Here is a 438,882-nt window from a genome sequence, read left to right on the forward strand (position 1 = left end):
GAGCTCAACGGCGTCAATGTCACTATCGGCGAAGTGCGCACCTCGCCCGATCTCAAGCACGCCCACGTCTTCTGCTCCCCGCTCGGCGAGACCGATCCGGACGCGCAGGACCAGCTGGCCAAGGCGCTGAACCGGGCCTCCGCCTTCATCCGCGGGCACCTCGGCAAGCGGATCGACATGAAGTTCACGCCCCAGCTCCACTTCATCGCCGACCATTCCTATGACGAGGCGAGCTATATGGACGCCATCTTCAACCGGCCCGAAGTGAAGCGCGACCTGGACTAGTCACTCCCAGCGCAGGTGCCATGGGCGGAGCGGCCTGATTTCGACAGGCACGGTTTTGGGTCCGCGCCCGTGTTTGCGGGGCGGGTCTGACGGATGGAGGGTCGCGGGCCTGAACAGGTCCGGCCCGGCCCGCGCCCAAGCGAGCCGGTAGACCTCCCGGGCAAACTCCCCGGCCCAGCTCCCTCGGCAGTGTGCAGTCGCAACAGGCCGGGCGGCGCCCCGCCCCTCAGATTGTGCAGCTTGCGCGCGGCCCCGTGCGCCTTCTTCGCCAGCCAGCGATTGAGCCGGTGCGCGGCACGGCGGCGGTGTTTCAGCACGCCTTCGAGCGCCGCGATCCGGCGCAACAGCGAGGCGGCCCGATACGGACGCGGTGGCCCCTTGGGCTGTGACAGGCGCCGGATGAGGATGGCCCGGCCTTCCGGCGTGTCGGCATCCACGATCCCGGCGCCAAGGCGCGGGACATATTCGAAGAGTTTGAAGGCGGGCGTGCGGTTCAGCCTTGATCCCCGCTCCGCTTCGCGTCGCGATGGATCGGGCTCAGGGCTGCGGGCGAGCCCCTGCGGCCTTGAGCCCGGGCGCTGTGACGCCACAGGCTGATACGGGGTCATACTCAACGCCAGGATCGCGATCAGCCGCCGCACCAGCCCCTCGGCCAGCTGAACCATGGCCAGCGCCTCACGCCGCAGCCATGGCGCCAGCGGTCCGGACACAGTCCAGAAACGTTCCGATTCCAGCCCAGTTCTGATTCCGGCGCGTGTGAGTAGGGCGAGCAGCGCTGTCACCAGCTGCTCCACCCGCGCCCAGGCCGCTTGTCTGCGCGCCTCTTTGATCTGCTCCGCCGTCTCGATCATGAGCGGGGATTATGAGGTCAGTGGGATGAGGGTTGGACGTCTTCCTCACCGGGCAAAATACTGACGCCCGCTTTTGCGAGTGCAGGAACAAGCTGGTCCACAAAGAGAGCTTCATACCTATCAAAATCAGATGGATTGTTACGTAATAAGCAATCTGCTTCATCTGCCTTCCAAGCTATCAATCGCCCGCTAGCGTCTTTTAATTTGGATTTGGAAAACAGATGAAAGCGTTGTTTTGTGATACCGCAGAACTGTTGGAAATTTACTTTTTCCTTGCTTGGTTTTGAGGGATCGACACAAATTGAATCCGGATAAAGGCTGCCTACCTCACTTTTGGCATATGGCTCCAGATAGAAGACATTACTAATCCCACTTCCTACTATATGCTTCGCGCAATTATGGCACGGAAATGTCGTAACATAGAGCGTCGCCCCCATTGTACTTCTGGTACTGCGAGATGCGTCAGTTATTGCGTTCATTTCCGCATGAAGTGCCCTTCCATATTCTAAGATATCCAGAATACGTGCAGCACCCAAAACACCGTCGCCATTACCAATTAATTCCGAAAGCAAGTCATCTTCATCTTTGCCTTCCCATTCTTTAGCTAGCATTCCGTTTTTCTGCAGCCTCTCAACTACATCGATAACTAACTTTCGCTTCTTAACCGTATTGGGATCGTGACCCGAGTTGATGTCTCTTCCATCCTCTTCATGATCATTCCAATAGGTTCCGCCTCCTGCTCGCGGCACTTCATTTGATCCAAGAGAAATAACTGTCCTGTGTTCGTCAAAAATTGCCGCGCCAACCTGACGCGAAAGATCATTAGACCGAAGCGCAGCTTGGGAGGCTAGATTATTCGCATATTCTTCGAAGCTAGGAGAAAGTTTGGGATTACCGAATAATAGCCGGAATAGCCGGGAGATGGTTTTTGCCACCTCATGCCTTTTTGTGGTGTCCACTATGCAATCCGCCTGCGGGAACGCTGCACGAACGTTTTGCCCCCATGGATTTGCCTCCTTCTCATCAACCTCAATCAGACGTTCCGCTTCCTGCTCGGAGCGTGTGTCTGGAGCATCCCGACCGTGACCGAGAGCAATCTTCTTGGCGAGAGATGCTAACCTCTGCTCATATGGGGCATGACATGACACAACCACGAATGCCTCTCCGTAAATAGACTTCAAAGCACTTATCTCTTCAGGCTTCTTAATCTGATTTACTATATAAACGGTCCCTCTAGACCTTTTGCTCTGTATATTAATTCTTGTGCTTTTTATATAGTTTGAGGCCAATAATGAAAAAATATCTTTTCTTTTGCTGTCGCGCCTCAAATCATTACACGCTTTTATGTACGACGAATATCTCAACTCGACATTAGAATCATTTAACTCATATTTATGATCTAAATATCCAAATATATCTGTTATCTTTATGTCTTCAGATTGATACTTAAATTTTCGGGCATTTCCTTTTATTTCATCAATGACATCGGATAAATCCGCACCCATCCGCCCCACAAGCGCGATCACAAGCTCTGGCTGAAAGACTTGGGGAATTCGTTCTTTGTTCACGTCTTTAGACTCTTTTTGAATTGAGAGAATCAATTAGTTTAACATTAGCAAATTTGCCAAAATCTGGTAAGCAAGGCTTGAAACAAACGGAGAACAAGATGTCCGATGTCGCGCGCAAGCCCAGCCACGGTGACTTCTTCAGAAGCGCCAGAACCGCCTCGAAAGAGGCTGCATATTGGCGCAGCGAAGGCGATAGCCGATTTTCTTCAAAATCAGATAGCACACGACAAATACGACCTTCCTCCGACTCTTCACGAGATTCCAAATCTTAGGTCGGCGATACTGCCGCTCAGGCTACCGTTCCGCAACTCAAACCTAGATCCCTACCCCAGCCTGACCGCCACGCCGTCCATCTGGACGGTTCGGGGGGCGACGACCATGTGGTCGACGCTCATCATCAGGTAGCGCACGGCCTCGCGGGATTTCGCGCCGCAGCGCTTGCAGAGTTCGTGGCCATTCGTCTTGAGCAGCGCGCTGGCAAGGTGGGGTTCTGATTTCACCAGGTCATCGAGCAGCGGCGCGCCCATCCGGTGCCAGTAGGCTTCCGCCGTCTCCGGTTCGGGTGGTTCGCGCTCGAATGCCGAGACGCAGGCCCTGCGCCACTCGCTGAACCAGTCGCGCATGATCGTCAGGAAGATCGGCGTTTCCATCATGCAGGAATAGAAGAGGACAGTGCGCCCGTTGAGCCCGTCTGTCTCGCCATAGCTCGATGACGGTGCGATGAGATCGCGCTCGATCGCGATGAAATCATCACCATCGACGATCACGAAGTCGGGGCCCCCTGTAGAATTCATTACGCGTCCCTCCCGCACGGAGTGAACGCGCGAGACAATGTTCCCGTCAAGCGCGAATTGCAGCACGCAGGCCGGGGCCTGTGGTGGAAATTACGAATTGTGGTGTTTTTGCTACTCAACGGGCCGTCCCGGATCGAGCAGGTCCTTTTCACGCGTATGGGCGCGCTCCTCCTCGACCTTTTCCGTTATGTGGTCGTCCGGGCGGACATCCATCAGCTCGTCCTCGACCATGTGATCGGTGAGCGGCTGGGCGGGTTTCGGCTTGTCCCGCGGGGTGGCCGGGCGCTCGCCCTGCGTCAGCGCGGCGGGCACGCCATTATCGAAGCGCAGGCGGTAGATCGGCTCCGGCAGGGTGAAGCCGGCGGTCTCCAGCGCATCCTTGGCCGCACGGATGGAGAGCGAGCGGGCCTTCATGAAATCGCTGTCGCGCTGGTCCACCCAGGCGAAGAAGCGCAGCACGATATTGCTGTCGCCGACCGTCTCGATGATGGCGTCGGGCTTCGGGTCGTTCAGCACGAAATCGAGCCCGCTGATCGCCGAGAGGCCGGTCGCCATGGCCGCGACGGGGTCATCCTCGGCATCGACACCGAGCGTGAACTGGAAACGGCGTTCGGGGTTGCGGGTATAGTTGAGGATCACCGCCTTGAAGACGGTGGAATTGGGAATGCGCAGATGGTTGCCGTCGAGCGTCATCAGGATGGTGGCGCGGGAGGTGAGGCGCACGACCTTGCCTTCATGCTCGTTGATCAGGACATGGTCATTGGCGCGGAAAGGCTGGCGCAGGCTGAGCATGATCGAGGAGATGTAGTTCTCGACGGTGTCGCGCACCGCAAAGCCGATGGCGAGGCCGATGACGCCCGCACCGCCGAGGATCGCGCCCATCAGCGCGGTCGCGCCAAGGAGGTTGAGCGCGACGACGAGGCCGATCACCAGGGCGATGAAGCGGAAGGCCTGCGCGGCGATCTCGGCAAGGAAGGGGTTGGGCGTCAGCCGCCGCCAGAGGCCGGTCCAGCTGGCGATCAGCGTGCCGATAAGGGCGATGACCAGGAAGACCGCGATGGCGAGCCCGACCAGCGGCAGCGCTTCCCAGCCGCGCTGCAGGCTGTTCTCCAGGGTCGCAATGGCGGGCGAGAGGGAGGTGTCGACGGAGAGGTCGCGGACGATCTCTTCCTGCACGGTGACGACGCCTTCCAGCCGCTCGGCGATGGCGGCGGCGCGGGCGGCATCGGCCTGGCTGGTCACGGTGCCCGACAGGGTGACGACGCCCTGCTCTACGCTCGCCTCGATATCGGAGAGGCCGTCGATCTGGTCATAGATGCCGGTGAGGCGGCCTTCGATGGCGCCGTCATTGGCGGTCTCTGCCGCGATGGGAGGCGCTTCGGCCGGCGGCGCGTCCTGCGCATGCGCCAGCTGCGCTGTCATCGCAGCGAGGAGGAGAAGGCTGAGCAGCAGGGACCGGACCATTGCATTTAGGTAACCCGGAGCGGCGCGCGGTGTTCCCTCCTCTTGCGAGTCGGCGCCGCACGGTCCAAAAGCGCTGCCCATGAGCGGACTCCTGACCCTTGTTGCCCTGGCCTTCTCGCTGTCGGTCGATGCCTTCGCTGCCGCGCTTGGCAAGGGCGCGGGCATGAAGCGCGTGACGCTTCTCGATGCGCTGAAGGTGGGCGCGGTGTTCGGCGGGATGGAAGCGTTCATGCCGCTGGTCGGCTTCGCCATCGGCCTGGCGCTCGCGGCCTGGGTGCAGCCGGTCGACCACTGGATCGCCTTCGTGCTGCTCGCGGGCGTCGGCGCGCACATGTTGTACGAAGCCGTCACCGACAGCGTCGAGACGCATGAGGAAAATATCGAGATCGCCGCGCCGGGCCTCGGCATGCAGGGGCCGAAATGGATCCGGCTGGTGCTCGCGGCGCTGGCGACCAGCATCGACGCGACCGTGGTCGGCGTCTCGCTCGCCATGATGGATGTGAACATCGTGATGGCGGTGGTGATCATCTTCGTCATCACCACCACCATGGCGGCCATCGGCGTGATGCTGGGGCGCGGTGCGGGCCGCTGGCTCGGACGCTATGCCGAGGCGGTGGGCGGCGTGGTGCTAATCGCCATCGGCGCGCTGATCCTCTGGCAGCACCTCTCAGCCGGCATCTGACTGTCCCGCAGGCGATGGGCGGTTGACGCGCGGGCGCGTCCCGACTAGCTCCGGCGCCTGATCTTTCGACACCCTGACCCGCAAGCACTGCCCCGGCGTTCGACCCGCCGGCGGTGCCGACCAAGGAGGCCGGTTTGGCACGCAACCGCAAGAAGAAGGGCCTGCCCGTTCATGGCTGGCTGAATGTCGACAAGCCGGTCGACGTCACCTCGACCCAGGTGGTCGGCATCCTGAAGCGGCTGTTCAATGCCCAGAAGGCCGGCCATGGCGGCACGCTCGATCCGCTGGCCGACGGCATCCTCCCCATCGCCTTCGGTGAGGCAACCAAGACCGTGCAGTGGGCGATGGATGCCGACAAGGAATATGTCTTCACCGTGGAATGGGGCCGCTCCACCGATACGCTTGATGCCGAAGGCGAGGTGATCCGCACCTCCGACACCCGGCCCGAGGCCGACGCCATCGAGCAGGCGCTTGAGCGCTTCGAGGGCGAGATCGCGCAGATCCCGCCGAAATACTCCGCCATCAAGGTCGATGGCGAACGCGCCTATGATCTCGCCCGTGACGGCGAGACGTTCGAGATCCCCTCGCGCCAGGTCGTGGTGCATGAGGCCCGGCTGGTCGAAACGCCGGACGCCGACCATGCGACCTTCCATGTCCGCTCCGGCAAGGGCTTCTATGTCCGCGCGCTGGCGCGTGACCTCTGCGATGCGCTGGGCTGCGAGGGGCATGTCGCCAAGCTGCGCCGCATCCGCGTCGGCGTTATGCATGAGGACGACGCCATCCCGCTCGCCGAGCTGGAGGCCGCCGAGAGCCGCGAGGCGCTGCTCGAACTCCTGCTGCCCGTGGAGGAAGTGCTGGAAGACGTGCCCGATGTCGAAATTTCCGACGAGGACGCCGCCGCCATCCGCCAGGGCCGCGAGGTGATGCTGATGCCGCACATCGTCGAACGCTGGCGCGAGGAGAAGAACCCGGACCCGGAAGACCGCCTCGCGCTCGCCATGGCGGGTGATACCGCCGTCGCCATGGGCGAGATCCGCGCCGGGCGTTTCCGGCCTGTCAGGGTGTTCCAGCTGTAATGGCGCCGGGGCTACGGCCCCTGTAGTGACCTGTCGCAAATCGTCATCATGACACACGCCGCGACGGCTTGATCGAAGCGCCGGCAAGCGCCATGTGCCCAGGCCTGTATGGAGGCGATGAGTGCACACCGGAGAGATCGCACATCCGGCCGCGGAGACCGAAGACCAGCTCGTGCGCCAGCTGAAGCATGAGGGTTATGCGCTCTTGCCGGCGGCTGAGTGTCTCGCCCTGCTCGGTGGACAGGCCTCGCTTGCAGGCGCCATTCCGAGCTTCCAGCAAAGCTGGCACGGTCTGCCGGTCGATCCCTATATGGCCGATGGCGGACGCTACCGCCGTCGCCGTCATGCGGTGATGAGCGCTCGCGCCGATGGCGGGCCTGTTCGCCTCGAACCCTATCGCCCGCACTTCCAGACCCGGCACTACAATCCGGTCAATGGCGGGATCGACCGCCATTTTGAGGAGATCCGCCCGGAAACGCTTGAGAACAAGGCCGCTGCCGGCCTGCTCGATCTCGGCGCGCGCATCTTCAGCGCGGCAGCCCCGCAAACGGCTTGGGAGATCGAGGTTCACCAGTTCCGGATCGAGGCCGGGGCAGAGGGCGGCCAGCCGACGCCGGAAGGCATGCACAGCGACGGCGTCGACTTCGTTCTGATGAGCCTGATCGCCCGAGAGGGCGTCAGCGGCGGGGAAAGCCTGATCGAGGACGCTGCCGGTCACCCGTTGACCCGCTTTACCCTGACCACCCCCTTCGACACGGCGCTGGTCGACGACCGGCGGTTACGACACGGCGTCAGCCGCATCCTGCCCGAACTGCCTGAGGGGCATGGGTATCGCGACATGCTGGTCGTCACGTTCCGGCGCAAGGAGACGGGGCGGACCCGCCGCGCTTGAACAACCCGCCAGCAGCCGCCCACTCATGCAGGCAGGGAACATCTCTTATTCTCACCGCTTGCCTCTAAGTGGCGGGTGGGGCTTCCTACGTCTCTGCCTGCAAGCCAAAGGCAAGAAGGACAGACATACATGACCGAGACACTCTTCACTCCGATCCAGCTGGGCGATCTGACCCTGTCCAACCGGGTCTTCATGTCGCCGCTGACGCGGAACCGCGCGAGCGACGGGGTCAATGCCCCGCATGACCTGCATGTGGACTACTACGCCCAGCGCGCCGGGGCCGGCCTGATCATCACCGAAGCCACCCAGATCTCGCCGGAGGGCAAGGGATATGCCTGGACGCCCGGTATTCATAGCGAGGAACAGGTCGAAGGCTGGAAGCGCGTCACCGATGCGGTCCACCGCAAGGGGGGGCGTATCGCCCTGCAGCTCTGGCATGTCGGCCGGATTTCGCACACCTCGCTGCAGCCGGACGGCCAGGCCCCTGTCGCCCCGTCGGCCCTTGCGGCGAATTCCAAGACCTTCGACGGCAAGGGCTTCGTCGAAACCTCCACGCCACGCGCTTTGGAGACAGACGAAATCCCGCGCCTCATCGGGGATTTTCGCAAGGCCGCCGAGAACGCGAAGAAAGCCGGCTTTGACGCGGTGGAGATCCACGGCGCGAATGGTTACCTGATCGACCAGTTCCTGCGCGACAGCTCCAACAAGCGTACGGATGCCTATGGCGGCTCCATCGAGAACCGCACGCGCCTGCTGAAAGAGGTGATCGAGGCGGTCACCAGCGTCTGGGACCCGAAAAAGGTCGGGGTGCGGTTCAGCCCCTTCTCCGATGCCAATGACGTCTCCGACAGTGACCCGGTGGCCCTGTTTTCGAAGGCCTATGCGATTGCTGATGAGGCCGGGCTCGGTTTCCTCGATATCGTCGAGGGCCAGACCGGCGGGCCTCGCAGCGCCTCGGAAGAGGACCTGGCCGAGCTTCGCAAGCATTTCAGCGGCGTCTATGTCGCCAATAATGGCTACGACCGGGCGCTCGCCATCGAGCATGTCGAAAGCGGCAAGGCCGACGCCATCGCTTTCGGCCGGCCCTTCATCGGCAATCCCGACCTTGTCGAACGCCTGAAGCAGGATGCCCCGCTGAATGAGAGCAACCAGGAAACCTGGTATGGCGGCGGCGCGGAAGGCTATACCGACTATCCGACACTGGAAGAGGAAAAGGCGAAGGCCTGATCCCTTCCATCCGATGGCCCCGCTCCCCACTGGGGGCGGGGCAAGCTGGACGGGCGCAGCGTTCTTGCCCGCCCGAGCACCTCAAGACACGACTTTCTACTATAAAGACCTATCGTCGCAAAAAATTTTTGCTGTGGCTAAATAAGCCAAAAAGCTCTGCTCCTGTTGACAACTATACGATTCGTATATCGTGATTTTATCTATGGTTACGATAATTTAATTTGGCTGACGGGCCGCCGACAGCTCTTTTGGTCGCGTTTTGGTTGAGGGGCTGAGGTGATGAAGATTGTTTCGTTAGAGACGCGTGGTGCGATTACGCCCGGTAGGCTGCACGGGTCCGCTGCATTCTTGGTGATCCGGCTCCTCTTCGCTGCGACTGCCGCCTTGCTCTCGACACTCTTGGCTTCTGCTCAGAACGCCGTCGATGCTGATGCCATTGAGGAAGCCAATCTGGACATTGAACTGGACGTTGGCCTTCAGAGGGCCGGCGCCGATCTGCTTGGGGATGCGATTGACCTGCAGGCCGGAAACCTCTCGTTCAGAATCGTCGACGTCGCTCTGCCTGGCAATTCAAACCTGCCCGTTCAATTCGCCAGAACATACACGGTCGATGCACCGGACTTTCACAACAGCATTCTGGGCGACTGGAACCCGGATATTCCCTTCATTACCACACGCTTCGAGGCTGTAACGTCCAGTAGCGATCCCATGTCCTTGTGGAGTAACGACCGCTGCACGGTTGGAGAAACACCGCCTAATCCGCAGTCCCGCAGGGGGAAGGTGTGGAGTGGCGTCAAGATGTTCGTGCCTAGCGCTGGTGGACAACTTCTCATGAAGGACGTCCAGGGCACAAACGCTATCTACAATAATGACAGGCCAGACTGGATTACCGCGGAGCACTGGCGCCTTGATTGTCTGAGCACGCTTGAGCGCGGCCCGGGCGAAGGCTTTCTGGCGACTTCACCCAACGGCACCAAATATTACTTCGACTATCTGGCGGTCGCTGGAATTCACTCCTTTGTAAGACGTGAGCGTGACCCCGCCATTGACGGGAACGAATCCGAGCCCTTTATCGATGAAGATGTCGTCACAGTTCCCATCTACAACTTCAATCTGTACGCGACGCGCGTGGAGGATGTGCATGGCAATTGGGTCGATTATACGTACTCGAACAATGGCGTCCTCACCCGGATCGAGAGCAATGATAATCGCGTCATAACGCTGCAATACGCGACCAGATCAGGTGCAACCTTCCCAAACTATGCGGACGCATTTCACGGAAAACATCTCGTGTCGGTATCCGCCAATGGCCGGACCTGGACCTATGATTATGATGGCGGGCCCACAGGCACTTTTTCCTATATGGCCGGACCTGGCCGGCTGCTTGAGGTCACGCTGCCGGACTCCACGTCCTGGGAATACGACCTCAAGAACACGACCGGGAGCTACACTGGCTACCCCTGCCATCAGACCCAGATTCTGAACGAAGTCAGCACCGTCACGCACCCAAACGGCACAGTCGGTGAGTTCAGGTTTAAGAAGATCCTGAATGGCCGCAACAATGTGCCGTCGGCTTACGAAGTTGCCCCCAACCCGGCTCTCACCGAATGTCAGCAATACAAGGTTCCCCGGTACAGGGTTAGCCGGGCGGTGCGCGAGAAGAAGCTGATCGTGCCCCGTGCCGGCACGTATACTTGGACCTATGTCTATGAACAGGACAGTGGATACCGCAACTATCCGAACGCTCCCACGTCACTGGATCTCAAAAAGCGAACGGTTACCGATCCGACCGGGGCCGTAAGACGGCTGTACTATGATCGCCGCTTCGGCTCGCAAACTGAAGATCTACTGATACGCCAGGAGGTCGGAACCACAAGCCAGACCTTGCGTGAGACAAACTATACCTATGAGACGCTGCCCAGCCTCGGGGACACGACGGTTCGATATGACTACGACAATCCAAGAACGTCTCGGCGACCCCGGAAGAAGATCGTCACAGAGCAGGATGGCACGACATTTACGACCGAGTTCAGCTATCAGACCAATTTGAACTCAACGAGCTATTCTTACGGTCAGGCCACGGCCACTACCGAATACAGTACGCTGCAATCGCAACAACGGACTACAACCACGACTCTGGTCCACAAGCGTGACAAGTGGATTCTGAGTTTGCCGGAAGTTATCACCCGCAACGGCAAACAATTCGAAAACTACACCTACAACGCTGAAGGACTCCGCACGGCAACGACGACTTTCGGCGGGTCGCAAGTGTCTTATACCTATCATTCCTCGGCTGGACAGGCAGGCCTGCTGCAGAGCCGGACGGATGCCCTGGGCCGAACTGCTTCGTTCACGAACTATACGCGCGGAATAGCGCAATCCATAACCCTGCCTGATTCCAATACAGTCTCCAGAGTCGTGGACAATAATGGCTGGGTCACATCCGCCACGAACTCCAAGGGCGTCACGATCGGGCGCAGCTATGACACCATGGGCCGTCTTACCAGTGTCAACTATCCCTCAAACTGGGCCGATAAATCGATCTCGTATTCGAGCCTGGGCAATGGCCTCATCCAGACCATCACGCACGGATCACGACAGCTTCAGACGACTTTCGATGGCTTCTACCAGCCAACATACGTAAAGAGGACGGCTTTATCCGGCGGTGGCGGATCTATCCACACCGAGACCCAATATGATGGGCTCGGGCGGACCGTCTTCCAATCCTGGCCGTCGGCCTGGTCAAACCCGACGGAAGGCATCAGCACGAGCTATGACGCGCTTGGCCGGGTGACGCAGACTCAGGAAACCGTCTCGCCCAACGCGACGACGAGCTATGCCTATCTGAGCGGCAACAGGATCCGCATCACCGATCCGGCCAATGCACAAACGACCACGACCTACCGGGCCTTCGGCGCGCCTGCGACAGATGAAGCGATGTCGGTGGTCGATGCGATGGGAGCCGTAACGACGTTCACACGCGACATCTATGGCAATGTCACCCAGATGGACCAGTCGGGCACGCAGAATGGCTATACGGCCAGCGTCACGCGCAAGTTCTGGTATGACAGCCGCCTTCGCCTCTGCCGCCACCGCGCGCCTGAATTCGGCGATGAGCTGTTCCAGTACGATGCCGCCGATCAGCTCACCGCCTCCTCGCGTGGCGAACCGGCTGGCTCAGGCTGCGCAGCGCCCTCATCGTCCCTGCGCACCTTGTTCAGCTACGACAATATGGGCCGTCAGACTTTTATAAATTTACCAAGCACCTCATTGGACATTTCGAAGGGCTATGACGCCAACGGCAATCTCACCGATGTCGACCGTGGGACCATCACATGGGATTACACTTACAACGACCTCAACCTGATGACGGGAGAATCGCTGAATGCAAACGGACGCATTTACGCGATAACCCACAATTACAATAGCAGCGGCTTTCAGAACAGTATCCAGCTTCCCGGAACGGGCGGAACATTTGTGTTCGACCCTGACGGCTTTGGGCGACCTACAGGCCTTCGCACCGGTTCCACAATTTCAGTTTCAAATGCAACCTACCATCCCAATGGCTTGGTGAAGACGGCCAATTATGGAAATGGCCTTAACTATCTCCAGACGCTGAATACGCGCCGACTGCCCGAAGACATTGTCATCTCTGGCGCATCGACACCCCTGGATCTTGTCCATACTTATGATCCGCGCCGGAAGATCACATCGATTTCGAATTATGCCGTCTCCGGTGAAAACCGGAGCTTCACATACGATCCGAAAGGACGGCTTCTGACAGCGTCCGGCCCATGGGGCTCGGGCAGTTTCGAATACGATGCCCTGGACAATATCCGGACGAAAACGCTGGGCTCGCGGGTCGTCGAGGTCTACTATGACACCCAGAATCGCGTCAGCCGCTTCAGGGACACGTCAGAGGGTAACACGTGGCAGGCATACTTTTACGATGCACGCGGAAATATAATCGATAATGGCTTGTTCGCCTATGGCGGTGCAAACTTTGCCTACGACACCGCCAACCAGCCTACCCGCATATACAATTCAGACTTTGATGAGACCCATTCCTATGACGGCAATTTCAAACGCGTTAGAACCGCGCGGGACGGGAAGATTATCTATTGGGTCTATTCAGCCCATACTGGAACGCTCGTCTACAAGGACGAAGTAACGGACAATGTTCGCACACGCTATGCCAGCGTTGGTGGAGCCTCAATACGTCAGCGCAACGGGATCTATGAGTTCACCCATCTCGATGGGCAGGGCACACCCGTCGCCGCGACGAATTCCTCCGGCGTCCTTCTCTGGCGCGAACTTCACACGCCGTATGGCGAAAAGACACTCGATCCCGCCGAGAATCGCGATGATGTGAGCTATACGGGCCACGTGCAGGACGACCGCTCCGGCCTCACCTACATGCAGGCGCGCTATTACGACCCCGTCACCGCCCGCTTCCTCTCAACCGACCCCATCGGATATCAGGATCAGTTCAATCTCTATGCCTATGTGCATAATGATCCGATGAATATGGTCGATCCGACGGGGGAGCAGGCCTTTATTCCCCGCCCTCTGATAGGGCCCAATGGAGAAGGCGTACAAGAATACCGGCAAGGTCTCAGGCAGGCAGTTCCAGGCACAGTTAGCACAATTTTGGACTTCACGCCTATTGTGGGCGACATCAAGGGCATAGGTGAAGCCATCGCCGATCCGACTTTCGTAAACTTTGCCGCTGCTGTTGTCGGGCTAGCGCCGGGCGTTGGGGATGTGGCGGCGAAGGGGATGAAGACCGGAAGCAAGGTGTTGGGCAATGCCCAGCAAACAAGAAGAGCAGGTGAGCTAACCACCCACGGCCCAACGAGTAAGCGCATAGGTGGAGAGATGGCTAATAGAGGCGAGTATCCCTCGGTCCATCTGAATCAGACATTGCGAACGATTACCGGCGGGGAGGTCGATAGCTCGGTCAGGCCTGATGTCGGTGCTGTGAACACAGATACCAACCAAGTTGACACGGTAGAGGTTTTGTCCCCTGGTCAGTCCCGAGCTCAAATGGAGAATAAGATGCAAGAAGCTCTGGGAGATCGCTGCGGCACGGTAACTTGCGTAGATCCCGATTAAGTTAGTATGAAAATGGATCAAATAGCCTTTTTACCTTTCCTGCCGACATTCCAATCTGAAACCAGATTGGTTGCTAATCTAATGTTCTACGGTTTGGAGAGACCGCTTTCGCGCGATTGGGTTCAATTGATCGAGCAACAATTTGTGCGCTATTCGTTAGAGCCGCAAGAACTCTGCTACACGGCGCATAGCAAAGACAAATCTGGTGACTATTCATCACTCAAATCGGAGCTCGAAGACGCGTTATCATGTAACGCCAAATACGAACTAAAGTCGATACGTGTTCGCAGTAAAGCCGTTGCTCCAGAAGACGGATTTCTTCCTTGCGATATGGAAATCTCAGTTGATACTGGAGGCCCGACTCATGCCCGTGGCTCTATTTCTGTGTCAATTGATAAGGCGCCTGATCTGGAAGAGTTCGCGACTCAAACTTCTCATGACGTATCTCGAATAGGTGGATGTTATTACGGTCATTCGTCCTTGTTTCCAGCAATTCTTGGCCCTGAGTATTATCTCGGCTCGGTGGGCACAATCCCAAAGGGGTGGAGTTTCATCTCAACCCGCGCTTACACCAAACGTCTAACGGCATGGCGTGATCATGGTGCGAACAGGATCTCTTTGAATGGTTATTTCCGAGAAGTGTTTCCGTACAACTTTCTTACAAAACACCATCTCAATCAGCGCATTTTGGGAAAGCCAGCTGCTGACCTATTTAAGGAATTCGGAACGCTGGAAGAATTTGGTGCGAGCGCTTCCCAGTACGTTTGGAAAGTACCATTGGTATTGATACCAAAAGCGCGCGAAGTCCTGGAAGAGGCAAATTTAGTGCTATCGGCGAGATAAGCATTTCACCGGATCACTTGACGATGCAGTAGGGTAGAATCCGCCTTGGCGAATTGCACCTGAATTGGCCTCAACGCGCTTTTTGTGATAGGGTCAATCAGCTGACTTCCATCAGCGCATCACGCCTCAGCACAACGCAATTATCAAACGGCAATGCCCGTCCGCATTGGCTGGGGCTTCGCTTCATGTCCGCGCGAGATAGACGGTCTGCGTGAAGGGCTTGTCCTGCAGCGGATTGTGGAAGGTGACGGGCTCGCTCCAGGCCTCGCGAAAGACGCTGGCCATGCGGGCGATGAAGGCCTCATCCGCGCCGGCGTCGGACCAGAGCCCCATGACGCCGCCGGGCTTCAGGTGCCGGGCGAGTTTGCGCAGGCCCGCATCGCTGTAGAAGCTGCCGCTGCGCTGGTCGAGCAGCCAGTCGGGCGTGTGATCAATGTCGATGAGGATGGCATCCTGCGGCGCGCCGAAGCCCGCTTCCGACGCCGCCAGCGCGAAGAAATCGCCCTCGCGGACCGTGCAGCGCGTATCGGCCGAGAGCGGCGGATCGAGGGGGACCAGCTGCTTCTCGTGCCACTCGATGACGGGGGCGAGGAGTTCGACCACCTGGAGCCTGCCGACCCGCTTGTCCTCCAGAACGGCGGCGGCGGTATAGCCAAGCCCGAGGCCGCCAACCACCACGTCGAAACCGCCTTCCGGCGCCTCACCGAGTGCGGCCAGCCCCCGCCTTGCCAGCGCGACTTCGGACGCGGTGAACAGGCTCGACATCAGGTGTTCCTCGCCAAGCAGGATCTCCCACACATCGGTATCGAGTGACAGGATGCGACGGCGGCGCAGGCTGATCGCGCCAATATCGGTGACCTGGTAGTCGAGTTCCTCGAAAAGCTTGCTCATCCCGATCCTTGAGGCTGCACAGCGGCGCGCAGATTGGCGAAGACATTCATGCCGAACTCGCCCTCATAGGCAATTTCGGGCGTCTTGCGAACCGCGTCGTCCAGCGCGGCGGCATCCGGGCCGATCAGGATGCGCCACTTGTCTGCGCGCACCCCGTCGAGAATGACCTTCGCGGCGTCCGGCGCGCTGGTGATGGCATTGTCGCGGAACATCTCACCGCGCGCCTTTGCCTCCTCATAGACTTCGTTCCCGCCGCCAATCGCGGAATTGTCGCCGAATTCGCGCAGCGTGTTGAGCGCGATCTGAGTCCCGATATGGCCGGGCATGACGACCGACGCCTTCACATGCGGGGCGTTGAGGCGAAGGTCGGTGATCAGCGCTTCGGTGAAGCCCTTCACGGCGAACTTGGCCGCCGAATAGGCCGTATGCGGTGTGTCCGGACCAAGGCTTGCCCAGAAGCCGTTGACGGAGCTGACATTGACGATGTGGCCCTCATCGGCAGCGACCAGCATCGGCATGAAGGCGCGCGCATTGTAGTACACGCCGTACCAGCAGACATTGAAGGTCCGCTCCCAGCTTTCACGCGGATCGCTGACGAAACTGCCACCGCCGCCGATCCCGGCATTGTTGATGAGCAGGTGGATATGCTCGGTCTCATGCGCGGTGCGCACATGCTCGGCGAAGGCCTGGACCTGGTCCTCCTTGCCGACATCGGCGCGGAAGCTGGTAATGCGCACACCCTGCGGCGCGAGCGCTTCAGCCGCCGAGACAGTGGCTGCCATATCCTCTTCGGAGATGTCGCAGATGGCGACGCTGCAGCCAGCCTCGGCAAGCTGCTTGGTCATTTCCCGGCCCATGCCGGCCCCGCCGCCCGTGACGACGGCGATCTTCCCGCTGAAATCCTTCATGTCTTCCTCCCGGTCTTATGTTTGCGGGGAGCGTAACGCCGCTGCGGCAGGGCGCACAGGCATGACCGTGAGGAAACTGGCGGGAACAGGGCCCCTCGTGCCATGTTGTCTCTGGCGAAAGCAGACACCAAGGAGCGCAAGGATGGCGAACATATTCCTGATCGGGGCGACAGGCGGGGTTGGCAGCCGGCTCATCCCGAAGCTGATCGAGCGCGGCCACATCCTCACCGGCCTTCACCGCAAGCCCGAACAGGCCGACGCGCTGCGTGCGGCTGGGGTCACCCCCGCACCCGGCGATATCATGGATCTCAGCACAGACGAGCTCGAGATGATGCTGCAGGGCTCGGATGTGGCCGTCTTCTCGGCTGGCGCCGCCGGCAGCGGCTGGGACCGCACAACCGCGATCGACGGCGACGGCCCCATCAAGCTCATCGACGCGGCGCGCAAGACCGGGGTGAAGCGCATCTACCTCGTTTCCGTCTTCCCGGATGCCGGGCGCAAGCGCGACACGAGCGAGGGCTTCGAACACTATATGGAAGAGAAGAAGCGCGCCGATGCCGCGCTGGCCGAAAGCGGGCTTGAGTATGTCATCATCCGGCCCGGGACGCTGCAGACCGAGGAGGGCGATGGCAGCGTCCGCGCCGGCCATGCCATTCCGTATGGCAATGTGGCGCGGGGCAATGTCGCCGCCTTTATCGCCGAACTGATCGACAGCCCGGACATAAGCCGCGAAATCGTCGAGCTGACCGATGGCGATGTCCCGGCCGGTGATGCCGTCGCCGCGCTGCGCCGGAGCTGAGGCCACCCCCTCGCCTCCCCCGCCTGTGCCCTCCGCGATTCTCTCTTGCCATCGCCCTAGTGAACAGTTATGAAATTATTTATTGTTTACTGGCGGGGCTGTCATGACGGGACGTATATTCATCTGGGTCGGTCATCCGCGGGCAACATCGCTCTCGCACGGACTGGCCGATGCCTATCAGGCGGCGGCCGTCGCCGCGGGCGCCGAAGTCCGCCGGATGAACCTTTCCGACATGGACTTCGACCCGGACCTCACCGAGGGCTATCACAGCCGCAAGACGCTTGAGCCTTGCCTGGAGGAATGGCGGGAGAACACGGTGTGGGCGAACCATCTCGTCTGGGCCTATCCGCAATGGTGGGGCAGCATGCCGGCCAAGATGAAGGGCGTGATCGACCGCTGTTTCCTGCCAGGCTTCGCCATGGCCTATCACGAGAAAGGGCCATGGTGGGACCGGCTGCTGGCCGGGCGCTCGGCGGACATTTTCATGACGTCGGACGCACCGGTGGTCTGGGATGCGCTGTCCTATCGCCGTGCCGCCAAGCACCAGGTGGAGCGCCCAGTGCTGAACTTTGCAGGCATCAAACCTTTTCGCACCTTCCAGTTCGGACCTGTAAAAGGGACCAAGCAGGAAAAGATCGACAAGTGGCTCAGCCGGGCGAGCCAGCGGGGCGGACAGGTGGCGAAGCGGCTCGCCAAGGCGTGACTTGCCCGGCGCGCCAGCCTGCGCCACACCATCCGTCATGAAGACATCGCCGGACACCCATGAGCCGCTGGAGGGGTACCGCCTCCTGCCCGAAGACGAGATGCGGGACCGGGCACGCGCCTTTCACGAGAGGATGCGAACGCGCCGGTCCGTGCGCGCTTTCTCAGACAGGCCTGTCGACCGTGCGGTGATCGAAACCTGCATTCGCACGGCAGGTACCGCGCCCTCAGGCGCCAATCACCAGCCCTGGTTCTTTGCCTGCGTGGGCTCGCCCGAAAAGAAGCGCGAAATCCGCGAAGCCGCCGAGGCTGAAGAGCGCGCTTTCTATGCCGGCAAGGCCGGCGCGGAATGGCTCGACGCGCTCAGCCCCATCGGGACCGACGCCGACAAGCCCTATATGGAAACCGCGCCTTGGCTCATCTGCATCTTCGCCCAGCGCCGCGGCGGGGCAGAGACCGGGGAGGACCGGAAGAATTACTACATCCATGAAAGCGTCGGCATCGCCACCGGCCTGCTTATCGCCGCCTGCCATGAAGCGGGGCTCGCGACCCTGGTACACACGCCGAACCCGATGAGCTTCCTCAACGATCTCTGCGACCGTCCGTCCACGGAGAAGCCCTTCCTCATCCTCGTGGCCGGTCACCCGGCCGACGGCGCCATGGTGCCGAAGCACGCGCTGAAGAAGAAAGCGCTCAGCGAGATTGCGAGCTTTCTCTAGCGGTCAGGCGACGCCTGCGGCCTGAAGGCGGGAAATGACCGGCGCGAGCATCCGGTCGATGGCTTCCTTGCCGGGGGTGACCTTGCCATAGGCAGGCAGGCCCTCATCGGCGATGACGAGATCGGCCTCGAACTTGGACGGGTGGGTGAAGCGGTAATGCGCCGCGCGCACCGTCGTCAGGTAATGTTCCAGCACATTCTGCACGGTACGTCCCCGCTCGACCACGTCGCGCCGGATCCGGCGGGCAAGCCGCAAATCATCCGGCGTGTCGACATAGATGGAAAGGTCGATCAACGGAAAGAGATCCGGCACTGACAGCGCGTGGATGCCCTCCAGGATGATGATCGGCTTCGGGTCGATGCGGAACGTCTTCGAGGTGTCGCGGTCGTGCCGGTCGAAGTCATAGACGGGCTGCTCGATATACTGGCCGGACTTCAGCGCGCGCAGATCATTGACGAGATGCCTGGTATCCTTCGAGGCCGGGTCGTCATAATTGGCCTGCGCGATGATCGCCTCACGCTGTTCCGGCGTGTCGCATGGGCCGTAATGGCGCATCGGCCAGTAATAACCATCCTCATGGAAGATCACGGCTGTCTGCAGGCCGAGGCGTTCGATGAGCGCATCGGCAAGCGTCGACTTGCCGGAGCCGGATCCGCCGGACATGGCGATGAGGAAGGAGCTGGTCATGGCCCGGATGTAGCCGCATCAGGCGATGCAGGAAACCCGTCTATCGCGGATGGGGCTGCGGTCTGTGATCTCATTATGCTCAAACGCCGCTCTCCCCGGCGAAGGCCGGGAGGAGATCAATAGAAGAAGGGCGCCCTCCATGCGGAGAGCGCCCTTCTGGCGGGACGGGAGCCTCCTCCCGTCTCGGGGTCTGTTCAGGCCTAGCGGCTGACGATCGGTCCCTTGAGGACGTAGGTGTCGGTATCGAGTTCGACGAGCACGTCGAGATAGGCCGCGTCATCGAAATCGATGCTGTCGGAATGCATGCGCATCAGGCTGCCCCCGGCGAGACGACGGCCGTCTGCATTGGTGAGGTTCCAGCCGGCGGTGCGGAACAGGTCCTCATTCACTTTCGGGCTGAAACTCGTCGCGCCCGCGATCTGCAAAGGGAGCGGGGTTTCGAGCTCGCCATCCACCGTGGTCAGCATCTGCACCACATAGAGCCGGCCATCGGCTTCGGCGATGCCGAGCCCCGTCGCATTGAAGCCATCGCGGGTGAGGTTGTCGCGATTGGCCGCGTCCGAGCGGATCATGTCAAAGACCTCATCGGCGCTCGACTTCGCGTCGAGGACAACGACGTTGGCGCCGGTCGCGCTGGCGAGGACCTGCCGGTCCAGCGCACGCATGCGGTAGACATGGCTGCGGCCTTCAAGGTCACTGTGGCCGGCATAATTGCGTTCCGCCATATCGAGCGCATGGGCACGCGCAGCCTGGTCGAGGGAGGCGCGGCGCTCGAGCGGTTCGAGGCCGGCTTTCGCGCGGGCGGCATTCGTTTTCTCGAAAACGGCGGTTTCGTGATCGGCCGCGAAGGCATCGCTTGTCGCAAGGCACGCTTCGACTTCCTGAACATAGGAAACGACATTGTCGCCATAGCCATTGCTCAGGTCACAGCCCCCCGCCGCATGCGCCGGAAGGGCCAGAAATGCGCCGCCTGCTGCCGCAAAGGCCAGCAACGTCGAGGCGCGGAGTCTGTCATATTTCTGTAACATAACTGCATCATTTGAAATGTGACAGTTATGTGTCAATTAAAATCTTGCGTTGCACCGCAACAAATATTTTGTGCGTATACTGAATGAGTCCGCCATTATTGGGGTTTCGGAGCGATCCTGTTTCGGGGCCGAAATGACATTTTTCCGCGATTCCGTGTGCTGACGGGCGGTTTGTGACGTTTCGCGCAAACAAAAAGGGCCGCAGCGTGTGCGGCCCTTTCCGGGAATTGCTTGTGAAAGCTAAAGCCTACTCGGCGTCGGCCTCGGCGGCTTCCTTGTCCTTGCCGCTGTCCTGATCGACATTCTTCATCGACAGGCGGACCTTGCCACGGTCATCGAAGCCCATGAGCTTCACATAGACCGTGTCGCCTTCCTTCACGACGTCCTTGGGATGGCCGATGCGTTCTTCCGCCATTTGCGAAACGTGCACCAGGCCGTCCTTCGGGCCGAAGAAGTTCACGAAAGCGCCGAAGTCCTTGATGGACACGACCTTGCCTTCATAGATCTCGCCGACTTCCGGCTCAGCGGTGAGTTCGCGGATGCGCTTCTTGGCAGCATCGATGGACTCACGGTCGAGCGCGGAGATCTGGATCGTGCCGTCGTCTTCCACGTTGAGCTTGGCGCCCGTCGTGTCGACGATGTCGCGGATCACCTTGCCGCCGGAGCCGATCACGTCACGGATCTTGTCGACCGGGATGTTCATGATCTCCATCTGCGGCGCATTGGCCGAGAGTTCGCCGCGGGATTCCGCAAGCGCCTTGTTCATCTCGCCGAGGATATGGGCACGGCCACCCTTCGCCTGGGCGAGAGCGGTTTCCATGATGTCCTTGGTGATGCCGGCGATCTTGATGTCCATCTGCAGCGAGGTGACACCAGCTTCGGTACCGGCCACCTTGAAGTCCATATCGCCGAGATGGTCCTCGTCACCGAGGATGTCGGAGAGGACGGCAACACCGTCATCGTCCTTGATGAGGCCCATCGCGATACCGGAAACCGGACGCTTGATCGGAACGCCTGCATCCATCATGGCCAGCGCACAGCCACACACCGTCGCCATCGAGGACGAGCCGTTGGACTCGGTGATCTCGGAAACGAGGCGGACCGTGTAGGGGAACTCTTCCGGCTCGGGCAGGACCGCCCGGAGCGCGCGCCAGGCAAGCTTGCCGTGGCCGATTTCGCGGCGGCCTGCGCCACCCATGCGGCCTGTTTCACCGACCGAATAGGGCGGGAAATTGTAGTGCAGCATGAACTTCTCTTTGTGCGTGCCGCCCAGGCCGTCGATGAACTGCTCATCGTCGGAAGTGCCGAGCGTCGCGACACAGATCGCCTGCGTTTCACCGCGGGTGAAGAGCGCCGAACCGTGCGTGCGCGGCAGGAAACCGGCTTCGGCAACGATCGGGCGAACCTGATCGAGCGAACGGCCATCGATGCGCTTGCCGGTCTTGATGATATCGCCGCGGACAACCTTGGCTTCGGCCTTCTTGAAAGCGGACTTGAACACGGACTCATCCATGCCGTCCGGCTTCTCTTCGGTCGCGACGAGGGCTTCGGCAGCCTTCTCGCGCGCCGCGCCGACAGCTTCCTGGCGGTCGAGCTTTTCGGTGATCTTGTAAGCGGCAGAGAGGTCTGCACCGACAAGGTCCTGGATCTGCTTGAGTTCGCCCGACAGGTCTTCGCCTTCGAAGTCGAACGGCTCCTTGGCGGACTTCTCGGCGAGCTTGATGATCGCGTCGATCACCGGCTGCATCGCTTCGTGGCCGGCCATGACAGCGCCGAGCATCACATCTTCCGGAAGCTCATTGGCTTCGGACTCGACCATCATCACGGCATCGTTCGTGCCGGCGACAACCAGGTCGAGATCGGACTCGGTGAGGTCGTCTGCGGTCGGGTTGATGAGGTAGTTGCCATCCTTGTAGCCGACGCGGGCTGCACCGATCGGACCCATGAAGGGCGCGCCGGAGAGCACGAGGGCGGCGGAGGCGCCGATCATGCCGATAATGTCGGGATCGTTCTCGAGATCGTAGGAGATCGCCGTCAGGACGACCTGGACTTCGTTCTTGAAGCCGTCGACGAACAGCGGACGGATCGGGCGGTCGATGAGGCGCGAAGTCAGCGTCTCTTTCTCGGTCGGACGGCCTTCACGCTTGAAGAAGCCACCCGGGATACGGCCCGATGCGTAATATTTTTCCTGATAGTTGACCGTCAGCGGGAAGAAGTCCTGTCCCGGCTTGGCTTCCTTGCGGAAGGTGGCGGTCGCGAGGACGGTGGTGTCCCCATAAGTGACGAGGACGGCCCCGTCAGCCTGACGAGCGACACGGCCCGTCTCGATCGTCAACGTGCGGCCGGCCCATTCCAGCGACACGGTTTGCTTGTCAAACATGTTCAATCTTTCTCTTGCATACGAAAAGCCCGCCAGGACCGCATGTCCGGGCGGGCTGGTGTGGGGTGCCTAGCGGCGGATCCCCAACTCTGCGATGAGGGCCTTGTAGCGGTCCTCATTCTTCCCCTTCAGATAGTCGAGGAGTTTACGACGCGTGGCGACCAGGTTGAGCAGGCCGCGGCGCGAATGGTGGTCTTTCTTGTTGGTCTGGAAGTGCTCGGTCAGGTTGTTGATGCGCTCGGTGAGGATCGCAACCTGGACTTCCGGAGACCCGGTATCGCCATCGGTCTGGGCGAATTTCTTGATCAGTTCAGATTTCTTTTCTGCCGTGATCGACATCGTGAATACTCTTTCGTTCTGGCCTTTGGCGGCCGTTTCAATTGTACCCTGTTTTCGAGGGTGGTTCCTTGGGGAGGGCGATCAGGATACTCGACCGGGATGTCGTCCAGCCGGGTGAGCCTGAAGACGCTCGCCTCAAGGGCGCGCACATCGCACATTTGGGCCGGAAAGGAAAGGGGGCGCATGTGCAGCCCCCTGACCCTCACCGGTTGTCCGGCTCCGCCCTGACCAGCTGAAGCCCGCGCTGCGTAATGCGGTAGGGTTCACCGCCTTTCGAGGCGATGGCCCGTTTGCGCTTCAGCTTGCGGAAGAGGAACTCGTCGAGGCCGGGATAACGCCAGCCATCACGCGAATAGCAATGCAGGTTCGCGAGTTTCTTTCCGTGGCGTATGGTTTCAATGCGCCCGCCCTGGGCGAGCAGGTGAAGGATGCGCTGTTCGGCGCGGGAGATATCCATTGTGTCTGTAGTCCGAAAGGTGTGCGCACAGCCACTGCTGGGCGGCGCGCATGACAAGGTCACGGCCTCTCATGGGTGAGAGACCGGCGGTCGCTTGTCGGCCTGCCTCGCCGGATCGGCGTTTCGTGGCAGGCCCCTTAGCGGGACTCAGAAAAGTTGCGTGTCATAAACACTCCGTTGGAGCGTTCCTATTTCGTGGGCGCGACCAGAAAGTCAATCCTCACCGCGAAGATCGAGGCCCGGCTTGCGCTGAACGCTGCGGCTTGTCGGGCGCTGGACATCGTCGCCCAGGATCTCCATCCAGGCATGCTTGCGGTTTTCATAGACCGAATGTCTCGGGGCGGGGAAATCGAGGTCGGTGAAGTTGCCGACGGGCACCGCCGTCACACCCGGCCAGCCCTCGATGATATAGGCCATGGTCGAACCGCAGGTGGGGCAGAAGCGGTAGGTCGCCTTGTTGCCGCTATCGGCGGTGCGCACCCAGGTTTTGGTCTCGCCCTCAATTGTCACCCGCTCATCCGGCCAGCGCGCCTGTACGGCAAAGGCGCTGCCCGAGCGCTTCTGACAGGCGAAGCAGTGGCAGACGGAGACCCGAACCGGCTCGCCCTCGCAGGTCACCCTGAGCTGACCGCATCGGCAGGAAGCGGTGCGGGTGACCACGTCCCTACTCCTCCGGCGTGTCCGGCACACCGACCACGTGGAAACCGGCATCGACATGCATGACTTCCCCGGCGATGGACTGGCCGAGGTCTGACAGCAGGTAGAGCGCCGCGCCGGCGACGCCTTCCATCTTGGTGTCTTCTTTCAGAAGCGACCATTCGCGGCCTGTGCCCATCAGAGACTTGCCGCCGCGAATACCGGCCAGCGACAGGGTGCGCATCGCACCGGCGGAAATCGCGTTGACGCGGATGCCCTGCTTGCCGAGGTCGCGCGCAGCGTAGCGGGTGGAGGCTTCGAGCGCTGCCTTGGCAACACCCATGACATTGTAGGACGGAACGGTGCGTTCAGCGCCGAGATAGGTCATGCAGATGATCGACCCGCCATCCGGCATCATTTCAGACGCGCGGCGCGAGCAATCGATGAAGGAATAGACGGAGATGTCCATCGCGCGGCGGAAGCCTTCGCGGGTGGTGTTGGCGACCATCGAGCCTTGCAGCTCATCCTTGCCGGCAAAGGCGATGGAGTGGACCAGGAAGTCGATCTTGCCCCACTTCTCCTTCACCGCAGCAAAGGCGGCATCCATGCTTTCATCGTCAGTGACGTCAGCGGGGATCATGAAGTCCATGCCGATCGACTCGACCAGCGGTCGCACGCGGCGCTCGAGGCTTTCGCCCTGATAGGTGAAGGCGATCTCTGCGCCCTGGGCGGCCAGTTGTTTCGCGATGCCCCAGGCAATCGAGTTCTGGTTGGCAACGCCCATGACGATGCCGCGCTTGCCCTTCATCAGCTCGCCTGACGGCATGTTCCAGTCGTCCGACATGATCGCTCACTCCCTGCTGGTGAATTTATGTGTCTGCCTTGGGGCTAGGCGGGCCGGAGGGATGCGTCAAGCGCCCGGCATACCGCCTTCGCCCGTGAGCACGTTCTTCAGGCCGACCTTCATGTCGAGCGCAGTGTAGACATGCTCATCGTCGACATAGACACGGCCGTCGGCAATGCCGAGATTGAGCTTGCCGCGGCGCACGCGCTTCATGTCGATGACATATTTCACGAGCTTCTTGTCCGGCGTGATCTCGCCAGTGAACTTCACCTCGCCGACACCGAGGGCGCGGCCCTTGCCGGGTGAGCCCGACCAGCCGAGCCAGTAGCCGACAGCCTGCCACATCGCATCGAGGCCGAGACAGCCCGGCATCACCGGGTCGCCCGGGAAGTGGCACTGGAAGAACCAGAGCTCCGGATGGATGTCGAGCTCGCCGACGACATGCCCCTTGCCGAATTCACCGCCATCCAGCGTGATCTCCGTGATCCGGTCCATCATCAGCATGGGCGGGATCGGCAGCTGCGCATTGCCCGGCCCGAAAAGCTGGCCCTGGCCGGAGATGAGAAGGTCTTCCTTGGTGTAGGAGGATTTCGGGGTGTGGAAGTCGTGCGGTCCGCTCATACGGGCACCTTTTGATTTACCGATTCAAAAAACAGGGCATGAGCCTGCCCGAAGCCGCAATGTCAAGCAAACAGGGCTGATGGCTTTGTTGCAGACATGACGATCAGAGCCCGTCGGTGCGTGTCTCGACACCCCAGAGCGCGGTCTCCGGCACCCAGCCCTTGAAGCCGTCCGTCTTCAGCCGGCACCAGCCCTCTTCGCACTCATCCAGCTCGGCGACGACGCCCTGCTGGATCGAGGCGATGCCGCGTGACAGCTCGTTTGACCGTTTGCGCATGATCGCCTTGGTGAGCAGCACGACATGGCGGGTGTTGGTCAGCATCCGCGACTGCACCCAGGTTTCGTCGCCATCGGCATCGCGGATCTGGCGCCAGTCGCGGGTTTCCTTCACCACGAGGACGGGCATGCCCTGACGCTCATAGCGCCACACGATCTCATGATCCTTGGACGGGCCACGCCGGCCGTGGACGGCCGAATAGCGAAGTGATTCGAACCGCGGCACGGGCTTGCCGGAGAACTGGCTGATGCGCACAGGTTCCGGCTTCGCAACCGCAGTTGCAAAAACAGGTCCGATCAGGATAAGGCAAAGCCAAGCCACAAGGCACGCAGGCAGTTTCATGACGCCAGTATCTCGCGCACGGATGAATCGGCGGTAAAGCCGGATGTGCTGCGCATTGGCGATCCGCAAATGCTCTGCTATGCGCGAATGCAGGAAAGGAAACGTCCATGACCGCAAAGCGGCTAAAGGTGATTGTTACACGGCGCCTGCCGGATCCCGTAGAGATCCGTCTGAAGGAGCTGTTCGACACCGAGCTCAATGAGACTGACATCCCGTTCTCCGACGCGCAGCTGATCGATTCGGTCAAGCGTGCCGACGTGCTCGTGCCGACAGTGACCGACAAGATCGATGCGCGCCTGCTCGCCCAGGCCGGCCCGCAGCTGCGCCACATCGCCCAGTTCGGGGCTGGCGTGGACAATCTCGATATCGAGAGCGCTGTGCAGCGAGGCATCACCGTCACCAACACGCCGGGCGTGCTGACCGACGATACTGCCGACGTCACCCTGGCGCTGATCCTGTCTGTGCCGCGCCGGCTGTATGAAGGGGTGAAGCTGCTTGAGGGCGGCAAGTTCGATGGCTGGGCCCCGACCTGGATGCTCGGCCGCCGGCTCGCCGGCAAGCGCCTCGGCATCATCGGCATGGGCCGCATTGGCCAGGCGGTTGCGCGCCGCGCCCGCGCCTTCGGCCTGCAGATCCACTATCACAACCGCAAGCCGGTGAACCGCCAGATCACCGAAGAGCTGCAGGCGACCTATTGGGAAAGCCTCGACCAGATGCTGGCGCGGATGGACATCATCTCGGTCAACTGCCCGCATACGCCGGCGACCTTCCACCTGCTGAATGCGCGGCGCATCGACCTGCTGAAACCGGAAGCCTTCATCGTGAACACCGCGCGCGGCGAAGTGATCGACGAGGCCGCGCTGGCCCGCGCGCTGAAAGCCGGAAAGATCGGCGGCGCCGGTCTCGACGTGTTCGAGCGCGAGCCGATCGTGAACCCGGAACTGGTCGGCCTGCCAAACGTGGTCCTGCTGCCGCATATGGGCTCGGCCACGGTCGAGGGCCGCATCGAGATGGGCGAGAAGGTCATCATCAACATCAAGACCTTCGCCGACGGCCACAAGCCGCCGGACCGCGTCATCCCGGCGATCCTTTAGAATTCTCGAGACACCGAAGCTGTCCGTCTTCCCAGCGAAAGCCGGGGAGGCGGGTGGTGGGCTGGCGTGACACAAAAAAAGCCCGGCATCTCTGCCGGGCTTTCTCACTCTCTGTTGCCAGCCGTCTCTAGTGGACGCTGACGGGGCGCATTTCGTGGGCGCGGGCAGCAGCAAATGCGGCGTCGCGGCCTTCCACGATGGCCAGTTGCTCGCCTTCACCATTGGCCAGGACGAAGAGCGCATCGCGATCCTCGACGGTGTCCAGTGCCTCGGGCGGCAAGCCATCCAGCTCCTTGTCGGCAATCCGGCGGATATACACCAGATCCTTTGCCGAGAAGAGCTTGGCAGCGGGATGTTGAAGGTCTGTCGTCATGGCATGCTCCTTCCTTCAAAGACAGGACCACGACACAAAATGTCCGGCGAGAAGCCCCAACTCGGTGGCAGCTCCTCTTGCCGCCGGACGTCGGTGTCATGGTGAATCTGGTGGCGCATCATGCCGGGTTCAAGACGGAAAGGCGGCGAGATGTGGGCATTTGCTCACTTTCTACGCCGAGCCTGAACAGGCATTCAGATTCGCCCTTTTTCAGCGTCAGTCGAACTCCTCGGTAATGATATCGTCTTCCGGCACACCGACCGCCTTCAGGGCCTCGGACATGTCGTCGAGCATCGCATCCGGCCCGCAGACATAGCATTTGCCCTTGCCCGGCTCGATACGGCTGGCCAGCAGGTCCCGGTTGATCTGGCCGGTATGGACACTTGCGCCGTTCTGGCCGGTCACCGTGAACCAGGTGCTGAGGCCGGGCATGCGTTCGAACATCTGGCGGTAGATGATGTCGTCCTCGGTCTTGTTCGAGAAGATGAGCTCGCAGCCTGCCAGTGTGCCGTGCTCGGCCAGGCGTTCCCGCAGGATGGCGATGAAGGGTGTGACACCAGCTCCCCCGGCAATAAACCAGCCGGGCCCCTCATCCTGGATGGCGCCCCACGGCTCATCCGCCAGAACGGCATCTCCAGGCTTCAGCTCGGCCAGACGCTTGGTCATGCCGTCATGTTCGACATAGGTCTTGATGGTGAATTCGAGATTGCTCTCATTCGGCAGGCTGGTCGGTGTGAAGGGATGCTTGTCATCACGCCAGCCCTCACGATCGAGCGCAAGGTCGAAGGCCTGGCCGGGTGTGTAGGACAGCGCATCGGGCTTGTCGAAGACGTATCGGTTGACGTCGTGGGTAACCTTTTCGACCGACTGCAGGGTCAGCGTATGCATGTGTGTTCTCCGTCTCTCTGTGTGATGCAGAAACGTGAGGGAGCATGCGCCCGTTCCGGCCGGAAGCAGGCGGAAAGGGCTGAAATTATTGATGGATCGTATTGAAGGAATCTGGGAGGGGCGGCTCAGCCTGTCGCGACCAGGCCGGCGATGTGCGCTCCCGCCGTCTCGGCGGAGACATCACCTGTATCGATCGTCAGCCGAGGTTCCGGCATGGCGGCCTCACAGGCCGTGAACTGCTCATGGAGATCAAGAAGCAGCCTCCTGTCGCGCAGCTTTCCGAACCTGGCCCGGTCGACACTGTCGATGCGATTGAGCTGCTCTTCGAGCGAAAGTCTCAGGCGGATGAAGAGCGTTTCGCCACCCGCCTTGCTGTAGAGGGCAGCAACCCTTTTCGGAAAATCAGCCGCTACGCTCGGCTCCGGCTGGAAGGTGAAGATCAGGGACCGGCCTTCTTCTGCGGCAGCCCGGAAGATCTCGATCCAGAACTGCTCGCGCAGACGGACGAAGTTCTCGCTACCGAATGGAAAGACGGAGGCGACGGCATCGACGACGAGATGGTTGTGGAAGAGCGGCAGGCCCGTACGCTCGGCGACCTCTTTCGCGATCGTATACTTGCCGGCCGCGGGCGGCCCATAGAGGAAGAGAAGCTGCATGGCTTTGGTCCGGTGGCGTCGGCCGGGACTTTTCCAGACAGCACCGGCAGGCGCAAGGCGCGCAGCGAACTGGTTCGGCCCTGAGCGCGATCCATGTGAGGAACACAGTGACGATACGGGATCAATCTTACAGCCCCTGCCGGAGCATTCCGTAAAATCAGTCGCCCGGACTGATTTTTGGCTCGAAGGGCTATCCGGAATGAATGGTGGAGCCTAGCGGGATCGAACCGCTGACCTCCTGCATGCCATGCAGGCGCTCTCCCAGCTGAGCTAAGGCCCCAATTCACCGGAGACGCGTGAATTAGAGACTCACGCGCTCCTGATCAAGTCCATTTGTCAGGACTTCTTGTCGTCCTCATCATCGTCGCCGGCATCCCCGGCGTCGTCTTCCTCATCATCGTCATCGTCGACGTCAAGATCGTCGTCGAGGTCGAGATCATCCTCGTCGAGCTCGAAGTCTTCCTCGTCATCGTCGAGCGAGATATCCGCCTCGTCATCATCGTCATCGTCGTCGTCGATGCCGTCCTCGTTGAAGCCGGCCGGCACCTTGCCGGGCGCTGCCTCATCGTCTTCTTCCTCATCGCCGCCTTCGAGAACGACTTCGTCTGCGTCAGAGCCGAGTTCGCGGGAGGCTTCGTCTTCCTCCTCGTCATCGTCCTCTTCTTCATACTCGTCGTCATCATCGTCGCCGTCGTCATCATCGTCTTTCGCGACGGCTTTCTTCTTCTTGCGACGCTTGTTCTCTTCTTCCTCGAGATCGTCCTCGTCGTCGTCCTTCGGAACGGCGCTCTTCGCACGCTTTGCCTTCAGCTTCGCGCTGGTCGTCCGGATTTCGTCATCATCCGGATCAAACTCGGTCTGGCATTTCGGGCAGACTGCGGGGCGCTTGTTCAGGTCGTAGAACTTGGCTTCGCAGTTTGGGCAAATCTGTTTGATACCAAGATCGGGATCGGCCATCGGTCTTTGGTCTCCGCACCTGGATTGAAATGATGGGGGGGCGCTTGCCAGAAAGGCGCGCCCCTGTCAAAGCGCTTTTCGCGTGCTTGTGCAGAGGAGATGCGATTGGCCTGGACATCCCACCCCGTTCTCAGCTTTCAGGGCGTCGTCAGGGCGCCCGGCGACAAGTCCTGTTCACACCGTGCGCTGATGTTTGCCGGCCTGGCCGATGGCACCTCGGAAATCTCCGGCCTGCTCGAGGGTCAGGATGTCATCAATACCGCGCTCGCCATGGCCGCGCTGGGCGCCACCGTGGAACAGACAGGCCCCGGCAAATGGATGGTATCGGGCGTTGGGGAGGCCGGTCTGCGCTCTCCGGCCGGTGACATCGACTTCGGTAATTCCGGCACCGGCTCACGCCTGATGATCGGCCTGATGGCCGGCTACCCGCTCACCGCCCGGCTGGTGGGCGATGCCAGCCTGTCGAAGCGGCCGATGAACCGGGTGCTGAAACCGCTGGAGCGGATGGGTGCGCGATTCGATCATGATGGCGGCGGCATGCTGCCCCTCACCCTGCATGGCTCCGCGGCGCTGAGCGCCATCGACTTCGAGCCGGAACAGGCCTCCGCGCAGGTAAAGTCCTGCATCCTGCTCGCCGGTCTCAATGCCAACGGCACGACCACCGTCACCGAGAGCCGGCCCACCCGCGACCATACCGAGAAGATGTTGCGCGGCTTCGGCGTGAAACTCTCCACACGGCCGGCCGGCGGCACACGCCAGACCGTATCGATCGAAGGCGGCCAGACGCTGACCCCGGTCGATACCGTCATCCCGGGCGACCCGTCATCCACGGCCTTCCTGATCGCTGGTGCTCTGATCTCACCGTCCGGCGGCGTGGTGGTGGAAAACGTAATGTCGAACGAAACCCGCGACGGGTTCTTCCAGGCCGCCGCCATGATGGGCGCAGGCCTCGGCGCCGAGGAGATCGGGGATGCCGCCGGTGAGCGGCTGGTCGACCTGCAGGCCGCAAGCGCAAGCTTGAAGGGCCGGGCCATTCCGGAGCGGCTCGTCGCCTCGATGATTGACGAATTTCCGATCCTGTCGGTGCTTGCCGCCTTCGCCGAGGGCGAGACGGTCGTCACCGGCGCAGAGGAATTGCGCGTGAAGGAAAGCGACCGCATCGCTGCTGTGGTCGCCATGATGAGGGTAAACGGTGTGGAGGTCGAGGAGCGCGCGGACGGCTTCGTCGTACAGGGCTGCGGCGGCCCGCCGCCTGGTGGCGGCCTTGTCGAGACCCATCACGATCACCGCATCGCGATGAGTGCGCTGGTCATGGGCACAGCCACGCAGAAGCCCGTCTCCATCGACGATCCCGGCATGATCGCGACCTCCTATCCGGACTTCATGGCGCATATGGAGCAGCTGGGAGCTGACATCCGCGCAGGCTGAGGCCCAAGGGTGCCCACGAAATAAATCCTTAATATCGCTTGCCTTTCCCGTCACAGGAGAATATCGATATTCGATATATAACCTGATGGAGGGCTCCAATGAAACGCATTCTCGTCACCAGCGCGGCGATTGCCGTGCTCGCGGCCTGTACGGCCAATGACACAACCACCAGCCTTGATGCCGAGACGGAAACGTCGACCGCGCCTGCCGATGCGGCCGCCGGCCTGGACGAGGCAACCGAGGCTGCCAGCCTTGAAGACTATGCCCTGATCGACCGCGCCGCGATCTTCGGCAATCCGGAAAAGACGCAGGGCCGCATCAGCCCTGATGGGGAGTATGTAAGCTGGATCGCGCCGGTCGACGGGGTGATGAACATCTGGGTCGCCCCGGCCTCCGACCCGGACGCCGCAGAGCCGATCACCAACGACACCTATCGCGGCTTGCGCAGCCACTTCTGGGCGCCAAGCTCGAAATACGTCTACTACACGCAGGACAAGGGTGGCGACGAGAACTTCCACGTCTACGCCTCAAACGTCGAAACCGGCGAAGTGCGTGACCTCACCCCTGTCGAGGACGGCGTCCGTGCCCTCATCCAGGGTGTCTCGCGCGAGACACCCGGCAAGGTCCTGATCGGGCTGAACGACCGCAATCCGCAGCTCTTCGATCTCTACCTGGTGGATGTCGCCACGGGCGAGATGGAGCTGGCGGCCGAAAATCCGGGCTATGCCGGCTGGCTGATCGATAACAGCCTGACCCCGCGCTTCGGCCTGGTGCAGACGCCCGATGGCGGCGCGAGCATTGTCGACATGGAGGGCAATGAGCTCACCTCGATCCCGGCGGAGGACTTCCTCACCACCAACCCGATCGGCTTCAACGGATCGAACGATGCGTTCTATGCCGTGGATAGCCGGGGCCGCGACACCGCTGCGCTGGTGAAGATCGACGCCGACGATGGCTCGGTCGAGGTCATTGCCGAAGACGACAAGGCCGACATCAGCGACGCCCTGCTCCACCCGACAACCTATGAGCCGATGGCGTATGCGTCGGAATATCTTCGCAGCGAGTGGGAAGCCCTGACGGACGACGCGGCCGAGGATCTCGCTTTCCTCGACTCCGAACTGGAAGGCGACTTCCAGGTCCTGGCCACCACCGATGACCTGTCGCGCATGGTCGTCTATTCGGAATCGGCTGTCGCGCCCGGTGTCTATTACGTCTATGACCGCGGCGCGAAGACGCTGACCGAGATGTTCGAGACCCGGCCCGACCTCGCCGAGGCGCCGCTGCAACCCATGTATCCGGTCGAGATCGAGGCCCGAGACGGCCTGACGCTGGTCTCTTACCTGACCCTGCCGCCAGGCTCTGACGCTGACGGCGATGGCCGCCCGGAAGAGCCGGTGCCGATGGTGCTCAACGTCCATGGCGGCCCGTGGGCGCGCGACTCCTATGGCTACAATTCATGGCACCAATGGCTCGCCAATCGTGGCTACGGGGTCCTGTCGGTCAATTATCGCGGCTCCACCGGCTTCGGGAAGGAATTCCTCAATGCCGCCGTCGGCGAGTTTGCCGGCAAGATGCATGACGACCTGATCGACAGCGTGAGCTGGGCCGTCGAAGAGGGCATCGCAGATCCGGACGAGACCGCCATCGCGGGTGGCTCCTATGGCGGCTATGCGACACTGATCGGTGTCACCTTCACGCCAGACACCTTCGCCTGCGGCGTGGACATTGTCGGTCCGTCGAGCCTCGTCACCCTGGTGGAGAGCTTCCCGGAATACTGGAAGCCCTTCATGGAAGGCACCTGGTACAAGTTCGTCGGCGACCCGTCGGTGCCGGAAGAGCGTGAAGACATGCTCTCGCGCTCAGCCATTTCGCGCGTCGATGACATCTCCGTGCCACTGTTGATCGGCCAGGGCGAGAACGACCCGCGCGTCACCAAGCTGGAATCCGACCAGCTGGTCGAGACGATGAAGGAGAAGGGCCTGCCGGTGACCTATGTGAACTTCCCCGATGAAGGCCACGGCTTTGCCCGTCCGGAAAACCGGCTCGCCTTCTACTCGGTGATGGAAGGCTTCCTGTCGGAATGTCTCGGCGGACGTCATGAGACCTATGGGACGGCCTTCGAGGGCTCGACCATCCAGGTGCTGGCAGGCGCCGAGTATGTCGATGGCCTTGAAGCGGCAGTTGCGGCGATGCCGGCTGACGAACCGGAAGCAGCCGAGACCGACGCCGAATAGGCTCAGAACCATCTGACCAATGCCGCCGTCCGGACGATCCGGGCGGCGGTTTGTTTTTCAGGCCTCGGCACCTTGCCGCGCAGCCATGCGTTGAGCCATCAGACAGAAGACAAGGAGCCAGCCATGAAGGGCACACTGGAGCTATATCGCGGAAACCTGCTGGACGTGGATTGCGACGCAGTCGTCAACGCGGCCAATTCCTCGCTGATGGGCGGTGGCGGCGTCGATGGCGCGATCCACCGGGCCGCCGGACCCGAGCTGAAAGAGGCGTGCCGCCCGCTCGCGCCCTGCCCGACCGGCGAGGTCCGCGTCACCGAAGGCTTCGGGCTCGGCGACCGGCTGATCTTCCATACGGTTGGACCGGTCTGGCGCGGCGGCAATGAGGGCGAGGCAGAGCTGCTGGCATCGTGCTATCGCAAATGCCTCGACGCGCTGATCGAGCGCGAGCTCACCTCCATTGTCTTCCCCGCCATCTCGACCGGGGCGTACGGCTTCCCCGTGAACGAGGCCGCCGGTGTCGCCGTGCATGAGTGCCGCCCCTATGCGAAGAAACACGACATCAAGATCACCTTGTCGGCGTTTGATCAGCAGAATGCGACCGCCATCGAAGGGGCGCTGGAGTCAGCCTGACGCTGAGCCCCTGAACGACCTCTCCGCCTCCCCACCGAAAGGTGGGGCCGGGGGAAGGGGCAGCCTAGACCGTCAGCGCAGCGATCTCCTTCAGGTGCGGATCGAGATCGAGCCCCTGTTTCTCCAGCCAGCCCGCATCGTAATAGGTATCGAGATAGCGCTCCCCGCCATCGCAGATCAGCGTGGCAATGCTGCCGGCCTGGCCGGCATCCCGCATCTCCGCCATCAGGGTGAGCGCCGCCCATACATTCGTGCCCGTAGAACCGCCGCACTTGCGCCCGATCACGGTTTCCAGCCAGTGGATGGTCGCCAGCGAGGCCGCGTCCGGCACCTGCATCATCCGGTCGATGATGCGCGGCTGGAAGGAAGCTTCGACGCGCGGACGCCCAATCCCCTCGATCCGTGACCGGCCATTGATCCTCAGATCCGGGTCGCCGGTCATGAAGTGATCGTAGAAAACTGAATTCTCCGGATCGGCAACGCAGAGCTGCGTCTTCTCCGCGAGGTCTGCACGGTAGCGGATATAGCGCCCGATCGTCGCTGATGTGCCGCCGGTGCCGGCGCTCATCACCACCCAATCGGGGATGCTGTGCTGCTCCAGCGCGAGCTGGGCAAACAGGCTCTCGGCGATATTGTTGTTGCCGCGCCAGTCGGTGGCCCGTTCGGCAAAGGTGAACTGGTCCATGTAGTGGCCGCCAAGGTCGGCCGCGATCCGCTCGGCTTCGGCATAGATCTCAGGCGCGGGCACGGCATGCGTCTCCGCGCCATAGAAAGCGATCTGGTCGATCTTCTTCTGGGCGGTGCCTTCCGGCAGAACAGCGATAAAACGCAGGCCGAGGATTTTCGCAAAATAGGCTTCCGAAACCGCGGTGGAGCCTGACGAGCTTTCAACGATGACCGTGTCCGGCCCGATCCGGCCATTGCACAGACCATAGAGATAGAGCGAGCGGGCGAGCCGGTGCTTCAGGCTGCCGGAGGGGTGTATGGACTCGTCTTTCAGGTACAGCGTCTGGTCGGGAAAGCCCGGCAGGTCGAGCTTGATGAGATGGGTGTCGGCGGAGCGGTTAAAGTCGGCATTGATGCGCCGCATCGCCTCGCACACCCATTGGCGTTCCGCACAGAGTTCGTTCATGACCCGCCTTCCCGGTCGTCCGCTGACAGGGCGTGATGGACCCGACTGGCATTGCTTGGCAAGCTCTGTTGACCTTGCGGGCCGCATCGCGCATTTCGGCGCGATGATTATCGCCATCGACGGAACACTCGCCTCGGGCAAGGGCACCATCGCAACGCGGATTGCTGCGTATTACAGCCTGCCGCACATGGATACCGGCCGCCTCTATCGCGCGACCGGCGTGGCTGCCATGCGCGCGGGCGTGCCGCTGGATGATGCGAAAGGGCTGGCCGAACTCGCCTCGACGCTCGACCCGGGCATCTATGAAGAAGCCGACCTGCGTACCGCAGAGGCTGGCGCAGCGGCCTCCAAAGTGGCCGCGATCCCCGAGGTCCGCGCAGCGCTTCTCGAGCTTCAGCGTACCTTCGCCCAACAGCCGACCGGCGCCGTCCTCGATGGCCGCGACATCGGCACCGTCGTCTGCCCAGATGCCGATGTGAAGCTCTGGGTCGATGCCGATACCGAGGTGCGCGCCGAGCGCCGCCACCGCGAGTTGGCCGCCGCCGGCGACCCGATCACGATCGAGGAGCTGATCCGCCAACTTCACGAGCGCGACGAACGCGACCGGTCCCGCAAGGACGCCCCGATGAAAATGGCGGCAGACGCGGTCTTGATCGATACCACTCATCTGACTATAGACGCGGCTGTGGAAAAGGCGCGGGCGACCGTCGAAGCGGTCATGGCCCGTCAGGAGTAGCAGGCTCTGGAGCAAACTGGCTCCAAATCCAAAAGCCTCGCCTCCGCCCGTTCCAGCATAAAGACTGACAGCGTGTACGCGCCGGCAATTCCGCTTAGGCGCCCCGAACCGCGTTGATCAGACCCTTTGGAGAAACAATGTCTGATACCCAAACCATGAATCCGAGCACCGACGATTTTGCCGCGATGTTCGAAGACTCCACCGGCGCAACGACGCTGCAGGAAGGCCGCGTGGTCCCTGCCACTGTCGTCGCGATCAACGGTGACCAGCTGATCCTGGACGTCGGCCTCAAGGTCGAAGGCCGGGTGGCGATGAAGGAATTCCTTCTCGAAGAAGAAAAGCCCACGGTCGGCGACATCGTCGAGGTTTTCCTCGACCGTATCGAGAACCTGATGGGCGAAGCCGTCCTGTCGCGCGACAAGGCACGCCGCGAAGAGAGCTGGATCAAGCTCGAGGACAGCTACAACAAGGACGAGCCCGTGAAGGGCGCGATCTCCGGCCGCGTGAAGGGTGGCTTCACCGTCGACCTCGGCGGCGTCAACGCCTTCCTTCCGGGTTCGCAGGTCGACATCCGTCCGGTGCGCGACGTCTCCCCGCTTATGGGTGAAGTCCAGCCCTTCGCGATCCTCAAGCTCGACCGCGCCCGCGGCAACATCGTTGTCTCGCGCCGTGCGATCCTTGAAGAGAGCCGTGCCGAACAGCGCGCCGAAATCGTCGAAGCGATGACCGAAGGCGATGTCCGCGAGGGCGTCGTGAAGAACATCACCGATTACGGTGCGTTCGTGGATCTCGGCGGCATCGACGGCTTGCTGCACGTCACCGACATGAGCTGGAAGCGGATCAACCATCCGAGCCAGGTCGTGAATGTCGGCGACACGGTCAAAGTGCAGATCATCAAGATCAACACCGAGACCCAGCGTATCTCGCTTGGCATGAAGCAGCTCGAAGCCGATCCGTGGGAAGGCGTCGAGAGCAAGTACATGGTCGGCACGCGCCTCCCGGGCACCGTGACCAACATCACCGACTATGGTGCCTTCGTGGAACTGGAAGACGGCGTCGAAGGCCTGATCCACGTTTCCGAAATGAGCTGGACGAAAAAGAACGTCCATCCGGGCAAGATCGTCTCCACCTCGCAAGAGGTCATGGTCGAGGTTCTCGATGTCGACGCCGAGAAGCGCCGCATCTCGCTCGGCCTGAAGCAGACCCAGGACAATCCGTGGTCGGCCTTCATGGCAGAGCATCCGTCCGGCACCGAAGTCGAAGGCGAAGTTCGTGGCATCACGGAATTCGGCCTGTTCATCGGTCTCGGCCCGGAACTCGACGGCATGGTCCACATCAACGACATTTCGTGGGACGTGCCGGGCGAGCAGGCGATTGCCAACTTCAACAAGGGTGACGTTGTTCGCGCCAAGGTGCTGGACGTCGATGTCGAGAAAGAGCGTATCTCGCTCGGCATCAAGCAGCTTGCCGGCGACCCGATGACCGACATGGATGTCCGTCGCGGTTCGATCGTCACCTGCACGGTCAGCGAAGTCACCTCCGGTGGCATCGAGGTCCAGTTCGGCGAGCCTGCCATGACGGCCTTCATCCGTCGCTCGGACCTGTCGCGCGACCGTTCGGAACAGCGTCCGGAACGCTTCTCCGTCGGCGACAAGCTCGACGCCAAGGTGACGCAACTCGACAAGGCGGCCCGCCGCGTGTCGGTGTCCATCAAGGCGCTCGAGATCTCCGAGGAGCAGGAAGCCGTGAAACAGTACGGTTCTGCTGACAGCGGGGCATCGCTCGGCGACATTCTCGGCGCAGCCCTCGGCAAGTCCGATCAGGAGGAAGGCGCAGAAGACGAAGCACCGACCTCCAAGGCAAAGAAGGCTTCGAACAAGACAACGGAAACGGCTGATGAAGCTGAGACCAAGTCTGACGAAGTTGAAGCCGAGGCTGACGACAAAGCTGAAGCAGTGGCTGAAGACGCCGATGCTGAGGCTGAAGAGAAGCCGAAGAAGAAAGCGGCTGCCAAGAAGTCAACGACTACTAAAAAGTCGACGTCTACCGCCAAGAAATCGACCACCAAGGCGAAAGCCGAGAAGGACGATGACGGCGAATAAGCCGGTCTGACGGGGACTTCCTCCGTCACATGACAAAAAAGCAAGATAATGTTTGGGGCGGAGCCACTGGTTTCCGCCCCAAATTTCGTTTACAATCAAAGCTATGCTCAGGTCAGAACTCATCGCCAAGCTGGCGGCCGAATATAGCCACCTCAAACACGACGATCTCGAGAAGATCGTCGCTGTCATTCTTGAGGAGATTGCTCAGGCACTGGCCGAAGGGAACCGGGTCGAATTACGCGGCTTCGGTGCCTTCTCTGTCCGCGAGCGAAAACCGCGCGTCGGCCGCAATCCGCGCACGGGCGAGAAGGTCCATGTCGAGGCGAAGGCGGTTCCGTTCTTCCGGCCCGGCAAGGATCTCCGGGCACGGGTGAATGGCGGTACCGATCCGGAAGCCCGCTAGACGGCCCTTTCCCCTTTTCCCTTCTATATTGACGCAACGGCAAAAGCCCGTGAATGTCGCGCAGCCAAACAGGGCGCGCCCAGTCAGGAGGGGAAAATGTTCAATGAGTTCAAGGAATTTGCCGCAAAGGGCAATCTGGTCGACCTGGCGGTCGGTTTCATTCTCGGTGGGGCGTTTTCGACCATCGTGAAATCGCTGGTCAACGACATCATGATGCCGCCTCTCGGCCTGTTGCTGGGCGGGGTCGACTTTGCAGACCTTATCCTGCCGCTTGATGGCAACCAGTACGATTCCCTGGCGGCGGCAAATGAGGCTGGCGCCCCGGTGATCGCCTACGGCCTGTTCATCAACAATGTGATCTCGTTCGTGATCATGGCCTTCGCGCTCTTCTTCCTGGTGAAGGGGATCAACGCCATGAAGCGCAAGCAGGATGAAGCACCGGCCGAAGTCCCGGCCCCGCCGCGCCAGGAGGTGCTGCTCGAAGAAATCCGCAACCTGCTGGCCAAGCAGTCATAAGCTCTTAACGAGTTTCAGCGACAACGCGGACCAGTAGAGTTTGTAGCGTATTTCGAAGGGCGGCGCCTATCTGGCGACGCCCTTCGTCTTATCAGGCCCAAACCTAGTATTCGTAGATTTCCCAGCCGGTCATCTCGATCGTATAGGCCGCATCGGCGAGGTCGGAGGATTGTGTCTCAACCCGCAGAGTGCCCTCGATCCAGACGGCCTGGGAGAGATCCTTGAGCTTGATCGGCTCTTCGGTCTTGACGAAGACAGTCTGGTTCGGCGGCGGGGGCGGCGCGTGCAGGCAGGCGCCATAATAAGGCACCAGCAGGAATTCGCTGATCTGGGCATCCTTGCCGTACTCGAAGGGCACGGTGTAGCCCGGCAGGCGGATCTTCATCCCGTCAGCCGCCTGGCCCATGATCTCGTCCACAGTGTTGAACGTGCCGATCTGGATCGCCTGGTCGGCGGCTGAGCCTTCCGCGACACCGCCGCCGGAATAGAGCCGCGCCATTTGCGCCTGATACATTTCGGCGAGGCGCTCTTCCTCGCCCTCCGGCATCAATTCTTCCCATCCGATCTCGGTCACGCCGCGTGCGGCGACTGCGTCCGCCTTGGCTTTTTCGGCAGCACTGGCCGCAGCGATCGAACTGTCGCGTTCGTCCGGGTCCGGCACGCGTTCACCAATCTCCGGGCCATCGGAGGAGGTCTCATCCTTGGCGAGCTGGGCCTGTGGCGCAGACGCTTCAGCGGTGTCGGCCGCAGGCGCCGGGCTGGAGGTTTCGGACGGCGCGCTTTCCTGCCCGCCACAGGCGGCGGTCATCAGGAGTGCGAGAGCGGACGCAGCAAGGAAGGTCTGTTTCATAGGTCTCAATCTAGGTCCAAACTTTACGGGCATCCAAGGAGAAAACACACGACACCCTCTAGAGCTTCACCGTCAGTCCGTCGGCCAGCGAGCGGCGCAGCGCGGTAATAGCCGGGACTACGCCGATGAGCAGGGCGGCCCCGGTAACCGCCAGCAGTGTCCAGAGGTCGGTCAACGACAGGCCGAGCCCGGAGAGCTGCACGCCATAGCTGCTGGCCAGCACAGGCCCGAGCAGGATCAGGCCCACCTGGACGAGGACAATGCCGGTCACGGCCCCGATAAAGCCAAGCAACCCGGCTTCAGCCACCATCAGAAAGAAGATATGCCCCGGCCGGGCCCCGGTCGCGCGCAGGATCGACATTTCGCGGCGGCGCTCGTTCAGACTGGTCAGGATGCTGGTCAGGACCGAGACGAGTCCCACCGCGATGACGAAGATCGACACCGCGATGAGCGCCCGCTCGACCACGCTGGTCACCTGCCAGAGCTCGCCAAGCGCTACGCCGGGAATGATCGCCAGCAGCGGCTCGCCGGGGCGGGTGTTCAGGGCGCGCTGCGTCGACAGGATGGTGCCGCGCCGCTCCAGCCCGACAAAGACCGCCGTAATGGATTTCGGCGTCAGGTCGAAACTGCGGATCATCTCTTCGGTGATCGTGTCGGCCATCGGGTTTTTCGTCCCGCTTTCCCAGCCGACATGGATCGCCGTCATGCCTTCGAGCGGGATGTGGATGGTCTGGTCGACCGGCGTGCCCGTGGGGGCGAGGACGGCCTTCACGATGAAGGGGCGGTTCTCGTGATCGGTCAGGCCGCCCGCGCCAAGACCGTGGGTCAGGACGATTTCGCTCCCGATCCCATAGCCCAGCTCACGGGCCACAGCCGCGCCGATAACCGCCTCGTAAATATCGGCAAAGCGCTCACCTTCCACGACGCGCAGCGGCTGTCCGTCACCATATTTGTAGTGTTCGAAATAGGACTGGTCCGTGCCCATGACGCGGAAACCGCGATGGCTGTCGCCCAGCGAAACCGGGACCGTCCAGGCAATGTCGTCCCGGGCCGCAACGTCCTGGTACGTGTCCCAGCTGATCTCGGCGGTCGCGTTGCCAAGCCGGAAAACCGAATAGAGCAGGAGGTTGATCTGGCCGGTCGGGGCCCCGACGATCAGGTCGGTTCCGGCAATTGTGTTGTCAAAGCCGGCGCGCGCACCATTGCGGGCCTTGTCGACGCCGAGGAAGAGCGCCACCGACAGCGCCACAGCAAGGATGGTCAGCAGGGCTGAGCCGCGCCGGTTCATCAGGCTGCGCCAGGCGAGACCAAGGATACCCGTCATGTCATGGCCCTCGCCTGGTTGATCTCGGCGAGATCGACGCCGCGATCAAAGTGGCTGGCCAGGGCACCGTCATGACTGACGAAAAGCAGAGCCGCGCCGGACCGGGACGCCTCTTCGTTGAGGAGTTCGATGAAGCGGTCACGCGCATCAGCGTCGAGCGCCGAGGTCGGCTCGTCGGCGATGAGGAGTTGCGGACCGCCGATCAGGGCGCGGGCCACCGCGACGCGCTGCTGCTGGCCGACGGAAAGCTCCGTCACCGACCGCTCAAGCAAATTTGCGTCTGTCAGGCCGAGCCGGGCCAGCAGACGTTTCGCCTCCTCGACCGGATGCCCGCCAACCGCCTCACGCCGGCCGGCGGAAAACCGGCAGGGCAGCGTCACATTCTGGACGACGGAGAGATACGGCACGAGGTTGAACATCTGGAAGATCACGCCGAGGCAGTCAGCGCGCAACCGGTCCCGCTTTGACCCGGGGAGTGCCGCCATGTCCTCGCCCAGCACCTCGACATGCCCGGCCTGCGGCTCAAGCACACCGGCGATCAGGCCGAGCAGGGTCGATTTGCCGGAGCCACTCGGTCCACGCAGGAAAAGGCGCTCACCGCGCTTCAGCTCGAACGAGGCAATGTCAAGAAGCACCGGGCTGTCGGGCCAGGCAAATTCGAGATTGCGGATGCTGACTGCCTTGCTATCCGTCAAGGCTCAGCGAACCTTCAGGACAGGGTTACCGGGCGACAGCTCGGTGGCCACCTGGCTTGTCTCCGACAGGTAGACCGCGCCAATCGCCTGCAGGTTCGGATATCTGTCCATGAGCAGGAATTCGATCGTGCGGATCTTGTCGGGCGCGTCGCAGGTATAGACGTGCTCGACCTCAAGCCCGCCATGGTCGCCGGTCATATGCGTGCCGGATGTGGTCATCAGCGGCAGGCAGGCGGCTTCGCGGTTGAAGGCGACCATGCTGCCCGGCACCGTGAAGGTATCCTTGACCTCTTGAAGGGCGGCGTCCTGCTCATCGGTCTGCGCCTCATGCTCGAAGCCGACGAGCGACATGAGCGGGGCCTCGAAGGTCAGCGTCACTTCATCGCCATCGACAGCGACCGCCAGCTCTGCATGGCCATGGACATGGGCTTCCAGCCGGCTGCCTGCCTCAGGGTGGTTCGCCTCGGCGGTGCCATCATGCCCGGCCTCGCCCGGCTGCGCCGCGTCAGGCTGGGTCCCGGTCCCGGCCACATCTTGTGTTGCGGAGGACGCCCCTTGCGGCCCGGTCATTTCCTTGGAGGTGGCATCGGGCTGGGGGTCACAGGCGGCTGCGAGAAAGCAGGCCGCAAGAAGGCCCGGAGCAAGGAAGAGAGGACGCATCAAACAGCCTTTCTGGTGAGGCCACTGTTCAGGAACAAAAAAACGTTCGCAATTAAGCTGTTGCTATACTATAACATTTGGTGAGGGGCAACACGCCATTCATTTGTGCAGACCGCAGCACGGCAAGCATACCACAGGCAAGGTAAATCGAATTCATGTGGGATTCCCTGCAGGCGCCGTTATTTTTCGGGCTCATTGCGGCCTTCTGCACGACGGTCGGGCTGGTCTTCGTGGCCCAGCGTGCGCCATGGACCGAGCGCAATGCCTCCGTCTTTGGCCTGGCGGCGGCCGGCATGCTGACGACGCTCGCCTTCCTGCACATCGTTCCGGAGGCGTTTTCGCTCTCGACCATGGCCCCGGTCTGGCTGGCCGTGGGTTTCTTCGGCGGATTGCTGCTTAACAATCTCGTCCGGGTCATCTTTCCGGAGAAGGATGGCAAGGTTCATCGCCATGAGGCGCTGACGCCGATCATCGCGATTTCCATCCACTCCTTCATTGACGGGGTGATCTATGCCGTAACCTTCGCGGCGAGCTTCTCTTCAGGGGTTTATGCAGCGCTTGGCCTGACGCTGCATGAGTTTCCCGAGGGCGTTATCGCTTTCGCAATCCTGCGCCGGTACGGTGTGCCTAATGTTACAGCATTCTGGTTTGCCTTCCTTGCAGCTGCCGCGACCACGCCCCTTGGCGTCATCGTCGCCGGACCGTTCATGTACGGGCTCGACATGCAGGCCATAGGCTCCCTCTTTGCCGTCTCTGCCGGCCTTCTCCTCTTCGTCGCCACGGGTCCGCTCATGTCGCCGCTGAAGGAGATGACGCCGGTCAAGGGCGTCGGCGCGGTGGGCCTCGGGGCCGTTGCCGCCATCCTGCTGGTCATGACGCCGCTGCGCAGTCACGGCCATGATGGCCATGACCATGAGAGCATGCCAGGTTCCTTTGTTCCCGGAAACGGACAGCATGATGATGAGCCGCTTCGCCTTTGATCTGACACCCGCCACGAAGGCTGCGCGCCAGGCTGCCAGCCTGTGCGTCCTGCTGGCGATGGCGGGTCTCCTCGCCCCTGCCGCCTCGGCCATGACCGCGAGCGCCCTCGGCGCGAGCGGCTTTACCGGCTTCCTTCCGGTCGGCCTCAGCGTCGTCCTGCCGGGCGGCAATGAGCAGATCCTCTTCCTGCTGGCGATCTTCCTCGCCAGCCCCCGCACCGGGCCGCTTCTCGCCCAGGTCTTCGCCTGGATGGCCGGCCATATCCTGACCCTCTGGCTGGTCGCGTTCGGCGTGGTCCAGGTGCCCGCCGGACCGCTGGCCTGGCTTGTCCCGCTGACCATCGTGCTGGCGGCGGCTGAGAACCTGCTGTTCGGGCGGATGACAAAGTTCAAGACCGGGCTCGTCTTCGTTTACGGCCTGATCCACGGCATGAGCTTCGGTCTTATCTATGAGGCCATCCCTGTGACGGGTGATACAGGTTTCGGCACACTGATCGGCTTCAATCTGGGACTCGAAGTCGCGCATATCGCCGTCATCGGCCTGGCCTTCGCCGCCTCGCTCTATTTCCGCGGGGTATTGAAGCAGGCCTCGCGCATGGACCTGTACCGGCCCATGATCGTCGTTCCTGTCTCGCTGGCCATCCTCGTGACCGGCCTGATCTGGACGATCCGCGCCTTTACGGGCTGATCCCCCTTACAGTTAACGGCATCGCGCTTGCAGGCCGGATTGGTTATCAAAAGGTAACCAGCCAAGGGTGACCCATGCGCAAACGCCTCCTGCGCTATCTCAGCGCGCTGCTCGTCTCGGTAATTTCGACCTATTCCGGCATGCAGCGCTATGCGTTTGCCGACGCGGTGGACGATCAGGGCTGCGGCCTGTCTGATGTCGCTGCCTGGCAGGTCCTGCTGGAGGATCCGCAGGAAGAAGCCACACCCGCCTATCGCCAGTCTGTCACCGAGGCCTTCCTCAAGGCCTGCCCGGAGCGTCCGGAAGCCGGCAGTGCCCATGAGATCGCCGGCATGGCCGCCGCCTGGGCGGGCAATGTCGACGATGCGGCCCGGCACTTCGAGGCAATGGGCTATACCACAGACAGCGAGACCCTGCTGATGCATGCCGCCGTACGCTTTGCGCTGGGCGAGGACACCTACGCGCTGAAGCTGCGTGACGAGGCCATCGAGCACTGGATGTCCCGGCTCGTGCGCTACGGGCTGGCGGATGTCGGTATCGAGGAGACCCCGCAAGGCGAGCTTATTCGTGTCCGCTTTCTGGAGACCAACCCGGAAACGCAGGTCTCCTATCTCTGGATTGCCAAGCCGAAGGCGGCCGCCTGGCCCGCTGCCCTCAGCATCACGTCCGAGCGCCAGCTGAACGCCCTGTTCCGCCTGCGGGCCGGCGACGAGGCCGAGGCGCTGCGCCATGTCCGTCTTTATCGCTGCCGCGCCCGCAAGGTCCTGGCCCGCACAAACGAACCGATCAAAGAGGCCGACATGGATGCCGCCGCAATGGCCGGGCTGAGAGCCTATATGGCCGATCCGGACCGTCCGGAAGCCGGTGCGCTTAATGCCTGTCTTTTCGATGGACAGATCCTGCCCGAGATCAGCCGGACCAAGGCCATCCCCGTCCAGTAAACCGGCTGCTGCGCGTTGCGGAGCTTTGATCGCGCCCATGCGTCATTACAGTCATGAGCATGATGCGCGATTCGCTTCTCTATACCGGCGTGGTGCTGCTGTGCGCGCCGCTGCTGGTCTATCTTCTCGATTCGACGTTCGGGCTTGGCCGGCTTGATCCGCTGACGCTGTCGACCACGATTGGCGGGGTCGGCGCCTGCCTGTGCGCGCTGAGCCAGGGCCATCACTGGGGCCGGTTCTTTCTCGCCCTGCTAGGCGGGCTGCTGCTCATCGCGCTGCAGGTCTATGGCATCGCCTTCCTCGTCCTGCAGACGAGCGGTCTTTAGCGGTGCCGGTCAGGCACTCCTGAAAGCGAAGCGGCCGTATCCGGCAAAAGAGATAATCATGCAGGCGCCCGTCGACAGTGCCGTGGCGATGAGGGGCGGACAAGCCGGAATGGCCAGCAGAAGCGCGGCATAGATCGTATAGTTCAGCGCCGCGACACCCAGCGCCACGAGCGCATAGCGGGCACCTTCGCGCAACTGCCCGTCATGACTTGCGCCAAAGGTGATCGCGCGATTGAGACGCCAGGTCACCAGCATGGCAAGCGCGATGGAAACGACCCGTGCAAGAAACGCATTGAGCTCGGCCTGCATCATCAGGAGCAGCCCGCCAGCATCGACGATGAAGCCGATCCCGCCGATCAGCGCAAAGCGCACGAACCGGTGGACCGTGTCGCGCGTCACGCCTGCCAATCCCCCGGCGGGTAGGAGAGGAAGACCGAGCGCTTCGCCTCAAGCCGTGACCGGGCGAGACTGTCGAGAATGAGCCCGCACACCGCCGAGACGGTACCAATCATCACAAGCCCCATGGACAGCACGGCTGTCGGCAGGCGAGGGACAAGACCGGTCTCGAAATAGGTAACAAGAAGCGGTGCCGCCAAGGTGAGAGCAAGGACGGTCAGGACCAGGCCGATCGCGCCGAAAAAGGCCGCCGGCCGGGTTTCCTTGGCCAGCATGAAGAACAGGCCGAGAATGCGAAAGCCATCCCGGAAGGTCTTCAGCTTGGAGGGCGACTCTTCCGGACGCACGCCATAGGGCGTTGGCCGTTCCATTGTCGGCACACCGATCTGGCAGGCATGCACCGACATTTCCGTCTCGATCTCGAAGCCGCCCGACACTGCCGGGAAGGACTTCGCGAACCGGCGTGAAAAGACGCGATAGCCGGAGAAGATGTCCGTGAACTGGCGTCCGAACATGGCATTGAACAGGATATTGAAAATACGGTTGCCAAAGGCGTGCCCGCCGCGTCCGGCATCCCGCGTCACATTCGCACGTGTGCCGACAACCATCTCGACATGGTTGCGCTTCATCAGCTCCACCAGCGTCGGCGCCAGCGCGGCATCATAGGTGCCGTCGCCATCGGCCATGACATAGATATCGGCCTCGACGTCGGCGAAGATACGCTGGACGACGTACCCTTTTCCCTGACGTGTCTCGGTGCGCACGATCGCGCCCGCCTGACGGGCGATCGCGGCGGTGCCGTCTGTTGAATTATTGTCGAAGACATAGATTTCCGCTTCCGGAAGTGCCTTGCGAAAATCGGCAATCACGGCGGCGATGGTCGCAGCCTCGTTGTAACAGGGCAGGGTCACCGCAATGCGCGGCTGCGCCGTGTCCTGTTGCGGCGAGGGCCCAGGGGCGCGCACAGCTTCACTGCTCATCCGGTCAGCCTTTCAGTAACCACATTCAGCGCATACCAATGGCTGGTGAATACCTGGTTACGAAACCGACATGATTACGGATGCGCCGATGAATCTCGCCAAGCAGCCCCGTCAAACGCCACTCTGGCCGGTGATGCTGTTCATTGTGGTCGGGCTCGCCTATGCGCTGACCCAGGCTGGCCCTGTCCTGTCAGGAGACCTGCGCGGCAGCGACGACATGATGCGCATGCAGCAGGTCCGCGACCTGATCGCCGGACAGAGCTGGTATGATGTCGACCAGGCCCGGCTGCTCACGCCGGAAGGCGGGGCGATGCACTGGTCGCGCCTGCCCGATATCTTTCTGGCCGGTATCGTCTTGCTCACACAGCCGCTGATCGGGCGCGAAATGGCGGAAGGTCTGGCGATGACGGTCTGGCCGCTGATGCAGCTTGCCTGGGTTCTGACCGCGCTTGCCGCCTGCCTGCGCCGTCTCAATTCGCCCCTCAGTGGGCAGCTGGCCGGTATCTTCTTCTTCTGCACGTCGGCCGCCATGGTGAACTTCCTGCCTGGCCGGATCGACCATCATGGTCTCGGGATCGCGCTGACGCTGACCGCGCTTGCCTGCCTGCTGTCTCCGCGCCTGACGGCACGATCCGCCGCCATCGCCGCGCTATGTGTTGCCGCCCTTATCACCGTGGCGATCGAGAACCTGCCGGCCGCGGGGCTTATCATCTTCTGTTTTGGCTTTGCCTGGCTGATCCGGGGTGAGGCAGAGACCAACCGGCTTCGGTTTTTCGGGGGCGGTCTCATCGTTACAGCGCTGATTGCCTATGTTTTCGATGCGCCGGGCGCTGGCGGACACAGGGCGGTGTGCGATGCCTATGGCCAGTCGCACTTTGTCGCCCTGCTGGTTGCCGGTGCAGGGCTCTCGGCCATCGCGACGGTCATGCCCCATACGCATGACTGGCGCACGCGGCTCATCGCCATGGGGCTTGCTGGCGGCATGACTCTGGTGAGCTTCGTAATGGTCAATCCTGACTGCATCGGCAGCCCCTATGCCGCGCTGCCGGAAGATGTTCGTTCAGGCTGGCTGAGCGTCGTTTCCGAAGCGCGTCCCTTCACCACGGTGATCGCCAAGGATACGGCCCTGGCGCTCTTCTTCTACGGCTTCGCTTTGGCGGGCCTCGTTTGCGCGATTATCGGACTGGCGCGCTCGGACAATCCGAAACGGCTGTCGCATGGTGCTCTTCTGCTGCTGCTCGCCGTCGCCTTCATCCTGACAAGCTGGCAGCTCAGGGCGGCGGCGCTTGCTCATGCCCTCTCCGCGATTGCCTGCGGATGGGTGTTTGGCTGGCTGTTTTCCCGCTGGCACACGCAGCGCGGGATCCCGGCCGTGCTCGTCCTTACTGCCGGGGCGCTTGCGATTTCCCCTCTTGGCTGGACCATGGCCTCCCGCTTCGTGCCGGAAAAGACGAGCACCGCCGGTACCAACCCGTCCGCCTGCAAGGCGAGGTCCGGCTACAATGCCATCGTGGCTGCGCCACGCATGATTGTCTTCACGCCCATCGATCTCGGCGCGCCGCTGCTCTACTACACGCGCAACTACGCCACAGCGGCGCCCTATCACCGCAATCCCTCAGCCATTGAGATGACACTCGCCGTGTTTCGCGGACCCACCTCCGCCGCCCGCGAGAGGATCAGCATAACAGGCGCAACACACCTGCTTTTCTGCCCCGGCCTGCGCGAACTGGAAACCTATGCGAAAGACGCGCCGGACGGCTTCGCCGCGGACCTTGTGGCCGGACGGATCCCGAACTGGCTGGTCCCCCTGACCCGCTCGCCAGAGGGAGAAGAAGGGCCGATCATCTACACCATTGCGTCCGACCGGAATTGACGCCCACGACGCTTTGCGGCAACGGGAGGCATGTCAAAACTAGAAACGCCTGAAGATGTCGTTGCCGCGCTTGAGAGCCTCTATGAGGATGCTGTCACCGCCCTGACCACGTGCCTCGAGCGCTATCTCAAGGATGGCACGCCCCCTGCCCCTGATCTGCGCCAGTCACGAGCCTTCTGTTACCCGGCCCTGATTATCCGCTATGACCCGGAAGGCCCGCCGCCACCGATCTCGCGGGCCTTCGGCAAGATGTCCGAAGCCGGCACCTATAACTCCACGATCACGCGGCCCGACTATTTCCGCGATTATCTGATCGAGCAGCTGACGCCACTGATGCGTGACTATCCGGTCGAGGTGGAGGTGAAGCCGTCCGGCTCGGAAATCCCGTATGCCTATGTCTGGGACCAGGCCGAGGCAGGCGGGCTTGATGAAGTCAGCCCGGCGGAGCTCGCCAAATGGTTTCCCTCGCCCAAGCTCAACAATATCGGCGATGAAGTGGCCGACGGCGAACTCTACGAGCCCGGTGACAGCCGCCCGCTCGCCCTGTTCGACGGCCCGCGTACAGACTTTTCGCTGAAGCGGCTCGCCCACTATACTGGCACGCCGGTCGAGCACATGCAGCGCTATGTGCTGTTCACCAACTATCACCGCTATGTCGACGCCTTCTGCGACTGGGCGGTCGATCAGCTGGAACAGGGATCGCGCTATACTGGCCTGTCTGTTGCCGGCGGCCTGACCGTGGACGGCAATACGCCGGAAGCCAAAGCCGCTATCGACGGTGCGCCGTGGCGCCGCTTCCAGATGCCGGCCTATCACCTGATGGCTGAAGGGCGCACCGGCATCACGCTGGTGAATATCGGTGTCGGCCCGTCGAATGCGAAGACGATCACCGATCACCTTGCGGTGCTGCGCCCGGAGTGCTGGCTCATGGTTGGCCATTGTGGCGGCCTGCGCCACTCCCAGCAGATTGGCGATTATGTGCTCGCTCACGCCTATCTGCGCGACGACCATGTCCTCGACGGCGTGCTGCCGCCGGATATCCCGGTCCCGCCGATTGCGGAAGTCCAGATCGCGCTGCAGCAGGCCGCCGCCGACGTCACCGGCGAACAGGGCGATGCGCTGAAGAAACGCCTGCGCACCGGTACGGTCGTCACCACCGATGACCGCAACTGGGAGCTGCGCTTCACCGAGACGGCACGGCGCTTCAACCAGTCGCGCGCCATCGGCATCGACATGGAAAGCGCGACGATTGCCGCGAATGGCTACCGGTTGCGCGTGCCTTATGGCGTGCTGCTGTGCGTTTCCGACAAGCCCCTGCACGGCGAAATCAAGCTGCCTGGCGCCGCCAACCGTTTCTATGAGCGGGCCATCGGCGAACATATCCGCATCGGGATCCAGACGCTTGAGCGCCTCGCCGAGGAGGGGGGCGCCGCCCTTCACTCGCGCAAGCTTCGCGCCTTCGACGAGCCGCCTTTCCGTTAGGATGCGCCTAGACCTTCGCCGCCAGTCGCACTAGCTCAGGCAGTGAACGAAGGCGGCAGAAGGCAAGTGACGATGAAAGACAGGGTCAAACCCCTTGAGGGCGTCCGGAATTTCCGGGATTTCGGCGGCTATGAAGGCGCCGAGGGCGCGCGTATCCGCCATGGCAAACTGTACCGCTCCGGCCATTTCGGGGAGGCGTCCGACAATGACCTTGCGGCCATCGACCTGCTGACAATCACGCTTCAGGCCGACCTGCGCCGTCCGGACGAACGCGAGCGCCATGGCGATAAATGGCCGGTGCGTGGCGTGAACCGGCTCTACTCCGACCTCGGGCGCGAAACAGACGCCCCGCACGTAAACTTTCTCAAACAGGTCGCTGTCGACGCGGAAGCGTCAAAAGGCTGGATGCGCGACTATTACAAGAATGCGCCTTACCGCCCGGCGCTGGTGGAAACCTACACCGCCTGGTTCGCCCATCTCGCCAACCTGCATGAGGACGAAGCCGCGCTCGTAAACTGCGCCGCCGGCAAGGATCGCACGGGTATCCTCTGCGCGCTGACCCACCATGCCCTCGGTGTCTCGATGGACGAGATCTTCCATGACTACGAGCTGACCAACGAGGCCGCACAGGTCGCCGACCGGCTGCCGGAAGCACGGGAATACTTCAACACCATGCTGGAGAAGGCCTATGAGGACGAGGTCTACCGGCCCTTCCTCGGTGTGGAGCGGCAATTCCTCGAAGCAGCCGTCGCCTCGATCGAGGAACAGTCCGGCGATATCGACACCTATCTAACCAGCACGCTCGGTGTCGATGACACCAAGCGCGCCGTGATTCGCAAGAAACTGCTCGTCTAGAAGCTGACTTCGAGTCCGACCAGGATTTCCTGCGGCTTGCCCGGACGCAGGCCGGCCGGATCGATAGACGCCACATAGACTTCATCGAACAGGTTTTCGGCCTTGGCCCGCAGCCGCAGGCGATCGGTCACGTCGTACCAGATCGACGCATCCGCCACCCAGCGCGCTTCAATGCGCTGACCGGCCGGGATCGTACCTTGTCCGGCCCGTGCGCGCGCCTCATCGACATAATTGCCCTGGATATTGGCACCAAACCGCGAGGCCTCGATGCCTGCCGACAGGGTCAGCTGGTGCTCGGGGACATAAGGCAGCTTGTCGCCCGCCTCGATATTGCCCCAAGGCTCGTAATCGCTGGCGAAGGCCTGCTGGAATTCGGCATCCGTCCAAGTGTAGACGAGCCCCAGCGGCAGCGAGAGACCGGTGTCGAGGAGGCTTGCCGCATCCCACTGTGCGGTCAGCTCAAGGCCTTTCACATCCACCTCGCCACCGTCGAACTGATCGCCGATGACGCAGCCGCCGCCAGAGGAATTGGTGCAGGTTCCGAGCAGGTTCGAATAGTCGTTGAAATAGGCGATGGCTTCGGCACTGAACGCGCCGCGCGAATAACGCCCGCCCGCCTCGTAATTGGTGCTTTCCTCGGACTCAGAGCTCGTATTGCCCGGGCTTGCGATCGCGAAGCCCTTATGGACGCCCGCCACGAGGGTGAGCTCATGCGTGGCCTCGTAGAGCACGCTCAGACCCGGCACGACGACCTGGTCGTTCAGGGTGCGCACGCGGGTGGGACCTTCAGAGCGATCCGGATCGGCGGTGTCATAGTCGGCACGGCTCAATTCGTAATCCTCGAACCGGAGACCGGCTGTGACCGCAAGGCGGTTCCAGCGGATACGGTCTTCGACAAATAGGGCAAGCGCTTCGCCGGACGAGACGCGATTGGCCTGGCTGCCCGGCACGCCAGCCGTGGTCAGGAAAAGCTCACCTGTTTCGAGGCGATAGGCGTCTTCTTCCTGAAAACGGTCTTCCTCATCCTCATGGACGCGAAGACCGAAGGTCAGGTCATGGTCTAGACCGCCCCAGGCCGTCTGCCAGTTGAGCACCGACTGGATGCCCTCGCTGGAATAGTCGCGGCGGTTGGCGCGCAACACGATGGAATCGTCGAGACTGGTCACACCCGTGACGATCGCAAACTCGTCGGCGAAGGTTACAGGGTCTGCGATGATCGACGAGATGCCGGTGTCGCCGGACGCGCCGGAGCCATCCGCGGCAATGCCCTGCAGCTTGTACCAGTTACGGAAGAAATCGTGACGGTAGCCGAACGTGGTCAGCGTCAGGTTGGGCGCAAACTCGATCTTGTGGGTCAGCTGGAAGAGTTCGTTCTCGCCGTTGAACTCGTCGTTCCGGCTCGCATCGTAGCGGCGATAAGGAGACTCGCGGAAGTCTTCCAGCGTCAGGCCGAGATAGGTCTCGTTCGATGTTTCCTCGCGGCTCTGATACTTGAACTCGAGCGACTGTGGCAGCGCGGCGTCCTCGTTGTAGAGGCCGAATTTCAGGACGATGTCGTCGGCATCGAAACCCGTCGGGCCGCCGGAATCGAGCTTTTTGAAGCCGTCGGATTCATCGTGATAAAGCTCGATCAGGCCGCCGGCCTGCAACGAGCCCGCGACCTGTTCGCGCCCTCCAACCCAGGCATGGGCACGCTGGCGGTCATCAGTACCGAAGAACGCCTGGCCAAACCCTTCGAAGTCCTCCGGGACCGGCGTCGAGAACATGTTGATGGCGCCGCCAGTCGTGCGCGGCCCATACCGCACAGCCGCCGGACCCTTGGTCACTTCAATCGCATGCATGCGGCCCGTGGTCGGGAAATAATAGGCCGAAGGCGACGCATAGGGGGCCGGTGCGATCGGGACGCCGTCTTCCATCAGCACAATGCGCGAGGACCGGTCGGACCCCGACCCGCGCAAACCGATATTCGGGCGCAGGCCATAGCCGTCTTCTTCCTGGATGTTCACACCCGGCACGGCGCGCAGCACACGCAACACATCGGTCTGGGCCTGCACGGCGAGATCGGCATCGGACAGGAAGGAGACGGACCCGGCGACCTCCTGTGCGTCGGCAGCGCTGCTGGTGACCAGCACCGTGGAGAGAAGACGGTAAGGGTCGTCTTTCTCTGCCGCTTCATCAGGGGCGGTCATCTGGGCGTGAGCGGGCGCGGAAAGCGCAAGACCAAGAACAAGGGCGACAAGCGGAAGGCGTTTCATACTGGACTACTGTTGCTGGGGCGTCTGGACGCTCGGTAAATTGAACATGCAAGTGATTTGCAGGCCGCCGTCTAACGTCAGCCCCTTCGCAGCGCAAGTGCAATTCACTCTCACACGCAGTTGAGATTGACGCGGCGTCACTGGCACAGCGTCCTTTTCCTTCTTCCGAATTTGGTGAACAGTTTCGCCACAAGCGCCGGAGAAGAGCGCTGTGACCGGAGGGAACCAGATGAGTAGCGACGCGACTCCAGCGCCAGCCGAAGCCCTGGACGCAGAACCGAGGCTCGACCTCGGCGGCGCCCTCGACAAGCGCGGCTTTGCCTGGGCCATCTTCGAGTGGGCCCGCAATCCCTACTACATCCTCGTCATCATCTACATTTTCGCGCCCTACTTCGCCCACATCATCGGGGACAACCTTCTGGCGAGCGGCGAACTGGATGGCCTCGACGGCCCCGCCCAACGGGCCGCCGCGAATGCGAAGGGTCAGGAAACGATCTCATCGCTGGTCAAATATGCCGGCTTCATCGCGGCCTTTACCGCCCCTTTCCTTGGCGCTGCGCTCGACCGGGGTGGCCGCCGCAAGCCAATCCTTGCGGTCTTCCTCGGCCTGATCGCCGTGATGGCCTTTTCGCTGTGGTGGGTGAAGCCGGATGGCAGCGGCATGCCTATCTGGATGGGCATGGCCGCGCTGGTGATAGCCGCCGTCGGCTATACCTATTCTGAAGTCACGCACAATTCGATGCTGAACAAGAGCGGCCGCGCGAGCGCCCTCCCTGCGATTTCGGGCCTCGGCCTTGCGCTTGGCAACCTGGCCGGCGCGCTGATGATGGGCTTCATCGTCTTTGCTTTCGCCATGCCTGCCCTTGTCGGCTGGCCGTTCGAAGACCCGCTCTTTGGCGTCAGCGTCGCGGCGGGCGAGCACCAGCGCCTTGTCGGTCCGCTGACGGCGGTCTGGCTGGTGGTCTTCTCCATCCCCTTCTTCCTCTACGCTGAAGATGGCGGCACGCGGGGCGCGAGCTGGACCAGAGCAATGAAGCAGGGTGCAGGCGGCCTGTGGCGCACGGTCCGCAACGCCTCAGACAACAAGGAAATCCTGAAATACCTCGCCGCGCGCATGCTGTACGCCGACGCCATGTCGGCCCTGCTGGCCCTCGGGGCGGTCTATATCGGGCTTTACCTCGAATGGAATGTGGTGGAGCTGTCGGCCTATGCGGTGCTGGCGTCGCTCTTTGCCTTTGGCGGCGGCATCATCGGCGGCTGGCTCGACGGTATGGTCGGACCCAAACGTGCGCTGATGATCGAAATCATCGGCATGATCGCCACCCTTGCCTTCCAGCTGTCGATCACTCAGGACGCCATTCTCTATGGATTGGTCCCCGGCTTCGTTATCTGGGACGGGCCGATCTTCACAACGCTTTCGGACGTCGTCTATCTGAGCACCGCCGCGGCCATCGCGATCACGGCGACCGCCAGCATCTCGTCCAGCCGCTCGCTCCTGGTGCACCTTGCCCCGCGCGACCGCGTCGGCGAGTTTTTCGGGCTCTATGCCATCGCCGGCACAGTGACAGTGTGGCTCGGGCCTTTAATGGTCGAGGAGTTCACCCGCTGGTCCGGCGATCAGCGTATCGGGATGAGCGCGATCGGCCTTCTCTTCATTCTCGGCTTCATCGTGCTGACGACCGTGCACTCGCCCCATCATCCGGCTGTCGATAATGACTGATCACTCACGAACGCGGGCGACATGGGCAACACGGCGCGGGCGAAGATAGAACTCGTCACGCAGCGTCTTCTTCGTGGTGATGAAGTAGCCGAGGCGGGACTCATAATCATACTCGACCTCGGCATAAATGACGGACCCGTCTTCCGGCAGGAGATTGACGGGCACGTCAATCACCTCGTCCTCATCATATCTCCGCAGGTTCTGCGCATCGCTCCAGGCGACACGGACCGTTCCGTCATCATCATAGAGGCTCGAGATACGCAGACGCGCATCCTCGATCGGATTGGGCTCAAGGATCATGCGTGTCGCGGCGAAGATGTCGCGCAGCTCATCGTCATCGACGATCGCAGCCCGCGCGACAAGATCGCCCATGGCTGCGGATGCGGAGGTTACTTTCCGGTCGAGCACCATCATTAGCGACAGCTCGATACAGGCGAAGTAGATCAGCACCATCACGGGCGCGATCAGGGCGAACTCCACGGCCGAGATCCCTTTGGTCTCGGCGCGGTATATGCGCAGGCGGCTGGCAATCTTGGACATCATGATTGACCTCAGAACGGCTCGTTGCGGAAGACAACGGTCGCCTGCAGGAGGTGGCGGTTGTCACTCATATTGGCGAGCGGGGCGCTCATGATCGGTGTAATCAGGTCCCACTCATAGAAGGCGCGCACCACAACGATGTCATCGCGCCCGCCCGGATCGAACTCGAAGCCGGTCGTATCGAGGTTGCCATCGGCATCGAGCGGCATCGGGTCGGTGGCCGTGCCGAAATCGTCGAAGGATTTCACATCCAGCTGGATCTTCCCCTTGCACTCGAACATGTCGAAGATGCGCGAGCAGACAATGTCCTCAAAGGCATCGCGGTCGAAGTCCTCACCGCTCTGCAGCTCGCCGGTCCGGATACCGCGGGCAGCCTCGTTGAGGCCGTTTTCCAGCACTGCAGACATGATGAACAGGACACAGATTTCGAGCAGGCCGAAAATCAGGAAGAAGAACGGTATGGCGATCATGGCGAACTCGACAGCCGCAACGCCGCGCTTGTCCGCGGCCCATTCGCGGAACCTCTTCGTCCAGATCGGCGCAGACACGCCGGGAATGATCAAACGGTCCATAATATCCTTCGCGCTTCATCCATGGCGCGCCCCATCGAGCATCAGCGTTAACAGGACACAGTTGAGGGCCCGTTCAGCCGGTCTGTGAAATTTCATGGATTTCAGGGGTAAAGCGCAGTCTGCGGCCATTCGCTTGCGGTCGTGGCCTTTACCTCGCCATCTTCTCACACCATTTTCGCGGACGTAGAGGCATCGAAGAGGATTGCCCGATGAGCCACAATCCCATCAGGCCATGGCGTTCCATCGACCGGCGGCCGTCCCGCAAGATCCGCGTCGGCTCCGTCGAGGTGGGCGGGGATGCCCCGATCGCCGTGCAGACGATGACAAACACGCCGACCGAGGACGCCGCCGCGACGATCGCGCAGATCGAGCGCGCCGCCGAGGCGGGCGCCGACATTGTGCGTGTCTCCTGTCCGACGGAAGACTCAACCGCTGCCATGCCGGCGATCTGCAAGGCGTCGCCTGTGCCGATCGTGGCCGACATCCATTTCCATTACAAACGTGGCATCGAGGCGGCAGACGCTGGCGCCGCCTGCCTGCGGATCAATCCGGGCAATATCGGCAGCCATGACCGGGTGAAGGAAGTGGTCAACGCCGCGCGCGCCAATGGCTGCTCCATCCGGATCGGCGTGAATGGCGGTTCGCTTGAGCGCCACCTGCTGGAAAAATATGGCGAGCCCTGCCCGGATGCGATGGTCGAAAGCGCGCTCAACCATGCACGTATCCTCGATGATCTCGGCTTTCACGAGTACAAGATTTCGGTGAAGGCCTCCGACATGTTCCTCACGGTGGCGGCCTATCAGCAGCTCGCAGAAGCCACCGACGCGCCGCTGCATCTCGGCATTACAGAGGCCGGCGGCCTGCGCACCGGCACGGTGAAATCCTCCATCGGCATGGGCAACCTCCTCTGGATGGGGATCGGCGACACAATCCGCGTCTCGCTCTCTGCCGATCCGGTGGAGGAGGTGAAGGTCGGTTTTGACATGCTGAAGTCGCTCGGCCTCAGAACGCGCGGCGTGAACATCATCGCCTGCCCGTCTTGCGCGCGTCAGGGCTTCGACGTCATCAAGACGGTCGAGACGCTCGAAGACCGACTTGCGCACATCTCCGAACCGATCTCGCTGTCGATCATCGGCTGTGTGGTCAACGGCCCCGGCGAGGCGGCAATGACCGATCTCGGCTTTACCGGCGGCGGCAAGGAAAGCGGCAAGATGTATGTCTCCGGCCGCCCGGATCACAATGTCTCCAACGCCGACATGGTCGAGCACATCGTCGAGCTGGTCGAGGAAAAGGCCGAACGTATGAAAGCCCAGCGCGAGGCGGACGAGACCGTCGCGGCGGAGTAGTCAGCGCTTATTCGGCCGCCATCCGGACGTGCCGCGGTGCGTCCTTCGGCTTCAGTCCGAACCATGGCCTCAGCCGTCCCACACGCCGGATGACCAGTTCGTGCAGCAGCGCGCAGCCGCCAATGGTGGCGATGACGAGCAGGATGAATTCGGTCCCGGCCTGGAGCCCCTGCCGTGTCAGCCAGAAGCCGGCCATGACGATCAGGGTCTGGTGCAGGATGTACCAGGGGAAGACGGCGCCGGTCATATAGGTCAGCGCCCGGCTCGGCCGGTTGAGATAGCGCTGGGCGAGCGCCAGAAGCGACAGGATGGCGAGCCAGGCATAAAAGAGGCGCGCCATGCGGGCTGGCCAGACCAGCCATTGCATATCGGGGTCGGCCTGAAGCGTTTCCCAGCCTGCCCACAGCACCGAAAGGCCGGTCGCAAAGACGACGGCCAGCAGGATGGCCGGAAGCGCCGCGCGGCGCACGGCCGACCAGAAGGCGGCATCCTTCGCCAGCAGGAAACCAATCATCAGGATGGTGAGACTATGGGCATGGTTGGCCCAGTCCCAGACAAGATTGTGGTTTGTCTCGAAATACGGATCGAGCGTGAGGCGATAGAGCATGTGCGGCAGGGCCGGCAGCACGATAACCATCACCACGCCTGTCTTTCCGGCGAAAAGGCGCTTCGTGATCGCCGCCCCGCGGCCTTCCATGAAGCGGATCAGCGGCCCGGCGACCGGTGCCAGAAGCAGCGAATAGACGAGCAGGTAGACGATGTACCAGAGATGGTTCCATGTCGGCGTGATGATCGAGAAGTCGGATGCCGGATTAAGATATTGCGGATAGAAGGCCCAGAAGCTGCCCTCGAACTCACCGCTTTCGACCAGCTGCAGCCAGCTCTGTGGGGCAACGATCAGCACCATGCCGGCAAGGATCGGCAGGCCCATGCGGACGGCCCGGTCCTTCGCCAGCCCGGCAGCGCCCAGCTTCCCGAACAGGAAACGCAGCGCCACGCCGGAAATGAAGAAGAGCAGCGACAGCCGCCAGGGGTTGAGCAGCAGCATCAGGGGCTCTGCGCCCTCGCCTGCATGCACGCTTTTCACGTGCCACTCCCACGGCACGTAGAACATGCCGATATGGTAGAAAATGAGCAGCAGGAAGGCGATGATCCGCAACCAGTCGAGATCGTAGCGCCGGGTATTGATGTCCGTCATGGGTCGTCTCCGATAGGGTGAGCCGACCATGCCGGGAGCGGGGCGATCCATCAGCTGCAATGACGCGAAGAGAGGCTGCGGGGGATGAATGGCCGGACGCCGGGACGAGTGGCGGCAAGCCGGGACGAGCGGCGCGCAAAGCCCTTCGCCTCCTGCCCGGCTTGTGGCAATCAGGCTTCCATGAGCGAGCGCCAGCACCATCCCGAGATCGAAGCTGACAAACGTGCCGACCGGCGGACCTGGATCTATTTCGCCGGCTTCCTGTTTGCGTCCTTCCTCGTCCTGTCGATGTCGGACCAGCACGATATGCGAAGGGCCGGCGCCGACCATCCGGAGATGGCGTGGCTGTCGCAGGCCACCTCGCACCTCGTCATCCTGGCGATGACGCCCTTCATCACCTTCATGCTGAGCCGCTTTCCGCTGTCTGACTGGCGCCGCTCCCTGCCCGTGCATGCGGGCGCAGTCGTGGTCTTCTCTCTCGTCCATATCCTGGCGATGGTCGCGCTGCGAAAAGCGCTGAGCCCGGTCTTCATTGGCGTGCCCTATGAGTTCGGCCTCGCGGATCCCTCCACCTGGCTCTACGAGTTTCGCAAGGACGTGCTGAGCTATGCCCTGATCACCGCCATCTTTGCCATGAACCGGCTTGCCGAGCAGCGTGGACTGGAAGCGAAAGCCGCGCAGAAGGAAGCCAGCGAACGCCATCGCCTGACGCTGAAATCAGGCGGGCGGACCTATTTTGTCGATGCCAGTGAGATCGTCTGGGTCCGCGCAGCATCGAACTATGTCGAGGTTGTCACGCCGGGCCGCACCTATCTCGCCCGCGCCACGCTGACCGAGCTGGAAAAGCTGCTCGAGACGGCCGGCGGGCATCATGTCCGTGTGCACCGCTCGCATCTCGTCAATCTCGACAGGGTCACGGAAATCCGCCCGACCGGCGAAGGCGATGTCACGCTGACGCTGGAAACAGGCGACGACGTGCCGGGCTCGCGGCGCTATCGCGAGCGCTATGCCGGCGCTGCCTGAGCTGTCACTGTCCGAACACAGCTCGCCGGCCAAGCGCACACATTGACGTGATTTGAATTCCGGCTGCCCAGCAGGCCTGCTAAGGCTCTCGCCGGGAGGAAAAGGCATGCGGATATTTCTGGGCGTCCTTGGCTGGACGGGACGACTGATCGTTATCGTCATCCTGCTCGCCGCCATGGCGAACTGCACCCGGCTGGGGCTCAATTATGCGAGCCTGGATACCGAGGACAAACCCGGCGCCTGGCCGCCCATCGCCGAAACGCCCGATAGCTTCCTCGCCGAGCGCGAAATGTGGAAGCAAAGACTGGAAGACCACGTCTTCGGGCCTTTCCCTGAAGGCGTGGATGCCCATCTCGTCAGCCACACCGTGATCGACGAGGCCTACTGGAACGGCAAGGGCACGCTGGAGGAGTATGTCATCGAGATCCGTGGCAGTGGCGAGACGCGCAAGTTCACGCTCGGCATTGCCTGGCCAAAGGCAAAGCAGCCTGTGCCGGTGATCATCAGTCAGTCCTTCTGCGGCAACCAGACCGCCTTTGCCTATCCGGCCATGTCTCCGCCCATCGACCAGGATGTGAGCGATTTTTGCGGCGGGGGCGAAGAGGGGGTCATGTCGCGAGCCGTGAAGCTGATTTTCGGCCGCTACATTTCCAGCCCGCCCATGGGGCAGGTGCTGGACCGCGGCTATGCCTATGCGAGTTTCTACACCTCGGAACTCATCCCGGATTCGCGCAAACCGGCGCGCGCGCTGATGCCGGACTATCCACACGGCGAACGCGGCCAGGTCAGTGGCGCTGTCGCCGGCTGGGCGGCAGGCTTTTCGGCAGCGATCGACATTCTCGAGGCCGACCCCCGCACCGACGCACAGCGCACCGCCATCATCGGTCACTCGCGCTCGGGCAAGTCCGCGCTTGTCGCCGGCACCTATGACCGGCGCATCGACGCCATTATCGCGCATCAGGCCGGCACGGGCGGGACGGCGCTCAGCCGCGAGAAACCGGGCGAGACGGTCGAGGACATGCTGAAGACCTATCCTCACTGGTTTGCCCCCGCCTATCAGCAGTTCGACGCGGACGGCGCCTTCACAACGCCGGTGGACATGCATGCTCTCATTGCGCTCAACGCCCCGACACCGCTGCTGATCGGCAATGGGCGGCGGGATGTCTGGTCCGACCCGAACGGGTCATGGCGCGCCACGCTGGAGGCTGCCCCCATTTACAGGGCAGCCGGGACGAGCGGGCTGGAGCAGGATGGCATGCGAGACGCCAATCTCGAGGCCGATCTCGTCTTCTGGATGCGTCCGGGTGGCCATTCCATCACGGCGCAGGACTGGAATGCCTGGCTCGACTGGCTCGACAATGTGATGCCTCCGGGAAAGCAGGTGCCAGCACAGCCAAATACGGCTAGCATGGCGCCGAACTAGCTGGGAGGCGCTAATCGATGCCGTTTCAATCTGAAGACCTGTACCCCGTTCTGGCGCTCATTGTCTGGACGCTGATCATGTGGATCTGGATGTATGCCACGCGCATCCCGGCCATGCAGAAGGCTGGGGTTAATCCCGATGATGCGCGCCATCCGGGCGCTGACTACAGCGCCAGCTTCCCGGCCAGCACGCGCTCTGCCGCCGACAATTACAATCACCTGCACGAGCAGCCGACCCTCTTCTACGCGCTGGTCTTCTTTGCTGCGCTGACAGGCGGTGGCGACAACATCTTCATGTATCTCGCCTGGGCCTATGTAATCGCCCGGATCATCCACTCGCTGGTGCAGGTCCTGTCACCCAAGGTAACCCAGCGTTTCTTCGTCTTCGCAGTCGGCTCGCTCATCCTGATGATCATGGCTGTAAAGGAAGTCGTCCGCATCCTGACACTGCCTGGGATTGCCGGCTGACGCTGGCGCCTCAGGCAGGCACCGCAAGAGCCCGCTTCCCCCGCTGGGCGTTTCGTTTTAGACGCTGGGACCATGGCCACTATTCCCGTTTCCCGCCTTGAACAGGTCATCGACCGGTTCGACCAGGTCGAAGCCCGCATGGGCGCGACGACTGACAGCGACGAGATCGTGCAGCTCTCGCGTGAGCATGCCGAGCTGAAGCCTGTCGCCGACAAGGCCAAGGAGCTGATCGACCTGAAGGCACAGCTCAAAGACGCCGAGACCATGATGAACGGCGCCGACAAGGACATGGCCGAGCTCGCGACCGAGGAATATTACGAGATCAAGGAGCAGCTCCCAGCGCTGGAGAAGGAAGTCCAGCTGCTGCTCATCCCGAAGGATATCGACGACAAGGCGAGCGTCGTGCTGGAAGTGCGCGCCGGGACCGGCGGCGACGAGGCAGCCCTGTTCGCTGGCGACCTCTTCCGCATGTACACCCGCTACGCCCAGCTGGAAGGCTGGAAAGTCGATGCCGTCTCCATGTCCGAAGGCGATGCCGGGGGCTACAAGGAGATCATCGCCAGTATCGAGGGCGACGGCGTCTTCGGGAAAATGAAGTGGGAAAGCGGCGTTCACCGCGTTCAGCGCGTGCCGGAAACCGAAAGCGGGGGACGCATCCATACCTCTGCCGCGACCGTTGCCGTTCTGCCTGCGCCTGAAAACATCGAGATCGACGTTCGCCAGGAAGATATCCGTATCGACACGATGCGCTCCTCCGGGGCTGGCGGCCAGCACGTCAACACGACCGACTCCGCCGTCCGCATCACACACCTGCCAACCGGCATCGTGACGACGAGTTCGGAAAAGTCCCAGCATGTGAACCGCGAGCGTGCTATGGAACAGCTCAAGATCCGCCTCTATGAGCGCGAGCGCGAGGAGAAGGATTCCGCGCGCGCCGAGGCCCGCAAGGACCAGATCGGCTCCGGCGACCGCTCGCAGAAGGTGCGGACCTACAATTATCCGGAAAACCGGGTGAGTGACCATCGCATCAACCTGACGCTCCACTCGCTCGACAAGATCATCACCGGCGACAAGCTGGACGACGTGATTTCGGCGCTCATTGCCGAGGACCAGGCCCGCAAGCTGGCGGCCATGGACGAAGATGCATGAGACGAAGACCTTCAAGGCCCAGCTCGCCGTCGCCTCGGCACGGCTGAAAAGTGCGGGCTTTCACAAGCCGGGCCGCGAGGCGCGCCTGTTGATGCAGCATGCCTGCGGAATGAGCGCCGCCGACCTGATCCGCGAAGAACTTTCCGAAATGGGCGATGACGCCCGCGAGGCCTTTTTCGACCTGGTCGAACGCCGGACCGCTGGCGAGCCTTTCGAATACCTCACCGGGCTGGCGAGCTTTTATGGCTTCGATCTGCAGTGCAGCCGCGACACGCTGATTCCACGCGCTGACAGCGAGGTTGTTGTCGACGAGGCGCTGGCCCGCCTGCCGCTGGGCCGCGACGCCCGCGTCGCCGACCTTGGCACCGGAACAGGCTGCCTGCTCATTGCCCTCCTGAAAAACCAGCCAGGCCTTGAAGGTATTGGCATCGAGCGCTCAGCGGGCGCGGCCTATGTCGCGCGTCACAACCTCAAGCAGCATGATCTCGACCGGCGCGCCCGCATAAAGACGGGCAGCTGGGACGACTGGACCGGATGGGGCGATGTCGACCTCATCATTTCCAATCCCCCCTATATCCGCCATGAGGTCATCAACAGTCTGGAAGCGAGCGTCCGTGCGTTCGAACCTCACACGGCCCTTGATGGCGGCGATGACGGGCTGGACGCCTACCGCACCATCATTTCGCGCGCGAGCCGGGACATGACCCCCGGCGCCTGGCTGGTGCTCGAGATCGGTTTCGACCAGCGCGAATCTGTGTCCCACCTCTTGCAGGAGGCCGGCTTCAGCGCCATTTCCTGTGGACAGGACACCGGTCTGAGAGACCGTGTCCTCTCTGCGAAGCGTTGAAAGCGCAGCAGGGGGCTTGGCGAAGCCGCAAATGCACGCTACAGCAGAGTTCGGGCAGAGGGCTCCCTTCAAGAAGACTGGACGCCCCCCCGGGAGCAAGCGAAACATCACTGAGTATTTTCCCGACCGGGATGTGGCGCGAATGGTCTGAGATTACGGACAGAACGGGATCAGGAATTTAGCGTATGCAACGCAAGCGCGGACGTGGACGCCGTTCAGGTGGAAACAACAATAATCCGAACCGGCACTATGAGAGCACGGGCCCGGACGTAAAAATCCGTGGTTCGGCGCAGCAGATCCTCGACAAGTATCAGCAATATGCGCGCGATGCCCTGACCGCCGGCGACCGTGTGAAAGCTGAAGCCCACTTCCAGCACGCAGAGCACTATGCGCGCATCGTGGCGAGCTTCCAGAAGGACAAGCCGCGCAACAAGTCCGACGACAATAACAATTCTGACGATGACGAGGATGACAACAATTCCTCCGATGCGCGGTCTGACGACAACAACAACAATAACAACCAGTCGAAGAACGATCAGAACCAGTCGAACGACAAGTCTGATGGCAAGTCCGACGGCAATGACGGCAAGAAGCCCAAGGGCCGTGGCCGCAAGCCGAAAGAGGACAAGGACGCCAACAAGGACGATCCCATGCGCGTCATCGGCAGCGATGATGACAGCAAGGGTGGCGACGACAGGTCGGACAGCCAGGCGTCAGGCGATGATGATGCCCCCGCGAAGCCGCGCCGCCGCACCTATCGCAAGAAGGCTGAAGCCGGTGGCGAGAATGAAGGTGTCATGTCCACCCTCGCGCGCGGGCGCAGCGATGATGCGAATGGTGGAAACACGTCGGAGACATCCGGTGAGGACGACGACAGCCGTCGCACCAGCCAGACCGAAACCGCCGCCGAATAGGCCGCCACCCTCTACGAGGTCTTCATCAGGCACATGCGGCCTGTGTCGCTGCGAGCGGTCGGCTTTGGTAGAATGCCGCATCCGGCCGGGCCAGATGGAAACCCTGGACGAGATCGCAGCCAGCAGCACGCAACAGGTCCAGCGTCGCGGCATCCTCGACCCCCTCGGCAGCCGTCTGAAGGCCCAGCCTGTCTGCCATCAGGATGGTCGATTCCACGATATCGCGTGAGCGCGCATCATCTGTCATGCGGCGCACGAAAGTATGGTCGATCTTGAGCTTGCTGAATGCGTATCTGTGCAGCACGGCGAGCGAGGAAAATCCTGTCCCGAAGTCGTCGAGCGCAATGGTGAGGCCTTCTGCGGCCAGCATCCGCAGGGTCGAGTCGGCATACTTCTCCTCAGCAATCATCGCCGTTTCGGTGACCTCGACCTCAAATTGTGAGGGGTCCATCCCGAAACGCTCTATTGCGGCCAGGAGCCGTCCCGGAAATTTCGGGTTCTGAAGCTGCCGTGCCGACACATTGAACGCCATGGCGAGCGCCGGGTCATGCTTGCGCGCAGCATGGCACGCCTTGGCGAAGACAAGCCAGAAGAGGTCGTCGATCAGCCCTTCGCGTTCCGCCATCGGAATAAAGTTGTCCGGCCGTCCCAGCGGTGCTGGCGCATCGGGCCAGCGGGCAAGAACCTCATGATTGACCAGCTGACCGGACCCAAGATCGAAAACCGGCTGGAAGAAGGGCACGAGCTGACGTGTCCGTATGGCATTGGTCAGGTCACTCAAATGCGTACGGGCCGAGCGGGAATCGCCGTCAGCGTCCTGACTGAACACGCGAATCCCACCGCCCCCGCGCTTTGCCCGCAGCATCGCCATGTCGGCCGCCTGCAGCAGTTCGCTTGGTGTCGCCCCATGCGCGGGGCTGTGCGCGATGCCGAGCGATGCCCCGATTCGCAACTCTGTCCGGGCAAACCGGAAAGGCGCGGTGATCAGTTCGTGCGCAGCGCGGGCCAGCTTGGCCGCACCATCCGGCCCAGAACGTCCGTGAATGGCCATTGCGAACTCGTCTCCGCCAAACCGGGCGCAGATTGCCGGACCACAGACGCTCTGGATCCGCTCTGCGACAGTCTTGAGGGCATAGTCACCCGCCATGTGGCCGTAGACGTCATTGACGGTCTTGAAGCCGTCCAGGTCTATGAAGATCAGGCTGAACGGTTCGCCCGCCGTGACCCACGTGCTGATCTGCGCGACAAAGGGCGCGCGGTTGAACAGGGCTGTCAGTGGGTCGTGATTGGACGCCTTGATAGCCTCCTCCTCGGCAGCCCGGCGCTCACCCACCTCCAGGCCGAGACGCTCATTGGCCGCCATGAGCAGGGTCTTGCTACTCTCGAGGTCTGAGAGAAGTGCACCCTGCGTATCGAGCAGGGCGGTCATGACAGCCTTGTTGTTGCTGACGCCCCGATAGCGGCCATCCTCGTCGGTCAGGATGAAACAGTCCTGAATCTCGTGCTGGCCGGAGGTGAGGCTGCGCCGGACGAAGGCATCAAAGTCTTCCGACTCCGACACGATGATCGGGCTGGAATTCATCAGCTGGCGCACGGGCCGGTTTTCGTAAAGCGCCCGGCCGAAACGCTGTGAAAGCTGGAGCAGGAAGTCGTTTCGCAGGATCAGACCGATCGGGCGCAACTCATCGTCAGCGACCACGATACATCGCAGTAATGGCATACTGCGAAACACGTCATCTGCATTCTTGCATGGCTCGTCGCTGCCGATAACTGGCGCGCGCTCGATTTCAATCGCCGCACAAAGCATGCTGCTCTCCCGCTCAACCCCTGTACGGAATTGAGCGGGAGAGCTGTTAAAATCAGATCAACAACGTGGCACGAATCGTAACAGCCACTACAGATTTCACAGAACTGTCACTCGGCGGCGACGTGGCGCTTGTGTTTGTCGAACATCGACCAGACACCGTCATCGCCATGCCAGTCACCCAGGGTGGCGCCCTTCGAATACTCGGTCGCGCGGGCTTCGAAGAAGTTGGCGTGCTCGACACCGTTGAGAATTTCGGTGAGCCACGGGATCGGGTGCTTCTCGACGCCATAGATCGGATCGAGCTTCAGCTGCCCCATGCGCCAGTCGGCGATGTAGCGGATATAGTTCTTGATATCGTCGGGCGTCATGCCCTGCACTTCGCCAGCCTCGAAGGCGAGTTCGATGAACTTGTCTTCCAGCTTGACGACCGTCTTGCAGCAATCGGCGATATTGTCCTTCACGTCCTTGGTCAGCGCGCCGGTTTCCTCGGCGAAGGTGTGGAACATCTTCATCATGCCTTCGCAGTGCAGCGACTCGTCGCGCACCGACCAGGACACGATCTGGCCCATACCCTTCATCTTGTTGAAGCGCGGGAAGTTCATCAGCATCGCGAAGGAGGCGAACAGCTGCAGGCCCTCGGTGAAACCGCCGAACACGGCCATGGAGGTCAGGATGTCCTTCTCGGTGTCGCAGCCGAACTGGCCGAGATAGTCATGCTTTGCGGCCATCTCCTCATATTCCATGAAGGCGCCGAACTCGCTGTCGGGCATGCCGATCGTTTCGAGCAGGAGGGCGTAGGCTGCAATGTGCACCGTCTCCATGTTGGAGAAGGAGGCCAGCATCATGCGCACTTCAACCGGTTTGAAGAGCGGCATGTAGTTTTCCATATAGTTGGCGCCGACCTCGACATCCGACTGGGTGAAGAAGCGGAAGATCTGCGTCAGCAGGTTACGCTCCTTGTCGGTGAGCTTGTTCGACCAGTCCTTGCAGTCCTCACCAAGCGGAACTTCTTCCGGCAGCCAGTGGACCTGCTGCTGGATTTTCCAGAAATCATAGGCCCACGGATAGCGGAAAGGCTTGTAGGCCTTGCTTGGCGTCAGGAGGCCGGGAGTCTTGATGAGTCCGTCTGCCATGGTCGGTACCCCTTCTTGGTCATCAGCACACCATATATGGTGCCAAAACATACCCTTTCACGCAAGATATATACTCATAGCGGTTAACAAATTCCACAGCGAAAGCCCGGCCTGTGGACAGATGTCACACCCTAATATGCCACGGAAACGGAAACGGCACCAAAGCGCTGAGGACCCGCCTGGCGCTGGAATTCCTCGGTCCTGTGCACATAGGTGAACGCCAGCTGGACGTTCTGGACATGAACGGCCACACCGGCCTGAAGATCACCGACCAGCTTGTTACGGTCAGCCACACGGGGGCTGTCCCGGAAGGCATTGCCATCGAGAAACATGTCGCGCAGCACGAATCGGCCATCGAGGCCGGCGAAGAGATAGGCGCCCAGTTCCTGTCCGGGCGAAAACGTCCCGGCCCCCGACAAAGCCGGACGAATCCTTGGCGGCCCGAAATCCGAGCCAAGGTCCCAGCCGATCCGTCCGACCAGCCCTGTGCCGGCATAGGTGCGCACATTGCCGAGCGCGCCGCCGCCATAAAAACCGAAATCCGTTTTAAGGCCGAGCGGCAGCTCCGGCCCGTCAAACAGCGCCATGCGCTGGGCGATGATCTCAATGCCCGGCTCATCCCGAAGCTGGTAGTCCCAGCCCTTGGGCTGCTCCTCGTCGATGAGGGCATGCCACTCATCCTGCACGAACTCGCCGAGGGCAGAGGGACCGACGACGCCGAGATTGACCTGCAGCACATCCTGAACGTGATCATCGGACGCCACCACTGTTCCCGAAAAGTACAGCCAGCCCGCATAGGGCCGGTCGTCGGGGTCGGGAATCTGTGTGGTGATGTCGGAAGGGGTGAAAATGGCATGCGAAAGCGCAAGGCCCTGTCGCAGGTCACGCCGGTCGAGATCGAGAATGGGAAGGCGGTCGGCCGCCCAGTCGAGGACAGGAAAGACCTTATTGGCGGGTGAGACGCGCTCGATGCGGATGCCATTGGTATAATTGCGGTCGGTCCCGCCGAACAGATCGTTCTCGGAGGTCAGCGACCAGACGCCACGATTATTGTCTGGCTCCGCAGCCGTTTCCTGGGCGTGGCCTGCCTGTCCCAGCAAAAAGGCAAGCACACTAAACCCCGCGGAACGCAGAAAGCCTCGCATCAGTCTCCTCCGAAACAGGTTGCCCATGTGGGTGGGTGGAACGGATCTCGCATGTTGCCCGCGATAACCCAATCGCTGCCGGGCGTCTTCTGAATATGCAGACAGGTGCCGCCCGCAGCAGCCCGGTGCGTGCCAGCACGCCAGCAGGCCCCGACGGGTGCACAGGAATGAAACAGGGGGGATTCATATTGAGGCGCGAGACCGGAACGTCAAAACAGCCTGGGCGCATGCATCATCTCGACGCCTTGCGGGCGCTGCTGCTCCTGCAGGTCGTGCCCTATCATGCGGCCATTCTCTACAGCACGCAGCCTGAATGGTTTGTGAAGTCCGACGACACAAGCCTGCTGATGACGTGGATATCGGGAAGCCTCGGGATCTTTTCGATGACGGGCTTCTTCATGATTTCGGGCTGGCTGACAGTCCGCTACTTAAAGACCAGGCCGGTAGACCAGTGGATGCGGATCCGTCTGGAGCGTCTGGGCATCCCCCTCGTAACCTGCATGCTTCTGCTGAGCCCGCTCGCCATTCTTGCCGGAAACATCGCTGCAAATGAGAGAGGCGGCGCGGTCCCCGGAGAGACCTTTGGGGGCAGCTATCTGTCGGACCTTATGGTCGCCAATGACCGGTGGCTCGGCCACCTCTGGTTCCTGCCCACGCTGCTGGCTTTCAGCGCCGTTATCTGGCTCGCCTGCAAGCGCGGCTGGTACGCGCCCATCCTGAAACGCCTGGGGTCTGGCCTGAACGTTATCCCCAACGACTTTCTCTGCTGGCTTGTGGTCATTGCCTTCTTCGCCGTTTGGCGGACAGGCTTTCAGACAGCCGAATTCATTGCTCGCGAAAACTGGGGGTACCAGCCGTCTCTTCTCGGCATTCTCGACATCAAACGGCTGGCCGTCCATTTCCCTGCCATCATCTTTGGCCTGGTGATCGGATATAATGACCAGTTGCGCCGGCGGCTCGTGCGCGCCACACCGCTCCGCACCATGCTGGTTCTGTTCTTCATGGCCGCGTTCATCGGACTGTCAGGCGCTGAAACCTTCTCACTGAAGGTGTTCCAGACGGTCATCCAGAATGGTCTCGGCATCGCCATCTGCATGGTCCTGATCGGAGGACTGGAAAACGTCTTCTCCCGCCCGCAGGGCTGGGTGAGCTTTATCTCCCGTCACTCCTATTCAGTTTACCTGTTCCACTTTGCGCCTGTCGTGCTGCTGGGCGTCGCCATGCGCCACATACAGCTTCCGCCGCTGGTAGAGTTCGTGACCGTCGTGACACTGACCCTGACAATCGCCTTCTCGCTGGCGGTCCTCGTCTCCAGAAGCCGAATCCTGAGTTTCCTGTTCAATGGTGTGCCACCGGGGGAATACCGCCGCACAAGCCGGCAGATGTTCCGCACATCAGACCCTTACAAAAGCTGAGAAGGGTCTATTTGCGCAGGGTGAAGCTGACCCCGGCGAAGTCCTCGGTCTCTTCCTGGCCGCGCATGCCGCGCTCATTATAGGAGACTTCGCGGCGGATATAGCTGAGCGACACCTGCCCGCCGCCCTGGGTAAAGGAGACACCCGCTTGCATATCGCCCACGGTAACCTGGTCGCGAAGCGCCATCTTGCTGGTGAAGTTTCGTTCGCCATAAGGCTCGTAGACCAGCGCTTCGCCATCGGCGCCAGCGAAGAGATACCAGCTCTTGGCGTCGACAGCCTCGCCGCGCTGGTCAAAATTCTGACCGATACGAACTTCACCGCCGACCCGGCGGGTCTCGAAGCGGCCATCCTGACGCAAGCTGAAGCGCGGAACCACACCGACATCGAAGCCAAGCCCTGTCTGCGCATTGGCCGCTGACAGCGACAAGGATGCGTCGAATTCCTTCACCGGGCGTGATGGCGTGATCAGATTGGCGGACTTGCGCGCGCCTTCGAAATCCACCACCGCTCTCGCATTCGACATGCGCACCGCGCTGAAACCGTCCCCGAAATTCAGGTCGGCATTAAGACCGCCCTTGTCCAAGACCGGGGTGATCGAGATTGATGGCGCGGACTGGGTTTGCGACCGGGTCAGCGAAAAGCTCGCATCAGATTGCAGAAGCGGTCCATTATCAAGCTGCGCCAGTGTTGCCTCGGGCAAGCGAGCTTCCGGGTTCGGACTGTCGCCAGATACCGTCTGACGAGGCGTTTCGTAACGCTGGACAGGCGCAGAGACATAGCCTTGAGGGCCAGCCTGGCAGCCCTGGCAAGCAATTACGGCAAGAGTCGATACGCTCAGGATCATTCCGTTCTCGACGCCTTTCCTCAACCAAGTCCCCAGAAAAAAACCTCACCGGGAGAGTCTCGGCATTGCCTTAACGTAACATGAAGCTCAGTCGCCCGGGAGTCCCTTTAGGGAAATTCATGTTTAACTCGCATAGGTGTAATGTTTGTATCGAAACCTTGTTCCAGCGCCTGTTGCAATTACAGCGCCAGACTGAAGGGCCGTTCCGCTACCCGGTTAATACGGCATAGATTTTTTCTATCCGGCCGCCCATCCCCGACATTGCCGCCTCGCCTGAGGAGGGATAATCAGGATGCTCATATCACGTCAGAGGGGACGAAAATGAGATTTTCCATGTTGCTGACCGGGCTGGCTGGGGCCGGTCTTTTCCTGGCGGCTTGCGCCAGCACCGAGCCGGAACGGCTGGAAGACATCGAGACGCGCGCCATGGCCGCCTGCCCGGCCGCGGTCGAACGCTCCCACGATGCGGGGGACTATTCCTATGACCTCGCGACCTGCGAATGCATTGCCGGGCGAATCACCACCCCGCTCTGGTCCGACGAGGATTCCGCCTATTCCGGCGACCCGATGCCGATCAGGGATGCCAAGGCAATCGCACGCGCCATCCGGCAGGGCGCAACGCTGAAGGACGGGCTGGAAGCGGCGAAGTCCGAGATCTCGGTCCCGTCGGCCAACTCGGTCAATACGTGCTTCTCAAAATACTGACTGGCGCGGCGTTTTCTGTCGCCATCACAGCAGGAAGCGCCGAAGCGCGGCCGGACATGGCGCGGGCCGCAGACATGGCGGACAGTCTCTGCGCTGTCCTCCAGCCGGGTGACCTCGTCTTCAAGGGCGCGCGCACGTCGATCTGGACGGAAATTGCGGCGGGATGGTCGGATCAGGCCGACCGGCGATGGGGCCATGTCGGGCTGGTCTCGGGGCTCCGAAAACGTTCCGGTGACAGTCCGGTTTCAGACCGGAAATCTGGCGGGTGCACCGCCGAGATCGTTCACGCCGATACCGGCACGGGAAATCCGGCCGCCGACGCCGGACCAGGGGAGGAAATCGGCGAGGTCCGCGCGGTCGGGCTCGTGGAGTTTCTCGGCGATGTGGATCATGCCGGGATTTTCCGCCTGACGCTGTCCCCCGATCAGCGCGCCCGCATGATCGCCTGGGCGGGACAGGCCGCAGACCGTCATACCCCGTTCGACCGGGGCTATAATCTTGCGAGCCAGAACAATCTCTACTGCACCGAACTCATCTGGCGCGCGATGTCAGCCGGCCTCGGGCGAGACGCCATCCCGGAGAAGAGCACGCGGCTGGGGCGCACCTATGTCGCGCTCTCGGACCTCTCCCTCCACCCGCTGGCGCAAGAGGTGATGGATGTGGATTTGGGGGAGTGACGCAAGGCTCGCCAAGGGTCAAAAAGTCACCGTCAGCTGTCCGTAACCGAACAGCGTCCTGTCGCCTTCCGGCCCACCCGGGACATTTCGGGCGAACTCACCATAGAAGAGGGCCGAGGCACCGAGCTCCAGACGCAGGCTGTCCGGGACGAGCCAGTAGCGCAGGCGGCTGTCAATCGTATGGCCAATAAAATCGCCGGACCGGCCTGACGGGTCGCGCAGGCCGGCAGTGATCCAACTATCTGTATCAGAGGCCAGGAACGCGGCGTGGTAGTAAAGCCGCGCGTCCCAACGGTGCCCCGGCTTGACCTCTACCCGGAAGCCGGGCGCCTTGAGATTGGCGGGTGTCAGCGGCCCGTGAATTGATGTGTTGTTCAGGTCGGAACGGCGCGAACCAAAGAGCCGCTCATGCTGATCGAAGGCAAGGTCCGTCGGTTCCTCGTCCCCGCTGGCATAATAGTATTCGAAGGCAAAGCGTGGTTGCCACGGCGCCCTCCAAGTATAGCCGAGCGCGGCAAACAGCATTTCGGCATCAACCTTGAGACTTTGCGTATCGGCAGGATTGCTGGTCGCGTATCGCGTGCCTCGTCTGACAGCTGCTTCAAGATCGACATCCCATTGCCCGGGTGTGGGTTTGCGGTAAAGCCGGGCTCCTGGAGCGATGTAGGAACGGTCAGCCGTCTGGACATCGGACATGTCTCGCTCTTCCAGCCCGTAGACGAACATCTCACCCCACAGGCCTGGCGCCGCGTCCGGCAGGATATCGGCGCGGCGATAGTGGACGCCCCAGATCCGCCTCCCCCACTGTTCCTCGTCTCCGGACAGCTCATTGTCGTCGAGGGCGGGCCGCGTGTTCGGGAAGCGCGCGGTTGGCGAGACATGAAAGAGGTGCAATTCGTCACCGCGCGGGTGGCGTGAGACAAGGTGCACGCCTGTATAAGACTTGATGACATTGGCGAAGTCCGGGCGCTCGATCTGCCGCTTTGAGCCAATCGACACCGTCATTCGCCCCAGCTTCAGCTCCGTTTCAGAGGCGGTTCCGAGAAGCCCCGGCAGGCCGTCGGCGCGGACGTAAAGCTGGAGCATATCAAGCGGATTTGCGATGCTGGACGAAAGTGGTGTGCCGCTATCGGCGAGATAGGTGCGGCTGTCCTGAAGCTCGATACCGAAGAAAAGCGGGCCGGTGTCGGCCTCAGCGAGCAGAAGGGAGCGAAAGGCGAGCAGCTGGTCGGCCCCCTTGCGTCCGGCACGGAACTGACCCTCGAGGGATTCGTAGCGCATGCGGCTTTCGCCTTTCAGCACGAGCCAGTCCGGCGCATCCACTGCGGTTTCCAGACGGAAGGCGTCCTCGGCTGCTGCCGCGCCCGAGAGCGCTGCTCCCAGCGCGAGCGCCAGTATCGGTCGAAGCATAGCGGTTCCCGTCAGGCTTGGGGTCAGGCTGGCGTGAATTCGAGTGTCCCGCTGGCACCTGCAGGCAGGGTGGTGCGACAGATGCCGTCCGCAAAAGTACCGAAGGGGCAGGCCATGCCTTCCTCCTCCAGGGTAAGCGTCAGCGGCGCGTCCTCAGCAGAATAGGTGCAGCTTGCAGAGACAAGACTGCGTAGGGCAATGACATCATGGGACTCGCCTCCGCGCCCGTTGATGTCCCGTGCCGCTTTGCGCCCGCGACTATTCGTGGCTGTGCAGTCAACACTCCAGCTGCCGGAACCGACAGCCTGCAGCACGAGGTCACCGCTGGGTGTGCCCGGCGCCACTGCGCTGCCCGGTGTCGTGCATGCGGCACCAATCAGACCCGCTGCGGCAAGAACCATTGTGAGACTGAGTTTCATCGCTTCCTCCCTTTGACAATTGGAGGATAGCGTCAGACGAATTATATTTCAATATTCGATCGACTATTGATTTAACAAGTGACCTTCCGGAGCTCCGCCAATGGCGCGCACACTTCCGGGTGCCCGTGGCAACAGGTTTCCACCAGAGACATCAGCAGGCCGTTCACTGCGTCAATCTCGGCGCGGTAGATCATGTGGCGTCCATCCCTGCGAACGCTGATCAGGCCGGATTGAACGAGTATTGTCAGATGCGAGGAGAGCTTGTTGGGCGCGACCTGAAGCTGGCGGGCAATGGCACCAGCCTGAAGGCCCTGCTCTCCGGCTTCCATCAGCGCGCGGAAGGTCAGCAGCCGCGTCTCCTGTGAGAGCGCGGAAAGCTTGTCCAGAGTAACGGATAGATCCACCAATTGTTGAAGTCCTCCTTGGCATCGTAAGACACTCTCAATTCGAACAGGTGTCAAACAAGGCGGCGATCAAACCAGCCATATCTCCTCTCTGGCGCGCATCTCCAATGCTAAAACGCCTGCGAGCCGTCGGACCCGCAGGCGCTTCCAGTGAAAGCGGTGTGCGGCCCTAGAAGGCCGAGTGGATGCCGACGAGGAGGACGTCGGTCTTGGCGTCCTTGTCGGACCAGGTGCTGCCATCCGGGAAATTGCCGCCGCTGACAAAGTTGAGCGGGGCAAAGCCGTCGGCACGGATGACCTCGCCGAAGAGGTTCACATTGTCGATCAGATACTTCGAATAGCCGAGCACGACCTGGTTCTGGCGTTCCCAGGGGGCACCGTCATCGCCTGCGCGGAACTTGCTGAACTCGAGCGAGACATAGGAGTCGCGCTTGCCTGAAAGCAGCGTGCCGCCGAGGCCATAGCGGCCACCCACTGTCCATGACCGGGTCTTCTGGGCTTCATAGACGCTGAGCGGGTTGGTCGGATCCGGCACCGCAGAGCCCGGCCAGACATCCGTCGTTTCCGCGAATTCTCCGAGCAGTTCGAGACCGGCAAGGTCGAGCCGGCCATAGGCCGCCCAGGCCGGATTGTTCTCATCGCATGGATTGAGATGGAAAACCGGATAGGACTGGCAGTATGGGCTGCCATGTTCATAGCTCGCGCCGAGCATCAGCTGATTTTCGCCGTCCATGTGGAACGTGTAGTTCGCATCGACCGCGAAATTGTTGAGGCGCGAGGGGACATCGGTGCCCTCGACCGGCGCATTGGCCGCGCGGAACTGTGCACCGCCCTGAATGGCCATGGCGCGGATCATCCAGTTCTCGTCGACATAGCCAAACTGCGCGCCATAGGCGAGGCCGGCAAAGGAGTGCCAGCTAGTCGAGTTGGTGAACGGACTGACCGTGTCATTGAGGCCGAACGGTGTATCGACCTTGCCGATGAGCGCGTAGAGCGGCGACTCATCAAGATTGCCGAGCATCACCCAGGCGCGCTGCATGACAAGCTGGTTGCGCTCAAGGTCGGCAATCGTGCCGGACCCGAAATTCTGCTGCGGATTGTAGAGGATCTCGGCATAGCCGCTCAGCCAGTCGGAGAAATTGGCCGTGAAGCCGAGCTGGGCCGAGTGGATCAGGGCTTCGGAGACCTCGTCGCCAATCTGGTTGGCCGAGGTCGGGTTGCGCATCAGATAGCCGAACTTGGAGGGCCGGTTGCTCTCCTGATAGTTCGCGATGGCGACGATGGAGCCGCTCACCGTCAGCGGCGTGGCCAGCCGGTCGTCGGCACGCGCCTCAAGCTGGATGATCGGCTTCTTGTTGACCTGTTCAGCCGCGTCCAGCACGTCGAACCCGTAGGCGGCATTGGTACTGACGAAGCCGGTCTGGCTAGCCAGCGTCTCAGTCGCCAGGTCCGGCCCCTCGCTTGCCGGGACGCGTTCAATGTCCCTGTCCTCGATCACATCTTCAAGACGGGCCATCAGGGCCGCGTTCTGCGCTTCGAGCTTCTCGATGCGCGACAGCAGCTCCTCATTGCTCGGCGCCTCTGCGCTGGCCTGCGGCATGGATGCGAGCATGGCAACGAGCGCGACGCCCGAGGCCAGCCGGTAGTTGATTGTCATTATTGTTCCCCTCAGTCTTCATGGTCTGCATTCATAGCGACCGAGGAGAGAGCTGAAGCCGCAGGGTTTCCAACAGGTTACCCCGCCGCCAAACGCGTAGCATTTGCCGCAGGTCACGTTGCGGCAGTGAGGCGCTGTCGCATGCCCGGCAGCGTGAGAACTAGTCGCCCGGCACGCCGACATCCTTGCCGAGCGTGCCCTGCACATAGAGCTTGGTCACGAAGACGGTGACCACGACCAGCATCGGCGTGGCGAGAAGCACGCCAAGTGGCCCGAGCAGCATGCCGAAGGCGAGAATGGCCACGAGCGTCAGGGCTGGCGGGATAGAGGCGGCCTTCTTCTGGATCATCGGATAGATGAGGTTCGCCTCAAGCTGCGAGATGCCGAGATAGGCCAGCGCGGTCCAGAGCGCGGTCATGGGCCCCACGGTGAAAGCCAGCAATATCCCCGGTATGGCCGAAACGAGCGGGCCGACTGTCGGCACGAACTGCGCAACGCCTGCAATGAGCGCCAGGCCGATAAAAGCCGGCACGCCGAGCAGCCAGAGCGCAAGGCCGATCAGCACGGCGATCACGATCATGTCGACCGTAATGCCGAGCAGCCATTTGCGCAGGGCAATCCCGGAAGCATCGAGCGCATCGCCGACCTTATCGTCCACGCCCTTGGGAAAGAGGGTGAGCACACCCTTGCAATAGGCGCTCGCCGAAGTAGTGATGAAGGCGGCTGCGAAGAGGACCAGGAGGGCTGTGGTGACGCCGGAGGCGAAGGGAAAGGCGAACCCGCCGGCCCCCGTAACCATCTCGCGAAACGACCCGCCCTTTGAATTGCCCGAGGTAAATCGCTCGATCTCGGTCACAAGCGCAGCGCCGAGTGGGTGGCCTTCCAGCGTATCCTTCGCCCGTGCCCAGGCGTCCGGCAGGCGGTCCATCACGCTCGAGAACGCAGACGCAAGCTGCGCCCCGAACAGGCCGATCGTTACTGCCAGGACAGCAAATATCGTGAATGCGCCCAGCGCGAGGGCGAGCCCTTTCGGCATTGTTACGGCCTTGCGTATCGCATCCGCAATGCCGTGAACCGCAATCGCCAGCAGCACTGCGGCGAATGCAAGCATCAGCGCATCGCGCACCGCCCAGAGGAAGAGCGCAAGCGCGACGACCAGCGCCGTCAGGAGCAGCCTCGCGGTAAATGAGGCGGAGGGCGGTGTTTGGCTAGCGCTGGTCAAGTGACTTTCTTGAAGACAGTCAGACCGAGAACAAGCAGCACGGCGAAGAGCACGAGCGCTGCGATGAACAGGAACATGGCGATATCGACGGCGGCACCGGCAATGCCTGTCAGGCCGAGGACCCCGGCAATCAGCGCGATGATGAGGAAGACGAAAGCAAGCTTGATCATGGGCAAGGTCCGTTGTGCTGAAGCTACGACAGGATAACCGGAGGCGTGGCGGATGGTTCCTCGATGCAGGAAAGATAGCCGGGCCGGATTGTGCGCCCGCAAGCATCTCGCCCCTTGCGCCTTTCCTCGCACTTGTTACCTAATAACGCTATGCGTGGGCTCTCCCCTTCCCTTTCGGTGAAGATCCTTTTCACCGCCCTGTTCCTCTGGGTTCAGGGGGCTGCGCTTTATGATGCCGCCGCCCATGGCGAACAGCCGCACGAACACTATGGCGTCTCGTGTGAGCTGTCGGTTGCGGTTACAGCCGAGGTCGCGCCGCTCCCCACCGCCCCGGTACTGCCCAAACCGCTGCGCGCGATTATTGTGGCCGAACAGCCGGCCATCGATTTCCGGCCCTGGTCGCATCCGCCCGGACGCGCACCGCCGCCGCGAAGTCCCCCTGCCCTTCATCAATAGAGACTGACCGCCGCCCGCGCCGCCTTCTGAGCGCTGGGCGTCATCCCTGTTGATCGAAGGATTTTCCTCCCATGTTTTGCAATTCGCTGCGCCGCACGCTTGCGGCAACCCTGATCGCGGGCGCGAGCCCGCTGGCCCTTGTCCATGCCCAGGAGGCCGATACCCCCGCCGAAGACGCACCCGAAAAACTCTCCACCGTCATCGTCACGGGCGTCGGCCCGAGCCGCGACACTGACGAGATGATCGGCAATGCCACAGCCGTCAGCCGCGAGGACATCGTCCAGACCCTGCAGGCCTCGCTCGGCAATACGCTGGACAACCAGCCGGGCGTCTCCACCACGCATTTCGGCCAGGCCGCGAGCCGTCCGGTCCTGCGCGGGCTTGGCGCCGAACGCGTGCTGGTGCTGACCAATGGCATCGGTGTGATCGATGCCTCCGCCGCCTCACCTGACCACCAGGTGGCCGGTGACGGCATCGATGCCGAGAAGATCGAAATCCTGCGCGGCCCGGCCGCGCTGGCCTATGGCGGGCAGGCGATTGGCGGGGTCGTCAATGTTATCGACGGCCTGATCGCCGAAAAGCTGCCTGAGCGGGCCATTTCCGGCGAAGCCTATGGTGCGGTGAACAGCGTCAATGATGGCGGCGACGAAGGCGCGGTGAAGACGAAATTCGCCGCCGGGCCTTTCGTTCTCAGCCTGTCAGCCTCAGGCCGCGACTTCGGCGACTATGACATTCCGGACTTCGCCGAGTCTTCGGCGCTGCGCGCGGCTGAGCACGCTGAAGGCGGCGAGGAAGAAGACGGCCATGCAGAGGCCCGCGATACGCTGGAAAACTCTTTCGTGGAAACCGGGTCGCTGGCCGCTGGCCTGTCCTGGGTCGGTGATGGCGCCTTTGCCGGCGTGGCCGTGCGCAGGCAGGAGTCGCAGTATGGCCTGCCGGGTCATGCCGGCCACCATGAAGAGGAAGACGGCGGTGAGGAAGCGGAAGCGCATGAGGAAGAGATGCCCTTCATCGACCTCGAACAGACCCGTATCGATCTACGCGCTGGCGCCGACCTCGACAGCGGTCCTTTCACCCGCATCGCGGGCAATGTCTCCATGGCCGATTATGAGCATGTCGAGTTCGAGGCGCCGGGGGAGCCGGGCACGCGCTATGAGAGCGATGGCACGGAAGGCCGCGTCGAAATCGGCACCGACTTTGCCGGCTTCGAGGGCGCGCTTGGTGTCCAGGCGCTCGACAAGACGCTGGACGCGTTCGGCGACGAGGCCTTCATCACGAAGACCGATACCCGGTCGACCGGCCTCTTCGCCTACCAGACAAGAGAATGGGACAATGGCTTCGGCATTGAGGGCGGGCTTCGCTACGACACGACCGAACTCGACAATGTGAATGCCGGGGCGAAGACGTTTGATCTGGTCTCCGGCTCGTTTGGCCTGCACCAGCACTGGGAGACGGGTTGGTTCCTTGGCGGTCAGGTGAGCTGGACCGAGCGCGCACCGAATGAGAGCGAACTCTTCGCCGATGGCGCTCACCTCGCCACCAGCCAGTATGAGGTCGGCAATACAGGCCTCGAAAAGGAACGTGGTCTCAACCTCGAAGGCACCCTCCGCTGGCGCGGAGATCGTAGGTTCGGCGTAGGCGCAAACATCTTCCGCACCGAATTTGACGGCTTTATCTATCTGACCCCCGGCACGACCACGATTGATGGCGTCGCCGTGGACGAAGTCGAGGAGCTGCCCGTCTACCTCTTCAGCCAGCAGGATGCGAGCTTCACCGGTGGCGAGATCTATGCCGACTATGAGCTTGATGACGGCCCGTTTGGCGCTGACTGGAGCGGCAAGGCAAGCGTCGACTATGTGTCGGCGGAGCTGGATGGCGGCGGCAATGTCCCGCTTATCCCGCCGCTAACACTCAACGCATCGCTCGATGGTGACTGGGGACTGGTCTCGGCCGGCGCCAGCGTCACCATGGCGGGCGACCAGGACGATCCGGGCGAGGGCGAACGGCCGACCGAGGGTTACACCACGCTCGACCTGCGCACCGCGCTCGACGTGTCGGAGTGGGGCATCGGCCAGCAGGGAACGGAGCTTTTCCTGGAAGCGCGCAATGTGACGGATGAAGAGGTGCGCTATGCGACCTCGGTTCTGAAGGACAGCGTGCCGGCGCCGGGGCGGAACATCCGCGGTGGCGTGAGGGTCGTCTTTTAGATCCATCGGCCCCTCCCCTCATGTTTTCAGAGGGGAGGGGATTTTTGCAACATTCCTGTTTTCTTTGGGGCCGCACCTTGCCGCGCAGGGTGCGCGCCCGTAGTGAGCGCCTTCTCCTGCGCGACAATGCGCGTACCGAACCGAGAAAGGAGACGTCGAATGACTCATTGCGTACGCAAGTCCACCATCGTCGGCTACCGTTCTCCCGGTCCGGATTATCGCCCATCTGCGCAAGGCTGAGACCCAGCTGAGCTGAAGTGATGCGTCATCCGTGACGCACGAGGCGGCGCCGGCGCACCGCTTCACGCTATCCATTTCAAATCATCCAGGTTCCCATGAAACCGTTCAAATGGCTGGCGCGCGGCGCCAGCAAGTTCACGCTGCGTGTCCGAAAGGCTGCGCGGCCCCCTAACGCTGAAAAGGATCGCGCCGCGATCCGCAACTCATTGTCTTCAAAACTTCCTGAACACCTGATCAGGGATATTGGCGGCGGCAGCTAAAGCAAAACCCCGGCTCCGGAGAGCCGGGGTTTCTCATCCCCTCGCGCGAGACAGCTTTCACTGTCGCATCGAGATCAAATCAGTTTGGCCTTCGCTTCGCTACGGGATCAAACCGGAAATCGATTCACTGGATCGATTTCTGTTTCGGTTTGATCATTGGCAGGCCAGGCACTCGTCATAGTCGGTCTTCGGCATTTCCATGCCCTCGACCTTTTCCTTGTCCGCCGCGCCGGCCCAGCTGGCACGCTGCACCGATTTGGAGCGGCAGTAGTAGAGCGATTTCAGGCCGCGTTCCCAGGCCGTCCAGTGCAGCATGTGGAGGTCCCACTTGTCGATGTCTGCCGGCAGGAAGACGTTGAGCGACTGCGACTGGCAGATATAGGGCGTGCGGTCGGCGGCCAGCTCGATGATCCAGCGCTGGTCGAGCTCGAAGGCGGTCTTGAAGACCGACTTTTCATGCTCGTCGAGCTCATCGATATGCTGGACCGAGCCTTCATTCTCAAGGATCGAGGACCAGACTTCATCGGTATCGAGACCCTTGTCGGCCAGCACGCGCTGGAGCTGCTGGTTCTTCACCGTGAAGGAGCCCGACAGCGTCTTGTGCGTGTAGACATTGGCCGGGATCGGCTCGATGCCAGCGGACGTGCCGCCGCAGATGATCGAGATCGAGGCGGTCGGCGCGACGGCCATCTTGTGGCTGAAGCGGGCCATCATGCCGGCATCGCGGGCATCCTCGCAGGGGCCGCGCTCCTTGGCGAGCTTGACCGACGCCTGGTCGGCGCCAGCACGGATATGCTTGAACATCTTCTCGTTCCAGACCTTCGCCATCGCGCTTTCCATCGGCACGTTCATGGTTTGAAGGAAGGAGTGGAAGCCCATCAGGCCGAGGCCGACAGAGCGTTCGCGCTGGGCCGAATAGACGGCGCGGGCCATCTCGTCCGGCGCGCGTTCGATGAAGTCCTCAAGGACATTGTCGAGGAAGCGGAAGATATCTTCCAGGAAGGTTTCGTCCTTCGACCATTCGAGGAACTTCTCGGCATTGACCGAGGAGAGGCAGCACACAGCCGTGCGGTCCTCGCCATTATGGTCGACACCGGTCGGCAGGGTGATTTCCGAGCAGAGGTTCGACTGGTGGACCTTGAGGCCGAGCTTGCGCTGGTGCGCCGGCATGGCGTTGTTCACCGTGTCGGTGAAGAGCAGGTAGGGCTCACCGGTCTGGATGCGCAGTTCGAGGATCTTCTGCCAGATCTTCCGGGCATTGGTCGTGCGCAGCACTTCGCCGGTCTTGGGCGAGCGCAGGCCGAACTCTTCATCATTCCGGACGGCTTCCATGAACTCGTCGGTGATGTTGATGCCGTGATGCAGGTTGAGGCTCTTCCGGTTGAAGTCACCGGAGGCTTTGCGGATTTCGAGGAATTCCTCGATTTCCGGGTGGTGGATGTCGAGATAGCAGGCTGCGGAGCCGCGACGCAGCGACCCCTGGCTGATCGCAAGCGTCAGCGAATCCATCACGCGGATGAAGGGAATGATGCCGGAGGTCTGCCCGTTCTGGCCGACCTTCTCGCCGATCGAGCGGACATGGCCCCAATAGGTGCCGATGCCGCCGCCATTTGAGGCGAGCCAGACATTCTCGGTCCAGGTTTCAACGATATCGTCCAGCGAATCACCGACCTGGTTCAGGAAGCAGGAGATCGGCAGGCCGCGATCGGCACCGCCATTCGACAGGACGGGCGTCGCCGGCATGAACCAGAGCTTCGACATATAGTCATAGATGCGCTGGGCGTGGTCCTGGTCGTCGGCAAAGGCCTTGGCGACACGGGCGAACATACCCTGATAGCTCTCATCCTTGAGGAGGTAGCGGTCCTGAAGGGTCTTCTTGCCGAACTCCGTCAGCAGTGCATCGCGGGAGTCATCGATCTCGATCTCGATGTCGGAGACGAGCTTCAGCTCGGGGCGCGCCTGGCCTTTCGGCTTACCCCGGCGCAGGCTGGCTTTCGTAGTGGTGGCGGCATTGCTCGCAGACATCGTCAAAACCTCTTCATCGGCCCGTTAAATATAGGGATGTAAGCCCTGAAGCGCCATATATCCGGTGCCTCAGCCCTTCCCCAATACTAGATATAGTGTTCTGAAGGTTAAGGCTTGGTCAATGGGGCACCCGGCACATTTCGCATCTAAGCCGTGGAAAACGGGTAAAGGGATGGTTAACAGACCGTCCGCATGCCCGCCATAATTGACGATCCGTAATGCACAGATTTCGGCGGGCCTGTGGACGCGTCCGCAGAAAAAAATTTATGGCGTCGTTTCCGCCGCCGGAGCTTCATCGCTATTCGATGCGAATCGGGTCTCCGGGAAGGCGCGGGCGACCTGTTGATTCCATTCATAGAGGGCCGGCCAGTTGTCACCGCCATTCGGCATCAGGCCAAGTCGGACAATGACAAGGTCGCGCGACGGCACGACCCAGATGGTCTGGCCCTCATGGCCCTGGGCGGAGAAAGCATCATAGGGCGGTGAGACCGCCGCCTGCCCTTCCAGGCTCGGCGTTTCCGACGGCGTGATCCACCAGCCGGCCCCGTAGATATTACTATCCGTGACATCCGGGTCGGTGCGGGAGAAGTCGACCCAACCCTCCGGCAACAGGCGCTCGCCCTCCCACACGCCATCGCGCAGATAGAGATAGCCGAACTTGGCAAAGTCCCGCGCCGACGCCCAGACGAGCGAACCGCCGAGATGGGTGCCCGCGGCGTCGAATTCCGGCTGGGCGTCAATGCCGATCTGTTCGAATAGGGCTAGATGCATAAAGTCTGTAAGAGTTGCGGTCCGGTAGAACCAGTCCAGCTCATCCTGAGACCAATTGCGTTCGATATTTTCGTGATTCTCATATGGCCCCGCCATGAAATCCACAGACCCAAGTTGGCGTTGCCCATTCGCATTTTCGTTTAGTTTATCAAAGACAGGCCAGTTTCTCTGCAAGATGCCCATGGCTTCTTCCGAATCGGCCTCGATATCCGGGGAGCCGGCGAGCTCTGCCTGGAGCGCCCACCCGATCAGGTGAAACCCCGCCGTCGAATAATTCCAGTGCCTGCCCGGCTCGTGCGCGGGCTCCAGCTCGGACACAACATATTGTATGACGTCATGGCGGCCCGGGCCGTACATCATCTGGATAACATCGTTCTCCGCCATGCTGGTCGCGCCAATCTCGAGATAGTCGAGCCCGTCGGTCATGGTCAGCCATTGGCGCCAGGTGATCTCGCTGCGTGGGTCATCATCCTCGAAAGGCGATGGCATCGGTGCGTCGATATCCTCGACCAGGCCGAGCTCGACCGCCCGCCCGACCAGCGCCGAGGTGATCGACTTGGCCATGCTCCACGAGACCTGTTTCGTCTCTGGCCCGAACCCATCCCGATAGGCTTCCAGCACCAGCTTGCCGTCATGAATGATGACCACGGCGCGGGTGACGCCCATCGGCTCGCCCGGCTCTTTCTGCATCGCCTCGCCGACAAGGGCCTGCACGTCGTCAGCGACACCCTCCGGCAGGGCGCCTTCTTCCCAGCCATCGGTCGGCCAGGCTAGCCCTTCTGGCTGCGGCGGAAGCGGTGCGAGTTCCTGCGCGGCCGCAGACAGGCCCACCATCATGCAGGCCGCAGCCACGATCACCCTCTTGCCCAACATGCTTCACCTCCCTAACCCTTGTCTCCTGAGGGCAGATTAGGGGCATGCGATGAAGCTCGTCAAAATTCTTCTGGTGGTGGTCGGCCTGCTCGCGGTCTCGGGCGCACTATTCTGGCAGATCTGGCTCAAGGAGCAGGTCGCCTATGCGAAGGTGGCAACCGCCTATGGCGCCAAGATGGTCTGCTCCTGCCGCTTCGTCGCCGAGCGCGAGATGTCGAGCTGCATGGAGGATTTCACGGAAGACCTCAGTGCAGTGAGCTTTTCCGAGGGCGAGGACAAGATCCGGACAAGTGTTCTTGGCGGCGTCGTGAGCGCTGAGGCCCGCTATGAAAACGGGCTTGGCTGCACGCTCGTCAAACCGTAGCCGGCCGCGTCAGGGCAGGATCGGCTCGCCGCCAAAGGAATCGGCATAATCGGCGTGAAGCTCGTCGGCGAAGTCCTGATAGCCGACACCCACTTCGTAGATGCCTTCAGCATAAGCGCCGACTTCATAGGGCGCGAAGTGATAGACGAAGCCGCCGGCCTTGTCGGGCTCCGAGGAGCGGCCAACGGTGAACCCCTGGAAGACAGCCGGATTACCGTCGAAAGCCGGGCTGACCCAGGCCGTCATCATCTCGTCTTCACTGATGCCCGTACCCTCAAGGCGCTTGCGCTTCTGCTTCAGCAGACCCCGTTTCAGCGCTTCGGTCATCACCGAGCGGGCCGCTTCGTCATTTTCGAACAGGTCTTCGAATGCCAGCAGGCTGGCCGTCTCGCGATCCCAGTTGAGAACGTCGAAACCGACATTGGGGTGCGCGCCGCCCGTATAAGTCGAATAGGTTCCGAGATAACCGGCCAGCCGCCCTTCGGCCGGGCCCACCTCAGCCCATTTTACGTCCAGCGAGTGCGGGCGGAATTCAAAACCCTCCTCGGCGGCAGCTTCCTTGTCAGCCTGTGCGGCCGCAATGAAAGCCTCCGTGCCGCGATTGGCGCGCGAGCGGATTTCATCGGCAAGATCGGGATGCAGCGAGTCGATATTTGTCGGCAGGCTGATATCGATCGTGGCCGCCTGCTCGCCATTCACGATGGCAACCTGCGGCGGAGAGTTGAAAAGCGCATCCGTCGAGGCCGACGTTCCCTTGGCACCGGATTGCTCTTGCGCGGGCTCCTCTCCGCTGACGGATTCGGCGTTTTCCGTACCGCACGCGGCCAGTAATCCGACAGCGACAGGAACCATAAAATATACGCGCATCTTCACCCCTGACCATTCAAGCCAGACGCTTATAGACTTAAAAGCTCCGGATCACCACCTTGGGCTGTAATATTGATGGTTACTACACGTTCGGCCGCAAAGCGGGGCATGTAATTCGGGCCGCCCGCCTTCGGTCCGGTGCCGGACAGGCCTTCGCCGCCAAAGGGCTGAACGCCGACCACAGCCCCCGTCATTGACCGGTTCACATAGGTGTTGCCGGCATGGACCGCCGCGCGCACTTTTTTCGCGAAACTTTCAAGACGCGAATGGACCCCAAGCGTCAGGCCATAGCCCTTTGCTTCAAGCGCGGCACCAACCTCTGCGATATTGTCCGGGTCGTAGCGGACAATGTGCAGGACCGGGCCGAACGTCTCCTTCTCGATCTGGTCGAGCGAGCTGAGTTCGATGACCGCCGGGCCGAAGAAGTGTCCCCCGTCAGGGGCCTCCATCTGCTTGATGAGCTTGGCCTCCCCCTTCATGCGAGCGACATAGTCTGTCAGCATCTGGTGGGCTTCACCATCGATAACGGGCCCGACATCCGTGTCGGCCTGGCCGGGATGGCCGATCTTCAGCTCATCCATGGCCCCCTTCAGCCCTTCGATCAGGAAATCGGCGGTATCGTTCGGCAGGAAAAGAATGCGCAGGGCCGAACAGCGCTGCCCGGCCGACCCGAAGGCTGACACCAGCACGTCATCAATCACCTGCTCGCGCAGCGCCGTGGTATCCACGAACATGCCATTGAGACCGCCCGTCTCGGCAATCAGCGGAATGATCGGACCGGGCCGGTCGGCCAGCGTCTTGTTGATGAGACGGGCCGTATCGGTCCCGCCGGTGAAGCAGACACCGTTGATGCGCGGATCCCTGGTCAGCTTCGCCCCCACTGTCTCGCCACGTCCGGGCAAGAGGTGCAGCGCCTCGCCCGGAAGGCCTGCGGCATGGAAAAGCCGGACGGCTTCATAGGCGATGAGCGGGGTCTGTTCCGCCGGCTTTGCGACGACCGTATTGCCGGCCCCGAGCGCAGCCGTGAGCTGGCCGGTGAAGATCGCGAGCGGGAAGTTCCATGGCGAGATACAGGCGAAGACGCCGCGGCCATGCAGGGAGATATGATTGGTCTCACCCGCCGGACCGGGAAGCCGCGTCTGCCCCTCGAACTTCTCTTCGGCCTGGATCGCGTAATAGCGGCAGAAATCGACCGCCTCGCGAACCTCGGCAATACCGTCACCGAAGGTCTTGCCGCCTTCTTCGGCCATCAGGGCGCAGAGCCGGTCCATATTGTTTTCAAGCGCATCGCCCATGGCGGAGAGGATGCGCGCGCGCTTTGCCCCACCGAGCTGGTCCCATTGCTGCTGGAATTTCACCGCTGCATCGAGCGCGGCATCGACATCGGCGTCGTTTGCTTCGAGCACCGTGCCGAGTGTGCGCGACAGGTCGAAGGGCGGGGATACGGGTTCGCCCCCCGCAGTTTTCGGCTTGCCGGAAATGATCGGACCAGCCTCAAGCGCCGGCCCGGTTTCCAGCTTGGCGACATTCTGCTCCAGCACGTCGCGTTCGCCGGCTTGCGAAATATCGACCCCGAGCGAGTTCTTCCGCATCGGACCATAAAGGCGTGGCGGCGTCGGGATACGCGGATGACGGCGCGGCCCGGCCTCGACCTTGGCAATCGGGTCATCCACGACCTTTTCGACCGGCACATCCGGATCGAGGAAAGAATGGACGAAGGAGGTGTTCGCGCCGTTCTCCAGCAGGCGGCGGACGAGATAGGGCAGAAGGTCCTTGTGCGCCCCGACCGGGGCATAGACGCGGACATTCGCGCCCTCGCCCGCCGCCCCGTAGAGCGGTTCGCCCATGCCATGCAGGCGCTGGAACTCGTAATTCGTCACACCTTCAGCTTCCGCCATCATCAGGATGGCCGCCAGCGAATGGGCATTGTGGGTCGCAAACTGCGGATAGAGCCGCGGGCTCGCCATCAGCAGGGCGTGCGCGCAGGAGAGGTAGTTGAGATCGGTGCCCGGCTTGGTCGTGAAGACAGGGAAGTTGACCATGCCCTCTTCCTGGGCGTGCTTGATCTCGGTGTCCCAGTAGGCCCCCTTTACCAGCCGGACCATGAGGCGTGTGCCGGTCTCGCCAGCGAGCTGCGACAGCCGCTCGATCACGTCCCCGGCACGCTTCTGATAGGCCTGCACGGCAAGGCCGAGCCCCGCCCAGTCCTTCAGCGCGGGCTCGCGCATCAGCTTTTCAAGCAGCTTCAGCGAGATCACCAGCCGGTCGGCTTCCTCGGCATCGATGCAGAGATTGATATTGTGTTTTGCCGCTTCCTCGGTGAGGGCCAGCAGTTTCGGATAAAGCTCCGCCATGACGCACTGTTCGTTGACCGCCTCGTAGCGCGGATGCAGCGCGGAGAGCTTGACCGAAATGCCGTTCTTGTCTTCCGGCGCAAAGGACGGATCGCCATCGGCGCCGACCGCCTTGATCGCGTCCATATATGACTGGAAATACCGCTCGGCGTCATCAGCGGTGCGCGCCCCCTCGCCCAGCATGTCGAAGCTGAAATTCGCCGCGTCGCCATCCTTGATCATGCGGCGGCCGCGCTTCAGGGCTTCCTTCACGCTGCGACCGAGCACGAACTGCTCACCCATGATCCGCATGGCCTGGAGCATGGCCGTGCGAATGAAAGGCTCGCCGCTCTCGCGAATGAGATTCTGCAGGAAAGTGTTCGGGCCCTTCTTCGCGTCGTCCGGCGGACCGATGACCCGGCCCGTCAGCATCAGGCCCCAGGTCGAGGCATTCACCAGCCAGCTGTCGGACTGGCCGGAATGCGAGCCCCAGTCACCGGAGCGGATCTTTTCCGCGATCAGCTCGTCGCGCGTTTCGGCATCCGGCACGCGCAGCAGCGCCTCGGCGAGGCACATCAGGGCAAGGCCCTCGGCATTCGACAGGCCGAACTCCTCCAGAAAGCCTTCCATCATGCCCTTGGACCGTCCGGCTGCACGGGCGGTCTCGACAAGTTCGCGTCCCCGGCGGACGGCCGCTGTGCGCGCACGCTCGTCGAGCGGGAAGGATTTCAGGATGTCGGCGACAAGGGCTTCCTCGTCTGCAAATTTCCACGCATCCAGCGTGTCCCAGCCGGCGCTGGCCGAATTTCCAAAGTCAGGCATGGTTGAGCTCCGTTCCAGAACCTGCTGCACTATTGTTTGACTTGCAACTGATCGACAGGTTTACGCCCAATCGAATGCGCCTAAAAGTGTCGCACTGAGGCCGAAGCTAGGAGACCGAATGCGGATCATGCTCATCACCGATGCCTGGGAGCCACAGGTGAACGGCGTCGTGCGCACCATGAAGCGCGTTATCGCCGAATGCGAGGCGATGGGCCATGAGTGGGAAGTGGTCTCGCCGGCTGACGGATTCCGCACTGTGCCGCTGCCGACCTATAGCGAGATCAAGCTTGCGCTGTTTGCGCGCAAGGCGATCACCGAGCGGTTCGAGAATTTCCAGCCGGACGCCGTCCATATCGCCACCGAAGGAACGCTGGGGCTCGCCGGGCGGGCCATGTGCCTGAAGGAAAAACATCCCTTCTCGACCAGCTATCACACGCGCTTCCCGGAATATGTCTCCGCGCGCTTCCCTGTGCCGACGGCCTGGGGCTATGGCTTCGTGCGCTGGTTCCACAAATATTCCGGCAAGGTGATGGTCGCGACACCGTCGATGCGCCAGGAACTGGAAGCCCACGGCTTCAACAATGTCGTCTCGTGGACACGCGGCGTGGATATCGACCTCTTCCACCCGTCGCGCCGCATCGAGGAAGGCCAGCCCGGCGACCCGTTCGAGGGCCTCAAGCGTCCGATCTTCCTGAATGTCGGGCGCGTGGCCGTGGAGAAGAATATCGAGGCCTTCACGGAGCTGGAGCTGCCGGGCACGAAAGTGATCGTCGGCGAAGGACCACAGCTGCAGGAGCTGAAGAAGCGCTATCCCGAGGTCAAATTCCTTGGCGCGAAGTTCAATGAGGAGCTGGCGACCTGCTTTGCCAGCGCCGACGTCTTCTGCTTTCCAAGCCTCACCGACACGTTCGGCCTCGTCATCCTGGAAGCCATGGCCTCAGGTACGCCGGTCGCCGCCTATGACGCGCCGGGACCGCGCGACATCATTCCGGGTTCGGAATCCGGCGTGATCGATGACGACCTGAAAAAGGCCTGCGTCGAGGCGCTGGACCTCAGCCGGGAAACCGCCCGCAAATATGCCGAAGGCTATAGCTGGAAGGCCTGCGCGGAAGCCTTCATCGAAAACCTCGACCCGCTGCCCGTGCCAGAGCGCAAGCGCTTCTGGCAGAAGATCCGCCTGCGCCGCCGCAAGCGGAAGCCACCAGAGAAAGTAACCGAAGAGTGAGCCTTGAACCGGATATCGGCCTCATCCGGTCGCTGGTCCGGTCCAGTTTTCCTGAACTGTCGAATGCGCGAGTCCGCCCGGTCTATGCCGGCGGTACGGACAATTTTCTCTTCCGGATCGATGAAGATCTCTGCCTGCGGATTGCAAAATCCGATGCAGCAGCCCCCTCCCTGATCAACCGCGAGCCGTCGGCACTGAAGACGTTGCAGGACCTGCCGCTCGAGACGCCTGAATTCATGGCGCGGGGCTTCCTGCCCGATCCGGCGCCGGCACCATGGGTCATCTGCACCTGGCTTGACGGTCTGGACATGGAACGCGCCGGACACCCTGCCACCGCCGAAGATGCAAACCGGCTGGCCCTCTTCCTGCTCGACCTGCAGGGCAGCGGCAGAAGTCTCGCAAGCGAGCCGGCTCCTGACAATCACTGGCGGGGCACCGATCTCGCCCTGCGCGACGAGCCGACCCGGCTTGCGATCAGGACCCTTTCCGATGAGCTGGACGGGCCGCGCCTGCTGGATCTTTGGGACGCGTCCCTGGCGGCCCCCGCCTGCCGCCCGGAGGACCGGACCTGGATACATGGCGACGTGCATCCGGCAAACCTTCTTGTCCGAGATGGCAAGATTTCCGGAGTGATTGACTGGGGGCTTTCAGGGCTGGGCGACCCGGCCTGCGACCTGATGGCGGCCTATACGGTCTTTGACGCCGAAACACGCAGCGCCTTTGCGCGCGCGACAGGGGCGACCGAAAGCACCTGGCTGAGGGGGCGCGGCTGGGCGCTGTCGACCGCGGCCATCGCGCTCGCCTATTACCGCACCGGCACTGCGCGTGTCGTGGCGCGCTCGCGCCATGTTCTTGGCGAAATCCTGGCGGAGGCCGCCTAGCTGCCCTGGTCTTCGGCGCTCATCGGGACCAGTGCCAGCGCGTGTTCACGCTCGGCCTCGCGCTCTTCGGCGGAAAGCGGGATCAGGCCCTTTTCGACGAGATACCCGGTCGGGCCCCAGGCATCCTCCTGGGTGAACTCGCTGACATAGCCCTCGATGCCCGGTACCAGCGAGACATTCTGTTTCTTCACATAGAAGAACATGGAGCGCGAAATGCCATACGCACCGCTCGCAATCTGGTCGAAGGTGGGGTCGGTGCCCCCGACATGCGCGCCTTTCAGGCGGTCGAGGTTCTGCTCCAGGAAGGAGTAGCCCATGATGCCGATACTGTCGGGATTTTTCATAAGCGTCTGGACGATGGCGGTGTCGTTCTCACCGGAGTCGATCCACTTGCCGTCATTGCGGATCGTCGTCGCCTTCTTCGCAAAGAGGTCCTTGTCCTCTTCCTTGAGGGCTGCGAGCTCCGGGATTTCCTCGGCCCCGCCCTCCAGCGCCAGCTCGGCGAAGGCATCGCGCGTGCCTGAGGTCGGCGGCGGCCCGGAGACGAGGATCGGCATGTCCGGCAGGTGATCGGCGACATCCTTCCATGTCTGGTTCGGATTCTTCATCCACCCGCCCTTGCCGTCCGGCAGCTCTTCGGCGAGGGCGCGAAAGATTTCCTCCTTGGTGAGGTCCATTTCAGGAGCGCCCTTGGCGTTGGCCAGAACGATGCCGTCATAGCCGATCTTGATCTCGACGATCTGCGTCACGCCCGCCTTGCGGCAGAGTTCGATCTCGGACGGCTTCACCCGGCGCGATGCGTTGGAGATGGAGGGCTCATCCGGGCCGATACCCTGACAGAAGGCCTTGAAGCCACCGCCTGTGCCGGTGGTCTCGACAATCGGTGTCGGGAATTTCGAGATCGCACCGAACTGTTCTGCCACAGTGGTCGAGAAAGGCGCGACGGTGGACGAACCGACGATCTTGATCTTCTGGTCCGGCGAGGCCGCCAGGACGGGCACCGTCCCGCTCGCGGCATCGATTTCAGACAGGTCGGTTTCCGGCGCGCAGGCCACGGCGAGGGTGGCCAGGCTGAGCATGGCGAGCAGATTGCGCATGGATTTAGCCTCTCCAGACGTGTGGGGTCAGATTGTCGTTCTGGCCCGAATATCGAAGTTTTGTGACAGTCAGATGCGCGCCGTCATACTTTCTTCACCGCTTCTGTCATCCACCGCAACTGCATCCGGGAAGCCGAACCTGGCGCAGACCTTCACAAGCCGGGCACTCTCGCCCGGGTCAGCCGTGAGAAAGACGCGCCCGCCCGTGCCGGTCTCGAGAGGCCGCATCTCTATCTGGCGCGACAGGACGCGCAGGGTCTGGCGGGCAATGGCTTCACCGGAATCGATATAGCGCACGGGCCGGGGCGCAGATGCGGCCAGCTGGTCGCGCACCAGCGGGAAGTGGGTGCAGGCCAGGACAATTGTATCGATCTCGTCACCGCCCTCGGCATCGAAGAGTGGCTGCTGGGCGTCGGCGAACCCGCCCGCATCATAGGGTTCGCCCGCCGCATGGGCTTCCGCGAGGCGGACCAGTTCGATCGATCCGTGCAGGATAACGCTCATATTGCGCGCAAAATCTCGGATGAGATCGGCGGTGTATTGCCGGCGGATCGTGCCCGGCGTGGCGAGCAGGCCGATCGTGCCGGTGTGGCTCAGCGCGGCGGCCGGCTTGATGGCCGGTACGGTGCCGACAACTGGGATGGAAAGCCGGGCGCGGACCTCTTCCAGCGCCAGCGTACTGGCCGTATTGCAGGCGATGACGAAGACATCCGGTCTCGCCCGGGCCACAAGGCGTTCGGCAACGTCCGGCAGGCGCGCACGCAGCGCCTCATCGGATTTGTCGCCATAGGGAAAGAATCCGGTATCGGCGGCATAGTCGACCGCAATGCCCGGTGCCCGCGCCATGATCTCGCGCGCGACCGTCAGACCGCCCATGCCGGAATCGAAGACGAGCACACGGCCCGCCCGGGGCACAGGCATGATGCGGCTCGACAGGGTTTTCTCGCTGGGCATGGTGGCGCTCGGCTGTTTGGTCGTGCTGAGCATAAGATGCTTCGCAAACGGCGTTAATATGACGTTCGCGCGGCAGAACAATTGCCGGCAATGCCATCTCCTCTCTGGCCCCTGACGCTGCAGATGCGAAGCAGGCGCGCCCTGCAACAAGCGAAATAGCTTGATAATGCGCTCAATACTGACTATGTTGCACTGCAGCATAAGCTCAAAGGAGCGCAACGATGAACACTGCCGAAGCAAAGATCAGTCCGATTGACCTCTGGACGGAGTCCGTTGCCGCCTGGACAGACCTCAGCCGGAGCGCCGGAGAAGCCTGGCTCGAAACCGTCCTCTCCATGCATCCCGACGCCGAGAAGTCGACCTCTGAAGACCTGACACGCGACGTCTTCCGCAAACTGGCCGACCTCAACCTCCAGCACTGGGAAAACACCGCAAAGGTGCTCGAATCCATGCCGAGCTGGATGCGCTGGCCGCAGACAGTTCCCGGTGGCGTGCTGACCGACTGGTTCGACCAGGTCCGCCGCAACGGTCCGGCCGGTGACTTTTCAAACATCTTCGACATGTCGCGCTTTGTCGGCGAAGTCCCTGCAGCCGCCCTGCGGCGCCCGCTGGGCATTGACGCTCCGGAGGGTGACGCTGACGACCTGACCCGCATCAAGGGGATCGGCCCGAAACTCTCGAAGACGCTGAACGATCTCGGCATCTTCCATTTCCGCCAGATCGCGGCCTGGGAAGAGGCGGAAGCCAAATGGGTCGATGATTTCCTCGCCTTCAAGGGCCGTGTCGCCCGCGAGCAATGGATCGAACAGGCCCAGAAATTCACATCCAACGGCGCGCTGCACTAGCCAGCGCGACAACACCGCCGTGGAAGCCGGGCCGGGAAACCTGCCCGGCTTTTTCATGCCGGCGTGTCAGGAAGCCCCCGGCAGGAAGCCGTCGTCGCGTTCCGGTGATTTGGGGGCTGAGACCGCTGCGCAGATCTGCTGCAGCGCCGACTTCAATCCCTCTTCCAGGGTCGGATGGTAGAAGGGACGGTCCAGCAGGACGCTGGCCGTAACCCTGTCCTGCACACTCCACGCCAGCAAATGGGCGATGTGCTCGATCTCCGGACCGACAAGCCGCGCCCCGGTGAGCCGCCCGTCACGGGCGTCGGCGAAGATCTCACACTGGCCTCGATTGACCCGCATGGCCTTGGCCCGGCCCTGGTCTGAATAGTCCGCGCGGCCGCACACAATTTCCTCACCCTCGGTCGTGCCAACAGTCGCCATGTTCGGGTCGGTGAACATGATCTGCAGGGGCACTTTCCGGCGCATCGGCTGCACGTGCGGAAAGCCGGCCGCGTTGGTGCCCGCAATGGTGCCCTCGGCGGATGCTTCGTGCAGGACCGGGCGGTCATGATCAGCGTCACCGGCAATAAAGACGGGCGCGTCGCCGCATTGCATGGTGTCGGGATCAAAGACCGGCGTACCATGCTCGTCCAGTTCAAGACCGGCGGCCTCGAGCGACAGCCCCTTCAGATTGGGCGCACGGCCCGCCGCCACCAGAATATGATCAAAGGCCGCCTCACCGGATTCAGCACCACTCCAGCTGAGCTTTACGCCATCGCTCGAGCGCTGTGCCTCTGGCTTCACGCCAAGGCGAAGCGGCATCTCCTGCCCCAGCGCGTCTCGCAGCGAGGTCTCCACCTCACCTTTCGGCAGGCCACCCAGCGTCTCGCCCATGTCGAATACCTCGACCCGCACACCCAGCCGCGCGAGGGCCTGCGCCATTTCGAGGCCGAGCGGCCCGGCCCCGATCACACCCACAGATTTCGGCAGGTCGGCCCGCTCGAACAGCGTCTCATTGGTGATGATCCGGTCCTCGACCGGCTTGAACGGCCCGGGAATGACAGGGCTGGCCCCCGTGGCAATGACAATGGATTTCGCCTGCACCGCGCGGCCATCCTCAAGCGCGAGCGAGGTCGCGCCGGTAAAATGCGCCCGCGCTTTCAGGCAGGTGCCGTCCGGCAGATCATCAATCGACTCCTTCGTGGCGTCGACAAAGCGGTCACGCTGGGCCTGCAGCCGCTTCATGACGGCGGGTCCGTCGATCTCCGGCCCAGGCAGGCGGACCCCGAAGCCGTCTGCCATTCGTGCCGTGTGAGCGGCATTGCCCGCCGCGATCAGCAGTTTCGATGGCATGCAGCCAACGGTCGCGCAGGTCGTTCCGGCGAAATATGGATCGATCAACAGCGTGCGCGCACCGGCCTGACGGGCATGCCGTTCAGCGGCCAGCCCGGCCGTGCCCGCCCCGATAATGGCCACATCGGTCTGGATATCCACCACGCTTGGCTCCTTTTATTACAGTCAAACTAATCAGCGGCATCCTCGTCAGGTTCCAAGTCGCGGTCGACAATCGTAAAATCACTGGATGACGATCCTCTAGTGATGTGCATCATGGATTGAGGGCTGATTTAGCAGGGGGCGTTCATGGAAAATCGCAATCTTGTATTTATTCCAACCTGGGTGAAGTTTAGTTCCTTTGCCGTAATCGCTGCGATTTTGATCTGCTCTGTCGTCTTCATCCTGCACTTCATGGGTAGAAGCGGTCACGAGACTTGGGTGCTTGTTGGGATGTCGGCAGCGCAGATGGCCGGTTCCGGTCTTATTCTGTTTCTGGTCGTGGCTTTTTCTCAACGGGATGCAACCTTTGGAGGCGTGCAGCAGCAAGTGGACTCCTTCTTGGAAGAGGTTCTTCCACGGACATTTTTGTCGATCGACACACCAGACGCTTCGCCCAGACCATTCAAACCGCATCGTTTGCCGCGGCTACCGTCGCGGCGCACGCCTCGATCAAATGTGTCGGTCGACATCCTGCACAATCGTGGCGAGCTTGGAGCGTCTTACCTCATCTCAACGCCTAAAACCGCACTACGCATTTTTGTCGAATTGAACGTCTGGAAATTGGTCGTGGTGTATTACATGCCTGCTGAAACCGATGAGTTCGCCTCCAAGCTTCGCGAACGGCTTCAGTTTTCTTTTCCATCAGCAGGCATCGATGGCTTCTCGATAGAAGAGAACTATTCTCACGAAGCCTTTGATGGTCGGCACTACCTGAACATAATCATGAAAAAATCGCTTCCGGAGGAGTTTGTACAAAGCAATCTGCAGAAGCTGTACGTTGCAAACCTTATCATGACCCATACCCAGAGCCTGATCCGCAACTGCGGGCGTGACGGTATACCTCTAAATTACCAATCCAAAAGTAACGCCTAACCCAGCACCTCGTAGAGATCGGTGCGCCGGTCGCGGAAGAAGCCCCAGGCCGCACGGTGGCGGTCGAGGAAGTCGAGGTCGAATTCGGCGGTAATGACGCCCTCTTCATCGCGGCCAAGCTCGGCGGCGATCTCGCCAGCATGGTCGGCAATGAAACTCGTGCCGTAGAAGACCTGGCCTTCCTCGTCTCCGGTGCGGTTGGCCGCAACGACAGGGATCACATTGGAGACCGCATGGCCCTGCATCGCCCGGCGCCAGCGCGCGGCGGTATCGAGGTCTGCATCATGCGGCTCGGAGCCGATGGCAGTGGGGTAGAACAGCACGTCAGCGCCCATCAGCGTCATGGCGCGCGCGGCCTCCGGAAACCACTGGTCCCAGCAGATGCCAACGCCGATGCGGCCTTTCATCGTGTCCCAGACACGGAAACCGGTATTGCCGGGCCGGAAGTAGAACTTCTCCATATAGCCCGGCCCGTCGGGGATATGGGATTTGCGATAGACGCCGAGCGGGGTCCCGTCTGCGTCGATGATGACGATGGAATTATAGTATTCGGGCCCGTCCTTTTCATAGATCGAGACCGGAATGACGACGCCCAGCTCTTTCGCGAGGTCGCCCAGCTGGACGACGGCTGGATGCTCCGCCCACGGATAGGCCGTGCGGAAGAATTTCTCGTCCTGGACCTTGCAGAAATAGTGGTCACAGAAGAGCTCGGACGGCAGGATCACCTCGGCACCCTGCGCGGCGGCTTCGCGCACGAGGCGTCTCACCTTGTCGATATTGGCCTGCATGTCCTGGCTGAACGAGGCCTGGATGGCGCCAACCTTCAGTGTACGGCTCATGTCAGGATTCCTTCAAGTTCAGGCACCTGCTGGGTCATGCAGTGAAAGCTGCCGCCCCCGGTGAGACTATGATTGGCTGGCAGCGCGATCACCTCATGCTCCGGCATCAGCGCCTGCAGTTCCGCCAGCGCCAGCTTTGAATGCTCGTCTTCATACACCGGCAGGATCACCCGGCCATTCGAGATCAGGAAGTTCATATGGCTGGCCGGCACCGGTTCGCCATCCTCATCCTCGATGCGGCCCGGCGATGGAATGGTGGAGACTTTCAGCTCGGCAGCGCGAAGCGTATCCTCGATCTCGCGCAGAATGTCCGCATTCGGATCATCGCCACCCGATGGCGTCTGGCAGACGACATGACCAGGCGCGATGAAGCGGGCGATATTGTCGACATGGCCATCGGTATGGTCGCCCTTGAGGCCGTCGCCCAGCCAGATGACACGGCTGACATTGAAGGCCTGTTTCAGCGCGGCTTCGGCCTTTTCCTCGGTCCAGCCCGGGTTGCGGTTCGGGTTGAGCACGCACTGGCGGGTCGTGATCAGCGTGCCCTCACCGTCCTGCTCGACGGCCCCGCCCTCGAGGATGAAGTCGAGGCGTTTCAGCGGGTGCCCCTCGAGCCGGGCGATGGCGGCAGCCGTCTCGGTGTCGCCTTCCAGCTCATATTTGCCGCCCCAGCCATTGAAGGTGAAACCGATCCCCTCCAGCCGGTTGCGGTACTTGTTGAAGACCGGGCCGATATCGCGCAGCCAGATGTCGCCCATTGGCGCGTCATAGAGTTCTGCGAGGTCGCCGACGAGATCCGCCGCCTCGGGCCGCGAATGCGGGGCACCGATGACCAGCTTCACACGCACCACGGGCGCGAGCGCTTTCACAAGCGCGGCGATCTCGCGCTGCGCGCCGTCATAATCTTCGGCCCACGCGTCCTTAAGATGCGGCCAGCCGATCCAGACGGCCGATTGCGGCGCCCATTCCGGCGGGGTGAAAGCGATGGTCGTGTCAGTCATGAACCGCGATTTGCCATAGCTCACCCCAAAGAGAAAGGGCGGCCCACATGGAGCCGCCCTTCCCGATCAAACTATATCCAGGCGAAGCCTAGAATTCGTAGCGCACACCGAAGCGGATCTCGTAGCGAGACGCGTCGCCGATGCGGCTCTCGCAACGCTCGGTCGGGGTGCCGGTCGCATCGACCGTGCACTGACGCGGGAAGCCAGCCTGGCGCAGGATGCCCCACTCGTCGTTGAGGAGGTTGGTCAGGTTGTCGACCACCACGAAGCCCGAAGCCACATGGTCGTTCGGCAGCAGGAATTCCTGCTCGACCTTGAGGTCGACCTTGCCCCACCAGGAGCCTTCCTCGTCGTTGCGCACCTGACCGGCGGCCAGGAACGGGTTACCTTCGAGGAACGGCGTGAAGCCGGTGATGTTGTTCGGGTTCTCGTCGATGGTCAGGCTGTACGGGAGCCCCGAATTGGCCTGGCCGAAGAGCGAGAACCGCGTGGTGTTGTCACCGAAGAACTCGTGCTCATAGTTCACCAGAGCGGTGAAACGATGCTTGATGTTGTAGTCCGACGTAGCGGCCGACACATCCTGCGGGTCCGAGAAGGCACGGTTCACATAGTTCGAGAAGGCGACCGACGAGGTCATCGGGTGCACATCCTCGGCGTCCGAGTATGCATAGCCGAACGACCAGTTGAGACCGAAGTCGTACTGCTTGGCGATCGAGCCCGAGAGAAGCAGGGACTTCGCATCGCTGTCGGAGTTGGTCAGCACGAAGGCCGGTTCACGAACGCTGGAGTAGGTCGGGTAGACGCGGCCATCCGGGCCGGTTGTCGTACCAGTCTGCTCAAGGTCGCCACGGATCCAGACGGCGCTGTTTTCCGTGATCGTGTAGAGAGCATCAGCCGAGAGGACATAGTCGTTGCCCAGGCCCGGGATGTCGACATACTTGGTCGCGCCGAGCGACATCTTCACTTCGTATGGAAGCTTGAAGTCAGGATCGAGGTAGTTGATCTCGAAGTTCGACCCTGCGCCAGCAGCAACGGCATCAGCCATGTCTTCCGGAATACAGTAGCCAGGTCCGGTCGGAACGCCGTCTTCACACATCACGTAAGGGATGTCGAAGATGGACGGGCCACCATTCTGCTCGAGACCGAAGTCGCCACCATCAGCACCGAACTGCAGAACGTTGTTCGCGGAATAGGTGTTGGACAGCCAGACGTTCGGGTTACCGCCGGAATAGACGCCGATACCACCACGAAGGTCGAGGTCTTCGTTGATGTCCCAGGTGAAGCCGACACGCGGCTGGAGCAGGCCTTCGCCGTCGAGGGTCTGACCGTTGCTGAAGCCATAGTCAGCGAGGAAGTCCGGATTGGTCTCCGGCTTGTCGTCGGTGGTGTACCAGTCATAGCGCAGACCAGCGGTCAGGACGAAGCCGGTGCCGAAGTCATACTCGTCCTGGGCGTACAGCGTGTTGATCGCATAACCCCAGTCAGCAGCGGCATCTTCCGGGTTACCGGACGGTGCGTTATTGTAGTTGATGTTGTCAGCGAGACCGAGTTCGAAGTTCTCGATGGCCGGATCGAACACGCCCGGCAGCGTTGCGCCGCTGTTGCCGTCGAAGTCGATTTCGGTCTCGGTGTGCTGGACGAACAGGTTGAAGACGTCGAGTTCTTCACGCTCATAGCCGAACGAGATATTGTGGCTGTCGACCGTGTAGAAGCCTTTGAGGGCGAGGTTGAACGTCTCGTAGTTCAGCACGTTGGACTGACGGCTGTCGTCGCCACCAAGGTAGACATCGACATCGTCGGTCTCGATCGTGATTTCGCCGAAGTCGGTGCCGCCGATCGAGTTCTGGCGGTTGTTCAGCTCAGAATAACCGACGCGGACTTCCGTGGAGAAATTCGGCGTCCAGTCAGAGTAGAGCGAGCCGACATAGGCTTCGAGTTTCGCCCCACGCTCATAAAGGTGGTTCGAGAATTCGAGTTCGCTGAGGTCACCATCGGACTGCGAGATGTTGAAGCCGTCATTGTAGTTGTAGGTGAAGGCTGCACGATGGTCGTCGTTGATGTTCCAGTCGAGCTTGATGAGGATTTTTTCGTCTTCATTGTCGAAGCTCGTCGGGATTTCACCCGGGTCGTACTGGTAGATTTCACGGGCGATGCGGAGGATCTCGTCGACCTCGGCCTGCGTGATGTTCACTTCGTTGACGGCACCCGAGCCAATCGGGCCGCGGTCGAAGAGGTTGGCGCCTTCCAGTTTCTCGTAAGCCGCGAAGAAGAACAGCTTGTCCTTGATGATCGGACCGCTGATGCCGAAGCCATAGCGGTACTCGTCATACTCACCGGTGGTGATGTCGTCGCCTTCGAGGCTGTCGGCGCGCAGGCCGTCATTGGTGTAGTCGGCGAAAGCGTATCCGTGGATCTCGTTGCTGCCCGACTTGGTGACGGCGTTGATGTTACAGGCCGAGAAGCCACCATACTGCACGTCGAACGGAGCGAGCTCGACAGAGACCTGCTCGATGGCGTCGTAGGAGAACGGGATACGCTCGGTCGGGTAGCCGTTCGAGTTCAGGCCGAAATTGTCGTTCAGCTTGACGCCGTCAACGGTCAGCGAGTTGAAGCGCGAGTTCTTGCCGGCACACTGGACGGAGTTGATGTCGCCGCGCGACTCATCGACGTAGACGCGCGGGTCGATACGCAGGACGTCGGTGATGTTGCGGTTGATGGCTGGAGCTTCCTGCAGCGTCTCGAGGCCGAAGGTGGCCGAAGGGCCAACAGCGACTTGCGCATAGTCGGACGCTGAACCCGTGACGACAACCGTTTCCATCGTGCGGTTGCCTTCGGAGAGGGAGAAGTTGACCTCGGATGTGTCACCGAGGGTCAGCATCACGCCCGGGACTTCCTGGCTCTGGAAGTCCGAAGCCATGACGGAAACGGAGTACGTGCCGCCGACAGGCAGGTTGCGGATCGTGAACTGACCATTCGACGTCGTCGTGGTTGTGCGAACGAGGCCGGTAGAATCATCGCGGATGACGATGTCTGCATTGGCGACCGGTGCGCCAGCTTCATCGGTTACAGTGCCGCGGATGCCGGACGAGGTCACCTGCGCTTCGGCAGGTGCGACGATGGCTGCGGTGGCCATGATGGCTGCAGCAACGCCGGAATAAAGCTTCCAGTTGGACATGAAGAACCCCTCTTCGGTTGAACGGCTCCGGCCACCATCTAAATAAACACCGAAGCCAATTGACCGCGCCTCTATTCGCCGCGTGCTACAGTTTTGTGACAGTCATGTTACTGTTCTGTGCACTGCAGCAAAGTCGTCAAAACCCTTGCAAAAAAGCCACACTTGCCGGGCGGGGCTGGTCAAGCCGAACCACGCGCGCTAGCAGCGGGGACGCATGTTCAACCGCATCAACGACCCCTCGGCCGCCGCGCGCCTTACTGCTCTGATTCTCGGAGCACTTTTACTTGTCCGGCTGGGTTGCATCCTGCTCACCCCGCTTGAGCTGTATGCGGATGAAGCACAGTATTGGCGCTGGGGACAGACCCTGGAATGGGGGTATTACTCCAAACCGCCCCTGATTGCCTGGCTGATCCATTCGACCACTGCCATCTTCGGCGATTCGGCCTGGGCGATCCGGCTGCCGGCGCCCCTTCTGCACACGATAGCGGCCTGGTGCCTGTTCCTCCTTGGACGGACCATGGCCGGCCCGCGCATCGGACTGATGGCCGCGGTCGGCTACGCGCTGATGCCGGCGGTTTTCCTGTCCTCCACAGTCCTGTCGACAGACGGGGTCCTGATGCCGATCTGGGCGCTCGCCCTGTGGCTGCTCTGGCGAGTGCGCGCAGGCGAGGCTGGCTGGGCCGGCTTTGCCGCGCTTGGGCTCGCCGTCGGCGCAGGCTTCCTTGCCAAGTATGCCATGCTCTACTTCGCCATCGGCATTGCCCTGGTCATGCTGATCGACGGGCCGTCACGCCGTAACCTGTTCAGCCTGAAGGGCGGGCTGGCCGCAATCCTGGCCCTCGCCGTCATCGCGCCACACCTTGTCTGGAACGCCCAGAACGACTTCGCGACCGTCGGGCACACGGTCGATAATGCCAATCTTGGCGGCGACCTGTTCAATCCGGAAAACGCACTGAAGTTCCTCGCCGACCAGATGGGCGTATTCGGGCCCATCAGCTTTCTCGGCCTGATCGCGGGGCTGATCTTCATGCGCCGCAGTGTCTCCGGCGAACCGGCCCGCCAGGAGCTCTGGCTGGCCTGCTTCATCGTGCCGGTGCTGGTGATCATCTTCTTCCAGTCCATCCTGTCGCGCGCCCATGCCAACTGGGCCGCAACCGCCTATCCCGCCGCCTCCGTCCTGATCGCGCTGTTCTTCCTGCGAGCCCGGACCAACCGGCCACTCTGGTTCTGGATTGCAGGCCTTACCGGGTTCGGCTTCCTTCTGGTGCCGGACTTTACGCTGACCGCCCGGATCATTGTGGGCCTTGTCTGGGCCGGCATCATCCTGGGGGCAGGCTATCTCTCGCGGTTCAAGCCGGAGGGCCTGTTCTGGACCGGCCTCGGCCTGCACAGCGTGCTTGGGCTGTTCATGATGATCGCGATGACGTTCCCGGCGGCCCTCTCCGGCCCGCTGGACCTCGACAATGCGCTGAAGCGCACACGCGGCTGGGACGCGATCTCCGACAGGCTCACCGGCTTTGTCGAGGAGACCGGTACACCGAGCGCGCTGCTCGTCGACGAGCGCGAGATCTGGCACGGGCTGGACTTTTACCTGAAGGACCGGATCGAGGCGCCCCTGATCCTGTGGCGTTACAATGAAGGCGCCCACAGCTTTGCCGAGCAGCAGCCGCTGACCGATGACATGGACGGCGATGTCCTCGTCGCGAGCTATCGCCCCAATCGCCGCCCGGCCATTGCGGCCGATTTCGAGACCTTCGAGAAAGTCGGAGAGATCAGCGTCGATCTCGGCACGCGGTCGAATGGCTGTCCGATCGAGCGCCGCCTCGTTCTCTATCGCGCCTCCGGTTTCGATCCGCTGCCGCGCAACCAGGATTGGGTCGAGCGCTTCGACAACCAGACCATGGATGCGCCGGAGCCTTGCCCTGCTGCGGAATGACCGCCACTTTCCGTTGAACCCTTCCCCCGAATTTTGGACACTCCAGACGCAATGGCATCCCTGAAGGCCGTTCTCGGGCCGACGAATACAGGCAAGACGCATTACGCCATCGAGCGGATGATGGGCCACAGCACCGGCATGATCGGCCTGCCGCTGCGCCTGCTTGCGCGCGAAGTGTACGACCGGGTCGTGAAAGCGAAGGGCGAGAAGGCGGTCGCGCTGATTACCGGCGAAGAGCGGATCGAGCCACCGAATGCGCGCTACTGGATCTGCACGGTCGAGGCGATGCCGGTGCAGAAGCGCGTCGAATTCCTCGCCGTCGATGAAATCCAACTGGCCGAGGATGAAGACCGCGGCCACGTCTTCACCGACCGGATCCTAAAGGCCCGTGGCACCTCCGAAACGCTGCTTCTGGGCGCCGAGACGATGCGCGGCGTGCTGCGCGATCTTGACCTGGATGTCGATGCGACCACGCGAGAGCGCTTTTCCGAGCTGCACTATGCCGGCCCGGCCAAGGTCACGAAGCTGCCGAAACGCTCCGCCGTCGTCGCCTTCTCGACCGAGCAGGTTTACGCCATTGGTGAGTTGCTGAAGCGCCAGAAGGGCGGCGCGGCGATCGTCATGGGCGCGCTCAGCCCGCGCACCCGCAATGCCCAGGTCGAACTCTACCAGTCCGGCGAAGTCGACTACCTCGTCGCCACGGACGCCATCGGCATGGGGCTCAACCTCGATGTCGACCGGATCGCCTTTGCGGCGCGGTCGAAATTCGACGGGCGCCGCCATCGCTGGCTCTCCGCCGCCGAGGCCGGCCAGATCGCAGGGCGCGCCGGGCGCTTCCGCACCGACGGCGAATTCGGCGAAACCGGCGACTGCCCGCCTTTCGAGGAAGATATTGTCCACGCCATTGAGGAACACCGCTTCGATCCGGTGGACGACCTGCAGTGGCGCAATTCCGATCTCGACTACCGCTCGATCAAGACGCTGATCGCGAGCCTTGCGCGCCCGTCAGGTCATCCGGCCCTGCGCCAGAACCCGCATGCGCTTGACGAATGGGTGTTGCGCCGCATGGCAGAAGATGAAGGCATCGGCCCCGAAGTGCGTGGCGAACGGCTGGTCCGCCGACTATGGGATCTTGCCCGCCTGCCGGACTTCCGGAAAGCCGGCCATGAGGGCCATGGGCGTCTCGTCCTCGGCCTCGCCGAGACGCTTGCCGACCCGGATGCGAGACTGGGCGACACGGCCATGGCGATGCGGCTCGAAAACCTCGAAGCCAGCGTTCCGGACATTGCCAGCCTTCAGCACAGGCTTGCCATGATCCGCACATGGACGTATGCGGCCCACCGCGACGACTGGCTCGAGAATCCGGGCTACTGGCGCGAGAAGACGCGTGAAATCGAAGACAGATTATCGGATGCTCTTCACGGCGCGCTCACATTGCGCTTTGTTGACCGAAGGACCACGGCCCTGCTCGCCGGCCTCAAAAGGGAAGACCTGCTTGTGACCGAACTTTCAGAGAATGGCGAAGTGACTGTCGAAGGCCACGTCGTCGGCAAACTCGTCGGCTTGCATTTTGAGCCGGCCTCCACGGCCAGGACGCTTGAAGGCAAGGCCGTCCGCTCGGCCGCCGTCTCGGCGCTTGGGCCGATCATGGCCGAACGCCTTGGCGAAATTGCCGGTGCGCCCGCAGACGCCTTCGCGCTGGCCGATGCCGGCACCATCAACTGGAAAGACGCCGAGATTGCCCGCCTCCTGCCCGGTCCAGACTGGCTGGCCCCGCGCCTCGAACTGATCGGCGCCGAAGATGCGGAAGCTCATCGCAAGGACGCAACGCTCAAGCGGCTGGAAGAATGGCTCGGCGCGGAAATGCTCCGCGTCCTGCCAACGCACGCGAAACTCAAGACCGGCGAGACCGGCAAGGAACTTGAAGGCATGGCGCGCGGCCTCGCCTTCCGCCTGCTGGAAAGCGGTGCGGCCATCGACCTGCGCGAGGAAAGCCCGCCACCGAATATTACCAAGGAACAGCGCGAAGCGATGAAGGCCGCCGGCCTGCGTGCAGGACGGGTCGCCGCGCATATTCCGGAAGCCCAGAAGCCTGCCGCCCAGCGGATGATCGCTGTCCTGCAGGCAAGCCAGACGGGCGAAACCCGCCGGGTCGCGCCGGAAGGCGCTGGCTCTTTCCCGCTCGATGGCGAATGGGCCGAAAGCGAACTGCACAGCCAGGGCTATCTCCGCTTCGGCCGGCGGGCTGTGCGCGCCGATCTCGCCGAACGGCTTGGCTGGGAGATTTCCAAGCGCCGCCGCGAAGCCGGCACGCCCGCTTTCGAACTGCCGGCCGAACTCGCCTCGGTCGTCTCATGCCCGGGCGACGAGTTTCCCGCAATCGTGAAGGGCTTCGGCCTGGCCCCTGCGGAGAAGGACCCGGAGACCGGCACCGTTACCAAGTGGCGCTATCTCTCGCGCCATCGCACTGAAGGCCCGCCGCGCGGCAAGAAACCGGCTGCTGGCGGCAGGCCTCCGAAGGGCCAGGGAGGCAACAAGTCTCACAAGGGGCGCCCGAAAGGGGCCCGCCCTGCCCCGCGCCAGCCGGATCCGGACAGCCCGTTCGCGGCTCTGGCGAGCCTGCTTCCGCCGCCGCCTCCCCCGCCGAAGCCGAAAAAGAAGAAAAAGAAAAAACCGGCCGCCAAGCCTGCCGAGTCTGACGCACAAGCGGCAGCCAAGCCTGAAACCCCGGCTCCCGAGGCCGAGGCGAACCAATCCGAAGACACGAAAAAAGCCGAACCGCCTGCGTCTCCCGGCCCCTCCGATACCCCGGAGTCGCAGGCATAAGCGACGACGTTCGCCTTGATGTGTGGCTGTGGCGTGCGCGCTTTTTCAAGACGCGCTCACTGGCCTCAAGCTTCGTCTCACGCCGCGGCGTGCGCGTCACGCGTGAGGGGACAACACGAAAACTCAACAAACCTGCGAGCAGGCTTTCACTCGCAGATGTTGTAAGTTTGCCGCTGGGGTCGCAAATAGTAGTTGTGCGCATCCTCGCTTTCGGGACCCGGCGTGGTCCGGCAAGCGAAGCGCAGGCCCTTTATGAGCGGCTCGATGCCGATGAGACAGGAGACAGGTGATGCTGGACTCACTGAAGCGCTTCTTTTCCCGGCGGTCCGAGCCGGTCAATCGCGGCCTTGATCCGCAGGTTGCCGCAGCCGCCCTGCTCGTCGAGGCGGCGCTTGTGGATGGCGTCTATGCCAATCTCGAAAGCGACCAGATCGCCGAGATCCTGCTCGACAGCCTCGGCCTCGATGCCGACCGTGTCGATGACGTGCTCGCCCAGGGCGAAGAACTGGCCGAAGACGCGACCGGCGCCCATGAATTTACCCAGCATGTGAAGAAACTCCCCATACTGGAGCGCGTGCGCGTGATAGAAGGCCTGTATCTTGTCTCGTTCGCTGATGGCGCAGCCTGCAAGTTCGAGGAAGCCTTCATCCGGCATGTCGCCAGCCTGCTGCATGTCGATGACATCCGCCGGGCCCAGGCCCGCAGGCGCGCTGAATCGCGCCACCCGCAGTGATTGACACAGGCCGTCCGAGCCGCCACATGCTGCGCGCAAAACACTAAGAGCAAAGCCCAGAAACGCCCATGACATATATTGTTGTCGACGCCTGCATCCGCTGCAAATACATGGATTGCGTCGAAGTCTGCCCAGTCGACTGCTTCTATGAAGGCGAGAATATGCTCGTCATTCACCCGGATGAATGCATCGACTGCGGTGTCTGCGAACCGGAATGCCCGGTCGAAGCCATCAAGCCGGATACCGAAGACGATCCGGATTCCAAGTGGCTCAAGTTGAACACCGACTATGCCAAGGTCTGGCCGAACATCACCCGGATGAAAGAGCCTCCTGCCGACCGCGAAGAGTTCGCGCAGGAGACCGGAAAACTCGAGAAATACTTCAGTTCCAACCCCGGTTCTGGCGACTAGAGAAGACCTGCCGTTACATGGCAGTTGTGAAATAGTCGTTTTTCTGATATATATTAACGGTCAAACCGTTTGAGGGAGCCCGAACACATCTCCGGATCGACTTTAGATGTCACCGGAGGGTGCGGGCTCTTGTTGCGTAGAAAGGCTCACGATTCCATGGCAAAACAAGCACAGGGTGATATCCAGGAACTTGTCTTCGAGATCGGCCAATCAGTAGTCTATCCGGCGCATGGCGTCGGAAAGATCACGGCCATCGAGAAGCAGACCGTCGCGGGTATGTCACTTGAAGTGTACGTCGTCTCCTTCGATCAGGACAAGATGATCCTGCGGGTTCCCACCAACCGTGCCGAAGCCTCTGGCATGCGTGCCCTGGCCGGCTCCAAGCTTGTCGACGATGCGCTGAAGACGCTCGGCGGCAAGGCCCGGATCAAGCGCACCATGTGGTCGCGCCGCGCCCAGGAATACGAAGCAAAGATCAACTCCGGCGACCTGATCTCGATTGCGGAAGTCGTTCGCGACCTGCACCGCGGCGAAGACCAGCCGGAACAATCCTACTCCGAGCGCCAACTCTATGAGAGCGCGCTCGACCGCATGGCCCGTGAACTCGCCGCTGTCGAGAACACCGACCACGAGACGGCCATGGAGCGGCTTGCAAAGTCGCTTGCCAAGAAAAAGGCCGCCTAGGTTTCCTTTCCGGACTTAACCGGAAAATGAAAGAGAGCCCTGCCCCATCGGCAGGGCTTTTTCTTTGCGCGGCACCCGCTGAGGGCGACTTTCAAAGATTCTTTACCCGGCAGGTGATCCGGCGCGCTTTGACCCCCGTAATGAGGGCATCAAGGCAGAACGCTTCACTGGCAGGGAGAGAAATATGGCCACGTCCATGACATCCGGAACCGCTGATCGGCACTTCGTCAGGACCGCCATGAAAAAACCCATGCTCAGCCAGGAGCATGAGATGGCGCTCGCCACGCGATGGCGCGACGAACAGGATGAAGAGGCGCTTCACGAGCTGACCAGCGCCTATATGCGGCTCGTCATCTCCATGGCCTCGAAATTCCGTCATTACGGCCTGCCCCTGTCGGACCTCGTCCAGGAAGGCAATGTCGGCCTGATGCAGGCGGCCGCCCGCTTCGACCCGGACCGGGAAGTGCGCTTCTCGACCTACGCGTCGTGGTGGATCCGCTCTTCCATTCAGGATTTCGTGCTGCGCAACTGGTCGATCGTTCGTACCGGCACGACAGCGGCACAGAAGTCGCTCTTCTTCAATCTCAAGCGCCTGCGCGCGAAAATCGACGATACGGGCGACGGCGTGATGACGCGCGAGAATACCGAATGGATCGCCACCCATCTCGGCGTGCGCCAGCGCGACGTTGAAGCCATGGCCTCGCGCCTGTCAGGCTCGGACCGGTCCCTCAACGCACCGCTCAATACCGATAGCGAGGCCCAGTGGATGGACCTGCTTGAGGACGAGAATGCCATCACAGAAGACAATGTGATGGAAAGCCGCGACGGAGAGCGCCGCCGGCAGTGGATTGCAGAAGCCCTGAAGACACTGAACGACCGTGAAAATCTGATCATCCGCGAGCGCCGCCTGACCGACGATACGGTCACGCTCGAGGTGCTGGGACAAAGGCTCGGCATCTCCAAGGAGCGCGTGCGCCAGATCGAACACCAGGCGCTTGGAAAACTCCGCAAGGCGCTTGTCACCATGGTCGGCGACCCCGAGGAAACAGGCCTGATCCCGATCCGCTAGGCCGGGCAAAACGGGTGCCGTCCAGAAATCATATCCAGACCCGCGAGCCGCCCTTGCGGGTCGGTATGTATATTCCCATATCCCTTTCAATGCCGGTTGCCGCTAAGCGGGACGGGCAGTCTTATGCCCGTTCGGTGCCCTCATGCACGGCCGGGCCGGACATGACGATGCAATCTGCCTTTGAAAGGGGATCATAAATGAATTTCGACAATTATACCGAGCGTGCACGCAGCGTGCTCCAGTCGGCACAGACGGCGGCCCTGGCCGCAGGTCACCAGATTTTCCTGCCCGAACACATCCTGAAAGCCCTGCTTGAGGATCGCGACCGCCTGGCCGCGAATCTGATCCGCGCTGCCGGTGGCCAGCCGGAACTGGTACAACAGAAGATGGATGAAGCCCTTCGCGCCCAGCCGCAGGTTTCCGGTGGCGATTCAGGCCTTCGCCTCGACCAGAAAACGGCCAAGCTCTTTGCCGATGCAGAAACCGGCGCCAAACAGGCCGGCGACAGCTTCATTACAGTGGAACGTATCCTCGTCGCGCTGGCCGGCCTCACCGGCTCCAAGGCTGCTGACGCGCTGAAGGCTGGTGGCGTAACCGCAGACAGTCTCGAAGGCGCGGTCTCCCAGCTGCGCCAGGGCCGGACCGCCGATACCGAGAATGCCGAAGAGGGCTATGAAGCGCTCAAGAAATATACCCGCGACCTCACCGCCGATGCCCGGGCGGGCAAGCTGGATCCGGTTATTGGACGTGACGAGGAAATCCGCCGGACCGTGCAGGTCCTGTCGCGGCGCTCGAAGAACAATCCTGTGCTGATCGGTGAGCCGGGCGTCGGCAAGACGGCCATTGCGGAGGGTCTTGCCCTGCGCATCATCAATGAGGACGTGCCGGAAAGCCTGAAAGACAAGCGCCTGCTTGCCCTCGACATGGGTGCGCTGATTGCCGGCGCGAAATTCCGTGGCGAGTTCGAGGAGCGCCTCAAGGCCGTTATCAAGGAAATCGAACAGGCCGAAGGCGGCGTCATTCTCTTCATCGACGAGATGCACACGCTTGTCGGTGCCGGCAAGTCCGATGGCGCCATGGACGCGTCCAACTTGCTGAAACCGGCGCTTGCGCGGGGTGAACTTCACTGTGTCGGCGCCACGACGCTGGATGAGTACCGCAAATATGTCGAAGGCGATGCAGCCCTCGCGCGGCGCTTCATGGCCGTCTATGTCGATGAGCCGACGGTTCAGGACACGATCTCCATCCTTCGCGGCCTGAAGGGCCGTTATGAAGCCCACCATGGCGTGCGGGTTTCGGACGCAGCGATCGTCTCGGCCGCGACCCTGTCCAACCGCTACATCACAGACCGCTTCCTGCCGGACAAGGCGATCGACCTTATGGACGAAGCTGCATCCCGTCTCCGGATGCAGGTTGATTCCAAACCGGAAGCCCTCGATGAGATCGACCGGCGGCTGATGCAGCTGAAGATCGAGGCGGAAGCGCTCAAGAAAGAGAAAGACCAGGCCTCGAAGGACCGTCTCGAAGGCATTGAGGGCCAGATCGCGGATCTGCAGACCCAGTCCGATGAGCTGAGCACCGCATGGGCGGCCGAGAAAGACAAGCTGAAAGGCGCAGCCTCCGCCAAGGAAGAGCTGGACCGTGCCCATGCCGAGATGGCCGAAGCCCAGCGGCGCGGCGACCTGTCACGCGCGTCAGAGCTGAAATACGCCGTCATTCCGCAACTTGAGGAACGTATCGCCGCGGTTGAGAAATCCGAGACCGATAGTGGCGAGGGCCAGGAAGGCCTCGTGTCAGAGGTCGTGCGCCCGGAGCATGTTGCCTCTGTGGTCTCCAAGTGGACCGGCATTCCGGTCGACAAGATGATGGAAGGCGAACGCGACAAGCTGCTCCGCATGGAAGAGGCGTTGCGCGCCCGCGTTGTCGGACAGGAAGAAGCGCTCGAAGCGGTATCCAATGCCGTTCGCCGGGCCCGTGCCGGTCTTCAGGACCCGCATCGCCCGGTCGGCTCCTTCCTGTTCATCGGCCCGACCGGCGTCGGCAAGACCGAGCTCACCAAGGCGCTCGCCGAATTCATGTTCGACGATGACAGTGCCGTGCTCAGGCTCGACATGTCGGAGTTCCAGGAGAAGCATTCGGTCGCCCGTCTGATCGGTGCACCTCCGGGCTATGTCGGCTATGAGGAAGGCGGTGTGCTGACCGAAGCCGTCCGCCGGCGGCCCTATCAGGTGATCCTGTTCGACGAGGTGGAGAAGGCCCATCCGGACCTTTTCAACACGCTGCTGCAGGTCCTCGATGATGGCCGCCTCACCGATGGCCATGGCCGCACGGTCGACTTCCGCAATACGATCATCATCATGACGTCCAACCTCGGCGCCGATGCGCTTGCCAGCGGCGATGCCGGCGAGATCAGCGACGCCCAGCGTGAGACCGTGATGACGGCCGTGCGCGCGCATTTCCGGCCTGAGTTCATCAACCGGATCGATGAGATCGTCTTCTTCAAGCGGCTCGGCCGTGCCGAGATCGACCATGTCGTCGATATCCAGATGGAGCGCCTGTCGACGCTGCTCGCCGATCGCAAGATCAAGGTGGAGCTGTCGGAGGAGGCCCGCACATGGCTGGCCGATCGCGGCTACGACCCGGTCTATGGTGCCCGCCCGCTCAAGCGGGTGATCCAGAAGGAGCTTCAGGACCCGCTGGCCCGCCTCGTGCTGGAAGGCAAGGTTGCCGATAACAGCACGGTGACGGTCGATGTCGAAGGCGGCAGCCTGTCGATCAACGGCGTCCCGAATGACTTCGCCAAGGGCGCTGCCGCCCTGAACTGATCCTGTCAGCCACCCGGCGCCGCGTGCGCCGGGTGGTTTTCTTTCAGGAAGGCAAGTGTCTCGGCAAGAACGGTATTGCGCACCTGCGATGTACGCAGGTCATGGTCTTCCCTGCCAAGGCTGACCAGGCGAAAGCCGGGCCGGCCATTCATCAGACTGGCGAGACTCAGCGTCTGATCAGACGGCACGACCAGATCTTCCTGGCCATAGAGCAGCATCAGCGGCTGAGAAAACTCCGAGGCCCGGGCCCGCGGCGCGATACGGTTGCGCACGCCCTCGTCAGAATAGCGGTCGGCGCCGAGATACCGCTCCCAGTAATCCTCTGCTTCCGCCCCCGAATTATAGCGGCCGAGCAGGGCGAACGGCTCTGTGACGCCATTGACGGAAACAATGCACCGCGTCTGCTCGCCATGGTCGAGCCCCATCATGAGGGCGGCATATCCGCCATAGCTTGCCCCAACCGCACAGTAGACGTTCTCGGCGACCAGCCCTTCGCCGATCGCCCATGCGCCAGCATCAGCGATATCCCCGATCATCCTTCCGCCGAACTCTCCGAAACCGGCATTGCGGAAGGCCTGCCCATAACCGGACGAGCCACGGAAGTTGGGTTGCAGCACCATATAGCCCTCAGCGGCATAGGCCTGCGTCCACCAGTCATAGCCAAGCCCGTCGCGCGACTCCGGTCCGCCATGCGGCATGACAATCGTCGGAAAAGGCCCGTCAGCCATCGTCTTGCCCGGAGGCAAGGTCACAATCGCTTCCATCTCCAGACCGTCGCTGGCCGTATAGGTATGCGCCGAGACGTTGCCGGTCGGCACACTTGCCAGGTGCGAGGCCAGACTGCCGAGCGCGCCGAGCTGGCCACTATTTCGGTCGAGCACATAGAAATCCGCCGGGCGGCCGGGCGTTTCTGCCGAAATGGCAATCTTGCTCTTGTCTGCATTCCAGGACAGCAGGTTCACGCGCTTGCCGGCCAGCGCATCGCTCAGCTGGGCGTGAGCGGTCCCAAGGGTTTCATCGATGAAGAGCTGGCGGCTGAAGCCGTCGAAATAGCGAAAGCCGACAACACTGTTGGTGTAAGTGTCGCGAATGGCACTGGCGCGCCCGACATCAAAACCGCCAAGCATGATCGGCTCCATCGTGCCATCATCAAGCGAGAGATAGTAAAGCCCGTCCTGCTCTCCGATATCGCGGAAGACGACCAGCTTTTGCCTGGCCTGATCCAGGCCGTAAATGTAGAAATCCTGCACGCCTTTGGAGCTGTATTCGAGGAGCGTCTTCCCATCATGGCGCAGCTCCAGCGTGTCGGAAGGAAACCGAGCGACCAGGTCCGCCACCAGCTTGCCGTCGAGATCGTACCAGGCATTGACCGTCGACGGGCCGAACACCTTCTGTGTTCGCGACTTCCCCGATTTCAGATTGACCTTGTGCGTTGCGAGCGTCCATCCATTGCTTCCGGGGCTGTCCTCTAGAGCCTCGATAACAACATGCTTTCCATCATCCGGCAGGACGGAGATCACGTTCTGCGTATTGAGCAGGTTACCACCCCGCCGCATGAGGATCGCCCCGCTTCGGCGCTCAAGGTCGTATGAGATCACACGCTGGGATTCATACTCCTTCTGCCCGTTCACAGTCTGCAGGGACTCAAACTCGGAAACGTTGATCAGGACATAATCTTCATTCGGCCAGTAAACGTCCTGCAGACGATACTCGCCGCCAAGCGGGATGAAAATGCTCTCGCCGCCTGTGGCGATGTCGAAGATACAGACCGATGGCGCGCCTTTGGGGGCACATTCAACCGCCACGCGATCGCCGGATGGCGACAGGCTCGGCTTAGCCAGGCCATCGGCTCGTCCGTACAGGTCTGCAGTCTCTGCAACAGCATGATGACCCGTAACCAGCAGAGCCGCGCAAAGCGCCGCCACCCTCATAGACACCATGGAAAATCCCTCCTCAACTTCCCCAACTCTATGCAGAGTGGAAAAATTGTACAGCGGCATCATTGCAGGCCAAGCCGCGCCAGAGACCGCGCGCAGTCGCGCCTCCGCTTGTCACAAAATATTTCATCCCGCCAAGGCATTGCAGCCACTGAACTTTTCTCGATATGCTCAATTGCATAGGTGCGCTGCGGAATTATGCCCTTCAAAAGTATGCTGCGAGTGCGAAATGTTATTGTGCACCCGCGAAAAGTGGGGCGTCAGGGGCGGGCAATGACCCGCATGCTCAAACACAAGAGGGCATCATAATGAAAATTCGCGTTTCCTCCATTCTCTTCGCACTGTCGCTTTTCGGCGGCGTTGCTCATGCCGACCAGGACTACACCCAGGTGAGTGCTGAATTCACTTTCGACCAGACCCTGCTCGAGAGCGAGGCCGGTGCCGCCCAGGTACTGACCGACCTCGAAAAGCAGGCCGAGAAAGCCTGCCGCAAGGTGTCGCTGGTCACGGTTGGCCTGGTTGTCGATGAAGTCTGCGCTCAGGACCTTATGGTTCAGGCTGTCGACCAGATCGGACACTCCAACCTTGCCGAGCAGTATGCAGCCTCCAGCTACTACACCGACACGGTGTCGGAGCGCCTGCAGCTGGCTGCCCGCTAAAGGAACAAGCCCTTAACGGCTAACACTGAAAAGCCCCGGCCACATGGCCGGGGCTTTTTCGTTTCTGTCATGACCCGTTGCGATCAGGGCGCCGGCGGCGTGCCATCGACATCAATCAGGCCTTCGCCACGCTCCGGCACATCGCCGGAGGCCAGCATCTGCCCGGCACCGCGCATCGCATCGATCTCGGCGCGGCGCTCATCAAAGGCGGCCATGATGTCCGGCGTCTCGGCAAGCTTGCGGCCGGTCGGCAGCTTCAGCGTCATCGCGTTCACCTGCTTGCCATTGATCAGCACTTCATAATGCAGGTGCGGCCCGGTCGAGGCGCCGGTGGAGCCGACATAACCGATGATATCGCCCTGGCGCACGCGCTTGCCGGACCGGATACCCGGACCGAAGCGCAGCAGATGCGCATAGGCGGTCTCATAACCATTCTTGTGCTGGATCCGGACATAGTTGCCATAGCCGCCATAGCGGCTGGAACGCTCGATCGTGCCATGGCCGGCCGCATAGACCGGCGTACCGGACCGGGCGGCAAAGTCGGTACCCTTGTGCAGCTTGTTGTAGCCGGAAATCGGGTGGCGGCGATAACCGAAATTCGAGGACAGACGGGCGCCGTTGATTGGCGTCTTCATCAGGAATTTCGTCGCTGCCTCACCATTGCGGTCATAATAATCGTGCACATCCTCATCACTCGGTGTGAAGCGGTAATAGGCCTTGTCGAGCGCCTTGCCGTTAATGGCGGCGTAGAGCACATCGCCCGTGCGCACGCGGTTGCCACGCTCATCGACCATTTCCTCATAGACCATCTCGAACTCATCGCCGGGATGGATGTCACGCTGGAAATCGAGGTCGTAGGCAAAGATGCTGGCGAAATCGACGACCTGCTGGTCATGCGCGCCCTTGGCGAGGGCCGCCTCATAGATGCTGGTGTCGATCGTTGCGGTGATCCGCTTCTCGACCGGCCTTGTCTGCGCCTGCAGCACCAGCGGCGTGAAACCGCCATCGGCGGTGCGCCGCGACAGGATCTGCTTGCCCACTTCATTCGACAGCGACAGGGCGGTGAGCTGGGCATTCTCACCTTCGCCGCGGAAATGCGCCTTGACCTCAAGCCCGGCCTGAACACGGCGCGGGTCGACCAGCTCGGCATCATAGAGCGCCTGCAGCGAACGTGCGGCGTCAGATGGCTGGGCGCCAAGGTCGCGCACGAGTTCGATGAGCGTCTCACGTGGCTTCAGTGTGGCGTCCCGGCGCTGGTCCGGAATCATATCTGTGAACTCTTCTGCACTTAGAACCGTTGTAGCCAGCGGGGTCGCAAGCGTCACTGGCGCAGGGGTCTGGGCTTCCGCCTGTCTCGACTGGGCGACCATATAGAGCGTGGAAATCGTTGCCACGCCTGACATGGCACCGAGGAGTACAAGGCTGGTCATGCCTCTCGATAACTGGAAACTCAACTGGAGGGCCTCCTTGGTCCTTCGTTTATCAACCCGATCGGGAAGCAGTATAGCAAACCCCCGTCGGTATCTCCATTCTCGCCATTCAATAGCGAAAGGATTAAGTAAACCGGCCCGGGAGTGTCTTAAATTCTCCACAAGGGGGCTTGCAAGTGGGCAGATGCCTCTTAGAGCAGCAACAATCATTAAATATCAGGCAGGTTAGGGCATGGCGGCACGCCGATCCCGGATACGTCCATGGCTGGTTGGAGCCGGTACACTTCTAGGTATTTGCCTGCTTGCGGTCGGCCTTGCCTGGGTGTTTCGCATGCCGCTGGCCGGATGGGCGACCCGGTCATGGTGCAACGCCAACGACTTCGAATGCCGGCTGGATGTAACCGCCCTCGACCTGTCGGGACTGGAAGTCCGTAACCTCAGAATGTCGGCCACCGGCGGCAATGTCCCGCTCGAAGCCGCCCGCGCCCGCATCGACCTGACATGGAACGGCCTCTTCACGCCCGTGGTCACGCGGGTCGATGTCCTTCAGCCAACGCTGCGCGGACGCTACACGCCTGAAGGCGAGATGCCTGCGGAATTTGGCGGTCTGGAAGCGCTTATCCCGTCGGGCGGCGGCGGATCGACAGACCTTCCCGACGTCAGCATTGATGGCGCCACAATCGAACTCGACACCCCGGCCGGCCCGGTAAGGCTGAATGGCAGCTTCTCCGGAAAGCTGCCCTATCAGGGTCGCCTGCAGGCCAAAATCGAGCCGGTAGAGCTTAGCTCCGAAGGCAATCGCCTGGTCATCCGCAGAGGCGAGGTCGATCTCGACTATGTCGGCATAAAGCTCGACGGCCATGCTGATTTCGAGCTCGCAGAAGCCGAATTCGACGGTCTTTCGGCGCGCGATGTCAGCCTCTCGCTCAATATGGCCGAAACGCTGCAGCCACAGGTCGAGTGGCAGGCGACCATCAATCGACTGAATTACCGCGACATCAGCGTCGAGCAGGCGGACGCTTCCGGCATGCTGAAGCCGCAGCTTGACAGTGACCCGCAGGAGAATGGGGTGCTGGCGGCCATTACCAAGGCAACGCTCTCGGCCACTGTCAGTGCCTTTGACGCGCCATTCGCCACCACAGGCCCCTCAAACCTGACGCTGGACGTCACACGAGACGGCAAGGACACGCTTGAAGCCGAGTTCGCATTGCGCAGCGAGGCGCTTCGTGAAGCCCGCCTGAGCGCAAACCGTGTGACCGTTTCGGGCACAGCGACAACCGATAACCGGGCTTCATCCCTGAACGCCCGCGGCAAGCTTGTCCTCGAAGGGGCAGAACTCGGCGACACGCTGAAAGAGACGATGACCTCTGCGGTCTCGCTCGGCCCGCCGGTTACCGCGCATTCTGACGCGCTTCAGGCCTGGCTGCGCCGCGCCCTCTCCGATTTCAGCCTGGGCAGCGGGCTCGAAGCGCGCTGGCGGGGCGGCGATGACTGGTCACTTGTTTCTGACGGCACGGTGTCGGCGAAAACCCCACAGGGCGCCGCCCTCACCATCGCACCGCAGGATACCCATCCAGCGATCAACCTGTCGCCCGGCCATGTCGAGCTGCGCGGTCTTCTCGACCTGGCTGGTGGTAATGCGCCGCGCCTGACGGCCCTCCTCCGCCGGGCCAGCTTTGGCGGCGGTCAGCCGGTGGAGATCGAAACGGGCGGGGTCTCGCTGAAGCCATGGACCGCCAACGGAATTACACTGGCTGCCGACCTCAACGAGATCAGCCTGACCACTGCCGGCGACTCGCCGCGTCTGAGGACGGTCGGCGAGGTGAATATCGACGGCCGGCTCTACAGCATGGGCTTTACCGATACCCGCCTGTTTGGCGGTGTCGATGCGGTGTTCGACCGCTCCGGCGTGCGCGTGCAGACCTACAAGACGAGATGTATCGGGCTCGACACGGGCGGCGTGCTGCTGAGTGGCGGCTTCGGGATCGGCGACACCTCCTTCCAGCTTTGCCCCATTGATGGGCGGGTTGTGCGCCAGTCAAACGGTGTGGCCTCGGGCCGCTTCGACCTCGGCAGTGTCTCCGTCCCGTTCACCTCGAACAGCACGAGCGGCACCCTGGGTCTGGAGTCCGCTCTGCTCGACTGGCAGGCCGGCCAGCGGGCCGCGCTTACCATCAAGGCGGGCGCCATGCAGCTGCCGCTGGAGATCGGCGGCGAGACCCTGACCATCGCGGCCACGACGCCCACACTTGGCATCCGGAGTGGCCAGCCGGCAAACCTGACCGCCGATGTCGGCTATACGGAATTTTCGGGCAGCGTCCTGCCGGCCGCTGTCAGCCTTGAGAGCGCCAGCTTCGACTCGCGTCTTGCCGCCGCCGGCCTTGAAGGCTCCGCCACCGCGACCCGGGTCGAGATGCGCGACCCTGGCGAGGACCCGCTCTATGAACCGCTGACCGGGGATCTCACAGCGGACTTCTCCGAAGGCATCATGACACTGCGCGGCCCCGTGACCACGCCGCGTGCCGGGCAGACAATTGCCAATGCCGAGCTGACGCTGGACCTCGGCACGCTCGATGGCCATGCCCAGGTCAGGACGGCAGACCTCGTCTTCGAACCGGGCCGCTTCCAGCCGACGGCACTCAGCGACCGCGTGCGCGGCTTCCTGTCCAATGCCCGCGGCGAATTGCAGGCGGAAGCGAGCTTTGACATCGATGGCGGATCGCCGTCAGGCACGGGCTGGGTATCGGTCTCTGATTTCGGTTTTGATACGCTCCGGCTCGGCGCTGTGCAGGATGTCGATGGCCGGATCGATTTTGACGACATCCTCGCCCTTTCGACACCGCCCGGACAGGAAGTGCGGATCGGCCAGATCAGCCCTGGCATTCCGCTGCAGGATGGCGTCGTCGTCTTCCAGCTCAATAGCGCGACCGAGGCGATCATCGAGCGTGCGCGCTGGCCGTTTGCCGGCGGCGAACTCGTCGTCGGCCGCTCCAGCTGGACCATATCCGGCACGCGGGACGTCATTTCGGTGAAGGCCAACGAGCTGGAGCTCTCCAGCCTGATCAATGTCTTCAACCTGCCGGATATCGACGCCAGGGGCACTGTCTCAGGCGAGTTCCCGGTCGAGATCGAGGGACCCAACGCCTATATTCGCGGCGCGACACTCAAGGCAGACGATAAAGGCGGCACGATCGCCTATACCGGTGAAGCGGGCGATGCCGCATCCCAGGCAGATGACCGGGTCGAGATGGCTTTCAACGCGCTCAAGGACTTCCATTTCTCCGTCCTCGAAATGGGAGCTGACGGGAATCTCAGCGGCGACATGATGATCACGATGAAGCTGGTCGGGACGTCGCCGAAAGTTCTCGATGGCGCCCCCTTCGCTTTCAATATAGGCATCGACTCAAAGCTGATGCAGCTGATCCAGACCGGCAAACGAATGACGGGCAGCGAGTGGCTGGCCGACGTTGTGGCCGAACAGGTTCGCGGCGGGAACACCGCTTCGGACGAAAGTGTTGAAGACAGTGAATAGACAGGGCCACTCCTGTTCAATTACCATTCAGCCGGTCGGCGCTAGTGTGCGCTTTGCCATGAGAAAGATGAGACACGTGATCAGAACGCCCATTCTCGCCCTTAGCGCAGCCGCAATGCTCGCGGCCTGTTCCCCGACCGTCCGGCTGGAAGCGCCGCGCGAACCGATCACGATCAATCTCAACGTCAAGATCGACCAGGAAGTCCGCGTCAAACTCGACAAGGAAGTCGAGGATCTGATCTCCGACAACCCAGACCTGTTCTAGGATCATTCCCATGACCGCAATTTTCAGAATTCTCGCTGCTGCCCTCATCATTGCCGGTGGCGCTGCTGTCCTCTCCGCACCGGCCAGTGCCGGTGACCCGCAGATTGAAGCGGCCAAGGACCAGGGTGTCGTTGGCGAACGGATCGATGGCTATCTCGGCATTGTCGATGGCGGAGCCGATGCCTCGCTGATGCGCCGGGTGAAGGACATCAACAACAAGCGCCGGGCCGCCTATGACGACCTTGCCAAGCAGACCAACACGACGACCGAACAGGTCGCCCGCGTCACCGGCGAAAAGCTGGTCTCACAGGCCGGGCCCGGCGAATACGTCATGGATGAAAGCGGCAGCTGGTCGAAGAAGTAGACCCGAGGCCCTCATGACCCGAACCACCCTGCTCACCACGATTGGTGCCATCGCCGCCCTGCTCATCGCAGGCGCGGGCATTGCCGTCATGTGGGCGGATCTCGGCGTGACGATGAGCCTTCATGGCTGGATCGCCTACGGGCTCGGCGCGGTCGGCAGCCTGCTGCTTTCGATCGGCCTTTTCTGGCTACTCTTCCACAGCGCCCGCAGCGGGCATGATGATCTCGACCGGCCGGAAGACCTCGACGGGTGACAAATCACGCGCTTTAGGGCAAGGCATTTCCGGGGCGAATCGGTTAGCATTTTCGCCGTACCAAAGGGGCCAAGCCATGCAAGCCACGATCGACCCGGCACACCTGTCTGCCTATATCGCGTCGCGTATCTGCCACGACCTCGTTTCCTCGGTTTCCTCGATCACCAATGCGCTCGACTTCATGGACGAGCCGCAGGAATCGGAAATGCGGATGCAGGCCGAAAAGCTCCTGCATGACGGGGCCGACAGTGCCGCCTCGAAACTGAAATTCCTGCGCTATGCCTTCGGCTCGGTCGGCCTGTCCAAAGGCGCCGCCGATATCCATGACGCCAAGACGATCACCGAGCGCTTCGTCTCCAGCCACAATTACAAGCCCGAGCTTCACTGGGACATCGAGACTGAACATCTCAGCTTCTCGCATGCGCGCCTGATCATGAACATGGTAATGCTGGCGGTCGATTGCCTGCCGCGCGGCGGGACGATCCAGGTGAAAGTCCGCAACCAGACGGATGGCCTCGGCGTCAGCGTCACCGCCTCCGGCGAGCGCTACAAACTGCGTGACGACACGCGCGACGCGGCCGCTGGAACTGAACCACAGGATGGCTGGTCGGCACGCACGGTGCAGCCGCTATTCACAAGAATTATCGCCGAAGGGCTCGGCGGCCAACTGCAGGTGGAGCAGCGCGAGAGCGAAATTGCTGTGCTTGCAACTGGACTGAACGCCGAGGGATAAACGAGGCGTTAACTGGATTAGCGGCATCAGGGAGGTTATACTTCTGATGTTCCCGGGGTGTGGCTATGAAATCCTGTCTGATCGTCGATGACTCCCGCGTCGTCCGCAAGGTCGCTGGGCGCATCATTCGTGACCTCCAGTTCGAGATCGTCGAGGCCGGTGACGGCAAGGACGCCCTCGAAGCCTGCCGCGCGAAAATGCCCGACGCCATCCTGCTCGACTGGAACATGCCGGTCATGAACGGGATCGACTTCCTGCGTGCGCTGCGCCGTGAACAGGGCGGCACCGAGCCTGTTGTCGTCTTCTGCTCCACCGAGAATGACGCCGAGCATATTGGCGAAGCGATGCGGTCGGGGGCGAATGAGTTCATCATGAAGCCGTTCGATGCCGATATCATCCAGAGCAAGTTCGCAGAAGTCGGGCTTGTCTAAAGCGATTTATTAACCCGAAGGCGTCATTTGTTAACGCCTTCTAGCACTCAAGAGTCTGGCGAAAGACCGAATATGGAAGAAGCAGTTTTTCAGGAGGTCGCAGACCTGGCGCTGCAAGGCTCAGGACAGCTGATCCCGCATTCGCGCGCCTATCTGGTCGAGGCACGCCTCGCGCCGATCCTCCGGCGTGAGGGCTTTTCCGAAGTCGGCGAGTTGATGGCCTGCCTGAAAGCGCGCCCGAATTCAAAATTGCAATCCGAGACACTTGCGGCCCTGACGTCCAAGCAGACAAGCTTCTTCCGCGACAAGGAAATGCTGGAGCGGATCGCCGGCCACCTGCTGCCCATGCTGGCGGAGTCCGCCGGTGAGGAGCCGCTGCGCATCTGGTGCGCGGGCGGGGCCGCCGGGCATGAAGCCTATTCGCTCGCCATCATGCTGGAAGAATCCGAGGACCTTCGCGACCATCCGGTCGAGATCCTGTCGACCGATATTTCCGAGAAGTCCACAAATGCCGCGCGCGCTGGCAAGTTCAACCATTTCGATGTCCAGAAGGGCCTCTCCATCCATCGGCTGCTCAGGCATTTCTCGCGGCTGGAGACAGGCGAATGGCAAGTGTCGCAAACCCTGGCAAAACGCGTCGCGGTGCGAACGCACAATCTTCTCCATGATGCCTCGGGCCTTGGCGAGTTCGATATCATTCTCTGCCGCAATGTGATTTCCGGCATGGCGCAGTCGGCTCGCGCCAAGGTGCTGCTGAACCTCGCCCGCCAGCTCAATGATGGCGGCGTGCTGGTCCTTGGCCAGGGCGAAAGTGCCACCGGCATGGTCGACGGCCTTGAGCCCTCCCGCGAGATGCGGGGCGCCTTTACCCGCAAGGTCGCCCGCAACGATCTGAGCACCGCGGCCGCCTGAACCGGGCCACCCGGCCCATCCCCATACATCCACACCCTGGATCGCCGCGCGCGCCAGGCCACGACGCTTGACATTTCCAAATAGCCAATTACTTTGTGTTTCAAAGTTATTTGGAGAAACAAAATGTCGTCTAATTATTCCGATGATCTTGCCTATGTCCGGGAAGTCGCCGAATCCGGCATGTCGGCCCCCTTGCTGGGCGGGCGGTTCCTTGTCTGGTGGGGTGGCCTCGTCACGGCCGCCTATCTCGGCCACTACACCATTGCCACCGGCACGTTCGGCCTGCCCGTGGACTATCTCGGCCTGATGTGGCTGGGCTTCGTCATCCTCGGCCTTGGCGGATATTTCGCACTGCTGCGGATCTTTCCGGCTGACAAGCCGGGCGCTTCATCTGTCGGCAACCGCGTTTCGGCAAATGTCTGGATGGCGTCGGGTTTTGTCCTTGGCTCCTTCTTTACCGGTGTCACGCTCAAATCCTTCCTCGATGGGCAGGCCTCAATGGGCTTCAACTGGTCGATTCCGCTCGTCCTCGGCGTCTACGGCATTTCGCAACTGGTCAGCGGACTGATGGCCAAAAGCACGGCCCTCATCTTCGCCGGTTATGCCGCCATTGCCAGCGTCGGCCTGACCGCCCTGATCGTCGACCGTGTCGAACTTTACCTCGCTGCGGCCATTGCCGCTGCCGTGACCGTCCTCATTCCCGGGATCATGCTGATGCGTGAAGAACCCTCCACCACTGTTTGAGGGAGGCCCGCATGAGCGACGAAAATCCCTTTGACCACAGCCAGATCGACGATGTCATTCATGGCCGCCTGCGGCTCGGTGTCATGGCCTACCTCTCTTCCGTCAACCCGGCGATCTTCGGCGAGCTGCGCGACAAGGTGGGCGCAACCGACGGCAACCTCTCGACGCATCTGAAGAAGCTCGAAGAGGCCGGCTATGTCCGTCAGGAGAAGCGTTTCGTGGGAAAGCGTCCGCAGACACGGGTCTTCCTGACCGATCTGGGCCGCACGGCCTGGCTCGACTGGATCAGCCGGATGCGCGCGATCATGGACGCTACGGAGTGACCCTTTCGTAATATCCCGGAACCGAAAGCGGCAGCCTGACCTTTCATGAAGGTCAGGTTGCACGCTGTTCAGCGTCGCTTTGCTAGAAGGAGGGGGTAGAAAACACAGGAGTTTCAGACCGTGATGACCCCTCTGAAGACACTCGGCCTTTCGCTTGCCCTCACCACCGCGCTAACCGCACCGGCAGCAGCCCAGCAGGCCTATCACCGTGGTGGCGGAGAAGCGGCCATCGTCTATGCCCATCCCGACTTTCGGGGACAGTCACTGCGTGTGACCGGGCCCATCACTCACCTCAACCGCTACCGGTTCAATGACAAGGCATCGTCCATCCGAGTCACCGGCGGCAGCTGGGAATTCTGCGTGGATCCGAATTTTCGCGGGCGTTGTGAGATCATCACTTACCGCGAAGGTCAGCTCAACGATTACCGCCTGAACGACAAGATCACCTCGATTCGCCCGGTTTCCTACCGGGGTGGCTATGACCGGCGGGACCGCTGGGGCCGGGGCGACCATCGGGACCGTGGACCCCGTTATGGCGGCCGTGGCGGACGGTATGACGGCGGCTATCGCGGCAATGCGCCCATTGTCCTGTTTGCCGATCCGAACTTTCGCGGCAAGGCGCTACCGGTCGACGGCGCGATCCCCCATCTCAACCCGCTGCGGTTCAATGACAAGGTTTCCTCGATTGCCTTGAAAGGCGGCACCTGGGAAGTCTGCATCGATCCGAATTTCCGGGGCCGATGCGAAGTAATCACCGGCTCTGTCGACAATACCAGCTACTACCGGCTGAACGACAACATCACCTCGATCCGTCCCGCGGGACGCCATTATGGCGGCCGCTGGTAGACAAGCAGCATGACGGGGCTTCCAGTGGCGCGAGAGCACCGCTAGGAAGCGCCGCATGAGCAAGGCAAACGATCCTCAGGACAGGCTTATCGTCGTGGGCGTCATTTCCGGCGCGCATGGCGTGCGCGGCGATGTCCGTGTGAAGAGCTTTACCGAGGACGCCGATGCGCTGTTCGACTATGGCGCCCTGCTCTCGAAAAGCGGCAAGCCGCTTGTTGAGGCGAAAGCCGTCCGGCCCGCCAGGGACCACTTCATCGTCACGCCGAAACAGCCCCGCCAGAAGGAAGAGTGGGACACGCTCAAGGGGGCCCTTCTTCACGTGCCGCGCTCACAACTGCCCGCACCTGAAGACGACGAGTTTTATATCGAGGACCTTGTCGGCCTGAGCGCGGTCGATAGCGCGCATACCCCGGCCGGGTCGGTGAAAGCCGTGCATGATTTCGGCGCGGGCGACCTGCTCGAAATCCTGCCCGCTGCGACGGGTGAGCCGAGCTACTATGTGCCGTTTACACTGGAAGACGTGCCGGAAGTTTCCTTCGAGCGCGGTGAGGTCGTAATCGCTGATGCGCAGAAATGGGCCGACCGCTCCGGCAGACCGGAAGACGAAACCGGCGCCTAAAGCCGCCCGGCGTCTTTCGCCAGATCCATCAGATAGGTTTCGAGCGTCTTGCTCTGCTTCTGCAGGTTGAAGCTCTCCATGGCGAATTCCCGGCCAGCCTCGCCCATGCGCGCGGTGCGCTCACTGTCGGTCAGCATGCGCGCCAGCCGGTCGGCCAGCGTCGCCTCGTCGCCCTCGTCCACGAGATAGCCCGTCTCGCCATCCTTGACGCATTCAGTGATGCCGGCATGGCGGGTTGCCGCCAGCGCACAGCCAGACAGCATCGCCTCGATGCAGACAAGCGGCAGCCCCTCGGCATCGCCCGACTTTGCCCGTTTGGACGGTACGACAGCAATGCGCGCTTCGGCCCAGTGCTTCGGCATGTCATCGGCATCGACCCAGCCCGGCAGCTCGGCCTTTACGCCTGCGGCTTCGAGATCCTTCACCAGGCCTTCCTTGAGGTCGCCATCACCGATCAGGCGGATCGTCCAGCCTTCCAGCTCTTCGCCGAGGCGCGAGAGCGCGGCGATCAGCGTGTCGATCCCCTTCTTTTCCGTCCAGCGCCCGGCAAAGACGAGCAGGTTCTTCTTCTCGCCCGGCTGGAAGCGGTCAGGGTCGGCGGTGTTGTGATGGACGACCATCTTCTCTTCCGGCGCACCCTTGGCGAGCAACTCGCGGCGGATGAAGTCCGAACAGGGCAGGATCAGTTCGGCTTCCGACCACAGCTTTCCCCGACGCCGGTTATAGACGCGGATGAAGCTGTCCTTGGTGTTGGTCGTCTTGGTCGCGTCACCGCCATAATAGGTCACCGCCAGCGGCAGGTTCAGCTTGCGCGCAATCGGCAGGGCATAGGCGCCCGACTTTCCGAAGCTCGCATGGATGGCAACCGGGTCGACGGCTTTCAGCGCCTGTTCGAGTTTGGCCGAGACGGTACCAAGCTGCTTGAAGGCCGATTCGCCGCCAGGCCCGTGCAACGGCCCCAGTTCGATAACCTCCGCACCCTCTGGCACCGGGCCTCTCAGCTCATGGCCGATATAGACGGGCTTCAGCCTGGAAAAGGCCGAATAGCCCCGCGGAATAAAGCTCTCCGAGGGGGTGAACAGCTTGTCGCAATAGGCGAGAAAACGCCGCGGTTCACTCAAAACGGATACCTCTGATTTGCAACCCCCGTTGAGTATGGCAGCAGCGTGTAACCGTCAAACACGTCTTGGCAGCAAAAGCAGCTTCGCCTAAGACCCCGCTTCAGCCTGATAAGGACACCGACATGACCGCTTACCGCTTGTTCGGCGCCGAAACCTCACCTTACTCCCTGAAAGTACGTTCCTTTCTGACGTATAAGGGCGTGGAGTTCGACTGGATCGGCCGGTCTCAGGCGACCGAGGAAGAGTTCCAGTCGCACGCAAAAGTGCCGACGGTCCCGCTTCTCGTTTCGCCGAACCGGGCACCCAACCAGGATTCCACTGACATTCTCTCCTGCGTGGAGAGCGACCATTCAGAGCCCTCCTCTGTCCCGGACGATCCAGCCTGCGCCGTGCTGGCGCTGATCCTCGAGGACTATGCCGACGAGTGGCTGAACAAGGTGATGTTCCTGCAGCGCTGGGGCCAGAAGCCCGACCGCGAAGCCGCGGCCGACCGCACCATGGAGCAGCTTTTCGACGGCAAGCTGCCGCGCGCCAAGAAGAAGACGCGCGACCAGATCGTCAAACGCATGCGCGACCGTCTCCCGCTGGTCGGCGTCGAGAAGAAGAACGAGAAGACGCTGAAGACTTCGTTTGAACGCTTCACCGCTCTGCTCAACACGCACCTCGAGAACAATCTCTTCATCTTCGGCGGGCGTCCCTCGGTGGCCGACTTCGCGCTTGCCGGCCAGTACGCCCAGATGCTCGCCGACGATACGCCGGGCGCATGGCTGCGCGACAACGCGCCGTTCGTCACCGCCTGGTGCGAATTCATGGATGCGCCAAAGGCCGGCGCGCCCTTCAAGCCGCTGGACGAGCTGAAAGAGACGCTGCTTCCGCTCTTCAAGGACGAAATTGCTGTGACCTACCTGCCCTGGGCAGCCGCCAATCTGCAGGCGACCCAGGACAAGCAGGATCGCACCTCCGTCAAGATCGAGAAAAAGGCCTTCGAACAGGTCACGCAGCACTATGCCGCCACCTCGTTCAAATCTGTCCAGAAGGCCGTTCGCCGCCTCAATGACAATGAAGCGCTGACGGGCTTCCTCGATGAGGCCGACGCGAAGTCCTTCTTCGATAAATAGCCCCGAAAGAAAAGCCCCGGACCATAAGGCCCGGGGCTCGTTTCCTGTCAGGGAAAAGCATCACGCGCGCTTCAGGCGGCGGAGGCTTCCTTCTTGTCGCCATCGATGAGCTTCGGCTTGCTCTTGGTGCCGGTTTTCTCACCAATTTCGATCTTGCGGGGCTTCTTCGCTTCAGGAAGCTCGCGAACCAGTTCGACCCGCAGCAGGCCATTTTTCAGGCTCGCGCCGGTCACGATCACGTGATCGGCCAGCTGGAAGCGGCGGAGGAATCCGCGCTCGGCAATGCCGCGATGAAGGTATTGGCGTTCCTCACCGTCTTCGCCCTGTGACTTTTTGCCGGCAACCGTCAGAAGGTTGTCATTGGTCTCGATCTCGAGGTCTTCCTCGGCAAAGCCGGCGACAGCAATCTCTATGGCGAAGGCGTCATCGGCCACACGCTCGATATTGTAAGGGGGATAGCCCTGCGTACCGTCCAGACGGCTTGCGGAATCGATCAGGCTCGCCATACGGTCAAAGCCGACCATCGTGCGGTACAGGGGGGTGAGGTCAATCGTGCTCATGATACAGTCCTCTCTAAGCAACTGCGCCCGGCATGAGGGCCGGACATTCTGGCATTTGCGGCTCGTCTGTCGCTCCGGCCCGTTCATCGGCGCCGGCAGATTGCCGGTCCGGACCCGCTTGGCAGCGCCCGGACATGATGTATTTGGGTAACGTTGCCTGCTGTTCAAGAACCCGGAGGACTTAGGATGAAACGTATAATTGGTATCAGTCTCGCTGCACTGGCGCTTGCCGCGTGCGGGAATGAGGCGGACCTCGACGACACCACATCGGCCCCACCGCCACCCGCCGAGGAGACGAACGCCTCCGATGACGGCCTCGAAACCGTCTCACCTGAAGAGGCGGGCTACACAGTCGAGGATGCCGTGCAGGGCAGCTGGCGCACCGACGAGGAACGGGCGCGCGACCCGTATCGCCATCCGGTCGAAACCCTGGCCTTCCTCGGCATTGAGGGGGATGACACGGTGATCGAGCTGTGGCCCGGCGGTGGCTGGTACACAAATATCCTCGCCCCGTGGCTGCACCAGAATGGCGGCCAGCTCATCGCGGCGACCTTCAGCCCGGACCGCTCCGAACGCGCCGCCGAAATCATCGAAGATTACAAGACCAATTACGCCGCCAATCCCGGCACGTTCGGCCAGATCGAGTACACCGTCTATGACGCCGAGGCCGAGCCCATGGGTGAGCCGGAGAGCGCCGATGCCGTCCTCACCTTCCGCAATATCCACAACTGGATGTCTGGCGGACATGCCGACAAGTTCTTCGAGGAAGCCTATCGCGTCCTGAAACCCGGTGGCGTGCTGGGCGTTGTCGAACACCGCCTGCCCTCCTCACAGGAGCAGGATCCGTCCGCGCCGTCCGGCTATGTCCATCAGGACTATGTGAAGGGCCTTGCCGAAGCGGCCGGTTTCGAGTTCGAGGCGTCTTCCGAGGTCAATGCCAATCCGGCCGACACGGCAGACCATCCTTTCGGTGTCTGGACGCTGCCGCCCGTGGCCCGCACGGAAGACCGGGACGGCAATACGCCCGAAGGCTTCGATCCCGAGCGTTACCTTGAAATCGGTGAGTCCGACCGGATGACGCTGAAATTCGTGAAACCGGACACCTCGAATGAGAGTGAAGAAGCCGATCCGGCAGACGACGAGCCTGCTGACGAATAGGACGTTTTCCAGCGGCGGCTCGATTTTGGCAGCCGCCGCTGGATCACACCTTCACGGACCGGCTTGAAGGCCATAGAAGCGCGGTCATGACGATCCGCACTCTCTTCCCCACACGGCTTTATCAGGAGCGCCTGCCTGAGAGCGGCTGGCTTGAAGAGCTGGAAGACGCCTGCTGGATGCTGGAAGACGGCGATCAGGCCGGGCATGCCTGGTGTGAAGAGAAGGGTTATCCCGGCTACACCTCCTATGCCTCGCTGGACGATCTGCCGTCACGCGCAAGCATTTTCGAAGCCCTCGCCGCAAAGCTGGAAGAGCATGCCTGGACGTTCGCGCAAGCCCTGCACTGGGACATGGACCGTGACCAGCTGAGCCTTGATGCACTCTGGGTGAACATCCTTGGCGAGGCCGGGCACCATTCCGGCCACATCCATCCCGGCAGCATTATTTCCGGCACAGTCTACATCACGATGCCTGACGGTGCCGGGGATATCCGCTTCGAGGATCCGCGCCTCGGCCTGATGATGGCCGCGCCCGCGGAAACCGATGCCGCGCCGGAAGAGGCCCGCCGCTTCGTCTATGTCGCGCCGAAGGCCGGCGATGTGCTGATGTGGGAAAGCTGGCTGCGCCACGAGGTCATGCCCAGCCGGACCGAAGAGGCCCGCATCTCAGTCAGCTTCAATTTCGGCCTGAAACGCTAGGCGCTATTTCGTGCGGCGAACCTTGTATGCGCCTGTCGGACCATCGTCGAACGTCAGGAGCAGGCTTCCGAACAAGGTTCTTTCGATCGTTGCCTCAGCAGGCAGGGTCTTTGGCGGTTTGACCCGCTGAGTGATGGTCTGTTCCCACTCCTGGCCATCCTCCGTGATGAAGAAGTGTCGGCCGACATTGTTCCGGAGAATTCGGACCACGGAAATACTGATCTCTTCGGCAACAGTTTCGTCGTCTTGAGGCTGAGGTGCACGGGCCCAGGAGGGCTGATTGCCCTCGCCGGCAGCTGGCGCTGAGGCAACGGGAGTATCTGGTTGCGAGGAAGACGCACCCCGGGCAGACGCCGCGGGGGCCTCCATCTCGGCGCTCAGGGCACCCGATAACTTACTTGCAGCCTCTTCAAAGCATGCAAGCCGCTGGTCGGCACCCTCTACTTCAAGACAGGCCACGGTGCCCTTCGCGGCATTTCTCAGCCCCTGTTCCTGCGCCAGGGCCGGAAAAATAAGAATACCCGTGATCAGGGCGACGCAAAGAAATCTGTATGCCACGAAACTCATCCCTCTTCCTCTATTGCTGTTCTTACGCCCAGATCATCGCGAAATCCAATCGCCTCGCGCACTCTCTCCCTTGACGGTCTGGCCCGTCTTGTGCACTGCAGCGCCGTTTACTGCCGGACATGTCCGGCGCATGCTTCTAGACAGGACCTGCCATGGAACTCTCCAAGATCCCATCGGGACAAAACCTCCCCGACGACATGAACGTGCTGATCGAAGTGCCGCTTGGCGGTGAGCCGATCAAATACGAGATCGACAAGGAGTCCGGCGCCATGTTCGTCGACCGCTATCTCTACACCTCCATGCGCTATCCCTGCAATTACGGCTTCGTGCCCCACACGTTGAGCCTCGATGGCGATCCGATCGACGTGATGGTCGTCGGCCAGCGTGCGCTGGTGCCAGGGGCTGTCGTGCGGGCCCGCCCGATCGGTGTGCTTCTCATGGAAGACGATGGCGGCGAAGACGAGAAGATCCTCGCCGTGCCGCACCAGAAGCTGACGCGCTACTATGAGAAGATCCACAATTATACCGACCTGCCGGAAACGCTGTGCGACCGGATCGAGCACTTCTTTGCCCACTATAAGGATCTCGAACCCAACAAATGGGTGAAGATCCAGGGCTGGGAAGGCGTCGAGAAGGCGCGTGAGCTGATCACCGCCTCGCTGGAGCGTTACCAGGCCACCGAATAAGACTGACAAGGACCAGGCAGCATGGAGTTCAGCGTCTGGCTGGCGATGATCGGCCTGTTTCTCGCGGGCGGGCTGACACCCGGGCCTGCAGTCATGCTCGTCCTGTCGTCTTCGCTTCGCTACGGCTTTCGCCCGGCCATGCTGCCGGCGATCGGTGTCTCGACGGCGAACCTTGTCTGGATCTCGCTGGCGGCGGGCGGAGCGGCGGCGATTGCCAAGCAGTTCCCGGCCGGCTTCCTTGTGCTGAAGCTCGTCGGCCTCTGCTTCATTGCGTGGCTGGCTTTCAACCTTATCCGCGCCGAACCGCGGGACCTGCGGCTCGCGCGTGAGGCCATGCCCAAGCGCGCGGCCCTGTTCGGCAAGGGGCTCGGCCTGCAGCTGGCTAATCCGAACGCGCTGGTCTTTTTCGGTGCGCTCCTGCCCGGCTATTTCGATGCCAGCCGTCCGCTGACCCTGCAGGTCGCCATCGCGATTGCCACGATCACTGTGACCGAAATGTTCGGCCTCGCCATCTATGCCGCGGCCGCAGACCGGATGGCGCGGAACTTTGCCACCCCGTCTTTTGCAAAATGGTTCAATCGCGGCGCGGCCTTCCTGATGTTCAGTTCAGCCGCCTTCGCGGTCTGGGCGACAAGCCGCTAGGGCCAGCCCTCTAAGCTTCGACGACGGAAAACTCACCCGTCCCGGAATCGCGCCAGTGCAGCTCGCCTTCGGCGATGGCGAACCAGGCGCCATGCAGTTCGAGATCGCCGGACTTCACCCGCTCCTCGACAAAGGGGAAGCTCATCAGGTTCTTCAGCGAGGTGTCGATGCCGGCAAATTCCAGCGCGCGCTGCGGATCTTCCGGATCGCGCGACAGCACATCCTTGCGTGCCTGATCCAGCAGACTCACCCATGGCGCGATGAAATGGCCGACCGGCTTGTCATCGGCAGCCGAGAGCGAGGCATTCACACCACCACAGCCACCATGGCCCATGATCAGGATATGTTTCACCTTGAGCGCCGTTACGGCAAATTCCAGCGCCGCGCTGACGCCGTGCAGGCCACCCCCCTGATCATAAGGCGGGACGAGATTAGCCACATTGCGCACCACGAACAGCTGGCCCGGCGCGGCATTGAAGATGTCGGCCGGCTCTGCCCGGCTGTCGGCGCAGGCGATGATCATGATGTCGGGATCCTGCCCCCGGCCGAGCTCTTCATAGAGGCTGGCCTGGTGCTTGTAGACGCCGCGCCGGAAGGCGCGATAGCCGTTTTTGAGTTCCTCTGGCGTACGCATTCATCACTCCATGGTGGCAAACCTGCGCAGGCAATAATCAGGCCCACAGGTTTCTGCAACCGGGAGTGAGACGACTCGTTCACTTCCGTCAACGAATTTGCAAAGATAAGGCGTGAAGACTGCCAGTGTTCAACCGGTTCACGGAGAGCTCGCATGGCCGACGCTGAAGAAAAGCCCACAAAAAAGAAAACGGCGCGCCGGCGTCAGGGACCGCGTCGCAGCGAGGCGTCGCGCGCGGCTATCCTCGATGCGACCCGGGAAGAGCTCACGGCCAGCGGCTGGCGAAAGTTCAGCGTCGATTCGATTGCCCGTCGCGCTCACGCCTCCAAGCAGACGATTTATCGCTGGTGGCCAGCAACCGGCACGATGTGCCTCGAGGCCGCGACCACCCTGCTGCAGCCGGCATCGACCCCCGGCACTGACCCTGTGGACCGGATCTCCGCCCTGCTGCTTCCGTTCGAGACCGCCACGCGCACCGGCAATGGTCATGCGGTCCTGCGCGGAGCCATGATGGCAGCGGCCGACGAAAAGGATGCCAGCGATGCCTGGCGCAACTGGCTGAAGTCGAATGTCCGCGCGCCGCTGCGCCTGATCCTCGCTGAACTGGCAGCCAAGAAGCACATTCGCCGTGACTATGATCTCGATGAAGCGGTCAGTCTGCTGATCGCGCCGGTCTGGCACAATCTGCTGATCATGCGTGCGCCGCTGAAAGACGGGTTCTCGCAGGAACAGGCGCAGCGCCTGCTGAGGGTTCTCGCCCCCTAGGCCTTCGCGCCGCGTTTGCCGCCGCCATAGGCGGGATCGGCAAGCGCGCGGGCCTCATCCAGCGGCCAGCGGGGACGGGCGGCGAATGCCATGGCATTATCCGGCACCGCACCAGCCGCCAGGCGTTCGGCCCCGGCGAGGGCGATCATGGCCGCATTGTCAGTACAATGGCGCAGCGGCGGGGCGATCAGGGTTGCCCCATGACTCGCAGCCACATCGTTGAGCGCCGTGCGGATCGCCCCATTCGCGGCGACCCCTCCGGCAACGACCAGACGCTTGCCGTCGAAACCCGCCATGGCCCGGTCCGCCCTCGCTGACAGGCAGTCGGCAATTGCGGCCTGATAGCTGGCACAGAGGTCGGCGGTGTCCTGCTCCGAAAGCTCGCCTGCCTCGATGATGCGCGCAGCCGCCGTCTTCAGGCCTGCGAAACTCATGTCGAGACCCGGTCGGTCGAGCAGGGGACGCGGGAGCTTGTAGCGCGTGGGATCACCCGACTTCGCCGTGCGTTCGACCGCCGGCCCGCCGGGAAAGCCGAGATGAAGAAGCTTGGCGAGCTTGTCGAAGGCTTCCCCCGCAGCGTCGTCAATGGTCGTGCCGAGCCGCGTATAGTCGCCAAGGCCGCGCACCTCGATGAACTGGCAATGCCCGCCCGAGACGAGCAGCAGGAGGTATGGAAACGGGCAATCCTCCGCCAGCCGGGGGCTGAGCGCATGGCCTTCAAGGTGATTGACCGGAATGAAGGGTTTGCCGCTGGCAAGCGCCATGGCCTTGCCGGTCATCATGCCGACCATCACGCCACCGATCAGGCCGGGGCCGGAGGTCGCGGCGATCCCGTCGATCTCATCAAGGCTGAGGCCGCTTTCGTCCAGCGCGGTCGCCACCACCCGGTCGGCGATATCGGCATGAGCACGCGCGGCAATTTCAGGGACGACACCGCCATAGGGCGCGTGGTCTTCCACCTGGCTGCGCACGATTTCCGACAGGATGGTTGCCTTGCCGTCCTCAAGGCGCAGCACGGCGGCAGCGGTCTCGTCGCAGCTGGTTTCGATGCCGAGGATGGTCAGGCGTGTCATGCCACTCATCTAAGCGCTGCCGGGCCTTCAGGGAAGGCTGTCCGGTCAGTCCTCGATCAGGGCCGAGAGCATCGACCGGATCCAGGTCTCGCGCTCGGGATTGTAGGCCCTGAAGGTCGTCGCATAGTCCCAGTAGCACCAGCCGATGTTCCGCTCCTCGGCGAACTCACGCATCGCACGCGTCCAGGCAACGCGCTGGTCGAGCGGCACATCTTCATAGACGCCGAACTCACCAAGCAGGATCGGGCGGCCCTGATCGCGCGCAAACTCCGCGGCCATGTCGGCGCCCAGCGCCATCAGGTCGCGATCCTCATTCGAGCCCCAACGTGTGCCGACCGGCGGCGGATCGTCGGCAAAGGACGCGCCCTGATGGGTGAAATTGTAGGGCTCATAAGAGTGGAAGGTCAGGATGATGCGGTCATCTTCCGGCGGCCGGCTCTTGAGCAGTGCGTCGAGGCCACCCCAGCCGGCACTGCCGACAACGACCCAGCGGTCCGGGTGCTTCTCCCGCACAATGGCCAGCAGCTCACGGTTGATCGCATCGGTCTTGCGCACGGTCATGCGGTCATTCGGTTCGTTGATCAGCTCGAAGATGACCGTGTCCGGTGCCCCCTCGAAAGCCTCTGCAATCTGGCGCCAGATCGCTCCGAGCCGGGCGCGATGGGCATCCGGCTTCTTCATCAGAGCGCTATAGTGATGGACGTCGATGAGGATCTGCAGGCCAATCTCGTCAGCCCAACCGGTGATCTCCTTGATCCGCGCCATGAAAGCCGGGTCGATCGTGTAGGGCTTCTTGTCGGAGGCATGCGCACTCCATTTGATCGGCAGGCGGACCGTATCGAAACCGGCTTCCTTGAGGCGAACCAGATCTTCCTTGCGCACCGTATAGCCCCAGTCGCCTTCATTCGGCGCTTCCAGCCCGCCCCCGAGATTCATGCAGCGCTCGACCGGCGGCGATGGCGCCTTTGGCATTTCGTCGGCATTGGCAGAGGGCTCGCTTCCCGAACAGGCAGCAAGCATCAGGGCAAGGGAAGCAATCATTGGGCGCATGGGCGTATCCTGACCGGGTTTCGTTAAGAAAGCGCCCGCACATCGCGTGCCAGCGCTGACATCCCCCGCTCTCTTGTCAGGACCTTTGTCACACTTTAGCAGGGCCAAATCTGGACAGTCAGGAGACATCATGGTGGCAGGCTCAGCTTCCCGGCTAACCCTGAAGATCGGAACGCGCGGCTCACCGCTGGCGCTGGTACAGGCGCGCGACGTCGCTGCCGACCTTGAACGGCTCTCGAATGGCGAAGTCACTGGCGAGATCGTCACCTTCACGACCGGCGGCGACAAGCTGACGACCGAGCGGCTGATCAATGCTGGCGGCAAGGGGCTCTTTACCCGCGAGATCGATGCCGCCGTCGATGACGGACGCTGCGATATCGGCGTGCACAGCCTCAAGGACGTTCCCGGCGCCCTGCCCGACGGCCAGGCCCTGCTCGCTTACCCCCTGCGCGAGGACCCGCGCGACGGCTTCATCAACCGCGCCGGACTGAAAAGCCCGAAGGACCTGCCGAAGAACGCAACCGTTGGCACCGCCAGCCTGCGCCGGGAGAGCCAGACGCTCGCCATGCGGCCCGACCTCAACATCGTCACCTTCCGCGGCAATGTGCAGACCCGTCTGCGCAAGCTCGACGAGGGTCAGGCTGATGCGACCTATCTCGCCATGGCTGGGCTTCAGCGTCTCGACATGGCGCATGTCGCCGAGCCGGTCCCGGTCAAGGAAATGATCCCGGCGGCTGGCCAGGGCATTGTCGCGATTGCGGCACGCCCGGACGATCTCGATCAGGATATTCTCGACCTCATCCATCAGCTCAATCATGCCGAAACACGGCTGGCGGCCATGGCCGAGCGGGCTTTCCTGGTCGAGCTGGACGGCTCCTGCCGCACCGCCATGGGTGGGCATGCCTGGCAGGAAGAGGGCGTGTGGAAGTTCTCCGGCGAAGTGCTGAAGCCGGACGGTTCGCACCGCTGGGTGCATCAGGGTGTCGCGCAGATTGATGCGAGTGAAGCGGAGATGGCGGCGCTCGGCCGTCAGGCTGGCGAGCAGATCCGCGCGGCGGCAGGCGGCAACCTGCCCGCCTTCGACGATGTCTGAGACTCGTCCGTCGGTCATCGTCACACGCGCCGAACCGGGCGGTTCGCAGACGGCCGAACGGTTGGAGGGTAAGGGACTAACGCCGCTCCTGTCGCCGGCCCTTGAGCTCGCGGCTCGCGCCGAGGCCGTGCCCGACTTGTCAGGCTTTGGCGGCCTGGTCTTTACGAGCGCGAATGGTGTGCGGTTCTTTGCCGAGGCGAGCGATGCCCGTACCCTGCCCGCCTGGTGTGTGGGACCGGCGACCGCCTCGGAAGCGCTGCGGGAAGGGTTCAGCCCCGTTCATGAATCCTCCGGCAATGCGCATGATCTCGCCCATTACATCGCTCACCACTGGTCGGCTGAAAGCCGGAGCCTGCTTCACATTGCCAACGCTGCGGCCAAGGGCGACCTGAAAAAAGCGCTGGAAGAGGCGGGCTTCACGGTCACCTTTCTGCCGCTTTATGAGGCCCGCCGCGCTGGCAATCTCAACGAAGAAGCGCTTGGCGCGATCCGGTCCGGCACCCGTACAATCGTCCTCATCCACTCGAGAAAAGGCGCAGAGGCCTTTCTTGCTCTTGCAAATGGCCTCAATCTTACGAAAACGGAGTTTGTCGCGATTTCATCGCAGGCCGCAGCACCCTTGGAAACAATCGCCACGGGCGGCGTTTATGCGGCAGGCCATCCGGACGAGGACCATCTCATGGCGTGCCTCGAAGGGGTGCTGGCGAACGGTTGAGCGTGCGGCAATGATAATGGAAGGCGGCTGGGGAGCTTGAAGAGGTAAAGCATGAGCGACCGTCCGACCCATTCTGTCCCGATCGACGCCGAGTATGAGCCGGCCGAGACCCCCGAGGACAAGACGAAAGCGGAAAAGCGGAAAAAAGCCGAAAAAGGGGGTGGCCCGGGTTGGGTCGCGCTGACCTTTGTGGCGCTGATCGCGCTTGGGGCGCTTGCTGTTTCTGTCTGGTCGTCCGGGCTTCTCGTTCAGTCAAACCTGCCCACGCCATCTGAAACGGCGTTCGGCGATGTCCGCGAACAGCAGGCCACGCTGGAAACGCGCGTCGGTGAACTTTCTTCGCAAGTCGAAGGGCTTATCGACCGCGTGGACAGTGAAATCGGCCGCCTCGACACCGAGATCGCGGAGCTGCCTGCCGAAACCGCGCCGGGCGATGGCGAAACCGGTGGCGACATGCCTGCCGGTCTGGACGCCCGCCTCACCGGCCTCGAAGAGCAGGTCACCAGCCTCACCGAAAACCAGGGCGCCGGCATCGACCCCGCCCGCATCGAGGCCATCGAACGCGGCCTTGAAAAGGCCAACCAGAATGACGGCCCCAGCAATTCCCAGCTGGTAAGCCTGCGTACCGAACTCGAAACCCTGAGCACAGAACTCCAGACGCTCGAAGCCACGCAGCGCGACCTCGCCACGGAGATCGACGATGTACGCACCGATGCCGCTGACATGCGCCGCGCCTCGGCCTCCGTCGTCAGCGCCTCGCTGGCCCTTTCCGGCATCGAAGCCGCTGCCAATCGCGGCGAGACCTTTGAAGAACAATACCGGCAACTGAATGAAGCGCGCCCCGAGGATGGCGATGTGCAGGCCCTTGCCAGCCTGTCACGCATCGAGGTGCCGACGGTTGAAAGCCTGCGCGCGCAATTCCGGGAGCTGCGCAAGACGGCTATCGCCCGCGACACCGAAGAGTCCTCGGGCCTCGGCTGGGTGAATACCGTGTTCGGTGAGACCGTCAGTATCCGCCGCACGTCCGGCGACAGCCAGACCGCCGAAAGGCTGGCCGACGCCGAAGCCGCGCTCGCGCGCGACGCCCTTGCAAACGCCGTCGACGCGGTCGAGGCCCTGCCGGAAACGGTGAAGCCTGTCTTCCAGACATGGCTCGCCGATGCACGCCGCCGGGCACGGCTTGAACAAACTCTTGAGGATTTACGCCTTAAATTGATCGCAGCGGGACAATAGATACATATTTGATGATAGTCCTTTTTCTTCTTATCGCCCTTATCGTTCTCGCCGGCATTGCCGTGCTCTGGGCCTCGCGCCTGCCGGGCAGCGTGCTGATCACGCTCGGCCCCGAGACCGCCATCGAGCTGAAACTGGTCGTCGCCATCCTGGCCGTTCTTCTGCTGGGCGCGGCGATGGCCATGATCTGGGGTGCCGTGACGGGCCTCTTAAAACTGCCCAGCCGCTTCACCGAAGCACGGCATGAATCGAAAGTCCGAAAGGCCAACAAGGCGCTGGCCGATGGGCTTCTTTCGGCTGAAGCCGGAGATGTCCGCTCAGCCAAACGCTATGCCAGCAAGGCGTCGCAACATGCCGATGACGAGCGAATGAAGCTCCTGCTCGAGGCTCGCACGGCCGAGATTTCCGACGACTGGTCAGGGGCCGAGCGCGCCTGGGGCCTGCTGGCCCGCCTGCCTGGCGGACAGCTTGCTGGCCTACGCGGGGCAGCGACCGCGGCATCCGAACGCGGCGATGTGGCCGGGGCCGAAGCGCGTGCCCGCGAAGCTCTGGAGATGCGCACCGAAGCCGACTGGCCGTTCAACGCCCTGTTCGACAGCCAGATTGCGCGCGGTCACTGGCAGGACGCGCTTCAGACCCTTGCCATCGGTGAGAAGCGCGGCGCCATCAAGGGCGACAGCCTGCGCCGCCGCCGGGCCGTGCTCTATACTGCGCTCGCCTGCGCCCTGCCGAATGCCGAGCGCCGGGATGCCCAGCGCATGCTCGCCGATGCCATCCGGTCCGCCTCGACCTTCCCGCCCGCCGCCTATCATGGTGCCCGCCACCTGATGATGGATGGCAAGGTGAAGGCCGCACAGGGCGTTCTCGAGCTTGGCTGGAAGGCGCATCCGCACCCGGCGCTCGCCCATCTCTGCCGCCGGCTTGATCCAGCCGACACGCCGAAGAGCCAGATCGGGCGCCTTGAGTCGCTGATCGCCACCAACCCCGATGCGCGCGAAAGCAAGATCCTGAAGGCCGAAATCGCCATGGCGAGCCGTGACTGGATGAGCGCCATCCGCGTGCTCGCCCTGCTGGTCGAGGAAAAGCCGACCGCCCGGCTCTGCCTGCTGCTGGAGCAGGCGCTGCGCGGCTATGGCGATGCCAAGGAAGCCGACCGCTGGGGCCGCATGGCGGTGACCGCATCGCGTGAGGCCGAATGGTCCGACATCGACCCGAACGGCAATGCCTTCGACTATTCGCGCCGCGACTGGGGCCGCCTGGTCTATGCCTTCGGCGATGCCGGGAATCTCGTCCATCCGCGCTATGAGGCCTATGGCCGCGAACTTGAGGCCGGGCGACACATTGCCCTGCCCGCCCCGGTTCGCCGGGTAAGGCCGGCCAGCGAAGCGCCGACCCCGCGCCAGCCCATGCCGGGCGAACGGCCGCTCAAGCTGAGCGAGCCGCCAGTCGACTATGTGCAGGACGCCGACGAGGAGCGCTAGAGCGCCCGCAGCTGCAGGGCCGCGCGAAGTGAAAAGCAGGCTTGCAGCCTGAAGGATCAAACGGTATGGAGACGCCCTCAACGGTCAGCCGCCTTAGCTCAGCTGGTAGAGCATCGCATTCGTAATGCGGGGGTCAGGTGTTCAAGTCACCTAGGCGGCACCATTCAAATCCGGTTTGCTTCGCAAAAAAATCGATCCGGTGGATCGATTTTAGGATTTGAATGCGGCGGCAGCCGCCATTCCAGCTTTCAACCTAGCTGCGCCTGAAAAGATAGCCAAACTGTAGCAGTAGTGCGCCTACCAAGAACAAGGCGACACCTAGCCAGCCGTCGACAAATGACCATAGGAAGACCAGCGCAGCGAGCACAGGGAGCGAAACCAAAAGCCTCTTTAGGAATGAACTCATCTTAGCCACCAAACCACTCCATCTGTCTCACCCCAACGGATAATCCGCCACCGGCTCGTACACACTCTTCTTCCCGTCCCGTCCGATGCTCTCGAAGAGATGGAAGCGGTCGGCCGTCCACGGGCCGGCGCGAAGGACCTGCCATCGTTCCGACCAGGCCATCGCCGCCTCCAGCGGGGTGTTGCTGAGATAGGCGAGGGTGATGTGCGGCTTGAAGGGCCGGTCATCCTTGTCGAGCCCCATACGCGCGGAAATCTTGCGGCAGGCCAGGGCCAGGCTTTCAAGTTCCGGCGTGCGCTTCACCGTGGCGAAGACGGCATGCGGCTCCTTACGCCCAAACCAGCCGACGCCTTCAATCTCGAGGTCGAGCTGCGGGCAGGCGATTTCGCCGATCTCCTCGTCGAGCATCTCGGCGACCGGCTCCTTCATGTCCCCGAAATAGGCCAAGGTCACGTGAAAGTGATGGCGCTCGCGCCACCGCGCACCGTCGAGACCCGTCTGGAGAGGCTCCAGGCGGTCAATGATGGCATCGGGAACGGGGAGGGCAGCGAACAGTCTGATCATGGGCCCAGCAGAGAACGAAAAAGCCCGGCCATCAAGACCGGGCTTGTCCAGCTTTTCTTGCGTCAGCCCCCCAGCAAGGCTGCCACATACCTAGCCGGCGAGCTCGTCGAGCTTTCCGAAATTCTCAGCCAGCAGATAATAGAAAGTCACGCGAGACTTGTTGGAGCCTTCCGGCTTCATTTTCTCGCAAACCTTGCTCATGGCCGCGTCGATTTCGTCGTTCTTCTGGGCAAGGCCAAGCTTGCCGCGGCAGAACTTCTCGCGAATCCGCTGGAGCTCTCCCTCATCTGAACAGGAAACGAGCGACGAATCGCGATTACGAAGTGCGATACCCAGATGGCCGACGATCTTCTCGGCAGCCTTCTGATTATATCCCTTTGCGTATTTTTTGATGTTGTCAGCGTACGCCGATGCGTCAGCCATAGGTCTTCCCCTTTGAGTTGAACGTACGTCCCGCTGCTGCATTCTCCACAGCGAAGACATGCTGCTATCAGCCTCGAAGAAAGTCAAACCTACTTTTTACGGGCAAGGCGACGGTTGTTGCACATGAAGGGCATTTACATCGGCCTCCATTTCTTCCGTCCAGTTGAGCGAAAACCCGCGAATACACGTTTTCAACTGAACACTGTTAGTTGCCCCGATGATCGTGGACCCCATGAACGGCCGAGAATCGCAGAACTTGATCGCGAACTCGGTAGGATCGACGCCATATTTCGCGGCCAGGTCGAGATAGGCATTGATCGCGCCTTCGGCCGGCGGCGTTTCATAGCGCTGCAGACGGTCGAAAAGCTGCTTGCGCGAGCCTTCCGGCAGCGCGCCGTCGCGATATTTGCCTGTGAGATAGCCCTGGGCAAGCGGCGAATAGGCCAGCAGGCTCACCTTCTCGCGCACGCAGCACTCTTCAAGGTCCTGCTCAAAGGTTCGGTTGACGAGGTTGTAGGCGTTCTGGATCGACTGGATGCGCGGCAGGCCGCGCTTGTCACTCTCGGCGAGGAAGCGCATCACGCCATAGGCGGTTTCGTTGGACAGGCCGATATGGCGGATCCGGCCGGCTTTCACATGGCGGTCGAGGTGAGAGAGGATTTCCTCGAAGGGCTCATAGTCGAGCGCATAGAGGTCATGTTTCATGCGCCCACCGAACAGACCGACGGGACGGTCAGGCCAGTGCAGCTGATAGAGGTCGATATAATCGGTCTGCAGCCGCTTCAGGCTCTTTTCGACGGCCTCATCGACCTGCGCCTTGGTCTGGCGCGTCCATTCGAGGTCACCATCGCGCGTCCATGTCTGCTTCGAGCGGCCGCACATCTTCGAGGCAAGGATGATGTCCTTGCGCTTGCCTGTCTTCTGGAACCAGGTGCCGATGATCTTTTCCGTTGAGCCTTGGGTCTCCGGCTTCGGCGGGACGGCGTACATTTCGGCAGTGTCAAAGAAGTTGATGCCCTGTTCGACGGCATAGTCCATCTGGGCGTGACCTTCCTCCTCGGTGTTCTGCTGACCCCATGTCATGGTGCCGAGACAGCAGGCGGTCACCTCAAGATCGGTGGTGCCCAGGCGGCGTTTCTGATCGTGCATAAGAAAATCCTATTTATTCAGGTGCCAAATAAAATTGATCCGACTGCTTGGAGCAACCGGTTTTCCTTGAAGTGACGGGCAGTTTCGCCCATATTATCGACAATCGGCATGACCGTATGCCGGCCTTTCGAAAGAGGGATAAATGAACGATTTCAACTCATCTGTCGCCCGCGGCAGGTCTATGGATGCCAGCATCGACCAGGGCCTTCGGACCTTCATGCTCGGCGTCTATCAGAAACTGACCTACGGCATCGCGCTGTCCGGCGTGCTCGCCTTTGCGGCCGGCACCTGGGACCCGCTCACCCAACTCATCTTCGGCACGCCGCTTTATTACGTCGTCGCCTTTGCCCCGATCGCGCTGATCTTCGGCTCGATGTTCTTCATGAAGAACCCGTCGCCGATGGGGTCTGCGATCCTGTACTGGGCGATCGTGACGTTTGTCGGCCTCGGCCTCGGCGTCTATTTCTACATGGCGTCCAGCGGTATCAGCACGCAGACCGCCGGCGGCATTTCGCAGTCGCTGAACTATATGACGATCGCCAAAGCGTTCTTCATCACGGCGTCCGCCTTCGGCGCGCTATCGCTGTGGGGCTATACGACCAAGCGTGATCTTTCGCCGATTGGCAGCTTTGCCATCATGGCGATCTGGGCGCTGGTGGCTGTCTCGCTCGTCTACATGGTTCTCCCCATGATGGGCATTCTCCAGCCGTCCTCCGGTATGGAATGGATGATCTCCGGCGGTTTCGCCCTGCTCTCGGCCGTGCTGGTCGCGTGGCAGACCCAGGAACTGAAGGAGGGCTATTTCCAGCTCGCCCATGACGGCCGCAGCCTGGCCGTGATGACCAACTGGGGTGCGCTGAACTTCTTCATCATGTTCGTGAACATGTTCCGTTTCGTCCTGATGCTGCTCGCCTCGCGCGAATAACCAGACGATCGCATACAATTCGAAAGCCCCGGTGCAGATGCGTCGGGGCTTTTTTCTTGACGCCTGCTGGCGGCGGTGACAGGCTTGGAACAGATCAGGAACTAACGGTTTGTGGAGGCGGTGATGGCTGATGATCACCTCAACCCCTGTGCCAGCGATATCTGCCGCGGCGTGCTGAGGCTGTTTGCGGACCTCAACTTCGCCGGCGTCACGGAGATGACGCTCGCCAATGGCCGGCGCGCAGACATTGCCGCGGTCGGCCCGAAGGGTGAGATCACCATTGTGGAGGTCAAAAGCTCGGTGGCCGACTTTCGCTCAGACGGCAAGTGGCCGGACTACCGCCCTTTTTGCGACCGCTTCTATTTCGCCGTCAGCCATGGCTTCCCGAAGGAGCTGATACCGGATGAGACGGGCCTCATCGTTGCCGACGGGTTTGGTGGCGCGGTGCTGCGTGATCCGGACATTACCCCGCTTGCCGCGGCCCGCCGCAAGGCCATGACCCTGCGCTTTGCCCGTCTGGCCGCCAGCCGGCTGACGCTCGGCGTCGAACCGGTCGTTACAGACCCGCTCGCTCTCTCCTGATGCCCGCCCCATCTGGACGCCTGCCCGCAAAATCCCTAGCTCAGGCCTCATGAGCCTCGCTTATCCCCTTGCCCGGTCTGCTGACGAGGCGCTGAAAGGCGCCGCGCAGGCAGCCCGCACCCGCCATGATGCGGAGGCCCTGTCCGGGGACACCCCCGTCCTGTCGCTGGAAACAGAATGGCTGAAGCCCGCCGCCGAAGAGGTCGATGCCCTGATCAAGCAGGCGGAATCCGGCGAGGCGAAGGGCTTCATCCAGGTCTATGAGGATGCCGACGAAAAACCGGTCCTTGCTGTCACCTACTGGAAGCTCGGCGAACCGGTCGCGAAAAAAGCCTCAAAACCCGCGCCAGCGCCGAAGCCGGAAAAACCCAGGGCCAAGACCAGAAAGAAGGAAAAGACGGAAGAGGATCACACCGACGACCTCTACTTCCGCCATGGGCGCACACGGAAATCCCGGCGCAAGAAACACGTCGATCCGCGCCAGATGGACCTTTTCATCAGCCCCGATCAGCGCGGCTATGAGCACAAGGATCCGAACAATCCGAACACCATGCTCACCGATGAGGAAGGCGACGGCACGACCTTCGGCGGCTAGACCTGAAGTGCTCTAGAGCAGGTAGTGCGACAGCGTCGCGACGGCCGCCAGCGTCATCACGATCATGAAGATGCCGAGCAGCACCTTAAGCGCGGGCCGCTCGTCGAGCGGGACATCACGCCACCAGGACTGCAATGTGTTTCTCTCAGCCATAGGTGGAGACTAGCAAATCGGCGGCCTGTCCTCAAATTACGCTGGCTTGAAGGTCAGCGCGACACCGTTGTTGCAATAGCGCAAGCCGGTCGGCTTCGGCCCGTCATTGAAGACGTGGCCCTGATGGCCGAGACAGCGCGCACAGTGGTACTCGGTCCGCTGTATCCAGAGCTTGTTGTCCGGCTTCGTGGCGAGGTTGCCCTCGATAAAGGTCCAGAAACTCGGCCAGCCTGTCCCGCTCTTGTATTTCCACTCGGACTTGAAAAGCGGCAGGTCGCACCCCTTGCAGTGGAAGGTGCCTTCACGGGTCTCGTCATTCAGTGGTGAGGTGAAGGCGCGCTCGGTATCTTCCTTGCGCAGCACCGCGAACGCCTCGGGAGAAAGCCGTTCGCGCCATTCGGCTTCGGTCAGCTCACGCCATTGGGTATCGGAATAGGTCGCTTCAGCGGCCTCTGCCTCCTCAGCCTGGCCTTTGCCATTGGTGCAGGCAGCGACAATGGTGCCGGCCACACCGCCAAGCAGCACATTGCGCCTTGAAAGTCTGTCGATGAAACGTGTCATGGGCCTGATATAGGCGGCGACTTTTCGGCGTCGACACACAAATGCGTGTGGAAATCTTGAGCTTTGCGCGAGCCACTCATGCAAAGCAGGGTCGCCAAGCGCGCGTCGAAACACTAGAACCCCGCGCGTCGACAAGGTTAACCGGAGCAAGCCCCATGGAAGACGGAAAGCTGACAGATGCCGCACGCGAAAAGCTGCGTCTGACGGTCGAGCGCATAGAGCGCCTCGAAGAGGAAAAGAAGGAAGTCGCCGACCAGATTAAGGACGTCTATGCCGAGGCAAAGGCGATGGGCTATGACGCCAAGATCCTCCGTCAGGTCGTGAAGCTGCGCAAGCAGGACCGTGATGAGCGCCAGGAACAGGAAAGCCTGCTCGAAACCTACATGATCGCGCTCGGCGAAGTGTAATCAGTCGCCAGCAAGCCAATCGCCGCCCTCCCACCGAAAGGGGGGTCCATGGCAGCTGGGATGTGCGCTCTCGACCGCCATGGGTCCCGGATCAAGTCCGGAAGGGCGGATTGGCGCAATGTCCGAGCCCAGCGACCCTAATCCCCGCGCCAGTGCTCGGGCCGCGGCCCCAGCCCGATCGCCCGGGCTGGCAGCCGCCTGAGCATTGGAACACGATCCAGCAGCTTGATGAGCCACGGCACGTCGAGCTCGCCTTCGGCATCGAGCGCCGGGAAGACCACGCGGTTGTGTGCGAAAACCTGCGCCGACTGGGTGATTTTCGCCGGCCATTCGCGGCGTTTCTGGACCGTTTTCAACATCGCCGACGGCACCGACCCGACCTGCAGGTTCTCTTCGAGGATACGGGCCGTCGCGATTGCATCCTGCAGCGCGAGATTGATGCCGACGCCACCAACCGGTGACATGGCGTGGGCGGCATCGCCAATCGCGAGAAAGCCTTTGCGCCACCAGCATTCCAGCCGGCTGACCTGCACGTTGAGCGCCTTCACATCATCCAGGCTCGCAATTGCCATAGCCGCGTCTCCGAGGTGCGGGGCAAGATGCGCGATGCGCTTGCGGAACGCCTCGAGCCCCTGCTTGCGAACCATTTCCTCCGCGCCCTTGCGGATAACCAGCGCGCATTGCCAGTAATCGCCGCGATTGAGGGTGACCAGAAATCCACCCGCCTTCATGTAGCCCAGTGACTGGGTCTCGCCGTGATGGTCCTCGCGCGGCAGGCGGAACCAGAGCACGTCGATTGGCGCGCCCTTCTCGATGAGGTTCAGCCCGGCGGCCGGGCGAAGCGTCGAATCGCGGCCATCGCACGCCACGGTCAGCGGCGAATGGATTTCCAGCGTCCGGTCCCCGCGACTGGCCCAGACCCCGCACACCCGGCCCTCATCGACGAGCAGCTCATCGGCGCGGGTCTCCATCATCAGCGTGAAATTGGGAAACTTGCGGGCTTCATCGGCCAGGAAGTCGAGAAACTCCCACTGCGGCATGAAGGCGACGAATTTTGCGGCGACCGGCAGATGCGTGAAATCGACAATGTCGTAGGTGTCGCCGTTCAGGTGCAGTGCGATCTGTTCCGTCTTCTGGTGCGGGCGCTTCAGGAAGGCCTCCAGCAGGCCGAGTTCGTGAAGAACCTGCATCGTGGAGGGGTGGACCGTGTCACCGCGGAAATCACGCAGGAAGTCGGCATGCTTTTCGAGGACGGTCACGTCTATGCCCTGGCGCGCCAGGAGGTAGCCAAGCATCATGCCCGCCGGCCCGCCCCCGGCGATGCAACAGCCCGTCTCGATACGCTCACTCATGCCCGGCACCGCTCCTTCTGTCAGACGTGCAACGTGTTCCCTTTGTATTCCGTTCAAACCTGACTAGATTTTCCGAACCATGCCACGCGAGATCGACGAGCGGAAGAAAAGGAAGGCCCTGCGCAAATTGCGCAAGGCGGCCGATCTCGCTGCACGCGGCGAAGGCCCGCCACTTTCCGACTGGGAGAAGGAATTCCTCGAAGAGGTCGAAGAACGCATCGAGACCTATGGCTCGGCCTTTGCTGATCCGGAAAAAGGCAGCCTTGAGGACCCTATGTCGGCCCTGCAGACCCAGAAGCTCCGCGAAATCGACAAGAAGGCCCGTGGAAAGGGGGGTGGCTTCAAGCAGCGCAAGCCTCCCGGCGCGAAGAAGAAACCGGCCTACACCCCGCGTGTGCGCCAGATAGATGACGACATCGAGGCGGAGGCCCCGCCGCCGCCGAAGCCGGAACGCCCGCCGCTCGGTGTGATCCGTGGCAGCGATCTCGCGGACACACGCCCGGACGCTACTGAACCTGAGCCGCCGGAACCGAAAGCGCGGCCTGCCTTCCGGGTCATCAAGGGCGGCAAGGATGACGCCTGACCAGAAAGCGGCATGGGACCGCTTCCAGGCTGAAACGGGCGACATCCGCGAGGCCTATGACGTCTTCGCTTTCGGCGACAGCCCGGCATTGGCGGACGAGCTGCTCGCCCTTGTCCTTGAGGGCACCAAGCGCGCGACCGCCACGCGGCTTGCCGTCTACCAGCTTGAGAACAAGCGCCCGCCGGCGACCGGTGACTTGTCCCTCGTGCTGGATGGCCAGGGCCGTCCCGCCTGCGTGATCGAGACCACGCGCGCCGATGTCGCGCCATTCAACACCGCCACGGAGGAGTTCGCCCATACCGAAGGGGAAGGCGACAAATCTCTGATCTGGTGGCGCAAGGCTCATATCGCCTACTTCCGCCGCGAATGCATCAGGGAAGGCAGGACCTTCTCGATGACGGAACCCATCGTCTTCGAACGCTTTCGACATATCTGGACTCACGGTCCGCGATAGCGGACCTTCCAGTAATGGCTGATGGAGCAAAATCGAGATGAAGACAGTGGTGATCACGGGCGCGTCGACGGGGATTGGACGCGCCGCCGCAGAGCATCTCGCCAGCAAGGGCTGGCGCGTGTTTGCCGGCGTGCGCAAACACTCCGACGGTGAGCCCCTCAAACAGGCCAGCGGCAACATCACACCGCTTATCCTCGATGTCGCAAAACCGGACCAGGTGAAAGCCGCTGTCGAAACTGTCTCGAAAGCGCTTAGCGGAAAGACACTGGACGGGCTCGTCAACAATGCCGGCATTGCGATGATGGGCCCGCTGGCGCTGCAGCCCCTGGATGAGATCGAGCGTCATTTCGACGTCAATGTCTTCGGCCTGATGCGTGCCACCCAGACCTTCCTGCCCCTGCTCGGCATGGACGAGCAGCGAGACGGCTCACCGGGCCGGATCGTCAACATCACGTCGGTTGGCGGCAGGCTCTCCTCGCCCTTCCTTGGCGCCTATGCCGCCACCAAGCATGCCGTCGAGGCGCTGACCGACAGCCTGCGCCGCGAACTCGTCGTCTATGGCATCGATGCGATCGCCATCGGTCCGGGCTCGGTGAAGACACCGATCTGGGACAAGGCCGAAGACATCAACAAGAACCAGCCTTATCAGAACTCTGTCTGGGCACAGCCGATCGAGACGTTTGCCGAAGTGATGCTGCAGGGCGGACGCGACGGTCTGGAGCCGAAAGTCATCGGCGAGACAATCGAAAAGGCCCTGTCCAGCGAAACGCCCAAGGCCCGCTATGCGCCGGTGCCGAACAAGCTCACCAACTGGATCATCCCGACCCGCCTGCCGAAACGCTGGCTCGACGGCATCTTCTGGAAGCGCTTCGGACTGGAGCGTCAGGACTGAGCCGCCCCCACGTCAGGAATTGCAGACGCCCGGCACACAGCTAAGCTCCTTCCAAAAGGGAGGATCTGTGAATGACCGATCTCGTCACGCGCCATGATGCCGATGGCCTTTGCTGGCTGACATTGAACAGGCCGGACAAGCTGAATGCCCTGACCGTCGCCATGTTCAGGGAACTCCGGGAGCATGTCCTTGCCCTGAAGGGCGATGACAGCATCGGCTGCGTCATCCTGAAAGGCGCCGGGAAATGCTTTTCGGCCGGCCACGATCTCGGCGATATCGCCGAGGGCGAAGAGGTCCCCTCACGCGGCTGGCATTCCGAAACGTTGCGGATGATGGAGAAGCTCCCCAAACCGGTCATCGCAGCCGTGCACGGGCATTGCTATACCGGCGCCCTCGAAGTCGCGCTGGCAGCCGATTTCATTCTGGCGTCCGACACAGCGAAATTCGCCGACACGCATGCGAAATGGGCGCTGACGCCGATCTGGGGGATGAGCCAGCGCCTGCCCCGGCGCGTCGGGACCGCAACGGCCAAGCGCCTGATGTTCACCGCCGAGACCGTAAAGGCCGACGAGGCGCTGCGCATGGGGCTCTGCGAAGCAGTTTTCCCTGAAGACCGTTTCGAGGAGAAGCTGGAGACATTCGCCCGCCGTATTCTCGAAAACTCACCTTTCAGCCATGCCGCCAACAAGCATCTGCTGGAGGCGACCGACATGGATCCGATGGATGCCGGGTTGCAGTGGGAGATCACGGAGAATGAAGGCGTCGGGCCGGACATGCAGGCACGCATCGGCGCCTTCATGAAGAAATAGCGCTCAGATGATCCAGAGCAGGATGCCGAGCACCAGCGTGCCGCCGCCAAATAGCAGCGCGATCACGCCATACTCGATATGGCCGAGCTTTTCAGCCGTGTGGGCATCCATGCGCTGTGCAAGATGACTGGCTTTCCGGTAGGCTAGAAGGAAGACCGCAATTGCGATCAGGATGAAGACGCTGGCCCCGGCTTTTGCGGTCCAGGTCGGTTCGACCGCGCGGAAGATCGCCTGAAACCCCAGACCAAGGGCCGCCGACGCCACGCCCGTTCGTATCCACCCGGCAAAGGTCCGCTCATTGGCGAGGATTGTGCGGTCCTCGGCAAAATCGGTACGCTCTTCGGCGAGTTCCTGCTTGCTCGGCATGGGAGTATAACCGCCAGGCAAGGCTATTGGTTTCAGGCACGCGGGTGGGCTGCACTGTGAACGGCGCGCAGGCGCTCTGAATCGACGCCCGTATAGACCTGCGTCGTCGACAGGCTGGCATGGCCGAGCAGGGTCTGTATCGCGCGCAGATCGGCACCCTCAGCCAGCAGGTGCGTCGCGAAAGCGTGGCGCAGCGCATGCGGGGTCGCTGTCTCCGGCAGGCCGAGCGCGCCGCGCAGGACCTGAACATTCTTCTGGACGATGGCCGGCTGCAGCCGCTTGCCGCGCACACCGTAGAAAAGCGGGGTATCCTTCCGGATCGGCCAGGGGCAGTACCGGGCATATTCGTTCAGCGCCTGACGCACCGCCGGGATGAGCGGAACGATACGGACCTTGTTGCCCTTGCCCATCAGGCGCAGGCGCTCCGGCGCCGGAATGGTGCCACCATTGAGGTTCAGCGCCTCGGAGATACGAAGCCCGCCGCCATAGAGCAGCGTCAGCACAGCGACGTCGCGCGCGGCCACCCATGGCTCTTCGGCAAAGGCTTCCGCCGTCTCGATCATGTCACGGGCCGCGGCGACCGACACCGGTCGCGGCAGGCGCTGGCCCCGGCGCGGGCCCTGCAGGAAGGCGATCTCGGGATTTTCGATCCCGTGATGATTGTCGAGCCAGTGATAGAAGGTCTTGATGGCCGAGAGCACACGCGCAATCGAGGCATCCGACAGGCCCTCACGGCGGCGCTTGGCGAGAAAGGCGCGGATATCGGAGGCATGCAGGTGGCGGAACACCTTGATAGCGATTTCCTCGCCCAGATGCTCTTCCAGGAAGGCAAAGAAGCTGCGCAGGTCATGGCCATAGGCTTCGACTGTATTGTCCGCCAGCCGGCGCTGCTGGCGGACATGCTCTAGAAAGGCGGCAAGGATCTCCATGCGCCCGACTGTCATGGTGAGAGATTAAGGGGAAATTGAAGCCCTAGCGCCCTGTGAAGACCGGCTCGCGCTTCTCCATGAAGGCGGCCGCACTTTCCTTGGCGTCTTCTGTCGCCATCAGGCGCCGGATTTCGGTGATGGCCCATTTGCCGACATCGCGCCAGTTCGGGTCCAGCGTCTCGCGAAGCCCAGCCTTGAGCGCGCGAACCGCCTGGGGCGGGTTGGCAGCGATGCGGTGAGCAATCTCCATCGCCGTCGGCAGCAGGTCCTTCTGCGGTACGACACGGCTGACCAGACCGATCTCCTTGGCCCGTGCCGCATCGATGATATCGCCGGTAAAGAGCAGCTCGCTCGCCTGCTCACGCCCGACAAGCTGGGCAAGCCGGCCAAGCCCCGGCGCATCGCAGCAGAGGCCCCGCTTCACGAAAATCTCTCCGAAGCGCGCGGTCTCCGACATGACGCGGATATCTGCCATGATCGCCAGTTCCGCGCCCCAGCCAAGCGCAAAGCCGTTAACCGCTGCAATGACCGGAATATCTGTATGAAGCAGCGCATCGGCGGCCGGCGTCAGCCCGCCGGTCTTCTTGCCACGCTCGGCCATTTCAGGGGTCGAGGGCGCACCCTTGGACAGGATCTGCTTCACGTCATCGCCGGAACAGAAGGCCCGCTCACCCGCACCCGTGATCACGATGCAGCGTGCCTCGCTGCCCCGGATGGCGTCCTCAAGCGCCATGTAGAGCGGATAGTCGAGCGCGTTCATCGCCTGGGGCCGGTTGAGTGTCAGCAGGCTCACATGGTCTTTCGTCTCGATGGTCAGGATGTCATCCGACATGGGGCGTTCCTCCGGTCTTTCTTTTGGATAGAAGCCTGCCAGCCGCACCGGCCCCGTCAATCGTGACGCAGCGCCAAGCCGCACCGGACGGGTGACGGAATCGCTTGCCCGGACTAAACCAGCCTCACGCATGAAACTCGCCCGTATCCTCTTCCCGCTGCCGCTGCCCGAGCCGTTCGATTATGCCATTCCGGACGGCATGGACGTGCAGCCCGGCAGCTATGTCCGCGCCCCGCTCGGCAAGATCGAGCGCACAGGCGTTGTCTGGGAGGTGAAGGAGCGGGCTCCAGACGATGAGCGCGAGCTGAAGCCCGTGCTCGATGTCTTCCCCGTCCCGCCAATGACGGAAGCGATGCGGCGCTTTGTGAGCTTTGCGGCGAAATACAATGTCGCCCATCCCGGCCATGTGCTCGCCATGGTGCTGCGCGCCCGGGGCGGCTTGAGGCCGTCGCCGACGCAGACGCTCTATGTCCCGACCGGCCACCGCTCCAACCGGATGACCGATGCCCGGGTGAAGGTACTCGACGCCGCGCGCGAGACCGGCCCGACCAGTGCCGCCGAACTGGCGCGTGTGGCTGGCGTCTCGCCCGGCGTGGTGAAGGGTCTGGTCGATGTCGGCTCGCTCGAGGCCCGTGAGATCGAGACGGACCTGCCCTATCCCCAGCCGACCAATTTCGGTCGCGGCGACCATCTTACCGGCGAACAGCAGGAAGCCGGCGAGACCCTGCGCGCTGCCATCGCCAGGGGCGGCTTCCAGCCTTTCCTGCTCGACGGCATCACCGGCTCCGGCAAGACGGAGGTCTATTTCGAGGCCATCGCCGAGGCGCTGTCAAAGGCAGATGACGCGCAGGTCCTAGTGCTCCTGCCGGAGATCGCGCTGACACAAGCCGTGCTGAAGCGTTTCGAGGAGCGGTTCGGCGCGCCCCCAGCGCCCTGGCATTCCGGCCTGTCGGATGCCGAGCGCCGCCGCACCTGGCGCGAGACCGCACATGGCCGCGCGCGCATCGTAATCGGGGCCCGCTCGGCGCTGTTCCTGCCCTTCAGCAACCTGAAACTCCTTATTATCGATGAAGAGCACGACACCAGCTTCAAGCAGGAAGACGGCGTCACCTATCACGCCCGCGACATGGGCGTGATGCGCGCCAAGCTGGAAGACGCCGCGATCATCCTTGCGTCGGCGACCCCGGCATTGGAGACGATGGTGAATGCCGAACAGGGCCGCTATCAACGCCTGAAGCTGTCGGCGCGGCCCGGCGCGGCGAAACTGCCGGACATCGAACTGGTCGACCTGCGCACCGATCCACCCGAGAAAGGCCACTGGCTATCATCGAAGCTCACCCACGCCCTGACGGAGACGTTCGAGGCGGGAGAGCAATCCCTGCTCTTCCTCAACCGTCGCGGCTATGCGCCGCTCGTCATCTGCAAGGCGTGCGGGGAGAAGCTGAAAAGCCCGGCGACCGAGAGCTGGCTCACCGAACACCGCTACACCAATCGCCTCGTCTGCCACCTGACCGGCTGGTCGATCCCGAAGCCGAAAGCCTGTCCGCATTGCGGGGCGAAGGACTCTCTGATGGGCGTTGGCCCGGGCGTGGAACGCGTGGCCGAGGAAGTGCGCCAGCTCCTTCCCAATGCCCGCGTGGAAATCTTTTCCTCCGACACCGCCACCTCGGGCGAGGAGACGCGTGGCATTGTCGACCGGATGGCCGCCGGCGAGACCGATGTGCTGGTCGGCACGCAGATTGTCGCAAAGGGCCACAACTTCCCCAACCTGACCCTGGTCGGCATTGTCGATGCTGACAGCTCGATGAAGGGCGGCGACCTTCGCGCTGGCGAGCGCACCTTCCAGCTGCTCTCACAGGTCGCCGGGCGGGCAGGCCGCGCCGAACGGCCGGGCCGCGCGCTGGTGCAGACCTATGCAACGGAAAACCCCGCCATGATCGCGCTGGCCGCCGGGGATCGCGACGGCTTCCTGCAGATCGAGCGCGATGTCCGCGCGGAGCTTGGCCTGCCGCCCTTCGGCCGCATGGCCGCACTGATCATGTCGGCGCCGTCTGCGGAAATGATCCAGGAGGCCGGTAAACTCGCAGGGGCCGCCGCCCCGAACGGAGAGGGCATCACGGTCTATGGCCCCGCCCCGGCGCCCATCGCCATCCTGCGCGGACGCCACCGCATCCGCTTCCTCGTCACCAGCGCCCGCGACGTCGATCTGTCGGCTTACATGGCCGCCTGGCTCACCGCGATGAAGCTGCCATCGGCTGTCAGGGTTTCTGCAGATATCGATCCGTATTCCTTCCTCTGACCACTGAACGTGCCAATCGGTCGCAACTCTACCGCTGCGGCCATGTTGTCAGCCTCAAAACGAAGTGCTAAGCGCCCACGCAAGCATCGGGTTGGGGCTTGTCGCCTGCCAGCCCATACACTTGTGTTCCACTCACAGGGCGTCCGCCCGCTAACAGACGGAAAAAGGTCTTGGCCGCATCTTCCGCCTCCCATGCCAATGAAACGGCGCGCCGCTATGCGAGCGCCCTGTTCGATCTCGCCGAGGAAAAAGGCGAGCTAGAGACTGTCGCGACAGACCTGAAAAGCGTCATCGCGATGGCCGCCGACAGCAAGGACCTCACCGTCCTGCTGGAATCCCCCGCCTTTGGGCGTGAGGAAAAGGCAAAGGCGCTTGTCGCCGTTGCCCAGAAGGCCGGTCTCTCCAAGCTCGTCTCGAACTTCCTCGCCACCATGGCCACGAATGGCCGGGCCGACGAAATTCTCGACGCCTCGGGCCATTTCGATGAGCTCTATGCAAAACATCGCGGCGTGAAGCGTGCCCTTGCACGCACCGCCGAAGACATGACCGCCGCACAGCGTCAGAAGCTTGAAGCTGTTCTGAAGAAAGCTGTCGGCAGCGATGTCGAACTTGAAACCGAGGTCGTCCCCGGCCTCATCGGCGGCATCCAGCTGCGTGTCGGATCAACCCTGATCGATGCAAGCGTCGCCTCGAAACTTGACCGTATGAACACCGCCATGAAGGGAGCTTAGAAGCTCGATGGACATCAGCGCTGCAGAAATTTCAGGCATCCTGAAATCCCAGATCGAAAATTTTGGCGTCGAGGCAGAGGTCTCCGACGTCGGCCAGGTGCTGTCCGTCGGTGACGGCATCGCCCGTGTCTATGGTCTCGACAACGTCCAGGCCGGCGAAACCGTCGAATTTGACGGTGGCGTCAAAGGCATGGCCCTGAACCTCGAAGCCGACAATGTCGGCGTCGTGATCTTCGGTGACGACCGCGGCATCAAGGAAGGCGATAACGTCAAGCGCCTGAACGAGATTGTTGCCGCCCCGGTCGGCAAGGGCCTTCTCGGCCGCGTCGTGAACCCGCTGGGTGAGCCGATCGACGGCAAGGGCCCGATTGCGGATGTTGCCTCGCGGAACCGTGTTGACGTGAAAGCGCCGGGCATCCTGCCGCGCAAATCCGTCCACGAGCCGATGATGACCGGCCTCAAGGCCATTGACGGCATGATCCCGGTCGGCCGCGGCCAGCGCGAACTGATCATTGGTGACCGTCAGACCGGCAAGACCGCGATCTGCATCGACACCATCCTGAACCAGAAGCAGACCAATGAAGCCGCCAAGGACGACAGCGAAAAGCTGTTCTGCGTCTATGTCGCTATCGGCCAGAAGCGCTCGACGGTTGCCCAGGTCGTGAAGACGCTCGAAGAGCGCGGCGCGCTCGACTACACCGTCATCGTGTCGGCAACGGCGTCCGAGCCGGCTCCGCTGCAATATCTTGCTCCGTTCACCGGCTGCACGATCGGCGAATGGTTCCGCGACAACGGCATGCACGCCCTCATCATCTATGATGACCTCTCCAAGCAGGCTGTGGCCTATCGCCAGATGTCGCTGCTGCTTCGCCGCCCGCCGGGCCGTGAAGCCTATCCGGGCGACGTGTTCTACCTCCACTCCCGCCTGCTCGAGCGTGCGGCCAAGCTGAACGAGGATCATGGGTCCGGCTCGCTGACCGCCCTGCCGATCATTGAAACGCAGGCCAACGACGTGTCGGCCTATATTCCGACGAACGTCATCTCGATTACGGACGGCCAGATCTTCCTCGAGACCGACCTCTTCTATCAGGGCATCCGCCCGGCCGTGAACGTCGGCCTGTCGGTGTCGCGTGTGGGCTCAGCCGCCCAGACGAAAGCGATGAAGAAGGTTGCCGGCTCGATGAAAGGCGAACTCGCCCAGTATCGCGAGATGGCTGCCTTCGCGAAATTCGGCTCCGACCTCGACGCCGCCACCCAGCGCCTGCTGAACCGCGGCGAGCGCCTGACGGAACTCCTGAAACAGCCGCAATTCTCGCCGCTGCAGATGGAAGAGCAGGTTGTCGTCCTTTACGCCGGTACGCGCGGCTATCTCGACCAGGTCGGTGTTCGTGACGTGACCCGTTACGAGCGCGAACTTCTCTCTCACCTTCGCGGTGCGAAGAAGGACCTGCTGGACAAGATCCGCAAGGAGAAGGCCCTGACCGACGAGATCGATGCCGAGATCAAGGCAACCCTTGACGAGTTCACCAAGACCTTCGCCTAAGAGACGTCACGCCAACAGGAGCTGAGCAATGCCCAGCCTCAAGGATCTGAAAAACCGGATCTCCAGCGTGAAATCCACGCGGAAGATCACGAAGGCCATGCAGATGGTGGCCGCCGCCAAGCTGAAGCGCGCCCAGGAAGCCGCTTCGGCCTCGCGGCCCTATGCCCAGCGCATGGCTGCCGTGGTCGCCAACCTTGCCGGCTCGATGGGCGAAGGCTCAAGCGGGCCCAAGCTTCTGTCGGGCACCGGCAAGGACAACACCCATCTCGTCATCGTGTTGACGTCCGAACGCGGCCTCGCCGGCGGCTTCAACACATATGTCGTAAAGGAAGCCCGCTCGCTCATCCGCAAGCTGGTCACTGAAGGCAAGACGGTGAAGATCCTCACCGTCGGCAAGAAGGGCCGCGAGCAGCTCAAGCGCGACTATAGCGACTTCTTTATCGGCCATGTCGACCTGTCCGATGTGAAGGGCAATGACTATACCGACGCTGGCATCGGCCTCGGCACCGAGGTCACGCAGCGCTTCGAGGACGGTGAGTTCGACGTCGCCACGCTGGTCTATAGCCAGTTCCAGAACGTGCTGAGCCAGGTCCCGGTCGCCCAGCAGCTCATCCCGGCCAAGGCGCCGGAAGATGCCGAGACCATCGACCTCAAGGGCGCGATCTATATCTATGAGCCCTCGCAGGAGGAAATCCTCGAGACGCTACTGCCGCGCTACATCAATACGCAGATCATTTCCGCCATGCTGGAAAGCGGCGCCGGCGAACAGGCCGCCCGGATGACCGCCATGGACAATGCCACGCGCAATGCCGGCGACATGATCGACGACCTGTCCATGGAATATAACCGGGCCCGCCAGGCGCAGATCACCAAGGAGCTGATCGAGATCATCTCCGGTGCCGAGGCGCTTTAAGGAGGACGCGATGGATTTCTGGGTATACGAACACTTCTCCAACAAACGCGCCCGCATCCACACGGGCACCTGCCGCTATTGCAATCACGGCAAGGGCGTCGGCGGCGACCAGACGAATGATGACGACAAGTGGCACGGCCCGTTCGACACATTCGCCAAGGCCGAAAAAAAGGCCGCGTCGCTGAAGCAGAAGGACACGCGCGCCTGTGGCGTCTGCAAACCAGCAGCAGCCGAAGCCAAGGCCCCGGCCAAGGCGCCCGCAAAAGAATCTGCCCCTAAGCCGGCGGCGACATCCAAGCCGGCTTCCAAGCCAAAAACATCACCCGCTCCCAAGGAGACGCCTTCCATGAGCAGCTCTGTAACCGGCCCGACCACCGGTAAGATTTCACAGGTCATCGGCGCCGTCGTCGACGTTGAATTCGAGGGCAGCCTGCCCGACATCATGAACGCGCTCGAAACCGACAATAACGGCAACCGCCTCGTCCTTGAGGTCGCTCAGCACCTCGGCGAGAACACGGTCCGCACGATCGCCATGGACTCCACCGAAGGCCTGGTTCGCGGCCACCCGGTGAAGGACCTCGGCGAGCCGATCCGCGTGCCTGTCGGCCCGGAAACGCTCGGCCGCATCATGAACGTCATCGGCGAGCCGATCGACGAGCGTGGCCCGATTGAGACCAAGACCAAGGCGCCGATCCACGCCCCGGCCCCGGAATTCGTCGATCAGTCGACCGAGTCGGAAATCCTCGTCACCGGCATCAAGGTCATCGACCTGCTCTGCCCTTATGCCAAGGGCGGCAAGATCGGCCTGTTTGGCGGCGCCGGCGTCGGCAAGACGGTTCTCATTCAGGAGCTGATCAACAACATTGCCAAGCTGTTCGGTGGCTATTCGGTCTTCGCCGGCGTTGGCGAACGCACGCGGGAAGGCAACGACCTCTATTACGAAATGATCGACTCCAAGGTCATCGATCTTGAGGGCGACAGCCGCGTGACACTGGTCTATGGCCAGATGAACGAGCCTCCGGGCGCACGTGCCCGCGTCGCCCTGACCGGTCTCGCGCAGGCCGAATACTTCCGCGACCAGGAAGGCAAGGACGTCCTTTTCTTCGTCGACAACATCTTCCGCTTCACCCAGGCCGGCTCCGAGGTCTCGGCCCTTCTCGGCCGGATCCCGTCCGCTGTGGGCTATCAGCCGACGCTGGCCACCGACATGGGTCAGCTGCAGGAACGTATTACGTCTACAAACAAGGGCTCGATCACCTCGGTCCAGGCCATCTACGTCCCGGCGGACGACCTTACCGACCCGGCTCCTGCAACCTCGTTTGCTCACCTCGACGCAACCACGGTTCTGAACCGCGCCATTTCGGAAAAGGGTATCTACCCGGCTGTCGACCCGCTCGACTCCACCTCGCGGATTCTCGACCCGATCTCGGTTGGCCAGGAACACTATGAAGTCGCCCGCGGCGTGCAGGAAATCCTGCAGCGCTACAAGGAGCTTCAGGACATCATCGCCATTCTCGGCATGGACGAGCTGTCGGAAGAGGACAAGCTGGTCGTGGCCCGCGCCCGTAAGGTCGAGCGCTTCCTGTCGCAGCCGTTTGACGTGGCCGAGGTCTTCACCGGTTCGCCAGGCGAGCAGGTCAAGCTCGAAGACACGATCAAGGGCTTCAAGGGCCTGATCGCCGGTGAATATGACCACCTGCCGGAGCAAGCCTTCTACATGGTTGGCGGCATCGACCAGGCCATCAAGAAAGCCGAAAAGATGATGGAAGACGCGTAAGGCTACAGCCTTCCCAACTTTCGATTGATTTCAGCAGCCGCATCGGGAACGATGCGGCTGTTTTCGTCTGGGGACGTATAGGACACACCGCATGATCCGAACCGCGCTTGCCGGCCTTCTGGCCTCTTTCGCCTTCGCGGTCTCTGCCACCGCCGCACCACCCCCGCCGCCACCAGGCCTGCCTGCGGATACCCCTGTCTACATCATGGGCTACAAGACCGCCGACATGTATCGGAGCTTCATCCGCTGGACCGAACGTGAAGCCGACCGCGCGGTCGCGGCTGCCCAGGAAGCCGACGCGCTGAGTCTCGAGCAGAACGGCCTGCCGCGCGCCCTCTCTTTCCACGTCGATGGCGACTGGCCCTACACCAATGTCGAGGGCGGCATCGAAATGGTCTGCGACCCGCCGGGCCAGGAAACCGGACCCGTTGCCCCGATGCTCGGCACCCCGCTGATGAGCGAGGACGATCAATCCACCCAATGCTACTGGCAGATGCGGATCATCGATCTCGCAGCCGGGAAGGATCTCGCGCACACCTGGATGGGCGACGCGTTCAACCCCGTCGCAGCTGCCAGCCATCTTGGCCGGCTCGGCATCAAGCCGGGGGCAGACCTGATGAGTCAGACGATCGACTGGTCGGGCTATCAGGATAGCTCCGCCCTGCACGAGGCGCCGGTCCTGCGCGTACGGCGCTATACGAGCCGCACCTGTGGAGAGGTCATCAACGCACTCGGCGCCATCGAGGCCATCGAGCTCGGTGCGCTGAATATCGAGGATTTCGGACACGACGCAGAGGTTGAGCAGGGCATCCCGCATTCGCCCTGGCTGACCACCACCGTCTATTCGATCACTGCCGGGGTGCGTGCCGAAATCACCTTCAAGGGCACGGCCGGAGTGCCCAGTGCGCTGCTCGACGAGGTCGACCGCATCATCTGGTCGTGTTCCCCGGTCGACTGAGGCGCCGCAGGGCTCACGTCAGTCTCCGGTAAAGTCGGGCGTGCGCCCCTCCAGGAAAGACGCGACACCTTCGCGGAAGTCTTCGGACTCCTGCATCAGGAGGAAAGCTTCAAGGTCGCGGTGCGCGGTTGCGCGTGCGAGCGCCATGGCGGCGACATTCACATCCTGCTTGACCATTTTCAGTGCCGTCGGCGGCAGGGCGGCGGCCGACCCAGCGATCTCCTGTGCCCGGGCAAGCGTGCTACCCGGGTCGGCGAGAGCGTCACACAGCCCCCAGCCAAGCGCTGTTTCGGCATCGATCTTCTCGCAAAGGGCGGCCAGCCTCTTTGTGCGTGCCGGACCCAGAAGCGCCACGAACCGGGGGATCGAGCCCCAGCTCATATTCATGCCGCGCTCGACCTCCGGCACATAGAAGACCGTCTCGCGCGACGCCACCCGCAGGTCACAGGCCGCAGCGAGCGCCATGCCGCCGCCAATGCACCAGCCCTCGACGGCGCAGATGGTCAGCGCGTCGACCTGCTCCCAGGCCGCACACAAGCGCGGGCCTGCGCGTTGCAGCAGCCGGCGCTGGCTCAGCGGCACCTGGGCCGGGTCCTGCCGCTCAGGATCCTTCAGGTCGGCGCCCATGGTGAACTGGTCACTCCGGCCGGTCAGGATAACGGCTGATATGTCCGGCGCGTCGTGGAAGCCGAGGGCAGCCTGCGTCAGGTCCCGGATGAGGCGCTGGCTGAGCGCGTTTGCTCGGCTGCCCGTATCAAACCGCACCGTGGCAACCCTGTCATCCCGTTCCACGCTGACCATATCCGTCATCGACACGCCCTCCTGTTCCTGCCTTCTTCTCCCCTAGCCGCCTCGCTCACTGGCGGCAATTACAGACCGTGTTGCCTTGCGACAGCACGTCCCGGTAGACATTGGCGCCCCAATCAGTAATGAGACGGGCAGCAAACGGAATTTCGGAAACTGCATCCATGGCTGAAAAGCTTCACTTCTCTCTCGTCTCGCCCGCCAAGGAACTCTTTTCCGGCGATGTCGACCATGTGATCGCCCCCGGTTCGGAAGGCGAGTTCGGCGTTCTGGCAAATCACGCGCCCTTCATGACGACGCTGAAGAATGGCGTTGTCCGCGTGCTCGATGGTGAGACGACGAAGATGCGCCTGTTTGTGCGCGGCGGCTTTGCCGACGTGACGCCGGCTGGCCTGACCATCCTTGCCGAGGAAGCCGTGGATCTCTCCTCGACCGATGTTGCGACCGTCGATGCCGAGCTGGAAGAGGCGAAGTCCAAGCTCCTGTCCGAAGGCAAGGACAGCCCGCACCACGGCGCCCTTCAAGCCCAGGTCGACTATCTGAGCGATCTCAAGGCTGCGCTGGTCCACTAGGCCTCCCCAATATCAGAAAATCCAGCGAGCGCCCGCAAGAGGCGGATACTGGGCCCTGCGCGCTTGGCAGATCAGCCTGGGCGCTGCTAAGCTGATGACTAACAGGGAGAGCTGATCATGAAATTTCTGGCATTTGGCACACTCGGCGTGGCCGTCCTCGCAACAGGCTGCATGACCCCGCAAGAGCGCGAAGCCGCCAAGCCGGGCGCCGCGATCACACAGGCCGAAGGCGTCAAGGCATTCTCCGATGCTGTGCTCGGCCACTGCCTGCCCGCCATCCATACCGACCAGGAATTCAAGGATTTCGAGGTAAAGGGCGTGACGCGGCTTCGGGCCCTCGAAGAGAACAAGATCTCGATGTTCGAGAATGACGAGCTGCCCGTCTGGCAGATGGTCGAAGGCGTCGTCCAGGTCCAGCTCGATCCCGGCCAGTCCTGCGAGGCCCAGACCTTTGGCATGCCCGTCAAGGCAAGCTTCGACGTGATCGGCAATACGGCGCTGCAGACCGACTATTATTATAGCGATACCGATGTCGGTTATCCTCAGGATGGCGATGCGTTGCGCCGTGTACTCGTATCCGGAAACGGGGCCGACAAGATCACGCTCACTCTGACCGGCACGAAAGCCGGTGAAGATGCAAGCCCTGGCGAATACTCAAAACTGCGGGCCGTGGTCGAGAAAACGCCTGAATAAGCTGGGCGCTTCATGCGCCCCGCAGCCACGCTAACGCACCCGGCGCCATCCCCATGAACTTCGGGTCGTCTGCAAGCGGGGCGACAAGCAGGCCCGCCGGCTGAGCGGCGCGTTTGATGGCGTGGTAGACCTTCGACCGGCTCTGGTCTGACCGCAGCACGTAAAGCCCCTCATCGAGCTGGCGCATGCCAGCGAATTCCGACACCCGCAAGGAGTGCCGGGGGCTTCGGAGATAGATCAGATACAGGCTTGATGGGGCGTCATCCGGCATAGGCTGAAGACGCCCTGGCCGTGACATGGTTCCGCGGGCGCGCCTTACCCGAACACCGCAATCGTCTGGCGGCCGATCATCACCGGCTCGCCGGAGGCGTTCCAGAGCCGCATGGACTGGCTGGAATAGCCGTCCTTCGTCGCCTGCGCCTCATGATGGGCAAGGAACCAGCCTTCGCTCGTCGTGATGTGATCGGTCAGGAATTCCGCCATCCAGGTCATTGAGCTGATCGGCGCCGGCTCGCGCATCATCGACATCGCCGCAGGTGGCGGCGAATCTGCGATGGAGAGCAGCGTGGTCGGATTCCAGAGCGCCCCTTCATCCTTGTGGCGCAGCCATAGCGTCATGTCGCCATGCGCAGCGCCACTCATCGGCGGCTGGCCCGCCGCGAGGCGGACATTGAAATGGTTTGCGAAGGTTGGCCTGCGTCCGCTGCCAAAGAAGGACGGACACGCATCAGGCCCTTTCACCTCGGGACATTCGCGCGAGCGCTGGTCGAGCTTCGAGGCGCGCTTGGCTCCGAAGGTGAAGATGCAGCGCGCCATGATGCCCTCTTCGGTCACCATATCGGCATTGACGAAGGCCGAGGACTTGCCGCGTCTCAGGACGGCCGGCGAAATCACCACTTCCCCGCCAACCGGCCCGATAAAGGCAATCTGCGCGGCCCGGACCGGCATGTCGGGAATGAGCTCCAGCGCCGATTCCAGGCACAGGGCGGCCGTGAGGCCGCCATAGGTCGTACGTCCCTGCATCCAGTCTTCAGGGACGGTCGCCTCAACGCGGCCATGGGTACCGCGCTTCAGCCCGGCAATAAGTTCACTGTAGAGCGGCATCCCGAGGGGCCAGCAGCTAGTGCTGGCTCTCCGGGGTCGTCACCTTCAGGCCATCAAGCTCGTCAGACACGGTGATCTGGCATGAGAGACGGGAATTCGACTGCACGTTCTCGGCAAAATCGAGCATCGACTGCTCCATCTCCTCCGGCTGGCCGACTTTCTCCATGAAGGCTTCGTCGACATAGACGTGGCAGGTGGCGCAGGCGCAGGCACCGCCGCAATCGGCATCGATGCCCGGGACCGAATTCTTGATCGCGGTCTCCATAACGGTCTCGCCATTCTTGGCTTCAATCTGGCGTTCGCCGCCATCGTGGTCGATATAGGTAATTGTCGGCATTGAAGTCGTCTCTCCTCAGGCGGCCGCAGCCGCGATCTCTTTCATGCTGGTGGATGTATCACTCAACCGGTCTGGCGCAATGACAGCCCCGGTCATGATAAGCTTTTTGGATGCGATGAATTCCGGCGGACTGTTCACCGCGTCGACGGCAATGAGCCGCCCATTCTTCAGATAGAAGGCCGCAAATTTCTTTGCTGCTTTGTCGCCGCGCACCACAACCGTGTCATGGCCCTGCGAAAGACCGGCAATCTGCAGCTTGATGTCGTACTGGTCGGACCAGAACCACGGGCAGTCGATGTTCGGGCGCGGCTTGTCCATGATGGCGGCCGCAGCAAGCTTGCCCTGTTCGATCGCGTTATGGACGCTCTCGAGCCGTCCGGTGCGGGCATAATGGGCGAGCGGGCGGACCGTGCAGTCCCCGGCAGCAAAGATGCGCGGATCGGTCGTGCGAGCGTCTTCATCGACGATGATCCCGTCCTTGACGGCCAGTCCGGCGTCTGCGGCGAGTTCGACATTCGGCACGATCCCGATGCCGGCGAGCACCATGTCGGCCTCGATTTCCTCGCCACCCGCCAGAACGGCATGGCTGACTGTACCGCCCTCGCCTTTCAGCTTGTCCAGGCGCGCGCCGAGGCGGATATCCACGCCATGTTCCTTATGCAGGTCCTGATAGAATTCCGAGATGACCGGGCTGGTGACGCGCGCAAGCACGCGATCAGCCATTTCCAGGACGGTCACGTCAAGGCCGAGCTGGCGCGCCACGGCTGCGGCTTCGAGCCCGATATAGCCAGCCCCGATGATCACCAGCTTCTGGCCGGGGATCATTTTCGGCTGGATATGCTCGACATCGGCGAGACCGCGCAGGTCAAAGACGTTCTTCAAATCCATGCCCTCGACCGGCAGGGCACGCGGGCGCGAACCGGTGGCGATGATCAGGGCGTCATAGGGCAGGTGCCCGCCATGCTCGAGGCGCACCTCGCGGGCTGAGCGGTCGAGCTTTTCCACGCGCTGGGACAGCAGCGTCTCGACCTTGTTGTCTTCATACCAGGCTGCGGGTTTGAAATAGAGCCGGTCTTCGGCCATCTCGCCCTTCATATAGGCTTTCGAGAGCGGCGGGCGCTGATAAGGCAGTGCGGTTTCGTCACCGACAAGCGCGATATGGCCCTCATAGCCGAACAGGCGCAGCGACTGAATCGCCTGCGCGCCAGCCTGACCGCCGCCGATGACAACTATATTTTCAGCGCTGGACAGGTCCAAACCCCGTTTTCCTCCCGCTCTTTTCAGTCTTTCATGACGCAGGCGTCACGATTTTTCAAGCCATGCTTGGCAAGTGCGCCAATACGTCCCTGCAGCTCTGTATTCGCAGCGGGAGTAAGCCGATGGGAGAACAAGGTCAAATGCTGCCGGATACCGCGTGAAACCGCGCCGGATCCTTCGGTATCCGCCTGTCCGGACTCGCGCAGGTATTCGAGCTGGTAACGGAGGATGATGATCGCATTCACAGCGAGGTCGTGAACCTCTTCATCCGGCATGTCGAGCAGTCCGGCATCCTGCATGGCTCGGAAGTAGGCGGATAAATTCTCTACCGACCGGGTATAGATCTCCGGCAGCTGCGCTTCGAGCGCGTCACTGTGTGCGCCATAGTCGACCTGGTCGCGGTACATGAAGCGGAAGTCGCGCAGCTCGGCCGCCAGGACGTCGAGATAGTGGACATAGGATCCAAGCACGTCCCCGGCATCCGGCATCAGGGAGAGCCGCATATCCGCGCGCTCGAGGAAATCTTCCGTGATCGCCTCGAGCAGGTCGCGCTTGGTCTTGAAATGGTACCAGAGATTGCCTTCGGAGATGCCGACCGCTTCGGCCAGCATCGCCGTTGTGACATTGGCATAGTGCAGCCGGTTGAACAGCCGCCGCGCCGTATCGACAATCCTGTCGCGCGTGCGGACCGCCATCAGGTCTTGGCGTGCAACCTGACCGGCAGGTCTGTATAGCCGGTCACGAAATTCGAACTGACACGCGTCGGCTCGCCGGTGACCTCGACCCGGTCGAACCGGTTCATGATCTCTTCCCAGAGGATACGCAGCTGCATCTCGGCGACACGGTTGCCCATGCAGCGATGGATACCGAACCCGAAGGAGACGTGGTGGCGGGCCCGCTCGCGGTCGATACGGAACGCGTCCGGATCCTCGATTACCTCCTCGTCGCGATTGCCGGAACAGTACCACATCACGACCTTGTCGCCCTTGCGGATGGTCTTCCCGCCGATCTCGAAATCCTCCAGGGCGATGCGGCGCATATGCGCCAGCGGCGTCTGGTAGCGGATGACCTCGGAGACCATGTTCGGGATCAGCGAGGGATCGGCTTTCAGTTTGGCGTATTCCTCAGGGTTCTTGTTCAGGAAATACACCCCTCCGGAAATGGAATTGCGGGTCGTGTCATTGCCGCCAACGATCAACAGCATGAGATTGCCGAGCAGCTCCATCGGGTCGTCGATCATGTGCTTTGTTTCATCATTGTGGGCGAGCAGCGAGATGAAATCGAACTTCTGCGGTTGCCCGGCCCGCTCGACCCAGAGGCGCGAGAAGTATTCCAGGCATTCGGTCAGGTGCTTCATCCGCCATTCCATGTCGACGCCGGCCACGCCCACGGCATCGGACGTCGTGGCGACGTCAGACCAGAAAGGCAGCTTGTGGCGGTCCTCGAAGGGGAAGTCGAACAGCGTCGCCAGCATCTGCGTCGTCAGTTCGATCGAGACCTTGTCGACCCAGTTGAATTCCTCGCCCACGGGCAGCGAGTCGAGGATATTGCAGACGCGCTGCCGGATCAGCGCTTCCAGGTCCGACAGCTGCGTCGGGGCCACGGCCGGCTGGGCGGCACGGCGCTGGACGTCATGCTTGGGCTGGTCCATCGCGATGAACATGGGCGGCTGGAAATCGTCGCTCGGATCGCCGATGACGATGCTCGGCTGGGACGAAAAGACTTTGTGGTTGGAATCGACGGTGACGATGTCCTTGAACCGGGTGATCGACCAGTAGGGCCCGAACGGGCTGTCGGGCAGGTAGTGAACGGGGTCTTCGCGCCGCAGGCGCCTGAACACCTCGTGATGGACATTGTTCTCGAACAGCGCCGCTTCGCTGGGATCGACCTTGTCGATCGGTCCGCTGAGGTTCCGCGACAGCACATCGTCGTCAATCTGGATCGTATCCGGCATTCTTGTTCCTCCCGATTTATTGTTCTGATCTTTTCTAGGGTACATACCCTAAACCGCAGGGGCCTGCAATCGGCACGCCTTGCCTGCCGATTTCCTTTTGTCGGAACACCTTCGCCGCGTTATTGCCGGTCAGGCCGGATCTGCAGAGGAAGAAGGTGGGACATGCGCAAGGATATCGAAGCTCGCAACAGGCGGATGATGGAGATGCTTCATGCCCGCGCCGCGAAGCTGACGCGCGGCGAAAGCCTGACACCGCCCATCGTCAACGCCGCGAAGTACGCCCTGCCTGGCGATCCCGAGCATGCCTTCCCCTATGGCCGCTTCGACAATCCCACCTGGCAGAGCGTGGAAGCCGCCATCGGTGCGCTGGAAGACGCCGAAACCGTGTGCTTCCCGTCCGGCATGGCCGCGGTGACCGCCGCCATCATGGCCGCCCTGAAACCAAAGGCGAAAGTCCTGCTGCCCTCTGACGGCTATTACACCGTGCGCGTCCTGATGGATGAGTTCTTCCGCCAGCACGACATCGAGGTGACCGAGGTGGCCACGGCCGACATGGATCGCCATGACGTGTCGGCTTATGACCTCGTCTGGCTGGAGACCCCCTCCAATCCGGGCCTCGACACCTGCGACATCGCCGCGATCGCGGAGCGCACGCACGCCGCTGGCGGGCTTGTCTGCGTCGACAATACGACCGCGACCCCCCTGCTCCAGCCGACCCTCGATCTCGGCGCCGACCTGACGGTTTCTTCCGATACCAAGGCCCTGGCCGGGCATTCCGATGTCCTTTTCGGCCATGTCTCCGCGCGCAATGGCGATCTCATCGAACGGGTACGCCAATGGCGCAAGCTGTCGGGCTCCACGCCCGGCCCGGCCGAAGCCTATCTCGCCTATCGCGGACTGATGACGCTGGAGGTCCGGCTGGAGCGGATGTGCGCGAATGCGATGGCGCTGGCCAATCTGTTCTACACGCATCCCGCCGTGCAGGCCGTTCGCTTTCCCGGCCTTGCTGACGATCCCTCCTATGCCACGGCAACGAAACAGATGGCCCAGCCGGGCTTCGTCATCGGGCTGAGCTTTGCCGACAAGGCGATCGCCGAGCGCTTCATCTCCGAATGCCCCGCCATCTTCGCCGCGACCAGCTTTGGCGGTGTCCAGACGAGCGGCGAACGCCGCGCTCGCTGGGGCGATGATGTGGCCGAAGGGTATGTGCGCCTGTCTGTCGGCTGCGAACCGCACGACGCTCTGATGAGCGCGATCTCGGAAACGCTGGATACCCTCTGATGAGCATGGTTGAGCTGTTCCTGCCCGATGAAGCCGCAACCGCACGGCTCGCTCGCCGGCTGGCGCCGCACCTGAAGCCCGGCGACGTGATCGCGCTCAAGGGCGGACTGGGCGCCGGCAAGACAACCTTTGCCCGCGCCCTCATATCCACGCTGAACGGTGCAGAAACAGACGTGCCGAGCCCGACCTACACCCTCGTCCAGACCTATGAGACGCCCGGCCTGCCCGTCTTCCATTTCGACCTTTACCGGCTCGATCATCCCGACGAGGTCAGGGAGCTTGGCTGGGATGAAACGATGGACGGGCTGGCTCTTATCGAATGGCCGGACAAGGCCGGGGCCCACCTTCCGCAATGGCGCCTCGATCTGACACTGGAGCAAACCGACCGCGGGCGCACAGCAAGGCTGGAAGCGCATGGCGAAGACTGGCAGGCTCGCCTTCATGGGTTTTGACGCGAATCGGTTGCTTGAGATCGAGACCTTCCTTGCACGGGAAGGCTGGGGCGAAGCGCGCCTTGCCTGGCTCGGCCAGGATGCCTCGACACGCCGCTATGGAAGGCTGACGCGCCCATCCGGCGAAACCGCGCTCCTCATGGATGCCCCGCTCGTCGAGGACGAACCGTGCACACCTGCCATGACGGATGCCGAACGCCTGTCTGGCGGCTGGAACAAGCAGTCTCGTCTGGCCGCATCGCGCGTTGAGGCGTTTGCGGCGATTGGCGGCTGGTTGCGCAGCCATGGGTTCAGCGCGCCGGAAATCCTGGCCGGTGATCCCGATCTCGGCCTTGCCGTGATCGAGGATTTCGGCACGCTCAAGGAATTCGCCCGGCTGATCGAACAGGGCGCAGACGAGGTGACGCTCTACACCGCCGCAGGCGCAGCGCTTGCCGACCTGCATGCGCAGGAGCGCCCGGTCATCCTTGAAGGCCTGGGCCGCGAATGGCCGCTGCTCGCCTTCGATGACCTCGCCCTGCGGGTAAACGCAGACCTCTTCGCTGACTGGCTGCCTGTCCTCGACATGCGCATGAAGATGACCGACGCCGCACGCGCCCGCTGGGAGGCGGAACGTGACGTCCTGATCGATCAGGCCCGGAGCTTTCCGCGCGACCTGACGCTGCGCGACTACCATGCCGAGAACCTGATCTGGCTGCCCGAACGCGAGGACCGCGCCCGGATCGGCCTCCTGGATTTCCAGGATGCCGTTATCGGCTGGGATGCCTGGGATATGGCGATGCTGGTGCAGGATGCCCGCCGGGTCGTGACGCCTGAGGCGCAGACCGCCGCCATCCGCACCTATCTCGACAAGTCCGGCAAGAGCGAGGAAGGCCTGCAGGAACGCCTTGCCGTCATCGGGGCGCTCAATGCGCTGCGCATCGCCGGCATCTTTTCCCGCCTGATCGCGCGCGACGGCAAGGACCGCTACGGCCTCTTCCTGCCGCGCCAGAAGACGCTGCTCGCCCGGAACCTCCAGCACCCGGCAGCCGCCGGTATGGCCGCTTTCGTGCGCGACACCGCACCCTTCATCTTCGAGGAGGCCTGATGGCCAGCGTTCCCGACACCGCCATGATCCTCGCTGCCGGGCTCGGCACCCGCATGCGGCCGCTCACGGACAAGACGGCCAAGCCGCTGATCGAGGTGGCGGGCAAGCGGTTGATGGACTGGCAGGTCACGCCGCTGATCGAGGCCGGCGTGAAACGCCTCGTGGTCAACACGCACTGGTGCGCCGATCAGGTCGAGGCGCATGCCAGGGCCTATGACGGCGTCGAGGTGCTCTTCTCCGATGAGCGCGACGCGGTGCTGGAAACCGGTGGCGCGCTGGCAAAGGCCGCACCGCTGCTCGGTGACGATCCGGTCTTCGTCGTCAATACCGATGCCTTCTGGGCACCCAATGATGCCGAACCCCTGAAAGACCTCGCGGACGCCTACGACCCAGCGAAGATGGACGAGATCCTGCTGCTCGCCGACAAGCACCGCACGCTTGGTTTTGGCGGGGCGGGCGATTTCTTCCGCGCCGGGGACGGCACCATTGCCCATCGCGGCGAGGCCGACGAGGCGCCCTGGGCCTATGCGGGCCTGCGGATCGTCAAGCCGGCCCTGTACGCCGCGTATGACACCGAACCCTTCTCCGCCTTCCGTATCTGGAGCGACCTCCTGCCGAAGGGCCGGATGCACGGCCTGCCGCTTGACCGTTTCTGGCTGCATGTCGGCGACCCGCAGGCGTTGAAGGATGCGAACATGTGGATGTGGTCGCACGGAGCGAACGCGTGACCAAGCTGTTCGCGGACGGCGCGCCGAAGGTCTGGACCATCCCGCCCGGCGCGAACTTCCTCAAGGCGCTTGCCGAGACGCTGGCCGCCGGCAAGGATCTGGCCGCAAACGCCGATGCACTTGCCGATGACCTGATCTACATCCCCAACCGCCGCTCGGCCCGCGCGCTGGCGCTTGCTCTGTTCGAAGCGGCTGGCGGCACACCCATCCTGATGCCGGACATCCGCCCGCTCGGTGATCTCGAGACCGATGAACCGCCTCCGGGGGCGGAATCCGCGCTCGCCGACCTGCCTCCGGCGGTGTCACCGGCTGCCCGGCTCGGCCGTCTCTCGGTTCTCGTGAAGGCCTTCTACGATGCGCAGGGCCGCTCCATCCCGCCCGCCTCCGCGCTGGCCGCGGCAAAGGAACTCGCCCGCCTGCTCGACCAGGCTGCGCTATCCGGCGAGGTCGACTGGTCGAAACTGGAATCGCTGGTCAAGGACCGCCAGCTCGCCGCGCACTGGCAGCAATCCCTCGACTTCCTCGAGATCATCACCACCCAGTGGCCCGAAGACCTTGAGCGCAACGTCCAGATGGACCCGTATGCCCGCCGGCTCGCGGCCGCCGAAGCTACCGCGGAGACCTGGCTCGCCACGCCGCCCAAGGGCGACATCATCATCGCAGGCTCTACCGGTGCCGACCCCTCCGGCCGCGTCCTGATGAAAGCGGCCATGCAGCTTCCCCGCAGCCTGATCGTCCTGCCGGGTCTCGACCGCGATGTGGAGCCGCGCGCCTGGAACCGGATCGAGCAGAGCGCCAACCATCCGCAGTTCACCATCGCCCGGACACTGCGCACCCTCGGCCTCGCGCCGCACGAGGTCGCCACCTGGCCAGACATCAAGAGCGATACGATGGCAGACGCCCGCCGCGCGCTTGTCCACGAAGCCCTTGCCCCCGCGGCCGATACCTCTGGCTGGCTCGAGCGCCTCGACACCCTGTCCGGCACCCGCGACCGCGCCGATTTCGCCCGCGACGGCTTCTCGGGCATGACCATGATCGAGGCGAATGACGAGAGCGACGAGGCGTGGTGTGCCGCGCTGCTGTTGCGCGAAACGCTGGAGACCGAGAAGAAGACTGCCGCCCTCGTCACGCCCGATGCCGGACTGGCGCGGCGCGTCTCCGCGCTCCTGAAACAATGGCATGTCGACGTCGCCCCATCCGGCGGCGTGCCTCTGCTGCAGACAGCCGCCGGGAGCCTTGCTGCCTTGGTCATGGATTGGGTCGCCGATCCGACCCATCCCGTCGCGATGCTGGCCGTGCTGAAACATGCCCAGGTCGACTTCGAGCACGACCTTGCGAGTTTCGAACGTTTCTTCCTGCGCGGGGCGCGCCGCTGGACCGACTGGGACACGCTGGACGCCCATATCGAAAGTATGGCGGGCGATGAAGAGAATGCCCGGCGGTCAGGGCTCAAATTCCGGCACGCCGATGCGGCGCTGCGACTGACGAGCGATCTACGGTCGCGCTTTGAGGCTGCCGGCCTTGCCGATACCGAGGCGCCGCTGGCCGGGCTCGCTTTCCTCGAAGCCGTCAGCGAGCTGATGGGCAGCCTCGGCGCAACACCGCTTCCATGGGCCGGGCCGGACGGTGCAAAACTGTCTTCCGCCATGCGCGACTTCGCGGATGTCACGCTCAGCATGGAAGCCGCCGCACCGGAGATCTGGACGGAGCTCTTCAAGGCCTACTGCGCCACCGAACTGGTCCGGGAGGAGGGCGCCGACCATCCGCGCCTCAATATCTGGGGGCCGCTGGAAGCGCGTCTCCAGACCGCCGACCACCTCATCCTCGCCGGCCTCAATGAAGGCGTCTGGCCGGCCCAGCCGCCCGCCGATGCCTTCCTGCCGCGCGCCTTCCGCGCCGAGATCGGCCTGAATGATCCGGACGAACGTATCGGCCTGTCGGCGCATGATTTCGCGCAGCTGGCGTCGGCGCCCAATGTCACACTTCTTTCAGCCAAGCGCCGCGACGACGCTCCGGCGATCAGTTCGCGCTGGCTGTGGCGGCTGAACACGCTGGCACGCGGCGCACTCGGTGAGGCGGGCGCGGCCAAAGCCCTCGGCCCGGCGCCAGACCGCGACCCCCGCATCTGGCTTAATGCGCTCCGGCATCCAAGGCCACTGGAAAACTTCACCGCCGAACCGCGCCCCACACCGCCGGTCGAATTTCGCCCGAAACGCCTTTCGGTGACCCGCATCGAGACGCTGCAGCGCGACCCGTATGGCATCTATGCCCAGTACATCCTTGGACTGACGAAGCTGGACACGCTCGACATGGCCGTCGATGCCCGGCCGCGCGGCACGGCCATCCATGCCGCACTGGAAAAGTTCGAGGAGGACGGTGTCGAGAAATCCGCCGACAGCCTTGTCACCATGCTGGAAGCCGAATTGCGTGCCGCTGGCGAAGCCGAGGAAATCATCCTTGGCGCTGTCGCCTCACGGCGCAAGACCGCTGAGGAATATATCGCCTGGCGAAAGGAGCGCCTCCATCTTCTCGCGGGGCGTCCCCATACGGAGATCAAGGGCGCACATGACTTCCCGCTGGGCGGCGAGACCTTCAAGCTGACCGCGACCGCTGACCGCGTGGAAAAGCATCAGGACGGCACGCTCGCCATTCTGGACTTCAAGTCCGGTGCCCCGCCCGGCGAAGGCGAGGTGCGCACCGGTCTCAACCCGCAAATGCCGCTGCAGGCCATCATCGCCGCCGAAGGCGGGTTTGCCGAGAAGGGGGTGAAAGCCGCATCTGTCAGTGCACTGACCTATGTCCGGTTCGGGACACAGTTCGCGGTCCGCAATATTGGTGATCATGTCCGCAAGGACATGCCGGAAAAGCCGATTGAAGAGATTATCGCGGAAACGCGCGAGGGCTTCCTCAAGCTGATCGGAAAATTCGCCGACCCGGACCATCCCTATGTCAGCATGCCGCGTCCGAAATGGGCGAAGTACGGCTCCGACTATGCCCGCCTTGCCCGGCGCGATGAATGGGCCTCGGAGGATGGCGATGACTGATCCGGACACAGCCTTCCAGCGCGCCATCGATGCGCAGGCGCTGGCGGCCCAGCCCGAACGCTCGGCCTGGGTGGAGGCCCATGCCGGCTCCGGCAAGACCAAGGTTCTGATCGACCGCGTCGCACGCCTGCTGCTGCGCCGCGAGGATGGCCGCGAAGGCGCCGCCCCCGACACCATCCTCTGCATCACCTACACCAAGGCCGCAGCCAATGAGATGTTGAGCCGCCTGTTCGACAGGCTCGGCAGCTGGTCGGTCATGGAAGATGCGCAGCTTGCTGGCGAACTCGCCAAGCTGGAACGCCGCCCGGAAGAGAGCTACAGCCACGATGACCTGCAGGCGGCGCGTGCCCTGTTCGCCCGCGCGCTGGAGACGCCGGGTGGCCTGCGGATCGAGACGATCCACGCTTTCTGTTCCCGCATCCTTCGCCGCTTCCCGCTTGAGGCCGACGTCTCACCGGGCTTTGCCGAGATGGAGGACCGCGAGGCTGACGATCTCTGGAGCGAGAGTCTGGCAGACCAGGTGCTGCACGCCGCCGAACACCGCCTCGACGCGCTGGCGCTTATTTCAGAAGCGGGCGGCGGATTTGGCGCGGCCGCGCCGCTCTCCAGCCTGCGCGGCGCCCGCAGTGCGCTGACAGGCCTGGAGGGAGACTCCCTGAAAGCCGTGATCAAGGACCGGCTTGAGGCGCCTGACGAGACCGTCGATGACATCATGGATCGCGCCGTCGGGGACGGCCTTGATCGCGAAATGCTCGCCGGGCTCGCGCGCGGTCTCGGTGATCTGACCAAGGCCGGGGCGAGCGACGCGAAGCTGCTGGAAAACCTGATTGTCATCCTGTCAAATGCGCCTGTGGCCGACCGCTGGGCGGCCTGGCAGTCCATCTTTCTGACAGGGGCCGGGGCCTTCCGGGCCAGCAATCCGTATACGGCCGGAGCGGCCAAGGAGGTGCCAGGGCTTGCTGACGCTTTCCAGATGAAGGATGGCGAAGGCAGCGAAGTCTCTCGCTTTCGCGGGCTGCTGACGCAGATGATTGCGCGCCGGGCCTATGAGCGCACGGCTGCGCTGGTCGATGTCGGCCTGCCGGTGCTGTCAGCCTTCCGGTCCGGCAAGGCACAGCGCGCCGCGCTCGATTTCGACGACCTGATCCAGCGTACGCGTGCCCTGCTCAATTCCGGCGGCCTGGCCGAATGGGTGCTCTACAAGCTTGATGGCGGGCTGACGCATATCCTGCTCGACGAAGCGCAGGATACAAGCCCCCCGCAATGGGACATCATCAACGCGCTCGTCGCCGAATTCCGCGCGGGCAAAGGCGCCGAACGGATCGCCGATCCGCGCACGCAGTTCACCGTCGGTGACAAGAAGCAGTCCATCTACTCTTTCCAGGGTGCCGACCCGGACCAGTTCCTCGCCGAGAAGCGCCGCTTTGCCGAAGCCGAGGAAGCGCTGCAGGGACAGGCGAACCTGCCGGATATGACCATGTCCTTCCGGTCGTCGCCGGAAGTGCTGGCCTTTGTCGATACGGTCTTCAACCGCGACAGTTTCGGTGGTGATCCGTTCTCGGAAAGCCCGCCGGACGAAGCCGACGAGCTGCGCCATGTCGCCCGCCGCGCCGAACAGCCGGGCCGGGTCGACTTGTGGCCCATCGAACCGCATACGGAGGGAGAGGAGTCCGACCCGTGGGACGCGCCGCTCGACCATGTCTCCGAAAGCTCGCCGAAGAACCGGCTGGCAAAAAACATCGCCGATGAGATCAAGCGCATCATCGAGACCGGTGAGCCGGTCTGGGAGAAGGGCGAGCGGCGGCCTGCCCGGCCCGAGGATGTGCTGATCCTGGTGCGAAAGCGCGGCCCTCTGTTCGAGGCCCTGATCAAGGCGCTGAAGGCTGAACGGCTGCCCGTGGCGGGCGCGGACCGGCTGGTCCTGCTCGACCATATTGGCGTGCAGGACTGCCTTAACCTCATCCGCTTCGTCCTGATGCCGGGCGATGACCTGACGCTGGCGGAAATCCTGCGCGGCCCGTTCTGCGGGCTGATTGACGACGACAAGGAACTCTTCGTGCTTGCGCATGACCGCAAGGAGGGAGAGCGGCTGTGGGACCGGCTCAAGGCGGCGACCGAGCCACGCTTTGCCGACGCGAAAGCGTTCTGCGAGGACCTTCTGGCAAACCGCCACCTGCCGGCCTTCGACCTCTTCACCCGCGCGCTCGTCACCCGCCACGGCGATGGCCTGTCGGGCTGGGACCGGCTGATCCAGCGCCTCGGTGAACCGGCACGCGATCCGGTGAACGCCCTGCTCGACCGCGCGCTTGGCCATGCCATGGGCGAGGCCGCCAGCCTGCAGACCTTCCTTGCCGAGATCGAAGGCGATGCAAGCGAGCTGAAGCGTGACCTCGCCGAAGCCGATGGCGAAATCCGGGTAATGACCGTACACGGCGCAAAGGGCCTCCAGGCCCCCATCGTCATCCTGCCGGATACGACCGGCGCGGAGAAAGCCGACACCTCCAGCCTCTTCCTCATCGATGGTGACATCCCCGTCTACAGCCCGAAAAAGGCCGACGACCCGCCGATTGTCGCCCGGCTGCGGGAGGCGCGCGCGACGGCTCAGCAGCGCGAGAGCCGGCGGCTGCTCTATGTTGCGCTGACGCGCGCCGAGGACCGGCTGATCATCGCCGGCGCCTTTTCCGGCAACAGGAAGGGCAAGGGCTACAGCGACGGCAGCTGGTACGACCTCTGCCGCACCGCCATGCTTGAGCTGACCGGCACTGAGGAGTCAGACGACGTACTGACCTATGGCGAGGCCGCCCTTCCCGTGGCGAAAGACGCGCGGTCAACCGGTGGCCCGCTGGAAGCGCCGTCATGGGCAACCGCGCCGGTCACCCGCATCGACACCGCGCCCCGCGTCACGGCCCCCTCGCGCCTGCTCAACGATACCGCCCCTGTCACCAAGCCTTTCGGCAAGGCGCGCGCCGCAGCTCTGAAGCGCGGCCAGCTCATCCACGCCCTGCTGCAATACTTGCCGGAACTGCCCGAAACCGGCCGTGAGGCCGCCGCCCGCGCCTGGCTGGAGCGCCATACAGACCTCGCTCCGGAAGACCGCGCCGAAATCCTCAGCGTGACCATGGCGACTCTCGCCGAACCGGGCTTTGCCGAGGTGTTCGCCCCCGGCGGGCGGGCGGAAGCCTCCATTGTCGGCAAACTGCAGTCGGGCGGTGAGACCCTCATCATCAATGGCCGGGTCGACCGGCTCGTCATCACAGACACACGCATCCTGCTGGTCGACTACAAGACAGACCGCCCCGCGCCGGAAAGCGCCGAGGCCGTCGAACCAGCTTACCTGTTGCAGATGGCGGCTTACCAGGCCGTGCTCGAAGCCGCCTTCCCGGGCCGCAGCGTGCGCCCTGCCCTGCTCTACACTGACGGCCCGGTCCTGTTCGAACTCACCGACAGCCTTTTACAAAGCTCACGCGACCGTTTAGCTGGCGGCCTTTGAAGAATCCCCTCACTTCCTATCTATAGGGCACAACAGGACAAAAGGAGGCTCACATGGCCGCCGAACACATTACCGATGATGATTTCGACACCGCCATCGCCGGCGACATGCCGGTTGTGGTGGACTTCTGGGCCGAATGGTGCGGGCCCTGCAAGCAGATGTCGCCGCACCTCGAAGCCGTTGCGGAAGAGATGGCCGGCAAGGTGAAAGTCGCCAAGATCAATGTCGACGAGAACCCCGTCGCCGCCTCGAAATTCGGCGTGCGCGGCCTGCCGACACTGATGATCTTCAAGGACGGCAAGGTCGCCGCCACCCATCTCGGCGCAATGTCGAAGCAGCGCATCGCTGAATGGATCAAGGAAAGCGCGTAAACCGCGACTGACCAACCAGACCAGAAAGCCCGCCCGGCCCCGCCGCGGCGGGCTTTTCTTTGCGTCACCCATGGACGCCCCCCGCCCCCGCGCCTACTCCTGCCCCCAGAGAAAAAACACACCGGAGGAGACCCCCATGGAGCCGTACCAGCCCCTTTCCCGCTCGATCAAAGGCAAGACCGCGCTCATCACCGGCGCCGCCTCCGGCATGGGCCGGGCGACCGCTCACCTCTTCGCGCATGAGGGCGCCAATGTCGCCGTCACCGACCTCAAGCAGGAGGCGGTCGACAAGGTGGTCGACGAGATCAAGGCCGCCGGGATCGACCATGTGAAGGGCTGGGCCATGGATGTCGGCGATCCGGACGCGATCAAGCGCGTCGTCAAGGAAGCAGCCGAGCATTTCGGCGGGCTGGAAATCCTGGTCAACAATGCCGGCTTCGCCATCCCGGCCGACGTCGCCGAGGAAAGCTATGAGGACGCCTGGGCCCCGAGCATCAACGTGATGCTGACCAGCCACCAGCGCGCCATCCGCGCCGCCCTGCCCTATATGCGTAAGGCGAAGTTCGGCCGCATCGTCAATGTCGCCTCGACCGAAGGTGTCGGCGCAACGCCCGGCAACTCCCCTTACGTCGCCGCCAAGCATGGCGTGATCGGCCTGACCCGCGGGCTCGCCTGCGACCTTGGCCGCGACGAGGACATCGACATCACCGTCAACTGCATCTGCCCAGGCCCGATCCGCACCGGCATCACCGCCGGCATCCCGGAAGAGCACAAGACCATCTACGCCAAGCGCCGCGTCCCGCTGCGCCGTTACGGCATCCCTGAAGAGGTCGCCAACATGACGCTGTCAGTCGTGCTGCCGGCCGCGAGCTTCCTGAATGGCGTGCATATCCCCGTGGATGGCGGGCTTACGATCAAGAACGCATAAGTCGCCTAGTCGTGCAGCGGGAGCACCTGCCCCGTCACGGCACCGCCATCGACGGTGAATTCGCTGCCCGTGGAGAAGGTCGCTTCCGACACGATGAACCGCACCATCCGCGCGACCTCTTCCGGCTCGCCGAAGCGCGGCATTGGCTGGTTGGCGACCGTCTCATCGCTGAAGTCTTTCGTCATTGGCGTCGCCACCGGCCCGGGATGCACCGAGACGACCCGGATCCCCTCACCGGCGAGATCGAGCGCAGCCGCCTTGGTCAGTCCGCGCACGCCCCACTTGCTGGAGACATAGGCCGCCAGCGAGCCATACCCCTGCAGGCCCGCCGTCGACGAGGTGTTCACGATCACCCCGCCGCCGCTCTTGCGCATTGCGGGCGCGGCAACATGCAGGCCGAGAAACACGCTAAACAGATTGACGTCGATCACCTTACGAAACTCATCGGGCGCACAGTCCTCGACGCCGGCAACGGCGAGGATCCCGGCATTGTTGAACACGGCATTGAGCCGTCCGAACCGCTTCACGGCCTCGTCCACGGCGGCGCGCCAGTCCGCCTCCCGCGTGACGTCGAGATGGCGGTAAACCACCCGATCGCCCAGCGACTCGGCAAGCGCCTCGCCCTCATCATCCAGCACATCGGCGATCATCACCTGGGCGCCGCCTTCGGCCAGCAATCGCGCCGTCGCCGCGCCAATCCCGCGCGCGCCACCGGTTACAAGGATACAGATATCTTTCGGGGGAATGGTCTCAATCGCCATGTCAGCGCGCCTCCTCACGTCGATGATTGCGAGGGGGTATTCTAGAGGATGGGCGGGCGGCGCCGTATGCGGGAAACTGCGTAGGTGGGGGGCAATTGGGTGTTTGCCGCAGATCGGGCCCGGTCTGCGGGTGGCGGTGCAGGTTTTTGCCTAGCGTGGCAGCTCCTCATTAATCGCCAGCACCTTGCCCGCGAGATAGAGCGAGCCGCAGATCAGGATCCGCTCTGCGCCGGCCTCAACAGCCGCCGCCATTGCCGCCTCGAAGCTTTCATGCGGGGAGGCGCCCGCGCCAGAGGCTCGCGCCGCTTCGGCCAGCGCCTCCGCGCTGAAACTGTTGGCGTTATTGGCAATCGGGCAGGTGAAGACGGTCAGGCCGGGCCGGTTAAGGGCGGCGAAAAACCCCGCCGCATCCTTGTTGGCGAGCATGGCCGAAACCAGCATCGTCCGCTTGGCCGGCTCCTCGGTGTCGAGCGCGTTCAGGACCTCGGCAAGCGCGCGTCCGGCATGCGGATTGTGCCCGCCATCGAGCCAGACGGGCATGTCATTGGCGAGCTTCGTGACTGGCCCATCCGAGAGGCGCTGCATCCGCGCCGGCCAGTGGGCAGTGGCTGTGCCCGACAGGATCGCCTTGTCGGTAATGCCCTGTATCCTGGCGGTTTTCAGCGCCTTCGCCGCAAGCGCCGCATTCGCGAACTGGTGCGCCCCGGCCAGTCCCAGCGGTGGGAAGACGGCGGCAATTTCCTCCGGCGTCACAAAGTCGATTTCGGCGCCGACGCGCGCAGCCTCGGCTCTCAGGGCAGCATCGGCTTCAGGGCCCTGGATCGCAGAAACCACCGGGCAGCCCGGCTTCAGGATCCCGGCCTTGTCGGTCGCGATCCTGGTAATTGTATTGCCGAGGAATTGCTGGTGGTCGAGGTCGATCGGCGTGAAGACGGAACAGGCGGATTCTGTAATGACATTCGAAGCATCGAACCGCCCGCCAAGCCCGACCTCGAGGATGAGGAGGTCGGCCGGGGTTTCGGAAAAGGCGAGGAAAGAGGCCGCCTGCGCCGCTTCGAAATGGGTTATCTCGCGGGTGCCGAGAAGCGCCTTTTCGACCCGCTCCAGACATGTGACGAGATAGTCATTCGTGATCAGCTCACCCGCCAGCCGGATCCGCTCATTGAAACGAACGAGGTGGGGGGATGTGGAGGTGTGGACTTTCAGCCCAGCCGCTTCTGCCATCGCCCGGATGAAGGCCACGACAGAGCCTTTTCCATTCGTCCCGGCGACGTGGATGACGGGGGGGAGCCTGAGATGCGGATTGCCAAGGGTCTCGAGAACGACGAGCAGGCGGTCGAGCGCAAGAATCCGGTCGGACGGATTGTACTTCTCAAACCGCTTCAGCGCCGTCTCGACGGCGAGCTGGGTGTCGATCAAGCCTTCTTGGCCTTCTCTTTCTTCGGCGCGGGAACGTCAGCTGACGGGGCTTTGACTGGCCCAATGGCGGACTTGTCGGAAGCCCGTTTCGGCAGCAGGTGCGCCAGCAGCCGGCCCAGCGTGTCCTTCAGTTCGCGGCGGTCGCAGACAATATCGACCTGGCCCTTTTCGCGAAGGAATTCAGAGCGCTGGAAGCCCTCGGGCAATTTTTCGCGGATCGTCTGCTCAATGACGCGGGGGCCGGAAAAGGCGATCATGGCGCCCGGTTCGGCGATATGAACGTCGCCCAGCATGGCATAGGACGCCGAAACGCCACCCGAGGTCGGGTCCGTCAGCACAACGAGGTAAGGAAGCCCGGCATCGCGGACCTCGGAAATCGCCAGCGTCGTACGCGGCATCTGCATCAACGACAGGGTGCCTTCCTGCATCCGCGCCCCGCCCGAAGCGGTGCAGACGACGAAAGCGGCCTTGCGAGCGACAGCCATCTGGGCCGCTGCAATGAAGGCTTCGCCAGCCGCCATGCCGAGCGAGCCGCCCATGAAGGCAAAGTCCTGGACGAGGATCACAGCCGGCTTGCCGTTCACCCGGCCAAAAGCTGCGGCCATGCAGTCATCCTGGGCGATAGGTGGGGAGCCTTCCGGGCTCTCTTCCTTTTCACGACCTGCGATCTTGGCCTTGGCGGCTTTCAGACGGGACGGATAGGCCTTGTCGTCCTTGAATTTGAGCGGGTCCTGCGTCACCGGCGGCAGCGGGATCGGCTCCCAACGCTCATCATCGAAGAAGATGCGGAAGCGGCGGCGCGGCGAAATCCTGAGATGCGCGCCAGCCGGTGTCACATACCAGCTCTCTTCAAGATCGGAGCGATAGACAAGTTCGCCGCTCTTTGGGCACTTCACCCAGAGATTATCCGGCGTGTCCTTCTTCGGGGACAGAAAGGTCTTGAGCCCCGGTGTACGGAAATTCGTGAGCCAATTCATCTCGTTTTCGGACTCCCTGACTGGTCCAATAGGTTCTGCGGCGCTACCCTTTGAGCGCCGTCGACAACTCCCTGGCCAGCTCCCCCATCCGCCCGGCTATATTGCCGGTGTCACCTGACTCAAGAGCCAAGCGCACATGATCCACGAAAGCGGACCCGACCACAACCCCATCAGATATACGTGCCATCGCAGCCGCCTGTTCCCCGGTCCGGACGCCAAAGCCGACGCAAACCGGCAGGCCGGAGACCTTGCGAGCCCGCTCCACGCCTTCGCGGATGTCTTCGGGATCGGCTGATCCTGTACCCGTTACACCAGCGACAGCCACATAATACAAGAAGCCGGACGCGCCTTCAGCAACCTTGGCGATACGCTTGTCGGTCGTTGTCGGCGTGGCGAGCCGGATGACGGAAAGCCCATATTTTTCATAGGCCTGACGCAGCTCAAGATCCTCTTCCGGGGGCAGATCGACCAGAATTGTCCCGTCTATGCCAGCAGCCGCAGCTGATTCGGCAAACGCTTCATACCCCATATGGAAGACCGGATTCGCATAGCCCATCAGGATAAGCGGAGTGTCCTCGTCATCCGCGCGGAAGCGTTTGGCAAGGGCGAGTACGTCGCTCAGTTTCGTACCGGCCTTGAGGCTTCGCTGCCCGGCGCGCTGGATGGCCGGGCCGTCGGCCATCGGATCCGTGAAGGGCGCGCCCAGTTCGATAATATCCGCGCCATTGTCGCGCAGGGCACACAGCGCCTGATAGCTGGTCTCCAGGTCCGGATCGCCAGCCATGATATAGGTGACGAGCGCAGCCCGGTTTTCGGCACGAACCTTGTCGAACCGGTCGGTAATTCTCTGTGTCGGCATTACTCTGCAGGCGCCTTCGTATTCTCATCCAGCCAATCGGCATAGGAGCCAAGCACGTGCGTGCACGGCATCGCGACCATGGCCGGGACATCATAGGGGTGAATCTCGGTGACGAGGGTTTCCAGCGCTTTCCAGCAGGGCGCAACCGATTTCAGCCACAGCACGTGCTCGAACGCCTGCTCCACGACCCCTTTCCAGAGGTAGGTCGAGGTGACGGGGCCTTCGATATTTGCGCAGGCGGCCAGACGCTGCTCGACGGAGGCGTCGGCGATCTTCTGGGCGACATCCTTTGAGGGGCAGGTAATGCGGATGAGGAGGGCTTCGGTCATGACAGACTATTCGAACGTGTATCGCTCCCGGTCAACTGTGATGCGCTGTAAGCGTCGTCTCTCCGGCAGACCGCCATCGCTCTTCGTCCCCAAAAAAATCGCTCCGGGCGTGAACATCGCAACCAGTGCCGCGGATTGGACGATAGTAAGCGCTGTTTCACCAGGCGAGTATTTCAAATCTCCATCCCCAGATGCTCCGCGACGGAGAAGATATCCTTGTCGCCGCGCCCGCAGAGATTCATGATCAGCAGGCCGTCCTTGCCGATGGTCTCGCAGACATCGCCAAGCCGCGCGATGGCATGGGCCGGCTCCAGCGCCGGGATAATCCCCTCAAGCCGTGTGCAGAGCTGGAAGGCCTCGAGCGCCTCCTTGTCGGTACAGGTCAGGTATTCCGCCCGGCCGGTATCGCGCAGGAAGGCGTGCTCAGGCCCGATGCCGGGATAGTCGAGGCCGGCCGATATGGAATGCGCATCGATGATCTGCCCATCATCGGTCTGCAGGAGATAGGTCTTGTTTCCGTGCAGGATGCCGGGCTGTCCGCCATTGAGCGCGGCGGCATGCTCGCCCGTCTCGATGCCGTGTCCGGAGGCTTCCACGCCGATCAGGCGCACACCCTCATCCTCGATGAACGGATGGAACAGGCCGATGGCATTCGAGCCGCCGCCAATGCACGCCATGACGGCGTCCGGCAGGCGGTCTTCCCGCTCCAGGATCTGGCGGCGGGCTTCCTTGCCGATGACGGACTGAAAGTCACGGACCAGCTCCGGATAGGGGTGCGGTCCGGCAGCGGTCCCGATGACATAGAAGGTGTCATGGACGTTCGTGACCCAGTCACGCAACGCCTCATTCATCGCGTCCTTGAGCGTTCCGGTCCCCGACGACACGGGCACGATCTCTGCGCCCAGCAGCTTCATCCGGAAGACGTTCGGCTTCTGGCGCTTCACATCGGTCTCGCCCATGAAGACCGTACATGGCAGGCCGAAGCGCGCGCAGACGGTCGCGGTCGCCACGCCATGCTGGCCAGCCCCGGTCTCGGCGATGATCCGGGTCTTGCCCATGCGCCGGGCGAGCAGGATCTGACCAAGGCAGTTATTGATCTTGTGCGAGCCGGTATGATTGAGCTCGTCGCGCTTGAAGTAGATTTTCGGTCCGCCGAAGTGCTCGGTCATCCGCTCGGCATGGTAGAGCGGCGAGGGGCGGCCCACATAATGGGTCCAGAAATCGTCCATCTCGGCGGTGAAGGCCGGGTCCTTCTTGGCCGCGCGGAACTCATCCTCAAGCTCCAGGATGAGCGGCATCAGCGTCTCGGCGACGTAGCGCCCGCCGAATTCGCCAAAGCGGCCCTTTTCATCCGGCCACTGGTCCCAGGTGTTGAGCTTGGTCATCGTCTATCTCTCGCGGCTTCAGCCGGGTACATGCGACGGAAGCCCTGCCCGCGCAAGGGCATGAGGCTGCGGCGCGTTGCCTGATCGGCCCGATTGCTTCAAGCGTTGGCGGCGGCGCCTCTGGCAGCCTCGATAAAAGCCCGCACGAGACCCACATCTTTTTCGCCCTGCACACGCTCCACGCCGGATGACACATCGACGGCGTCGGCCTGCGTGCGCTGGATCGCGTCAGCGACATTGTCGGGCGTCAGACCACCGGCAAGAAGCCAGGGCTTCGGGGCATGCCAGGTTTCAAGGATCGACCAGTCGAATGTCTGGCCATGACCGCCGGTCCGGTCCGCCCCTTCAGGCGGGCGGGCATCAATCAGCAGCCGGTCAGCTGCGGTATGGGCCGATGCCGCCTCGAGATCGGACGGGCCGGCCACACCCACGGCCTTCCATATTTCAGTATTTCGCGGCACAGCCTCGCGCAGCTCGGCCACGAACGCCGGCGTTTCGTTCCCATGGAGCTGGATAACATCGGGCAGCACGGCATTCGTCAGCCCGTGCAACCACTCGATCTCGGGGTTCACGACCAGCACAGCCGAACGAATGTCCGCCTCTGCCGCGACGGTGAGAAGATCGATCAAACGCTCGGATAACGGTTCACCATGGCGGACGATGTAGCGGGGACTTTTCGGCGCGAGCACGAAGCCAACCCAGTCCGCCCCGGCTCTCGCCACAGTCCGCACCATGTGCTCATCCCGCACGCCACAGATCTTCACTCTCGCCATGAGCAAAGCTCGTGACGACTCGTCGGGCGCGGGTCAAGTGGATCAGTCGTTTGAGGCACGCCTGCTCGGTCGGCCACCTTCATCCTCAAGGTCGTTTTTTCCCAGAAAACGTTTGAGCCGATCAACATTTATGTTCGCGCAGAACCGAAGCAATGAGGTCTCTATTGTCGCGTCGGGACGACCTCCGAGGCCCGTCAGGCAGGCACGCTCGGCACCCGCTTCATTAGCTGGCTGGCGATAGCCTGTATGTGGCGAAGATCCGAGCCACAACAGCCCCCAAAGACATTCGCATGGGGCAGGACATCGAGCAGGCGGAGGTAGTCCTCTGCAAGCTCGACGGGGTTCCCGCAATCGAGTTCGGCGCAGGCATCAAGTTCGGCATGGCTCAGCTTCGAGGCATTGCACCGCACCCCATAAAGCCGCTGTTGCCAGTCTCCACCATCGAGCGCCGGCAGGATATGTGTTGGGTGGGCGCAGTTAATCATGAAATAGACCGGCGCCGCCCCGGTTTCGGCGTCCACCTGGTCAATCGCTTCGTCCAGCGCCTGACCACTTGGCAGGCGGCCATCCGTCTCAACGGTGAAGGAAACAACCGCCGGAACGTCCACTCCTTGTGCCGCGCGAACGAAGCCGACCGCTTCGGGCGTGTTTGTGAAGGTAATTGCCGAGACGAAATCTACGCCGGCATCAGCAAGCCAGCGGATTTGCTCGCCATGATAGGCCTCAGCCTCTTCACGGGTCGGAATACGATCCGGGGCATAACCATCGCCGCACGGGCCGACTACGCCGTTCACGAGGACCGGGGACGCCGCGTTGTCATAATCGGACCGAAGGCGCGCAGCGAAAGCGGCCGCCTGTTCATTGGCCTCACGCAAGGCGCCCGGAGACGTCTTCAGTGCATCGGCGAATTCGCGCTGGGCGCGCCAGGTTGCCGTGTCGAGAATGAAGCCTGCGCCGACTTCCGCGGCAAGCTCCAGATGCGAGACGAAATACGCCCGCAAAGCCCGTCGGCCCGTCGCCGAAGCCAGCAGCGTGTGCGAGGCAAAGGCTGGCAATTCGAAGCCCTTGTTGAAGATCATGTCTGTTTCCAGCCCACCATCGGTGAGGAAGATTCGGTCGCTCTGGTTCGGTAGACGGTTTTTGAGGCAGCTCATGGCTCTGGTCCTTTGAATGAAGGGAGACGTGCGGGGGTGCCGCACGCCTCTATGGAAGTGCTCGCCGCATCACAGGACCGGCTCGATCGCCGCGATCATGCCGATGACCGGCGTCGCGAAGATGATCGCGTAAAGGACCGGTATTGTGATGTTGAAAGCGTGAGTGACGATGGCCGGCAAGGCCGGGAAGCCAGCAGGCCGGGCCGACTGTTCTGGGAGTCTCATTGCATTTCTTTCTTCTGGTTATGACGCTCGCCCACCATGGACGGGCACCTGGGCCTGACACTGATGGTTATTGCTCCCCTTCGTGGGAGCGGGCGTTGAATGTGACGTTTGAAAGAGGCGGACCCGGGCGTTGAAACGGCGGTTTATTCGCGATTTTCACGTCTTCCGGTGACGGGGACGGCTCTGACTTGACCGACCCTGACCTTGCGACAGGACCAGACCGGGCATTTACGAACCCGCCTTGCGTGTTGGATAGAAGGAGAAAAGGAATGGGAGACGTTAATGCCCGCGACAGACCTCTTGTCCGACATCCGCATCGCCGACATGACGACGGTGATCTTCGGCCCCTATTGTACGCAGACGCTTGCCGACATGGGCGCCGATGTCGTCAAGCTCGAGCCGAAGGGTGGCGATGATTTCCGTAATGTCGGCAAGCCGGCGAACAACAAGGGGATGGGCCCCTGCCACCTGACGATCAATCGCGGCAAGCGGTCGGTCGTCTGGGATCTGAAATCGGACGCCGGCATGGCCGCCATCCGCAAACTGATCCAGCAAAGCGATGTCTTCATTCACAATATCCGGCCAGACGCGGTCAAACGGCTTGGCCTGACGTTTGAAGAGGTCAAGGCGATCAAGCCGGACATTGTCTATGTTCACTGTCTGGGCTTCGGCTCAGACGGGCCCTATTCGGGCCGGCCCGCCTATGACGATCTGATCCAGGCGCTATCGGGCGCCACCAGCCTGCTGCCGCGCGTGGACGGGAACGAGGCCCCGCGCTTCCTGCCGACGGCTTTTGCCGACAAGGTTTCCGGCCTGCACGCCGTGCACGCAACGCTGGCTGCGCTGCATCATCGCGACCGGACCGGTGAGGCTGTGCATGTCGAGGTGCCCATGCTGGAGTGCGTGACCAGCTTCCTCTTCGAGGAACACTTCTACGAAGCCGCTTTCGATCCGCCCATTGGCCCGCACTGTTATCAGCGCCAGGTCGACTCCTCTCGCCAACCGGTTCGCACCCAGGATGGGTGGATCGTCATTGCGCCCTATGTCGACCATCGCTGGGTAACGCTGTTCGATGTCATCGGTGCGCCGGAAGAACTCGAGGATGAGCGCATCTCCGACTATCGGGGGCGCTTCTTCAACCATGCCTACATGATGTCGCGCGTTCAGGCGCATTTCGTGAACTTCACGACCGAAGAGCTTCTCAAAATGCTGAGCGATGCCGACATTCCTGCTGCGAATGCAACCGACATCTCGGAGGTGCAGGATGACCCCCACCTGAAAGCCGTCAACTTCTTCCAGCGCCGCGAGCACCCCAGCGAGGGCGGCTATTGGGAAGTGCAGCCCCCGGTAAAGTTCTCCGGCATGGCGCCGCGCGATATCCGCCCCGCCCCGCGGGTCGGAGAGCATACGGAAGAGGTGCTTGCCGAGCTTGGGCTGGCGCGTGAGCCAGTCAGAAAGTAGGTGTAGCAGGTGTCGAATCCTGCCTTCTGAACACCAGAATTGCCCAATCCATGCGCAAGAATGCTTTGACACGAAAAATTCTCGATTTTTTTCGGGGCACACTGGGCGCCCGCCGCGCAGATTTCGCCGCGCGCACAATAGCTTGTTTTAATACATTATTTCTAACCTTGATTAATTCCCGCTCCCAAGACATGCACGCAGAACGCGAATTTTCTGGCCCTGATGCTCGCTAAGCGGGCCTGAAATACTTTGACGTGTAGGCCTATATTTGAGACGTCACCATCGCGGCATTGAAGACCGCCTTCCGCGCAAGGCGCGGCTCTTAAAGTATTATAGCCCGTGAGGCATGCAGCCGGTAGAACTGCTCAGGCAGCTGGTTGACCGATCAGCGGCCCCGCCTCACCCCGAAAACTCAAATGCGAGGAGGAGCGATCATGTCATCTGCGCCCAGCTCTGAAACGTCATCAAAGACCATACAGAATTACGGAGAGGACCCGCTCGCCGTGCGCGAGACCGACACCTATCGCGAAGAATATATTGAAGGCTTCGTCGACAAGTGGGACTCCCTGATCGACTGGGACTCCCGCGCGGAAGGCGAAGGCCAGTTTTTCGTGGACATCCTGCGCGGGCGTGGCAAGCACACTGTGCTCGACGTCGCCACCGGCACCGGCTTCCACTCCTGCCGGCTGATGGAGGAAGGCTTTGACGTGACCAGCGTCGATGGCAGTGCCGAAATGCTCATGAAGGCCTTCGAGAATGCGGGCAAGCGCGGCCAGGTCCTGAAGACCTGTCAGGCAGACTGGCGCTGGCTCAACAAGGACATCAAGGGCAAGTTCGACGCGATCATCTGCCTTGGTAACTCATTCACGCACATCCATGACGAGATGGACCGCCGCAAGGCGCTGGCCGAATTCTATGCCGCGCTGAAGCATGACGGCATCCTGATCCTCGACCAGCGCAACTACGACCTGCTGCTCGACAATGAGGCCGCGTCAAAGCCCAAGCACAAATATTATTACTGCGGCAAGGATATCGTGGCCGAGCCCGAATATATCGATGAAGGCCTCGCCCGCTTCCGCTACAGCTTCCCGGATGGCTCGACCTACAATCTCAACATGTTTCCGCTGCGGCGCCGTTATGTGCAGAAGCTGCTGAAGGAAGCCGGCTTCGAGAAGATCCACACCTATGGCGACTTCCAGTCTGAGTTTGAGGAGAATGATCCGGACTTCTTCATCCATATTGCGGAGAAACGCGATGAAGGCTGAGTCCAGAGCAGAAGACGTCGCTGTCGCAGAAGACTATTATGACAGCGATGACGCTGACCGCTTCTATTTCACGATCTGGGGCGGCGAGGACATCCATGTCGGCCTGTATCAGACACCCGGCGAAGCCATCGCTCCGGCCAGCCGCCGCACAGTCGCGACCATGGCGGAGATGATGGGTCCGGCGGGCAAGGCCGCGCGGATCGTGGATCTCGGCGCAGGCTATGGTGGCTCGGCACGCTATCTGGTCACGGAGGCCGGCGCGAAGGAAGTCGTCTGCGTCAACATCTCCGAAACGCAGAACCGCATCAATCGCGACAAGAATGAAGCGGCCGGCCTCACTGACAGGATCGACGTGCTGCATGGCTCGTTCGATGACGTCCCGGCGAAGGACGAGGCGTTCGATGTGGTCTGGAGCCAGGACAGCTTCCTGCACGGGGCTGACCGCCAGCGCATCATCGAGGAGTGTGAGCGCATCCTGAAACCGGGTGGGCGGCTGATCTTCACCGACATCCTGCAAACCTCGGATGCCCCGGCAGACAAGCTGCAGCCGATCTATGACCGGATTCACCTGTCCAGCCTCGGCTCGGTCGACTTCTATGACGAAGCCGCCGAGAAAGCCGGGCTTGTACCGGGACCGAAAAAAATCCTGCCAGAGATGCTGCCAACCCATTATGGCCGTGTGCGCGAAGAGCTGACCTCCCGGCGTGACGAGCTGAAAGGCGTTGTCTCGGATGACTATGCCGATCGCATGATCGCGGGGCTTGGCGCCTGGGTCGATGGCGGCAATTCCGGATGGCTGTCCTGGGGCATCATGACCTACGACAAACCCTGATCAGTGTTCCTGACAGAGCAAGGACGCTGAAACGCTATGGCCGCCTGCTGGAAAGTGGGCGGCCATATAGTATTTGCCCTACTCCGGGGGAACAGACTTGGACCGGGCGCGTTTATGCCGGTTACGCTCGACGCGCTGCAGGAGGATGAGGGACAGAGTGGGCGAAAGTAATACGCACGATATTGAGCTGGAGCGTCTCGCTTCCATTGTTTCATCATCGCAAGATGCGATTATCAGCAAATCGCTGGACGGTGTCGTTCGCACTTGGAATGCGGGGGCAGAGAAGATCTTCGGCTACACGGCGGACGAGATTATCGGCCAGCCGATCACACGCCTCATTCCGCCGGACCTGCACAACGAAGAGACAGAGATTCTCGCCAAACTCCGGCGTGGCGAGCGTATCGAACATTTCGATACGATCCGCGTCGCCAAGGATGGCCGGCGTATCGACATCTCGCTCACAGTTTCTCCCCTGAGGAACCGCGAGGGTGAGATTGTCGGCGCATCCAAGGTCGCCCGCGATGTCACCGAACGCAAACGGGCGGAAAAACTCCAGAAGCTGCTCATGGATGAGCTCAATCACCGGGTCAAAAACACGCTGGCAATCGTCCAGTCGGTCGCCCACCAGTCATTCGCGCACGCGACCAGCCCTGCAAATTTCATCGCGACGTTCGACGGCCGTCTGCAAGCCCTCTCACGGGCTCACGACCTGCTTGTTCGCGAAAGAATGCAGGGAATACAGCTGCGCGAACTTATAGGCTCACAGCTCTCCAGCGATGCGGACGCTGGCCTCCCACTGTCCATGTCCGGTCCGGAGGTGACGATACGGGGCACGCTTGTTACACACCTTGCTCTCATCCTCCACGAACTTACAACCAACGCCCGCAAGTACGGCGCCCTCTCCAGGCCGCAAGGACGGATACTTATCCACTGGCAGCTCAAACCCGGCACCAAGGATGCCATAGTGCTGACCTGGCAGGAATTGGGCCTGACAGGCATAAGCGCACCAGAGAAAACAGGTTTCGGAACACAGCTTATCAGGAAGTCGCTGAAAGCCAGCGGAGGAGAAGCTTCGATCGAATACCTGCCGGAAGGAATCAAGGCGACGATCGAATTTCTTGTCTCCGACGAAGAAGATATCACGCCGGAAAAGCCGCTTGATGAGACGATTCAGGAAAACAGTATGCCGCCCGCCCCGCTCTCGGCTTTCGATGGACTGAATATACTGTTGGTCGAGGATGAGGCGATCGTTGCGATGGACCTCGAGCTGAAGCTCGAACAGCTCGGCTTTGTCATCGTGGGGCTGGCATCCACTATCGGCGAAGCGGAAGACATTCTTGAGCGCATGACCCCTGATCTTGCCCTGCTGGACGCAAACCTGCACGGACAGAAAGTCGACCACATTGCCAGGACGCTAGCCGACCGCAAAATCCCCTTCGCGTTTTCCACCGGCTATGGCCGTGAAGCCTTGCCGGAGGATTTGCGTGATGTGGAGATTCTTGCCAAGCCCTTCAGCGATGCACGCATGATCAACGTTCTCGCCCGCCTGGCCGGCGAAGCTCTTGCCCGGCAGGACAAGATACCCAGCCAAAGATGATCATTGGGCCTGATGGGGACGCAGGCCGTTTTCCTGGACGCTTAACCCAGGAGCCGTTTTCGGATCCACAGCCCCCAATAAGCGATCTCTAGCGAAAACTGAACGGCTGGATGCGAGACCGGAAACAGGTCGACCGCGGATCCGGCGCGCCAGATCGAGGATTTGAGCTTGCGGAACCGGTCGGCCAGCGTTGGCCGGGCACCGCCATTCGCAGCGGAAACTGTAGCGTCCCGCCCATAGTCGCGCGACCTGTCCCCAACCTCGAGAAGTTCACGTGTCTTCAGACCCGGGAAGCGGACCGCATCAGAGAAGAGCCGCCATGCTGTGTTGAGCGCATCATAATGCTCCTCCACACGGTCGGCCGACATGTCGTCCAGATAGGACAGGACGCCTCCGAAGAGCTCGCTTTGCGGGCTCTCCACGAAACGCTGCCACCCAGGGCGCTCGAGATTGCTGACAACCCGGTCACGCTTTGCCTGGAATGTCTTGACGCTTTGCAGCTCCGGCTCAAAAAGCGCCTCGATAAACTGCCAATACCTCAACACGCTTGAGCGCGGATGGAACGGGGAGTAGCCATTGCGCTGCGTCCACACAGCCGTGACCTTGTCGAAGTGCGGCGTAGGCAGTCCCTTATAATTGGACCGCGCAAGCAACAGGCATTCCCACTGGATGTCGGGGCGGGCGTATTGCAGCATCTGCAGGGTACTGCCGAACAGCCCGGTATCGACAAGAACAACTCGCCGGCTTTCTCCAACACACTCTTCGATATGCCGGTCAAACAGCTCATTCTGGTCTTTGATAAGCCGAAGGAAATGGGCGCCATCTTCTGAAGCTAGAAAGATATGCAGCTGATCGCGCGTAACCGGCTTGTCCCAGACCTGACTGAACGCAACAGGTTCGCCAACGATGGATTCCATCGCCTGCGCCATGGTGGAATCCTTGAACTCACGCGTAATCTCATCGAAGGCAACGGTTGGACGGTGCTGGAGGCACAGCCGCGTGGCCACAAGCCTGGAGACCATGAACGACTTCAGGGGCACAGGGGGCTTGCGTCCAACCGCCTGATAGTAACGCTCAATCGCAGTTTTCATCAGCAGGCCGCCTCGGGAGCAGAAGAGCGCTGTGCCCCCGCCCTGCCGCGCAACCGTCCGCAGATAGACATCCGCCATCATAGTATACTCGGTCACCATGGGCCCGAGCACGTACCGACCGAACCCCTGACGCGTATCCACGGCATATTGTGTCGGGCGGCTTCCACTCGGCGGGCTGTTGGGCGCCTTCCTGAGATAATGGCTGATACTATGGCGCAGCGCGTTCAGCTTGCGCCGGTATATGAAGGCTTTTCGCCGCGGCACGTGCATTGCCACAATGCCCGCCTCTTTCGCCCGGAAATGGTCGGCGTCAGCGTCGTCACCGATATGCAGCACGGCGCGGGGCGTAAGATTCTCGGCGGCAAGAACTGTCTTGAAAAGGCCACCCACACGTTTTGAACAGCGCATGTCCGCAGACGTGTAGACCCTGTCGACGGGAATGACGCCACACGTGCGCTCGATGAGCCATGTGACGTCCTCGGCGGAAAGAATTGTGTCGCTAATGGCAAAGGTCGCAATGCCGCTGGCACGGGCCTGTGCCAGCATATCCAGCAAGGTCTTGTTCGGGCGAAGGAAATCGAGTTCCAGCTCCCGCTCGGTACGTTGCATCGCCGCAACGAAATCTTGCGGGAGGCCAAGCAGATCAGCCTGATCGCTCAGGACATCGGCATGCCTGACCTCATCTTCCGTGCCATGAGATTCCTGCGCTTTGAAGGCCAGAATTTCGCAACGTTCGCGCGTGTAGTAGAACTGGACCGGCTCAAAATGCCGCTCGGGAAATTTCTTGGCCGCCAGAGCCGACAACCGCATGGCAAGTTGCCATCTGCGGCCTTTCTGGCTGGTCGGGCGGCGCAACAGCAAAGTATCGAACACATCCACCGTGATCGCCTGCGTTGAGGCTGCGGGCGGGCCGCCCAGGGCCGGGCGTCCCGCAATCATGGGCTCGAGCGCAGCCCCCGGCATGAAAGCCGGTGCATCGGATGAAAATGCACTTTTCGAACTTTGGGACATTTTTGGAATGCGCCCCCCGGAAAACCCGATGATCAATCTACTTATGCCTCAGAAGTTCCGGCTATTAGCAAATTTTACGAATATTTAATACCTTCACAACCTTTCTGCGCCCATTTTGCATTCAATCTGGACGGCAGTGTGACAGATTTGACCATAAATATCCCAACGGGTTGAAAGACCGGCCGGATAATCCCGCGCGGGGGGATAACGGGGGACATTCGCGCCGGATTGAGCGACCATGTTCCAATTGAAGGGCGGGCGCAGAATGCTGGAACCACATAAACCTGAAGTTACAAAACCTGTATCCGTGCCGGAGCGATTTGATACCGTCGTGCTTGGTGCCGGGATTTCCGGTCTCACCTTGTCTCATGACCTTGCCAAAGCCGGCCAGTCGGTCCTGCTGGTTGATGAGTATGACGCACCGGGCGGCAATCATGTTTCCGTGGAGATTTCGGGCCGCTCTTTCGATATCGGGGCAATCTTCTTCTGGACGGGTTATCCGCAGTTCCAGATGTTTCCGGCCCTGTCGGAACTTGTCGTCCCGGTCGACTGGTCGCTTCAGCGCGTCACACCAACTGGCCGGGTCGCCCGCTACCCCGTCGACATGCGCGCCGATTTTTTCGGCCACCCCCTCAAAGCGCAGGCCGCGATGGTGTCCGATATCATCAGCGCCCGCCTGAAGGGGCAATCGCGAGAAAGCGCGCTTGCATTCCTTGAATACTATCTCGGTGACCGCCTGATGCAGGAGAGCGGCATACTGAACTATGTGAAGCGCTTTTACGGCCTACCTGCCGAGTCCATCAGTTACGACTTTGCCAAGACACGCATGCGCCCGGTGGAATATACCGCCAGCCTCTCTCGTCTGGCTTCGCGGACCTTCCGGAAGGTATTCGCCAAGAAGCAGCACCTTGGGAGTGAGCTTTGCGTTGCCCGCCCGAAGACCGGCTTCAGCGCGTATTATGACGCCGCCGTCGGCCAGCTGCACGGCATGGGGGTAAAAACCCTTTTCGGCGCCAAGCTCGACTGGGTGGGCGAGGCTGAAGAGGGAGAGAAGCTACGCGTTAATGGCGAGAGCATTGCGGCCGGGCGCATCATCAGCACGCTTCCCCTTGTGCGCGCCGCCAGCCTCACAGGCTGCAAAACCACAGACGAGCCGCGCTCCAAGGGCCTGCATTCGCTCTTCTGCCAGTTTCGCGGCAAGCGCGGCTTCGACTCGCTCATCCTCTACAACTTCCACCGCGCCGGGCGCTGGAAGCGGCTGACCATGCACTCGGATTATTACGGACCGGTCGATGACTGGGAGTATCTGTCGGTCGAGATCACCGCCGATGACCCGGATGAGAGCCCGGAAGCCCTGTTTGACGATTTCCGCGGCACGGCACGCGCCTTCGGCCTTTTCGACGGTGAGCTGGAGCTTCTCGGCCACCGCCATACCGACTTTGCCTACCCCATTTACGATCAGGGCTCAGCGCGCCGGCGCGACGCGCTCATAAAGCAGGTTTCGGATGCCGGACTTGAAGTGGCAGGACGTCAGGGACGTTTCGAATATTTGCCCACTTCTGCGGAAACCATCCGCTCTGTGCGGGCGTCTTCCGAAGCCTAGTTTATAACCTGGTGCTTTTCGACGATCCTGCGGCGTCTGGGCCCCCAGCGATATTGCTCGGTGTGACGCAAGAGGCCTGACGCTATCAGGTTCCCGCCCTCCGAACGCAGCCGGAAAGCACGTCTTGCCGCGACGGCCTTTCGGCTCGCCCCGTGGATGCCAACAATCGTGATGTAGAAATCGAGGGTGCCATACCGCTGGAGCAGATCGGACTCAAGATTTCCCTTCTGCGCCGCCACCACGCGGTCGAGAAGGTCCCGAAAGGTCCCAAGCTCAAGACTTTCACCATCTGCAAGCGGCCGCTGGAAGGACTGTTCGTGACTGTTGGCGATCGGCTCTGTGATGTCACCGCCATACGCCTCGCCATCAAGCTCGATCGTTCCGTCGATATTCTGGATGTGAAACCGGCCTTCGCTCATGTTCGAGACGAAGCAGGTCGGTGTGTTGTCGGTGCTGACCGAGCACGAGATGATCAGGCTTGAGCGCCGCTGCCGGAGGATGCCGTTCAGAAGCAGCTGGAGATACGTAATCCAGACCATCACCATGATCACATTGGCGATCGCGCTGATTGCCGAAGCATTCTTGCTTATGAACTCGAACATCGCCTGCCTGTCTTCGATTGAACAGGGGGCTATGGTGACGCTTGCCCGCCCGTCTTGCATGGATCAGACGCGGCAGGTGCTAGCCCAGTTCCCGATTTCAACCGCGTGTCCGCAGCCTGGCGAGGAATTGCGCGGGCCAATCAGCGCGCGAGCCTAGCGGCTCGCTGCATTCGGGGTCAGGCTGGTTGATGGAAATGATGGCGGAGAGACAGGGATTCGAACCCTGGATACGGTTGCCCGTATACACGCGTTCCAGGCGTGCGCCTTCAACCACTCGGCCACCTCTCCCTAGAAGTGGGGGTCTATATCGGAAGGATGCATGTTCCCGCAAGCCCGTGATTGTTAATCAGCTGCAGTCGCCCCATATCGGGGTCGGAAACGATGAAAGGACGACCCTCATGTTCTTCTCAAAAAAGCCCGCCAAACTGCCCTCCAAGGGCGAGGCCCTGCCCGGTCGCGACACGCCTATTCCGACGGCAGACGTCCACTTTGTGAATGGCCGCCCGCTGGACGCGGAAAAGCCCGAAGGCTTCGAGGAAATTGTTCTCGGCATGGGCTGTTTCTGGGGTGTCGAGCGCATCTTCTGGCAGATGGACGGCGTCTGGCTGACCCAGGCCGGCTATGCTGGCGGCGAAACGCCGAACCCGACCTATGAGGAAACCTGCACAGGCCTGACGGGCCACACGGAAGTTGTGCGCGTCATCTATGACCCCGCAAAGGTTACGACAGGCGATATCCTCAAGGCTTTCTGGGAAGGTCATGACCCGACCCAGGGCATGCGCCAGGGCAATGATGTCGGCACACAATATCGCTCGGCCATCTTCGTGACGAATGAAGAGCAACTGAAGATCGCGGCCTCAACGCGCGACATCTACAACAAGGCGCTCATAGAGGCCGGCCGTGGCGATATCACGACCGAGATCGGCATGCTCGACAAATTCTATCATGCTGAGGATTACCACCAGCAATATCTCGCCAAGAACCCGAATGGCTATTGCGGGATTGGCGGCACAGGCGTCTCCTGCCCGATGCCGACAGGTGTCAGCGCGTAAGGCTTTTGCTAAGCGGGTAGCGTGTCTGATTTCGTGACCCGCTTTGCGCCCTCTCCGACGGGCTTCCTGCATCTCGGCCATGCGGCGTCTGCCTTCCATGTCTGGGACGCGGCAAGGCGCGCCGGTGGCAAGGTGCTGCTCAGGATCGAAGACATTGATCTGGGGCGCTGCAAGCCAGAGTACACTGAGGCCATCCTTGAGGATCTCGCCTGGCTCGGTTTCGAATGGGATGGCCCCGTCCGCATCCAGTCGGAGCATTTCGACGAATACGAAAAAGTGGTCGAGCATCTTACCGGGCTCGGGCTGACCTATCGCTGCTTCCGGTCACGCAGTGATATCGCTCAGGAACAGGCCGCCCAGGGCCTCCCGCCCGGCGCGCCCTTTAAGGGCGCTGCCCTTGATCCGGACGAGGAATCCCGCCGCCTGAGCGATGCTGCGCCTTTCACATGGCGGCTCTCGCTGGACAAATGCCGTGACTATCTCGGCCCCAGCTTTCACCAGCTCGCCTTCGACTTCGTGACGCCTGAGGGCCATCATGAGATCATCAAGGCACGGCCCGATCTCCACGGCGACATCAATCTCACCCGCAAGGATTCCCCGACCGCCTATCACGTCGCAGCGACCCATGACGATGCGCTGCAGGGCATCACGCATGTCATCCGCGGAGAAGACCTTGAGGACGCCGCCCACATTCACGTCCTGCTGCAGGCGCTGATGGGCTGGCCAACGCCGGTCTACACGCATCACGCCCTGGTCAAGGGCCCTGACGGCAAGCGGCTGGCAAAGCGTTTTGCATCACGAAGCCTTGCGAGTCTCAGGGAAGACGGTCTATCGCCCCAGCAGGTGCGCCGCCTGGCTGGAGTTTAAATGACCGAAACTGACCTGCATCTCCCGCCGCCCCGCGCATGGGTCGGACCGCTTCTCCTGCTTGCAGGCGGTTTCTGCATCGGTCTTGCCCCGATCGGCCTGCGATACGGGCTCGATACGCTGGGGCCGCAGGCCATCGCCTTCTGGCGCTATGTCTTCGCCATCCCCGTCCTGTTCGTCCTTCTGGTCGCAATCGAGCGGCGCATGCCCGCACGGATCAACCGCTATATCGTGCTCGCCGGGACGTTTTTTGCGCTGGACATCGCCCTCTGGCACTGGGGCCTGACGCTCACCACCGTCGCAAACGCCACATTTATCGTGAACATGGGCAATGTCTGCGTGGGGTTCGCGGCCTGGCTGTTCCTGAAAGAGAAGCCGAAACCGATCTGGTTTGTCGCTGTCTTCGTCGCAGTGTGTGGCGCGGCCGCCCTGTCGCTTGGCGGCGGGGCCGATGGCAAGGGCGACATTCGTGGTGACCTGCTCGCCGTTGGCGCCGCCTTTCTCGTCGCCGGCTACATGCTCTGCTCAAAACTCTCCCGTAACCGGCTCGGCGCGATGGATGTCATCTTCTGGCTGACCGTGGTCGAAGCCGGAGTCGCCGCTCTTGTCGTGCTCGCCGCTGGCGAGCGCTTCTTCCCGGCCACGCTTGCCGGGTTCGCCGCACCGCTCTTCCTCGCGCTTGCCGCGCAGGTGGGTGGGCAGGGCCTGATTATCGCAGGGCTCGGACGTACACCCGCAGCGGTGGCCGGCATCGTCGTTCTTATCCAGCCCGTTGTCGCCGCGGCAATATCCTGGCAGCTTTTCGACGAGCCTCTCACTGGCATACAGGGCAGTGGTGCCGCGCTTATCCTGCTGGGCATCTGGCTGTCGCAACGCGGAATTCGGCGGCGGAAAGTCAGGCCTGCAGCAAAAGAGTTACAAGAGGCGGTTAGAAGCGCCGAATAAACGTCCCAAACTCAAAAGACCGGGGGATTCCCATGCGTGCTCACTTTTTCTTACTTTCCAGCGCTCTGGCGCTGACAGCCTGTGCCACCGCTGCGGTGGAGGCGCCATCCGCTGCACCCGCAAGCGCCGTTGAGGCAGAAACCTCCGAGGCGATGTCGCAGGTCACTTTGAAGCGCAGCAGCGCTGCCGTGCCCCAGCAGGCCGGTGACAGCTATTACACCGCCGCTGCCACGAGCGTGGCAGAGCGCGCCGGAGCCGACTTTGCTCCAAAAGCGAAGAATGTGATCCTCTTCGTCGGCGACGGCATGGGCGTCTCGACTGTTACCGCCGGGCGGATCTATGCCGGCCAACAGAAGGGCCTTGATGGCGAGAGCTACCGCCTGACCATGGAAACGCTCCCCTGGTCCGCCTTCTCCAAGACCTACAGCCATGATGCACAGGTCGCCGACAGCGCCTCGACAGCGACGGCCATGCTCTCGGGCGTCAAGACAGGGTCCCGGACTCTGGGCCTGCGGTCCGGTGTGGCCTACGGCAATTGCGCCTCAGCCGAAGGGCAGAGCACCGACAGCCTGTTCGAACTGGCCGAAGCCGCCGGCCTGTCGACCGGCATCGTATCCACAGCCCGTATCACACATGCGACACCGGCTGCCACCTATGCCGAATCCGCCAGCCGCAACTGGGAAGACGACACGGAACTCGGCGACAGCGGCTGCAAGGATATTGCCCGCCAGCTGATCGACTGGCCCGCCGGCGATGGCTTCGAGATTGTCCTTGGCGGCGGGCGCGGGCCCTTCATGCCGGCTAGCATCATGGATCCGGAAACCGGAGAGCCCGCCGGGCGCCGGGTGGATGACCAGAACCTCACTGATGACTGGCGCGCCAAGTCAGACGCGCACACCTTCATCTACGACCAGGCCGGTTTCGACGCGACGGACTTCGACAGCGATGTCAAAGTGCTCGGCCTCTTTGAGCCGTCACACATGAACTATGCGCTCGACCGCACCGAAGATGAGGCCGGAGAGCCTTCGCTTGCCGAGCTGACCCGCGCGGCGGTCACGCGCCTGTCACGCAACGAGGAGGGCTATGTCCTGCTGGTCGAAGGCGGGCGGATCGACCATGGTCACCATGCGACGAATGCGGCCCGCGCCCTCGGCGACACGGCTGCGCTGGATGAGGCGGTCGCCGCTGCGCTCGAGCTGACGGATGACGAGGAAACCCTGATCATCGTTACCGCCGACCATTCCCACACCATGACGATTGCCGGGTATCCGGCGCGCGGAAACGACATTCTCGGCAAGGTCGCCTACGGCCCCGGTGGTCTGGCGCGCGCCGAGGATGGCAAACCCTACACCACGCTCGGCTATGCCAATGGCGTGACGGGCTGCAAGCCCGGCGAGGAGGACTGCGCACGCGAAGACCTCACCAGTGTCGACACGACCGACAAGGACTTCCACCAGCAGGCGCTGGTCTTCCAGGGGTCAGAGACGCATGCCGGTGAAGATGTTCCGGTCTTCGCCAGCGGCCCCGGCGCCGAACTGGTACGCGGCGTGATCGAGCAGCACGAAATCTTCCACATCATGGGCCGCGCCAGCGGACTGGTAGCCTACGAAGACTGATCGGCTGTTTCGCGAGCCAGCTTGCGGATCGCCTCGGCCACCTCTGCCCCGTAATCGTGATGGGGCATGTGGCCGCTATCGGCCAGCGGCACGAGCGTGAAGTTCTCGATCTGGTGCTTGATCTTGCCGGCATGCAGCGTCGGATTGATCACCGTGTCCTCAGCGCCTGAAAACAGGATGACCGGGACATCGATGGTCGGATACCGGCCCTGCTGCGCGGCGAGCTCATCCTTCAGGGCATTCACATCCTGCGCATTTGCGCGGAAGACAGGCGGCCGGAAGAGCAAGCCAATGCCACTCTCCGCATAATAATCGTCCGGCGCATCATTCGGGTTGAAGACGTCATCGATGTTCGCCTTCACCTGCGCCGGGCCTGCAATCGGGGCGAGTTGCGAGAAGAGCGGGCCGACAATTGGCGGCCCTGCAGCCTGATTGTACCAGGTCACACCGCCACTGCCCCAGTCATGCGTCACAGGGGCGAGCAGGACGAGCCCTTTGACAAGCTCCGGATGGTCCAGCGCCAGCCTCAGGGCGACAGCCCCGCCAAAGGAATGGCCAACCACGACCGCTTGCTCACCCGGCGCCAGTGCCTTGAGCGCGCCAGCCATCTGTGCGGCCTGAACGCCGAGCGCTTCGCCATCATCCGGCCGGGCGGAATAGCCATGGCCGGGACGGTCGGCCATCAGGATCCGGAAGTTGTCATCCAGCCGTGGGGACAGCGTCGTCGTGAATTCGCGCGCATTGGCGGAGGCACCGTGGATCATGAGGACAACAGGCCCCTGATCGCCTTCGCGGATGACGTGAACATCCTTGCCATTCACATCGACCTTTGTGCCAATAGCGGGCCAACGGTCCTCGGCTCGCTCGGTATAGATCGCGCTGTGAACGCACGCACTGGTGACACCTGCGGTCAGCAGGATGAAGATGACAAGCGTTACCAGTTTCAAAGCCCCTGCCCGGTCTGTTCCTTTTCGAGCCGGGCAACTGCCGATTTGGCAGGGCCAAGCGTCGGATGAACGTTCAGCGCCTCCTTGTAGGCGACCAGCGCTTCATCCCGAGCCCCAAGCTGTTCGAGGACACGGCCAAGACCCATCCATGCCCCGAAATGGCGCGGCTCCAGTCTGAGCGCCTCGTTCACATCGCGCAGCGCTTCGGCCATCTTATCCTCGATCAGGAAGACAGAGGCACGGCGATTGTAAGCTTCCGCATAGTCTGGCTGGATCGCGATGACACGGTCATAGAGTTCGCGGGCAAGCTCCAGGTCCCCGGTGGACTGTGCGGTGACAGCCCGCTCCATGACTAGATCGGCTGCCGCCGAACCGCTCTCCATCCACGCCGCCCAGATATCGAGCGCGACGCTGGTTGCTTCCTCTTCGGTGGGGGCTTTTTTCAGCTCCTCGAACATCTCGTCCGACGGTCCATAGCCTGGACCGGCAACGAAGATGACGCTGGCAAGGGCGATGGCCTGAAACATGAGGATAAGTATGAGGCTATCAGGGGCTGCGGCAAGGCCCGAATGCGGCGATGTCGCGGCGCGTCGTCAGAGAAGCCCCCGCGACACCAGCGCATGTTCGAGATCATCGGCGCCCTGGAAATGGTGCGCATCGAAACCGAGCTCCGCCGCGGCGCGGACATTCCTGAGACTGTCATCGGTGAAGAAGACCCTGGCCGGGTCTGGCTGGCCCATGCGTGCAAGCGCAATTTCATAGATGGCGGGATCGGGCTTCACCACACCCTCCTCGCCGGAAACGACCACATCGCGCAGTCGCTTGATCGCCGGGAAGCGCTCGATCGTCTCGGGCCACACTTCGGCGGGCATGTTGGAAAGGCCATAAAGCGGATGCCCCGCTGCATGCAGGCGCTCAATCAAGGCGTCCGTGCCACCGACATAGCCATCGAACATCTCGAACCAGCGCGTGCGCCAGGCATCGATTTCAGGAGAAAACTGGGGATAGAGGGCCTTGAGCGCGGCCGCGTTCTCGGCCATCGGCACGCCCTTGTCATGCTCGACATGCCAGGCAAGCGTGCAAACCTGATCGACGAAGCGCTGCGCGTCTTCCTCGGTCCCGAAAAACTTCCGGTACAGGCGGACTGGTTGCCAATCCACCACAACATTGCCCAAATCAAACAGGACGATGCGATCAGACACAGGGAATTCTCCCTGGACCGATTGCATTCATCTTCTGCTTAACCCTGTTTTGCTTTAAAGCGGGGGTCGGTCTTGTTGATGACGTACACACGGCCCCGACGGCGCACGACCTTGCAATCGCGGTGGCGCGTCTTCAGGGCTTTGAGAGATGATTTAACTTTCATGGGGCTGGCCCTGCGATGTCCTGGAAACTCGAAAGGCGCCGAGATACTCAAACGCCCCCGCAGAGTCAACGCTGCAGACACACCAGAACGGTAAAGGATCACTAGCGAGATGACGAAATCCCCCTCCATGCCGCGACGCTGGGCCATGGCCGCCGCGCTAAGCGCGCTGATCGGCGCATGTGCCGCAACGCCGCAAGCTTCGCCATCCAACCCCGGAACCCCCGGTACTGACACCGGCAGCATTCCCGCAACACCGCCGCCTTCCTCTCCCCCGCCGGCGGCAGGTCCGCAGCCAGGTGATCCGGTGGGAACCCCGGGCGTGGCCTTCAGCGGGGCGACCGGCACCTACACGCCCTCAGGCAACCGCGACATGGACATCTGGCGCGAAGACTTCACTGCCCGTGCCGAGGCCCAAGGCCGTAATCCGGCGGTTGTCTACGCAATCCTCGAAGGGATCAGCCCGCTCGACCTTTACCTCAGTGAAGACGTGAACGTGGCGAGTACCGGGATTGCTGACCAGGCAGAATTCGCCAAGGCGATCTGGGATTATCTGCGGACCGCCGTCACGACATACCGCTTCGAGACAGGAGCCGAGAAGCTGGCTGAATACGACGCGGTCTTCGACGTGCTGGAACAGACCTATGGTGTCGACCGCGAGGCAATCAGCGCCATCTGGGCGATGGAGACCAATTACGGCTCCTATATCGGCAATTACGATGCCGCCAACACGCTCTCCAACATGGCCGTGGAAGGCCGCCGCCGCAGCTTTGCCGAGGGGCAGCTGCTGGCCCTCATGAAGATCGTCGAAAATGGCTTTGCCGACCGCGAACAACTCGGTTCGGGCTGGGCAGGCGCGATGGGTCAGACGCAGTTCATGCCGACCACCTATCTCGCCTATGCGCAGGATTATGATGGCGACGGCCACGCGAATATCTGGAACTACGCGCCCGACGCCCTTGCCTCGGCGGCACACTACCTCTCCGCCTCCGGCTACCAGATGGGTGAACCATGGGGCATCGAGGTGCTCGCACCCTCGAACTTCGACTGGTCCTATGCCGATGGGAATGACCGGCGCATGGCGACCTGGCGGTCCCTCGGCCTGTCGCCGATCCGAGGCGGCAGCTTTGGCGTCGACGATGCGACCTATGCCGAACTCTGGCTGCCGGCCGGCGCCACAGGCCCGAAATACCTGCTGTTCAAGAATTTCGACGTCTTCAAGACCTATAACAATGCCAATTCCTACGCGCTTGCCGTCGGCCTGCTGACGGATGGCCTTCAAGGCAAGTATGGGCCGGTGGCTGCATGGCCAACCGATATTCCGCGCCTGACCAACCGCGAGGTGATGACGCTGCAGCAGACGCTGAACGACCTTGGCTACAGCGCAGGTCCGGTCGACGGCATTGCCGGGAGCGGTACGAAAGCGGCCCTGCAGGCTTTCCAGAAGGATCGCGGCATGGTCGCCGATGGCTATGCCTCCAAGCCGGCGCTGGAGGCGGTGCTCGCGGCGGCTGGCAGCTAGTCGTAAATCTCCGGTGGTTCGTCCGGATCGTCATCCATGACCTGATTGGCCGGGAAGACCTTCCGGGCGAAGACCGCCATGAAGAGCAGCATCACGCCCGCGCCAATGAAAGGGGCGTAGGGGTGGACGTTCTCATACATCCACGGCCCAAAGAACGGGCTGACGATGAAGCCCATTCCGTTTGCGGAAATCACGAGGCCTGCAACATTGCCCTGCAGGCTCGAGCCAACAGCGAGCGACGCCCCGCTTGAAAAACCCGGCCGTGCCAGCCCCTGGCCAATACCGACAAAGAATTGCGCCAGCACCAGCACGGCAAACTCCCGCGTCGGGACAATCAGGAAAGCACCAACCGAGAGCGTCAGCGCTCCGGCGATCATCAGCTCGCGATTGGTCAATTTGAGGCGCGGAATGAGGACAAGCTGTGAGATGAGCGTTCCGGCAGCGCCAACCGTATAGGCCGGACCGGTGAACTGCATGGCTTCCGCCCCGTCGACATCAATCTTGTCCATGATGGCAAAAGCGAAGGTCTGCGTCAGGACGCCGGTCACGATCGAGAGCAGGATCGCGAAGATGAGGAAGGGCAGCACGCGCGGATCGCGCCACAGACCGTCGCCTTCCCGCTTGCCATCTTTCCTGGGCAGGCCGACTTCGCGTTTCGGCGGATTCTTCTCCGGCAGCTTCGTGAAGATCAGGAAGGACATCAGCGCAGCGACCGCGCTGATGATGAAGACCGGCGTCAGAAGTCCGAACACCGCCCCGATGGCCGCCGCGAAGGCCGGGCCCGAGACGGCCCCGAAGCTGAAACCTGAGGTCAGCGACGCGATCTCTTCGGTGCGTTTGTCCCGGGCTGTGCGATCGGCCACATAAGCTTGGGCCGCCGGGTTCGTGCCCGACCCGATCAGTCCGAACAGCGTGCGCGAGCAGAGCAGGCAGACGAAGATGATGATGGCCCCTTCGATATAGCCGGCCATGGCAAGCGAGGCGAAGGTGCCGAAGAGCAGCATGGACACCGAAAATCCCAGCATGCCGAGCGCCGCGACGGGACGGCGCCCCCAGTCATTACTCTTGCGGCCCCAGAAGGAGGACGTGATCGCCCACATCGCAGCGGAAAGGGAGAAGATCGCGCCAGCCATCCAGTCTGGAAGGCCAATCTCGCGCGAGAGTGGCGGCAGGATGGCGCTGACCAGCATCGTATTGCCAGCCCCGACGGCGAGAAGCGCAAAGAAGAGCAGCCGGAACGCTCCCCGCCGGTCTGGTCTGTCATGTCCAAGGTCGGGAGTTTTCTGCGGCGCCATTACTTCCTCATCGGCCCGGGCCGGAGAAAGATCAAGCATCGGAATTGTCCTGTCGCCGCGTCAGCGCGCTGGAAACGCTATGTAAAGCCCTGTGAGGCAAGACTGGTGGCGACCCTTCCACCCGGAGCCCGCATGACCCAGATTCTTGGATTGCTGACCATACTTGTCGTCGTTCTCGGCGCGCTCGCCTTCAGCGGCAGTCCGGCAATCGTCGATGCGCTGCCTTTCGAGCTGGCGCTGATTGGCGGCGCCGCTGTCGCCACGCTCCTGATCGGCAACTCCCCCCAGGTCGCAAAGGCCGCTGCCGGCGGCATTGTAAAGGCCATGACCGGGCCGAAATGGCGGCGCGAGGATTATAGTGACCTGCTGACGGGGCTGCATGAGCTGATGCGCCGCTCGCGCCGTGGCGGTGCCGTGGCGATCGAGGCCGACATCGAAGAACCTGCCACCTCGCCGGTCTTTTCCAACCGCCCGCGCCTGCTTGGCGATGACACCGCCCTCACCATGATCGTGACGAGTTTTCGCCTGATGGCGCTTAATCCGGGCGGCAAGGCCCCGGTCGAGCCGCATATGCGCGACGCGATCGCGACGGCGGCGGAAGGCCGGCACCGCGCCGTTTCCGCACTGAACACACTGGCCGACACCCTGCCGGCACTCGGCATCGTTGCCGCCGTACTTGGCATCATCAAGACGATGAGTGCGATCGATCAGTCACCTGCGGTGATTGGCCCGATGATCGCCGCCGCCCTTCTCGGCACCTTCCTCGGCGTGTTTCTGGCCTATGGGCTGGTCGGACCGATTGCCGCCCGCTTCGGACAGATCGTCGACGAGGAGATGCAGTATCTGGAGACGATCCGCACGCTCATCGCAGCCCATGATGCCGGGATTGCGCCGATGACAGCCGTCGAACTTGCCCGCGCCCGCCTGCCCGCGCACCTGCGTCCATCGATCGAAGAGATCGATGCCTCATTGTCGACCATCGAGAGCCTGCCGGCGCGTCTGCGTGGGCGGACCGCCTGAAACCTTTGAAAATAATAGCAGTAATGGCTGGTTTTTGACCTGAGGCGTGCCTAGGTGTTAGCCGGACCGGAGGGCAGAGGAGCACCGGATGACGCGATTTGACGAGCTGATCGCGACCGTCGAGAGCTATCAGGCGCTCGCTGCGGAGAATTATGCGCGTGTGCGCCAGCTTGCCGAAGAAGTTCGCGCAGGGCTGTGCGATTACATTGATGCGCCGGATGGCATCTGCGTCCAGCTGGTCCCTCCGCATGGCGAATTCGAACCCAAACCCTATGGAGACAAGGCGTTTTCCATGCCGCCCCGCGGCTTTCGCCCGCTCGGACCGATCGCTTTCGGCCTTGCCGTGCGCGTGACGCATGGCACCGACTGGATCCGCGTGACCACACAATGCCAGAAAATTGGCGACCATTTCATTCTGGACATTCAGGGCGGACAGTCGTTCAAACTGACCTTGCCGCTCACGAAGGATGACTCCACTACGCTGTTCGAATATGTGTATGGGCACGTATTGTACTGGTTCCAGTCGAAGATCGATCAATATCAGCAAGGGGAATACGGCACCCGCGAGATTGGCTTTGACTTCTCGCGCGAGGCCGAAAGCGCGAAAGCCTAGACCCGGCTCGCCTCACCGAAACAGATGCCAGACCTTAATGTTCTCCTCGCTGCCGCAGGCTCCGACAGCCTGATCTTTGCCTGCGCCCTGATTGGCGCGCTGGGGCTGGGCGCTCAATGGCTCGCCTGGCGGCTACAGGCTCCGGCCATCGTTCTGATGGCGCTGGCGGGTCTCGCTGCAGGACCGCTCTGGCAGGTCATCTTCGGCACCCCGATGCTCGACCCGTCAGAGACATTCGGCGACCTGCTTCGCCCGATCGTTTCGCTATCGGTGGCCGTGATCCTGTTCGAGGGCGGCCTTATCCTGAAATTCGAGAACCTGCGCGATGCCGGCGCGGCCGTCCGGCGAATGGTCTTTTTCGGCGGGCCGCTGGCCTGGTTCCTGGGCTCGCTAGCAGCCCGCTACGCCGCCGGGCTCGACTGGGCGAGCGCCATTGTCTTCGCCGGCGTCATGGTGGTTACCGGACCGACCGTGATCATGCCGCTTCTTAGGCAGTCGAAGCTGTCGGGCCGTCCGGCCCAGTTCCTGAAATGGGAAGGCATCGTCAACGATCCCATTGGCGCGCTTTTCGCCGTGGCCGCCTATGAAATCATCCGCGTGGCCTCACAGGGCGAATCGACGCTGGGCGCGGGTATCTGGATTCTCGCCGCAGCGGGGTTCGGCATCCTGCTTGGCATCGCCTTCGGACTGGGCATGTCACGCGCCTTCCGGGCTGGCTGGACGCCGGAATACCTCAAGGCCCCGCTGATCTTTGCCTCGATCATCCTCTGTTACGCCATCGCTGAAGAGATCGAGCATGAAACCGGCCTCGTGGCCGTGACCGCCTACGGCATGACGCTCGCCAACTCGCGGCTGGCCGACCTTTCGGAACTGCGGAAGTTCAAGGAAGACATCGCCGTGCTGCTCGTCTCGGGCGTGTTCGTCATCCTGACAGCAGACCTGACGCCACAGATCATCGCGTCGGCGCTCAACATGAACACGCTGCTCTTCCTGCTCGTGATGCTCTTCGTCGTGCGCCCGCTCGCCGTCTGGGTTGCGACCTTCGGCACGCTCAGCCGGAAGGAAGCCCTTCTGCTCGGCTGGATTGCGCCACGCGGGATCGTGGCCGTCGCCGTGTCCGGCCTGTTCGGCTCGCTGCTGGTCGATCTGTCGCGGGAAGGCCGGTTCTACTTCTCGGGGGCCGACCAGATCGTGCCGCTGGCCTTTGCCATGGTGTTCGTCACCGTTGTCCTGCATGGCTTTACAATCGGCCCCCTCGCCAGGCGGCTAGGCCTCGCGCGGGCAGAGAAACCCGGCGTACTGCTGGTCGGCGCGAATTCGTGGAGCATTGAATTCGCCAAGGCGCTCAAGGCATCCAAGATCGATGTGATTGTCGCCGACAGCAACTATCGCCGTCTGAGGCCTGCGCGTGAGGCCGGGCTCGACACTTTCCTCGGCGAAGTCCTGTCAGAGGATGCGGAGATCAAGCTGGACCATGCCCGTTTCGCGACCGTCGTGGCGCTGTCGACCAACGACTCTCACAACGCGCTTGTCTGCAACCAGTTCGCACCGGAAGTCGGGCGTCACCGCGTCTACCAGCTGTCGCTTTCGGAAGGCGATGAAGTGGATGAAAAGTCAGTGGGCTCTGCCGCGCGCGGGCGCACGCTGATCCGGCGTGGACGCACCTATGATGGCCTCATCCGCGACCAATATCGCGGCTGGACCTTCTCGCGCACACGGCTGACCGACAAGTACACCCTCGAACAGTATCTCGCCGAGCGGCCGAAGGGCGACCTGGTCGCCGAGATAAGGCCCGATGCATCGCTCGTCCTGCTGGGTCCGAGCCGCGAGGCGCGGGGCGGTGAAGGCGCGACGATCATCAGTTTCGCACCGGACCAGCAGCCAACGACAGCGCAGGCCAAGGCAGCCGAAACCGCTGAACCGAAAGAGACATCCGAGGACGCAAAGACCCAGGGCGCGAAGTCGTAAGCCTCAGGCGGCGACCGCATGCAGCGATGCGCCATGCTTTCGCAGCCATGCGCGTTCTTTTTTCCAGTGTGGCCGACAGCGCGCAACATGGGCCCAGAAACGCGGACTGTGGTTCATTTCCAGAAGATGCGCGCACTCATGCGCGGCGACATATTCCAGCACGTCAGGCGGCGCCATGATCAGCCGCCAGGAAAAGGCCAGCCGGCCATCCGACGTGCATGAGCCCCAGCGCGACCGCGTATCCTTGATCGTTACCCGCCGCACCGCAACGCCCAGCACATCGCAATAGTCCTCCACCGCCGCCGCGAGATCCTCACGTGCAGCGGACTTGAGATAGCGCTCGGCACGCCGGGCGATTGTCTCTGGGTCGCCCGGCAGGGAAAGCATGAAAGGCTCTCCCTCAATCAGGCGCGCCCGGCGGCCTTCGCCATCCAGCGTGATACGGCAGTCTTCTCCACGCAGACGGATCACGCCGCCATCTGTCAGAGACACCTGCGGCGGCAGGGAACGAAGCCGTGTTGCGGCCCAGTCGATCCGTTCCGCGGCAAAGCGCGCGGCGTCGCGAACATGCCGTCTGGAGGGCGCAACCGCGACAGCTTCCCGTTTTTTTTCATCAAGCCTTAAAATCAACCGTCTAGCGCGAGGATTGATTTCGATGCGCAGAGGAATTTCAAGACCGCAGGAAGCAGTGAGAGTCATGGTCTGGTCTTTATCGACAATCATGATAATCCTCGACTCACGGCGTGATCGAATCTAGCCTTTTGACATACTGTAGGGGAACCCAACTCATGAAATATCTACTTTGTGGTGTCGCCGCGATGGCGGTGCTGTCCGGTTGCGGCAATTCGACCGACGAACCAGGCGAGGAAAAGCTCGACGAAATTACGCTGCGTGCGGGCGACCCTGCCGAAGCCGGGTCCGTTATCACGGCGATGTCTCTGACCAATTCCGGCGATGGCGTCGTCCAATATGGCAACAAGTCCGTGGACGGCGCGACAGCGACGTTCTCGGATGTCACGATTGCCGGCGATGAAGACGGTGCGGTCAAGGCCGGGTCCCTGGAATTCGAGGGCCTCGACATGGTCGAGGACAAGGCCTCCTTCTCGCGCATGACGCTCAACAATATCTCGATCGACAATCCCGACAACGAGACGGATACCGTCAAGGTTGCCAAGCTCGAAGTGCTGAACCCGACGCCTGAACTGGCCGCCTGGCTGGCCGCGAGCCTTGGCACCGGCGAACCGGCACCCTTCCCGTCAGCTGACCAGCTCGGCTTTGACGCCTGGACGATCAGCGACGTCTCGGCTGCCTTTTCCGATGATGATGGCGAAGGGTCCTTCTCTATCGGCAGTTTCCAGGTCCGTGACCTGGCGGACCAGAAAGCCAAACGCGCCACCCTGTCTGACCTCGCCTTCGACTTCATGGCGAACGAAGACGGCGAGGACGTGCCAGTCAAGATGAGCCTCGGCAACATGTCGATCTCCGGACTGGACCTCGCCTTCATCGAAGCCATCCAGCAGAACATGGACGATGAAGAAGAGATGTTCGCGGCTGTCATGGATAAGGTCTATGATGAACCGATGGACCCGGGCTATGACCGCGCCACCATGGACAGCTTCCTGATCGAGGCCGCCGGCGCAAGCTTCGCGATGCCTTCCTTCGACGCGTCCATCACGCGCAATGATGCCGGCCAGCCGGTCAAGTATGTGACCAAGCCATTCACGATGACGCTGGATGCCGACGCCGATGGTGGCGAAGCCGGTGCAGGCCTCGCCCAGGCCCTCAGCATGGTCGGTTATGAGAAAGTCGAAATGAAGGCTGCCGGGATCGCCGATTACGATCCGGAAAGCGATGTCGTCACCATGGAAGCCGATGACAATTATTTCGAGCTTGTCGACGGTGCGAAATTCTCCATGGGCGCCAAGCTCGGCGGCTATGCGGCCTATAGCAAGGCTGCTGCGAACGCCTTCGACTTCGAGGCCATGGCCGAAGGCGCAGAACCTGATCCGATGGCGTTCCAGAACGCCCTGAACGAGCTCGACTTCTACGGCTTCGAGCTTTCAATCAAGGATGACAGCCTGATGAACCGCATCTTCAATGCCTATGCCGCCCAGTCCGGCCAGGATCCGGAGCAGATGCGCCAGCAGGTCGCCTCCATGGCACAGATGGCGCCGATGATGGCGCAGGGATCCGGTGTCGACATGGAACTCGTCACCGAGTTCTCGCAAGCGGTGTCGGCCTTTATCACCGATCCGGGCACGCTGACCCTGAAGATCGATCCGGAAGAGCCGCTGTCTGCGGAAACACTTGCGGCGATGGAAGACCCGAGCATGCTGACCAAGGAGTATCTCGGCTTCTCGGCAACCCACAAGAACTAGGGCCAACGCCCATCTGACACAGAGGCGGGCCGGACCAACACCCCGGCGCGCCTTTTCTTTTGCCCCACAGGAGCGCATATCTCGCCCATGAGACTTGCTTATTTCGGAGATGTCGTCGGAAAGCCCGGCCGGGCCGCCGTACTCGACAACCTGCCCGGCCTGCGCCGCGACCTCGCCCTCGATTTCGTCGTCGTGAACGGAGAAAACGCTGCTGGCGGCTTCGGCCTGACGGAATCCATCGCCAACGACTTCTTCCAGGCTGGCGCCGATTGCCTGACGCTTGGTGATCATGCCTGGGACCAGCGCGAGGCGCTGACCTTTATTGAGCGTGAGCCGCGCCTGCTTCGCCCGCTAAACTATCCGGCAGCGGCGAATGCGCCGGGCAAGGGCGCACATGTCTTCGTGCTCGATGACGGCCGCCGCGTTGGTGTGGTGCAGCTGCAGGGCAATGTCTTCATGAAGCAGCAGCTGGAAAATGCCTTCCACCATGCCGACCACGCGCTCGACAACATGCCCCTCGGCGTCGCCGTCGATGCGCTGATCGTCGACATGCATTGCGAGGCGACCAGCGAAAAGATGGCGATGGGCCACTATTGCGACGGACGTGCAAGCCTCGTCGTCGGCAGCCATACCCATGTCCCCACGGCTGACCTCATGATCCTCGAAAACGGCACCGGCTATCAGACCGATGCCGGCATGTGCGGGGACTATGACAGCGTGATCGGCATGCAGAAGGACAATTCCATCAACCGCTTCGCGACACAACTTCCCGGTGACCGCTACGCGCCGGCGCTCGGCGAAGGTACGCTCTGCGGGGTCTTTGTCGAGACGGATGACAAGACCGGCTTTGCCCGGCGTATCGAGCCCATCCGCATGGGTGGGCGGCTTGCCGCGTCGGTGCCCGCCGCCTAGGCGCTCTTTTTTTTTGGCGCCCGGGCTTCCGGCACGACGACCTGCCTCGCCCGGGTGGCTTCGCCCATATGCGTTGCCTTGCCGAACAACCAGCCCTGGATGAGCGAGCCTGCGCATTCACGGGCCCAATGCAGTTCGCGCGGCGTTTCAACGCCCTCGAAAAGCAGGTGTGCGCGGATCTCATGAAGCTTCAGGATGATCTGGTGGGCAAAGCATCGGGTATCTTCACTCTCCATCATGCGCCGGAACCAGCCAGCATCGATCTTCACGATATCCGGCTTCAGATCGATCACGCGCAAGAGATCAGAGCCGCCGACCCCGAAGTCATCAATCCCGATTTGAAAGCCGAGCGTGCGCAGGTGTGCGACAATCGTCCCCAGCGCCTCACGGTCACTGCCGGTTTCCTCGGTGATCTCGAAGACCACACGGTTTGGCGACAGGCCCTGTTCCCGCACAAGGTCGGCATAGGCGTCGAGGCCTGCGAGCATCTGAGTGGTAAACAGACAGGAGCCCGGATTGAGATTTACGAAAAGATTTGTGTTCCCGAGTTGCCAGGCTGCGGTGTTGGCGATGTGAAGACAGAGGCAGGCCCAGTCGGCCACGAACCGGTCACGCGCGGACAGGCGTTTGAAGAAGTCCAGCGGTTCGATGGACCTGCCCTTGTAGATCGGACGGGCAAGGGCCTCGACGCCATATAGCATACCGGCATTGTTGTTGATGGCATAGATTGGCTGGAAGGCCGACCGGATCTCGAAGGAGCCGAAGTCGAACGCCTTGTGACCGCCATCAAGCTCAAAAATGCGCTCGGTCAAACGGGCGAGTTTCATTGAAATTCCCCTCATCCTCCGAGGGCAATTCCTGTCAGGGCCGCATTAACATCCTGCTTGCAGAAACTGTGAGTCTGCATCGATATCTTTCATTATACCGCCGCCTCGTCTAAATCGGCGTTCACGTCTGAACGAAGCCTTGCAGGAGAGATACCCCCACCATGGCTGGACATTCCAAATGGGCCAACATCCAGCACCGCAAGGGTGCACAGGACAAGAAGCGTGCCGCCCTGTTTGCGCGCCTGTCCAAGGAAATCACGATCGCCTCGAAACTGGGCGGCCCCGACCCCGATGCCAATCCGCGCCTGCGGCTCGCAATCAACAATGCGCGCGGCCAGTCCATGCCGAAGGACAATATCAAGCGCGCGGTCGACAAGGGCCAGGGCGGCGCGGGTGAAGAGTATTTCGATATCCGCTATGAGGGCTTCGGCCCCGGCGGCGTCGGCATCATCGTCGAGGCATCGACCGACAACAAGAACCGCGCCGCCAGCGAGATCCGCGCGGCCTTCTCCAAGAATGGCGGCAATCTCGGAGAGACCGGATCCGTCTCCTTCGGCTTCGAACAGGTTGGCGAGATCGAATATCCGCCAGAAGCCGGCGACGAGATGGAAGTGATGGAAGCCGCGATCGAAGCTGGCGCAACGGATGTTGAAAGCGACGAAGCCGGCCACTGGATCTATACCGAGCGCGAAGACCTTATGGATGTCGCCTCCACGCTCGAAGGCAAGTTCGGCGAGGTCGAGGCAAAATCGACCAAGCTGATCTGGAAGCCGCAGAACAATGTTCCGGTCGAGGGCGACCATGCCGACACGCTGATGAAACTGCTCGATGTCCTGGATGAACTCGACGACGTGCAGAACGTCTACGACAATTCCGAACTCTCGGATGCTGAAATCGAGCGGCTGTCGAGCTGATCTGCCGCAGCCTCCGGGCTTGTGATTCGTCAGTCGTCACAGCAAGTACACCTTTGTGTGAAGTGTGCATAAGGCCCCTCCAATTCGGCCTGATGCACGCCATATGCTATGATGAGACACAACACAGTAGAGTAAATACTTGCCGGGACGATGAGACGAACACAAGCAACCTATATCGCCTTGATTGCCGGGACAGCGGCTGCTGCCGCTGGCTTTGTCTGGAGCGCCATGGCCGAGCAGTCAGCCGGCGAGGCGCCCGTTGAAGCCAGCCGGCTCGAAACCGCAGTCTTTGCGGGCGGTTGCTTCTGGTGCACGGAAGCCGATTTCGACAAGGTCGAGGGCGTTGTCTCGACCATATCCGGCTATACGGGCGGCGACCTTGAAGAGCCGACCTACAAGCAGGTCACCGGGGGCGATACAGGCCATTACGAAGCCGTGAAGATCAGCTACGATCCCGCGAAGGTCTCCTATGAGGAACTGGTCGATTATTACTTCCGCACGATCGATCCGACAGATCCGGCCGGCCAGTTCTGTGACAAGGGATCGAGCTATCGCACCGCTATCTTCGTCGACGATGCCGAAGAGCGTGAGACCGTCGAAGAGTCAATCGAGACGATTGAAACGTCAGGCGTCCTGCCGAACCGTGTCGTCACCAAGGTTATCGATGCCAGCGAGTTCTGGCCGGCAGAGAGCTATCACCAGAATTATTACCGGACCAATCCGATCCGCTACAAGTTCTACCGGGAAGGCTGCGGCCGTGACGACCGGCTGAAAAAGATCTGGGGTGACAAGGCCGCAATCAACTGATCGTGCGCCTTTTCCCCGACCGACCAAAGCAAAACCCCCGCGAGCCGCTCGCGGGGGTTTCTCTTTTCAGGGCGACGCCAGGGCGCGTCTAGCGTTCGTCTTCTTCCTCATCGGCAGGGTCTTCCATGATGAAGAGCCGCGGGTCGACACTGACATTCGTCTTCACATCCTCCAGCGAGACCAGAGTCGTCTGCCGGTTGGCATCAAGCGCCCGCCAGCTGTTGAGCTGATAGGTCGCCTTGTCGAAGAACAGTGTCAGCTGGCCTTCGGATTCACCGGCGCGGTCCTCGACCGTGATCGCGACTTCCTTGTTGCCGCGCTTCACATCGACAACGCGCGCCTCTGACTTGAAGTCGAGCTTGTCGTCGAGGATCAGGCCGAGTGGCGTGGAGGCCAGCGGAACACGGTCCACCGTCTCCAGCTCACTGTCTTCCATGGCCACAGTCGTACCGTCTGACACGATCAGGATCGGCGTCGGCGCGTCATAGTCGAACCGCATCCGGCCCGGACGGCGCAGGGCGAAATCACCATGGGTGACCCCGCCATCCGGCGAGACCTGGGTAAAGCGGCCCTTGGCCGTCTTCGCCGATGCGAGGGCTGATGCAGCCTTGTCCAGGATGGCCTGCCGGTCAGCAGCGGTCAGCACGCCCGGATCCTCAGACGGCGGGGTAACTTTCTCGGCCGTCTCGTTTGGCTGCGCGGAGTCGGTGGCAACCCGCTCTTCGGCAGGCTCGGCGACGGGCCTCGCCTGCGGGGTCTGGTCTGCGGCGGTTTGTGCCGGGGCAGATTGGGCAGCATGCACGACCACGGGCGCGGAGACCGGCATCAGGAAGGCCGGGTCCGCCTCGAAGGCGAGGGGCACGCCACCCATCATGATCACGGCGGCAAGGGGATGCAGCAAAGACGTCATATCGTCCTCCTGTGTTGGTCCATTGAGATAATCAACGCACCTCAGAGAAAACAGGGCTGAAAAAAGGTATTTCCGCCGTCTTTCGTTGTTGTCTGTTCAGTTTGCGAGGTATGGCCGCGCGCGCATGAACGCCCGCTGACCGGCCCCTGCAGAGCCTATTCAGACGGCTCGCTGCGCGCCAGGATCTCACGCTTGCCGGCATGGTTGGGCGCAGAAATCACGCCCTCCTCCTCAAGCCGCTCGATCAGGGTCGCGGCCTTGTTGTAACCGACCTTGAGGCGGCGCTGGAGGTATGAGGTCGAGGCCCGCTTGTCGCGCAGCACAATCGCCATGGCCTGCGAGTAGAGGTCATCATCGCCCCCGCCGCCATCCACGCCGAGCATCGCATCCATGATGGCGCTGCCCGTGCCGCCCTCATCGGGCTCCTCGAGGATCTCGATATTGTAGTCCGGTTCGCCCTGGTCCTTCAGCCAGTTCACTACCGTCTCGACCTCGTCATCGGAGACGAAGGGCCCGTGCAGGCGCTTGGTTTTCACGCCGGCGGCCTGATAGAGAAGGTCACCCATGCCGAGCAGCTGTTCGGCGCCCTGCTCACCGAGGATGGTGCGCGAGTCGATCTTGGTCGTGACCATGTAGGAGATACGCGTCGGGAAGTTCGCCTTGATCGTGCCGGTAATCACGTCGACCGACGGGCGCTGTGTCGCGGTAATCAGGTGAATACCCGCGGCCCGCGCCATCTGGGCGAGGCGCTGGATACAGCCTTCGATCTCCTTGCCGGCGACCATCATCAGGTCAGCCATCTCGTCGATCACGACGACGATGTTCGGGATATGGTCAAGCGGCAGGACTTCCGTCTCATGGATCGGCTTGCCGCGATCATCGAAGCCGGTCTGCACCTTGCGGGTCATCTGCTCGCCGCGCTCGCGATACTTCGCCGCCTTCTCATTGAAGCCGGCCAGGTTGCGCACGCCCGCCTTGGACATGAGCTCATAACGGCTTTCCATTTCACGCACAGCCCACTGCAGCGCGTTGACCGCCTTCTTGGGATCGGTGACCACCGGCGCCAGCAGGTGCGGAATGCCTTCATAGATGGACAGCTCCAGCATCTTGGGGTCGATCATGATGAAGCGGCACTGTTCCGGCGTCAGGCGGTAGATCAGCGACAGGATCATCGCGTTCACGCCAACTGACTTACCAGACCCCGTGGTCCCGGCGATGAGCAGGTGAGGCATCTTGGCGAGGTCGACCACGGTCGGGGTGCCGCCAATATCCTCACCGAGCGCCATCGGCAGCGATGCCTTGGAGTTGGTATAGGCAGATGCCGACAGCAACGAACGGAAGTACACCGTCTCGCGCTCTTCATTCGGCAGCTCGATCCCGATGGCGTTCTTGCCCGGGATAACAGCGACCCGCGCTGAAACCGCGCTCATTGAGCGGGCAATATCGTCTGCGAGCGAGATAACGCGCGCGGATTTCACACCCGCCGCCGGCTCCAGTTCGAACAGGGTTACCACCGGCCCAGGGCGGACTTCCTTGATCCGCCCGCGCACGCCGAATTCACGCAATACTTCTGACAGGCGGTTGGCCTGGGCGAGAAGCCCGTCTTCATCGACAGCCGCGCGCCGCTCTGGCGGAAGCTGCAGAAGGTCGATCGAGGGCAGGATCTTCGCACCACGGCGGGCCTTCTTGCGAATGGATGGCCGCTCCGGCTGAGGCGCCGGCGTCTTTTGCGGCGTCAGTTTCGGGCGCGTGACAGCGCTCGGCATGTCATCAGCGTCATCTGTATCCTCGATTTCCTCGTCCAGCTCCGGCTCCGGCGGAGCGATCGCCTTGCGCTTCGATGGCGCCTCCGCCTTTCCGTGAATGCTGGGCGCATATTCGCTATCGTCTTCGACGTGGCGCCGGCCCAGCCCGCCAACCAGGCGCGAACCGAGCCCACCGGCGCGGCGCATCATACGCCCCCCGGAACTCGTCGCTGCCGACTGCAGCAGACGCGCGTCGCCACGGCGGAAGCCGAGGGCGCTGAAAGCCAGCACAGCGGCAATCACGCCAAGGAAGAAACCGGCCAGCAAGTTCGGGAAAGGCAGGAGGAGCGCCTTGAAGGGCACGACTGCGAGCCCGTAAATCCAGTCACCGACAACACCGCCAAGCCCGGCCCAGAGCGGCCAGGAGGCCGGAACCGGAAAAGACGCAAGCGTCCCGGCAAGCACGGGAATGAAAAGGGCACCATAAAACCAGCGGCGGATCCGCGGCGCGCCGATCAGCACCGCACGCATGGCCCCGCCGACCATCAGGGTGAGGCCGGCCATCCAGGCTGCAAAGCCCAGCACCTGCAGCGCCAAGTCTGCAACAATCGCCCCGGTGCCGCCGAAAAGATTCTGCACCGCCATACCGGTCGCGGCATTCCAGCTGGGGTCCGTTGACTCATAAGTGCCGACGCTGCCGCAAATAAATACGCCGATGGCAAAAGCGGCCGTCCCCGTGAGAATTCTCCAGACCGGGTCGGTCGTCTCGCGCACCTGTTCGCTTTCTGCAATCGAATTGGCCATGTCTTGAGGTCCACCATCTTCAGGCTTGGATTTTCCGGTAAATTGCCCGGATGCTCTTAACACCGCGCAAACGCGGCAGCCTTGAGGCAGTAAAAGACACAAAAAAATCCCCGGCCAGTTGCCTGGCCGGGGAAGTCTGGGAGGAAACGCTTCCCAAGAGAAGCGAACCGTTGGAGGCCGCTTATCCGAATTCCGGATAGGCCTCGAGGCCGACTTCGGACTTGTCCATACCGGCGAGTTCTTCTTCCTCGCTCGGGCGGACGCCGAGTGTAACTTTCAGGATCATCCAGACGATTGCCGAGGCAACCGACACGAAGATACCGCAGGCGAGCACGCCGATGAACTGGCCGAGATAGCTCGGCGTCGCTGCATCGGTCGTGTCGATGCCGAAGCCACCGCCATGCGACAGCGGAACGATCATCGTGCCCCAGATACCGCAGACAAGGTGAGCCGGGATGGCGCCGACGACATCGTCGATCTTGAGCTTGTCGAGCAGCGGAACCGTCAGCACGACGAGCACACCACCGATCGCACCGATCAGGATGGAAAGGCCCATGGATGGCATCAGCGGCTCAGCCGTGATGGACACCAGGCCACCAATCGCGCCGTTGAACGCCATGGTCGCGTCAACCTTGCCGCCATAGAGGACCCCGGTGAGGATCATTGCGGCGAGCACGCCGCCACAGGCAGCCATATTCGTGTTGGCGAAGATCTGGGCGACGGCATTGATGTCATCAAACGTGCCGGCCGCAAGCTGCGAGGCGCCGTTGAAGCCGAACCAGCCGAACCAGAGAATGAAGGTACCCAGAGCCGCGAGCGGAATGTTCGAGCCCGGCATCGGATGAACTTCACCATTCACGAACTTGCCCATGCGCGGACCGATGATAATCGCGCCGACAAGGGCAGCCCACCCGCCTGTAGAGTGAACGAGGGTCGAACCGGCGAAGTCCGAGAAGGCGAATTGCGAGTCGAGCGCGCCGCCGCCCCATTCCCAAGATGCCACGATCGGATAGATGAAGGCTGTCAGGAAAGCCGTGAAGATCAGGAACGGCCAGAGCTTCACGCGCTCGGCTACCGTACCGGAGACAATCGATGCGGCCGTTGCCACGAACACCATCTGGAAGAACCAGTCGGAGGCCGCTGCATAACCCGTGTCGAGGCTTTCCTCAGGCGCCCAGATCCACGACGGAACACCGAACCAGCCCCCTGCGATAGTCGCCCCAGGGTAGGCCATATTGTAGCCGACGAGCCAGAACATGATGCCGGCGACCGAGAAGAGCGCAACGTTCTTCATGGACTGCATCGCGGCGTTTTTCTTCCGCACGAGCCCCGCTTCGAGCATGCAGAAGCCTGCTGCCATGAACATGACGATGAGACCGCCGATCAGGAACAGATAACTGTTGTCTACATATGCACTTACTTCAGAGGCCTCCTGCGCCGATGCGCCCAACGCCCCTAAGGCCGCGAGCGGCATAACTGCCAAACCCCGCATCGTGCCTTTAACCAAACTACTCATGCCCTTCTCCCAATTAGTTGGTATGACGGGCCGCAGCTAAGCGGACCTGCCCGGGGAACGACCAGAGGCATTAAGCCCGCGTCATGTTGCGGTCGCCGGTCTGACCAAAATTCGGGCACCCTGCGACCCAAACGCCCGTTTCGGCGTCATCTCTGGACCGGATTCCCGCGGACAAGTAGAAGCTTGAGAGATGAAAGCGCATCAGAGCGAAGTCGTGATTGTCGGGGCCGGACCAGCGGGAGCCTCTCTGGGTCTGGCGCTTGCGCGCGCCGGGCTGGAAACTGTTCTGGTTGATGCACGAGACCCCGCTGCGACACCGCCAGAGGACACACGGAATTTCGCTGTTGTCACAGGCAGTTGGCGGCTGCTGGACCGGCTCGGCATTGCTGCTGCTCTCGAGGGCAAGACCCAGCCGCTGCACGGCCTTGAGGCAGAAGATGGCGGCACGCACTGGTTTGGCCGTCCGCATGTCCTGTTCGGCGATGAAGACCTGCCCGAGCGAGGAGAGGGCGAAACACTCGGGCACATGATTGAAGCGCCAAAGCTGCAGTCAGCCCTCGATGCCGCGATGAAAGACCAGAAATCGCTCACCCTGATCGCGCCGGCGCGCTTTCAGTCATATGAAGCGACACCGGGCAGCGTCACAGTTACTCTCGAAAACGGCGATACCATTCGCGCCCGCCTGCTCATCGGCGCCGATGGCGTTAACTCTCCCGTGCGCAAGGCGGCAGGCATCACGACCGAGGGCCGTGACTATGGAAAGTCCGTCTTTGCGGCCAATGTCGCCCTGTCGCGCCCGCATCACGGCATCGCCCGCCAGCTTTTTACCCCGGAGGGCCCGTTCGCGACATTGCCGCTTCAGGGCGACCGGGCCAATCTCGCCTGGTACATGAAGCGCGGCGCCGCCGAAGCGCTGGCAAAGATGTCACCGGAAGAGGTCGAGGCCGAGCTCAATTACCGCTTTGCTGACTTTGCCGGCGAGATGAAGATTGACGGCCCGATGGGCTCCTATCCGCTGATCCTGAAAATCGCCGAACATATGGTGGAGGAGCGCGTCGCCTTGGTCGGAGACGCTGTGCGCCGGATCAATCCACTGGCGGGCCAGGGATTGAACCAGGGCTTCCGCGATTTGGCCGCACTCTATGATGCGATCATGGACGCCGACCGGGCCGGGCTCGACATCGGGTCAGCGCAAACGCTCTCGGCCTATCAGGGCTCAAGGCGGCTCGGCGCCAACACCGCCGCCCTCGCCATGGATGCGATCGACCGGCTGTTCTCCAACGACTCCATGCTGACCAAGCCTGTGCGCGGGATCGGCATGCTGGCAGCCGAACGCGTCTCGCCGCTGCGCAAGCGTCTCGCCGGGATCGCCAGCGCTTCCTCGCCAGACCTGCCAAGCCTGATGCAGCCCCTGGACGCCGCCTGAGGCCCGCTCAGTACCAGAAATACAGGCCCACGAAGATCAGTACCGGAATGACGGACATCCCGAACGTATTGCGGGCAAAGACGAATTTCTCGATCCAGGCATCCAGCCGCGGGTCGCCGCTTGATCGTGTCTTCGTGACCAGTTTGACATTGTCGCCTTTGATCTCGGTATTGTCGCTGACGATATAACTGGTCAGCGATCCCTCGAGCGCCAGACAGCCAAAATAGAAGACCGCGCTCCAGACAATCGCGCCGAAGGCAAACGCCATCACGCTCCAGCCGATATCGAAGTCGTCAAACTGGCCCAGCCGCCAGAGGAAGATCACCAGCACGCCGCCACCGGCCATCACGGCGATGAGCATTAGGGTGCGAAGCCTGCAGAAGTCCACGGGTTTCGTCTCTTCGGCCATCTCGCGTCCCCCTGTTTTCAACCGCCTGTCAGGCGGCCTCGCCGAGCTCTCTCAACAGCTTCCAGGTATAAAGTCCGCTGGAATGGCCGTCAGAAAAGTGGATGCGCACCGCATAGCGCCCGACCGGATCGGCTTTTGTAACCTGAATATCCGCCGGCACCGGCGGCTGTGGCGGGCGCGGGCCGGCGCCGTGGCCACGCACTTCAGCGGAAGGACTTTCCTCGCGCAGGCGCTTATAGGGAATGTCGAAAGAGGCCTCGTCCTCAAACGTCACCGTCAGTATCGATGCCGAGCGGCGGAAACGCAGTTCGGTCGGCCAGGGCATGATGGTCATGAGCCCCTACTCCGTTTCGAGAGAGCGGGCCTCGCTCTCCAGCATTATCGGCAGGCCATCGCGGATCGGATAGGCGAGCCTGGCCTTCTGGGACACAAGCTCCTGACGTTCACGATCATAGGTCAGCGGCGTGCGCGTCAGCGGACAGATCAGAAGCTCAAGCAGGCGCGGATCGGTCTTCGCGCGCTCAGCCTCCTGCCCATTCTTGGCGGTGTCATGATCAGCGGTGTCGGTCATTGCAGCGTCGATGAATCGTCGCCTGACACGTCCATGTCAAGCAAGGCGATAAGCGCATCACACCGCCCGCACAGGTCCGGGGCCTCCAGAAGGGCCTGTTTCTCCATGGGAGAGAAGGGACATCCGGCCGACAGGGCGTTGACGAGTGTCTCCATCGGCGCCGTCTCGACCGCGTCCCAGTCGACCTCCATCTCGTTGTGGGAGACATAGTGCTTCAGGGCTGCCGACAGCTTGTCCCGGTCCGGCAGGCGCACCGCCTCCGGCTCGCTCAGGTCTGATGCATAAGACGTCCAGTCGGGCCGCACCTGACGGTAGGGCGTCGGACCATCGACTTCCTCGGTCACCGAAAAGCGGCACACCCCGGACAGGTTGATCAGGTAGCGCCCGTCTTCGGTCTCCGAATAGGAGGTGATCCGTCCGGCGCAACCAACGCCGGCAAGATGCGGCGCACTCTTCTCGCCACCCGAGGGCTGGATCATGCCGATCATCCGGTGCCCGGCCATCGCATCATCGATCATGTTTAGATAGCGCGGCTCGAAGATGTTGAGCGGCAGAGACCATCGGGGAAAAAGGAGCGCTCCGGCCAGCGGGAACACAGCAATCGTGTCCGGCAGGTCGTCGACCTTCCTGTAGCCCTGCTTGGTCATTCGGCTCGCTCCTCCTGCCGGCCCGCTGTTGTCAACATGGCGCGACTGGCAACAATGTCGAGGGCCCTAGGCAAACATCAGTGAGGACAAACGCCGCCGCCCTTCAATGGTTGCGGGCGATTTCGGGCCGGCTGCCTCGAACAGTTCGAGCAGTTTTGCCTTGGCCTTTCCCTCTTCCCAGTCCATGTCCTCGGCCAGGATGCGGAGCAGGTGGTCGGCGGCTTCCTTGTGCTTGCCACGCGCCATCAGCGCCTCGGCCAGCTCGAAGCGAAGTGCATGATTGGACCGGTCATTCGTGACCTTGTCGATCAGTGCATCGAGTTCGTCATCCTTGGGGGCATCGGCCGTCAGCTCGATGGCCGTGCGCACGCCCTTGATCGCCGGATCGGACTGTTTTTCCGGACCCGCCATGTCGAGAATCTGCGAGGCGCGTTCGGCATCTCCATTGGCGAGATAGCAGCGCGCCAGCCCGGCAATGGCTTCGACATTCTGCGGATCGGCTTCGACCACAGCGCCATAAAGCTGCGCGGCCTGGGCATGATCTCCGGCCTGGAGATGCTGGCCGGCCTGTTCGATCGCTTGCTGGATCTGCTGGCCCTGATCGGTGCCGCCCATGATTTTGGAGATGAACTCGCGAATCTGGCCTTCCGGCAGCGCGCCCTGAAAGGCATCGGCCGGACGGCCCTGATCGAAAGCGAAGACCGCCGGAATGGAGCGAACGCCGAGCTGGCCGGCAATCCCGGGATTCTCGTCAATATTGACCTTGACGAGTTTCACCTTGCCCTGCTGCTCGTTGACCACTTTTTCCAGCACCGGGCCGAGTGACTTGCACGGCCCACACCACGGCGCCCAGAAGTCGACGAGGACCGGAACCTCTTTCGATGCCTCGACAACATCGGCCATGAAGGTCTGGTCGGTGCCGTCCTTGATGTTGTTTCCGGCAGCGCCCGGGGCGCCCAGCGAGATATCAGTCATTGTTTCGCGCCTCTTAATTGAGTGTCCAGCGCCTATTTGGGCGGTCAGGGCGCGGCTTGCAATGCGTGGGTGCGCTTCTCTCTCAGCCCGCCACCAGCGAGGCGAAATCAACCTCCGTCATCTCATGGCCCGTCAGGGCCACGAACTTGCGAAAATCCTCACGCGGAATGGCTGTGGTTGCCGTGTTCACCAGGGGGTGAAAGTTGAGCGGATCATGCTGCATCAGCGCCGCATCCACGATGAAGCGCACACGCTGATCCGTGTCATTCATCAGGGCGAAGGCGGTGACAGATCCCGGCGTCACGCCGAGGCATTCAACCATCAGCTCCGCACTCGCAAAGGACAGCCGGCGCGTCCCGATCAGCTTGTGCAGCTGGTTGAGCTTCAGCGCGCTCTCGGCATGCGCCGAGATAAGGACGATCACGCCATCCTTGTCCTTCATGAACAGGTTCTTGGTATGCCCGCCCGGCATCTCGGCCTTGAGATCACGGCCCTCATCGACCGTAAAAGTGGCCTCATGCCAGCGCGTTTGATGCGCAAGGCCGTGCTTGTCGAGAAAGGCGAACAGGTCGTCGGGGCTTGCAGGCATGGCGGTGTTTCAGGCAATCAGGCATGAACCGTCAAGCAGGGACCGCGAGAAATGCAGCTCGAATGCTACAAGATCTATGACACGGCTCCGGAGATCGTCCCCGGTCGCTCGCAGCGCGAATGGATGGACGCCTTCCCGGACCGCCACCCCTATCGCTGCCTGCCACTGACCATGGCGAACTCCACCGGCTGGGAAATCCTCTGCCCGATGGACCTCAAGATCGTCTGGGATGGCGGGCCGATGGAGCACAATCTCCACCTGTTCACCCGCAAGCAGGACCAGCGCTATCTCGCTTCCTTCGCCGACAGTCACTTCCGGCGCGGCATCGTGACCATGCATACCGGTCACCTGTTCCGCACCCCGCCCGGCTGGGGCATCTGGGCATCCGGGCCGCCAAACTTCTTCAAGGACGGGATCGCGCCCCTGACAGGCCTGGTCGAGACCGACTGGCTGCCCTTCCCCTTCACCATGAACTGGCAGATGACGCGGCCCGGCGAGGTCGTCTTCAAGAAGGGCGAGCCCTTCTGCTTCATCATGCCCTTCGAGCATGGCAAGACCGAACAGATCCAGCCAGAACGGAAACTGCTGCGCTCCAATCCGGAGCTGGAGAAGGACTATCACGCCTGGCAGACAAGCCGCGGCACGTTCAATGAGAAGCTCAAGGCGATGGATTCCGAAACCGTGAAGGCTGGCTGGCAGCGCCATTACATGAAGGGCCAGAAGGTCACCGGCGACAAGGCCGATGCCCACCAGACAAAGCGCCGCCTCAAGCCACCGGTGGATGTCTGAGAAAGAACGCGAATCCTTGAGACCGCTTCACCACGGCTTGACCGTGGTGCCTCTCTCCCGAGGGCCGGACCTGCTGCTCCGCCAGGCGACGGGTGCCACCGTCAAGCCGTGGCAAGGCGTCGTATGAGCCATTAGCAGACCAATCGCACACCGCGCCTGAAAATCCCCCTTGCAAGGCCATCCATTTTGCGCTTAAAGCCGCGGTCTCGCTGGTCGGCACTTGCTGGCCAGTTACCCTATCGGATGCGGGCGTAGCTCAGGGGTAGAGCACAACCTTGCCAAGGTTGGGGTCGTGAGTTCGAATCTCATCGCCCGCTCCAATTTTTCTTCACTTGCAGTTGCCTGAAACGCAACCGTCTTGCGCCTATGAGACTGGCGCCACATCTGTTGCGCCGTAAGGAGCAAGCATGAACGACGCTGTCATCTATGCCATCGGAGACGTGCACGGCGAGGCCGACAGCCTGCACGCGCTGCACAAGGCGATCTTCACACGTCACGGAGAACGCGGCGACAATCGCCCGATCAAGCTGGTCCACCTGGGCGACTATGTCGATCGTGGACCGGACTCCTATGATGTCATCGACACCGTCAAGGCGATGGAAGGCCGGGGCGATGTCGAGGTCGTCAATCTGCGCGGCAATCACGAGCAGATGATGGTCGATGCCTATGAGGAAGGCTCCGACGAGCGCCTGCACTGGCTGATGAATGGCGGCGATGCGACGATCGCGAGCTATGCCAAGCGCGGCTATGAAGACCCGCCATCCGAGCATCTGGACTGGCTGCGCCACCTGCCGACGATCCATCTCGACGAAGAGGCGCAGATTGCCTTCGTCCATGCCGGGGTCGATCCGCGCACCTTCCCGGAATGCGATGACCGCATCCACCTCTGGACCCGCTCCCCCCGCTTCTTCGATCCGGACCGCTGGGATCACGGCAAGCTGGAAGGCTGGCGCGTCGTCCATGGCCACACGCCAACCGGTGACTTCGAGCCCGAGGTCGCCGGCGAGCCGGCCCGGCGTTTCAACCTCGACACCGGCGCTGTCTATGGCGGGAAGCTTACTGCCGGCATCTTCGCACCCGGTGAACCGGTGGAATTCCTCTCGGTCTGAGGCGTTCTGAAACGCCATGTGAACAAATCAGGAAAATGCAAGACGACGTTAACCGAAGGCGTTATTGTCTTGCCCAATGACTGAAGCGATTCGCATCCTCGGCATCGATCCGGGCCTTCGCCATACCGGCTGGGGCGTGATCGAGCAGCAAGGCTCCCGCCTCTCCCACATCGCCAATGGCGTGATCCGTATCGATCCGCAGCTTTCGCTCGCCGCCCGGCTGGGCGGCATCCACCACCACATCACAGCCCTGGCCGCAGAATACACGCCAGACTGCGCGGGCATTGAAGAGACGCTGGTGAATGCCAACCCACGGTCGGCGCTGAAGCTCGGCCAGGCGCGCGGCGCGGCCATGGCGGCCCTGCATGGCGCCGGTCTCGACGCGCATGAATATTCGCCACGGACCATCAAGCTGGCGATTGTCGGCACGGGCGGGGCGGACAAGGCGCAGGTCGCCTTCATGGTTGCGCGGCTGCTGCCGGCCGCCGGAAAGCTCGCCTCGGACGCCGCCGACGCGCTGGCCTGTGCGATCTGTACGGCCCATCACGTCACCACCAGGCAACGGGGCGCCGCATGATCATCGGACGCTTGAGAGGCGAGATCGCGACCGTCGGGACTGACAGCGTGATGATCGATGTCAACGGCGTCGGCTATGTCGCGCTGGCCGGCGGGCGCCTGCTCGCCAGGCTTCAGCCCGGCAAGGAAGCCACCCTCCACATCGAGACACGCGTCACCGAAAGCTCCATCACGCTGTTCGCGTTCGAAAGCGACGAGGCGCGCGCCTGGTTTGTGCGCCTGCAGGATGTTCCGGGCGTGGCCGGCAAGTCGGCCATGGCGATCATGGACGCGCTGACCCCGGCCGAGCTGCAGGATGCCCTCGCGCTCGGCGATGCAGCCACCATCACGCGCGCCAAGGGCGTCGGCAAGAAATTCGCCGAACGCATCATCGGCGAACTCGCCGGCAAGCCGCCGCCCATGGGCCGCTTCGGCGCCTTCCGCCCGCATACGGGCGACGCCACCGCCACGCCTGATGCCGCCCCGGCCAGCGGCGCACGAAGCGAAACGATCTCCGCGCTCGTTAACCTCGGCTATACCCAGTCCGACGCCGCCCGCGCCGTCGCCACCGCCATCCGCGAAGCGCCTGAGGCCGACACCGGCACCCTCATCAAGGCGAGCCTCAAGGAGCTTGCGCCGTGAGCCGCGAAGGCCACCTCAACGATCCGGAACGCCAGACCGGTGACGCGCTTGACCGCGCGCTGCGCCCGCAGAGCTTTGCCGATTATGTCGGCCAGGAATCCATCAAGTCGAATCTGACGGTCTATGTCGAAGCCGCGCGCGGGCGTGGCGAGGCCCTCGACCATGTCCTGCTGTTCGGCCCGCCCGGCCTCGGCAAGACGACGCTGGCGCAGATCGTGTCGAAGGAACTCGGTGTCGGCTTCCGATCGACCTCCGGCCCGGTCATCGCCAAGGCGGGAGACCTCGCGGCCATCCTCACCAATCTCGAAGAGAACGACGTTCTTTTCATTGACGAAATTCATCGCCTGCCACCGGCCGTGGAGGAAATCCTCTATCCGGCGATGGAGGATTACGCCCTCGACATCGTCATCGGCGAAGGGCCTTCAGCGCGATCCGTGCGCCTCGATCTCGCCCCCTTCACACTTGTCGGCGCAACCACGCGGGCCGGCCTGCTCGCCAATCCGCTGCGTGACCGGTTCGGCATTCCGATGCGGCTCGATTTCTACGAGCCGAAGGAACTCGCCCGCATCCTGATGGCCGCCGGGCGCAAGATGGGCGCAGACCTCACCGAAGACGGCGCGCTCGAAATCGCGGGGCGGGCGCGCGGCACGCCACGCATCGCCATCCGTCTGCTGCGCCGTGTACGCGACTTTGCCGAAGCCGAAGGCGCGCAGATCGACAAGGCTGCCGCCGGGCGCGCGCTTTCGCGGCTGGAGATCGACGAAGACGGGCTTGATGCACTGGACCGGCGCTACCTCACCGCACTGGTAAAGACCTATGCCGGTGGCCCGGTCGGCGCCGACACGCTGGCGGCAGCGCTCTCGGAAGCCCGCGATGCGGTGGAAGATGTGATAGAGCCTTTCCTGATGCAGAAGGGCTATGTCGCCCGCACGCCGCGCGGACGGATGGCCGCCCCGCTCGCCTATGAGCGGATGGGACTCGCCGCACCGGACATAAAGAGCCAGCCGGGGCTTTTCACGGAAAAATAGGGGACGAGACATGCTGGACGGATTGCGGGACATCGCCCAGGCGCTATCGATTGCGCTGTTCGGTTTTTCCAGCGGCAGCGCCTGGATTGCGGCCATCGTGTCACCGAACACGTCATATGACAGGCTGGATTACAGCCGCGCGGACGGACATGTGCGCACGCTCCTGATCAGTGCGTCGAACCACATCGCTTTCGTGCTTCTGGCCGCGTCAGCACTCGCGGTTCTCGCAGGCGCCATCGGGGCCGGCATTGTCGGCGGGCTTTCAGCGGCCGGCTTCTTCACCAACCGATGGACGCTGGCGCCGAAGAAAAAGGGGGAGGCCCCGAAAGGCGTGCGCAGCAGCAACAAGACAAAGCGTGTCGTCGCCGTCAGCCTGACGCTGATCTTTACGCTGGTGTCCGTGATCGCGACCGGGCTCGTGATCGCACGGGTCTGATCAGCCCTGCTCCAGCCACAACACGCCAGCGGTATGCAGGTAGAGGAAAGCCTCGCTTGATTTGCGCGCCGCGCGCATCGCGACTTCGCCGGCAAGCTTGCGGTTGACCGCGACCATAAGTGCACAAGCCGCAAGGCCGGGGATGAACAGCCACCAGGTCACTGCAAAGGATGCGATCACCGAGACGAGCAGGATCATGTAGGCGATCGCATCGAGGACGCGAACAGCCAACTCATTATAGGAGGCAAAGGTGTTGAGCAGCCGCGGATTGCGATGCAGCTCGTCGGCATCAATCGCGAAGACGCGATCTTCGTCGTGCCGGAAGCGAACCACCCGTGCCGGGCGGCCCTGATCGTGCGGATTTGGAGCCGTTCTCAGAAACATGACGACAGAACCCCTCTTCTTGTGGAGGATCGTACGCCTCAGCGATTAACGCTTGTTCTGCTGCCGTTGGTTAAAACGTTCACTCGCCATTAACCCGGCCTTAGCCATCCGGCGCACTCGCCTTGATCGACAGGGCATGCAGGCCGGTCTCGAACTCATCCTTCAGGGCGGCGTTCACGGCCCGCTGCATGGCAACACGGTTCATCCCCTCGAATTTGTCGGAGACAATCCTTACCGTATAATGGGTCTCGCCCTCCGGCGAAGCGCCGGCATGACCTGCATGTTTTCCACTGTCATCGATCACTTCCAGCGATGACGGGGAAAAAACCTGCGTCAATTGTGCTCGAATCCGCTCTGTTCTGTTTGTCAATTCTAGCCTCGTTAACTCGAAACCACTATGTTGCTCCGCCATGGCTAACGCATTCTCATACCGTGTGAAATTCACCGACATCCGGGTGAAACCGCCCAAGGAAGACACCGAGCGGCAAAAAGCGGTCGAAACCCGCGAATGTCACCGCGACGAGTGCGACCTGGCGGGAGAACACCCCGCACCGAAGCCGCGCGGCCTCGATGGCGTGTACTGGTTCTGCCAGAAGCATGCCGGTGAGTACAATCGCAACTACGACTATTTCGCCGGCATGTCCGAAGCCGAACTGGCCGAGTTCAACGAGATGGCCAAGTACGGCTTCAACAAGACGTGGAAGTTCGGCACCGGCCCGATGGGCAAGGACAAGGCGGCCGCCGCGCACGATCCGCGCCGCTGGCGTGGCAAGGAATTCTTCGAGCAGAACGCAGAAGCCAGAAAAGCCCGCCGCAAGGAGCAACAGTCGGCTGGGGTCACCAACCGGGCCCTTCAGGAACTCGACCTCGAGCCGGGCGCGACAGCGACGGAAATCCGCGTGCGCTACAGCGAATACATTCGCAAGTTCCACCCGGACTCCAATGGTGGCGACCGCTCGACAGAACACATGCTCGCCCGCGTCCTGCGCGCCGGCAAGACGCTGAAGGCGGCCGGGATGATGAAAGCCTAGGCTGACCCCGGCACTTCCCAAGCCCGTCATTTTCTGCAGAAAGCCGTCATGGCCTTCGACGTCTCGATCATCACCCTCTTCCCGGATGCGTTTCCGGGCCTGCTGGATGTGTCCATCCTCGGCCGGGCGCGTGGCGAGGGCATCTGGTCGCTGGACGTTACAGACCTGCGCACCTTTGGCCTCGGCAAACACCGTCAGGTGGATGAAGCCCCGGCGGGTGGCGGCGCGGGACTGGTGCTTCGCCCGGACGTTGCCGCGTCTGCGCTGGACAGCCTTGAGCGCAAGGATCGCCCGATCCTCTATCTCAGTCCCCGCGGACAGCCCTTCGACCAGGCGATGGCGCAGCGCTTCTCGGAAGGTCCGGGTCTCATCTGCTTCTGCGGACGCTTCGAGGGACTGGACGAGCGCGTGATTGAAAAGCGCGGGATGATCGAAGTCTCGCTTGGCGATTTCGTACTGGCCGGGGGAGAAGCTGCAGCCCAGGCTGTGATCGAAAGTACGGTGCGCTTGTTACCAGGCGTTGCCGGTAATAAGTCGTCCATTGAAGACGAGAGCTTTTCGAACGGCCTGCTTGAATATCCGCAGTATACCCTGCCCCGGATCTGGGAAAATGAGGGCACGCCCGAGGTCCTGCTTTCCGGGGATCACGGCAGAATTGCCGAATGGCGGCTCAACCGCAGTAAACTGTTGACAGAAGCCCGTCGTCCCGATTTATGGGCCGCTTACCTCAACGGGCAAGATTTACGAGCGTCGGAGACGGACGATGAACATGATTGAGCAGCTCGAAGCCGAAGAAGTGGCACGCGTCACTTCGGGCAAAGATATTCCGGACTTTTCGCCGGGCGACACGGTCTCCGTGAACGTACGCATCCGCGAAGGCGACCGTGAGCGTGTGCAGCGCTTTGAAGGCGTTTGCATCGCCCGCGCCGGCGCCGGCGTCAATGAGAACTTCACGGTTCGCAAGATTTCGTTCGGCGAAGGCGTCGAGCGTGTCTTCCCGGTTGTCTCGCCGATGATCGAGAGCATCGAAGTGAAGCGCAAGGGCCGTGTCCGTCGCGCCAAGCTCTATTACCTGCGCAACCTGCGCGGCAAGTCGGCCCGTATCGCCGAGCGGACCTCCGGCCACGGCATGGAGACCACCGAGATCACGGTTTCCAAGACCGAGCGCAAGCGCCAGCGCGCCGAGCAGAAGGTTGCCCGCAAGGAGCAGGCTGCCAAGGACCGCGCCGAGCGCGAAGAAGCCAAGCGCAAGGAAGCTGAAGCGGCTGCCGCAGCAGCAGAAGCTGAAGCCAGTGAAGAAGGCGGCGCGTCCGAAGAATAGGACCACCGCTTCCAGAAAATTTCCGGAAAACCCCGCCTCAACCGGCGGGGTTTTCTTTTGTCCAGATGTTGCGAACCGCCCCTCGGCGCGACGGCACGCCCTTTGCAGATGGCTCTGCAGAAGGGGCACGCGGGCTGGCGAATCCCGAAACTGAACAATCCCGCCCGCACGCCCGGCTCGCGTATGACGCGAATGTCCTTCAGACAAAGGCATTCGTTTCGTATACGAAATGAATCCGTCGACGCGGACACCCTGAAATTGGGTGCCGCAGTCGCAACAGGGGAAGTGGAATGAGAGTCTATTCGAAGATGCTGATCGGTGCCGCCCTGTTTGCGGCCCTGCCTTTTGCCGCGCAGGCCGATGGCGAAAAGGGCACCTGGGACAAGGATGCCGTCAACCAGCGCTATCAGGCCGTAGGGGCCGACAGCAGCGACCGCATCCTGACCGAGGAGCAGGTCGACGACATCATCCGCCGCAGCGGCACGCAAGGCCCGGCCGGTGTGCGCTATCTCGGCGGACCTGAAGCAGCCGTCGACAGCGAACTTTGCTGCGAAACGGTTGAAGAACAGGTCACCGAAAAGACCGAAGTCGAGGAAACGACGACCTATTTCGATGCGGTGACCAAGCGCAACATCATCCAGCCCGTCGAACGCACGATCACCCAGCCGATCGACCGCCGCATCCTTCGTCCGCGCTCGGAAACTGTCACCAATGAGACCCGTTACGAGGAAGAACGCCTTCCCAAACGCGTCGAGACCCTGCCGGCCCCGCCCGTACAGGAAAAGATCATCCCGCAGGTCACCGAGAAGACCGTCCTCGAAGTCCAGGACGAGTATGTCGACCAGGTGACCCGCAACATCATCCAGCCGGTCGTGATCACCACGGTTCAGCCGGTCGAGCGCCGCATCCTGCGCCCACAGACGGAAACCGTCACCAACAAGACCCGCTATGAGGAAGAACGCCTTCCCGTCCGGGTCGAGAAAGACACGGTCCCGCCAGTGAAGGAAACGGTGACCGAAGATGTGACCGTCGAGAAGGTCGAGGAGACCAGCGAAACCTATTATGACGCCGTGACCCGCCGCGAAGTGATCCAGCCGATCGAACGCACCACGGTAGTGCCGGTCAAGCGCCGCATCCTGCGTCCTGTCACCGAAACCGTCGTGAACGATACGCGCTACGAAACACGCCGGGCGCCGGTTCGTGTCGAGGAAGACACCGTTCCGCCTGTCATGGAAACGGTGACCGAAGAGGTCAATGAAGTGTACCGCGACGAGGTCAACGAGACCTATTTCGATGCGGTCACCGAACGCGAGATCATTCAGCCGGTCGTTCGCCGCCTGATCCAGCCGGTGGAATACCGCAAGCCCAACCCCGTCACCGAGACAATCACGGCGCCGACACGCTATGAAACACAGCGTGCATCGCTGGTGGTTCTGACCGTGGGCGAGGGCTGCGACTGCCGCTAAACGACACTCGCAAGACTTATCCTGAGAGAGGGGCCCGCATGAAATGCTGGCCCCTTTTTCATGGGCTGCAACAAGCGGCGAGGCATATCTTGCCTATTGCTGCCAGACATGATGTTTTGCGCCGCAACAGGATATGAGGCTCATGGCAGGCAAGACGCTCTACGACAAGATCTGGGACGCCCACGTTGTTCACACCGATCCGGAGACCGGTGAGGCGCTCCTCTATATCGACCTGCACCTGATCCACGAGGTGACGACACCCCAGGCTTTTGCCGGGCTGAAGGCCGAGCGCCGCAAGGTGCGCCGGCCGGAACTGACCCTCGCTGTCGCCGACCACAATACGCCTACCGAGAACCAGTCGGCTGGCCTCGAAGGCGTCACGGATGACGCAGCACGCAACCAGCTCACTGCGCTGAGCCGTAACGTGGCCGAGCATGGCATCGAATTCTTCCCAATGGGCGACATCAACAATGGTATTGTCCATGTCGTCGGCCCGGAACAGGGCCGCACCCAGCCGGGCATGACCATTGTCTGCGGCGACAGCCACACCTCGACGCATGGCGCCTTCGGTGCGCTGGCGCACGGGATCGGCACGTCAGAAGTCGAACATGTCCTCGCCACGCAGACCCTCCGGGCCCGAAAGTCGAAAAACATGGCCATCGAGGTCACCGGGGAGCTGCGCGAAGGCGTGACCGCCAAGGACCTGGCGCTGCACCTGATTTCCGTGATCGGCACCGCTGGCGGCACCGGCCATGTCATGGAGTATCGCGGGCCCGCAATCGAAAAGCTGTCGATCGAAGGCCGGATGACGCTCTGCAACTTGTCGATCGAGGGCGGTGCGCGCGCCGGCATTATCGCGCCGGACGAAAAGACGTTCGACTATATCAAGGGAAGACCCTCGGCCCCGAAAGGCGCAGCCTGGGAGATGGCGGTGCGCCATTGGGAAACGTTGAAATCCGACCCGGACGCCGGTTGGGACCATGTCGTGGACATCCGCGCCGAGGATGTCGAGCCGACGGTCACCTGGGGCACGAGCCCCGAGCAGGCGATGCCGCTTTCGGGCACCGTGCCCGATCCGGCTGAAATGCGCGACCCGGCCAAGAAAGCCGCTGCGGAGCGGGCGCTTCACTATATGGATCTCAAGCCGGGAGCGCCGATTGCAGGCACGCCCGTGCAGCGTGTCTTTATTGGATCCTGCACCAACTCCCGAATTGAAGATCTTCGAGAAGTGGCAACAATCGTCGAAAATTCAAAGGTTTCCGAGGGCGTCCGCGCGATGATCGTACCCGGCTCTGGCCTTGTGCGCGCCCAGGCGGAAGCCGAGGGCCTCGACAAGGTGTTCACCGAGGCGGGCTTTGAATGGCGCGAACCGGGCTGCTCAATGTGTCTTGGCATGAACCCGGACACGCTCGCGCCTGGCGAACGCTGTGCCTCAACCTCGAACCGGAACTTCGAAGGCCGGCAGGGCCGCGGCGGCCGCACCCACCTGATGAGCCCCGCGCTCGCAGCCCGCGCGGCGATCAATGGCGTGATTGGTTAGAAGCCCATGTCTCTGATGACGGGTCTCGACCACATTGTGCTCGTCTGCCCGGAGATCGAGGCAGGAACGGCTACCTACAGTTCGCTTCTTGGACGCGAGCCTGACTGGCGAGCGAGCGCAAACGGGGCAGCGACGGCGCTCTTCACAGTCCAGAATACGGCCTTAGAGCTGATGGCGCCGGACGGAGACGGCGCTGTAGCCGACAGATTACGCGAAATCGTCGCGGAAAAAGGCCCGGGGCTCACCAGCCTGGCCTTCCGGACAGATGATATCGCCGAAACACATAGAAAACTCACGCGCCGGGGCCTTATACCCGGAGATATTACAGATGGCGAAAGTTCGAATCAGGCCGATGGCGCCGCCCGGCGGTGGAAACGCTTCCGCTGCAGCGATGATCAGACTGCCGGAACGAAGATTTTCGTCCTGCAGCCTGAAACCGCACCCAAGCCCGTTATGGCAGGCTCTGACGCGGTATCAGCACTCGATCATATCGTCATCAACACACCCAATCCGGACCGGGCACTCGCCCTTTATGGCGCGAGGCTGGGTCTTGATCTAAGACTGGACCGCACGGCTGAGCAATGGAGCACGCGCTTCCTCTTCTTCCGCACGGGCGGTCTGACCCTGGAAGTCATCCACCGGCTGGACGAAGCACATGCGCCAGAGGCGCCGGACACTCTTTGGGGCCTCACCTGGACCGTTCCAAATCTGAAAACCGCCCATGCCCGCCTCGACAAGGCGGGGCTCGACATCTCCGAAATCCGGACCGGGCGCAAGCCGGGCAGTGCCGTCTTCACCGTTCGCAATGGCACGCTTGGCGTCCCCACCCTGTTCATTTCCCATGAGGAGCGATAGAGAAAGATCATGAAAGCCTTCACCACGCTTACCTCGACCGCCGCACCGCTGACCCATCAGGGCCGACTAATGGCCAATGTCGACACCGACATGATCATCCCAAAACAGTTCCTGAAGACGACAGAGCGCGAAGGCCTTTCGCAGGGTCTTTTTTATGAACTCAAGACCAGGGCGGATGGCAGCCCGGATCCGGATTTCGTTCTCAATCAGCCCGCTTACCAGAATGCGGGCATCCTGATCGCCGGGGAGAACTTTGGTTGCGGCTCTTCGAGAGAGCATGCGCCGTGGGCGCTGCTGGACCAAGGCATCACCTGCGTGATCGCCCCCAGCTTCGCCGATATCTTCCATAATAACTGCTACAAGAACGGGATCCTGCCGATCCAGCTGCCCTTCGAAATCTGTGAAGCGCTGGGCAATCAGGCGGGCGGAAGCAATCACAAATTCACTGTCGATCTGGAGCGCCAGATCATCACCACGCCAGACGGCGAAGAGATCGCTTTCGATGTCGACGAAGGCCGCAAGGCAAGCCTTCTGGAAGGGCTCGACGATATCGGCATGACACTCACGGCCGAGGATACGATCTCGCAATATGAGCGCCGCCGGCAATCGGCCATGCCCTGGCTTGAAACGGAGGCCGGCTGAGGCCGTTCAGTTCCCATGAAGACACTCACGTTCGCCATTTTGATTGTTTGCCTGTTCGTCGCCGCCTGCGCCATGGACGTCCTTTCCACCGAGCCTGAGGTCGATATCGATCCCGACAAGGTCGATAACCCGACCTATCCTCCAAAGGACGGCGAAACCGGCTAACGCCGCAACAGGGCTGGACAATCCGTACCGCCCGCGCCTAAAGCGACACCCGACATGAAACAGACACTCCTTCTCCTGCCGGGCGATGGCATCGGCCCGGAAGTTACCGGCGCCGCCCGCCGCATCGCAGACCTCGTGGCCCCTGACGTCGCTCTTGAGGAGGGCCTTGTCGGTGGCGCTGCACTCGATGCCGAGGGCACACCACTTTCCGACGAGACGCTGCAACGTGCGCACAAGTCCGATGCCGTGCTTTTGGGTGCGGTTGGTGGACCCAAATGGGCCACTGTGGACCGCGCCGTACGCCCGGAGATGGGGCTTCTGCGATTGCGCAAGGGGCTCGACGTCTTTGCAAACCTCCGCCCCGCTTACTGTTTCGAAGCGCTGGTCGATTCGTCGAGCCTGAAGCGCGACCGGGTCGAAGGGCTCGATCTGATGATCGTGCGCGAGCTGACATCCGGCGTCTATTTCGGCGAACCGCGCGGCATCGATACCGACGAGAACGGTGTGCGCCGTGGCTATGACACATCGGTCTACACCGCACCCGAAATCGAGCGCGTCACCCGTGTCGCCTTCGCCATTGCACGCGGGCGCTCCGGCCGGGTCTGCTCGGTCGAAAAATCCAATGTCATGGAAAGCGGCCATTTCTGGCGGCAGGAAGTCACTGCCCTGCATGAGATCGGCGGTGAGGGCATCGAGCTTACCCACATGCTGGCGGATGCCTGCGCCATGGAGCTGGTGCGCCAGCCCAAGCAGTTCGACGTCATCCTGGCCGACAATCTCTTCGGCGACCTGCTGTCGGACGAAGCCGCGATGCTGACCGGCTCGATTGGCATGCTGCCCTCCGCCAGCCTCGGCGCCGAAGGCGTGCCCGGCCTGTTCGAGCCGGTGCACGGCTCAGCGCCCGACATTGCCGGCAAGGGCTACGCAAACCCCTGTGCGGCGATCCTGTCACTGGAGATGGCGCTGCGCTGGTCGCTGGCGCGGCCAGATGCCGCTGACCGTGTCATGCACGCTGTCGCCCACGCCCTGAAGGAAGGCGCCCGCACGCGGGATCTGGGCGGCGAGATGTCGACGACCGAGATGACAGACGCAATTATCGACTGCCTCTAGGAACAGGTCTCGCGGAACGCTTCGCCACGGCTTGACCATGGGGAGGCGAAACTGGGAGGCCGGTTCTATCGGAGCGCGGTCGCGGAAGCGCCTCTCAGTTCTTCCGGGATGACGGCAAAGAGGCTTAGCTATAGTCCGCGATCCGGCTCATCAGCTGGCCACGAAACTCGAAGAAGCTTGCCCCGCGGACCTTGATGGTCTCACCGGCCTTCACCCCATTCGGGAGATCGACGGCCGCCTTGCCCTCGAACTCGATCTCGGCGGCTGCCTTGCCCTGACCGATAACCAGGCTCACGAGTTTCTGGCGGCGATAGGAAAAGGCATTGCCGGACAGTTCCGCCACTTCGCCCATCTTGTCACGGCCCTCAAAGGTCATCGTCTGACCCGAGTTCGAGATGTTCTCGAAGATGACATCCTCGGTCACGCAATCGAGCATGCCTTCGATGTCGCGGGAATTGTAGGATTTGATATATTTCGAGATCACGTCTTCGATCAGGATCGTCTCCATCGGTGATGCGTTGCAGCATTGGCACTCAACATTCGCGGAGAGTGCATTACATGTGAGCGAAATCAAGCCTGTCACTGTGGCGCGGATGAGCCGCCGCCCGGACAAGACTATCAATTGAGGAGCGACCTTTTCTCGGCTATTGGGGGCGCTTCGACAAAGGACAAGACATATGGCACTCAAAGTCGCAATCGTCGGCGCCACGGGCAATGTGGGCCGTGAACTTCTCAACATCATGGATGAGCGCGATTTTCCTGCAGACCAGGTTTTCGCCGTCGCCTCGCGCCGTTCGGTCGGCCGCGAAGTCAGCTATGGCGACAAGACCCTGAAATGCCAGGCGCTCGATGACTTCGATTTTTCGCAGGTGGACGTAGTCCTGATGTCTGCCGGTGGCGGCCTCTCCAAGGAGTGGGCGCCGAAGATCGCTGCCAAAGGTGCGATCGTGATCGACAACTCCTCCGCCTGGCGCATGGACCCGGACGTGCCGCTGGTCGTTCCGGAAGTGAACGGCGAGGACGTGCTCGATTATGAGAAGAAGCGCATCATCGCCAATCCGAACTGCTCGACCGCCCAGCTCGTCATGGCGCTGAAGCCCCTGCACGACGCTGCCAGCATCAAGCGCGTGGTCGTCTCGACCTACCAGTCGGTCTCCGGCTCGGGCAAGGCGGGCATGGACGAACTCTGGAACCAGACCAAGGGCATCTTCGTCAACGATCAGCCCGAACCTGAAGAGTATCCGCGCCAGATCGCCTTCAATGCGATCCCGATGATCGGCTCCTTCCGCGAGGACGGCTTCACCGACGAGGAAGCCAAGATGTGGAACGAGACCCACAAGATGATCGATCCGGAGATCAAGCTGACGGTCACCTGCGTGCGCGTCCCGGTCTTCGTGAGCCACTCCGAAACGGTCAATATCGAGTTCAACAACCCGATCACCCCGGAAGAGGCCCGTGAAGCGCTGCGCAATTTCGACGGCGTCCAGGTCATCGATAACCCGGAAGAAGACCAGTACATCACGCCGGTCGAAGCGGCGGGCGAATGGGCAACCTTCGTTTCCCGCATCCGCGTCGACAATACCGTGGAGAACGGTCTCGCCCTCTGGGTCGTCTCCGACAATCTGCGCAAGGGCGCCGCTCTCAACACCGTCCAGATCGCCGAAGAGCTGATCAAGCGCGGCGTGCTGAAGCCGGAGAGCGTGAACGCTTAGGCCGGGACAAAATCAGAAGCATCAGAAACGCCGCCCCTCACCGGGCGGCGTTTTTTATGTCAGCTATTCTGACGTGAATGCTGTGACCGCACGAAACGGGTAGCCATTGGCTCAGTGGCATACTACCTGCCGCAGCATGACGCCGGAGCTTCGCCTAGGATTTCTCAGCGCCTTCGGCGCCTACCTGCTATGGGGCGGGCTGCCGCTCTATTTCCGGGCGCTCGATCATATTGCGCCACAGGAAATGCTGGCCCACCGCATCCTCTGGGGCCTGCCGACCGCGCTTCTCTTCATTACAGCTGCGGCGCGCTGGAAAGATCTGCGCGCGGCGCTGACCCGCCGGCGCATCGCCTATCTCGGCATTTCTGCAGCGCTTATCGCCCTCAACTGGCTGGTCTATATCTGGGCGGTCTCGGCCGAACGGGTGACCGAGGCGAGCCTCGGTTATTTCATCAACCCGCTGGTGAGCGTGCTCATCGGCATGGTCTTCTTTTCCGAAAAGCTGCGGCCGGCCCAATGGATCGCAATTGCCATTGCCGCTGTCGGGGTCGCCGTCCTGACATGGGAGCTCGGGCGCCTGCCCTGGGTGTCGTTCGTGCTGTGCTTCAGCTTTGCGTCCTATGGAGCCGTGCGGAAGAAGGTCAAGGTCGACAGCCGGATCGGATTTGCGGTCGAAACCGCGCTTCTCTTCCCGGTCGCCTTCCTGTGGCTGACCTGGTTTCAGGCGACCGGTCAGGGCGGCTGGGTCGGCGATTATGGCTGGGACTGGCTTGTCCTGCCACTGGCCGGACCGATCACGGCCGTGCCGCTCATCCTGTTCGCCTTGGCGGCCAAAAGGCTGAAACTCGCGACGATCGGAATGATGCAATACATGACACCAACCATCCAGTTCCTGATCGCGGTCCTGATCTTCCGCGAGCCCTTCGGTTTGGTCGACGCCATCGCCTTCGGCCTGATCTGGACGGCCCTCATTGTCTTCACCACAGACAGCGTTCTGGGCGAACGAAAGGCGCGCCGCCTCGCCCGCGCGGCGAGATTCGCAGAATAAGGACAAAAAAATGCCCCGGCGCCGAGGAGGACAATGGGCCGGGGCAGTGGTGCATGGTGAAGTTGGAGAGTCCAAGTTCGCCTTACAGACAGCAAACGCCATGCCAGCTCTCCCTGCAAGCGAATTTTCTATTTTAAAGGCACATTTTTTTCGCTTAGCGTGTGGAAAACGCGATCCAGGCGGCGATCGCCACCAGCGCACCCGCGAAAGCCAGACGGACGGCCAGCAATCGCCGCCAGCGCTCAATCTGCTCGCCAAGCTGCGCGCCCAGCAAGACGAGCCCGGCATGAACCAGGACCGACAGCAGGATGTGGAGACTGCCAAGAACCAGGATCTGCGCCCAGACCGGCCAGGACTCGCTGGTCGCAAACTGGCCCACAACGGCGATGTAGAACACAAGGGCCTTGGGATTAAGCAGATTGGCAATGAACCCCCGGCGAAACCCCTCGGCCTGGGCCTCATGACCCGGAGACGAATCGCCTGTCTCGGCGAAGGCTGTCCAGGCGAGATACAGCATGAAGGCGACCCCGCCCCAGCGCAGGGTCTGATAGACGACCTCATTTCCGGCAACAAAGGTCGAAAACCCGGCGGCTGCGGCGATCAACTGAACGCTAAGGCCGAGCGTAATGCCCAGAACCGCCGTGAACCCGACCCGGCGGCCCTTCTGGGCCGACACGGCCGTCAGCCACCCCATATTCGGGCCGGGCGTCAGCTCCACGACGGCCATGGCGGCAAGGAACGCGATCCAGTCAATGCTACCGTTCAATTTCGTCACCAAAAGTGGGCTGGAATTGGGCTGTCGCTGGAACGTTTCTGGAACGTGATTTCAAAGGCATCCGTAAAGAGCGTCCACCAGCCGTCGCGCCCTTGGGTCCCCCTGAAGATAGCTGGATTGTTTGTTCATGACATAGGCCGCTGACAAGTGCCTGTCGGGATCGCCAAGGGCAAGGGAGCCTCCCCAGCCGGAATGCGCCAGCGTCTCGGGATTCGGCCCGTATATGCCGAGATTGTTTCGCATCACCCCGGCCGCGAACTCGGTCACGAAAGGCAGGACGAGATCCTCGCCAATCACGCGACGCTTCGTCAGATCGGCGAAAGACTCCTCTGGAATCTGCTGTTTACCAGCACCATGCCCACGGCTTGCATAAAGTCCGTAGAGCTGCGCGACCGATTTCGCCGTGCCATGCCCATTGGCGGACGGGATCTCGATCGTCCGCCACTCTGCGCCGCCCCGGTCAGGGGCGGCCCATTTCGTCAGGAAGGCGACCTTCTTGAATTCATTGAGGTCGCCGAGTTGCGGCATCTCGCGCGGACGCATGATCTCGGCAACCCGGTCATGCTCATGCTCGGGAAGACCGATATGGAAATCGATCCCAAGCGGTCCACATATCTCCTCACGCAGCACGGTGCCGAGACTTTTCCCGCTGATGCGTTGCACAATTTCCCCGGCCAGATAGCCCCAGGTCAGCGGGTGGTACCCATGCGCTGTCCCCGGCTCCCAGAGCGGTTCGAGATCAGCGAGTTCTGCCGCCAGTGCTGGCGGGTCGAGCCAGAGACCGGGATCGATCTGCTCTGAAAATCCGACAAGACCGGCCTGATGGGAAAGCATTTCCCCAATCGTGACATCCGCCTTGCCGCCGGCCGAAAACTCCGGCCAGACCGCGGCAACCTTCGTCTCGTAGCCATCGTCCAGCGCACCGATCACACGCGCGATGACCAGCGAAGCAATTCCCTTGGTTGTCGAATAGATCGGTACCAGCGTGGTTTCGTTCCACGCCTTTTCCTTTTTGCGGTCGGCATATCCGCCCTGGATATCCACCACTGTCTCGCCATCAAGAATGGCCGCGAACCCCGCGCCCAGCTCCTCGCCTGCGACAAAGGTTTCCTCAAAAACATCCCTGACCGGTTCGAACCCTGGCGCCACAGTTCCGCGAATGTCGCTCATCTCGCTGACCTCATCTTTGCTGAGCGGAGCGATACACGATGAGACGGGGAAGAAAAGGCCTGCACACTTGGCCGCACTGGACATATTGCAGGGGAAAAGGCATCGATTGCGCCGACAGTACGAGGGATGAAGACCGCATGACCACACAGACCACCCACCGCCCCCGCCGCTCCTGCCTCTACATGCCGGGTGCCAACCCGCGCGCCCTTGAAAAGGCAAGGTCGCTTCCCGCTGACTCCCTGATCCTCGACCTTGAAGATGCCGTTGCGCCGGACGCCAAGGAAGAAGCGCGCGAAACGGTCTGTTCTGCGGTAAAAGCAGGCGGGTATGGCAAGCGGGAAGTCGTTATCCGCATCAACGGCCTCGACACCGAATGGGGCCTGGATGACATGAAGGCTGCCGTGGACGCGGGGCCAGACGCGATCCTCGCGCCGAAAGTCATCGACGGCGGTGACATTGACCGCCTGGACGATGCCATGAGCCGGGCCGGCGCACCGAAGGAGATGGGTCTCTGGGTGATGATCGAGATGCCCAAAGCCCTGTTTAATATCGTTGATATTGCCGAAGCCGCCGGCAGGACACGTCTGTCTGCCTTCGTCATGGGCACCAACGATCTCGCCAAGGAACTTCGCGCCCATGTCGATGCAGACCGTACCGCCTTCCAGACAGCCTTCGGCCTGACCATGGCCGCTGCTCGCGCTTATGACATCGTTGCCATTGACGGGGTCTACAACGACATCTCGAACGCGGAAGGGCTGGAACACGAAGTGCGCCAAGGGCGCATGCTGGGCTTCGACGGCAAGACGCTGATTCACCCTTCCCAGATCGAGACGACCAACCGCATCTTCGCGCCGGAAGAAGCAGCCGTTCAGCAGGCGCGAGATGTCATCGACGCCTTCGCCGACCCGGCCAACAAGGGCAAAGGCGTATTGAAAGTAAACGGTAAAATGACCGAACTTCTCCACTTGGAAGAAGCCCGGCGTATTGTCGCCGTCGATGAAGCGATCAAGGCGATGGAGACGGCCTGATGACCTACACCCTGCTTCACCACACCGGCTGCAGCACATCCCGCAAGGGCTTGGCCCTGCTTCAGGAGAACGGCATCGAGCCGGAAATTCGCAAATACATGAATGCGGGCGAGGCCCTCAGCATCGATGAGCTTAAAGAGATCGCCACGAAGATGGGCAATGCCTCACCGCGCGAATTCCTGCGCGACAAGGATGCCAAGAAGTTCGACATCCCACCGGGCATGAGTGATGACGATCTCTTTGCTGCGATGGTGGACAATCCAAAGCTGATCCAGAGGCCCATCGGAATAAAGGATGGAAAGGCCGTGCTTGGACGGCCAGTCGAAAAACTGCTCGACATCACCTGAAAAGCCGGAATCGATCAAATTTAACAAGCCGCATAAGCCATGCAGCAAAGCCTCTGTGCGATGAAGCAGGTCATGACGATCCTGCTTCTCACTGCGGCGGCCTTCCTCGCCCTCTCAATGGCCCTCTTCTTCGGGCCGCAGTTCGTGGCTTATGGAACGCCGGGCCTGCGCGACGCCTTCCAGCGCCCTGAAGCAAAGCTGATCGCTGGCGGTCTCGCCACAGCTATCGCCCTGCTGCTTTTTGCCCCGGTCATTTCTTCTGTCTTGATTTCAGACGCTCAGGCAGTGCAGGTGGTCGCCTGAGATACTGATGGGGCAGCGAGCCGCTTAAAGCGATGCCTGGCCCCGGCAACACACCGAGGCGAAGCATGACGAAATCCAACCCGGGCCACTATTTCGAAGACTTCAAACCCGGCATGGAGCTTGTCCACGCCACGCCACTGACAGTCACCTCCGGCGACATTTCCCTGTACCGCGCGCTGACAGGCTCTCGCCATGCGCTTTATTCGGCCGAAACCTTTGCAACAGCCAATCGGTTCACAGCCCTCCCTATTGATCCGCTGCTGGCTTTCCATGTCGTCTTCGGCAAGACGGTGCCGGATATTTCGCTCAACGCGGTGGCAAACCTTGGCTATGCCGACGGGAAATTCCTGCAAACGGTCTACCCAGGTGACACGCTGACGGCGATTTCGGACGTGATTGGCGTCAAGGAAAACTCCAATGGCAAGACGGGCGTGGTCTGGGTGCGGACGCGCGGGGAGAACCAGAAGGGTGAGACCGTGCTCTCCTATGTCCGCTGGGTGATGGTCAACAAGAAGGACCCATCAAACCCTGCGCCGGAAGCGATTATTCCAGAATTGCCCGAGGCCGTCCCGGCGTCGGCCCTTCCCGCCCCGGCTTATGACGACTGGGATGACGCGCTTGCCGGTTCCAAGTGGCGTTATGGCGACTATGAGATCGACGAAAAGATCGACCATGTCGACGGGATGACCGTCGAAGAGGCAGAACACCAGATCGCCACGCGGCTCTACCAGAATACCGCCAAGGTCCATTTCGACGCCCATGCGCAAAAGGACAGCCGCTTCGGCAAACGCCTGATCTATGGCGGCGTGGTGATCTCGATTGCGCGCGCGCTGTCTTTCAACGGTCTCGAAAGCGCCGCCCAGATGCTGGCAATCAATGCCGGCACGCATGCCGGGCCGCTCTTTGCCGGAGACACGATCTATGCCTGGTCGGAAGTCCTGGACAAGGCCACGCTGAACGACACGACCGGTGCGCTTCGCCTTCGGCTGGTGGCCGCGAAGAACCACCCCTGCGCTGACTTCCCGCTGCGCGGCGAAGACGGGAAATATGCCAGCGATGTCATTCTTGACTTCGATTACTGGGCGGCGGTCCCCATCTGATCGCTGGCAATGATAAACCTCCTCGAAGGCCTTTCCCTGTTCGGCGTCGCCATCGCGACGATCCTGATGGCTATTGCCAGCCTGCTCGGCACCATGACGCTGAAGCAGCTAGTGGACCTCGGACATGTCGATGCGCGCGTCCTCTGCAATCTCACCGGCATCACGGATCCGCGAGAGCTGCAGGATGTTTTCGGCCCGCCGACCATGAATCGCGTCTGGCATGGACTGACGCTTGCGTATATCGAACGCGAGCGTCGGCCGGCGGGTTATCTCGTCAGCGATGACAGGATCGACTGGATCTCGATCGGCGTCGCTTTTCTTGCTTTTTTCTGGCGGCATCCGGTTGCCGACCTGCTGCTTATCGTGGCCGCAGTGTCACAGGTGTCGGGCTGGGTGATCGCTGCCCGCCTGCCAAAGTAGATTTCGACTTCCGCTCGCCTGCCCCCTCCCTTACATGACAATCCCATGAAGGTCTGGAAGATGAATGGTGCGGGAAACGCCTTTGCGGTCTTTGACGCAAGGGACAGGACGTTTGACCCCGATGCTGCGCGCATCCGCGCTATCGCCGAGAAGATGAAGGCCGATCAGGTCATGGCAATCGAGCGCGATGGCAGCGCCGATGCCTTTATTCGCATCTGGAATTCTTCCGGCGAGGAAGTGGGCGCTTGCGGCAATGGTACACGGGCGGTGGCGCATCTTCTTCTGGATGAGTCCAACAAGCCTGAAGTGCGTATCCGTACCAAGGCAGACGTCCTGAAGGGCCGCAAGGCGGGGGAAAACCTCGTCACTATCGACATGGGCTCACCGCTCATGGCGTGGGAAGACATTCCACTGTCGGAGAAGATGGACGTGCGCGGCGTCGATGTCCGTATCGGCCCGATGGACAAGCCTTATCTGTCGCGGCCGGCCGTCGTCTCCATGGGGAACCCTCACGCTGTCTTCTTTGTCGACGATGTCGACGCTTATGACATCCCGCAGATCGGCCCGCTGGTGGAATGGCACCCGCTATTCCCGGAAGGCACCAATGTCGGCTTCGCTCAGATTATAGACCGGGAAACCATCCGTCTCCGCGTATGGGAACGGGGTGCCGGGCTCACAAAGGCCTGCGGAACAGGCGCATGCGCCGCTCTCGTCTGCGCCGCACGTGCCGGCAAGACCGGACGAAAAGCCAGACTCATTCTCGATGGCGGCGACCTGACTATCGACTGGCGCGAAAGTGATGACCACGTTCTGATGACCGGTCCGGTCGAGCTGGAGATGAGTTTCGAGGTCTGATGGGTGGAGGTCTGTGCAACTTCCGGTTAGGCTGACCCAAGCCAACAAGGAGGGACGCCATGCGCCTGCACGCTCTGACCACAGTAGCCATTACCGCCACACTCATAGCATCGACCGCATCCGCCCAGTCTCTTGGCGTGAAGCCGGGCAAATGGGAAACCAGCCACACCTTCACAGGCACCGTGAAGGCTCAGGGCATGTCGATGAGCCTCCCCGGAAAGACGACAACCGACACGCAGTGCATCACCGAGGAGGATGCCACATTCAAGCCGGAAGACCTGAGCGGCGAAGAGTGCACCACCTCGAACGTCCAATCGACCGGGAAATCGATCAGCTTCGACATTGATTGCAGCCAAAGCGGTACGTCCATGACGGGCCGGATGGAAACGACGGCCTCCAATGACGGCACATCCATGGAAGGAACGATGACGATGGAAGGCAGTCAGCCCGGCGGCGGAAGCATCGACATGAAGGGCGATTTCAGCGGCACCCGGATCGGCAGCTGCAGCTGATAAGCCTTGAAACCCGTGGTCAGACGCGCGATCTGGGCGGATTGACCATGTCCACCGATACAAAGCCTCTTGTTTCGCCGAAAGTCATCACGCTCGGCTGCCGCCTGAACTCCTATGAGTCCGAGGTCATGAGAGGGCATGCCGAGAAGGCTGGCCTCGACAATACGGTCATCATCAATACCTGCGCTGTAACTGCAGAAGCCGTGCGCACCGCGCGCCAGACAATCCGCCGCGCGAAGAAGGACAATCCAGACGTCGAGATTGTCGTGACCGGCTGTGCCGCGCAGATCAATCCGGGCGAGTTCGCCGCCATGCCGGAAGTCAGCCGCGTGATCGGCAACCAGGAAAAGATGGACGCCGGCACCTGGTCCTCCCCGGCTCTGCGCCACGGCGAAGAAAAAGTGCTCGTCAACGACATCATGTCGGTGAAAGAGACCGCCGGACACCTGATCGACGGCATGGAGGGCCGCGCACGCGCCTATGTGCAGGTCCAGAATGGCTGCGACCACCGCTGCACTTTCTGCATTATCCCTTACGGCCGCGGCAATTCACGCTCGGTGCCCGCCGGAGACGTCGTTTCCATGGTCCGCCGCCTGGTGGAGACAGGCCACTATGAAATCGTCCTTACGGGCGTCGACCTGACAAGCTGGGGCGCGGACCTGCCAGGTCAGCCGCAGCTTGGTAATCTCGTGCAGCGCATCCTGAAACTCATACCAGAGCTGAAGCAGCTTCGGATCTCCTCGATTGATGCGATCGAAATGGATGATGCGCTCTTCGAAGCGATGAGCGATCCGCGCATGGCGCCTTTCATGCACCTGTCGCTGCAGCATGGCGACAATCTTATCCTGAAGCGCATGAAGCGCCGCCACTCACGCGAAGATGCCATTGAACTGGCCGGCAAGCTACGCCAGATCCGCCCGGATGTCGCGCTCGGCGCCGATATCATTGCCGGTTTCCCGACGGAAACTGAAGCCGCGTTCGAAAATTCGATAAGGCTGGTCGAGGACTGTGGTCTCGCTTTCCTGCACGTCTTCCCCTACAGCCCCCGCCCCGGCACACCGGCAGCACGGATGCCGCAGCTTGAGAAGGCCCTCATCAAGGCCCGTGCCGCACGCCTGCGCGACGCTGGCGCAGCTGCTTTGTCGCGCCATCTGGACGGGCATGTCGGCCAGACACACGATGTTCTGGTCGAGCAGGAGGCCAATGGCCGCCTTGGAGACTTCTCCCAGGTGTCACTTGAAGGATTTCAAGGGCTTGAAGCAGGCCGTCCGGTTGCGGCAAGGATAGTCTCTCAGGACGGACGTAAACTGATCGGTGAGCCTGCATGATCCTCTGGTTCGGAAAAAAGAAGAAAAAGAAGGAACTGGAAGAGGCCGGCGCAGCGATGGACGCGCCGGACCTTTCAGCCGAAGAGGTTGCGGCGAAGGACGCTGCCGAGAAAGAGAAGGCCGAAAGCGAGGCGGCTGAAAAGGCAGAGATCGAGCGCAAGGTCGCCGAGGCCAATCGCGCCTGGGAAGAGCGCCAGAGACGCGAGCGCGAAGAAGCCGAAACCGAGACCCGCAGGCTTGAGACGCAGGCCCGCGAGGCCGAAGCCGCAAGGGAGCAGGCCCGTAAGGCTGCAGAAGAGGCCAGCCTCAAGGCTGCTGAGGACGAAGCGGCCCGGAAAGCTGCCGAGGAAGCCGAAGCTCAGGCGCGCCGGGCCGAGGAAGAAGCAGAACGAATTCGCAAGGAAGAGGCTGAGCGCGAAGCGGCCCGCCAGAAGGCTGAAAACGAGATCCGGATTGCTGAAGAGCGCCGCCGCGCCGAAGCGGAACGTGAGGAAGCCCGCCGCAAGGAAGATGCGGCCAAGGCGCCCAAACCTCCAGCTCAGAGCGTCGAGCCGGACCCTTATGCGGAAACGAAATCACCCGGCTTCTTCAAGAAGCTGACAAGTGGTCTCTCAAAATCCTCTTCTAAGCTCGGCGCCAGCCTGACCGGTACTTTCACGCGTCGTAAGCTCGACGATGAAGCGCTCGAGGAGCTGGAAGACCTGCTCATCACCTCGGATATGGGCGCACGCGTTGCCGCCAGGGTCACAACAAACCTGGCGAAGACCCGGTTCGACAAGGATGTGACGGATGACGAGATCAAGGCGGCTCTGGCCGAGGAGATCGAAGCCATCATGAAGCCGCGAGAGCAGGTCGTCGACTTCTCTGACGGTCCAACGCCGCGCATCGTCCTGTTTGTCGGCGTGAACGGCTCAGGCAAGACAACGACAATTGGTAAAATTGCGTCGAAGCTGAAAGAACAGGGGGCAAGCGCTCTCCTCGTTGCAGGCGACACGTTCCGCGCTGCAGCCATCGAACAACTCACGGTATGGGGCGAGCGCGCCGGGATTCCCGTCATGTCGAAGCCCACCGGCGCCGATGCCGCCGGCCTCGTTTATGAAGCCGTGGAAAAGGCGAAAGCCGAAAGGCTCGATCTCGTGCTGGTCGATACAGCAGGCCGGCTCCAGAACAAGGCGGAGCTGATGTCGGAACTCGCCAAAATTGTCCGTGTGACCCGCAAGCTCGATCCGGAAGCGCCGCACGACGTCATCCTCGTCCTCGACGCCACGGTCGGACAGAATGCGCTTTCCCAGGTGGAAGCCTTCCGGCACACCGCAGGCGTCTCCGGTATCGTGATGACGAAGCTGGACGGGACCGCGAAGGGCGGCGTTCTCGTTGCCATCGCCGAAGCGCATGACCTGCCGATCCACTTCATCGGCGTTGGGGAAAAAGCCGAAGACCTCCAGCCGTTCAGTGCCGAAGCCTATGCCAAGGCACTTGTCGGGATGGATGAAAAGGAGCCTGCGTGAGCGCTGACGCCAAGACTACGCTTCGCGCCGACCTGAAGGAATTGCGCGACGAGCTGCATGCCCGGGATCCGGATGCCGGCCTCACACTCGCTGAAAAATTCCCGCTCAAACTCCTTGAGCGCTATGGGCCCGTTGTTGCCGGTTACTGGCCAATCGGAAGCGAAGTCGATCCGCGCCCGCTTATGGCAAGACTGGCCGAGGCAGGCGCCCAGCTCGCCCTGCCGCGTCTGGATGATGATGGCAGCATGTCTTTCCGACTGTGGACCGATGGGGAAGAACTGGAACGCCGCCCATTTGGCCTGAGCGAACCGCTTCACACAGCGCCACGCATTCAGCCGACCCTGGTGTTGATGCCGCTTCTCGCCTTCGACAAGGTCGGCAACCGCATCGGTTATGGAAAAGGCCATTACGACCGGGCGCTTGCCGGTCTTCGCGAGGAGGGCCGTGTCTTCGCCTGCGGTATCGGCTTCTATGGCCAGATGCTCGACGACCTGCCTGCCGAGCCCCACGATCAACCGCTGGACTGGGCCATGACCGAGCGCGGCTCGGTGCCGATCTTCATGATGCGGAATTTTGGCGGTAATGATGAGGGCGGCGGCAAGACCAATGGGAGCGGGCCCAGCGCCGCCTGATCCCTAGAACCGGTCGAGCAACCGTTCGAGATAATTGCGCTCTTCCTCATCCGGCGTTTCACCGTACCTGCGACGCAGCTCTTCCAGGATATCCTTGGCACGCTGCCGCTCGGCCTGGTCGGGAATATTGACGTCGCGGCCGTCTGAGACGCCACCCATCGGGTTCCCGAAGGGATCGGTTTCTTCCGCTCCACCGCCATACTCATCTCCGAGACGCTCACGGCGCAATTCGTCCAGCTGGCCGGCAAGGCCCTCGGCAAGCTGGTTCAAGGCTTCCGTTGCTTCGCCCTGATTGCGCTGGGCGCGCATCATGTTGCCGTCGCGAAGGGCTTCGGCGGCCCGGCGCTGGGCCCGCTCAATCGCCTCCACGGTTTCCTCGTCGAGTTCTCCGGCGGCCCTGCCCTGACCTTCGTCGTCCTCTTCCGAACCGCCGCCCTCGCCGCGTTCTTCAGCGAACTGCTCGACCAGATCGCCTAGGCCTTCCTGTCGATCGGCGAGGCTATTGCCAGATTGGCCCTCACCTTCACCGTTTTCACCGGGCTGTTGCCCCGGTTGCTGGCCGGGCTGCTGATTGCCCCGGCGCGGGCTTTCACCGCGCTCCTCGGCCAGTGTGTCGTCATTCAATTCACGTTGCTCGCGGAGCAGATCGGAGAGTTCGCGCAGCGTCTCGGAGAGCTCGCGCTCTTCCTGTGGAACATCCTCATCATTCTCACCCTGTTGTTCACCCGGCATGCCGGGGAAGCCGTCGCCGGATCCATTGCCCTGCTGGAATTGCAAATTTTCCAACATGTTGGTGATGTCGGAAAGCAGCTGGCGTGCCTGATCGGTGGCACCCGTTTCCGTCAGATCCGAAAGCGCGTCGAGCATGTCGGCAAAGTCAGACCCGCCAAGGCTTGATCCACCACCTTGCTGGGCGCTGTCTGTATCATTCTGCGGCGCCTCAAGACCGTTGGCCATTGCTTCCGCCATACGTGCGGCGAGGTAATTCTGGGCGGCCTGCCTGAACGCTTCGAGCCGGCGCTTGATCTCGGCTTCGGATGCGCCATCCCTCAACGCCTCCTCGAGCGCTTCCCGGGCAGCCTGAAGGGCTCTTAGCGCGTCAGCCGCACTGCCATACTCCGCGCGCAGGGCAAGCGACCAGAGCAGCGGTTCGGTGGTCTCCGCCTCATCAGTCGAGACCGACGATTGCAGGATCGCATCGGCATGGCGCAGGCCGAGATAGATGCTCACATCCTCGAAGTACCGGGCTGGCTTGTAGGTGACTGCCTCGATCATGCGCGAGGCGCGCTGTATACCGTGCGGGGCATAGCCAATACGCTGGGTCGCAGCCGTGTAGACGGCGTCTTCTGTCAGCGCCTCGTCATTCTTCGGCATCGCCTCATAGGCGGCATCCTCGCGCAGGATAGTGACCCGAATATCCTGAATGGCCCGGGCCAGCGGCTGCAGCAAGAGCTTCTCCGGAATGACAAAGTTGACTGGCTCACTAAGACCGGTCTGTCCGGCACCATCTGTCGCACGAAGACGAACCTCGGTCTCAAGGCCCGCCCAGCGGTGGCGGGTGAGGTCGATTGCGGTTGTGTCTTCAGCCTCCTTCGGCGAGATCGCAGGCAGTTGGACAGTGACCGTATCCGGCGAGCCGTCGCCGCCGCCATCGATGCGCCTGAAAACCAGTTCGAGATTTTCGACGCCATAGTCATCCGAGGCTTTCCAGCCGAATTCGGTCTTGTCGTTCGGGGTCAGCTCCGGCTCGGAGACCCACTCCACCTCCGGCGGCGCATCCGGTGAGGCCCGAACAGTCCAGCTGGCGCGCGTGCCCCACCAAGCGACACTTATCTCGCTGTCAGTGGTGATGGTAGCCTTGGCTTCATAAGCACCTTCAGGTGTCGTCTCGAAGCGAAGTTTCTGATCACTATCCTGCCCATCGACAATCAGCTTCGGGGCCGATGGGGCCTGGGCGCGAACAGTCACTTCAGAGCCTGCGGGTACGCGCACGGCCTGTTGATCGTCCTGAAGAAAAATCGGTGGCCTGCCGGTATGCGAAGGCGGCGTGATCCAGGCCTCTATGCGAATGGTTTCGGCGCCGAAGAGACTGCCAATATCCGGCGACAAAGCCCGCTGGAGGCGCCCCCCCGTCGCATCCCAGGCAAAAAGGATGGCAAGGGCGACAAACACCGGAATGACATAGCGCAGATAGAAGGGATCGGCGGCCTTCCACTCATTCGAGAAACTCGGAATGCTGAGCCGCCGGGCCGCATCGGTAAGGCGTGTCTCATGCGCGCGCCAGAGCGCAACGCCATCGGCTTCGGGCCGGGCCGGACGGTCACTCAGCGTTGCGAGCGGGCGCAGGTCGGACTGACGGTCGAGAGCGCGGACGGCCTGCTGCCTGTCGGGCGGCGCAAACCGGGCCCAGCCAAGAACACCAAGAATAACCAGTCCGGCGACAAAGATGATCAGTGAAAGCGAGGCGAGCTTCTCGCTCGCCGCATCGATGACACCTGTGAGTGCAAAGATCAGGAACAGGCTGACAAGAACGGCAAATGGCCAGAAAGCGCGCGCGGCCGCGAGGCGCCACAGATTGCCGCGCGTGCGGGCGATCTTGGGCTCTACGCCGGGAATACGCTTCAGGTCAGCCAATCAGGGGTCGCCTCCAATGCAACCATTTCGTCAAACGTCGGTCGCCTGCGAACGATGGCATAACGGTCGCCATCGACAAGCACTTCCGCCGCGAGTGGTCTGGCATTGTATTGCGACGAAAGAACGGCACCGTAAGCGCCCGCCGACATGAAGGCGAGGCGGTCACCGGACTGTATCACCGGCAGGTTCCGTTCAGCCGCAAACTTGTCCGTGGACTCGCAGATCGGACCGACGACATCGTAGCTGATCTGGTCGGCACTGTCAGGACGCTCCCTGAGCGGCAGGATGTCATGATGGGCCTGATAGAGGGCAGGCCGCATCAGATCGTTCATCCCGGCATCAACGATAAGGAAGGTCCGCTTCGGCGAAGGCTTCGTGAAAAGCGCTTCGGTGACAAGGACGCCGGCATTGCCTGCAATCACCCGGCCGGGCTCAAGAATGACCTGAACGCCCAGACCCTCGGTAACCTCGCGGATCATGGCGGCATACTCATCCGGCGGCGGGGGATTGTCCCATGTCCTGTAAGGGATGCCGAGGCCACCGCCGAGGTCGATACGGCGAATGTCATTGCCCTGCTCCCGCAGGCGCTTCACCAGCGAGACAACACGCTCGAAGGCTGCCCGCATCGGCGCAATGACATCGATTTGCGAACCAATATGCACGTCAACGCCGACCGCCTCGACACCCTCAAGCCTGGCGATGCGCGCATAAAGCGTTTCGGCATCGTCCCACGGCACGCCGAATTTGTCGCCAGCCTTGCCGGTAGAGATGTTGGGATGACCGCCTGCGGCAACGTCCGGGTTTACGCGAACCGCAACCTCGGCCGTCTGTCCCAGAGCGCTCGCCACCTCGGAAAGCACCTCGACTTCCGCGGCACTCTCGACATTGAACTGGTGGATACCCTCTTCCAATGCGAGACGCATTTCTGCGCGTGTCTTGCCAACGCCGGAGAAGACGATTTTCGAGGCCGGGATGCCCGCCTTGCGGGCGCGCAGCAATTCGCCCCCGCTCACAACATCCGCACCGCAGCCTTCCGCCGCGAGCGTTTTCAGGACACCGAGATTGCCATTCGCTTTCACCGAATAAGCAATCAGGCAGTCCATGCCCTCAAAGGCTGTTGCAATCACACGGGCATGCCGGCGCAACGTCGCAGATGAGTACACATAGACAGGCGTTCCGACCTCGTCGGCAATCGCATCCAGCGAAACGTCCTCACAATGGAGACGCCCGTCCTTGTAGTGAAAATGATGCAACGGTCTTACTCAGCCAGGTTCGATGTCACCGAGCCCGCCTTCGCCAACATCTGCTGCCGGATCGGGTTTCGGAATCTCGCCGCCAAGCTCATTGTAGTACGCTTCGTCAGAGCCTTTTTCCGGCCCAAGCGCCAGTTCCACAGGAGATGCGACAGGGGTCATCGCCTCTTCGTCCGGCGGATCGGAGAAGATTGGCGGCGGACGCTCAAGGTCGCCGCGAATACCACAGGCCGCCATCATGGCGCAGGCGCTAAGCGCGAGTATCAGCTTGGTGGGTCGTCTCATTCGGATATATCGGCCTCCAGGCCCAGTCTTGTCTTCCAAAGCGTCACCTGTTCGGCCACGCGCACAGGAGATGCGCCGCCATAACTCTGGCGGCTTGCTGCTGAAGCCTCAACGCTTAGCACGGAAAACACATCATCCGTAAGTCGCGGCTCGACAGTCTGCATCTTTTGTAATGGCAGTGCCGCCAAGTCCACGCCATCAGCCTCCGCCAACGCCACAATACGTCCTGTAACGTGGTGCGCGTCGCGGAAAGGCATCTTCATCTCACGGACGAGATAGTCGGCAAGATCTGTCGCCGTAGAAAAGCCTTTTGCTGCCGCTGCGCGCATATTCGCGGCATTGAAGCTTACCGTCTCGATCATTCCCGTCATGGCCTTCACGCACAGGCCGTATGTATCGAATGCCTCGAAAGTGAGCCGCTTGTCGTCCTGCAAATCCTTCGCATAGGCCAGAGGAAGCGCTTTCACGGCCCCCTGCAGGCTCGCGAACTGTCCGGCAATCAGCGAAGCTTTCGCCCGGATAAGTTCGGCAGCGTCAGGATTGCGTTTCTGCGGCATGATCGAGGAGCCGGTCGACCACTCGTCCGACAAGACGGCGAAACCGAACTGGGCACTCGTCCACAAAACCAGCTCTTCGGCCAGCCTGGAGAGGTGCGTTGCGGCAATGGAAAGCGCGGCCAGCGCCTCAAGCGCAAAGTCGCGCGCCGAGACCGCATCCAGCGAATTTGCCATGGGCCGGTCAAAACCGAGCGCTTCAGCGGTCATGTCCCGGTCGATCGGGAATCCGGTGCCCGCAAGCGCAGCAGCGCCAAGCGGCGACTCATTCAGCCGAAGCGCAGCGTCGTGCAGCCGACCGCGATCCCGCTCGGCCATTTCGACATAAGCCAGCAGGTGGTGGCCGAGTGTCACGGGCTGCGCCGTCTGCAGGTGGGTGAAACCCGGCATTACAGTCTCTGCGGTCTCGCCAGCCCGGCGGACCAGCACCTTCTGCAGCGCCAGAAGGCCAGCCTGCGCTTCGGTCAGCGCGCCGCGAACCCAGAGACGGAAATCGGTCACCACCTGGTCATTGCGCGAACGCGCTGTGTGCAGGCGGCCCGCTGGTTCACCGATCAGCTCCTTGAGGCGCGCCTCGACATTCATGTGAATGTCTTCCAGCTCGACGCGATACGGGAAGGTGCCGGCCTTGACCTCGTCCAGAACCTGGTCGAGGCCGCCCTGGATTTTTTCATTATCCTCTTCAGAGATGATGCCACACTCTGCCAGCATGTCCGCATGAGCCCGGCTGCCCGCCACATCCTGCAGCACCATACGCTTGTCGATATCGATCGAGGCGTTGATCGACTGCATGATGTCGGACGGTTGCGCGGCAAAGCGTCCACCCCACATCTGCTGGCCTTTGTTTTCCGTATCGCTCATGTCATCTCATTCCGTGGAGTTTGGAGCTTTCTATGCCCCGTATAGCGAAATACGCCATAGTGTTGATGCTCGCCGGACTTGTTGTCGCGGTGTCTTTTGCACTGCTGAGCGCAACATCCAAGGGCGGAAGCAAGGACCCGGTGGAAAAACTCGCGACAGGGACGCTCGCAAAGCTCGATGTCTCTCAGCGCGGTGAGGGTATGTCAGACGCCACTTTTGAAGGCCCCGATGGCACTGAAGCGACACTGGCCGACTTCAAAGGGAAGGTAACGCTCGTGAATTTCTGGGCGACCTGGTGTGGCCCATGCGAACGCGAGATGCCGTCACTGGCGGCCCTGGAAAGCGCGAAGGGCAGCGACAACTTCCAGGTTATTGCCATCAGCGTCGATGCCACGGAAGACAAGGATTATGCGATCCAGCGCCTGCAGGAACTCACGGGCGGCGTGCTCGACTTCTACTTTGCTCCACCGGAAAACTGGGACGTCGTCTACGATGCCGGTGCACGCGGATTTCCGACCACCATCATCTACGATGCCAATGGCGAAGAGATCGCGCGGCTCTCTGGCGAAGCCCAGTGGGATTCCTATGAAGCCGCCGCGCTGATCGACACCATCACGGACTAGCGGATCGCCGAAAGTTCCAGTTGTACGCGTGAGACCTGCGACGCCACCTGATCGACGGGGGCGGGGCTGGAATCGGCGAGCGGCGCATCCGCCCACATCGCGGCCAACACTTCCAGCTCTTCGCGAACGGCCTCTCCCGCCTCCCCTTCGAGGCCCGAGGCATAGTCAGACGCCACTTTTATGAAACCGAAGGCGTCCGCATACTCACCAGCATTGACGATCTCACCATCGGTGACCCCGACACGATACTCCTCAAGCGTAGTGTCGAGCAGGAAGTTGAGGATGTCCTTGTCACTGCCCCCCGCCTCATCGGCCAGCATGGCCAGGTTTTCCTCGGCCTGGGCGAGTTTGTCCTCGATATCATCGGAAGCCGTACCGGCCTCGAGTTCATCGGAAATCTCGACAAACAGCTCTCCATTGAAGCCAAGCTCATCCAGGCCTTCGCGTTCCTGCGCGTGTGTTTCGGAAACAGGGTGAAGCAGGTGCTTCGCCGCCTGCTCCGGCGCACCGGCACGATAAAGCGCAAGCCCTGCTGCGACGTGACCGCGCATGAAGGCGAGCCGGTTCTCGATCGGCAAGGTTTCCATTGTGTGGGCGCCGCCTTCTCCACCTTCGCCCTCACCGCCTTCACCGGCTTCACCGGCATAAGCACCTTCTCCGCCTTCACCGGAAGGCGCCGAGACCTGGCTGGCTTCTCCGGCTTCACCGGCGACTTCGGCTTCTGCGCCTTCCCCTGTCTCGCCAGCTTCGCCACCGCACGCCGCGAGAGACGTGGAGCCGAGCAGGGCGGCGGTCAGGCCGAGGCGGACGAAGTTGCGAGGCGTGAAGGTCATTGCAGGCTCCAGCTATGTGCGGGGTGACTTTTTGATGCTCTTGCATTAATGCAAATCATTCTCAAGCTCAACGGCGTCCTCATGTATTTTTCAGTCCCCGATGTCCTGCCGCCGGAAGATGTTCACCGGGTCCGCAAAAAGGCCGCCCAGCTCGACTGGGCCGATGGCCGCTCAACTGCAGGCCGCACCGCCAAGACGGTAAAATCCAACCTCCAGGCCGACCTGACCAGCGATCTTGGGCAAGGCCTTCACGATTTCCTGATGAAAGCGATTTCCGGACACAGCCTTGTAAAACGCTCCGCCCGGCCCAAACGCTTTTCCCGGCTGCTCCTCAGCCGAACAGAAGGCGGCGGGCATTATGGCTACCATGTCGATAATGCGATCATGGGCCGGGATGGACACCAGCTCCGGACCGACCTCTCCTTCACGCTCTTCCTGTCCGACCCAGAGAGCTATGACGGCGGTGAACTGAACATGATGCTTCCCGCCGGGGACTTCGATGCCAAGCCCGCTGCCGGTACGCTGATCCTGTACCCCTCAGGCGCACTCCATCAGGTGAAGCCCGTGACCTCCGGCTCACGACTGGCCTGTGTCGGCTGGATCGAGAGCCGGATCCAGCGGCAGGACCAGCGCGAACTTCTCTTCGACCTGGAAACGGTTCGCGCCTCCCTTCAATCCGGTCAGAACGAACAGCGCCTGGTGATAGACAAGTCGATCTCGAACCTCATCCGGATGTGGGCCGGCTAGCCCACTGTTGAGCGCACGCGGAAGGCAAAAAGCAACGTCCTCTGCTTCTCGCTGAAATTGTCGTCAGCAATGATGAAGAGGCGTATATCGCCGTCCGGACCCTCGCTGACGGCGATGCCCTCGAAATTGTCGACGGTTATCGGACGGGCGATGCGGCCAAGGATGCGCGTCTTCTTCTGCGGACCTGTTGCCGTAATCAGGATCGAGTTGCCCGTCAGCGGATTGTAGGCGCGGTGCAGGCTGTAAAGAGTCCCATCCTTTGCATCCAGCCCGACGAGCGGAAGACCCTCTCCGTCGATCCACTCGCGCGCGGCAAATTGCGGAACACCGCCTTCGTCAATCACGGCGACAGGACCAAGCCGGTCGATGACGGTTTCGAGGCCGACAAGTAGCTGGCGGTCGAGCTGGGCCAGGCCTTCGGCACCGGAATTTCCTCTGATCGAGGCGCCTAGCGAGGCTGGAGAGCTGGTGATGTCGGAGACCGGGATACCCCGCGCATTGCTGCCGCAGGTGCCGTAGGCATAGGCCAGCACACGGTGATGACGCTCGAAACTGATAAACGCCAGACCATCATCGTATTCCAAACCCTCCGAGTCCGCCTCGGCCTTGCCGGGCATGATTTCGCCGGAGGCATCGCGCAAGAAGGCAAGGGTCGCCTGTCCGGTCGGCGCCAATTCCGAGGGGTCAAACCCGATCTCCACCAGCGCTCCGCCATCGGAGACCGCGAGCAAGTCTCCTGTAGGCAGGACCTTCAGACCTGACAGACCACCAAAGGACCCGGGCGCCGCTGAAAGCGCCCAGCCGCCAAGATAGTCCAGTCCGCCGAGCGCCTCGCTGGCTGTCGCTTCATCCCCGAGCGTGACAGGCTTCACATCCAGCAGGAAGGACATCGCGAAACCATCGCCCGTCCCGTCCGGGCAGGACTGCATGATCAAGTCATCGCGATGGTCTGCAACGTGCCATGCACTTTCAGCCGGAAGAGGCGAAAACTCTTCCGGGGCAGACCCACGGCACGCCGGTAGCAAACAGATGAGAAGCGCGAGACCAATGCATGCCGATGGTTTCATGGCCCTCATTCCTCTTTGGCGTAGCGGGCCCGGGCCCTAGGGTTTTGAGGCTTTTCGTGCGGCTTCCTGAAGGCTGGTCGTGCGCACATCGCGCCCCGCACCGACCTTCGAGCCATAGCGTGGACCGCCAGACCCGGTCGCGGAAACCCCGCTCGAATAGGAGCGCTTCTCGCCCCGAAGAGGCGGCACCGACATGGCGGTCGGGTCGGGCGCGTTACCCTTTTCGTCAAACAGGCTGGCAAGCTGCTCGGTCATCGCACCGCCGAGCTGTTCAGCGTCAACGATGGTCACAGCACGGCGATAGTAGCGCGTGACATCGTGGCCGATGCCGATAGCGATCAGTTCGACCGGGCTGCGGTTCTCGATTTCGGCGATGACCTGACGCAGGTGACGCTCAAGATAGTTGCCGACATTCACGCTCAGCGTTGAATCGTCGACCGGCGCACCGTCAGAAATCACCATCATGATCTTGCGCTGCTCCGGCCGGCCGAGAAGCCGCTCATGCGCCCAGAGCAGGGCTTCGCCGTCAATATTCTCCTTGAGAAGGCCCTCGCGCATCATCAGGCCAAGATTACGCCGCGCCCGGCGCCATGGCGCATCGGCGGACTTGTAGATGATATGGCGTAAATCATTGAGGCGACCCGGCCCCGCCGGTTTGTTCGCCTTGACCCAGTCCTCGCGTGAGAGGCCGCCTTTCCAGGCCTTGGTCGTGAAGCCAAGAATCTCGACCTTTACCCCACAGCGCTCGAGTGTCCGCGCGAGGATGTCCGCACAAAGGGCCGCAACCATGATGGGACGGCCGCGCATTGAGCCCGAATTGTCGAGCAGCAGCGTGACAACTGTGTCGCGGAATTCGCTGTCGTCTTCCTGCTTGAAGGAAAGTGGTACCGTTGGATCGGTGATGACCCGCGTCAGGCGGGCTGTATCGAGCACGCCTTCTTCCAGGTCGAAGGACCAGGACCGGTTCTGCTGCGCCATGAGACGGCGCTGCAAGCGGTTAGCCAGTTTGGACACCGCGCCCTGCAGAGACTGGAGCTGGTGGTCCAGATAGGCGCGCAGGCGTGCCAGCTCCTCCGGATCACAGAGATCGGGCGCATTGGCGACCTCGTCATGCGCCTTCGTATAGGTGCGGTAGACGAAGTCCTGCTTGTCGTCGCCTTCGCGGAAATTCGGACGCAGCGGCTTTGAGCCATCATCGCTCTCATCGACATCATCGTCGCCCTCGGCGTCAGCATCGGCGTCGACCTGGACGTTCGTCTCGTCGCCATCGACCTCGTCACTGTCACCTGCTTCCATCTCCTCGGTGGAGCTACCCTCGGTCTCATCACCCGCTTCCGGGTCATCGCTTGCCGTGCTCTGGTCTTCGGAGTCGGATTCTTCTTCGGCCTGACTGTCGTCTTCGCTATCCTCGCCGGACTCTTCACCCTCGGTCAGGTCCTTGATGAGCTTCTGCACCGTCTTTGCGAAAGCACGCTGGTCGTTCAGCTGCTCCATCAGCTTTTCGAGGGTATCGCCCCCCTTCTCGGTGATCTCGTCACGCCAGAGCGAAGCAATGCCCTCGGCTTCTGGCGGAAGGGCCCGTCCGGTCAGTCTCTCCCGAAGAAGGAATTCGAGTGCCGGGGCAATCGGCGCCTCGGTACGGTCCTGCATGCGGGTATAGCCCGCCTTCTCGCAGCGGGCTGCAAGTGCGGCATCCAGATTGTTGGCCGTACCGTCCATCGCGCGCGAGCCGATCGACTCGATGCGCGCGCGCTCCGCGGCTTCATAGACCTGCCGGGCCATCTCGCCGCTCGGACGCTCGGCATTGTGTGCCTCAGGGTCGTGATGCGCCATGCGCAGGGATAATGCGTCGGCTTCACCGCGCGCCCGCGCCGCCTGACGTTCTGAAAGTTCGCGCGGCGGCGTTTGCAGAACAAGCCTTTCACCCTCCGCTCTGCCAGCCTCAGCAGTGAACGACGCCTCGACATCGCGGGTCTGACTCATCGCCTTGGCGGTGGTTGCCAGCGCCTGCTTGAAGAGTTCGAATGGCGTGTCGTCGGTCTTGGCCATGGGACTCACATAGCGATTCTGCTCGCGGATGCGAAGCGTGATCGCAGGGAAAGGGTTCGGGCCGCGCCGCCGATTAAGCGACGCGCACCATCAGGGCACTCTCGGGCAGATCCTCGTCGAAGCAACGCTGATACATCTCCGCCACCAGCGGCCGCTCGAGTTCGTCGCACTTGTTCAGGAAGGTCATCCGGAACGAATGGCCCAGATCCCCGAAAATCTTGTAGTTCTCAGCCCAGGTAATCACCGTCCGCGGGCTCATCACGGTCGAAATATCCCCGTTCATGAAGGCATTCCGCGTAAGGTCGGCGAGCCGCACCATCTTGGAGAGCAGTTCCTTGTCGAGATCAGCCGCCTTCGTTGCGATGATCTCCACTTCGGCGTCATGCTCAAGATAGTTGAGCGTGGTGACGATGCTCCAGCGGTCCATCTGGCCCTGATTGAGCTGCTGCGTGCCGTGATAGAGACCCGTGGTATCGCCGAGCCCAACCGTATTGGTTGTGGCGAAAAGCCGGAAATAGGGGTTCGGCGAGATGACGCGGTTCTGGTCAAGCAGCGTCAGCCGTCCTGATGCTTCAAGAACGCGCTGGATCACGAACATCACGTCCGGGCGCCCGGCATCATACTCATCGAAGGTGATCGCAACCGGGCGCTGAAGCGCCCAGGGAAGGATACCTTCGCGGAATTCGGTCACCTGCTTGCCGTCGCGCAGCACGATCGCATCCTTGCCAACCATGTCGATCCGGCTGACATGACTGTCGAGGTTGATCCGGATCATCGGCCAGTTGAGGCGGGCGGCAACCTGCTCAATGTGGGTCGACTTGCCGGTACCGTGATAGCCCTGGACCATAACGCGGCGGTTGTGCTCGAAACCGGCAAGGATCGCCAGGGTCGTCTGAGGATCAAAGCGATAGGCGTCGTCGAATTCCGGCACATACTCCGTTTTGTCCTTGAATCCGTGAACGACCATGTCGGTGTCGATGCCGAACACGTCGCGGACCTTGATTTCTTCAGTCGGTTCAAGGCCGGTCAGAGCATCGGTTTCGCTGGTCAGGCTCATTAGGTGTAGTCTCCGAAATTCGCTTTCGTCTGTCAGATGGGGTTCTAGCACGCGAATGAAATGCGACTAGTGCGACGCAGGGTAAAGATCAGTCAGCCTGTTGCCACACTATTTCGCCCTGAACCACCGTCATGACGGGTTTTGCGTCGAGTATATTTTCCTCAGCCACGGTCAAGAGGTCGCGGTCGAAAACGGTAAAATCGGCGATCTTTCCGGCTTCGATCGTGCCGAGGTCGGTCTCCATGAACGAGGCATAGGCAGCTGCAGACGTGAAGAGCTCAAGCGCGCTGGTGCGCGAGATTGCCTGCTCCGGGTGCCAACCCTTGCCGGACAGGCCTTCAAGATCCTTGCGCACAACAGCGGCATAATACTCGATCAGCGGCGAGCCCACCTCCACGGGTGCGTCTGATCCACCGACGATAACGGCACCGGCGTCCAGAAGATCCTGCCAGGCATAAGCCCCGTCGAGACGCTCCATGCCGAGGCGGGCCGGCGCAAATTTCAGGTCGCCAATCGCGTGCGAGGGCTGCATCGATGCAATAAGGCCGAGATCCGCAATGCGCTGGATATCGGCCGGATCGAGAATTTGCGTGTGCTCAATGCGCCAGCGTTTGGCTTCGGTATAGCCGCCAGCGTCAAACGCCTCGATGATCCTGTGATTGGCAAGATCACCGATTGCATGAATGGCGAGCTGGTAACCGGCCTTATCGGCGTTTCGCATCTGCGCCTTCAGCCCCTCCGGCTCCAGAAGCGATAACCCTGACGTGTCGGGCCGGTCGGAATAGGGCTCCATGAGCAGCGCACCGCGGGAGCCGAGCGCGCCGTCCATATACAGCTTGACCGCCCGATTTGTTATAGTGTCCGTCTCGAAGGCGTGCTCGGCGGCAATCCCCGCGCCGGACTTGTCGTAGGCATTCCAGAGACGAAGCGGCATCAACCCTTCAGCATCAAGGTCTGCAAGAATTTCCGCATGCTCCGGCGGCACCGACATGTTGTGCACACCCGTCCAGCCACGGGACACATAGACTTTCGCACCCTCGATATAGGCGCGGCGGATATCATCTTCGCTCGGTTCGGCCAGCAATGCCCACACCGGCGACATGGCATTGTCGATCAGGATGCCCGTAGCCCGACCTGTCTCGTCGCGCTCGATCTTGCCGCCGGCAGGATCGGGCGTGGTCTCATCAATTCCGGCCGCTTCCAGCGCTGCCGAACTTGCGACCAGCGCATGTCCGTCCGAGCGTCCCAGAATGACGATCCGGTCGCCGACGGCAGCATCAAGATCAGCGGCTGACGGCATGCGCTCCTCCGGCCACCCGGTTTCGATCCACCCGCGCCCGGCGATGATGGCATCTGCCGGCACGGTATCAGCCTCCGCCTCAACCCGCGAAACCAGATCAGCGACAGACGCCGTCCCCGTAAGGTCGAGCGACAATTCCCGCTGCCCGATGCCGAGCAAGTGGGCATGACCATCGACAAAACCCGGATACATGACCGCCCCATCCAGGCTGATGATGCGAACCTCATCCTCCGACCAGTCTTGCGACAGCGGTGGAGCCGTCCCGACAATCCGACCGGCAGCATCGACTGTAACGGCCTCAACTGTCTCCGGGGTATCGAGACCGGTATAGATCGTACCGCCTGTATAGATGGTAAGGCGCCCGTCAGCTGCGGCGGTCTGAGTTTCCGTGTCGGGCGTGTCCGGAGCGGTTCCACACCCAGCCAGCAAGGCCGCGCTCACAGCAAGAAGTAATCTATGGATCATGGCTCACCCTCCGGTATGACTGGTCCGGCTTAACCGCTCGCCGTGGAAGGCACAACGTGATCGCAACGCAAAAAAAATGCGTCCCGGAGGACGCATTTCTCAATTCGTGTCAGTTTGCGGTGATTCAGGCTTCCGCGCCTTCTTCGGCCCGCTTCTGGATATCGCGCTTGATCTTCAGCGCTTTCGGCGAAAGCTTCTCGTCCTTCGCCTTGGCGAGATAGCCGTCAAGGCCGCCGAGCTTGTCGACCGTGCGCAGCGTTTTCGCCGCAATCCGCATCGAGAAAGCCTGGTTGAGGGCTTCCGACCGAAGGGTCACGTTCACCAGGTTCGGCAGGAACCGGCGCTTGGTCTTGATGTTCGAGTGGCTGACGGAGTGGCCGATAATCGGCTTGACGCCAGAAAGTTCGCATTCGCGTGCCATGGGGCGCTCGCTCAATCTAGATGTTCATGTAAAACAGAAGCGGCGCTCTTACGCGGCGATCGAACCCACGTCAACCGCTAGCCTCAGCAGGGAACGAATGACGTAACAGTGATTTAATTGCGGCAAAGCGGGGGCAGCCCTGTTCAGGCCGCATTCGGCAAGGCACATATAGACCCTCTCCCGTGGACTGGAGATAATAGAGGACACTCGCGACCATGAAACGACTGATCGCTGCAACCAGCCTTCTCGGCCTTATGTCTGTCGGCTCAATGGCCGCTGACACCGCTCCGCCCGCGCAGACGCCGCTCTCGGCGGTCAAGGCAGGGGAGCCGATGAAGATGGTTTACGAGGTCAAGGCGAATGCCTGGGCCCTGATCATCCCCATTACCGGCAAGGCCAACTTCCGCGTGGACATGAAGCCCGAAACCTACTCCATCAAAGGCAAGGTGAAGACGACGGGCCTGGCTGACATCCTCGTCAATTACGACATGGAGCTCGCAGCGAGCGGCTACGTCCGTGACGACCATCTCGAGACCTACGCCTATGTCTCACAGAATAGTGACGGCAAGAAGAACCGGCGAGTCGAGATGACCTATGGCAAGACCGATGTCGATATGACGGCCAAACCGAAATTCGGCAGCCTTGGTGAGCCGCCAGCCACCCCTGAACAGAAGCTCAACGCCAGCGATCCGCTGACGGCTTTCCTTGGCCACGGCTTCATTCCGCGCGCAGCCGGCGAGGATCCATGTGGCGGGCCGATGAAGATTTTCGACGGGCGTCAGCTGACCTGGCTTCACTTCGAGAACCATGGCCTCAAGCCGATCAAGACGCAGGGCTACAAGGGCGAGGCCTATGAATGCCATGTGAGCATGGATCGCATCGCAGGCTACGAAGAAGACGAGATCAACAAGGACACGCTGACCGGCATCGATGGCCCGCTTCGCATGTGGATGGCCCCGCTGCCCAACGGCGCAATCATGCCAGTGAAGATCCAGGCGGATACCGAGGACATCGGCACGGTAACGCTGCAGGTCTCGAAACTGAAATTCCTGCCCCTTGAAACGGAAGTGGCGGGCAATCCCGACTGATCGTCGCCATGAAGGATGCGTCCGGCCCGCGTTGACCAATTATGGCGGCGCGGGCTAAGGGCGTGCAAATGTCGAATTCGTCTTTCAAGATCACCACCTGGAACATCAACTCCGTACGCCTGCGGGCCCCGAATGTGCAGAAGTTTCTGGTGGCTGAGGCACCGGATGTCCTTTGCCTTCAGGAGATCAAGTGCCAGACAGGCGAATTTCCGGCCAAGGCCTTCAACGAGATCGGCTACAAGCATCATCAGGTGCTTGGCCAGTCGGGCGGTCATCATGGCGTCGCGATTGTCTCAAAACATCCGATCGAGCCGCTCACAGCCCTTCCGCTCTGCCGGGAGGGCCACTCCCGCGTACAGGCGGCGCTAATCGAAGGCTTCGAGATCCATAATATCTACCTGCCGGCTGGCGGCGATGTGCCTGATCCTGACGCAAACGAGAAGTTCGCGCACAAACTCGATTTTCTGGGGTGCATGGCACGCGACTACGCCAAAGCGCCGAATGGGCCCGTACCGCGCGTGCTGGTGGGGGACCTCAACGTCGCGCCGCACGAGAACGATGTTTGGTCGCACAAGCAACTGCTCAAGATTGTCTCTCATACGCCGGTGGAAACCGAAGCGTTGGAGAAAGCGCGCAAGGATGGCGGCTTCACCGACATTGCACGCGAACTCCATGAGGACGATCAGAAGCTCTACACCTGGTGGTCCTATCGGGCGAAAGACTGGGCCGCATCCAATCGCGGCCGTCGGCTTGATCATATCTGGGCGAACGACAAGGGAATGGGCCTTGTCGATCCGAGCAGCTATCGCATCCATCTAGGCTGGCGCGGCGGCTGGAAGCCATCGGATCACGCACCCGTCAGCACAACTTTCGCACGCGCCTGACCGTCAGCTGGCGTGGAGGCGGTAGCCGCCGGTTTCCGTCAGGAGCAGACGCGCATTCGCCGGATCGGGCTCAATCTTCTGGCGCAGCCGATAGACATGGGTTTCGAGCGTATGCGTCGTGACAGCCGCATTGTATCCCCACACTTCGGACAATAGTTCATCGCGCGGCACCGACTTCCCGCCCGCCCGGTAGAGGTATTTCAGGATATTGGTTTCCTTCTCAGTGAGCCTGATTTTGCGCTCGTCTTCGCGAACCAGAAGCTTCATCGCCGGATGGAACTCGTACGGCCCGACCATGAAGGTTGCGTCCTCGCTCTGCTCGAAACTCCTCAAATGGGCTCGCACGCGGGCAAGAAGGACCGAAAAGCGGAAAGGCTTGGTGACATAGTCATTGGCACCGGAATCGAGCCCCAGGATGGCATCGGCATCCGTATCCTGCCCTGTCAGCATGACAATGGGCGCGCGAACGCCGCGTGAGCGCATCACCTTGCAGGCTTCGCGTCCATCCATGTCCGGCAGCTCGACATCAAGCAGGATCAGGTCCAGCCGGTCACGCTCCGCGATCTTGAGGGCTTCGGTCGCATTCTCCGCTTCGAGACACTCGAAGCCATCATGGAGACCAAACTGCTCAGCGAGCGCGGCGCGCAAATCTTCATCATCATCGACAAGCAGGATTGTCTTCTTGCTCATCATTGGCCATCTCCGACGTAATAAGTGTTGCGCTCTTAAAAGCGCGTCCGGTGAGCTATCATCAAATCTTAGCCCCGGGGTCATATCACAATTTTGGGAGCATGCGCGTGACCGCACGATTCAAGACCACTTCCAGAGGCGGACTCGAAGGCGAGGGACTGTCGCTGATGTGCGCACATGGAAAGGGCGGTTTCATTGCAGCTGAGCAGAAAAGGGAAGGCGATGGCGCCTCTCCCATCGGAGTCTGGACCATGAAGCGCGTCTTCTGGCGGCCTGACCGCCTGTCCCGTCCCATAACCGGTCTGCCAACTGTGCCGCTTCGCGAACATGACGGGTGGTGCGATGAGGCAAGCGACCCACTCTATAACAGGCCCGTACGCTTGCCCTATCCAGCCAGTTGCGAGCGCCTGTGGCGCGATGACGCCATCTACGACATCATCGTGGAACTCGATCACAACAGCGCCCCGGTAGTGCCTGCCGCCGGCAGCGCGATCTTCTTTCACCTCGCGCGTCCGGACTATGCGGACACACAGGGCTGCATTGCCATTGCAAAAACCGACATGCTGGATGTCCTGGCCCTGAGTGGGCCGGGCAGCATTCTGGAAATCGCAGCCTAGGCTGCTTCCCGCTCACCGAAAAAGGCGCTGCCGACACGGACATGCGTGGCGCCAAACTGGGCAGCGAGCTCAAAATCGGAACTCATGCCCATGGACAAACCCTCCAGCCCGTTTTCTTTCGCGAGTTTGGCCAGAAGCGCAAAATGCGGTCCGGCCGGCTCATCGACTGGGGGGATGCACATGAGACCTTTGAGATAGCCGGGATAAGTCTCTCGGGTCTGCTTTACGAGATCTGCAAGTCCGGACGGTGCAACGCCAGCCTTTTGCGGCTCTTCGCCCGTGTTCACCTGGATGAACAGGTCAGGCGTGCGCCCGAGCTTTTCTGCAGCGTCGCTCAATGTCCGCACGATCTTTGGCCTGTCGACCGTCTGGATCACATCGAACAGGGCCACGGCATCTTCGGATTTGTTACTCTGCAATGGCCCGATCAGATGAAGCTTGAGGCCTTCGATATTGCGACGTTCCGACCAGTGGTCCTGTGCCTCCTGGACACGGTTCTCGCCGAACACGCGTTGACCACAATCAAGCGCGGCTTTTATGCGCTCGTCGGGCTGGCGTTTGGACACGGCGATCAGCTCGATCTCCCGCGATGATGCAGCTTCAAGCTGCTTCAGTATGGAGGCGCGATGAGCCGCTATCGTATCGGCAAGGGCGGTGCTAGTCATGGCGCCGATGAAGCATGAAGGCGCCAGTGACCGCAAGTTCCGTAATGCCGTGAGGCTAGCACACCGCCACGTTTCGAATGGCCTGCCACCCGGACTCTTCGTAACGGATCCATCGCGCACAAGCGATATACTCGAAACCGTCCACGCGCTGCCGGATGGTATAGGGGTGCTGTTTCGCCATTTCGGAAACCCGGACCAACTCACCCTGGCCCCGGATCTGGGACTACTTTGCCGGAGACAGGGAAGACCCCTGATCGTCAGTGCAGACCCGGAGCTGTGCGCGCAAATTCGCGCCTCCGGCGTTCACTGGCCGGCACGAATGACCGAAAGCAAACCCGTAAACCTCCGCACAGACCAGCTCAACACGATGAGCGTGCATGCCATTCGGGACGTCAGGAGGGCACAAACGCTTCATATGGACGCCGTTCTCATTTCCCCAGTTTTCGCTTCTGACAGCCCGAGTGCAGGCGCGCCGTTGGGGTTGCCGAGGCTCACAAGCTATGCGCGCAGGGCAGGCATGAATGTGTATGCGCTGGGAGGTGTGACAGCCAACAATGCAGAGCGCGTCGCCCGGATTGCCGGGTTTGCTTCTGTATCAGGTCTGGAAAAAGTCTACGGCCCTAGAACTTGAAGGCCGACCGCAGCCGGATGCCGGTCTCGACGGCCTCATCCTGAAGCTGGTCGAAGGCGCCATTGAGCTCGTTGGCCCCGACGCTGAGTGTGCCGCCAACGCTAATGCGTGGCGTGATGCGGAATTCGGCGCCGGCGCGCATTTCTTCCCGAGGAAGCGGCGAGTCGTCGGGGCGCGACGTCAGGTCGACGCTTAGTTGCCACTTGTCACCCTTAACCCAGGCGAGTCTCACTTCCTTGCTCGGGCGGCTCTGCCAGATCGGAGCATCTTCGGAAGGCGTGCTCAGCGTGAACTGGCGATACCAGTCCGGCTCGGCTTTTTCGGTTTCAGAAATGGAAGGTGCGGGCACATCAACGGGATTCACCTGCGCGACCGAATGGCCGGCAGCGCAGAGTGCAATCGCTGAAACTGTTACGAATCGTAGCCGCATTGTTCACCTTTGATCCCTAATTAAGGGGGAACAGCGTTTAAGAGAAGATTAATTGCCATTCATTCGGAAAAAATTGCCACTAAGTGTGATTTCTACCACAACACCGCGACCCCCAAGATCGTTGCCAGACGCAGCGAGCGTCTCGTCCTGATAGGCGACCGCAAGTTCGAGACCGTCAGCAATGTCGCGCCGCGCCGCGAGGCTCAATCCATCCCCCGCGAGGCGCGCGAGATCGTCGTCGGCCTCGCCATAATTCAGGGAAAGCTCCGTCTCGCCAATCTTCGTAGCCGCCCCGATTTCCCAAGCCGTGTAATCACCGGACTGGAAACCATTGTCGCTCGAGAGCCACGAGCCGCCAAACTCGAACGTATCGAATTCGAAATTTGCGCCTGCTGATACAGTACTGACGTTATCGCGCACACCTGTCGCTGGTGTGTCGACCTGTGCGGTAGACCAGGCAAGCGCCGTTTCGATCCGCACGCCTGACTGGCGAAGGGTCCGCGACAGGTTGAGCGCGATCTCCGCCGCATTCGAGAGCTCCACGCCCGTATCCTCCGGGCGCACATTGCGATCGAGACCGGCAGCCTCGGGCTCTGGTGTGAATGAGGCGGCCGCCCGAAGGCCCAGGATCCTTGGTGTTGCGTAGGTGATTTTGGCCGACGGGCCTGTCAGGTCGTGATTGGTACGAATGATCTTGATGCCGTCCGGGTCAATATACGGGTTGGCGATGGCCGCATGGGTCAGGACCGAAGGCGCGCCTTCGAAAAACCGGGCGGCCGCGCCTCGATCGCGCCCAACGCGTAATTCTCCATAGCCCCCGTCAAGCTCCAGATAGGCCGTCTCAAGCTGACCTCGTGCCCCCGTATCGGGGCGCTGCGGATCGCCCGAAAGGCCGGAAAACGCGCCCGCCGGTCCGGGCGCACCACCAAAATTGCCAAGAAATCCCGGTCGTGACGGATGGTCTCGCTGTCCACGCAAGGTCAGCCGCCCGCCAATCTGCAGCCCATTTTCGAGGACTTTTTCGAATCGGTTGTCGAGCGTGATCTCGTAGAGAACATCCTCGCTGTCCGTACCCGGCTTGGTATCGTGAAAGGCTGCGATCACCGTCACAGCCTCGATCTCGGACTCAAATTCGAAAGGTGCCCCCTGCGCCCACGCGGCCCCGCCCAGCGCACTTGCCGTCAGCAGTGCTGCACCAAAACGTGTCACTCGCATATCGCAGTCTTCCTCCGATTTTCCAACCACCGCAGAACGGCACTGGTCCGCAAGGTCGCAGATGCTATACAGGCCGGGAATGATAAAGATATTGCTGACAGGATTCTCGTCATGAAGCGCACAATTCAGATAGCCGTGGCGGTGGCCAGCGCCTTTGCCTTGTCCGGCTGCATTTTTGGCGGTGGCAAAAACCAGCCGACCAGTGTCGTCCAGGATTTCAAGGGCGGCGTGAACCCCTATCTCTGGCGCGCCAGCCTCGATACACTCGACACACTGCCTCTACAGACAGCCGATCCTGTGGGCGGCATCATCAATTACGACTGGAAGTCCTATCAGGGCGCCGAAGGTGAGCGTATCAAGGCGACAGTCTACATTCTCGACTCCCGTCTGCGTGCCGACGGCGTGAAAGTGTCGGTGTTCCGCCAGGTTCAAGAGGATGGCGAATGGCGTGATGCCGCTATCGATCCCGCCACCGGCATCCAGCTTGAAAATGCCATCCTGACCCGCGCCAGGGTTCTGAAATCATCCGAGCTGAGCTAGGCGAAGAGTCTTAGACAACAAACAATCGGGAGGGGCGCGTGTCGTCTCGCTATGATCCGCAGGCTGCGGAAGCCAAATGGCGTAAGGCCTGGAAAGACGCTGACCTGTTCAGGGCGAAACGTCCGGCAGAGGCTGGTGACCGCCCTAAATCCTATGTCCTCGAGATGTTTCCCTATCCCTCGGGGCGCATTCATATGGGCCATGTGCGCAACTATGCGATGGGCGATGTTGTGGCCCGCCACAAGCGCGCCCACGGCCATAATGTCCTTCACCCGATGGGCTGGGATGCCTTCGGCTTGCCGGCGGAGAATGCCGCCATCGAACGGGGCATTCATCCCGGCGACTGGACCTACAAGAATATCGACGCCATGCGCGCGCAGCTCGACAAGCTTGGCCTGACGCTCGACTGGAGCCGCGAGTTCGCGACCTGCGATGAAGACTACTACGGCGAACAGCAGCGTATCTTCCTGAAGCTGCTGGAAGCCGGCCTTGTTTATCGTAAAGCCAGCAAGGTCAATTGGGACCCCGTCGACAATACCGTCCTGGCGAACGAGCAGGTCATAGACGGCAAGGGCTGGCGCAGCGGTGCGCCCGTCGAGCAGCGCGAGCTGACCCAGTGGTTCTTCAAGATCACGCATTATGCCGACGAGCTGCTGGACGGCATCTCAACCCTGAAGGACTGGCCGGAAAAAGTCCGTACCATGCAGGCAAACTGGATCGGCCGCTCCGAAGGCCTCCAGATGCGCTTCCTCTTCGATGGCGGCATGCCGGACGATTTCCAGCAGGGGATCGAAATCTTCACCACCCGGCCGGACACACTGTTTGGCGCGAGCTTCATTGCACTGTCGCCGGATCATCCGCTGGCGCTGCAACTGGCCGACAGCAATGAAGCGATCGAGGCTTTCCGCAAGAAAACCGCTCAGATGGGCACAAGCGAGGAAGCCATTGAGAAGGCCGAGAAAGTCGGGGTCGATACTGGCTTGCGTGTCAGCCATCCTTTCGATCCGTCGATCACATTGCCGGTCTGGGTCGCGAATTTCGTCCTCATGGGATATGGCACAGGCGCCATCTTCGGTTGCCCGGCGCATGACCAGCGTGACCTTGATTTTGCACGAAAATATGAGCTGCCGGTGCGTCCGGTCGTTCTGCCGCCTGACGCCGATCCGGCGAGCTTTGATGTCGCCGACGAGGCTTATGTGGGCCCTGGTACCATCTTCAACTCCGATTTCCTCGATGGCATGGAAATCGATGCCGCCAAATCCGAAGTGATCCAGCGAATCGAGACCATGGAGCGCGGGCAGGGCACGGTGAACTATCGCCTGCGCGACTGGGGTGTTTCGCGCCAGCGCTATTGGGGCTGTCCGATACCCGTGATTCACTGCGATGCCTGTGGTGTTGTTTCGGTACCGGAAGCCGACCTTCCCGTCGTGCTGCCGAAGGATGTCAGCTTCGACAAGCCCGGCAACCCGCTCGCGCATCATCCAAGCTGGAAACATGTCGACTGCCCCAAATGCGGCGGCAAGGCCGAGCGGGAGACCGATACGCTCGACACATTCGTGGATTCCTCCTGGTACTATGCGCGCTTTGCCAGCACCGAGGACAAGGAAGAGCGTGATTACTGGCTGCCCGTCGACCAGTATGTCGGCGGTGTCGAACATGCCGTGCTTCACCTGCTCTATTCCCGCTTCATTGCCCGCGCCCTGCGGGATGTCGGCGAACTGGACCTGCCCTCCGGCGAACCCTTCTCGGGCCTGTTCACCCAGGGCATGGTCACCCACGAGACCTATAAGGGCCCTGACGGCAAATGGGTTGAACCCGCGGCGGTTGAGAAACGCGGAGACGCGTTGGTGCTCGCCGACACGGGTCAGCCTGTAACTGTTGGCCCGATCGAAAAAATGTCGAAGTCGAAGAAGAATGTCGTCGATCCGGACGAAATTATTCAGACATTCGGCGCCGATACCGCGCGATGGTTCGTTCTGTCCGACAGTCCGCCTGAGCGTGATGTGGAATGGACCCAGTCTGGAGCCGAAGGGGCTGGCCGCTTTGTGCAGCGGGTATGGGCGATCTTTGATGATCTGCAGGCTGCCGGCACCATCGGCGAAACGACAAACGTCACACCGCTGGTAAAATATTCGCACCGTTCTGCAGCCGCCATCGACAAGGCCATCCTGGAGTTCCGGTTCAACGCAGCGATCGCGGCCTGCCATGACTGGGTGAACACGCTCAAGAAGGCTGAAAGCGCGAGCGACGAGACGCCTGAAACACGCAAACAAAGCGCCCGGATGCTCGCCGTCTGCCTCACACCCTTCATGCCGCACCTGGCTGAGGAGTGCTGGCGTGCGCTCGGCGAAGACAGCTTCGTGTCGGATGCGCCCTGGCCAAAGTCTGACCCGGCGCTCATGGAAGAGTCGACCCTCACCCTGCCAATCCAGGTAAACGGGAAACGACGCGGCGAAATCGAAGTCGAAAAGGCGGCACTGCCCGCCGATATCGAGAAGATCGCGCTCGCCAGTCCGGATGTCGCAACCTTTCTTGACGGGAAAGTCATCAAGAAAGTGATTGTCGTACCCGGCCGGATCGTGAATATCGTAGCTGCATGATCCGTCTCGTCGCTGTCCTTTTTGCCCTCTCCACCCTGGCCGCCTGCGGGTTTCGCCCCCTTTATGCCGGGCAGGGCGGCAGTGGTGCGGTCTCAGGACAGAATATCTCCGTCGAAGAGATTCCCGGACGATCCGGCTACAATCTCCGCCAGTCGCTTATCCGGGATCTCTCGATAGGTGTGCCCGGGCTTGAAGAGAGCACGGTTCTGAGCGTTTCTCTCAAGGAGGATATAGCACGGGCAACCCTGCTCCCTGATGGTGCCGTGTCTCGCTCATTCTACAATGCGACCGGGCGTTATACGCTCGCAACAGCAGACGGCGCGATCAGCGGTAGCGCAAGCGTGCAGGTCCCGTTTGCGGCCTCACAGACACCTTATACTGACGTGTCAGCCCAGACCTACGCTGCCGAGCGCGCCATGACGGAACTTTCGCGGCGCATTACCGAACAGATCAGAATTCAGGTCCAGACCCAGAAATGATCCTGAAGCCCGCAGCGGTTTCCGGTCGGGCGCGCAAGCTCGATCCCGATATTTGGTGCGTCCTGGTCTTCGGAAATGATGAAGGTGTTGTCAGCGACATTGCCGAACAGGTCGCGGCGACATGGACAAAATCTGCGGGAGGGGAGGCCAAGATGCTGACCCTGGACGATGACGAAATCCGACGTGAGCCGCATCAGCTCTTCGACCGGATAGAGACGAACTCCCTCCTCGGAGAAACCGATATCATCCGCGTGCGCACGTCGGGAGAAAAGATCTCGAAACCCGTGCTCGACCTCATTGCCCAGGCTGATCAGTCAGGATCACCCTTCAACAACAAACTGATTATCCTGAATGGCACCCTCAACAAGCGCTCGAAACTTCGCAGCACGATGGAAGCGGCCAAGACAGCCGCGGCCATCCAGGTGTTCGCCGACAATGACCAATCCGTGCGTGACCTGGTCCAGTCCCGGCTTGAGGCAGAGAGCGTAACAATTGACCTGGACGCCCTTGACCGATTCGCCGCTCAACTGCCCGGTCACCGCGGCCTTGCCAATCAGGAGACGGAGAAACTCGTCCTGTTCGGGCGTGATTTAGGCCGTGCGATTTCTCTCGACGACATTCGCGCCCTTTCGCTAACGGATGCAGATTCAAGTCTCCGCGAGATGATCCAGCTGGCACTCGACGGGGAAGGGGAGGCGTGCCTCGCACAATACGAGCGTGTGGCAGAGGCCGGGACATCGGCAATCTCCATCCTCAGGCTTCTTGAACTTGAAGTGAAGCGCCTCCTGCAGGCGCGTAGCCTGATGGGCACGGGCGGCAATATCGGCATGAAGCTGAAACCCCCGGTCTTCCAGTCGGAGTGGTCAACTTTCCGCTCCCGGCTCGACCGATGGACCTCACCAGCGCTTACCCGGCTATTGGCGGCCATCCACGACCACGAAATCCAGGCCAAACGGGCGGGCGCTGCGGCCGATCCGTCTGTCCGTATATTGCTGCTGAATATAATCAGGTCGGCGGCCGGACGCGCTAGGAGCCCCGCTTCGCGGTAAGCTTTCGACAGAGATCGTCCAGCTGCTCCAAGTCCCTGTATTTTATACGTAATTCTCCGCCTGAGGTCTTGTGGCGAATATCCACGGCTAGGCCGAGAGCACGTGACAGGTCAGCTTCGAGCGCCTCGGTGTCGACATCCTTTTCGTTCGCCGTCACCTTTTTGGCAATGGCATCCATGGAGCCGTCATTCTTGGTGTTCTTGACGAGTTTTTCCACGTCGCGAACATTCAGATTCTTCTGCACCGCCATAGCGACCACGGCATCAGGATCCGGTGCGCCGAGCGCGGCACGTGCATGCCCCGCCGTGATCCGCCCTTCACGAAGATGATTGCGCGCGGTCTCAGACAGGTTGAGTAGCCTAATCGTGTTCGCGATATGGGCGCGGCTCTTCCCGACACTTTCGGCAAGGCCCTCCTGGGTCCGCCCAAAGCGCTTCATTAGCGCCCCATAGGCTTCGGCCTCTTCAATCGGATTCAAATCCGTCCGCTGAACGTTTTCAATGATGCCGATTTCAAGCAGTTCGAGTTCGTCCAGCGCCCTTATCGTTGCCGGAATCTCGGCAAGGCCCGCCTGTTTGGCTGCGCGCCAGCGTCGTTCGCCCGCAATGATCTGGTACTTGGATTCGTCCTTGGGATCAGGACGGACAAGAATCGCCTGGAGGACACCCTTGGCGCGAATGGACTCCGCGAGTTCGGCAAGCTCCGCTTCAGCAAAATGCCGTCTTGGCTGTTGCGGGTTCGGGCGAATATCCTTGATCGCGATTGTCGACGCTTCCGACACCGGGGGCGATGTCGACTCGCCTTCCTCGGAATAGGAGCTGACGCCTTCGACTTCACCGATCAGGGCGGAAAGACCGCGGCCGAGCCGCTTCTGTTTGGACTTCGGTTCTGCCGCCATCATGCCACCGCTCGGTTCCGTTCGCGCTGAAGCATCTCGGATGCAAGCCGGATATAGGCCTCGCTACCCGGGCAGCGATAATCATAGAGCAGGGCCGGCTTGCCGAAACTCGGCGCCTCAGATAGCCGGACATTACGCGGAATAACCGTCTTGTAGACCTTGTTTCCGAGCACCTGACGGACCTCGTCTGCAACCTGGTCGGACAGATTGTTGCGCTTGTCATACATGGTAAGCACCACACCCTGGATATCGAGATGTGGATTCAGACCGGACCGGACGACTTCGACCGTGCGAAGCAACTGGCTCAGCCCTTCCAGTGCCAGGAACTCGCACTGCAGGGGAACAAGCAGGGCATCAGCCGCCGTCATGGCATTGATGGTCAGCGAAGAAAGCGATGGCGGGCAGTCGATCAGGATGAAGTCATAACGTTTGTCCGGATCATGGGCGACCTTTGCCACATGATCCCGGATGGCCTCACGCAAACGGTATGACCGGCGCGGATCTTCAGCGAGTTCGGTCTCTACACCCGAAAGGTTCTCATCGCCGGGCACGATTTCCAGCCGGGGGACAAGGGTAGGGAGGATGGCTTCTTCGAGCGGCATCCGATCGACCACAACATCATAGCTCGTCAGCCGACGGTCGGCCCGCATGATCCCGAGACCCGTGGAAGCATTGCCCTGCGCATCGAAATCTACGACGAGGACCCGGCGACCGACGGCGGCCAGTGCCGTACCGAGGTTGATCGAGGTGGTCGTCTTGCCGACGCCGCCCTTCTGATTGGCCACTGCCAGAATACGGGTGCCGGAATCAGACACGTTTCACCTCCATGATTTTCAGAATGACCCCGGTCTCACTTGTCCGACTCGGAATCGCCTCATAGGCGAGAGTCCAGTATTCCTGCGCTTGCGTCAATTCTTCTCGCCAGTGTTCCCCCTTGAAAAAGAAAGCTGTTGCGCCGCGGTCAATCCAGGGCGCCGCGTAGCTGATCAACTTCGACAAGGGGGCCAGGGCGCGCGCTGTAATAAAATCAGCGCGTTCCCCGTTAACCGCCTCGATGCGCTTGTTTATTGCACGTGCCGGCAGGCCGAGCTCTGAAATAACCGCGCTGAGAAAGGCGCACTTCTTTCCGACCGATTCGACCATACTGACATGGCCATCACCGCCGACAGCCTCGCAAGCCAGAACAATTCCGGGAAAGCCGGCGCCGGAGCCAATATCGACAATGCGTGAGCCGTGACCCATCAGGGGCAGAAGTTGGGCACTGTCATAGACATGCCGCGCCCAGATTTGATCCATCTCCCTGGGGCCAATCAGGTTCATGCGCTGGCGCCATTCACCGAGCATGCTGACATAGCGCTCCAGCCGGAGCTGTGTTTCACGTGAAACACCGAGCGCCGAAAGCGCGTCCTTCGCTTCGTTTTCCGTCATACCTATCCCGCTGCGCGCTGAGGCCGCCGCCGCTTAACATGGGCAAGCAAGGTCAATAGGGCGCCCGGCGTCACACCTTCGATGCGGGCCGCCTGGCCAAGCGTCGCCGGGCGTACAGTCTCAAGCTTGGACCGGACTTCATTAGACAGGCCACCCACTCGGCCAAAGTCCATGTCCGCGGGGATTTCCAAATTCTCGTCACGACGCAATTGTTCCACGTCTGCTTTTTGCCGCTCGAGGTATCCCGCATAGGTCGCTTCGATTGCAAGCTGCTTGCGATGATCCCCCGAGATGTCAGCAACCTCCGGAAAAGCGCTGGCGATATCGCTGAACGAAATATCGGGGTAAGCGAGATAATCCCAGGCGCTCCGTCTCTGGCCATCCTGATTGACCTTCCAGCCCTGTTGCGCCGCCTCATTGGGCGTCATCACGAGAGACCCGAGAAGGGCCCGTCCTTTTTCCAGACCCTGGTGTTTCACGTGAAACATTTCGGCGCGTGGTGTTTTGACCAGCCCCAGCGCTACCCCCCGGCCAGTCAGTCGCTGGTCTGCATTGTCAGCGCGAAGCGCCAGACGATACTCGGCGCGTGACGTAAACATACGATACGGCTCACTCACGCCATGGGTTACGAGATCATCGATAAGCACGCCGATATAGGCTTCTGCCCGATCAAATACCGCAGCTTTTTCGTCACGAACAGACCGTGCTGCATTCAGTCCGGCAACGAGACCCTGAGCCCCCGCCTCCTCATAGCCTGTCGTTCCGTTGATCTGCCCCGCAAGGAAAAGGCCTGGCATACGTTTGACTTCCAGGCCATGATTCAGTGCCCGCGGATCGACATAATCATATTCGATTGCATAGCCGGGCTGAACAATCTGCACCCTTTCGAGGCCCTCGATCGTACGGATGAAGGCTTCCTGGACGTCCGTTGGAAGAGATGTCGAAATGCCATTTGGATAGACCGTGTCATCGTCCAGCCCTTCGGGCTCCAGGAAAATCTGGTGGCGTGTCTTGTCCGCAAAGCGATGAACCTTGTCCTCGATTGAGGGGCAGTAGCGCGGGCCCTTTCCGGCGATCGCCCCCGAATAAACTGCGGAGCGACCAAGATTTTCAGCAATGATGCGATGGGTCTCTTCATTCGTATACGTGATACCGCATGAAATCTGCGGAACATCGATCCGTTCGCTCAGGAAGGAGAAGGGCACAGGGCTCTCATCGGCGGGCTGCATTTCAAGGCGGTCCCACTCGATGGTCTTACCGTCCAACCGTGCCGGCGTCCCTGTTTTCAGGCGCCCCATCGGAAGGTCCAACCGGTAGAGCCGATCGGACAGACCGATCGCCGGCTTCTCGCCGATACGGCCTGCTTCAATCCGCTCTTCCCCGCGATGGATAATGCCTTTCAGGAAGGTACCTGTTGTAATGACGACAGCAGCGGCGCGGTAGTGCTCACCCGTCTGACCGATCACACCAGCAGTGCGGCTATTCTCTACAATCAGATCTTCAACGCCGTCTTCGATCAGCGTCAGATTTTCATAATTCGCCAGCTCCGATTGCATCGCCTGACGATAGAGCTTGCGGTCGATCTGCGCGCGCGGTCCCCAAACGGCTGGCCCTTTGGAGCGGTTGAGCAGACGGAACTGGATGCCAGCCTTGTCGGCCATTCTGGCCATAACCCCGTCAAGCGCATCAATCTCGCGAACGAGATGGCCCTTGCCGAGACCGCCAATCGCCGGGTTGCAGGACATCTCGCCGATTGTCGAAAGCTTGTGCGTGATCAGAGCGGTACGGGCGCCGGTGCGCGCAGCCGCCGTCGCGGCTTCGCAGCCAGCATGTCCGCCGCCAACAACAATTACATCAAAATCAAATGCGCCTGGCATTCGTCGCTCCGCTCGTCTGCATTTGAGTGCTAGGGGCGCCGCTATACATCATCTCCGCCTCCAAACACAGGGGGCGGAGTCATTTCCCGATACAGAAGGAAGAAAAGACAGCCCCTAGAATTTCTTCGACACCGATCTCACCAATCAGTCCAGACAATTGCCGGGAGGCCAGACGGACATCTTCGGCGACCAGTTCCGCCCCGCCGCCGTGCTCAAGAAGGTTAAGAGCATGTTTCACGTGAAACAGTGCGGATTCCAGAGCCAGCCTGTGGCGCCGCCGTGTAATCAGGGGCGCTCCAGCAGATCCGGCCCTGTTGCGGATAACCTCGGCAATGCGCGCCTCAATCTCCGAAAACCCCTCGCCCGTGAGGGCCGACATCGTCAGAACACCCTCCGGCCAGGATCCGGACTGAGCAAGATCGCGCTTGTTCACGATCAGGAGGTCATCCGCCGGACAGTCCGAAAAGTCCGGATTCTCGTCGGCTGATCGCAGCTGAATTCGCAAATCCGCCGAGGCCGCCCGTTCCTGGGCGCGGCGCACGCCTTCCGCCTCGATCTGATCGGCCGCTTCGCGCAGCCCGGCCGTATCAGCAACCCAGGCAATCTGGCCACCAATCTTCAGACGAACCTCAACCACATCACGCGTTGTCCCCGGAATATCCGAAACGATAGCGGCTTCCCGGCGAGCCAACCGGTTAAGCAGCGAGGATTTTCCAGCATTCGGCGGCCCGACAATCGCAATGTGAAACCCCTCGCGAATCCGTTCACCGACTTCATCATCCGCGAGTGCTCTCTCGAGGCTTTCAGCGATCAGCCGCAGCGCCGCCTCGACGGGCCCACCTGTCTCATCCGGGGCATCTTCCTCGTCCGGGAAGTCGATGCTCACTTCGAGCAAGGCCAACACATCCACCAGGCCCGCGCGCCATTCCGCATACTGACGCGACAGCCGGCCCTCCAGCTGGTCGAGTGCCAGCGATTTCTGGGCGCGCGTTTCCGCGTCGATCAGGTCTGCAACACCTTCCGCCTCGACCAGGTCCATTCGCCCGTTTTCAAAAGCGCGGCGTGTGAATTCACCCGGTTCGGCCAGACGTGCGCCCAGCGCGCAGATCGTATCCAGCGCATGGTCGATAACCGCCGCGCCGCCGTGGAGATAGAGCTCGGCTGTATCCTCGCCCGTATAGGAGTTGGGGCCCGGCATGAACACGGCCAGGCCCTCATCGATTGTGTCACGTGAAACGTCGAGGAATCGGCCAAACACGGCGCGGCGCGGCTTTGGCACACCCCGTTCTAGAACAGACGCGCAAATCTCACGGACTTTCGGCCCACTGATCCGGACAATCGCAATTGCGGATGGAGGCGGCCCGGAAGCGAGCGCGCAGATCGTGTCGCGCGCATCGGTCATGGCCTAGTTCTTCATGGCCTCGAAGAATTCGTCATTGGTCTTGGTCTGACGAAGCTTGTCGAGCAGGAAGTCCACGGCATCCGAGGTGCCCATCGGATTGAGGATACGGCGCAGGATATAGATCTTCTGCAGCTGTTCCTTCGGCGTGATGAGCTCTTCCTTGCGGGTACCTGACTTCATGATGTCGATGGCCGGGAAGGTCCGCTTGTCGGCGATCTTCCGGTCGAGGACGATTTCCGAGTTACCCGTGCCCTTGAACTCTTCGAAAATCACTTCGTCCATCCGCGAGCCGGTATCGATCAGGGCTGTCGCGATAATTGTCAGCGAACCGCCGCCTTCAATATTCCGCGCGGCGCCAAAGAAGCGCTTCGGACGTTGAAGCGCATTGGCGTCGACACCGCCAGTCAGCACCTTGCCGGAACTCGGAACGGTCGTGTTGTAGGCACGGCCCAGACGCGTGATGGAGTCGAGCAGGATAACCACATCGCGGCCATGCTCGGCCAGGCGTTTGGCCTTTTCGATCACCATTTCAGCAACAGCCACGTGGCGGGTCGCCGGCTCATCGAAGGTCGAGGAAATAACCTCACCCTTCACCGAGCGCTTCATGTCCGTCACTTCTTCCGGGCGCTCATCGATCAGCAGGACGATGAGATAGCAGTCCGGGTGATTTTCCTCGATCGAGGCGGCGATGTTCTGGAGAAGAACGGTCTTACCGGTCCGCGGCGGCGCGACGATCAGGGCGCGCTGGCCCTTGCCGATCGGCGAAACGATGTCGATGACGCGGCCGGAGCGGTCTTTCTTGGTCGGATCCTGGCTCTCCATATGGAGACGCTCTTCAGGATAAAGCGGAACCAGATTGTCAAAGTGGACTTTCTGGCGTGCCTTTTCCGGTTCCTCGAAATTGATCGAGTTCACGCTCATCAGCGCGAAATAGCGTTCCCCGTCGCCAGGCTCCTTGATCGGGCCTTCAACGGTATCGCCGGTTTTCAGGCCAGCCTGCTTCAGCAGCTTGGGATTGACATAGATGTCGTCCGGCCCGGGAAGATAGTTCGACTCCGGCGAGCGCATGAAGCCAAACCCGTCGGTCAGGACTTCGAGAACACCGCGACCGATGATCGTAATATCGCGCTCAGCGAGTTCCCGGAGGATGGCATAGAGCATGTCCTGCGTTCGGAGCGAGGAAGCGTTCTCAACCTCGAGGCTTTCGGCATAGGCAAGCAGCTCGGTCGGGCTCTTGGCTTTCAGGTCGCGCAGGTAAACGTGGCGCTGGTCGTTTTCGGATTCGATGACGATGTCGGACATGGATGCTCTGATAGGGTCGTCCGGCCGGTATGGCTGGAGAAAAGCTGTATCGGGAAGCGCGCCCACCCAGGACGGGCAGCGACTATATGGCCCCGCTTATGATCCTCGAAGGCTCAATCGTCAAGAGTGGAAGTCCAGCCTCAGAAGGGACGGACAATCACCATGATCACAATAACGATCAGGAGGATAAACGGTACCTCGTTCATCATCTTCAGTCGCTTGGCTGAAACGGTTTCGCCCCGGTCAATTTTCTTGCCAACCGAGATGAAATACCCGTGCAGCCCCGTCAGGATCAGGACAAACAGAAGTTTCACGTGAAACCAGCCCATCTGAAGAAGCGCCGGATTCATGACCACCATCGCAATCCCCAATACCCAGACCAGGATAACCGATGGTGTCAGAATGATATGGCGAAGCTTGGTCGATGCCGACTTCATCGTCTCGAAGAGCGGTTCGCCCGGTTTCGATCCAAGCTGATGAAGCTTGTAACGCGGCTGGATCAGCATGCCGGCCATGAAGGCGACGACAAAGATAAGATGAAGAGCCTTGACCCAGAGATACGCCATTCAATTGTTCCGTATACTGTATATTATTTGGCAGCCTGCGCCCGCACGAGCTCCACAACCCGCTCGACATGCTTGATCGGGGTCGTCGGCAGGACGCCATGCCCAAGATTGAAAATGTGCGGGCGGTCCCGATAGGCATCGATCAGTTCGATCACCCGGCGTTCCATCTTGTCACCGCCGGCCATCAGGAGCAGGGGATCAAGATGGCCCTGGACCGGGAAATGGTCCGGCAATTCACGATTGACGAAAGCGGGCGAGACCGCCGTATCGAGACCGACTGCGCTGACACCCGTTACATCAGTATAGGCTGGCAACATGGTTGCTGCCCCACGCGGAAACCCGATAATCGGGACGGTGACGCCGAGCTCGCGCAGACGAACAACCAGTTTCCGGTTTGGCTCGATGACGATCTGTTCGAACACATCGTCGGCGAGCCCTTCCGCCCAGGATTCGAACATCATCAGGGCATCCGCCCCCGCTTCGACCTGTGCGGCCATATAGTGCGCGGTCACTTCGACAAGATCATCCAGTAGAAGATCCAGCCCGGCCGGATTTTCATGCGCCCACAGGCGCGCGGTATTCTTGTCGGTGCCACCACGGCCTTCGATCGCATAAAGTGCAACGGTCCAGGGCGCGCCGGCAAAGCCGATCAGCGTCTTGGAGGGATCAAGTTTCTCCTTCACGCGAGAGACTGTTTCGTAAACCGGGGAAAGCCGTTCTTTCGCAGTCTGCACAGGCACCTTGTTCAGGCGACCGCCTGGAGAGACAGGCTCAACGATTGGGCCAACGCCCTTCTCGAACCGCACACCCTGTCCAAGCGCATCAAGTACGAGAAGAATGTCCGCAAAGAGGATGGCCCCGTCCATGTCATAGCGCTGGATGGGTTGAAGCGTTGCTTCCGTGGCAAGGGACGGCGTGTAGCAAAAGTCCAGGAAGTTCTTCGCTGTGGACCTGAGCTCCATATATTCGGGCAGGTGACGTCCTGCCTGCCGCATCATCCAGATGGGAACTGGGTCCCTGCGATTGCCCAGCAGAACATCCAGAAGTGGTTTTTGCGCACTGTCAGCCATCTGGCTCCCTTCAAACTCCAAACTCGAATTTCTGCTCTTATCATTCTTAAGCGCTGGAAATCGTGGACAAACCGTCTCAGGGCGGGTTGTCACCATGAATTCCACAGCGAGTCCAATTCTGCGGTGAAAATTTACCTTCTGTTAAGTCTTTGGAATCGCCGTTAATTCCTCGTTAACCATTTGAGAGACCCGGCTGATTGGAACAAGGCAGGAATTCCGGCTGTGGGACTCGTCGGCATGTGGATTTCCGGTGAATGATTGTGGGGAAGATTCTCTACCCACAGCGTGTCCACAGGGGTTGTCGATTTCCTCAGGACGCTGCAGGTTCGCGCGAACCAAGAGGTCCGGAGAATCGATGCGTCCGAGCATATACTTCAATGTCCATCTCGTCTCCGATTCTACAGGCGAGACGCTGAATGCTGTGATGCGTGCTGCCGCCGCGCAGTTCGAAAACGTCATCCCGCTAGAACACAATTACTATCTCGTTCGTTCCGAACGACAGCTTGAGCGTGTGATGCGCGACATCGAAGCGGCCCCCGGCGTTGTCTGGTTCACCATTTCGGACGAGTCGCTTCGCATGAAGCTCGAGCAGTTCTGCCGGGCCAACCAGATCCCGATGCTGGCAGTGCTGGATGCGTCCATCCATCTTCTGAGCCGGCATCTTGGCGTGGCCGCGACAGACCGTGTCGCCGGCCAGCATGCGCTGAACCAGGAATATTTCGAGCGGATCGAGGCCATCAACTTTGCGCTCGCCCATGATGACGGGCAAAATCTGCAAGGGCTGATACATGCCGATGTGATTCTTGTCGGGGTGAGCCGGACCTCGAAGACGCCAACCTGTGTCTATCTCGCCAATCGAGGCGTGAAGGCGGGGAATATCCCGCTTGTGCCAGGCGTTCCGCCGCCGCCTGTCCTGGATGAACTCGACCCGGATAAGGGCCCGCTGGTCATTGGCCTCAAGATCGGCGTGGAGCGGCTGGTCCAGATCCGCAGCCAGCGCCTGATTGCGCTGAACGAGACCTCGACCACCGACTACACCGATGAAGAAGCCGTGCGCGCCGAGGTGACGCAAGCCAGCCGGCTGTTTCAGCGCAAGAAGTGGACGATGATCGACGTCTCGCGCCGTAGTGTGGAAGAAACCGCGGCGGCCATCCTCAATAAGCTCAATGAAAAACGAGGCCAGGGATGAGCACGGCCGTCATTCTTGCTTCGGGCAGTGAAAGCCGGCGAAACCTGCTGGCCAATGCCGGTGTGGCCGCGACCGGTATCAAGCCGAATGTCGATGAAGATGCCGCCAAGGCTGCCTTCCGCGCTGAGCGGATGCGTGTGTCCGATCAGGCGATGCGGCTTGCCGAACTGAAGGCGGTAAAGGTCTCTCGAGGGCGGGAAGGCCTGGTTATCGGCGGCGACCAGATGCTGAACCTTGATGGCGAGGCAATGGACAAGCCGGTTGATATGGATGAAGCGGCCAGCCATTTGCGCCGTTTCTCCGGCAAGACGCACCGGCTGGAAACGGCCATTGTGATTGCCGAAAATGGCGAGCCGGTCTGGCGTCATCTCACCTCACCAAAACTGACGGTCCGGCCGCTTACGGACGACTACATCCAGACCTATCTGGACATGGCCGGTCCGGACATCCTCAAGACGGTCGGGGCCTATCAGCTTGAAGGTTTCGGGGCGCAACTCTTCAGCCGGATCGAGGGCGACTATTTCTCCATCCTCGGACTACCCCTGCTGCCCCTACTGGATTATTTGCGCACAAGAGGCGTAATAGCGTCATGATTCAGCGCCTTGCCGTCATTGGAGACCCTGTCGGGCACTCCCTGTCGCCACAAATCCACATGACGTGGATCGATGCGCAGAAGCGCAATGCGTCCTACGAATCCATTCGCGTGCCGAAAGGTGAGGCGGATCGGGCGCTACAGGATTTTGCCCGCAAGGAATTCCGGGGACTGAACGTTACGCTTCCTCACAAGGAAGCCATACTCGAAACGGTCAGCGATCGTTCGCCAGCTGTCGAAGCCATAGGCGCAGCGAATACACTGACCCGAAACCCCGATGGGAGCTGGCGTGCTGACAATACGGATGCGCCCGGTCTTATGTGCGCCCTTGAGCGTGTGGGCGTATCATCTGTAGACGGAAAGACAGTGCTGGTGCTTGGGGCCGGCGGTGCTGCCCGGGCCGCGCTCTATGCGCTTGATGGGGGCGGGGCTGACCTCATCGTCCTCAATCGGACAGTCGAGAAAGCTGGCATGGTCATCGAGGCTTGTTGCGACCGGGATCATCGGTTCGGACCGCTGGAAGATATTGATAGGCATGCGGCCAAGGCAGATTTCATTGTCAATACGACAAGCGCCGGCCATGCCGGGGAGCATTTCGTTTTGCCTGATGGCAATGGACGCCTGTTCTTCGAGATGAGTTACGGAGCGCCCGGCAAAGCGCAGATCGCGCATGCAAAAGCCCAGGGGTGGGAAGTCGAGGATGGCCTTGGCATGCTGGTTTGCCAGGCCGCCGAAAGCTTCCGCATCTGGTTTGACTGCGATCTGCCCGACATCGAGATGGCTCTTGAAGCCTGCCGCGAAACGCTCAAACTGCACGAATGATCATTCTCGGCCTGACAGGCTCCATCGGGATGGGAAAGAGCGCCACGGCGGCGATGTTCGCCGAGGCCGGCATTCCCGTCTATGACGCAGATGCGGCAGTCCATTCCATCTACACCAAAGGTGGTCTGGCAGTGGAGCCTCTGAGCGAACGCTTTCCCGGCGTGGTCGTCGACGGAGCGATCAGCCGCCAGCGCCTGCGCGACATCGTGATGGAAGACCCCGAGGCGATGAAAGACCTTGAGGCCATCGTCCATCCCCTTGTCGGTGAGACACAGGCACAGTTCCGGCGTGATGCCATTCACTCAGGTGCGAAGCTCGCCGTCCTCGATATCCCCCTGCTTTACGAGACGGGCGGCGACAGCCGCTGCGATTATGTCGCTGTCGTCAGCGCACCCCCGGACATCCAGCGCGCGCGCGTCATGATGCGTGAGGAGATGTCGGAATCCGACCTCGAAAAAATTCTCGCCAAGCAGATGCCGGACGCCGACAAGCGCGCCCGGGCCGACTTCGTGATTTCTACAGCCTTCGGTTTCGATTTCACGCGAACCCATGTAAACGCAATCGTAGAATTGCTGACCCGCATGGAGCGTGAAGAGAGATGACGACACAGCTTCGCGAGATTGCCTTCGATACCGAAACAACAGGCCTCAACTGGTCCGGTGAGGACCGGATCATCGAGGTGGGCGCGGTTGAGCTCATCAATCATGTCGCCACCGGCCGTACCTTCCATCAGCGCATCAATCCCCGCCGCAAGGTTTCGGAAAAGACAATCGAGATTACCGGCATCACGGACGAGATGCTGGTCGATATGCCTTTCTTTGAGGATGCCTGCATCGTGGATGCCTTGCTCGAATTTATCGACGAGTCCCCGATTGTCGCCCACAATGCGAGCTTCGACCGGGGGTTTCTGAATGCTGAACTGGTTCGCTGCGGGCGGCCCGAGATCATCGTCGACCGCTGGGTCGATACCCTCGACATTGCCAAGAAGCGCTATCCGGGTGCGCCGGCATCGCTTGATGCGCTGTGCAAGCGTTTCAATATCGGGCTTGAGGCGCGGACCCTTCACGGCGCCCTGCTCGACAGCCAGCTTCTGGCCGAAGTTTATCTTGAGCTTCGTGGCGGACGGGCCCGCAGCTTCGACTTCAATGACGGGTTCGGAGATGGCAACAAGGCCCGCTTCAGCACGGCACGCCAGCGGCCTGAGCCCCTTGTGTCACTCGTGACAAAAGAAGAGGCCGAGCGTCACTCGGCCTTCCTCGAAGAACTTGGTGAAGACTCGATCTGGGCGAAGCTTCGCGCCTGATCGTCAGGGACCAGCCTAGACCTGGCCGCCTGTACCGCCGCCATTTTCCGGCGTGGAGGTGTCCGGCATCGGCTGTTGTGGTGCAGCCTCTCCGCCCGTCTGGCCTGCAGCCTGTGCCGCCGTGCCCTGTTGGCGCTGCTGGCGATAAAGTGCGGTAAAATCGACCGGGTCGATCCGAAGCGCCGGGAAGCCGCCTTCCTGTGTGAGGTCAGCCACGATGCGGCGGGCGAACGGGAAAAGCATGCGCGGGCATTCGATCAGAAGCATGGCCTCCATGTCAGCCTGCGAGGCGCCGCGAAGCTGGAACAGACCGGCATATTGTAGCTCGATCAGGAAGAGCGCGGTGTCCTGCGTCCCGGCGCGGGCATTCATCTTCAGGACGACTTCATAGACGCCTTCGCTCTGGTTCTGCGGAATGGCTTGCACGTCGATGCCGAGATCCACATTCGGTTGCTCGTTCACCCGGGCACCGGGATTTTCAAAGGACAGGTCCTTGATATACTGGTTTAGCACGCGCAAGCTGGGCCCCGTAGGCTGCTGGGGCTGGGGTGCGGCGTCCGACGTGTCGCTCATGGGCAGAATTTCCTCTACAAACTGGGTCTGGCGCCTATCATGTGCCCACTTCATGCGCAACACTGGGTGGCACAGCAGAAAAGACCCCTATATGGGTGAGTGGTACACGCAATTCTAGTGGAGACACTATGTCATCCTCGATCATCGAACTGGCCCTGCTGGCCGCCATTGCCGCGTTTGTCGGCTGGCGCCTTTACACGACGCTGGGCAGCGACAATGGCACCCCGGACGGGCGTGCGCGTTCCGAGGCGCCGCAGCCGCGCCCGGCCAGTGAGACGAGACAGCCCCAGCCCGATTCAGGCCTGCGCCCGGCCTTTACGGGCCCTGCGGCTGCCGGGCTGGAAGCCATTCATGCGGCTGATCCATCCTTCAATCCGAGCGAGTTCCTGCAGGGGGCGCGCAGCGCTTATGAAATGCTGGCCGCGGCCTTCGCGCGCGGTGACCGGGAGACTCTGAAACCCTGGCTCGACACCGATGTCTATGAAGCCTGGGATGCCGCGATCGCCGAGCGTGAGAAGACCGGCGCCGAGGCCCCGCAACTCCTGCGCATGCGGCATAGCGAAATCGAGGAGGCCCGGCTCGACGGAAGCATGGCCCGGGTCACCGTGCGCTTCGAGGCTGAGCTCGGCGAAGGCGACCTGACGCGCAAGTCCGAAGAATACTGGACCTTCATGCGCGATACGAGTTCCGAGGATCCAAACTGGCTGCTCGACGATGTCGACGTGGCCGGCTAGGCTAGGCCTCTCATGACATGAGCGCACATTCAGCGCGCTTGGGCCTGTCATTCAGTTCAGTATGAGAGATCGAAGGTCGTGTTCGCTGGGCGCTGACTTGGTGCCAGGCTGAATGAGGGGTCAGGATCGCCGATATTAGGAGTTGTCGGTCTGCCAGAAGCCCGGCAACCTTAAGCCCATGTTGCGCCCCCTCTTCTTCGCATCGCTTCTGCTGCTGTCGGCCTGTGCTTCCTCACCTCGTCAGGAACCGGAACCGCCACCATTTGAGCAGGGCCCCGACACCAGCACCGAAGCCCCTGCCCCGATGCGGCCGCCCGTTCCGGCAGCATTCGCTTCGCTTCCTGGCTGGGCGAGTGCTGATGTTCTTCCGGGTCTCGAGGCCTTCCGGAAAAGCTGTGCCGTTTTCCAGAGGCGGGATCGCTCGGCCTTGCTTTCACAAGCCTCCCCATGGGCGGGCCGGATCGAGGACTGGCTGCCGGCCTGTGCGACGCTTGATGTCGCAATGGACGAAGCCAGCGCACGCACCGTCATGCAGACCCTCTTCCAGCCGGTGGAGATCCGTAGTTCCGATGGTGAGTCGCGCTTCACGGGCTATTTCGAGCCGGTTTATGACGCGCGCTATTACCCTCAATATCCTTACACCGAGCCGGTCCCGGCCTTGCCTGAAGATCTCGTTTCCGAAGGCGGTGACAATGTCTACCAGCGTCTATCGGGCGGCAGTCGGCGACCCTATCCGGCGCGTGCGGAGATCACACGAAATGGCGTCGGGCCGCTTGCCTATGCTCACCCCGCCGATGTCTTCTTTCTGCAGATCCAGGGCTCCGGCAAGCTCCGCTTTCCGGATGGTCGTGTCGTGAAAGCCGCCTACGCTGCCCATAATGGCCGGCCGTTCCGATCGACCGCCAACTGGCTTTATGAGCGCGGCTGGATTTCGCGGGGCGAGCGCAGCATGCAGGGCATTCGCGCCTGGATGGACCGGGCAAGCCCGGAGCGTGTGCGCCAGGCCATGAACGCCAATCCGCGCTTTGTTTTCTTCACGCTGGAAGAGACCAATGCTAGCGCCAGTGGTCCGAAAGGGGCGATGACGGTTCCGCTCACCCCGCTCGGCTCCATGGCGGTTGACCGCTCCTTCCATCCGCTTGGTGTCCCGGTTTTCGTAAACACCTCCGCCCCGGGCCTCGGCGGCGACTGGGCGGGCCTCCTCAATGCGCAGGATACAGGCGGCGCGATTACAGGCGCGGTACGAGGTGACATCTATTTCGGCACCGGTCCCGAAGCCGGCGACAGGGCCGGCACGATGAATGCGCCCGGCCGGCTGTGGGTTCTCCTTCCGCGCGCCGTGGCCGCCCGCCTCAATGGCCGGGATGCCTATGCGGCTCTTGGATCACCGACCCCATCGCCTTAAATGTCGCGCATGGCGAAGCGGCGGCTGACAGAAGAAGAAGAGAAAGCCTGGGACCGGGTGCGCCAGACGGTGCGGCCGATAAAATCCGGTGGCTCTCCGAAAGTGAAGCGTGATGTGAGCGAACATCCGTTGCTCAAACCGGTCAAACCCGAGCCGGATCCTGTTTCACGTGAAAAACCTGCCAAAACCGGACTGAAACCGGACTATAACCGGACTGTTTCCGGACCCCAGAATCGGGGCTCCGAAAAGAAGGTCAGGCGTGGGAAAATCGAGGTCTCTGCCAGTTTCGACCTGCATGGTCATACCCAGGATTCTGCTTGGTCTGCCCTGCCAGCATTCCTCATGCGTGAGCAGGCGCGCGGCTCGCGATGCGTAATTGTCATTACAGGAAAGGGGAAGTACGGGGAAGGCGTATTGCGACGTAACTTCCTGCGCTGGCTAGAGATGCCAAATGCCGGGGGCCTCATCTCCGGCTACGCCCAGGCCCACCCCCGACACGGTGGCGCAGGCGCCTTTTACGTGTTCCTGAGGCGCCGCTAAGCCTTTGTTTGTCTTGAGGCTTTTTCGGCCAGCCCTGATACGCCGCGCCGCTCCGCTAACGCATCGGCGACCATGTCCAGCGTGACCCCTTTTGCCCTCAGTCCAACAAGTAGATGGAAGATCAGATCGGCGGCTTCAGACGCGGTTTCCTTCCGCCCCTCAGCGGCAATGGCAAGGGCGACTTCACCGGCTTCTTCCACGATTTTCTTTCCGCAACGAAGCTCGCCGCTGTTCAGCAGTTTGGCCGTATACGATTTTTCGGGATTACCGCCCGCCCGACTATCGACGGTCTCGGCGAGCGCCGCGAGCAGGCCCGTCAGTCTATCTGCTGATCCAAGGGGTTGTTTTGCCATGGGTTTTCTGCCTCACGTCTCGAAGGGTCTGACCGGCGCACCAGCGTCTGTCATAGCGGCTCGGGCTTCGGCCAGGGTGACTTCGCCGAAGTGAAAAATAGAGGCTGCCAATACAGCATTTGCTCCGCCTTCCAAAACAGCGGGCGCCAGATCGGCTGCCGAGCCTGCGCCACCAGAAGCGACCACGGGAATGGAGACCGTCTTCGTAATCGCCTTCAACAACGGGATGTCAAAGCCTGATTTTGTCCCGTCCTTATCCATCGAGGTCAGCAGAATCTCGCCAGCACCCCGCTGCTCGGCTTCCATAGCAAATTCAACAGCATCAATACCCGTGGGCTTGCGACCTCCATGGGTGAAGATCTCCCAGTGATCCCCTGTCTTGCGGGCATCGATCGCGACAACGACGGCCTGACTGCCACCTTTCGCGGCACATTCGGAGATAACCGCAGGATTGGCGACGGCCGCCGAGTTGATCGCCACCTTGTCTGCCCCGGAGCGCAACAGTTGGACCAGGTCTGACGCCGATCTCACCCCACCGCCAACTGTCAGCGGCATGAAGCATTGTTCGGCGGTTCGTCTGACGATATCCAGCATTGTCCCGCGCCCTTCATGGCTCGCCGTGATGTCCAGAAAGCAAAGTTCGTCAGCACCTTGTGAATCATAGGCTTTTGCAAGAGCCACAGGGTCTCCGGCATCGCGCAGGTCGACGAAATTAACACCTTTGACCGTGCGTCCATCTTTCACATCCAGGCAGGGAATGATGCGCGTTTTAAGCATGGCAGATCAAGCCCTCGCAGCCTCAATGGCTTCAGCCGGGTCGATATCGCCATCATAAAGCGCGCGGCCGAGAATCGTGCCGGAGATGGGGCGCTTTCCACCCGATTTCCTGAGGTTTTTGATGTCTTCCACGCTTGCTACACCGCCAGACGCAATGACCGGAATCGAAACAGCGTCGGCCATCTCACTGGTAAACGCGACATTCACACCCGTTTTCATGCCATCGCGGGAAATATCGGTCACGACAAGACCTGCAACGCCGCATCCCTCGAAGATTTTTGCAAGCTCAATAGCTTTTATGTCGGAGGTCTCGGCCCAGCCCTCCACGGCGACATAGCCATCCTTTGCGTCTACCCCAACGACAATCTTTTCCGGCAGATCGCGGGCTGCGGACTTGACCAGGTCTGGGTCCCGAAGGGCAGCGGTGCCAAGAATTACGCGGGAGATGCCGGCTTCGAGCCAGGCATCGATCTGGGCACGGGTGCGGATGCCGCCGCCAAGCTGCACAGGCACATCGGTTGCCTTGAGGATGCCACGCACCGCTTCACCATTAGCGCTGTCGCCTGCAAAGGCGCCATTCAGGTCGACTACGTGTAACCGGTCAAACCCCATGGTCTTGAACTGGTATGCCTGGTCTGACGGGTCCGGATTGAACGCGGTCGCCTTGTCCATTTCGCCCCGCAGCAGACGAACGCACTGTCCGTCCTTGAGGTCGATAGCCGGGTACAGGTTAAAACTCATGCCGGCTCCCAGGTCAGGAAATTGGCGAGCAGGCGCAAGCCTACACGCTGGCTCTTCTCCGGATGAAACTGCGTTCCGAAGAGATTGTCGCGGGCGACCGCTGCCGTGATTTCTCCGCCGTATTCGGTCGTCGCTGCAATATCTGCGGGATTGGTCGGTACCATAGCGTAGGAATGTGTGAAATAGACGTGTGGGTCATCGCCAAGCCCCGCCAGAACGGGGTGGTCCTGTTTCAATGACAATCCGTTCCACCCCATGTGGGGCACCGCCAGCCCACCGCCGGGCTTGATGCGGTCGACATCCCCGGCAATCCAGCCAAGGCCAGGCGTCTTTCCATCCTCAAGGCCCCACTCGGCGATGAGTTGCATGCCGACACAGATGCCGAGAAAGGGTTTGCGGCTGTGTATGACGGCCTCCTGCAACGCACTCTCCATGCCTTCAACGGCACGAAGACCGGCGGCGCAATCTGCGAAATGGCCGACGCCTGGCAGTACGATTCGGTCAGCCTTCTGCACGCGATCAGCGTCACCCGTGACCTCGATATCGACGGCAGCGGCGCACATTTCTGCCGCCGCCCGCAAGGCGCGCTCGGCGGAGTGCAGGTTGCCCGATCCGTAATCTATCAACACAAGTGAGGTCATCAGGCGCGCTCATAACGGGGGCTGCGCCTGGAGGAAAGAGGCGTCAGCGCCTTGATCCGCCGAATTTGCTGCAGCAAGCTGACACATATCAGTTTCTGAATGGAGTTTTCCCTCATGCGCATCCTGCCTTCCCTCTGTCTTGCGGCCAGCCTTGCCTTGGCGCCAGCGTATGCCGACACCTCTACTGAGAAAGCAATGAGCCTTGTCGAGCAGCAGGAGGCTCTGACCGGGAGTCTCGCAAGCCAGCTCTGGGAGTGGGCTGAGGTTGGCTATCAGGAGACAAAGTCGTCCGGCCTGCTGCAGGACACGCTGTCGAATGAAGGCTTTGAGGTCGAGGCCGGTGTGGCTGGAATTCCGACTGCCTTCGTTGCCGAATATGGGTCCGGGGAGCCGGTGATTGCTGTGCTGGCGGAGTTCGACGCCCTGCCGGGGATCAATCAGTCCAGCGAGCCAACGAGACAACAGATAGATGGCAAGCATGCCGGGCAGGCCTGCGGACATAATCTCTTTGGCGCGGGTTCCGTGTCCGCAGCGATCGCCATTCGCCATTGGCTTGAAGATACCGGAACCACGGGCACGATCCGTGTTTACGGCACACCAGCGGAAGAGGGGGGTAGCGGCAAGGTCTATATGACGCGTGCCGGCCTGTTCGATGATGTCGACATCGCGATGCACTGGCACCCGGACGACCAGAATTCGGCGGCGGCCAACACCTCGCTGGCCAATCGCTCGGCCAAGTTCCGGTTTCATGGCAAGTCAGCTCATGCCGCCGGCGCACCCGAACGCGGTCGCTCGGCCCTCGATGGGGTCGAGGCTTTCAATATGATGGCCAATATGCTCCACGAACACATTCCGCAGGATGCACGCATTCACTACGTGATCACGCAAGGCGGTAATGCGCCCAACGTGGTGCCGGACTTCGCCGAAGTCTTCTACTATGTCCGCCATCCGGAAGCCGACGGCGTCGACAAGATCTGGGCGCGGCTGGAAAATGCGGCTCGTGGCGCCGCCATGGGCACAGGCACGGAAGTCGATTGGGAAGTCATTCATGGCAATAACCCGCTGCTGGTCAATGAGACGCTGGCGCGGATGATGGACAGTAAGCTGCGAGAAGCCGGCGGGATTACCTATACGGCCGAAGAAAAAGCTTATGCGGAAAAACTGGCTGCGAGCTTCGACAATCCGGAGCTCAAGATTGGCTCACAGGAAGAGATTCAGCCCTTCGAGATTTCGCTTGGCTACGGCTCAACCGATGTGGGCGATGTCTCTTGGGCGGTTCCGACCGTTGGCCTGCGCACAGCAACCTGGGTTCCGGGTACTTCTGCGCATAGCTGGCAAGCGGTCGCTGCAAGCGGCATGTCGATCGGCCAAAAAGGCGCGCAACTGGCTGCGGAGGCACTGACGCTTGCTGCCGTTGAACTTTACCAGAACGACAACCTCATCGACGAAGCTTGGGAAGAGTTCGAGGACAAGCGCGGCCCGGACTATGAATACAAGTCGCTGCTCGGCGACCGTGATCCACCGCTGGATTATCGGAAGTAGTTCCTAGAGACTGCCCTTGGTGGAGGCCGGTTTGCCCTGAAGGCGCGGATCGGCCGTCACTGCCATGCGCAGGGCTCGGGCGGTTGCCTTGAAGCAGCTCTCGGCAATATGGTGATTATTCTCACCATAGAGATTTTCGACGTGCAGGCACATGCCGCCATTGCCTGCGAGGGCGTGGAAGAACTCCTTGAAGAGTTCTGTGTCCATGTCGCCGATCTTGTCGCGCCGGAAATCCACCTTCCAGACGAGATAGGGGCGCTTGCAAAGGTCAATTGACGCGCGGCTCAGCGTTTCGTCCATCGGAATATAGGCGTGACCGAAACGATTAATGCCGGCAAAATCGCCCAACGCCTTCATGATTGCCTGGCCTATGACGATGCCGGCATCCTCCACCGTGTGGTGGAAGTCGATGTGCAGGTCACCCTTCGCCTTGACGGTCAGATCGATGAAGCTGTGGCGCGACAGTGAATCCAGCATATGGTCGAAGAAGCCGACACCGGTCTGAATGTCTGACTTTCCTGTCCCGTCTATATCGACGGTGACGGTGATATCGGTCTCGCGCGTGGTGCGCGTTACGGTGGCGGTACGATGATTGGTCATATCGGCTTCAGATAGTCTCTCCAGTTCGAAAGAGCTACACCAGATTCATTCACGGAATTCTAAAGTTTCAGTGGGAGTTATGCTTCAGCGTTCAGATCTGAAGCACGAACCCGCCGAGGCCCCCTCCTGCAAGTACTTGTCAAACTCACCCGCATGCTTGCCAAGGCACGCTTTTCAACGGTTGTTCCGGCAACGGCCGGAGTACTCGCGCTGGTTTTGTCGATCCTGTTCGATGTGGCGTATTTAACTGCGGCACATTCCCGCACCGAGGAGGCCAATGATATCCTCGCCGCACGGATTGCGGAGGCGGTCGCGCCGCCTTTTGCCGCGGGAGATATGGCCGAGGTTGAGAACATCGTGTCAGCGATCGCGCCTGGCGATGTCGTTGTGACAGACATGAACGGGACTGTCGTAGCCGGATCTGGTGATGCAAATCAACGCGGCGAGACCTTTTCCGTTATGGCGGGCGGGCAGCAGATCGCAACGATCCATGCCGACCAGATTATGTCCAATGGCTTTCTTATCCCCCTGCCAGTCATGCTCACCACGACGCTGATCGTTGTCGGGCTGGCCTTCTGGCTATCGAGCTTTTTCGGGCGCATCACCAGTTCCCAGATTGAGGGTCTTGCGGAAACCCTCAAGCGACTTGGCGAGGGGCGATTGTCACAAGCCAGCAGCACACAGCTGAGTTTTGAAGAGTTTCGCTATCTTCAGGTCGATCTCGTGAGAACGATGCGACGGCTGCGGGCGGAGAATATCAAGTTACAGCAAGCCGCCTACAGCGATGAGCGAACCGGCTTGGGCAATTCGGCAAAACTGACCGAGCAGCTGACGGATGTGATCTCCGGCTGTTCGTTCGAGGAGCCGGCGGCCTACGTTCTTCTGGATGCGGAAGGCCTGCAGCATTTTTCCGAGTCGCATGGCATGATCATGCCGAATGAAGTCCATGCCGCCCTTGCGCGGCGCCTCTCTCAATATGTTGCCGATCAGGAAAAGGAATACTCAATGCCGGCCGGAAGCTGGCCGGTCTTTGCGCTGCAGTCAGATGAATTTGCCGTTCTGGTTGACAGGATCGGGACCCGAGCGGATGTGATGCGGTTTGTGCGCCAGATGCTGGATCTGCTGCGGCAACCCTATGAAATTGGCGGCCAGTCCTTCCGTCTGCCGGCGCGCGCCGGGATCGTCATTATTCCAGAGGATGGTCAGTCACCGACCGAAATCCGCAAGCGCGCTGAATCTGCGCTTTATCAGGCACGCCGCGCCGAGACTGTGAATTTCCAGTTCTATTCGCCAAAGTTCGACCGCCAGACCGCCGCCCGCAAGCGACTTGAGGCGGAAGTCCGCGCGGCTGTCGAAAATCGGCGCTTCGTACCTGTTTTCCAGCCCAAGGTGGATTTGCGTACAGGCCGTATAGTCGGTGCAGAGGCCCTGGCACGCTGGAAGCTGGAAAGTGGGCGCATCGTTTCGCCGAGCGTTTTTATTCCTGTGGCCGAAGCGACGGGGCAGATCGGTCAGATCGGTATGCAGATTACCGAGCAAGCCTGCCGCGCTGCCGCGCAGTGGCATGCCCGGGGCTTCCGGGATGTCTCGGTTGCCGTCAATGTCTCACCGTTACAGTTCGAGTCCGAGGACCTGGGCGCCATGATCATCCGTGCGATGAGTGAGGCCGGGCTTCCCCCACGGCTGTTGCAGCTGGAGATCACCGAGAGTGTTGCCGTCTCCGATCCAGACCGGCTGAAAGATGTTATCAATCCGCTCAAGACAATGGGAGTTAGGCTCGCCATCGACGATTTTGGCACCGGCCACTCCAACCTGTCCATGCTGGGTCGACTGCCTTATGACGTGTTCAAGATCGACCGCGCTTTTATTTCCAGCCTCTATACCGACAAGCAGGCGCCCGCGATTGTCGAGATGATCCTTGGCATGGCCGAGACGCTTGGCATGGAGACGGTGGCTGAAGGTGTCGAGACCGAGGCCCAGCAGAATTTCCTGCGCAGACGCGGTTGCGACCAGTACCAAGGCTATTATTACAGCCCGCCCGTATCGATGGAGAAATTCATCGAGATGCTCATCGTCGACCGGGATAATTCAACAGCCAATGCAGGCTGAGCACTGGCAGGCCCTTGCGAAGTGATCGTGGGTGCGCCACATCCCCTTTCGTGACAGAGAACGATACTTCCCGCTCCCCGCTGTGGCACGGCACGACAATTCTTGCCGTGCGCACCGAAGACAAGGTTGTGATCCTGAGTGATGGACAGGTCTCGATGGGCCAGACCGTCATGAAAGGGAATGCCCGCAAGGTGCGCCGCCTTGGCAGTGACAATGCGATCCTGGCCGGCTTTGCCGGGGCCACTGCCGACGCCTTCACCTTGTTTGAACGCCTCGAACAGAAACTCGAGCGCCACCCCAACCAGCTGCAGCGCGCTGCCGTTGAGCTTGCCAAGGACTGGCGAACGGAAAAATACCTTCAGAAGCTCGAAGCGCTGCTGATCGTTGCCGATAAGGAAGTGACCCTGGTCATTACGGGCGCCGGGGATGTTCTTGAGCCCGAACACAATGTTGTCGCTGTTGGCTCTGGCGGGAACTACGCGCTTGCTGCGGCGCGTGCGCTCTACGCCTACGAAAAGGATGCCGAGGCGCTCGGTCGTCAGGCCATGGAGATCGCCGCCGACATCTGCGTCTACACAAATGCGAATTTTTCTGTCGAGACCCTGGATCTCAAGACCTAATGGATATGTTGACCCCGAAAGAAATCGTTGCGGAGCTCGACCGCCATATTGTTGGCCAGGCAGATGCCAAGCGTGCTGTGGCGCTCGCGCTGCGTAATCGCTGGCGCCGGAAGCAGGCGCCTGAGAACCTACGGGACGAAATTACGCCGAAGAATATCTTGATGATTGGCCCGACCGGTGTCGGCAAGACCGAGGTTTCGCGCCGTCTGGCCAAGCTCGCGAACGCTCCCTTTCTCAAGGTCGAAGCCACGAAGTTCACTGAAGTCGGCTATGTCGGACGCGATGTGGAACAGATTATTCGGGATCTGGTCGAGTCTGCAGTCAGCATGGTGAAGCAGCAGCGGCGCAAGACTGTCGAGGAACAGGCGCGCGAGGCTGCGGAAGACCGCCTGCTAGATTCGCTGGTGGGCGAGGATGCTCAAAGCTCTACGCGCGAAGTGTTTCGCAACAAGCTGCGCACTGGTGAGCTCGACGATAAGGATATCGATATCGAGCTTTCAGATTCGAGTAATCCCATGCCCATGATGGACCTGCCCGGTGGCGGTGGGTCCATGGGAATGGTCAATCTCGGCGATCTGCTTGGCAAGGCCATGGGCGGGCGTACCAAGCGTGTGCGCACAACCGTACGCGATGCCTACAAGCCGCTTATTGGCGAGGAGGCCGACAAGCTGATTGATGAGGAAAGCGTGCAGCGCGAGGCAATCCGGCTGGTTGAGTCGGATGGCATCGTCTTTCTTGATGAGATCGACAAGGTTGCCGGCGCGAGCCAGCGCAGCGGCGCCGACGTCAGCCGCGAAGGCGTGCAGCGCGACCTGCTTCCCTTGATTGAGGGAACCACGGTCTCCACCCGCCGTGGACCGGTGCAGACCGATCACATCCTGTTCATTGCGTCGGGCGCGTTTCATGTTGCCAAGCCATCGGATCTGCTGCCGGAATTGCAGGGCCGGTTGCCGATCCGGGTTGAGCTGAACGCTCTGTCCCGGGATGACATGCGCCGCATCCTTGTAGAACCTGAAGCCTCTCTGATCCGGCAGTATGAAGCCCTGATGAAGTCGGAAGGCATTGAGCTGAAGTTCGATGATGCTGCTATCGATGCCCTTGCCGATATTGCGGTGCGCGTAAACGATACGGTTGAGAATATCGGTGCGCGGCGCCTGCAGACGGTACTTGAGCGCCTGCTGGATGAGATCAGCTTTACTGCGCCTGACCGCTCAGGCGAGACTGTGACCATCACGGCTGATTATGTGGAGGCCCAGCTCTCGGACCTGGCCGGCAATACCGATCTGTCGAAATTTATCCTTTAGCAGCGCTGGCTGAGCGCCGCACGGGCAGATGTTTCTTGCCCCAGTCGCGGAAGGTCATCAGAGCAGGGCCGAACTCCCGTCCCTTTTCGGTGAGCAGATATTCGTAACGTTTGGGCCGCTCTACATAGAGCTTGCGCTCAAGAATGCCTGCTTCCACAAGCCGCTTGAGTCGGCTGGAGATAATATGGCGCGTTGCTCCCGTATTGGCGGCAAATTCCTCGAACTTTGAGCTCCCGAGAAAGCAGTCCCGCAGGATCAGCAGGGTCCAGCGATCGCCAACCAGGGTCAGCGTTCGCGCCACGGGGCACCAATTTTCTTCGAGTTCGGTCCATTTCATGATGACAGACCATAAACCAATTTGCTAGAGTTCCAAAATGGAACTGAAATCGGCATGAAACAGGCAGCGATCATCATAGGCGCAGGAGACGCGACGGGCGGGGCAATTGCAAGACGTTTTGCGCGTGGCGGATTTGCTGCCATTTGTGTGAGAAGGACAGAAGAGGCGGTGCTGCCACTGGTCGAAAGTATCCGTGCAGCGGGTCTTGAGGCGGAAGCGGCCGGGTGCGACGCGCGCGACGAGGACCAGATGATCGCGCTGTTCGATCGTGTGGAGCGCGAGGCCGGTCCAGTTGGCGCGATGATCTTCAATATCGGCGCGAATGTCCATTTCCCAATCACCGACACGACGGCGCGTATTTATCGCAAGGTCTGGGAAATGGCGGCTTTCGCCGGTTTTCTCGCAGGCAGGGAAGCAGCGCGCGTAATGCTGCCCCGCAAGACGGGCACAATAATCTTTACTGGTGCGACGGCCTCGATGCGTGGCGGCGCGGGCTTTTCGGCCTTTGCAGGGGCAAAGTTCGCCTTACGCGCGCTCGCCCAATCCATGGCGCGTGAATTGGGACCACAAGGAATCCATGTGGCGCACTCAGTCATTGATGGAGCGATCGATACGGCATTTATCCGGAAGAACTTTCCTGATCGCTATAAGCTTAAGGATGAGGATGGCATCCTGGACCCGGAAGCCATCGCCGAAGCCTATTGGATGCTCCACAATCAACCACGAACGGCATGGACGCATGAGCTCGACCTCAGGCCTTGGATTGAAAAGTTCTAAATTGGAATGCGCTGGAGATAAGAATGACCCGAAAACTTGAATTCTGTTTCGATTTTATCAGCCCTTACTCCTATGTCGCCTTTCATGCGTTGCCTCACTATCTGAAAGGCGTCGAAGCGCAGTTGGTCTACCGACCCGTCTTCCTTGGCGCGATCATGAAGAATACCGGCAACCGCCCTCCTGGAATGGTGCCTGCAAAGGCGACCTACATGCAGAAGGACCTGCAGCGCAGCTGTGATCGCTACGGAATCAGTTTTCGTATGAATCCTCATTTCCCGATGATGAACACTCGGCCGGTCCTTCGTATCGCTTGCGCATTGACCGGTTCTGATCAGGAGAGCTTCATCCGGACTATCTTTCATCACGTATGGGCTGCCCCCGAGCCGTTGAAGACAGATGAACTCGACCAGGTTAAGGCGGTCTGCGAAGCGGCCGGACTGGATGGGACGAAAATGGTCGCTCTGTCAGAAGATACAAACGCCAAATCAGCGATGATCGCCAACACGGAGAATGCACTTGAGCGCGGCGCGTTCGGCACCCCCAGCTTTTTCGTTGGAGACACACTCTTCTTCGGCCATGACCGGCTTGACTATGCGGCTGAGCTTCTCAAGGGGCCTCAACCCGTCGGCTGAGCCCGTGACTGAAGCAAGGCCTGGCCAATTATGGCCTTGATGGTTTTCGGTGTGAACGGCTTTTCCACGAGAAAGGTCGGCTCTCCTGTTTCGCCGCGCAACAAGGCGTGTGGGAAGGCGGTGATGAAGACAACCGGAATCCCGTAAAGTGAGGCGATTTCAGTTGCCACATCGGCGCCCGAAGCCTCATCGTTCAGGATGACATCAGAGAGGACCAGGCCTGGCCGCAGGTCCTGGCAAGCTGTCATGGCGGCTCTGGCTTCTGATGCGGTTCCGATCACGGTGTGACCCATGCCGTGGATAATACTGGCAATATGGGCAGCGATAAGTGCCTCGTCCTCTATCATGTAGACATCTGTAGGGAGGGCGGAGGCTTCTTTTTGTCGGGCAGCGAGGAGTAGATCGAGGACCTCAATCTCCGGCTTTCCCATGATCGTGGCGACTTCTGCAACCGAAAAGTTTTCCAGCTCCGTTAGCAGGAGGGCTCTGCGCTCGGAACTGGCGAGCGACCGGGTGGCATTAGCACCTGCATCCGGAAATCTTGTTACCAAATGTGCATCAAGCACGCCATATAGATGGCATCGCAGGCCCGGTTCGTGCGGATCCGGATCGGATTCCGAAATCTTTTCAAGCATGACCGCGACCAGCTCATCGGCTGAGGCCCTGTTACCCGTGGCGGCCCGCGCATACCGCCTCAGGAAGGGTATTGTCGCCTCGATCTGGTCCATTCTGGTCACAACTTTTGTCTGTCTTCCGCTTTGCGGAATGCTCGCAGCTTTATGCGGCGAGGTATAGGAACCATTGCCTCCGCTGTCGTCGCGCGAGCAGCAGTTTGGCTGAAGGAATGGAAGGCAGCTTGGAGCAGCTACCGCAGCACCTGCCAGGCGCTACGGTGGCAAGATTGCCTGATCAGGCCAGAATGGCAGCCTTTTTCGCGAGCTCTGCATAAGGCGTCTCGGGTCGGGGCCCATAGTGAGAAATCACCTCGGCTGCAGCGATATGCCCAAGCTTGGCGCAAATCTGTAATGGAAGGCCCTTCGAGACCCCGAACAGGAAACCGGCTGCATACTGGTCGCCGGCGCCTGTCGTATCGATCACGTCTTTCACTGGCTCGGCAGCAACATGGATCGGCTCTCCGTCTCCAATGACGACAGAGCCCTTCTCCGATCGGGTAACCGCAGCAAGGGCTGTGTCCTCGCGAAGTTTTTCGACTGCGGCATCGAAGTCATCCGTTTCGTAGAGGGACAGCAGTTCATCCTCATTGGCGAACAGGATGTCGACATGGTTTCGGATAAGATGGAGGAAGCTCTCGCGGTGACGTTCCACACAGAAGCTGTCCGATAGCGTAAGTGACACCTGGCGGCCTGCAGCCTTCGCGATTTCGGACGCATGCACGAAGGCGGCTTTCGCGGCTTCCTGATCGAAGAGATAGCCTTCCAGATAGAGAATGGCCGCTTTCGAGACCATGTCTTCCTGGACGTCTTCAGGCGAGAAGAGCACTGACGCCCCGAGAAAGGTGTTCATGCTGCGTGCCCCGTCAGGGGTTACGAAGATGATCGAGCGCGCCGTAGCCGGACCTTCAGCAAGCGGCGGCGTGGTGAAGGGAATGCCGCTGTCATTCATGTCCTTGCGGAAGACATCGCCCAGCGCATCTTTCGAGACCTTCCCGATATAGCCGGCTCGGGCACCAAAGCTGGCGAGCCCGGCAATCGTATTGGCTCCCGAACCACCTGATAGCTGGCGAGCATCCGGAGCGGCTTTGGTCAGCGTATCGGCGCGCGGTTCATCGATCAGGGTCATGCCGTTCTTGCGAATTTCGTACTCCTCCAGAAAGGAGTCCTCGACCGGGGCAATCATGTCCACAATTGCGTTTCCAAGACCAACGACGTCGAACTCGATATCTGCCACGCGCACCTCTCTTTATTGACGGGAACAGCGCTTGGCTTCGCAAACCTTGAGCGCCGAAGCAAGCTAGTACCGGAATATTACTTCGCTTGTCCGCAGTCGCCTGCCCTAAAAGGCTGGCTCTAGATCGTAACGCCGGCCTTCTGTGCATCGGCCAGGAAGGCGGCAAGCCCCTTATCGGTCAGTGGATGATTGATCAGACTGCGCAGGACGGCCGGTGGAACGGTGGCAACATCAGCGCCCGCTAGCGCAGACTCCTTCACATGGTTCGGTCCACGGATAGAGGCGGCCAGAATCTGGGTCTCGAACATATAGTTATCGTAGATCGTGCGGATGTCCTCGATAAGTTCCATACCATCAATGTTGAGGTCATCGAGCCGCCCGATGAAGGGCGATATATAGGTTGCGCCTGCCTTGGCGGCGAGAAGGGCCTGGTTTGCGGAAAAGCACAGGGTGACATTCACCGCGGTACCTTCATTGGCAAGTGTACGGCAGGCCTTCAGGCCGTCCATTGTAAGCGGCAGTTTGACGGCCACGTTCGAAGCGATCTTCTGAAGCGTGCGCCCCTCATTCACCATTGCCTGGTATTCCGTGGCGACAACTTCTGCGCTGACGTGACCGGATGTCAGATCGCAGATCTCCGCAATAACGTCAGAGAATTTCCGGCCCGATTTTGCGACCAGGGATGGGTTGGTTGTTACCCCGTCAATCAGGCCGGCATCGGCCAGTTCCTTGATTTCGCTCGTATCGGCGGTATCGACAAAGAATTTCATGGCTGAGGCTCCTGCAAAGTGTAGCCTGCGATGTAACAAGCGGCAGGGCGGTTCGCTAGGCCGCCGCGATGAGTTCCTTAAAATAATCGACCGTCTTCTGCAGCCCATCACGAAGCCTGACAGTAGGTTCCCAGTCGAGGGCCCTCTTGGCACGGGTGATGTCGGGCTGGCGCTGACGCGGATCATCCTGCGGCAGCGGTTTGTGTACCAGTTGCGATTGTGCGCCGGTCAGCTCGATGACCAGTTCGGCGAGTTCTTTGATGGTGAATTCGCCCGGATTGCCGAGATTGATCGGGCCAGTGGTCTCCGGCCCAGTGTTCATTAGGCGCACAAGGCCGTCAACGAGGTCGTCGACATAACAGAAGCTTCGTGTCTGCTGGCCATCGCCATAGAGCGTGATGTCTTCGCCTCGAAGGGCCTGCATTATAAAGTTGGAGACAACGCGTCCGTCATTGGGATGCATCCGTGGCCCATAGGTGTTGAAGATGCGGGCCACCTTGATCTCCATGCCATGCTGGCGGTGATAGTCGAAGAACAGGGTCTCGGCGCAACGCTTGCCTTCGTCATAGCATGAGCGTGGTCCGATCGGGTTCACATGGCCCCAATAGTCTTCCGTTTGCGGGTGGATCTCCGGATCGCCATAGACCTCTGAGGTAGATGCCTGCAGGATTTTTGCCTTGGTTCGCTTTGCAAGGCCAAGCACGTTAATCGCCCCATGTACGGAGGTCTTCGTCGTCTGGACCGGGTCGAACTGATAATGAACAGGGCTTGCCGGACAGGCCAGATTGTAGATCTGGTCAACCTCCACGAAGAGCGGGAAGGTCACATCGTGACGCATCAGCTCGAAGCGCGGATTATCCATGAGATGGGCGACATTGGTGCGTGTGCCTGTGAAGAAATTATCGACACAAAGAACCTCAGCCCCCTCTTCCAGGAGGCGGGCGCACAGGAAGGAGCCGATGAACCCGGCGCCGCCCGTGACGAGGATGCGGGGCGCGAGGTGCATCAGACCGCCGGCCGGCCAACGGAGATATAATCGAAGCCGCGTTTTGCCATGTCTTCCGGCGCATAGATGTTGCGCAGATCCACCACGACGTTGCTTTTCAGCGTCTCCTTTACGCGGTCGAGATCAAGGGCGCGGAACTGGTCCCACTCGGTGATGATGACCATGGCGTCAGCGCCATCGATCGCGCCATAGGCGTCGTCGGCATAATCGAGGCCGGTCATCAGCTTCTGCGCCTCATGCATGCTTTCGGGGTCATATGCGCGGACGATGGCACCAGCCTCAATCAGGGCCGGGATGATGTCGAGGCTCGGCGCATCGCGCATATCGTCTGTATTCGGCTTGAAGGCGAGTCCGAGGACGCCGACCGTCTTGCCCTTCACATCCCCGCCCATGGCCTTGATGATTTTTTCGGCCATGGCTTTCTTGCGGCGGTCATTGACCTCGACCACTGTATCTACGATGCGCACCGGGCAGCCTGCCTCGTTGGCGGTCTTGGTCAGCGCCAGTGTGTCCTTCGGGAAGCATGAGCCGCCATAGCCGGGGCCGGCATTCAGGAATTTGCGGCCGATCCGGCCATCAAGTCCAATGCCGCGGGACACTTCCTGAACGTTTGCGCCGACAGCTTCGCAAAGGTCGGCCATTTCGTTGATGAAGGTGATTTTCACGGCCAGGAAGGCATTCGCGGCGTACTTGATCAGCTCAGAGGTCCGCCGTGAGGTAAACAGAATTGGCGTCTCATTGAGGAAGAGCGGACGGTAGAGTTCGCGCATCACGTCCCGGGCGCGCTCGGTGTCGGTGCCGACGACGACCCGGTCGGGGATCTTGAAATCCTTGATGGCGGCGCCTTCGCGCAGGAATTCCGGATTGGAGACAACCGCGAAATCGGCGTCCGGCTTGGCCTTGCGGATGATCGCCTCGACTTCGTCACCAGTCCCCACGGGCACTGTCGATTTGGTGACGACCACGGTAAAGCCGTTCATGAGTTCGGCAATCTCCTCAGCGGCTGCATAGACATAGGACAGGTCAGCATGGCCGTCCCCACGCCGCGAGGGTGTGCCGACGGCAATAAAAACAGCGTCGGCTTCGGCAATCGCGTCTTCTGCTTCCGTCGTGAAGGTGAGGCGTCCGGCATTCACGTTCTGGGCAACCAGGTCATCAAGGCCCGGTTCATAGATCGGAATCTCGCCCTTCTTCAGGCGCTCGATCTTGTAGGCATCCTTGTCAACGCAGGTGACCACATGGCCGAAATCCGCAAAACACGCCCCGCTAACGAGGCCCACATAGCCCGTTCCGATCATCGCTACGCGCATGGAAATATCCCGTCTTGATCTACGCCACTTCGAGTGCCGCGAGGGGTGCGATTTTTCTCACCAAAGGTCAAGCCGGGCGGGGCAGGCCAGCCATTTCAAAACAATGCCATATGGACCATACCTTCGTGATGAGCGCGGCGATCAGATTTCCTGATTGTAGGCGCCGACTTCCTCGTGTTTACCGAGCCGCGGCCTCACTTCCTTATGGAAGAGGTCGCGCATGTCGTCGGGCGATTGAAGGCTTTCGACCACGACGACGAGCTCCGGCTTGTTGGAGGAGGCTCTGACAAGCACCCAGGACCCATCTTCCAGCGTCACGCGTGCGCCGTTCACGGTATTCACTTCGGTCACCTTGCGGCCAAGGATTTCTGTGCCCTCGAGGTCCTTGTATTCTTCTACCATCTTGTCGACGACGCCGTATTTCAGCTCGTCATCGCAATGCGGAGACATGGTGAGCGAGGTGTAGGCAATGCCAAGCTCATCGCGAAGGTCGGCCATTGTCTTGTCCGGGTTGCGGTCAAGCATCTGCAGAATCGCGCCGGCAGCGACGAGGCCATCATCATAGCCAAGCCCGATCGGCGGGCGGAAAAAGAAATGGCCTGACTTTTCAAACCCAGCCAGCGCGCCGAGATCTGTCGTGCGGCGTTTGATGTAGGAATGGCCGGTCTTGTAATAGTCGACGGTGGAGCCGTTCTCCTTCAGGACCGGGTCGGTCTTGTAGAGACCGGTCGATTTCACATCGACAACGAACTTGGCGCCAGGGTGCACTTTAGACAGGTCGCGCGCCAGCATCAGGCCAATCTTGTCTGCAAAGATTTCCTCGCCCGTATTGTCGACGACGCCGCAGCGGTCGCCATCGCCATCAAAGCCTAGCGCAACGTCCGCACCATATTCCTTCACGGCCTTCGCCATGGCGTGCAGCATCTCGCTGTCTTCCGGGTTGGGGTTGTATTTCGGGAAGGTGTTGTCGAGATCGCAATCCATCTCGATCACTTCCGCACCCATGGCCCGCAGCGCATCGGGGGCGAAGGCCCCTGCCGTCCCGTTGCCGCAGGCTGCAACGACCTTGATCTTGCGCTTCAGACTGATGCTGTCAGCAACCGACGCAATGTATTTCTCGCGAAGACCGTCGACGCGGAAGGCTCCGCCGCCAGCGCGCGGCTGGAAGCCGCCATTCAGTACGATTTCCTTTAGCCGCCCCATCTCGTCTGGCCCGAAGGTAAGCGGCTTGTTCGCGCCCATCTTCACCCCTGTCCAGCCATTCTCATTGTGGCTGGCGGTCACCATCGCGCAACAGTCGGCGTCGAGCTCGAACTGGGACCAGTAAACCATGGGGGAAAGTGCGAGGCCGATGTCGAGTACTTCGCAACCGCCGGCGACAAGGCCAAGTTTCAGCGCATTCTTGATCGGCAGGGAGATGGAGCGGAAATCGTGGCCCGTCACGACCTTGGGCTGAACGCCCAGCTCGTGGAACAGTGTTGCCATGCCCAGCCCCAGCGCCTCCGCACCGAGCAGGTTCAGCTCTGGCGCTTTCTCGTTTCCCGGTATCCCGAACCACCAGCGAGCATCATACTCGCGAAAGCCGGTGGGCTTCACGAGGGGCAGTGTCTCGAATTCGATCGTGTTGGCGGCAATATCGGCGCGCGGTTTCGGCATCATGGGCGCGTCTCTCCCTCTATTTGGCTAGGCTCACTTGGCACGAATGTATGAATGAATTCCAGTGGCTGTGCGATAATCCAGGTTCATCGGACATGGCTGCGCAAAAATTCGGCCATCCATTGGCCGACAAGCTCGTTGTGAACGGGCACTTCAAGGCTGTCGCAGGCCTCATCCACACGTTCCGCACTAAAGGCGGTACCGCGGCGTACATTGTAGAGCGCACAACAGAAGCCGCCGGAAAACTCCGGATGGCCCTGAAAGCTGATCGCTGGCACCTCGCCATAATCAAGCACGGCGTAAGGCGTGAAATCCGAGGCGGCCACGAGACGAGCACCTTCCGGGAGGCTCAACACCTGGTCCTGATGGCTGACCCCAAGAGAAAATGTCTCGCCCTTAAGGCCTGTCATCCAGTCCGGCTTATAGCAGATGTCATAGATATGACGGCCGAGTCCCCACCCCTTATCGGATTTCTCGACCCTCGCCCCCATTGCGGCGGCGATGGCCTGATGGCCGAAACAGACGCCGATCTGGGGAATACGCTCATCGCCAGCGCGCCGGATGAAGTCAAAGAGAGGCGCCATCCATTCATGATCTTCATAAACGCCCGCCGCCGAGCCGGTCACGAGAACGGCTTCGACGTTCTCAAGGGCAGGAAAAGGCGCGCCTTCGACAATCGGGATGCTTTCGCATGTCATGTCCGGCATGTGCGGAGAGATGAGATCCTCGAACATGGCCGGATAGCGTGGCCAGTCCGCCCGGATCGCCTGCGGCGGCAGGCCAGTTTCCAGAATGGTGAGTTTCATGCTCGTCCCGTTAGCCGAAAAAGCGTTTCGGGATAAGGGGCGTTCACGCCACAGCTGTCAGCGAAGAGATGGCGTTCCAGCCGACATAGGCGGCAACGAGGATGATGAAGCTTGCGAATGCTTTGCGCGCCAGCTGTGCGCGCGGCTCCAGAAGTTTCGCCACGTATTGTCCGGCGAGGCCTCCCACGAATCCTCCCGCCAACAGGAGCGCAGCAAGCCGATAATCGACCAGTCCATCGAGAGCATAGTTCGACGAAGTCGCCGCACCAAACAGGGATACGGAAACGAGCGATGAGGCGGTGGCTGCTGCCATTGTCATGCCGGTCGCGTACAGAAGCCCGGGGACGATGAGAAAACCGCCCCCAATACCGAAGAAGCCGGCTGCGAAACCGACAAGAACGCCTAGCGGCAAGAGACGGACAAGCAGGCGAAAGTCGAGGTGCACGTCCGGGTCGCCGGTGGTCTTTGGTTTGCGGAACATCGAAAGAGCGATCGCGACCATGGCGATGGAAAAGCCAAGCAGGAGCTGATCACCCTGGATGACCTTGGCGATCGTCGATCCGAGAATGGAACCAATCAAACCGGCACCAGCAAACACACTGGCGCAGGGCCACTTCACGCGACCACCCTTCCAGTGTCCGAAAAGACTGATCAACGCTGTAGCCGCAACGGCCGCTGCCGACGTGCCGATCGCCACATGCGGGTCGCCAACGCCCACAAAATAGAGCAGCAGCGGAGCCGCCAGCACCGAACCGCCACCGCCAAAGGATGACAGGAGCAGACCGACAAGCGCGCCGCTTGCGAGGGCAGTCATGATGGTGACGGGATCCATAAGCATAGCGTGGTTCAGGGGTTCTCGCGGAGGTCAGGACAGAAGATATCGGCGAGGGTTTCAAGTAGTCTGGCTGCAGCCTGATGGTCGATCGCATAGAAGATCGTCTGGCCAGACCGGCGCGTGGTTACGAGCTTTTCGTCGCGAAGTTTTGCCAGGTGTTGAGACAGCGCCGATTGCGAAAGATCCGACCCTTCCAGCAATTGCCCCACGCTCTTCTCCCCGCTCACAAGCTGGCAGAGGATCATGAGGCGCTTTTCATTCGCCATGACACGCAGGAAATCCGCTGCAGCGCTGGCCTTGGCCTCCAGTCGGGCCGGCTCGAGAGCAGTATCAAGCATGGCTTATATATATTAGGTATTGCTAAATAAGCAAGTGCTAATATATTATCTGCATAAGGAGACAAGACACATGGATATCAAAGCATTTTTCGATCCGGATACGTCCACCGTTACCTATCTCGTAGCAGATACCGAAACTTCAAAAGCGGCCATCATCGATCCTGTCCTCGATTTCGATCCTGCGGCGGGTAAGCTGCATACGCGTTCTGCCGACGCGGTCCTTGCCGAGGCGAGTGATCGTGGACTGGAGGTTGTCTATGTTCTCGACACGCACGCTCACGCAGACCACCTGTCCGCCGGGGACTACATCCGCAAACAGACGGGCGCATTGTACGGCATCGGCGAGCATATCCAGGACGTACAGAAAATTTTCAAACCCGTGTTCAACGCCCTGGACGTCATCCCCGATGGCCACGTCTTTGACCGGCTGTTCTCAGATGACGATACGTTCAAGATTGGTAACTTGAGTGTCCGCGTAATGCATACACCGGGACATACGCCGGCCTGTCTCACCTATGTCATCAAGGACGCGGCTTTTGTCGGCGATACGCTGTTCATGCCCGACTTCGGGACGGCGCGTGCCGATTTCCCGGGAGGGGATGCCGCAACGCTCTACCGCTCTATCCGGAAAATCCTGTCACTGCCGCAAGAAACGCGGATCTTTGTTGGCCACGACTACCTGCCGGACGGCCGCAACGAATATCGCTGGGAAACCACTGTCGCCGAGGAGCGCACCAGCAACAAGCATGTTCATGACGGCGTCAGCGAAGCAGAATTTGTGGCAATGCGGACAGCCCGCGACGCGAAACTTGATGCGCCTCGCCTCATCCTTCCGTCCCTGCAAGTGAACATCCGCGCCGGGGCGTTGCCGCCGGAAGAGGCTGACGGCAAAACCTATCTGAAGATTCCAGTAACAGCTACGGCGCCGTAACGTCCGGGTCTGACTGTGCGCTGCCCTGCTGGCGTGCGATCCAGTCATCGACACGCGTCTCAAGGGCATCGAGCGGCAGAGACCCTGCCCCCAGCACGGTGTCGTGGAAGGCACGGATGTCGAAGTCGGGTCCGAGGGCGGTTTTCGCCCGATCACGCAGTTCCAGGATCTTCAGCTCACCGATCTTGTAGGCGGTCGCCTGACCGGGCCAGCCGATATAGCGTGTCACTTCCGTCTGGATGTTGAGTGGCGCGAGGGCGGAATTCTTCTCGAAGCAGGCTTCGGCTTCCTCCCGTGACCAGCCATACCAGTGCATGCCCGTGTCTGCGACAAGCCGGCAGGCCCGCCACATCTCGTAAGAGAGCGCGCCAAAGCGTTCATAGGGTGTGCGATAGATACCCGCTTCGCCGGCCAGCGTCTCGGCATAAAGGCCCCAGCCTTCGCCGAAGGCCGTCGCGTAATAGTTCTTGCGAAAATAAGGGACGTCCTCAAGCTCCTGAGCCAGCGCGATCTGGATATGGTGGCCGGGCACGGCTTCGTGTGCCGACAAAGCTGGCAGCTCATAGAGTGGACGCTGGTCGAGCGCATAGGTGTTGACCAGATAGGTCCCTGACATCCCCTCTTCCGGATTGCCGCCAGAATAACGCCCTGTTGTATAGCCAGGTGCGATAGAGGCCGGCACTGGCTCCACGCCATAGGTCAGGCGCGGCAGCTTGCCGAAATACTGCGGCAGAATGGCGTCGAGCCGCTTGGAGATCAGGGCGGCTTTCTCAAGCAGGTCCTCGGGTGTCTTGGCGTAAAATTGCGGGTCGGAGCGCAGAAAGGCCAGGAACTCGTCAAAGGTCCCTGAATAGCCAATCTCATCTATTACGCTCTCCATCTCCGCCCGGATACGAGCGACCTCGGATCGGCCGAGCTTATGGATATCTTCGGGCGAGTAGCCTGCGCCCGCAGTATGATGGCGGATGGCCGCTTCATAATAATCATGTCCGCCTGGCAGTGAGCCAACACCAGCTTCGGACCGTGTGTTCATGGCGTAATCTGTTTCGAGATATGTGAGTAGCTGTTCGTAGGATTTTACCGCGCGCATCACAGCCTGGCGCCCGGCGGCACGTAAAGAGGCTGCGGTTTCGGCGTCCATATCCTCCGGCAGCGTCTCGAAAGGTGCCCACAAGGCGCTGTCTTCCGGCGCATCGACAACCTGTTCGCGGACCTGCTCGGTCGTGGTTGAGAGCGGATCGGCGTGTGAGGTCCAGCCGGTCCTAACGCCACGGCGCATATTGGTGGCATGCTGCGAAAAATAGCGTGGAACGTCGTTCAGGCGCGAAATCCAGGCCTCCGCCTCTTCTTCGTTCCGCAAACGAAGGTTGCTGGCGGCAAAGAATGGCTCGGCATGAAAGCCCCAGTCCCCTGTGAAGGGGATGCGCGCAGTATCATACTCGGCCTGCATGATCAGGTCATCCAGGAGATGGCCCAGGATCTTCCACTCCGGTGTCGTATGGTCTTCGAGCGCGAGCAAATCCTGCTGAAGGGCTCGTGCGCGCTGGGCGATATTTTCAACATGCTGTTGCGACACGTCCGGCCATCGGCGGGGTGCGCGATCTTCCGACCGGGCCTTGGCAGCAGGATTGATGTCGAGTGTCAGCGCCTCGTACTGATGAATGATCTCGGCCATTGCGGGGGATTGCGGGGCCGGCTCTGAGGTGATCACCGGACCGGGCTTCGGCGCCTCTCTGGCATAGGCAGGTGACGTAAGGGCAAGAAGTCCTGTCAGGATCCAGACGGATGATTTCATTGCATCACTGCCTTTCTTGTCGCGTTGACACTGCGCCGCACCATTCTAGAACCCGCATTACAAACTCAGCAGGTTTCGGGAGCCCTCATCAATGGCAGGTTCACAGTGGACTGATCCACGTCCGATGTCACCTCACCTCCAGATCTGGAAGTGGCACTGGACGATGGCAGCATCGATCTTCCATCGCGTCACAGGCGTCGGAAACTATCTTGGTGCGCTTCTCATCAGCATCTGGATCATTTCGATTGCCGCCGGCCCCGAGACCTATGGCTTCGTGGAAGGGATCATGTTGTCGCCGGTCGGGCAGATCCTGCTCTTCTTCTGGCTGACCTCGCTTCTCTTCCATTTCGTCAATGGCATCCGCCACATGATCTGGGACGGGCCGAAGGCTGGCTTCCAGCCGAAAGTTGCCAGTGCGTGGTCGGTCTTCAATTTCGCCTTCGCCATTATCGCTGCCGCAACAATCTGGTCGCTCGCGACCAATCTGTTCTAGGGGGAGACAATGAGCACCAATTACAAGACCCCAGCCGCCGCCGCACGCGGCCTTGGTTCGGCCAAGGCCGGTACAAACCATCACATCCGCCAGCGTGTCTCTGCCATTGCGCTCGTGTTTCTGGTGCCGTGGTTCCTTTATGCGGTTATCGCGGCCAGCCGGGCAGGCTTTGATGGAGCGACTGACTTCCTCTCGCAGCCCTGGAACGCCATCCTGATGATTCTGACCCTGGGCGCGGCGTTCTTTCACATGCGCCTCGGTATGCAGGTCATCGTTGAGGACTATATCGCAAAGGCAGGGATGAAGCAGGGTCTGCTCATCCTCAACACATTCGTCTGCGTCGGCCTGTTTGCCGCCACGGCGCTGTCGGTTCTGAAGATATGGATTTCGGCCGGCGTCTAGAAGCGTCCAGGCCCCGGAAAGGTAAGTCGTCATGTCTGACTACAAGTTCGTCGATCACACCTACGATGTCGTCGTTGTCGGTGCCGGTGGTTCCGGTCTCCGCGCCGCGCTCGGCGCGGCCCAGGCGGGCCTGCGCACGGCTTGCATCACCAAGGTGTTTCCGACCCGCTCCCACACTGTTGCCGCACAAGGCGGTATCGCAGCCTCGTTGGGCAATATGGGCCCGGATAACTGGCGCTGGCACATGTATGACACTGTGAAGGGGTCCGACTGGCTGGGCGACCAGGACTCCATCGAATACCTCTGCCGTGAAGCGCCTCAGGCCGTCTATGAGCTCGAGCACTGGGGCATGCCCTTCTCGCGCAACGAACAAGGCAAGATCTATCAGCGCCCGTTTGGCGGTCACACGACCGAGTATGGGGAGGGTCCACCCGTCCAGCGCACCTGTGCAGCGGCTGACCGGACCGGCCACGCCATGCTCCATACGCTTTACGGCCAGTGCGTGAAGGAAGAGACCGAGTTCTTCATCGAATATTTCGCGCTTGATCTCATCATGGATGAGGAAGGCGCCTGCCGCGGTGTGACGGCCTGGAAGCTTGACGACGGCACGCTCCACCGGTTCCGCGCGCAGAAGACTATCCTTGCAACCGGCGGCTATGGCCGTGCCTTCTTCTCGTGCACATCGGCCCACACCTGTACCGGTGATGGGAACGCCATGGTGCTTCGCGCTGGTCTTCCGCTGCAGGACACCGAGTTCATCCAGTTCCACCCCACCGGCATTTACGGTGCGGGTTGCCTGATCACTGAGGGCGCGCGCGGCGAGGGTGGTTATCTGACAAATTCCGAAGGTGAGCGCTTCATGGAGCGCTACGCGCCGAGCGCAAAGGACCTGGCCTCGCGTGATGTTGTTTCCCGCGCAATGACGGTGGAGATCCGCGAAGGCCGCGGCGTTGGAGAGGAAAGTGACCACATTCACCTTCACCTCGAACACCTCCCGCCGGAGACCCTGGCTGAACGCCTTCCGGGTATTTCGGAAACAGCGAAGATCTTCTCCGGCGTGGATGTGACAAAGGAACCGATCCCTGTCCTTCCGACGGTTCACTACAATATGGGTGGTGTCCCGACGAACTATCATGGCGAAGTTCTCACCAAGAAGGGCGCCGATCCCGACAGTGTCGTGCCGGGCCTGATGGCGGTGGGCGAAGCTGCGTGCGTGTCGGTTCACGGGGCCAATCGCCTCGGGTCCAACTCGCTGATCGACCTGGTCGTGTTTGGCCGCGCCGCCGGCCTGCGCTGTGGGGCGACCGTGGATGCGGGCGCCAGCCAGCCGGAAGTTCGCGACGTGCAGACGGATGCCCACCTCGCTCGCTTCGACCGGATCCGTAACGCGTCGGGTGATCAACCGGTCGCAAAGCTCCGCATGGACATGCAGAAGGCCATGCAGACCAATTGCGCCGTCTTCCGCACAGGGGAAGTCCTCGACGAGGGCGTCGAGAAAATCTCGGAAATCTACTCCCGGGTTGGTGGCATGGACGTCAAGGACCGTGGGCTAATCTGGAATACCGACCTCGTTGAGGCGCTCGAATTCGACAACCTTATTGGGCAGGCCGCTGTTACAGTGAACAGCGCGGCAAACCGGAAGGAAAGCCGCGGTGCGCATGCCCGCGAGGACTTTGCTGACCGCGACGATAAGCAGTGGATGAAGCACACGCTCGCCTGGGTCGACGATGCCGGCAAGGTCACCATCGATTACCGCCCGGTGCACGAGTACACGATGTCCAACGACATTGAATATATCGAGCCCAAGGCCCGCGTTTACTAGGAACTCATCATGGTACAACTGACGCTTCCGAAAAATTCCAAGGTCGGCAAGGGCAAGGAGTGGCCAAAGCATGAGGGCGCGAAAAATACTCGTGCTTTCAAGATCTACCGCTACTCCCCCGAAGAAGGCGGCAACCCCCGCTGGGACACCTATCATGTCGACATGGACCGTTGCGGCCCGATGGTTCTCGACGTCCTGATCTGGATCAAGAACAATATCGACCCGACCCTTGCTTTCCGCCGCTCGTGCCGAGAAGGTGTCTGCGGCTCATGTTCGATGAACATTGGCGGGCAGAACACCATCGCCTGCACCAAGGGCTGGGACGAGGTCGCCAGCAAGACGATCACCATTGCCCCGCTGCCGCACCAGCCCGTGGTGAAGGACCTGATCCCCGACCTCACCAATTTCTACGCCCAGCACGCCTATGTGCAGCCCTTCCTCAAGACCGATACGCCGGAGCCGGAGAAGGAGTGGCGTCAGTCGGAGGAGCAGCGCAGTGAGCTCAATGGCCTCTATGAGTGCATTCTCTGTGCCTGCTGCACCACGTCGTGTCCGTCCTACTGGTGGAACGGTGACAAGTATCTTGGTCCGGCCGCGCTGCTGCAGGCCTATCGCTGGCTGATCGACAGCCGCGACGAAGCGACTGGCGAACGGCTCGATGACCTTGAGGATCCATTCAAGCTTTATCGTTGCCACACTATCATGAACTGCGCCCAGGTCTGTCCGAAGGGACTCAACCCGGCCAAGGCGATCGCCAAGATCAAGCACATGATGGTTGAGCGCGTCGCCTGACTGGGTCGGTGATTCGCCAAGATCCCCTATATGCGCTACACAAGGCGTATGCGGGGACAACATAACAGATCATGGCTCGTCATCGTGCGCGCAGGCCGGGGATCACTTCATTCCCGCTATGCCGCAGACGATGCCAGCCGGAAGTATGATGTACTCGTCGCGGCCTGGCAGGACGGTGTTGCACCGCCTGAGGGGCCGAACGACCGGCTGGTGATGCAGCCCGGCCAGAAGATCGCCGGATACCATTCGCTTTTCGAGCGGTTTCCGGACCTTCTCGACACATACACCCACATCGCGCTTGTCGATGACGACATCGACATGTCCCCGGAAGCCGTCAATCGGAGCTTCGAGGCGGGAAGTGCGGAAAACCTATCGATCTGGCAACCCTCGCTCACCTGGGACAGTTATTTTTCCTACGCCGCTTTCCTGCGGAATCCGGCGTTCCAGCTGCGCTATACCAACTTCGTCGAGATGATGTGTCCCTTCTTCCGCGCCGATGCGCTCAGGAAGGCGCTACCCCTCTTTGACCTCGGCTACGATGTCGGGCCGGACCTTGTCTGGACGCGGCTCGAAGAGGACAATCACTGCCGCGCCGCCATTCTCGACACCGTCAGCGTCCATCACACGCGGCCGGTCGGCAAGGCCAAGCGCGCGCGGACGGAGGGGCGCTTCAAGCGCTACGACTCCGAGGTCCAGACCTTTCTTGATCAGGCCGGTCTCGGCTTCCGCGGCAACGTCGTCTATGCGGCGAAGACCAGGGGTGGCCGGGCGCTTGCCGGACGCGGGCAAATTGCCTTTCGCTATATGGCCCTCATGGCTGGGTTGGTCCGCACGCCAATGGTGAAATGGAAATTCCTGCGCCTTGTGAGCGACGCCATCCGCCACGTCCTGATACGCCCGAAAAGTCTCGATCCGATCGATGCACAGTCTGTTGCGCAGACGGTGCGGATGGCACAGGCCGCGCCTTCACTCTGACCGGGCCCGCCGGATCGCGTCCTCGACGAGGACCAGCCGGTCATTACCGAAATACATGTCATCTCCGACAAAGATGGTTGGCGAGCCGAAGCCGCCGCGTGCGATCAGCTCGTCTGTGTTCTCGCGCAGCCTGTCCTTGATGGCCTGGTCGGGGATGCCCTCCATGACCTTCCCGGTGTCGACGCCCGCGCGCTCGCAGATGTCGGCGACGACCTCATCCTTTGAGATATCGAGATCATCGCGCCAGTAGGCCTCGAAGGCCGCGGTGGCGAAGTCGACCAGTTTTCCCTCTGGTTTCAGCAGGATGCAGGCGCGCATCACCTTTACGCTGTTCACCGGGAAGACGCTTGGCGGCATCTTGATCTCCAGTCCGGTGAACCGGGCCCAGTCCTGCAGGTCCTTGCCGTGATAGCGCGCCTTCGGGTTCGGTCCGGCCTTGCGGGCTTCGTAGACACTCGGGTTGACCGCGTTGAACACGCCGCCGACGAGGATCGGCCGCCAGTCCACCTCGACCTCCAGCCTTTCCGCCATGGGCTGGACACTGTGAAAGCCGAGATAGGTCCAGGGGCTGGAACAGTCGAAATAGAAGGTTATCATGCGCGGCGTCTCCCGATCGGTTTTGCGCATCAGGCTACCGCACCGAACAGCCGCCCGGCCAGAGCGGTGACGGCCATGGCCGCGGCGCCCCAGACGACCACGCGGGCGACCGAGCGCAGCTTCTTCGCGCCGCCGGCCCGTGCGGCGACGACGCCCAGCAGGGCAAGGCTCGCCAGAGACGCAGCCACGACAGCGGGGGCGACATATTCCAGCGGCGAGACCGCCGCGGCTGCAAGTGGCAGGGCCGCGCCGACGGAGAAGCTCGCCGCGGAGGATACGGCCGCCTGCACGGGCCGGGCCGTCACGACCTCAGAGATGCCGAGTTCATCGCGGGCATGGGCCTTGAGCGGGTCCTTCGCCATCAGCTGTTCGGCGACCTGCTGCGCGGTCTCCGGCTCGACGCCGCGGGCCTTGTAGATGTTGGCGAGTTCCTCGAGTTCTTCCTCGGGCATGGTCTTCAGCGCCTTGGCTTCCTTGGCGAGGTCGGCGCGTTCGGTGTCGCTCTGGGAGCTGACCGAGACATATTCCCCCGCGGCCATGGACATTGCGCCGGCGAACAGCCCGGCCACACCGGCGAGCAGGATGTCCTCGCGCCCGGCAGAGGCCGAGGCGAAGCCGACGACGAGACTGGCGGTCGAGACGATGCCGTCATTGGCGCCGAGAACGGCGGCACGCAGCCAGCCGATGCGATGCACCATGTGGTGTTCTTCATGGCCGGCATAGGAAATCGGGTCTGACATGGGGGCCTCCTTGCGCCTCGGGCTTCGCCTGGCGCAGTTTGGCATGCAATCCGTAGAATCCCCAGTCTTTTGAAGGTTTCGCGCAGGCCGGAGTGGGCCCCGGTCCGCACAAGGGCCAGCATCAGGCCGGGGTCAGGCGGATCGTGGCGGTCCGCGCCGCAGCTCGCGGGAGAAATGGGCGAGCATGTCCCTGATATCGGGCGGGGTGTAGCGGCTCGTCTGGCCGGGCGGTTGGCCGCCGCGCAGGGGAGAGACCCGTCCGGGCCGGCCCGGCCTGGGCCGGGTTCGCGCCCGGTGGCGCGCATGGCGCCGGGCATGACGGGCAGGGTCCGCCAGCACACGTTCCAGCGCTCTTAGCCGATTGATGACCGGCCCGGCGGCAACGCCCGGTTCTGTTGTAGTGGCGACAGGATAAGCCTGGTCCAGAAAGAGGATGCGCGGCTGAGGCCCCCTTGGTGGACGCGGCGTCCGGCGCCGGATCATTTCATTATAGGTAACCAGTGGCTCGAAGAGTTTGAAGCCGGCGGTGCGTGACTGATCCTGTTTCGCGGCGTCGCCGCTCACATGCATCACGCTCAGGACTGCCTTGTTGGCGAGGGTCCGGCGAAGGGCCTTGCCGCCGGGCCCGTCAAAGCGGGTCGAGCGGTCCGCGGCCGGGAGGTCTATCTCCATCGCCATCAGCACGATCAGCCGGCGCACCATCGCCTCGGCAGGGCGAAGCAGGCGCAGCGCCTGCATCCGGGCGCCGCGGGAAATGCGTTCTGGCACAAAGCTCTCGGTCAGTCCGATCAGCGCGGAAATGGTCGAGACCAGCCCGGCCAGCCGTGGCCAGGCCTGCGCCATCCCGCGTCTCAGATACTCGTCCCAGATTTCCATCGCTTGAGGAGTGTATGCGCGGAGTCCGGCAGGCGGACGGATTCAGTCCGAAAACGTTCCAGAAACAGCCCAGTTTTGAGAGCAGGTGTGAAGACTTGCGCCCCTTCTCCCGGATCCGGGAGAAGGGCCGGGGACGAGGGCTACAGTCCAAGTCTCATAATGGATATTTGTCTCAATAGCGCGTTGCGCGTCCTTTTGGGCGAATCGGGTACAATATGACATGGAGAGAAAAACAGTATTTGTGATCGGAGCGGGCGCTAGCGCTGAATTTGGACTACCCGTGGGGTCCGGCCTTCAGAACCGAATCTCTAAACTGGTCGATATTCGTTTTGAAGACGGACTTAGAATATGCTCCGGCGATCACGATATCTATCAGGCATGTAAGCGCCAAGGCGGCAACCCAAATGAGTTCCTGTATGCTGGCTGGCGTATTCGCGATGGTGTAAAATTAACTGACTCAATCGACAACTTTCTCGACAAACATCACGAAGACCAGAAGGTGCGATTCATAGGAAAGCTGGGCATAGCTCGTGCCATTTCAGAGGCGGAGGGTAAGAGCAAGCTCGCTGGAACACGTCACAAGCCTGATGACACTTCGTACATGAATCAAGTCAATGGCACTTGGGTTCATGAGCTATTCAAACATCTGCAACGTGCTGTACGTAAGGAGGACGTTGAGCAGATATTCTCGAACGTTTCGTTCGTCATTTTCAATTATGATCGGTGTGTAGAAAAATATCTAAGAACGGCTGTCCAGCTTGCATATTCCATTGATGAGAGTCTGGCTGAGCAAATCGTCCGTGAAGCAAATATCTTTCATCCGTACGGTACCATTGGAAACTTGCCGGGGCGACAGCTAGGTAATGGCCCACAAGTCTCTTTTGGCGAAAATGGGCGGCTAGAAAGCATGGCTTCTAATCTCAGTACTTATACTGAGGAAATCGAAAATAAGGATCTCTTGGCCTCTATAAGGAGCCGCGTAGGAGAAGCCGAGCAACTATGCTTTTTAGGCTTCTCCTACCAACCACAAAACATGGAGCTGCTAACTCCTGAAGTGCTCCCGGTAAGTAAGCGAATACTTGGAACGGCGTTCGGGATATCAGAGTTCAATCGAGCTGAGATCGAAAGCGACCTGCGTGCGAGATTTCAGACGCCAATAGGTGATACCCGCATAAGGCTGCATCAAGGTAAATGTGCAGACCTTATGCGTGATTTCGGACGAGCATTTGACTGATTAAACCGTCACAACCACCTTCCCCTTGGCGCGGCGTTCCATCAGCTCGGTGATGGCGTCGGGGCCTTTTTCCAGCGGGTAGGTGTTGGAGATGTGGGGCTTGATCTTGCCCTGCTCATAGAGCGCGAAGATCTCCTTGATGTTTTCCTCGTTCGCCTGCGGGTCACGCGCCACAGCCGCGCCCCAGAAGACGCCGACAATGTTGCAGGATTTCAGCAGGGTGAGGTTGAGCGGCATTTTCGGGATGCCGGCCGGGAAGCCGATGACAAGGAAGCGCCCGTCCCAGTTCATCGCGCGCAGGGCCGGTTCGGCATAGTCACCGCCGACACCGTCATAGATGACATCGACACCGCCGCCGCCAAGCTCCTTGATCTTGTCGGAGAGGGCTTTCTGGTCGGCCTTTTCCAGCGGGCCGCGCGGATAGACGAGGCCTTTCTTCGCGCCTTTTTCCATGGCGAGATCGACCTTGTCCTGGCTGGAGGCGGCTGCGATCACTTCCATGCCCATGGCGGCCCCAAGCTCGACAGCGGCAAGGCCGACACCCCCGGCCGCGCCGAGGACGAGCAGGCTTTCGCCCGGCTTGCAGTTCCCGCGATCCTTCAGGGCATAGTAGGATGTGCCATAGGTCATCAGCAGGGCAGCAGCTTCCTCGAACGACATGGCGTCCGGAAAGGCACGCACGCGGGCCTGATCGACCACGGCCTCTTCGGCCATGCCGCCCCAGCCGATCGAGCCCATGACGCGGTCACCGACCTTGAACTTGGTCACTTCCGGGCCGACCGCCTTCACGATGCCCGAGATTTCGCCGCCCGGGGAGAAGGGGCGTTCGGGCTTGAACTGGTACTGGTCCTGGATGATCAGCACGTCCGGATAGTTCACACCGATGGCTTTCACGTCGATGACGACGTCACCCTTGCCGGGCTCCGGGGTTGGCACATCCTCGAGGACGAGCGTTTCGGGGCCGCCGGGCGTCTTTGACAGTAGGGCTTTCATGGGCGTGTTCCTCTTGCACTTTATGCTGTGTGGCTACATTGACGTCGCGAACCTATCCGTGGCACCGGCCCCTGTGAAGCGTTACGTGGCGAAAAACGGACGCGGTCTGACAAAGGTGTAGAATGGCAAAGAGCTGGGCGCTTGCACTGCATGGTGGGGCTGGTCCCCTGAGAGACCTCGACCATGCCCGCTCCGAGCGCCATATGGCGGGCCTGCTGCGCGAGGGCGAAACGCGCCTTGCCCGCGGGGAGCCTGCGCTGGACGTGGTGCACAAGCTGGTCGTTGCGCTTGAGGAATGCGGCTTTCACATTGCCGGCAAGGGGTCATCGCCCAACGCCATCGGCCAGTGGGAGCTCGATGCAGCGATCATGGACGGGCGCTCGCGCAATGCCGGGGCCGTGGCCTCGCTGCGCGGCTACAAGAGCCCGATCACGGCCGCCCGCCTCGTCATGGAAGAGACGCCGCACGTCCTGATTATTGGCAAGGGCGCGGCGATGATAGCCCGCGACCACAAGCTAGACCGCGTGCACAGCCCGAAGAATTACTACACCCCGGTGATCAAGCGCCCGGTGAAGAAGGGTGAGCTTGCCCATGGCACGGTCGGGGCGGTTGCGCTCGACCAGCATGGACGGCTGGCGGCGGCGACCTCGACCGGCGGGCTGCTCGGCAAGACGCCGGGCCGGGTGGGCGATACGCCGATCATCGGTGCAGGCCTCTGGGCCGATGAGCGGGTGGCGGTCTGCTGTACCGGGCAGGGCGAATACTTCTTGCGCACCAATGCGGCGGCCGATGTCTCATCCCGCGTGCGCTATGCGCGACAGGGTTTGAAAGAAGCCGTGGATGGCTCGCTGGAGGATCTCAACCTGCTCGGCGGCGATGGCGGCATGATTGCCATCGACGTGCTCGGCCATGTCGAGGCGGTGTTCACCTCCGACACGATGAAGCGCGGCGTCGTGACGAGCGCCGGGCGGTTCGACGTGGCGACGATGCGATGAGCCAGCACGATCTCGTCTTCTTTATCGTGGGGCTGGTTGTGTTCTTCGGCTTCGCGCTGGCGGTCCAGATGCGGATTCTGGCCGGCATTGCGCTGAAGCGGGCGGCGAAGGCGAAGTATGATGACCTCGCCGATGCTCCGGCACGCTTTGCCGTTGCTGCGGCGGTGAATGGGCAGGACCTGGAGGCCGGGGATTCCATGGCCGACGCGTCGATATGGCTGGCTCAGGAGTATCCCCGCGCGATCGCTCATATAAGGCTCGCGCGGAAGGCGACGATGGGGCTGGGCGCCCTGCTGCTGCTGATCGTGGTGGCCTGGCGGTTTACCGGCGGGGAGGGCTAGCGATGTCGATGCGGGGCTATTTCGCAATCGGGGCGGAGGGCATTTCCAAGCCGATGAACCTTGGCGCCCTGATGCGTACCGCGAATGCCTTCGGGGCGAGCTTCGTCTTTTCCGTCGGCGCCGAGCCGAAGCTGAAGGTCGCCTACAAGGCCGATACGTCGAAGACGTTCGAGAGCGTGCCGTATTATCAGTGGGATGCGATCAGCGACATGGCCTTCCCGAAGGGCTGCCAGCTGGTCGGTATCGAGCTGACCGAGGATGCGATCACGCTGCCCGAGTTCAAGCATCCCAAGGCGGCGGCCTATGTGCTGGGCCGTGAGCGCGGGGACCTGTCGCCGGAGATGCTGGCGAAGTGCGACCATGTCGTGAAGATTCCGACCAGATTCTGCATCAATGTCAGCCTCGCCGGCGCGCTCGTCATGTATGACCGGGTGCTGTCCATGGGGAGTTTCCGCGACCGGCCCGTCATGCCGGGTGGGCCGAAAGCATAAGGCCATGAGACACGAAGATCGTATCCGCCTGAGAGACGAATTGCTGGCCGAGGCGCGGCAGCGGACGCTGATCATGGGCATTCTCAACGTGACGCCCGACAGCTTCTCCGATGGTGGTGCGCATGACGGATACGAGGAGGCGCTGGCGCATGCCAGCCTGATGGTCGCCGAGGGGGCCGACATCATCGATATTGGCGGGGAATCGACCCGCCCGGGAGCGGTGGCGGTCAGCGAGGCGGAGGAACTGGCGCGGACGATTCCCGTCGTAAAGGCTGTCGCCGGGCCGGACCGGAAGCCCGTTTCCATCGACACCTACAAGGCCGGCGTCGCGCGCGCGGCCTGCGAGGCAGGCGCGGTCATCATCAATGACGTCACGGGCATGTCCGATCCGGGCATCGTTGCGGCCGCCGCAGAGACCGGCGCCGCCTATGTGCTGACCTATCATCGCGGCGCAAAGGACCCGGAGGTCGATGCAGCGAAGGAGATGCTCTCCTTCTTCGAGCGCGCCATCGAGCAGTGCGAGGCCGATGGCCTGCCGCGCGAGCATATCATCCTCGATCCGGGCGTCGGCTTCGCGAAGAGTTATGAGCAGAATTTCCAGGTGCTGGGCGCGGTCGACGGGCTGGTGCGCACGGGGCTGCCGGTGCTGATCGGCGTCTCGCGCAAATCCTTCATCGGCAAGCTTTACGGCAATGAGGTTGGCGAACGGCTCACCGGTTCACTGGCCGCAGCCCTCGACAGCGTGCGCCGGGGCGCGCATATGCTGCGCGTCCATGATGTCGCCGAGCACAAACAGGCGATCCAGATGTGGGAGGCGATCGAACATGCGGCGCACTGAGCGGGTCTTTGTCGAGAATCTCGGCATTCACGGCTTTCACGGCCTGATCAAGGAAGAGAAGACCCTCGGGCAGAAATTCTATGCCGACATCGAGTGCCTCGTCGCGCGCGACGGGCCGCCATCGGACACGATGGGCGATGCCGTCGATTACGGGAAGCTCTGTGACCTCGCCCACGACATCTCCGCCAGCGGACCGTTCAATCTTGTCGAGACGCTGGCCGAGCGCATCGGCCACGGCGTGATGGAGACCTTTCCGCTGGTGAAGAGCGTCCGCGTGCGCATCCGCAAGCCGAACGCCCCGATCCGGCATTTCCTCGATCATGTCGGGGTCGAGATCACGCTGGAACGCGATGCCTGAAGCCGCTCTGGCCTTCGGCTCCAATCTCGGTGATAGCCGCATGATGATCGAACGGGCGGTTACCGCGCTCGACACCATGCAGGCGATCCGTGTCACCCGCGTCTCATCCTTTTACCACACGCCGCCCTGGGGTGTCGAAGCGCAGCCGGATTTCGTGAATGCCTGCGCGCTGATCGAGACCTGTTATTCCCCGGAAGACCTGTTGGCGGCCTGCAAGGACCTCGAAAAGGCGCTTGGCCGTGAAGAGGCGGTGCGCTGGGGCCCGCGGCTGATCGATATCGATGTGCTCTGGATGGGTGGCGAGACGCGTGACAGCGAGACGCTCACCCTGCCGCACCCCCGCATGACGGAGCGGACGTTCGTCCTGGTGCCATTGGCGGAGATTGCGCCGGATATCGAGATTGGCGGGATGAGTGTGCAGGGGCACCTTGAGGGCTTGCCCGATGAGGCTTCACAGGTCGAGAAGTTGCGCTAGCGCCCCCTCCGCCTGCCGGCACCTCCCCCGTGAACGGGGGAGGAACCTTGCGGCCAGGTTTTCTCTTTCCCCCGCCAGTGGGGGAAGAGGCCCGCGAATGCGGGTCGAAGGGGGCCAGCGGATATACTCCGCCACTCACCCAAAGGTGTTCCCAAAACCTGATTGTCCTGAAAAAATCCCAGCCCGTCTGCGACGGACATCTTTCTGCTAGCCGTTATAGATAGAGCCAGCGGGTGCGAAGGCCATGATCATCGTGACCGCGGCGAGAAAGCCGAGGACGGCGAGGCTGAACCCTTTCGCGAGGAGCTGCGTGATTTGCATAGCCATTGTCACTTCCTGCGTATTTGACCCCTGAGGGGCTCGTTCTTCATGCGAGCCTAGATGGGGTCATATCGTGCAAAGAACATGCTCGTTCTCGAATAGGTTCCATGTCAGGCCGGAATGGGGCGGTTTTCGGGCGGTTAACGGAAAATGAATGGCGCCGCTGCTTATGGAGCAAGTCCGGCATCCTTCACCGCATCCTGATAGGAGCGTGAGACCGGCACATCGTCACCGGATTTCAGCGTCAGCATGATCTTGCCGCCATCGCGGCGTGCCGATTTGATCCCGCCGCGGGACACCCACCAGGAGCGGTGGACGCGCAAACCATCGACGCTCGCCAGTTCGCGTTCGGCATCCGACAGGCGCATCAGGATAAGATCGCTGCCGAGGCTGGTATGGACACGAAGGTAATGGTCTTCGGACGAAATCGCCCAGAGATCGGCGGTGCGATACTTGACCGGCAGGCGTTCGAGGAAGCCGTTCACCGCATCGCGGTCATCCACCCGGTGGGCAAAGTCCGGTCCGGCGACGTTGAAAGCCCGGCTCAGCGTGTAGCCGAGAAGGGTCATGGCGACCGAAATCACCAGCACATAGCCATACAGGACGATCAAAGGCCCGCCGCCGACACTGATATAGCCGCCTGAGAAGAATTCGAGCGCCAACATGACCGCGAGAACACCGGCGGCGGTGATCAGCGATGTTATGATGATCATCAGCCAGGCCGGGCCTTCGGGGTGGAGCTTGTAGTAGGCCCAGACGGTTGCCTCACCGATGATCGAGCCGGTGATGATCAGCACGAACCAGAAGCCGAAAATTAGCCAGAGCGGGGCGTCGAGACTCGTTCCGAAAGGCCGCAGAAAGGCCAGGAACAGGGCGACCCCTGTCAGGATGGCGAGTTCACGCGCCCGCTTCTTCCAGTCGATGGCGATACGCAAGCGGAACTCCCTCAGCCATTCACGTTTCGCGAATGACATTGGCGTCATTTGGCGAAGGATTCCAGCCATTTGACGCATCCCGGCTCGCAGCCAGCAGAGCCGTTCGCCAGTCTCCGGTTGTCGGCAGCGACCTGCCGCCAGTCCTATACAGATTACGGAGACCCTCATGAAACGTATCGCAACCATCCTTGGCCTCGCGGCCTGTTTTTGCCCCGCAGCCTGGGCCGCGAGCCTCGACCTTACCGTCACCGATGTGGACACCGCAGAGGGGGCCGTGCGGGTGGCCGTGTTCGACAGCCAGCAGGGCTGGAAAGACAATACCGTCATCAAGGCGGCCGAGGTGGATGCCGAGACCGGCAGCGTCACGCTTACGATTGACGGCCTGGAGCCCGGCGAGATCGGCATCAAGCTCTATCACGATGTCGATGGCGACGGAGACCTCGACACGCGCGGTTTCGGCATTCCGACAGAGCCTTACGGCTTTTCCAATGATGCGCCGGTGCGCTTCGGCCCGCCCGCATGGAAGAAAGCGAAGTTCGCGCTGGGCGACGGCGCCAACACCCACACGATCAAGCTGCGCTAGCCGCGCCCCCTGCAGTCTGCTGCCCGGAGAAAGACCCATGAGCCTGACGGACGTTTCCTCCCGCCCGACACTGAAATCCCGCCTTGGCCGGATCTCGAAGAATACCTGGGTGATTTCGATCGCGCTGGTCGTTTATGCCGCGCTGAGCACGGCGATCCTCTTGCATTTCCAGGCCGTTCCGCGCTTTCGGATTGACTTGTCACCCCTTCTGAATGCCGGCACAGCCATCCTCGTTCATGTCAGCGCGGCCGTCGTGACGCTACTGGTCGGGACCGTGCTCATGTTCGCTCCGAAAGGCTTTCGCCTGCATCGCACGCTCGGCTGGACATGGGTCATCGCGATGGCGGTGACGGCGGGCTCGTCCTTTTTCATCACGATGATCTTCGAGACCCATTTCAGCCCCATCCACGCCCTCTCCGCCTGGACGATGATCGGCCTGCCCATGGGCATTGCCGCAATCCGCCGGAAGGATGTGGCCAGGCACCGGAAGGAGATGACGGGCATGTTTGTCGGCGCAATGCTGGTTGCGGGCCTCTTCTCGCTCTTGCCGGGGCGGCTGATGTGGGACGTTTTCTTTGCCACCTGAGCCAGTTCTGCCCTTTCGGACCTTGGCGACGCCCGGCATAAAGGCCGGGCGTTTGTCATTTCAGGGAGGCTATTCATGGCGGTCAGATGGGCTGGACTTGTTGCAGGGGCGCTGACGCTGTCAGCCTGTGCGACCCAGGAGGGCGGCTCCGTGCTGCCGAATATTTTCGAGCCGGCACCGAAATCCGCCGTCGAGGCGCTCAACCGCTATTATGAGGACGTCCCGGCCTCGGCCCTGCCGAAAGCGCCTGAAGGCGTGCCGCTTCCCGCCAGCGATGCTGTTATCAGCCGCATCCTCGTCGCCTCGTGCAATGATGAGGAATTGCCGAGCCCGACCCTCGCCCAGCTCGCCACGGAAGAGGCCGACCTCTTCCTGATGATCGGCGACAATGTCTATGGCGACCGCGACGGCAAGGCCTATGCGATCAATGAGCCGGAACTGGATGAGCTGCGCGAAAGCTTTGCCGATCTGGCTACCCGCGAGGAATTCATCGCTGCGCGCTCGAAATTCCCGATGATGGTGGCGTGGGACGACCATGACTATGGCGCCAATGATGCGGGCAAGCACTTTCCGTTCAAGGCGTTCGCTGAGCGTATCCACGAGACCTTCTGGGGGCTTGATGGTGAGGATGTCGGCGCCTGGCCGGGGACCTATTATGCGCGCAGCTTCGGTCCGGACGGCCAGCGCGTGCAGGTCATCATGCTCGACACCCGCTTCTTCCGCTCCGACCTGACGCCCACCGATGAGTACGGTGCCGAGGGCAAGGAACGCTACATTCCGACGCCTGAGGGCGATCCGCAGGACATGCTCGGCTCCGAACAGTGGACCTGGCTTGAGAACCGGCTGCAGGACCCGGCGGATATCCGCATCGTGGTCTCGTCCATCCAGGTGATGCCGACCGTGCATGGCTGGGAGGCCTGGTCTACCATGCCGAAGGAGCGCGAGCGGCTGTTCGATCTCGTCAATTCGACCGGGGCGGAAGGCGTCGTCTTCCTGACCGGAGACCGGCATACCGGCTTCATCTATGAGGAGCGCGACGTGCTGCCCTATGCCGCCAATGAGCTGACGGCGTCCTCGCTCAATCTCAGCTTTGCCGACGAGAGCTCCGAGCGCGATGCCCGCCAGATCGGCGCGGCCTTTCCGCCGGAGAATTACGGCGCTGTCGAAATCGACTGGGAGGGCGAGACGCTTTCACTGATTCTCAAGGACAGTGAGGGCAAGACGGCACGGCGAAACGATATTGCCTTTTCCGATATCGGGGTCGATTAAGCGCCCAGGGTCGAGGGGCGATTCGCTTCACTGAAAGGCGCGCCACGCCATGGCTGACTATCGCAACGTTTGGGCACTCATCGCCGCCGCTGCTTTCCTGCAGCTTGGCGGCGGCATCCTGGGCGTGGTCACGCCGCTCGGCCTGGAAACGCTGGGCGTCTCGCCCGGCATGATCGGGGCGATTGCCGCCGGACATGCGGTCGGTTTCATGGCGGGAGCGTGGACTTCGTCCAATGCGATCATCCTGTTCGGCAATATCCGTGTCTTCTCCGCGGCGGCCGCAGTGTGTGGCGCCAGCGTGCTGGCCATGCAGCTGGCGCTCGATCCGATCGGCTGGACGGTGATCCGGATTGTGCAGGGCGCAGCCTTCGCCTGGATGTTCTCCTCGATCGAATCCTGGCTCGGCGCGACGGTCTCGGCCAAGAGCCGGGGCAGTGTCAGCGGCTTCTACCATCTGATTGCCAAGTGTGCGCTTGTCCTCGGCCCCTTCTTCGTGGCCGGTCTCGCGCCGATCGACTTCCGGCCGTATCTCTGGTGCGCGATCTTCCTCGTCCTGTCGCTGCTGCCGGTCTGCCTGACGCGGCGGGGCGAACCGCCGGCGCCGAGCACTGAATATTTCGGCATTGTCCGGCTCTTCCATCTTGCGCCGGCCGCCGTGATCGCGGTCTTCCTTGCGGGCATCATCAATAGCGGCACGCTGGCCCTGCTGCCGATCTATGCCGGGGTTGCCCTGCCGGACGTGGTCGGCGGTGCGACTGGTGCGGCTGCGCTCGCTGCAGCCGCAGCCTGGGTTGGCGGGCTGATCAGCCAGTGGCCGGCCGGGCGCATCTCCGACCATATCGACCGGCGCCTCGTGATTGCGGTGATGGCGGCGATTGCCGGGGCGGCGGCGCTGGTCCTCGGCCTGTTTCCGGGCCTGCCCTCGCGCACCATCATGATTGTCCTGGCCGTCTGGGGCGCCGGGTCTCTGTCCTTCTACGGGATCGGCGTGGCGCATGCGATCGACCGGGCCGAAACCCACCAGATTGCGCGGGTCATGTCCGGACTGCTTTTTGTCTGGGCGGCAGGCTCTGTGATCGGGCCGCCGCTGTCGGGCTTTGCGTTCAAACTGCCATTTACCCAGGGCGGACTGTTTCTTCTGGCTGCAATTCTGTCCGGCGTCCTGTGTTTCACGATGCTTATTCGCCGGGCGGCGCGCAAGGATGTGCCTCAGGAAGCGCAGGAACCGTGGAAAATTACCCTTCCATCCACAGCGGAAGTTACAGAAATGGACCCCCGCACGGGTTAGGAAAAGCTCAGTCCAGAAAGCGGACCCATTCGGTTGCGCCTCTGTTCTGCAGTGTTATAAGGCCACGAGTTTTCAGAGGGCCCAGCCGGCCCTGACCCGCCATTGATCCAAGAGGCCAATTCCACCCATGAACATTCACGAATATCAGGCCAAAGCTGTCCTGAAGTCCTACGGTGCGCCTGTCGCAGACGGTGTCCCGGTGCTCTCGCTCGATGATGTCCAGAAGGCCGTCGACAGCCTTCCAGGCCCGCTCTGGGTCGTCAAAAGCCAGATCCATGCTGGCGGGCGCGGCAAGGGCAAGTTCGTGGAATCCGCAGCCGGTGAGAAGGGTGGCGTTCGCCTCGCCTTCAAAAAGGAAGAGGTGATGGAACATGCCAAGCAGATGCTCGGCAATCATCTCGTCACCGCGCAGACCAGCAAGGACGGCAAGCAGGTCAACCGCCTCTATATCGAAGACGGTGCCGACATCGACCGCGAGCTCTATCTCTCCGTCCTGATCGACCGTGCGACCGGTAAGCCGGCTTTCGTCGTCTCGACCGAAGGCGGCATGGACATTGAGGCGGTCGCCGACGAGACGCCTGAGAAGATCCTGACGCTGCCGATCGACCCGATGGCTGGTGTGACGGATAAGGACAGCGAGCAGCTCTGCGATGCGCTGAAGCTCGAGGGCGATGCGCGCGCCGACGGCATGAAGCTCTTCCCGACGCTCTACAAGGCGTTCACGGAGAAGGACATGTCGATGCTGGAGATCAATCCGCTCATCGTCATGGAGAACGGCCACCTGCGCGTCCTCGATGCCAAGGTCTCCTTCGACAGCAACGCGCTCTTCCGTCACCCCGACATTGTCGAGCTGCGTGACAAGACCGAAGAAGACGAGAAGGAAATCGAGGCGTCCGAATGGGACCTCGCCTATATCGCGCTCGACGGCACGATTGGCTGCATGGTCAACGGCGCCGGTCTGGCCATGGCGACCATGGACATCATCAAGCTCTATGGCGAGGAGCCGGCGAACTTCTGTGATGTCGGCGGCGGCGCCAATGCCGAGAAGGTCGCAGCGGCCTTCAAGATCATCATGAAGGACCCGAACGTGAAGGGCATCCTGGTGAACATCTTCGGCGGCATCATGAAATGTGACGTCATTGCCGAGGGCGTGATCGAAGCCGTGAAAGAGACCAATCTTTCCGTTCCGCTGGTCGTTCGCCTCGAGGGTACGAATGTCGATGAGGGCAAGGCCATCATCAAGAATTCCGGCCTCAACGTGATCCCCGCCGACGATCTCGACGACGCGGCGAAGAAAATCACCGACGCGGTCAAAGGCTAGAGCTTTTCAAGATTCACCGCGCCCAGACGGCGCGAAACAGTTTCAGGGACCCTATCAATGTCCATCCTTATCGACTCCAATACCAAAGTCATCGTGCAGGGGCTGACCGGCAATACCGGTTCGTTCCACACCAACCAGGCGCTGGAATATTACGGCACCAAGATGGTTGCCGGCACGCACCCGAAGAAGGCCGGCCAGAAATGGACGGCCGACAACGGCACCGAGCTGCCGATCTACGCCAATGCCGGCGAAGCCCGGGAAGCCACCGGCGCGACGGCCTCCGTCATCTATGTGCCGCCCGCCGGCGCTGCGGCCGCCATCGAGGAAGCCATCGATGCGGGTATCGAGCTGATCACCTGCATCACCGAGGGCGTTCCGGTGCTCGACATGGTGCGCGTGAAAGCGAAGCTCGAGAAATCAAACTCGCGCCTGATTGGCCCGAACTGCCCGGGCGTGCTCACCCCGGAAGAGTGCAAGATCGGCATCATGCCGGGCAAGATTTTCCAGAAGGGCTCCGTCGGCGTCGTGTCGCGCTCCGGCACGCTCACTTATGAAGCGGTGTTCCAGACCTCGCAGGCCGGCCTCGGCCAGACGACGGCTGTCGGCATTGGCGGCGACCCGGTCAACGGCACCAACTTCATCGACGTGCTGGAGATGTTCCTCGCAGACGATGCCACCAAATCGATCATCATGATCGGTGAGATTGGCGGCTCGGCCGAGGAAGAAGCCGCCCAGTTCCTGAAGGACGAAGCCAAGAAGGGCCGCAAGAAGCCGATGGTCGGTTTCATCGCGGGCCGTACCGCGCCTCCGGGCCGCACGATGGGCCATGCAGGTGCCATTGTTTCGGGCGGAAAAGGCGACGCGCCGTCCAAGATCGCGGCAATGGAAGAAGCTGGCATCAAGGTGTCACCCAGCCCTGCGCGGCTCGGCGATACCATGGTAGAGGTTCTTAAAGGTTAGTCCCGGACTATATGAGTTCGGATGGCGGCCAGACGAGGCCCGAAAGACCCCGCCGGGCCGTCCATGGAAGTTACGAGGACGGTGTTTAGATGGCAGACGACGGATCACCGGTGACGGGCAAGCGCAGCACGCGGAATTCCGCGATGCTGGACACAGCTTTCCTTTATGGCGGCAGCGCGGTCTGGATCGAGAAGATGCAGGCGGCCTTTGCGCGCGATCCCAATTCCGTGCCGGAAAGCTGGCGGGATTTCTTCCGCGAGCTGGGCGACGAGCAGGGCTCGGCTGAACGCAATGCCGACGGTGCGAGCTGGAAGCGTGACCGCTGGCCGGCCCCGGCCGACGCCGACCAGGTTGCCGCCTTCGATGGCAACTGGGCGATGCTCGAGCCGAAGCTCAAGGACAAGATCAAGTCTGGCAAGCCGGGGGCTTCCGAGGCTGAAATCGAAGTCGCGGTGAAGGATTCGATCCGGGCGCTTATGATGATCCGCGCCTACCGGGTGCGCGGTCACCTGGCGGCCAATCTCGATCCGCTGACCATGCGCGATGTCGATGACCAGCCGGAGCTCGATCCGAAGAGCTACGGTTTCGGTCCGGAGGATACCGACCGCAAGATCTATATCGATGGCTATCTCGGCGTCGATTACGCGACCATCCCGGAAATGGTCGATATCCTGCGCCGAACCTATTGCTCGACCATCGGTGTCGAATTCCAGCACATCTCCTCGCCGGAGGAGAAATCCTGGCTGCAGGAACGCATCGAGGGCCCCGACAAGGGCGTCGCCTTCACCCCGGAAGGCAAGAAGGCAATCCTCGCCAAGCTGGTCGAAGCCGAGACGTTCGAACGCTTCCTGCACCGGCGCTATCCGGGCACGAAGCGTTTTGGCCTTGATGGTGGCGAAGCCGCTGTCCCGGCGCTCGAGCAGATCATCAAGCGCGGCGGTGCGCTTGGCGTGAACGAGATCGTTATCGGCATGCCCCACCGGGGGCGCCTCAACATGCTGGCGGCCGTGATGGGCAAGCCGTATGAGAAGATCTTCCACGAATTCCAGGGCGGCTCGACGCAGGGCGCCGAAGGGTTCGGCTCCGGCGACGTGAAATACCACCTCGGCGCATCCTCGGATCGCAGCTTCGATGGCAATGACGTCCACCTGACCATGAACGCCAACCCGTCTCACCTCGAGGCGGTGAACCCGGTCGTGCTCGGGCGGACCCGCGCCAAGCAGGCGATGGAAGCCGAAGAGACCGAAAAGCTCGACCGCTCGCACAAGCTGCCGCTGCTGCTGCACGGCGATGCGGCGTTTGCCGGTCAGGGCGTCGTGGCGGAGTGTTTCGCGCTGTCGGGCCTGCAGGGCTATCGCACAGGCGGGACGATCCACTTCATCGTCAACAACCAGATCGGCTTCACGACCAGCCCGATGTATTCGCGCTCCTCGCCTTATCCGTCAGACGTTGCGCTGATGGTGCAGGCGCCGATTTTCCATGTGAATGGCGATGACCCGGAAGCGGTGACCTATGTCGCCAAGGTGGCCACCGAATACCGCCAGAAATTCGGCAAGGACGTCGTCATCGACATGTTCTGCTACCGGCGTTTCGGCCACAATGAGGGTGACGAGCCGATGTTCACCCAGCCGGTCATGTACAAGAAGATCAAGGGCCACGAATCGAGCCGCGAGATCTATGCCAGGCGGCTGGTCGAAGAGGGCCTGGTCACGGCTGAAGAGGTCGAGGGCCAGATCAAGGATTTCGAGGATTTCCTCGACAAGGCGTTCGATGAAGGCAAGGGGCTGAAGACCGAGAAGGCCGACTGGCTGGACGGCGAATGGTCCGGCCTCGGCCTGCCTGAAGATGATGAGCGGCGCGGCAAGACCGGCGTCGCCAAGAAGAAGCTGCAGGAGATCGGTGAGACGATCACCACGGTTCCTGAGGGTGTCGAGGTTCACAAGACGCTGAAGCGGGTGATCGATGCACGCAATGAGGCGGTCACCTCCGGCTCCGGCATCGACTGGGCGACGGCTGAGCATATGGCGTTTGCCACGCTGCTCGATGAAGGGTTCCCTGTGCGCCTGTCCGGTCAGGATTCTGCCCGCGGCACCTTCTCACAGCGCCACAGCCATTTTGTCGACCAGAAGACCGGCGAGCGCTACACGCCGCTGAACAATATCTCCGAAGGCCAGGCGCCTTATGAGGTGATTGATTCGCTGCTCTCGGAAGAGGCGGTTCTCGGCTATGAGTATGGCTACTCGCTGGCCGACCCGAATTGCCTGGTCCTCTGGGAAGCGCAATTTGGCGACTTCTATAATGGTGCACAGGTCTATTTCGACCAGTTCATCTCCTCGGCCGAGCGCAAATGGCTTCGGATGAGCGGTCTCGTCTGCCTGCTGCCGCACGGCTATGAAGGGCAGGGCCCGGAGCACTCCTCGGCCCGGCTCGAGCGCTTCCTGCAGATGTGCGCGGAAGACAATATGCAGGTCTGCAACCTGACGACGCCGGCCAACTATTTCCATGCGCTGCGCCGCCAGATCCACCGCGACTTCCGCAAGCCGCTGGTCATCATGACGCCGAAGTCTCTTCTGCGTCACAAGCTGGCGACGTCGGCCATCGACGATTTCAACACGAAATCCTCCTTCCACCGCATTCTGTGGGACGATGCCGAGACGCCGGGCCGCGAAGGCAAGGTGAAGCTGGCCAAGGACAACAAGATCCGCCGCGTCGTCATGTGCTCGGGCAAGGTCTATTATGACCTTTACGAAGCCCGTGAGGAGAAAGGCGCCGACGATATCTACCTGCTGCGCATCGAGCAGTTCTATCCGGTCCCGCGCAAGTCGCTGATGCAGGAACTGAAGCGCTTCAAGCAGGCCGAGATGATCTGGTGCCAGGAAGAGCCCCGCAATATGGGTGGCTGGACCTTCATGCGTGACGAGATCGAGTGGGCCTGCAACCAGGTCGGCTGTGAGCAGCCGCGCCCGAAATATGCCGGCCGTCCGCCGTCGGCGGCGACCGCCACTGGCCTTCTGGCCCAACACAACAAGGAAAAAGATGCTCTCATCGCTGCGGCGCTGGGTGACCAGCCGGTTGAAGACAGCATCGTCTCCGCCTGACCCGAACAAAGGACGAAACGGACAAATCATGACTGACATTGTAGTGCCGCAGCTGGGCGAGAGCGTCACCGAGGCGACCGTCGGACAGTGGCTGAAACAGGCAGGCGACACGGTCTCCAAGGACGAAGTTCTTGTCGAGCTCGAAACCGACAAGGTGTCTGTAGAGGTTGCCGCAACGGCAGATGGCACGCTGTCCGAGATCGTGGCCAATGAAGGCGACACCGTCGAGATCGGCGCCGTGCTCGGCCGGCTTGGCAGCGGGAACGGCGCTGCGGCGAAGTCCGATAATGGTTCAGCCAAGGCCGAAAAAGCCGAGAAGACTGAAGAGGCACCGAAGCAGAAGGCCGAAGCGCCCAAGCCATCCGGCGGCGGCAAGTCGGTCGATGTGCCGGTCCCGGCCATGGGTGAAAGCGTGACCGAGGGCACGATCGGTGAGTTCCTGAAGAAGGTCGGCGACAGCGTCTCCAAGGATGAGACCATCGTCGAGATCGAGACCGACAAGGTCGCGCTCGAAGTCCCGGCAACCGCAGACGGCACGATCGCTGAAATCCTCGTCGATGCCGGCGATACGGTCGGGCCGGGCACGGTCATTGCGCGCATCAGCGAAGGTGGCAGTGCAGCGGCGTCCTCCTCGAAGGAACCCCGCGTGACCGAAGGCGCGCCGACCTCCGAAACCCCCGCCGAAACAGGCGAGTCGGCGTCTGGACAGGAAGACCGCCCGGTCTCCCCGTCCGTGCGCCGCATTTCCTCGGAAGCCGGCGTCGATCCGCAAAAAATCCCCGGCTCGGGCCGTGAAGGCCGCGCCACCAAGGCCGATGCGATGGAGTTTGTGAACAAGGCCGCCCAGTCGGGTGGCAGCCAGCAATCGCAGCAGTCCAAGACGCCCCGTGAAATCGGTCCGCGCGAAGAGCGCGTGAAGATGACGCGCCTGCGCCAGACCATCGCCCGGCGCCTCAAGGAGGCCCAGGACACAGCCGCCATGCTCACCACATTCAACGATGTGGACATGACGGCAGTGATGGATCTGCGCTCACGCTACAAGGAGGCCTTCCTCGACAAGCACGGCGTGAAGCTCGGCTTCATGGGCTTCTTCGTGAAGGCCTGTGTGAATGCGCTGCAGGAAATCCCGGCGGTCAACGCCGAGATCGACGGCACGGACATCATCTACAAGAACCATTACGATATGGGCATCGCGGTCGGCACGGATCGTGGCCTCGTCGTGCCGGTGGTCCGCGACTGTGACGAGCTGTCGATCGCCGGTGTCGAAAAGGAAATCGGCAATCTCGGCAAGAAGGCGCGCGACGGTTCGCTGTCGATTGCCGACATGCAGGGCGGCACCTTCACCATCACCAATGGCGGTGTCTATGGCTCGCTGATGTCGACGCCGATCCTCAACCCGCCGCAATCCGGCGTGCTCGGCATGCACCGCATCGAGCAGCGCCCGGTCGCGATCAATGGCGAGGTGAAGATCCGCCCGATGATGTATCTGGCGCTCTCCTATGACCACCGGATCGTCGACGGCAAGGAAGCCGTGACTTTCCTCGTACGCCTCAAAGAGGCGCTTGAGGATCCGGAACGGATGATCCTCGACGTCTAGGCAAGGATCACACAGATTTTACCGAACTTCGCCCGGCGGCCCATCAGGGTCGCCGGGTTTTCCATGCCCGGATAAGCAACATCTGAAAGACCTGATCGGGCGCGTTGAAGCCGGCTTTGACCATGGCGGATTCCACTTCGTCCGGTGTGTGAGCCGCGAAGTCCCGCCCGAAATTGTCGACATGGGCCGAAACATTTTCCTCGGGGATGTCACTCAAGCGCAGCCCTGCCTGCCAGAGTTGCATAAGCGCTGTGAAGTCTGACGCATGGCGGTCTGCCGCAAGATCAGCCGAAATCAGTGTTCCGCCCGGCGCCAGCCGTTTGACAATCTCCCGGAAGAAGGCGGTGCGCGCCTCGAGGTCGGTCAGGAAGTGAGAGACGAGCAGGGCGGTTGCGCCGTCGAAAACTACCTTTTCCGAAAGGGTGTCGAGATAGCCCGCATGGAAGCTACAGCGCTCGAGCAGGCCAGCCTTGTCGAGCCGCCGTCTTGCGATATCGAGCATGGCGGGCGCTGGGTCCGCGAGCATGAAGTGCCAGCCCGGATTCGCTGCGCCCAGAGTCAGGACTTCCGTTCCGGTGCCGGCTCCGGCGCAGAGAATGCGTGCGTTTTCCGGAAGTTGGGAAAGGCCTAGGCGCGCAATGAGCTGCAAGCCATCGCGCGCGGCCGACATGCCTTCAAACTGTGTGTCATAAATCGCGGCATGCTCTTTTCCGAATGGCTCCATATCGGCACCCCAAAATGTAATAACATCACATATAAGTGTTTCTGGAATGCCGTCAACTGGAAGCGGTCTTCGGTGGTGCGCCTAAATTAGCGTTTGGCTGAGCGAACATCAGGGCCGGCGAACGCCCAGCTCCCAGGCGGCTTCGTCTTCATCGCCTTTCCACGCGGCGTAGGCGACCGATCCCTCAAGTTCGGCGGTCCTCAACAGCGTGACGGGCCAGTCATCCGTGTCGATATTCTCGACATGGATCGGATGGACGCCCCAGAGCAGTTGCGCGCGGCGCAGACGGCCCTCATCGGACGAGCCGTAAAGGATTAGGAAGCGGCCGCGATGCTTCGAGAAATGCGTCAGCCGCCGGGCCGAACCGGTCCGCAGGGCGAGCGCTGACGATTTTTCAGCATAGGCGAGCGCCTGAGCGGCGCGCGCGACGACATCGATGGTCAGCTCGACGCTGCGGTCACCCATGAACTGTTTCAGTGAGTCCCGGTAATCCTCGGCATGTTCGGTCGCCTGGATGATCCGGCTCATAATGGCGACGGCCGTGGCCGGGTGGCGTCCGACAGCGGTCTCGGCCGACAGCATCACGGCATCCACGCCCTGATAGATGGCGGTGGCGACATCGCCGGTTTCCGCGCGCGTCGGCGCGGCATTGTCGATCATGGATTCCAACATCTGCGTGGCGACGATGACGGGACGGCCCTGTGCGCGGGCCGCCCGCACGATGCGACGCTGGATGATGGGCACCTGTTCTGCCGGATACTCCACACCGAGATCGCCGCGTGCCACCATTACCCCGTCGGTAGCCTCCACGATGGCGTCCAAATCATCGATGGCGGCCGGCTTTTCCAGCTTTGCGATCAGCGGCGCGCGCCCGGCAATGATCGCCTGTGCGGTCTGCACATCTTCGACCGACTGCACAAAGCTCAAGGCGACGAGATCGGCGCCGATTTCCATCGCGAAGGCGAGGTCTTCGCGGTCCTTGTCCGTCAGCGCGCTTACAGGCAGCGCTTTTCCCTGCACCGTGAAGCCCTTGCGGTTGCCAAGTTCGCCGGGGAAGTCCGACTTCACTTTCGGCGTGTCACCAGCCCCGGTGACGGTCAGCACGATCATGCCGTCATTGCAGAGCACCCGGTCGCCCACTTCCAGGACCCTGAGAATTTCCGGATGCGGGACGGGAATGGTCTTGGGCTGGTCGGTTTCTCCTGCCGCAATGAGCGTATACTCGCCGCCGAAGTCGAGCTTGAGCTTGCCGTCTGGAAAGTCCCCCACACGCACCTTCGGGCCCTGCAGGTCGGCCAGGACAGCCAAGGGCCGGCCGAGCGCACGCTCTGCCATCCGAACCGCTTCGAGGGACCGGCGATGGTCGTCATGGCTGCCATGGCTGAAATTCAGTCGGAAGATGTCAGCGCCCGCCTCGGCGAGAAGCTGTATAGTGCGCGAGGCGCGGCTTCCGGGGCCGAGCGTGGCGACAATCTTCGCATTCCGCCCGCGAAGACGGGGAAGCCCTGAGCGCATCTCACCCTCCGCTAACAGCCTGCGATCCCTTCTATCCGGATTTCGCCGCGACAAAAAGAGAGCGCTAACATTTTTTCGGCGCCGCCAGCTTGGTCTCGTGATGTCCAGAAGATTCCCGAAAACACGGAACGGAGTCGGTTAAGTCGCCGTTAATTCCACAAGCAGAACGCTTTTAAGGAGAGACGCCATGAAACGAGTATTACTGACGGCCACCGCAGCCATTGCGCTTGCGACCGCTCCCGCCATTGCCCATGAGGTCGAGGGTGACGCGAAAGTCCAGACCGAGGCAGAACTCCAGGCGCCTGAAGCGGCAGATGTTACCACCAAGGTAAAAACCGAAACCGCCAAGGTGAAAACCGAAGTCGAAAAGGCCGGCAAGACGACAGTTGATGTTGCAAGCGACGTCTCCACAGATGTCGATACGTCAGACGTCGCTGAAGCAGGCACGGCGCCCACCGCCACGGTTGAGGCGGATGCCGGCACTGACGCGACCGAGACAGCCGACGTTGCCACCGAGGTGACGACAAAGGTCAAGGAAGCGAGCACCGAGGCCGCAGAGACCGAGGTGGAGGTCGAGACGGCTGACACTTCCGACGCCGATGCCGAATCCGGTATGGGTGGTGAATTCTATGAGAACGAAGCGGATGCTGCGGCAGATGCCGACCTCGAAGCGGATGTTGAAGCCGATACGTCCAGCGTCACGACCAAGGTGAAGACCGAGGTCGAAAAGGCTGGCAAAACGGCCTCGGAAATGACGCCCAAGGTCGAAACCGAACTTGATACGGATGCTGATGCGGAAGCCGAGACGGAAGCTGAAGCTGATGCTGGTATGGGCGGCGAATATTATGAGAACGAAGCTGACGCCGCTGCCGATGCCGATCTCGATACGGATGTGCAAGTCGAGACTGAACGGTCAGATACAGCCGACGCGGAAGGCGCCGCTGATGTCGAGACCGATGTTGAGGTCAAGACTGATACCGATGCCAAGTCCGAAGACGGCGAAGGTGGCCCCTATGCGGAGACCCGTGACGAGGCGACCGAGCATCTGAACGATCTTGAGGCCATCGCCGATGATGCCGAAGCGGATGCCGCCCAGGACATCGACGACGCCGATACCGAAACATCCATCGAGACGGATGTTGAGATCGAAGGCGAAACCTCGAACTAGGATTTTCCGCCTCTCATCAGAAGGAGCCCCGCGAGCACCCCGCTCAGCGGGGCTTTTTCATGCGGCCCCCTTGGAACATGGGTGGGGGCGCTCTCGTTGATTGGGTAAGCAGAACGCATGAAGGAGAGACGCATGAAACGCGCACTTATGACAGCTACCGCCGCTCTCGCTTTTGCCGCAACGCCGGCTTTCGCCCAGGTCGTTGGTGGCGAGGCAGAGGTCGATACGGATACCCAAATCGAAACCGATTTCGCCAATGATGGCGCCCAGACCCGCACCGGTGTTTCGACCGATGTGAAGATCGACCCGGACAATGAAATGGCTGACTGGGCTGAAGATGCAGAGCCCACGCCGCAGGATGGCCAAGGTGGCCCGTATGCAACCGACCGCGATGACGCTTCGCAGCGCTATGGCACGCTTGCGGGTGAGCCTGAAGCTGAGGCCCAAACGCAAATGACGGCTGAAACCAGCATGGAATGGCTCAGCGAGTATGAAATCGACCAGCTTCAGAAAGCTGGCGCTGCTGACCAGATCGATACGCTCGAAAAAGGCGATGGAAGCTACTAGGCCAGACGCCTGATTTGATGAGAGAGAGCCCCGCACCGCTTGCCGGTTGCGGGGCTTTTTATTGGCCGGAAGAGAAGGCGTCAGGCCTCCAGTTCGACATCCCAGTAGAGATAATCCATCCAGGTCTCGTGCAGGTGGTTCGGCGGGAACCGCCGGCCGATTTCCTGCAGCTGGTAGTTGCTCGGCCGGTCAGGCTTGCGCGTGATATGCATGCCTGACTCGCCCAGCATGCGGCCGCCCTTCTTGAGATTGCAGGGCGAGCAGGCGGTCGCGATGTTCGTCCAGCTCGTGCGTCCGCCTTTCGAGCGCGGCACGACGTGATCGAAGGTCAGTTCCTCGCGCGAGCCGCAATAGACGCACTGGAAGCCGTCGCGCAGGAAGACGTTGAAACGGGTAAAGGCCGGCGACCGGTCCTGGCGCACGAACTCCCGCAGCGCGATAACTGAGGGGAGCCGCATCTCGAAGCTAGGGCTGCGAACGACCGTGTCATATTCCGCGATGATATCGACGCGATCGAGAAAGACCGCTTTCACGACATCCTGCCAGGGCCATAGCGACAGGGGGTAATAGGAAAGAGGGCGGTAGTCCGCGTTCAATACAAGAGCTGGCCGACCCTGGGGCGGGTTTGTCAGGACCTCAGGCATGTCTCAGCCCTCCAATCGTCCTGCACAATGGTCTTTGTGCCTCGCTAGTGAACACGCACCTCCATCGATCTGACGGGATCATTACCGATTCCTGACAACGAGTTTATGACAGTTTCGGTCTTTGGCTAGTGCCTGTTGCCATATAGTCGCGCGAGGCCCGTAAACACTACAGGTCAGCCGCCGCCATCGGCAGCATAGGCTTTCGCGCGTTCGGCGTTGATCCAGGCCCAGAGAAGGTGGGCAGCCACGCCGCGATAGGGCCGCCATGATTCGGCGCGTTCGGAGAAAGCCCTGGAGTCGAGGCGGGCCTCTGATTCGCTGAGCAGCCGGTAGGATTCCATCAGGCCGACATCGCCGACTGGAAACGCATCCAGCCGACCGCACGCCATGAGGAAAAGGTCTGCCGTCCAGGGCCCGATCCCTTTTACAGCGATGAGTTCAGCGCGTGCCTCCTCCATCCCTGCCTTGTGCACGCGCTCAAGGTCCAGCTCACCGGACTCGATGGCCTCTGCAATGGAGCGCAGGTGGCGGATTTTCGGGCGCGACAGGCCGCAGGCGCGAAGGGCCTCTTCATCCTCACCAAGGACGGTGTGCGTATGGACGGTGCCGAGGCGGGCCTCGACGCGGTCCCAGATCGTGCGGGCGGCCTTGGTGGTGATCTGCTGGAAGGCGATCATGCGGGCAATAACGGCGTATTCCGGCTGGCCGACCCGCCATTGCGGAACGCCATAGGCGGCAAAAGCGGCGGCCAGCGCCGGATCGCGCTCGGAAAGCCATCCACAGGCGCCGAGCAGGACATCGGAGTTCGGTGCGGTCATGGGGAAATGTAAACGCGGACGCTCGTACGCGGCAACCGGGCCCGATTGCGAGGCGTCGCTCATCCAGTCTATACTCCCGCCAGCGATACAAAAAGGACGGGAGGATTATCATGGCCGATGGACACGCCGCAGGCGCGCCGCGCGCCCAGTTCCGCGAAATGCTCGAAGGCACGAAGGAAGACTGGGAAATAATCGCGGAGAACGCGAAGATCTTCAACAAAGGCCTAGCAAAGCGCGTCCTCGACCATTTGCGCTTGCTGGACGGCGACTATGGCGGCTTCCCGATCGACCGGCTGGAGCATTCGTTGCAGACCGCCACGCGCGCGCACCGCGATGGCCGGGACGAGGAATATGTTGTCTGCGCCCTGCTGCATGATATCGGCGATACGCTCGGCAGCATGAACCATCCCGATGTCGCTGCTGCGATCCTCAAGCCCTTCGTTTCGGAGGAAAATCTCTGGATGGTCGCCAATCACGGCGCGTTCCAGGGCTATTACTTCTTCGAGTATCTCGGTCTCGACAAGAATATGCGCGAACAGTTCAAGGACAGCCCGCATTACCAGCGCTGCGCCGAGTTCTGCCATAAATACGACCAGGCCGCCTTCGATCCGGATTATGAGAGCGAGCCGCTGGAATTCTTCGAGCCGATGGTGGAGCGCGTGTTTTCCAAACCGAAGAATTCAATGTACCTGCGCAAACAGGCCTAACCAGCTGCCGCTACAGATCATCGCGGGTGCGGCCCTGGGCAGCAAGGCCCTCGTCGAGCAGACGGTCCGAGGCGGTTTCCAGTTCCGCCTTAAGGCGGGCGAACATGGCCTTGCGGTCGAGCCCGGCCTCGATCGGTGGCAGGGCCTCATAGATGACGAGTCCGGGCCGCCGGGTGAGGCCGCGCGCGGGCCAGCAAAGGCCGGAATTCGTGGCCAGCGGCAGAACCGGCACGTTGACCGCCCCATAAAGCCCGGTGAGGCCCGCGGCCTTGTAATCCGGGTCTGCGCCGGGCTTTGTCCGCGTGCCTTCCGGATAGATCAGGATCTGGCGGCCTTCCTCGGCGCGGGCCTTGCCCTGTTTCTGCAGCATTTTCATCGTACGGGACACGCCCGATCGGTCGATGGCGATCATCTTCGTCTTCAGCGCGTACCAGCCGAGCGCCGGATACCAGAGCAGTTCGCGTTTCATGATCACAGCTGGATCGCGAAACAGGATGAAGGGGATGAAGACGTCCAGCATCGCCTGGTGCTTGCCGGCAATTAGCAGGGGCCCGTCAGGGATGTGCTCGCGCCCGCGCAGCTCGACGCGCACGCCGCAGATCAGTCTGAGGCCGACACGCAGGTATTGTGCAAACAGGCCGATGGCGCGGATGGCGAAGCGCCTCGGTAGCAGCATGGTCGGCAGGGCGGTGATACCGATAACCGCCATCCCGCCATAAAGCCAGATAACGAAAATGATCGAGCGGAGTGTATTCACAGCACCGCCTTTAGCGCGTGATTGACGGTCCCGCCAGCGGCTGTGCGCGCCGCAAGCCCGGCCGCGATGGGTGTGACCACCAGGATGACGAAGTCCCAGAAATCAAGCGAAAGCTGTGGCAGCAACTGGCTTTGGGCCCCAGCGCTCTGGGCAGAGAAGACGATAAGCGCCGTGACAGCGAGCGCGAAGACAGAGCCTGCTGCACCGGCTTTCAGACCGAGCGTCCAGAAACGCCGCTCGAAGAGCTGCGCGATGAAGCGGTCTTCTGCGCCGGCCAGGTGCAGCACGTCGACAATGTCCTTGCGTGCGAGCAAAGCGGCATGGGTGGCAAAGGCGATGACGGCGATGGCTGTGGCCGTCAGCAGGACGACGACGCCGATGGCGGCCACGCGCAGCGTGCCAAGTGCGCGGCGTGCCTCGGCGGCGTAATCGGAATGGGATTCTGCGACAGCCGTGTAGCCGGCCGATGTCAGCGTGTTCGTGACGGAGGCGGCCGTCGTCACACTGTCCGGCGTGGTTTCTACCGCAATCAGCAGGGGTAGGGGAACGCCAGCCGGAATGCCGCCAGGGCCGAAGGAGGGCTCGAGCAGCCGCTCCATCTCCTCGTGTGACAGCACGTCGGCACGCGTTACGCCGTCCAGCCCGCGAATGAGCGAGGCGGCTTCATCGGCTCCGCGCCGGTCAGTATCACTGAGCCGGACCGTCATTTCGCCTTCGACCTGGGCCGACCAGGCCTGCGCCGCTGTGTAGGTTCCCCGGGCGGTCAGCGTGGCGAGCACGGCGAGAAAGCAGAGCGCGGCGACCACGAAGAAAAGCGCGGCTTCCCGGGCATCACTTTCCGGCAGGAGGGGGGTCGGTTTCGACATCAGGCAGGCTGGTGTTCCACGTCTCTGACGATGAGGCCATGCTGAAGGCGCAGGACCGGCGCATCGAACTCACGGATGAGGGCCAGATCATGCGTGGCAATAATGACAGTCGTGCCGACACGGCGGTTCAGCTCGACAAAGAGGCGGAAGATGCGCTGGCCCATTTCAGGGTCGACATTGCCGGTCGGTTCATCGGCGATCAACAGGTCGGGTTTGTTGATCAGGGCCCGGGCGATGGCGAGACGCTGCTGCTCGCCCCCTGAAAGGGAGCGGGGCAGGGCATGCATGCGCTCCCCGAGGCCGACCCAGCGCAGCAGGTCGACCACTTCGTCGCGATAGTCGCTCTCCTTCTGGCCGAGCACACGCAGCGGCAGGGCGACATTCTCGAAGGCGGTGAGGTGGTCGAGCAGGCGGAAGTCCTGAAAGACGACGCCGATCCGGCGGCGGAGTGCTGAAAGCTGTCTGCGTTTGAGCGCGCTCGTCTGCAGGCCGAAGAGGCGGACTTCGCCGTGCGTGGGCGCATGCGCGAGGTAGAGCAGTTTCAGCAGAGAGGACTTGCCTGCCCCGGAGGCTCCGGTCAAAAAGGTGAAGGATCCCGGCTTGAGACGGATATCGAGGTCGCTCAGGACCTCGTCAGCCGTGTCATAGCGCAGGGATACACCGTTGAGTTCGACAGCCGGTTCCCCGGTCATATCTGGCCTGAAACGGTTCATTAACGACCTTTCAATCCTGCAAGGTTGTAATCGACTATTCCAGCGAATTGCGCGAATGTCCAAGCCATGATCCTCACCTGCCCGAACTGCGAAACCCAGTATTTCGCCGATGAATCGACAATTGGTGAATCGGGCCGCACGGTGAAGTGCGCAGCCTGCGATCATTCATGGTTTGTCGGACCGGAAGGCCAGACGCAAGGCGAGAAAGGCCCGATTGCGGGCGCGCATGAAGCGTATCGCGAAAAAGTCCGCCAGCGCCGCCTCAAGGCGAGCCGGTCCGCGGCGGTCATGGCGTGGGTAGTGGTCGGCTGCCTGTTCGGAGCGAGCATTGCAGGTGGCGTGATCTTCCGCGACCGGGTGGTCGAGGCCTGGCCGCAATCGGCGGCGACCTTCAAGGCCGTTGGCCTGGATGTGAACCGCTTTGGGCTGGAGTTCCTCGATACCGAAGCCGAGCGCTATTTCGAGGGCACGACGCCAATCCTCGAGATTACCGGCCAGGTCGAGAATGTTTCGGGCCGTGAGCGCGCATCACCTTATGTGCGAGTGCTGCTGCTCGATGAAGGGGGCGACACCATCGGCGAATCCTTTGCGCCCATCACGCCCGAGCAGATCCCGCCGGGCCGGACGGCGACCTTTTCGACCCGCGTGGAAAACCCGCCCTTCGAGGCATTCGAACTTGAATTGCAGTTCGCAACCGAATCCGAAGCCAGTCAGGCCAACCGGTCGGTTGCCAATGCCAGACAGACAAGCGAGTCGCCGGCGGCCGGAGGCGTGGATTGAGCGAAGAGACCCCGAAGATCGACATCGTCCTTCCTGAAGAGACGTTGATGGCCCGCGTCGAGGAGCTGGCCGACCGGCTGGCCCCACGGCTGACAGGCGAGTGGACGGCGATCAACATCCTGATCGGGGCAACGCCCTTCACCAGTGACCTGCTAAAGGCGCTCGCGCGGCGCGGCATCCATCCGGTGCTCGATGCGCTGTGGCTGGAAAGCTACCGAGACGAGCGTGAGAGCTCCGGCCGGGTACTCGTGCGGGCGGACATTGTCCGGCCTGTGAAGGATCGCGGCGTGCTCATCATCGATGATGTGTTCGATACCGGCCGTACGCTCGCCTTTGCCCGGTCGCACATGCTGGCCAAGGGCGCGCGCGAAGTGATCACGGTTGCCCTCGCCCGCAAGCCATGGGCGCCGGAGGGCGAGGAGGATGTCGACTTCCACGCCTTCGACGCGCCACCGCGCTTTCTGGTCGGTTACGGCATGGACGACGCGGGCAAGTATCGCGGCCTGCCCTATATCGGCGCGCTCGATTAGGCCGGGACGGCCTTTGACAGCCAGTCTAGAATGTCTGCGGTGACCTTGTCGGTGCCAGGCTCATCGACAATCCAGTGGGCATGGTCGGCATATTCGAGATAGTCGCCCTTTATCCCGGCATTCGCATATTTCTCGCCCACCTTGCGCACAGCCTTGACCGGTGTCGCGCGGTCCTTCTTCGCGCCGATGGTGAGCGTCGGGATGGTGACCTGCTGCTCGTCGATCGGGTCGGGCTCGCCAAGATCGGCGTAGACATTGCCTGAATCGTAGCGGGCCAGCTTGTAGATCGCCTCGTGGCGGTCTTTCGGGACCTCATTCAGGACGCCCCATTTGAAGCCGAACTTGCCGACCTTGTAGCTGTTATCGGGCACATTCTTCTGCCCCTTCTTGAGCACGCTCCAGAAGGTGATCATCAGGCGCAGGTCCTGGACCTGGCAGTCCGGTGTCTGGGCTGGGGTAAGGAAGACTGCGGCCTTTGCGTCACCGCGTGCCGCCAGGTGCTGGGCGATCAGGCCGCCCATGGAATGGCCCATCACAACGGGCTTTTCACCTGTCTCTTCAGCGAGTTTCCGCGCCGCCTCGGACATCCGCTCGATATAGTCGGACAGGTGGAGGTCCTTCAGGTCTTCGGGCGGGTCGTCGATGGTGCGCTTGTCGGGATAGAGTGTCGGCGCCTCGACCCGCCAGCCATTCTGCTCGAAGGCGCCGCGCATACGGTCCCACACCTCGCCGCCACAGCCGACGCCGTGCACCATCAGGATTGTTTTCGCCAAATCGTTCGCCCTCCCATGGCCGTTACAGCGAAGCGGACGTCAGGTCTCTTGTGTCCATCGATCGAACCGCCGCGCCACCTCTTCATAGACGGGGCGCTTGAAAGGAACAATCAGCCCCGGCGCTTCCGACAGGCGGGCCCAGCGCCAGGCATCGAATTCCGGCGTGTGCTTGTCGAGGCGAATGTCACTGTCGGAGCCCTTGAAGCGCAGGGCGAACCATTTCTGGCGCTGGCCGATATACGGTCCGGGCATGCGGCGTTTCACATCGGTCGGGAAGTCGTAGTGAAGCCAGTCCTCGGTCTCTTCCATGATCTCGACCAGCTTGGCAGAGACGCCAACCTCTTCCTCGAGCTCGCGCAGCGCGGCATCGGCGGGGTCCTCCCCCTCGTCAACGCCACCTTGCGGCATCTGCCACTGGAAAGCGCCGCGGCCATTGATCCGGCGTCCAAGGAAAACGTGGCCGCCACCGGAAAACAGGGCGAGACCGACATTCGGGCGATACAGATTCGGGTCAATTGCAGTCATCGTCATTGATGACTGTCTAAGGGCTATCCGCCCTGTTGCCCACCCTCGCTGGCGTCGAGCAGGGCGGTATCAATGGCGGACGCTTCCTTCTTGAGCGTGCGGGTGGCGCTGGAGGCCGGGGCAAGCACAATGCCCTTCTCATCCAGGCGTGCCGTCCACTCTTTCAGGATGTCGATCGTGATCGGGTAGGCAAAGCCGGTGCCGAGCGAACTGCCATTTTCCATGGCGAGCGACTCGAGTTCCAGAAGCTTGCTTTCGATCTCCTCGCCGTCCGGGCGGGCATCGATCGGATTGTCGGCGCGGCGATACCGCAGGCCTTTTTCTTCTGCCGCCTTGTCAAAGCTCGAGCGCGACAGGCTGCCGTCCTCGACAAAGGCGACGCCGCGGTCGCTGAGGAGCTGGGACAGGTAGCTGGTGGAGGCCTCATCCGTGGCGAACTTGCTGCCCTGATAGTTGGTGATGCCAAAATAGCCGCTGGCGCGGGACATCAGATAGTCGAGGCGTCCGGCATTCTGTTCCGGCGTCAGGTCGGCATCGAGCACATGGCTATGGGGGCGCTCGCGGCCATACTCATAGGGCTCCATCGGGACTTCCAGCAGAACCTCGTGCCCGGCGGCCCGGGCCTGGTTGATCCAGCCCTGGAGATTGCGCGCGGTCGGGGCGAAGGACAACGTGACTTCCGGTGGCAACTCCTCGATGGCGGATTTGGTGTGGGTGTAGTTGATGCCGAGACCACCAACGACGATGGAGACGGTCGGGCGGTCTTCCGGATTGGCGAACGGGCGGGCATAGGCGCCAGCGGGGGTGCGCCCGTCTTCTGCAATCTTCGGCAGGTAGCCAAGCGAGGTGCGTTCGGTGACGGCGGAGATCGGTGCCCGTGAAAGTGACTTCAGCTCGCGTGTCTCCTGCCAGGACCGGCCTGCGGCAACCGAGACGCCGTTAATGCGAACTGTGTCGGCCTCGCCGGTGCTGGCGGACGCGTTGACGACCTTGGTGCCGCCATTGGCGTAGTCGACCCCGAGATTGGGGGAAGATGCCTCTTGGGCCTGGCCGGCGTCATTGTCAGCGGCTTCGCCGGATGCGCCGCCGATGACCGGGCGCGCGGCGTTATCGCTTGAAGCAAAGCGTGTCTTGAGCTGCGGGCGGTCCGGGCCTGCGGGTTCAAACAGGGCGATCTGGCGGGCAGGGCTGGCCTCGCTGGCTTCACCGGACAGGTGAATGGCTGCGCCAGCCACGGCGAAGAGGCCTGAAAATACGAGGATACTCAGTGCCGTATGTGCCACGCCGCTGCGAAACGGCGACGGGTCCCTGGCTACGCGATCACTCATCAAACGCCTCTTGCAAATCGACTTAAATCTGACTGCGAACAATCAGATTGGGGCCGATTGGTTAAGAAGTCGCAAAGACTTCTTAACCGGCGTTAGGATTGCGGCCTGCCGTCATCTGTCCGCCGTGCAGGATTTCGAGCGCACGGTCGAGCTGATAATCGTCGCCCTCATAGTCTTCCGGCGGCTGGTCGTCAGGCATGTGCGGGATGCGGCGCTCGGCGCCATCTTCATTCGTCAGCGCGTTCGGAAGGTCTGCTTCCGAATAGCGGCGGATCTTGTCGAGCTGGTCTTCAGTGACACGTGCCTGCGCGACTTCGAGGTCCGGTTCGATACCAGTGGCCTGGATCGAGCGGCCTGCCGGCGTGTAATAGCGCGAGGTGGTCAGGCGGATCGCGCCGCGGTCGGCGCCAAGCGGAATGACCGTCTGGACCGAGCCCTTGCCGAAGCTGGTGGTGCCGATAACGGTGGCCCGTCCACGATCCTGCAGCGCACCAGCGACGATTTCAGACGCGGAGGCCGATCCGTTATTGATCAGGATGACCATCGGCACGTTCTTGAACACTTCACCGCTGCGCGCATTGTAGCGGGCAATGTCACTCGGACGGCGCCCGATGGTCGAGACAACTTCGCCACCAGACAGGAATTTGTCACTGACCGAGATGGCCTGATCGAGCAGGCCCCCGCCATTGTTGCGCAAGTCCATGACGATGCCTTTCGGGCGTCCGTCAATCTCGCGGCTGGAGGCGGAGATTGCCTCTTCGAGGAGTTCGGTCGTGCGCTCATTGAAGGTCGAGATACGGTAATAGGCGACGTCGCCTTCCATGACCTCCCAGTCGACAGACTTCGGCCGGATGACCTCGCGCTTGAGTGTGACATCGAAGGCATCCTCGCCTTCGCGAAGGACGGTGACGATGATCTCGGTGCCAGCGGGCCCGCGCATGTCGCGGACGGCGTCGTCTATGTTGAGCCCGACAATCGGTTCACCATTGATGGCGGTGAGGAGGTCGCCGCTTTCAAGGCCGGCGCGGCTGGCAGGCGTGTCATCCATCGGGGTGACGACTTTTACAAAACCGTCCTCCATCGTGACCTCGATGCCGAGACCGCCATATTCGCCGGAGGTCTGCACCTGCATCGACTCGAAATCGTCTGCCGACATGTAGGAAGAGTGCGGATCAAGTGAGCCAAGCATGCCGTTGATGGCGGCTTCCATGGCTTCGGCCTCATCGATCTCGGTGACATAATCGGCGCGGGCGCGCGCCAGGATTTCAGCGAAGAGATCGAGCTGGCGGTACGTCTCCGCCCGGCTGTCCACGGGTTTTGATTCCGGCCAGGCAAAGGCTGAAACGCCTACGGCCAGTCCGCCCAGTACCACGCCAATGGCTGCACCCGTGAGCATTGCCCGCATCGCTTCTCTCTCCTTTCAGGGCTTGTCAGCCCTTCATCCAGCGCGCTGGATTCATTGGTTGGCCCGCCTTCCTGACTTCTAGATAGAGTTCAGGCGGCGGCGTTTCACGGTCTGGCATGCGTCCGACCGGTTCGCCTGCTTTGACCGTCTGCCCGGGAGTCCCGTAAATACGGCCCATCCCGCTCAGTAGGATATGGTAGCCATCACTTGTCGAAATGATCAAGAGTTGTCCGTAAGTCCGGAACATTCCCGCATACTCGATCTTGCCGTCGACAGGGGCGACAACGTCCGCATCCGGACGGGGCTGGATGTAGAGACCCTTGGACGCCTCACCATCAGGAAGTTTCTGGCCCCAGCTGCGCGAGACGAGCCCGCTGGCCGGGCGCATAAGCCCGCCGAGAGCTTGCTGGCCGAGCGGTTTGAGATTGGCCAGCGCCGGGCTGCGTGAGGGTGCATCGCTGCGCACGTCTGAGCCGCCTGTATTGGCGACCAGCTGGATGCGGCCAGCCGGCTTCATGCCAGGGGCCCGGGGCGCGGTATCTTCCAGCGCGACGAGCAGCTGGCGAAGGGTCTTGGCTTCCGCCCCTATCTTGTTGACACGCTGGCGCAGTGTTTCGGCTTCATTGCTGACGCTTTCGAACTGGGCACGCTTGGTGGCAACGAGCTTTTCGATTTCCGCCTTCTTGAGCGCAAGCCGCGCTTCGGTTGTTTCCAGCCGGGCCTGCTCGCGGCGGGTCTGGGATTCGAGGCTTTTCAGGTCGCGGATTTCTGCGGTGAGCTTGTCGGTGCGTTCGTTCAGCGCCGGGGCGGTCGCGCCCATGAGGATGGCGGCGCGGATCGCATCATTCGCCTCACGCGGCGAGGCGATCAGCGCTGGCGGGCGATGGCGTCCGGAGACGGCAAGGCTCGTCATGATCTCTTCGAGGTGGGCGTCGCTGGCGATCAGTTCCTCGCGGGCCGCGCGCATGCGGATGTTGAGATCGATCAGCTTGCGTTCGGAGGTCGCGGCCTGCTCCTCGCGCCGGCGGCTTTCCATGGCGGCGGCGATCAGGTCAGTCTCGAGCGAAGAGACGTCACGCACGGCGGAATTCTCTGCCTGCTCCAGCGCTTTCAGCTGGCGCAGCGCGGCGTCACGTTCGGCTTCCAGCGCCTTCAGCTCTTCACGCGTAAACTCGCGCGGGGCTGCTGCAACCAGCAGTCCGGCAAGCGAGATCGCAAGGAGGCGCAATTTGAGTGACATTTCCGCCAGAATGCCACAAAGGGGATGACCGCAACATTAATCACGGCGCGGCAATCGCAGAGATACGCGCGCGCCAGGCCGTGTCAGCCGTCTTCGCCGATGAAAGCCTCGATCCGCTCGTTCCATTCCAGCCTGGAGGCTGTCGTCAGACGACAGCGATTGCCGAGCCCGCCGATCGCGTCATCAAGCAGGTTTTCGAAATAATAAGGGTGCTCCATGTCGGCTTCGAGCCAGGTGGACACCGTGGCCGATGGTCCGGCCTCTAGCGCCTGCAGCGCATAGCGTTCTTCATCCGTCGGGATGCAGTCCTCCGGCAGCGCGTCCTGCGGGTAGGGCGCATCGGCTGGAAGCAGGAAGAAAGCGACCGGCTGATCTGCCGTATCCGACATGCTGAGGAAGGACGCATATCCATAGGCCCGGCTTGTCCCGGTTGTCGCCTTCAGCGGCGCGCGAGCAATGTAAACGCCTGAGGCGGGCAGGACGACATCGGTCTCGGACCGGGTCAGCGCCTCCAGAGAGAAAGCGCCTTCCGGGCCAGTGCGAGTGCTGACAGGCACCTCTATGGCAGAAACCACCGCCTCTGCTGCCGGCGCGCCTGTATGATAGTCGAGAACCGTGCCTACGGTATTGGGAACGACAGCCTTGTCGCGGGTTTGGCAACCGGTCACTGCGAGCAGCCCCGCTGCAGTGAGAAGCAGGATCCGCCGGTTCATTCCTCACTCCCGTCTGACGCTTCGGCCAGCGGCTCCAGGGTGACCTTCGAGACAAACAGAGCGCGCTCCTGTTCGGGGATAACCGGCCGGATGGCGAGATAGTCATAGCCCGGATCGGTGCCTTCATTGCGCGGCGGCGGTGTATATTCGAACGAGATGTCGCGGAATTCGCGGGTCAGCGTAAAGGTTTCCCACCCTGACCCCACGCCACTGCCAACCCAGTAATGCAGCCTCATTTCCGAGGCGCCATACTTGTCGGCGGCGCGCGCGGTGACTGTGATGCGGATCGGCCGGCCGGCAAAGGCAACTTCGAGGTCTGGCGCGAGCATGAAGTGCGGGCCCTGGACGGGATCCTCGCTCAAAGTGCCTTCGGTTACCCCGATACGCAGCACGGTCTGTCCGTCGGCCCGGGTCATATCGATATCGGCATCGCCGCCAGCGACAATGCGGTTGAGCTGATCGCCGGAAACCTCGATCCGCTGATAGTCCGTGCCGCCGCCGCTGATCGGGCCAGACGGAAGCTGTCCGAGGGCCGGGAGCAGGCCGAGCCCGACCAGGGCAGCGGCAACGAAAAACGCGGCGATGAAGAAGACCCTGTCGGACATCGGGGGCAAGGTGGCCTCTCAAAAGTGTTGCCCGCGAAAGGGGCGGGACTGGAAATCGAGTTGACGGCTTGATAGCAATCGCGGCACCAAGAGGCGAGCCAAAAACCCATGAAACAAGAGGGGTTTCCCGCATGACATCCTCCGCCCTGAAGCGGCGCGCCCGTGAAGCGCGCGACTGGATGGTGGAGTCCTGCTTTCCACTCTGGAGCCAGGAAGGCATAGGCACGCACGGCCTGTTCCGCGAGGCGCTCGATCTGTCTCACCGGCCGCTGGACTCAGAGTCGACGCGCGTCCGGGTGCAGGCGCGCCAGACCTACGTCTTCTGCATCGCCCATGACCTTTGCTGGGACCGCGACCGCGCCGAGCGGCTGGTCCAGATGGGGGTGCACTCGCTCAAGGGATCGTGTCTGCGCTCCGATGGTCTGGCCGGGCGTATTCTGGCCACCGATGGCTCCGGCCTGAGCGATGCGCGTGCAGACCTCTACGACACCGCCTTTGTCCTTTTTGCGCTGGCTGAGGCCGCCCAGATGGGCAATGAGGACGCTTTACCGGCTGCGCGCGCCATCCTGCAATCGATTGATGCCATGCTCGCCGACGCCGCACAGGGTGGATATGCCGAGATGCTGCCACGCGGCAGCCAGCGTCTTCAGAACCCGCATATGCACCTGCTGGAAGCCTGTCATGCGCTGCACCGTGCCGATCCGGACGGCCCGCACCTGGAGCGCGCAAAGGCTATTGTCTCCCTCTTCACTGAAAAGATGCTGGACCCGGAAACGCAGACGCTAAGCGAATTCTTCCGCCCGGACTGGACCGTCGAAACTGGCGAGGCCGGAGAAATCGTCGAGCCGGGCCACCAGTTCGAATGGGTGTGGTTGCTGCAACGCCATTCCGCGCTGACCGGTGCGGACCTGCATCCCGCGCTGGTTCACCTTTATGATTTCGGCCTGCGCACGCTGGACGAGGAAGGCCGCGCCTTCACATCCGCGCGCCGCGACGGGACGGTGACGGACCATTCCCGCCGGACATGGATGCAGACCGAGGCGCTGAAAGCCCACCTCGCCATGATCGAGCTCGACGGCAATGACGAAGAGCATGACCGCCACGCGGTGCAGTGTTTCGACGTGCTGATGGATGAATTCCTGACCCCGCAGGGCGGCTGGATCGACAGGTTCGACGAGGAAGGCCATGTCGCGACGGAGACAATGCCAGCCTCCACCGGATACCATGTCGTCCTGGCTTTCGAAGAGCTAATCCGGGTGACCGGGGTTTAAGCGCAACGCACGATCCTTGCGACAAAGCCGCCCGGTAAGCTTGGAATGGCAAGGATCATGCTCTAAACGGCTGCCAACCTCCAGAAACCTGTTATGGAAAAGCCCATGCCAACCCTCGCCCTGATCCGCCACGGCCAGAGCCAATGGAACCTCGAAAACCGCTTCACCGGCTGGTGGGATGCTGATCTCACGGCGAATGGCGAAGCCGAAGCGAAACGCGCCGGTGAGCTGCTGCGCGATGCCGGCTTCGACCCCCGCCAGGCATTCTCCAGCGTTCAGACCCGCGCCATTCGCACGCTCTGGATCACGCTGACCGAGATGGGGCTTGTCTGGCTGCCGGTCGAGAAACACTGGCGCCTTAACGAGCGCCACTATGGCGGTCTGACCGGCCTCGACAAGAAAGAGACCGCCGAGAAGCACGGCGCCGATCAGGTCCATATCTGGCGCCGCTCCTATGACACACCGCCACCGGAAATGGAGCCGGGCAGCCAGTACGACCTCTCCGGCGACCCGCGCTATGAGGGTGTCGATGTGCCAAAAACGGAAAGCCTGAAGCTGACGCTCGAGCGCGTCCTGCCATTCTGGCACGAGTCGATCGCCCCGGTCCTGAAGGGCGGCACCGACACCGTCATCGCGGCCCACGGCAACTCGCTGCGCGCGCTGGTCAAGCACCTGTTCGACGTTCCGGACGATACGATCACTGGCGTCGAGATTCCGACCGGCAATCCGCTGCTGATCGATCTCGATGATGCGCTCAGGCCGGTGAAGGCAAGCTATCTCGATGGTTCGCGTGCCACCGACCTGCCGGCCATCCCCGGCTGAAGCGGGCGAACGGCGTGCCGAATTCGCGCTACATATTGCGGGCCGCAGCGCCTGACGCCATTGGCATTCTTGCCGATGTGGCGGGCTATCTGGCGCGCGCCGGGCTGAACGTGATCGAAAGCCAGGACTTCGGCGATGCCGATACGCAGCGCTTCTTCATCTGGGTGGAGTTCGAGTCACCAGACGGCTTCAACCGCGACACTTTCGAGGCTGGTTTCGCAGCCCTCGCCGAAAAGCGCCAGATGAGCTGGAGCCTGCGGCGCAAGAAAGACCAGCCGCGTGCGCTGGTCCTTGTTTCGAAGGGCGATCATTGCCTGAATGATCTGCTTTACCGGCACCGTCGTGGCCAGCTCGGCGGGGAGATTACGGCGATTGTCTCCAATCATGAGGATGCCCGCTGGCTGGCGGACCGCCATGAGCTGCCATTTCACCATGTACCGGTTACGACTGAGACGAAGCTGGAGGCCGAAGACCGGCTGCGCCAGCTCATCCAAGAGACCGGAAGCGATTTCGTCGTGCTCGCGCGCTACATGCAGGTTCTATCGGATGGGCTTTGCCGCGAGCTGGAAGGCCGGTGCATCAATATCCACCACTCCTTCCTGCCAAGTTTCAAGGGTGCCAAGCCCTATCACCAGGCGCACAAGCGTGGCGTGAAGCTGATCGGGGCCTCTGCGCACTACGTCACGGCGGATCTCGATGAAGGTCCGATCATTGCACAGGACGTGTCGCCGGTGGATCATCGCATGGGCGCGCAGCGTATGGCCGAGATCGGCCGCGACATCGAGGCGCGTGTCCTGTCGCGGGCGGTTACGGCACATGCAGAGGGCCGGGTATTTCTGAACGGTGTGAGAACGGTGGTGTTCGAATGAGGGATCAGGACGAGCGACACATGCGACGGGCCATCGAGCTGGCAAGGGCCCAGCATGGTCGCACAGGCGAGAACCCTTCGGTGGGATGCGTCATTGTCGGCCCGGATGGCCGGCGTATCTCCGAAGGCGCGACCGCCGATGGAGGCCGTCCGCATGCCGAGGAAATGGCACTCGGGCCACTCGAAGGCATCGGCGCAAAGGGCGCGGTGGCCTATGTCACGCTGGAGCCGTGCCGGGAGCGGACAAATGGCGAGGCGGCCTGTTCGAGGCGGCTGGTCGAATCCGGTGTCTCCAGGGTCGTGGTTGCGGTGATGGACCAGCATCCGAAGGGCGCAGGTGGCAAGGCCGCCATCGAGCAGTCGGGCGTTTCGGTTGAAGCCGGTGTCTGTGAAGCCGAGGCTGCGGCGCTTTACGAAGACTTCTTCGCGTCGCTGTCCTGAGCGGCTGCCCGGGGATCATCCCATTCCGCAGCAATGCCCGGCTGGCCACGGCGGACCAGCCAGAAGACGCCAAACAGGTCGAAGATGCCGGCGCCCAGGCGCCCGAGGAAGCCGTATTTCGAGCTGCCATGCCAGCGGCGCCGGTCGTTGACGCGCTCTTCGCGCACGTCCCACCCCGCGCGCTTCATCAGCGCCGGCAGGAAGCGGTGCATGGAGGCGAAATAGGGCAGTTCGCGAAACGCCTCGGTGCGCATCAGTTTCCAGCCACAGCCGGTATCGGTGGCATCATCGCGCAGCATGAAACGCCTTATGCCGTTGGCGACGCGCGACTGTAGCCATTTGAAACCGGAATCGTTGCGGCTCTTCCGCTTGCCCGCGATGAGGCCGAGCTTGCCGAGGTTTCCCGGCACGATGATCTCGTCCCAGAGGCGGCGGGTATCGGCAATGTCGTTCTGTCCGTCCCCGTCGAGAAGCTGCGTCCAGCGTCCGTTTACCGCGTGCAGGCCTGTCATCAGCGCGGCGGACTTTCCGGCTCTCTGCACATGGGTGCGGACAATGACCCGGTCGGGTGACTGGGCCTGAGCCTCGGCCAGTTCCGCAGCCGTGGAATCGGCGGAACAGTCATTCACGCAGACGATCTCGTAATCGATCCCATCGAGGGCGCCGTGGATTTCGTCGATCAGGGGCAGGACGTTTCCGGCTTCATTGTGGAAGGGGATGAGGACGCTGAGGTCTCGCGATGGCGTCACTGACCGGCCTCGATGCGTTCGGCGAGTGCCTCGATCCGGGCGGCTGCGTCAGACAGGGCTGAGGCGGCCTTCTGCGAGGAGAGGTCTGCCGGAGCCCCGCGATGAGCATGATCAAGTTCGTCGAGCAGAGCGAGGGCGGCGACAAGCAGCAGACGGGCTTCGCCGATATCGCCGACCGCACCCGCAATCTGGCGCACGCGTTTGTCCAGATCTTTCGAAAGAGAGACCAGCCGGGCTTCCTGTCCGGGCGCACAGGCGACGGAATAATCCCGTCCGCGAATCGTGATGTCAGCCTTGGCCATCAGCTTGCTCCGTCGCGGTTGAGGGCGGCACGCACCTCTTCAATCGCCGCGCCTAGCGCTTCGGAGGCCTCGTCGGCAAGGGCCTGCAGCTGGCGTTCGCGGGCGAGCGATGCGTCGAGTTCGTCGGCCAGACGGGCCCGGTCGGCCACCATGGCGGAGAGTTCGCGCCGTACGACGCCCGGGTCGCCGGCCCGTTCAAACAGGCTTTCGAGCGCCCCTTCGAGGCGGGAAAGGGCGTTGTCGAGTCTGTCGGCTGCTGAGGTCACTTTATCCATTGAGTTTTCGATAGCAGGATGCAGGCCAATTCGCCAAGCAGGTTGACAGCAAAGCCTGCGCCCGTCCAAAGCGAAACAAACAACGGGGAATGATGATGTCAGTTGAGCACAAGGACATGGCGAACGCCATTCGAGCCCTTTCCATGGATGCGGTCGAGCAGGCCAAATCGGGACATGTGGGCCTCCCACTCGGGATGGCTGATATCGCTACCATTTTGTGGACGCACTATCTGAAGCACGACCCATCCGATCCCACCTGGCCGGACCGGGACCGCTTCGTCCTGTCGGCCGGCCATGGCTCCATGCTGATCTATTCCCTGCTCCATCTAACCGGATATGACAGTGTCAGCCGCGACGATATCCGCAATTTCCGCCAGCTCGGATCGAAGACGCCGGGCCATCCGGAAAATTTTGTGACCCCCGGCGTTGAGACCACCACCGGCCCACTTGGGCAGGGGCTTGCCACCGCCGTCGGCATGGCCATTGCCGAGCGCCATCTGAACGCCCGTTTTGGCGACGACCTCGTCGATCACAAGACCTGGGTCATTGCTGGCGATGGCTGCCTCATGGAAGGCGTCAGCCAGGAAGCGATCACGCTGGCCGGGCACATGAGGCTCAACAAGCTGATCGTGCTGTTCGACGACAATGAAGTGACGATTGACGGTTCGACCGAGCTGTCGGACTCCACTGACCAGTGCAAGCGCTTCGAGGCGGCCGGCTGGGTGACGAAGCGTATCGACGGTCACAAGACCGAGGACATTTACGACGCGCTGGCCTGGGCGCAGGAGCAGGACAAGCCGGTCATGATCGCCTGCAAGACGATCATCGGCTATGGCGCGCCGACGATTGCCGGCACAGGCAAGGCGCATGGTGGCCCGTATGGCGCCGAAGAAATTGCCGGCATCCGCAAGAATATCGGCTGGGACCACCCACCTTTCGACATCCCGGAAGACGTCGAGCATGCCTGGAAGCGCGAAGGCGCGCATGCGGCACACCTCCACGGCGAATGGGCCAAGCGCCTCGAAGCCTCCGGCAAGAAGGCGGACTTCGAACAGGCCATGGCCTGTGAACTCGGCGATGTCGCTGCGATTGTTCGCGCGCACAAGAAAGACGTCGTCGAAGGCGGCAAGGATGATGCAACACGCAAATGGTCCGGCGCTGTCCTCGAGAAGCTGACCGAGGCGATCCCGCACATGGTCGGCGGTTCGGCTGACCTGTCTGGCTCCAACAACACGAAGGCCAAATGCCAGGAGCCGATGACGCCGGACAATTGGGGTGGGCGCTATATCCATTATGGTGTGCGCGAGCACGGCATGGCCGCCGCCATGAACGGCATGGCCCTGCACAAGGGCATCATTCCCTATTCCGGCACCTTCCTTGTCTTTGCGGACTATTCGCGTGCAGCCATCCGGCTCGGTGCGCTGATGGGCACGAATGTCGTCCACGTCATGACCCACGACTCCATCGGCCTCGGTGAGGACGGCCCGACCCACCAGCCGGTCGAGCATGTCGCGAGCCTGCGGGCGATGCCGAACATGATGGTCTTCCGCCCGGCTGACGGTGTGGAAACGGCGGAATGCTGGGAGCTGGCGCTGAAACACCAGACCGGCCCGTCGACCATCGCGCTGACGCGCCAGACGGTGAAATCGGTCCGCACCGAGCATGTCGAGGAAAATCTCTCGGCACGAGGCGGTTATGTGCTTTCGCCAGCCAAGGGCGAGGAGAAGGTCGTCCTCGTTGCGACTGGGTCGGAAGTCGAAGTCACTATGGCTGCCCAGGCCGCGCTCGAGGACAAGGGCATAGGCGCCCGCGTTGTCTCGATGCCGTGCATGGAGCTGTTCGAAGCCCAGGATGCGGCCTATCAGAGCCGCACGCTTGGCGGTGACCTGCCCAAGGTTGCCATTGAAGCGGGCGTTCGCTTCGGCTGGGACCGCTGGATCGGCCATGATGGCGGCTTTGTCGGCATGGACAGCTTTGGGGCGAGCGCACCGTACAAGGACCTCTACAAGCGCTTCGGCATCACGCCGGAGGGTGTTGTGGGGGCCGTCGAGGCGCTGCTGTAAAGTAGGCTGGGTACGGTCAAAGTCTTTTTTTTCTCCGCCTTCCCGGCGCAAGCTGGGACCCATGGCGGTCGAGAGCGCACTTTCCAGCCGCCATGGACCCCACCTCGCGGCGGGGAAGCGGCTCCTGAGGGCAACCAGCCTAATCCCCGGTATAGGTGGCGCGCGGCCGGATCAGCTTGCCGGTGGCCAGTTGTTCCATCGCGTGCGCAATCCAGCCTGCCATCCGCCCGCTCGCGAAGATGAGGAAGGGCGCATCGTCCGGCAGGTCGAGCGCGATCGTCAGCGCAGCGAGCGCCATGTCTATATTGGCGGGGTGCCCGTCCGCCTCTTCGGCCGCCCTTATCGCGTCAGCCAGAGCGGGTTCGGCTTGTAGCCAGCCAAGAAGCGCTGCGGCGCGTGGGTCGCCTGCCGGATAGAGGGCATGCCCAACCGCCGGAATGCGTTCACCACGGGCCGCGATGGCAGCGAGTGCCGCATCGCTTCCCTGCTCGAGCGCGGCCTTGAGATAGGCAAGTGCGCGGGCGGAGGCCTCACCGTGCAGGGGACCGGTGAGCGTCGCGCAGCCGGCAAGGGCGCACGCGGCAAGCGAGCTGCCCGTGGACGCGGCAATTCTTGTTGCGAAAGTGGACGGATTGAGTTCGTGATCGGCCACAAGGACCAGCGCCCGGCGGATGAGGTCACTGCCCCTTTCGTCGAGATCCCAGAACAGGCCGAGACGGTCGTGAAACGGGGCAGATCCGCCACGATCCGAAATGGCCCGGCAGGCGCCGTCGAGGAGTTCCGCTGCGTCGCGCGCGAGTGCCTCCCGGCCCCGGCCAAAGCCCGGCAGGTCCGTCGTGGCCCGCATGGTCAGCCATGACAAAAGTCGCGTCTTGCCGGTATTGCCGGCGATGTCGGGTGCCAGCAGCGCCGCGCCGGGCTCGACATCAGTCTGCCAGAGCAGGGCGGCCACCTCTTCCAGCGTCCCCGTTTCAGCCAGCGAGACGGCGTCTTCGCCGCGATAGACCAGCCGTCCGCCTCGCACGGTGGTGATCGCAGTTTCCATGACAGGGTCGCCCCAGGCGATGGTGCCTTCTGCGATCGCGCCGCGGGCGCGACCGGTGCGGCGGCGTTTCAGGAAGGCTTCGATGTCGGGCAGGGAATAAAGGCTGACGCGCGGGTCTTCCTCCTGCGGACGCGAGGTGATGAGCCCACGGCTCACATAGGCGTAAAGCGTTTGCGGCTTGACCGCGAGGCGGGAAAGCGCGTCGTCACGGGTGATCCAGTTCATACATTGATTATATTGATCAAGATTGACGAACGCTAGCCCTCAACGCCATTTCTCCACCAGATACGAAGGAGAGAGATGATGGATAGCGGACTTGAAAACATTATCGCCGCCGAGACCATCCTGTCGGATGTTGATGGCAAGGCCGGACGGTTGATCATTCGCGGCTGGCCGGTCGAAGAGCTGGCAGCGACGAAACGCTACGAGGAAGACTTGCACCTGCTCTGGACAGGCTTCTTCGATGCTCTCGGGGATCCGGACAGCGTGCAGCGATCGCTCGGCGAGGCGCGTGTCTCCGCTTTCGGGAAGGTGGGCAGCTTGCCTCGGGATGCCGGGGTCGTGGCGGCCCTCCGGACAGGATGGTCGCTGCTGGAAGACGATGAAAGCCTCGACACGGCCCTGTCGCTGGCGGCGGGCGCAGCGGTCTTTACCGCCGCCGCCGTCCGGATCGCCAGAGGGCAGGCGCCCGTGGCACCCGACCCGTCGCTGTCGCAATCGGCCGACATGCTGAAGATGATGCGGGGCGAACCAGCCACAGAGGCCGAAGCCCGCGCGCTGGACGCCTATCTCTGCACGGTCAGCGACCATGGGCTGAATGCCTCGACCTTTGCGGCTCGCGTGATCGCATCGACGCGGGCCGGTCTGGGGTCGGCGGCGATTGGTGGCCTTTCGGCGCTCAAGGGTCCGTTGCATGGCGGCGCGCCGGGCCCCGTGCTGGACATGCTTGACGAAATCGGGGCGCCCGAGGCCGCAGAGGGCTGGATCGATGCCGCGCTTGGGCGCGGCGAGCGCCTGATGGGCTTCGGGCACCGTGTCTACCGGGTGCGCGACCCGCGTGCCGATGCACTGAAGACGGCTGTGGCGAAGCTTCCGGGCACGTCCGGGCGGATCGGGTTCGCCGAGTATATCGAAACGGTGGTGCTAGAACGGCTCGCGCAGAAATACCCGGACCGCCCGCTGGAAACGAATGTCGAATTCTACACCGCCGTGCTACTCGAGGCGCTGGAGATCCCGCGTGACGCGTTCACAGCGATTTTCGCGACTGGCCGCGTGCTGGGCTGGATCGCCCATGCCAGCGAGCAGATTGCCGAGAAGCGGCTGGTGCGTCCGAAATCCATCTATCGCGGGCCTGTGCCGGAAGCGGCCTGACCGGCTGAGCCAGGGCCCCCCTTTTCTTGTTGGCTGATTTGTGGCTCTTGCGCTCTTGGGTCTTTCCAAGGGGTAGGAAGCGATGAGCTGGGACGTTCTTTTTATGCTGGTGAGCGCTGTGGTCGTGCCAGCCTGGCTGCTGCTCGTGCTCGCGCCGGGGTGGCGCACGACGCAGCTGGTCGTGCATTCGGGAATATACCCGCTCTTCCTGGGCTCCATCTACTCGATCTGCCTCATCGCCTCGCTCTTTTTTGGTGTTTCTGCGGAAGGAACCGGCTTCTCCTCGATCGCGGCGGTCTCGGCCCTGTTTGATCACCCGAATGGCGTGATCATCGGTTGGACGCATTATCTCGTCTTCGACCTCTTCGTCGGTGCGTGGATCGGTCGTGATGCCCAGCGCCGCGGCCTCCCGCATCTGGCGGTGGCGCCTTGCCTGATCGCGACCTTCCTCTTCGGCCCGCTCGGCCTGCTGGCCTACATGCTGGTGCGCTTCAGCCGCGGCGAGGGCCTGAGCCTGTTTGAAACTGATACAGCGGAGCGCTGATATGGTCTCCATTGGCACCCCCCTGTCGCCGTCGGCGACCCGCATCATGCTGCTTGGCTCAGGCGAGCTGGGCAAGGAAGTCGTGATCGAACTGCAGCGCTATGGCGCCGAAGTGATCGCGGTCGACCGTTATGACAATGCCCCGGCCATGCAGGTCGCCCATCGCTCGCATGTGATCGACATGACCGATGCGGCTGCGCTGCGCGCCCTCATCGAGAAAGAGCGCCCGCACCTGATCGTGCCGGAAATCGAGGCGATTGCGACCGACGAGCTTGCGAAGATCGAGATGGAAGCGGTTGCCACGGTCGTGCCGACAGCGCGGGCAACCCAGCTCACGATGAACCGCGAGGGTATTCGCCGGCTGGCAGCCGAAGAGCTTGGCCTGCCAACCAGCCCCTACGCCTTCGCCTCGACCGGAGACGAACTGGCAGAGGCAGCCGAGACAATCGGCTACCCGGTTTTCGTGAAGCCGGTCATGTCATCTTCCGGCAAGGGCCAGTCGCATGTGCGTCACCCGGCCGAGATCGACCATGCCTGGGTCTATGCGCTGGAGGCTGGCCGCAAGCGCGAGACCCGCGTGATCGTCGAAGGCGAAGTGGATTTCGATTTCGAGATCACGTTGCTGACGGTTCGTGCGGCGAACGGCACGGTCTTCTGCGAGCCGGTCGGGCACCGCCAGGAAAGCGGGGATTATGTCGAGAGCTGGCAGCCCCAGCCAATGAGCGATGTGGCCCTGAAGAAGGCGCAGGACATGGCGCGCAAGGTGACAGACGCGCTGGGCGGGCTCGGCCTGTTCGGTGTCGAGATGTTCGTGAAGGGCGACGATGTCTGGTTCTCTGAGGTCAGCCCCCGTCCGCACGATACCGGCCTCGTCACCCTGGCGACGCAAAGCCAGAGCGAGTTCGCCCTGCATGCCCGCGCCATTCTCGGCCTGCCGGTCGATGCCAGCCTGTCCTCGCCGGGCGCGAGCGCAGTGATCTATGGCGGCACCGATGCGGAAGGCGTGGCGTTCGACGGCCTGGACAAGGCGCTGTCGGTGCCGGCCTCCCAGATCCGCCTCTTCGGCAAGCCGGTGAGCTACAAGTGCAGGCGAATGGGCGTTGCCGTGGCCGGAGGGGAGACGATCGAGGAAGCGCGTGAGCGGGCGCGCACCGCAGCGGCGGCGGTCGAGGTGAAAGCGCCCTGAGGCATCAAGTTGCTTTTGGCGACTGGCGCCGCAGCATGGCACTGGAGAGCCTCGAATCCGTCGGGATCAGCATGCCGTTGGAGATGGCCGTCGCCACGGCTGCGCCCCGGTCGGAGACGTTGAGCTTGGCATAGATCCGCCGGAAATAAGTGTCCACGGTGTCCTTCGAGACATCGAGCTCGGCGGCAATGGCGATCTTGCTCTTGCCCTGGGCGATGCGGGCCAGGACTTCGCGCTCACGCGGCGACAGGCCGGGCAGTTCCTCAAACTCTTCCTGGATGAGATCGCAATAGCGCAGGAAAGAGGTCTGGGCTATGAGCCGGAGAAGGTCCATGTCTGGTGACTTCGCGATCTTGCTGGTCTGGGCAAACCCGACACCGACAAAGCCTGTCCGGGCAAAGGGGCCATAGGTCGGAATGCCGATGCCGGTTTCCATGTCCCATTCGGACAGGCTGTCGAGATAAAGGCGCTCTTCGTCGGTGAGCGTGACATCGTCAGACAGGGCGTCCCATCGGAAGGGGCGCGAGAGCGTGATGGCGATATCGGGCAACGGATCGATCAGGTTCTCGCCTTCGCGGTACTTTGCCTCCCAGCCGTCCGGAAAACCGACATTGGTCATGAGGCGGTGCGGGCCACGATGCGAATTGACAGGTGCAACGAAATAGACGGCATCGAATCCAGCAGCCCGGAAAGCGTCCGCCGTTGTCAGTCGGATCCTTAAGACATCCCTAGCCTGGCTGATCGCCAGAAGCTTGTCGATCATGTCAGCCCAGCCTCTCTGGGAGAGAGTATACGATGTCTGTGTGCTGAGGGGCACTCACAATCGTGAGGGGTTTTACCACGAGAGCGTAGAAAATACGGCACAGATCAATCAGAGGTGGTGAATCCTGTGGCCTGGCGCGACACAAGGCCATCATTGCACCGCCAATGCTGGACGAGCGCGCGCGAGGCGTCTAAACCCCCGCGCAAAGACCCCGATTCCCGGGGAAGATCGATTGCCGGAATGGAGATTGAAATATGGCGGTTCGTGTAGCCATCAACGGATTTGGCCGGATTGGCCGGAATGTATTGCGCTCGATCCTCGAGAATGGCCGCACGGATATCGAGGTGGTTGCCATCAACGACCTCGGTCCGGTGGAAACCAATGCGCACCTGCTGAAGTATGACTCCGTCCACGGCACGCTGCCGATGGATGTCTCTGTCGAGGGCGACACGATCAAGGTCGGTGGCCAGTCTTTCAAGGTCACCGCGATCCGCGACCCGAAAGAGCTTCCGCACGGCGAGAACAATGTCGACATCGCGATGGAATGCACGGGCATCTTCGCGTCTAAGGACAAGGCAGCGGCTCACCTTGAGGCCGGTGCCAAACGTGTCCTCGTTTCGGCTCCGGCCGCCGGTGCCGACAAGACGATCGTCTTCGGTGTGAACGACGACACGCTGACGGCTGATGACCTCGTCGTCTCCAACGCGTCGTGCACGACGAACTGCCTGTCGCCGGTCGCCAAGGTCCTGAACGACGCGATCGGTATCGAGAAGGGGATGATGACCACCATCCACTCCTATACCGGCGACCAGCCGACGCTCGACACGATGCACAAGGATCTCTATCGCGGCCGCGCAGCGGCGACGTCCATGATCCCGACATCGACCGGCGCTGCCAAGGCTGTCGGCCTCGTCCTGCCGGAACTCAACGGCAAGCTCGACGGCTTCGCCATCCGCGTGCCGACCCCGAACGTGTCCGTGGTCGACCTCAAATTCATCGCCAAGCGCGCGACCACGGTGGAAGAGGTCAACGACGCGATCCGCAAGGCCGCCGACGGTCCGCTCAAGGGCATTCTCGGCTATACCGACGTCAAGAACGTCTCGATCGACTTCAACCACGACCCGCACTCTTCGGTGTTCCACACCGACCAGACGAAGGTCATGGACGGAACGCTGGTCTCTGTGCTGTCGTGGTACGACAATGAATGGGGCTTCTCCACGCGCATGAGCGACACCGCTATTGCGATGGCGAAATACCTCTAGGCTGAAACCGTCCGGAACGTTCCAATGACCGACTTCAATCGCATAGAAGATGCGGACAATCTGGCCGGCAAGACGGCGCTTGTCCGCGTCGACTTCAACGTCCCGGTCGACAAGGACGGGACGGTGACAGACGATACCCGCCTGCGCGCCGCGCTTGGTACCGTGAACGCCCTTTCGGGCAAGGGTGCGAAGGTTGCCCTTCTGGCCCATTTCGGCCGGCCCAAGGGTGAGCGCAAGCCGGAGCTCAGCCTGCGCCCTGTGGCCGAGGCCTTTGCGGGCGTCCTCGGGGCACCGGTCGCTTTCGCGGAAGATTGCGTCGGCGAGGTGGCCGAGAATGCCATCGCCTCAATCCAGGGCGGCGGCGTTGTCCTGCTGGAAAACACGCGCTTCCATCCGGGCGAGGAAAAGAATGACGACGCGCTCGCCGATGAGATGGCGAAACTCGGCGATGTCTACGTCAATGACGCCTTTTCGGCGGCCCACCGCGCCCACGTCTCGACCGAAGGCCTGGCCCGCCGCCTGCCGGCCTATGCCGGACGCGCCATGGAGCGCGAGCTCGACGCGCTGGAGAAGGCGCTCGGAAAGCCTGAACGCCCGGTGCTTGCCGTGGTTGGCGGCGCGAAGGTCTCGACCAAGATCGACCTGCTGAAAAATCTCGTCACGCGGGTCGATGCGCTGGCGATCGGTGGCGGCATGGCCAACACCTTTCTCGCGGCGCGCGGCCAGCCGGTCGGCAAGTCGCTCTGTGAGCACGACCTTGCCGATACCTGCCGCGAGATCGAGGCCAAGGCGAAGGAATCCGGCTGCGACATCATCCTGCCGCAGGATGTGATCGTCGCGAAGGAGTTTGCCGCAAATGCCCCGCACCGGACATGCGGCATTGGTGAGGTGGCCGATGACGAGATGATTCTGGACGCCGGCCCGCAGACGGTCGGTCTCGTCGTGATCGCCATGGATGCTGCCAAGACGCTTGTCTGGAACGGTCCGCTTGGCGCATTCGAGACCGAGCCTTTCGACAAGGCCACGGTGGATGCCGCCCGCGCCGCTGCCGAACGGGCCAAATCCGGCAAGCTGATCGCGGTTGCTGGCGGTGGTGACACGGTCGCCGCGCTGAACCATGCCGGTGTGGCACAGGATTTCAGTTTCGTGTCCACCGCGGGTGGCGCGTTCCTTGAATGGATGGAAGGCAAGGCGCTGCCAGGCGTCGACGCTTTGAAAGGCTGACCATGACCGCTTTTTCCTGCCGGCTCGGATTTTCCGTCATGCCGGACCAGGGGAAACGGTCAGCGTTAGCGGTAACACTAACGGATGGTCCGCTCACGGCGGCTGCAATGATCCGGCGCCACGCCGGAGCAGCCGGTTGATGTGCGGCAGAATCCAATTTGCTCGCAGGGAAAACACGAATGTCCAACGCAGAAATGACGAAACAGGCCGCTGAGAAGGACGGCTTTATCGCAGCCCTCGACCAGTCCGGCGGGTCTACGCCGAAGGCGCTGCGCCTTTATGGTGTTGAGGAAGATGCCTATTCCAATGATGAGGAAATGTTCGGCCTCATCCACGATATGCGGGCCCGCATCATCAAGTCGCCGGCCTTCAATGGCGACAAGGTGATGGGTGCGATCCTGTTCGAGCGCACCATGGATGGCGAGATCGACGGTGTGCCGACCGCGGAATATCTCTGGAAGGAATGCGGTGTCGTGCCATTCCTCAAGGTCGACAAGGGCCTTGCCGAGCCGAAGAATGGCGTGAAGGTCATGAAGCCGATGCCGGATCTGGACGCCTTGCTCGAACGTGCGGTTTCCAAGGGCATTTTTGGCACAAAGATGCGCTCGGTCATCGATGCTGCGAACCAGGAAGGGATTGCCGCTGTCGTTCATCAGCAGTTCGATGTCGGCCGCCAGATCCTGGGCCATGGCCTCATCCCGATCATCGAGCCGGAAGTCACCATCTCCATTTCCGACAAGGCCGAGGCCGAGGAGATCCTTCTTGCCGAGATCAAGAAGCAGCTCGATGCGCTGGGCGACGACCAGAAGGTCATGCTCAAGCTGACGCTTCCGGAAAAGGCGAACCTCTACAAGCCGCTGGTCGACCACCCGCGCGTGATGCGTGTCGTGGCGCTTTCGGGGGGCTATTCCCGCGAGGAGGCTTGCGCGCGCTTGGCGAAGAATAGCGGCATGATCGCGAGCTTCTCGCGTGCGCTGACTGAAGGCCTTTCGGCCCAGCAAAGCGATGAGGCGTTCGACAAGATGCTTGCCGGCTCCATCGACAGCATCTGCGAAGCGTCAAAGGCGGGCTGATCGAAGTCTGACAAATGTTTAAGTGAAAAGGCAGCGCTTCGGGGCTGCCTTTTTTCGTGTCTTGCTTAGGCTGGACGCATGCTTGAAATGCGCCCCTCCTGCGAGACTTGCGACACTGACCTGCCCGCCGACGAGACCGGCGCCATGATCTGTTCCTTCGAGTGCACCTTCTGCAAGGCTTGTGTACGTGACGTCCACAAGGGCGAGTGTCCGAATTGCGGTGGCGGATTCTCGCCAAGGCCGCGACGCAAGGGCGAAGCGCTCGAAAAGTACCCGGCAAGCACAGAGCGCGTCTTCAAGGGAAAGCCCGAATAGGCTTGCCTTCCCTTGGGCGACGGCAGGTGACCTCCTTCCCGAAAAGGAAGGACACCCCCGCATGCCCATCATCTATGAACATCCGCTCTCGCCCTACGCCCAGAAGGTAAAGATCTCGCTCCGGGAGAAGGGCGTCGACTTCGAGGCCCGCCTGCCTTCGGGGATCGGGACAGGCGACACGCCGGATGATTTCATGAAGGGCAATCCCCGCGGCGAAGTCCCCTTCCTTCGTGATGGCGACACGACAATTTTCGATTCCACGATCATTCTCGAATATATCGAGGACAGATGGCCTTCGCCGGCCATGCTGCCCGGTCCACCCGCTGAACGGGCGCGCGTGCGCCTGATCGAGGATGTGATGGATTGCCATTACGAGCCGATCAATTGGGGGCTGGGCGAGATCAATCATTTCAAGCGGGCCACCGGAGACCTCAAGGTGCAGATCGAAAAGCGCGCGGGCGAACAGATTGCCGGGCTGCACCGCTGGCTAGAGCGTGAACTTGGCGAGCGTGACTGGTTCAACGGTGAGGCGTTCGGCTGGGGCGACCTGTCGGTCATCCCCTATGTGAACGGGTCGCTCGGCTTCGGCTTTGCACCCGAAGAGGGAAGCGCGCTTGCCGCCTGGCACAGTCGCGCCATGGCGCGCGAAAGCGTATCGAAGACGGCGCAGGAATCGATCGATTCGGTAAAGGGCATGCAGGATGTCAGCGGTGCTGTGGAGGCTGGCCTGTTCAAGCGGGAGTACCGCGACCACCGGCTGGAATGGATGATCAAGTCCGGCGGTCTGGACGTGGTGCTGAAGGGTCTGGAGAAGGACAATATCCGCTTCACGCCGGACTTCAGCTAAGCGGGCTTTCCTCCGCGCCATCAGAGGGTTAGTCAGGGCGCCATGACAGAGCCAAAACGCCAGCGCACCCGACTTTATCTCATCACGCCACCGGAGATCGCCGATGTGGCGGCGTTCGTCTCGACATTCGAGGCGGCCGTTGAAGGCGGTGACGTCGCCAGCCTGCAGGTGCGCATCAAGCCGGATGGCCTGGTCGATGAGGCGCAGACGAAGGCGGTGGCTGAAGCGCTGCTCCCGCTCTGCCGGGACCGTGACATCGCACTCATCATTAATGACAGTGTCGATGTCTGCGCCGAGATTGGCGCCGATGGCGTGCACCTCGGGGCGCTCGACATGCGCGTGAAAGACGCCCGCAAACGGCTTGGCAAGCAGCCGATCATCGGGGCGACAGCCAAGAACTCCCGCCATGTGGCCATGGAGGCGGGTGAGCAGGGCGCCGACTATGTCGCTTTCGGGGCTTTCTTCCCGAGCCAGACCAAGGCCGACACGGTTCCGGCAGACAAGGAGCTTCTCTCCTGGTGGCAGGCCGTGATGGAAATCCCATGCGTCGCCATCGGCGGCATTACGCCCGAGACGGCAAGGGAGATTTCGCTGGCGGGCGCCGACTTCGTAGCGGTGAGTTCAGCTGTGTGGTCGCATGCCGAAGGGCCTGCCGCTGCCGTGGCTGCGTTTAATGCTGCGCTCGATGAGGCTGAAGCCGCCTTCTAGACCTTGGCCTTGTCCAGGCGAAGGACGGCCAGCACGAGTTCCGCGAAGACGCGCAGGGCCAGCAGGCGCAGGATTGTCGCGATCGGCGTCCAGATCACGCCCCAGAGGGCGCGGTCCCAGTCATTGTCGAAGAAAGTGATCCAGTGCCAGAGGCTGCGAAGCCCCCAGAGCACGATCAGGATCAAGCCGACATAGAAGAGGAACTTGGTCAGCACCTCTCCCATTGGCTTCTCAAAGCTCAGGAAATTCGAAAGCATGTCCATGGGTCGCCCCTCAGTGTGGCCAGCCGCAACTCTTTCAGAAGAAAACTGAAAATTCAGTATCTGTCCATACAAGCAGCTTCCACAACTTGACCGGTGCGGGCCCTGCCGCTACCTCGCGCCCTCTAGGACCAGCAGGAGTCTGATCGAAAATGGCCAAGATCAACGGCAACGAAATCAAGCCGGGCAATGTCATCGAGCACCAGGGCAGCGTCTGGCGTGCGGTAAAGACCAACTCGGTGAAGCCCGGCAAGGGCGGCGCCTTCAACCAGGTCGAACTGCGTAACCTGATCAACGGCTCGAAGCTCAATGAGCGTTTCCGGTCGTCGGAGACAGTGGAAAAGGTTCGCCTCGAGCAGCGCGACTTCCAGTTCCTGTTCGATGCCGGCGAAGCCTATGCCTTCATGGACCAGGAAAACTTCGAGCAGATCGAGATCCAGAAAGACTTCATCGGCGACCAGGGCGACTTCCTGCAGGACGGCATGGTGGTCGTGATCGAATTCTACGAAGACAAGCCGATCGGCATTTCGCTGCCGGACCAGGTCATCCTGACCATCGAAGAGACCGAACCGGTCGTGAAGGGACAGACAGCCGCCAACAGCTTCAAGCCGGCGACCTGCGAGAACGGCATTCGCGTCATGGTCCCGCCCTTCTGCGGCGTCGGCGAGCGCATCGTCGTGCAGACCTCCGACACCACCTATCTCAAGCGCGCCGACTAGTCCGCTATGTCAAAGCCCTCACCCGTCGGAACCGTGATGATCAATGCCGCCCGCCAGGCGGGCCGCTCGCTTGCGCGCGATTTTCACGAGGTCGAAAACCTGCAGGTCTCCAAGAAGGGCCCAGCAGACTTCGTTTCCAACGCGGATCATCGCGCCGAGGACATCATCTATGAAAGTCTCAGCAAGGCGCGGCCGGGCTACGGCTTCGTCATGGAAGAGCGCGGCGTCGTCGAGGGTACCGACAAATCCAACCGCTTCATTGTCGATCCGCTCGACGGCACGCTGAACTTCCTGCATGGCCAGCCGCACTATGCCGTATCGATTGCGCTGGAGCGGGAAGGCAAGCTTCTGACCGGCGTCGTCTATGATGTCGCCAAGAACGAGATTTTCTGGGCCGAGACGGGACGCGGCGCGTGGCTCGACCAGCGCAAGCTTCTGGTCGCGGGCCGCAAGCGTCTCGAAGAGGCGGTCTTTGCGACCGGTACGCCATGGCTCGGCAAGGCTGAATCCGCGCACCGGACCTTTGCCAACGAGATTGCGGCCATGACGCCGGTCTGCGCCGGGATCCGCCGCTATGGCTCCGCCGCGCTGGATCTTGCCTATGTGGCCGCCGGGCGTTTCGACGGCTTCTGGGAGCGTGGCCTCAAGTCCTGGGACATTGCTGCTGGCATCGTGCTCGTGCGCGAAGCCTATGGCCATGTCGAGGAAATCGAGGGCGGCGACGTTCAGACCACGGGTAATATCATTGCCGCCAACGAACGCCTCCTGCCGCAGCTGAAAGAGCGCATCCGCAAGGCAAAGGCTTTCGGCGCGGATTGACGGCTATTCTGCCGCCTTTGCGGCGGACTGCATCTCGGCCAGCCTTGCATAGAGCCCGCCTTTCGCGACCAGCGCATCATGCGTGCCCTGTTCGACGATCTCGCCCTTGTCCATGACGAGGATGCGGTCGGCGCGATGAATGGTCGACAGGCGGTGGGCGATGACGAGCGTGGTGCGGCCTTCGGCTGCGTTGGCGATGGCCTTCTGAACAAGACGCTCGCTCTCGCTGTCGAGCGCGGAGGTGGCTTCGTCGAGCAGCAGGACCGGGGCTTCGCGGACCAGCGCACGGGCAAGCGCGATCCGCTGGCGCTGGCCGCCTGACAGGCTGCGGCCCTTCTGGCCGATATGGGCGTCGAGGCCGCCTTTCTCTTCCAGGAAGCGCCAGGCTTCGGCCATTTTTGCTGCCCGGATCAGCTCTTCATCGGTGACGGGCCCGACCGACCCGAAAGCGATGTTCTCGCGTGCCGTGCCGGTAAAGAGCGCGGATTCCTGCGGGGCATAGGCAAACAGGCTGCGCCAGAGGGCGGGGTCCGTTCCGGTCGAGGCGACACCGTCGACAAGGATGCGCCCGGCCTGCGGATCGAAAAGGCGCAGCGCGAGGCGGAAGACGGTCGACTTGCCGGCGCCTGAAGGGCCCACAAGCGCCACGAACTCGCCGGGCTGCACATCAAGGTCGAGACCTTTCAGCGCCGGCATGCCTTCCCGGTCATAGGAGAAGTCGACGCCTTCGAAGACCAGATGACCGGCCGACGGTTCCGCCAGGGGCAGGGCGCTTTCCGGAGCGCGGATGTCCGGCGTTTCCTTGAGGATTTCGCTCGCCCGGTCGGACGCGCCTGCCGCGCGCATGACCTCGCCCCACACTTCCGCCAGCATGCCGAAGCCGGAGCCGGCATAGAAGGCGTAGAGGATCATCTGTGTCAGTTCGCCGGGCGTCATGGACCCGGTTGCGACCGCGCGTGCGCCAAGCCAGAGGATGCCGACCATGCCGCCAAGCAGCATCACGGAGACAGCCAGGATCATGAAGGCCCGCGCCGTGATCCGCTTGAGTCCGGCCTGGAAAACAGCTTCGGCGGCTGCATAGAAGGAAAGGCGGCGGCGTTCTTCCTGTCCGTAGGCCTGAACGAGTTCGATGGCATCGAGCGCTTCGCCTGCATCGGCGCCGGCATCGGCCAGGCGCGACTGCGCCCGGCTGGAGGCGCCACGGATGATGCGGCCAATAAATATGACCGGGAGCATGGCGAGCGGGATCATCAGGAGGAGCGTGCCGCCCAGCTTCCAGTTCGTGACCAGCATCATGATGATCGCGCCAGTCGTCGACAGCAGCGTGCGCGTCGCCAGGGACGCCGACGAGCCGAGGAAGGTCTCAATGAGGGAGACATCCGCTGTCAGCCGTGACACGGCCTCACCGGAGCGGATATTCGCATGGAAGCGCGGGCTGAGGCCAAGCAGCTTGGCATAAAGGTCTGTGCGCAGGTCGGCGGCGACACGTTCGCCGAAGCGCGACACGAAATAGAAGCGCAGCGCGCTCAATATACCCATCAGGATGGCGGCCAGCAGTACGTAGAAGAAATACCGGTCGATCGTCTCAAGAAGCTGTGCGCCGCTCGTATTACCCTGGCCGGCATCAACCGCACGGCCAAACAGGAGCGGGATGGTCAGCGACGCCATGGTCGCCACGACGAGGAAGACCGCCGCGATGAGAACCAGCCCGATATGGCGCTTTACATAAGGCCAGAGCAGGGCGAGCGGCTTGATGCTGCGCGCCTTGGGCCGGTTCTTGATGGCCTCGTCGCCGACGGTCTCCCGGCGGTCATCGGTCACACTATCTGTCGCATCGCTCATCGCATTGCACCTCGCTTGCCGTCAGCCCCTTGCGGGCGCGGCGAGTTTCCCTTATGACGCCGCTTTCCGAATTTCACAGAGGCCAAACCGCGCAGAGTGTGTGTTTGGCCGCTGACGCGAAGGACTAGAGACGATGAAAGCCGAAGGCCATCCCGATTACCACTTCATCACTGTCGTGATGACGAACGGAACCGAGTACCAGACCCGTTCCACCTACGGCAAGGAAGGTGACAAGCTGCACCTCGATATCGACCCGACCTCGCACCCGGCCTGGACGGGCGGTTCGCAGCAGCTCGACCGCGGTGGCCGCGTGTCGCGCTTCAAGGACAAGTTCAAGGGCTTCGGCGTTTAAGCGCTTTTGCCTCGAAAATATTTTGAAAACCCCGGCTCCCAAGGCCGGGGTTTTTATTTGCCTGTCTGTTCAAGGTCTTCCGCACGCGGCGGTACACGGTGTTCGAGCGCTAGATATTCCTTCGAGCGCATCTCGTGCAGGCGGCTGGCGGTGCGCTGGAATTCAAAGCTGCCGCTGCCTGACGGGTACAGATCGTCCGGTTCCGCGGCGGCTGTCGCGACAAGTTTGACGCGGGCCTCGTAAAGCGCATCGATCAGGGCAACGAAGCGGGCTGCTTCGTTGCGCTTTTCCGGTGTCAGCTGGGGGATGCCATCGAGCAGCACGGTGTGAAAGTTGGCCGCAATGGCGAGATAGTCGCGCGCGCCCAGCGGTTTCTCGCAGAGTTCGGAAAATGTGAAGCGCGCCACACCGGCGGCTTCCTTCGGGACGAGGAGCTTGCGCCCCTTTACATGCAGGAAGCACTGATTGGGGTGCGCGCCGAGCGTCAGCCGGTCGAACGCCTTGTCTAGCCGGGCAGTGGCGTCTTCACCGCTCAGGACATGCCAGACCGGCGCTTCCGTGAGCCGCTCAAGGCGGTAATCACGCTCCGAGGCCAGCTCAAACACTTCGCACTGCTCCTTGATCATCTCGATGAAGGGCAGGAAGAGCTGACGGTTGAGGCCGTCCTTGTAGAGGTCGTCCGGATGGCGGTTGGAGGTCGCGACCACCGTGACGCGGTCTTCGAAGAGATGCTCGAACAGCCGCCCGAGGATCATGGCGTCGGCGATCTGGGTGACCTGGAATTCGTCGAAGCACAGGAGTTTCGCCTCGGACGCGATGAGTTTCGCCACAGGAGGGATCGGGTCGCTCCCGGCACCTTTCACGCGGTGTGCGGCGCGGCGGCGTTCGCTGTCGCTCATCTCGCGCCAGTTGTTCATCTCGTCATGCACACGGCCCATGAACTCGTGGAAGTGCACGCGTTTTGAGGCCACAGGCGCGAGCTCGTGAAACAGGTCCATCAGCATGGACTTGCCACGTCCGACACCACCCCACATGTAGAGCCCGCGTATATGCGGCGGCTTGCGGAAGAGCCCGCCGGAGGGGGCGTTGACGATACGGTCCAGCACGCCATCAAGCTTGCGGGACGCTTCGAGCTGGGCCGGGTCCTCGCTTAGCTGGCCGGACCGGACGCGCTCGCAATAGGCGGTCTCGACACTCATCGCCTTAGCCTCCTCCAAGCACGCTGGAGACCTGCTCTGCAAAGGTCGCAAGGGCGCCGGGCTCGAGCACGATTGTCGCCAGAAGGCCCGCAATCCCGCCGCCGATATGGGCTTCGTGGCCGATCACGCGGTTCTCGCGCTGCGCGAGAAAGGCGCTGATCCCGATGAACAGGATCGCGAAGACGACCGCCGGCATCGGGATGATGATGACGTAGAGCATCGCAAAGGGCGCAAACAGGCAAAAGGACAGGATGATGCCTGAAGTCGCCCCGGAGGCACCGAGTGCGCGATAGTCCGGATTGCGGAAATTCTCCATCAGCGCCCAGAGATTGCCGCCGAGAAGGGCGGCGAAATAGATGATGATGAAATTTACCGTGCCGACCCAGTATTCGATAAATCCGCCGAACTGGAAAAGGACGAACATGTTGATCAGCAGGTGAAATACACCGCCATGCAGGAAGCCTGCGGTCACCAGGCGGTGCCATTCCCTGTTCTGGCGGATGGCGGCGACATGGAAGAGATTGCCCACCAGGAAGGGCGGGTTCAGCCAGGCATAGATACTGGCCAGGACATTGGCCGCAATCAGGGTGAGCGTGGCCGGGAACTGCGAAAAGGACTCCATATCCCTGCCCTAGCGCAAGCGCCTTGCAAACGCATGGAGTTTTTGCGTGTCGTCCTGTCTCAGGCGGCCGTTCGCGCTGCGCCGGAGACCTGGTCTTCCATCAGGTCGATCATGAAGTCGAACATGGCTTCCGGGCGCTGGATGAAGCGGTTGTAGGGCAGGCTTGCCTTGAAGACCGGTTCGGGCGCGATGTTGCAGCCGCAGCGCAGCGCCGTATCGACAATCTGGTCGCGGTCGGGGTGGGCGGTCGAGACAGCGATGCGATGATTGCCCATGTTTGCCAGCCGCGCGATGGTCATGTCGCCATCATAGCTGTCGGGGAGTGTCAGTTCAGTAAGGATAAGGTCGAAACGCTCCAGCCGCAGGCGGCGTTCAGCCTCCATCAGGGTGTGCGCCAGGACGATGTCGACCTGAACCCGGGCGCGCGCCGCCTTGTCAGCGGCAATGCTCAGCATGTCGCGTACCGGTTCCTGATCCTCAATCCATAGAACTTTCATAGACTCTACCCTGTTCAAACAAGTCACCGGAGCACCATCAGCGCTCCCCCTTCAACTGTCCCCAATCTGGCAGCTTCGCATTACAGCTTGGTAAAGCGAAACTTGCTGAAACGTTGACAAATCAAAGTATTGCCTAAGCCGCAGGGTTATCGTGCAGTGGGCAGAATCTGTGATAACGTAAGGGCTTGTGGCGCTGACGGCGTGTCAGACGCAGCTCCGGACAAAGGCCGATGACGGAAGACGTAATCAATAAAAATCCGGCAACCTCGGCTTTCCTGAAAGATATCGAGGAGCCCGACCAGCATATCGTCGATACGCTGATTGAGGAACGCTGCCCGAGTTTTTCAGGCCACTGGTCGTGGCCGATCGTGCGGCCTGTGCTTTACGGCCTGCTTGGATATTCAAAGGCGCGGCAGATGGCTGACACGCTGATGACGCTGTCTGGACGCCAATCCTTCGAATTCCTGTCCGAGAAACTCGCCGTCAGCCTGGACCTGCGCCACCTAGACCGGCTGCCGGAAAAGGGGCGGGTTGTGGTCGCGGCAAACCATCCGACCGGGCTGGCCGATGGGGTGGCCGTCTGGGACGCCCTGATTCGCAAGCGTGACGATGTCGTTTTCTTCGCAAATGCCGATGCGCTCAGGGTGAATCCGCAATTTACCGATGTCATCATCCCGATCGAATGGGTGGCTGACAAGCGCACGCCCGCCAAGACGCGCGAGACGTTGCGCCGGGCTGCCGAAGCGTTCGAGCAGGAAAAGTGCATCGTCATCTTTCCGTCCGGCAAGCTCGCCAAGAAAGTGGACGGCGAGCTCACTGAACAGGACTGGTTTCCGACAGTGGTCAGCCTTGCACGCAAACAGAAGGCGCCGATCGTCCCCCTGCATGTCGATGCCGAGAATTCCTGGATGTTCTACAAGCTCAGCAAGATAAACGGGGAGCTGCGCGACATCACGCTCTTCCATGAGCTGTTGAACAAGAAGCGCGCGGAATTCGACATGAGCTTCGGTCCGATCATTCCGCCAGAGCGTCTGTCCGGCGATGCCAGCGTCATCACCGAGCTGCTCAAGGAGCACGTCGCCTATGCGCTGAACGAGGATCCGCATCTCGAATTCATGCCCGAAGGCGGGGAATAGGCGGCAAGAAAAAGGGCCATCGCTGAGGATGGCCCTTTCGGTAATCCTGTTTGCGAAGCCCTAGACGCGTTGCTGGTCGGCGCCCGTCAACGATCCGTGGCAATGCTTGTACTTCTTGCCTGACCCACAGGGGCAGGGCGCATTGCGCGGCGTGTTGGACCAGTCGGCCTCGGCCTGCTGCAGCGGCGGGCCGGGCTGCTGGACTTCACCCGGTTTCTCGACGACGTCCGGGGTCATCTCGTTGTCGCCGGTGTCCGGATTAAGGTGAGATTCCTGCATCTGCTCGCGTTGCAGCAGTTTCTCGCGGGCCGCGGCCAGCTGGGCCTTCTGCTCATCGGTCGCCGGCGGGGCGATCCGGATGTTCATCAGGATGCGGGACACTTCCACGCGCATCGTGTCGAGCAGGTCATTGAAGAGCTTGAAGGCTTCTTCCTTGAACTCGTTCAGCGGGTCACGCTGCCCATAGGAGCGCAGGTGGATGACCGAACGCAGCTGGTCGATCTGCTGAAGATGCTGGCGCCAGCGCCCATCGAGAACCTGCAGGAGAACCTGCTTTTCCACCTGGCGGATCTGCTTGGCGCCGGCCTGTTCGACCTTCTGCTCGAAATGCTGGTCAGCCGCCACGCGGATGCGTTCGGCGATCTCTTCGTTCGCCACGCCCTCTTCAGCCGCCCATTTCGAGATGGGCAGGTCGAGGTCCAGTTCAGTCTTCAGCGTTTCGGTAAGACCATCGACGTCCCATTGCTCTGCAAACGCCTTTGGCGGCATGGCCCGGGCGACCCAGCCATCGATCACATCGTGACGCATGTCGGTGACGACTTCGGTCACATTGTCGGACAGCATGAATTCGCGGCGCTGCTCGAACATCGCCTTGCGCTGATCGTTGATGACGTCGTCATATTTGAGGACGTTCTTGCGGATCTCGAAGTTGCGTTCCTCGATCTTCTTCTGCGAGGTCTCGATCGCCTTGTTCATCCAGGGATGGGTGATGCCCTCATCTTCCTTGATGCCGAGGCTCTTCATGATCGAGTTGAGACGGTCGGCGGCGAAGACGCGCATCAGGTCGTCTTCGACCGAGATGAAGAATTTTGACTTGCCCGGGTCGCCCTGACGGCCGGTCCGGCCGCGAAGCTGGTTGTCGATCCGGCGGCTTTCGTGGCGCTCGGTACCGATGACGAAGAGACCGCCAGCGGCAAGCGCTTCCTTCTTGCCGCCTTCGATGGAGGTCTTGATCTCGGCTTCCAGGGTCGCGCGCTCTTCGTCGGTCGGCTCGCGGCCATGCTGGGCCTCGAACTCTTCCTCCGCCTTCCACATGCGCATCTCGAAGTTGCCGCCAAGCTGGATGTCGGTCCCGCGGCCGGCCATGTTCGTCGCAACCGTGACCGCGCCCGGAATACCGGCTTCTGCGATGATTTCGGCTTCGTGTTCGTGGTGGCGTGCGTTCAGCACATTATGCGGGATCTTCGCCTGGGTGAGCAGGGTGGAGATGATCTCCGACTTTTCGATCGAGGCGGTGCCCAGAAGAACCGGCTGGCCCTTGGCGCGGGCATCGCGCACCTCGTCGATGATTTCCTTGTATTTCGCCTTGGCGATCCGGTAGACGACGTCGTCCTCGTCGATCCGCTGGACCGGTTTGTTGGTCGGCAGCTGGAAGACTTCGAGCTTGTAGATGTCGGCAAATTCGGCCGCTTCGGTGATGGCCGTACCGGTCATGCCGGCGAGCTTGTCATAGAGGCGGAAATAATTCTGGAAGGTGATCGAGGCGAGCGTCTGGTTTTCCGGCTTGATATCGACGCCTTCCTTGGCCTCGATGGCCTGGTGGAGACCCTCCGAGAGGCGGCGGCCTTCCATCATGCGTCCGGTGAACTCGTCGACCAGCATCACCTGATCGTCCTTCATCAGGTAATGCTTGTCGCGGAAGAACAGTTTGTGGGCCCGAAGCGCCTGATTGGAGTGGTGCACGATGGTGACATTCTGCGGGTCCCAGAGCGAGCCTTCGATCAGGCCGGCTTCTTCCAGCATCCGCTCCATCTTCTCCATGCCGTCTTCTGTGAAGGTGACCGAGCGCTGCTTCTCGTCGAGCTCGATATCGGTTTCTTCGTCGAGTTTTGGGATCAGCTGGTCGATGGTGCGGTAGAGGTCCGAGCGGTCGTCGGTCGGGCCGGAAATGATGAGCGGCGTGCGCGCCTCGTCGATCAGGATGGAGTCGACTTCGTCGACGATGGCATAGGCGTGGCCGCGCTGCGCCATCTGCTCGAGCGAGTACTTCATGTTGTCGCGCAGATAGTCGAAGCCGAATTCGTTGTTCGTGCCGTAGGTGATGTCGCAGGCATAGGCGGCCTTGCGCTGCTGGTCGTCGAGGCCGTGGACAATGCTTCCGGTGGTCATACCAAGGAAGCCGTAAATCTTGCCCATCCACTCAGCGTCACGGCTGGCGAGATAATCGTTGACGGTAATGACGTGGACGCCCTTGCCAGCGAGCGCATTGAGATAAACCGCCAGTGTTGCCACAAGCGTCTTGCCCTCACCTGTGCGCATTTCGGCAATGGAGCCCTGGTGCAGGACCATGCCACCAATCAGCTGGACGTCGAAATGCCGCATGCCAAGTGCGCGTTTCGAGGCCTCGCGCACGACAGCGAAGGCTTCCTCAAGCAGGTCATCGAGCTTGGCGCCCTTGTCGAGACGTTCGCGGAACTCGGCCGTCTTGGCCTTCAGCTCCTCGTCAGACAGCCCCTCCAATTGTGGCTCAAGCGCGTTGATCCTCTCAACGCGCTTGCGCATGGGCTTGATTTTTCTGTCATTGGCAGAGCCAAAGAGTTTACGGGCAACTGAAAGCATATCACCGAACACCAAACTGCGCTGTTGACTTGGTTAGGCCCTCCTGCCTTCAAGACGTTGACAGAAGGTGCACACTGGCTTCGCGTGCGCGCCGGGCAAACTAACCTCTCGACCAGTCGCCGCCGGAGACTTAAGAACGCGCTCAGAGGGTGTCAATGCGGGCGGCTGTTGCAGCAAGAAAGGGAATTTGCATGAAATCCTCCCGGGCTCTCTTCCTTGGCACGCTCCTGACAGGCCTTCTGGTCCTGGCGGGCTGTAACCCCACCGGCGATCCTCTCCGCGAAAGGCAGGTCGGTTTCGACGCCTCGACGGCGGCTGTGGTCAATGGCGAGCCGATCTATATTTCCGACGTCGAGCTTGAAGCTGTCGCCCAGGGACGCATCGAACCCGGTGAAGCGTTCGGCCCGGATCATACCGAGTACCAGATCGTCCTCGACCAGCTGATTGACCAGCGCCTGCTCGCCCAGGAGGCTGTCCGGCGCGGCCTTGATCGCTCGCCGCAGGCCCAGCGCCGCCTGGAGACCGCCCGTGAGCGCCTGCTTGGCAATTTCCTGATGGAGAACCTCGTTTCCACGGAAGTCACCGAAGCCGCCATCGACCAGATGTATGATGAGCAGGTCAAGCTGCAGCAGCTCGACGACGAGGTGCGCATCCGTCATATCCTGGTGGAGACGCAGGAGGAGGCCGAAGCGGTGCTGGAGCAGGCCCGTTCAGGCGAGGACTTCACCACGCTCGCCTTCGAGAACTCAAAGGACACACGAACCCGGCTGGATGGCGGCTCCTTTGGCTGGGTGGCCCCGAACGCAATGATCGATCCGTTCCCTTCGGTGATTGCCGATACGCCCTCCGGCGAGATGTCGGAGCCGTTTGAGTCCGAACAGGGCTGGCACATTCTAAAGGTCGAGGAGCGGCGGACCCGTCCTCCAAAAACCAAGAACGAGATGCGTCCGGAAATCGTCACCTACCTGACGTTCACGGAAATCTCCAAGATCCTGCGTAACCTGCGCGCCGAGGCCGATATCCAGCAACGTGACGGCGGGCCGCCGAACCTCTCCTACCTCGAAAATCCGGTTGAGTCAGACTTCGCCGAGCCTGGCGAGGAAGGCGGGACCGCTGACGAAGGCGGCAACGCGTCAGCAGAAAGCGAAGCCGCCGGTCCGGACGCTTCGCAGGAAACCGAAGACAGTCCCATACAATGAAACTCAAGCCATCTCCCTTCGCGCCGGAGCACTTTCCGGCCCTCCCCGCCGTCAAAGGTGTGCGTGCGGCGACGGCCTCCCGCGGTTTCTACGCCCGACGCGGCGTCGACCGTGACGATGTGTTCCTCTTCTTCCTGCCTGAGGGCACGACCACGGCGGGCGTCTTCACACGTTCGCACACGGCCTCGGCCGACGTTGACTGGTGCCGTGAGGCGCTGAAGGCCGGCCAGGGCCAGGCCCGTGCGCTCGTCGTGAATGCCGGCAATTCCAACGCCTTCACCGGAAAGGCCGGTGTCCTGAAGAATGAAGCGACCCTGAAGGCCATGGCCGAAACGCTCGGCGTGCCGCGCGAGGAATGCTTCCTGGCCGCCACCGGCGTCATTGGTGAGCCGCTGCCTGATGCGAACTATGTCGGCCAGATGCTGCCCGGCCTCTCCGCCAGCCTCTCTGCACCGGACTGGGAAGCCTGCACACGCGCTTTCATGACCACGGACACTTTCCCCAAGGCCTCCGGCGGCACATGCGAAATTGAGGGGGCCGATGTCTCTGTGGCGGGCATCCTGAAGGGCTCCGGCATGATCATGCCGAATATGGCGACCATGCTCTGCTATGTCTTCACCGATGCCGCCATCGCGCCGGACGCGCTTGATGCGTTGCTGCGCGACTGCGTCGACCGCACGCTCAATTCGGTAACGGTGGATGGCGACACCTCGACGTCCGACAGTTGCCAGCTGTTCGCGACAGGTGCGTCGGGCGCGCCGCTGATTGAGCACGCCGATGACCCGCGCCTTGAGGACTTTCGGCGTCTGCTCGACGACACGTTTCGCGATCTCGCCCACCAGCTCGTCAAGGATGGCGAGGGCGCGTCCAAATTCGTGGAGATCAGGGTGGAGGGGGCCGTTTCCGAGGCTTCGGCCAGGACGATCGGCCTGCACATCGCCAACTCACCCCTGATCAAGACGGCCATCGCGGCAGGCGACGCGAACTGGGGCCGCATCGTCATGGCGGTCGGCAAGTCGCTGGAGCCGATTTCGAAAGACGAAATGCGCATCTGGTTCGGTGACCACCTCGTCGCCGAGGGGGGGATGCGCGCATCCGGTTATGACGAAGCCGCAGCGAGCGGTCATTTCGCCGGTGACCATATCTCCGTTCGTGTCGATGTTGCTGCAGGGCGGGCTGACTGGACGGTGTGGACCTGTGATCTCACACACGCCTATGTGGATATCAACGGCGCCTACCGGACATGACCAAGCGCATGGTCTTCGTCGTCGCGGCGGCCCTTTTCGATGAAGATGGCTGCATCCTGCTCGCACGTCGCCCGGAAGGAAAAGCGATGGCGGGCCTCTGGGAATTTCCTGGCGGCAAGCTGGAAGAGGGGGAAACGCCTGAAATTGCCCTTTGCCGTGAACTGCAGGAAGAGCTACAGATAGCGGTAAATCCGGACGATCTGAAACCGCTTAATTTTGCCAGTTTCGATTATCCCGATTTTCACCTTTTCATGCCACTTTACGAATTACGCGTCTGGACCGGTGATCCCGTACCGCTTGAGGGTCAGGCACTTGCTTGGGTACGGCCAGCTGATCTGGGAAATTATCCGGCGCCGCCGGCGGACATACCCATGTTCGAAGAGCTGGCAACGCGGTTTCGAGGATGAGCATGATCAAGCGTCTGTATAAAAATTTCATCGCCAGCCAGGTTGGTGCGACAGCGGTCGAATACGCGCTGCTGATCGGTCTGCTCGTGCTCGCCATTGTTGGCGGTGTTACGCAGGTCGGTGCGACGACGAACACGAATTTCGAAGCCGCTGCCAACGCTTACCCTGACAGCTAGATATTTCTGACGCTTCCCCGGCGTGACATTGACGCGCCCCGGCGCAGCGGCATTCTCTTCCCACGGGCAACGCTCAAGGGAGGATAACCATGGCTGGTGCGCGACCATTTTCCATCGAAATTGATGAGGCGACGCTCGGGCGTATCGGTGAGCGTGTGGCCGCCTATCGCTGGTTCCCGGCGCCAGCGGCAGGAGGCGCGTGGCAATTCGGCATGGCGGCCGAGGTGATGAAGGATATTCAGGCCTATTGGCTGGATGGGTATGACTGGCGCGCCGCCGAAGCGGAGCTTAATGCCTGGCCGCACTTCAAGGCCGAGGTTGACGGCCTCGACCTGCATTTCCTGCATGTTGTCGGTGAGGCTGAAGGCAAGCGCCCGCTCCTGCTGACGCATGGCTGGCCAGGGTCCTTCTACGAATTCTATGAGGCGATCGGCCCGCTCGCTTTCCCGTCGAAACATGGCGGGTCTCCCGACGATGCCTTCGATCTCATTATCCCCTCCCTGCCGGGCTATGGCTTTTCCGCAAAACCAGCCTTCCCCTTCGGCCCGCGCAAGACGGCGGCCCTGTTCAACACGCTTATGCGGGACGTGCTGGGCTATGATACCTATCTCGCCCAGGGCGGCGACTGGGGCAGCATGGTCACCTCCTGGCTGGGTTTCGACCATGCTGCCAGCATGCCTGAAGGCGGGTGCGAGGCCATCCATCTGAACATGATGGGCTTCCGGCCGACACCGGCTGTGCCGCAGTCCGACGCGGAAAAGGAATGGCTCGCCACCAGCCAGGCCGCGATGCAGGCGGAGGGTGCTTACCTGATGGAGCAGGCGACAAAGCCACAGACGCTGGCCATGGCGCTCATGGATTCGCCGATGGGGACGGCCGCCTGGATCCTGGAGAAATTCCATGGCTGGTCGCACCTGGAAGACGACGATCTCTTTAGTGTCTATTCGAAAGACCAGATGCTCACCAATGTGATGATCTATCTCGTCAATGACGCGATCGCGACCTCAGTCTGGTATTATGCCGGCTTCTTTGTCGAGGGTGGCGGCTCTCTGCCCGAGGGTAAGCGTGTCGAGGTGCCGGTGGGGTTTGCCAATTATCCGGGCGAGACCCTGTTGCCCGCCCCTCCACGAAGCTGGTGCGAGCGGGCCTATAATATCCAGTATTGGGCGGACATGCAGAAAGGCGGACACTTCGCAGCCATGGAAGTGCCCGGCCTGTTTGCCGAGGATGTCAGGAAATGGGCGCGCTTGCTCTGAGCGCCGTCCTTAAAGGACCATTCCGAAGAGGAAGACCAGGAGCTGGATGAAGATGGCCAGCCCCGCCAGCGCGACCACGGTCGCGATCCAGGCGCCGCCCATGCCCATGATCATGCCGATGGCAATGCCTGCGCCGGCGCAGAGGATCAGTGAGACCAGCCAGTTCATGCCGACTGACAGGGTAAAGACCATATAGCCCACGGCAATCAGAAGGATCAGGCTTCCCCAGGCACTTGCCTTCATGAAGCCGCTATACATTTTCGACTGGGAGTCGATCTGCATTTCGCCGTGTGTGTATTCGTTCGAAGCCATCTGGCGCTCTCCGTACCGCTATTTGTGCCGTTTGTATTGCGCGCAGGCCTGTCGTCAAGCGGCCAAGCGGTCGCATCTGCTGAAGGGTTGGGTCTGACTAGTTCAGTTTCGACTTGTCGTCCTGCTTTGGCGGGACAAAGGCAGGGGGCAGCGGAGCGGCGGGCACGCCTTCCTCCTTCAGCGATTCACGCTCTTCTGTGGTCGTTTCGCCCCAGATCGGTCGGCTGTCGCGCTCGCCATAATACATGCTGCGGGCTTCTTCCGCGAAGCCATCGCCGACATAGTCGTAATTCTCGGAAATATGCTGGCGGGCCTTGGCGGCCAGCTTGCCAAACACGCGCTCCGGGTCAGAAGCGCCGGATTTTTCTGACGGGCGCACCGACGGCGCCATGATCTGCTTGCGGATGTCGCTGCCGCCGCAGTCGGGGCAGGCGATCAAGTGCCGGTCCTTCTGCTTTTCGAACGCCTCCGAGGAAGCGAACCAGGCTTCGAACTCACTCTCGCAATCACGACATTCAAGGGCATAGCGGATCATCGTTTGTGCCTCGGGTTTCAGGCAGCGTCGATCATGGGGTCGAGCTTGCCTTCCCGCTCCAGGGCCATCATCTCGTCACAGCCGCCGATATGGCGATCCCCGACGAAGATCTGGGGGAAGGTGCGCGCGCCATTGGCCCGCTTGACCATTTCCTGCTTCATGGCGGGGTCCATGCCCGCATCGACTTCAGCGAAATTGACCCCCTTCTTCTGCAGGAGGGACACGGCCCGTGTGCAGTAAGGACAGAAGGCGCGCGTATAGATGGTGACCTTTGGCATTTCGGCTCCGGGATTGAATCCAGACTGATTTCTATATGGTGACGTCCGTGGGCCTGACAACGCGCGCAAGCACAAGGACGCTGACCGAGGCCGCCTTGCCCTTGTTCAGGGCACGCGTGCACGCCGACAGGGTGGCGCCGGTCGTGTAGACATCGTCGATCAGGACGACATGCGCGCCCTCGATACGTGCGGCCCGCGACGGGCGTATGGCGAAGGCGCCGCGGACATTCTTGCGCCGTTCGCGCGCGGTAAGCCCGCCCTGGCTTGGCGTGGGTTTGCGGCGGACAAGCGCGTCATTGCAGGCCGGCAGTTCTGTTCGCTTCGACAGGGCTGTGGCGAGCCAGCCGGACTGGTTGAAGCCGCGGCTGGCAAGGCGGCGATAATGCAGCGGCACGGGAACGATCAGGTCTGCATCGGCCAGAAGGTCTGCGCCGGCCAGGGCCATCCAGGCGGCAAAGACCGGAAGACCATCGCGGCGCCCGGCGCGTTTCAGGTCCAGCACGGCTTTTCGCGAGGCCTCGTCATATTCCACAGCCGCGCGGGCGGCGTGCCATGGCGGCGGATTGGCGGCACAGGCCCCGCACAGCGTTGCATCGCCAAGATCGCTCTCGGCCGGCATGGCGCAGCTGCGGCAGCCACTGCCATTGAGGAAGGCGAGACGGGCGAAGTCCTCCGGCGGGATCAGCCCCTGTCCGGCATGGCTCTGGCCGGTGACGAGGGAGCGCGGTGGCCAGACAAAGTCGCCGATCGACCGCAATCCGGCCTTTGCTGCGCGGCCAAGCCGGTCCATATCGAGCCCCATGCTGTCTGCCCCACCCAAGCTTTTCGACCGTAACCAGGTGCGCATGCACCGCGACCGGGCGTCTGCCCGCTACGAGGACTATGCCTTCCTGAAGGAGCGGGAGTCGAGTCAGCTCATCGAACGGCTGATGGACACCACAAAGACGTTCGAGCGCGCGCTGGACCTTGGCGCGCATGATGGACGCGCGGCGCTGAAGCTCGTTGAAAGCGGCCGGGTCGAAGCCGTCGAGGCGGCGGATATATCGGAGGAATTTGTCGAGAGGATGCGCGGCGTCGGGCTTGAGGCTTTCAGGCTGGATGAGGAGGAGCCCGCCTTTGAATCAGGGCGCTACGATCTTGTGACCTCGATCCTGAGCCTGCACTGGGTGAACGACCTGCCCGGGACGCTGGTGCGGATCCGAGAAGGCCTCAAGGCAGATGGGCTCTTTCTCGGCTGCCTGTTCGGAGGCGGGACGCTTGCAGAACTCCGGTCCTGCCTGATCGAAGCGGAGACGGAGCTGACAGGCGGCGCGTCAGCGCGGCTGTCACCGCTGCCGGGGCTACAGGACATGGCTGGGCTGATGCAGCGCGCGGGCTTTGCGCTGCCGGTGGTTGATCTTGAAGCAGTTACGGTGCGCTATTCGAACCCAGTAAAATTGCTTCATGATATCAAGGGCATGGGCGAGCAGGCGGCTTTTGCGGCAAATGAAAAGGCGCCGCGCCGCCCATTATCATCGACCGTGCTCGCGCGCATGAGTGAGCTATATGCCGAGCGCTATAGCGACCCTGATGGCAAGCTGCGCGCCACGTTCAACGTCATCTGGTTGTCGGGATGGGCGCCGCACGAGAGCCAGCCGACACCCCTGCGTCCAGGAAGCGCACGGCATAGCCTGGCGGATGCGGTCAAGAATTTCCCGAGAAAAACCGGCGAAAACTAGGGTCCGGAACCGTTCCAGAAACAGCCCGGTTTCAGCCCACAAAAAAGCCCGCTACGACATTTCGCAGCGGGCTCATGTCTGGGTTCGAAAACCGGACGATGGCTAGTTCTTGAACGCCGAAAAAATGTCGTCAGCATTCGGCGTGTCATTGTCGACCGCTTCGGTCTGCGCATCGGCCTCCTCGGCGGGCTTGAGGCCCGGGCCGGAAGTTTCGGCGGCCTTCTGCGAGTCCATCTTCTTGCGGCGGTCAGCGGCCTTGTTGACGACTTCGTCGAGTTCAATCTGCGTGCACAGGCCGAGCGTCACCGGGTCGACCGGCTTGATGTTCTGCGAATTCCAGTGCGTCTTGTCGCGCACATTGGTGATCGTCGCCTTGGTCGTGCCGATCAGCTTGGAGATTTGCGCATCGGTGACTTCCGGGTGGTTGCGGATGAACCAGGCGATCGCATCGGGCTTGTCCTGGCGCCGGGCAACCGGCGTGTAGCGGGCGCCCTTGCGCTTCGGCTGCGGGATGTGCGCGATCTTGGATTCGGCCTTTTTCAGGCGGTAGTTCGAATCTTCCTCGCCCTTGCGGATTTCCTCGCGCGTCAGTTCGCCGCCCGAGATCGGGTCGACGCCGCGCATGTTCTCGGCGACATCGCCATCGGCAATGCCTTTGACCTCGAGCGAGTGCAGGCCACAGAAGTCCGCGACCTGGGTGAAGGTCAGCGTGGTGTTGTCGATCAGCCAGACGGCCGTCGCCTTGGGCATCAGAATATCGGCCATTTTGGGCTCCGTTTGCTTGGTCCCCGAAACGCAGCCGCCCGGCCTTTCGGGCCGGGCGGTCAGGGTTCCAGGAGGGAATAAATCCTAACGGCAAGGATTATAGGCGCTAAGCACGCAATTGGGAAGGTGGGCTTTGTAGTGGGTCCAGTCCTTCCCAAAAACGTGTCCTGCGGTGGTCGGTCGTCTAACTGCGATAGACCAGTATTGGGAGCGGGACATGGGTCACGCCACCAGCGCGGTTTCCGCCATATATTTCATCGCTTCCACATAGGCCTGCTGGCTCCAGCCGCAGTCCTGGACGAGGTGCTCCCAGGTGCGAACCGAGAGGAGTGTCCAGAGGAGATCGGTCGCCTTCTCCTGATCAAAGCCGGGCTTGAGGTCGCCGTCTTCTGCCAGCGCGCGTACGGCCGCCTCGCAGCCATGACGCATCGCGTCCATCCGGTCCTTCCAGGCGGCGGCAGCCGCTTCGTCGGTGGCTTCCATGGCGAGGAAGGCCCGCGCAACGCCATAGATCTGCGGGATATAATTGCCCCACGCATCGATATAGGCGTCGAGGCGCTCACGCCCTGATGTGGCGGCCCGGCTTGCCGCGAGCTGCTCATCGACGTTCAGCACCTGATCCAGATGGCGCGCCGTGGCGATCAGCAGATCGGCGCGCGTGGGAAAGTGCAGGTAGACGGCCTGCCGGCTGACGCCCGACGCCTTGGCGATGTCGCTCATGCGCACGGCCGTACCGGGCTTTTCCTCAAGCAGCCGGGACGCAGCGGCCATGATTTTTTCACGGGTTTCGAGATTCGAACTTGACATCATGTCAAGCTAAGGGCATTTGACGCTGTGTCAACTTTACACGGTGTCAAGCAAAGGAGATATTCATGACAAAGCGTGTTTTCATCTGGGTTGCGCACCCGAAGGCCGGGTCGCTCTGTGCGGCGCTGGCTGACGCCTATCAGTCGGGGGTCGAGGCGAATGGAGCCGAGACGATTCGCATGGATCTGTCGGAGATGGACTTCGACCCTCATTTCGAAGGCTATGGAGCGGACACTCCGGCGCTCGAACCGGCGCTCATCGACTGGCAGGGGGCAATTGCCTGGGCCGATCATGTGATGGTGATCCACCCTTACTGGTGGGGCGGGATGCCGACACGGGCAAAAGCCGTGCTCGACCGGGCGCTGACCCCGGGCTTCGGCTTCAAATATCATGAGAAGGGTGCTGCCTGGGACAAGCTGCTCAAGGGCAAGACGGCTGACGGCATTATCACCTCCGACACACCACCGCTGATCGATACGCTTCTCTACCAGAAGCCTGCCCGCCGGGTGCTGAAGAACCAGGTGTTTGGCTTCTGCGGCATGAAGGTCCGCCGGGTCGTGCAGATCGGCTCTGTGAAGCTCGCCTCAAAAAGAAAAATCCAGAGCTGGTTCGGCCGCATGCGCCGGATGGGTGAACGCGCTGCGCTCAGCTGACCAGCCAAAAGGAGACGACAATGAAACGCGCAATAACGATGACAGTCTGCGCCGTATCGGGCGTGGTTATTACCGGGGTTGGACTGGGCCTGCTCTTCTGGCCTCACAGCATGCATGCCGCAAACGGCATTGCCCTGGGGGGCGAGGCAGGCCTGCTTTCGGAAACGAGAGCGCCTGGCGGCTTTCTGCTATTGGTCGGTGCCTTCATCCTGGCAAGCCTGGTCCGGCCTGGCTGGCGCTACGCCGCCCTCGTCGCAACCGCTCTTGTCAATGGTGGCTGGGCGGCTGGCCGGCTCGTCAGCGCCGCCTTTGACGGCCTGCCGCCGCAGGCCCTGCTGGCGGCCTTCACCATCGAGGTCACGCTTGCCGGCCTTGCCGTCGGCCTTCTCGCCACGCCCGCAGCCCGCAAGGAGGCCTGGTCATGAGTGAGCACATTCTCGTTTACACATTACTGGCCTTGGGCGTGGCGAGCACGCTGGTGGCCGGCGTCTTCCAGGCCTTTTCGGATTTTGTGATGCGCGGTCTCGTCGCCGCCGAGCCGATGGGCGGCGCGCAGTCCATGCAGATGATCAACCGGACCGTGATGCGATCGGTCTTCCTGGTCCTGCTACTGGGACTGGTGCCGGTGACCCTCGCCGTCAGTCTTGTTGCGCAGTTTGGCGTTGATGGCGCGGCACGCGGCTGGATCCACGCCGGAACGGCGGTCTATCTCGTGAGCGTTTTCCTGGTGACGATGCTCGGCAATGTGCCGATGAACAATCGCCTCGACCGGATGGTGCCGTCCGAGCAGGCGACCGCACGATACTGGGACCATTATGGCCGGGTCTGGACGCGGTGGAACCATGTCCGCACGCTGGGTTCGTTTGCTGCCGGGGTGTGTTTTATCGTTGCCGCGCTGGCCCTCGCCTGAGCGCTCAGACAGAGTCCTTTGCGAGGTCGATCCAGTGGTCGACCTCGTCGGCGTTCGGGGCATTGTTGTCGGAAATGATGCGCCGGACATAGGGCTTCTGGAAGTGCATGGTGGCCGCCATTAGCAGGTCTGCCGCCTTCGCTTCGGCCAAGTCGTCGGCTGAGCGTATGCCCGCGCCAACAAGCAGCTGGACATCATGAACGCGCAGGCTGGGGATCGACATTTTCAGGGCTGTCTGGTCCTGCCAGTCGAGAACGGTTTCCGCGGTGATGTGGCGTGCGTCGAGCGCCTCGGCGGTGGTTTCCGGGTCGGTGCCGAGCAGGTCGCGGATCGTGTAAATGCCGATGTCATAGAGCCGGGCCGCCGTTTTCTTGCCGATCGAGGGCGCGTCGACGACATCGCTCTTCAGGGTGAGATGGGTGTCGGGCGTCGCCTCCGCCTCCGGGGCCTCTGCTGCGGGCGCTGGCGCGGGCGAATCGATCGTTTCGGGGGCGGAACGATCTGTCTGTTCTGTAATGTTTTCGGGTATGGGCATGCGGGGTGCATGTTTTGAGCCCAGGGGCGCGAGCGGGCGCGCATCGAGCTCCTTCACAGGGATGCGCAGCACCGTTTCGGCGTGCAGTTTCCGGATCGCCTTGTCGTCGTCCGGCAGCGTCTTCACTACCTTGCCGGTCTCCTGCAGCTCCTTGTACATCGCCGCGACCGTCTTGCGGTCAGCCGCGTTTTCCATCTTCTTCGTCATCCACTGCACCGGCACATCCAGCGTGGCGAGATAGCCGCGCACGGTGAGGTTCACCTTTTTCGGCGTGACGGCGGCCTCGGCAAAGGCGTTTTCGTAGAGCAGGCTGATGCCGCGTGTGGCATAGGCCACGAGATCGGAAATGATGTCGAGCAGGGTTTCATCAAGTCCGGCGGGCGGATCTTTCACGCCGGCATGGATGTCGTAATGATCGATGAAATCCTGATAATGCGGGTGAGAGCGTTTGGCGCCGGCAAGCACCATGTCGGAGACGAAGCCCGAGCCGCAATGGCGTTCGATGTCGGGATATCCCTTTTGCTCTATCCGGCGAACGATCTCACCGCGGGACTTGGCGATCGACCATTCCAGCGCGCGGTGGATGGCGCCTTCCTCCTCGCTCTGGGCGGTATGGAAGGGCTGGATCGGGTCGGCATAGTAATGGCTGAGCACGCCCAGCGCATAGGCGGCATGGCTCCATTTCTTCTCGCGAAGCGCGACGACAGCCTTGCCATACCAGTCGGCGGCCGCATCGCGCGCGCCGCCCCATTCGCCTTCGGAGACGTGGAGGACATGGTTGCGGAAGTCCCTGAACTCGGAGTCCGGTGCCTTGGCGCCCGCAAGCAGCGAGGGGTGTTCCGACAGCATCAGGTCATGCCACCGCTCAGCGTCCTTGCCCTCGATCAGGGCGAGTGCGTCCATCACGATGAAGTGGTGGGTCGACCGGCAATGATGGGCGGTAATGACGTTTCTGAGCAAATTGGCCATAGCGTTCGGTTCCGGAATTAACCGCTTGATAAGGCCGCGCTTTGGTTAATGTCCGTTTAACCCTTTGGCCGGGCTCATTCCGCCTGCTCGGCCATCGCAGGATGCCGGGCCGTTTCGATCGCGGCCATCAACTCCGCATCGCGGAAGGGCTTGCGGATTATGGGGCAGGCCGAGAGGACTTCGGTGATGCCTTCCAGCTCCTCATATCCGGTGCAGAATACGACCGGCACACCGGCCATGACCAGTTCCTCGGCAAAATTGAAGGAGCGTTCGCCCGAGAGATTGCTGTCGAGCAGGGCGATGTCCGGAAGGCCATGAGAAATGGTTTCGCGGGCATGGGCGATTGTGCTTGCCGGACCCATCACCTCAAAGCCTGCATCCTGCAGGCGGAACTCAAGATCGATCGCGGTCAACGCTTCGTCTTCAAGGACCAGGATGGATGGTTTGCCGTGTTGCTTGCGTGGGCCCGTCCTCTTGCCAGGCTCGGCCTGGTCTGCCTCTGCCGGCCCCTCGTCTCGGGTGAGCCTGATCTCGACGGCCAGCCCATCGGAATGCCAGGTCCGCTCCAGCGTGCCGCCGGCATGGTCTGCAATGATCCGGTCGAGCAGCTGCGTCCCGAAGCCTGAGCTTTGCGGCGGGTTGAGGCCGGTGCCGCCTGTCTCACGCCAGCTGATGGAAATGCCGTCCGGGCGCTCGACCCATGAAATGCCGATACGGCCCTGCGGATGCGACAGGGCGCCATACTTGGCGGCATTGGTCGCAAGTTCGTGAATGATCAGGGCCAGCGTCTGTGCCGTCTCAGGCGACAGGGTGACCGGCTCACCGCTCAGCGTGATCCGGTTTGCGGCATCATCGCTGAAAGAGGATGTTTCGTCATGGAGCAGGGTGCGCAGTTCGGCACCGTGCCATTGCGAGGCGGCAAGCAGGCTGTGCGTGCGCGCCAGGGATCCGATACGGCCTTCGACGGCGGCCTTGTAGTCTTTGATTGAGTCAGCCCGCGTCAGGTTCACGACCGATTGTGCCACCGCCAGCGCATTCTTGGCGCGGTGATCGATCTCCCGCATGATCAGGGTCTGGCGTTCCTCGATCCGCTTCTGCTCGGTGATATCGGTATTGGTGCCGAACCAGCGGATGATGTTGCCTTCCGTGTCGCGAATGGGGACGGCGCGCGACAGGAACCAGCGATAATCGCCGTCCTTGCTGCGCAGCGGGAAGGTATCCTCCCATGGCTCGCCGGTCTCGAAGGCGCGATTGAAGTGCTTGGCCACCCGGTCGACATGATCGGGATGATGCACGGCTTTCCAGCCCCAGCCCTGCATGTCCTCAAGCGTGGTGCCAGTGAAATCGAACCAGCGCTGATTGTACCAGAAGATCCAGCCATCCGGCCGGGTCATCCAGGCCAGCTGCGGAATCGAATTGGCGAGCATATGGAAGTCGGCTTCCAGCTGCGCATAGCTGTGCTGAAGGGCCTTGTAACGTTCCGGCATTCATTCTCCACGTCCGCAACTCACGGACGCCTCACCAAACACGCACATAGTATACACACCCATAACGTGTGCGCTAGCGGGCGCCTGCCGCCGGAAGACGGGACGAATTTCGCAGGAAGTCAGCCGTCTGGGCGTAGAAGACCTAGACCGCCACGTTCAGCAGGATCTTGCCGATATGGCCTCCCTTGGCCATTCGCGCCTGAGCCGTTTCCGCTTCATCGAGACCGAATGTCTGGTCGATGACCGGCCGGATGTCGCCAGCGGCCACCATCGGCCAGAATTCTTCCTCTATGGCCGCGCGGATCTCGGCCTTTTCCTCGACCGGGCGGGCCCGGAGCGTCGTGCCGGTGAGGATCAGGCGCTTGACCATGAGGTAGATCAGGTTGAGCTCGACCTTGGAGCCGTTGAGATAGGCGATGTTACAGATGCGCCCGTTCACACGCGCCGCAGATATGTTCTTCTGGACATAATCGCCGCCGACCATGTCGAGGATGACATCGGCGCCGCCGCCATCCTTCACCACGGTCTCGAAGTCTTCTTCCTTGTAATTGATCGCGCGGGTAGCGCCGAGCGTTTCGGCCGCCTTGCACTTTTCCGCCGAGCCGGCCGTGGTCCAGATCTCGGAGGCGCCCGCGCGTTTCACCATCTGGATCGCCATGGAGCCGATGCCTGATGTGCCGCCATGGACGAGCACGGTCTCGCCCTTTTTGAAGGCGCAGCGCATGAAAATGTTGGCATAGACCGTCATCATCGCTTCCGGCAGGGCGGCGGCCTGCAGCAGGGTGAGGTTTTCCGGAACGGGAAGGAGCGAGCCTTCATCGACAGCGCAGAATTCGGCATAGCCGCCGCCTGCGAGCAGGGCGCAGACCCGGTCGCCTTCCTTCCACTTCGTCACCTTCTCGCCCACAGCGGCCACCGTGCCGGAGCATTCCAGCCCCATGATCTCGGAGGCGCCGGGCGGGGGCGGATAGTGACCGGCGCGCTGGACGAGGTCGGCGCGGTTGAGCCCGGCAGCGGCCACTTTTACCAGCACGTCGTGCGGGCCGATGTCCGGACGCGGAACGTCGCCAAGTTTCAGCGCTTCGCCGCCTTCGGCCACGATCGCCTTCATCATATCGCTCATCTGCACTCCTCCTGTGGGCCGCAAGGCTGCGCTGGCCTTCGAATCAAGGCTTGATTTCGCAGCGTGGCTGTCCTTGCCTGATGGCGAGAAGGCCTAAAGGCATGGAGGCGTGCGATCAATGTTCGAGAATGACCCACCAAAACCGGCCAAGCTCGATCTGGAACAGCTGTCGGTCGACGAGCTGAAGCAGCGTATCGAGGCGTTGAAGGCCGACATTGCCGCGTGTGAGGCGGAGATCGAAAAGAAGCAGGCGCATAAATCCGCCGCTGACGACTTCTTCAAATCATGAGGCGTGGGTCTTGCATCTTTAAGACCCTTTAAACTTCGTCACGGCTAATGTTACCCACGGATTCGTCCGCGCGCGCTAAGCTGGAAAAGACAGAGAAGGCTACAGACCGCCCATGGCAGCGACACCTGAACAGAGCCCTGAGGACAGCGAACTCTCCATGCCGGAGTTCGCTGCAAGCCGCGTTTTCGAACGGGTGTTTGCAGATGGTATGGCGCTGGTCGAAGAGGCGGCCTCCTATCTCGATGGGCCGGGCCGCGACATGGCCAAGCAGCTGCCGCGCGAAGCGGGCCTCACCTATGCGGCCTGGAGCATGGAGCTGACCTCCAAGCTGATGCAGGCGGCCAGCTGGCTCGTCATGCAGAAGGCGGTGCGCGACGGCGACATGCCCCGCAGCGACGCGCTGAAGCAGAAATACCGCATCCATCGCGATGGTCCGCCACTCGACGCCGCGAAACAGCGCGGACGCGGCCTGCCGGACCATTTCCTCGACCTGGTCGATGAGGCGGAAAACCTGTTTTCGCGCATCTGCCGGCTGGATGCCGCGATCTATGTCGATGGCCATTCCGGCGAGGCGAGCCCCGTCAAACGTCAGATCGATGAGCTGAAGGCCGCTGCCGAGGATGGCGCTTTCGATCCGCTGCGCATCTGGGGCCGGGCGCGGTAGTCGTCCTACCGCCTGAGCACAATCCGCATATTCTCGACCGACACTTCCCGTCCGTCCTCCGTCACGAAGGCGGTGCGCACGGACTGGCGGCTTTGTGTGTCGGTGAAGCTGATCGGCGGCTGGCCTTCGCCATCGAGCCACTGGTCGCCCCATTGGGTCAGCGCGATCAGGACCGGCCTGAGCGCTTCGCCCTTGTCGGTGAGGACATATTCAGGACGCGCGCGGCGACCCTCGACCTTGTAGGTCCGCTTGTCGAGCAGGCCGGTTTCCACCAGTGACTTCAGGCGCCCTGACAGGATGGTGCGCGGTGTGCCGAGTTCGGTCTGGAAATCGTCGAAGCGGCGCACGCCATACAGAGCCGAGCGCAGGATAAGCAGCGTCCAGCGGTCGCCAATCTCGTTGACGGCGCGGGCCAGGTTGCAGCGTTCGGGCGGGACGGGGGATTTGCGGGATAGCGGAACCATAGGCAAAACCTTGCATGGGTTCGTCTTCCAAATCCAGACCTTTCGACGCCTGCAAGGCCGATTTCCGCTTCGCATGGCTGGATGTGGCTGTTAGACTTTGCCGCTCTCCCAGCCGCCTGCGAGCCAGCTGCCATGTCCGCGCCCAAGAAATATATCGACAAGCGCATCGCCAATGCCCTGATCCCGAAGGCGCAGGCCAAGGGCATGATGGGCGGGCTGACCAGCGCGGTCGCCAAGCAGACCATGGGCGGGCTCTGGGTCGGCGGGAATGCCTGGCTGACCGCCGAGGAGCTGAGCTTCGAACCGAACGCGCTCAACCGTCACTACCATCTCAACCCTGAAGACCTGACAGCCTCAGTGCGGCTTGTGGATGTGAACGATGTGACCTGGCGCAAGGGCCTGGTCACCAGTATCATCGACATTGAAGCCGCCGACGAGAAGCTCTCCATCCGCTGCTACAAGTCGAAGCCTTTTGCCGATGCGATCCGTCAGGCGGTGGAGGCCGCAAAGGCCGCTGAAGCCAGGCCCTGATGCCTCTGCGGCACAGCTGGCAGTTTCCTTCCGTGAAAATCTGATCTAGGTGTCCGGCAGCTTCTACAAGAACATCGCAGGAAGGAGGCCTCCCATGGCTCGCAAGAAGATTGCTCTTATCGGTTCAGGCATGATTGGCGGCACGCTCGCGCATATCGCTGCGCGCGAGGAGCTCGGCGACGTGGTCTTGTTCGACATTGCCGAGGGCCTGCCGCAGGGCAAGGGTCTCGACATCGCGGAATCCACCCCCGTCTATAACGCGTCCGTCGATCTCAAGGGCGCCAATGATTATGAAGGCATCGCGGGCGCAGATGTCTGCATCGTGACCGCCGGCGTGCCGCGCAAGCCGGGCATGAGCCGCGACGACCTGCTCGGGATCAATCTCAAGGTCATGAAGGCTGTCGGTGAGGGCATCGCCAAGAACGCCCCGAACGCTTTCGTCATCTGCATCACCAACCCGCTCGACGCCATGGTCTGGGCGCTGCAGCAATTCTCCGGCCTGCCGAAGGAAAAAGTCGTCGGCATGGCCGGCGTTCTGGACTCCTCGCGGTTCGCTTACTTCCTGTCGGAAAAGACCGGCGTTTCCGTCGCCGACATCCATGCATGGACGCTCGGCGGCCACGGCGACACGATGGTGCCGATGGTGCGCCACTCCACGGTTGGCGGCCTGCCGCTGCCGCAGCTTGTCGAGCAGGGCTGGATGACGCAAGACGACCTCGATGCCATCGTCGACCGCACCCGCAAGGGTGGCGGCGAGATTGTCGGCCTGCTCAAGACCGGTTCGGCCTTCTACGCCCCGGCGGAAGCCGCGATCTCCATGGCGAAATCCTACCTCAAGGACCAGAAGCGCGTCGTCCCGGCCGCCGCCTACTGCTCCGGCCAGTTCGGCGTTGACGGGATCTATGTCGGTGTGCCGACCCTGATTGGCGCCGGCGGCGCGGAAAAGATTGTCGAGTTTGACCTCACCGAGGACGAGAAGGGCATGTTCCAGAACTCGGTTGATGCGGTCCACGGTCTGATCGACGCCTGCAAGGGTATCGATGGCAGCCTGAAATAGGCGGATCGACGTCTCAGGACTTCAAGGGGCCGGGCCAGGCATGGTCCGGCCCTTTTTGTATCTAGTGGTGATGATCGGAACGGTGGTCGCTATCATCCTCGGGCGAGTGATGCGTGCCATGGCTCTCATGGTCAGGGCCATAGGTTTCCATCTTCACCACTTCGCCGGTCCGGCCGCTGAGCTCGATTTCCAGCTTCACGCCGTCGGCATTCGCGCCTTCGATTTCCCATAACCCGTCATCACGCTCGGTTTCCCAGATGTCGACCATGCCATGCTCGCGGGCAATTTCGACGGCCTGCTCGCGGCTGATCGTATAAAAACCGGCCCCTTCCTTGCTGTCCTTGGCCGCCGCCATGGGCGCCGGTGTCAGCATGGCAATCAGGACGAGCCCTGTGAGTGTGCGTTTCATCTTCGTCCTCCTTTTCAGGCGGCATTATAGCGCGCGCGGGGAGCACGCGCGTCATAAATCTCTGTCATGGTCAAAACCCCGTGAAGAGAAGCGATTGGTCTGTGCAGGCGGGGCCGGGAGGGCTAGACCGGGCAGGCCCAGAAAAGGAGGCTTTCCCTGATGCTCCGTTCAATGCTTGTCGCGCTCGGCCTTTTGGCTGCTGTCGCCCTTCCCGTGACCGCGCAGGAAAGCGCTGTGCCCGAAGACCAGATGATCGGTCCGATGGTCGGGACCGAGGCGCCGCCCCTGAGCGGCATGACGTCTGACGGTCAGACGGTGACGCTCGACGCGCTTGCGGGCGAGAACGGTACAGTGATCGCCTTCATCCGCTCGCTGGACTGGTGCCCCTACTGCCAGAAGCAGGCCATCGGGCTGGAAGAGGCGCGCGTCCCGCTGGAGGAGGCGGGCTGGTCGCTCGTTGCCCTGTCCTATGACAGCCAGGAAACGCTCGCCAATTTCAGCCATGAGAAGGGGATCAACTATGTCCTGGTCTCAGACCCCGAGTCGAAAGTGATCAGGGATTATGACCAGCTCAATGAAGAGATGAAGGAAGGCTCGAAATACTGGGGCATTCCGCATCCGGCCATCGTCTTCGTGCGCACCGACGGCACGGTTGCCGCCGTGCTCCGCGAGGAAGGCTACAAGGACCGGCCCGAAGTCGACGTCGTGACGGAGACGGCCACGCTGCTGAATGAGGCGGCCGGGAGCTGATCCATCTGGCCATGGCCGCCCCGGCGGACTAGGGAATCGGACATGGCCATTCCACTGATGCAGCAGATTGAGGAGGCGGCGCGCTTCACAGCCGTCCACGCTGCGCTCGCGCCGGAAGACGAAAGCTCGGTCCCGTGGCTGCTGACGGGGGCGGTGCTGATGGTGCAGCAGTCGGCGACGCTGGCGCTGGCTGAAGCGGGGGCCGAATTGCCGGCGATGCCGGGGCCGGGTGAGCTGGTCGCCCGGATCGCCAATGCCGATTGTCTGGCCCAGCCCTATACGGCCCCGATGAAGCCGGAACATCACCGGGCTTTCGACACCGTCATCGCGGCCCGCAACAGCTTCATGCACCCGAAGCCGGACGGCCTTGCGCTGGAGGCGGCCAGCCTGCCGGCCGGGCTGCAGGTCTCAGTCGATCTGGTGCGCCACCTGATCCTGACCCAGCCGGTGCGGCCGTCCATGGTGGGGGATGCGCATGCCGCTTCGATCAGGCACTCACTTGAGTTGGTCGAAACATCTGTCGATTTCTGGAAAACGGTGATTAGGGCGGCCTAGTCGGCGCGGGTGTAATCGACCTGCATGAATTGTTGCCAGCCCTCGCCGGTCAGCGACCAGTCGGTGACCCGGAGGCCGGTTTCGGTCAGCTCATAGCGTGAGCGGCCCTGCGCGCTGCCGGCCTTGCCCCAATGCGTGGTCAGCGCATCGCCGGACCAGCTGGCGGCGAGCGGGTGGATGGCGCCACCGCTGTCAGACCAGTAGCCATCAATCGCCGTCTCTCCGATCCGGTAGACGCCCTGACCCGCAAAGATCGCGTCGCCGCCATCACGTGGGCTGATCGTGTAGGCAATTTCGAGATGGTCGGGATGAAGGCCTTCAGACCAGTCCACCGTGCAGGTCGCGTCGGTGCCCCAGGCATCGCAGTCGGCCTCCCACTGGCCAATCAGGGTTTCCGGCCCCTCGGCCATGGCGGAGAGGGGCGAACACAAAGCGAGAATGAGGCCGGCAGTCAGGAGTTTCATCAGCGGCACACCAGATTGAGCAGGGAGAAGTAATGCACGCCCGCGCGGTGTCCGCAAACTCTATCTCGCCCTAGCGCCGGGTGTGGATGGCCTGCGCCGCCTCTTTGAGTTCGGGCGCGGTCATATTGTCGAAATCCAGGTCGGCCAGTTTCTGCAGGCGTTTCTTCAGGCTGAAATAGGTGTCCTCGAACGCGGCGCGCTGCTGGGCCATTTCTTCCACGACGGCAGGGTCTGGCAGGCCCCAGTGAACCTGAACCGGATGGCCTGGCCAGTAAGGACAGGCTTCTCCAGCCGCATTGTCACAGACGGTGATCACGACATCCATGTGTGGTGCGCCCGGCGCGGCATACTCTTCCCAGCTCTTTGAGCGAAGCCCGCGTGTGTCATGCCCCTTGGCCGAGAGGACGGCCAGCGCCCCCGGATTGACCTCGCCGCGCGGGGTCGACCCGGCGCTGTAGCCTTTCAGGCCCGGAATGCAATTGGCGACCACCTCACCGATGATGGAGCGCGCGGAATTTGCCGTACAGAGGATCAGGATGTTGTGTGTCGTCAAAGGGAGGGCCGTTCGTCTGCCACGCGCAGTTCCTGTTCCAGTGCGGCGCCGAAAGCAAGCAGATTCGCTTCCCGGAAGAGCGGGGCCCAGAGAGAGATGGCGACCGGCGTTCGTGCGCTCGGCGCGTCCGGGTCCTCCTCCGCGCCGAAAATGGTCCGGGGCTTTGTCTCCTGAAAGCCTGCGCGCATGACAAGGCAGGGATGGCCGGTGAAATTGGTCGGCGTCAGCATGCCCGACGAGAAGTTCGGCCCGACGACAAGGTCCACACCGTCGAACGCTGCCTCCATTTCCTGCATCCAGCGCCGCCGGAGCCGGTCGATCTGTATGAGGTCGACACCGGTGAGAAAGCGGGCCGCGCGAAAGCTGTTCGGCCAGGCGGCCTCTTCCTGCCAGACCATGAGATCGTCCTGGTCCGACAAGGTCAGCTCCTCGAAAGTGGCGGCGGCCTCAGCCAGCAGTTGCTGAACGAGCGGGGCGGCAGGCAGATCGGGGACCGTGAATTCGACAGGTTGCGCGCCAAGCGCCAGCGCGCGGTCGAAGGCGGTCAGCTCTGCCTCGGTGGCGCCTTCGCGCCAGGCCTCGTTGAAGCCGAGCTTGAGGCCGGAAAAATCCTGCCGGGGCGTATAGGAGAAGCCGGTATCGATGGAGCTTGCATCCGCCGGGTCCGGGCCATTGATCGCGGCCATGACGAGGGCAAGGTCCTCGACGCTGCGGGCCATCGGGCCGACCTTGTCGAGCGACCAGCAAAGCGCCATCCCGCCAGCGCGCGAGACGCGTCCGAAAGTTGGACGCAGGGCCGAGCCGCCGCAGCGGTGGGACGGTGAGACAAGCGAGCCCAGCGTCTCGGTGCCGATGGCGAAGGCGCAAAGCCCGCCGGCCACGGAACTGGCAGAGCCTGCGCTTGAGCCGGATGAGCCTTCGCGCGGGTCGAACGGGTTTCGTGTCACCTCGCCATACCAGATATCGCCATAGGCCAGCGCGCCGCAGCTTGTCTTGCCGAGCAGGACGGCACCGGCCATGCGAAGCCTCTGCATGATGGTGCAGTCTTCGGTCTTGAGGCCTGTATCCTTGTAAGGCGCCGCGCCCCATGTCGTCGGTGCGCCCTTCGCATCGAACAGGTCTTTCAGCCCAAAGGGGATGCCGTGCAGGGGGCCGCGATATTTGCCGTACTCCAGTTCGGCATCGGCCTCATCGGCTTCGGCGCGGGCGCGTTCCGGCATGACGGTGATCCAGGCGTGCAGCGTTGGGTCGAAGCGGTCGATGCGGTCGAGATAAATGTCGGTGAGGCGGCGCGATGTGAGCAGGCCGCCCCGGATCCAGGCTGACAGCTGGCGCACCGAAGCGAAAGCGACATCGTCCTCGTCCATCGGCAACGGGCGTTCGGCGACAGGCGATGTTTCGACCACGCCTTCTCCGCCGGTCGGGTAGGTCTTGCCCGGCAGGCGCGGATCGAAGGTCTGGGCCGGCGCGAGGCCGTTCGGCTTTTCCAGGGCGCGCAGCTGCTGGATAGCGCTGAGCTGCTCCTCGATGGTCGGGATCATCTGCTCGCGCTCGGCATCGGTGTAGTTGACGCCGGCAAGTGTCTCGGCTTCAGCGATACGCGAGGGTGTCACGGGCCCGGCCCCATTTTCCTGCGCAGTGGCGCGGCTCGCGGCGGCCAGCCCTGTCAGTCCCGCTGCCCCGACTTTCAACAGATCCCGCCGTGTGCTGCTTTTCATCCCGTGCCCCTGTTCCATCGGTTTCAAATGAGACTAATCTCCTTCCATGGAAAAGCCAGAGAGCCATCGGAGACCTGTATTCATGAAAAGATTTCTCCTGGCCGGCGCTGCAATCCTGGCCGCAGCCGCCTGCCAATCGACCACTGACGAGACCCAAGCCGCCGAGGAGGCCGACACCGCCGTGACCACTGCCCAGACCGACGTTGCGACTGACGCCGACATCGCCCTGCCGACAGGCGAAAACGACCCCTATCTCTGGCTTGAGGAGGTTGAGGGTGAGCGCGCTCTGGACTGGGTGCGCGCGCAGAATGAGCGCACGCTGGGCGCGCTGCAGTCAGATCCGCTCTATGAGGGCTACTATCAGGAGGCGCTCGACGTGCTGACCTCCGATGAGCGCATTCCCTACGGCTCGATCCGCGACGGCATGGTCTACAATTTCTGGCAGGACGAGACCAATGTCCGCGGCCTCTGGCGCCGTACGCCGCTGGAAAGCTATGCGACCGAGACTCCCGAATGGGAAACCGTCCTCGACTTTGACAAGCTCGCCGAAGAGGAAGGCAAGAACTGGGTCTTCAAGGGCTCCAATTGCTACCAGCCGGAAGAGGGCGGCAGGTGGCTGTGCATGGTTTCGCTGTCGGATGGCGGCAAGGATGCCGTGATCCAGCGTGAGTTTGACCTCTCGACCCGGAGTTTTGTCGAGGATGGTTTCGTGACGACCGAAGCCAAGCAGGGGCTGTCCTGGGTCGACGCCGACACGGTGCTGATCGCGACCGACTGGGGCGAAGGCTCGCTGACCGACTCCGGCTATCCCTTCATCGTCAAGCGCTGGACACGCGGCACGCCGCTGGAGGCGGCCGAGGAAGTGGTGCGGGGCGACACAGCCGATGTCGGCGTGTTCCCGTTCGTGCTTGAGACCGAGGATGGCCGGCGCCTGCAGGGGGCCATCCAGGCCGATACCTTCTTTACATCGACGGTGTGGTGGCTGCCCGACGGCGAAGAGACGCCGGTTGAAGTGCCGATACCCCCCAAGTCCGATATTGATGGCATCTACAAGGGCAAGCTGCTCGTTTCACTGCAACAGGACTGGGCACCAGAGGGCCAGCCGGTCGCGTTCAAGTCGGGTGATCTTGTCGCCTTCGATCTCGACATGTTCCTTGAAACCCGCGCGCTGCCGGCCGTCGAACTGGTCTTCAGCCCTGATGAAAGCCAGGCCGTGAACGGGGTCGCGATTGCCGATGGCGCCGCGCTCCTGTCCATCCAGGAGAATGTCGTCGGCAAGGTGCTGAAGCTTGAGCCCGGCTCCGGCGGCTGGACGACGAGCGAGATCGCGCTGCCCGGCAAGGGACAGTCCGGCATCGCCTTTGCCGACAAGGATGTCGACACGGTTTTCCTCAATTATGAAGGCTTCCTGACCCCGGATTCGCTGCTGCGCTATGATGTGGCGACGGGCGAGGTGAGCCCGCTGAAAAGCCTGCCGGCCAAGTTCGAAACCGACGGCCTTGCCGTGGAGCAGTTCTTCGCGACATCGAGCGACGGGACGAAGATTCCATATTTCATCATCCACAAGGAAGACATGCCGCTCGATGGAACGACGCCGACGCTGCTCTATGGCTATGGCGGCTTTCAGGTGTCGATGAACCCGTCCTACTCGGCGGTGCGCGGCCGGCTGTGGCTGGAGCAGGGCGGGGCCTATGTGCTCGCCAATATCCGCGGCGGTGGCGAGTTCGGGCCGGACTGGCACCAGGCCGGCCTCAAGCAGAAGCGCCAGATCATCTATGACGATTTCATCGCCGTCGGTGAGGATCTGATCGCGCGGGGCATCACGGAGACCGATCATCTCGGCATCATGGGCGGCTCAAATGGTGGCCTGCTTATGGGCGTGATGCTGACCCAGCGTCCGGATCTCTGGGACGCGGTGGTCATTCAGGTGCCGCTGCTCGATATGCTGCGATACCACAAGCTTCTGGCCGGCGCGTCCTGGGTCGATGAGTATGGCGATCCCGACATTCCCGAGGAGCGTGAATTTCTCAAGACGATTTCGCCCTATCAGAACTTCGATCCGGCGGCGGACTATCCGAAACCCCTCTTCCTGACCTCCACGAAGGACGACCGGGTGCATCCGGGGCATGCCCGGAAGATGGCAAAACTGTTCGAGGAGAGCGGAAAACCATTCTTCTATTATGAGAATATTGATGGTGGCCATTCGGCGGCCGCCAATCAGAAGGAAACGGCGCGCCGCTCGGCGCTGGAATACGTCTATCTCAAGCGCCGCCTGCAAACTGGCGCGTCCGAATAGGAAACTTGACCGGCCCGGGGCTTTTTGCCGGGCCGGTTTTTCCTGCTTCGGATTTCTCCTGACAGGTGCATTTTCCGGAGGCGGAGGAGATAAAGACCATTTCCCAAACGGATGGCGTGCGCTGCCCACTGTTGTAAAATCAACGGTTTGCGCGATTTTGTCGCTTGCTGTGCGGCGCAACATAAAGTATACAACTTGTTAATGGGGATGGGTGTCGCGGCGTGTGAGCGAGACGCTGGGCGACGATCCAAATGTAAAATTCAGAAATGCGAACCGCCGGTTTTTCCCCAAGGCCGGTCGGTAACGTCCCCACGCCGGTCCCCTCCTGACGAGGAGGGGGCCGGTTACCGATTCGGGCTTCCCCAACGCGAGCCTTGACTTGGAGGTCCCCTCAGCGCCCCTTCGGTTCAAACATGTAAGCGGAGGAAAAGACGTGGGCGAACTTTCTGGAAAGACAGCAATCATTACAGGCGCAGCCAGCGGCATCGGCTATGCTGGCGTCGAGGTTTTCGTCGAGGCGGGCGCGACGGTGGTTGCCGGCGACCTGCAGGATGAAAAGGGCAAGGCGCTGGAGGCCCGGTTCGGGTCCGACAAGGTCCGCTATGTCCATTGTGATGTGACGAAGCGTGACGAGCTTGCCAGCCTGTTCGAGACAGCCGAGGAAGCCTTCGGAGGCGTCGATATCCTGTGGAACAATGCCGGGATGGGCGGGACACCGACCGGTGTAGAGGATCTTGACGAAGAGGGCTTCAGCCACACCGTCGACCTGCTGCTGAAGTCGGTCTTCGTCGGCACCAAGCTGGCCGTGCCCTACATGAAGAAGCGCGGCGGCGGCTCGGTCGTGAACACGTCCTCGATCTCCGCCGTTTGTGCCGGGTATGCGCCGATCACCTATTCGGTCTGCAAGAAGGGCGTGGCGCACTTTTCAAAACTGGCAGCCGCCGAGCTCTCCAAACACCATATCCGTGTCAATGCGATCCTGCCCGGCTTTATCGCGACCTCGATCTTCGGCGCCTCGCTCGGCCTGTCGCGTGAGCAGGCCGACCAGATGGCCGCACTCGTCGAGCAGCAGGGCGGCAAGATGCAGCCGGCCGGACGCACCGGCAAGGCCAGGGACATTGCCGACATGGCCGCTTACCTGGCCTCGGACCGGGCGAGCTTCATCACGGGCGGGGAATTCCTGATCGATGGCGGCATGACGGTTGGCCCGCGCCATAGCTGGGACGAAAGCGATGGCGGCCCGCTGCTGGATGCGCTGGGGATCAGTCCGGAACAGGCGGAAGAGATGCGTGAAGCCATGATGGCTTCACAGGAGAGCTAGCGGTCTTCGGCCTCGTCCTGCGTGGCGGCGAGGCCGGGAATGCTCTCGACGGCCTCAAGCAGATCCTGAAGCGTGCTGGCGGCTGCGACTTCCTCATTGCGCTCGTCATAGAGCGCGAATCCGTCTGCTGTCTTGCGCAGCGGGAATTTGCGCCAGTGGGCCCGCGTGCGATACAGCCACACTTCGTCCGGCTCGGCGCCGGCCGCTGACCACCCCGTCCAGACATGATCCGCCGGGACGTTGCGCCAGAGCTGGTCGATTGCGTCGAGGTCCTGTTGGGAAAAGGGTTTCATGACTGATCAAGCTGATTGTGAGGGTGAGGCAGAGAGTAGTGGCCGGAGACTGTCTGGCAATGCCCTCGGTGCTGTCTACATGCTCCTGTCGGGCATAGGCTTCACGGTCTATATCGTGCTGGCCAAGGAGCTTTCCAAAGAGGTCCACCCGATATTCCTGGCTTTCTGGCGGTCGTTTTTTGCGTGCCTGATTTCGGTGCCGGTGATCCTGCGCGTCGGTGTTTCGAGCCTCCGGACAAAGCGGCCAGGCCTGCTGCTCGCGCGGTCGATGTTCGGAACGCTGGGCTTTGCGCTGGCGATGCTGGCGGTCTCCGACTTTTTCACCCTGTCGCTGTCTCAGTTCAACGCGATCAGCTTCTCGCGTTCGCTCTTCGTGACCGTGCTGGCGGCGGTGGTGCTGCGTGAGATGGTCGGGCCGCACCGCTGGGGCGCGGTGGCCATCGGTTTCTTCGGCGTGCTGATCATGGTGCTGCCGGGCCTGTTCATCTTCTGGCGGCCGGGCGCGCTCGATTCGCTCAGCCTCGACATGGGGACGCTCTGCGCGCTGGGGAGTGCCTTCTTCCTGGCGGTCGCGATCGTGCTCGTGAAGACGCTGAGTGCCGAGCTCTCGGCGGTCGCTCTTCTGACCTATGCGAATGTCCTCTCGACGCTCCTGCTGCTGCCCTTCTGTTTCATCTTCTGGTCGATGCCGTCGCTTGAGACCTGGGGCTGGATGGCGTTCATGGCGGCAACCGGCTTCGTGGCGCAGTTCTGCTATATCTCGGCGGTGAGCGCGGGCGACGCGTCCTTCATCTCCCCGCTCGATTATCTGCGCCTGCCCATGGCGACCGTGGCGGACCTGCTGGTCGTTGGCCTGCTTCCGGGAACCAATGTCTGGATCGGAGCCGGGATCATCATTGTGTCCGCCGTCTACATCACCTTGCGTGACCGCAAGAAGAAGGCCCAGAAGGTGACGGTGCTGCAAGGGCGGTGACCGGGCCGGTGCCCAGAAAACGTTTGAAGTTTCGCAAATCTTATGGTGGTCTTGACGCGAGATTCGAGGTGGAGGGGCCTTATGGAAGATCGCAATCTGGACATCGGCTACGTCTTTGAGAAAACGTTCGCCGTCATCGCGGAACGCTTCGTCGAACTTGTTGTCCTTTCGCTTGTCCTCGTCGGGATACCAAACCTGATCCTGAGCTGGATCTCGGCGCAGATGGTCGATCAGGCGATCTCGTCAGGCAACGGATTTGCTGTCTTCTCGCCGGGCTACCTGATCATGAGTTTCCTGATCGGGCTTCTGCCGCTCCTGCTTCAGGCGGCCGTGATTCATACGACGGTCGAGGCCATGACGAAGCGTGTGTCGGATTTCGGAAGTTCGCTCTCCGTGGCGCTGGGCTCTTTCCTGCCGCTGATTGTTCTCTCCATCATCCTCAGCGTGTCCTATTTCATCGGCCTGATGCTTCTGGTCGTGCCCGGCCTGATCCTCATGACGCTCTGGGTTGTGGCCGTGCCCTGCCTCGTCATCGAGCGTGCGGGCATCATCGGTTCTCTCGGGCGCAGCTTCGAGCTGACCGAGGGCCAGCGCTGGCGGATCTTCGCGCTCATGGTGCTTGCCTTCATCGCCATGATGATTGCTGGCGCCATTGTAGGCGCGCTCAGCTTCGGCGCCGCCACAGGCGCGCAATCCTATGGCGCGGTTGCGGGCTTCAGCATGTGGAGCGGCCTGCTCAATGCCATCCTCGCCATGGCGGGGGGCGTTGTCGGCGCGGTCGGCGTGTCGGTTCTCTACGTCCACCTGCGCGACCTCAAGGAAGGCACATCGATCGACACGATTGGCGAGGTCTTCCGCTAGCCGCTTCCGGGCGCGGTCGCTGGGGCGATCCGGTAGGGAGAGCAGCCGGAAAATAAATCGGACGAACGCTGAACAAGTCTGTTAGTGTTTACCGAGGCTGCCCTCAGGAGGTCCCCCCATGGAAACCGTTCTCGTGACGGGTGCGACTGGCTTCATCGCCTCGCACCTCATCCTTAACCTGCTCGACAAGGGCTATCAGGTGCGCGGCACGGCGCGCTCTGCCGAAAAGGCCGAGCGTTTGAACAAGATCCTGTCGGACTATGCCGGCAAACCGGTCGAGATTCCGATCATCGCAGCTGACCTTGGCAGCGATGATGGCTGGGCCGAAGCGGTTGAGGGCTGCACCTATGTCCAGCACGTCGCCTCGCCCTTTCCGGCGACGGTGCCAAAGCATCCCGACGAGTTGATCATTCCGGCCCGCGACGGGGCCCTGCGCGTCCTGAAAGCAGCAAAAGCGGCCGGCGTGAAACGCGTCGTGATGACATCCTCCTTTGCGGCCATCGGCTATGGCTGGGGCGAGAACCGCCCGAACCCGCTCACCGAAGCGCACTGGTCCAATCCCGACGACCTGGAAGACAACACACCCTATGCGCGCTCAAAGACAATCGCGGAGCGGGCCGCCTGGGATTATGTGGAGGGCGAGGGCAAGGGGCTTGAGCTTGCCGTGATCAATCCGGTCGGCGTGTTTGGCCCGGCGATGAGTGGGGATGTCTCGACTTCGCTGCAGATCGTCAGCCAGCCGCTCGAAGGCAAACTGCCAGCCTATCCGAAGATTTGCTTCGGCATCATCGATGTGCGTGACGTCGCCGAAGCCCATGCCCGCGCCATGACCCTGCCTGAAGCCGCCGGCGAGCGTTTCCTGCTGAGCGACGAGGTGATGTGGATGGAGGAAATGGGCCAGGTGTTGCGAGAGGCTTATCCGGACCGCAAGGTCCCGAAGGGGACGCTGCCGAACTGGCTGGTGCGCGCCGCGTCCTGGTTCAATCCGCCGCTGAAGCAGATCCTGCCGGAGCTTGGCCGTGACCGTCAGGTCTCGAACGAGAAGCTGAGACGCGTCCTGGGCATCACGCCGATCCCAGCGGAAGACGCCATTCGTGCCAGTGCCGACAGCCTGATCAGGCTTGGCGTGGTCTGAAGCCTAGCGGCAGCCGCAGCCGCCGCCACCCTTCTTGCCGCCACGCTTGCCCTTGTAGCCACCCTTGAAGCCGCCGCGGAAGGCAAGGCGCATGCTGGCTGACGCACGCGCACTGGCGGATGCGCGGGCGCTGGCATAGGCAAAACCGCCGCCGCCGCCATAATAGCCGCCATCGACACCGGACCCGACGCCGCCACCAAAGCTGGCAACATCAATCTCGAGGCCGCGCGGAGCCGGTGCGTGATAGACCGGACGCGGCGGCGGAGGCGCCGCCTGCGGCGTGCAGCAGATGCCGCCGATCGTGTAACGCGTTACATAATGACGGGTCTTCGACTCATCGACATAGCGGCGAACCTGGGTCTCATGGACCTCGTCCGGGGGGCAGTACCAGTCATCTCCGCCGATCAGCTCGCAACCATTTTCATAAATGTGGGCCTGCAGCGGTGGCGGGCCTTTCTGGACGGGCCGGTCCGGATAGCCATCGGCCCAGGCTGGGCCAGCCGCCAGCATGAAAGCGGCAGCAATGGCGGCGAGACTGTAGCGTTTTGACATGCAATTCGCCTCCTGAGCGAAGAATCCGGACATCCCGGTCAAGGGCAGCAAACCGGGGGCCATCGGCTGGTTTGCCAACAGTAAACGGCTGCAGGAGGCATGATGCAAACGGGTTAACCCATGGCGCGAGTGACGGTCGCGTCTTGCGGGCAGGATGAAAGAGGTGTCCTGTGCTCAGAAGTCGTAGGTGATGCCCTTGCGCTCCCAGTCGCCGAACCGGGTCGGCTCACGATGCTTCGGTCCGCCTTTTTCGTTGGCGCGCCGGGCTTCCAGCTCCTGTTCATGCTTCAGCTGCTCGTCACGGCGCTGTTCGGCTTCTGCCAGGGCGCGTTCGGCTTCGGGAGTGAGTTTGCGGGTCATGACATTTCTTTAATTCGGTGCAGGCACGACTCCCACACGCGTTAACACTTTCCATATATTCGCCTGACAGAGATTAAAACGAAGACCGTGCGTATCAAGGAGCGAGAATCGCCGTGGGCACAATGAAGACCTTCATCCTGCTGGCCGCCATGACGGCGCTGTTCATGGCCGTTGGCTATCTGGTCGGCGGAATGGTCGGCATGGCCATCGCGTTCGGCGTGGCGCTGATCATGAACGCGTTCTCCTGGTGGAATGCCGACAAGATCGTGCTTCGCATGCAGGGCGCGCGCGAAGTGACCGAGGATGAGCGGTCGCCGGTCATCCGCACCTTCGCCAGTGACACCCGTGCGCTGGCCGAACATGCCGGCATGCCTGAGCCGAAAATCTATGTGATCGACACGCCTCAGCCCAACGCCTTCGCGACGGGCCGCGATCCGAAGCATGCCGCTGTCTGCGCGACGATGGGCCTGCTCAATTCCCTGACACGAGAGGAAGTCGCAGGCGTCATGGCGCACGAGCTCGCCCACGTCCAGCATCGCGACACGCTGACCATGACGGTGACGGCGACGCTCGCCGGTGCGATCGGCATGCTCGCCAATTTCGCGATCTTCTTCGGCAATCGTGAGCGAGGCGGGATCCTGACGTCGATTGCCATCATGATCTTCGCCCCGATGGCGGCCGCCCTCGTCCAGATGGCGATTTCCCGCTCGCGCGAGTATGAAGCCGACCGCCTCGGCGCGGAAATCTGCGGTAATCCGCACTGGCTGGCATCCGCGCTCGAAAAGATCGACCGGGGCGCCAAGGCTACGCTCAACCAGCGCGCCGAAGCCAATCCGGCCATGGCCCACATGTACATCATGAACCCGCTGGCCGGTAAGGGCGCCGACAATCTCTTCTCGACGCACCCGGCAACCGCCAACCGAATCGAAGCGCTGCGCAAGCTCGCCAAGGACATGAACATCACCCCGGCGGGCAACCTCGCTGAACCGGAACCGGCGCGCGCCGCCGGCCCGTGGGGATGAGCGGCGCGAAAGCAAGACAGGCTGCTGCAGACCTCCTGATCGAGACGCTCGACAATCGCCGGACGCTCGATGAAGCGATGGTGACGTCGGAGCATTATTCGAAGATGCAGGGGGCCGACCGCGGTTTTGCCCGGGCGATAGCGAGCGCGGCGCTGCGCCAGCTGGGCCGCATCGACAAGGGGCTGGCACCCTTTCTCTCACGTCCGCTGGAAACCGCAACGCCGCCGGCCCGGGCCCTGCTCAGGGTCGGGGCCGCACAGGCCTGGCTGCTTGAGACACCGGATCATGCCGTGGTCAGTGAAACCGTCGATGCCGCCAAGGGCTGGGCCCGTGCGCGCTCCTCCTCCGGTTTCCTGAATGCCGTCCTGCGCAAGGTGGTCAACGACCGCTCGCATTTCGACAAGGCGCCTGTGACTGCGATCTGGCCGGACTGGCTGACCGTGGAGCTGATGACCAGCCTCGGCGTCGAGGCCGCGACCGCCATGGCGACCGCGCAGCTCGACGAACCGGACCTGCACCTGACGCCGAAGGATGTGGCCGCCATTTCCACGCTTGCCGAAGCGGCGGCTGGCCAGGTGATTGGCGGCATCAGCGTGCGTGTGCCGACAGGTGATGTGTCAGCCTTGCCGGGCTTCGAGGCCGGTGACTGGTGGGTCCAGGATGTCGCCGCCGCGCTGCCGGTGCACCTGTTAGGGGCGCAACCGGGCGAGCGGGTGCTGGATCTCTGCGCTGCCCCGGGCGGCAAGACCATGCAGCTTGCCACCGCCGGGGCTTCGGTGACGGCGATCGACCGCTCGGCGGTCCGCCTGGAACGGGTTCATGAAAACCTTGCCCGCACAGGCCTGTCTGACCGGGTCGAGACCGTGAAGGCAAAGGTCGAGGACTGGTCGCCGCCTCAACCGGCAGACCGGATCCTGCTCGATGCCCCGTGTTCTGCGCTCGGCACGCTGCGCCGCCATCCCGAAGGCGCCTGGATAAAGAGTCCGAATGACATTGCCCGCTTTCCCGATGTTCAGGCCCGTCTTCTGGAGCAGGCCGCAGGCATGCTGAAGCCGGGCGGAACGCTCGTCTATTGCGTCTGCACCCCGCTGGCACGCGAAGGTGTCGAGGTGGTCGACCGCGTTCTGAAAACCACGGGTCTGAAGCGCTCACCCATTACCGCCGAGGAGGCCGTTGATTTTGCCGCCGGGCTGACATCGGACGGCGATCTCGTCACCTTGCCGAATGGCCGCTACGGCCATGATATCTTCCAGATTTCGCGTCTTGTCCGCGAGAATTGATTAAAATCAGGCAACTTTCCGCCTTTCGCCTTAAAATGGCCTGCTGAGGTTCATATCTCGTTCAGCCGGAAAGCCAGATAATCTGGTCGTCCAATGTGCAAAGGAGCACCCAATGACGACTGAAACAGCAACCGTTAAGACGCCGAGCAGGATGATGGCCGGCGCCTTTGCCGCCCTTACTCTCGCGCTCGCGGGCTGTGCCAGCGGCTATGGCGCCAACACTGTCAGCTCATCGAGCGTCGGTTATGCCTCGACCGTTCGCGAAGGGACGGTGACGTCCGTCCGCGAAGTGGTTATCCGCCCTGACAATTCCGTCATCGGTGTTGCGACCGGTGCGATTCTTGGCGGTCTCGCGGGCTCAGAGCTCGGCGGGGGCGACAAGGCCCAGACGGCCGGTGCCGTTGGGGGTGCCGTTCTCGGCGGCATCGCCGGTAACGAAGTCGGCAAGGGCGTGAACACCAAGCGGGGCTTTGCCTACACCGTCCGTTTCAACGATGGGAATGTGAAGGAAATCGTGCAGGGCAATGATATCTACATCCAGCCCGGCACCCGTGTGAACGTGACCTTCCGTGAGGATCGCGTCACCGTTGCTCCCGCGGGCTACTAACTAAAGGTAGCGCGCGGAACACACCCGTGCTGCAAACATGCATAGATGAGCCGCCGTCAGCCTTGTGCTGGCGGCGGTTTGGTTTTAGGCGATAAGCATGCGTGACGTCCTCATTTCTCCCTCCATCCTGTCGGCTGACTTTGCAAAGCTTGGCGAGGAAATCCGGGCCATCGACAAGGCTGGCGCCGATATGATTCATGTCGATGTCATGGATGGGCACTTCGTACCGAATCTGACCTTCGGCCCGCCGGTCATCGAGAAGTTGCGGCATCATTCCGACAAGCCCTTCGATGTGCACCTGATGATCGCTCCGGTTGATCCGTTCATCGACGCCTTCGCCGCTGCCGGAGCAGACATTCTGACGGTCCATCCGGAAGCCGGCCCGCACCTTCACCGTACGTTGCAGGCCATCCGCGCCGCCGGCATGAAGCCCGGCGTGGCGCTCAATCCCGGCACACATGAGGACGTGATCGATCCGGTCATCGACGATATCGACATGATCCTCGTCATGTCGGTCAATCCGGGCTTTGGCGGACAGAGCTTTATCGACAGCCAGCTGCGCAAGATCGAGGCATTGCGGAAGAAAATCGATGCCACCGGACGGAAAATCATTCTCGAAGTCGATGGCGGGCTCAATCCTGAAACGGCCCCGAAAGCCATTGATGCGGGCGTCACGGCCATTGTCGCCGGCTCTGCGGTGTTCAGGGGGGGACCGGACCGGTACGCGGAAAACATCGCGGCGCTCCGTGGTGAAATGGTAAGCTGAACTGGACAGCCAGGCGAGTGATGTCAGCCGAGTTTGCAAACCCAGGTCCCCCGCCCCGCCGCACGGCGGATGAAGATGCCGAGCTCTGGTCGCGCCTGACCGGCAAGGCCGGTGAGGAGGCGACAGCCAGCCCGATCCACCGGCTCAAGATTGCCGGCTCGGCGCCCGAGGGTTTCGGTCTTTATCCGCGCTCTGTCGCGCCGCCGGATGAGCTGCGCGGCGAAAGCCTGATGCGTGACATCTGGCGGATCGGCATGGCGAAGATGGAGATGCCGGGCGGACGTCCGCCCTGGTCGCTCTCGATGCCCTCGCGCCATTTCGCCGACCGGATCCACCGCTTTGACTGGCTCGGCGACGTCGTCACACAAGGCGAGGCTGGTGCCGATCGCGCCCGTTACCTTGTCGATGACTGGATCGAGAATTTCGGCCGCTTCCACGGCTTCGCCTGGCGTGCGGGCTGTGTGGCCGACCGGACCTGGAACTGGATGTTGAGTGGCCCGGCCCTGTTCGAGCATGGCGGGGATGACGCGGTCCATCACCGTCTTGAGGTCTTTGCCCGCCAGATCCGCCATATCGAGGCCTTGCACGATGATTGCAGCGAACCGGCCGCACGCTGGCGCATTGCTGTCGTGCTCGTCGCCCATGCCATCTGCCTGAAGCGTGGCAAGGGGCTGGATGAGGCCATGGCGCGGCTCGACAATGAGTGCACCGCGCAGATCCTCCCGGATGGTGGCCATGTCACCCGCTCACCGGCGCGCGGCCTGCGCACCATGCTGGACCTCTGCGTCCTGAAGGGCCTGATCGAGCGCTCGGAACGGCTCGTGCCGAAGTTCATGGCGTCATGGATCGAGCGCCTTGGCGGGATGGTCGGTTTCTTCCGGGCCGGGGATGGCGCACTGCCGCCTTTCAACGACAGCCAGGAAAGCCTGCCGGAAACGCTTGATGCGGCGCTTGGATGTCTCGCAACACCGCCGCGCCGCTTCACTGTTGCGCCGAAGTCCGGCTTTCACAAGCTGCAGAAGGGCCAGACCTGTCTGATCCTCGATGCCGGCAGCGCGCCGGAGGAGCCGTTCGGCGATGGTGCCCATGCCGGTGCCCTCGGCTTCGAGCTGCATGACGATGAAGCGCGGCTGGTCACCTCCTGTGGCTACAGCCCGGAGGTCGACATTGACTGGCAGGCGGCTGTCCGGCGCACCGGGGCCCACTCCACGCTGATTATCGCGAATGAAGATTCCGCGCCCTTCCTGCGCAATGATGAAACCGGCCTGACCTTTCCGGAAGGCCCCGAAGGGATATCCGCCAAGCGCCTTGAGGAGGCCGACGAGATCTGGCTTGATGCCCAGCATGGCGGCTACAAGAAGACGTTCGGCCTGCTGCACAGGCGGCGCCTGTTCATGAGTGGCGACGGGCGGCGGCTGACCGGCGAGGATTCGCTGGCCCGCCCGGTCTCGCAGGGCGTTGCCGATTCCTCCAGCCCCATTCCTTTCGTCGTGCGGTTCCACCTGCATCCCACTGTCCGGGCAAGCATGGGAGATTCCGCCATTCGACTGCAAACGGAGAATGGCTCGGTCTGGCGCTTCAAGACCAGTCATGAAGCCGCCCGTCTCGACAAGACGATCTATCTGGCGCGCGGTATCGTTGAGCAGAGCCTGCAGATTGTCCTGAGTGGCCGGGCCGAACCTGACAGTGACGGGTCTGCCCCGCCCAATGCGGTACGCTGGGCCTTTCTGAAGGATTCCCCTGCATGAGCCCGCGCGACGAAGCCCGCCGCGCCATGGCGATCACGCTGGGGTTCGATACCCTGGCCGCAATCCTTTCGATGGCGATTGCGATTTCGGCTCGGTGGCTCGCCACGGATGGGGCGCCTCCGAATGCCTGGCAGTCCGGTCTCGTGGCAACCGCCACCTTTGGCTTTGTGGCGCTGACAGCCTTCTACATGATGCGCGTGCACCGTCAGGTCTGGCGGCATGCCGGCTGGCCGGATGCTGTGAAGATTGTCCAGGGTGTCGCGGTGGCGACCCTGATATTCGTGCCGATCATGTTCCTCTGGAACCGGCTGATCGGCTTCCCGCGCTCGGCCATCATCCTGGCCGACGCCATCTGGCTCTCGCTGCTTTTCCTCGGCCGGATGGTCGCGCTGGCGCGGTCGACGAACCGGCCCTTCCAGATCTTCTTCTCCAATGCGCGCGCCGATGCGCCGATTGCCCTGCTGATCGCAAAGGCGACCGAGGCGCCGGCCATCCTGCGCCGCCTTAACGAGAATGATGACGGCGCCAAGGTGCGCATTCTCGGCCTGATCGAACCGGACGGGGCCGAGTTCGGCCGCGCCATTCGCGGTGTGCCGGTGATGGGCGGCCTGGACGATCTCGGCAAGGCGCTGGACCTGCTGTCAGTGCGCTACGGGAAGACGCCTCTCGTCGCTGTTGCCGGGGTTGCGCGCGAGCGGGTCTACATGACGCGAATTCTCGAGGAGGCCGCCAACCAGAAAGCCGAGATCATGACGCTTGAGGCCGGCGGCGACGGTGGCGCAATGCTGCCCGTGCGCCCGTCCGACCTCCTCAAGCGCCGCGAGCGGATTCTCGACAGCCGCCCGGTGGCTGAGCTGATCGAAGGCTCGAGCATTCTGGTGACCGGCGGCGGCGGGACGATCGGTTCGGAGCTGGCGCGCCAGTGTGCCCGGATGAATCCGGCCTCGCTGACCATTTTCGACGCGTCGGAATACAATCTCTATGAAGCCGACCTGGCCCTGCGCAACGAGTTCCCGAACATCGACATCCATACCGAGCTTGGCGATGTGCGTGACGATGTGCGCATCGGCCGGCTGATGAAGACGATCCAACCGGAGATCGTCATTCATGCGGCCGCGCTGAAACATGTGCCGCTGATGGAACGCAATGTCTGCGAGGCGATCCTGACCAATGTTGGCGGCGCCATCCGTACCGCGCGGGCCGCAGTCGATAACCAGGTCCAGAAGATGGTCTTTGTGTCCACCGACAAGGCGGTCAATCCGGACAATGTGATGGGCGCGACCAAGCGGCTGGCCGAGATCGCCATGACCCGCCAGGCCGAAGCCTCCAACCTGGCGGTGTCCATGGTGCGTTTCGGCAACGTCCTCGGCTCGTCAGGGTCTGTGGTCCCCCTGTTCGAGCGCCAGATCGCTGCGGGCGGCCCGGTGACGCTGACGCATCCGGATGTCACGCGATACTTCATGACCGTGGAAGAGGCTTCAGCGCTTGTCCTGCAATCGGCCACCCATAATGGCTCGCCGGGGACCGCCTCACTCTATGTGCTCGACATGGGCGAGCCGGTGAAAATCAAGGCCCTGGCCGAGGCGATGATCCGGCTCAAGGGGCTCGTGCCGGGCCGCGACATCGAGATTCGCACGACCGGCCTCCGGCAAGGCGAAAAGATGCACGAAATGCTGACCTACAATCATGAAGAGGTCCATTCGATCGGCATTGAGGGCATCTACAAGGTCGGCTCGCGTCACATCCCGGCCAATGATTTCGACGAACAGCTTGAGCAGCTGCTCCAGCTTGCCCGTGAGCGCCGGCGCAAAGAAGCGATCGAAGTGCTCTCCCACCTCGTTCCGGAATACAAACCGAAGCGCATGTCGGTCTGAGACATCTCGGCAAGTTGACCTTGCCCGGAGTCATGGTACGGCAAGCAGCAGTTCGCTATCGCCTTTTCTGAAGTGGTTTCCCTCCATGTCCGAGCGTTTCACGATCCGCCGTGCTCTCCTGTCCGTGTCCGACAAGGAGGGCCTTGTCGAATATGCGCAGCGGCTGGCCTCTCATGGTGTTGAACTGGTGTCGACAGGCGGCACGTCGCGCACGCTCAAGGACGCCGGGCTGGACGTTCTCGATGTGGCGGATCTGACGGGGTTTCCGGAGATGATGGATGGCCGGGTCAAGACGCTGCACCCCGCGGTGCATGGCGGCCTGCTCTTCCGGCGCGATCTCGAAAGCCACCAGAAGGATGCTGAACGCCATGGCATCCAGCCGATCGATCTCGTCTACATCAACCTCTATCCGTTCGAGGCGACCGTCGCCTCGGGTGCGGATTTCGACGACTGTATCGAGAATATCGACATTGGCGGCCCGGCCATGCTGCGCGCGGCGGCCAAGAACGGCCACTCCGTTGCTGTCTGCACGGACGCCGATGATGTCGCTGCGGTTCTGGCCGAGATGGATGACAATGATGGCTCGGTCGCCAGTGAGCACAGCCGCAAGCTCGCCGCCAAGACCTATGCACGCACAGCCGCCTATGATGCGGCGATCTCCGGCTGGTATGCCGAACAGCTGGATGAGACGGCCCCTGACTGGGTCGGCTTTGGTGGTGGGCTGGCGCAGAGCCTGCGCTATGGCGAGAATCCGCACCAGTCTGCCGCGTTTTACCGCTCCGGTGGCAAACGACCCGGTGTCGCGAATGCGCGCCAGGTGCAGGGCAAGGAACTTTCCTACAACAATATCAATGACACCGATGCGGCCTATGAGCTGATCGGCGAACTGGGTGAGGACGCGCCAGCCGTTGCGATCATCAAGCACGCCAATCCGTGTGGCGTTGCCCTCGGCGAGAGCCCCATCGATGCCTATCGCGAGGCGCTGTCCTGCGATCCGACGTCTGCCTTTGGCGGCATTGTCGCGCTCAACCGGATGCTGGATAGCGAGACAGCCGAGGAAATCACCAAGATCTTCACTGAAGTCGTCATCGCGCCGGGCGCCGATGAGGGCGCGCTGGCGGTTTTCGAGAAAAAGAAGAACCTCCGCCTGCTGCTGGCCAATGGCCTGCCGGACCCGGCTGCGAAGGGCCGCACGGTCAAGACGGTCGCCGGGGGTCTGCTGGTGCAGGACCGTGATTTCGGCCGCCTGACGAAAGATGAGCTCCGCGTCGTTACGGAGAAAGAGCCGGACGAAAGCCAGCTTGAAGACCTGCTCTTTGCCTGGCGCGTGGCCAAGCATGTGAAGTCGAACACCATCGTCTATGCGAAGGACCGTGCCACTGTTGGCATCGGTGCCGGCCAGATGAGCCGCATCGATTCCGCCCGCATCGCCGCGCGCAAGGCAGAGGATGCCGCCGAGGCGGCCGGCTGGGACGCCCCGCGCACCAAGGGTTGCGTTGCCGCGTCCGACGCCTTCTTCCCCTTCCCGGACGGCTTGCTGCAGGCCGCCTCTGCAGGGGCGACCGCCGTGATCCAGCCGGGCGGATCGATCCGCGATGACGAGGTGATCGCTGCCGCCAATGAGGCCGGGATTGCCATGGTCTTCACCGGCATGAGGCATTTCCGGCACTAGGACAGGACCTTGCGATGACCGATACGTCCTCCCGGTTCGATGCGCACAACCAGCACTGGCTGACGGTGCGGGTCTATTATGAGGACACCGATTTCACCGGCATGGTCTATCACGCCAACTATCTGCGTTATTTCGAGCGCGGGCGCTCTGAGTTCATGCGCGATGCGGGCGTGGCCCACCAGGCGCTGCTCGACCGTCCCGATCCTGCAGCCTTCACGCTGACCAATGTGAGTGTCGACTACAGGCGCGCGGCCCGGATCGATGACCTCTTGTCCATTCGCTCACGCTATCTGGGCTGCCGGGGCGCGAAGGTCATCTTCCAGCAGACGGCGTTGCGCGGCGAGGATGTCATCGCCGAGGCGGACATCACCGCGGTGATGATCCATGCCGATGGACGGCCCCGCAGGCCGATCCCCGATGTCGTCGAAATGCTGTCGGGATTTGTCTACCTGCCCTGAAACCGGGCTGTTTACTGACAAAGCGTTAACCAGATCGCGCCATTGCTGCGCGAGCTGCCATCTGCGGCAGTAGCGTCAAGTTTCCGCCCGATTCTCATTGGATATGGGGGAGGCTTGCCAGAACTGGCCCCAACCGGCTGCGCGTAACGTCGCGGCGACAAGTTGCAGAGATACGTAAAGAGGACCTCCCATGAACCTACTCGCGTTCGCGCAGGAAATCGGCGGTGGAGAAGCGCTCGATCCGGCAGCCGCTGAAGGCGGCTTTTCGATGATCGGATTGCTGCTCGAAGCTGACATCGTCGTCAAATTCGTCCTCATCGTCCTGTTTATCGCGAGTTTGTGGTCATGGTCGGTGATCATCGAGAAGCTCTTTACCGTTAGCAGTGCCCGCAAGAAGGCGCGACAGTTCGAGGATGCGTTCTGGACAGGCCGCGCCGATGACCTTGATGGCCGTCCGGGTGCCGGCAATTCCGATCCGGCCTCGCGGCTCTTCGCCTCGATCTCGCGCGAATGGAATGATGCGCGCCGCCTCGGACCGACCGATAATCCGAACGTGCTTGTGGATCGTGCCGAACGCTCTCTGCGGGCTGGTGTCGACCGGGAAGTCGGCCGTGTTTCGAAAGGGCTCGGTGTGCTGGCGACGATCGGCTCTTCCTCGCCCTTTATCGGCCTTTTCGGCACCGTCTGGGGCATCATGAATGCCTTCATCAACATCGCCGAGAAGCAGGATACAAGCCTGACCAATGTCGCGGGGCCGATTGCCGAAGCGCTGTTTGCGACCGGTCTCGGCCTCATCGCGGCCATCCCGGCGGTCATCTTCTACAACAAGTTCACAGGCGACCTGAACCAGTTCGCCGACCGCCTCGACACCTTCTCGCAAGACCTGCTGGTGCGCCTGTCGCGCCGCGCAACAGAGCCGGGGAGCTAGACCATGGCCGGTTCCTGGGCATCTGGAGACAGGGGCAGCAAGCATGGCCGTCGCGGGCTTGCCGCCGAAATCAATGTCACGCCGCTGGTCGACGTCATGCTGGTGCTGCTGATCGTCTTCATGATCACCGCGCCGCTGCTGACGACCGGGGTGGAAGTGTCGCTGCCGAAGGCGTCAGCGGAGAACTTGCAGGCGCCGAAATCGCAGCCCCTGTCGGTTTCGCTCAATGCCAATGGCGAAATCTATATCCAGGACACCAAGGTGACGCCCGAAGACCTTGTCTCGACGCTCTACGCGATTGCAGGTGAGGGCTATGAGGAGCGCATCTATCTGCGGGCCGACCAGGGCGTGAACTATGGCAACGTCATGGAAGTGATGACCCGCATGCAGCGCGCCGGCTATCGCAACATCGCACTCGTGACCGATCCGAAGGTGAACCAGTAGGCATGATCCGCGGACTCCCCGCCTCTCTTGTCCTGCACGCCGTCGTCATTGGCGCCGGTTATGTCGTCTGGCCCTATGTCGGGACCAGCGCGACCGAGGAGGAATTCGTGATCGTGCCGGTGGACCTGGTCGATATTGGCGAGATGACCAATGTCGCGCCGGTCACCGAGCCGCCTGAAGAGGTCGAGCCGGAGCCTGAGGAAGAGCCCGAGCCGACCCCGCCGGAACCGGAAGAAAGCGAAGACCCGGTCGAGGAAGAGCCCGATACGCGCGATATTCCCGAGGATGACGTTGCCACGGCGTCCGATGCTGCACCGCCGGAGCCGGAGGAAGAGGACGTCGTCCCTGATCTCGAGCAGGAGCCGGAAGAAGAGCCAGAGCCCGAACCGGAGCCAGAGGAAGAGCCTGAGCCGAAAGCGCCCAATCCCCGCCAGGACGAGAGCAATGCGCTTGACGATTTCCTCAGCGATGCCGAATCCACCTTCGAGAGCGAGCGCGAGACCAAACGCGCCGCCCAGCCACCGAAACAGCCCGAACGTGAGCTGCTCAAGGAGACCCCTCCGGCCCAGGAGCCGCGCAAGGGCGCTGGCGAGCGCTCATCCAATACGGTGCGGATCGAGCAGCTGCTCTACAACCAGATATATCCCTGCTGGGACGGCGTTGCCGACCAGCCCAAGCCCGAGCGGCTGAATGTCAGCATGCGGGCTGAACTCGATGCCGAGGGAAACCTTGTCGATATCGAACTTATCCGCCCGTCACGCGCCCCGATCGGCGACCGCTCCATGTCGCTTGCCATCGAGCGGGCCCTGCGGGCTGTGCGCAAATGCCAGCCTTACCGGCTGCCGCGTGACGATTACGAACTCTGGAAAACCGCGAACATTAATCTTGGTCCGGCGTTTACGGACGAATAGACCTGAACAGGCGAGGAGCCATCAATGCTGAACAAACTAGTCGCCAGCCTCCTGATCGGACTTGCCATGCTTGTCCCTGCAGCCTTTGCACAGGTGACGGTGAACATTTCCGAAGGCGTGCTGAAACCGACGCCAATTGCCGTGCCCACTTTCCAGGCGTCCAGCGGGGCCGATCCGCAGATGGCGGCCGAGATTTCGGAAGTGGTCCGCAATGACCTTGTCTCCACGGGCCTGTTCACGATCACGCCGGAAAGCGCGCACATCCAGCGCGATCTCTCCCTCAATAACCAGCCGCGCTTTGCCGACTGGAAGATCATCCAGACCGATGCCCTGGTCGTGGGCCAGGTCGATATGGTCGAGGTTGAGGGCGTCCAGTTCATCCGCGCGTCGGTGCGTCTCTGGGACGTCTATGGCGAGGAAGTCATGCGTCTTGAGGGCCAGGCCGGCCGCCGGTTTACCGCAAAGCCTGAAGACTGGCGTCGCATCGCGCACAAGATCGCCGATACGATCTATTCGCGCCTGACCGGCGAAGACCCGTATTTCGACACGCGTATCGTCTACATCGCCGAAACCGGCCCGAAGGATGCCCGCGTGAAGCGCCTTGCCATCATGGATTCCGATGGCGCCAACGTGAAATACCTCACCTCCGGCACCTTCCAGGTGCTGACGCCGCGCTTTTCGCCGTCGAATCAGCAGATCACCTACATGTCGTTCGAGAATAACCGCCCGCGGGTCTATCTCTTCGATATCCAGAATGGCCGTCAGGAAGTTCTCGGCGATTTCGAGAACATGACCTTTGCGCCGCGTTTCTCGCGGGATGGCGATTCAGTGCTCCTGACCCAGGCCATTGCCGGTAATTCGGACGTCTATATCCGGAACCTCGTGACCCAGCGTACGCGCCGCCTGACCGATCACCCGGCCATCGACACGTCGCCGTCCATGTCGCCCGATGGTGAGCAGATCGTGTTCAACTCCGACCGCGGCGGCAGCCCGCAGCTCTACATCATGAACACCGATGGCTCGCCGCTGACCTGTCCGTCGGGCGGGCGCGACACGGCTTGCCGCATCACCTTCGGTTCGGGCAGCTATTCCACGCCGGTCTGGTCGCCGCGCGGTGACCTGATCGCCTTCACCAAGCAGTCGCGTGGCCGGTTCCATATCGGTGTCATCGGCATTGACGGGAAAGGCGAGCGGATCCTGACGGAATCCTATCTCGATGAAGGTCCGGAATGGTCGCCGAACGGCCGGGTCATTACCTTCTTCCGGGAGCAGGCGCCTGGCGCCGGGCCCAAGCTCTGGTCAGTCGACCTGACGGGCAAGAATCTTCGCCGCATTCCGACCCCTACGGATGCATCTGACCCGGCCTGGTCGCCGCTTTTGAATTAAACCTTGCGGCCTCGCCCCCATAGTGGTGAAAATGTCACGTCTATCTGTAAAGGCACCAAGCGGCCCCACAGCCACGAAGTTGACAAATTCAGCAGCTAACTGCGCTCGCTGAACGACCATAGCAAGGAGTATTCAATGCGTCGTATTGCTCTTACCTCATCCGCAATAGCGCTCTTCCTGGGCGCCGCTGCGTGTTCTTCCACGCCGGAACCGGAACCAACTGAAGCGGCGACGCCGGTTCAAACCACCACGCAGACCGAGCCGGTCCGCGAATCCGACATCGAAGAGCCCAAGCGCGTCGTCGATGCTGGCCCCGCCGCCGGTTCGATCGAAGACTTCACCGTCAATGTCGGTGACCGCGTCTATTTCGACCTCGACCAGTCGGGGCTCGACCCGGACGATCAGGAAATCCTCCAGCGTCAGGCGGCCTGGCTGGAATCCTATCCGGGCGTGCGCATTCTTGTTGCAGGCAACTGCGATGAGCGTGGCACCCGTGAGTACAACCTCGCCCTTGGTGAGCGCCGTGCCAACACGGTCAAGCAATACCTCGTCAGCCTAGGCGTTGACCCGGCCCGCATCGAGACCGTCTCCTACGGCAAGGAACGCCCGATCGCGACCGAGTCCAATCAGGCAGCCTGGGCCCTGAACCGTAACGGTTTCACCCAGATCCTGTCCGGCGCGTCGAGCTAGGACATTCTGTCTACTGTAATGATCAAGCCGGGTGCCACATTTTGGCCCCGGCTTTTTCGTATGACCTGAAATCCGAATTCTAAGACCTTGGAGGCTTCCTGATATGGTGCGTTTGGCGACGATCGCGTGTCTGGCGGCATTCTGTGTTTGTGTCTCCCCTGTCGCAGACGCGCAGAAAGCGCCTATCCAACAAGGGGTGACCAGTGGTGACCTCGCCCAGCAACTGGCCGATACCCGCCGCCAGAGTGCGCAGCTGAACCTTGAAGTCGACCGGCTTCAGAGCGAAGTCGCGGAACTGAACGGCAAGGTCGAGACGCTGGAATTCCTGCTCTCGCAGTCGCGCGACGAGATGAACCGGATGCAGGAAGACGATTCCCGGATCGGGTCTGCCATCGAGGCCCTCGATACAGAGAATGAGCGCCTGACCACCCGCGTGCAGCAACTCGAAGACAAGCTGGAATCGGCGCTGGCCATGATGTCTTCTGGCGAAGGTGAGCTTGAGGGTGAAACAACTGGCCGGGAAAGCGAAACGCAAACCGCCGATGCGGGCGGTGCATCTGAACCACGGGTCGTGACCCAGTCCACGCCCGGCGCTGGAGACGGTAATGTAAATCCGAACCAGCCCGGCTCGCTGGGCACGCTTCGCGCCAGCGACCTTCCCGGTGAAGCTGGTCCGCTCTTCGCGGAAGCGAATTCGAAGCTTCTGAAGTTCGAATATGAGGAGGCCGAGCAGGCCTTCCGCGCCTTCCTGCAGGAGTTCGGTGACGACCCACAGGCGGCCGAGGCGCAATACTGGCTGGCCGAAACGCTCTACCAGCAGGAAGCCTATGCCGAGGCTGGCAAGGCTTACACCCAGATGATCCGGCAGTATCCAGATAACCGCCGCGCGCCGGATGCGCTGTGGAAGATGGCACGCAGCATGCGCCGCATCGGCGACACCGATAAAGCCTGTAATGCCCTGAACATCCTGCCGAAGCAGTATCCGGACATGTCGTCCTATACGAAAAAGATGGCCGACCTTGAGCGCGCCAAGGCAGATTGCGACGGCTAGACACCCATATTGCGGGCTTGATTGACCGGATGGCGGCAGGGACAGATGGCCCTGTCGCCATTGCCGTTTCCGGGGGCAGCGATTCCCTCTCCCTTATGCATTTCGCTAGCCGTTGGTCGCGCCAGGCCGGACGCGAGTTGTTGGTCCTGACGGTCGATCATGGCCTGCGGGCGGAAGCGCGCGGGGAAGCCGATTGGGTGGCCGGGAAGGCGATCGCGCTCGGCCATTCATCGCAGGTGCTTCGCTGGGACCCGGACAAGCGCAGCCAGGATGCTGCCCGCCGGGCCCGTCATGGCCTTTTGGCGAAGGCGGCGCGCGAGGCTGGCGCTGAATGCCTGCTGCTCGGTCATACGCGCAGCGATGTCGAAGAGACGCTGCTGATGCGGCTGTCTCGACCCACGGCGCTCATGGCTGCTGTTGGCCCGCAGCCGGTTTCTGTCTCACCCGTCTGGCCAGAGGGGCGTGGCTTGCTTCTCGGCCGGCCGCTGATCGCGACCTCGCGCGTGCGTCTGAGGGCGCAGCTCAGCGAGGAGGGCGAGAACTGGGTCGAGGATCCGAGCAATGAGTCCGACGCTTATGAACGTGTCCGCATTCGCAAGCTGATCGGGCAGATAGACGCGGCGCGGCTGAGCCGGATCACGCATGAGGCAATGCGGCTCCGCGCGACTGAGGATGCCGCGCTGGCGGAAATGGCCGAGGCGAGGGTTGGGGTCGATCCGTCAGGTCTTGTCGAGGTGGATGTCAGGGCCTTGCCTGAGACGCCGCGGCTTTGTGTGCGCTTCCTGTCGCTCCTGCTTCAGCTCGGCGCGGGTACAGACCGGACGGTGCCGCCAGCGCCGCTTCAGGAGGTGCTGGACGATATCCGCGCGGGCGGGCCGGACAGCCGTCTGACGCTGGGCGGAAGCTGGCTCCAGCGCAGGGGTGACAGGCTGCTTGTGGGGCGGGACCCCGGAGAAACCCGAGCGATCTGGCAGGACGGTGTCTGGGATGGGCGTTATGGGGCCGGTGACTGCGAGACGGCGCCCGAAGACGTGCCCTTCCTTGTCCGCCACGCTGTGCCGGATGCGCCGTGGCGGGAGATTATCTCTGAAAGGCTGACGCTCTGGATCAGGGCGCTGCGCCTCGGCGCACAGCTTGGCGCTGAGCTCGCCGGTCTCAGCGACACGATCCCCGTAAACGCGTCTACCACACACCCCGGCTGAGGCCGGCCCAGACATAGCCGCCGAGTGTCGGGGCGAACCACTGATTCGAGGGCAGGTTGACGTGGACCGGGCTGAGCGTTCCGGCAAGCGCGTCTTCCATGGCCTCGATGACAATGCCGCGGCTGCCGGCGGCAAGGCGCCAGAGATAGGTGTGGAAGTTGTCACCGGGTTTCGGCTCAAGACGGGACTGGTAGAGGATGCCGCCCGTATCGACGCCCTCATCCACGAGATGGACGGTTGCGCCGAAATGCTCCGGTTCGCCATTGGCCAGTGCGAAATAACCGCCGAACATGCCGCGATAGGCCGGGTTGATACCGGAATGGTAATTGATGAAAGGCGCGTCCACGCTGGCAAGGGTGTTCTTGCCGATCATCCGGGTAGAGACGACGAAGATGGCCTTGGGCTGGAGTTTCTCGAGGGCGGCGCGGCAGGCATCGGAATTGACGGACGGGACATTGATGATGTTGGCGTCCGCAAGGGCGTCCGGCTTCAGGCCTTCGCTCTCGATCATTTCACGGATGACACGCTCGGTGCCGCGTTTGGTGAGCTTCATCGGCAGGCGCGCCGCCTGCATGCTGGCGACCTTGAGCGGGCCGAGCATTTTCATCCGGCGGCGCCACAGCCTTGAGGCGGGTTCACCTTCTTCCAGGATGACGGGGAAGTCGCCAAAGCGCTCGCGAAGCGCATTGATCATGATCCAGCTGTGCGGCCCACCGGCCGTGAGCGCAACGATCTGGTTGGATGTCGACATGGAACGGGTGCTCCCAAACTGGTTCAGTCTGGGAAATCCCATGCAATTCGCGTGCTAGGCGAGTTGCGTCAGCTCTTTGCGCGGACCGCGTCGGCCACCTCGTTGACGGCCTTCTCCATCTCGTCAGCCTTCTCGGCCTCGGCCATGACGCGGACGAGCGGCTCGGTGCCGGACTTGCGGATGACGAGGCGGCCGGCCTTGCCGAGGCGTTTTTCGACGGCAGAGATCGTCTCCTGAACCTCTTCATTGTCGAGTGGATCGGCCCCGGTATAGCGCACATTGACCAGCTTTTGCGGCACCGGATCAAAAACCCGCGAGACCGTGGAGAGCGGCTTGTCATTGCCGACCATGAAGGCCAGCACCTGCAGCGCGGCGATCAGGCCGTCACCGGTTGTCGTATAGTCAGACAGCACGATGTGGCCGGACTGTTCGCCACCGAGATTGAAGCCGCCCTCGCGCATTTTCTTGACAACATAACGGTCCCCGACCTTGGTGCGCTCAAGCTCCAGGCCGAGCTTTCCCAGGTATTTCTCAAGGCCGAGATTGGACATGACGGTGGTCACGACCCCATCGCGCGAGAGCAGGTCACGCTCTTTCCAGTGCGTTGCGATGAGGGCGATCAGCTGGTCGCCATCGATCTCCTCACCCTTCTCGTCAATCAGGATGCAGCGGTCGGCATCGCCGTCCAGCGCAATGCCGATATCGGCGCGATATTTCAGGACTGCATCGCGCAGGGCGAGTGTATCCGTGCTGCCGACCTCGCGGTTGATGTTGAAGCCATCCGGCGAGACGCCAATGGGGAACACTTCGGCGCCCAGTTCGTAGAGGGCGGCGGGCGCCACCTTGTAGGCGGCACCGTTCGCGCAATCGACGCAGACCCGCAGGCCCGACAGGCGCATGCCACGCGGGAACGTGGCTTTCACGATCTCGACATAGCGTGCCTGGGCATCATCGATGCGGCGCGCCCGGCCAAGTTCGGCGGGCGTGGCGAGCTTGTCGTCGAGGGCGCGGTCCATCCGGCTCTCGATTTCCAGTTCGATCTTGTCCGACAGCTTGTAGCCATCCGGACCGAACAGCTTGATGCCATTGTCCTCGAAGGCATTATGGCTCGCCGAGATCATCACGCCGAGATCGGCCCGCAATGAGGTGGTCATCATGGCGACGCCGGGCGTCGGCAAGGGGCCGAACAGGGTGACGTCCATACCAACGGCGGTGAAGCCGGCCACAAGAGCCGGTTCGAGCATATAGCCCGACAGCCGTGTATCCTTGCCGATCACGACTGAATGGCGCCGTGCGCCGCCACGGTGAAAGTACTTGCCGGCAGCCATGCCGAGCCGCATCGCGATTTCGGGGGTCATGGGTGGGGTGTTCGCCCTGCCGCGAATGCCATCCGTGCCGAAATACTTACGCGACATGAGCGTCTCCCTGAAACTGTGCCATTCGGGTCACGCTCCGGTGACTGCCACACTTCATGGAGGCCTGCCAAGCGTGGTTTGCCCTTGAAACAGTGCTTTATGACTGCATGAATAAAGCCAGATTAAGATTGGGAGATGGCAAATGAAAATTCCTAAATTTCTTGCAATACTTGTAGCCGGGATCACTCTGGCAAGCTGCGAGTCCATTCCGGAAGACCAGACCATTGCCGAATATTGTGCCACTTCAGATCATTCGAGCGAAGCGATCTGCCGGATGAATGTCGAGGTCGAGGGCAATACGACAGCGCTGGCCGACACCAAGCTCAGTCTCGAGGAAGCGCGTGCGATCGCGGAAGCCGCCCGCAGTTCGGCGAATGAGGCAAACCAGGCCGCCGCCTCGGCCCAGCAGAGCGCAGACGAAGCACTGGCCCGCGCCGATGAAGCGCTCAGCATGAGCGATCTCGACTGCATGACGAATACAATCAACCAGTCCGACACCGGCACCTGCCCGACAGGCTATACGGTGATGGGCTGCACGCAGACCCGTTACACGACGCGGGCCGGCGGGCTGTCCTTCCTGCGGGAACTCGACAATGACCAGTGCCGCTTCAACAGCCAGGTGCTGGAGATGGATGTTCGCTGCTGCCGCCGGGCGAAAAGCGACCGGGTCGATGCGACGCCGGTGCCCGCTGACTCCTGATCCGGCCGGGCGTGAATGGCCTGAATGCAAAAAGCCCCGCCAGCGTCATGCTGTGCGGGGCTTTTCTTTTGGGGTGGCCCTCGAGGGGGATGGCCGCATCAAACGACCGACCCGGCCATCAGCATGGCGAGACCGGCAAGACCGGCCGCAAGCGGCAGGCTGAGGAGGGCGGCGATGAAGCCCTGGGTGGCTTCGGCACGGGAGGAAACGCTCATTATTTTTATCCTTCAAGCTTTTCAGAACGGACACGATGATCCGCTCTGCACCATCATATAGCGCAGCCCTGAATATTAATCAATGAATGATTTTAAAATTATTTAGCGTTTATTCTCGGCCGTTATGTCGACCCCATGTTTCAGCCCGGCGATGATGATGTCGAGAACGCCGTTGAGTTCGCGTTTCAGCTTGGCCAGGGTCAGCAGCGAATAGAGCTGCGGAAACCGGAATTTCATCAGCGCCGACTGGATCATTTCGGAGATGAAGGTCGTGTCAGTGATCGGTGCGAACGTGCCAGCTGCAACGCCATCCTCAAGGATCTGGTTGAGATAGATGCGCTCCTGCGCCAGGCCTTCATTGAAGAAGAGCGGACGCTCCTCTTGCAGCACCTCTGCAACTTCAAGGATCTTGGCATCCTTCTCGATCGCATCATAGCTGTGGGTCAGCCCGTACTCGAAAACCCTGCGCAGGCGCTCCGGAGCCGGCCTGTCCTCGCGGGCGATCTCGGCATAGGTCTGGTAAAGTTCCAGATTGAATTTCCGCGCCATTGCTTCGGCGATGTCGATCTTCGAGGCGAAGAAACGGTAGATGTTACCGGCCGACATGCCGCAATCACCGGCGATTTCAGACATCGTGGTTTTACCATAGCCATAATGCACGATACGGTTCATTGCGGCTTCGAGGATTTGCTGTCTGGTGTCGGTTTTGTCATTCATGGGACACAGAGTAAGGGAATTGTCTGAATGATCAACGAATTCTTCAGCGCACTTGCTGCGAAAGACAGCGGGGCAGCATGCAGACCATAGGGATTCTGGGCGGCGGCGCCTGGGGCACAGCACTGGCTTATACCGCTCATCAGGCTGGGCGCGATGTCCGTATCTGGGCACGTGAGCCGGAGGTGGCTGCCGATCTTGCCGCAGGGCGCGGCAATCCGACCTTCCTTTCAGGAATCGAGCTACCGGCGATGGCCGCCTCGACCGACCTGGCGGACATGGCCGGCGTGGATGCCATTCTCTCGGTCGTCCCGGCCCAGCATGCGCGCGGCGTTTTCGAGACGCTCGCCCCCCACATCGATGCCGGCGTGCCCGTCATGCTGTGCTCGAAGGGGATCGAGAAATCGACGCTGAGCCTGATGACCGATGTGCTGCAGCAATCCATTCCGCAGGCTGTGCCGGCGGTGCTGTCCGGCCCGAGTTTCGCCGCCGACGTGGCGCGTGGCCTGCCGACGGCTGTGACGCTCGCCTGCGAGGACAAGCCGCTGGGCGAAGCGCTGGTGAAGGCGATCGGCCGGCCGACCTTCCGTCCCTACTGGTCGGATGACCTCGTCGGTGCAGAAGTCGGCGGGGCAGTGAAGAATGTGCTCGCAATTGCCTGCGGGATTGTCGAAGGCCTCGAGCTTGGCCGCTCGGCCCATGCCGCGCTTATCTCGCGGGGCTTTGCGGAGATGACGCGGCTGGCGGTCTCGATGGGGGCCGATGCGCAGACGCTGGCCGGGCTGTGCGGCCTGGGCGATCTTGTGCTGACCTGCTCCTCGACCCAGTCGCGGAATATGAGCTTTGGCAAGGCCCTCGGTGAAGGCCGCAAGCCCGAGGACATCCTCGCCGAGCGCAATAGCGTAACCGAAGGCGTTGCGACGGCGCCTGCGCTCATCGAGCTGGCCGAACGTCAGGACGTGCAGATGCCGATCTGCCAGGCCGTTAACGAGATTCTCGCCGGACGTGCCAGCCTCGAGGAAGCGATGACCGCGCTTCTCTCACGACCGTTTACCCAGGAAGGACTATGACATGCCGCTGTTTCTCGTAAACGCCCGCGACAAGCCCAACGCTCTCGATCTGCGTATGGAGAACCGCCCGGCACACCTTGACTGGGCCAAGGCGCATGCCGACCGCATCTGGATGGCAGGCCCTGTCTTTTCCGATGATGGCGAGACCTTTGCCGGATCGACCTTCGTCGTCGAGTTCGACAGCCTGCATGAGGCCGAAGCCTGGGCCGCCAATGATCCCTATGCCGAGGCGGGCCTGTTTGCGAGCGTCGAGATCGTGCCGTTCAAATGGCTGCTGGGGGATGGGAAACGGGAGCAATGAGGCTCTTCGTCAGCGGCAATCTGAACTATTCCAGCTGGTCCATCCGGGCGCTGCTGGTGGCGCGGCATGTCGGCCTGGACGCGCGCGAGGAGATCGTCCCGCTCGACTTTCCCGACACGGTGGACCGGCTGGCTGCGCTCAGTCCGAGCCGCAAGGTGCCGCTTCTCCTCTGGGACGATGAGTCGGTGTGGGATTCGCTGGCGATCATCGAATGGCTGGCCGAGCGTTTTCCCGGCAAGGTGTGGCCTGAAGACGCCCGGGCGCGCGCCCGGGCTCGTAGCATCTCGGCGGAAATGCATTCCGGCTTCCCCGCGCTGCGCAAGGCCTGCCCGATGGACATCCGCTCGCGGCATGCCACGCTGGAGTTGACCGAGGCGCTGACGGCCGACATTTCCCGCGTCGACAGGATCTGGAGCGAGACCCGCGAAGACTTCGGCGCTGGCGGGCCCTTCCTTTTCGGAGACTGGTCGGCGGCTGATGCCGTCTATGCGCCGGTGGTGACCCGCTTCATCACCTATGACCTGCCGCGCAGTGACAAGGCGCAGGCCTATATGGATGCCGTTATGGCGCATCCGCTGATGGTGAAACTGGCCGAAGAGGCAAAGGCCGAACCGTGGTGGATCCATTATGGCCCGGACGGGCGCAGCTCGGGCTTTATCCCTTCGGAAGGTTCATGAGGTCATAACCGAGGTCGAAGCGGAACAGCTCCTTTACCCGCGCCCGGTAAATCTCCAGCGCCTCGCCTGAGAACTGCTCTTCCAGCGGTGTCTTGCGGAACTGCAGGACGTTTGCCTCAGCCTCCGGGTCGACCTTCTTTGCCATGGCTTCCTTGGTGCCGGCCTTCAGCGCGGCATCGATGGCTTCCGGTTTCAGCGCGATTTTCCAGTGCGCGGCCATGCCGCCAATAATGGCGCGTGGATTGGCGCGTGTGTCCTCATAATGGACGCGGTAGATCCTGTCGCCGGCCGACTCCATCACCTCGCCCCAGCGGTTCCAGAAGCGCGCCAGCCAGTAGAGGTCGCAGCGATAGATCGCGCCGGACGGGTCGCCGCGCAGATAGTCCAGCCAGTCGACATCGAGTTCGTGGTTCCACTTGGCATGGTGGCTGGCGAGAATGCTCATCGGGTGGCGGACGAAGAGGACATAAGGCGGAAGGCCCGCAAGCAGGCGCGCCCACCCCCAGTCTGCAAGCCGGTGCGGAATGGTGTGGCTGAAGGCCAGCCGCGGCAGCTCCGGAAACGTCGGCTTGTCCTTCGGCCAGCCGATATAGGGCCGCACGGCGTTCTCGGAAAAATACTTCGGCCGCTCCACGCCGAACGTGTCCGCCAGTGCGACGGCGAACATGTATTTCACCCAGTGAGTGCCGGAATTCTTCGACGTGACCAGCACGCCATCGAACTTGCGATGGCGCAGCAGGGAGAAGTTTCCCCAATTGTCCTTGCGAAGGCGTTTGGCGTAGGCGGGTTCCATCCCAACGCTTGTATGGGCGCCCGCAGGGCCTGCCAAGCCGTCAGTTCAGCCCGGCCTTGTGGCGCCAGATCTGGATCAGGTCCCGCTCTTCCGCGCTGACCTTGCCGTCCGAGACGGCAATGTTTTCCAGCATGGCGCAGAGATCATCGAATTCCTTCATCCCCATGCCGGGCGTGCGTACCACGATATCGCCCATACGCGACATCACGGCATGCGGGGCAGGGGCTTCGCGCAAGCGCCAGCCCGCTTCGACGAGCCAGTCCTGCGCTTCCTTGTCTGTGAAACCGAAATGGTCGATCAGCTCTGCCCGTATGGCGGCTTCCTGCGTATCAGTGACGGTACCGCGCGTGCGGGCGATTTCGAGCATCATGATCGTGGCCGCCTCGCGCGGATCTGACACGGCCTTCAGACCAGTCTTGCGGGCGCGGTTCTGGAAGCCATGCTTTCGCGGCATGTTCGCGACCGTCTTTGCCGCGCGGTAACCGCCGCGTGCGGCCCCCGAGATCATCTTGATCCGCCAGTACCACACGGCAATGAAAGTCAGTAGCCCGAGCAGGGCTATCAGGATATGCATAAAAAACTCCCCGATAGGGTCTGCCGGGGAGTGTAAAAGCGCTGGCGCCGGAAATGAAGCGCCAGTTTCAAGTCAATTCCCTATTGCGAACCGCCGCCTGTGTCGGCACCGCCCATTTCGGCCTGGGCTTCCTTCATGTGCGCCTGGGTGACGACGTAGGCACGGATGGCCTCGGCATCTTCCGGGGTTACCACATCAGAGAAGGAGACCATGCCGTTGTCGGCGAGGTTTCCGTCCAGCACGACGCCTTTCCAGGCTTCTTCGCTGGCGGTGTATGACGACCAGCGAAGGTCCGGCAGAACGCCTGAGGAAATGCCCAGCATGCCGTGGCAGACCGAGCAGTTACGCGAGTAATGGACGAGGCCCGCCTGCAGCATCTCTTCGTCACCGAACACTTCGGTTTTCGGTTCCGGCGTGACGAGCAGGTCGGTGTCGAGCGGTGGGATCGTGCCTTCGCCGCCCAGCTTGAAGGTGATCACCTTGCCCACGGCCGGCGGAACGGCGTCGTTGAAGAGGAAGCCGGCCGCGAGGCCGAAAGCGTGGCCCCAGCCTGTGGTGATGGTGACATATTGCTCACCGTCGATCTCATAGGTCATCGGTCCGGAGAGCGCGCCGGAGTTCAGCTGATCGCTCCATAGCTTCTCGCCGGTGGCCGCATCATAAGCAATGAAGGTGCCGTCGAGACGGCCCTGGAAGACTACGCCGCTTTCGGTCGACAGGATGCCGCCATTCCAGGCCGCCGGGTGATCGACGGACCAGCGGGCTTCCTGCTTGACCGGGTCCCAGGCAACCAGCTGGCCCTTGGTGGCTGCGCGCAGGGCCTGAACTGTGCCTTCCGGATAGCGGAGCGGCATGCCGGCGGAGAAGTCCATGCCGGTGTTCCACTTGGCCGGCTTCGACTTGAAGCGCGGGTCGGTGACGTAGGCCTGGCCCAGCTCCTGGACTGGGATATAGACCAGTCCGAGTTCCGGGTTCATCGCCATCGGGTGCCAATTGTGCGCGCCATAAGGCGCAGGCACCTGGACGAAACCATTATAGGTCGCCGGATCATTGTTGCGGGCTTCCGGATTCTCGATCGGGCGGCCGTCTTCATCAAGACCCTCTGCCCAGTTGATTGTGGCGAAGGGTTCGCCCGAAATCAGTTCGCCTGTCTCTGCATCGATGACATAGAAGAAACCGTTTTTCGGGGCCTGCATGGCAACACGGCGCCTCTCGCCATCCTCGCCAACCGGCAGGTCGGCCAGCATAATGTGCTGGGTCGCCGTATAGTCCCAATTGTCGCGCGGCGTGGTCTGATAGTGCCAGTTATATTCGCCGGTATCGGCATCGACCGCGACGATGGAAGAGACAAACAGGTTGTCGCCATCGCCGTCCGGGTCGCGCAGGTCGGCATTCCACGGAGAGCCGTTGCCGACCCCGAAGATGACCTGGTCATTCTCGGTGTCATAGACGATCGAGTCCCAGACAGTGCCGCCACCGCCATCGGTGACCCAGGCGCCGTCGTCCCCCCAGGTGTCGTTGGCGAGTTCGGCAAAGATCGCATCGGAGGCCGCGCCATCCGGTTCCTTGTTCGGGTTCGGCACGGTGTAGAAGCGCCAGGAAAGGTCACCCGTTTCGGCGTCATAGGCGGAGAGGTAGCCGCGCACGCCCAGTTCGGCGCCGCCATTACCGATCAGGACATTGCCCTTCACGATGCGCGGGGCACCGGTGATTGTGTAGGGTTTGGACTGGTCGACCGTGACCTTGCTCCAGATCACATCGCCGGTCTCCGCGTCGAGCGCCTGCAGTCGGCCGTCGATCACACCGAGATAGAGCTTGCCGTCATAGACGGCGACGCCGCGGTTCACGACATCGCAGCAGGCCTTTACGCCAACCGCCTTGTCGACTTCAGGGTCATGGACCCAGAGCTCTTCACCCGTCACAGGGTCGAGCGCATAGACGACCGACCAGGAGGAGGTGAGGTACATGACGCCATCAACGACGACCGGCGTCGACTCGATGCCGCGTCCGGTCTTCAGGTCATAGGTCCAGGCGGGGGCAAGGTCGGAGATATTCTCCTTTCTGATGCCGGTCAGGCCGGAATGGCGCTGTTCGTCATAGCCGCCATTATAGCTCAGCCACTCTTCAGGTGTTGCCGCTGCGTTGAGGAGGCGCTCGCCGTCAACGTCAGCGGCAGGCGCCTGCGCATCGGCCGGTGCCTCAGTCTGGGCCTCGTCGGACACTGTGTCTGTGTTCGCTGTGTCTTCGGTTGAATTGCCGCACGCCGCCAGCCAGAGCGCTGACAGGGTTGCTGTCGCAAGCAGTCGCATGGATGTCATGGTCACTCCCGGTGTTTCCCTCTGTGGCCGGCCCGTTCTGCATGCGGGTCTGACCATTTCCGGGTTATGCTACGGAATTGGGCGCACTTGTCGAGATGGACCCAAGGTAAGGTGCGGCTCAGCCGCCGGCAGCAGAGAGCAGGTCAGCTTGCGCGCCATTGATCGCGGCGGCGATCTCGGTCTGCCAGGCTTCAATTGTCGTGGCATCCGACGCGCCGGGCGGGAAGTTGACCGACCGCGATGCGCTGACGACGCCGCCGACGAGCCTGTTGCCAGATTTGCGAAAGCCGGCCAGGGCTTCTCCGGCGCCAGCGCCTTGCGCGCCGTAGCCGGGAACGAGGAAAAGCGCGTCCGGCGCAAGCATGCGAAGGCGTCTCGCTTCGTCGGGGCCCGTGGCGCCCGTCACCAGCATCAGGCCGGACCAGCCGCTTTCGCCTTTCAGGCGGTCGATCATCGGGGCCAGCGCCTCGACCACGCGTTCGAAAAGTGGCGCGCCCTCAAGCGATTTCGACTGGAAATCCGCCGAGCCGGGATTGGAGGTCCGGGCAAGCACGATCACGCCCTTTCCGCTCGCCTCAGCGGCGGCGACGTGCGGCTCGATCGTGTCGATCCCCATATAGGGATTGATGGTCAGCGCATCACAGGCAAAGGGCGCATCGGCTGTGAGAAAGGCCGAGGCATAGCCCTCGGCGGTCGATCCGATGTCCCCACGCTTGGCATCCGCGAGAACGACGAGCCCGGAATCGCGTGCTGCTTTGAGAACGGTGGCAAGCGCTTTCATCCCCTGCCAGCCATGGCGTTCGAAAAAGGCGACCTGCGGTTTGACGACGCCGGCGCGGCCTTTTACGGCCTCGACCATGGCCAGGCCCCAATTCTCGATGCCTTCGGGCGTGTCACCGCCGAAAAGTTGAGGAATGCGGCCCGCATGCGGGTCGATCCCGACGCAGAGGGGGCCGAACTCTTCCGTCGCGGCCACAAGCCGGTCAGCGAAGGCGTTCATGAGTTGGTGCCGACATGACAGGCAACCTTCACGACCTGAAGGTTCTGGCGGGCCCGGTCTGCCGCGCCGCCATAGGACTGCGCATCGATGGGAAGCGGACGGTCGCCCAGCGGCTCGACATTCATCTTTTCGAGGAATGCGCCGATCGCTTCCGGTGAGGCGCTGTAGATGCGGCCCCGGCGCGGGCTTTCGGCAATGATCACGCCGCGAACCTTGCCATTGGCGTCATAGACGGGTCCGCCGCTCAGACCGCCAAGCGGGCCTTCCAGATCACTTGTCCGGCCGGTTTCAGCCCAGGCGAGAACAGACTCCTCACCGCTGCGCAGGCCGCTCGTGATCAGACGCGAGCGTGAAATGAGACGGCTGGCCGCTTCGCCCGGACGCCCCTGCGGATATCCCACATGAAACCCATACGACCCGACGCGCAGGTCGGGTGACGTATCGAGCGCGACCGGCGCAAGGCTCGGCCTGGCCGTGAGCAGGGCGAGGTCGCTGGTCTCCGACATGTCGATGTCTTCCACCGGCAGATACTGGCCGGGCGCGACCAGCAGGGAGACATCATCGCAGCCTTCGACGACATGGCGTGCGGTCAGATACTGGCCATCGGCATTGATGGAAAAGGCGGTGCCGATCCCGTCTTTCGGGCTTTCGACGCGCACCAGTACGGTTTCGTCAAAAGAAGAGGGCGGCGGCAGGGTGGCGCCTTCGCGTTCGATGGAGTCTGGCGTGGCGGGCGGTGCATCTTCATCCGGCGTGCTGACAAACACGCCGCCAACAATGGCGAGCAGAGCAAGCGTGTAGACCAGCCAGTCGGGGATGAAACGCAAAAGCCGTCCTCCTCCTAGAAGCGTTGAAGTGCCGGATCCCAGAGCCCGGCGGCGAGAAGCATTGCACTCGCCAGTTTTGTCGAAATCAAGACAATGGCGGCACCGGCTTCATCTTCCTGTATGCGCCTGGGAAGGTCGCGCAGCAAGAGGTCGGTCAGCCGGTAGGCGAGCAGTTGCAGGATGAGCGCGACCATTCCCCACAGCATGAGATCAAGCAGAGACACGCTGGAGGCGAGGCACGAGGCGAGCGGGATCGCCAGACCGAGAATGGCGCCCGCCAGGGCCAGGCCCGCTGTGGCATTTCCGCCCTTTACCAGGGCGAGTTCCTTCCACGGTGTGAGCAACACGTAGATCGTCGATGCCAGCAAAAGCATGGCGCCAGCTGTTCCGGTCCATATCAGGAATGTCGGAAAACCAGCCTGGAACGACTGCAAAACTGAACCCATGCGCGCCTCGGACTGTTGTCTTTTCAAGCTTTGTCCTAAACAAGCCCGAAGCCTCACTCAAGAACATTGGAGCAAACATGCTGCATCGCGGGAAAACAGCGCTTGTTACAGGGTCTACCAGCGGCATCGGCAAGGCGATCGCTGAAGCGTTTGCAGCAGAAGGGGCAGATATCGTCCTGAATGGCCTGGTGAAGCCCGGCGAGGACGAAGCGCTGGTCGCCGATTTCGAGACGCGCTTCGGCGTGAAGGTAGGCTTTTCCGGCGCCGACCTGACAGATCCCGAAGCGATCGAAGGCCTGATCGGCTATGCAACGCGCGATTTTGGCGGGGTCGACATTCTCGTCAACAATGCCGGGGTTCAGCATGTCGCCCCGATCGAGGATTTCCCGGTCGCTAAGTGGGACCTGATCATCGGCCTCAACCTCACGGCAGCGTTCCACACCACACGCATGGTGATGGCGCCGATGAAGGAGAAGGGCTGGGGCCGGATCGTGAATACCGCCAGCGCCCATGCCCTCGTCGCCTCGCCCTACAAGGCCGCCTATGTCGCTGCCAAGCACGGCATTGCGGGCCTCACCAAGGTGGTCGCGCTGGAAGGCGCCGAGCATGGCGTGCGCTGCAATGCGATCTGCCCGGGCTATGTCCACACCCCGCTGGTCGATGCCCAGATCACGGATACGGCCAAGGCGCGCGGCATCAGTGAGGAAGAGGTCAAGAATGACGTCCTGCTCGCGGCCCAGCCGACCAAGCAGTTCGTCACCGCCG

Annotated in this window: 449 protein-coding genes, 4 tRNA genes and 1 pseudogene (2 of these 454 running past the window's edge); 251 read left to right on the plus strand and 203 right to left on the minus strand. The window is 61.9% G+C overall.

Annotation, left to right across the window (positions count from 1 at the left end; translation table 11 throughout):
• Positions 1 to 285, plus strand: the 3' portion of a protein-coding gene (rbfA, locus tag Q1K29_RS02505) for a 30S ribosome-binding factor RbfA (RefSeq protein WP_300391187.1). The gene continues 129 nt to the left of window position 1, outside the view; the window shows 285 of its 414 coding nt (coding positions 130-414); its start codon lies off the left edge, out of view; its stop codon occupies positions 283 to 285.
• Here rbfA and Q1K29_RS02510 read toward each other — a convergent pair.
• The 4 genes from Q1K29_RS02510 to Q1K29_RS02525 form a co-directional block, all read right to left on the minus strand.
• Entirely contained in the window at positions 282 to 1,136 is an 855-nt protein-coding gene (locus Q1K29_RS02510; protein ID WP_300391189.1) for a hypothetical protein, read from the minus strand. The genes rbfA and Q1K29_RS02510 overlap by 4 nt on opposite strands.
• A 17-nt stretch (positions 1,137 to 1,153) precedes the next feature.
• A complete protein-coding gene (locus Q1K29_RS02515) occupies positions 1,154 to 2,704 on the minus strand; it encodes an anti-phage dCTP deaminase (RefSeq protein WP_300391192.1) in 1,551 nt (516 codons plus the stop codon).
• Between the two features lie 323 nt (positions 2,705 to 3,027).
• The gene (locus Q1K29_RS02520; protein WP_300391195.1) at positions 3,028 to 3,498 is read right to left on the minus strand and encodes a hypothetical protein; all 471 of its coding nucleotides are present in this window, start codon (positions 3,496 to 3,498) and stop codon (positions 3,028 to 3,030) included.
• 111 nt (positions 3,499 to 3,609) lie between these two features.
• The gene (locus tag Q1K29_RS02525) at positions 3,610 to 4,962 is read right to left on the minus strand and encodes a mechanosensitive ion channel family protein (RefSeq protein WP_300391198.1); all 1,353 of its coding nucleotides are present in this window, start codon (positions 4,960 to 4,962) and stop codon (positions 3,610 to 3,612) included.
• Positions 4,963 to 5,041: 79 nt separating this feature from the next.
• Between Q1K29_RS02525 and Q1K29_RS02530 the strand changes: the two genes are divergently transcribed.
• From Q1K29_RS02530 to Q1K29_RS02555, 6 genes are all read left to right on the plus strand, one after another.
• Positions 5,042 to 5,644 carry a manganese efflux pump MntP family protein gene (locus tag Q1K29_RS02530; RefSeq protein ID WP_300391201.1) on the plus strand — a complete coding sequence of 201 codons (603 nt, stop codon included), beginning with the start codon at positions 5,042 to 5,044 and terminating at the stop codon, positions 5,642 to 5,644.
• Positions 5,645 to 5,778: 134 nt separating this feature from the next.
• Entirely contained in the window at positions 5,779 to 6,720 is a 942-nt protein-coding gene (gene truB, locus Q1K29_RS02535; protein ID WP_300391204.1) for a tRNA pseudouridine(55) synthase TruB, read from the plus strand.
• Positions 6,721 to 6,841: 121 nt separating this feature from the next.
• Positions 6,842 to 7,612, plus strand: a complete 771-nt coding sequence (locus tag Q1K29_RS02540; RefSeq protein ID WP_300391207.1) for a 2OG-Fe dioxygenase family protein — start codon at positions 6,842 to 6,844, stop codon at positions 7,610 to 7,612.
• Between the two features lie 129 nt (positions 7,613 to 7,741).
• The gene (locus tag Q1K29_RS02545) at positions 7,742 to 8,839 is read left to right on the plus strand and encodes an alkene reductase (protein WP_300391210.1); all 1,098 of its coding nucleotides are present in this window, start codon (positions 7,742 to 7,744) and stop codon (positions 8,837 to 8,839) included.
• 279 nt (positions 8,840 to 9,118) lie between these two features.
• Positions 9,119 to 13,954 (plus strand): RHS repeat-associated core domain-containing protein, encoded by a 4,836-nt coding sequence (locus tag Q1K29_RS02550; RefSeq protein WP_300391212.1) that lies wholly within the window; start codon positions 9,119 to 9,121, stop codon positions 13,952 to 13,954.
• 6 nt (positions 13,955 to 13,960) lie between these two features.
• Positions 13,961 to 14,797 (plus strand): hypothetical protein, encoded by an 837-nt coding sequence (locus tag Q1K29_RS02555; protein ID WP_300391215.1) that lies wholly within the window; start codon positions 13,961 to 13,963, stop codon positions 14,795 to 14,797.
• A gap of 183 nt (positions 14,798 to 14,980) precedes the next feature.
• On the opposite strand, the gene Q1K29_RS02560 is transcribed toward Q1K29_RS02555, so the two are convergent.
• Together Q1K29_RS02560 and Q1K29_RS02565 are read right to left on the minus strand one after the other, a co-directional pair.
• Entirely contained in the window at positions 14,981 to 15,688 is a 708-nt protein-coding gene (locus Q1K29_RS02560) for a spermidine synthase (protein ID WP_300391218.1), read from the minus strand.
• Positions 15,685 to 16,596 (minus strand): SDR family NAD(P)-dependent oxidoreductase, encoded by a 912-nt coding sequence (locus tag Q1K29_RS02565; protein ID WP_300391221.1) that lies wholly within the window; start codon positions 16,594 to 16,596, stop codon positions 15,685 to 15,687. Before Q1K29_RS02565 ends, Q1K29_RS02560 begins: the two co-directional genes overlap by 4 nt.
• 142 nt (positions 16,597 to 16,738) lie before the next feature.
• Here Q1K29_RS02565 and Q1K29_RS02570 point away from each other — a divergent pair, with 142 nt between their 5' ends.
• The 3 genes from Q1K29_RS02570 (at position 16,739) to Q1K29_RS02580 (ending at position 18,816) form a co-directional block, all read left to right on the plus strand.
• Positions 16,739 to 17,395 carry an SDR family oxidoreductase gene (locus Q1K29_RS02570; RefSeq protein ID WP_300391224.1) on the plus strand — a complete coding sequence of 219 codons (657 nt, stop codon included), beginning with the start codon at positions 16,739 to 16,741 and terminating at the stop codon, positions 17,393 to 17,395.
• Positions 17,396 to 17,498: 103 nt separating this feature from the next.
• Positions 17,499 to 18,098 carry an NAD(P)H-dependent oxidoreductase gene (locus tag Q1K29_RS02575; protein ID WP_300391227.1) on the plus strand — a complete coding sequence of 200 codons (600 nt, stop codon included), beginning with the start codon at positions 17,499 to 17,501 and terminating at the stop codon, positions 18,096 to 18,098.
• A gap of 37 nt (positions 18,099 to 18,135) precedes the next feature.
• Positions 18,136 to 18,816, plus strand: coding sequence for a nitroreductase family protein (locus Q1K29_RS02580; protein ID WP_300391230.1), 681 nt, complete (start codon positions 18,136 to 18,138; stop codon positions 18,814 to 18,816).
• A gap of 3 nt (positions 18,817 to 18,819) precedes the next feature.
• Here the strand turns inward: Q1K29_RS02580 and udk are convergent, their stop codons facing one another.
• The 9 genes from udk to Q1K29_RS02625 form a co-directional block, all read right to left on the minus strand.
• Entirely contained in the window at positions 18,820 to 19,503 is a 684-nt protein-coding gene (gene udk / locus Q1K29_RS02585; protein ID WP_300391233.1) for a uridine kinase, read from the minus strand.
• Positions 19,504 to 19,703: 200 nt separating this feature from the next.
• Positions 19,704 to 20,531, minus strand: a complete 828-nt coding sequence (locus Q1K29_RS02590) for a CAP domain-containing protein (protein ID WP_300391236.1) — start codon at positions 20,529 to 20,531, stop codon at positions 19,704 to 19,706.
• A 247-nt stretch (positions 20,532 to 20,778) separates the two neighbouring features.
• Positions 20,779 to 22,911, minus strand: a complete 2,133-nt coding sequence (pnp, locus tag Q1K29_RS02595) for a polyribonucleotide nucleotidyltransferase (RefSeq protein WP_300391239.1) — start codon at positions 22,909 to 22,911, stop codon at positions 20,779 to 20,781.
• A gap of 69 nt (positions 22,912 to 22,980) precedes the next feature.
• The gene (gene rpsO, locus Q1K29_RS02600) at positions 22,981 to 23,250 is read right to left on the minus strand and encodes a 30S ribosomal protein S15 (protein WP_300391242.1); all 270 of its coding nucleotides are present in this window, start codon (positions 23,248 to 23,250) and stop codon (positions 22,981 to 22,983) included.
• A 202-nt stretch (positions 23,251 to 23,452) separates the two neighbouring features.
• The gene (locus Q1K29_RS02605; RefSeq protein ID WP_300391245.1) at positions 23,453 to 23,707 is read right to left on the minus strand and encodes a YjhX family toxin; all 255 of its coding nucleotides are present in this window, start codon (positions 23,705 to 23,707) and stop codon (positions 23,453 to 23,455) included.
• Between the two features lie 213 nt (positions 23,708 to 23,920).
• On the minus strand, positions 23,921 to 24,367 hold the full coding sequence (locus tag Q1K29_RS02610) for a GFA family protein (protein ID WP_300391248.1): 447 nt from the start codon (positions 24,365 to 24,367) through the stop codon (positions 23,921 to 23,923).
• Positions 24,368 to 24,371: 4 nt separating this feature from the next.
• Positions 24,372 to 25,187, minus strand: coding sequence for an enoyl-ACP reductase (locus Q1K29_RS02615; RefSeq protein ID WP_300391250.1), 816 nt, complete (start codon positions 25,185 to 25,187; stop codon positions 24,372 to 24,374).
• A gap of 66 nt (positions 25,188 to 25,253) precedes the next feature.
• On the minus strand, positions 25,254 to 25,808 hold the full coding sequence (gene fabA / locus Q1K29_RS02620) for a bifunctional 3-hydroxydecanoyl-ACP dehydratase/trans-2-decenoyl-ACP isomerase (RefSeq protein ID WP_300391253.1): 555 nt from the start codon (positions 25,806 to 25,808) through the stop codon (positions 25,254 to 25,256).
• Between the two features lie 103 nt (positions 25,809 to 25,911).
• Entirely contained in the window at positions 25,912 to 26,427 is a 516-nt protein-coding gene (locus Q1K29_RS02625) for an SH3 domain-containing protein (RefSeq protein WP_300391256.1), read from the minus strand.
• Positions 26,428 to 26,534: 107 nt separating this feature from the next.
• Here Q1K29_RS02625 and Q1K29_RS02630 point away from each other — a divergent pair, with 107 nt between their 5' ends.
• Entirely contained in the window at positions 26,535 to 27,521 is a 987-nt protein-coding gene (locus tag Q1K29_RS02630; RefSeq protein ID WP_300391259.1) for a D-glycerate dehydrogenase, read from the plus strand.
• A 127-nt stretch (positions 27,522 to 27,648) separates the two neighbouring features.
• On the opposite strand, the gene Q1K29_RS02635 is transcribed toward Q1K29_RS02630, so the two are convergent.
• From Q1K29_RS02635 to Q1K29_RS02655, 5 genes are all read right to left on the minus strand, one after another.
• On the minus strand, positions 27,649 to 27,894 hold the full coding sequence (locus Q1K29_RS02635) for a DUF1150 family protein (RefSeq protein ID WP_300391262.1): 246 nt from the start codon (positions 27,892 to 27,894) through the stop codon (positions 27,649 to 27,651).
• A 216-nt stretch (positions 27,895 to 28,110) separates the two neighbouring features.
• On the minus strand, positions 28,111 to 28,782 hold the full coding sequence (locus Q1K29_RS02640) for an FAD-binding oxidoreductase (protein WP_300391265.1): 672 nt from the start codon (positions 28,780 to 28,782) through the stop codon (positions 28,111 to 28,113).
• A 125-nt stretch (positions 28,783 to 28,907) separates the two neighbouring features.
• A complete protein-coding gene (locus tag Q1K29_RS02645; protein ID WP_300391268.1) occupies positions 28,908 to 29,438 on the minus strand; it encodes an AAA family ATPase in 531 nt (176 codons plus the stop codon).
• Positions 29,439 to 29,642: 204 nt separating this feature from the next.
• Positions 29,643 to 29,718: transfer RNA gene (locus tag Q1K29_RS02650), tRNA-Ala, on the minus strand.
• Positions 29,719 to 29,774: 56 nt separating this feature from the next.
• On the minus strand, positions 29,775 to 30,395 hold the full coding sequence (locus Q1K29_RS02655) for a TIGR02300 family protein (RefSeq protein WP_300391270.1): 621 nt from the start codon (positions 30,393 to 30,395) through the stop codon (positions 29,775 to 29,777).
• A 99-nt stretch (positions 30,396 to 30,494) separates the two neighbouring features.
• Here Q1K29_RS02655 and aroA point away from each other — a divergent pair, with 99 nt between their 5' ends.
• The 3 genes from aroA (at position 30,495) to Q1K29_RS02670 (ending at position 34,687) form a co-directional block, all read left to right on the plus strand.
• Entirely contained in the window at positions 30,495 to 31,823 is a 1,329-nt protein-coding gene (gene aroA / locus Q1K29_RS02660) for a 3-phosphoshikimate 1-carboxyvinyltransferase (RefSeq protein ID WP_366524150.1), read from the plus strand.
• A gap of 98 nt (positions 31,824 to 31,921) precedes the next feature.
• Positions 31,922 to 34,057 (plus strand): S9 family peptidase, encoded by a 2,136-nt coding sequence (locus Q1K29_RS02665; RefSeq protein WP_300391276.1) that lies wholly within the window; start codon positions 31,922 to 31,924, stop codon positions 34,055 to 34,057.
• Positions 34,058 to 34,180: 123 nt separating this feature from the next.
• Positions 34,181 to 34,687, plus strand: a complete 507-nt coding sequence (locus Q1K29_RS02670) for a macro domain-containing protein (protein ID WP_300391279.1) — start codon at positions 34,181 to 34,183, stop codon at positions 34,685 to 34,687.
• 64 nt (positions 34,688 to 34,751) lie between these two features.
• Here the strand turns inward: Q1K29_RS02670 and Q1K29_RS02675 are convergent, their stop codons facing one another.
• Positions 34,752 to 35,819, minus strand: coding sequence for a PLP-dependent cysteine synthase family protein (locus tag Q1K29_RS02675; RefSeq protein ID WP_300391282.1), 1,068 nt, complete (start codon positions 35,817 to 35,819; stop codon positions 34,752 to 34,754).
• A 103-nt stretch (positions 35,820 to 35,922) separates the two neighbouring features.
• Here Q1K29_RS02675 and cmk point away from each other — a divergent pair, with 103 nt between their 5' ends.
• From cmk to mscL, 4 genes and pseudogenes are all read left to right on the plus strand, one after another.
• A complete protein-coding gene (gene cmk, locus Q1K29_RS02680) occupies positions 35,923 to 36,555 on the plus strand; it encodes a (d)CMP kinase (protein ID WP_366524163.1) in 633 nt (210 codons plus the stop codon).
• Positions 36,556 to 36,692: 137 nt separating this feature from the next.
• Positions 36,693 to 38,375, plus strand: a pseudogene (gene rpsA, locus Q1K29_RS02685) (30S ribosomal protein S1); the annotation flags it as partial.
• A gap of 385 nt (positions 38,376 to 38,760) precedes the next feature.
• Positions 38,761 to 39,060 (plus strand): integration host factor subunit beta, encoded by a 300-nt coding sequence (locus Q1K29_RS02690; protein ID WP_300391291.1) that lies wholly within the window; start codon positions 38,761 to 38,763, stop codon positions 39,058 to 39,060.
• Positions 39,061 to 39,156: 96 nt separating this feature from the next.
• Positions 39,157 to 39,576: a large conductance mechanosensitive channel protein MscL gene (gene mscL / locus Q1K29_RS02695; RefSeq protein ID WP_300391294.1), complete on the plus strand. Its 420-nt coding sequence runs from the start codon at positions 39,157 to 39,159 to the stop codon at positions 39,574 to 39,576.
• 103 nt (positions 39,577 to 39,679) lie between these two features.
• Here the strand turns inward: mscL and Q1K29_RS02700 are convergent, their stop codons facing one another.
• From Q1K29_RS02700 to Q1K29_RS02715, 4 genes are read right to left on the minus strand one after another with little or no spacing between them, the layout of a single operon-like run.
• Positions 39,680 to 40,426: a DUF3299 domain-containing protein gene (locus tag Q1K29_RS02700; RefSeq protein WP_300391297.1), complete on the minus strand. Its 747-nt coding sequence runs from the start codon at positions 40,424 to 40,426 to the stop codon at positions 39,680 to 39,682.
• Positions 40,427 to 40,484: 58 nt separating this feature from the next.
• Positions 40,485 to 41,750 carry an ABC transporter permease gene (locus tag Q1K29_RS02705; RefSeq protein ID WP_300391300.1) on the minus strand — a complete coding sequence of 422 codons (1,266 nt, stop codon included), beginning with the start codon at positions 41,748 to 41,750 and terminating at the stop codon, positions 40,485 to 40,487.
• Positions 41,747 to 42,445, minus strand: a complete 699-nt coding sequence (locus Q1K29_RS02710; RefSeq protein WP_300391305.1) for an ABC transporter ATP-binding protein — start codon at positions 42,443 to 42,445, stop codon at positions 41,747 to 41,749. Before Q1K29_RS02710 ends, Q1K29_RS02705 begins: the two co-directional genes overlap by 4 nt.
• 3 nt (positions 42,446 to 42,448) lie before the next feature.
• A complete protein-coding gene (locus Q1K29_RS02715) occupies positions 42,449 to 43,105 on the minus strand; it encodes a DUF2796 domain-containing protein (protein WP_300391308.1) in 657 nt (218 codons plus the stop codon).
• Positions 43,106 to 43,260: 155 nt separating this feature from the next.
• Here Q1K29_RS02715 and Q1K29_RS02720 point away from each other — a divergent pair, with 155 nt between their 5' ends.
• The 4 genes from Q1K29_RS02720 to Q1K29_RS02735 all read left to right on the plus strand — a co-directional run bounded on the left by Q1K29_RS02720 (position 43,261) and on the right by Q1K29_RS02735 (position 46,040).
• A complete protein-coding gene (locus tag Q1K29_RS02720; RefSeq protein WP_300391311.1) occupies positions 43,261 to 44,085 on the plus strand; it encodes a ZIP family metal transporter in 825 nt (274 codons plus the stop codon).
• On the plus strand, positions 44,060 to 44,773 hold the full coding sequence (locus Q1K29_RS02725; RefSeq protein ID WP_300391314.1) for a HupE/UreJ family protein: 714 nt from the start codon (positions 44,060 to 44,062) through the stop codon (positions 44,771 to 44,773). Before Q1K29_RS02720 ends, Q1K29_RS02725 begins: the two co-directional genes overlap by 26 nt.
• 74 nt (positions 44,774 to 44,847) lie before the next feature.
• Positions 44,848 to 45,714 (plus strand): hypothetical protein, encoded by an 867-nt coding sequence (locus Q1K29_RS02730; protein ID WP_300391316.1) that lies wholly within the window; start codon positions 44,848 to 44,850, stop codon positions 45,712 to 45,714.
• Between the two features lie 59 nt (positions 45,715 to 45,773).
• Complete coding sequence (locus Q1K29_RS02735; protein ID WP_300391321.1) at positions 45,774 to 46,040, plus strand: hypothetical protein; 267 nt, start codon at positions 45,774 to 45,776, stop codon at positions 46,038 to 46,040.
• A gap of 9 nt (positions 46,041 to 46,049) precedes the next feature.
• On the opposite strand, the gene Q1K29_RS02740 is transcribed toward Q1K29_RS02735, so the two are convergent.
• Entirely contained in the window at positions 46,050 to 46,439 is a 390-nt protein-coding gene (locus tag Q1K29_RS02740; protein ID WP_300391324.1) for a GtrA family protein, read from the minus strand.
• Positions 46,436 to 47,416 carry a glycosyltransferase gene (locus Q1K29_RS02745; RefSeq protein WP_300391327.1) on the minus strand — a complete coding sequence of 327 codons (981 nt, stop codon included), beginning with the start codon at positions 47,414 to 47,416 and terminating at the stop codon, positions 46,436 to 46,438. The genes Q1K29_RS02740 and Q1K29_RS02745 overlap by 4 nt, the downstream gene beginning before the upstream one ends.
• 70 nt (positions 47,417 to 47,486) lie before the next feature.
• On the opposite strand from Q1K29_RS02745, the gene Q1K29_RS02750 reads away from it, so the two are divergent.
• The 3 genes from Q1K29_RS02750 (at position 47,487) to Q1K29_RS02760 (ending at position 51,626) form a co-directional block, all read left to right on the plus strand.
• Entirely contained in the window at positions 47,487 to 49,289 is a 1,803-nt protein-coding gene (locus Q1K29_RS02750) for a hypothetical protein (RefSeq protein ID WP_300391330.1), read from the plus strand.
• 30 nt (positions 49,290 to 49,319) lie between these two features.
• Positions 49,320 to 50,771 carry an AMP nucleosidase gene (locus Q1K29_RS02755; protein ID WP_300391332.1) on the plus strand — a complete coding sequence of 484 codons (1,452 nt, stop codon included), beginning with the start codon at positions 49,320 to 49,322 and terminating at the stop codon, positions 50,769 to 50,771.
• A 72-nt stretch (positions 50,772 to 50,843) separates the two neighbouring features.
• Positions 50,844 to 51,626 (plus strand): tyrosine-protein phosphatase, encoded by a 783-nt coding sequence (locus Q1K29_RS02760; RefSeq protein WP_300391334.1) that lies wholly within the window; start codon positions 50,844 to 50,846, stop codon positions 51,624 to 51,626.
• Here Q1K29_RS02760 and Q1K29_RS02765 read toward each other — a convergent pair.
• Complete coding sequence (locus tag Q1K29_RS02765; protein WP_300391337.1) at positions 51,623 to 53,881, minus strand: TonB-dependent receptor; 2,259 nt, start codon at positions 53,879 to 53,881, stop codon at positions 51,623 to 51,625. The two genes, Q1K29_RS02760 and Q1K29_RS02765, sit on opposite strands and share 4 nt — an antisense overlap.
• Positions 53,882 to 54,110: 229 nt before the next feature.
• On the opposite strand from Q1K29_RS02765, the gene Q1K29_RS02770 reads away from it, so the two are divergent.
• Positions 54,111 to 55,601, plus strand: a complete 1,491-nt coding sequence (locus Q1K29_RS02770; RefSeq protein ID WP_300391340.1) for an MFS transporter — start codon at positions 54,111 to 54,113, stop codon at positions 55,599 to 55,601.
• On the opposite strand, the gene Q1K29_RS02775 is transcribed toward Q1K29_RS02770, so the two are convergent.
• Both Q1K29_RS02775 and Q1K29_RS02780 read right to left on the minus strand, forming a co-directional pair.
• Positions 55,602 to 56,144, minus strand: a complete 543-nt coding sequence (locus Q1K29_RS02775) for a TadE/TadG family type IV pilus assembly protein (RefSeq protein ID WP_300391343.1) — start codon at positions 56,142 to 56,144, stop codon at positions 55,602 to 55,604.
• Positions 56,145 to 56,152: 8 nt separating this feature from the next.
• A complete protein-coding gene (locus Q1K29_RS02780; RefSeq protein ID WP_300391346.1) occupies positions 56,153 to 56,713 on the minus strand; it encodes a TadE/TadG family type IV pilus assembly protein in 561 nt (186 codons plus the stop codon).
• Between the two features lie 209 nt (positions 56,714 to 56,922).
• Here Q1K29_RS02780 and ispG point away from each other — a divergent pair, with 209 nt between their 5' ends.
• Positions 56,923 to 58,059, plus strand: a complete 1,137-nt coding sequence (gene ispG / locus Q1K29_RS02785) for a flavodoxin-dependent (E)-4-hydroxy-3-methylbut-2-enyl-diphosphate synthase (protein WP_300391349.1) — start codon at positions 56,923 to 56,925, stop codon at positions 58,057 to 58,059.
• Between the two features lie 7 nt (positions 58,060 to 58,066).
• Here the strand turns inward: ispG and Q1K29_RS02790 are convergent, their stop codons facing one another.
• Positions 58,067 to 59,257, minus strand: coding sequence for an acyltransferase family protein (locus Q1K29_RS02790; protein WP_300391352.1), 1,191 nt, complete (start codon positions 59,255 to 59,257; stop codon positions 58,067 to 58,069).
• Positions 59,258 to 59,437: 180 nt separating this feature from the next.
• Here Q1K29_RS02790 and Q1K29_RS02795 point away from each other — a divergent pair, with 180 nt between their 5' ends.
• From Q1K29_RS02795 to Q1K29_RS02820, 6 genes are all read left to right on the plus strand, one after another.
• Positions 59,438 to 60,280 (plus strand): LytTR family DNA-binding domain-containing protein, encoded by an 843-nt coding sequence (locus Q1K29_RS02795; protein WP_300391355.1) that lies wholly within the window; start codon positions 59,438 to 59,440, stop codon positions 60,278 to 60,280.
• A gap of 106 nt (positions 60,281 to 60,386) precedes the next feature.
• Positions 60,387 to 61,703, plus strand: coding sequence for an alpha/beta hydrolase (locus Q1K29_RS02800; protein WP_300391357.1), 1,317 nt, complete (start codon positions 60,387 to 60,389; stop codon positions 61,701 to 61,703).
• A 17-nt stretch (positions 61,704 to 61,720) separates the two neighbouring features.
• Positions 61,721 to 62,170, plus strand: a complete 450-nt coding sequence (locus Q1K29_RS02805) for an MAPEG family protein (protein WP_300391359.1) — start codon at positions 61,721 to 61,723, stop codon at positions 62,168 to 62,170.
• A 72-nt stretch (positions 62,171 to 62,242) separates the two neighbouring features.
• Entirely contained in the window at positions 62,243 to 63,319 is a 1,077-nt protein-coding gene (gene prfA, locus Q1K29_RS02810) for a peptide chain release factor 1 (RefSeq protein WP_300391361.1), read from the plus strand.
• A complete protein-coding gene (gene prmC / locus Q1K29_RS02815; protein ID WP_300391363.1) occupies positions 63,312 to 64,166 on the plus strand; it encodes a peptide chain release factor N(5)-glutamine methyltransferase in 855 nt (284 codons plus the stop codon). The genes prfA and prmC overlap by 8 nt, the downstream gene beginning before the upstream one ends.
• Before the next feature lie 185 nt (positions 64,167 to 64,351).
• On the plus strand, positions 64,352 to 65,080 hold the full coding sequence (locus Q1K29_RS02820) for a DUF4167 domain-containing protein (protein WP_300391365.1): 729 nt from the start codon (positions 64,352 to 64,354) through the stop codon (positions 65,078 to 65,080).
• Between the two features lie 25 nt (positions 65,081 to 65,105).
• On the opposite strand, the gene Q1K29_RS02825 is transcribed toward Q1K29_RS02820, so the two are convergent.
• From Q1K29_RS02825 to Q1K29_RS02835, 3 genes are all read right to left on the minus strand, one after another.
• Positions 65,106 to 66,887, minus strand: a complete 1,782-nt coding sequence (locus tag Q1K29_RS02825; protein ID WP_300391367.1) for an EAL domain-containing protein — start codon at positions 66,885 to 66,887, stop codon at positions 65,106 to 65,108.
• Between the two features lie 107 nt (positions 66,888 to 66,994).
• Complete coding sequence (locus tag Q1K29_RS02830; protein ID WP_300391369.1) at positions 66,995 to 68,020, minus strand: ribonucleotide-diphosphate reductase subunit beta; 1,026 nt, start codon at positions 68,018 to 68,020, stop codon at positions 66,995 to 66,997.
• A 131-nt stretch (positions 68,021 to 68,151) separates the two neighbouring features.
• Positions 68,152 to 69,165 (minus strand): lipid A deacylase LpxR family protein, encoded by a 1,014-nt coding sequence (locus Q1K29_RS02835; protein WP_300391371.1) that lies wholly within the window; start codon positions 69,163 to 69,165, stop codon positions 68,152 to 68,154.
• 227 nt (positions 69,166 to 69,392) lie between these two features.
• Here Q1K29_RS02835 and Q1K29_RS02840 point away from each other — a divergent pair, with 227 nt between their 5' ends.
• On the plus strand, positions 69,393 to 70,580 hold the full coding sequence (locus Q1K29_RS02840; protein ID WP_300391373.1) for an acyltransferase family protein: 1,188 nt from the start codon (positions 69,393 to 69,395) through the stop codon (positions 70,578 to 70,580).
• A 7-nt stretch (positions 70,581 to 70,587) separates the two neighbouring features.
• Here the strand turns inward: Q1K29_RS02840 and Q1K29_RS02845 are convergent, their stop codons facing one another.
• Positions 70,588 to 71,427, minus strand: coding sequence for a lipid A-modifier LpxR family protein (locus Q1K29_RS02845; RefSeq protein WP_300391375.1), 840 nt, complete (start codon positions 71,425 to 71,427; stop codon positions 70,588 to 70,590).
• Positions 71,428 to 71,748: 321 nt separating this feature from the next.
• On the opposite strand from Q1K29_RS02845, the gene Q1K29_RS02850 reads away from it, so the two are divergent.
• The gene (locus tag Q1K29_RS02850) at positions 71,749 to 72,132 is read left to right on the plus strand and encodes a hypothetical protein (RefSeq protein WP_300391378.1); all 384 of its coding nucleotides are present in this window, start codon (positions 71,749 to 71,751) and stop codon (positions 72,130 to 72,132) included.
• Positions 72,114 to 72,809: a YiiX/YebB-like N1pC/P60 family cysteine hydrolase gene (locus tag Q1K29_RS02855; protein WP_300391380.1), complete on the plus strand. Its 696-nt coding sequence runs from the start codon at positions 72,114 to 72,116 to the stop codon at positions 72,807 to 72,809. The genes Q1K29_RS02850 and Q1K29_RS02855 overlap by 19 nt, the downstream gene beginning before the upstream one ends.
• An 18-nt stretch (positions 72,810 to 72,827) precedes the next feature.
• Here the strand turns inward: Q1K29_RS02855 and Q1K29_RS02860 are convergent, their stop codons facing one another.
• From Q1K29_RS02860 to Q1K29_RS02885, 6 genes are all read right to left on the minus strand, one after another.
• Positions 72,828 to 74,219, minus strand: a complete 1,392-nt coding sequence (locus tag Q1K29_RS02860; protein WP_300391382.1) for an alginate export family protein — start codon at positions 74,217 to 74,219, stop codon at positions 72,828 to 72,830.
• A gap of 23 nt (positions 74,220 to 74,242) precedes the next feature.
• Positions 74,243 to 74,638 (minus strand): hypothetical protein, encoded by a 396-nt coding sequence (locus Q1K29_RS02865; protein WP_300391384.1) that lies wholly within the window; start codon positions 74,636 to 74,638, stop codon positions 74,243 to 74,245.
• A 71-nt stretch (positions 74,639 to 74,709) separates the two neighbouring features.
• Entirely contained in the window at positions 74,710 to 75,042 is a 333-nt protein-coding gene (locus Q1K29_RS02870; RefSeq protein WP_300391927.1) for a metalloregulator ArsR/SmtB family transcription factor, read from the minus strand.
• Positions 75,043 to 75,211: 169 nt separating this feature from the next.
• A complete protein-coding gene (locus Q1K29_RS02875) occupies positions 75,212 to 76,699 on the minus strand; it encodes a hypothetical protein (protein ID WP_300391386.1) in 1,488 nt (495 codons plus the stop codon).
• Between the two features lie 160 nt (positions 76,700 to 76,859).
• Positions 76,860 to 77,921 carry an AI-2E family transporter gene (locus Q1K29_RS02880; protein ID WP_300391388.1) on the minus strand — a complete coding sequence of 354 codons (1,062 nt, stop codon included), beginning with the start codon at positions 77,919 to 77,921 and terminating at the stop codon, positions 76,860 to 76,862.
• Positions 77,918 to 78,091 carry a DUF1328 domain-containing protein gene (locus tag Q1K29_RS02885; RefSeq protein ID WP_300391390.1) on the minus strand — a complete coding sequence of 58 codons (174 nt, stop codon included), beginning with the start codon at positions 78,089 to 78,091 and terminating at the stop codon, positions 77,918 to 77,920. Before Q1K29_RS02885 ends, Q1K29_RS02880 begins: the two co-directional genes overlap by 4 nt.
• Positions 78,092 to 78,241: 150 nt before the next feature.
• On the opposite strand from Q1K29_RS02885, the gene Q1K29_RS02890 reads away from it, so the two are divergent.
• Positions 78,242 to 78,547: a hypothetical protein gene (locus tag Q1K29_RS02890; RefSeq protein WP_300391392.1), complete on the plus strand. Its 306-nt coding sequence runs from the start codon at positions 78,242 to 78,244 to the stop codon at positions 78,545 to 78,547.
• Positions 78,548 to 78,618: 71 nt separating this feature from the next.
• Complete coding sequence (locus tag Q1K29_RS02895; RefSeq protein WP_300391393.1) at positions 78,619 to 80,754, plus strand: TonB-dependent receptor; 2,136 nt, start codon at positions 78,619 to 78,621, stop codon at positions 80,752 to 80,754.
• Between the two features lie 653 nt (positions 80,755 to 81,407).
• Here the strand turns inward: Q1K29_RS02895 and Q1K29_RS02900 are convergent.
• Both Q1K29_RS02900 and Q1K29_RS02905 read right to left on the minus strand, forming a co-directional pair.
• Positions 81,408 to 83,279, minus strand: a complete 1,872-nt coding sequence (locus tag Q1K29_RS02900; protein WP_300391395.1) for a ribonucleoside-diphosphate reductase subunit alpha — start codon at positions 83,277 to 83,279, stop codon at positions 81,408 to 81,410.
• 264 nt (positions 83,280 to 83,543) lie between these two features.
• A complete protein-coding gene (locus Q1K29_RS02905) occupies positions 83,544 to 84,923 on the minus strand; it encodes a serine hydrolase (protein WP_300391397.1) in 1,380 nt (459 codons plus the stop codon).
• Positions 84,924 to 84,972: 49 nt separating this feature from the next.
• Here Q1K29_RS02905 and Q1K29_RS02910 point away from each other — a divergent pair, with 49 nt between their 5' ends.
• Positions 84,973 to 85,287 (plus strand): hypothetical protein, encoded by a 315-nt coding sequence (locus Q1K29_RS02910; RefSeq protein WP_300391399.1) that lies wholly within the window; start codon positions 84,973 to 84,975, stop codon positions 85,285 to 85,287.
• 9 nt (positions 85,288 to 85,296) lie between these two features.
• Here the strand turns inward: Q1K29_RS02910 and Q1K29_RS02915 are convergent, their stop codons facing one another.
• Entirely contained in the window at positions 85,297 to 86,154 is an 858-nt protein-coding gene (locus Q1K29_RS02915) for a DUF3298 and DUF4163 domain-containing protein (protein WP_300391401.1), read from the minus strand.
• Between the two features lie 29 nt (positions 86,155 to 86,183).
• Positions 86,184 to 89,309 carry a bifunctional proline dehydrogenase/L-glutamate gamma-semialdehyde dehydrogenase PutA gene (gene putA / locus Q1K29_RS02920; protein WP_300391403.1) on the minus strand — a complete coding sequence of 1,042 codons (3,126 nt, stop codon included), beginning with the start codon at positions 89,307 to 89,309 and terminating at the stop codon, positions 86,184 to 86,186.
• 118 nt (positions 89,310 to 89,427) lie between these two features.
• On the opposite strand from putA, the gene Q1K29_RS02925 reads away from it, so the two are divergent.
• Together Q1K29_RS02925 and Q1K29_RS02930 are read left to right on the plus strand one after the other, a co-directional pair.
• Complete coding sequence (locus tag Q1K29_RS02925; RefSeq protein ID WP_300391405.1) at positions 89,428 to 90,534, plus strand: glycosyltransferase family 1 protein; 1,107 nt, start codon at positions 89,428 to 89,430, stop codon at positions 90,532 to 90,534.
• Positions 90,531 to 91,415, plus strand: coding sequence for a phosphotransferase (locus Q1K29_RS02930; protein WP_300391407.1), 885 nt, complete (start codon positions 90,531 to 90,533; stop codon positions 91,413 to 91,415). The genes Q1K29_RS02925 and Q1K29_RS02930 overlap by 4 nt, the downstream gene beginning before the upstream one ends.
• Here the strand turns inward: Q1K29_RS02930 and Q1K29_RS02935 are convergent.
• On the minus strand, positions 91,412 to 92,512 hold the full coding sequence (locus Q1K29_RS02935; protein WP_300391409.1) for a substrate-binding domain-containing protein: 1,101 nt from the start codon (positions 92,510 to 92,512) through the stop codon (positions 91,412 to 91,414). The two genes, Q1K29_RS02930 and Q1K29_RS02935, sit on opposite strands and share 4 nt — an antisense overlap.
• 69 nt (positions 92,513 to 92,581) lie before the next feature.
• Positions 92,582 to 93,499 carry a glutamate racemase gene (gene murI / locus Q1K29_RS02940; protein WP_300391411.1) on the minus strand — a complete coding sequence of 306 codons (918 nt, stop codon included), beginning with the start codon at positions 93,497 to 93,499 and terminating at the stop codon, positions 92,582 to 92,584.
• Positions 93,500 to 93,687: 188 nt separating this feature from the next.
• On the opposite strand from murI, the gene Q1K29_RS02945 reads away from it, so the two are divergent.
• On the plus strand, positions 93,688 to 94,311 hold the full coding sequence (locus Q1K29_RS02945) for a hypothetical protein (RefSeq protein WP_300391413.1): 624 nt from the start codon (positions 93,688 to 93,690) through the stop codon (positions 94,309 to 94,311).
• A 66-nt stretch (positions 94,312 to 94,377) separates the two neighbouring features.
• Here Q1K29_RS02945 and Q1K29_RS02950 read toward each other — a convergent pair whose 3' ends face one another.
• Positions 94,378 to 95,790: a dihydrolipoyl dehydrogenase gene (locus Q1K29_RS02950; RefSeq protein ID WP_300391415.1), complete on the minus strand. Its 1,413-nt coding sequence runs from the start codon at positions 95,788 to 95,790 to the stop codon at positions 94,378 to 94,380.
• A 144-nt stretch (positions 95,791 to 95,934) separates the two neighbouring features.
• Here Q1K29_RS02950 and Q1K29_RS02955 point away from each other — a divergent pair, with 144 nt between their 5' ends.
• The gene (locus tag Q1K29_RS02955) at positions 95,935 to 96,720 is read left to right on the plus strand and encodes a hypothetical protein (RefSeq protein WP_300391416.1); all 786 of its coding nucleotides are present in this window, start codon (positions 95,935 to 95,937) and stop codon (positions 96,718 to 96,720) included.
• On the opposite strand, the gene aguB is transcribed toward Q1K29_RS02955, so the two are convergent.
• The 3 genes from aguB to Q1K29_RS02970 form a co-directional block, all read right to left on the minus strand.
• The gene (aguB, locus tag Q1K29_RS02960; protein ID WP_300391418.1) at positions 96,717 to 97,559 is read right to left on the minus strand and encodes an N-carbamoylputrescine amidase; all 843 of its coding nucleotides are present in this window, start codon (positions 97,557 to 97,559) and stop codon (positions 96,717 to 96,719) included. The two genes, Q1K29_RS02955 and aguB, sit on opposite strands and share 4 nt — an antisense overlap.
• Positions 97,556 to 98,560: an agmatine deiminase family protein gene (locus Q1K29_RS02965; RefSeq protein WP_300391420.1), complete on the minus strand. Its 1,005-nt coding sequence runs from the start codon at positions 98,558 to 98,560 to the stop codon at positions 97,556 to 97,558. The genes aguB and Q1K29_RS02965 overlap by 4 nt, the downstream gene beginning before the upstream one ends.
• Before the next feature lie 88 nt (positions 98,561 to 98,648).
• Positions 98,649 to 101,735 carry a TonB-dependent receptor gene (locus Q1K29_RS02970; RefSeq protein ID WP_300391422.1) on the minus strand — a complete coding sequence of 1,029 codons (3,087 nt, stop codon included), beginning with the start codon at positions 101,733 to 101,735 and terminating at the stop codon, positions 98,649 to 98,651.
• Positions 101,736 to 101,949: 214 nt separating this feature from the next.
• Here Q1K29_RS02970 and Q1K29_RS02975 point away from each other — a divergent pair, with 214 nt between their 5' ends.
• The 7 genes from Q1K29_RS02975 (at position 101,950) to clpB (ending at position 112,218) form a co-directional block, all read left to right on the plus strand.
• Positions 101,950 to 103,671 (plus strand): glycosyltransferase family 39 protein, encoded by a 1,722-nt coding sequence (locus tag Q1K29_RS02975; protein WP_300391424.1) that lies wholly within the window; start codon positions 101,950 to 101,952, stop codon positions 103,669 to 103,671.
• Between the two features lie 51 nt (positions 103,672 to 103,722).
• Positions 103,723 to 106,497 carry a helicase-related protein gene (locus tag Q1K29_RS02980; RefSeq protein ID WP_300391426.1) on the plus strand — a complete coding sequence of 925 codons (2,775 nt, stop codon included), beginning with the start codon at positions 103,723 to 103,725 and terminating at the stop codon, positions 106,495 to 106,497.
• Positions 106,498 to 106,786: 289 nt separating this feature from the next.
• Positions 106,787 to 107,230, plus strand: coding sequence for a TerB family tellurite resistance protein (locus Q1K29_RS02990; RefSeq protein WP_300391430.1), 444 nt, complete (start codon positions 106,787 to 106,789; stop codon positions 107,228 to 107,230).
• A gap of 68 nt (positions 107,231 to 107,298) precedes the next feature.
• The gene (gene fdxA / locus Q1K29_RS02995; protein WP_300391432.1) at positions 107,299 to 107,640 is read left to right on the plus strand and encodes a ferredoxin FdxA; all 342 of its coding nucleotides are present in this window, start codon (positions 107,299 to 107,301) and stop codon (positions 107,638 to 107,640) included.
• A gap of 156 nt (positions 107,641 to 107,796) precedes the next feature.
• Positions 107,797 to 108,324 carry a CarD family transcriptional regulator gene (locus tag Q1K29_RS03000; RefSeq protein ID WP_300391434.1) on the plus strand — a complete coding sequence of 176 codons (528 nt, stop codon included), beginning with the start codon at positions 107,797 to 107,799 and terminating at the stop codon, positions 108,322 to 108,324.
• A 184-nt stretch (positions 108,325 to 108,508) separates the two neighbouring features.
• Complete coding sequence (locus Q1K29_RS03005; protein WP_300391436.1) at positions 108,509 to 109,393, plus strand: RNA polymerase factor sigma-32; 885 nt, start codon at positions 108,509 to 108,511, stop codon at positions 109,391 to 109,393.
• A gap of 197 nt (positions 109,394 to 109,590) precedes the next feature.
• Positions 109,591 to 112,218 carry an ATP-dependent chaperone ClpB gene (gene clpB, locus Q1K29_RS03010; RefSeq protein WP_300391438.1) on the plus strand — a complete coding sequence of 876 codons (2,628 nt, stop codon included), beginning with the start codon at positions 109,591 to 109,593 and terminating at the stop codon, positions 112,216 to 112,218.
• A 5-nt stretch (positions 112,219 to 112,223) separates the two neighbouring features.
• Here clpB and Q1K29_RS03015 read toward each other — a convergent pair whose 3' ends face one another.
• Positions 112,224 to 114,158 (minus strand): alpha/beta fold hydrolase, encoded by a 1,935-nt coding sequence (locus tag Q1K29_RS03015; RefSeq protein ID WP_300391440.1) that lies wholly within the window; start codon positions 114,156 to 114,158, stop codon positions 112,224 to 112,226.
• Between the two features lie 305 nt (positions 114,159 to 114,463).
• Here Q1K29_RS03015 and Q1K29_RS03020 point away from each other — a divergent pair, with 305 nt between their 5' ends.
• Positions 114,464 to 114,814, plus strand: a complete 351-nt coding sequence (locus tag Q1K29_RS03020) for a UrcA family protein (RefSeq protein ID WP_300391442.1) — start codon at positions 114,464 to 114,466, stop codon at positions 114,812 to 114,814.
• A gap of 83 nt (positions 114,815 to 114,897) precedes the next feature.
• Here the strand turns inward: Q1K29_RS03020 and Q1K29_RS03025 are convergent, their stop codons facing one another.
• Positions 114,898 to 116,244, minus strand: a complete 1,347-nt coding sequence (locus tag Q1K29_RS03025) for a M23 family metallopeptidase (RefSeq protein ID WP_300391444.1) — start codon at positions 116,242 to 116,244, stop codon at positions 114,898 to 114,900.
• Positions 116,245 to 116,476: 232 nt separating this feature from the next.
• Between Q1K29_RS03025 and Q1K29_RS03030 the strand changes: the two genes are divergently transcribed.
• The 11 genes from Q1K29_RS03030 (at position 116,477) to rimM (ending at position 125,266) form a co-directional block, all read left to right on the plus strand.
• Complete coding sequence (locus tag Q1K29_RS03030) at positions 116,477 to 119,776, plus strand: YdbH domain-containing protein (protein WP_300391446.1); 3,300 nt, start codon at positions 116,477 to 116,479, stop codon at positions 119,774 to 119,776.
• A 67-nt stretch (positions 119,777 to 119,843) separates the two neighbouring features.
• Positions 119,844 to 120,041, plus strand: coding sequence for a YnbE family lipoprotein (locus tag Q1K29_RS03035; RefSeq protein ID WP_300391448.1), 198 nt, complete (start codon positions 119,844 to 119,846; stop codon positions 120,039 to 120,041).
• 10 nt (positions 120,042 to 120,051) lie between these two features.
• Positions 120,052 to 120,405, plus strand: coding sequence for a YdbL family protein (locus Q1K29_RS03040; protein ID WP_300391450.1), 354 nt, complete (start codon positions 120,052 to 120,054; stop codon positions 120,403 to 120,405).
• 13 nt (positions 120,406 to 120,418) lie between these two features.
• A complete protein-coding gene (locus Q1K29_RS03045) occupies positions 120,419 to 120,658 on the plus strand; it encodes a hypothetical protein (RefSeq protein ID WP_300391452.1) in 240 nt (79 codons plus the stop codon).
• 76 nt (positions 120,659 to 120,734) lie between these two features.
• Positions 120,735 to 121,391, plus strand: a complete 657-nt coding sequence (locus Q1K29_RS03050) for a histidine phosphotransferase family protein (protein WP_300391454.1) — start codon at positions 120,735 to 120,737, stop codon at positions 121,389 to 121,391.
• 65 nt (positions 121,392 to 121,456) lie between these two features.
• On the plus strand, positions 121,457 to 121,822 hold the full coding sequence (locus Q1K29_RS03055; protein WP_300391456.1) for a response regulator: 366 nt from the start codon (positions 121,457 to 121,459) through the stop codon (positions 121,820 to 121,822).
• 72 nt (positions 121,823 to 121,894) lie between these two features.
• Positions 121,895 to 122,734, plus strand: coding sequence for a protein-glutamate O-methyltransferase CheR (locus Q1K29_RS03060; RefSeq protein ID WP_300391458.1), 840 nt, complete (start codon positions 121,895 to 121,897; stop codon positions 122,732 to 122,734).
• Between the two features lie 123 nt (positions 122,735 to 122,857).
• Positions 122,858 to 123,478 (plus strand): hypothetical protein, encoded by a 621-nt coding sequence (locus Q1K29_RS03065; protein WP_300391460.1) that lies wholly within the window; start codon positions 122,858 to 122,860, stop codon positions 123,476 to 123,478.
• Between the two features lie 11 nt (positions 123,479 to 123,489).
• Positions 123,490 to 123,801 (plus strand): transcriptional regulator, encoded by a 312-nt coding sequence (locus Q1K29_RS03070; protein ID WP_300391462.1) that lies wholly within the window; start codon positions 123,490 to 123,492, stop codon positions 123,799 to 123,801.
• Between the two features lie 123 nt (positions 123,802 to 123,924).
• Complete coding sequence (locus tag Q1K29_RS03075) at positions 123,925 to 124,647, plus strand: beta/gamma crystallin-related protein (protein WP_300391464.1); 723 nt, start codon at positions 123,925 to 123,927, stop codon at positions 124,645 to 124,647.
• Between the two features lie 55 nt (positions 124,648 to 124,702).
• Entirely contained in the window at positions 124,703 to 125,266 is a 564-nt protein-coding gene (gene rimM / locus Q1K29_RS03080; protein ID WP_300391466.1) for a ribosome maturation factor RimM, read from the plus strand.
• On the opposite strand, the gene Q1K29_RS03085 is transcribed toward rimM, so the two are convergent.
• On the minus strand, positions 125,263 to 126,387 hold the full coding sequence (locus Q1K29_RS03085; RefSeq protein WP_300391468.1) for a glycosyltransferase: 1,125 nt from the start codon (positions 126,385 to 126,387) through the stop codon (positions 125,263 to 125,265). The two genes, rimM and Q1K29_RS03085, sit on opposite strands and share 4 nt — an antisense overlap.
• A gap of 122 nt (positions 126,388 to 126,509) precedes the next feature.
• Between Q1K29_RS03085 and Q1K29_RS03090 the strand changes: the two genes are divergently transcribed.
• The gene (locus Q1K29_RS03090) at positions 126,510 to 127,505 is read left to right on the plus strand and encodes a glutathione S-transferase family protein (RefSeq protein WP_300391470.1); all 996 of its coding nucleotides are present in this window, start codon (positions 126,510 to 126,512) and stop codon (positions 127,503 to 127,505) included.
• A gap of 71 nt (positions 127,506 to 127,576) precedes the next feature.
• On the opposite strand, the gene Q1K29_RS03095 is transcribed toward Q1K29_RS03090, so the two are convergent.
• The gene (locus tag Q1K29_RS03095) at positions 127,577 to 128,065 is read right to left on the minus strand and encodes an Hsp20 family protein (protein ID WP_300391472.1); all 489 of its coding nucleotides are present in this window, start codon (positions 128,063 to 128,065) and stop codon (positions 127,577 to 127,579) included.
• A gap of 186 nt (positions 128,066 to 128,251) precedes the next feature.
• Between Q1K29_RS03095 and Q1K29_RS03100 the strand changes: the two genes are divergently transcribed.
• Both Q1K29_RS03100 and Q1K29_RS03105 read left to right on the plus strand, forming a co-directional pair.
• Entirely contained in the window at positions 128,252 to 129,223 is a 972-nt protein-coding gene (locus Q1K29_RS03100) for a methyltransferase domain-containing protein (protein WP_300391474.1), read from the plus strand.
• A gap of 86 nt (positions 129,224 to 129,309) precedes the next feature.
• On the plus strand, positions 129,310 to 129,921 hold the full coding sequence (locus Q1K29_RS03105; protein WP_300391476.1) for a TIGR02466 family protein: 612 nt from the start codon (positions 129,310 to 129,312) through the stop codon (positions 129,919 to 129,921).
• Between the two features lie 3 nt (positions 129,922 to 129,924).
• Here the strand turns inward: Q1K29_RS03105 and Q1K29_RS03110 are convergent, their stop codons facing one another.
• Positions 129,925 to 130,479, minus strand: a complete 555-nt coding sequence (locus tag Q1K29_RS03110) for a hypothetical protein (RefSeq protein WP_300391478.1) — start codon at positions 130,477 to 130,479, stop codon at positions 129,925 to 129,927.
• Positions 130,480 to 130,640: 161 nt separating this feature from the next.
• On the opposite strand from Q1K29_RS03110, the gene ppa reads away from it, so the two are divergent.
• Positions 130,641 to 131,174, plus strand: coding sequence for an inorganic diphosphatase (ppa, locus tag Q1K29_RS03115; RefSeq protein WP_300391480.1), 534 nt, complete (start codon positions 130,641 to 130,643; stop codon positions 131,172 to 131,174).
• 21 nt (positions 131,175 to 131,195) lie between these two features.
• Complete coding sequence (locus Q1K29_RS03120) at positions 131,196 to 131,816, plus strand: LysE family translocator (RefSeq protein ID WP_300391482.1); 621 nt, start codon at positions 131,196 to 131,198, stop codon at positions 131,814 to 131,816.
• A 10-nt stretch (positions 131,817 to 131,826) separates the two neighbouring features.
• Here Q1K29_RS03120 and Q1K29_RS03125 read toward each other — a convergent pair whose 3' ends face one another.
• A complete protein-coding gene (locus Q1K29_RS03125) occupies positions 131,827 to 132,450 on the minus strand; it encodes a carbonic anhydrase (protein WP_300391484.1) in 624 nt (207 codons plus the stop codon).
• A 153-nt stretch (positions 132,451 to 132,603) separates the two neighbouring features.
• On the opposite strand from Q1K29_RS03125, the gene Q1K29_RS03130 reads away from it, so the two are divergent.
• Complete coding sequence (locus tag Q1K29_RS03130) at positions 132,604 to 133,215, plus strand: TetR/AcrR family transcriptional regulator (protein ID WP_300391486.1); 612 nt, start codon at positions 132,604 to 132,606, stop codon at positions 133,213 to 133,215.
• Here Q1K29_RS03130 and tsaD read toward each other — a convergent pair.
• Both tsaD and Q1K29_RS03140 read right to left on the minus strand, forming a co-directional pair.
• Complete coding sequence (gene tsaD / locus Q1K29_RS03135) at positions 133,212 to 134,297, minus strand: tRNA (adenosine(37)-N6)-threonylcarbamoyltransferase complex transferase subunit TsaD (protein ID WP_300391488.1); 1,086 nt, start codon at positions 134,295 to 134,297, stop codon at positions 133,212 to 133,214. The genes Q1K29_RS03130 and tsaD overlap by 4 nt on opposite strands.
• A gap of 36 nt (positions 134,298 to 134,333) precedes the next feature.
• A complete protein-coding gene (locus Q1K29_RS03140; protein ID WP_300391490.1) occupies positions 134,334 to 135,338 on the minus strand; it encodes a glycoside hydrolase family 5 protein in 1,005 nt (334 codons plus the stop codon).
• Between the two features lie 130 nt (positions 135,339 to 135,468).
• On the opposite strand from Q1K29_RS03140, the gene hemC reads away from it, so the two are divergent.
• The 5 genes from hemC to Q1K29_RS03165 all read left to right on the plus strand — a co-directional run bounded on the left by hemC (position 135,469) and on the right by Q1K29_RS03165 (position 140,023).
• Positions 135,469 to 136,431 carry a hydroxymethylbilane synthase gene (gene hemC, locus Q1K29_RS03145; protein ID WP_300391492.1) on the plus strand — a complete coding sequence of 321 codons (963 nt, stop codon included), beginning with the start codon at positions 135,469 to 135,471 and terminating at the stop codon, positions 136,429 to 136,431.
• The gene (locus Q1K29_RS03150; protein ID WP_300391494.1) at positions 136,424 to 137,146 is read left to right on the plus strand and encodes a uroporphyrinogen-III synthase; all 723 of its coding nucleotides are present in this window, start codon (positions 136,424 to 136,426) and stop codon (positions 137,144 to 137,146) included. Before hemC ends, Q1K29_RS03150 begins: the two co-directional genes overlap by 8 nt.
• 51 nt (positions 137,147 to 137,197) lie before the next feature.
• On the plus strand, positions 137,198 to 138,379 hold the full coding sequence (locus Q1K29_RS03155; RefSeq protein ID WP_300391496.1) for a hypothetical protein: 1,182 nt from the start codon (positions 137,198 to 137,200) through the stop codon (positions 138,377 to 138,379).
• Between the two features lie 11 nt (positions 138,380 to 138,390).
• Positions 138,391 to 139,860: a heme biosynthesis HemY N-terminal domain-containing protein gene (locus tag Q1K29_RS03160; protein WP_300391497.1), complete on the plus strand. Its 1,470-nt coding sequence runs from the start codon at positions 138,391 to 138,393 to the stop codon at positions 139,858 to 139,860.
• An 87-nt stretch (positions 139,861 to 139,947) separates the two neighbouring features.
• Positions 139,948 to 140,023, plus strand: a tRNA-Thr gene (locus Q1K29_RS03165).
• A 270-nt stretch (positions 140,024 to 140,293) separates the two neighbouring features.
• Here the strand turns inward: Q1K29_RS03165 and thpR are convergent.
• The 3 genes from thpR to Q1K29_RS03180 form a co-directional block, all read right to left on the minus strand.
• Positions 140,294 to 140,830, minus strand: coding sequence for an RNA 2',3'-cyclic phosphodiesterase (gene thpR / locus Q1K29_RS03170; protein ID WP_300391498.1), 537 nt, complete (start codon positions 140,828 to 140,830; stop codon positions 140,294 to 140,296).
• 90 nt (positions 140,831 to 140,920) lie between these two features.
• A complete protein-coding gene (locus Q1K29_RS03175) occupies positions 140,921 to 141,253 on the minus strand; it encodes a DUF2853 family protein (protein ID WP_300391499.1) in 333 nt (110 codons plus the stop codon).
• A 96-nt stretch (positions 141,254 to 141,349) separates the two neighbouring features.
• Complete coding sequence (locus Q1K29_RS03180) at positions 141,350 to 142,402, minus strand: aldo/keto reductase (RefSeq protein ID WP_300391500.1); 1,053 nt, start codon at positions 142,400 to 142,402, stop codon at positions 141,350 to 141,352.
• A 142-nt stretch (positions 142,403 to 142,544) separates the two neighbouring features.
• Between Q1K29_RS03180 and Q1K29_RS03185 the strand changes: the two genes are divergently transcribed.
• From Q1K29_RS03185 to Q1K29_RS03195, 3 genes are all read left to right on the plus strand, one after another.
• A complete protein-coding gene (locus Q1K29_RS03185) occupies positions 142,545 to 143,327 on the plus strand; it encodes a Bax inhibitor-1/YccA family protein (protein ID WP_300391501.1) in 783 nt (260 codons plus the stop codon).
• Between the two features lie 123 nt (positions 143,328 to 143,450).
• The gene (mmcB, locus tag Q1K29_RS03190; protein WP_300391502.1) at positions 143,451 to 143,909 is read left to right on the plus strand and encodes a DNA repair putative endonuclease MmcB; all 459 of its coding nucleotides are present in this window, start codon (positions 143,451 to 143,453) and stop codon (positions 143,907 to 143,909) included.
• 49 nt (positions 143,910 to 143,958) lie between these two features.
• Positions 143,959 to 144,504: a hypothetical protein gene (locus tag Q1K29_RS03195; protein ID WP_300391503.1), complete on the plus strand. Its 546-nt coding sequence runs from the start codon at positions 143,959 to 143,961 to the stop codon at positions 144,502 to 144,504.
• 12 nt (positions 144,505 to 144,516) lie between these two features.
• On the opposite strand, the gene Q1K29_RS03200 is transcribed toward Q1K29_RS03195, so the two are convergent.
• Both Q1K29_RS03200 and msrB read right to left on the minus strand, forming a co-directional pair.
• A complete protein-coding gene (locus Q1K29_RS03200) occupies positions 144,517 to 144,657 on the minus strand; it encodes a hypothetical protein (RefSeq protein ID WP_300391504.1) in 141 nt (46 codons plus the stop codon).
• Between the two features lie 36 nt (positions 144,658 to 144,693).
• Positions 144,694 to 145,218 (minus strand): peptide-methionine (R)-S-oxide reductase MsrB, encoded by a 525-nt coding sequence (gene msrB / locus Q1K29_RS03205; RefSeq protein ID WP_300391505.1) that lies wholly within the window; start codon positions 145,216 to 145,218, stop codon positions 144,694 to 144,696.
• 155 nt (positions 145,219 to 145,373) lie between these two features.
• On the opposite strand from msrB, the gene Q1K29_RS03210 reads away from it, so the two are divergent.
• Positions 145,374 to 145,625 (plus strand): DUF2312 domain-containing protein, encoded by a 252-nt coding sequence (locus Q1K29_RS03210; protein ID WP_300391506.1) that lies wholly within the window; start codon positions 145,374 to 145,376, stop codon positions 145,623 to 145,625.
• Positions 145,626 to 145,762: 137 nt separating this feature from the next.
• On the opposite strand, the gene Q1K29_RS03215 is transcribed toward Q1K29_RS03210, so the two are convergent.
• Positions 145,763 to 146,977, minus strand: coding sequence for an FAD-dependent oxidoreductase (locus Q1K29_RS03215; RefSeq protein WP_300391507.1), 1,215 nt, complete (start codon positions 146,975 to 146,977; stop codon positions 145,763 to 145,765).
• A 79-nt stretch (positions 146,978 to 147,056) separates the two neighbouring features.
• On the opposite strand from Q1K29_RS03215, the gene Q1K29_RS03220 reads away from it, so the two are divergent.
• The 4 genes from Q1K29_RS03220 to Q1K29_RS03235 all read left to right on the plus strand — a co-directional run bounded on the left by Q1K29_RS03220 (position 147,057) and on the right by Q1K29_RS03235 (position 149,715).
• Entirely contained in the window at positions 147,057 to 147,560 is a 504-nt protein-coding gene (locus Q1K29_RS03220; protein ID WP_300391508.1) for a hypothetical protein, read from the plus strand.
• Entirely contained in the window at positions 147,550 to 148,014 is a 465-nt protein-coding gene (locus Q1K29_RS03225; protein WP_300391509.1) for an ASCH domain-containing protein, read from the plus strand. Before Q1K29_RS03220 ends, Q1K29_RS03225 begins: the two co-directional genes overlap by 11 nt.
• Positions 148,015 to 148,051: 37 nt before the next feature.
• Positions 148,052 to 148,906 (plus strand): SDR family oxidoreductase, encoded by an 855-nt coding sequence (locus Q1K29_RS03230; protein ID WP_300391510.1) that lies wholly within the window; start codon positions 148,052 to 148,054, stop codon positions 148,904 to 148,906.
• Between the two features lie 71 nt (positions 148,907 to 148,977).
• Entirely contained in the window at positions 148,978 to 149,715 is a 738-nt protein-coding gene (locus tag Q1K29_RS03235; protein WP_300391511.1) for an enoyl-CoA hydratase/isomerase family protein, read from the plus strand.
• Between the two features lie 3 nt (positions 149,716 to 149,718).
• On the opposite strand, the gene Q1K29_RS03240 is transcribed toward Q1K29_RS03235, so the two are convergent.
• Genes Q1K29_RS03240 through Q1K29_RS03250 form a run of 3 tightly spaced genes read right to left on the minus strand, consistent with a single transcriptional unit; the run spans position 149,719 to position 151,842 of the window.
• Positions 149,719 to 150,081: a DUF202 domain-containing protein gene (locus Q1K29_RS03240; protein WP_300391512.1), complete on the minus strand. Its 363-nt coding sequence runs from the start codon at positions 150,079 to 150,081 to the stop codon at positions 149,719 to 149,721.
• 32 nt (positions 150,082 to 150,113) lie between these two features.
• Positions 150,114 to 151,025, minus strand: a complete 912-nt coding sequence (locus tag Q1K29_RS03245) for a tyrosine recombinase XerC (protein WP_300391513.1) — start codon at positions 151,023 to 151,025, stop codon at positions 150,114 to 150,116.
• Between the two features lie 28 nt (positions 151,026 to 151,053).
• Positions 151,054 to 151,842, minus strand: a complete 789-nt coding sequence (locus Q1K29_RS03250; protein ID WP_300391514.1) for an enoyl-CoA hydratase-related protein — start codon at positions 151,840 to 151,842, stop codon at positions 151,054 to 151,056.
• A gap of 91 nt (positions 151,843 to 151,933) precedes the next feature.
• Here Q1K29_RS03250 and Q1K29_RS03255 point away from each other — a divergent pair, with 91 nt between their 5' ends.
• From Q1K29_RS03255 to Q1K29_RS03280, 6 genes are all read left to right on the plus strand, one after another.
• Positions 151,934 to 154,141, plus strand: coding sequence for a primosomal protein N' (locus Q1K29_RS03255; RefSeq protein WP_300391515.1), 2,208 nt, complete (start codon positions 151,934 to 151,936; stop codon positions 154,139 to 154,141).
• Positions 154,142 to 154,311: 170 nt separating this feature from the next.
• The gene (atpH, locus tag Q1K29_RS03260) at positions 154,312 to 154,872 is read left to right on the plus strand and encodes an ATP synthase F1 subunit delta (RefSeq protein WP_300391516.1); all 561 of its coding nucleotides are present in this window, start codon (positions 154,312 to 154,314) and stop codon (positions 154,870 to 154,872) included.
• 7 nt (positions 154,873 to 154,879) lie between these two features.
• The gene (gene atpA, locus Q1K29_RS03265) at positions 154,880 to 156,415 is read left to right on the plus strand and encodes a F0F1 ATP synthase subunit alpha (RefSeq protein ID WP_300391517.1); all 1,536 of its coding nucleotides are present in this window, start codon (positions 154,880 to 154,882) and stop codon (positions 156,413 to 156,415) included.
• Positions 156,416 to 156,443: 28 nt separating this feature from the next.
• Entirely contained in the window at positions 156,444 to 157,328 is an 885-nt protein-coding gene (locus Q1K29_RS03270) for a F0F1 ATP synthase subunit gamma (protein ID WP_300391518.1), read from the plus strand.
• Positions 157,329 to 157,674: 346 nt separating this feature from the next.
• Entirely contained in the window at positions 157,675 to 159,105 is a 1,431-nt protein-coding gene (gene atpD, locus Q1K29_RS03275) for a F0F1 ATP synthase subunit beta (protein ID WP_350212227.1), read from the plus strand.
• Positions 159,106 to 159,196: 91 nt separating this feature from the next.
• Entirely contained in the window at positions 159,197 to 160,063 is an 867-nt protein-coding gene (locus Q1K29_RS03280) for a hypothetical protein (protein WP_300391520.1), read from the plus strand.
• An 18-nt stretch (positions 160,064 to 160,081) separates the two neighbouring features.
• Here the strand turns inward: Q1K29_RS03280 and Q1K29_RS03285 are convergent, their stop codons facing one another.
• Positions 160,082 to 160,873, minus strand: a complete 792-nt coding sequence (locus tag Q1K29_RS03285) for an enoyl-CoA hydratase/isomerase family protein (protein WP_300391521.1) — start codon at positions 160,871 to 160,873, stop codon at positions 160,082 to 160,084.
• A 158-nt stretch (positions 160,874 to 161,031) separates the two neighbouring features.
• Here Q1K29_RS03285 and Q1K29_RS03290 point away from each other — a divergent pair, with 158 nt between their 5' ends.
• Entirely contained in the window at positions 161,032 to 161,439 is a 408-nt protein-coding gene (locus tag Q1K29_RS03290; RefSeq protein ID WP_300391522.1) for a F0F1 ATP synthase subunit epsilon, read from the plus strand.
• Between the two features lie 117 nt (positions 161,440 to 161,556).
• Positions 161,557 to 162,132, plus strand: coding sequence for a hypothetical protein (locus Q1K29_RS03295; protein WP_300391523.1), 576 nt, complete (start codon positions 161,557 to 161,559; stop codon positions 162,130 to 162,132).
• A 10-nt stretch (positions 162,133 to 162,142) separates the two neighbouring features.
• On the opposite strand, the gene Q1K29_RS03300 is transcribed toward Q1K29_RS03295, so the two are convergent.
• Genes Q1K29_RS03300 through Q1K29_RS03325 form a run of 6 tightly spaced genes read right to left on the minus strand, consistent with a single transcriptional unit; the run spans position 162,143 to position 166,784 of the window.
• Complete coding sequence (locus tag Q1K29_RS03300; RefSeq protein ID WP_300391524.1) at positions 162,143 to 162,403, minus strand: hypothetical protein; 261 nt, start codon at positions 162,401 to 162,403, stop codon at positions 162,143 to 162,145.
• 44 nt (positions 162,404 to 162,447) lie between these two features.
• On the minus strand, positions 162,448 to 163,236 hold the full coding sequence (locus Q1K29_RS03305) for a thioesterase family protein (RefSeq protein ID WP_300391525.1): 789 nt from the start codon (positions 163,234 to 163,236) through the stop codon (positions 162,448 to 162,450).
• Positions 163,237 to 163,252: 16 nt separating this feature from the next.
• Positions 163,253 to 163,573, minus strand: a complete 321-nt coding sequence (locus Q1K29_RS03310) for a 2Fe-2S iron-sulfur cluster-binding protein (protein ID WP_300391526.1) — start codon at positions 163,571 to 163,573, stop codon at positions 163,253 to 163,255.
• Between the two features lie 15 nt (positions 163,574 to 163,588).
• Positions 163,589 to 164,824 carry an FAD-dependent oxidoreductase gene (locus tag Q1K29_RS03315; RefSeq protein WP_366524164.1) on the minus strand — a complete coding sequence of 412 codons (1,236 nt, stop codon included), beginning with the start codon at positions 164,822 to 164,824 and terminating at the stop codon, positions 163,589 to 163,591.
• A gap of 29 nt (positions 164,825 to 164,853) precedes the next feature.
• Entirely contained in the window at positions 164,854 to 165,525 is a 672-nt protein-coding gene (locus Q1K29_RS03320) for a TetR/AcrR family transcriptional regulator (RefSeq protein ID WP_300391528.1), read from the minus strand.
• The gene (locus Q1K29_RS03325; RefSeq protein WP_300391529.1) at positions 165,525 to 166,784 is read right to left on the minus strand and encodes a cytochrome P450; all 1,260 of its coding nucleotides are present in this window, start codon (positions 166,782 to 166,784) and stop codon (positions 165,525 to 165,527) included. The genes Q1K29_RS03320 and Q1K29_RS03325 overlap by 1 nt, the downstream gene beginning before the upstream one ends.
• Before the next feature lie 162 nt (positions 166,785 to 166,946).
• Between Q1K29_RS03325 and Q1K29_RS03330 the strand changes: the two genes are divergently transcribed.
• From Q1K29_RS03330 to Q1K29_RS03365, 8 genes are all read left to right on the plus strand, one after another.
• Positions 166,947 to 168,065 carry a cystathionine gamma-lyase gene (locus Q1K29_RS03330; RefSeq protein WP_300391530.1) on the plus strand — a complete coding sequence of 373 codons (1,119 nt, stop codon included), beginning with the start codon at positions 166,947 to 166,949 and terminating at the stop codon, positions 168,063 to 168,065.
• Complete coding sequence (tsaE, locus tag Q1K29_RS03335) at positions 168,065 to 168,517, plus strand: tRNA (adenosine(37)-N6)-threonylcarbamoyltransferase complex ATPase subunit type 1 TsaE (RefSeq protein WP_300391531.1); 453 nt, start codon at positions 168,065 to 168,067, stop codon at positions 168,515 to 168,517. Before Q1K29_RS03330 ends, tsaE begins: the two co-directional genes overlap by 1 nt.
• Positions 168,480 to 169,604, plus strand: coding sequence for a phosphotransferase (locus Q1K29_RS03340; protein WP_300391532.1), 1,125 nt, complete (start codon positions 168,480 to 168,482; stop codon positions 169,602 to 169,604). The genes tsaE and Q1K29_RS03340 overlap by 38 nt, the downstream gene beginning before the upstream one ends.
• Positions 169,604 to 170,332 carry a nucleotidyltransferase family protein gene (locus Q1K29_RS03345; protein WP_300391533.1) on the plus strand — a complete coding sequence of 243 codons (729 nt, stop codon included), beginning with the start codon at positions 169,604 to 169,606 and terminating at the stop codon, positions 170,330 to 170,332. The genes Q1K29_RS03340 and Q1K29_RS03345 overlap by 1 nt, the downstream gene beginning before the upstream one ends.
• Positions 170,329 to 173,376: a double-strand break repair protein AddB gene (gene addB / locus Q1K29_RS03350; RefSeq protein ID WP_300391534.1), complete on the plus strand. Its 3,048-nt coding sequence runs from the start codon at positions 170,329 to 170,331 to the stop codon at positions 173,374 to 173,376. The genes Q1K29_RS03345 and addB overlap by 4 nt, the downstream gene beginning before the upstream one ends.
• Complete coding sequence (gene addA, locus Q1K29_RS03355; RefSeq protein WP_300391535.1) at positions 173,369 to 176,866, plus strand: double-strand break repair helicase AddA; 3,498 nt, start codon at positions 173,369 to 173,371, stop codon at positions 176,864 to 176,866. The genes addB and addA overlap by 8 nt, the downstream gene beginning before the upstream one ends.
• Positions 176,867 to 176,919: 53 nt before the next feature.
• Positions 176,920 to 177,237, plus strand: coding sequence for a thioredoxin (gene trxA / locus Q1K29_RS03360; protein WP_300391536.1), 318 nt, complete (start codon positions 176,920 to 176,922; stop codon positions 177,235 to 177,237).
• A 136-nt stretch (positions 177,238 to 177,373) separates the two neighbouring features.
• Positions 177,374 to 178,165 carry an SDR family NAD(P)-dependent oxidoreductase gene (locus Q1K29_RS03365; RefSeq protein WP_300391537.1) on the plus strand — a complete coding sequence of 264 codons (792 nt, stop codon included), beginning with the start codon at positions 177,374 to 177,376 and terminating at the stop codon, positions 178,163 to 178,165.
• 5 nt (positions 178,166 to 178,170) lie between these two features.
• Here Q1K29_RS03365 and Q1K29_RS03370 read toward each other — a convergent pair whose 3' ends face one another.
• The 9 genes from Q1K29_RS03370 to Q1K29_RS03410 form a co-directional block, all read right to left on the minus strand.
• On the minus strand, positions 178,171 to 178,926 hold the full coding sequence (locus Q1K29_RS03370) for an SDR family oxidoreductase (protein ID WP_300391538.1): 756 nt from the start codon (positions 178,924 to 178,926) through the stop codon (positions 178,171 to 178,173).
• 150 nt (positions 178,927 to 179,076) lie between these two features.
• Positions 179,077 to 180,345 carry a Mur ligase family protein gene (locus tag Q1K29_RS03375; protein WP_300391539.1) on the minus strand — a complete coding sequence of 423 codons (1,269 nt, stop codon included), beginning with the start codon at positions 180,343 to 180,345 and terminating at the stop codon, positions 179,077 to 179,079.
• Positions 180,342 to 181,322, minus strand: coding sequence for an acetyl-CoA carboxylase carboxyltransferase subunit beta (locus tag Q1K29_RS03380; RefSeq protein ID WP_300391540.1), 981 nt, complete (start codon positions 181,320 to 181,322; stop codon positions 180,342 to 180,344). The genes Q1K29_RS03375 and Q1K29_RS03380 overlap by 4 nt, the downstream gene beginning before the upstream one ends.
• Positions 181,323 to 181,365: 43 nt before the next feature.
• Complete coding sequence (gene trpA / locus Q1K29_RS03385) at positions 181,366 to 182,181, minus strand: tryptophan synthase subunit alpha (RefSeq protein ID WP_300391541.1); 816 nt, start codon at positions 182,179 to 182,181, stop codon at positions 181,366 to 181,368.
• Entirely contained in the window at positions 182,181 to 182,510 is a 330-nt protein-coding gene (gene cutA / locus Q1K29_RS03390) for a divalent-cation tolerance protein CutA (protein ID WP_300391542.1), read from the minus strand. The genes trpA and cutA overlap by 1 nt, the downstream gene beginning before the upstream one ends.
• 173 nt (positions 182,511 to 182,683) lie before the next feature.
• The gene (trpB, locus tag Q1K29_RS03395; protein ID WP_300391543.1) at positions 182,684 to 183,895 is read right to left on the minus strand and encodes a tryptophan synthase subunit beta; all 1,212 of its coding nucleotides are present in this window, start codon (positions 183,893 to 183,895) and stop codon (positions 182,684 to 182,686) included.
• Between the two features lie 98 nt (positions 183,896 to 183,993).
• Positions 183,994 to 184,668 (minus strand): phosphoribosylanthranilate isomerase, encoded by a 675-nt coding sequence (locus Q1K29_RS03400; RefSeq protein WP_300391544.1) that lies wholly within the window; start codon positions 184,666 to 184,668, stop codon positions 183,994 to 183,996.
• A gap of 194 nt (positions 184,669 to 184,862) precedes the next feature.
• On the minus strand, positions 184,863 to 185,822 hold the full coding sequence (locus Q1K29_RS03405) for a homocysteine S-methyltransferase family protein (protein ID WP_300391545.1): 960 nt from the start codon (positions 185,820 to 185,822) through the stop codon (positions 184,863 to 184,865).
• 69 nt (positions 185,823 to 185,891) lie between these two features.
• Positions 185,892 to 186,047 carry a hypothetical protein gene (locus Q1K29_RS03410; protein WP_300391546.1) on the minus strand — a complete coding sequence of 52 codons (156 nt, stop codon included), beginning with the start codon at positions 186,045 to 186,047 and terminating at the stop codon, positions 185,892 to 185,894.
• Positions 186,048 to 186,329: 282 nt separating this feature from the next.
• On the opposite strand from Q1K29_RS03410, the gene Q1K29_RS03415 reads away from it, so the two are divergent.
• The 4 genes from Q1K29_RS03415 to Q1K29_RS03430 all read left to right on the plus strand — a co-directional run bounded on the left by Q1K29_RS03415 (position 186,330) and on the right by Q1K29_RS03430 (position 191,202).
• On the plus strand, positions 186,330 to 187,508 hold the full coding sequence (locus tag Q1K29_RS03415) for a CoA transferase (protein WP_300391547.1): 1,179 nt from the start codon (positions 186,330 to 186,332) through the stop codon (positions 187,506 to 187,508).
• Positions 187,509 to 187,942: 434 nt separating this feature from the next.
• Complete coding sequence (locus tag Q1K29_RS03420; protein WP_300391548.1) at positions 187,943 to 188,773, plus strand: class I SAM-dependent methyltransferase; 831 nt, start codon at positions 187,943 to 187,945, stop codon at positions 188,771 to 188,773.
• Positions 188,763 to 189,605, plus strand: a complete 843-nt coding sequence (locus Q1K29_RS03425; RefSeq protein ID WP_300391549.1) for a class I SAM-dependent methyltransferase — start codon at positions 188,763 to 188,765, stop codon at positions 189,603 to 189,605. The genes Q1K29_RS03420 and Q1K29_RS03425 overlap by 11 nt, the downstream gene beginning before the upstream one ends.
• Positions 189,606 to 189,762: 157 nt before the next feature.
• A complete protein-coding gene (locus tag Q1K29_RS03430) occupies positions 189,763 to 191,202 on the plus strand; it encodes a PAS domain S-box protein (RefSeq protein ID WP_300391550.1) in 1,440 nt (479 codons plus the stop codon).
• Positions 191,203 to 191,243: 41 nt separating this feature from the next.
• Here Q1K29_RS03430 and Q1K29_RS03435 read toward each other — a convergent pair whose 3' ends face one another.
• Complete coding sequence (locus Q1K29_RS03435) at positions 191,244 to 193,304, minus strand: hypothetical protein (protein ID WP_300391551.1); 2,061 nt, start codon at positions 193,302 to 193,304, stop codon at positions 191,244 to 191,246.
• A 265-nt stretch (positions 193,305 to 193,569) separates the two neighbouring features.
• Between Q1K29_RS03435 and Q1K29_RS03440 the strand changes: the two genes are divergently transcribed.
• Positions 193,570 to 194,907, plus strand: coding sequence for an NAD(P)-binding protein (locus tag Q1K29_RS03440; RefSeq protein ID WP_300391552.1), 1,338 nt, complete (start codon positions 193,570 to 193,572; stop codon positions 194,905 to 194,907).
• Here the strand turns inward: Q1K29_RS03440 and Q1K29_RS03445 are convergent.
• A complete protein-coding gene (locus Q1K29_RS03445; RefSeq protein ID WP_300391553.1) occupies positions 194,904 to 195,509 on the minus strand; it encodes a hypothetical protein in 606 nt (201 codons plus the stop codon). The genes Q1K29_RS03440 and Q1K29_RS03445 overlap by 4 nt on opposite strands.
• 198 nt (positions 195,510 to 195,707) lie before the next feature.
• Positions 195,708 to 195,797, minus strand: a tRNA-Ser gene (locus Q1K29_RS03450).
• Between the two features lie 110 nt (positions 195,798 to 195,907).
• Here Q1K29_RS03450 and msrA (Q1K29_RS03455) point away from each other — a divergent pair.
• Genes msrA (Q1K29_RS03455) through Q1K29_RS03470 form a run of 4 tightly spaced genes read left to right on the plus strand, consistent with a single transcriptional unit; the run spans position 195,908 to position 199,989 of the window.
• Positions 195,908 to 196,561: a peptide-methionine (S)-S-oxide reductase MsrA gene (gene msrA / locus Q1K29_RS03455; protein ID WP_300391554.1), complete on the plus strand. Its 654-nt coding sequence runs from the start codon at positions 195,908 to 195,910 to the stop codon at positions 196,559 to 196,561.
• Between the two features lie 21 nt (positions 196,562 to 196,582).
• Complete coding sequence (gene gluQRS / locus Q1K29_RS03460; RefSeq protein WP_300391555.1) at positions 196,583 to 197,428, plus strand: tRNA glutamyl-Q(34) synthetase GluQRS; 846 nt, start codon at positions 196,583 to 196,585, stop codon at positions 197,426 to 197,428.
• Positions 197,429 to 198,373 (plus strand): DMT family transporter, encoded by a 945-nt coding sequence (locus Q1K29_RS03465; RefSeq protein ID WP_300391556.1) that lies wholly within the window; start codon positions 197,429 to 197,431, stop codon positions 198,371 to 198,373.
• 32 nt (positions 198,374 to 198,405) lie between these two features.
• Positions 198,406 to 199,989, plus strand: a complete 1,584-nt coding sequence (locus Q1K29_RS03470; protein ID WP_300391557.1) for an alkaline phosphatase — start codon at positions 198,406 to 198,408, stop codon at positions 199,987 to 199,989.
• On the opposite strand, the gene Q1K29_RS03475 is transcribed toward Q1K29_RS03470, so the two are convergent.
• From Q1K29_RS03475 to ykgO, 4 genes are all read right to left on the minus strand, one after another.
• Complete coding sequence (locus Q1K29_RS03475) at positions 199,977 to 200,936, minus strand: alpha/beta hydrolase (RefSeq protein ID WP_300391558.1); 960 nt, start codon at positions 200,934 to 200,936, stop codon at positions 199,977 to 199,979. The genes Q1K29_RS03470 and Q1K29_RS03475 overlap by 13 nt on opposite strands.
• Positions 200,933 to 201,463, minus strand: a complete 531-nt coding sequence (locus Q1K29_RS03480; RefSeq protein WP_300391559.1) for a tetratricopeptide repeat protein — start codon at positions 201,461 to 201,463, stop codon at positions 200,933 to 200,935. Before Q1K29_RS03480 ends, Q1K29_RS03475 begins: the two co-directional genes overlap by 4 nt.
• A 66-nt stretch (positions 201,464 to 201,529) precedes the next feature.
• Entirely contained in the window at positions 201,530 to 202,138 is a 609-nt protein-coding gene (locus tag Q1K29_RS03485; RefSeq protein WP_300391560.1) for an HAD-IA family hydrolase, read from the minus strand.
• Positions 202,139 to 202,176: 38 nt separating this feature from the next.
• Positions 202,177 to 202,302 (minus strand): type B 50S ribosomal protein L36, encoded by a 126-nt coding sequence (ykgO, locus tag Q1K29_RS03490; protein ID WP_084396372.1) that lies wholly within the window; start codon positions 202,300 to 202,302, stop codon positions 202,177 to 202,179.
• Between the two features lie 109 nt (positions 202,303 to 202,411).
• On the opposite strand from ykgO, the gene Q1K29_RS03495 reads away from it, so the two are divergent.
• Entirely contained in the window at positions 202,412 to 203,821 is a 1,410-nt protein-coding gene (locus Q1K29_RS03495) for a lytic murein transglycosylase (RefSeq protein WP_300391561.1), read from the plus strand.
• On the opposite strand, the gene Q1K29_RS03500 is transcribed toward Q1K29_RS03495, so the two are convergent.
• A complete protein-coding gene (locus tag Q1K29_RS03500) occupies positions 203,818 to 205,155 on the minus strand; it encodes an MFS transporter (protein WP_300391562.1) in 1,338 nt (445 codons plus the stop codon). The genes Q1K29_RS03495 and Q1K29_RS03500 overlap by 4 nt on opposite strands.
• Before the next feature lie 93 nt (positions 205,156 to 205,248).
• Between Q1K29_RS03500 and Q1K29_RS03505 the strand changes: the two genes are divergently transcribed.
• The 3 genes from Q1K29_RS03505 to Q1K29_RS03515 all read left to right on the plus strand — a co-directional run bounded on the left by Q1K29_RS03505 (position 205,249) and on the right by Q1K29_RS03515 (position 208,717).
• Entirely contained in the window at positions 205,249 to 206,136 is an 888-nt protein-coding gene (locus Q1K29_RS03505) for a motility-associated protein (protein WP_300391563.1), read from the plus strand.
• Positions 206,137 to 206,224: 88 nt separating this feature from the next.
• Entirely contained in the window at positions 206,225 to 206,749 is a 525-nt protein-coding gene (locus Q1K29_RS03510) for a hypothetical protein (RefSeq protein WP_300391564.1), read from the plus strand.
• A 24-nt stretch (positions 206,750 to 206,773) separates the two neighbouring features.
• A complete protein-coding gene (locus Q1K29_RS03515; RefSeq protein WP_300391565.1) occupies positions 206,774 to 208,717 on the plus strand; it encodes a sodium:proton antiporter in 1,944 nt (647 codons plus the stop codon).
• A 3-nt stretch (positions 208,718 to 208,720) separates the two neighbouring features.
• Here the strand turns inward: Q1K29_RS03515 and Q1K29_RS03520 are convergent, their stop codons facing one another.
• Entirely contained in the window at positions 208,721 to 209,416 is a 696-nt protein-coding gene (locus tag Q1K29_RS03520) for a SprT family zinc-dependent metalloprotease (protein WP_300391566.1), read from the minus strand.
• Positions 209,417 to 209,505: 89 nt separating this feature from the next.
• Here Q1K29_RS03520 and Q1K29_RS03525 point away from each other — a divergent pair, with 89 nt between their 5' ends.
• Positions 209,506 to 211,095 (plus strand): hypothetical protein, encoded by a 1,590-nt coding sequence (locus Q1K29_RS03525; RefSeq protein ID WP_300391567.1) that lies wholly within the window; start codon positions 209,506 to 209,508, stop codon positions 211,093 to 211,095.
• A gap of 87 nt (positions 211,096 to 211,182) precedes the next feature.
• Positions 211,183 to 212,007 (plus strand): TIGR00282 family metallophosphoesterase, encoded by an 825-nt coding sequence (locus Q1K29_RS03530; RefSeq protein ID WP_300391568.1) that lies wholly within the window; start codon positions 211,183 to 211,185, stop codon positions 212,005 to 212,007.
• Here Q1K29_RS03530 and Q1K29_RS03535 read toward each other — a convergent pair.
• On the minus strand, positions 212,004 to 212,834 hold the full coding sequence (locus Q1K29_RS03535) for an EAL domain-containing protein (protein ID WP_300391569.1): 831 nt from the start codon (positions 212,832 to 212,834) through the stop codon (positions 212,004 to 212,006). The two genes, Q1K29_RS03530 and Q1K29_RS03535, sit on opposite strands and share 4 nt — an antisense overlap.
• Before the next feature lie 161 nt (positions 212,835 to 212,995).
• Here Q1K29_RS03535 and Q1K29_RS03540 point away from each other — a divergent pair, with 161 nt between their 5' ends.
• On the plus strand, positions 212,996 to 213,748 hold the full coding sequence (locus tag Q1K29_RS03540) for a YebC/PmpR family DNA-binding transcriptional regulator (RefSeq protein WP_300391570.1): 753 nt from the start codon (positions 212,996 to 212,998) through the stop codon (positions 213,746 to 213,748).
• Between the two features lie 150 nt (positions 213,749 to 213,898).
• Positions 213,899 to 214,555 (plus strand): peptide-methionine (S)-S-oxide reductase MsrA, encoded by a 657-nt coding sequence (msrA, locus tag Q1K29_RS03545; protein ID WP_300391571.1) that lies wholly within the window; start codon positions 213,899 to 213,901, stop codon positions 214,553 to 214,555.
• Between the two features lie 88 nt (positions 214,556 to 214,643).
• On the opposite strand, the gene Q1K29_RS03550 is transcribed toward msrA (Q1K29_RS03545), so the two are convergent.
• The 3 genes from Q1K29_RS03550 to amt form a co-directional block, all read right to left on the minus strand.
• Entirely contained in the window at positions 214,644 to 215,465 is an 822-nt protein-coding gene (locus Q1K29_RS03550) for an outer membrane lipoprotein carrier protein LolA (protein ID WP_300391572.1), read from the minus strand.
• 155 nt (positions 215,466 to 215,620) lie between these two features.
• Positions 215,621 to 218,014 carry a DNA translocase FtsK gene (locus tag Q1K29_RS03555; protein WP_300391573.1) on the minus strand — a complete coding sequence of 798 codons (2,394 nt, stop codon included), beginning with the start codon at positions 218,012 to 218,014 and terminating at the stop codon, positions 215,621 to 215,623.
• Between the two features lie 181 nt (positions 218,015 to 218,195).
• Positions 218,196 to 219,530, minus strand: a complete 1,335-nt coding sequence (gene amt / locus Q1K29_RS03560; protein ID WP_300391574.1) for an ammonium transporter — start codon at positions 219,528 to 219,530, stop codon at positions 218,196 to 218,198.
• Between the two features lie 190 nt (positions 219,531 to 219,720).
• Between amt and Q1K29_RS03565 the strand changes: the two genes are divergently transcribed.
• Entirely contained in the window at positions 219,721 to 220,956 is a 1,236-nt protein-coding gene (locus tag Q1K29_RS03565; protein ID WP_300391575.1) for an FAD-dependent oxidoreductase, read from the plus strand.
• Positions 220,957 to 220,963: 7 nt separating this feature from the next.
• Here the strand turns inward: Q1K29_RS03565 and Q1K29_RS03570 are convergent, their stop codons facing one another.
• The 6 genes from Q1K29_RS03570 to Q1K29_RS03595 all read right to left on the minus strand — a co-directional run bounded on the left by Q1K29_RS03570 (position 220,964) and on the right by Q1K29_RS03595 (position 224,147).
• Positions 220,964 to 221,365 (minus strand): hypothetical protein, encoded by a 402-nt coding sequence (locus Q1K29_RS03570; RefSeq protein ID WP_300391576.1) that lies wholly within the window; start codon positions 221,363 to 221,365, stop codon positions 220,964 to 220,966.
• A 28-nt stretch (positions 221,366 to 221,393) separates the two neighbouring features.
• Positions 221,394 to 221,699, minus strand: a complete 306-nt coding sequence (locus Q1K29_RS03575) for a gamma-butyrobetaine hydroxylase-like domain-containing protein (protein WP_300391577.1) — start codon at positions 221,697 to 221,699, stop codon at positions 221,394 to 221,396.
• Between the two features lie 6 nt (positions 221,700 to 221,705).
• On the minus strand, positions 221,706 to 221,936 hold the full coding sequence (locus tag Q1K29_RS03580; RefSeq protein ID WP_300391578.1) for a Trm112 family protein: 231 nt from the start codon (positions 221,934 to 221,936) through the stop codon (positions 221,706 to 221,708).
• Complete coding sequence (locus Q1K29_RS03585; RefSeq protein WP_300391579.1) at positions 221,933 to 222,583, minus strand: LON peptidase substrate-binding domain-containing protein; 651 nt, start codon at positions 222,581 to 222,583, stop codon at positions 221,933 to 221,935. Before Q1K29_RS03585 ends, Q1K29_RS03580 begins: the two co-directional genes overlap by 4 nt.
• A 66-nt stretch (positions 222,584 to 222,649) precedes the next feature.
• The gene (trxA, locus tag Q1K29_RS03590) at positions 222,650 to 223,558 is read right to left on the minus strand and encodes a thioredoxin (protein WP_300391580.1); all 909 of its coding nucleotides are present in this window, start codon (positions 223,556 to 223,558) and stop codon (positions 222,650 to 222,652) included.
• An 82-nt stretch (positions 223,559 to 223,640) separates the two neighbouring features.
• Positions 223,641 to 224,147, minus strand: a complete 507-nt coding sequence (locus Q1K29_RS03595) for a prolyl-tRNA synthetase associated domain-containing protein (protein WP_300391581.1) — start codon at positions 224,145 to 224,147, stop codon at positions 223,641 to 223,643.
• A gap of 51 nt (positions 224,148 to 224,198) precedes the next feature.
• Here Q1K29_RS03595 and Q1K29_RS03600 point away from each other — a divergent pair, with 51 nt between their 5' ends.
• From Q1K29_RS03600 to Q1K29_RS03630, 7 genes are all read left to right on the plus strand, one after another.
• Positions 224,199 to 224,936 carry a DUF6065 family protein gene (locus Q1K29_RS03600; RefSeq protein ID WP_300391582.1) on the plus strand — a complete coding sequence of 246 codons (738 nt, stop codon included), beginning with the start codon at positions 224,199 to 224,201 and terminating at the stop codon, positions 224,934 to 224,936.
• 245 nt (positions 224,937 to 225,181) lie between these two features.
• Positions 225,182 to 225,256 (plus strand) — tRNA-Gly (locus Q1K29_RS03605).
• Positions 225,257 to 225,343: 87 nt separating this feature from the next.
• A complete protein-coding gene (locus Q1K29_RS03610) occupies positions 225,344 to 226,045 on the plus strand; it encodes a metallophosphoesterase family protein (RefSeq protein ID WP_300391583.1) in 702 nt (233 codons plus the stop codon).
• An 88-nt stretch (positions 226,046 to 226,133) separates the two neighbouring features.
• Positions 226,134 to 226,622 (plus strand): crossover junction endodeoxyribonuclease RuvC, encoded by a 489-nt coding sequence (gene ruvC / locus Q1K29_RS03615; protein WP_350210690.1) that lies wholly within the window; start codon positions 226,134 to 226,136, stop codon positions 226,620 to 226,622.
• Entirely contained in the window at positions 226,619 to 227,242 is a 624-nt protein-coding gene (ruvA, locus tag Q1K29_RS03620; RefSeq protein WP_300391585.1) for a Holliday junction branch migration protein RuvA, read from the plus strand. Before ruvC ends, ruvA begins: the two co-directional genes overlap by 4 nt.
• Positions 227,239 to 228,270 carry a Holliday junction branch migration DNA helicase RuvB gene (gene ruvB, locus Q1K29_RS03625; protein ID WP_300391586.1) on the plus strand — a complete coding sequence of 344 codons (1,032 nt, stop codon included), beginning with the start codon at positions 227,239 to 227,241 and terminating at the stop codon, positions 228,268 to 228,270. The genes ruvA and ruvB overlap by 4 nt, the downstream gene beginning before the upstream one ends.
• A 10-nt stretch (positions 228,271 to 228,280) precedes the next feature.
• On the plus strand, positions 228,281 to 228,706 hold the full coding sequence (locus tag Q1K29_RS03630) for a hypothetical protein (RefSeq protein WP_300391587.1): 426 nt from the start codon (positions 228,281 to 228,283) through the stop codon (positions 228,704 to 228,706).
• On the opposite strand, the gene Q1K29_RS03635 is transcribed toward Q1K29_RS03630, so the two are convergent.
• The gene (locus Q1K29_RS03635) at positions 228,707 to 229,090 is read right to left on the minus strand and encodes a hypothetical protein (RefSeq protein WP_300391588.1); all 384 of its coding nucleotides are present in this window, start codon (positions 229,088 to 229,090) and stop codon (positions 228,707 to 228,709) included.
• Between the two features lie 100 nt (positions 229,091 to 229,190).
• Positions 229,191 to 229,460, minus strand: coding sequence for a BolA family protein (locus tag Q1K29_RS03640; RefSeq protein ID WP_350210604.1), 270 nt, complete (start codon positions 229,458 to 229,460; stop codon positions 229,191 to 229,193).
• Positions 229,461 to 229,500: 40 nt separating this feature from the next.
• Between Q1K29_RS03640 and Q1K29_RS03645 the strand changes: the two genes are divergently transcribed.
• From Q1K29_RS03645 to leuB, 9 genes are all read left to right on the plus strand, one after another.
• The gene (locus tag Q1K29_RS03645) at positions 229,501 to 230,121 is read left to right on the plus strand and encodes a J domain-containing protein (protein WP_300391590.1); all 621 of its coding nucleotides are present in this window, start codon (positions 229,501 to 229,503) and stop codon (positions 230,119 to 230,121) included.
• Between the two features lie 48 nt (positions 230,122 to 230,169).
• On the plus strand, positions 230,170 to 230,898 hold the full coding sequence (gene trmD / locus Q1K29_RS03650; RefSeq protein ID WP_300391591.1) for a tRNA (guanosine(37)-N1)-methyltransferase TrmD: 729 nt from the start codon (positions 230,170 to 230,172) through the stop codon (positions 230,896 to 230,898).
• A complete protein-coding gene (gene rplS / locus Q1K29_RS18470) occupies positions 230,885 to 231,442 on the plus strand; it encodes a 50S ribosomal protein L19 (RefSeq protein WP_350210598.1) in 558 nt (185 codons plus the stop codon). The genes trmD and rplS overlap by 14 nt, the downstream gene beginning before the upstream one ends.
• 290 nt (positions 231,443 to 231,732) lie before the next feature.
• Complete coding sequence (locus Q1K29_RS03660; protein WP_300391592.1) at positions 231,733 to 232,908, plus strand: hypothetical protein; 1,176 nt, start codon at positions 231,733 to 231,735, stop codon at positions 232,906 to 232,908.
• A gap of 142 nt (positions 232,909 to 233,050) precedes the next feature.
• A complete protein-coding gene (gene leuC / locus Q1K29_RS03665) occupies positions 233,051 to 234,448 on the plus strand; it encodes a 3-isopropylmalate dehydratase large subunit (protein ID WP_300391593.1) in 1,398 nt (465 codons plus the stop codon).
• A 6-nt stretch (positions 234,449 to 234,454) separates the two neighbouring features.
• Positions 234,455 to 235,303 carry a VOC family protein gene (locus Q1K29_RS03670; protein ID WP_300391594.1) on the plus strand — a complete coding sequence of 283 codons (849 nt, stop codon included), beginning with the start codon at positions 234,455 to 234,457 and terminating at the stop codon, positions 235,301 to 235,303.
• Positions 235,304 to 235,312: 9 nt separating this feature from the next.
• A complete protein-coding gene (gene leuD / locus Q1K29_RS03675) occupies positions 235,313 to 235,945 on the plus strand; it encodes a 3-isopropylmalate dehydratase small subunit (protein ID WP_300391595.1) in 633 nt (210 codons plus the stop codon).
• A 15-nt stretch (positions 235,946 to 235,960) separates the two neighbouring features.
• The gene (locus Q1K29_RS03680; RefSeq protein WP_300391596.1) at positions 235,961 to 236,110 is read left to right on the plus strand and encodes a hypothetical protein; all 150 of its coding nucleotides are present in this window, start codon (positions 235,961 to 235,963) and stop codon (positions 236,108 to 236,110) included.
• Positions 236,111 to 236,164: 54 nt separating this feature from the next.
• Entirely contained in the window at positions 236,165 to 237,220 is a 1,056-nt protein-coding gene (gene leuB / locus Q1K29_RS03685) for a 3-isopropylmalate dehydrogenase (RefSeq protein ID WP_300391597.1), read from the plus strand.
• 124 nt (positions 237,221 to 237,344) lie between these two features.
• On the opposite strand, the gene Q1K29_RS03690 is transcribed toward leuB, so the two are convergent.
• Positions 237,345 to 237,728, minus strand: a complete 384-nt coding sequence (locus tag Q1K29_RS03690; protein ID WP_300391598.1) for a nuclear transport factor 2 family protein — start codon at positions 237,726 to 237,728, stop codon at positions 237,345 to 237,347.
• A 169-nt stretch (positions 237,729 to 237,897) separates the two neighbouring features.
• On the opposite strand from Q1K29_RS03690, the gene Q1K29_RS03695 reads away from it, so the two are divergent.
• Both Q1K29_RS03695 and rarD read left to right on the plus strand, forming a co-directional pair.
• On the plus strand, positions 237,898 to 238,932 hold the full coding sequence (locus Q1K29_RS03695; protein ID WP_300391599.1) for an aspartate-semialdehyde dehydrogenase: 1,035 nt from the start codon (positions 237,898 to 237,900) through the stop codon (positions 238,930 to 238,932).
• 136 nt (positions 238,933 to 239,068) lie between these two features.
• Positions 239,069 to 239,980, plus strand: a complete 912-nt coding sequence (gene rarD, locus Q1K29_RS03700; protein ID WP_300391600.1) for an EamA family transporter RarD — start codon at positions 239,069 to 239,071, stop codon at positions 239,978 to 239,980.
• A 154-nt stretch (positions 239,981 to 240,134) separates the two neighbouring features.
• On the opposite strand, the gene Q1K29_RS03705 is transcribed toward rarD, so the two are convergent.
• Together Q1K29_RS03705 and Q1K29_RS03710 are read right to left on the minus strand one after the other, a co-directional pair.
• Entirely contained in the window at positions 240,135 to 240,746 is a 612-nt protein-coding gene (locus Q1K29_RS03705; protein WP_300391601.1) for a LysE family translocator, read from the minus strand.
• Positions 240,747 to 240,806: 60 nt separating this feature from the next.
• Positions 240,807 to 241,925, minus strand: a complete 1,119-nt coding sequence (locus Q1K29_RS03710) for a serine hydrolase domain-containing protein (protein WP_300391602.1) — start codon at positions 241,923 to 241,925, stop codon at positions 240,807 to 240,809.
• Between the two features lie 137 nt (positions 241,926 to 242,062).
• Between Q1K29_RS03710 and Q1K29_RS03715 the strand changes: the two genes are divergently transcribed.
• The 10 genes from Q1K29_RS03715 (at position 242,063) to Q1K29_RS03760 (ending at position 249,958) form a co-directional block, all read left to right on the plus strand.
• Positions 242,063 to 242,953, plus strand: a complete 891-nt coding sequence (locus Q1K29_RS03715; RefSeq protein ID WP_300391603.1) for a CoA ester lyase — start codon at positions 242,063 to 242,065, stop codon at positions 242,951 to 242,953.
• Positions 242,953 to 243,300 (plus strand): ArsC/Spx/MgsR family protein, encoded by a 348-nt coding sequence (locus Q1K29_RS03720; protein WP_300391604.1) that lies wholly within the window; start codon positions 242,953 to 242,955, stop codon positions 243,298 to 243,300. Before Q1K29_RS03715 ends, Q1K29_RS03720 begins: the two co-directional genes overlap by 1 nt.
• 72 nt (positions 243,301 to 243,372) lie before the next feature.
• Complete coding sequence (locus Q1K29_RS03725; protein ID WP_300391605.1) at positions 243,373 to 243,603, plus strand: hypothetical protein; 231 nt, start codon at positions 243,373 to 243,375, stop codon at positions 243,601 to 243,603.
• A 65-nt stretch (positions 243,604 to 243,668) separates the two neighbouring features.
• Positions 243,669 to 244,703, plus strand: a complete 1,035-nt coding sequence (locus Q1K29_RS03730; protein ID WP_300391606.1) for a MaoC family dehydratase — start codon at positions 243,669 to 243,671, stop codon at positions 244,701 to 244,703.
• A 9-nt stretch (positions 244,704 to 244,712) separates the two neighbouring features.
• The gene (locus Q1K29_RS03735) at positions 244,713 to 245,123 is read left to right on the plus strand and encodes a hypothetical protein (protein WP_300391607.1); all 411 of its coding nucleotides are present in this window, start codon (positions 244,713 to 244,715) and stop codon (positions 245,121 to 245,123) included.
• Positions 245,124 to 245,168: 45 nt separating this feature from the next.
• Positions 245,169 to 245,978, plus strand: coding sequence for a diaminopimelate epimerase (dapF, locus tag Q1K29_RS03740; RefSeq protein ID WP_300391608.1), 810 nt, complete (start codon positions 245,169 to 245,171; stop codon positions 245,976 to 245,978).
• A 59-nt stretch (positions 245,979 to 246,037) separates the two neighbouring features.
• A complete protein-coding gene (locus Q1K29_RS03745; protein WP_300391609.1) occupies positions 246,038 to 246,490 on the plus strand; it encodes a DUF3617 domain-containing protein in 453 nt (150 codons plus the stop codon).
• Between the two features lie 47 nt (positions 246,491 to 246,537).
• Positions 246,538 to 247,818, plus strand: coding sequence for a tRNA (N(6)-L-threonylcarbamoyladenosine(37)-C(2))-methylthiotransferase MtaB (gene mtaB / locus Q1K29_RS03750; RefSeq protein ID WP_300391610.1), 1,281 nt, complete (start codon positions 246,538 to 246,540; stop codon positions 247,816 to 247,818).
• Positions 247,815 to 249,326, plus strand: coding sequence for a signal recognition particle-docking protein FtsY (gene ftsY / locus Q1K29_RS03755; RefSeq protein ID WP_300391611.1), 1,512 nt, complete (start codon positions 247,815 to 247,817; stop codon positions 249,324 to 249,326). The genes mtaB and ftsY overlap by 4 nt, the downstream gene beginning before the upstream one ends.
• Positions 249,323 to 249,958 (plus strand): 5-formyltetrahydrofolate cyclo-ligase, encoded by a 636-nt coding sequence (locus Q1K29_RS03760; RefSeq protein WP_300391612.1) that lies wholly within the window; start codon positions 249,323 to 249,325, stop codon positions 249,956 to 249,958. Before ftsY ends, Q1K29_RS03760 begins: the two co-directional genes overlap by 4 nt.
• Before the next feature lie 3 nt (positions 249,959 to 249,961).
• Here Q1K29_RS03760 and Q1K29_RS03765 read toward each other — a convergent pair whose 3' ends face one another.
• Genes Q1K29_RS03765 through argH form a run of 4 tightly spaced genes read right to left on the minus strand, consistent with a single transcriptional unit; the run spans position 249,962 to position 255,545 of the window.
• Positions 249,962 to 252,592 carry a DUF4175 family protein gene (locus Q1K29_RS03765; RefSeq protein ID WP_300391613.1) on the minus strand — a complete coding sequence of 877 codons (2,631 nt, stop codon included), beginning with the start codon at positions 252,590 to 252,592 and terminating at the stop codon, positions 249,962 to 249,964.
• Positions 252,580 to 253,845: a diaminopimelate decarboxylase gene (lysA, locus tag Q1K29_RS03770; protein ID WP_300391614.1), complete on the minus strand. Its 1,266-nt coding sequence runs from the start codon at positions 253,843 to 253,845 to the stop codon at positions 252,580 to 252,582. The genes Q1K29_RS03765 and lysA overlap by 13 nt, the downstream gene beginning before the upstream one ends.
• Positions 253,846 to 253,854: 9 nt before the next feature.
• Positions 253,855 to 254,130: a lipoprotein gene (locus tag Q1K29_RS03775; protein WP_300391615.1), complete on the minus strand. Its 276-nt coding sequence runs from the start codon at positions 254,128 to 254,130 to the stop codon at positions 253,855 to 253,857.
• Positions 254,127 to 255,545: an argininosuccinate lyase gene (gene argH / locus Q1K29_RS03780; RefSeq protein WP_300391616.1), complete on the minus strand. Its 1,419-nt coding sequence runs from the start codon at positions 255,543 to 255,545 to the stop codon at positions 254,127 to 254,129. Before argH ends, Q1K29_RS03775 begins: the two co-directional genes overlap by 4 nt.
• Before the next feature lie 32 nt (positions 255,546 to 255,577).
• Between argH and Q1K29_RS03785 the strand changes: the two genes are divergently transcribed.
• Positions 255,578 to 256,168: a TlpA disulfide reductase family protein gene (locus Q1K29_RS03785; protein WP_300391617.1), complete on the plus strand. Its 591-nt coding sequence runs from the start codon at positions 255,578 to 255,580 to the stop codon at positions 256,166 to 256,168.
• On the opposite strand, the gene Q1K29_RS03790 is transcribed toward Q1K29_RS03785, so the two are convergent.
• Positions 256,165 to 257,001: a hypothetical protein gene (locus Q1K29_RS03790; protein ID WP_300391618.1), complete on the minus strand. Its 837-nt coding sequence runs from the start codon at positions 256,999 to 257,001 to the stop codon at positions 256,165 to 256,167. The genes Q1K29_RS03785 and Q1K29_RS03790 overlap by 4 nt on opposite strands.
• 48 nt (positions 257,002 to 257,049) lie before the next feature.
• Between Q1K29_RS03790 and Q1K29_RS03795 the strand changes: the two genes are divergently transcribed.
• Complete coding sequence (locus Q1K29_RS03795) at positions 257,050 to 257,748, plus strand: Fe2+-dependent dioxygenase (protein ID WP_300391619.1); 699 nt, start codon at positions 257,050 to 257,052, stop codon at positions 257,746 to 257,748.
• Here the strand turns inward: Q1K29_RS03795 and Q1K29_RS03800 are convergent.
• From Q1K29_RS03800 to rpmB, 5 genes are all read right to left on the minus strand, one after another.
• A complete protein-coding gene (locus Q1K29_RS03800) occupies positions 257,745 to 258,815 on the minus strand; it encodes an esterase-like activity of phytase family protein (protein ID WP_300391620.1) in 1,071 nt (356 codons plus the stop codon). The genes Q1K29_RS03795 and Q1K29_RS03800 overlap by 4 nt on opposite strands.
• A gap of 36 nt (positions 258,816 to 258,851) precedes the next feature.
• Entirely contained in the window at positions 258,852 to 260,864 is a 2,013-nt protein-coding gene (gene cobT / locus Q1K29_RS03805) for a cobaltochelatase subunit CobT (protein WP_300391621.1), read from the minus strand.
• 73 nt (positions 260,865 to 260,937) lie between these two features.
• Positions 260,938 to 261,921 carry a cobaltochelatase subunit CobS gene (gene cobS / locus Q1K29_RS03810; RefSeq protein WP_300391622.1) on the minus strand — a complete coding sequence of 328 codons (984 nt, stop codon included), beginning with the start codon at positions 261,919 to 261,921 and terminating at the stop codon, positions 260,938 to 260,940.
• A gap of 88 nt (positions 261,922 to 262,009) precedes the next feature.
• A complete protein-coding gene (locus Q1K29_RS03815) occupies positions 262,010 to 263,686 on the minus strand; it encodes an amidohydrolase (RefSeq protein WP_300391623.1) in 1,677 nt (558 codons plus the stop codon).
• Positions 263,687 to 263,810: 124 nt separating this feature from the next.
• Positions 263,811 to 264,107 (minus strand): 50S ribosomal protein L28, encoded by a 297-nt coding sequence (gene rpmB / locus Q1K29_RS03820; protein ID WP_300391624.1) that lies wholly within the window; start codon positions 264,105 to 264,107, stop codon positions 263,811 to 263,813.
• Positions 264,108 to 264,322: 215 nt separating this feature from the next.
• On the opposite strand from rpmB, the gene Q1K29_RS03825 reads away from it, so the two are divergent.
• On the plus strand, positions 264,323 to 265,195 hold the full coding sequence (locus tag Q1K29_RS03825) for a DUF3108 domain-containing protein (RefSeq protein ID WP_300391625.1): 873 nt from the start codon (positions 264,323 to 264,325) through the stop codon (positions 265,193 to 265,195).
• 68 nt (positions 265,196 to 265,263) lie between these two features.
• Entirely contained in the window at positions 265,264 to 266,079 is an 816-nt protein-coding gene (locus tag Q1K29_RS03830) for an exodeoxyribonuclease III (RefSeq protein WP_300391626.1), read from the plus strand.
• Positions 266,080 to 266,082: 3 nt separating this feature from the next.
• Here the strand turns inward: Q1K29_RS03830 and Q1K29_RS03835 are convergent, their stop codons facing one another.
• Positions 266,083 to 266,772, minus strand: a complete 690-nt coding sequence (locus Q1K29_RS03835; protein WP_300391627.1) for a response regulator transcription factor — start codon at positions 266,770 to 266,772, stop codon at positions 266,083 to 266,085.
• A 104-nt stretch (positions 266,773 to 266,876) separates the two neighbouring features.
• Between Q1K29_RS03835 and Q1K29_RS03840 the strand changes: the two genes are divergently transcribed.
• Positions 266,877 to 267,386 carry a L,D-transpeptidase family protein gene (locus tag Q1K29_RS03840; RefSeq protein ID WP_300391628.1) on the plus strand — a complete coding sequence of 170 codons (510 nt, stop codon included), beginning with the start codon at positions 266,877 to 266,879 and terminating at the stop codon, positions 267,384 to 267,386.
• Here Q1K29_RS03840 and Q1K29_RS03845 read toward each other — a convergent pair.
• The gene (locus Q1K29_RS03845) at positions 267,383 to 268,051 is read right to left on the minus strand and encodes a YggS family pyridoxal phosphate-dependent enzyme (protein ID WP_300391629.1); all 669 of its coding nucleotides are present in this window, start codon (positions 268,049 to 268,051) and stop codon (positions 267,383 to 267,385) included. The genes Q1K29_RS03840 and Q1K29_RS03845 overlap by 4 nt on opposite strands.
• Here Q1K29_RS03845 and Q1K29_RS03850 point away from each other — a divergent pair.
• Positions 268,050 to 268,682, plus strand: a complete 633-nt coding sequence (locus Q1K29_RS03850; protein ID WP_300391630.1) for a thiamine phosphate synthase — start codon at positions 268,050 to 268,052, stop codon at positions 268,680 to 268,682. The genes Q1K29_RS03845 and Q1K29_RS03850 overlap by 2 nt on opposite strands.
• Here the strand turns inward: Q1K29_RS03850 and Q1K29_RS03855 are convergent.
• Both Q1K29_RS03855 and Q1K29_RS03860 read right to left on the minus strand, forming a co-directional pair.
• The gene (locus Q1K29_RS03855) at positions 268,672 to 269,112 is read right to left on the minus strand and encodes an NtrZ family periplasmic regulatory protein (RefSeq protein WP_300391631.1); all 441 of its coding nucleotides are present in this window, start codon (positions 269,110 to 269,112) and stop codon (positions 268,672 to 268,674) included. The genes Q1K29_RS03850 and Q1K29_RS03855 overlap by 11 nt on opposite strands.
• A 48-nt stretch (positions 269,113 to 269,160) precedes the next feature.
• A complete protein-coding gene (locus tag Q1K29_RS03860; protein ID WP_300391632.1) occupies positions 269,161 to 270,327 on the minus strand; it encodes a porin in 1,167 nt (388 codons plus the stop codon).
• Between the two features lie 111 nt (positions 270,328 to 270,438).
• Here Q1K29_RS03860 and Q1K29_RS03865 point away from each other — a divergent pair, with 111 nt between their 5' ends.
• Genes Q1K29_RS03865 through holA form a run of 4 tightly spaced genes read left to right on the plus strand, consistent with a single transcriptional unit; the run spans position 270,439 to position 274,995 of the window.
• A complete protein-coding gene (locus Q1K29_RS03865; RefSeq protein WP_300391633.1) occupies positions 270,439 to 270,867 on the plus strand; it encodes a DUF3576 domain-containing protein in 429 nt (142 codons plus the stop codon).
• 38 nt (positions 270,868 to 270,905) lie between these two features.
• Entirely contained in the window at positions 270,906 to 273,467 is a 2,562-nt protein-coding gene (gene leuS / locus Q1K29_RS03870) for a leucine--tRNA ligase (protein ID WP_300391634.1), read from the plus strand.
• Complete coding sequence (locus Q1K29_RS03875) at positions 273,464 to 273,946, plus strand: hypothetical protein (RefSeq protein ID WP_300391635.1); 483 nt, start codon at positions 273,464 to 273,466, stop codon at positions 273,944 to 273,946. The genes leuS and Q1K29_RS03875 overlap by 4 nt, the downstream gene beginning before the upstream one ends.
• Positions 273,943 to 274,995 (plus strand): DNA polymerase III subunit delta, encoded by a 1,053-nt coding sequence (gene holA / locus Q1K29_RS03880; protein WP_300391636.1) that lies wholly within the window; start codon positions 273,943 to 273,945, stop codon positions 274,993 to 274,995. The genes Q1K29_RS03875 and holA overlap by 4 nt, the downstream gene beginning before the upstream one ends.
• Here holA and Q1K29_RS03885 read toward each other — a convergent pair.
• The 8 genes from Q1K29_RS03885 to hemE form a co-directional block, all read right to left on the minus strand.
• On the minus strand, positions 274,973 to 275,896 hold the full coding sequence (locus Q1K29_RS03885) for a ParB/RepB/Spo0J family partition protein (protein ID WP_300391637.1): 924 nt from the start codon (positions 275,894 to 275,896) through the stop codon (positions 274,973 to 274,975). The two genes, holA and Q1K29_RS03885, sit on opposite strands and share 23 nt — an antisense overlap.
• The gene (locus Q1K29_RS03890; RefSeq protein ID WP_300391638.1) at positions 275,893 to 276,708 is read right to left on the minus strand and encodes a ParA family protein; all 816 of its coding nucleotides are present in this window, start codon (positions 276,706 to 276,708) and stop codon (positions 275,893 to 275,895) included. Before Q1K29_RS03890 ends, Q1K29_RS03885 begins: the two co-directional genes overlap by 4 nt.
• The gene (gene rsmG / locus Q1K29_RS03895) at positions 276,701 to 277,321 is read right to left on the minus strand and encodes a 16S rRNA (guanine(527)-N(7))-methyltransferase RsmG (RefSeq protein WP_300391639.1); all 621 of its coding nucleotides are present in this window, start codon (positions 277,319 to 277,321) and stop codon (positions 276,701 to 276,703) included. The genes Q1K29_RS03890 and rsmG overlap by 8 nt, the downstream gene beginning before the upstream one ends.
• 2 nt (positions 277,322 to 277,323) lie before the next feature.
• The gene (gene mnmG, locus Q1K29_RS03900; RefSeq protein WP_300391640.1) at positions 277,324 to 279,198 is read right to left on the minus strand and encodes a tRNA uridine-5-carboxymethylaminomethyl(34) synthesis enzyme MnmG; all 1,875 of its coding nucleotides are present in this window, start codon (positions 279,196 to 279,198) and stop codon (positions 277,324 to 277,326) included.
• A gap of 79 nt (positions 279,199 to 279,277) precedes the next feature.
• A complete protein-coding gene (gene mnmE, locus Q1K29_RS03905; protein WP_300391641.1) occupies positions 279,278 to 280,600 on the minus strand; it encodes a tRNA uridine-5-carboxymethylaminomethyl(34) synthesis GTPase MnmE in 1,323 nt (440 codons plus the stop codon).
• Between the two features lie 3 nt (positions 280,601 to 280,603).
• Positions 280,604 to 281,902, minus strand: a complete 1,299-nt coding sequence (gene rho, locus Q1K29_RS03910; RefSeq protein WP_300391642.1) for a transcription termination factor Rho — start codon at positions 281,900 to 281,902, stop codon at positions 280,604 to 280,606.
• A gap of 140 nt (positions 281,903 to 282,042) precedes the next feature.
• Positions 282,043 to 282,468 (minus strand): CopD family protein, encoded by a 426-nt coding sequence (locus tag Q1K29_RS03915; RefSeq protein WP_300391643.1) that lies wholly within the window; start codon positions 282,466 to 282,468, stop codon positions 282,043 to 282,045.
• A gap of 23 nt (positions 282,469 to 282,491) precedes the next feature.
• The gene (hemE, locus tag Q1K29_RS03920; protein ID WP_300391644.1) at positions 282,492 to 283,538 is read right to left on the minus strand and encodes a uroporphyrinogen decarboxylase; all 1,047 of its coding nucleotides are present in this window, start codon (positions 283,536 to 283,538) and stop codon (positions 282,492 to 282,494) included.
• Between the two features lie 355 nt (positions 283,539 to 283,893).
• On the opposite strand from hemE, the gene Q1K29_RS03925 reads away from it, so the two are divergent.
• The 5 genes from Q1K29_RS03925 to dnaQ are packed head-to-tail and all read left to right on the plus strand — an operon-like array spanning position 283,894 to position 287,444.
• Positions 283,894 to 284,727: a pyruvate, water dikinase regulatory protein gene (locus Q1K29_RS03925; protein WP_300391645.1), complete on the plus strand. Its 834-nt coding sequence runs from the start codon at positions 283,894 to 283,896 to the stop codon at positions 284,725 to 284,727.
• Entirely contained in the window at positions 284,724 to 285,320 is a 597-nt protein-coding gene (locus Q1K29_RS03930) for a Maf family protein (RefSeq protein WP_300391646.1), read from the plus strand. The genes Q1K29_RS03925 and Q1K29_RS03930 overlap by 4 nt, the downstream gene beginning before the upstream one ends.
• On the plus strand, positions 285,317 to 286,141 hold the full coding sequence (locus tag Q1K29_RS03935; protein ID WP_300391647.1) for a shikimate dehydrogenase: 825 nt from the start codon (positions 285,317 to 285,319) through the stop codon (positions 286,139 to 286,141). Before Q1K29_RS03930 ends, Q1K29_RS03935 begins: the two co-directional genes overlap by 4 nt.
• Entirely contained in the window at positions 286,138 to 286,743 is a 606-nt protein-coding gene (gene coaE / locus Q1K29_RS03940; RefSeq protein ID WP_300391648.1) for a dephospho-CoA kinase, read from the plus strand. Before Q1K29_RS03935 ends, coaE begins: the two co-directional genes overlap by 4 nt.
• The gene (gene dnaQ, locus Q1K29_RS03945) at positions 286,740 to 287,444 is read left to right on the plus strand and encodes a DNA polymerase III subunit epsilon (RefSeq protein ID WP_300391649.1); all 705 of its coding nucleotides are present in this window, start codon (positions 286,740 to 286,742) and stop codon (positions 287,442 to 287,444) included. The genes coaE and dnaQ overlap by 4 nt, the downstream gene beginning before the upstream one ends.
• A 15-nt stretch (positions 287,445 to 287,459) precedes the next feature.
• Here the strand turns inward: dnaQ and secB are convergent, their stop codons facing one another.
• Positions 287,460 to 288,017, minus strand: a complete 558-nt coding sequence (gene secB, locus Q1K29_RS03950; protein WP_300391650.1) for a protein-export chaperone SecB — start codon at positions 288,015 to 288,017, stop codon at positions 287,460 to 287,462.
• A 128-nt stretch (positions 288,018 to 288,145) separates the two neighbouring features.
• On the opposite strand from secB, the gene Q1K29_RS03955 reads away from it, so the two are divergent.
• From Q1K29_RS03955 to Q1K29_RS03965, 3 genes are all read left to right on the plus strand, one after another.
• A complete protein-coding gene (locus Q1K29_RS03955) occupies positions 288,146 to 288,751 on the plus strand; it encodes a Tim44/TimA family putative adaptor protein (RefSeq protein WP_300391651.1) in 606 nt (201 codons plus the stop codon).
• Positions 288,752 to 288,929: 178 nt separating this feature from the next.
• Entirely contained in the window at positions 288,930 to 290,156 is a 1,227-nt protein-coding gene (locus tag Q1K29_RS03960; protein WP_300391652.1) for an MltA domain-containing protein, read from the plus strand.
• A 9-nt stretch (positions 290,157 to 290,165) separates the two neighbouring features.
• Entirely contained in the window at positions 290,166 to 290,696 is a 531-nt protein-coding gene (locus Q1K29_RS03965) for a Smr/MutS family protein (RefSeq protein ID WP_300391653.1), read from the plus strand.
• Here Q1K29_RS03965 and hisE read toward each other — a convergent pair.
• From hisE to hisH, 4 genes are read right to left on the minus strand one after another with little or no spacing between them, the layout of a single operon-like run.
• Entirely contained in the window at positions 290,693 to 291,049 is a 357-nt protein-coding gene (gene hisE, locus Q1K29_RS03970) for a phosphoribosyl-ATP diphosphatase (RefSeq protein ID WP_300391654.1), read from the minus strand. The two genes, Q1K29_RS03965 and hisE, sit on opposite strands and share 4 nt — an antisense overlap.
• A 12-nt stretch (positions 291,050 to 291,061) precedes the next feature.
• Complete coding sequence (gene hisF / locus Q1K29_RS03975; protein ID WP_300391655.1) at positions 291,062 to 291,826, minus strand: imidazole glycerol phosphate synthase subunit HisF; 765 nt, start codon at positions 291,824 to 291,826, stop codon at positions 291,062 to 291,064.
• A gap of 6 nt (positions 291,827 to 291,832) precedes the next feature.
• A complete protein-coding gene (gene hisA / locus Q1K29_RS03980) occupies positions 291,833 to 292,567 on the minus strand; it encodes a 1-(5-phosphoribosyl)-5-[(5-phosphoribosylamino)methylideneamino]imidazole-4-carboxamide isomerase (protein WP_300391656.1) in 735 nt (244 codons plus the stop codon).
• Positions 292,564 to 293,208: an imidazole glycerol phosphate synthase subunit HisH gene (gene hisH, locus Q1K29_RS03985; RefSeq protein ID WP_300391657.1), complete on the minus strand. Its 645-nt coding sequence runs from the start codon at positions 293,206 to 293,208 to the stop codon at positions 292,564 to 292,566. Before hisH ends, hisA begins: the two co-directional genes overlap by 4 nt.
• Positions 293,209 to 293,322: 114 nt before the next feature.
• Between hisH and Q1K29_RS03990 the strand changes: the two genes are divergently transcribed.
• A complete protein-coding gene (locus tag Q1K29_RS03990; protein ID WP_300391658.1) occupies positions 293,323 to 294,750 on the plus strand; it encodes an amidohydrolase in 1,428 nt (475 codons plus the stop codon).
• 3 nt (positions 294,751 to 294,753) lie between these two features.
• On the opposite strand, the gene hisB is transcribed toward Q1K29_RS03990, so the two are convergent.
• On the minus strand, positions 294,754 to 295,350 hold the full coding sequence (hisB, locus tag Q1K29_RS03995; RefSeq protein WP_300391659.1) for an imidazoleglycerol-phosphate dehydratase HisB: 597 nt from the start codon (positions 295,348 to 295,350) through the stop codon (positions 294,754 to 294,756).
• Positions 295,351 to 295,503: 153 nt separating this feature from the next.
• On the opposite strand from hisB, the gene Q1K29_RS04000 reads away from it, so the two are divergent.
• The 3 genes from Q1K29_RS04000 to hslU are packed head-to-tail and all read left to right on the plus strand — an operon-like array spanning position 295,504 to position 299,383.
• The gene (locus Q1K29_RS04000) at positions 295,504 to 297,459 is read left to right on the plus strand and encodes a bifunctional diguanylate cyclase/phosphodiesterase (RefSeq protein ID WP_300391660.1); all 1,956 of its coding nucleotides are present in this window, start codon (positions 295,504 to 295,506) and stop codon (positions 297,457 to 297,459) included.
• A gap of 50 nt (positions 297,460 to 297,509) precedes the next feature.
• Complete coding sequence (gene hslV / locus Q1K29_RS04005; RefSeq protein WP_300391661.1) at positions 297,510 to 298,079, plus strand: ATP-dependent protease subunit HslV; 570 nt, start codon at positions 297,510 to 297,512, stop codon at positions 298,077 to 298,079.
• Positions 298,079 to 299,383: an ATP-dependent protease ATPase subunit HslU gene (hslU, locus tag Q1K29_RS04010; RefSeq protein ID WP_300391662.1), complete on the plus strand. Its 1,305-nt coding sequence runs from the start codon at positions 298,079 to 298,081 to the stop codon at positions 299,381 to 299,383. Before hslV ends, hslU begins: the two co-directional genes overlap by 1 nt.
• On the opposite strand, the gene Q1K29_RS04015 is transcribed toward hslU, so the two are convergent.
• A complete protein-coding gene (locus Q1K29_RS04015; protein WP_300391663.1) occupies positions 299,373 to 299,720 on the minus strand; it encodes a helix-turn-helix domain-containing protein in 348 nt (115 codons plus the stop codon). The two genes, hslU and Q1K29_RS04015, sit on opposite strands and share 11 nt — an antisense overlap.
• A gap of 48 nt (positions 299,721 to 299,768) precedes the next feature.
• On the opposite strand from Q1K29_RS04015, the gene Q1K29_RS04020 reads away from it, so the two are divergent.
• A complete protein-coding gene (locus Q1K29_RS04020) occupies positions 299,769 to 300,497 on the plus strand; it encodes an SDR family oxidoreductase (protein ID WP_366524165.1) in 729 nt (242 codons plus the stop codon).
• A 23-nt stretch (positions 300,498 to 300,520) separates the two neighbouring features.
• Positions 300,521 to 301,129: a 2-hydroxychromene-2-carboxylate isomerase gene (locus Q1K29_RS04025; protein ID WP_300391665.1), complete on the plus strand. Its 609-nt coding sequence runs from the start codon at positions 300,521 to 300,523 to the stop codon at positions 301,127 to 301,129.
• Here the strand turns inward: Q1K29_RS04025 and Q1K29_RS04030 are convergent.
• The 9 genes from Q1K29_RS04030 to Q1K29_RS04070 form a co-directional block, all read right to left on the minus strand.
• The gene (locus tag Q1K29_RS04030; protein WP_300391666.1) at positions 301,114 to 301,857 is read right to left on the minus strand and encodes a response regulator; all 744 of its coding nucleotides are present in this window, start codon (positions 301,855 to 301,857) and stop codon (positions 301,114 to 301,116) included. The genes Q1K29_RS04025 and Q1K29_RS04030 overlap by 16 nt on opposite strands.
• A gap of 181 nt (positions 301,858 to 302,038) precedes the next feature.
• Positions 302,039 to 303,037 (minus strand): adenosine kinase, encoded by a 999-nt coding sequence (locus tag Q1K29_RS04035; RefSeq protein ID WP_300391667.1) that lies wholly within the window; start codon positions 303,035 to 303,037, stop codon positions 302,039 to 302,041.
• 119 nt (positions 303,038 to 303,156) lie between these two features.
• Positions 303,157 to 303,807 carry a fructose-6-phosphate aldolase gene (fsa, locus tag Q1K29_RS04040; RefSeq protein WP_300391668.1) on the minus strand — a complete coding sequence of 217 codons (651 nt, stop codon included), beginning with the start codon at positions 303,805 to 303,807 and terminating at the stop codon, positions 303,157 to 303,159.
• Positions 303,808 to 303,862: 55 nt separating this feature from the next.
• Positions 303,863 to 304,813 carry a UDP-glucuronic acid decarboxylase family protein gene (locus tag Q1K29_RS04045; RefSeq protein WP_300391669.1) on the minus strand — a complete coding sequence of 317 codons (951 nt, stop codon included), beginning with the start codon at positions 304,811 to 304,813 and terminating at the stop codon, positions 303,863 to 303,865.
• The gene (locus Q1K29_RS04050) at positions 304,813 to 306,123 is read right to left on the minus strand and encodes a UDP-glucose/GDP-mannose dehydrogenase family protein (RefSeq protein ID WP_300391670.1); all 1,311 of its coding nucleotides are present in this window, start codon (positions 306,121 to 306,123) and stop codon (positions 304,813 to 304,815) included. Before Q1K29_RS04050 ends, Q1K29_RS04045 begins: the two co-directional genes overlap by 1 nt.
• Before the next feature lie 141 nt (positions 306,124 to 306,264).
• Positions 306,265 to 307,779, minus strand: coding sequence for a phosphomannomutase/phosphoglucomutase (locus Q1K29_RS04055; RefSeq protein ID WP_350210686.1), 1,515 nt, complete (start codon positions 307,777 to 307,779; stop codon positions 306,265 to 306,267).
• A gap of 86 nt (positions 307,780 to 307,865) precedes the next feature.
• A complete protein-coding gene (locus Q1K29_RS04060; protein WP_300391672.1) occupies positions 307,866 to 308,585 on the minus strand; it encodes a glutamine amidotransferase in 720 nt (239 codons plus the stop codon).
• 43 nt (positions 308,586 to 308,628) lie between these two features.
• Positions 308,629 to 309,417, minus strand: a complete 789-nt coding sequence (locus tag Q1K29_RS04065) for a sulfite exporter TauE/SafE family protein (protein ID WP_366524166.1) — start codon at positions 309,415 to 309,417, stop codon at positions 308,629 to 308,631.
• Between the two features lie 14 nt (positions 309,418 to 309,431).
• The gene (locus Q1K29_RS04070; RefSeq protein ID WP_300391674.1) at positions 309,432 to 309,758 is read right to left on the minus strand and encodes a metalloregulator ArsR/SmtB family transcription factor; all 327 of its coding nucleotides are present in this window, start codon (positions 309,756 to 309,758) and stop codon (positions 309,432 to 309,434) included.
• Between the two features lie 70 nt (positions 309,759 to 309,828).
• On the opposite strand from Q1K29_RS04070, the gene Q1K29_RS04075 reads away from it, so the two are divergent.
• Complete coding sequence (locus tag Q1K29_RS04075) at positions 309,829 to 310,689, plus strand: MBL fold metallo-hydrolase (protein WP_300391675.1); 861 nt, start codon at positions 309,829 to 309,831, stop codon at positions 310,687 to 310,689.
• On the opposite strand, the gene Q1K29_RS04080 is transcribed toward Q1K29_RS04075, so the two are convergent.
• Positions 310,676 to 312,484, minus strand: a complete 1,809-nt coding sequence (locus tag Q1K29_RS04080) for a DUF885 family protein (RefSeq protein WP_300391676.1) — start codon at positions 312,482 to 312,484, stop codon at positions 310,676 to 310,678. The genes Q1K29_RS04075 and Q1K29_RS04080 overlap by 14 nt on opposite strands.
• 91 nt (positions 312,485 to 312,575) lie before the next feature.
• Here Q1K29_RS04080 and sdhC point away from each other — a divergent pair, with 91 nt between their 5' ends.
• The 5 genes from sdhC to Q1K29_RS04105 are packed head-to-tail and all read left to right on the plus strand — an operon-like array spanning position 312,576 to position 316,968.
• Complete coding sequence (gene sdhC / locus Q1K29_RS04085; protein ID WP_300391677.1) at positions 312,576 to 312,977, plus strand: succinate dehydrogenase, cytochrome b556 subunit; 402 nt, start codon at positions 312,576 to 312,578, stop codon at positions 312,975 to 312,977.
• A gap of 9 nt (positions 312,978 to 312,986) precedes the next feature.
• Positions 312,987 to 313,379: a succinate dehydrogenase, hydrophobic membrane anchor protein gene (sdhD, locus tag Q1K29_RS04090; protein WP_300391678.1), complete on the plus strand. Its 393-nt coding sequence runs from the start codon at positions 312,987 to 312,989 to the stop codon at positions 313,377 to 313,379.
• Between the two features lie 31 nt (positions 313,380 to 313,410).
• A complete protein-coding gene (gene sdhA, locus Q1K29_RS04095; protein ID WP_300391679.1) occupies positions 313,411 to 315,201 on the plus strand; it encodes a succinate dehydrogenase flavoprotein subunit in 1,791 nt (596 codons plus the stop codon).
• Positions 315,202 to 315,210: 9 nt separating this feature from the next.
• Positions 315,211 to 315,993: a succinate dehydrogenase iron-sulfur subunit gene (locus Q1K29_RS04100; RefSeq protein WP_300391680.1), complete on the plus strand. Its 783-nt coding sequence runs from the start codon at positions 315,211 to 315,213 to the stop codon at positions 315,991 to 315,993.
• 30 nt (positions 315,994 to 316,023) lie between these two features.
• Complete coding sequence (locus tag Q1K29_RS04105) at positions 316,024 to 316,968, plus strand: hypothetical protein (RefSeq protein ID WP_300391681.1); 945 nt, start codon at positions 316,024 to 316,026, stop codon at positions 316,966 to 316,968.
• Here Q1K29_RS04105 and Q1K29_RS04110 read toward each other — a convergent pair.
• From Q1K29_RS04110 to Q1K29_RS04120, 3 genes are all read right to left on the minus strand, one after another.
• Positions 316,960 to 317,565: a 2-hydroxychromene-2-carboxylate isomerase gene (locus tag Q1K29_RS04110; RefSeq protein ID WP_300391682.1), complete on the minus strand. Its 606-nt coding sequence runs from the start codon at positions 317,563 to 317,565 to the stop codon at positions 316,960 to 316,962. The two genes, Q1K29_RS04105 and Q1K29_RS04110, sit on opposite strands and share 9 nt — an antisense overlap.
• A gap of 29 nt (positions 317,566 to 317,594) precedes the next feature.
• Positions 317,595 to 318,305 carry a VIT family protein gene (locus Q1K29_RS04115; RefSeq protein ID WP_300391683.1) on the minus strand — a complete coding sequence of 237 codons (711 nt, stop codon included), beginning with the start codon at positions 318,303 to 318,305 and terminating at the stop codon, positions 317,595 to 317,597.
• A 132-nt stretch (positions 318,306 to 318,437) separates the two neighbouring features.
• Complete coding sequence (locus Q1K29_RS04120) at positions 318,438 to 319,148, minus strand: hypothetical protein (RefSeq protein ID WP_300391684.1); 711 nt, start codon at positions 319,146 to 319,148, stop codon at positions 318,438 to 318,440.
• Positions 319,149 to 319,401: 253 nt separating this feature from the next.
• On the opposite strand from Q1K29_RS04120, the gene Q1K29_RS04125 reads away from it, so the two are divergent.
• Entirely contained in the window at positions 319,402 to 320,415 is a 1,014-nt protein-coding gene (locus tag Q1K29_RS04125) for a hypothetical protein (RefSeq protein WP_300391685.1), read from the plus strand.
• Here Q1K29_RS04125 and Q1K29_RS04130 read toward each other — a convergent pair whose 3' ends face one another.
• Positions 320,416 to 321,408, minus strand: coding sequence for an NADPH:quinone oxidoreductase family protein (locus Q1K29_RS04130; protein ID WP_300391686.1), 993 nt, complete (start codon positions 321,406 to 321,408; stop codon positions 320,416 to 320,418). It abuts the gene before it with no gap.
• Positions 321,409 to 321,530: 122 nt separating this feature from the next.
• Here Q1K29_RS04130 and Q1K29_RS04135 point away from each other — a divergent pair, with 122 nt between their 5' ends.
• The 6 genes from Q1K29_RS04135 to folK are packed head-to-tail and all read left to right on the plus strand — an operon-like array spanning position 321,531 to position 324,906.
• Positions 321,531 to 322,403: an isoaspartyl peptidase/L-asparaginase gene (locus tag Q1K29_RS04135; protein WP_300391687.1), complete on the plus strand. Its 873-nt coding sequence runs from the start codon at positions 321,531 to 321,533 to the stop codon at positions 322,401 to 322,403.
• Complete coding sequence (locus Q1K29_RS04140) at positions 322,400 to 322,744, plus strand: hypothetical protein (RefSeq protein WP_300391688.1); 345 nt, start codon at positions 322,400 to 322,402, stop codon at positions 322,742 to 322,744. Before Q1K29_RS04135 ends, Q1K29_RS04140 begins: the two co-directional genes overlap by 4 nt.
• A gap of 8 nt (positions 322,745 to 322,752) precedes the next feature.
• Complete coding sequence (locus Q1K29_RS04145; RefSeq protein ID WP_366524167.1) at positions 322,753 to 323,235, plus strand: RNA methyltransferase; 483 nt, start codon at positions 322,753 to 322,755, stop codon at positions 323,233 to 323,235.
• Between the two features lie 4 nt (positions 323,236 to 323,239).
• Positions 323,240 to 324,073, plus strand: a complete 834-nt coding sequence (gene folP, locus Q1K29_RS04150; protein WP_300391690.1) for a dihydropteroate synthase — start codon at positions 323,240 to 323,242, stop codon at positions 324,071 to 324,073.
• Positions 324,060 to 324,431: a dihydroneopterin aldolase gene (gene folB, locus Q1K29_RS04155; RefSeq protein ID WP_300391691.1), complete on the plus strand. Its 372-nt coding sequence runs from the start codon at positions 324,060 to 324,062 to the stop codon at positions 324,429 to 324,431. The genes folP and folB overlap by 14 nt, the downstream gene beginning before the upstream one ends.
• Positions 324,424 to 324,906, plus strand: coding sequence for a 2-amino-4-hydroxy-6-hydroxymethyldihydropteridine diphosphokinase (gene folK / locus Q1K29_RS04160; protein WP_300391692.1), 483 nt, complete (start codon positions 324,424 to 324,426; stop codon positions 324,904 to 324,906). Before folB ends, folK begins: the two co-directional genes overlap by 8 nt.
• A gap of 488 nt (positions 324,907 to 325,394) precedes the next feature.
• On the opposite strand, the gene Q1K29_RS04165 is transcribed toward folK, so the two are convergent.
• Positions 325,395 to 326,231 carry a LytTR family DNA-binding domain-containing protein gene (locus Q1K29_RS04165; protein ID WP_300391693.1) on the minus strand — a complete coding sequence of 279 codons (837 nt, stop codon included), beginning with the start codon at positions 326,229 to 326,231 and terminating at the stop codon, positions 325,395 to 325,397.
• Positions 326,232 to 326,328: 97 nt separating this feature from the next.
• Between Q1K29_RS04165 and Q1K29_RS04170 the strand changes: the two genes are divergently transcribed.
• The 8 genes from Q1K29_RS04170 (at position 326,329) to odhB (ending at position 336,864) form a co-directional block, all read left to right on the plus strand.
• Positions 326,329 to 326,745: a DUF2141 domain-containing protein gene (locus Q1K29_RS04170; protein WP_300391694.1), complete on the plus strand. Its 417-nt coding sequence runs from the start codon at positions 326,329 to 326,331 to the stop codon at positions 326,743 to 326,745.
• Positions 326,746 to 326,782: 37 nt separating this feature from the next.
• Entirely contained in the window at positions 326,783 to 327,331 is a 549-nt protein-coding gene (locus Q1K29_RS04175) for a DUF2306 domain-containing protein (protein WP_300391695.1), read from the plus strand.
• A 75-nt stretch (positions 327,332 to 327,406) separates the two neighbouring features.
• Complete coding sequence (locus tag Q1K29_RS04180) at positions 327,407 to 328,600, plus strand: alkaline phosphatase D family protein (protein WP_300391696.1); 1,194 nt, start codon at positions 327,407 to 327,409, stop codon at positions 328,598 to 328,600.
• Positions 328,601 to 328,649: 49 nt separating this feature from the next.
• A complete protein-coding gene (locus Q1K29_RS04185) occupies positions 328,650 to 329,888 on the plus strand; it encodes an MFS transporter (RefSeq protein ID WP_300391697.1) in 1,239 nt (412 codons plus the stop codon).
• A gap of 127 nt (positions 329,889 to 330,015) precedes the next feature.
• The gene (gene sucC / locus Q1K29_RS04190; protein WP_300391698.1) at positions 330,016 to 331,209 is read left to right on the plus strand and encodes an ADP-forming succinate--CoA ligase subunit beta; all 1,194 of its coding nucleotides are present in this window, start codon (positions 330,016 to 330,018) and stop codon (positions 331,207 to 331,209) included.
• A 57-nt stretch (positions 331,210 to 331,266) separates the two neighbouring features.
• Complete coding sequence (sucD, locus tag Q1K29_RS04195) at positions 331,267 to 332,169, plus strand: succinate--CoA ligase subunit alpha (RefSeq protein ID WP_300391699.1); 903 nt, start codon at positions 331,267 to 331,269, stop codon at positions 332,167 to 332,169.
• A gap of 89 nt (positions 332,170 to 332,258) precedes the next feature.
• Positions 332,259 to 335,267, plus strand: coding sequence for a 2-oxoglutarate dehydrogenase E1 component (locus Q1K29_RS04200; RefSeq protein WP_300391700.1), 3,009 nt, complete (start codon positions 332,259 to 332,261; stop codon positions 335,265 to 335,267).
• A gap of 28 nt (positions 335,268 to 335,295) precedes the next feature.
• Positions 335,296 to 336,864, plus strand: a complete 1,569-nt coding sequence (gene odhB / locus Q1K29_RS04205; RefSeq protein WP_300391701.1) for a 2-oxoglutarate dehydrogenase complex dihydrolipoyllysine-residue succinyltransferase — start codon at positions 335,296 to 335,298, stop codon at positions 336,862 to 336,864.
• A gap of 43 nt (positions 336,865 to 336,907) precedes the next feature.
• Here the strand turns inward: odhB and Q1K29_RS04210 are convergent, their stop codons facing one another.
• Together Q1K29_RS04210 and pyk are read right to left on the minus strand one after the other, a co-directional pair.
• Complete coding sequence (locus Q1K29_RS04210) at positions 336,908 to 337,588, minus strand: class I SAM-dependent methyltransferase (RefSeq protein WP_300391702.1); 681 nt, start codon at positions 337,586 to 337,588, stop codon at positions 336,908 to 336,910.
• Positions 337,589 to 337,696: 108 nt separating this feature from the next.
• Entirely contained in the window at positions 337,697 to 339,103 is a 1,407-nt protein-coding gene (gene pyk / locus Q1K29_RS04215; protein WP_300391703.1) for a pyruvate kinase, read from the minus strand.
• A 187-nt stretch (positions 339,104 to 339,290) separates the two neighbouring features.
• Between pyk and Q1K29_RS04220 the strand changes: the two genes are divergently transcribed.
• Both Q1K29_RS04220 and Q1K29_RS04225 read left to right on the plus strand, forming a co-directional pair.
• The gene (locus Q1K29_RS04220) at positions 339,291 to 340,271 is read left to right on the plus strand and encodes a hypothetical protein (RefSeq protein WP_300391704.1); all 981 of its coding nucleotides are present in this window, start codon (positions 339,291 to 339,293) and stop codon (positions 340,269 to 340,271) included.
• A 132-nt stretch (positions 340,272 to 340,403) separates the two neighbouring features.
• A complete protein-coding gene (locus Q1K29_RS04225; protein ID WP_300391705.1) occupies positions 340,404 to 340,838 on the plus strand; it encodes a hypothetical protein in 435 nt (144 codons plus the stop codon).
• A gap of 80 nt (positions 340,839 to 340,918) precedes the next feature.
• Here the strand turns inward: Q1K29_RS04225 and Q1K29_RS04230 are convergent, their stop codons facing one another.
• Together Q1K29_RS04230 and Q1K29_RS04235 are read right to left on the minus strand one after the other, a co-directional pair.
• The gene (locus tag Q1K29_RS04230; RefSeq protein WP_300391706.1) at positions 340,919 to 341,482 is read right to left on the minus strand and encodes an HNH endonuclease; all 564 of its coding nucleotides are present in this window, start codon (positions 341,480 to 341,482) and stop codon (positions 340,919 to 340,921) included.
• 173 nt (positions 341,483 to 341,655) lie between these two features.
• Positions 341,656 to 342,300, minus strand: coding sequence for a DNA-3-methyladenine glycosylase 2 family protein (locus Q1K29_RS04235; RefSeq protein ID WP_300391707.1), 645 nt, complete (start codon positions 342,298 to 342,300; stop codon positions 341,656 to 341,658).
• Between the two features lie 110 nt (positions 342,301 to 342,410).
• Between Q1K29_RS04235 and Q1K29_RS04240 the strand changes: the two genes are divergently transcribed.
• Positions 342,411 to 343,007: an HD domain-containing protein gene (locus tag Q1K29_RS04240; RefSeq protein WP_300391708.1), complete on the plus strand. Its 597-nt coding sequence runs from the start codon at positions 342,411 to 342,413 to the stop codon at positions 343,005 to 343,007.
• A 10-nt stretch (positions 343,008 to 343,017) separates the two neighbouring features.
• Here Q1K29_RS04240 and Q1K29_RS04245 read toward each other — a convergent pair whose 3' ends face one another.
• From Q1K29_RS04245 to ftsE, 3 genes are read right to left on the minus strand one after another with little or no spacing between them, the layout of a single operon-like run.
• Positions 343,018 to 343,764: a lysophospholipid acyltransferase family protein gene (locus Q1K29_RS04245; RefSeq protein WP_300391709.1), complete on the minus strand. Its 747-nt coding sequence runs from the start codon at positions 343,762 to 343,764 to the stop codon at positions 343,018 to 343,020.
• Positions 343,761 to 344,630 carry an FtsX-like permease family protein gene (locus Q1K29_RS04250; RefSeq protein WP_300391710.1) on the minus strand — a complete coding sequence of 290 codons (870 nt, stop codon included), beginning with the start codon at positions 344,628 to 344,630 and terminating at the stop codon, positions 343,761 to 343,763. The genes Q1K29_RS04245 and Q1K29_RS04250 overlap by 4 nt, the downstream gene beginning before the upstream one ends.
• Positions 344,630 to 345,322, minus strand: coding sequence for a cell division ATP-binding protein FtsE (gene ftsE / locus Q1K29_RS04255; protein WP_300391711.1), 693 nt, complete (start codon positions 345,320 to 345,322; stop codon positions 344,630 to 344,632). The genes Q1K29_RS04250 and ftsE overlap by 1 nt, the downstream gene beginning before the upstream one ends.
• Positions 345,323 to 345,409: 87 nt before the next feature.
• Between ftsE and Q1K29_RS04260 the strand changes: the two genes are divergently transcribed.
• Positions 345,410 to 346,123, plus strand: coding sequence for an MJ0042-type zinc finger domain-containing protein (locus tag Q1K29_RS04260; RefSeq protein ID WP_300391712.1), 714 nt, complete (start codon positions 345,410 to 345,412; stop codon positions 346,121 to 346,123).
• Positions 346,120 to 346,653: a phosphoribosyltransferase family protein gene (locus Q1K29_RS04265; RefSeq protein WP_300391713.1), complete on the plus strand. Its 534-nt coding sequence runs from the start codon at positions 346,120 to 346,122 to the stop codon at positions 346,651 to 346,653. Before Q1K29_RS04260 ends, Q1K29_RS04265 begins: the two co-directional genes overlap by 4 nt.
• On the opposite strand, the gene Q1K29_RS04270 is transcribed toward Q1K29_RS04265, so the two are convergent.
• The 7 genes from Q1K29_RS04270 to Q1K29_RS04300 all read right to left on the minus strand — a co-directional run bounded on the left by Q1K29_RS04270 (position 346,650) and on the right by Q1K29_RS04300 (position 353,251).
• A complete protein-coding gene (locus Q1K29_RS04270; RefSeq protein WP_300391714.1) occupies positions 346,650 to 347,426 on the minus strand; it encodes an alpha/beta hydrolase in 777 nt (258 codons plus the stop codon). The two genes, Q1K29_RS04265 and Q1K29_RS04270, sit on opposite strands and share 4 nt — an antisense overlap.
• Positions 347,427 to 347,465: 39 nt before the next feature.
• On the minus strand, positions 347,466 to 347,951 hold the full coding sequence (locus tag Q1K29_RS04275; protein WP_350210678.1) for an RNA pyrophosphohydrolase: 486 nt from the start codon (positions 347,949 to 347,951) through the stop codon (positions 347,466 to 347,468).
• A gap of 23 nt (positions 347,952 to 347,974) precedes the next feature.
• On the minus strand, positions 347,975 to 349,279 hold the full coding sequence (locus Q1K29_RS04280; protein ID WP_300391716.1) for a divergent polysaccharide deacetylase family protein: 1,305 nt from the start codon (positions 349,277 to 349,279) through the stop codon (positions 347,975 to 347,977).
• 82 nt (positions 349,280 to 349,361) lie between these two features.
• On the minus strand, positions 349,362 to 350,684 hold the full coding sequence (locus Q1K29_RS04285) for a S41 family peptidase (protein WP_300391717.1): 1,323 nt from the start codon (positions 350,682 to 350,684) through the stop codon (positions 349,362 to 349,364).
• Positions 350,685 to 350,709: 25 nt separating this feature from the next.
• Positions 350,710 to 351,924, minus strand: a complete 1,215-nt coding sequence (locus Q1K29_RS04290; RefSeq protein WP_300391718.1) for a peptidoglycan DD-metalloendopeptidase family protein — start codon at positions 351,922 to 351,924, stop codon at positions 350,710 to 350,712.
• 83 nt (positions 351,925 to 352,007) lie between these two features.
• The gene (locus Q1K29_RS04295) at positions 352,008 to 352,637 is read right to left on the minus strand and encodes a hypothetical protein (protein ID WP_300391719.1); all 630 of its coding nucleotides are present in this window, start codon (positions 352,635 to 352,637) and stop codon (positions 352,008 to 352,010) included.
• Complete coding sequence (locus tag Q1K29_RS04300; protein WP_300391720.1) at positions 352,634 to 353,251, minus strand: hypothetical protein; 618 nt, start codon at positions 353,249 to 353,251, stop codon at positions 352,634 to 352,636. The genes Q1K29_RS04295 and Q1K29_RS04300 overlap by 4 nt, the downstream gene beginning before the upstream one ends.
• Before the next feature lie 122 nt (positions 353,252 to 353,373).
• On the opposite strand from Q1K29_RS04300, the gene Q1K29_RS04305 reads away from it, so the two are divergent.
• From Q1K29_RS04305 to Q1K29_RS04320, 4 genes are all read left to right on the plus strand, one after another.
• Positions 353,374 to 354,513: an AGE family epimerase/isomerase gene (locus Q1K29_RS04305; protein ID WP_300391721.1), complete on the plus strand. Its 1,140-nt coding sequence runs from the start codon at positions 353,374 to 353,376 to the stop codon at positions 354,511 to 354,513.
• 105 nt (positions 354,514 to 354,618) lie between these two features.
• Complete coding sequence (gene gpmA / locus Q1K29_RS04310) at positions 354,619 to 355,335, plus strand: 2,3-diphosphoglycerate-dependent phosphoglycerate mutase (protein ID WP_300391722.1); 717 nt, start codon at positions 354,619 to 354,621, stop codon at positions 355,333 to 355,335.
• Between the two features lie 14 nt (positions 355,336 to 355,349).
• A complete protein-coding gene (gene purU, locus Q1K29_RS04315) occupies positions 355,350 to 356,204 on the plus strand; it encodes a formyltetrahydrofolate deformylase (RefSeq protein WP_300391723.1) in 855 nt (284 codons plus the stop codon).
• The gene (locus Q1K29_RS04320) at positions 356,201 to 356,644 is read left to right on the plus strand and encodes a bifunctional diaminohydroxyphosphoribosylaminopyrimidine deaminase/5-amino-6-(5-phosphoribosylamino)uracil reductase RibD (RefSeq protein WP_300391724.1); all 444 of its coding nucleotides are present in this window, start codon (positions 356,201 to 356,203) and stop codon (positions 356,642 to 356,644) included. Before purU ends, Q1K29_RS04320 begins: the two co-directional genes overlap by 4 nt.
• On the opposite strand, the gene Q1K29_RS04325 is transcribed toward Q1K29_RS04320, so the two are convergent.
• The 3 genes from Q1K29_RS04325 to Q1K29_RS04335 are packed head-to-tail and all read right to left on the minus strand — an operon-like array spanning position 356,614 to position 357,970.
• The gene (locus Q1K29_RS04325; RefSeq protein WP_300391725.1) at positions 356,614 to 357,393 is read right to left on the minus strand and encodes a glycosyltransferase family 2 protein; all 780 of its coding nucleotides are present in this window, start codon (positions 357,391 to 357,393) and stop codon (positions 356,614 to 356,616) included. The genes Q1K29_RS04320 and Q1K29_RS04325 overlap by 31 nt on opposite strands.
• Entirely contained in the window at positions 357,390 to 357,695 is a 306-nt protein-coding gene (locus Q1K29_RS04330) for a cell division protein ZapA (protein ID WP_300391726.1), read from the minus strand. Before Q1K29_RS04330 ends, Q1K29_RS04325 begins: the two co-directional genes overlap by 4 nt.
• A complete protein-coding gene (locus tag Q1K29_RS04335) occupies positions 357,695 to 357,970 on the minus strand; it encodes a DUF4164 family protein (protein WP_300391727.1) in 276 nt (91 codons plus the stop codon). Before Q1K29_RS04335 ends, Q1K29_RS04330 begins: the two co-directional genes overlap by 1 nt.
• Before the next feature lie 89 nt (positions 357,971 to 358,059).
• On the opposite strand from Q1K29_RS04335, the gene tkt reads away from it, so the two are divergent.
• On the plus strand, positions 358,060 to 360,033 hold the full coding sequence (tkt, locus tag Q1K29_RS04340; protein WP_366524152.1) for a transketolase: 1,974 nt from the start codon (positions 358,060 to 358,062) through the stop codon (positions 360,031 to 360,033).
• 139 nt (positions 360,034 to 360,172) lie between these two features.
• On the opposite strand, the gene Q1K29_RS04345 is transcribed toward tkt, so the two are convergent.
• Positions 360,173 to 361,303: a citrate/2-methylcitrate synthase gene (locus Q1K29_RS04345; protein ID WP_300391729.1), complete on the minus strand. Its 1,131-nt coding sequence runs from the start codon at positions 361,301 to 361,303 to the stop codon at positions 360,173 to 360,175.
• A 78-nt stretch (positions 361,304 to 361,381) separates the two neighbouring features.
• Here Q1K29_RS04345 and Q1K29_RS04350 point away from each other — a divergent pair, with 78 nt between their 5' ends.
• From Q1K29_RS04350 to purT, 3 genes are all read left to right on the plus strand, one after another.
• The gene (locus Q1K29_RS04350) at positions 361,382 to 362,449 is read left to right on the plus strand and encodes a citrate synthase/methylcitrate synthase (RefSeq protein ID WP_300391730.1); all 1,068 of its coding nucleotides are present in this window, start codon (positions 361,382 to 361,384) and stop codon (positions 362,447 to 362,449) included.
• Positions 362,450 to 362,531: 82 nt separating this feature from the next.
• Positions 362,532 to 362,993: an ABA4-like family protein gene (locus Q1K29_RS04355; RefSeq protein ID WP_300391731.1), complete on the plus strand. Its 462-nt coding sequence runs from the start codon at positions 362,532 to 362,534 to the stop codon at positions 362,991 to 362,993.
• Between the two features lies 1 nt (position 362,994).
• Entirely contained in the window at positions 362,995 to 364,179 is a 1,185-nt protein-coding gene (gene purT / locus Q1K29_RS04360) for a formate-dependent phosphoribosylglycinamide formyltransferase (protein WP_300391732.1), read from the plus strand.
• Between the two features lie 4 nt (positions 364,180 to 364,183).
• On the opposite strand, the gene Q1K29_RS04365 is transcribed toward purT, so the two are convergent.
• Positions 364,184 to 364,942 carry a LuxR family transcriptional regulator gene (locus tag Q1K29_RS04365; protein ID WP_300391733.1) on the minus strand — a complete coding sequence of 253 codons (759 nt, stop codon included), beginning with the start codon at positions 364,940 to 364,942 and terminating at the stop codon, positions 364,184 to 364,186.
• A 254-nt stretch (positions 364,943 to 365,196) separates the two neighbouring features.
• On the opposite strand from Q1K29_RS04365, the gene gap reads away from it, so the two are divergent.
• The 6 genes from gap (at position 365,197) to thiE (ending at position 370,371) form a co-directional block, all read left to right on the plus strand.
• Positions 365,197 to 366,204: a type I glyceraldehyde-3-phosphate dehydrogenase gene (gap, locus tag Q1K29_RS04370; RefSeq protein WP_300391734.1), complete on the plus strand. Its 1,008-nt coding sequence runs from the start codon at positions 365,197 to 365,199 to the stop codon at positions 366,202 to 366,204.
• A gap of 24 nt (positions 366,205 to 366,228) precedes the next feature.
• Positions 366,229 to 367,428: a phosphoglycerate kinase gene (locus Q1K29_RS04375; RefSeq protein ID WP_300391735.1), complete on the plus strand. Its 1,200-nt coding sequence runs from the start codon at positions 366,229 to 366,231 to the stop codon at positions 367,426 to 367,428.
• A 179-nt stretch (positions 367,429 to 367,607) separates the two neighbouring features.
• On the plus strand, positions 367,608 to 368,501 hold the full coding sequence (locus tag Q1K29_RS04380; protein WP_300391736.1) for a fructose bisphosphate aldolase: 894 nt from the start codon (positions 367,608 to 367,610) through the stop codon (positions 368,499 to 368,501).
• Positions 368,502 to 368,579: 78 nt separating this feature from the next.
• Positions 368,580 to 368,816, plus strand: a complete 237-nt coding sequence (locus Q1K29_RS04385; RefSeq protein ID WP_300391737.1) for a DUF1272 domain-containing protein — start codon at positions 368,580 to 368,582, stop codon at positions 368,814 to 368,816.
• Between the two features lie 61 nt (positions 368,817 to 368,877).
• The gene (locus Q1K29_RS04390; protein ID WP_300391738.1) at positions 368,878 to 369,663 is read left to right on the plus strand and encodes a glutathione S-transferase family protein; all 786 of its coding nucleotides are present in this window, start codon (positions 368,878 to 368,880) and stop codon (positions 369,661 to 369,663) included.
• Positions 369,664 to 369,705: 42 nt separating this feature from the next.
• Positions 369,706 to 370,371 (plus strand): thiamine phosphate synthase, encoded by a 666-nt coding sequence (gene thiE / locus Q1K29_RS04395; protein WP_300391739.1) that lies wholly within the window; start codon positions 369,706 to 369,708, stop codon positions 370,369 to 370,371.
• Here thiE and Q1K29_RS04400 read toward each other — a convergent pair.
• Positions 370,368 to 370,634, minus strand: a complete 267-nt coding sequence (locus Q1K29_RS04400) for a DUF4282 domain-containing protein (protein ID WP_300391740.1) — start codon at positions 370,632 to 370,634, stop codon at positions 370,368 to 370,370. The two genes, thiE and Q1K29_RS04400, sit on opposite strands and share 4 nt — an antisense overlap.
• A gap of 149 nt (positions 370,635 to 370,783) precedes the next feature.
• On the opposite strand from Q1K29_RS04400, the gene efp reads away from it, so the two are divergent.
• Both efp and Q1K29_RS04410 read left to right on the plus strand, forming a co-directional pair.
• Positions 370,784 to 371,350 carry an elongation factor P gene (gene efp, locus Q1K29_RS04405; protein ID WP_300391741.1) on the plus strand — a complete coding sequence of 189 codons (567 nt, stop codon included), beginning with the start codon at positions 370,784 to 370,786 and terminating at the stop codon, positions 371,348 to 371,350.
• 6 nt (positions 371,351 to 371,356) lie between these two features.
• Positions 371,357 to 372,169, plus strand: a complete 813-nt coding sequence (locus Q1K29_RS04410) for an inositol monophosphatase family protein (RefSeq protein WP_300391742.1) — start codon at positions 371,357 to 371,359, stop codon at positions 372,167 to 372,169.
• A gap of 3 nt (positions 372,170 to 372,172) precedes the next feature.
• Here Q1K29_RS04410 and Q1K29_RS04415 read toward each other — a convergent pair whose 3' ends face one another.
• The gene (locus Q1K29_RS04415) at positions 372,173 to 374,011 is read right to left on the minus strand and encodes an ABC transporter transmembrane domain-containing protein (RefSeq protein ID WP_300391743.1); all 1,839 of its coding nucleotides are present in this window, start codon (positions 374,009 to 374,011) and stop codon (positions 372,173 to 372,175) included.
• Positions 374,012 to 374,144: 133 nt separating this feature from the next.
• On the opposite strand from Q1K29_RS04415, the gene rpmE reads away from it, so the two are divergent.
• Complete coding sequence (gene rpmE / locus Q1K29_RS04420) at positions 374,145 to 374,363, plus strand: 50S ribosomal protein L31 (RefSeq protein WP_300391744.1); 219 nt, start codon at positions 374,145 to 374,147, stop codon at positions 374,361 to 374,363.
• Positions 374,364 to 374,416: 53 nt separating this feature from the next.
• Here the strand turns inward: rpmE and zapE are convergent, their stop codons facing one another.
• The 3 genes from zapE to Q1K29_RS04435 are packed head-to-tail and all read right to left on the minus strand — an operon-like array spanning position 374,417 to position 376,681.
• Positions 374,417 to 375,562 carry a cell division protein ZapE gene (gene zapE, locus Q1K29_RS04425; RefSeq protein WP_300391745.1) on the minus strand — a complete coding sequence of 382 codons (1,146 nt, stop codon included), beginning with the start codon at positions 375,560 to 375,562 and terminating at the stop codon, positions 374,417 to 374,419.
• A gap of 4 nt (positions 375,563 to 375,566) precedes the next feature.
• On the minus strand, positions 375,567 to 376,184 hold the full coding sequence (locus tag Q1K29_RS04430) for a rhomboid family intramembrane serine protease (protein WP_300391746.1): 618 nt from the start codon (positions 376,182 to 376,184) through the stop codon (positions 375,567 to 375,569).
• 59 nt (positions 376,185 to 376,243) lie between these two features.
• Complete coding sequence (locus Q1K29_RS04435) at positions 376,244 to 376,681, minus strand: response regulator (RefSeq protein ID WP_300391747.1); 438 nt, start codon at positions 376,679 to 376,681, stop codon at positions 376,244 to 376,246.
• Between the two features lie 230 nt (positions 376,682 to 376,911).
• Between Q1K29_RS04435 and Q1K29_RS04440 the strand changes: the two genes are divergently transcribed.
• Complete coding sequence (locus tag Q1K29_RS04440; protein ID WP_300391748.1) at positions 376,912 to 377,817, plus strand: 1-acyl-sn-glycerol-3-phosphate acyltransferase; 906 nt, start codon at positions 376,912 to 376,914, stop codon at positions 377,815 to 377,817.
• Between the two features lie 60 nt (positions 377,818 to 377,877).
• On the opposite strand, the gene secA is transcribed toward Q1K29_RS04440, so the two are convergent.
• On the minus strand, positions 377,878 to 380,655 hold the full coding sequence (secA, locus tag Q1K29_RS04445; protein WP_300391749.1) for a preprotein translocase subunit SecA: 2,778 nt from the start codon (positions 380,653 to 380,655) through the stop codon (positions 377,878 to 377,880).
• Between the two features lie 191 nt (positions 380,656 to 380,846).
• On the opposite strand from secA, the gene Q1K29_RS04450 reads away from it, so the two are divergent.
• The 5 genes from Q1K29_RS04450 to Q1K29_RS04470 all read left to right on the plus strand — a co-directional run bounded on the left by Q1K29_RS04450 (position 380,847) and on the right by Q1K29_RS04470 (position 384,940).
• A complete protein-coding gene (locus tag Q1K29_RS04450; RefSeq protein ID WP_300391750.1) occupies positions 380,847 to 381,854 on the plus strand; it encodes a peptidylprolyl isomerase in 1,008 nt (335 codons plus the stop codon).
• Positions 381,851 to 383,101: a bifunctional glutamate N-acetyltransferase/amino-acid acetyltransferase ArgJ gene (gene argJ / locus Q1K29_RS04455; RefSeq protein ID WP_300391751.1), complete on the plus strand. Its 1,251-nt coding sequence runs from the start codon at positions 381,851 to 381,853 to the stop codon at positions 383,099 to 383,101. The genes Q1K29_RS04450 and argJ overlap by 4 nt, the downstream gene beginning before the upstream one ends.
• Positions 383,098 to 383,508, plus strand: coding sequence for a (deoxy)nucleoside triphosphate pyrophosphohydrolase (locus Q1K29_RS04460; RefSeq protein WP_300391752.1), 411 nt, complete (start codon positions 383,098 to 383,100; stop codon positions 383,506 to 383,508). Before argJ ends, Q1K29_RS04460 begins: the two co-directional genes overlap by 4 nt.
• Before the next feature lie 2 nt (positions 383,509 to 383,510).
• On the plus strand, positions 383,511 to 383,684 hold the full coding sequence (locus Q1K29_RS04465) for a Flp family type IVb pilin (RefSeq protein WP_300391753.1): 174 nt from the start codon (positions 383,511 to 383,513) through the stop codon (positions 383,682 to 383,684).
• An 89-nt stretch (positions 383,685 to 383,773) separates the two neighbouring features.
• Positions 383,774 to 384,940 (plus strand): epoxide hydrolase family protein, encoded by a 1,167-nt coding sequence (locus Q1K29_RS04470; protein WP_300391754.1) that lies wholly within the window; start codon positions 383,774 to 383,776, stop codon positions 384,938 to 384,940.
• Between the two features lie 9 nt (positions 384,941 to 384,949).
• On the opposite strand, the gene Q1K29_RS04475 is transcribed toward Q1K29_RS04470, so the two are convergent.
• The 4 genes from Q1K29_RS04475 to Q1K29_RS04490 all read right to left on the minus strand — a co-directional run bounded on the left by Q1K29_RS04475 (position 384,950) and on the right by Q1K29_RS04490 (position 386,867).
• Complete coding sequence (locus tag Q1K29_RS04475; protein WP_300391755.1) at positions 384,950 to 385,252, minus strand: aa3-type cytochrome c oxidase subunit IV; 303 nt, start codon at positions 385,250 to 385,252, stop codon at positions 384,950 to 384,952.
• A gap of 97 nt (positions 385,253 to 385,349) precedes the next feature.
• Positions 385,350 to 385,787 carry a DUF1178 family protein gene (locus Q1K29_RS04480; protein ID WP_300391756.1) on the minus strand — a complete coding sequence of 146 codons (438 nt, stop codon included), beginning with the start codon at positions 385,785 to 385,787 and terminating at the stop codon, positions 385,350 to 385,352.
• A 17-nt stretch (positions 385,788 to 385,804) separates the two neighbouring features.
• Complete coding sequence (gene grxC / locus Q1K29_RS04485) at positions 385,805 to 386,065, minus strand: glutaredoxin 3 (protein WP_300391757.1); 261 nt, start codon at positions 386,063 to 386,065, stop codon at positions 385,805 to 385,807.
• Positions 386,066 to 386,096: 31 nt separating this feature from the next.
• Positions 386,097 to 386,867 carry a ComF family protein gene (locus Q1K29_RS04490; protein WP_300391758.1) on the minus strand — a complete coding sequence of 257 codons (771 nt, stop codon included), beginning with the start codon at positions 386,865 to 386,867 and terminating at the stop codon, positions 386,097 to 386,099.
• Here Q1K29_RS04490 and Q1K29_RS04495 point away from each other — a divergent pair.
• Positions 386,866 to 387,783 (plus strand): methyltransferase domain-containing protein, encoded by a 918-nt coding sequence (locus tag Q1K29_RS04495; RefSeq protein WP_300391759.1) that lies wholly within the window; start codon positions 386,866 to 386,868, stop codon positions 387,781 to 387,783. The two genes, Q1K29_RS04490 and Q1K29_RS04495, sit on opposite strands and share 2 nt — an antisense overlap.
• Positions 387,784 to 387,885: 102 nt before the next feature.
• Here Q1K29_RS04495 and Q1K29_RS04500 read toward each other — a convergent pair whose 3' ends face one another.
• Positions 387,886 to 388,548 (minus strand): cell cycle transcriptional regulator TrcR, encoded by a 663-nt coding sequence (locus Q1K29_RS04500; protein WP_300391760.1) that lies wholly within the window; start codon positions 388,546 to 388,548, stop codon positions 387,886 to 387,888.
• Between the two features lie 222 nt (positions 388,549 to 388,770).
• Positions 388,771 to 389,319 (minus strand): TetR/AcrR family transcriptional regulator, encoded by a 549-nt coding sequence (locus tag Q1K29_RS04505; protein ID WP_300391761.1) that lies wholly within the window; start codon positions 389,317 to 389,319, stop codon positions 388,771 to 388,773.
• 101 nt (positions 389,320 to 389,420) lie between these two features.
• Here Q1K29_RS04505 and Q1K29_RS04510 point away from each other — a divergent pair, with 101 nt between their 5' ends.
• From Q1K29_RS04510 to Q1K29_RS04520, 3 genes are read left to right on the plus strand one after another with little or no spacing between them, the layout of a single operon-like run.
• Positions 389,421 to 390,008: an NAD(P)H-dependent oxidoreductase gene (locus tag Q1K29_RS04510; protein WP_300391762.1), complete on the plus strand. Its 588-nt coding sequence runs from the start codon at positions 389,421 to 389,423 to the stop codon at positions 390,006 to 390,008.
• A gap of 20 nt (positions 390,009 to 390,028) precedes the next feature.
• Complete coding sequence (locus Q1K29_RS04515; protein ID WP_300391763.1) at positions 390,029 to 390,433, plus strand: DUF4345 domain-containing protein; 405 nt, start codon at positions 390,029 to 390,031, stop codon at positions 390,431 to 390,433.
• Positions 390,430 to 390,918, plus strand: coding sequence for an anthrone oxygenase family protein (locus tag Q1K29_RS04520; RefSeq protein WP_300391764.1), 489 nt, complete (start codon positions 390,430 to 390,432; stop codon positions 390,916 to 390,918). The genes Q1K29_RS04515 and Q1K29_RS04520 overlap by 4 nt, the downstream gene beginning before the upstream one ends.
• 4 nt (positions 390,919 to 390,922) lie before the next feature.
• Here the strand turns inward: Q1K29_RS04520 and Q1K29_RS04525 are convergent, their stop codons facing one another.
• From Q1K29_RS04525 to Q1K29_RS04535, 3 genes are all read right to left on the minus strand, one after another.
• On the minus strand, positions 390,923 to 392,422 hold the full coding sequence (locus Q1K29_RS04525; protein ID WP_300391765.1) for a DUF4332 domain-containing protein: 1,500 nt from the start codon (positions 392,420 to 392,422) through the stop codon (positions 390,923 to 390,925).
• A 74-nt stretch (positions 392,423 to 392,496) separates the two neighbouring features.
• Positions 392,497 to 393,909: an HWE histidine kinase domain-containing protein gene (locus tag Q1K29_RS04530; RefSeq protein ID WP_300391766.1), complete on the minus strand. Its 1,413-nt coding sequence runs from the start codon at positions 393,907 to 393,909 to the stop codon at positions 392,497 to 392,499.
• Positions 393,910 to 394,051: 142 nt separating this feature from the next.
• Positions 394,052 to 395,032, minus strand: coding sequence for an NAD(P)H-quinone oxidoreductase (locus tag Q1K29_RS04535; RefSeq protein ID WP_300391767.1), 981 nt, complete (start codon positions 395,030 to 395,032; stop codon positions 394,052 to 394,054).
• 118 nt (positions 395,033 to 395,150) lie between these two features.
• On the opposite strand from Q1K29_RS04535, the gene Q1K29_RS04540 reads away from it, so the two are divergent.
• Positions 395,151 to 395,321, plus strand: a complete 171-nt coding sequence (locus tag Q1K29_RS04540) for a DUF1192 domain-containing protein (RefSeq protein WP_300391768.1) — start codon at positions 395,151 to 395,153, stop codon at positions 395,319 to 395,321.
• A gap of 112 nt (positions 395,322 to 395,433) precedes the next feature.
• Positions 395,434 to 395,985, plus strand: a complete 552-nt coding sequence (locus tag Q1K29_RS04545) for a DUF1465 family protein (RefSeq protein WP_300391769.1) — start codon at positions 395,434 to 395,436, stop codon at positions 395,983 to 395,985.
• Between the two features lie 5 nt (positions 395,986 to 395,990).
• Here Q1K29_RS04545 and Q1K29_RS04550 read toward each other — a convergent pair whose 3' ends face one another.
• Positions 395,991 to 396,449: a helix-turn-helix domain-containing protein gene (locus Q1K29_RS04550; protein ID WP_300391770.1), complete on the minus strand. Its 459-nt coding sequence runs from the start codon at positions 396,447 to 396,449 to the stop codon at positions 395,991 to 395,993.
• Positions 396,450 to 396,581: 132 nt separating this feature from the next.
• Between Q1K29_RS04550 and Q1K29_RS04555 the strand changes: the two genes are divergently transcribed.
• Both Q1K29_RS04555 and mdh read left to right on the plus strand, forming a co-directional pair.
• Positions 396,582 to 396,980: a hypothetical protein gene (locus tag Q1K29_RS04555; protein ID WP_300391771.1), complete on the plus strand. Its 399-nt coding sequence runs from the start codon at positions 396,582 to 396,584 to the stop codon at positions 396,978 to 396,980.
• A 94-nt stretch (positions 396,981 to 397,074) separates the two neighbouring features.
• A complete protein-coding gene (mdh, locus tag Q1K29_RS04560) occupies positions 397,075 to 398,037 on the plus strand; it encodes a malate dehydrogenase (protein ID WP_300391772.1) in 963 nt (320 codons plus the stop codon).
• A 61-nt stretch (positions 398,038 to 398,098) separates the two neighbouring features.
• Here the strand turns inward: mdh and Q1K29_RS04565 are convergent, their stop codons facing one another.
• A complete protein-coding gene (locus tag Q1K29_RS04565) occupies positions 398,099 to 398,446 on the minus strand; it encodes a PepSY domain-containing protein (protein WP_300391773.1) in 348 nt (115 codons plus the stop codon).
• 159 nt (positions 398,447 to 398,605) lie between these two features.
• Here Q1K29_RS04565 and Q1K29_RS04570 point away from each other — a divergent pair, with 159 nt between their 5' ends.
• Both Q1K29_RS04570 and Q1K29_RS04575 read left to right on the plus strand, forming a co-directional pair.
• Positions 398,606 to 399,196 (plus strand): peroxiredoxin family protein, encoded by a 591-nt coding sequence (locus Q1K29_RS04570; protein ID WP_300391774.1) that lies wholly within the window; start codon positions 398,606 to 398,608, stop codon positions 399,194 to 399,196.
• A gap of 42 nt (positions 399,197 to 399,238) precedes the next feature.
• On the plus strand, positions 399,239 to 399,751 hold the full coding sequence (locus Q1K29_RS04575) for a hypothetical protein (protein ID WP_300391775.1): 513 nt from the start codon (positions 399,239 to 399,241) through the stop codon (positions 399,749 to 399,751).
• On the opposite strand, the gene Q1K29_RS04580 is transcribed toward Q1K29_RS04575, so the two are convergent.
• The 3 genes from Q1K29_RS04580 to Q1K29_RS04590 all read right to left on the minus strand — a co-directional run bounded on the left by Q1K29_RS04580 (position 399,748) and on the right by Q1K29_RS04590 (position 402,486).
• Positions 399,748 to 400,215 (minus strand): hypothetical protein, encoded by a 468-nt coding sequence (locus tag Q1K29_RS04580; protein ID WP_300391776.1) that lies wholly within the window; start codon positions 400,213 to 400,215, stop codon positions 399,748 to 399,750. The genes Q1K29_RS04575 and Q1K29_RS04580 overlap by 4 nt on opposite strands.
• Positions 400,216 to 400,285: 70 nt before the next feature.
• A complete protein-coding gene (locus Q1K29_RS04585) occupies positions 400,286 to 400,768 on the minus strand; it encodes an arsenate reductase ArsC (RefSeq protein WP_300391777.1) in 483 nt (160 codons plus the stop codon).
• A complete protein-coding gene (locus Q1K29_RS04590) occupies positions 400,765 to 402,486 on the minus strand; it encodes an amidase (protein ID WP_300391778.1) in 1,722 nt (573 codons plus the stop codon). The genes Q1K29_RS04585 and Q1K29_RS04590 overlap by 4 nt, the downstream gene beginning before the upstream one ends.
• 82 nt (positions 402,487 to 402,568) lie before the next feature.
• On the opposite strand from Q1K29_RS04590, the gene Q1K29_RS04595 reads away from it, so the two are divergent.
• Positions 402,569 to 404,782, plus strand: a complete 2,214-nt coding sequence (locus tag Q1K29_RS04595; protein ID WP_300391779.1) for a prolyl oligopeptidase family serine peptidase — start codon at positions 402,569 to 402,571, stop codon at positions 404,780 to 404,782.
• A 433-nt stretch (positions 404,783 to 405,215) separates the two neighbouring features.
• Complete coding sequence (locus Q1K29_RS04600) at positions 405,216 to 406,103, plus strand: SDR family NAD(P)-dependent oxidoreductase (protein WP_300391780.1); 888 nt, start codon at positions 405,216 to 405,218, stop codon at positions 406,101 to 406,103.
• Here Q1K29_RS04600 and Q1K29_RS04605 read toward each other — a convergent pair.
• Complete coding sequence (locus tag Q1K29_RS04605; RefSeq protein WP_300391781.1) at positions 406,100 to 406,396, minus strand: hypothetical protein; 297 nt, start codon at positions 406,394 to 406,396, stop codon at positions 406,100 to 406,102. The two genes, Q1K29_RS04600 and Q1K29_RS04605, sit on opposite strands and share 4 nt — an antisense overlap.
• On the opposite strand from Q1K29_RS04605, the gene Q1K29_RS04610 reads away from it, so the two are divergent.
• From Q1K29_RS04610 to Q1K29_RS04620, 3 genes are all read left to right on the plus strand, one after another.
• A complete protein-coding gene (locus tag Q1K29_RS04610) occupies positions 406,395 to 407,369 on the plus strand; it encodes a DMT family transporter (RefSeq protein ID WP_300391782.1) in 975 nt (324 codons plus the stop codon). The two genes, Q1K29_RS04605 and Q1K29_RS04610, sit on opposite strands and share 2 nt — an antisense overlap.
• Positions 407,370 to 407,450: 81 nt before the next feature.
• A complete protein-coding gene (locus Q1K29_RS04615; protein ID WP_300391783.1) occupies positions 407,451 to 408,230 on the plus strand; it encodes a hypothetical protein in 780 nt (259 codons plus the stop codon).
• A gap of 118 nt (positions 408,231 to 408,348) precedes the next feature.
• Complete coding sequence (locus Q1K29_RS04620; RefSeq protein ID WP_300391784.1) at positions 408,349 to 409,365, plus strand: aldehyde reductase; 1,017 nt, start codon at positions 408,349 to 408,351, stop codon at positions 409,363 to 409,365.
• Between the two features lie 3 nt (positions 409,366 to 409,368).
• Here Q1K29_RS04620 and Q1K29_RS04625 read toward each other — a convergent pair whose 3' ends face one another.
• Positions 409,369 to 409,917: a hypothetical protein gene (locus Q1K29_RS04625; protein ID WP_300391785.1), complete on the minus strand. Its 549-nt coding sequence runs from the start codon at positions 409,915 to 409,917 to the stop codon at positions 409,369 to 409,371.
• A 174-nt stretch (positions 409,918 to 410,091) separates the two neighbouring features.
• Positions 410,092 to 410,277, minus strand: coding sequence for a DUF1674 domain-containing protein (locus tag Q1K29_RS04630; RefSeq protein ID WP_300391786.1), 186 nt, complete (start codon positions 410,275 to 410,277; stop codon positions 410,092 to 410,094).
• Positions 410,278 to 410,390: 113 nt separating this feature from the next.
• On the opposite strand from Q1K29_RS04630, the gene htpX reads away from it, so the two are divergent.
• The 15 genes from htpX to tilS all read left to right on the plus strand — a co-directional run bounded on the left by htpX (position 410,391) and on the right by tilS (position 426,316).
• Positions 410,391 to 411,299 carry a zinc metalloprotease HtpX gene (gene htpX, locus Q1K29_RS04635; protein WP_350210294.1) on the plus strand — a complete coding sequence of 303 codons (909 nt, stop codon included), beginning with the start codon at positions 410,391 to 410,393 and terminating at the stop codon, positions 411,297 to 411,299.
• Complete coding sequence (locus Q1K29_RS04640; RefSeq protein WP_300391787.1) at positions 411,296 to 412,579, plus strand: transcription antitermination factor NusB; 1,284 nt, start codon at positions 411,296 to 411,298, stop codon at positions 412,577 to 412,579. Before htpX ends, Q1K29_RS04640 begins: the two co-directional genes overlap by 4 nt.
• A 112-nt stretch (positions 412,580 to 412,691) precedes the next feature.
• Positions 412,692 to 413,186: a glycine zipper 2TM domain-containing protein gene (locus Q1K29_RS04645; protein ID WP_300391788.1), complete on the plus strand. Its 495-nt coding sequence runs from the start codon at positions 412,692 to 412,694 to the stop codon at positions 413,184 to 413,186.
• A 97-nt stretch (positions 413,187 to 413,283) separates the two neighbouring features.
• On the plus strand, positions 413,284 to 413,952 hold the full coding sequence (gene rpe, locus Q1K29_RS04650) for a ribulose-phosphate 3-epimerase (protein WP_300391789.1): 669 nt from the start codon (positions 413,284 to 413,286) through the stop codon (positions 413,950 to 413,952).
• A gap of 20 nt (positions 413,953 to 413,972) precedes the next feature.
• Positions 413,973 to 415,700 carry a heparinase II/III family protein gene (locus Q1K29_RS04655; RefSeq protein ID WP_300391790.1) on the plus strand — a complete coding sequence of 576 codons (1,728 nt, stop codon included), beginning with the start codon at positions 413,973 to 413,975 and terminating at the stop codon, positions 415,698 to 415,700.
• Positions 415,697 to 417,574, plus strand: a complete 1,878-nt coding sequence (locus Q1K29_RS04660) for a nucleoside-diphosphate sugar epimerase/dehydratase (protein ID WP_300391791.1) — start codon at positions 415,697 to 415,699, stop codon at positions 417,572 to 417,574. Before Q1K29_RS04655 ends, Q1K29_RS04660 begins: the two co-directional genes overlap by 4 nt.
• An 85-nt stretch (positions 417,575 to 417,659) precedes the next feature.
• Positions 417,660 to 419,246: a bifunctional phosphoribosylaminoimidazolecarboxamide formyltransferase/IMP cyclohydrolase gene (gene purH, locus Q1K29_RS04665; protein WP_300391792.1), complete on the plus strand. Its 1,587-nt coding sequence runs from the start codon at positions 417,660 to 417,662 to the stop codon at positions 419,244 to 419,246.
• Between the two features lie 14 nt (positions 419,247 to 419,260).
• Positions 419,261 to 419,704, plus strand: coding sequence for a YbgC/FadM family acyl-CoA thioesterase (locus tag Q1K29_RS04670; RefSeq protein WP_300391793.1), 444 nt, complete (start codon positions 419,261 to 419,263; stop codon positions 419,702 to 419,704).
• 190 nt (positions 419,705 to 419,894) lie between these two features.
• On the plus strand, positions 419,895 to 420,632 hold the full coding sequence (gene tolQ, locus Q1K29_RS04675) for a protein TolQ (RefSeq protein WP_300391794.1): 738 nt from the start codon (positions 419,895 to 419,897) through the stop codon (positions 420,630 to 420,632).
• A 3-nt stretch (positions 420,633 to 420,635) separates the two neighbouring features.
• Positions 420,636 to 421,076 (plus strand): protein TolR, encoded by a 441-nt coding sequence (gene tolR, locus Q1K29_RS04680; RefSeq protein ID WP_300391795.1) that lies wholly within the window; start codon positions 420,636 to 420,638, stop codon positions 421,074 to 421,076.
• A gap of 2 nt (positions 421,077 to 421,078) precedes the next feature.
• A complete protein-coding gene (locus Q1K29_RS04685) occupies positions 421,079 to 421,987 on the plus strand; it encodes a hypothetical protein (RefSeq protein ID WP_300391796.1) in 909 nt (302 codons plus the stop codon).
• Between the two features lie 24 nt (positions 421,988 to 422,011).
• Positions 422,012 to 423,373, plus strand: a complete 1,362-nt coding sequence (tolB, locus tag Q1K29_RS04690; RefSeq protein WP_300391797.1) for a Tol-Pal system beta propeller repeat protein TolB — start codon at positions 422,012 to 422,014, stop codon at positions 423,371 to 423,373.
• Between the two features lie 135 nt (positions 423,374 to 423,508).
• Positions 423,509 to 424,063: a peptidoglycan-associated lipoprotein Pal gene (pal, locus tag Q1K29_RS04695; RefSeq protein WP_300391798.1), complete on the plus strand. Its 555-nt coding sequence runs from the start codon at positions 423,509 to 423,511 to the stop codon at positions 424,061 to 424,063.
• A gap of 103 nt (positions 424,064 to 424,166) precedes the next feature.
• Positions 424,167 to 425,114, plus strand: a complete 948-nt coding sequence (gene ybgF, locus Q1K29_RS04700; protein WP_300391799.1) for a tol-pal system protein YbgF — start codon at positions 424,167 to 424,169, stop codon at positions 425,112 to 425,114.
• 29 nt (positions 425,115 to 425,143) lie between these two features.
• Positions 425,144 to 426,316, plus strand: coding sequence for a tRNA lysidine(34) synthetase TilS (gene tilS, locus Q1K29_RS04705; protein WP_300391800.1), 1,173 nt, complete (start codon positions 425,144 to 425,146; stop codon positions 426,314 to 426,316).
• On the opposite strand, the gene Q1K29_RS04710 is transcribed toward tilS, so the two are convergent.
• Both Q1K29_RS04710 and glmM read right to left on the minus strand, forming a co-directional pair.
• Positions 426,297 to 427,067: a formyl transferase gene (locus tag Q1K29_RS04710; RefSeq protein ID WP_300391801.1), complete on the minus strand. Its 771-nt coding sequence runs from the start codon at positions 427,065 to 427,067 to the stop codon at positions 426,297 to 426,299. The genes tilS and Q1K29_RS04710 overlap by 20 nt on opposite strands.
• A gap of 68 nt (positions 427,068 to 427,135) precedes the next feature.
• A complete protein-coding gene (gene glmM, locus Q1K29_RS04715; RefSeq protein ID WP_300391802.1) occupies positions 427,136 to 428,482 on the minus strand; it encodes a phosphoglucosamine mutase in 1,347 nt (448 codons plus the stop codon).
• Positions 428,483 to 428,624: 142 nt separating this feature from the next.
• On the opposite strand from glmM, the gene Q1K29_RS04720 reads away from it, so the two are divergent.
• The gene (locus tag Q1K29_RS04720; protein ID WP_300391803.1) at positions 428,625 to 429,182 is read left to right on the plus strand and encodes a hypothetical protein; all 558 of its coding nucleotides are present in this window, start codon (positions 428,625 to 428,627) and stop codon (positions 429,180 to 429,182) included.
• Between the two features lie 317 nt (positions 429,183 to 429,499).
• Here the strand turns inward: Q1K29_RS04720 and Q1K29_RS04725 are convergent, their stop codons facing one another.
• Positions 429,500 to 430,114: a TetR/AcrR family transcriptional regulator gene (locus Q1K29_RS04725; RefSeq protein WP_300391804.1), complete on the minus strand. Its 615-nt coding sequence runs from the start codon at positions 430,112 to 430,114 to the stop codon at positions 429,500 to 429,502.
• 77 nt (positions 430,115 to 430,191) lie between these two features.
• Here Q1K29_RS04725 and Q1K29_RS04730 point away from each other — a divergent pair, with 77 nt between their 5' ends.
• From Q1K29_RS04730 to Q1K29_RS04740, 3 genes are read left to right on the plus strand one after another with little or no spacing between them, the layout of a single operon-like run.
• Positions 430,192 to 431,181, plus strand: a complete 990-nt coding sequence (locus tag Q1K29_RS04730; RefSeq protein WP_300391805.1) for an NAD(P)H-dependent glycerol-3-phosphate dehydrogenase — start codon at positions 430,192 to 430,194, stop codon at positions 431,179 to 431,181.
• Between the two features lies 1 nt (position 431,182).
• Positions 431,183 to 431,482, plus strand: coding sequence for a YciI family protein (locus Q1K29_RS04735; protein WP_300391806.1), 300 nt, complete (start codon positions 431,183 to 431,185; stop codon positions 431,480 to 431,482).
• Positions 431,479 to 432,159 carry a glutathione S-transferase gene (locus Q1K29_RS04740; protein ID WP_300391807.1) on the plus strand — a complete coding sequence of 227 codons (681 nt, stop codon included), beginning with the start codon at positions 431,479 to 431,481 and terminating at the stop codon, positions 432,157 to 432,159. Before Q1K29_RS04735 ends, Q1K29_RS04740 begins: the two co-directional genes overlap by 4 nt.
• On the opposite strand, the gene Q1K29_RS04745 is transcribed toward Q1K29_RS04740, so the two are convergent.
• From Q1K29_RS04745 to Q1K29_RS04770, 6 genes are all read right to left on the minus strand, one after another.
• Positions 432,137 to 432,952 carry a sulfotransferase family protein gene (locus Q1K29_RS04745; RefSeq protein ID WP_300391808.1) on the minus strand — a complete coding sequence of 272 codons (816 nt, stop codon included), beginning with the start codon at positions 432,950 to 432,952 and terminating at the stop codon, positions 432,137 to 432,139. The genes Q1K29_RS04740 and Q1K29_RS04745 overlap by 23 nt on opposite strands.
• 40 nt (positions 432,953 to 432,992) lie before the next feature.
• The gene (locus Q1K29_RS04750) at positions 432,993 to 433,526 is read right to left on the minus strand and encodes a TerB family tellurite resistance protein (RefSeq protein ID WP_300391809.1); all 534 of its coding nucleotides are present in this window, start codon (positions 433,524 to 433,526) and stop codon (positions 432,993 to 432,995) included.
• Between the two features lie 80 nt (positions 433,527 to 433,606).
• Positions 433,607 to 435,844 carry a PQQ-dependent dehydrogenase, methanol/ethanol family gene (locus Q1K29_RS04755; protein WP_300391810.1) on the minus strand — a complete coding sequence of 746 codons (2,238 nt, stop codon included), beginning with the start codon at positions 435,842 to 435,844 and terminating at the stop codon, positions 433,607 to 433,609.
• A 118-nt stretch (positions 435,845 to 435,962) separates the two neighbouring features.
• The gene (gene pyrF / locus Q1K29_RS04760; RefSeq protein ID WP_300391811.1) at positions 435,963 to 436,844 is read right to left on the minus strand and encodes an orotidine-5'-phosphate decarboxylase; all 882 of its coding nucleotides are present in this window, start codon (positions 436,842 to 436,844) and stop codon (positions 435,963 to 435,965) included.
• The gene (locus Q1K29_RS04765; protein WP_300391812.1) at positions 436,841 to 437,671 is read right to left on the minus strand and encodes a serine protease; all 831 of its coding nucleotides are present in this window, start codon (positions 437,669 to 437,671) and stop codon (positions 436,841 to 436,843) included. The genes pyrF and Q1K29_RS04765 overlap by 4 nt, the downstream gene beginning before the upstream one ends.
• Before the next feature lie 14 nt (positions 437,672 to 437,685).
• Entirely contained in the window at positions 437,686 to 438,117 is a 432-nt protein-coding gene (locus Q1K29_RS04770; protein WP_300391813.1) for a DUF350 domain-containing protein, read from the minus strand.
• Positions 438,118 to 438,194: 77 nt separating this feature from the next.
• On the opposite strand from Q1K29_RS04770, the gene Q1K29_RS04775 reads away from it, so the two are divergent.
• Positions 438,195 to 438,882, plus strand: partial view of a 3-hydroxybutyrate dehydrogenase gene (locus tag Q1K29_RS04775; RefSeq protein ID WP_300391814.1) — the 5' portion only. Its footprint extends 98 nt past the window's final position; the window shows 688 of its 786 coding nt (coding positions 1-688); it begins with the start codon at positions 438,195 to 438,197; its stop codon lies beyond the right edge, outside the window.

Origin of the sequence: Henriciella sp. (assembly GCF_029937755.1) — a bacterium.
Classification (GTDB): Bacteria; Pseudomonadota; Alphaproteobacteria; order Caulobacterales; family Hyphomonadaceae; genus Henriciella.

What these genes read in the sequence shown, in the direction of transcription:
- Q1K29_RS02510 (WP_300391189.1), bottom strand. Translation starts at nt 1,136, where the DNA reads ATGATCGAGACGGCGGAGCAGATCAAAGAGGCGCGCAGACAAGCGGCC.
- Q1K29_RS02520 (WP_300391195.1), bottom strand. Translation starts at nt 3,498, where the DNA reads ATGAATTCTACAGGGGGCCCCGACTTCGTGATCGTCGATGGTGATGAT.
- Q1K29_RS02525 (WP_300391198.1), bottom strand. Translation starts at nt 4,962, where the DNA reads ATGGTCCGGTCCCTGCTGCTCAGCCTTCTCCTCCTCGCTGCGATGACA.
- Q1K29_RS02530 (WP_300391201.1), top strand. Translation starts at nt 5,042, where the DNA reads ATGAGCGGACTCCTGACCCTTGTTGCCCTGGCCTTCTCGCTGTCGGTC.
- Q1K29_RS02545 (WP_300391210.1), top strand. Translation starts at nt 7,742, where the DNA reads ATGACCGAGACACTCTTCACTCCGATCCAGCTGGGCGATCTGACCCTG.
- Q1K29_RS02550 (WP_300391212.1), top strand. Translation starts at nt 9,119, where the DNA reads ATGAAGATTGTTTCGTTAGAGACGCGTGGTGCGATTACGCCCGGTAGG.
- Q1K29_RS02555 (WP_300391215.1), top strand. Translation starts at nt 13,961, where the DNA reads ATGAAAATGGATCAAATAGCCTTTTTACCTTTCCTGCCGACATTCCAA.
- Q1K29_RS02560 (WP_300391218.1), bottom strand. Translation starts at nt 15,688, where the DNA reads ATGAGCAAGCTTTTCGAGGAACTCGACTACCAGGTCACCGATATTGGC.
- Q1K29_RS02565 (WP_300391221.1), bottom strand. Translation starts at nt 16,596, where the DNA reads ATGAAGGATTTCAGCGGGAAGATCGCCGTCGTCACGGGCGGCGGGGCC.
- Q1K29_RS02570 (WP_300391224.1), top strand. Translation starts at nt 16,739, where the DNA reads ATGGCGAACATATTCCTGATCGGGGCGACAGGCGGGGTTGGCAGCCGG.
- Q1K29_RS02575 (WP_300391227.1), top strand. Translation starts at nt 17,499, where the DNA reads ATGACGGGACGTATATTCATCTGGGTCGGTCATCCGCGGGCAACATCG.
- Q1K29_RS02580 (WP_300391230.1), top strand. Translation starts at nt 18,136, where the DNA reads ATGAAGACATCGCCGGACACCCATGAGCCGCTGGAGGGGTACCGCCTC.
- udk (WP_300391233.1), bottom strand. Translation starts at nt 19,503, where the DNA reads ATGACCAGCTCCTTCCTCATCGCCATGTCCGGCGGATCCGGCTCCGGC.
- Q1K29_RS02590 (WP_300391236.1), bottom strand. Translation starts at nt 20,531, where the DNA reads ATGTTACAGAAATATGACAGACTCCGCGCCTCGACGTTGCTGGCCTTT.
- pnp (WP_300391239.1), bottom strand. Translation starts at nt 22,911, where the DNA reads ATGTTTGACAAGCAAACCGTGTCGCTGGAATGGGCCGGCCGCACGTTG.
- rpsO (WP_300391242.1), bottom strand. Translation starts at nt 23,250, where the DNA reads ATGTCGATCACGGCAGAAAAGAAATCTGAACTGATCAAGAAATTCGCC.
- Q1K29_RS02605 (WP_300391245.1), bottom strand. Translation starts at nt 23,707, where the DNA reads ATGGATATCTCCCGCGCCGAACAGCGCATCCTTCACCTGCTCGCCCAG.
- Q1K29_RS02615 (WP_300391250.1), bottom strand. Translation starts at nt 25,187, where the DNA reads ATGTCGGACGACTGGAACATGCCGTCAGGCGAGCTGATGAAGGGCAAG.
- fabA (WP_300391253.1), bottom strand. Translation starts at nt 25,808, where the DNA reads ATGAGCGGACCGCACGACTTCCACACCCCGAAATCCTCCTACACCAAG.
- Q1K29_RS02625 (WP_300391256.1), bottom strand. Translation starts at nt 26,427, where the DNA reads ATGAAACTGCCTGCGTGCCTTGTGGCTTGGCTTTGCCTTATCCTGATC.
- Q1K29_RS02630 (WP_300391259.1), top strand. Translation starts at nt 26,535, where the DNA reads ATGACCGCAAAGCGGCTAAAGGTGATTGTTACACGGCGCCTGCCGGAT.
- Q1K29_RS02635 (WP_300391262.1), bottom strand. Translation starts at nt 27,894, where the DNA reads ATGACGACAGACCTTCAACATCCCGCTGCCAAGCTCTTCTCGGCAAAG.
- Q1K29_RS02640 (WP_300391265.1), bottom strand. Translation starts at nt 28,782, where the DNA reads ATGCATACGCTGACCCTGCAGTCGGTCGAAAAGGTTACCCACGACGTC.
- Q1K29_RS02645 (WP_300391268.1), bottom strand. Translation starts at nt 29,438, where the DNA reads ATGCAGCTTCTCTTCCTCTATGGGCCGCCCGCGGCCGGCAAGTATACG.
- Q1K29_RS02655 (WP_300391270.1), bottom strand. Translation starts at nt 30,395, where the DNA reads ATGGCCGATCCCGATCTTGGTATCAAACAGATTTGCCCAAACTGCGAA.
- aroA (WP_366524150.1), top strand. Translation starts at nt 30,495, where the DNA reads ATGCGATTGGCCTGGACATCCCACCCCGTTCTCAGCTTTCAGGGCGTC.
- Q1K29_RS02665 (WP_300391276.1), top strand. Translation starts at nt 31,922, where the DNA reads ATGAAACGCATTCTCGTCACCAGCGCGGCGATTGCCGTGCTCGCGGCC.
- Q1K29_RS02670 (WP_300391279.1), top strand. Translation starts at nt 34,181, where the DNA reads ATGAAGGGCACACTGGAGCTATATCGCGGAAACCTGCTGGACGTGGAT.
- Q1K29_RS02675 (WP_300391282.1), bottom strand. Translation starts at nt 35,819, where the DNA reads ATGAACGAACTCTGTGCGGAACGCCAATGGGTGTGCGAGGCGATGCGG.
- cmk (WP_366524163.1), top strand. Translation starts at nt 35,923, where the DNA reads ATGATTATCGCCATCGACGGAACACTCGCCTCGGGCAAGGGCACCATC.
- Q1K29_RS02690 (WP_300391291.1), top strand. Translation starts at nt 38,761, where the DNA reads ATGCTCAGGTCAGAACTCATCGCCAAGCTGGCGGCCGAATATAGCCAC.
- mscL (WP_300391294.1), top strand. Translation starts at nt 39,157, where the DNA reads ATGTTCAATGAGTTCAAGGAATTTGCCGCAAAGGGCAATCTGGTCGAC.
- Q1K29_RS02700 (WP_300391297.1), bottom strand. Translation starts at nt 40,426, where the DNA reads ATGAAACAGACCTTCCTTGCTGCGTCCGCTCTCGCACTCCTGATGACC.
- Q1K29_RS02705 (WP_300391300.1), bottom strand. Translation starts at nt 41,750, where the DNA reads ATGACGGGTATCCTTGGTCTCGCCTGGCGCAGCCTGATGAACCGGCGC.
- Q1K29_RS02715 (WP_300391308.1), bottom strand. Translation starts at nt 43,105, where the DNA reads ATGCGTCCTCTCTTCCTTGCTCCGGGCCTTCTTGCGGCCTGCTTTCTC.
- Q1K29_RS02720 (WP_300391311.1), top strand. Translation starts at nt 43,261, where the DNA reads ATGTGGGATTCCCTGCAGGCGCCGTTATTTTTCGGGCTCATTGCGGCC.
- Q1K29_RS02725 (WP_300391314.1), top strand. Translation starts at nt 44,060, where the DNA reads ATGATGATGAGCCGCTTCGCCTTTGATCTGACACCCGCCACGAAGGCT.
- Q1K29_RS02730 (WP_300391316.1), top strand. Translation starts at nt 44,848, where the DNA reads ATGCGCAAACGCCTCCTGCGCTATCTCAGCGCGCTGCTCGTCTCGGTA.
- Q1K29_RS02735 (WP_300391321.1), top strand. Translation starts at nt 45,774, where the DNA reads ATGATGCGCGATTCGCTTCTCTATACCGGCGTGGTGCTGCTGTGCGCG.
- Q1K29_RS02745 (WP_300391327.1), bottom strand. Translation starts at nt 47,416, where the DNA reads ATGAGCAGTGAAGCTGTGCGCGCCCCTGGGCCCTCGCCGCAACAGGAC.
- Q1K29_RS02750 (WP_300391330.1), top strand. Translation starts at nt 47,487, where the DNA reads ATGATTACGGATGCGCCGATGAATCTCGCCAAGCAGCCCCGTCAAACG.
- Q1K29_RS02755 (WP_300391332.1), top strand. Translation starts at nt 49,320, where the DNA reads ATGTCAAAACTAGAAACGCCTGAAGATGTCGTTGCCGCGCTTGAGAGC.
- Q1K29_RS02760 (WP_300391334.1), top strand. Translation starts at nt 50,844, where the DNA reads ATGAAAGACAGGGTCAAACCCCTTGAGGGCGTCCGGAATTTCCGGGAT.
- Q1K29_RS02765 (WP_300391337.1), bottom strand. Translation starts at nt 53,881, where the DNA reads ATGAAACGCCTTCCGCTTGTCGCCCTTGTTCTTGGTCTTGCGCTTTCC.
- Q1K29_RS02770 (WP_300391340.1), top strand. Translation starts at nt 54,111, where the DNA reads ATGAGTAGCGACGCGACTCCAGCGCCAGCCGAAGCCCTGGACGCAGAA.
- Q1K29_RS02775 (WP_300391343.1), bottom strand. Translation starts at nt 56,144, where the DNA reads ATGATGTCCAAGATTGCCAGCCGCCTGCGCATATACCGCGCCGAGACC.
- Q1K29_RS02780 (WP_300391346.1), bottom strand. Translation starts at nt 56,713, where the DNA reads ATGGACCGTTTGATCATTCCCGGCGTGTCTGCGCCGATCTGGACGAAG.
- ispG (WP_300391349.1), top strand. Translation starts at nt 56,923, where the DNA reads ATGAGCCACAATCCCATCAGGCCATGGCGTTCCATCGACCGGCGGCCG.
- Q1K29_RS02790 (WP_300391352.1), bottom strand. Translation starts at nt 59,257, where the DNA reads ATGACGGACATCAATACCCGGCGCTACGATCTCGACTGGTTGCGGATC.
- Q1K29_RS02795 (WP_300391355.1), top strand. Translation starts at nt 59,438, where the DNA reads ATGAGCGAGCGCCAGCACCATCCCGAGATCGAAGCTGACAAACGTGCC.
- Q1K29_RS02800 (WP_300391357.1), top strand. Translation starts at nt 60,387, where the DNA reads ATGCGGATATTTCTGGGCGTCCTTGGCTGGACGGGACGACTGATCGTT.
- Q1K29_RS02805 (WP_300391359.1), top strand. Translation starts at nt 61,721, where the DNA reads ATGCCGTTTCAATCTGAAGACCTGTACCCCGTTCTGGCGCTCATTGTC.
- prfA (WP_300391361.1), top strand. Translation starts at nt 62,243, where the DNA reads ATGGCCACTATTCCCGTTTCCCGCCTTGAACAGGTCATCGACCGGTTC.
- prmC (WP_300391363.1), top strand. Translation starts at nt 63,312, where the DNA reads ATGCATGAGACGAAGACCTTCAAGGCCCAGCTCGCCGTCGCCTCGGCA.
- Q1K29_RS02820 (WP_300391365.1), top strand. Translation starts at nt 64,352, where the DNA reads ATGCAACGCAAGCGCGGACGTGGACGCCGTTCAGGTGGAAACAACAAT.
- Q1K29_RS02825 (WP_300391367.1), bottom strand. Translation starts at nt 66,887, where the DNA reads ATGCTTTGTGCGGCGATTGAAATCGAGCGCGCGCCAGTTATCGGCAGC.
- Q1K29_RS02830 (WP_300391369.1), bottom strand. Translation starts at nt 68,020, where the DNA reads ATGGCAGACGGACTCATCAAGACTCCCGGCCTCCTGACGCCAAGCAAG.
- Q1K29_RS02835 (WP_300391371.1), bottom strand. Translation starts at nt 69,165, where the DNA reads ATGCGAGGCTTTCTGCGTTCCGCGGGGTTTAGTGTGCTTGCCTTTTTG.
- Q1K29_RS02840 (WP_300391373.1), top strand. Translation starts at nt 69,393, where the DNA reads ATGCATCATCTCGACGCCTTGCGGGCGCTGCTGCTCCTGCAGGTCGTG.
- Q1K29_RS02845 (WP_300391375.1), bottom strand. Translation starts at nt 71,427, where the DNA reads ATGATCCTGAGCGTATCGACTCTTGCCGTAATTGCTTGCCAGGGCTGC.
- Q1K29_RS02850 (WP_300391378.1), top strand. Translation starts at nt 71,749, where the DNA reads ATGAGATTTTCCATGTTGCTGACCGGGCTGGCTGGGGCCGGTCTTTTC.
- Q1K29_RS02860 (WP_300391382.1), bottom strand. Translation starts at nt 74,219, where the DNA reads ATGCTTCGACCGATACTGGCGCTCGCGCTGGGAGCAGCGCTCTCGGGC.
- Q1K29_RS02865 (WP_300391384.1), bottom strand. Translation starts at nt 74,638, where the DNA reads ATGAAACTCAGTCTCACAATGGTTCTTGCCGCAGCGGGTCTGATTGGT.
- Q1K29_RS02875 (WP_300391386.1), bottom strand. Translation starts at nt 76,699, where the DNA reads ATGACAATCAACTACCGGCTGGCCTCGGGCGTCGCGCTCGTTGCCATG.
- Q1K29_RS02885 (WP_300391390.1), bottom strand. Translation starts at nt 78,091, where the DNA reads ATGATCAAGCTTGCTTTCGTCTTCCTCATCATCGCGCTGATTGCCGGG.
- Q1K29_RS02890 (WP_300391392.1), top strand. Translation starts at nt 78,242, where the DNA reads ATGCGTGGGCTCTCCCCTTCCCTTTCGGTGAAGATCCTTTTCACCGCC.
- Q1K29_RS02895 (WP_300391393.1), top strand. Translation starts at nt 78,619, where the DNA reads ATGTTTTGCAATTCGCTGCGCCGCACGCTTGCGGCAACCCTGATCGCG.
- Q1K29_RS02900 (WP_300391395.1), bottom strand. Translation starts at nt 83,279, where the DNA reads ATGTCTGCGAGCAATGCCGCCACCACTACGAAAGCCAGCCTGCGCCGG.
- Q1K29_RS02905 (WP_300391397.1), bottom strand. Translation starts at nt 84,923, where the DNA reads ATGTTGGGCAAGAGGGTGATCGTGGCTGCGGCCTGCATGATGGTGGGC.
- Q1K29_RS02910 (WP_300391399.1), top strand. Translation starts at nt 84,973, where the DNA reads ATGAAGCTCGTCAAAATTCTTCTGGTGGTGGTCGGCCTGCTCGCGGTC.
- Q1K29_RS02915 (WP_300391401.1), bottom strand. Translation starts at nt 86,154, where the DNA reads ATGCGCGTATATTTTATGGTTCCTGTCGCTGTCGGATTACTGGCCGCG.
- putA (WP_300391403.1), bottom strand. Translation starts at nt 89,309, where the DNA reads ATGCCTGACTTTGGAAATTCGGCCAGCGCCGGCTGGGACACGCTGGAT.
- Q1K29_RS02925 (WP_300391405.1), top strand. Translation starts at nt 89,428, where the DNA reads ATGCGGATCATGCTCATCACCGATGCCTGGGAGCCACAGGTGAACGGC.
- Q1K29_RS02935 (WP_300391409.1), bottom strand. Translation starts at nt 92,512, where the DNA reads ATGCGCAATCTGCTCGCCATGCTCAGCCTGGCCACCCTCGCCGTGGCC.
- murI (WP_300391411.1), bottom strand. Translation starts at nt 93,499, where the DNA reads ATGCTCAGCACGACCAAACAGCCGAGCGCCACCATGCCCAGCGAGAAA.
- Q1K29_RS02945 (WP_300391413.1), top strand. Translation starts at nt 93,688, where the DNA reads ATGAACACTGCCGAAGCAAAGATCAGTCCGATTGACCTCTGGACGGAG.
- Q1K29_RS02955 (WP_300391416.1), top strand. Translation starts at nt 95,935, where the DNA reads ATGGAAAATCGCAATCTTGTATTTATTCCAACCTGGGTGAAGTTTAGT.
- aguB (WP_300391418.1), bottom strand. Translation starts at nt 97,559, where the DNA reads ATGAGCCGTACACTGAAGGTTGGCGCCATCCAGGCCTCGTTCAGCCAG.
- Q1K29_RS02965 (WP_300391420.1), bottom strand. Translation starts at nt 98,560, where the DNA reads ATGACTGACACGACCATCGCTTTCACCCCGCCGGAATGGGCGCCGCAA.
- Q1K29_RS02970 (WP_300391422.1), bottom strand. Translation starts at nt 101,735, where the DNA reads ATGTCCAACTGGAAGCTTTATTCCGGCGTTGCTGCAGCCATCATGGCC.
- Q1K29_RS02975 (WP_300391424.1), top strand. Translation starts at nt 101,950, where the DNA reads ATGTTCAACCGCATCAACGACCCCTCGGCCGCCGCGCGCCTTACTGCT.
- Q1K29_RS02980 (WP_300391426.1), top strand. Translation starts at nt 103,723, where the DNA reads ATGGCATCCCTGAAGGCCGTTCTCGGGCCGACGAATACAGGCAAGACG.
- Q1K29_RS02990 (WP_300391430.1), top strand. Translation starts at nt 106,787, where the DNA reads ATGCTGGACTCACTGAAGCGCTTCTTTTCCCGGCGGTCCGAGCCGGTC.
- fdxA (WP_300391432.1), top strand. Translation starts at nt 107,299, where the DNA reads ATGACATATATTGTTGTCGACGCCTGCATCCGCTGCAAATACATGGAT.
- Q1K29_RS03000 (WP_300391434.1), top strand. Translation starts at nt 107,797, where the DNA reads ATGGCAAAACAAGCACAGGGTGATATCCAGGAACTTGTCTTCGAGATC.
- Q1K29_RS03005 (WP_300391436.1), top strand. Translation starts at nt 108,509, where the DNA reads ATGGCCACGTCCATGACATCCGGAACCGCTGATCGGCACTTCGTCAGG.
- clpB (WP_300391438.1), top strand. Translation starts at nt 109,591, where the DNA reads ATGAATTTCGACAATTATACCGAGCGTGCACGCAGCGTGCTCCAGTCG.
- Q1K29_RS03015 (WP_300391440.1), bottom strand. Translation starts at nt 114,158, where the DNA reads ATGGTGTCTATGAGGGTGGCGGCGCTTTGCGCGGCTCTGCTGGTTACG.
- Q1K29_RS03020 (WP_300391442.1), top strand. Translation starts at nt 114,464, where the DNA reads ATGAAAATTCGCGTTTCCTCCATTCTCTTCGCACTGTCGCTTTTCGGC.
- Q1K29_RS03025 (WP_300391444.1), bottom strand. Translation starts at nt 116,244, where the DNA reads ATGACCAGCCTTGTACTCCTCGGTGCCATGTCAGGCGTGGCAACGATT.
- Q1K29_RS03030 (WP_300391446.1), top strand. Translation starts at nt 116,477, where the DNA reads ATGGCGGCACGCCGATCCCGGATACGTCCATGGCTGGTTGGAGCCGGT.
- Q1K29_RS03035 (WP_300391448.1), top strand. Translation starts at nt 119,844, where the DNA reads ATGAGACACGTGATCAGAACGCCCATTCTCGCCCTTAGCGCAGCCGCA.
- Q1K29_RS03040 (WP_300391450.1), top strand. Translation starts at nt 120,052, where the DNA reads ATGACCGCAATTTTCAGAATTCTCGCTGCTGCCCTCATCATTGCCGGT.
- Q1K29_RS03045 (WP_300391452.1), top strand. Translation starts at nt 120,419, where the DNA reads ATGACCCGAACCACCCTGCTCACCACGATTGGTGCCATCGCCGCCCTG.
- Q1K29_RS03050 (WP_300391454.1), top strand. Translation starts at nt 120,735, where the DNA reads ATGCAAGCCACGATCGACCCGGCACACCTGTCTGCCTATATCGCGTCG.
- Q1K29_RS03055 (WP_300391456.1), top strand. Translation starts at nt 121,457, where the DNA reads ATGAAATCCTGTCTGATCGTCGATGACTCCCGCGTCGTCCGCAAGGTC.
- Q1K29_RS03060 (WP_300391458.1), top strand. Translation starts at nt 121,895, where the DNA reads ATGGAAGAAGCAGTTTTTCAGGAGGTCGCAGACCTGGCGCTGCAAGGC.
- Q1K29_RS03065 (WP_300391460.1), top strand. Translation starts at nt 122,858, where the DNA reads ATGTCGTCTAATTATTCCGATGATCTTGCCTATGTCCGGGAAGTCGCC.
- Q1K29_RS03070 (WP_300391462.1), top strand. Translation starts at nt 123,490, where the DNA reads ATGAGCGACGAAAATCCCTTTGACCACAGCCAGATCGACGATGTCATT.
- Q1K29_RS03075 (WP_300391464.1), top strand. Translation starts at nt 123,925, where the DNA reads ATGACCCCTCTGAAGACACTCGGCCTTTCGCTTGCCCTCACCACCGCG.
- rimM (WP_300391466.1), top strand. Translation starts at nt 124,703, where the DNA reads ATGAGCAAGGCAAACGATCCTCAGGACAGGCTTATCGTCGTGGGCGTC.
- Q1K29_RS03090 (WP_300391470.1), top strand. Translation starts at nt 126,510, where the DNA reads ATGACCGCTTACCGCTTGTTCGGCGCCGAAACCTCACCTTACTCCCTG.
- Q1K29_RS03095 (WP_300391472.1), bottom strand. Translation starts at nt 128,065, where the DNA reads ATGAGCACGATTGACCTCACCCCCCTGTACCGCACGATGGTCGGCTTT.
- Q1K29_RS03100 (WP_300391474.1), top strand. Translation starts at nt 128,252, where the DNA reads ATGAAACGTATAATTGGTATCAGTCTCGCTGCACTGGCGCTTGCCGCG.
- Q1K29_RS03105 (WP_300391476.1), top strand. Translation starts at nt 129,310, where the DNA reads ATGACGATCCGCACTCTCTTCCCCACACGGCTTTATCAGGAGCGCCTG.
- ppa (WP_300391480.1), top strand. Translation starts at nt 130,641, where the DNA reads ATGGAACTCTCCAAGATCCCATCGGGACAAAACCTCCCCGACGACATG.
- Q1K29_RS03120 (WP_300391482.1), top strand. Translation starts at nt 131,196, where the DNA reads ATGGAGTTCAGCGTCTGGCTGGCGATGATCGGCCTGTTTCTCGCGGGC.
- Q1K29_RS03125 (WP_300391484.1), bottom strand. Translation starts at nt 132,450, where the DNA reads ATGCGTACGCCAGAGGAACTCAAAAACGGCTATCGCGCCTTCCGGCGC.
- Q1K29_RS03130 (WP_300391486.1), top strand. Translation starts at nt 132,604, where the DNA reads ATGGCCGACGCTGAAGAAAAGCCCACAAAAAAGAAAACGGCGCGCCGG.
- tsaD (WP_300391488.1), bottom strand. Translation starts at nt 134,297, where the DNA reads ATGAGTGGCATGACACGCCTGACCATCCTCGGCATCGAAACCAGCTGC.
- Q1K29_RS03140 (WP_300391490.1), bottom strand. Translation starts at nt 135,338, where the DNA reads ATGCGCCCAATGATTGCTTCCCTTGCCCTGATGCTTGCTGCCTGTTCG.
- hemC (WP_300391492.1), top strand. Translation starts at nt 135,469, where the DNA reads ATGGTGGCAGGCTCAGCTTCCCGGCTAACCCTGAAGATCGGAACGCGC.
- Q1K29_RS03150 (WP_300391494.1), top strand. Translation starts at nt 136,424, where the DNA reads ATGTCTGAGACTCGTCCGTCGGTCATCGTCACACGCGCCGAACCGGGC.
- Q1K29_RS03155 (WP_300391496.1), top strand. Translation starts at nt 137,198, where the DNA reads ATGAGCGACCGTCCGACCCATTCTGTCCCGATCGACGCCGAGTATGAG.
- Q1K29_RS03160 (WP_300391497.1), top strand. Translation starts at nt 138,391, where the DNA reads ATGATAGTCCTTTTTCTTCTTATCGCCCTTATCGTTCTCGCCGGCATT.
- thpR (WP_300391498.1), bottom strand. Translation starts at nt 140,830, where the DNA reads ATGATCAGACTGTTCGCTGCCCTCCCCGTTCCCGATGCCATCATTGAC.
- Q1K29_RS03175 (WP_300391499.1), bottom strand. Translation starts at nt 141,253, where the DNA reads ATGGCTGACGCATCGGCGTACGCTGACAACATCAAAAAATACGCAAAG.
- Q1K29_RS03180 (WP_300391500.1), bottom strand. Translation starts at nt 142,402, where the DNA reads ATGCACGATCAGAAACGCCGCCTGGGCACCACCGATCTTGAGGTGACC.
- Q1K29_RS03185 (WP_300391501.1), top strand. Translation starts at nt 142,545, where the DNA reads ATGAACGATTTCAACTCATCTGTCGCCCGCGGCAGGTCTATGGATGCC.
- mmcB (WP_300391502.1), top strand. Translation starts at nt 143,451, where the DNA reads ATGGCTGATGATCACCTCAACCCCTGTGCCAGCGATATCTGCCGCGGC.
- Q1K29_RS03195 (WP_300391503.1), top strand. Translation starts at nt 143,959, where the DNA reads ATGAGCCTCGCTTATCCCCTTGCCCGGTCTGCTGACGAGGCGCTGAAA.
- Q1K29_RS03200 (WP_300391504.1), bottom strand. Translation starts at nt 144,657, where the DNA reads ATGGCTGAGAGAAACACATTGCAGTCCTGGTGGCGTGATGTCCCGCTC.
- msrB (WP_300391505.1), bottom strand. Translation starts at nt 145,218, where the DNA reads ATGACACGTTTCATCGACAGACTTTCAAGGCGCAATGTGCTGCTTGGC.
- Q1K29_RS03210 (WP_300391506.1), top strand. Translation starts at nt 145,374, where the DNA reads ATGGAAGACGGAAAGCTGACAGATGCCGCACGCGAAAAGCTGCGTCTG.
- Q1K29_RS03215 (WP_300391507.1), bottom strand. Translation starts at nt 146,977, where the DNA reads ATGAGTGAGCGTATCGAGACGGGCTGTTGCATCGCCGGGGGCGGGCCG.
- Q1K29_RS03220 (WP_300391508.1), top strand. Translation starts at nt 147,057, where the DNA reads ATGCCACGCGAGATCGACGAGCGGAAGAAAAGGAAGGCCCTGCGCAAA.
- Q1K29_RS03225 (WP_300391509.1), top strand. Translation starts at nt 147,550, where the DNA reads ATGACGCCTGACCAGAAAGCGGCATGGGACCGCTTCCAGGCTGAAACG.
- Q1K29_RS03230 (WP_300391510.1), top strand. Translation starts at nt 148,052, where the DNA reads ATGAAGACAGTGGTGATCACGGGCGCGTCGACGGGGATTGGACGCGCC.
- Q1K29_RS03235 (WP_300391511.1), top strand. Translation starts at nt 148,978, where the DNA reads ATGACCGATCTCGTCACGCGCCATGATGCCGATGGCCTTTGCTGGCTG.
- Q1K29_RS03240 (WP_300391512.1), bottom strand. Translation starts at nt 150,081, where the DNA reads ATGCCGAGCAAGCAGGAACTCGCCGAAGAGCGTACCGATTTTGCCGAG.
- Q1K29_RS03245 (WP_300391513.1), bottom strand. Translation starts at nt 151,025, where the DNA reads ATGACAGTCGGGCGCATGGAGATCCTTGCCGCCTTTCTAGAGCATGTC.
- Q1K29_RS03250 (WP_300391514.1), bottom strand. Translation starts at nt 151,842, where the DNA reads ATGTCGGATGACATCCTGACCATCGAGACGAAAGACCATGTGAGCCTG.
- atpA (WP_300391517.1), top strand. Translation starts at nt 154,880, where the DNA reads ATGGACATCAGCGCTGCAGAAATTTCAGGCATCCTGAAATCCCAGATC.
- Q1K29_RS03270 (WP_300391518.1), top strand. Translation starts at nt 156,444, where the DNA reads ATGCCCAGCCTCAAGGATCTGAAAAACCGGATCTCCAGCGTGAAATCC.
- atpD (WP_350212227.1), top strand. Translation starts at nt 157,675, where the DNA reads ATGAGCAGCTCTGTAACCGGCCCGACCACCGGTAAGATTTCACAGGTC.
- Q1K29_RS03280 (WP_300391520.1), top strand. Translation starts at nt 159,197, where the DNA reads ATGATCCGAACCGCGCTTGCCGGCCTTCTGGCCTCTTTCGCCTTCGCG.
- Q1K29_RS03285 (WP_300391521.1), bottom strand. Translation starts at nt 160,873, where the DNA reads ATGACGGATATGGTCAGCGTGGAACGGGATGACAGGGTTGCCACGGTG.
- Q1K29_RS03290 (WP_300391522.1), top strand. Translation starts at nt 161,032, where the DNA reads ATGGCTGAAAAGCTTCACTTCTCTCTCGTCTCGCCCGCCAAGGAACTC.
- Q1K29_RS03295 (WP_300391523.1), top strand. Translation starts at nt 161,557, where the DNA reads ATGAAATTTCTGGCATTTGGCACACTCGGCGTGGCCGTCCTCGCAACA.
- Q1K29_RS03300 (WP_300391524.1), bottom strand. Translation starts at nt 162,403, where the DNA reads ATGCCGGATGACGCCCCATCAAGCCTGTATCTGATCTATCTCCGAAGC.
- Q1K29_RS03305 (WP_300391525.1), bottom strand. Translation starts at nt 163,236, where the DNA reads ATGCCGCTCTACAGTGAACTTATTGCCGGGCTGAAGCGCGGTACCCAT.
- Q1K29_RS03310 (WP_300391526.1), bottom strand. Translation starts at nt 163,573, where the DNA reads ATGCCGACAATTACCTATATCGACCACGATGGCGGCGAACGCCAGATT.
- Q1K29_RS03320 (WP_300391528.1), bottom strand. Translation starts at nt 165,525, where the DNA reads ATGGCGGTCCGCACGCGCGACAGGATTGTCGATACGGCGCGGCGGCTG.
- Q1K29_RS03325 (WP_300391529.1), bottom strand. Translation starts at nt 166,784, where the DNA reads ATGCCGGATACGATCCAGATTGACGACGATGTGCTGTCGCGGAACCTC.
- Q1K29_RS03330 (WP_300391530.1), top strand. Translation starts at nt 166,947, where the DNA reads ATGCGCAAGGATATCGAAGCTCGCAACAGGCGGATGATGGAGATGCTT.
- tsaE (WP_300391531.1), top strand. Translation starts at nt 168,065, where the DNA reads ATGAGCATGGTTGAGCTGTTCCTGCCCGATGAAGCCGCAACCGCACGG.
- Q1K29_RS03340 (WP_300391532.1), top strand. Translation starts at nt 168,480, where the DNA reads ATGGCGAAGACTGGCAGGCTCGCCTTCATGGGTTTTGACGCGAATCGG.
- Q1K29_RS03345 (WP_300391533.1), top strand. Translation starts at nt 169,604, where the DNA reads ATGGCCAGCGTTCCCGACACCGCCATGATCCTCGCTGCCGGGCTCGGC.
- addA (WP_300391535.1), top strand. Translation starts at nt 173,369, where the DNA reads ATGACTGATCCGGACACAGCCTTCCAGCGCGCCATCGATGCGCAGGCG.
- trxA (WP_300391536.1), top strand. Translation starts at nt 176,920, where the DNA reads ATGGCCGCCGAACACATTACCGATGATGATTTCGACACCGCCATCGCC.
- Q1K29_RS03365 (WP_300391537.1), top strand. Translation starts at nt 177,374, where the DNA reads ATGGAGCCGTACCAGCCCCTTTCCCGCTCGATCAAAGGCAAGACCGCG.
- Q1K29_RS03370 (WP_300391538.1), bottom strand. Translation starts at nt 178,926, where the DNA reads ATGGCGATTGAGACCATTCCCCCGAAAGATATCTGTATCCTTGTAACC.
- Q1K29_RS03380 (WP_300391540.1), bottom strand. Translation starts at nt 181,322, where the DNA reads ATGAATTGGCTCACGAATTTCCGTACACCGGGGCTCAAGACCTTTCTG.
- trpA (WP_300391541.1), bottom strand. Translation starts at nt 182,181, where the DNA reads ATGCCGACACAGAGAATTACCGACCGGTTCGACAAGGTTCGTGCCGAA.
- cutA (WP_300391542.1), bottom strand. Translation starts at nt 182,510, where the DNA reads ATGACCGAAGCCCTCCTCATCCGCATTACCTGCCCCTCAAAGGATGTC.
- trpB (WP_300391543.1), bottom strand. Translation starts at nt 183,895, where the DNA reads ATGACCAAGCTCAACACCTGGGACCAGTGGCCGGATGAAAAGGGCCGC.
- Q1K29_RS03400 (WP_300391544.1), bottom strand. Translation starts at nt 184,668, where the DNA reads ATGGCGAGAGTGAAGATCTGTGGCGTGCGGGATGAGCACATGGTGCGG.
- Q1K29_RS03405 (WP_300391545.1), bottom strand. Translation starts at nt 185,822, where the DNA reads ATGAGCTGCCTCAAAAACCGTCTACCGAACCAGAGCGACCGAATCTTC.
- Q1K29_RS03410 (WP_300391546.1), bottom strand. Translation starts at nt 186,047, where the DNA reads ATGAGACTCCCAGAACAGTCGGCCCGGCCTGCTGGCTTCCCGGCCTTG.
- Q1K29_RS03415 (WP_300391547.1), top strand. Translation starts at nt 186,330, where the DNA reads ATGCCCGCGACAGACCTCTTGTCCGACATCCGCATCGCCGACATGACG.
- Q1K29_RS03420 (WP_300391548.1), top strand. Translation starts at nt 187,943, where the DNA reads ATGTCATCTGCGCCCAGCTCTGAAACGTCATCAAAGACCATACAGAAT.
- Q1K29_RS03425 (WP_300391549.1), top strand. Translation starts at nt 188,763, where the DNA reads ATGAAGGCTGAGTCCAGAGCAGAAGACGTCGCTGTCGCAGAAGACTAT.
- Q1K29_RS03435 (WP_300391551.1), bottom strand. Translation starts at nt 193,304, where the DNA reads ATGTCCCAAAGTTCGAAAAGTGCATTTTCATCCGATGCACCGGCTTTC.
- Q1K29_RS03440 (WP_300391552.1), top strand. Translation starts at nt 193,570, where the DNA reads ATGCTGGAACCACATAAACCTGAAGTTACAAAACCTGTATCCGTGCCG.
- Q1K29_RS03445 (WP_300391553.1), bottom strand. Translation starts at nt 195,509, where the DNA reads ATGTTCGAGTTCATAAGCAAGAATGCTTCGGCAATCAGCGCGATCGCC.
- msrA (WP_300391554.1), top strand. Translation starts at nt 195,908, where the DNA reads ATGTTCTTCTCAAAAAAGCCCGCCAAACTGCCCTCCAAGGGCGAGGCC.
- Q1K29_RS03465 (WP_300391556.1), top strand. Translation starts at nt 197,429, where the DNA reads ATGACCGAAACTGACCTGCATCTCCCGCCGCCCCGCGCATGGGTCGGA.
- Q1K29_RS03470 (WP_300391557.1), top strand. Translation starts at nt 198,406, where the DNA reads ATGCGTGCTCACTTTTTCTTACTTTCCAGCGCTCTGGCGCTGACAGCC.
- Q1K29_RS03480 (WP_300391559.1), bottom strand. Translation starts at nt 201,463, where the DNA reads ATGTTTCAGGCCATCGCCCTTGCCAGCGTCATCTTCGTTGCCGGTCCA.
- ykgO (WP_084396372.1), bottom strand. Translation starts at nt 202,302, where the DNA reads ATGAAAGTTAAATCATCTCTCAAAGCCCTGAAGACGCGCCACCGCGAT.
- Q1K29_RS03495 (WP_300391561.1), top strand. Translation starts at nt 202,412, where the DNA reads ATGACGAAATCCCCCTCCATGCCGCGACGCTGGGCCATGGCCGCCGCG.
- Q1K29_RS03500 (WP_300391562.1), bottom strand. Translation starts at nt 205,155, where the DNA reads ATGCTTGATCTTTCTCCGGCCCGGGCCGATGAGGAAGTAATGGCGCCG.
- Q1K29_RS03505 (WP_300391563.1), top strand. Translation starts at nt 205,249, where the DNA reads ATGACCCAGATTCTTGGATTGCTGACCATACTTGTCGTCGTTCTCGGC.
- Q1K29_RS03510 (WP_300391564.1), top strand. Translation starts at nt 206,225, where the DNA reads ATGACGCGATTTGACGAGCTGATCGCGACCGTCGAGAGCTATCAGGCG.
- Q1K29_RS03515 (WP_300391565.1), top strand. Translation starts at nt 206,774, where the DNA reads ATGCCAGACCTTAATGTTCTCCTCGCTGCCGCAGGCTCCGACAGCCTG.
- Q1K29_RS03520 (WP_300391566.1), bottom strand. Translation starts at nt 209,416, where the DNA reads ATGACTCTCACTGCTTCCTGCGGTCTTGAAATTCCTCTGCGCATCGAA.
- Q1K29_RS03525 (WP_300391567.1), top strand. Translation starts at nt 209,506, where the DNA reads ATGAAATATCTACTTTGTGGTGTCGCCGCGATGGCGGTGCTGTCCGGT.
- Q1K29_RS03530 (WP_300391568.1), top strand. Translation starts at nt 211,183, where the DNA reads ATGAGACTTGCTTATTTCGGAGATGTCGTCGGAAAGCCCGGCCGGGCC.
- Q1K29_RS03535 (WP_300391569.1), bottom strand. Translation starts at nt 212,834, where the DNA reads ATGAAACTCGCCCGTTTGACCGAGCGCATTTTTGAGCTTGATGGCGGT.
- Q1K29_RS03540 (WP_300391570.1), top strand. Translation starts at nt 212,996, where the DNA reads ATGGCTGGACATTCCAAATGGGCCAACATCCAGCACCGCAAGGGTGCA.
- msrA (WP_300391571.1), top strand. Translation starts at nt 213,899, where the DNA reads ATGAGACGAACACAAGCAACCTATATCGCCTTGATTGCCGGGACAGCG.
- Q1K29_RS03550 (WP_300391572.1), bottom strand. Translation starts at nt 215,465, where the DNA reads ATGACGTCTTTGCTGCATCCCCTTGCCGCCGTGATCATGATGGGTGGC.
- Q1K29_RS03555 (WP_300391573.1), bottom strand. Translation starts at nt 218,014, where the DNA reads ATGGCCAATTCGATTGCAGAAAGCGAACAGGTGCGCGAGACGACCGAC.
- amt (WP_300391574.1), bottom strand. Translation starts at nt 219,530, where the DNA reads ATGAGTAGTTTGGTTAAAGGCACGATGCGGGGTTTGGCAGTTATGCCG.
- Q1K29_RS03565 (WP_300391575.1), top strand. Translation starts at nt 219,721, where the DNA reads ATGAAAGCGCATCAGAGCGAAGTCGTGATTGTCGGGGCCGGACCAGCG.
- Q1K29_RS03570 (WP_300391576.1), bottom strand. Translation starts at nt 221,365, where the DNA reads ATGGCCGAAGAGACGAAACCCGTGGACTTCTGCAGGCTTCGCACCCTA.
- Q1K29_RS03575 (WP_300391577.1), bottom strand. Translation starts at nt 221,699, where the DNA reads ATGACCATCATGCCCTGGCCGACCGAACTGCGTTTCCGCCGCTCGGCA.
- Q1K29_RS03580 (WP_300391578.1), bottom strand. Translation starts at nt 221,936, where the DNA reads ATGACCGACACCGCTGATCATGACACCGCCAAGAATGGGCAGGAGGCT.
- Q1K29_RS03585 (WP_300391579.1), bottom strand. Translation starts at nt 222,583, where the DNA reads ATGACCAAGCAGGGCTACAGGAAGGTCGACGACCTGCCGGACACGATT.
- trxA (WP_300391580.1), bottom strand. Translation starts at nt 223,558, where the DNA reads ATGACTGATATCTCGCTGGGCGCCCCGGGCGCTGCCGGAAACAACATC.
- Q1K29_RS03595 (WP_300391581.1), bottom strand. Translation starts at nt 224,147, where the DNA reads ATGCCTGCAAGCCCCGACGACCTGTTCGCCTTTCTCGACAAGCACGGC.
- Q1K29_RS03600 (WP_300391582.1), top strand. Translation starts at nt 224,199, where the DNA reads ATGCAGCTCGAATGCTACAAGATCTATGACACGGCTCCGGAGATCGTC.
- Q1K29_RS03610 (WP_300391583.1), top strand. Translation starts at nt 225,344, where the DNA reads ATGAACGACGCTGTCATCTATGCCATCGGAGACGTGCACGGCGAGGCC.
- ruvA (WP_300391585.1), top strand. Translation starts at nt 226,619, where the DNA reads ATGATCATCGGACGCTTGAGAGGCGAGATCGCGACCGTCGGGACTGAC.
- Q1K29_RS03630 (WP_300391587.1), top strand. Translation starts at nt 228,281, where the DNA reads ATGCTGGACGGATTGCGGGACATCGCCCAGGCGCTATCGATTGCGCTG.
- Q1K29_RS03635 (WP_300391588.1), bottom strand. Translation starts at nt 229,090, where the DNA reads ATGTTTCTGAGAACGGCTCCAAATCCGCACGATCAGGGCCGCCCGGCA.
- Q1K29_RS03645 (WP_300391590.1), top strand. Translation starts at nt 229,501, where the DNA reads ATGGCTAACGCATTCTCATACCGTGTGAAATTCACCGACATCCGGGTG.
- trmD (WP_300391591.1), top strand. Translation starts at nt 230,170, where the DNA reads ATGGCCTTCGACGTCTCGATCATCACCCTCTTCCCGGATGCGTTTCCG.
- rplS (WP_350210598.1), top strand. Translation starts at nt 230,885, where the DNA reads ATGAACATGATTGAGCAGCTCGAAGCCGAAGAAGTGGCACGCGTCACT.
- Q1K29_RS03660 (WP_300391592.1), top strand. Translation starts at nt 231,733, where the DNA reads ATGAGAGTCTATTCGAAGATGCTGATCGGTGCCGCCCTGTTTGCGGCC.
- leuC (WP_300391593.1), top strand. Translation starts at nt 233,051, where the DNA reads ATGGCAGGCAAGACGCTCTACGACAAGATCTGGGACGCCCACGTTGTT.
- Q1K29_RS03670 (WP_300391594.1), top strand. Translation starts at nt 234,455, where the DNA reads ATGTCTCTGATGACGGGTCTCGACCACATTGTGCTCGTCTGCCCGGAG.
- leuD (WP_300391595.1), top strand. Translation starts at nt 235,313, where the DNA reads ATGAAAGCCTTCACCACGCTTACCTCGACCGCCGCACCGCTGACCCAT.
- Q1K29_RS03680 (WP_300391596.1), top strand. Translation starts at nt 235,961, where the DNA reads ATGAAGACACTCACGTTCGCCATTTTGATTGTTTGCCTGTTCGTCGCC.
- leuB (WP_300391597.1), top strand. Translation starts at nt 236,165, where the DNA reads ATGAAACAGACACTCCTTCTCCTGCCGGGCGATGGCATCGGCCCGGAA.
- Q1K29_RS03690 (WP_300391598.1), bottom strand. Translation starts at nt 237,728, where the DNA reads ATGGAGACGATCCTGATCGAAGACGTGATCTCGAAATATATCAAATCC.
- Q1K29_RS03695 (WP_300391599.1), top strand. Translation starts at nt 237,898, where the DNA reads ATGGCACTCAAAGTCGCAATCGTCGGCGCCACGGGCAATGTGGGCCGT.
- rarD (WP_300391600.1), top strand. Translation starts at nt 239,069, where the DNA reads ATGACGCCGGAGCTTCGCCTAGGATTTCTCAGCGCCTTCGGCGCCTAC.
- Q1K29_RS03710 (WP_300391602.1), bottom strand. Translation starts at nt 241,925, where the DNA reads ATGAGCGACATTCGCGGAACTGTGGCGCCAGGGTTCGAACCGGTCAGG.
- Q1K29_RS03715 (WP_300391603.1), top strand. Translation starts at nt 242,063, where the DNA reads ATGACCACACAGACCACCCACCGCCCCCGCCGCTCCTGCCTCTACATG.
- Q1K29_RS03720 (WP_300391604.1), top strand. Translation starts at nt 242,953, where the DNA reads ATGACCTACACCCTGCTTCACCACACCGGCTGCAGCACATCCCGCAAG.
- Q1K29_RS03725 (WP_300391605.1), top strand. Translation starts at nt 243,373, where the DNA reads ATGACGATCCTGCTTCTCACTGCGGCGGCCTTCCTCGCCCTCTCAATG.
- Q1K29_RS03730 (WP_300391606.1), top strand. Translation starts at nt 243,669, where the DNA reads ATGACGAAATCCAACCCGGGCCACTATTTCGAAGACTTCAAACCCGGC.
- Q1K29_RS03735 (WP_300391607.1), top strand. Translation starts at nt 244,713, where the DNA reads ATGATAAACCTCCTCGAAGGCCTTTCCCTGTTCGGCGTCGCCATCGCG.
- dapF (WP_300391608.1), top strand. Translation starts at nt 245,169, where the DNA reads ATGAAGGTCTGGAAGATGAATGGTGCGGGAAACGCCTTTGCGGTCTTT.
- Q1K29_RS03745 (WP_300391609.1), top strand. Translation starts at nt 246,038, where the DNA reads ATGCGCCTGCACGCTCTGACCACAGTAGCCATTACCGCCACACTCATA.
- mtaB (WP_300391610.1), top strand. Translation starts at nt 246,538, where the DNA reads ATGTCCACCGATACAAAGCCTCTTGTTTCGCCGAAAGTCATCACGCTC.
- ftsY (WP_300391611.1), top strand. Translation starts at nt 247,815, where the DNA reads ATGATCCTCTGGTTCGGAAAAAAGAAGAAAAAGAAGGAACTGGAAGAG.
- Q1K29_RS03775 (WP_300391615.1), bottom strand. Translation starts at nt 254,130, where the DNA reads ATGAGACGACCCACCAAGCTGATACTCGCGCTTAGCGCCTGCGCCATG.
- argH (WP_300391616.1), bottom strand. Translation starts at nt 255,545, where the DNA reads ATGAGCGATACGGAAAACAAAGGCCAGCAGATGTGGGGTGGACGCTTT.
- Q1K29_RS03785 (WP_300391617.1), top strand. Translation starts at nt 255,578, where the DNA reads ATGCCCCGTATAGCGAAATACGCCATAGTGTTGATGCTCGCCGGACTT.
- Q1K29_RS03790 (WP_300391618.1), bottom strand. Translation starts at nt 257,001, where the DNA reads ATGACCTTCACGCCTCGCAACTTCGTCCGCCTCGGCCTGACCGCCGCC.
- Q1K29_RS03795 (WP_300391619.1), top strand. Translation starts at nt 257,050, where the DNA reads ATGCAAATCATTCTCAAGCTCAACGGCGTCCTCATGTATTTTTCAGTC.
- Q1K29_RS03800 (WP_300391620.1), bottom strand. Translation starts at nt 258,815, where the DNA reads ATGAAACCATCGGCATGCATTGGTCTCGCGCTTCTCATCTGTTTGCTA.
- cobT (WP_300391621.1), bottom strand. Translation starts at nt 260,864, where the DNA reads ATGGCCAAGACCGACGACACGCCATTCGAACTCTTCAAGCAGGCGCTG.
- cobS (WP_300391622.1), bottom strand. Translation starts at nt 261,921, where the DNA reads ATGAGCCTGACCAGCGAAACCGATGCTCTGACCGGCCTTGAACCGACT.
- Q1K29_RS03815 (WP_300391623.1), bottom strand. Translation starts at nt 263,686, where the DNA reads ATGATCCATAGATTACTTCTTGCTGTGAGCGCGGCCTTGCTGGCTGGG.
- rpmB (WP_300391624.1), bottom strand. Translation starts at nt 264,107, where the DNA reads ATGGCACGCGAATGCGAACTTTCTGGCGTCAAGCCGATTATCGGCCAC.
- Q1K29_RS03825 (WP_300391625.1), top strand. Translation starts at nt 264,323, where the DNA reads ATGAAACGACTGATCGCTGCAACCAGCCTTCTCGGCCTTATGTCTGTC.
- Q1K29_RS03830 (WP_300391626.1), top strand. Translation starts at nt 265,264, where the DNA reads ATGTCGAATTCGTCTTTCAAGATCACCACCTGGAACATCAACTCCGTA.
- Q1K29_RS03835 (WP_300391627.1), bottom strand. Translation starts at nt 266,772, where the DNA reads ATGATGAGCAAGAAGACAATCCTGCTTGTCGATGATGATGAAGATTTG.
- Q1K29_RS03850 (WP_300391630.1), top strand. Translation starts at nt 268,050, where the DNA reads ATGGCGCCGATGAAGCATGAAGGCGCCAGTGACCGCAAGTTCCGTAAT.
- Q1K29_RS03845 (WP_300391629.1), bottom strand. Translation starts at nt 268,051, where the DNA reads ATGACTAGCACCGCCCTTGCCGATACGATAGCGGCTCATCGCGCCTCC.
- Q1K29_RS03855 (WP_300391631.1), bottom strand. Translation starts at nt 269,112, where the DNA reads ATGCGGCTACGATTCGTAACAGTTTCAGCGATTGCACTCTGCGCTGCC.
- Q1K29_RS03860 (WP_300391632.1), bottom strand. Translation starts at nt 270,327, where the DNA reads ATGCGAGTGACACGTTTTGGTGCAGCACTGCTGACGGCAAGTGCGCTG.
- Q1K29_RS03865 (WP_300391633.1), top strand. Translation starts at nt 270,439, where the DNA reads ATGAAGCGCACAATTCAGATAGCCGTGGCGGTGGCCAGCGCCTTTGCC.
- Q1K29_RS03875 (WP_300391635.1), top strand. Translation starts at nt 273,464, where the DNA reads ATGATCCGTCTCGTCGCTGTCCTTTTTGCCCTCTCCACCCTGGCCGCC.
- holA (WP_300391636.1), top strand. Translation starts at nt 273,943, where the DNA reads ATGATCCTGAAGCCCGCAGCGGTTTCCGGTCGGGCGCGCAAGCTCGAT.
- Q1K29_RS03885 (WP_300391637.1), bottom strand. Translation starts at nt 275,896, where the DNA reads ATGATGGCGGCAGAACCGAAGTCCAAACAGAAGCGGCTCGGCCGCGGT.
- rsmG (WP_300391639.1), bottom strand. Translation starts at nt 277,321, where the DNA reads ATGACGGAAAACGAAGCGAAGGACGCGCTTTCGGCGCTCGGTGTTTCA.
- mnmG (WP_300391640.1), bottom strand. Translation starts at nt 279,198, where the DNA reads ATGCCAGGCGCATTTGATTTTGATGTAATTGTTGTTGGCGGCGGACAT.
- mnmE (WP_300391641.1), bottom strand. Translation starts at nt 280,600, where the DNA reads ATGACCGATGCGCGCGACACGATCTGCGCGCTCGCTTCCGGGCCGCCT.
- rho (WP_300391642.1), bottom strand. Translation starts at nt 281,902, where the DNA reads ATGTCCGACATCGTCATCGAATCCGAAAACGACCAGCGCCACGTTTAC.
- Q1K29_RS03915 (WP_300391643.1), bottom strand. Translation starts at nt 282,468, where the DNA reads ATGGCGTATCTCTGGGTCAAGGCTCTTCATCTTATCTTTGTCGTCGCC.
- hemE (WP_300391644.1), bottom strand. Translation starts at nt 283,538, where the DNA reads ATGGCTGACAGTGCGCAAAAACCACTTCTGGATGTTCTGCTGGGCAAT.
- Q1K29_RS03925 (WP_300391645.1), top strand. Translation starts at nt 283,894, where the DNA reads ATGCGTCCGAGCATATACTTCAATGTCCATCTCGTCTCCGATTCTACA.
- Q1K29_RS03930 (WP_300391646.1), top strand. Translation starts at nt 284,724, where the DNA reads ATGAGCACGGCCGTCATTCTTGCTTCGGGCAGTGAAAGCCGGCGAAAC.
- Q1K29_RS03935 (WP_300391647.1), top strand. Translation starts at nt 285,317, where the DNA reads ATGATTCAGCGCCTTGCCGTCATTGGAGACCCTGTCGGGCACTCCCTG.
- coaE (WP_300391648.1), top strand. Translation starts at nt 286,138, where the DNA reads ATGATCATTCTCGGCCTGACAGGCTCCATCGGGATGGGAAAGAGCGCC.
- dnaQ (WP_300391649.1), top strand. Translation starts at nt 286,740, where the DNA reads ATGACGACACAGCTTCGCGAGATTGCCTTCGATACCGAAACAACAGGC.
- secB (WP_300391650.1), bottom strand. Translation starts at nt 288,017, where the DNA reads ATGAGCGACACGTCGGACGCCGCACCCCAGCCCCAGCAGCCTACGGGG.
- Q1K29_RS03955 (WP_300391651.1), top strand. Translation starts at nt 288,146, where the DNA reads ATGTCATCCTCGATCATCGAACTGGCCCTGCTGGCCGCCATTGCCGCG.
- Q1K29_RS03960 (WP_300391652.1), top strand. Translation starts at nt 288,930, where the DNA reads ATGTTGCGCCCCCTCTTCTTCGCATCGCTTCTGCTGCTGTCGGCCTGT.
- Q1K29_RS03965 (WP_300391653.1), top strand. Translation starts at nt 290,166, where the DNA reads ATGGCGAAGCGGCGGCTGACAGAAGAAGAAGAGAAAGCCTGGGACCGG.
- hisE (WP_300391654.1), bottom strand. Translation starts at nt 291,049, where the DNA reads ATGGCAAAACAACCCCTTGGATCAGCAGATAGACTGACGGGCCTGCTC.
- hisF (WP_300391655.1), bottom strand. Translation starts at nt 291,826, where the DNA reads ATGCTTAAAACGCGCATCATTCCCTGCCTGGATGTGAAAGATGGACGC.
- hisA (WP_300391656.1), bottom strand. Translation starts at nt 292,567, where the DNA reads ATGAGTTTTAACCTGTACCCGGCTATCGACCTCAAGGACGGACAGTGC.
- hisH (WP_300391657.1), bottom strand. Translation starts at nt 293,208, where the DNA reads ATGACCTCACTTGTGTTGATAGATTACGGATCGGGCAACCTGCACTCC.
- Q1K29_RS03990 (WP_300391658.1), top strand. Translation starts at nt 293,323, where the DNA reads ATGCGCATCCTGCCTTCCCTCTGTCTTGCGGCCAGCCTTGCCTTGGCG.
- hisB (WP_300391659.1), bottom strand. Translation starts at nt 295,350, where the DNA reads ATGACCAATCATCGTACCGCCACCGTAACGCGCACCACGCGCGAGACC.
- Q1K29_RS04000 (WP_300391660.1), top strand. Translation starts at nt 295,504, where the DNA reads ATGCTTGCCAAGGCACGCTTTTCAACGGTTGTTCCGGCAACGGCCGGA.
- hslU (WP_300391662.1), top strand. Translation starts at nt 298,079, where the DNA reads ATGGATATGTTGACCCCGAAAGAAATCGTTGCGGAGCTCGACCGCCAT.
- Q1K29_RS04015 (WP_300391663.1), bottom strand. Translation starts at nt 299,720, where the DNA reads ATGAAATGGACCGAACTCGAAGAAAATTGGTGCCCCGTGGCGCGAACG.
- Q1K29_RS04025 (WP_300391665.1), top strand. Translation starts at nt 300,521, where the DNA reads ATGACCCGAAAACTTGAATTCTGTTTCGATTTTATCAGCCCTTACTCC.
- Q1K29_RS04030 (WP_300391666.1), bottom strand. Translation starts at nt 301,857, where the DNA reads ATGGACCAGATCGAGGCGACAATACCCTTCCTGAGGCGGTATGCGCGG.
- fsa (WP_300391668.1), bottom strand. Translation starts at nt 303,807, where the DNA reads ATGAAATTCTTTGTCGATACCGCCGATACGAGCGAAATCAAGGAACTG.
- Q1K29_RS04045 (WP_300391669.1), bottom strand. Translation starts at nt 304,813, where the DNA reads ATGCACCTCGCGCCCCGCATCCTCGTCACGGGCGGCGCCGGGTTCATC.
- Q1K29_RS04050 (WP_300391670.1), bottom strand. Translation starts at nt 306,123, where the DNA reads ATGCGCGTAGCGATGATCGGAACGGGCTATGTGGGCCTCGTTAGCGGG.
- Q1K29_RS04055 (WP_350210686.1), bottom strand. Translation starts at nt 307,779, where the DNA reads ATGCCGAAACCGCGCGCCGATATTGCCGCCAACACGATCGAATTCGAG.
- Q1K29_RS04060 (WP_300391672.1), bottom strand. Translation starts at nt 308,585, where the DNA reads ATGAAACTCACCATTCTGGAAACTGGCCTGCCGCCGCAGGCGATCCGG.
- Q1K29_RS04065 (WP_366524166.1), bottom strand. Translation starts at nt 309,417, where the DNA reads ATGGATCCCGTCACCATCATGACTGCCCTCGCAAGCGGCGCGCTTGTC.
- Q1K29_RS04070 (WP_300391674.1), bottom strand. Translation starts at nt 309,758, where the DNA reads ATGCTTGATACTGCTCTCGAGCCGGCCCGACTGGAGGCCAAGGCCAGC.
- Q1K29_RS04075 (WP_300391675.1), top strand. Translation starts at nt 309,829, where the DNA reads ATGGATATCAAAGCATTTTTCGATCCGGATACGTCCACCGTTACCTAT.
- Q1K29_RS04080 (WP_300391676.1), bottom strand. Translation starts at nt 312,484, where the DNA reads ATGAAATCATCCGTCTGGATCCTGACAGGACTTCTTGCCCTTACGTCA.
- sdhC (WP_300391677.1), top strand. Translation starts at nt 312,576, where the DNA reads ATGGCAGGTTCACAGTGGACTGATCCACGTCCGATGTCACCTCACCTC.
- sdhD (WP_300391678.1), top strand. Translation starts at nt 312,987, where the DNA reads ATGAGCACCAATTACAAGACCCCAGCCGCCGCCGCACGCGGCCTTGGT.
- sdhA (WP_300391679.1), top strand. Translation starts at nt 313,411, where the DNA reads ATGTCTGACTACAAGTTCGTCGATCACACCTACGATGTCGTCGTTGTC.
- Q1K29_RS04100 (WP_300391680.1), top strand. Translation starts at nt 315,211, where the DNA reads ATGGTACAACTGACGCTTCCGAAAAATTCCAAGGTCGGCAAGGGCAAG.
- Q1K29_RS04105 (WP_300391681.1), top strand. Translation starts at nt 316,024, where the DNA reads ATGCGCTACACAAGGCGTATGCGGGGACAACATAACAGATCATGGCTC.
- Q1K29_RS04110 (WP_300391682.1), bottom strand. Translation starts at nt 317,565, where the DNA reads ATGATAACCTTCTATTTCGACTGTTCCAGCCCCTGGACCTATCTCGGC.
- Q1K29_RS04115 (WP_300391683.1), bottom strand. Translation starts at nt 318,305, where the DNA reads ATGTCAGACCCGATTTCCTATGCCGGCCATGAAGAACACCACATGGTG.
- Q1K29_RS04120 (WP_300391684.1), bottom strand. Translation starts at nt 319,148, where the DNA reads ATGGCGCAGGCCTGGCCACGGCTGGCCGGGCTGGTCTCGACCATTTCC.
- Q1K29_RS04125 (WP_300391685.1), top strand. Translation starts at nt 319,402, where the DNA reads ATGGAGAGAAAAACAGTATTTGTGATCGGAGCGGGCGCTAGCGCTGAA.
- Q1K29_RS04130 (WP_300391686.1), bottom strand. Translation starts at nt 321,408, where the DNA reads ATGAAAGCCCTACTGTCAAAGACGCCCGGCGGCCCCGAAACGCTCGTC.
- Q1K29_RS04135 (WP_300391687.1), top strand. Translation starts at nt 321,531, where the DNA reads ATGGCAAAGAGCTGGGCGCTTGCACTGCATGGTGGGGCTGGTCCCCTG.
- Q1K29_RS04140 (WP_300391688.1), top strand. Translation starts at nt 322,400, where the DNA reads ATGAGCCAGCACGATCTCGTCTTCTTTATCGTGGGGCTGGTTGTGTTC.
- Q1K29_RS04145 (WP_366524167.1), top strand. Translation starts at nt 322,753, where the DNA reads ATGCGGGGCTATTTCGCAATCGGGGCGGAGGGCATTTCCAAGCCGATG.
- folP (WP_300391690.1), top strand. Translation starts at nt 323,240, where the DNA reads ATGAGACACGAAGATCGTATCCGCCTGAGAGACGAATTGCTGGCCGAG.
- folB (WP_300391691.1), top strand. Translation starts at nt 324,060, where the DNA reads ATGCGGCGCACTGAGCGGGTCTTTGTCGAGAATCTCGGCATTCACGGC.
- folK (WP_300391692.1), top strand. Translation starts at nt 324,424, where the DNA reads ATGCCTGAAGCCGCTCTGGCCTTCGGCTCCAATCTCGGTGATAGCCGC.
- Q1K29_RS04165 (WP_300391693.1), bottom strand. Translation starts at nt 326,231, where the DNA reads ATGGCTGGAATCCTTCGCCAAATGACGCCAATGTCATTCGCGAAACGT.
- Q1K29_RS04170 (WP_300391694.1), top strand. Translation starts at nt 326,329, where the DNA reads ATGAAACGTATCGCAACCATCCTTGGCCTCGCGGCCTGTTTTTGCCCC.
- Q1K29_RS04175 (WP_300391695.1), top strand. Translation starts at nt 326,783, where the DNA reads ATGAGCCTGACGGACGTTTCCTCCCGCCCGACACTGAAATCCCGCCTT.
- Q1K29_RS04180 (WP_300391696.1), top strand. Translation starts at nt 327,407, where the DNA reads ATGGCGGTCAGATGGGCTGGACTTGTTGCAGGGGCGCTGACGCTGTCA.
- Q1K29_RS04185 (WP_300391697.1), top strand. Translation starts at nt 328,650, where the DNA reads ATGGCTGACTATCGCAACGTTTGGGCACTCATCGCCGCCGCTGCTTTC.
- sucC (WP_300391698.1), top strand. Translation starts at nt 330,016, where the DNA reads ATGAACATTCACGAATATCAGGCCAAAGCTGTCCTGAAGTCCTACGGT.
- sucD (WP_300391699.1), top strand. Translation starts at nt 331,267, where the DNA reads ATGTCCATCCTTATCGACTCCAATACCAAAGTCATCGTGCAGGGGCTG.
- Q1K29_RS04200 (WP_300391700.1), top strand. Translation starts at nt 332,259, where the DNA reads ATGGCAGACGACGGATCACCGGTGACGGGCAAGCGCAGCACGCGGAAT.
- odhB (WP_300391701.1), top strand. Translation starts at nt 335,296, where the DNA reads ATGACTGACATTGTAGTGCCGCAGCTGGGCGAGAGCGTCACCGAGGCG.
- Q1K29_RS04210 (WP_300391702.1), bottom strand. Translation starts at nt 337,588, where the DNA reads ATGGAGCCATTCGGAAAAGAGCATGCCGCGATTTATGACACACAGTTT.
- pyk (WP_300391703.1), bottom strand. Translation starts at nt 339,103, where the DNA reads ATGCGCTCAGGGCTTCCCCGTCTTCGCGGGCGGAATGCGAAGATTGTC.
- Q1K29_RS04220 (WP_300391704.1), top strand. Translation starts at nt 339,291, where the DNA reads ATGAAACGAGTATTACTGACGGCCACCGCAGCCATTGCGCTTGCGACC.
- Q1K29_RS04225 (WP_300391705.1), top strand. Translation starts at nt 340,404, where the DNA reads ATGAAACGCGCACTTATGACAGCTACCGCCGCTCTCGCTTTTGCCGCA.
- Q1K29_RS04230 (WP_300391706.1), bottom strand. Translation starts at nt 341,482, where the DNA reads ATGCCTGAGGTCCTGACAAACCCGCCCCAGGGTCGGCCAGCTCTTGTA.
- Q1K29_RS04235 (WP_300391707.1), bottom strand. Translation starts at nt 342,300, where the DNA reads ATGACCGCACCGAACTCCGATGTCCTGCTCGGCGCCTGTGGATGGCTT.
- Q1K29_RS04240 (WP_300391708.1), top strand. Translation starts at nt 342,411, where the DNA reads ATGGCCGATGGACACGCCGCAGGCGCGCCGCGCGCCCAGTTCCGCGAA.
- Q1K29_RS04250 (WP_300391710.1), bottom strand. Translation starts at nt 344,630, where the DNA reads ATGTCGAAACCGACCCCCCTCCTGCCGGAAAGTGATGCCCGGGAAGCC.
- ftsE (WP_300391711.1), bottom strand. Translation starts at nt 345,322, where the DNA reads ATGACCGGGGAACCGGCTGTCGAACTCAACGGTGTATCCCTGCGCTAT.
- Q1K29_RS04260 (WP_300391712.1), top strand. Translation starts at nt 345,410, where the DNA reads ATGATCCTCACCTGCCCGAACTGCGAAACCCAGTATTTCGCCGATGAA.
- Q1K29_RS04275 (WP_350210678.1), bottom strand. Translation starts at nt 347,951, where the DNA reads ATGACTGCAATTGACCCGAATCTGTATCGCCCGAATGTCGGTCTCGCC.
- Q1K29_RS04280 (WP_300391716.1), bottom strand. Translation starts at nt 349,279, where the DNA reads ATGAGTGATCGCGTAGCCAGGGACCCGTCGCCGTTTCGCAGCGGCGTG.
- Q1K29_RS04285 (WP_300391717.1), bottom strand. Translation starts at nt 350,684, where the DNA reads ATGCGGGCAATGCTCACGGGTGCAGCCATTGGCGTGGTACTGGGCGGA.
- Q1K29_RS04290 (WP_300391718.1), bottom strand. Translation starts at nt 351,924, where the DNA reads ATGTCACTCAAATTGCGCCTCCTTGCGATCTCGCTTGCCGGACTGCTG.
- Q1K29_RS04295 (WP_300391719.1), bottom strand. Translation starts at nt 352,637, where the DNA reads ATGAACCGGCGGATCCTGCTTCTCACTGCAGCGGGGCTGCTCGCAGTG.
- Q1K29_RS04305 (WP_300391721.1), top strand. Translation starts at nt 353,374, where the DNA reads ATGACATCCTCCGCCCTGAAGCGGCGCGCCCGTGAAGCGCGCGACTGG.
- gpmA (WP_300391722.1), top strand. Translation starts at nt 354,619, where the DNA reads ATGCCAACCCTCGCCCTGATCCGCCACGGCCAGAGCCAATGGAACCTC.
- Q1K29_RS04320 (WP_300391724.1), top strand. Translation starts at nt 356,201, where the DNA reads ATGAGGGATCAGGACGAGCGACACATGCGACGGGCCATCGAGCTGGCA.
- Q1K29_RS04330 (WP_300391726.1), bottom strand. Translation starts at nt 357,695, where the DNA reads ATGGCCAAGGCTGACATCACGATTCGCGGACGGGATTATTCCGTCGCC.
- Q1K29_RS04335 (WP_300391727.1), bottom strand. Translation starts at nt 357,970, where the DNA reads ATGGATAAAGTGACCTCAGCAGCCGACAGACTCGACAACGCCCTTTCC.
- tkt (WP_366524152.1), top strand. Translation starts at nt 358,060, where the DNA reads ATGATGATGTCAGTTGAGCACAAGGACATGGCGAACGCCATTCGAGCC.
- Q1K29_RS04345 (WP_300391729.1), bottom strand. Translation starts at nt 361,303, where the DNA reads ATGAACTGGATCACCCGTGACGACGCGCTTTCCCGCCTCGCGGTCAAG.
- Q1K29_RS04350 (WP_300391730.1), top strand. Translation starts at nt 361,382, where the DNA reads ATGGATAGCGGACTTGAAAACATTATCGCCGCCGAGACCATCCTGTCG.
- Q1K29_RS04355 (WP_300391731.1), top strand. Translation starts at nt 362,532, where the DNA reads ATGAGCTGGGACGTTCTTTTTATGCTGGTGAGCGCTGTGGTCGTGCCA.
- purT (WP_300391732.1), top strand. Translation starts at nt 362,995, where the DNA reads ATGGTCTCCATTGGCACCCCCCTGTCGCCGTCGGCGACCCGCATCATG.
- Q1K29_RS04365 (WP_300391733.1), bottom strand. Translation starts at nt 364,942, where the DNA reads ATGATCGACAAGCTTCTGGCGATCAGCCAGGCTAGGGATGTCTTAAGG.
- gap (WP_300391734.1), top strand. Translation starts at nt 365,197, where the DNA reads ATGGCGGTTCGTGTAGCCATCAACGGATTTGGCCGGATTGGCCGGAAT.
- Q1K29_RS04375 (WP_300391735.1), top strand. Translation starts at nt 366,229, where the DNA reads ATGACCGACTTCAATCGCATAGAAGATGCGGACAATCTGGCCGGCAAG.
- Q1K29_RS04380 (WP_300391736.1), top strand. Translation starts at nt 367,608, where the DNA reads ATGTCCAACGCAGAAATGACGAAACAGGCCGCTGAGAAGGACGGCTTT.
- Q1K29_RS04385 (WP_300391737.1), top strand. Translation starts at nt 368,580, where the DNA reads ATGCTTGAAATGCGCCCCTCCTGCGAGACTTGCGACACTGACCTGCCC.
- Q1K29_RS04390 (WP_300391738.1), top strand. Translation starts at nt 368,878, where the DNA reads ATGCCCATCATCTATGAACATCCGCTCTCGCCCTACGCCCAGAAGGTA.
- thiE (WP_300391739.1), top strand. Translation starts at nt 369,706, where the DNA reads ATGACAGAGCCAAAACGCCAGCGCACCCGACTTTATCTCATCACGCCA.
- Q1K29_RS04400 (WP_300391740.1), bottom strand. Translation starts at nt 370,634, where the DNA reads ATGGACATGCTTTCGAATTTCCTGAGCTTTGAGAAGCCAATGGGAGAG.
- efp (WP_300391741.1), top strand. Translation starts at nt 370,784, where the DNA reads ATGGCCAAGATCAACGGCAACGAAATCAAGCCGGGCAATGTCATCGAG.
- Q1K29_RS04410 (WP_300391742.1), top strand. Translation starts at nt 371,357, where the DNA reads ATGTCAAAGCCCTCACCCGTCGGAACCGTGATGATCAATGCCGCCCGC.
- Q1K29_RS04415 (WP_300391743.1), bottom strand. Translation starts at nt 374,011, where the DNA reads ATGAGCGATGCGACAGATAGTGTGACCGATGACCGCCGGGAGACCGTC.
- rpmE (WP_300391744.1), top strand. Translation starts at nt 374,145, where the DNA reads ATGAAAGCCGAAGGCCATCCCGATTACCACTTCATCACTGTCGTGATG.
- zapE (WP_300391745.1), bottom strand. Translation starts at nt 375,562, where the DNA reads ATGAGTGTCGAGACCGCCTATTGCGAGCGCGTCCGGTCCGGCCAGCTA.
- Q1K29_RS04430 (WP_300391746.1), bottom strand. Translation starts at nt 376,184, where the DNA reads ATGGAGTCCTTTTCGCAGTTCCCGGCCACGCTCACCCTGATTGCGGCC.
- Q1K29_RS04435 (WP_300391747.1), bottom strand. Translation starts at nt 376,681, where the DNA reads ATGAAAGTTCTATGGATTGAGGATCAGGAACCGGTACGCGACATGCTG.
- Q1K29_RS04440 (WP_300391748.1), top strand. Translation starts at nt 376,912, where the DNA reads ATGACGGAAGACGTAATCAATAAAAATCCGGCAACCTCGGCTTTCCTG.
- secA (WP_300391749.1), bottom strand. Translation starts at nt 380,655, where the DNA reads ATGCTTTCAGTTGCCCGTAAACTCTTTGGCTCTGCCAATGACAGAAAA.
- Q1K29_RS04450 (WP_300391750.1), top strand. Translation starts at nt 380,847, where the DNA reads ATGAAATCCTCCCGGGCTCTCTTCCTTGGCACGCTCCTGACAGGCCTT.
- argJ (WP_300391751.1), top strand. Translation starts at nt 381,851, where the DNA reads ATGAAACTCAAGCCATCTCCCTTCGCGCCGGAGCACTTTCCGGCCCTC.
- Q1K29_RS04460 (WP_300391752.1), top strand. Translation starts at nt 383,098, where the DNA reads ATGACCAAGCGCATGGTCTTCGTCGTCGCGGCGGCCCTTTTCGATGAA.
- Q1K29_RS04465 (WP_300391753.1), top strand. Translation starts at nt 383,511, where the DNA reads ATGATCAAGCGTCTGTATAAAAATTTCATCGCCAGCCAGGTTGGTGCG.
- Q1K29_RS04470 (WP_300391754.1), top strand. Translation starts at nt 383,774, where the DNA reads ATGGCTGGTGCGCGACCATTTTCCATCGAAATTGATGAGGCGACGCTC.
- Q1K29_RS04475 (WP_300391755.1), bottom strand. Translation starts at nt 385,252, where the DNA reads ATGGCTTCGAACGAATACACACACGGCGAAATGCAGATCGACTCCCAG.
- Q1K29_RS04480 (WP_300391756.1), bottom strand. Translation starts at nt 385,787, where the DNA reads ATGATCCGCTATGCCCTTGAATGTCGTGATTGCGAGAGTGAGTTCGAA.
- grxC (WP_300391757.1), bottom strand. Translation starts at nt 386,065, where the DNA reads ATGCCAAAGGTCACCATCTATACGCGCGCCTTCTGTCCTTACTGCACA.
- Q1K29_RS04495 (WP_300391759.1), top strand. Translation starts at nt 386,866, where the DNA reads ATGCTGTCTGCCCCACCCAAGCTTTTCGACCGTAACCAGGTGCGCATG.
- Q1K29_RS04490 (WP_300391758.1), bottom strand. Translation starts at nt 386,867, where the DNA reads ATGGGGCTCGATATGGACCGGCTTGGCCGCGCAGCAAAGGCCGGATTG.
- Q1K29_RS04500 (WP_300391760.1), bottom strand. Translation starts at nt 388,548, where the DNA reads ATGGCCGATATTCTGATGCCCAAGGCGACGGCCGTCTGGCTGATCGAC.
- Q1K29_RS04505 (WP_300391761.1), bottom strand. Translation starts at nt 389,319, where the DNA reads ATGGCCGCTGCGTCCCGGCTGCTTGAGGAAAAGCCCGGTACGGCCGTG.
- Q1K29_RS04510 (WP_300391762.1), top strand. Translation starts at nt 389,421, where the DNA reads ATGACAAAGCGTGTTTTCATCTGGGTTGCGCACCCGAAGGCCGGGTCG.
- Q1K29_RS04515 (WP_300391763.1), top strand. Translation starts at nt 390,029, where the DNA reads ATGAAACGCGCAATAACGATGACAGTCTGCGCCGTATCGGGCGTGGTT.
- Q1K29_RS04520 (WP_300391764.1), top strand. Translation starts at nt 390,430, where the DNA reads ATGAGTGAGCACATTCTCGTTTACACATTACTGGCCTTGGGCGTGGCG.
- Q1K29_RS04525 (WP_300391765.1), bottom strand. Translation starts at nt 392,422, where the DNA reads ATGGCCAATTTGCTCAGAAACGTCATTACCGCCCATCATTGCCGGTCG.
- Q1K29_RS04530 (WP_300391766.1), bottom strand. Translation starts at nt 393,909, where the DNA reads ATGCCGGAACGTTACAAGGCCCTTCAGCACAGCTATGCGCAGCTGGAA.
- Q1K29_RS04535 (WP_300391767.1), bottom strand. Translation starts at nt 395,032, where the DNA reads ATGAGCGATATGATGAAGGCGATCGTGGCCGAAGGCGGCGAAGCGCTG.
- Q1K29_RS04540 (WP_300391768.1), top strand. Translation starts at nt 395,151, where the DNA reads ATGTTCGAGAATGACCCACCAAAACCGGCCAAGCTCGATCTGGAACAG.
- Q1K29_RS04545 (WP_300391769.1), top strand. Translation starts at nt 395,434, where the DNA reads ATGGCAGCGACACCTGAACAGAGCCCTGAGGACAGCGAACTCTCCATG.
- Q1K29_RS04550 (WP_300391770.1), bottom strand. Translation starts at nt 396,449, where the DNA reads ATGGTTCCGCTATCCCGCAAATCCCCCGTCCCGCCCGAACGCTGCAAC.
- Q1K29_RS04555 (WP_300391771.1), top strand. Translation starts at nt 396,582, where the DNA reads ATGTCCGCGCCCAAGAAATATATCGACAAGCGCATCGCCAATGCCCTG.
- mdh (WP_300391772.1), top strand. Translation starts at nt 397,075, where the DNA reads ATGGCTCGCAAGAAGATTGCTCTTATCGGTTCAGGCATGATTGGCGGC.
- Q1K29_RS04565 (WP_300391773.1), bottom strand. Translation starts at nt 398,446, where the DNA reads ATGAAACGCACACTCACAGGGCTCGTCCTGATTGCCATGCTGACACCG.
- Q1K29_RS04570 (WP_300391774.1), top strand. Translation starts at nt 398,606, where the DNA reads ATGCTCCGTTCAATGCTTGTCGCGCTCGGCCTTTTGGCTGCTGTCGCC.
- Q1K29_RS04575 (WP_300391775.1), top strand. Translation starts at nt 399,239, where the DNA reads ATGGCCATTCCACTGATGCAGCAGATTGAGGAGGCGGCGCGCTTCACA.
- Q1K29_RS04580 (WP_300391776.1), bottom strand. Translation starts at nt 400,215, where the DNA reads ATGAAACTCCTGACTGCCGGCCTCATTCTCGCTTTGTGTTCGCCCCTC.
- Q1K29_RS04590 (WP_300391778.1), bottom strand. Translation starts at nt 402,486, where the DNA reads ATGAAAAGCAGCACACGGCGGGATCTGTTGAAAGTCGGGGCAGCGGGA.
- Q1K29_RS04595 (WP_300391779.1), top strand. Translation starts at nt 402,569, where the DNA reads ATGAAAAGATTTCTCCTGGCCGGCGCTGCAATCCTGGCCGCAGCCGCC.
- Q1K29_RS04610 (WP_300391782.1), top strand. Translation starts at nt 406,395, where the DNA reads ATGACTGATCAAGCTGATTGTGAGGGTGAGGCAGAGAGTAGTGGCCGG.
- Q1K29_RS04605 (WP_300391781.1), bottom strand. Translation starts at nt 406,396, where the DNA reads ATGAAACCCTTTTCCCAACAGGACCTCGACGCAATCGACCAGCTCTGG.
- Q1K29_RS04615 (WP_300391783.1), top strand. Translation starts at nt 407,451, where the DNA reads ATGGAAGATCGCAATCTGGACATCGGCTACGTCTTTGAGAAAACGTTC.
- Q1K29_RS04620 (WP_300391784.1), top strand. Translation starts at nt 408,349, where the DNA reads ATGGAAACCGTTCTCGTGACGGGTGCGACTGGCTTCATCGCCTCGCAC.
- Q1K29_RS04625 (WP_300391785.1), bottom strand. Translation starts at nt 409,917, where the DNA reads ATGTCAAAACGCTACAGTCTCGCCGCCATTGCTGCCGCTTTCATGCTG.
- Q1K29_RS04630 (WP_300391786.1), bottom strand. Translation starts at nt 410,277, where the DNA reads ATGACCCGCAAACTCACTCCCGAAGCCGAACGCGCCCTGGCAGAAGCC.
- Q1K29_RS04640 (WP_300391787.1), top strand. Translation starts at nt 411,296, where the DNA reads ATGAGCGGCGCGAAAGCAAGACAGGCTGCTGCAGACCTCCTGATCGAG.
- Q1K29_RS04645 (WP_300391788.1), top strand. Translation starts at nt 412,692, where the DNA reads ATGACGACTGAAACAGCAACCGTTAAGACGCCGAGCAGGATGATGGCC.
- rpe (WP_300391789.1), top strand. Translation starts at nt 413,284, where the DNA reads ATGCGTGACGTCCTCATTTCTCCCTCCATCCTGTCGGCTGACTTTGCA.
- Q1K29_RS04655 (WP_300391790.1), top strand. Translation starts at nt 413,973, where the DNA reads ATGTCAGCCGAGTTTGCAAACCCAGGTCCCCCGCCCCGCCGCACGGCG.
- Q1K29_RS04660 (WP_300391791.1), top strand. Translation starts at nt 415,697, where the DNA reads ATGAGCCCGCGCGACGAAGCCCGCCGCGCCATGGCGATCACGCTGGGG.
- purH (WP_300391792.1), top strand. Translation starts at nt 417,660, where the DNA reads ATGTCCGAGCGTTTCACGATCCGCCGTGCTCTCCTGTCCGTGTCCGAC.
- Q1K29_RS04670 (WP_300391793.1), top strand. Translation starts at nt 419,261, where the DNA reads ATGACCGATACGTCCTCCCGGTTCGATGCGCACAACCAGCACTGGCTG.
- tolQ (WP_300391794.1), top strand. Translation starts at nt 419,895, where the DNA reads ATGAACCTACTCGCGTTCGCGCAGGAAATCGGCGGTGGAGAAGCGCTC.
- tolR (WP_300391795.1), top strand. Translation starts at nt 420,636, where the DNA reads ATGGCCGGTTCCTGGGCATCTGGAGACAGGGGCAGCAAGCATGGCCGT.
- Q1K29_RS04685 (WP_300391796.1), top strand. Translation starts at nt 421,079, where the DNA reads ATGATCCGCGGACTCCCCGCCTCTCTTGTCCTGCACGCCGTCGTCATT.
- tolB (WP_300391797.1), top strand. Translation starts at nt 422,012, where the DNA reads ATGCTGAACAAACTAGTCGCCAGCCTCCTGATCGGACTTGCCATGCTT.
- pal (WP_300391798.1), top strand. Translation starts at nt 423,509, where the DNA reads ATGCGTCGTATTGCTCTTACCTCATCCGCAATAGCGCTCTTCCTGGGC.
- ybgF (WP_300391799.1), top strand. Translation starts at nt 424,167, where the DNA reads ATGGTGCGTTTGGCGACGATCGCGTGTCTGGCGGCATTCTGTGTTTGT.
- tilS (WP_300391800.1), top strand. Translation starts at nt 425,144, where the DNA reads ATGGCGGCAGGGACAGATGGCCCTGTCGCCATTGCCGTTTCCGGGGGC.
- Q1K29_RS04710 (WP_300391801.1), bottom strand. Translation starts at nt 427,067, where the DNA reads ATGTCGACATCCAACCAGATCGTTGCGCTCACGGCCGGTGGGCCGCAC.
- glmM (WP_300391802.1), bottom strand. Translation starts at nt 428,482, where the DNA reads ATGTCGCGTAAGTATTTCGGCACGGATGGCATTCGCGGCAGGGCGAAC.
- Q1K29_RS04720 (WP_300391803.1), top strand. Translation starts at nt 428,625, where the DNA reads ATGAAAATTCCTAAATTTCTTGCAATACTTGTAGCCGGGATCACTCTG.
- Q1K29_RS04725 (WP_300391804.1), bottom strand. Translation starts at nt 430,114, where the DNA reads ATGAATGACAAAACCGACACCAGACAGCAAATCCTCGAAGCCGCAATG.
- Q1K29_RS04730 (WP_300391805.1), top strand. Translation starts at nt 430,192, where the DNA reads ATGCAGACCATAGGGATTCTGGGCGGCGGCGCCTGGGGCACAGCACTG.
- Q1K29_RS04735 (WP_300391806.1), top strand. Translation starts at nt 431,183, where the DNA reads ATGCCGCTGTTTCTCGTAAACGCCCGCGACAAGCCCAACGCTCTCGAT.
- Q1K29_RS04740 (WP_300391807.1), top strand. Translation starts at nt 431,479, where the DNA reads ATGAGGCTCTTCGTCAGCGGCAATCTGAACTATTCCAGCTGGTCCATC.
- Q1K29_RS04745 (WP_300391808.1), bottom strand. Translation starts at nt 432,952, where the DNA reads ATGGAACCCGCCTACGCCAAACGCCTTCGCAAGGACAATTGGGGAAAC.
- Q1K29_RS04750 (WP_300391809.1), bottom strand. Translation starts at nt 433,526, where the DNA reads ATGCATATCCTGATAGCCCTGCTCGGGCTACTGACTTTCATTGCCGTG.
- Q1K29_RS04755 (WP_300391810.1), bottom strand. Translation starts at nt 435,844, where the DNA reads ATGACATCCATGCGACTGCTTGCGACAGCAACCCTGTCAGCGCTCTGG.
- pyrF (WP_300391811.1), bottom strand. Translation starts at nt 436,844, where the DNA reads ATGAACGCCTTCGCTGACCGGCTTGTGGCCGCGACGGAAGAGTTCGGC.
- Q1K29_RS04770 (WP_300391813.1), bottom strand. Translation starts at nt 438,117, where the DNA reads ATGGGTTCAGTTTTGCAGTCGTTCCAGGCTGGTTTTCCGACATTCCTG.